This is a genomic window from Flagellimonas sp. CMM7, from assembly GCF_021390195.1.
Lineage (GTDB): Bacteria > Bacteroidota > Bacteroidia > Flavobacteriales > Flavobacteriaceae > Flagellimonas.
Map to the genome: position 1 here is coordinate 2,858,713 of NZ_CP090003.1, position 461,373 is coordinate 3,320,085.

387 protein-coding genes, 3 tRNA genes, 2 other RNA genes and 5 pseudogenes (2 of these 397 cut by a window edge) are annotated in these 461,373 nt (G+C 37.5%); 218 read left to right on the plus strand and 179 right to left on the minus strand.

What is annotated here, in order from left to right:
* From LV704_RS13010 to LV704_RS13045, 8 genes are all read left to right on the plus strand, one after another.
* Positions 1 to 442: the 3' portion of a hypothetical protein gene (locus tag LV704_RS13010; RefSeq protein ID WP_163423506.1), read on the plus strand. It extends 314 nt beyond the left edge of the window; only the last 442 of its 756 coding nucleotides appear in the window; its start codon lies off the left edge, out of view; it ends in the stop codon at positions 440 to 442.
* Between the two features lie 35 nt (positions 443 to 477).
* Positions 478 to 999 carry a hypothetical protein gene (locus LV704_RS13015; RefSeq protein ID WP_163423505.1) on the plus strand — a complete coding sequence of 174 codons (522 nt, stop codon included), beginning with the start codon at positions 478 to 480 and terminating at the stop codon, positions 997 to 999.
* A gap of 4 nt (positions 1,000 to 1,003) precedes the next feature.
* Complete coding sequence (locus LV704_RS13020) at positions 1,004 to 2,362, plus strand: hypothetical protein (protein ID WP_163423504.1); 1,359 nt, start codon at positions 1,004 to 1,006, stop codon at positions 2,360 to 2,362.
* A gap of 2 nt (positions 2,363 to 2,364) precedes the next feature.
* Complete coding sequence (locus LV704_RS13025; protein ID WP_163423503.1) at positions 2,365 to 2,814, plus strand: hypothetical protein; 450 nt, start codon at positions 2,365 to 2,367, stop codon at positions 2,812 to 2,814.
* A 94-nt stretch (positions 2,815 to 2,908) separates the two neighbouring features.
* Positions 2,909 to 4,165 carry a hypothetical protein gene (locus tag LV704_RS13030; protein ID WP_163423502.1) on the plus strand — a complete coding sequence of 419 codons (1,257 nt, stop codon included), beginning with the start codon at positions 2,909 to 2,911 and terminating at the stop codon, positions 4,163 to 4,165.
* A 5-nt stretch (positions 4,166 to 4,170) separates the two neighbouring features.
* A complete protein-coding gene (locus LV704_RS13035) occupies positions 4,171 to 5,922 on the plus strand; it encodes a patatin-like phospholipase family protein (protein ID WP_163423501.1) in 1,752 nt (583 codons plus the stop codon).
* Between the two features lie 468 nt (positions 5,923 to 6,390).
* Positions 6,391 to 8,313: an ATP-binding protein gene (locus LV704_RS13040; protein WP_163423500.1), complete on the plus strand. Its 1,923-nt coding sequence runs from the start codon at positions 6,391 to 6,393 to the stop codon at positions 8,311 to 8,313.
* Positions 8,310 to 9,287, plus strand: a complete 978-nt coding sequence (locus tag LV704_RS13045) for a hypothetical protein (RefSeq protein ID WP_163423499.1) — start codon at positions 8,310 to 8,312, stop codon at positions 9,285 to 9,287. The genes LV704_RS13040 and LV704_RS13045 overlap by 4 nt, the downstream gene beginning before the upstream one ends.
* A 195-nt stretch (positions 9,288 to 9,482) precedes the next feature.
* Here the strand turns inward: LV704_RS13045 and LV704_RS13050 are convergent, their stop codons facing one another.
* Positions 9,483 to 10,445, minus strand: a complete 963-nt coding sequence (locus LV704_RS13050) for an endonuclease/exonuclease/phosphatase family protein (protein ID WP_163423498.1) — start codon at positions 10,443 to 10,445, stop codon at positions 9,483 to 9,485.
* 398 nt (positions 10,446 to 10,843) lie between these two features.
* Between LV704_RS13050 and LV704_RS13055 the strand changes: the two genes are divergently transcribed.
* Together LV704_RS13055 and LV704_RS13060 are read left to right on the plus strand one after the other, a co-directional pair.
* Positions 10,844 to 11,179, plus strand: a complete 336-nt coding sequence (locus tag LV704_RS13055; protein ID WP_163423497.1) for a single-stranded DNA-binding protein — start codon at positions 10,844 to 10,846, stop codon at positions 11,177 to 11,179.
* A 75-nt stretch (positions 11,180 to 11,254) separates the two neighbouring features.
* The gene (locus tag LV704_RS13060) at positions 11,255 to 11,704 is read left to right on the plus strand and encodes a JAB domain-containing protein (RefSeq protein ID WP_163423496.1); all 450 of its coding nucleotides are present in this window, start codon (positions 11,255 to 11,257) and stop codon (positions 11,702 to 11,704) included.
* Positions 11,705 to 11,943: 239 nt separating this feature from the next.
* Here the strand turns inward: LV704_RS13060 and LV704_RS13065 are convergent, their stop codons facing one another.
* Positions 11,944 to 12,939, minus strand: coding sequence for an IS110 family transposase (locus LV704_RS13065; RefSeq protein WP_163424038.1), 996 nt, complete (start codon positions 12,937 to 12,939; stop codon positions 11,944 to 11,946).
* Positions 12,940 to 13,399: 460 nt separating this feature from the next.
* Here LV704_RS13065 and LV704_RS13070 point away from each other — a divergent pair, with 460 nt between their 5' ends.
* From LV704_RS13070 to LV704_RS13165, 20 genes are all read left to right on the plus strand, one after another.
* Positions 13,400 to 13,777, plus strand: coding sequence for a BfmA/BtgA family mobilization protein (locus tag LV704_RS13070; protein WP_163423312.1), 378 nt, complete (start codon positions 13,400 to 13,402; stop codon positions 13,775 to 13,777).
* Between the two features lie 5 nt (positions 13,778 to 13,782).
* Entirely contained in the window at positions 13,783 to 14,811 is a 1,029-nt protein-coding gene (mobB, locus tag LV704_RS13075) for a MobB family relaxase (protein ID WP_163423311.1), read from the plus strand.
* Positions 14,808 to 16,250 (plus strand): type IV secretory system conjugative DNA transfer family protein, encoded by a 1,443-nt coding sequence (locus tag LV704_RS13080; protein WP_163423310.1) that lies wholly within the window; start codon positions 14,808 to 14,810, stop codon positions 16,248 to 16,250. The genes mobB (LV704_RS13075) and LV704_RS13080 overlap by 4 nt, the downstream gene beginning before the upstream one ends.
* A 133-nt stretch (positions 16,251 to 16,383) precedes the next feature.
* Positions 16,384 to 16,707 (plus strand): hypothetical protein, encoded by a 324-nt coding sequence (locus tag LV704_RS13085; RefSeq protein ID WP_163423309.1) that lies wholly within the window; start codon positions 16,384 to 16,386, stop codon positions 16,705 to 16,707.
* A gap of 163 nt (positions 16,708 to 16,870) precedes the next feature.
* Positions 16,871 to 17,953 (plus strand): efflux RND transporter periplasmic adaptor subunit, encoded by a 1,083-nt coding sequence (locus tag LV704_RS13090; protein ID WP_163423308.1) that lies wholly within the window; start codon positions 16,871 to 16,873, stop codon positions 17,951 to 17,953.
* A gap of 24 nt (positions 17,954 to 17,977) precedes the next feature.
* On the plus strand, positions 17,978 to 21,211 hold the full coding sequence (locus tag LV704_RS13095) for an efflux RND transporter permease subunit (protein WP_163423307.1): 3,234 nt from the start codon (positions 17,978 to 17,980) through the stop codon (positions 21,209 to 21,211).
* Entirely contained in the window at positions 21,212 to 22,648 is a 1,437-nt protein-coding gene (locus tag LV704_RS13100; protein ID WP_163423306.1) for a TolC family protein, read from the plus strand.
* Positions 22,649 to 22,666: 18 nt separating this feature from the next.
* A complete protein-coding gene (locus LV704_RS13105) occupies positions 22,667 to 23,080 on the plus strand; it encodes a hypothetical protein (RefSeq protein ID WP_163423305.1) in 414 nt (137 codons plus the stop codon).
* 49 nt (positions 23,081 to 23,129) lie between these two features.
* The gene (locus LV704_RS13110) at positions 23,130 to 23,561 is read left to right on the plus strand and encodes a TerB family tellurite resistance protein (RefSeq protein ID WP_163423304.1); all 432 of its coding nucleotides are present in this window, start codon (positions 23,130 to 23,132) and stop codon (positions 23,559 to 23,561) included.
* Positions 23,558 to 24,148 (plus strand): HD domain-containing protein, encoded by a 591-nt coding sequence (locus LV704_RS13115; protein ID WP_163423303.1) that lies wholly within the window; start codon positions 23,558 to 23,560, stop codon positions 24,146 to 24,148. Before LV704_RS13110 ends, LV704_RS13115 begins: the two co-directional genes overlap by 4 nt.
* Before the next feature lie 67 nt (positions 24,149 to 24,215).
* Positions 24,216 to 25,370, plus strand: coding sequence for an AraC family transcriptional regulator (locus LV704_RS13120; protein ID WP_163423302.1), 1,155 nt, complete (start codon positions 24,216 to 24,218; stop codon positions 25,368 to 25,370).
* A gap of 319 nt (positions 25,371 to 25,689) precedes the next feature.
* The gene (locus tag LV704_RS13125) at positions 25,690 to 26,433 is read left to right on the plus strand and encodes an RteC domain-containing protein (protein WP_233782038.1); all 744 of its coding nucleotides are present in this window, start codon (positions 25,690 to 25,692) and stop codon (positions 26,431 to 26,433) included.
* Between the two features lie 275 nt (positions 26,434 to 26,708).
* A complete protein-coding gene (locus tag LV704_RS13130) occupies positions 26,709 to 26,987 on the plus strand; it encodes a helix-turn-helix domain-containing protein (protein ID WP_163423301.1) in 279 nt (92 codons plus the stop codon).
* A gap of 8 nt (positions 26,988 to 26,995) precedes the next feature.
* Positions 26,996 to 27,526, plus strand: coding sequence for a hypothetical protein (locus LV704_RS13135; RefSeq protein ID WP_163423300.1), 531 nt, complete (start codon positions 26,996 to 26,998; stop codon positions 27,524 to 27,526).
* Positions 27,523 to 28,185, plus strand: a complete 663-nt coding sequence (locus LV704_RS13140) for an ATPase (RefSeq protein ID WP_163423299.1) — start codon at positions 27,523 to 27,525, stop codon at positions 28,183 to 28,185. Before LV704_RS13135 ends, LV704_RS13140 begins: the two co-directional genes overlap by 4 nt.
* Positions 28,186 to 28,309: 124 nt before the next feature.
* Entirely contained in the window at positions 28,310 to 29,914 is a 1,605-nt protein-coding gene (locus LV704_RS13145) for a DNA cytosine methyltransferase (RefSeq protein WP_163423298.1), read from the plus strand.
* Between the two features lie 24 nt (positions 29,915 to 29,938).
* Positions 29,939 to 31,087, plus strand: coding sequence for a restriction endonuclease (locus tag LV704_RS13150; RefSeq protein ID WP_163423297.1), 1,149 nt, complete (start codon positions 29,939 to 29,941; stop codon positions 31,085 to 31,087).
* Positions 31,084 to 32,562, plus strand: coding sequence for an ATP-binding protein (locus LV704_RS13155; protein ID WP_163423296.1), 1,479 nt, complete (start codon positions 31,084 to 31,086; stop codon positions 32,560 to 32,562). Before LV704_RS13150 ends, LV704_RS13155 begins: the two co-directional genes overlap by 4 nt.
* Positions 32,563 to 32,615: 53 nt before the next feature.
* Positions 32,616 to 33,083, plus strand: coding sequence for a hypothetical protein (locus LV704_RS13160; protein ID WP_233782039.1), 468 nt, complete (start codon positions 32,616 to 32,618; stop codon positions 33,081 to 33,083).
* Positions 33,080 to 36,220 carry a Z1 domain-containing protein gene (locus tag LV704_RS13165; RefSeq protein ID WP_163423294.1) on the plus strand — a complete coding sequence of 1,047 codons (3,141 nt, stop codon included), beginning with the start codon at positions 33,080 to 33,082 and terminating at the stop codon, positions 36,218 to 36,220. The genes LV704_RS13160 and LV704_RS13165 overlap by 4 nt, the downstream gene beginning before the upstream one ends.
* A gap of 473 nt (positions 36,221 to 36,693) precedes the next feature.
* On the opposite strand, the gene LV704_RS13170 is transcribed toward LV704_RS13165, so the two are convergent.
* Complete coding sequence (locus LV704_RS13170; RefSeq protein ID WP_163423293.1) at positions 36,694 to 37,290, minus strand: N-acetylmuramoyl-L-alanine amidase; 597 nt, start codon at positions 37,288 to 37,290, stop codon at positions 36,694 to 36,696.
* Positions 37,291 to 37,509: 219 nt separating this feature from the next.
* On the opposite strand from LV704_RS13170, the gene LV704_RS13175 reads away from it, so the two are divergent.
* From LV704_RS13175 to LV704_RS13210, 8 genes are read left to right on the plus strand one after another with little or no spacing between them, the layout of a single operon-like run.
* The gene (locus LV704_RS13175; protein ID WP_097047315.1) at positions 37,510 to 37,797 is read left to right on the plus strand and encodes a hypothetical protein; all 288 of its coding nucleotides are present in this window, start codon (positions 37,510 to 37,512) and stop codon (positions 37,795 to 37,797) included.
* A 1-nt stretch (position 37,798) separates the two neighbouring features.
* Positions 37,799 to 38,083, plus strand: a complete 285-nt coding sequence (locus LV704_RS13180; RefSeq protein ID WP_163423292.1) for a hypothetical protein — start codon at positions 37,799 to 37,801, stop codon at positions 38,081 to 38,083.
* 23 nt (positions 38,084 to 38,106) lie between these two features.
* On the plus strand, positions 38,107 to 40,509 hold the full coding sequence (locus tag LV704_RS13185; RefSeq protein WP_163423291.1) for a TraG family conjugative transposon ATPase: 2,403 nt from the start codon (positions 38,107 to 38,109) through the stop codon (positions 40,507 to 40,509).
* 10 nt (positions 40,510 to 40,519) lie between these two features.
* Positions 40,520 to 41,101, plus strand: coding sequence for a conjugal transfer protein (locus LV704_RS13190; protein WP_163423290.1), 582 nt, complete (start codon positions 40,520 to 40,522; stop codon positions 41,099 to 41,101).
* The gene (locus tag LV704_RS13195; protein WP_163423289.1) at positions 41,101 to 41,940 is read left to right on the plus strand and encodes a hypothetical protein; all 840 of its coding nucleotides are present in this window, start codon (positions 41,101 to 41,103) and stop codon (positions 41,938 to 41,940) included. The genes LV704_RS13190 and LV704_RS13195 overlap by 1 nt, the downstream gene beginning before the upstream one ends.
* Before the next feature lie 4 nt (positions 41,941 to 41,944).
* Positions 41,945 to 42,571 (plus strand): conjugal transfer protein TraK, encoded by a 627-nt coding sequence (locus tag LV704_RS13200; RefSeq protein ID WP_163423288.1) that lies wholly within the window; start codon positions 41,945 to 41,947, stop codon positions 42,569 to 42,571.
* Entirely contained in the window at positions 42,552 to 43,481 is a 930-nt protein-coding gene (gene traM / locus LV704_RS13205; protein ID WP_163423287.1) for a conjugative transposon protein TraM, read from the plus strand. Before LV704_RS13200 ends, traM begins: the two co-directional genes overlap by 20 nt.
* The gene (locus LV704_RS13210; RefSeq protein WP_163423286.1) at positions 43,478 to 44,275 is read left to right on the plus strand and encodes a DUF4138 domain-containing protein; all 798 of its coding nucleotides are present in this window, start codon (positions 43,478 to 43,480) and stop codon (positions 44,273 to 44,275) included. Before traM ends, LV704_RS13210 begins: the two co-directional genes overlap by 4 nt.
* Here the strand turns inward: LV704_RS13210 and LV704_RS13215 are convergent.
* Together LV704_RS13215 and ssrA are read right to left on the minus strand one after the other, a co-directional pair.
* Positions 44,270 to 45,490, minus strand: a complete 1,221-nt coding sequence (locus tag LV704_RS13215) for a site-specific integrase (protein ID WP_163423285.1) — start codon at positions 45,488 to 45,490, stop codon at positions 44,270 to 44,272. The two genes, LV704_RS13210 and LV704_RS13215, sit on opposite strands and share 6 nt — an antisense overlap.
* 235 nt (positions 45,491 to 45,725) lie before the next feature.
* Positions 45,726 to 46,125, minus strand: a transfer-messenger RNA (tmRNA) gene (gene ssrA, locus LV704_RS13220).
* Between the two features lie 209 nt (positions 46,126 to 46,334).
* Here ssrA and LV704_RS13225 point away from each other — a divergent pair.
* Both LV704_RS13225 and LV704_RS13230 read left to right on the plus strand, forming a co-directional pair.
* The gene (locus LV704_RS13225) at positions 46,335 to 47,540 is read left to right on the plus strand and encodes an NAD(P)-dependent oxidoreductase (protein ID WP_163423284.1); all 1,206 of its coding nucleotides are present in this window, start codon (positions 46,335 to 46,337) and stop codon (positions 47,538 to 47,540) included.
* A gap of 83 nt (positions 47,541 to 47,623) precedes the next feature.
* The gene (locus LV704_RS13230; protein WP_163423283.1) at positions 47,624 to 47,899 is read left to right on the plus strand and encodes a hypothetical protein; all 276 of its coding nucleotides are present in this window, start codon (positions 47,624 to 47,626) and stop codon (positions 47,897 to 47,899) included.
* Here the strand turns inward: LV704_RS13230 and LV704_RS13235 are convergent.
* From LV704_RS13235 to LV704_RS13255, 5 genes are all read right to left on the minus strand, one after another.
* Positions 47,896 to 49,014, minus strand: a complete 1,119-nt coding sequence (locus LV704_RS13235) for an Sb-PDE family phosphodiesterase (protein ID WP_163423282.1) — start codon at positions 49,012 to 49,014, stop codon at positions 47,896 to 47,898. The two genes, LV704_RS13230 and LV704_RS13235, sit on opposite strands and share 4 nt — an antisense overlap.
* Before the next feature lie 108 nt (positions 49,015 to 49,122).
* The gene (locus tag LV704_RS13240) at positions 49,123 to 49,761 is read right to left on the minus strand and encodes a DUF1361 domain-containing protein (RefSeq protein WP_163423281.1); all 639 of its coding nucleotides are present in this window, start codon (positions 49,759 to 49,761) and stop codon (positions 49,123 to 49,125) included.
* Positions 49,762 to 49,826: 65 nt separating this feature from the next.
* Positions 49,827 to 51,185 carry a cell envelope integrity protein CreD gene (gene creD / locus LV704_RS13245; protein WP_163423280.1) on the minus strand — a complete coding sequence of 453 codons (1,359 nt, stop codon included), beginning with the start codon at positions 51,183 to 51,185 and terminating at the stop codon, positions 49,827 to 49,829.
* 53 nt (positions 51,186 to 51,238) lie between these two features.
* A complete protein-coding gene (locus tag LV704_RS13250; RefSeq protein ID WP_163423279.1) occupies positions 51,239 to 51,532 on the minus strand; it encodes a transcriptional regulator in 294 nt (97 codons plus the stop codon).
* Between the two features lies 1 nt (position 51,533).
* On the minus strand, positions 51,534 to 52,142 hold the full coding sequence (locus tag LV704_RS13255) for a hypothetical protein (RefSeq protein WP_163423278.1): 609 nt from the start codon (positions 52,140 to 52,142) through the stop codon (positions 51,534 to 51,536).
* A gap of 93 nt (positions 52,143 to 52,235) precedes the next feature.
* Between LV704_RS13255 and LV704_RS13260 the strand changes: the two genes are divergently transcribed.
* Entirely contained in the window at positions 52,236 to 52,601 is a 366-nt protein-coding gene (locus LV704_RS13260; RefSeq protein WP_163423277.1) for a DUF1801 domain-containing protein, read from the plus strand.
* A gap of 3 nt (positions 52,602 to 52,604) precedes the next feature.
* On the opposite strand, the gene LV704_RS13265 is transcribed toward LV704_RS13260, so the two are convergent.
* Together LV704_RS13265 and kdsA are read right to left on the minus strand one after the other, a co-directional pair.
* Entirely contained in the window at positions 52,605 to 54,521 is a 1,917-nt protein-coding gene (locus LV704_RS13265) for a DUF3857 domain-containing protein (protein WP_163423276.1), read from the minus strand.
* A gap of 67 nt (positions 54,522 to 54,588) precedes the next feature.
* Positions 54,589 to 55,407, minus strand: a complete 819-nt coding sequence (gene kdsA, locus LV704_RS13270; protein ID WP_163423275.1) for a 3-deoxy-8-phosphooctulonate synthase — start codon at positions 55,405 to 55,407, stop codon at positions 54,589 to 54,591.
* A gap of 69 nt (positions 55,408 to 55,476) precedes the next feature.
* Here kdsA and LV704_RS13275 point away from each other — a divergent pair, with 69 nt between their 5' ends.
* Positions 55,477 to 56,034: a hypothetical protein gene (locus LV704_RS13275; protein WP_163423274.1), complete on the plus strand. Its 558-nt coding sequence runs from the start codon at positions 55,477 to 55,479 to the stop codon at positions 56,032 to 56,034.
* A gap of 2 nt (positions 56,035 to 56,036) precedes the next feature.
* Here the strand turns inward: LV704_RS13275 and LV704_RS13280 are convergent, their stop codons facing one another.
* Both LV704_RS13280 and LV704_RS13285 read right to left on the minus strand, forming a co-directional pair.
* Positions 56,037 to 56,759 carry a LytTR family DNA-binding domain-containing protein gene (locus LV704_RS13280; RefSeq protein WP_163423273.1) on the minus strand — a complete coding sequence of 241 codons (723 nt, stop codon included), beginning with the start codon at positions 56,757 to 56,759 and terminating at the stop codon, positions 56,037 to 56,039.
* Positions 56,756 to 57,814, minus strand: a complete 1,059-nt coding sequence (locus tag LV704_RS13285) for a sensor histidine kinase (protein ID WP_163423321.1) — start codon at positions 57,812 to 57,814, stop codon at positions 56,756 to 56,758. Before LV704_RS13285 ends, LV704_RS13280 begins: the two co-directional genes overlap by 4 nt.
* 181 nt (positions 57,815 to 57,995) lie before the next feature.
* Between LV704_RS13285 and LV704_RS13290 the strand changes: the two genes are divergently transcribed.
* Positions 57,996 to 60,395: a TonB-dependent receptor domain-containing protein gene (locus LV704_RS13290; RefSeq protein ID WP_163423272.1), complete on the plus strand. Its 2,400-nt coding sequence runs from the start codon at positions 57,996 to 57,998 to the stop codon at positions 60,393 to 60,395.
* Positions 60,396 to 60,490: 95 nt separating this feature from the next.
* A complete protein-coding gene (gene typA / locus LV704_RS13295) occupies positions 60,491 to 62,290 on the plus strand; it encodes a translational GTPase TypA (RefSeq protein WP_163423271.1) in 1,800 nt (599 codons plus the stop codon).
* Here typA and ppgK read toward each other — a convergent pair.
* The 3 genes from ppgK to LV704_RS13310 form a co-directional block, all read right to left on the minus strand.
* Complete coding sequence (gene ppgK, locus LV704_RS13300; protein WP_163423270.1) at positions 62,287 to 63,054, minus strand: polyphosphate--glucose phosphotransferase; 768 nt, start codon at positions 63,052 to 63,054, stop codon at positions 62,287 to 62,289. The genes typA and ppgK overlap by 4 nt on opposite strands.
* A gap of 87 nt (positions 63,055 to 63,141) precedes the next feature.
* Positions 63,142 to 63,573 carry a hypothetical protein gene (locus LV704_RS13305; protein ID WP_205597895.1) on the minus strand — a complete coding sequence of 144 codons (432 nt, stop codon included), beginning with the start codon at positions 63,571 to 63,573 and terminating at the stop codon, positions 63,142 to 63,144.
* A 2-nt stretch (positions 63,574 to 63,575) separates the two neighbouring features.
* On the minus strand, positions 63,576 to 64,259 hold the full coding sequence (locus LV704_RS13310; RefSeq protein WP_163423269.1) for a cell division ATP-binding protein FtsE: 684 nt from the start codon (positions 64,257 to 64,259) through the stop codon (positions 63,576 to 63,578).
* Positions 64,260 to 64,404: 145 nt separating this feature from the next.
* Here LV704_RS13310 and LV704_RS13315 point away from each other — a divergent pair, with 145 nt between their 5' ends.
* The 3 genes from LV704_RS13315 (at position 64,405) to LV704_RS13325 (ending at position 70,476) form a co-directional block, all read left to right on the plus strand.
* Positions 64,405 to 67,428, plus strand: a complete 3,024-nt coding sequence (locus LV704_RS13315; protein WP_163423268.1) for a tetratricopeptide repeat protein — start codon at positions 64,405 to 64,407, stop codon at positions 67,426 to 67,428.
* A gap of 13 nt (positions 67,429 to 67,441) precedes the next feature.
* Complete coding sequence (locus LV704_RS13320) at positions 67,442 to 69,193, plus strand: TonB-dependent receptor (protein WP_163423267.1); 1,752 nt, start codon at positions 67,442 to 67,444, stop codon at positions 69,191 to 69,193.
* A gap of 317 nt (positions 69,194 to 69,510) precedes the next feature.
* Positions 69,511 to 70,476, plus strand: a complete 966-nt coding sequence (locus LV704_RS13325) for an OmpA family protein (RefSeq protein ID WP_233782040.1) — start codon at positions 69,511 to 69,513, stop codon at positions 70,474 to 70,476.
* Between the two features lie 71 nt (positions 70,477 to 70,547).
* On the opposite strand, the gene LV704_RS13330 is transcribed toward LV704_RS13325, so the two are convergent.
* On the minus strand, positions 70,548 to 70,973 hold the full coding sequence (locus tag LV704_RS13330) for a hypothetical protein (RefSeq protein WP_163423265.1): 426 nt from the start codon (positions 70,971 to 70,973) through the stop codon (positions 70,548 to 70,550).
* Between the two features lie 151 nt (positions 70,974 to 71,124).
* Between LV704_RS13330 and LV704_RS13335 the strand changes: the two genes are divergently transcribed.
* Together LV704_RS13335 and LV704_RS13340 are read left to right on the plus strand one after the other, a co-directional pair.
* Positions 71,125 to 72,216, plus strand: coding sequence for an OmpA family protein (locus tag LV704_RS13335; RefSeq protein ID WP_163423264.1), 1,092 nt, complete (start codon positions 71,125 to 71,127; stop codon positions 72,214 to 72,216).
* 55 nt (positions 72,217 to 72,271) lie between these two features.
* Positions 72,272 to 73,894, plus strand: a complete 1,623-nt coding sequence (locus tag LV704_RS13340) for an amidohydrolase (protein WP_163423263.1) — start codon at positions 72,272 to 72,274, stop codon at positions 73,892 to 73,894.
* A gap of 46 nt (positions 73,895 to 73,940) precedes the next feature.
* On the opposite strand, the gene LV704_RS13345 is transcribed toward LV704_RS13340, so the two are convergent.
* A complete protein-coding gene (locus LV704_RS13345; RefSeq protein ID WP_163423262.1) occupies positions 73,941 to 74,474 on the minus strand; it encodes a DUF2911 domain-containing protein in 534 nt (177 codons plus the stop codon).
* 240 nt (positions 74,475 to 74,714) lie between these two features.
* Between LV704_RS13345 and asnB the strand changes: the two genes are divergently transcribed.
* From asnB to LV704_RS13360, 3 genes are all read left to right on the plus strand, one after another.
* Entirely contained in the window at positions 74,715 to 76,385 is a 1,671-nt protein-coding gene (gene asnB, locus LV704_RS13350; protein ID WP_163423261.1) for an asparagine synthase B, read from the plus strand.
* Between the two features lie 250 nt (positions 76,386 to 76,635).
* Entirely contained in the window at positions 76,636 to 78,576 is a 1,941-nt protein-coding gene (gyrB, locus tag LV704_RS13355; protein ID WP_163423260.1) for a DNA topoisomerase (ATP-hydrolyzing) subunit B, read from the plus strand.
* Between the two features lie 71 nt (positions 78,577 to 78,647).
* Positions 78,648 to 79,661, plus strand: coding sequence for a DUF6588 family protein (locus LV704_RS13360; RefSeq protein WP_163423259.1), 1,014 nt, complete (start codon positions 78,648 to 78,650; stop codon positions 79,659 to 79,661).
* A 75-nt stretch (positions 79,662 to 79,736) separates the two neighbouring features.
* Here LV704_RS13360 and LV704_RS13365 read toward each other — a convergent pair whose 3' ends face one another.
* Positions 79,737 to 80,105 (minus strand): hypothetical protein, encoded by a 369-nt coding sequence (locus LV704_RS13365; RefSeq protein ID WP_233782041.1) that lies wholly within the window; start codon positions 80,103 to 80,105, stop codon positions 79,737 to 79,739.
* 244 nt (positions 80,106 to 80,349) lie between these two features.
* On the opposite strand from LV704_RS13365, the gene mdh reads away from it, so the two are divergent.
* Positions 80,350 to 81,276 carry a malate dehydrogenase gene (gene mdh, locus LV704_RS13370; RefSeq protein WP_163423258.1) on the plus strand — a complete coding sequence of 309 codons (927 nt, stop codon included), beginning with the start codon at positions 80,350 to 80,352 and terminating at the stop codon, positions 81,274 to 81,276.
* Positions 81,277 to 81,415: 139 nt separating this feature from the next.
* Positions 81,416 to 84,379: a protein translocase subunit SecDF gene (gene secDF, locus LV704_RS13375; RefSeq protein ID WP_163423257.1), complete on the plus strand. Its 2,964-nt coding sequence runs from the start codon at positions 81,416 to 81,418 to the stop codon at positions 84,377 to 84,379.
* A gap of 77 nt (positions 84,380 to 84,456) precedes the next feature.
* Here the strand turns inward: secDF and LV704_RS13380 are convergent, their stop codons facing one another.
* The 9 genes from LV704_RS13380 to folE form a co-directional block, all read right to left on the minus strand.
* Positions 84,457 to 84,780 carry a hypothetical protein gene (locus LV704_RS13380; protein ID WP_163423256.1) on the minus strand — a complete coding sequence of 108 codons (324 nt, stop codon included), beginning with the start codon at positions 84,778 to 84,780 and terminating at the stop codon, positions 84,457 to 84,459.
* 11 nt (positions 84,781 to 84,791) lie between these two features.
* Positions 84,792 to 85,307, minus strand: a complete 516-nt coding sequence (locus tag LV704_RS13385) for an N-acetyltransferase (protein WP_163423255.1) — start codon at positions 85,305 to 85,307, stop codon at positions 84,792 to 84,794.
* A complete protein-coding gene (locus LV704_RS13390; RefSeq protein ID WP_163423254.1) occupies positions 85,294 to 86,553 on the minus strand; it encodes an ATP-binding cassette domain-containing protein in 1,260 nt (419 codons plus the stop codon). Before LV704_RS13390 ends, LV704_RS13385 begins: the two co-directional genes overlap by 14 nt.
* A gap of 48 nt (positions 86,554 to 86,601) precedes the next feature.
* Positions 86,602 to 87,126, minus strand: coding sequence for a GNAT family N-acetyltransferase (locus LV704_RS13395; protein WP_163423253.1), 525 nt, complete (start codon positions 87,124 to 87,126; stop codon positions 86,602 to 86,604).
* Positions 87,127 to 87,609, minus strand: a complete 483-nt coding sequence (locus LV704_RS13400; protein ID WP_163423252.1) for a DUF192 domain-containing protein — start codon at positions 87,607 to 87,609, stop codon at positions 87,127 to 87,129.
* 1 nt (position 87,610) lies between these two features.
* Positions 87,611 to 88,579, minus strand: coding sequence for a prolipoprotein diacylglyceryl transferase (gene lgt, locus LV704_RS13405; RefSeq protein WP_163423251.1), 969 nt, complete (start codon positions 88,577 to 88,579; stop codon positions 87,611 to 87,613).
* Positions 88,580 to 88,701: 122 nt separating this feature from the next.
* Positions 88,702 to 88,929 (minus strand): membrane protein insertion efficiency factor YidD, encoded by a 228-nt coding sequence (gene yidD / locus LV704_RS13410; protein ID WP_163423250.1) that lies wholly within the window; start codon positions 88,927 to 88,929, stop codon positions 88,702 to 88,704.
* Between the two features lie 28 nt (positions 88,930 to 88,957).
* On the minus strand, positions 88,958 to 90,439 hold the full coding sequence (gene cysS, locus LV704_RS13415; RefSeq protein WP_163423249.1) for a cysteine--tRNA ligase: 1,482 nt from the start codon (positions 90,437 to 90,439) through the stop codon (positions 88,958 to 88,960).
* 14 nt (positions 90,440 to 90,453) lie between these two features.
* On the minus strand, positions 90,454 to 91,134 hold the full coding sequence (gene folE, locus LV704_RS13420) for a GTP cyclohydrolase I FolE (RefSeq protein WP_163423248.1): 681 nt from the start codon (positions 91,132 to 91,134) through the stop codon (positions 90,454 to 90,456).
* 133 nt (positions 91,135 to 91,267) lie between these two features.
* Between folE and LV704_RS13425 the strand changes: the two genes are divergently transcribed.
* Both LV704_RS13425 and LV704_RS13430 read left to right on the plus strand, forming a co-directional pair.
* Positions 91,268 to 93,073, plus strand: a complete 1,806-nt coding sequence (locus LV704_RS13425; RefSeq protein WP_163423247.1) for a T9SS type B sorting domain-containing protein — start codon at positions 91,268 to 91,270, stop codon at positions 93,071 to 93,073.
* 115 nt (positions 93,074 to 93,188) lie between these two features.
* A complete protein-coding gene (locus LV704_RS13430; protein WP_163423246.1) occupies positions 93,189 to 94,634 on the plus strand; it encodes a T9SS type B sorting domain-containing protein in 1,446 nt (481 codons plus the stop codon).
* A 50-nt stretch (positions 94,635 to 94,684) separates the two neighbouring features.
* Here LV704_RS13430 and LV704_RS13435 read toward each other — a convergent pair whose 3' ends face one another.
* Positions 94,685 to 96,184, minus strand: coding sequence for an OmpP1/FadL family transporter (locus tag LV704_RS13435; RefSeq protein ID WP_163423245.1), 1,500 nt, complete (start codon positions 96,182 to 96,184; stop codon positions 94,685 to 94,687).
* Positions 96,185 to 96,222: 38 nt separating this feature from the next.
* A complete protein-coding gene (locus tag LV704_RS13440) occupies positions 96,223 to 97,557 on the minus strand; it encodes a hypothetical protein (RefSeq protein WP_163423244.1) in 1,335 nt (444 codons plus the stop codon).
* Between the two features lie 94 nt (positions 97,558 to 97,651).
* Between LV704_RS13440 and proS the strand changes: the two genes are divergently transcribed.
* The 4 genes from proS (at position 97,652) to rpsT (ending at position 99,772) form a co-directional block, all read left to right on the plus strand.
* A complete protein-coding gene (gene proS / locus LV704_RS13445; RefSeq protein ID WP_163423243.1) occupies positions 97,652 to 99,127 on the plus strand; it encodes a proline--tRNA ligase in 1,476 nt (491 codons plus the stop codon).
* A 75-nt stretch (positions 99,128 to 99,202) separates the two neighbouring features.
* A tRNA-Glu gene (locus LV704_RS13450) sits at positions 99,203 to 99,274 on the plus strand.
* 92 nt (positions 99,275 to 99,366) lie between these two features.
* A tRNA-Glu gene (locus LV704_RS13455) sits at positions 99,367 to 99,438 on the plus strand.
* An 82-nt stretch (positions 99,439 to 99,520) separates the two neighbouring features.
* Positions 99,521 to 99,772 (plus strand): 30S ribosomal protein S20, encoded by a 252-nt coding sequence (rpsT, locus tag LV704_RS13460; protein ID WP_163423242.1) that lies wholly within the window; start codon positions 99,521 to 99,523, stop codon positions 99,770 to 99,772.
* 108 nt (positions 99,773 to 99,880) lie between these two features.
* Here the strand turns inward: rpsT and LV704_RS13465 are convergent, their stop codons facing one another.
* From LV704_RS13465 to rho, 5 genes are all read right to left on the minus strand, one after another.
* Positions 99,881 to 101,800 carry an LruC domain-containing protein gene (locus LV704_RS13465; RefSeq protein ID WP_163423241.1) on the minus strand — a complete coding sequence of 640 codons (1,920 nt, stop codon included), beginning with the start codon at positions 101,798 to 101,800 and terminating at the stop codon, positions 99,881 to 99,883.
* Between the two features lie 190 nt (positions 101,801 to 101,990).
* A complete protein-coding gene (locus LV704_RS13470; RefSeq protein WP_163423240.1) occupies positions 101,991 to 104,036 on the minus strand; it encodes an LruC domain-containing protein in 2,046 nt (681 codons plus the stop codon).
* A gap of 348 nt (positions 104,037 to 104,384) precedes the next feature.
* Positions 104,385 to 106,421: an LruC domain-containing protein gene (locus tag LV704_RS13475; RefSeq protein ID WP_163423239.1), complete on the minus strand. Its 2,037-nt coding sequence runs from the start codon at positions 106,419 to 106,421 to the stop codon at positions 104,385 to 104,387.
* A 951-nt stretch (positions 106,422 to 107,372) separates the two neighbouring features.
* Positions 107,373 to 108,035 (minus strand): hypothetical protein, encoded by a 663-nt coding sequence (locus tag LV704_RS13480; protein WP_163423238.1) that lies wholly within the window; start codon positions 108,033 to 108,035, stop codon positions 107,373 to 107,375.
* 144 nt (positions 108,036 to 108,179) lie between these two features.
* A complete protein-coding gene (gene rho, locus LV704_RS13485; RefSeq protein ID WP_163423237.1) occupies positions 108,180 to 109,772 on the minus strand; it encodes a transcription termination factor Rho in 1,593 nt (530 codons plus the stop codon).
* A gap of 193 nt (positions 109,773 to 109,965) precedes the next feature.
* Between rho and LV704_RS13490 the strand changes: the two genes are divergently transcribed.
* Positions 109,966 to 110,376: a DUF4293 domain-containing protein gene (locus LV704_RS13490; RefSeq protein ID WP_163423236.1), complete on the plus strand. Its 411-nt coding sequence runs from the start codon at positions 109,966 to 109,968 to the stop codon at positions 110,374 to 110,376.
* Positions 110,377 to 110,460: 84 nt separating this feature from the next.
* On the opposite strand, the gene LV704_RS13495 is transcribed toward LV704_RS13490, so the two are convergent.
* From LV704_RS13495 to LV704_RS13505, 3 genes are all read right to left on the minus strand, one after another.
* Positions 110,461 to 111,312: a DUF6503 family protein gene (locus tag LV704_RS13495; RefSeq protein ID WP_163423235.1), complete on the minus strand. Its 852-nt coding sequence runs from the start codon at positions 111,310 to 111,312 to the stop codon at positions 110,461 to 110,463.
* Between the two features lie 82 nt (positions 111,313 to 111,394).
* Positions 111,395 to 112,354 carry an MBL fold metallo-hydrolase gene (locus tag LV704_RS13500; RefSeq protein ID WP_163423234.1) on the minus strand — a complete coding sequence of 320 codons (960 nt, stop codon included), beginning with the start codon at positions 112,352 to 112,354 and terminating at the stop codon, positions 111,395 to 111,397.
* Positions 112,355 to 112,357: 3 nt separating this feature from the next.
* The gene (locus tag LV704_RS13505; RefSeq protein WP_163423233.1) at positions 112,358 to 112,852 is read right to left on the minus strand and encodes a metallophosphoesterase; all 495 of its coding nucleotides are present in this window, start codon (positions 112,850 to 112,852) and stop codon (positions 112,358 to 112,360) included.
* Positions 112,853 to 112,940: 88 nt separating this feature from the next.
* On the opposite strand from LV704_RS13505, the gene truA reads away from it, so the two are divergent.
* Together truA and LV704_RS13515 are read left to right on the plus strand one after the other, a co-directional pair.
* Complete coding sequence (gene truA / locus LV704_RS13510) at positions 112,941 to 113,687, plus strand: tRNA pseudouridine(38-40) synthase TruA (RefSeq protein WP_163423232.1); 747 nt, start codon at positions 112,941 to 112,943, stop codon at positions 113,685 to 113,687.
* Positions 113,680 to 115,452: an ABC transporter ATP-binding protein gene (locus LV704_RS13515; protein WP_163423231.1), complete on the plus strand. Its 1,773-nt coding sequence runs from the start codon at positions 113,680 to 113,682 to the stop codon at positions 115,450 to 115,452. The genes truA and LV704_RS13515 overlap by 8 nt, the downstream gene beginning before the upstream one ends.
* A 1-nt stretch (position 115,453) precedes the next feature.
* On the opposite strand, the gene LV704_RS13520 is transcribed toward LV704_RS13515, so the two are convergent.
* From LV704_RS13520 to folP, 3 genes are read right to left on the minus strand one after another with little or no spacing between them, the layout of a single operon-like run.
* Positions 115,454 to 116,218: a DUF3667 domain-containing protein gene (locus LV704_RS13520; RefSeq protein WP_163423230.1), complete on the minus strand. Its 765-nt coding sequence runs from the start codon at positions 116,216 to 116,218 to the stop codon at positions 115,454 to 115,456.
* Positions 116,219 to 117,004: a diadenylate cyclase CdaA gene (gene cdaA, locus LV704_RS13525; RefSeq protein ID WP_163423229.1), complete on the minus strand. Its 786-nt coding sequence runs from the start codon at positions 117,002 to 117,004 to the stop codon at positions 116,219 to 116,221.
* A 44-nt stretch (positions 117,005 to 117,048) separates the two neighbouring features.
* A complete protein-coding gene (gene folP / locus LV704_RS13530) occupies positions 117,049 to 117,882 on the minus strand; it encodes a dihydropteroate synthase (RefSeq protein ID WP_163423228.1) in 834 nt (277 codons plus the stop codon).
* A gap of 95 nt (positions 117,883 to 117,977) precedes the next feature.
* Between folP and LV704_RS13535 the strand changes: the two genes are divergently transcribed.
* Genes LV704_RS13535 through LV704_RS13555 form a run of 5 tightly spaced genes read left to right on the plus strand, consistent with a single transcriptional unit; the run spans position 117,978 to position 121,527 of the window.
* On the plus strand, positions 117,978 to 118,517 hold the full coding sequence (locus LV704_RS13535) for a DUF1599 domain-containing protein (RefSeq protein WP_163423227.1): 540 nt from the start codon (positions 117,978 to 117,980) through the stop codon (positions 118,515 to 118,517).
* Entirely contained in the window at positions 118,517 to 119,611 is a 1,095-nt protein-coding gene (locus tag LV704_RS13540) for a BT_3928 family protein (RefSeq protein ID WP_163423226.1), read from the plus strand. Before LV704_RS13535 ends, LV704_RS13540 begins: the two co-directional genes overlap by 1 nt.
* Positions 119,612 to 119,638: 27 nt before the next feature.
* Positions 119,639 to 120,388, plus strand: a complete 750-nt coding sequence (tpiA, locus tag LV704_RS13545) for a triose-phosphate isomerase (protein WP_163423225.1) — start codon at positions 119,639 to 119,641, stop codon at positions 120,386 to 120,388.
* 6 nt (positions 120,389 to 120,394) lie between these two features.
* A complete protein-coding gene (prmA, locus tag LV704_RS13550) occupies positions 120,395 to 121,231 on the plus strand; it encodes a 50S ribosomal protein L11 methyltransferase (RefSeq protein WP_163423319.1) in 837 nt (278 codons plus the stop codon).
* A gap of 20 nt (positions 121,232 to 121,251) precedes the next feature.
* A complete protein-coding gene (locus LV704_RS13555) occupies positions 121,252 to 121,527 on the plus strand; it encodes an ATP-dependent Clp protease adaptor ClpS (protein ID WP_163423224.1) in 276 nt (91 codons plus the stop codon).
* Between the two features lie 30 nt (positions 121,528 to 121,557).
* Here the strand turns inward: LV704_RS13555 and LV704_RS13560 are convergent, their stop codons facing one another.
* The 11 genes from LV704_RS13560 to LV704_RS13610 all read right to left on the minus strand — a co-directional run bounded on the left by LV704_RS13560 (position 121,558) and on the right by LV704_RS13610 (position 141,011).
* Positions 121,558 to 122,445: a glycosyl hydrolase family 17 protein gene (locus tag LV704_RS13560; RefSeq protein ID WP_163423223.1), complete on the minus strand. Its 888-nt coding sequence runs from the start codon at positions 122,443 to 122,445 to the stop codon at positions 121,558 to 121,560.
* A gap of 113 nt (positions 122,446 to 122,558) precedes the next feature.
* The gene (locus LV704_RS13565) at positions 122,559 to 123,173 is read right to left on the minus strand and encodes a hypothetical protein (protein WP_163423222.1); all 615 of its coding nucleotides are present in this window, start codon (positions 123,171 to 123,173) and stop codon (positions 122,559 to 122,561) included.
* Positions 123,174 to 123,220: 47 nt separating this feature from the next.
* Entirely contained in the window at positions 123,221 to 124,651 is a 1,431-nt protein-coding gene (locus tag LV704_RS13570; protein ID WP_163423221.1) for an MFS transporter, read from the minus strand.
* 12 nt (positions 124,652 to 124,663) lie between these two features.
* Positions 124,664 to 126,169 (minus strand): glycoside hydrolase family 30 beta sandwich domain-containing protein, encoded by a 1,506-nt coding sequence (locus LV704_RS13575; protein WP_163423220.1) that lies wholly within the window; start codon positions 126,167 to 126,169, stop codon positions 124,664 to 124,666.
* A gap of 1 nt (position 126,170) precedes the next feature.
* Positions 126,171 to 127,463 carry a glycosyl hydrolase family 17 protein gene (locus LV704_RS13580; protein WP_163423219.1) on the minus strand — a complete coding sequence of 431 codons (1,293 nt, stop codon included), beginning with the start codon at positions 127,461 to 127,463 and terminating at the stop codon, positions 126,171 to 126,173.
* Between the two features lie 77 nt (positions 127,464 to 127,540).
* Positions 127,541 to 129,361: a glycoside hydrolase family 3 N-terminal domain-containing protein gene (locus tag LV704_RS13585; RefSeq protein WP_205597894.1), complete on the minus strand. Its 1,821-nt coding sequence runs from the start codon at positions 129,359 to 129,361 to the stop codon at positions 127,541 to 127,543.
* A 146-nt stretch (positions 129,362 to 129,507) separates the two neighbouring features.
* Positions 129,508 to 132,366: a PKD domain-containing protein gene (locus tag LV704_RS19980; protein ID WP_163423217.1), complete on the minus strand. Its 2,859-nt coding sequence runs from the start codon at positions 132,364 to 132,366 to the stop codon at positions 129,508 to 129,510.
* A gap of 22 nt (positions 132,367 to 132,388) precedes the next feature.
* Entirely contained in the window at positions 132,389 to 133,225 is an 837-nt protein-coding gene (locus tag LV704_RS13595; RefSeq protein ID WP_233782042.1) for a family 16 glycosylhydrolase, read from the minus strand.
* Between the two features lie 29 nt (positions 133,226 to 133,254).
* Positions 133,255 to 134,676: a glycosyl hydrolase family 16 gene (locus LV704_RS13600; RefSeq protein WP_163423215.1), complete on the minus strand. Its 1,422-nt coding sequence runs from the start codon at positions 134,674 to 134,676 to the stop codon at positions 133,255 to 133,257.
* Positions 134,677 to 134,688: 12 nt separating this feature from the next.
* On the minus strand, positions 134,689 to 137,880 hold the full coding sequence (locus tag LV704_RS13605) for a glycoside hydrolase family 2 TIM barrel-domain containing protein (RefSeq protein ID WP_163423214.1): 3,192 nt from the start codon (positions 137,878 to 137,880) through the stop codon (positions 134,689 to 134,691).
* A 314-nt stretch (positions 137,881 to 138,194) separates the two neighbouring features.
* Positions 138,195 to 141,011: a triple tyrosine motif-containing protein gene (locus LV704_RS13610; RefSeq protein ID WP_163423213.1), complete on the minus strand. Its 2,817-nt coding sequence runs from the start codon at positions 141,009 to 141,011 to the stop codon at positions 138,195 to 138,197.
* Positions 141,012 to 141,372: 361 nt separating this feature from the next.
* Here LV704_RS13610 and LV704_RS13615 point away from each other — a divergent pair, with 361 nt between their 5' ends.
* The gene (locus LV704_RS13615) at positions 141,373 to 141,975 is read left to right on the plus strand and encodes a hypothetical protein (protein ID WP_163423212.1); all 603 of its coding nucleotides are present in this window, start codon (positions 141,373 to 141,375) and stop codon (positions 141,973 to 141,975) included.
* Positions 141,976 to 142,067: 92 nt separating this feature from the next.
* Here LV704_RS13615 and LV704_RS13620 read toward each other — a convergent pair whose 3' ends face one another.
* The 4 genes from LV704_RS13620 to LV704_RS13635 are packed head-to-tail and all read right to left on the minus strand — an operon-like array spanning position 142,068 to position 147,446.
* Complete coding sequence (locus tag LV704_RS13620; protein ID WP_163423211.1) at positions 142,068 to 143,615, minus strand: sulfatase; 1,548 nt, start codon at positions 143,613 to 143,615, stop codon at positions 142,068 to 142,070.
* A gap of 8 nt (positions 143,616 to 143,623) precedes the next feature.
* Positions 143,624 to 145,465, minus strand: coding sequence for a glycoside hydrolase family 36 protein (locus LV704_RS13625; protein ID WP_163423210.1), 1,842 nt, complete (start codon positions 145,463 to 145,465; stop codon positions 143,624 to 143,626).
* Positions 145,462 to 146,346: a sugar phosphate nucleotidyltransferase gene (locus tag LV704_RS13630; RefSeq protein ID WP_163423209.1), complete on the minus strand. Its 885-nt coding sequence runs from the start codon at positions 146,344 to 146,346 to the stop codon at positions 145,462 to 145,464. The genes LV704_RS13625 and LV704_RS13630 overlap by 4 nt, the downstream gene beginning before the upstream one ends.
* The gene (locus LV704_RS13635) at positions 146,343 to 147,446 is read right to left on the minus strand and encodes a mevalonate kinase (protein WP_233782043.1); all 1,104 of its coding nucleotides are present in this window, start codon (positions 147,444 to 147,446) and stop codon (positions 146,343 to 146,345) included. Before LV704_RS13635 ends, LV704_RS13630 begins: the two co-directional genes overlap by 4 nt.
* 116 nt (positions 147,447 to 147,562) lie before the next feature.
* Here LV704_RS13635 and LV704_RS13640 point away from each other — a divergent pair, with 116 nt between their 5' ends.
* Positions 147,563 to 148,675: a LacI family DNA-binding transcriptional regulator gene (locus LV704_RS13640; protein ID WP_163423208.1), complete on the plus strand. Its 1,113-nt coding sequence runs from the start codon at positions 147,563 to 147,565 to the stop codon at positions 148,673 to 148,675.
* A gap of 35 nt (positions 148,676 to 148,710) precedes the next feature.
* A complete protein-coding gene (locus LV704_RS13645; protein ID WP_163423207.1) occupies positions 148,711 to 150,069 on the plus strand; it encodes a Gfo/Idh/MocA family protein in 1,359 nt (452 codons plus the stop codon).
* A 6-nt stretch (positions 150,070 to 150,075) separates the two neighbouring features.
* Here LV704_RS13645 and LV704_RS13650 read toward each other — a convergent pair whose 3' ends face one another.
* The 11 genes from LV704_RS13650 to LV704_RS13700 all read right to left on the minus strand — a co-directional run bounded on the left by LV704_RS13650 (position 150,076) and on the right by LV704_RS13700 (position 170,247).
* Positions 150,076 to 151,266, minus strand: coding sequence for a PLP-dependent aspartate aminotransferase family protein (locus LV704_RS13650; RefSeq protein WP_163423206.1), 1,191 nt, complete (start codon positions 151,264 to 151,266; stop codon positions 150,076 to 150,078).
* Positions 151,250 to 152,704 (minus strand): Na+/H+ antiporter NhaC, encoded by a 1,455-nt coding sequence (gene nhaC / locus LV704_RS13655; RefSeq protein WP_163423205.1) that lies wholly within the window; start codon positions 152,702 to 152,704, stop codon positions 151,250 to 151,252. The genes LV704_RS13650 and nhaC overlap by 17 nt, the downstream gene beginning before the upstream one ends.
* A 160-nt stretch (positions 152,705 to 152,864) precedes the next feature.
* Entirely contained in the window at positions 152,865 to 154,199 is a 1,335-nt protein-coding gene (locus LV704_RS13660) for a Gfo/Idh/MocA family protein (protein ID WP_163423204.1), read from the minus strand.
* Positions 154,200 to 154,226: 27 nt separating this feature from the next.
* Positions 154,227 to 155,192 (minus strand): formylglycine-generating enzyme family protein, encoded by a 966-nt coding sequence (locus LV704_RS13665; RefSeq protein WP_163423203.1) that lies wholly within the window; start codon positions 155,190 to 155,192, stop codon positions 154,227 to 154,229.
* 41 nt (positions 155,193 to 155,233) lie between these two features.
* Entirely contained in the window at positions 155,234 to 155,920 is a 687-nt protein-coding gene (locus LV704_RS13670; protein WP_163423202.1) for a DUF1080 domain-containing protein, read from the minus strand.
* Between the two features lie 63 nt (positions 155,921 to 155,983).
* Complete coding sequence (locus LV704_RS13675; RefSeq protein ID WP_233782044.1) at positions 155,984 to 157,081, minus strand: acyltransferase family protein; 1,098 nt, start codon at positions 157,079 to 157,081, stop codon at positions 155,984 to 155,986.
* 53 nt (positions 157,082 to 157,134) lie between these two features.
* Positions 157,135 to 158,466 carry a vanadium-dependent haloperoxidase gene (locus LV704_RS13680; RefSeq protein WP_163423201.1) on the minus strand — a complete coding sequence of 444 codons (1,332 nt, stop codon included), beginning with the start codon at positions 158,464 to 158,466 and terminating at the stop codon, positions 157,135 to 157,137.
* Positions 158,453 to 161,965 (minus strand): VCBS repeat-containing protein, encoded by a 3,513-nt coding sequence (locus LV704_RS13685; RefSeq protein ID WP_163423200.1) that lies wholly within the window; start codon positions 161,963 to 161,965, stop codon positions 158,453 to 158,455. The genes LV704_RS13680 and LV704_RS13685 overlap by 14 nt, the downstream gene beginning before the upstream one ends.
* On the minus strand, positions 161,962 to 165,483 hold the full coding sequence (locus tag LV704_RS13690) for a VCBS repeat-containing protein (RefSeq protein ID WP_163423199.1): 3,522 nt from the start codon (positions 165,481 to 165,483) through the stop codon (positions 161,962 to 161,964). The genes LV704_RS13685 and LV704_RS13690 overlap by 4 nt, the downstream gene beginning before the upstream one ends.
* Positions 165,484 to 165,578: 95 nt before the next feature.
* On the minus strand, positions 165,579 to 167,102 hold the full coding sequence (locus LV704_RS13695; RefSeq protein WP_163423198.1) for a RagB/SusD family nutrient uptake outer membrane protein: 1,524 nt from the start codon (positions 167,100 to 167,102) through the stop codon (positions 165,579 to 165,581).
* A 31-nt stretch (positions 167,103 to 167,133) separates the two neighbouring features.
* Positions 167,134 to 170,247, minus strand: a complete 3,114-nt coding sequence (locus tag LV704_RS13700) for a TonB-dependent receptor (protein WP_163423197.1) — start codon at positions 170,245 to 170,247, stop codon at positions 167,134 to 167,136.
* A gap of 446 nt (positions 170,248 to 170,693) precedes the next feature.
* Between LV704_RS13700 and LV704_RS13705 the strand changes: the two genes are divergently transcribed.
* From LV704_RS13705 to LV704_RS13725, 5 genes are all read left to right on the plus strand, one after another.
* Positions 170,694 to 171,707: a GntR family transcriptional regulator gene (locus LV704_RS13705; protein ID WP_163423196.1), complete on the plus strand. Its 1,014-nt coding sequence runs from the start codon at positions 170,694 to 170,696 to the stop codon at positions 171,705 to 171,707.
* Between the two features lie 353 nt (positions 171,708 to 172,060).
* Entirely contained in the window at positions 172,061 to 173,833 is a 1,773-nt protein-coding gene (locus tag LV704_RS13710; protein WP_163423195.1) for a glycoside hydrolase family 36 protein, read from the plus strand.
* 21 nt (positions 173,834 to 173,854) lie between these two features.
* On the plus strand, positions 173,855 to 175,501 hold the full coding sequence (locus tag LV704_RS13715) for a solute:sodium symporter family transporter (protein ID WP_163423194.1): 1,647 nt from the start codon (positions 173,855 to 173,857) through the stop codon (positions 175,499 to 175,501).
* A gap of 75 nt (positions 175,502 to 175,576) precedes the next feature.
* Positions 175,577 to 176,731, plus strand: a complete 1,155-nt coding sequence (gene galK, locus LV704_RS13720) for a galactokinase (protein ID WP_163423193.1) — start codon at positions 175,577 to 175,579, stop codon at positions 176,729 to 176,731.
* 2 nt (positions 176,732 to 176,733) lie between these two features.
* A complete protein-coding gene (locus LV704_RS13725) occupies positions 176,734 to 177,786 on the plus strand; it encodes a UDP-glucose--hexose-1-phosphate uridylyltransferase (RefSeq protein ID WP_163423192.1) in 1,053 nt (350 codons plus the stop codon).
* Between the two features lie 679 nt (positions 177,787 to 178,465).
* On the opposite strand, the gene LV704_RS13730 is transcribed toward LV704_RS13725, so the two are convergent.
* From LV704_RS13730 to LV704_RS13750, 5 genes are all read right to left on the minus strand, one after another.
* On the minus strand, positions 178,466 to 179,887 hold the full coding sequence (locus LV704_RS13730) for a cytosine permease (protein ID WP_163423191.1): 1,422 nt from the start codon (positions 179,885 to 179,887) through the stop codon (positions 178,466 to 178,468).
* A gap of 9 nt (positions 179,888 to 179,896) precedes the next feature.
* On the minus strand, positions 179,897 to 181,051 hold the full coding sequence (locus LV704_RS13735) for an alpha-hydroxy acid oxidase (protein WP_163423190.1): 1,155 nt from the start codon (positions 181,049 to 181,051) through the stop codon (positions 179,897 to 179,899).
* Positions 181,048 to 182,460, minus strand: coding sequence for an FGGY-family carbohydrate kinase (locus LV704_RS13740; RefSeq protein WP_370636030.1), 1,413 nt, complete (start codon positions 182,458 to 182,460; stop codon positions 181,048 to 181,050). Before LV704_RS13740 ends, LV704_RS13735 begins: the two co-directional genes overlap by 4 nt.
* Positions 182,429 to 183,709, minus strand: coding sequence for a sugar isomerase (locus LV704_RS13745; protein WP_163423189.1), 1,281 nt, complete (start codon positions 183,707 to 183,709; stop codon positions 182,429 to 182,431). Before LV704_RS13745 ends, LV704_RS13740 begins: the two co-directional genes overlap by 32 nt.
* A gap of 94 nt (positions 183,710 to 183,803) precedes the next feature.
* A complete protein-coding gene (locus LV704_RS13750; RefSeq protein ID WP_163423188.1) occupies positions 183,804 to 185,909 on the minus strand; it encodes a bifunctional aldolase/short-chain dehydrogenase in 2,106 nt (701 codons plus the stop codon).
* 141 nt (positions 185,910 to 186,050) lie between these two features.
* Here LV704_RS13750 and LV704_RS13755 point away from each other — a divergent pair, with 141 nt between their 5' ends.
* The 4 genes and pseudogenes from LV704_RS13755 (at position 186,051) to LV704_RS20060 (ending at position 191,305) form a co-directional block, all read left to right on the plus strand.
* Positions 186,051 to 187,091 carry a GntR family transcriptional regulator gene (locus tag LV704_RS13755; RefSeq protein ID WP_163423187.1) on the plus strand — a complete coding sequence of 347 codons (1,041 nt, stop codon included), beginning with the start codon at positions 186,051 to 186,053 and terminating at the stop codon, positions 187,089 to 187,091.
* Positions 187,092 to 187,484: 393 nt separating this feature from the next.
* The gene (locus LV704_RS13760) at positions 187,485 to 187,910 is read left to right on the plus strand and encodes a hypothetical protein (RefSeq protein ID WP_163423186.1); all 426 of its coding nucleotides are present in this window, start codon (positions 187,485 to 187,487) and stop codon (positions 187,908 to 187,910) included.
* A 105-nt stretch (positions 187,911 to 188,015) separates the two neighbouring features.
* Positions 188,016 to 190,630: pseudogene (locus tag LV704_RS13765) on the plus strand (glycosyl hydrolase); the annotation flags it as partial.
* A gap of 45 nt (positions 190,631 to 190,675) precedes the next feature.
* A complete protein-coding gene (locus LV704_RS20060; protein WP_370636070.1) occupies positions 190,676 to 191,305 on the plus strand; it encodes a glycosylhydrolase-like jelly roll fold domain-containing protein in 630 nt (209 codons plus the stop codon).
* A gap of 913 nt (positions 191,306 to 192,218) precedes the next feature.
* On the opposite strand, the gene LV704_RS13770 is transcribed toward LV704_RS20060, so the two are convergent.
* Entirely contained in the window at positions 192,219 to 192,566 is a 348-nt protein-coding gene (locus tag LV704_RS13770) for a hypothetical protein (RefSeq protein WP_163423184.1), read from the minus strand.
* A 51-nt stretch (positions 192,567 to 192,617) separates the two neighbouring features.
* Complete coding sequence (locus LV704_RS13775) at positions 192,618 to 192,926, minus strand: hypothetical protein (protein ID WP_163423183.1); 309 nt, start codon at positions 192,924 to 192,926, stop codon at positions 192,618 to 192,620.
* A gap of 401 nt (positions 192,927 to 193,327) precedes the next feature.
* On the opposite strand from LV704_RS13775, the gene LV704_RS13780 reads away from it, so the two are divergent.
* Together LV704_RS13780 and rhaM are read left to right on the plus strand one after the other, a co-directional pair.
* A complete protein-coding gene (locus tag LV704_RS13780) occupies positions 193,328 to 194,791 on the plus strand; it encodes a sulfatase (RefSeq protein WP_163423182.1) in 1,464 nt (487 codons plus the stop codon).
* Entirely contained in the window at positions 194,788 to 195,108 is a 321-nt protein-coding gene (rhaM, locus tag LV704_RS13785; RefSeq protein ID WP_163423181.1) for an L-rhamnose mutarotase, read from the plus strand. The genes LV704_RS13780 and rhaM overlap by 4 nt, the downstream gene beginning before the upstream one ends.
* 805 nt (positions 195,109 to 195,913) lie before the next feature.
* On the opposite strand, the gene LV704_RS13790 is transcribed toward rhaM, so the two are convergent.
* Positions 195,914 to 197,005 (minus strand): formylglycine-generating enzyme family protein, encoded by a 1,092-nt coding sequence (locus tag LV704_RS13790; RefSeq protein ID WP_163423180.1) that lies wholly within the window; start codon positions 197,003 to 197,005, stop codon positions 195,914 to 195,916.
* 220 nt (positions 197,006 to 197,225) lie between these two features.
* Here LV704_RS13790 and LV704_RS13795 point away from each other — a divergent pair, with 220 nt between their 5' ends.
* From LV704_RS13795 to LV704_RS13895, 22 genes and pseudogenes are all read left to right on the plus strand, one after another.
* The gene (locus LV704_RS13795) at positions 197,226 to 201,197 is read left to right on the plus strand and encodes a hybrid sensor histidine kinase/response regulator transcription factor (protein WP_163423179.1); all 3,972 of its coding nucleotides are present in this window, start codon (positions 197,226 to 197,228) and stop codon (positions 201,195 to 201,197) included.
* A 406-nt stretch (positions 201,198 to 201,603) separates the two neighbouring features.
* Positions 201,604 to 204,798, plus strand: a complete 3,195-nt coding sequence (locus tag LV704_RS13800) for a TonB-dependent receptor (RefSeq protein ID WP_163423178.1) — start codon at positions 201,604 to 201,606, stop codon at positions 204,796 to 204,798.
* 10 nt (positions 204,799 to 204,808) lie between these two features.
* A complete protein-coding gene (locus LV704_RS13805) occupies positions 204,809 to 206,095 on the plus strand; it encodes a RagB/SusD family nutrient uptake outer membrane protein (protein WP_233782045.1) in 1,287 nt (428 codons plus the stop codon).
* On the plus strand, positions 206,083 to 206,394 hold the full coding sequence (locus tag LV704_RS20065; RefSeq protein WP_370636071.1) for a RagB/SusD family nutrient uptake outer membrane protein: 312 nt from the start codon (positions 206,083 to 206,085) through the stop codon (positions 206,392 to 206,394). The genes LV704_RS13805 and LV704_RS20065 overlap by 13 nt, the downstream gene beginning before the upstream one ends.
* A 196-nt stretch (positions 206,395 to 206,590) precedes the next feature.
* Positions 206,591 to 208,834 (plus strand): glycoside hydrolase family 3 protein, encoded by a 2,244-nt coding sequence (locus LV704_RS13810; RefSeq protein ID WP_163423176.1) that lies wholly within the window; start codon positions 206,591 to 206,593, stop codon positions 208,832 to 208,834.
* Positions 208,835 to 208,840: 6 nt separating this feature from the next.
* A complete protein-coding gene (locus LV704_RS13815) occupies positions 208,841 to 210,229 on the plus strand; it encodes a sulfatase-like hydrolase/transferase (RefSeq protein WP_163423175.1) in 1,389 nt (462 codons plus the stop codon).
* A 162-nt stretch (positions 210,230 to 210,391) separates the two neighbouring features.
* Entirely contained in the window at positions 210,392 to 211,861 is a 1,470-nt protein-coding gene (locus LV704_RS13820; protein WP_163423174.1) for a sulfatase, read from the plus strand.
* A 4-nt stretch (positions 211,862 to 211,865) separates the two neighbouring features.
* The gene (locus LV704_RS13825) at positions 211,866 to 213,236 is read left to right on the plus strand and encodes an alpha-L-fucosidase (protein WP_163423173.1); all 1,371 of its coding nucleotides are present in this window, start codon (positions 211,866 to 211,868) and stop codon (positions 213,234 to 213,236) included.
* A 378-nt stretch (positions 213,237 to 213,614) separates the two neighbouring features.
* Positions 213,615 to 216,011, plus strand: a complete 2,397-nt coding sequence (locus LV704_RS13830; RefSeq protein ID WP_233782046.1) for a right-handed parallel beta-helix repeat-containing protein — start codon at positions 213,615 to 213,617, stop codon at positions 216,009 to 216,011.
* Positions 216,012 to 216,020: 9 nt separating this feature from the next.
* The gene (locus LV704_RS13835; protein WP_163423171.1) at positions 216,021 to 217,424 is read left to right on the plus strand and encodes a sulfatase-like hydrolase/transferase; all 1,404 of its coding nucleotides are present in this window, start codon (positions 216,021 to 216,023) and stop codon (positions 217,422 to 217,424) included.
* Between the two features lie 14 nt (positions 217,425 to 217,438).
* Positions 217,439 to 218,836 (plus strand): alpha-L-fucosidase, encoded by a 1,398-nt coding sequence (locus tag LV704_RS13840; protein WP_163423170.1) that lies wholly within the window; start codon positions 217,439 to 217,441, stop codon positions 218,834 to 218,836.
* Positions 218,837 to 218,928: 92 nt separating this feature from the next.
* Positions 218,929 to 220,494 (plus strand): arylsulfatase, encoded by a 1,566-nt coding sequence (locus LV704_RS13845; protein ID WP_163423169.1) that lies wholly within the window; start codon positions 218,929 to 218,931, stop codon positions 220,492 to 220,494.
* 11 nt (positions 220,495 to 220,505) lie between these two features.
* Positions 220,506 to 221,825 (plus strand): sulfatase-like hydrolase/transferase, encoded by a 1,320-nt coding sequence (locus LV704_RS13850; RefSeq protein ID WP_163423168.1) that lies wholly within the window; start codon positions 220,506 to 220,508, stop codon positions 221,823 to 221,825.
* A 66-nt stretch (positions 221,826 to 221,891) separates the two neighbouring features.
* Complete coding sequence (locus LV704_RS13855) at positions 221,892 to 222,581, plus strand: SGNH/GDSL hydrolase family protein (RefSeq protein ID WP_163423167.1); 690 nt, start codon at positions 221,892 to 221,894, stop codon at positions 222,579 to 222,581.
* Positions 222,578 to 224,002 carry a sulfatase gene (locus LV704_RS13860; RefSeq protein WP_233782047.1) on the plus strand — a complete coding sequence of 475 codons (1,425 nt, stop codon included), beginning with the start codon at positions 222,578 to 222,580 and terminating at the stop codon, positions 224,000 to 224,002. The genes LV704_RS13855 and LV704_RS13860 overlap by 4 nt, the downstream gene beginning before the upstream one ends.
* Positions 224,003 to 224,024: 22 nt before the next feature.
* Positions 224,025 to 225,536, plus strand: coding sequence for a sulfatase-like hydrolase/transferase (locus tag LV704_RS13865; RefSeq protein ID WP_163423166.1), 1,512 nt, complete (start codon positions 224,025 to 224,027; stop codon positions 225,534 to 225,536).
* Positions 225,537 to 226,030: 494 nt separating this feature from the next.
* Positions 226,031 to 227,743, plus strand: a complete 1,713-nt coding sequence (locus LV704_RS13870) for an alpha-L-fucosidase (protein ID WP_163423165.1) — start codon at positions 226,031 to 226,033, stop codon at positions 227,741 to 227,743.
* A gap of 1 nt (position 227,744) precedes the next feature.
* Positions 227,745 to 229,301, plus strand: coding sequence for an arylsulfatase (locus tag LV704_RS13875; protein WP_233782048.1), 1,557 nt, complete (start codon positions 227,745 to 227,747; stop codon positions 229,299 to 229,301).
* Positions 229,302 to 229,408: 107 nt separating this feature from the next.
* Positions 229,409 to 230,137: pseudogene (locus LV704_RS13880) on the plus strand (sulfatase-like hydrolase/transferase).
* A 247-nt stretch (positions 230,138 to 230,384) separates the two neighbouring features.
* Complete coding sequence (locus LV704_RS13885) at positions 230,385 to 232,049, plus strand: sulfatase-like hydrolase/transferase (protein ID WP_163423162.1); 1,665 nt, start codon at positions 230,385 to 230,387, stop codon at positions 232,047 to 232,049.
* A 3-nt stretch (positions 232,050 to 232,052) separates the two neighbouring features.
* Positions 232,053 to 233,591 (plus strand): sulfatase, encoded by a 1,539-nt coding sequence (locus LV704_RS13890; RefSeq protein ID WP_163423161.1) that lies wholly within the window; start codon positions 232,053 to 232,055, stop codon positions 233,589 to 233,591.
* A gap of 43 nt (positions 233,592 to 233,634) precedes the next feature.
* Positions 233,635 to 235,083: a sulfatase-like hydrolase/transferase gene (locus LV704_RS13895; protein WP_163423160.1), complete on the plus strand. Its 1,449-nt coding sequence runs from the start codon at positions 233,635 to 233,637 to the stop codon at positions 235,081 to 235,083.
* Positions 235,084 to 235,474: 391 nt separating this feature from the next.
* Here the strand turns inward: LV704_RS13895 and LV704_RS13900 are convergent, their stop codons facing one another.
* The 5 genes and pseudogenes from LV704_RS13900 to LV704_RS13920 all read right to left on the minus strand — a co-directional run bounded on the left by LV704_RS13900 (position 235,475) and on the right by LV704_RS13920 (position 240,558).
* Positions 235,475 to 235,702, minus strand: coding sequence for a hypothetical protein (locus tag LV704_RS13900; RefSeq protein WP_205597893.1), 228 nt, complete (start codon positions 235,700 to 235,702; stop codon positions 235,475 to 235,477).
* Positions 235,699 to 236,851 (minus strand): annotated as a pseudogene (locus LV704_RS13905) (alpha-hydroxy-acid oxidizing protein). The gene LV704_RS13900 and the pseudogene LV704_RS13905 overlap by 4 nt, the downstream one beginning before the upstream one ends.
* Positions 236,852 to 236,902: 51 nt before the next feature.
* Positions 236,903 to 238,207, minus strand: coding sequence for an L-fucose:H+ symporter permease (fucP, locus tag LV704_RS13910; RefSeq protein WP_163423159.1), 1,305 nt, complete (start codon positions 238,205 to 238,207; stop codon positions 236,903 to 236,905).
* 6 nt (positions 238,208 to 238,213) lie between these two features.
* Positions 238,214 to 239,425 (minus strand): class II aldolase/adducin family protein, encoded by a 1,212-nt coding sequence (locus LV704_RS13915; RefSeq protein ID WP_163423158.1) that lies wholly within the window; start codon positions 239,423 to 239,425, stop codon positions 238,214 to 238,216.
* A 233-nt stretch (positions 239,426 to 239,658) separates the two neighbouring features.
* Positions 239,659 to 240,558, minus strand: a complete 900-nt coding sequence (locus tag LV704_RS13920; protein ID WP_163423157.1) for an AraC family transcriptional regulator — start codon at positions 240,556 to 240,558, stop codon at positions 239,659 to 239,661.
* A 93-nt stretch (positions 240,559 to 240,651) separates the two neighbouring features.
* Here LV704_RS13920 and rhaD point away from each other — a divergent pair, with 93 nt between their 5' ends.
* The 7 genes from rhaD to LV704_RS13955 all read left to right on the plus strand — a co-directional run bounded on the left by rhaD (position 240,652) and on the right by LV704_RS13955 (position 250,084).
* Positions 240,652 to 241,452, plus strand: coding sequence for a rhamnulose-1-phosphate aldolase (gene rhaD, locus LV704_RS13925; protein WP_163423156.1), 801 nt, complete (start codon positions 240,652 to 240,654; stop codon positions 241,450 to 241,452).
* A gap of 5 nt (positions 241,453 to 241,457) precedes the next feature.
* On the plus strand, positions 241,458 to 243,245 hold the full coding sequence (locus tag LV704_RS13930) for an L-fucose isomerase (protein WP_205597892.1): 1,788 nt from the start codon (positions 241,458 to 241,460) through the stop codon (positions 243,243 to 243,245).
* 12 nt (positions 243,246 to 243,257) lie between these two features.
* Complete coding sequence (locus LV704_RS13935; protein ID WP_163423155.1) at positions 243,258 to 244,571, plus strand: FGGY family carbohydrate kinase; 1,314 nt, start codon at positions 243,258 to 243,260, stop codon at positions 244,569 to 244,571.
* A 117-nt stretch (positions 244,572 to 244,688) separates the two neighbouring features.
* A complete protein-coding gene (locus LV704_RS13940; protein ID WP_163423154.1) occupies positions 244,689 to 246,173 on the plus strand; it encodes a xylulokinase in 1,485 nt (494 codons plus the stop codon).
* 5 nt (positions 246,174 to 246,178) lie between these two features.
* The gene (gene xylA, locus LV704_RS13945; protein WP_163423153.1) at positions 246,179 to 247,504 is read left to right on the plus strand and encodes a xylose isomerase; all 1,326 of its coding nucleotides are present in this window, start codon (positions 246,179 to 246,181) and stop codon (positions 247,502 to 247,504) included.
* 3 nt (positions 247,505 to 247,507) lie between these two features.
* Positions 247,508 to 248,908, plus strand: coding sequence for a sugar porter family MFS transporter (locus tag LV704_RS13950; RefSeq protein WP_255695681.1), 1,401 nt, complete (start codon positions 247,508 to 247,510; stop codon positions 248,906 to 248,908).
* 150 nt (positions 248,909 to 249,058) lie between these two features.
* Entirely contained in the window at positions 249,059 to 250,084 is a 1,026-nt protein-coding gene (locus LV704_RS13955; RefSeq protein ID WP_163423151.1) for an aldose epimerase family protein, read from the plus strand.
* Between the two features lie 646 nt (positions 250,085 to 250,730).
* Here the strand turns inward: LV704_RS13955 and LV704_RS13960 are convergent.
* Positions 250,731 to 251,930, minus strand: coding sequence for a hypothetical protein (locus LV704_RS13960; RefSeq protein WP_163423150.1), 1,200 nt, complete (start codon positions 251,928 to 251,930; stop codon positions 250,731 to 250,733).
* A 410-nt stretch (positions 251,931 to 252,340) separates the two neighbouring features.
* On the minus strand, positions 252,341 to 253,051 hold the full coding sequence (locus LV704_RS13965) for a hypothetical protein (protein WP_163423149.1): 711 nt from the start codon (positions 253,049 to 253,051) through the stop codon (positions 252,341 to 252,343).
* Positions 253,052 to 253,475: 424 nt separating this feature from the next.
* Between LV704_RS13965 and LV704_RS13970 the strand changes: the two genes are divergently transcribed.
* Together LV704_RS13970 and LV704_RS13975 are read left to right on the plus strand one after the other, a co-directional pair.
* Positions 253,476 to 253,811 carry a single-stranded DNA-binding protein gene (locus LV704_RS13970; RefSeq protein WP_163423148.1) on the plus strand — a complete coding sequence of 112 codons (336 nt, stop codon included), beginning with the start codon at positions 253,476 to 253,478 and terminating at the stop codon, positions 253,809 to 253,811.
* 75 nt (positions 253,812 to 253,886) lie between these two features.
* The gene (locus tag LV704_RS13975) at positions 253,887 to 254,336 is read left to right on the plus strand and encodes a JAB domain-containing protein (RefSeq protein WP_163423147.1); all 450 of its coding nucleotides are present in this window, start codon (positions 253,887 to 253,889) and stop codon (positions 254,334 to 254,336) included.
* 240 nt (positions 254,337 to 254,576) lie between these two features.
* Here the strand turns inward: LV704_RS13975 and LV704_RS13980 are convergent, their stop codons facing one another.
* Entirely contained in the window at positions 254,577 to 255,572 is a 996-nt protein-coding gene (locus tag LV704_RS13980) for an IS110 family transposase (RefSeq protein WP_163424038.1), read from the minus strand.
* A gap of 463 nt (positions 255,573 to 256,035) precedes the next feature.
* Here LV704_RS13980 and LV704_RS13985 point away from each other — a divergent pair, with 463 nt between their 5' ends.
* The 3 genes from LV704_RS13985 to LV704_RS13995 are packed head-to-tail and all read left to right on the plus strand — an operon-like array spanning position 256,036 to position 258,887.
* On the plus strand, positions 256,036 to 256,413 hold the full coding sequence (locus LV704_RS13985) for a BfmA/BtgA family mobilization protein (RefSeq protein ID WP_163424015.1): 378 nt from the start codon (positions 256,036 to 256,038) through the stop codon (positions 256,411 to 256,413).
* 6 nt (positions 256,414 to 256,419) lie between these two features.
* Complete coding sequence (gene mobB / locus LV704_RS13990) at positions 256,420 to 257,448, plus strand: MobB family relaxase (RefSeq protein ID WP_163424016.1); 1,029 nt, start codon at positions 256,420 to 256,422, stop codon at positions 257,446 to 257,448.
* Positions 257,445 to 258,887: a type IV secretory system conjugative DNA transfer family protein gene (locus tag LV704_RS13995; protein ID WP_163424017.1), complete on the plus strand. Its 1,443-nt coding sequence runs from the start codon at positions 257,445 to 257,447 to the stop codon at positions 258,885 to 258,887. Before mobB (LV704_RS13990) ends, LV704_RS13995 begins: the two co-directional genes overlap by 4 nt.
* 55 nt (positions 258,888 to 258,942) lie before the next feature.
* Here the strand turns inward: LV704_RS13995 and LV704_RS14000 are convergent, their stop codons facing one another.
* A complete protein-coding gene (locus LV704_RS14000; RefSeq protein ID WP_163424018.1) occupies positions 258,943 to 259,344 on the minus strand; it encodes a helix-turn-helix domain-containing protein in 402 nt (133 codons plus the stop codon).
* 86 nt (positions 259,345 to 259,430) lie between these two features.
* On the opposite strand from LV704_RS14000, the gene LV704_RS14005 reads away from it, so the two are divergent.
* From LV704_RS14005 to LV704_RS14085, 17 genes are all read left to right on the plus strand, one after another.
* Entirely contained in the window at positions 259,431 to 260,273 is an 843-nt protein-coding gene (locus tag LV704_RS14005) for an alpha/beta fold hydrolase (protein ID WP_163424019.1), read from the plus strand.
* A gap of 63 nt (positions 260,274 to 260,336) precedes the next feature.
* Positions 260,337 to 261,122, plus strand: a complete 786-nt coding sequence (locus LV704_RS14010) for an enoyl-CoA hydratase/isomerase family protein (RefSeq protein ID WP_163424020.1) — start codon at positions 260,337 to 260,339, stop codon at positions 261,120 to 261,122.
* 28 nt (positions 261,123 to 261,150) lie between these two features.
* Positions 261,151 to 261,621, plus strand: a complete 471-nt coding sequence (locus LV704_RS14015) for a hypothetical protein (protein WP_163424021.1) — start codon at positions 261,151 to 261,153, stop codon at positions 261,619 to 261,621.
* Between the two features lie 15 nt (positions 261,622 to 261,636).
* A complete protein-coding gene (locus LV704_RS14020) occupies positions 261,637 to 262,557 on the plus strand; it encodes an alpha/beta hydrolase (RefSeq protein ID WP_163424022.1) in 921 nt (306 codons plus the stop codon).
* Positions 262,557 to 263,486, plus strand: a complete 930-nt coding sequence (locus LV704_RS14025) for an alpha/beta hydrolase fold domain-containing protein (RefSeq protein ID WP_163424023.1) — start codon at positions 262,557 to 262,559, stop codon at positions 263,484 to 263,486. Before LV704_RS14020 ends, LV704_RS14025 begins: the two co-directional genes overlap by 1 nt.
* Positions 263,487 to 263,526: 40 nt before the next feature.
* Positions 263,527 to 265,872, plus strand: coding sequence for a TolC family protein (locus LV704_RS14030; protein WP_163424024.1), 2,346 nt, complete (start codon positions 263,527 to 263,529; stop codon positions 265,870 to 265,872).
* A gap of 20 nt (positions 265,873 to 265,892) precedes the next feature.
* Entirely contained in the window at positions 265,893 to 266,978 is a 1,086-nt protein-coding gene (locus tag LV704_RS14035; RefSeq protein WP_163424025.1) for an efflux RND transporter periplasmic adaptor subunit, read from the plus strand.
* A gap of 101 nt (positions 266,979 to 267,079) precedes the next feature.
* The gene (locus tag LV704_RS14040; protein ID WP_163424026.1) at positions 267,080 to 270,193 is read left to right on the plus strand and encodes an efflux RND transporter permease subunit; all 3,114 of its coding nucleotides are present in this window, start codon (positions 267,080 to 267,082) and stop codon (positions 270,191 to 270,193) included.
* A gap of 20 nt (positions 270,194 to 270,213) precedes the next feature.
* Positions 270,214 to 270,903 carry an ion channel gene (locus LV704_RS14045; RefSeq protein ID WP_163424027.1) on the plus strand — a complete coding sequence of 230 codons (690 nt, stop codon included), beginning with the start codon at positions 270,214 to 270,216 and terminating at the stop codon, positions 270,901 to 270,903.
* Complete coding sequence (locus LV704_RS14050) at positions 270,903 to 271,373, plus strand: nuclear transport factor 2 family protein (protein ID WP_163424028.1); 471 nt, start codon at positions 270,903 to 270,905, stop codon at positions 271,371 to 271,373. Before LV704_RS14045 ends, LV704_RS14050 begins: the two co-directional genes overlap by 1 nt.
* Before the next feature lie 9 nt (positions 271,374 to 271,382).
* Complete coding sequence (locus LV704_RS14055; RefSeq protein ID WP_163424029.1) at positions 271,383 to 271,838, plus strand: DUF1569 domain-containing protein; 456 nt, start codon at positions 271,383 to 271,385, stop codon at positions 271,836 to 271,838.
* Positions 271,839 to 271,893: 55 nt separating this feature from the next.
* Positions 271,894 to 272,343: a hypothetical protein gene (locus LV704_RS14060; RefSeq protein WP_163424030.1), complete on the plus strand. Its 450-nt coding sequence runs from the start codon at positions 271,894 to 271,896 to the stop codon at positions 272,341 to 272,343.
* A gap of 5 nt (positions 272,344 to 272,348) precedes the next feature.
* The gene (locus LV704_RS14065) at positions 272,349 to 273,563 is read left to right on the plus strand and encodes an MBL fold metallo-hydrolase (protein WP_163424031.1); all 1,215 of its coding nucleotides are present in this window, start codon (positions 272,349 to 272,351) and stop codon (positions 273,561 to 273,563) included.
* 312 nt (positions 273,564 to 273,875) lie between these two features.
* Positions 273,876 to 275,096: an adenylate/guanylate cyclase domain-containing protein gene (locus LV704_RS14070; RefSeq protein ID WP_163424032.1), complete on the plus strand. Its 1,221-nt coding sequence runs from the start codon at positions 273,876 to 273,878 to the stop codon at positions 275,094 to 275,096.
* A gap of 188 nt (positions 275,097 to 275,284) precedes the next feature.
* Entirely contained in the window at positions 275,285 to 278,794 is a 3,510-nt protein-coding gene (locus tag LV704_RS14075) for a metallophosphatase (protein WP_163424033.1), read from the plus strand.
* 70 nt (positions 278,795 to 278,864) lie between these two features.
* Complete coding sequence (locus LV704_RS14080; protein ID WP_163424034.1) at positions 278,865 to 280,010, plus strand: Pycsar system effector family protein; 1,146 nt, start codon at positions 278,865 to 278,867, stop codon at positions 280,008 to 280,010.
* Between the two features lie 74 nt (positions 280,011 to 280,084).
* Positions 280,085 to 280,471 carry an RteC domain-containing protein gene (locus LV704_RS14085; RefSeq protein WP_233782049.1) on the plus strand — a complete coding sequence of 129 codons (387 nt, stop codon included), beginning with the start codon at positions 280,085 to 280,087 and terminating at the stop codon, positions 280,469 to 280,471.
* 52 nt (positions 280,472 to 280,523) lie between these two features.
* On the opposite strand, the gene istB is transcribed toward LV704_RS14085, so the two are convergent.
* The 3 genes from istB to LV704_RS14100 form a co-directional block, all read right to left on the minus strand.
* Entirely contained in the window at positions 280,524 to 281,255 is a 732-nt protein-coding gene (gene istB / locus LV704_RS14090; protein WP_163424036.1) for an IS21-like element helper ATPase IstB, read from the minus strand.
* 32 nt (positions 281,256 to 281,287) lie between these two features.
* A complete protein-coding gene (istA, locus tag LV704_RS14095) occupies positions 281,288 to 282,832 on the minus strand; it encodes an IS21 family transposase (RefSeq protein WP_163424037.1) in 1,545 nt (514 codons plus the stop codon).
* 504 nt (positions 282,833 to 283,336) lie between these two features.
* A complete protein-coding gene (locus LV704_RS14100; RefSeq protein WP_163422925.1) occupies positions 283,337 to 283,480 on the minus strand; it encodes a hypothetical protein in 144 nt (47 codons plus the stop codon).
* A gap of 358 nt (positions 283,481 to 283,838) precedes the next feature.
* Here LV704_RS14100 and LV704_RS14105 point away from each other — a divergent pair, with 358 nt between their 5' ends.
* Positions 283,839 to 286,346 (plus strand): hypothetical protein, encoded by a 2,508-nt coding sequence (locus tag LV704_RS14105; RefSeq protein ID WP_163422926.1) that lies wholly within the window; start codon positions 283,839 to 283,841, stop codon positions 286,344 to 286,346.
* A gap of 402 nt (positions 286,347 to 286,748) precedes the next feature.
* On the opposite strand, the gene LV704_RS19985 is transcribed toward LV704_RS14105, so the two are convergent.
* From LV704_RS19985 to LV704_RS14115, 3 genes and pseudogenes are all read right to left on the minus strand, one after another.
* The gene (locus tag LV704_RS19985; RefSeq protein WP_255695686.1) at positions 286,749 to 286,883 is read right to left on the minus strand and encodes a hypothetical protein; all 135 of its coding nucleotides are present in this window, start codon (positions 286,881 to 286,883) and stop codon (positions 286,749 to 286,751) included.
* 26 nt (positions 286,884 to 286,909) lie between these two features.
* A pseudogene (locus tag LV704_RS14110) lies at positions 286,910 to 288,122 on the minus strand (transposase); the annotation flags it as partial.
* Positions 288,123 to 288,211: 89 nt separating this feature from the next.
* A complete protein-coding gene (locus LV704_RS14115) occupies positions 288,212 to 289,435 on the minus strand; it encodes a hypothetical protein (RefSeq protein WP_163422929.1) in 1,224 nt (407 codons plus the stop codon).
* Between the two features lie 41 nt (positions 289,436 to 289,476).
* Between LV704_RS14115 and LV704_RS14120 the strand changes: the two genes are divergently transcribed.
* Positions 289,477 to 290,025 carry a zinc-binding dehydrogenase gene (locus tag LV704_RS14120; RefSeq protein ID WP_255695682.1) on the plus strand — a complete coding sequence of 183 codons (549 nt, stop codon included), beginning with the start codon at positions 289,477 to 289,479 and terminating at the stop codon, positions 290,023 to 290,025.
* 2 nt (positions 290,026 to 290,027) lie between these two features.
* Positions 290,028 to 291,236: a cytosine permease gene (locus LV704_RS14125; RefSeq protein WP_163422931.1), complete on the plus strand. Its 1,209-nt coding sequence runs from the start codon at positions 290,028 to 290,030 to the stop codon at positions 291,234 to 291,236.
* Between the two features lie 322 nt (positions 291,237 to 291,558).
* On the opposite strand, the pseudogene LV704_RS14130 reads toward LV704_RS14125, so the two are convergent.
* The 3 genes and pseudogenes from LV704_RS14130 to LV704_RS14140 all read right to left on the minus strand — a co-directional run bounded on the left by LV704_RS14130 (position 291,559) and on the right by LV704_RS14140 (position 294,032).
* Positions 291,559 to 292,754, minus strand: a pseudogene (locus tag LV704_RS14130) (IS256 family transposase).
* A 124-nt stretch (positions 292,755 to 292,878) separates the two neighbouring features.
* The gene (locus tag LV704_RS14135) at positions 292,879 to 293,256 is read right to left on the minus strand and encodes a site-specific integrase (RefSeq protein WP_163422932.1); all 378 of its coding nucleotides are present in this window, start codon (positions 293,254 to 293,256) and stop codon (positions 292,879 to 292,881) included.
* A complete protein-coding gene (locus LV704_RS14140; protein ID WP_317164651.1) occupies positions 293,253 to 294,032 on the minus strand; it encodes a site-specific integrase in 780 nt (259 codons plus the stop codon). Before LV704_RS14140 ends, LV704_RS14135 begins: the two co-directional genes overlap by 4 nt.
* Positions 294,033 to 294,377: 345 nt before the next feature.
* On the opposite strand from LV704_RS14140, the gene mbpA reads away from it, so the two are divergent.
* Genes mbpA through LV704_RS14155 form a run of 4 tightly spaced genes read left to right on the plus strand, consistent with a single transcriptional unit; the run spans position 294,378 to position 295,936 of the window.
* Entirely contained in the window at positions 294,378 to 294,677 is a 300-nt protein-coding gene (gene mbpA, locus LV704_RS14145) for a mobilization protein MbpA (protein WP_163422934.1), read from the plus strand.
* A gap of 14 nt (positions 294,678 to 294,691) precedes the next feature.
* A complete protein-coding gene (locus LV704_RS20070; protein WP_317164652.1) occupies positions 294,692 to 295,147 on the plus strand; it encodes a relaxase/mobilization nuclease domain-containing protein in 456 nt (151 codons plus the stop codon).
* 48 nt (positions 295,148 to 295,195) lie between these two features.
* Entirely contained in the window at positions 295,196 to 295,540 is a 345-nt protein-coding gene (locus LV704_RS20075; RefSeq protein WP_317164648.1) for a hypothetical protein, read from the plus strand.
* 12 nt (positions 295,541 to 295,552) lie between these two features.
* Positions 295,553 to 295,936 (plus strand): DUF6730 family protein, encoded by a 384-nt coding sequence (locus LV704_RS14155; RefSeq protein ID WP_163422935.1) that lies wholly within the window; start codon positions 295,553 to 295,555, stop codon positions 295,934 to 295,936.
* 124 nt (positions 295,937 to 296,060) lie between these two features.
* Here the strand turns inward: LV704_RS14155 and LV704_RS14160 are convergent, their stop codons facing one another.
* Positions 296,061 to 297,269, minus strand: a complete 1,209-nt coding sequence (locus LV704_RS14160) for a site-specific integrase (protein WP_163422936.1) — start codon at positions 297,267 to 297,269, stop codon at positions 296,061 to 296,063.
* 226 nt (positions 297,270 to 297,495) lie between these two features.
* Positions 297,496 to 297,569, minus strand: a tRNA-Arg gene (locus tag LV704_RS14165).
* Between the two features lie 63 nt (positions 297,570 to 297,632).
* Between LV704_RS14165 and LV704_RS14170 the strand changes: the two genes are divergently transcribed.
* A complete protein-coding gene (locus LV704_RS14170) occupies positions 297,633 to 298,145 on the plus strand; it encodes an adenine phosphoribosyltransferase (RefSeq protein WP_163422937.1) in 513 nt (170 codons plus the stop codon).
* Here the strand turns inward: LV704_RS14170 and LV704_RS14175 are convergent.
* On the minus strand, positions 298,142 to 298,285 hold the full coding sequence (locus tag LV704_RS14175; RefSeq protein ID WP_163422938.1) for an SsrA-binding protein: 144 nt from the start codon (positions 298,283 to 298,285) through the stop codon (positions 298,142 to 298,144). The two genes, LV704_RS14170 and LV704_RS14175, sit on opposite strands and share 4 nt — an antisense overlap.
* A gap of 94 nt (positions 298,286 to 298,379) precedes the next feature.
* Entirely contained in the window at positions 298,380 to 300,161 is a 1,782-nt protein-coding gene (locus tag LV704_RS14180) for a DUF885 family protein (RefSeq protein ID WP_163422939.1), read from the minus strand.
* A 308-nt stretch (positions 300,162 to 300,469) separates the two neighbouring features.
* On the opposite strand from LV704_RS14180, the gene LV704_RS14185 reads away from it, so the two are divergent.
* On the plus strand, positions 300,470 to 301,771 hold the full coding sequence (locus tag LV704_RS14185; RefSeq protein ID WP_163422940.1) for a hypothetical protein: 1,302 nt from the start codon (positions 300,470 to 300,472) through the stop codon (positions 301,769 to 301,771).
* Positions 301,772 to 301,826: 55 nt separating this feature from the next.
* Here the strand turns inward: LV704_RS14185 and LV704_RS14190 are convergent, their stop codons facing one another.
* Positions 301,827 to 303,161 (minus strand): SPFH domain-containing protein, encoded by a 1,335-nt coding sequence (locus tag LV704_RS14190; RefSeq protein WP_163422941.1) that lies wholly within the window; start codon positions 303,159 to 303,161, stop codon positions 301,827 to 301,829.
* 527 nt (positions 303,162 to 303,688) lie between these two features.
* Between LV704_RS14190 and LV704_RS14195 the strand changes: the two genes are divergently transcribed.
* Positions 303,689 to 304,627, plus strand: coding sequence for a calcium/sodium antiporter (locus tag LV704_RS14195; protein WP_163422942.1), 939 nt, complete (start codon positions 303,689 to 303,691; stop codon positions 304,625 to 304,627).
* Between the two features lie 54 nt (positions 304,628 to 304,681).
* On the opposite strand, the gene LV704_RS14200 is transcribed toward LV704_RS14195, so the two are convergent.
* Complete coding sequence (locus LV704_RS14200) at positions 304,682 to 305,692, minus strand: glutamine synthetase beta-grasp domain-containing protein (protein ID WP_163422943.1); 1,011 nt, start codon at positions 305,690 to 305,692, stop codon at positions 304,682 to 304,684.
* Between the two features lie 211 nt (positions 305,693 to 305,903).
* Here LV704_RS14200 and LV704_RS14205 point away from each other — a divergent pair, with 211 nt between their 5' ends.
* The 9 genes from LV704_RS14205 (at position 305,904) to pyrF (ending at position 314,827) form a co-directional block, all read left to right on the plus strand.
* Positions 305,904 to 308,090, plus strand: coding sequence for a glutamine synthetase III (locus LV704_RS14205; protein ID WP_163422944.1), 2,187 nt, complete (start codon positions 305,904 to 305,906; stop codon positions 308,088 to 308,090).
* A gap of 97 nt (positions 308,091 to 308,187) precedes the next feature.
* Positions 308,188 to 309,366: an AIR synthase related protein gene (locus tag LV704_RS14210; RefSeq protein WP_163422945.1), complete on the plus strand. Its 1,179-nt coding sequence runs from the start codon at positions 308,188 to 308,190 to the stop codon at positions 309,364 to 309,366.
* A gap of 46 nt (positions 309,367 to 309,412) precedes the next feature.
* Positions 309,413 to 309,868: a ubiquinol-cytochrome c reductase iron-sulfur subunit gene (locus LV704_RS14215; protein ID WP_163422946.1), complete on the plus strand. Its 456-nt coding sequence runs from the start codon at positions 309,413 to 309,415 to the stop codon at positions 309,866 to 309,868.
* Positions 309,869 to 309,891: 23 nt separating this feature from the next.
* A complete protein-coding gene (locus LV704_RS14220; protein WP_163422947.1) occupies positions 309,892 to 310,329 on the plus strand; it encodes a thioredoxin family protein in 438 nt (145 codons plus the stop codon).
* A complete protein-coding gene (locus LV704_RS14225; protein ID WP_163422948.1) occupies positions 310,326 to 311,321 on the plus strand; it encodes an FAD:protein FMN transferase in 996 nt (331 codons plus the stop codon). Before LV704_RS14220 ends, LV704_RS14225 begins: the two co-directional genes overlap by 4 nt.
* Positions 311,322 to 311,330: 9 nt before the next feature.
* A complete protein-coding gene (locus LV704_RS14230; RefSeq protein ID WP_163422949.1) occupies positions 311,331 to 311,540 on the plus strand; it encodes a DUF4266 domain-containing protein in 210 nt (69 codons plus the stop codon).
* A gap of 25 nt (positions 311,541 to 311,565) precedes the next feature.
* Positions 311,566 to 312,861, plus strand: coding sequence for a DUF3570 domain-containing protein (locus tag LV704_RS14235; protein ID WP_370636031.1), 1,296 nt, complete (start codon positions 311,566 to 311,568; stop codon positions 312,859 to 312,861).
* Positions 312,862 to 312,928: 67 nt separating this feature from the next.
* Positions 312,929 to 314,005 carry a peptide chain release factor 1 gene (prfA, locus tag LV704_RS14240; protein WP_163422951.1) on the plus strand — a complete coding sequence of 359 codons (1,077 nt, stop codon included), beginning with the start codon at positions 312,929 to 312,931 and terminating at the stop codon, positions 314,003 to 314,005.
* A gap of 3 nt (positions 314,006 to 314,008) precedes the next feature.
* Entirely contained in the window at positions 314,009 to 314,827 is an 819-nt protein-coding gene (pyrF, locus tag LV704_RS14245; RefSeq protein ID WP_163422952.1) for an orotidine-5'-phosphate decarboxylase, read from the plus strand.
* A gap of 8 nt (positions 314,828 to 314,835) precedes the next feature.
* Here the strand turns inward: pyrF and LV704_RS14250 are convergent, their stop codons facing one another.
* Complete coding sequence (locus LV704_RS14250; RefSeq protein WP_163422953.1) at positions 314,836 to 315,030, minus strand: hypothetical protein; 195 nt, start codon at positions 315,028 to 315,030, stop codon at positions 314,836 to 314,838.
* Positions 315,031 to 315,207: 177 nt separating this feature from the next.
* Here LV704_RS14250 and LV704_RS14255 point away from each other — a divergent pair, with 177 nt between their 5' ends.
* Complete coding sequence (locus LV704_RS14255; protein WP_163422954.1) at positions 315,208 to 315,990, plus strand: alpha/beta fold hydrolase; 783 nt, start codon at positions 315,208 to 315,210, stop codon at positions 315,988 to 315,990.
* Between the two features lie 6 nt (positions 315,991 to 315,996).
* Positions 315,997 to 316,503, plus strand: coding sequence for a hypothetical protein (locus tag LV704_RS14260; protein ID WP_163422955.1), 507 nt, complete (start codon positions 315,997 to 315,999; stop codon positions 316,501 to 316,503).
* 178 nt (positions 316,504 to 316,681) lie between these two features.
* On the opposite strand, the gene LV704_RS14265 is transcribed toward LV704_RS14260, so the two are convergent.
* The 3 genes from LV704_RS14265 to purU form a co-directional block, all read right to left on the minus strand.
* The gene (locus LV704_RS14265) at positions 316,682 to 318,205 is read right to left on the minus strand and encodes an AraC family transcriptional regulator (protein ID WP_163422956.1); all 1,524 of its coding nucleotides are present in this window, start codon (positions 318,203 to 318,205) and stop codon (positions 316,682 to 316,684) included.
* Positions 318,206 to 318,570: 365 nt separating this feature from the next.
* Complete coding sequence (locus tag LV704_RS14270; RefSeq protein ID WP_163422957.1) at positions 318,571 to 319,275, minus strand: DUF4197 domain-containing protein; 705 nt, start codon at positions 319,273 to 319,275, stop codon at positions 318,571 to 318,573.
* A 69-nt stretch (positions 319,276 to 319,344) separates the two neighbouring features.
* Positions 319,345 to 320,193, minus strand: a complete 849-nt coding sequence (gene purU / locus LV704_RS14275) for a formyltetrahydrofolate deformylase (RefSeq protein ID WP_163422958.1) — start codon at positions 320,191 to 320,193, stop codon at positions 319,345 to 319,347.
* Positions 320,194 to 320,335: 142 nt separating this feature from the next.
* Between purU and LV704_RS14280 the strand changes: the two genes are divergently transcribed.
* A complete protein-coding gene (locus LV704_RS14280; protein ID WP_163422959.1) occupies positions 320,336 to 323,782 on the plus strand; it encodes a methylmalonyl-CoA mutase family protein in 3,447 nt (1,148 codons plus the stop codon).
* Between the two features lie 31 nt (positions 323,783 to 323,813).
* Here the strand turns inward: LV704_RS14280 and LV704_RS14285 are convergent, their stop codons facing one another.
* Entirely contained in the window at positions 323,814 to 324,215 is a 402-nt protein-coding gene (locus LV704_RS14285) for a TIGR03643 family protein (protein ID WP_163422960.1), read from the minus strand.
* Between the two features lie 122 nt (positions 324,216 to 324,337).
* Here LV704_RS14285 and LV704_RS14290 point away from each other — a divergent pair, with 122 nt between their 5' ends.
* Both LV704_RS14290 and LV704_RS14295 read left to right on the plus strand, forming a co-directional pair.
* Positions 324,338 to 324,790 carry an Lrp/AsnC family transcriptional regulator gene (locus LV704_RS14290; RefSeq protein ID WP_163422961.1) on the plus strand — a complete coding sequence of 151 codons (453 nt, stop codon included), beginning with the start codon at positions 324,338 to 324,340 and terminating at the stop codon, positions 324,788 to 324,790.
* Between the two features lie 62 nt (positions 324,791 to 324,852).
* Complete coding sequence (locus LV704_RS14295; RefSeq protein WP_163422962.1) at positions 324,853 to 326,268, plus strand: alpha/beta hydrolase; 1,416 nt, start codon at positions 324,853 to 324,855, stop codon at positions 326,266 to 326,268.
* Here LV704_RS14295 and LV704_RS14300 read toward each other — a convergent pair.
* A complete protein-coding gene (locus LV704_RS14300; RefSeq protein WP_163422963.1) occupies positions 326,255 to 326,992 on the minus strand; it encodes a DJ-1/PfpI family protein in 738 nt (245 codons plus the stop codon). The genes LV704_RS14295 and LV704_RS14300 overlap by 14 nt on opposite strands.
* 86 nt (positions 326,993 to 327,078) lie before the next feature.
* Between LV704_RS14300 and LV704_RS14305 the strand changes: the two genes are divergently transcribed.
* Entirely contained in the window at positions 327,079 to 327,717 is a 639-nt protein-coding gene (locus LV704_RS14305; protein WP_163422964.1) for a DUF1684 domain-containing protein, read from the plus strand.
* Between the two features lie 59 nt (positions 327,718 to 327,776).
* On the opposite strand, the gene LV704_RS14310 is transcribed toward LV704_RS14305, so the two are convergent.
* From LV704_RS14310 to crcB, 4 genes are all read right to left on the minus strand, one after another.
* Positions 327,777 to 328,853, minus strand: coding sequence for an outer membrane beta-barrel protein (locus LV704_RS14310; RefSeq protein ID WP_163422965.1), 1,077 nt, complete (start codon positions 328,851 to 328,853; stop codon positions 327,777 to 327,779).
* Between the two features lie 117 nt (positions 328,854 to 328,970).
* Positions 328,971 to 330,227, minus strand: a complete 1,257-nt coding sequence (locus LV704_RS14315) for an ammonium transporter (protein ID WP_163422966.1) — start codon at positions 330,225 to 330,227, stop codon at positions 328,971 to 328,973.
* Positions 330,228 to 330,259: 32 nt separating this feature from the next.
* The gene (locus LV704_RS14320; protein ID WP_109662000.1) at positions 330,260 to 330,598 is read right to left on the minus strand and encodes a P-II family nitrogen regulator; all 339 of its coding nucleotides are present in this window, start codon (positions 330,596 to 330,598) and stop codon (positions 330,260 to 330,262) included.
* A 268-nt stretch (positions 330,599 to 330,866) separates the two neighbouring features.
* Complete coding sequence (gene crcB, locus LV704_RS14325; protein WP_163422967.1) at positions 330,867 to 331,241, minus strand: fluoride efflux transporter CrcB; 375 nt, start codon at positions 331,239 to 331,241, stop codon at positions 330,867 to 330,869.
* 539 nt (positions 331,242 to 331,780) lie between these two features.
* On the opposite strand from crcB, the gene LV704_RS14335 reads away from it, so the two are divergent.
* Entirely contained in the window at positions 331,781 to 332,167 is a 387-nt protein-coding gene (locus LV704_RS14335) for a nucleoside triphosphate pyrophosphohydrolase family protein (protein WP_163422968.1), read from the plus strand.
* A gap of 29 nt (positions 332,168 to 332,196) precedes the next feature.
* Here LV704_RS14335 and LV704_RS14340 read toward each other — a convergent pair whose 3' ends face one another.
* Positions 332,197 to 333,264, minus strand: coding sequence for a branched-chain amino acid aminotransferase (locus LV704_RS14340; protein WP_205597890.1), 1,068 nt, complete (start codon positions 333,262 to 333,264; stop codon positions 332,197 to 332,199).
* A gap of 107 nt (positions 333,265 to 333,371) precedes the next feature.
* Here LV704_RS14340 and LV704_RS14345 point away from each other — a divergent pair, with 107 nt between their 5' ends.
* The 10 genes from LV704_RS14345 to LV704_RS14390 all read left to right on the plus strand — a co-directional run bounded on the left by LV704_RS14345 (position 333,372) and on the right by LV704_RS14390 (position 342,853).
* Positions 333,372 to 333,830 (plus strand): DUF4920 domain-containing protein, encoded by a 459-nt coding sequence (locus LV704_RS14345; protein ID WP_163422969.1) that lies wholly within the window; start codon positions 333,372 to 333,374, stop codon positions 333,828 to 333,830.
* Position 333,831: 1 nt separating this feature from the next.
* Entirely contained in the window at positions 333,832 to 334,494 is a 663-nt protein-coding gene (gene mnmD, locus LV704_RS14350; protein WP_163422970.1) for a tRNA (5-methylaminomethyl-2-thiouridine)(34)-methyltransferase MnmD, read from the plus strand.
* A 135-nt stretch (positions 334,495 to 334,629) separates the two neighbouring features.
* Complete coding sequence (locus tag LV704_RS14355; RefSeq protein WP_163422971.1) at positions 334,630 to 335,592, plus strand: TIGR01777 family oxidoreductase; 963 nt, start codon at positions 334,630 to 334,632, stop codon at positions 335,590 to 335,592.
* 227 nt (positions 335,593 to 335,819) lie between these two features.
* Positions 335,820 to 336,302 carry a nucleotide exchange factor GrpE gene (locus LV704_RS14360; protein WP_370636072.1) on the plus strand — a complete coding sequence of 161 codons (483 nt, stop codon included), beginning with the start codon at positions 335,820 to 335,822 and terminating at the stop codon, positions 336,300 to 336,302.
* 6 nt (positions 336,303 to 336,308) lie between these two features.
* The gene (dnaJ, locus tag LV704_RS14365; RefSeq protein WP_163422973.1) at positions 336,309 to 337,427 is read left to right on the plus strand and encodes a molecular chaperone DnaJ; all 1,119 of its coding nucleotides are present in this window, start codon (positions 336,309 to 336,311) and stop codon (positions 337,425 to 337,427) included.
* Between the two features lie 181 nt (positions 337,428 to 337,608).
* Positions 337,609 to 338,547, plus strand: coding sequence for an ABC transporter ATP-binding protein (locus tag LV704_RS14370; protein ID WP_163422974.1), 939 nt, complete (start codon positions 337,609 to 337,611; stop codon positions 338,545 to 338,547).
* Positions 338,537 to 339,880 (plus strand): ABC transporter permease, encoded by a 1,344-nt coding sequence (locus tag LV704_RS14375; protein ID WP_163422975.1) that lies wholly within the window; start codon positions 338,537 to 338,539, stop codon positions 339,878 to 339,880. Before LV704_RS14370 ends, LV704_RS14375 begins: the two co-directional genes overlap by 11 nt.
* Before the next feature lie 6 nt (positions 339,881 to 339,886).
* Positions 339,887 to 340,786 (plus strand): mechanosensitive ion channel family protein, encoded by a 900-nt coding sequence (locus LV704_RS14380; RefSeq protein WP_163422976.1) that lies wholly within the window; start codon positions 339,887 to 339,889, stop codon positions 340,784 to 340,786.
* Positions 340,787 to 340,836: 50 nt separating this feature from the next.
* Entirely contained in the window at positions 340,837 to 341,679 is an 843-nt protein-coding gene (locus tag LV704_RS14385; RefSeq protein ID WP_163422977.1) for a DUF6268 family outer membrane beta-barrel protein, read from the plus strand.
* Positions 341,680 to 341,689: 10 nt separating this feature from the next.
* A complete protein-coding gene (locus tag LV704_RS14390; RefSeq protein ID WP_163422978.1) occupies positions 341,690 to 342,853 on the plus strand; it encodes a sigma-54 dependent transcriptional regulator in 1,164 nt (387 codons plus the stop codon).
* On the opposite strand, the gene LV704_RS14395 is transcribed toward LV704_RS14390, so the two are convergent.
* Positions 342,854 to 343,063 carry a hypothetical protein gene (locus LV704_RS14395; RefSeq protein WP_163422979.1) on the minus strand — a complete coding sequence of 70 codons (210 nt, stop codon included), beginning with the start codon at positions 343,061 to 343,063 and terminating at the stop codon, positions 342,854 to 342,856.
* Positions 343,036 to 343,566, minus strand: a complete 531-nt coding sequence (locus LV704_RS14400; RefSeq protein ID WP_163422980.1) for a hypothetical protein — start codon at positions 343,564 to 343,566, stop codon at positions 343,036 to 343,038. Before LV704_RS14400 ends, LV704_RS14395 begins: the two co-directional genes overlap by 28 nt.
* A 179-nt stretch (positions 343,567 to 343,745) precedes the next feature.
* Here LV704_RS14400 and LV704_RS14405 point away from each other — a divergent pair, with 179 nt between their 5' ends.
* The 3 genes from LV704_RS14405 (at position 343,746) to LV704_RS14415 (ending at position 347,195) form a co-directional block, all read left to right on the plus strand.
* Positions 343,746 to 344,630: a PPK2 family polyphosphate kinase gene (locus LV704_RS14405; RefSeq protein WP_163422981.1), complete on the plus strand. Its 885-nt coding sequence runs from the start codon at positions 343,746 to 343,748 to the stop codon at positions 344,628 to 344,630.
* Complete coding sequence (locus LV704_RS14410; RefSeq protein WP_163422982.1) at positions 344,627 to 346,024, plus strand: M20/M25/M40 family metallo-hydrolase; 1,398 nt, start codon at positions 344,627 to 344,629, stop codon at positions 346,022 to 346,024. Before LV704_RS14405 ends, LV704_RS14410 begins: the two co-directional genes overlap by 4 nt.
* A 238-nt stretch (positions 346,025 to 346,262) precedes the next feature.
* The gene (locus LV704_RS14415) at positions 346,263 to 347,195 is read left to right on the plus strand and encodes a peptidylprolyl isomerase (RefSeq protein ID WP_163422983.1); all 933 of its coding nucleotides are present in this window, start codon (positions 346,263 to 346,265) and stop codon (positions 347,193 to 347,195) included.
* 497 nt (positions 347,196 to 347,692) lie between these two features.
* On the opposite strand, the gene LV704_RS14420 is transcribed toward LV704_RS14415, so the two are convergent.
* Together LV704_RS14420 and LV704_RS14425 are read right to left on the minus strand one after the other, a co-directional pair.
* Complete coding sequence (locus tag LV704_RS14420; RefSeq protein WP_055397609.1) at positions 347,693 to 347,887, minus strand: cold-shock protein; 195 nt, start codon at positions 347,885 to 347,887, stop codon at positions 347,693 to 347,695.
* A gap of 91 nt (positions 347,888 to 347,978) precedes the next feature.
* Positions 347,979 to 348,617: a peroxiredoxin gene (locus tag LV704_RS14425; protein WP_163422984.1), complete on the minus strand. Its 639-nt coding sequence runs from the start codon at positions 348,615 to 348,617 to the stop codon at positions 347,979 to 347,981.
* Between the two features lie 164 nt (positions 348,618 to 348,781).
* Between LV704_RS14425 and LV704_RS14430 the strand changes: the two genes are divergently transcribed.
* Positions 348,782 to 349,324: a YfiT family bacillithiol transferase gene (locus LV704_RS14430; RefSeq protein ID WP_163422985.1), complete on the plus strand. Its 543-nt coding sequence runs from the start codon at positions 348,782 to 348,784 to the stop codon at positions 349,322 to 349,324.
* A gap of 1 nt (position 349,325) precedes the next feature.
* Here LV704_RS14430 and LV704_RS14435 read toward each other — a convergent pair whose 3' ends face one another.
* From LV704_RS14435 to LV704_RS14460, 6 genes are all read right to left on the minus strand, one after another.
* Entirely contained in the window at positions 349,326 to 349,847 is a 522-nt protein-coding gene (locus tag LV704_RS14435) for a GNAT family N-acetyltransferase (RefSeq protein ID WP_163422986.1), read from the minus strand.
* Between the two features lie 6 nt (positions 349,848 to 349,853).
* The gene (locus LV704_RS14440; protein WP_163422987.1) at positions 349,854 to 350,174 is read right to left on the minus strand and encodes a cupin domain-containing protein; all 321 of its coding nucleotides are present in this window, start codon (positions 350,172 to 350,174) and stop codon (positions 349,854 to 349,856) included.
* 34 nt (positions 350,175 to 350,208) lie between these two features.
* Positions 350,209 to 350,769, minus strand: coding sequence for a thioredoxin family protein (locus LV704_RS14445; protein ID WP_163422988.1), 561 nt, complete (start codon positions 350,767 to 350,769; stop codon positions 350,209 to 350,211).
* A 45-nt stretch (positions 350,770 to 350,814) separates the two neighbouring features.
* Positions 350,815 to 353,331 (minus strand): M14 family metallopeptidase, encoded by a 2,517-nt coding sequence (locus LV704_RS14450; protein ID WP_163422989.1) that lies wholly within the window; start codon positions 353,329 to 353,331, stop codon positions 350,815 to 350,817.
* A gap of 86 nt (positions 353,332 to 353,417) precedes the next feature.
* Positions 353,418 to 353,792, minus strand: coding sequence for a PUR family DNA/RNA-binding protein (locus LV704_RS14455; RefSeq protein WP_163422990.1), 375 nt, complete (start codon positions 353,790 to 353,792; stop codon positions 353,418 to 353,420).
* Between the two features lie 81 nt (positions 353,793 to 353,873).
* A complete protein-coding gene (locus tag LV704_RS14460) occupies positions 353,874 to 355,625 on the minus strand; it encodes an ABC transporter ATP-binding protein (protein WP_163422991.1) in 1,752 nt (583 codons plus the stop codon).
* A 182-nt stretch (positions 355,626 to 355,807) separates the two neighbouring features.
* On the opposite strand from LV704_RS14460, the gene nusB reads away from it, so the two are divergent.
* The 4 genes from nusB to LV704_RS14480 all read left to right on the plus strand — a co-directional run bounded on the left by nusB (position 355,808) and on the right by LV704_RS14480 (position 359,025).
* Positions 355,808 to 356,755, plus strand: a complete 948-nt coding sequence (gene nusB, locus LV704_RS14465) for a transcription antitermination factor NusB (protein WP_163422992.1) — start codon at positions 355,808 to 355,810, stop codon at positions 356,753 to 356,755.
* A 38-nt stretch (positions 356,756 to 356,793) separates the two neighbouring features.
* On the plus strand, positions 356,794 to 357,273 hold the full coding sequence (locus LV704_RS14470; protein ID WP_163422993.1) for a DUF1573 domain-containing protein: 480 nt from the start codon (positions 356,794 to 356,796) through the stop codon (positions 357,271 to 357,273).
* Between the two features lie 13 nt (positions 357,274 to 357,286).
* The gene (gene yajC / locus LV704_RS14475; RefSeq protein WP_109662052.1) at positions 357,287 to 357,574 is read left to right on the plus strand and encodes a preprotein translocase subunit YajC; all 288 of its coding nucleotides are present in this window, start codon (positions 357,287 to 357,289) and stop codon (positions 357,572 to 357,574) included.
* Between the two features lie 101 nt (positions 357,575 to 357,675).
* A complete protein-coding gene (locus LV704_RS14480; protein ID WP_163422994.1) occupies positions 357,676 to 359,025 on the plus strand; it encodes a Gfo/Idh/MocA family protein in 1,350 nt (449 codons plus the stop codon).
* 412 nt (positions 359,026 to 359,437) lie between these two features.
* On the opposite strand, the gene LV704_RS14485 is transcribed toward LV704_RS14480, so the two are convergent.
* The 3 genes from LV704_RS14485 to pepT form a co-directional block, all read right to left on the minus strand.
* The gene (locus tag LV704_RS14485) at positions 359,438 to 360,148 is read right to left on the minus strand and encodes a hypothetical protein (protein WP_163422995.1); all 711 of its coding nucleotides are present in this window, start codon (positions 360,146 to 360,148) and stop codon (positions 359,438 to 359,440) included.
* Between the two features lie 188 nt (positions 360,149 to 360,336).
* Positions 360,337 to 360,930 (minus strand): YdeI family protein, encoded by a 594-nt coding sequence (locus LV704_RS14490; RefSeq protein ID WP_163422996.1) that lies wholly within the window; start codon positions 360,928 to 360,930, stop codon positions 360,337 to 360,339.
* Between the two features lies 1 nt (position 360,931).
* Positions 360,932 to 362,161 carry a peptidase T gene (gene pepT, locus LV704_RS14495; protein ID WP_163422997.1) on the minus strand — a complete coding sequence of 410 codons (1,230 nt, stop codon included), beginning with the start codon at positions 362,159 to 362,161 and terminating at the stop codon, positions 360,932 to 360,934.
* Positions 362,162 to 362,259: 98 nt separating this feature from the next.
* On the opposite strand from pepT, the gene LV704_RS14500 reads away from it, so the two are divergent.
* The 9 genes from LV704_RS14500 (at position 362,260) to LV704_RS14540 (ending at position 372,435) form a co-directional block, all read left to right on the plus strand.
* Positions 362,260 to 362,679: a hypothetical protein gene (locus LV704_RS14500; protein ID WP_163422998.1), complete on the plus strand. Its 420-nt coding sequence runs from the start codon at positions 362,260 to 362,262 to the stop codon at positions 362,677 to 362,679.
* 54 nt (positions 362,680 to 362,733) lie between these two features.
* The gene (locus tag LV704_RS14505; protein WP_163422999.1) at positions 362,734 to 363,786 is read left to right on the plus strand and encodes a quinone-dependent dihydroorotate dehydrogenase; all 1,053 of its coding nucleotides are present in this window, start codon (positions 362,734 to 362,736) and stop codon (positions 363,784 to 363,786) included.
* A complete protein-coding gene (locus LV704_RS14510) occupies positions 363,786 to 364,322 on the plus strand; it encodes a DinB family protein (protein ID WP_163423000.1) in 537 nt (178 codons plus the stop codon). The genes LV704_RS14505 and LV704_RS14510 overlap by 1 nt, the downstream gene beginning before the upstream one ends.
* A gap of 57 nt (positions 364,323 to 364,379) precedes the next feature.
* Complete coding sequence (locus LV704_RS14515) at positions 364,380 to 365,006, plus strand: LysE family translocator (protein ID WP_233782051.1); 627 nt, start codon at positions 364,380 to 364,382, stop codon at positions 365,004 to 365,006.
* 21 nt (positions 365,007 to 365,027) lie between these two features.
* On the plus strand, positions 365,028 to 365,891 hold the full coding sequence (locus tag LV704_RS14520; RefSeq protein ID WP_163423001.1) for a hydroxymethylglutaryl-CoA lyase: 864 nt from the start codon (positions 365,028 to 365,030) through the stop codon (positions 365,889 to 365,891).
* Between the two features lie 145 nt (positions 365,892 to 366,036).
* Positions 366,037 to 367,344 (plus strand): DUF4856 domain-containing protein, encoded by a 1,308-nt coding sequence (locus LV704_RS14525; protein WP_233782052.1) that lies wholly within the window; start codon positions 366,037 to 366,039, stop codon positions 367,342 to 367,344.
* Between the two features lie 119 nt (positions 367,345 to 367,463).
* Complete coding sequence (locus LV704_RS14530) at positions 367,464 to 368,615, plus strand: imelysin family protein (RefSeq protein WP_163423002.1); 1,152 nt, start codon at positions 367,464 to 367,466, stop codon at positions 368,613 to 368,615.
* Positions 368,616 to 369,983: an HTTM domain-containing protein gene (locus tag LV704_RS14535; RefSeq protein WP_163423003.1), complete on the plus strand. Its 1,368-nt coding sequence runs from the start codon at positions 368,616 to 368,618 to the stop codon at positions 369,981 to 369,983. It abuts the gene before it with no gap.
* On the plus strand, positions 369,964 to 372,435 hold the full coding sequence (locus tag LV704_RS14540; protein WP_163423140.1) for a TonB-dependent receptor: 2,472 nt from the start codon (positions 369,964 to 369,966) through the stop codon (positions 372,433 to 372,435). The genes LV704_RS14535 and LV704_RS14540 overlap by 20 nt, the downstream gene beginning before the upstream one ends.
* 79 nt (positions 372,436 to 372,514) lie before the next feature.
* Here the strand turns inward: LV704_RS14540 and LV704_RS14545 are convergent, their stop codons facing one another.
* Positions 372,515 to 372,865 (minus strand): DUF6686 family protein, encoded by a 351-nt coding sequence (locus LV704_RS14545; protein ID WP_163423004.1) that lies wholly within the window; start codon positions 372,863 to 372,865, stop codon positions 372,515 to 372,517.
* A 139-nt stretch (positions 372,866 to 373,004) separates the two neighbouring features.
* Between LV704_RS14545 and guaB the strand changes: the two genes are divergently transcribed.
* Together guaB and LV704_RS14555 are read left to right on the plus strand one after the other, a co-directional pair.
* The gene (gene guaB / locus LV704_RS14550) at positions 373,005 to 374,477 is read left to right on the plus strand and encodes an IMP dehydrogenase (RefSeq protein ID WP_163423005.1); all 1,473 of its coding nucleotides are present in this window, start codon (positions 373,005 to 373,007) and stop codon (positions 374,475 to 374,477) included.
* A gap of 150 nt (positions 374,478 to 374,627) precedes the next feature.
* Positions 374,628 to 375,713, plus strand: a complete 1,086-nt coding sequence (locus LV704_RS14555) for a DUF819 domain-containing protein (RefSeq protein ID WP_163423141.1) — start codon at positions 374,628 to 374,630, stop codon at positions 375,711 to 375,713.
* 12 nt (positions 375,714 to 375,725) lie between these two features.
* On the opposite strand, the gene LV704_RS14560 is transcribed toward LV704_RS14555, so the two are convergent.
* The 3 genes from LV704_RS14560 to lysA all read right to left on the minus strand — a co-directional run bounded on the left by LV704_RS14560 (position 375,726) and on the right by lysA (position 377,979).
* Positions 375,726 to 376,256 carry a DUF255 domain-containing protein gene (locus LV704_RS14560; RefSeq protein WP_163423006.1) on the minus strand — a complete coding sequence of 177 codons (531 nt, stop codon included), beginning with the start codon at positions 376,254 to 376,256 and terminating at the stop codon, positions 375,726 to 375,728.
* Between the two features lie 69 nt (positions 376,257 to 376,325).
* Positions 376,326 to 376,739 (minus strand): DUF3995 domain-containing protein, encoded by a 414-nt coding sequence (locus LV704_RS14565; protein WP_163423007.1) that lies wholly within the window; start codon positions 376,737 to 376,739, stop codon positions 376,326 to 376,328.
* A gap of 1 nt (position 376,740) precedes the next feature.
* Positions 376,741 to 377,979, minus strand: a complete 1,239-nt coding sequence (gene lysA / locus LV704_RS14570; protein WP_163423008.1) for a diaminopimelate decarboxylase — start codon at positions 377,977 to 377,979, stop codon at positions 376,741 to 376,743.
* A gap of 162 nt (positions 377,980 to 378,141) precedes the next feature.
* Here lysA and LV704_RS14575 point away from each other — a divergent pair, with 162 nt between their 5' ends.
* From LV704_RS14575 to LV704_RS14590, 4 genes are all read left to right on the plus strand, one after another.
* Entirely contained in the window at positions 378,142 to 378,783 is a 642-nt protein-coding gene (locus LV704_RS14575; RefSeq protein ID WP_233782054.1) for an LON peptidase substrate-binding domain-containing protein, read from the plus strand.
* Positions 378,784 to 378,927: 144 nt separating this feature from the next.
* Positions 378,928 to 380,121 carry an ADP-forming succinate--CoA ligase subunit beta gene (sucC, locus tag LV704_RS14580; protein WP_163423009.1) on the plus strand — a complete coding sequence of 398 codons (1,194 nt, stop codon included), beginning with the start codon at positions 378,928 to 378,930 and terminating at the stop codon, positions 380,119 to 380,121.
* Positions 380,122 to 380,415: 294 nt separating this feature from the next.
* A complete protein-coding gene (locus LV704_RS14585) occupies positions 380,416 to 380,817 on the plus strand; it encodes a TerB family tellurite resistance protein (RefSeq protein ID WP_163423010.1) in 402 nt (133 codons plus the stop codon).
* A gap of 116 nt (positions 380,818 to 380,933) precedes the next feature.
* Positions 380,934 to 381,359, plus strand: coding sequence for an Hsp20/alpha crystallin family protein (locus LV704_RS14590; RefSeq protein WP_163423011.1), 426 nt, complete (start codon positions 380,934 to 380,936; stop codon positions 381,357 to 381,359).
* 134 nt (positions 381,360 to 381,493) lie between these two features.
* On the opposite strand, the gene LV704_RS14595 is transcribed toward LV704_RS14590, so the two are convergent.
* Genes LV704_RS14595 through LV704_RS14620 form a run of 6 tightly spaced genes read right to left on the minus strand, consistent with a single transcriptional unit; the run spans position 381,494 to position 391,335 of the window.
* Complete coding sequence (locus LV704_RS14595) at positions 381,494 to 383,029, minus strand: M20/M25/M40 family metallo-hydrolase (protein WP_163423012.1); 1,536 nt, start codon at positions 383,027 to 383,029, stop codon at positions 381,494 to 381,496.
* A complete protein-coding gene (gene uvrB, locus LV704_RS14600) occupies positions 383,026 to 385,011 on the minus strand; it encodes an excinuclease ABC subunit UvrB (RefSeq protein WP_163423013.1) in 1,986 nt (661 codons plus the stop codon). The genes LV704_RS14595 and uvrB overlap by 4 nt, the downstream gene beginning before the upstream one ends.
* 43 nt (positions 385,012 to 385,054) lie before the next feature.
* A complete protein-coding gene (locus LV704_RS14605) occupies positions 385,055 to 386,800 on the minus strand; it encodes a T9SS type B sorting domain-containing protein (protein ID WP_163423014.1) in 1,746 nt (581 codons plus the stop codon).
* A gap of 48 nt (positions 386,801 to 386,848) precedes the next feature.
* Positions 386,849 to 389,563 carry a T9SS type B sorting domain-containing protein gene (locus tag LV704_RS14610; RefSeq protein ID WP_163423015.1) on the minus strand — a complete coding sequence of 905 codons (2,715 nt, stop codon included), beginning with the start codon at positions 389,561 to 389,563 and terminating at the stop codon, positions 386,849 to 386,851.
* 29 nt (positions 389,564 to 389,592) lie between these two features.
* On the minus strand, positions 389,593 to 390,426 hold the full coding sequence (locus LV704_RS14615) for an ABC transporter permease (protein ID WP_163423016.1): 834 nt from the start codon (positions 390,424 to 390,426) through the stop codon (positions 389,593 to 389,595).
* Between the two features lie 12 nt (positions 390,427 to 390,438).
* Positions 390,439 to 391,335: an ABC transporter ATP-binding protein gene (locus LV704_RS14620; RefSeq protein ID WP_163423017.1), complete on the minus strand. Its 897-nt coding sequence runs from the start codon at positions 391,333 to 391,335 to the stop codon at positions 390,439 to 390,441.
* Positions 391,336 to 391,410: 75 nt separating this feature from the next.
* Between LV704_RS14620 and LV704_RS14625 the strand changes: the two genes are divergently transcribed.
* Positions 391,411 to 392,487, plus strand: coding sequence for a hypothetical protein (locus LV704_RS14625; protein WP_163423018.1), 1,077 nt, complete (start codon positions 391,411 to 391,413; stop codon positions 392,485 to 392,487).
* Here the strand turns inward: LV704_RS14625 and LV704_RS14630 are convergent.
* From LV704_RS14630 to LV704_RS14655, 6 genes are read right to left on the minus strand one after another with little or no spacing between them, the layout of a single operon-like run.
* The gene (locus LV704_RS14630) at positions 392,484 to 393,542 is read right to left on the minus strand and encodes a nucleoid-associated protein (protein ID WP_163423019.1); all 1,059 of its coding nucleotides are present in this window, start codon (positions 393,540 to 393,542) and stop codon (positions 392,484 to 392,486) included. The two genes, LV704_RS14625 and LV704_RS14630, sit on opposite strands and share 4 nt — an antisense overlap.
* Before the next feature lie 28 nt (positions 393,543 to 393,570).
* On the minus strand, positions 393,571 to 394,065 hold the full coding sequence (locus LV704_RS14635) for a plasmid pRiA4b ORF-3 family protein (RefSeq protein WP_163423020.1): 495 nt from the start codon (positions 394,063 to 394,065) through the stop codon (positions 393,571 to 393,573).
* Between the two features lie 44 nt (positions 394,066 to 394,109).
* Entirely contained in the window at positions 394,110 to 395,123 is a 1,014-nt protein-coding gene (locus tag LV704_RS14640) for a COX15/CtaA family protein (RefSeq protein ID WP_163423021.1), read from the minus strand.
* A gap of 1 nt (position 395,124) precedes the next feature.
* Positions 395,125 to 396,549 (minus strand): CCA tRNA nucleotidyltransferase, encoded by a 1,425-nt coding sequence (locus LV704_RS14645; RefSeq protein ID WP_163423022.1) that lies wholly within the window; start codon positions 396,547 to 396,549, stop codon positions 395,125 to 395,127.
* Between the two features lies 1 nt (position 396,550).
* On the minus strand, positions 396,551 to 397,111 hold the full coding sequence (locus LV704_RS14650) for an L-threonylcarbamoyladenylate synthase (protein ID WP_163423023.1): 561 nt from the start codon (positions 397,109 to 397,111) through the stop codon (positions 396,551 to 396,553).
* Positions 397,104 to 397,931, minus strand: coding sequence for a zinc-binding alcohol dehydrogenase (locus tag LV704_RS14655; protein ID WP_163423024.1), 828 nt, complete (start codon positions 397,929 to 397,931; stop codon positions 397,104 to 397,106). The genes LV704_RS14650 and LV704_RS14655 overlap by 8 nt, the downstream gene beginning before the upstream one ends.
* Before the next feature lie 66 nt (positions 397,932 to 397,997).
* On the opposite strand from LV704_RS14655, the gene LV704_RS14660 reads away from it, so the two are divergent.
* Entirely contained in the window at positions 397,998 to 398,831 is an 834-nt protein-coding gene (locus tag LV704_RS14660) for a glycosyltransferase family 2 protein (protein WP_163423143.1), read from the plus strand.
* On the opposite strand, the gene LV704_RS14665 is transcribed toward LV704_RS14660, so the two are convergent.
* Together LV704_RS14665 and LV704_RS14670 are read right to left on the minus strand one after the other, a co-directional pair.
* Complete coding sequence (locus tag LV704_RS14665) at positions 398,813 to 399,616, minus strand: glycosyltransferase family 2 protein (RefSeq protein ID WP_163423025.1); 804 nt, start codon at positions 399,614 to 399,616, stop codon at positions 398,813 to 398,815. The two genes, LV704_RS14660 and LV704_RS14665, sit on opposite strands and share 19 nt — an antisense overlap.
* A 267-nt stretch (positions 399,617 to 399,883) precedes the next feature.
* A complete protein-coding gene (locus LV704_RS14670; protein ID WP_163423026.1) occupies positions 399,884 to 400,699 on the minus strand; it encodes a 2,3,4,5-tetrahydropyridine-2,6-dicarboxylate N-succinyltransferase in 816 nt (271 codons plus the stop codon).
* A gap of 98 nt (positions 400,700 to 400,797) precedes the next feature.
* On the opposite strand from LV704_RS14670, the gene ruvX reads away from it, so the two are divergent.
* Genes ruvX through LV704_RS14685 form a run of 3 tightly spaced genes read left to right on the plus strand, consistent with a single transcriptional unit; the run spans position 400,798 to position 402,291 of the window.
* Positions 400,798 to 401,208 carry a Holliday junction resolvase RuvX gene (ruvX, locus tag LV704_RS14675; RefSeq protein WP_163423027.1) on the plus strand — a complete coding sequence of 137 codons (411 nt, stop codon included), beginning with the start codon at positions 400,798 to 400,800 and terminating at the stop codon, positions 401,206 to 401,208.
* Positions 401,209 to 401,212: 4 nt separating this feature from the next.
* Positions 401,213 to 401,803 carry a peptide deformylase gene (gene def, locus LV704_RS14680; RefSeq protein ID WP_163423028.1) on the plus strand — a complete coding sequence of 197 codons (591 nt, stop codon included), beginning with the start codon at positions 401,213 to 401,215 and terminating at the stop codon, positions 401,801 to 401,803.
* A 53-nt stretch (positions 401,804 to 401,856) separates the two neighbouring features.
* On the plus strand, positions 401,857 to 402,291 hold the full coding sequence (locus LV704_RS14685) for a DUF5606 domain-containing protein (protein WP_163423029.1): 435 nt from the start codon (positions 401,857 to 401,859) through the stop codon (positions 402,289 to 402,291).
* Between the two features lie 3 nt (positions 402,292 to 402,294).
* Here the strand turns inward: LV704_RS14685 and LV704_RS14690 are convergent, their stop codons facing one another.
* The 3 genes from LV704_RS14690 to bglX are packed head-to-tail and all read right to left on the minus strand — an operon-like array spanning position 402,295 to position 406,789.
* The gene (locus LV704_RS14690) at positions 402,295 to 403,866 is read right to left on the minus strand and encodes a family 20 glycosylhydrolase (RefSeq protein ID WP_163423030.1); all 1,572 of its coding nucleotides are present in this window, start codon (positions 403,864 to 403,866) and stop codon (positions 402,295 to 402,297) included.
* 2 nt (positions 403,867 to 403,868) lie between these two features.
* Positions 403,869 to 404,525 (minus strand): GDSL-type esterase/lipase family protein, encoded by a 657-nt coding sequence (locus LV704_RS14695; RefSeq protein WP_163423031.1) that lies wholly within the window; start codon positions 404,523 to 404,525, stop codon positions 403,869 to 403,871.
* 11 nt (positions 404,526 to 404,536) lie between these two features.
* Entirely contained in the window at positions 404,537 to 406,789 is a 2,253-nt protein-coding gene (gene bglX, locus LV704_RS14700) for a beta-glucosidase BglX (RefSeq protein ID WP_163423032.1), read from the minus strand.
* Between the two features lie 92 nt (positions 406,790 to 406,881).
* Here bglX and mazG point away from each other — a divergent pair, with 92 nt between their 5' ends.
* The 6 genes from mazG to LV704_RS14730 all read left to right on the plus strand — a co-directional run bounded on the left by mazG (position 406,882) and on the right by LV704_RS14730 (position 413,237).
* A complete protein-coding gene (mazG, locus tag LV704_RS14705; RefSeq protein WP_163423033.1) occupies positions 406,882 to 407,655 on the plus strand; it encodes a nucleoside triphosphate pyrophosphohydrolase in 774 nt (257 codons plus the stop codon).
* A 66-nt stretch (positions 407,656 to 407,721) separates the two neighbouring features.
* On the plus strand, positions 407,722 to 409,299 hold the full coding sequence (locus LV704_RS14710) for a sulfatase (RefSeq protein WP_163423034.1): 1,578 nt from the start codon (positions 407,722 to 407,724) through the stop codon (positions 409,297 to 409,299).
* Positions 409,300 to 409,378: 79 nt separating this feature from the next.
* Positions 409,379 to 410,746, plus strand: coding sequence for an MATE family efflux transporter (locus LV704_RS14715; protein WP_163423035.1), 1,368 nt, complete (start codon positions 409,379 to 409,381; stop codon positions 410,744 to 410,746).
* Positions 410,747 to 410,782: 36 nt separating this feature from the next.
* Positions 410,783 to 411,010 carry a hypothetical protein gene (locus tag LV704_RS14720; protein WP_163423036.1) on the plus strand — a complete coding sequence of 76 codons (228 nt, stop codon included), beginning with the start codon at positions 410,783 to 410,785 and terminating at the stop codon, positions 411,008 to 411,010.
* A 2-nt stretch (positions 411,011 to 411,012) separates the two neighbouring features.
* Complete coding sequence (locus LV704_RS14725; RefSeq protein WP_163423037.1) at positions 411,013 to 411,582, plus strand: phosphatase PAP2 family protein; 570 nt, start codon at positions 411,013 to 411,015, stop codon at positions 411,580 to 411,582.
* Entirely contained in the window at positions 411,579 to 413,237 is a 1,659-nt protein-coding gene (locus tag LV704_RS14730; RefSeq protein WP_163423038.1) for a glycosyltransferase family 39 protein, read from the plus strand. Before LV704_RS14725 ends, LV704_RS14730 begins: the two co-directional genes overlap by 4 nt.
* Here the strand turns inward: LV704_RS14730 and LV704_RS14735 are convergent.
* Genes LV704_RS14735 through meaB form a run of 3 tightly spaced genes read right to left on the minus strand, consistent with a single transcriptional unit; the run spans position 413,234 to position 416,130 of the window.
* Complete coding sequence (locus tag LV704_RS14735; protein WP_163423039.1) at positions 413,234 to 414,106, minus strand: lysylphosphatidylglycerol synthase transmembrane domain-containing protein; 873 nt, start codon at positions 414,104 to 414,106, stop codon at positions 413,234 to 413,236. The two genes, LV704_RS14730 and LV704_RS14735, sit on opposite strands and share 4 nt — an antisense overlap.
* On the minus strand, positions 414,087 to 415,049 hold the full coding sequence (locus LV704_RS14740) for a glycosyltransferase family 2 protein (RefSeq protein WP_163423040.1): 963 nt from the start codon (positions 415,047 to 415,049) through the stop codon (positions 414,087 to 414,089). The genes LV704_RS14735 and LV704_RS14740 overlap by 20 nt, the downstream gene beginning before the upstream one ends.
* Positions 415,050 to 415,083: 34 nt before the next feature.
* Positions 415,084 to 416,130: a methylmalonyl Co-A mutase-associated GTPase MeaB gene (gene meaB / locus LV704_RS14745; RefSeq protein WP_163423041.1), complete on the minus strand. Its 1,047-nt coding sequence runs from the start codon at positions 416,128 to 416,130 to the stop codon at positions 415,084 to 415,086.
* A gap of 263 nt (positions 416,131 to 416,393) precedes the next feature.
* Between meaB and LV704_RS14750 the strand changes: the two genes are divergently transcribed.
* The 4 genes from LV704_RS14750 to LV704_RS14765 all read left to right on the plus strand — a co-directional run bounded on the left by LV704_RS14750 (position 416,394) and on the right by LV704_RS14765 (position 419,529).
* Positions 416,394 to 416,819, plus strand: a complete 426-nt coding sequence (locus LV704_RS14750) for an Ohr family peroxiredoxin (protein WP_163423042.1) — start codon at positions 416,394 to 416,396, stop codon at positions 416,817 to 416,819.
* Positions 416,820 to 416,968: 149 nt separating this feature from the next.
* Positions 416,969 to 417,511: an RNA polymerase sigma factor gene (locus LV704_RS14755; protein WP_163423043.1), complete on the plus strand. Its 543-nt coding sequence runs from the start codon at positions 416,969 to 416,971 to the stop codon at positions 417,509 to 417,511.
* Positions 417,495 to 418,088 carry a hypothetical protein gene (locus LV704_RS14760; protein ID WP_163423044.1) on the plus strand — a complete coding sequence of 198 codons (594 nt, stop codon included), beginning with the start codon at positions 417,495 to 417,497 and terminating at the stop codon, positions 418,086 to 418,088. Before LV704_RS14755 ends, LV704_RS14760 begins: the two co-directional genes overlap by 17 nt.
* Positions 418,060 to 419,529, plus strand: a complete 1,470-nt coding sequence (locus LV704_RS14765) for a hypothetical protein (protein WP_163423045.1) — start codon at positions 418,060 to 418,062, stop codon at positions 419,527 to 419,529. The genes LV704_RS14760 and LV704_RS14765 overlap by 29 nt, the downstream gene beginning before the upstream one ends.
* A 3-nt stretch (positions 419,530 to 419,532) precedes the next feature.
* Here LV704_RS14765 and LV704_RS14770 read toward each other — a convergent pair whose 3' ends face one another.
* Positions 419,533 to 420,261, minus strand: coding sequence for a CBM9 family sugar-binding protein (locus tag LV704_RS14770; RefSeq protein ID WP_163423046.1), 729 nt, complete (start codon positions 420,259 to 420,261; stop codon positions 419,533 to 419,535).
* A gap of 39 nt (positions 420,262 to 420,300) precedes the next feature.
* Positions 420,301 to 420,984, minus strand: coding sequence for a peptide-methionine (S)-S-oxide reductase MsrA (gene msrA, locus LV704_RS14775; RefSeq protein ID WP_163423047.1), 684 nt, complete (start codon positions 420,982 to 420,984; stop codon positions 420,301 to 420,303).
* 88 nt (positions 420,985 to 421,072) lie between these two features.
* On the opposite strand from msrA, the gene LV704_RS14780 reads away from it, so the two are divergent.
* Positions 421,073 to 421,753 carry a peptidoglycan DD-metalloendopeptidase family protein gene (locus LV704_RS14780; protein WP_163423048.1) on the plus strand — a complete coding sequence of 227 codons (681 nt, stop codon included), beginning with the start codon at positions 421,073 to 421,075 and terminating at the stop codon, positions 421,751 to 421,753.
* 182 nt (positions 421,754 to 421,935) lie between these two features.
* On the plus strand, positions 421,936 to 422,163 hold the full coding sequence (locus tag LV704_RS14785) for a hypothetical protein (RefSeq protein ID WP_163423049.1): 228 nt from the start codon (positions 421,936 to 421,938) through the stop codon (positions 422,161 to 422,163).
* Positions 422,164 to 422,416: 253 nt separating this feature from the next.
* Here LV704_RS14785 and LV704_RS14790 read toward each other — a convergent pair whose 3' ends face one another.
* The 10 genes from LV704_RS14790 to LV704_RS14830 all read right to left on the minus strand — a co-directional run bounded on the left by LV704_RS14790 (position 422,417) and on the right by LV704_RS14830 (position 436,165).
* Positions 422,417 to 423,994, minus strand: a complete 1,578-nt coding sequence (locus LV704_RS14790) for an amidohydrolase family protein (RefSeq protein ID WP_163423050.1) — start codon at positions 423,992 to 423,994, stop codon at positions 422,417 to 422,419.
* Positions 423,995 to 424,001: 7 nt separating this feature from the next.
* A complete protein-coding gene (locus LV704_RS14795) occupies positions 424,002 to 426,515 on the minus strand; it encodes a M14 family zinc carboxypeptidase (RefSeq protein WP_163423051.1) in 2,514 nt (837 codons plus the stop codon).
* A 42-nt stretch (positions 426,516 to 426,557) separates the two neighbouring features.
* Positions 426,558 to 427,775: a sensor histidine kinase gene (locus tag LV704_RS14800; protein ID WP_163423052.1), complete on the minus strand. Its 1,218-nt coding sequence runs from the start codon at positions 427,773 to 427,775 to the stop codon at positions 426,558 to 426,560.
* 164 nt (positions 427,776 to 427,939) lie between these two features.
* Positions 427,940 to 431,302 (minus strand): preprotein translocase subunit SecA, encoded by a 3,363-nt coding sequence (secA, locus tag LV704_RS14805; RefSeq protein ID WP_163423053.1) that lies wholly within the window; start codon positions 431,300 to 431,302, stop codon positions 427,940 to 427,942.
* 133 nt (positions 431,303 to 431,435) lie between these two features.
* Entirely contained in the window at positions 431,436 to 431,660 is a 225-nt protein-coding gene (locus LV704_RS14810) for a DUF2795 domain-containing protein (protein WP_013551418.1), read from the minus strand.
* Positions 431,661 to 431,785: 125 nt separating this feature from the next.
* The gene (locus LV704_RS14815) at positions 431,786 to 432,343 is read right to left on the minus strand and encodes a cob(I)yrinic acid a,c-diamide adenosyltransferase (RefSeq protein WP_163423054.1); all 558 of its coding nucleotides are present in this window, start codon (positions 432,341 to 432,343) and stop codon (positions 431,786 to 431,788) included.
* Positions 432,340 to 432,474: a hypothetical protein gene (locus LV704_RS19990; RefSeq protein WP_255695540.1), complete on the minus strand. Its 135-nt coding sequence runs from the start codon at positions 432,472 to 432,474 to the stop codon at positions 432,340 to 432,342. The genes LV704_RS14815 and LV704_RS19990 overlap by 4 nt, the downstream gene beginning before the upstream one ends.
* Positions 432,475 to 432,508: 34 nt before the next feature.
* A complete protein-coding gene (locus LV704_RS14820) occupies positions 432,509 to 432,892 on the minus strand; it encodes a hypothetical protein (RefSeq protein ID WP_233782056.1) in 384 nt (127 codons plus the stop codon).
* Positions 432,893 to 433,094: 202 nt separating this feature from the next.
* A complete protein-coding gene (locus LV704_RS14825) occupies positions 433,095 to 434,972 on the minus strand; it encodes an ABC-F family ATP-binding cassette domain-containing protein (protein WP_163423055.1) in 1,878 nt (625 codons plus the stop codon).
* A 23-nt stretch (positions 434,973 to 434,995) separates the two neighbouring features.
* Positions 434,996 to 436,165 carry a DUF4105 domain-containing protein gene (locus LV704_RS14830; protein WP_163423056.1) on the minus strand — a complete coding sequence of 390 codons (1,170 nt, stop codon included), beginning with the start codon at positions 436,163 to 436,165 and terminating at the stop codon, positions 434,996 to 434,998.
* A gap of 101 nt (positions 436,166 to 436,266) precedes the next feature.
* On the opposite strand from LV704_RS14830, the gene LV704_RS14835 reads away from it, so the two are divergent.
* A complete protein-coding gene (locus tag LV704_RS14835) occupies positions 436,267 to 436,998 on the plus strand; it encodes a phosphatidylcholine/phosphatidylserine synthase (RefSeq protein WP_163423057.1) in 732 nt (243 codons plus the stop codon).
* On the opposite strand, the gene lptB is transcribed toward LV704_RS14835, so the two are convergent.
* From lptB to LV704_RS14855, 4 genes are read right to left on the minus strand one after another with little or no spacing between them, the layout of a single operon-like run.
* The gene (lptB, locus tag LV704_RS14840; RefSeq protein WP_163423058.1) at positions 436,995 to 437,735 is read right to left on the minus strand and encodes an LPS export ABC transporter ATP-binding protein; all 741 of its coding nucleotides are present in this window, start codon (positions 437,733 to 437,735) and stop codon (positions 436,995 to 436,997) included. The two genes, LV704_RS14835 and lptB, sit on opposite strands and share 4 nt — an antisense overlap.
* Before the next feature lie 56 nt (positions 437,736 to 437,791).
* Positions 437,792 to 438,142 carry a carboxymuconolactone decarboxylase family protein gene (locus LV704_RS14845; RefSeq protein WP_163423059.1) on the minus strand — a complete coding sequence of 117 codons (351 nt, stop codon included), beginning with the start codon at positions 438,140 to 438,142 and terminating at the stop codon, positions 437,792 to 437,794.
* Positions 438,132 to 438,965, minus strand: coding sequence for a twin-arginine translocase subunit TatC (gene tatC, locus LV704_RS14850; protein WP_163423060.1), 834 nt, complete (start codon positions 438,963 to 438,965; stop codon positions 438,132 to 438,134). Before tatC ends, LV704_RS14845 begins: the two co-directional genes overlap by 11 nt.
* Positions 438,965 to 439,930: an SIS domain-containing protein gene (locus LV704_RS14855; RefSeq protein ID WP_163423061.1), complete on the minus strand. Its 966-nt coding sequence runs from the start codon at positions 439,928 to 439,930 to the stop codon at positions 438,965 to 438,967. Before LV704_RS14855 ends, tatC begins: the two co-directional genes overlap by 1 nt.
* A 188-nt stretch (positions 439,931 to 440,118) precedes the next feature.
* On the opposite strand from LV704_RS14855, the gene LV704_RS14860 reads away from it, so the two are divergent.
* On the plus strand, positions 440,119 to 442,320 hold the full coding sequence (locus tag LV704_RS14860) for an ATP-dependent DNA helicase RecQ (protein ID WP_163423062.1): 2,202 nt from the start codon (positions 440,119 to 440,121) through the stop codon (positions 442,318 to 442,320).
* On the opposite strand, the gene LV704_RS20080 is transcribed toward LV704_RS14860, so the two are convergent.
* From LV704_RS20080 to LV704_RS14875, 4 genes are read right to left on the minus strand one after another with little or no spacing between them, the layout of a single operon-like run.
* Entirely contained in the window at positions 442,317 to 442,715 is a 399-nt protein-coding gene (locus tag LV704_RS20080; protein ID WP_163423063.1) for a DUF2752 domain-containing protein, read from the minus strand. The genes LV704_RS14860 and LV704_RS20080 overlap by 4 nt on opposite strands.
* Positions 442,699 to 442,986, minus strand: coding sequence for a CD225/dispanin family protein (locus tag LV704_RS14865; RefSeq protein ID WP_163423064.1), 288 nt, complete (start codon positions 442,984 to 442,986; stop codon positions 442,699 to 442,701). Before LV704_RS14865 ends, LV704_RS20080 begins: the two co-directional genes overlap by 17 nt.
* A gap of 24 nt (positions 442,987 to 443,010) precedes the next feature.
* Positions 443,011 to 443,343: a CCC motif membrane protein gene (locus tag LV704_RS14870; RefSeq protein ID WP_163423065.1), complete on the minus strand. Its 333-nt coding sequence runs from the start codon at positions 443,341 to 443,343 to the stop codon at positions 443,011 to 443,013.
* Positions 443,344 to 443,354: 11 nt separating this feature from the next.
* A complete protein-coding gene (locus tag LV704_RS14875) occupies positions 443,355 to 443,723 on the minus strand; it encodes a DUF2752 domain-containing protein (protein ID WP_317164649.1) in 369 nt (122 codons plus the stop codon).
* A gap of 26 nt (positions 443,724 to 443,749) precedes the next feature.
* On the opposite strand from LV704_RS14875, the gene LV704_RS14880 reads away from it, so the two are divergent.
* The gene (locus LV704_RS14880) at positions 443,750 to 444,292 is read left to right on the plus strand and encodes a Smr/MutS family protein (RefSeq protein WP_163423066.1); all 543 of its coding nucleotides are present in this window, start codon (positions 443,750 to 443,752) and stop codon (positions 444,290 to 444,292) included.
* Here the strand turns inward: LV704_RS14880 and LV704_RS14885 are convergent.
* Positions 444,289 to 445,263 carry a hypothetical protein gene (locus tag LV704_RS14885; RefSeq protein ID WP_205597891.1) on the minus strand — a complete coding sequence of 325 codons (975 nt, stop codon included), beginning with the start codon at positions 445,261 to 445,263 and terminating at the stop codon, positions 444,289 to 444,291. The two genes, LV704_RS14880 and LV704_RS14885, sit on opposite strands and share 4 nt — an antisense overlap.
* A gap of 110 nt (positions 445,264 to 445,373) precedes the next feature.
* Between LV704_RS14885 and LV704_RS14890 the strand changes: the two genes are divergently transcribed.
* Positions 445,374 to 446,522 carry a cysteine desulfurase family protein gene (locus LV704_RS14890; protein ID WP_163423067.1) on the plus strand — a complete coding sequence of 383 codons (1,149 nt, stop codon included), beginning with the start codon at positions 445,374 to 445,376 and terminating at the stop codon, positions 446,520 to 446,522.
* Here the strand turns inward: LV704_RS14890 and LV704_RS14895 are convergent.
* Genes LV704_RS14895 through LV704_RS14905 form a run of 4 tightly spaced genes read right to left on the minus strand, consistent with a single transcriptional unit; the run spans position 446,519 to position 451,345 of the window.
* A complete protein-coding gene (locus LV704_RS14895) occupies positions 446,519 to 447,172 on the minus strand; it encodes a hypothetical protein (RefSeq protein ID WP_163423068.1) in 654 nt (217 codons plus the stop codon). The two genes, LV704_RS14890 and LV704_RS14895, sit on opposite strands and share 4 nt — an antisense overlap.
* A 9-nt stretch (positions 447,173 to 447,181) precedes the next feature.
* Positions 447,182 to 449,233: a TonB-dependent receptor plug domain-containing protein gene (locus LV704_RS14900; RefSeq protein ID WP_370636032.1), complete on the minus strand. Its 2,052-nt coding sequence runs from the start codon at positions 449,231 to 449,233 to the stop codon at positions 447,182 to 447,184.
* Positions 449,218 to 449,679: a carboxypeptidase-like regulatory domain-containing protein gene (locus LV704_RS20085; protein WP_370636033.1), complete on the minus strand. Its 462-nt coding sequence runs from the start codon at positions 449,677 to 449,679 to the stop codon at positions 449,218 to 449,220. The genes LV704_RS14900 and LV704_RS20085 overlap by 16 nt, the downstream gene beginning before the upstream one ends.
* Positions 449,654 to 451,345, minus strand: a complete 1,692-nt coding sequence (locus tag LV704_RS14905) for a M23 family metallopeptidase (protein WP_163423070.1) — start codon at positions 451,343 to 451,345, stop codon at positions 449,654 to 449,656. Before LV704_RS14905 ends, LV704_RS20085 begins: the two co-directional genes overlap by 26 nt.
* A 167-nt stretch (positions 451,346 to 451,512) precedes the next feature.
* On the opposite strand from LV704_RS14905, the gene LV704_RS14910 reads away from it, so the two are divergent.
* From LV704_RS14910 to LV704_RS14930, 5 genes are all read left to right on the plus strand, one after another.
* Positions 451,513 to 451,803, plus strand: coding sequence for a hypothetical protein (locus LV704_RS14910; RefSeq protein ID WP_163423071.1), 291 nt, complete (start codon positions 451,513 to 451,515; stop codon positions 451,801 to 451,803).
* Positions 451,804 to 451,817: 14 nt separating this feature from the next.
* Positions 451,818 to 452,108 carry a cell division protein ZapA gene (locus LV704_RS14915; protein WP_163423072.1) on the plus strand — a complete coding sequence of 97 codons (291 nt, stop codon included), beginning with the start codon at positions 451,818 to 451,820 and terminating at the stop codon, positions 452,106 to 452,108.
* 55 nt (positions 452,109 to 452,163) lie between these two features.
* Positions 452,164 to 452,273: non-coding RNA, 6S RNA (gene ssrS, locus LV704_RS14920), on the plus strand.
* A 51-nt stretch (positions 452,274 to 452,324) separates the two neighbouring features.
* Positions 452,325 to 453,896 (plus strand): ribonuclease Y, encoded by a 1,572-nt coding sequence (rny, locus tag LV704_RS14925; RefSeq protein WP_163423073.1) that lies wholly within the window; start codon positions 452,325 to 452,327, stop codon positions 453,894 to 453,896.
* Between the two features lie 70 nt (positions 453,897 to 453,966).
* The gene (locus LV704_RS14930; RefSeq protein ID WP_163423074.1) at positions 453,967 to 454,383 is read left to right on the plus strand and encodes a CBS domain-containing protein; all 417 of its coding nucleotides are present in this window, start codon (positions 453,967 to 453,969) and stop codon (positions 454,381 to 454,383) included.
* Positions 454,384 to 454,460: 77 nt separating this feature from the next.
* Here the strand turns inward: LV704_RS14930 and LV704_RS14935 are convergent, their stop codons facing one another.
* The 6 genes from LV704_RS14935 to LV704_RS14960 all read right to left on the minus strand — a co-directional run.
* Positions 454,461 to 456,587: a DUF349 domain-containing protein gene (locus LV704_RS14935; RefSeq protein ID WP_163423075.1), complete on the minus strand. Its 2,127-nt coding sequence runs from the start codon at positions 456,585 to 456,587 to the stop codon at positions 454,461 to 454,463.
* Between the two features lie 144 nt (positions 456,588 to 456,731).
* A complete protein-coding gene (locus LV704_RS14940; RefSeq protein WP_163423076.1) occupies positions 456,732 to 457,481 on the minus strand; it encodes a shikimate dehydrogenase in 750 nt (249 codons plus the stop codon).
* Positions 457,435 to 458,472: a DUF368 domain-containing protein gene (locus tag LV704_RS14945; RefSeq protein ID WP_163423077.1), complete on the minus strand. Its 1,038-nt coding sequence runs from the start codon at positions 458,470 to 458,472 to the stop codon at positions 457,435 to 457,437. The genes LV704_RS14940 and LV704_RS14945 overlap by 47 nt, the downstream gene beginning before the upstream one ends.
* 18 nt (positions 458,473 to 458,490) lie before the next feature.
* Positions 458,491 to 459,408, minus strand: a complete 918-nt coding sequence (locus tag LV704_RS14950; RefSeq protein ID WP_163423078.1) for a DUF368 domain-containing protein — start codon at positions 459,406 to 459,408, stop codon at positions 458,491 to 458,493.
* 25 nt (positions 459,409 to 459,433) lie between these two features.
* Positions 459,434 to 460,834, minus strand: a complete 1,401-nt coding sequence (locus LV704_RS14955) for a tetratricopeptide repeat protein (RefSeq protein ID WP_163423079.1) — start codon at positions 460,832 to 460,834, stop codon at positions 459,434 to 459,436.
* An 86-nt stretch (positions 460,835 to 460,920) separates the two neighbouring features.
* Positions 460,921 to 461,373: the final stretch of an aspartate aminotransferase family protein gene (locus LV704_RS14960; RefSeq protein WP_163423080.1), read on the minus strand. It continues 744 nt past the right edge of the window; 453 of the gene's 1,197 nt are visible here — the last part of the coding sequence; the start codon falls outside the window, past its right edge; its stop codon occupies positions 460,921 to 460,923.

Below are 461,373 nucleotides of genomic sequence, written 5' to 3' on the forward strand. Positions count from 1 at the left end.
GAGTCCAACCCAGATAAATGATAGTTATAATGCTATAATCTCAAGAATCGCCTTAAATATTAAGAGATCGTCGGGGTGGGTTGGGGTAGCAACATTTTTCTCTTTGATATGTTTTCCGATGGCTAACTATTTTCATAATCAAGAGCCAGAATTAGATATACCTAAGAACTTCATTAGTGTAACTGCACATACGAAAGAGAATGAATTGGTAATAAATGGAAATTTAGATAATGTAGAACAGATTCATGTCGAACTATTCGGGAAGGATACTAAAAAGAAGAAAAAAGACCCGGTTTTGTTGAACATAATTCAAGAGGAGTCTGGTGAATTTAAAGGTTTAATTACCCTGAGTCGACATGAAATAAAATCTATTGATAGTCTTGATTTATCCTATAAAGTCAACGACAAAAAAGTTCATAGCACATATAGGTTTAATAATTAAGAGGAATATTTAAAAAAATAACCAAAACAAGAATTATGGCAGATAACATAACACAAAAAAAAATTATCACTTCATTGAGATTGAGTTCTTTGGAACGGCAAATTTTTAATTGCGTCAAACTAGGTCAGAAGTCGATAAGCGAGATACATAAGGAGTTTAGAGGCCTTGCTAGTACTAAAACAATAGAGGGTATTGTAAGGGAATCGCCATTTTTTGTTTTTGCTGATGGATTGGCAGAAACCCTGGATAGTTCTGGACATAAAGCAGAAGTGACTTATAGTTTTAACGCAGATAGCCCAAGTGCTGAATTGTTTTTGTCGGGGCAGTCATCGAATTCTGGAGATGACCAAACTCAATCAGATGTTGACTTAACCTTGGGACTTTTTGAAATCGGAGTTAAAGTAGTAGGAGAAGGTGTGGGAAATTGGACCTTAGATATAAAAAATATAAAAGTTACTGGTCCTGGCGTACCACATGAACGGGAATTAATTGATAATCCTTTGAAAGAAGAGGGATCATACCCACAACAATTATTGGAAACCGAACCGAAAAAATGAGGATATGCGAAAATTACTTTTTTATACCGTAATGCTGTGTTCTAATCTTATGTTTGGTCAGTCTTTATCACAAGATGCGGATGGCTTTAGCACAATTATACTTCCTTCAACTAATTTTAACCTTGACATTGCTGATAATGAGGCCAATTTCAATTTTGCGACATATTTAAGAAAAAATAAAAAGCCACTTAAAGCTAGCGAATCTGGATGGTTAATTGGTGGAGATTTAAAAGGTAAAGTTGAGAATGAAATAGCCTCCATTTTCTCAGGGGGTAATGTAGCCACTAACGCTGAAGCAAATTTTGTTTTTGGGAGAAAAGGATACAAAGAATGGTTGAATGATGATGACCAAATTCGTAAAACAAAGTTAGAGAAAGAAAAGAAAAAAATTGATTTAGAAATTGATAATACAAGGCAGAAATATTATGAGTTTTTGGAATCTCTATTAAACAAAAAAGAAATTGATAGTGTAATATATAAAACTGCTTTCTATTATTTATTAGAAAATAATGAGGAAGTTGCAAAGGAGATAAAAGAATCCTTAGACCTTATAAAAGCTGAATTGAACGAAGTCCCTATCGAAGAGAGGAAATATGACCCTACGGTTTTGGATGTGATTGTTGGTAAACGGACCGATAAGTTTAAAAGGGATTTGGGTGATTCCCGATTGAAAAGTAAATCTATTAATGATTTGGAAAGAGAAAAAACGAAATTCTTCTTTCATAAAATTTATTTTAGAGGAGGTTTAAATGGTTCAAATTTTAAGTTTGATTTAGGGCAAGATTCTACAACAGTAGAATCCCGTTTTGAAGAAAGAGATTTTAATGGATGGAATGCGGAATTGGGTTATAACATTCAATATATGGACGACCATTTTTTTGGGTTCAGTTATCAGCTTAGACAAACTAATAATTTATCTGATTTAGAAGAACAGGAATTTACATTAGTTACTAAAGACACAACAATTACAGATGGGCAATTTACTAGTTCTACGTCTGTCAAGGCATTTAGTGGAGAATACGAAGAGTTCAAAAGCCATTCTCTAAACTTTGACTACGTTTGGGTTACACCTATCAAAGACAAGGATAACAATACAAGTGATGTTTTTTTGGCGATTAATCCATATATCCGGCATAGAATTTATGATGGAAGTAAAAAGTTGAAAAATAACACAGTCTTGGGTGTTGCCTTGAATGCTTTCAGTAGCAAAAAGCAGAAGATAATGGCTGGTTTGTCAATCCAGACCAATGATTTATTCAGAGTTCATGATGATGAAGAACCTGTACTTAGAGATAGAATTGGTATAGGGCTTATTGCAAGATTCAGTTTTTCAGGAATAAGTGCAGAAAAGAAGGAAGATTAACTATGCCAGCAAGAGAAAATAACCTTAGTGAATACAAACATGATGTAAGTTTTATGCTCAGAGATACTTTGGAATCGTTTCAATTAATTTCAGATAATCTCTCAACCATTTTTGGTTCTAATATCATTAGTATTAAACGCGCTGTTGATGAAACACTAAAAGATTTTGATGAAGTTGAACGCCCTTTTGAAGTAATACAAAATTCCTCATTATCCGAGTTTCAGAGAGCAGGCTTCTATGGTGCTCAATTAAGACTTAAAAGAGATTTAGTTTCCAATGCAAATGAAAGATTACGTGCTACATTAAGTTCGATCGATATAAGCATTTTTAGACCTGTTTTTATTAAATGGGTTGATATAATTAATAATTTTTTAGGTAGCCTTTCATCAGCATTTGGAATTGCTGAGGCATTAAAAGAGCTCAAAGACTGTCTAAGAGATTCTTTACCATAGTTTTTGCAAAAAATGAATAGGGGATAAAAAAGAAAATAGTATGCTTTCGCTAGGATTTTTATCAATCAAAGAATACGAGTTACCTAAGTTTTTAATGAAAAAAGTCAAAACACTTATCATTATTTCGTTTGCCCTTGTTTCTTGCAAAAACGAAAAAGATGAAATTCTAACCTGTTACAGGAAAGAAAGAACTTCTTTTTCTGAAATATCAATGAATAAAGCGTCGATTGATTCTTTTAAAATTTCGGATGACCTTTTACAGAGCTTTGACAAACTAACAATAAACGAAAAACGGAGCCTTTTGAACGAAGAGGTATTGCTGTTTGACGAGTTTGCACTTTATGGCTTAGGACCCTCTGGCATGGCAGTAATCAGAGATTCTCTAAATGGTGTAAGATATAAATGTGGTTCGATTGATTATTCAGAGGACACCATTCCTAAGATGTTTTCAAGAAATGAATTTTTCTACGATTATGTCTTTCCCCAAACCTACTACATACCAATACGATGGTATGTAATCAATAAGCATAAAGATTCTACACGTATTTTTCAAGAGGACTTGAATAGGCAAATTGATATTCTAAATAATGCATTTAAGACCACTAAGATTCAGTTTTTCACATATAGTTCTACTTGGGAAACTAATTCTACATGGTATAGAGCATACCGTGATTCTGATGAATATTTTGAAATGATTGAAGCACTTGCAGAAGATCCTAAAACAGCCATTAATATTTTTGTGACCAAACAGGATAGTTTACTAGGTGCGGCTTCTTTTCCCTGGGATAAAAAGACTTATCAAACCATATACGATGAAATTCTCTTAAAAGAGACCACTTTTGAAGGGCACGTTGACAAAAAAAATGGTGTGATGTTAGGGAAAACCTTGATTCATGAAATGGGTCATTTTTTTGGGCTCTTCCATACTTTTCACATGGAAAAACACGACGCAAATAATAAACCACTTGATATTGCTTGTGATAACGATAGTATTCATAATGGTTGCGGTGAATTAACTACAGTTCCGCGAATTGGTGATGGAATAGAAGATACTCCACCACAGAAAATTTGTCATTATTACGGATGTGGAAAATGTGAGTTTGGAAAATCCATAAAGGACTGTGATACCTGTGGAGATGAAAATAGCCCTGATATAAAGTGGTGTGATACTTGTCCAAATTTGGCAGGTCTAGATCCGATTAAAAATTATATGGGTTATAATCCGGATTATTGCATGGATCAATTCACACTTGGCCAATATAAGGTGATAAAAAGGAACTTTATGATTTATCGGAGATATTTGAATTCTGTACCGATTAATAATACTCCGGTGGCAGCACTGAAGTTTTGAACTAGATGAAAAAATCGAACGTAAAAGAGCACCAGATTCCAAATAACCCTTTAGACAGAATAGCAATATGTATGTCCGGAGGAGGATATCGGTCTGCTATCTTTCAGCTGGGGATTCTTTCGTACTTAAATTCCGTTGAGTATGGAGAGAACCCTTTGTTGAAACATGTAAAGGCTATATCTACAGTTTCAGGTGGAACTATTACCGGTGTCGTGTATTCTGCTATGTTGGCAAAGGGATTAAATTTTGAAAAAGTTTACAACACATTGCTCACGTGGTTGTCAAAGAAAGATCTTGTTCATGAGGGGCTGGAAAAAGTGAGTAAGGACGGCATATGGAATCACACTTACAAGAGAAAAAATTTGATTAACGCCTTTGCTGAGATATATGATGAATCTCTTACAAATGGAATGTGCTTAGGAGACTTGGATGGCATTTGGAAAAAATCTCATCTGGAATATGTATGCTTTAATGCCACTGAATTTAAAAAAGGGTTACGATTCCGTTTTCAAATTGCTAAAGGAGCTAGGCAGAACTATGTTGGGGCTTATGAATTAAACCTTAGAAAAGAGGTTTATCACGAAATAAGACTTAGTGATATTATAGCCTCATCTTCTGCATTTTCTGGTGGGTTTGAGCCTATAGCAATGCCAAGTGATTTTTTTGGCCCTGATTCTGAGCATAAAAGCTATTTTGAATCTCATAGCGGTTACCAAGGAACCTCCATAGGATTAATGGATGGTGGGATATATGATAACCAGGGAATCAGTAGCATAGAGGATTTTCAGGATAATACAGAGGAAAACCAATTCGACCTTATTATGATTTGCGATGTGTCCTCGCCTTACATAGATGCCTTTTCCTTTGTTTCTGAAAAAACTGGTGGCGTTCGCGAAATGACCTTGAATCAATTTTTCAAGTTTTATAGAAAAAAAGCAAGAGTTCTATATTTTTCATTATGGGCTGCTACTCTTGTAGGACTGATTCTTACATTATTAAACCTAAAGCTTTTTACATGGCGTTTTGGAGTTGGGATTTCAATTACGGCAATTGGAATAATCGCTATAATACTCTACCACGTTTTAAGGTCTTGGGTTAAGGTGAAATTTAACAATACATGGAATTACCTAAAACAATTGATTCCTGATTTTTTTGAGAAACGTTTACCGTCTTTTAAGCTTGAACACTTTAAGTTGAAACACTTAGAGATTTTAGCCCTAGATCGATTCAATTCCCTTAAATTACTGCTACCTACAATTTTTCTGAAACAAATCCGTCGATTACACTATAATCGAATTTATGAAGATGATGCTCATTACTATAGAAGGATGACCTGTCTAGTCAAAGAACTCACAAAAATAGATTTCAAAAAGAAAATCGAAGAAGATTACAGCAGGGTATCAAAAAACCTCTCTATGCTCAATGGAAATGACTACGATAAGATTATGGGAGAAAAACTTGTTGACCATATTGATGAGGCTGCAACTTTTGGGACAACTTTGTGGTTTACAGATAGTGATAAATTAAATGAAATTTTAGTGTCTTTACTAATAAGTGGCCAAGCTACTTGCTGTCAAAACTTAATGATTTATTTGGATAAGCTTATGTATAATCAAGGCAACGGATTCGAAAAATTAGATAAAAAAACAAAGATTAGGTTAGAAGCGATATATAAAAAGACAAAACTTGATTGGGAGAAATTCAAGAATGACCCAGGGTTTCTGCACAATACGTTATACAATCCAAAAGGGATTTAAACTTCTGAACTTAATTTTTTTAACAACGGATAACTAATTATTATGGTTGAATAATGTTTTTATCAATAGAAGAAAAGGAATATTTTGTATTCTTAATGAATAAACCAAATCAAATGTTTTAAAGAATGGAATGCTTACAAAAATCCTTAATTCACCGAAAAATATTGTCATCGATATGGTTTAGAATCCAAAACGAATATGAATAGTCCACTGTGTGATTCCTGTGAGCATATTTTCTTGTTTGAGATTGAAAGGGAATGGAAAAAACATAATATTTGAATTATGTTTACAATAACTTAAATTTCAAATGAGTATAAACAGAAACAGAAGCTGACCAAGCAAGGAGATTCATTATTGTCCATGCTTTGAAAGGGTAAGTTACTATTGGTTAAGCCGAATGAAAATAAGTATGGTTACTGAGGAGAAAACCTAATACGTAAAAAACAAAGTAGTTTAATAAAATAGTAAATGCAACTCGCAGCAATACATATTGACGACCATTTTCTTTTTGGTCAATCCCAAACAATAAATTTCGGCGCAAATTATATTTATCAAGTATTAACTGGAGGTGATATTGTTGATATTATTAGGTTTGAGAATAAGGAATACATCAAGGGGTTTTTTGATTCAACCGGCATTTTACAAAATATCTCTGCAATTGTTGGGGCTAATGGATCGGGTAAAACTTCACTTTTAATTGAAATAGTTGAGTTACTTAATAGCCGATACAGATCTGGAGTAATAATTTTCGAAAAAGGGCACAAAACAATTTTACACCGAATTGGAACAGATTTAGAAATTAATCCGATTGATTTTCACATTGATTTGGAGCAAGTTGACATCAATACCATTTACTACTCCCCTTTTTTAGACTTTAAGAATCAAATAGATGGTATTGATTTGAGCTATGATTCTACTATAAAAAGAGATCTAAGTTATATCGATAGAAAATATGAAGCTAATGAAGCTATTGTTCCTTATTACAGATTAAAAAGAGCAAATGACAGTAGGCTACTCTCGTTTATTAGATCGGAATTTTCTAATGGTGTACAAAAATTATTCGACTTACCCCAAGATAATCGCTATAGAATAGCCATAACACGGTATAGAATAAATGCAGATGAGGAAGGAGTAAATTTTCATAATACACCTAGAGATTTTCAGCACTATTTGAATTTATTGTATTTAAAAATCAGAAAAGAATACGACAAAACAGAAAGAAATCTTAGCTCAGAAAAAAGCTCTCATGAAACTCATAAAGCACTGATGAAGAATCATGTTTTGATGGATTTCTTTTGTCTTTTAGTCCGATTGATGGAGCAAAGTAATACTTTTTTAGGAGAGGGGCACTTTGAAGGCTTGAAAAGTGAGCTCGAGGAAGAAATCATAAAAGATTATTCGGCACTCAAAATGTTCAAATATTGGCTTAATAATAACTATTACTCCAGATACGGGCCTAAATATAAATTACCTTCAAAAGAGGTAAACGAGCTATTGGATTTTTTATATGAACATATTGATTCCTCCAAGTACAACCCTGAAAAAACCAATCTGGATTGGTCTCAAAAAAGTTTGATCTTTCCTAGTAAAAAATTGGACCAATTAATTATTCTAAATGAAAAATTGTTGGGCGCACTTCCAAGGTATTATTTAAAGGTTGGTGAAGACGAAGGGTATGAATATAGACCTTTAGATGATATGAGAGAATTTATCAATGTAGAATATTCAAATAGGAAGCTTAGCTCAGGCGAGACAGCTATGCTAAATGTTTTCAGTAGGATTTTCGACTATTTCAACAGAAATCTAATTGCTGCAAGCCTTGAAAAAAAATATGAATCCTATCTTTTATTGCTAGATGAAGCTGATATGGGTTTTCATCCAAGATGGAAGCGATTGTTTGTAAAGGCCTTAAGTAGTTTTTCTATTGATTTTTTTAAAAAGTTGGCAGTAAAAGTACAAATAGTCTTTACCTCGCATGATGCATTATCTTTAAGTGATATACCCAATAATAATATAACCTATTTAAAACCAAAAGATAAACTTGAGATAATCAATTCTTTTGATCTTGATAGACCAACTACAAGCTTCGCAGGTAATATTATAGAGTTATTATCTGATTCTTTCTATTTAGATGATTACTTAATTGGTGATTTTGCAAAGCAAAAAATCGATGGAATTATTGAATGGATAAATAATAATAAAGAAAATAAAGAATATAACCGGGAGCGTTTTATGGAAGTAAAAAAAATGATTTCAATAATTGAAGAGCCGGTGTTAAGAAATAAGTTGGTTGAAATGCTGAGTGATATTAAATCCGAACCAGACTTTATTCAAGAAATGATCGATAAAGAAACCAAAAATTTGAGAAGAATTCTCAGAAGAAATCAATGATACCGATTGATCCAGATTCATTTAAAATCAAAGTTGCCTTAAAGGTTCACTTAGATAATCTAACTCCAATATTGTTTGGAAAAGTACATGCCCTTGAAGCCGGACAGCTGAAAGAGTTCCTAACAGACCAACGAATTATTGATATTCTTACAGATGAACCGAGCCATTTGGAAACCCATCATAATCAATTACTTGAATTCCTAAATAATTACTCAAGAGCCGAGTGGGAAACTTTCTTTAATTATAAAAGAATTGTAAAAAGAAATAGAACAGATGAGCAAGAAGAATTGATTACAAAATACCAGGAACTGGCAAGTAAAATTGAAACCATATTTAAATATAAGGGTGGTTTTGAGAGAAAAACAAGTCCGTATTCAACCTATGACTTAGCAGAAAACTTAGATTTCCAAACATGCGTATATTGCAACCGTATATATACAAAAACTGTTAGAAATCCATCCAAGATAACCAGACCTGAATTTGATCATTGGTTCCCAAAAGGGACTTACCCATTACTTGCATTATCATTCTATAACCTTATCCCTTCTTGCCACGTTTGCAATAGTAGTGTGAAAGGTTCAACTGTAATGAATTTAAACAATTATATACACCCTTATGTCGATAAAAGTATTAACATGAGTTTTAGTTATCGCCTCAAAAAATATAGTAAATATGAATTTCAAATAATTCGCCCCTTAAATTCAAAAGAGGATAACACTATCAAGGCTTTTAAGCTGGAGGAAATCTATCTGGCTCATGAAGATGAAATTAAAGATCTATTGAAAATAAAAAAACTCTATTCAATAGACTACATTATCAAACTAAAAAAACTGATAAATCAAGTTGATAAAAATACTTCAACCAAAGAAATTTACAGACTAGCGTTTGGTACGCATATCAATGAATCAGATTTTCATAAGCGCCCTTTAAGTAAAATGAAAAAAGATATTCTAAAAGAATTAAATATAATTTAATGCCCCTTTAACCAGAGAAAATCAAAAGAGAAACCTTATCAAGGCTCTTGTAGAAATTGACAATAGTAAATACGACCAGACCTTAAAGTATAAAGACTAGAACCTAATTTAGAAATAACAATAGATACGGCCCTTAGCAGAGACATTGTTTTAGAGGCTCACCGAATAGGTAACTTTTATGTAAATAGCTGATGATTACAACCTAAATTCTGCCCAAAGGGGAAAATGATCGGAGATCATAAAAGACATGCGTACTTTGGTAAGGTCTCTATTGGTGAGAACCTTTCCCATGAAATTGAAATTACCTCCGTTTACAAATTCCAAGGATAATTTGGGGGCGTTGTTATCCCCATTGAACCAAGCTATTTGGTCGTAGAACTTGGTTTCATCAAAAATGGACCTGGTTACTTCTTCATTCTGTAACTCAGGAGGTACATGCAGCCCGGTAGATATAAAAGTTTGATTTAGCAAATCTCCTCTTTTGTCGATATTGAAGTCACCCAGAGCAATCAAATTATGGTCAAACGCATTGATGTCGGTCGCCCAGCTTGAGAGCCATTCGGCTATGCCTCTTAGTTCATCAATTCTATCATTGCTACTATCCCCAAATAATATATGTAAAGTGACTAAAATGAAAGTACGATTGTTTGCCCTAAAACTTACTGCATATGGAGATCTAACAAATTGTCTTTCCAAAGAGATTTGGTCTACTTTATCTTTCCATTCGTTGGGAACAACCAATTCCGCAGCAAGGCCTGACAAATTCACTCTCCTGGTATCAAACAAATATGCCATACGTTCATCATTGCCCTCATCACCTCTATTGACATCCGTCAATATCATCGACCAATCATCACCCAAAAGTTTTAATGAATCTCTCAGTGCGCGTATGTTCGCCTTTACTTCCTGAATTGCAATAACATCAAATCGCTTAATGATTTCAACTATGCACAAAATCGAATGTAGGTCTCTTTTTGGACTATCATTATCTCCACTTTCCCATTTTCTTGTAAGATTGCCAAAAGCCCTAATGTTCCACGTAGCAATTAACAAATTGTGATCAAATTCTTTGAAAGGGATTTTTTCATCCAAATCCTTTTTCAATAGAGTTAACTCCTCTTGGACTTCAATTGGTGGCGTATCAAATACAGTCGGCATCTTATAAAGTTACTTATTTTTCTTATAGATTTTAACAGGGTGTTCTGAGTATTACACTTAGCCCCACTCCCTTCCATTTTAAGCTTCCCATAGTTTTTTATTTCACTTACCGAGCCCTCGCCATCACACTTTTTTAGACAGCAAAACACCAACATTCAGAAGTTGACCAGACAGCATAAAGCCAGTCGCATACTCCTTTTTTATAAGTCTTAGCTCAATTCTGAATATTGAAAAGGTGTGGCATCAAAAAAAGGTAACAACGAAGGCTCTATGGGAAGTAAATCAAAATATCAGACTATGAAATCATCTCAAAATATCCAAAAAGGGAGTGGGACTAAGAAAATCAAAAAGGAAAACACTCTGGATATAATAAGTAAATCAATTTTAAATCTATAATTATGAGTACTATCAAAAACTATGTACAGTTAATCGGAAATGTTGGTATTGAGCCAACTATCACAAACCTTGAAAGCGGAAAAAAAGTAGCCCGATTATCCTTGGCGACCAATGAGAATTATAAAAATAGTAATGGAGAAAAACAGACCGACACCAATTGGCACACGGTTGTAGCCTGGGGAAAAGTTGCAGAAATCATTGAAAAATATGTAACCAAGAGCAAAGAGATTGGTGTTTCCGGAAAACTCAAAACACGTTCCTATGAAACCCAAGATGGAAACCAAAGCTATGTTACCGAAGTAGAAGCCAATGAAATTCTCCTATTGGGAAGCAAGTAACATCCAAAAATAAAGAGGGTGATACCGTGGAAAGTCGCACCCTCTTTTTCATTATCAATCTTAAACAGAAAAACAATGAAGGGTAAAGTTAACGAAATAAGCATCAGTTATAAAGAACGAATCAAGTTATTCCATTCACCAAATATCAAGAGCTCAATGGATGCTGCAGAAGTACTGTACGAGCATTGGGATAAAAACAATATTGAATTACAGGAAAGTTTCAAAGTATTGTTATTGAACAACTCCAATAAGGTCAAAGGAATTTATGAACTGTCCAAAGGAGGAATCACGGGAACATTAGTGGATATGCGAATCTTGTTCGCTACGGTTTTGAAATCTTTATCGGTGGCTATCATTCTGGCGCATAATCACCCTTCAGGAAAATTACAAGCAAGCAATTCAGATATTGAGCTTACCAAAAAAATAAAAAATGCCGCAGACTTATTCGATATAAAAGTTTTAGACCATTTAATCATAACACCAGACGGAAACTACTATAGCTTTTCAGATAATGATATTATTTGAGGTTAATTGATACGAATTACCTATGGTCGGGTTTCGCTAAATTTCTTAGATTTAAGAGGTCGGAACCCGACAATTTTTATGTGTGATTATCCTATCTTGATTTGACTTTCCTGATAATCATATTCATCAAAAATCACAACTAAAAGCAACTGACTTTTTAGTCAGATTGTTTGGAATTTTGTTCGCTTAGGGCGAACGAAATGATTTCCATGTTAAAACCAAGGAAAAAATAAAAAATGTCAACTAATAGTTTTTACATAAGGTTTTTGTCTTTTGACCACGGCACAGATTCGATGAACGAGTTTGTTCCTGACGTTGTTGACGATGAGCATTTTGTTTTTCCCTTCTTCGACTTTTCGCAAAAAGTAGGTTCTGATGTCAGGGTCATGATTAATCGCAGCCAGGGCGGACATATGCAGGTGTTTTTTAAGCGTCCTGTTTGCCATAGGATGGACTCTGGACTTCCGGTGTATAGATTCTCCAGAGGTATATTCAAAAGGCACTACACCGCTATAACAGGCAAGTTGTTTAGGATTGTCATATCGGGTAAAGAAGTTGGTAAATATGGTAAAGTGAAGTGCAGTGATTTGTCCGATTCCAGTAACGGAAGTCACCAATCCAACGGTCTTATTGAGCTTATCATCAGAAAGCACCAGTTTTTTAATTTCAGCTTCAATACGGTTAATTTCGTCATTAAGGTTTTTGTTAATTTTTTTAAGGTTGCGTTTGGCAAGCTTTCCAAGCTCAGGAGAGAACAGTTCCAGTTCATTGGGGTACTTGTTCACGTCCGCTCTGGTATTGACGAGCTTTCTTCTGATCTTGAGCAATATCTTCACCTTTTCGAGTATTTCCGGCATTGGCCTGTAAAGCTCAAGCTCTTTATGGTTTTTAGAGGCGTATATGGCGATACGTTTGGCATCTACCCTATCGCTCTTACCTCTGACAACACCTATGCTCTTGGTAATCTGTATGGGCATTTCCACACAAAAGCTGGCTTGTTTTTCGACAAGTTTGGTAATAAGGATTTTTCCATAGACACCCGTATGTTCCATGCATATAAGCGTGTTGGACAGAGGAATCTTTTGGTTTTTAAGAAGTCTGATAAAGGCATTGGCACCTTTTCTGGTGTTTTCGAATACATACGAGGTAGTCCTGTCATTATCAATGATGGCCACGTCGAAGAACCTTTTCGACAGGTCGATACCGATAAAGAATTTAAAGTCTTGTTTGTTCATAATGAATAAGTTTTAAGATAGCATGGCCAGTACCCAGATACTCATCGAACCCCTGATAATAGGCCTATAAGCCTGAATTTCCATCTGATGCCTGTCCGGAGTAAACCAATAAGGGCTTTTATCAAATAAAGTATAAGTCTTGAAACTTTGAAAAGCGTATAATTCGCCCTAATCAGTTTGGCCACAGCCAATAATTATTGAGAGTTTTCCCCCGATAGAAAGTTACTTATTACAAGAACCAACTATCATAAAAAAATCTCTATATCAGCGTGATTGTAAAACTAAGGGGGAAAAGCAAGAGGGTAACACGCTGCGCGATGTTTCAACAAGCCTCTTGTTTTTAACCAACTGTTTTTCAGTTGATTAAAAAGTAAATTTCATCAAAATGAAATTTAAAGTATTGGTTTTTAGAGTAAAAAGGCGTTCGGCTTAGTAAAACCAATGAATTTTTAGAGTAAAAATGGATAACGGATACGAAAAAGAACAATTTACAACTATCAGTTTTAAAAGCTCGATAGCAAAAAAGTTTCGGGCTTTTAGCAAGAAAATGGGAGCATCTAATTCCATGACCTTATTGATGATGTTGGACTTTTTTGAAACCAATAATGTTTCCCCGAAAGAGTCTATAGGTCCTACTGTCCATACGCTTGAAAATCTCATTAAAAAACGAGTTAGTGCTGTCATCGCTATTCTAAGAGATATGGAAAAAAATCAGACCCGACCCACTGTTGCCATGATGCAATCTCTTTTTGAAGAAGCAGAACCGAAAAACAAACCACCATTGGTCGAAAAGAAAGTGCTATTTCAGGAAAAGAAAAACAACGATAGCAAATTATAGGCACCATGTATATAACAATAACACCACAAAAGTTAGGAGGCTCATATTCCCAAAGTGTATCTGATTATGTAGACTATTTGGAAAAAGAAAATCAGGGTCTGGAACAACAGGATAAGGAACACTTTTTTAATCAATATGGAGATGAGATAAATGTCAAAGAAGTAGTCAAAGAGATTGATGGGAACACAGCAAAACTGAAAAAGACCGAACCCAAATTTTATTCCATTACCATAAGTCCAAGTAGATATGAATTGAAACAATTACAGAACAGTAGTAAAGATTTAAAAGCGTATACCCGTCAAGTAATGAAAGATTATGTGGCATCGTTTAATAGAGAAATCAATGGTAGATCCATTACTATTGATGATGTTAAATACTATGCTAAGATTGAGCATCAACGTAAATTCAAGGGAACCGATTTTCAAGTCAAGGAAAACCAGCTCTACGCCACTAAAATCCTTCAGTTAAAACAGGATATCCGAAGAATTGAAAATGGCAAAATGGAAGGCAACATTTCAAAATTGAAACAAAAAATCAATCAACTTGAAAAAGAAGCACCACACCAACAAAACGGAAAGCGAATTGTTCAGGGAATGCAAAAAGAGGGGAATCAAAGTCATATCCATATCATTGTAAGTCGAAAAGATGCTTCCAATTCAGTAAGTCTGTCCCCAGGAAGTAAATACAAAGCTTCAGAAGTCGTAATGAACGGAAAGAACATAAAACGCGGCTTTGACAGGGATTCATTTTTCGCCAATGCTGAAAAGACATTTGATAGACAATTCGGTTATAAAAGAAACTATGCAGAAACCTATCAGGCCAAAAAGGATTTTATCAAAAATCCCAAACTCTATTTTTCGGTATTGATGGGATTGCCCACGACTGAAAAGGCAGCAGCTTTCAAAATTTTAGGTAAATCGGGAGTGCCGATGATGAACATTCCAACCAATAAGGCGCAATTGGCAATCAAAGCATTTAAACGACTTAAAAAGGGTGTAGGTATTGCCATTAAATCAAGTTCCATAGGTATATGATTTGGTCGGTGCCACATATCATTTTATATATCATAGTCCCAATACTATTGCTATCAACTGTACTATATGTGTTTTTGCACAGTAGCCCAAACACCAAGATTAATCAACAATACAAGGTGCAATTCAAGGTGAAATCTGGGAAGTTCCAAATTGATAATATCAAGCGAGGAGCTTCAGTTATAGGTTCTGCAGGGAGCGGAAAGACTGAGAGTGTGGTTTTCAATTTTTTGAAGCATTTTAGTCAGTATGCCTTTTGTGGGGTCATTCATGATTATAAACATTTTGAACTTACGGAGATTGCCTATCCATTATTCAAAATAGCTACAGTCCCTTTTTATATTGTGTCGTTTGGTACCATTTTCCATCGAGTAAACCCAATTGCACCTCGCTACATGGAAAATGAGGAAAGCGTGAATGAAGTTTCGAGAGTTTTGGTTGAGAATTTATTGGAGCAAAAAGAATCAGGTAGTACAGGAACTTCAAAATTTTTTACAGATGCAGCGGAAGGCTTGATTAGTGGATTGATATGGAAACTGAAAATATCTTATCCCAAATACTGCACCTTACCTCATTTAATAGCTATCTATCAGCTTTTAGACACGGATAGCCTTATCGCTTTTCTGGAAAGTAATGTAACCGCTAGAGCTATGGCAGCTGCTTTTATCAGTGGCAAAGATTCCGATAGACAGACCGCAGGCGTTAAAAGCACCTTGGCCAACGCCTTCAAAAAGATTAGCACGCAACGCATTTTTATGGCGTTATCAGCAGATGAAGTGCCGTTGGATATCAATAGTCAGGAAAAACCAGGGGTAATTTCTGTGGTCAATAATCCTAAATATGAATCCGCTTACTCACCCATTATTGCAACTATTGTGCATACCATTACCAAACAAATGAGTGTACGAAATGCGAAGCCTTCATTTTTGATGATGGAAGAAGCGCCGACCATTCGCTTATTGAATATGCACCGTATTCCTGCTACTTTAAGGAGTTACGATATTGCCACAGTTTATGTAATGCAAGACAAAATCCAAAATGACATGATGTATGGTGATAAGGCGAGTAGAGCTATTTTAAGCAACTTATCTTATCAGTTTTTCGGAAAAGCAAATGACCCTGATACGGCCAAGTACTACGAACGCTTTTTTGAACTCATAAAACAGCCAACGAAAAGCATTAGTAAAAGTAGCGGATTGAGTTTAGAGAGCCGAATTACAAAAGGTGAAAAGGAAGTTTCCAAACGAAGAGCCGATATCTTCTTTCGGTTAAAGCAGGGAGAGTTTATAACCTTTGCGGATGGTAAGGATAAGAAAGTACGGTTTAAACTATCCAAAATTGAAAAGCAGCTACCTAAAAGTCTTAAAAACTTCACGGATACCGAAATAGCAGAAAATTTTGAGAATATTTATAGAGATGTTCGGTCATTGTTTAAAGGTTAAAATTGGTTCATAAAAACGCTATTGAGTTCAAATTTCAGAAATTTAAACTCTCCAAACCTTTTTCTTCTTGTATGCGAAAGTAATTCTCAAGTACTTTTGCTCTCGTTAATAAAATCAGGGCTATCAAAATTTAATGAAACTTAAATTTCTCATATTAATTTCTTCTTTACTGTTTGCTCCTTTGACATCAGGAGAGGTAATCAGTACACAACCTTTGGAATGCATTACTTCTGAGGTTGAAGAAGAAATTTATGTTGATGTCATCGCACCCATTGTCGATGATGTTATCATTGAGGATGGTGGAAGTTTCGGAAATGAAGCTCTGGTGCAGGAGCCTACAGAAGTAACACATATAGACATTCCTGTAAGGTTAAGTATTGGCTGTTTTTCCAATGTGGTCAATACAAGGGAAACCCCTCGCTACATCACCTATTGCTGCTTAAAGATAGCGTGCTAATCCCCACTTTTTAATTGCATATCAAAAGCAAAAGGACTGTGATTGAAGGTCCTGACTTTTGGTGTTCAATTTTCATCATTTGAAAGCTTTCTGCTTCTAAAGACAGATAAGTTTTCACCATTCCCCGTTTTTAAAATCCAATTTGTCAAATACAATCAATACAATGAAGAGAATTTCTAGCATTATGTTACTGCTTGTACTCGTTAGTTTCGGTAGTTGCAAGCATCACAAAAAAGAACACAAAGAAGAGGTCAAGCATTTAGTGACCAGTCCAATAAAAATGGACACCATCATTACCAAAGACTATGTCAGTCAAATCCATTCCATAAGGCATATAGAACTAAGAGCCCTTGAGAAAGGATACCTACAAAAGATTTCTGTGGATGAAGGGCAATTTGTAAAAAAAGGACAGCCCATGTTTAAGATAATGCCAAACGTATATCAAGCTGAATTGAAAAGAGCTGAAGCCGAGGCCGATGTTGCTGCCATAGAGCTTAAGAACACGAAACTATTAGCAGAAAGCAAAGTCGTGTCGCCAAATGAATTGGCTATGTCCAAAGCCAAATATGAAAAAGCCAATGCCGAAGTGACCATGGCTAAGACCCATCTTGGATTTACCAATATTAAAGCGCCTTTTGATGGTGTCATGGACCATTTGCATGTACGGGAAGGAAGCCTTCTGGATGAAGGCGAACTATTGACCACCCTATCCGATAATAGTAAGATGTGGGTGTATTTCAATGTTCCTGAAGCTGAGTACCTGGACTATATCACTAATGGTCATAAAGATGATAAAACGGTGGTTAGTCTGTTAATGGCAAATAACCGAGAATTCAATCACAAAGGAATTGTCGAAACCATCGAGGGAGAGTTCAACAATGAAACAGGAAATATTGCTTTTAGGGCTACATTTCCAAATCCTGATGGTATTCTAAGACACGGCGAAACAGGTAGCATTCTTATAAAAGTACCTCTTACGGATGCTTTGATTATACCTCAAAAAGCCACCTTTGAGGTGCTTGATAAGAAATTTGTTTTTGTTCTGGATAAGAATAATATCATCCGTCAAAGAGAAATTACCGTTGGAGCCGAACTACCACATTTATTTGTGGTGGAAAAAGGTCTTTCCGAAAAAGACAAAGTGCTTTTGGAAGGCATCCGACTGGTAAAAGAAGGTGAGCATATTGCTTATGATTTTCTACCTCCGGAGGAAGCCATTTCAAACTTGGAACTCTACGCAGAATAGTCCAACCTTAAAATTCCATTAGAAATGTTCAGTAAGTTTATAAAACGGCCAGTATTGGCCATAGTAATCTCTGTTATCATTGTTTTTACAGGATTACTGTCTATCAATAAATTGCCTACATCGCAGTTTCCCCAAATTGCACCTACAACGGTAAATATCTTCATAGCTTATCCTGGGGCCAGTGCCGATGTATTGGTAAAATCGACCTTGATTCCATTGGAAACCTCCATCAACGGCGTACAGGGCATGCGGTATATTGCTTCGGATGCTACTAGTGCAGGCGAAGGAACGTTGCGTATCATTTTTGAACCTGGTACAGACCCCAATCAAGCTGTGGTTCGGGTAAAAACCAGGGTTGACCAGGTTATGCCTTTGTTACCGCCTTTGGTACAACGTGAAGGGGTCATCATCACGCCAGTACAACCAAGTATGCTCATGTACGTGAACCTGTATAGTGATGCCAAGAAGAATGACGAAAAGTTTCTCTACAACTACGCCTACACGAAAATTGTTCCAGAACTACAGCGCATTAATGGTATAGCAAGTGCCAAAATATTGGGTAGCCGAAAATATGCAATGCGTGTATGGTTGAAACCAGATAGAATGCGAGCCTATAATATCTCTGCAGAAGAAGTGCTAGAAGCTATGGACGAGCAAAGCATTATAGCACGACCAGGAAGGTTGGGAAGAAGTTCAGGTAAGCAGGCACAATCTCTAGAGTATGTGTTGACCTACGAAGGACGCTATAATGAAGCAGACCAGTACAAGGATATCATCATTAAAGCTAATGAAGAAGGAGAAATTCTTAAGCTGAAAGATATTGCCGAAGTAGAATTAGGAAGTGAATTTTTTGATATTTATTCCAACCTTGATGGAAAACCATCGGCATCCATTGTTTTAAAACAAACCTTTGGAAGTAATGCCAGTGATGTTATCGACACCGTAAAAGACAAGCTGAAAGAGCTTGAAGAATACCTTCCACCAGGAGTCGATTATAAAATCAGTTATGATGTATCCAATTTCCTCGATGCATCCATAGAACAAGTGATGCATACCCTTCGGGATGCTTTTATTCTTGTGGCAATTGTGGTATTCCTGTTCTTAGGGGATTGGCGGTCAACCCTCATCCCGATTATTGCCGTGCCTGTTTCCTTGATTGGTGCCTTTTTCGTGATGCAGTTGTTCGGTCTTTCCATCAACCTGATTACATTATTCGCACTGGTATTAGCCATAGGTATTGTGGTGGATGATGCCATTGTGGTAGTCGAGGCGGTACATGCCAAAATGGAAGAGGAACATCTTGGCCCTTATCAGGCCGTAAAAAATGTTATCAGCGAAATTGGTGGTGCCATCATTGCCATTACTCTGGTAATGGTATCGGTTTTTGTTCCTATTTCCTTTATGACAGGTCCTGTTGGTGTATTCTACAGACAGTTTTCCATCACGATGGCAGGTTCTATCATTATTTCCGCTGTAGTGGCATTGACGCTTACTCCTGTACTATGTGCCATGATATTGAAGAACAACCATGGACAGCCTAGAAAGAAATCCCCCATCAATCGTTTCATTGACTGGTTCAATACAAGATTTGAGAGACTTACGGGCAGATATGTGAATTTCCTGAAATTCATCGTGAACCGAAGAGTGCTCACCTTCGGAATCCTGTTGGCGTTCTGTGCCGGGATATTCTTTACGAACAAGTCATTGCCTGCAGGATTCATTCCCAACGAAGACCAGGGAACTATCTATGCTATCATACAAACTCCCCCTGGTGCCACATTGGAGCGCACCAATGAAGTGGCCAGAAACTTGCAACGTTTATGCGAAGAAATGGAAGATGTTGCTTCGGTTTCATCACTGGCAGGATATGAAATCATGACGGAAGGACGTGGCTCCAATGCAGGTACCTGTTTGATAAACTTGAAACCATGGTCTGAACGGGAAAAATCGGTTCATGAAATCATGGAAGAACTGGAAGAGGGAACCAAAGACTTGGGCGCGGTTATTGAATATTTCGAGCCCCCTGCCGTGCCTGGCTTTGGGTCTTCTGGAGGATTCTCCATGCGCCTATTGGATAAAACCGATGGTACGGATTATCATGAATTTGAAAAAATCAACAATGCCTTTATGGATGCCCTGCGCGAACGCAAGGAACTCACAGGACTCTTTACCTTCTTTGCCGCCAATTATCCACAATATGAATTGGTCATCAATAATAAGGCAGCGATGCAAAAAGGGGTGTCCATTGGTAAGGCCATGGAAAACCTGAATATCCTTATCGGAAGTACCTACGAACAAGGATTTATCCGATTTGGACGATTCTTTAAGGTGTATACCCAAGCGGCACCCGAATACAGAAGATTGCCGTCCGATTTGGAAAAACTCTTTGTGAAAAATGAGATTGGGGAAATGGTATCCTATTCCTCGTTTATGACCCTTGAAAAACGATTGGGACCTAATGAGATTACACGGTATAATCTATACAATTCTGCTGCTATCAGAGGGTTGCCAGCTCCAGGATATACCAGTGGGGATGCCATTAAAGCCATTCGGGAAGTAGCGGAACAAAACTTGCCACGGGGATATGATATCGCCTGGGAAGGGCTGTCCTATGACGAAGCAGGTAGGGGAAATGAATCCATCTACATTTTTACCGTGGTATTAATATTTGTCTATCTGGTTCTGGCAGCACAATACGAGAGCTTCTTGTTGCCACTGGCGGTTATCCTATCATTACCCGTTGGGATATTCGGTTCCTTTTTGTTGCTCAAACTTATGGGGCTTGCCAATGATGTGTATGCACAGATTGGATTGATAATGCTAGTAGGTCTTCTGGGTAAGAACGCGGTGCTTATTGTAGAATTTGCGGTGCAAAAACGTCGTGAGGGAGTTAGTATTCTGGATGCGGCCATAGAAGGTGCTAAAATGCGTTTCCGTCCTATTTTGATGACTTCATTTGCCTTTATCGCAGGATTGATTCCATTGGTCATTGCTACAGGTGCAGGAGCTATTGGAAACCGAACCATTGGGGGTTCCGCTATGGGCGGCATGCTCATAGGTACCTTAATAGGTGTCCTGATAATCCCAGGTCTCTACTACATTTTTGGAAAAATGGCAGATGGTCGAGGACTCATCAAAAATGAGGCTGATGAACCTGTTTCCGAAGAGTTTGTTAGAGCCTCCGAAGAAGCCATTAAAACTAAAACCCAGTTAAGACAGTTGTTGTCAAAACTGACTTCAAGAACAAAAAATAAATAAATGACCATGTTTAAATATAGAATACGAAACATACTGCTTTTGCTTTTGGTAGTGCTGGCATGCTCATGCGCATCTACCATAAAAGTGAGGGAAGCAAACACAACGGTACCCGAACAGTATCGAGGACAATCAATCGATACGGTGAATAGTGCTTTGGTAAACTGGAAAAATTTCTTTTCCGATGTACATCTTATAGCACTCATAGATACAGCTTTGGTCAATAACCAGGAGTTGAACATTTTCTTGCAGCAAATGGCAGTGGCCAAAAATGAAATAAAGGCACGAAAGGGAGAATACCTGCCATTTTTAAATTTTGGTGCAAGTGCCGAAGTTGAGAAAGTGGGAGAATTTACCCGAAAGGGAGCGATTGAAAAAAACCTGCCTGTTCGAGAAAGTGAAGCGTTCCCGGAACCTTTGTCCAATTATACATTGGGATTGACAGCTTCCTGGGAACTTGATGTTTGGAAAAAGCTCCGTAATTCCAAAAAGGCGGCTGTCATGGACTATCTGGCTACAGTCGAGGGCAAGAACTTTATGGTCACCAATCTGGTTGCTGAAATAGCGGACGCCTATTATGAATTGGTAGCCTTGGACAATCAATTGGCCATCATTGAACAGAATCTGGAAATTCAACAAAATGCTTTACATATTGTTAGACTTCAAAAACAGGCAGCTAGAGCCACAGAGCTGGCCGTAAAACGATTTGAGGCCGAAGTGCTAAAAAATATAAGTGGAAAGTATGGGATTAAACAACAGATTATTGAAACCGAAAACAGAATCAATTTCCTGTTGGGTAGGCAACCTTCCCAAATTGACCGAGCCTCGGGAAATTTTATGGAAAGTGTTGTTGACGCACTATCGGCAGGAATTCCAGCTCAGTTGCTCAGTAATCGCCCCGATATTAGAAAAGCAGAGTTTGAGTTGGGAGCTGCCAAACTGGATGTCAAGGTAGCAAGAGCTAATTTTTATCCCTCATTTGGTCTTAAGGCTGGTGTAGGTTTGGAAGCTTTTAAACCTAAATTCCTGACATCGACCCCAGAATCTTTGCTTTATAGTTTGGCAGGAGATGTAGTGGGGCCTCTCATCAATAGAAATGCCATAAAGGCTGAATATAACAGTTCCAATGTCAGACAGCTTCAAGCAGTTTTTGAGTATGAGAAAACGATTTTAAACGCCTATTTGGAAGTTGTCAATGGGCTTTCCAATATTGAAAACCTAAAGAAGAACTATGAGTTTAAAAATCAGCAGGTAGATGCATTGACCAAATCCATAGAAATATCCAACAAATTGTTTCAGTCGGCTCGTGCGGATTATATGGAGGTGTTATTGACCCAGCGTGATGCCCTGGAATCAAAAATTGAATTGGTAGAAACCAAAAAAGAACAATTAAAAGCCAGAGTAGTTGTATTTCGCGCTCTAGGTGGTGGTTGGAAATAATAATTAAAATACAATGTCATGTTTATAATAGACGTAAAAGATAAAAAAATAGGACTCTTAAAGTTAGACCATAATGATGCCATTATTTATCAGAGAAAAGATGATTTTAATATGGATAGCTCAAAAAAACACAAGCATACCGATGACTGGAAAAAACTTGGGGTAATCAAAAATTATTTGACTAGTAAAAAGAAAACCGATGACCATCAGTTTTTCAAAAAAATAATAAAAGAAGTAGCTGGTTTCGATTTTCTGTTGATAGCCTCCCATGGAAAAGGTAGTGCCAATGAAGGAGAAAATTTAGAAGCCTATATGGATAAACACTGTAAACATTTGAGCGAAAAGATCGTAGGTCATATCGCCACACACAACCATAGAACAGAAAATGAACTCCTATCTGAAGCGGATACGTTTCTGAATTTTCGTTGGTAACAAATCACAATTCCCTTTGGGATAATTAAAGAACTCAAAAATTAATAAAATGTCATTTTCACAATTATATGAATCAGGAACTCAAAAGCGAAATGTATTGCATTTCGCTGCTATTGCCAATATGGCCTTAGTGGACGGTGAACTTAATCTGGAGGAACAAAGCATGCTGAATACGTTTTCCAGAAAACTTGATATCAGCAAAGAACAATATGAAGAAATAATGGATAACGTATCAAGCTATCCCTTACCTATTGTCACAACCATAAAGGAACGTTTTGAATATATCTACGAACTGTTTTGCATGATTTATGCCGACCATGAAATTGACGAGCCCGAGATGCAATTGATTCGAAAGTATGCGATAGGAATCGGCTTTGAAAAAGAGATAGCCAATAAATTGATAGCGTCCTCTATTAAAATATTCAGTGGAAAAATTTCCTTTGAAGAATATTCACTCATGGTCAAAATCCTGGCAGAGTGAAAGATATTTTGGGATTGGCGAAGAAACTCTGTGTTCAACTGTTGACCAAAAGTCGTTGCAGTAAATTGCCGTTTCACAATGTGATGCATACCATGGAGGTTTATGAAAATGTGCTGAAAATTGGTATGTATGAAAAACTGGATATGGATGAACTTGAGCCCGTATTGTTGGCCGCCCTGTTCCATGATGTGGGGAATGCAATCACATTCATGGGGCATGAAGGTCATAGTGCCCATGAAGCGTTTTCATTTCTGACCAAGCAAAATTATCCGAATGATAAAATCACAATGGTATGCAATAGTATTTATGCTACCCAAATCCCCCAGAGCCCAAGAAACATTTATGAAAATATCCTTTGTGATGCGGACCTGTTCCATTTGGGGAGCAAACAGTATTTTGTTAAGTGTGAATTATTGAGAAGGGAATGGTTTAATTTTTTACAATTAGACTGCTCCGATGAAGATTGGAATATAACCAATATTCAATTTTTAAGTAGGCATCGTTTCCATACGGAATATGGGAAGAAGATACTTGAACCCATTAAGCAGGAGAATATTGGGCGTCTAAAAAAAGCGATAAATGATTAAAAACGGCTCATATAAATTTAAATTTGTAATCTGGAATTGGCCATGCAATTACTGATTGTAGTTTTTTATGGAATTTTCATATAACATAATAAGTTTAATAGATATTCTGGGAGTTGTTCAAGGACTGCTCTTCGGGATAATGTTGTTATTCATGCATTCCAAAAAGAACAAGCCCACACTGTTTTTAGGACTGTTTATACTATTGTTTTCGTTGGAGCCCATACCCAATGTATTGGAGGATATGGGAGTATTACTGCAATACCCAATATTGGAGCTACCTCCCATTCATTTCCATTTTTTGGCTTATCCATTGTTTTATATCTACATCCAAAAAATATCGGTGTTCAATGAAAAAAAACTTAGTTATTGGACATTGATTCCAGGTGTGGTTGAGACAATTGGAGGGTTGATTATTTTCCTTTTACCGATAGCCACCAAACTCCAACTTAAAGAATCTTCTTTCGCGTTGGTATATTTTGTTTTGGGACTGTGCTACTCCATTTTTATTGGAATACTGACCATCAGGTGGATTATGTTACATCAAAAAGAAGTAGACAATCAATTTTCGGAAACCGTACACAAAAACCTGAATTGGTCAAAGCTATTTGTATTCGGAAGTATCTTTTTTCAGATACTATTCTTAATTCATCTTTTTATAGATAATCATACACTTTACTTTTTCGTAACCCTTGTAAATGTTATACTAATTTATTGGGTGTCCTTTAAAGGAATCACACAGGAGAATATCGTATCGCTATACTTGTTTTTCCATAATAAAATAGGAGGCTATCATAATGCAGAAAGTGAAAATAAAACCATAGAAATTTCCAACCCTCCTTTAGAATTGCCTGCGGTTGAAAAAGTGAAAACACCTTTTATGACAGCCGAGGAAATGAAGGAAGTTATAGAGATGGTAACTCGTAAAATCAAAAGAAATGAAAGTTTCTTAAAATCCAATCTCACCATCGTAGATATTGCCGAGGAAACAAATATTCACCCTAAGCGCATTTCGCACGCTTTGAATAATCAGTTAGGAGTAAATTTCAATGGTTTCATCAACAAGTTCAGAGTTAATAAGGCCAAGGCTCTATTGGTAGATGAAAAATCCAAAAACCTGTCTATTGAAGGTATCGGTATGGAAGTAGGCTTTAACACGAAGGCCACATTTTATGCAGCATTCAAAAAGTATGAAGGCTGTACTCCTGCTAAATATCGTTCCTAGTGTTTCCTATTGGTTTAGATTTCAGAATGTTGTACGAAGTATCAGTTGAATATCAAGAAAAGGAAACAAATACAAATTAACTTTGTGTAACGCGTTTCTCTTTTTGATTGGTTGATTGTAAGGAACCCCTTTGTACCGTTATACGCTAGGACAGTACAAAGGGTTCTTTATTGATATAAAGGCCATAATGTATAACCAACTTTTGTATTGATTAATTCTGAAAACTTATAAGGACATACTTAAAAAACTAGATAGTGACCTGGACTACATAGAAAACAACATCGAAGATGTTTTAATCAAGGCCGAGAAAGGCATAAGATTGGCGAAAAAATCTTTGCTGGAGGCCAGAAAGCTCATTAATAAACACGAATTTAAGTCAAGGCATGACGAAATTAACTTCTTTAAAAAGATAAAACCGCATTTAAACAGCAAGTTAATTTACTACGTAAAGCTATTCAATATTGAAGGTAAGCGACCTCGAAGTAGTAAGAAATCGCAATCTAAATATCTAAATGGTCACATAGATAAGCTTCAGGATTATTTCAATGACAACTTGGAGTTTTATCATTACTACCGAAGAAATGCCAACTCATTGGATGAACAATATTTTTTAAGAGGGAACGCAGATATTCGTTTGTTTCCTGACTGCCTCCTCTTTTTTACTGATGAGCAATTTTCAACTAGCCATGATGGTACCGTGGCTACAATCATAGCTTATGATATGCTAATTGTTCACCTCAAAACCGAAATTGATAAACTTGAAAATAACAATGGTATGGAACAGGCAATGAATCCTTTCAGTCAACAGTCTCATTTATTTTGGACAGCTCATAAAACCGATTTAATTGAGCTGATATATGCCCTCCACAGTTGCGGAGCTGTAAATAGTGGTACTGCCGATATAAAAGAAATGGCCGCTGCTTTTGAACGTTTGTACAATATTGATTTAGGTAATTATTATCACACATTTGTAGAAATAAGGTCTAGGAAATCAAACAATACCAAATTCCTTGACAAACTTAAAACAGCTCTGCTTAAACGTTATGAAGATTCCGATGAATAATACCATAGTTGCACCCAAGTTGGGTGTTTTAAACACGTATGGTAATGTCATTTTATTTACGGGTGAATGATACGACGGTGTTTTTTACAGTTATTAAATGACATTAATGTAACTCATTAAAAATGAGCGAAAAAAGAACCCAACTTGGGATTGCCTATTGAATAAAGTAAATTAATACTTACCAATTTTGTAGGACGAAAGTCAAATCACTACAAAGCCGTCTAATATCTCTCAATTGATTGCAGACGGTTTTGTTTTCTAAAATCGTTTTATAAATGGGAGCAACTATTATTACCTCTGAAGACTTGATGGAATTCAAATTGGAATTACTCGAAGACATCAAGCAACTTTTACAAAACCAAAATGGACAACCTGCTAAAAAATGGCTTAAATCTCCAGAAGTGCGAGAGCTTTTAGGCATCTCACCTGGTACGCTGCAAAACCTACGCATAAATGGCACATTGCCTTATACCAAAATTGGAGGGGTACTGTATTACGACTATCAGGAAATCATTCAGGTACTAGAGAAAAACAAGATTCATAATAAATTCTAGCGTTTGGTTTGCAAGACATCAACTACATCAAGCACCTCAATGGGGTGTTTGAGCAGTTTTCAAAAGACAGTAGGTTAAATCCAACCCATATCAGTTTGTATGTGGCCTTGTTTCAAATCTGGAACAACAACTTTTTTAAAGATGAATTTTATATCAACCGAGAAGAAGTCATGAACTTTTCAAAGATTGGTTCTAAGTCTACCTACCATCGTTGTATCAAAGAGTTGAGCCATTGGAATTACTTACTCTACACACCATCTCACAACCCATTTAAAGGAAGTCGTATCAAGATGTTCAATTTTGGGACAAGTACTGGACAAGCTTTGTACCCAAGCCGTACTAAAATCGAGACAAGTACTGGACAAGCATTGGTACCTATAAACAAACATATACAAACTATAGAAAACAATAAAAACTTAAACAAACAGCAAATTTTAGAAAATTCAAATTCAGAAACTGATGAAAACCATTTGGCAAGTGTCCCATATCAGGACAACCTAAAGACCAGTTCGGATAAAAATTATGACGAACCCTTATGAGCAATCCAAAACCACATATCATTATTGAAGGTGCTGTCCAGTATGCTTTGGGTACTATGCGAGGCAATCAAATTTTGTATGATTTTGATAAAATGTTGGTTTATCTGGATGCCAAAGGGAAACTAATTTTTGGAAATAAATTTAAAATCTACAAGGAAGACCGAGACATTCTCTACAAACTATGCCTGTACTTTATCCAAGATAGAATTGCTTGTGCAGCATTTGGGATTGATATTGATAAGGGTATTTTACTTTCTGGTCCTGTCGGCTGTGGTAAAACCTCTTTGATTCGCTTATTGAAGCATCTGGTGCCGCACCGAAAGCCTTATGAAGTTGTGCCCACTCGAAACATTGTCTTTGGGTTTAATCATATCGGTTATAAGACCATTGAAGATTATGGCAATACCCAATTTTTCTGTTTTGATGATTTAGGTGTAGAACCTATGGGTAGGCATTACGGTAAAGATTGTAATGTGATGGGGGAAATCCTGCTATCTCGCCATGACCTATTTCTGAGCAAGAAAATTAAAACTCATGCTACAACCAACCTCAATGCCCAGGAATTAGAGGAGCTTTACGGTATTCGTGTTCGTAGCCGCATGCGACAGCTCTTTAATTTGGTAGCTTTTGACAGGGGGAGTAGGGATAAGAGGAAATAAGAGTCATTTTTCCTTTGAACTCATTGTTAAGATTGATATTTTTAGTACTTAACATTTAAATAATTTATGTCAGAAATATTTTACAATACAAAAAAATTAGCCTTACCAAATATTAAGAATAAAAATGGCCATACCAGTAATTGATATATTTGCTGGTCCCGGTGGTTTAGGCGAGGGTTTTACAAGTATAGTCAATGATGATAACGAAAGAAAGTTTGAAATAGCCTTATCCATTGAAAAGGAATACTATGCTCATCAAACACTTACTTTAAGAAGTTTCTATCGTCAATTTGACCTAGGTGAAGCACCAGAGGATTATTATAGATTGCTCAAAGGTGAAATCACCCTAGAAGAATTGTATGAAAGATGGCCAGAGCAGGCTCAATTTGCAAAAAATGATGCTTGGTTGGCTGAACTAGGCGATGGAGAGAACTCTATTTCTCCAGAAGAAGTGGATACTCGGATAATACAAGCATTGGATGGAGAAGAAAACTGGTTGCTCATAGGTGGACCGCCTTGTCAGGCATATTCCGTAGTAGGTAGATCAAGGCGTCAAGAAAAAATTCTAGACGGGAAGAAAGATGAAAGAGTTGAGCTTTACAAACAATATTTGAGGATTTTGGCTGTCCATAATCCATCCATTTTCATAATGGAAAATGTGAAAGGATTATTATCTGCGGAAACCGAAGAGAGCCCAGTTTTTGCCCGTATTCTTGAAGACTTGAAAAACCCAGTCGCATCCTATGAATTGGACTATGGCGAGAATGATGAAGCACTTGCTTGCCCCGGTTATAATGTATTTTCTTTAACATCAAGGCCATTATCGTTTGATATTGAAGGCAATCCGGTTAACAAGCATAAGGACTATATCATACAATCAGAAAATTTCGGTATTCCTCAAACTAGACATAGGGTTATCCTGCTGGGAATACGAAAGGGTTATGAGATTACTCCAGATGTTCTTCAATCACAAGATGAGGTGCCTATATCTGATGTTCTTAACGGCCTTCCAAGACTTAGAAGTGGTCTTTCAAAAATTCAAGATTTAAATGAAAACTGGCTTAACGTAGTTACTCAGATTGCTGACACAAAACTATTAAGTCAAGTAGGGTCTAAGGTTGGAGATGAAATTGCCCGTCAAGTAAATAGATTGAGACTTCCTCAAAAAGGAATTGGATCTAACTTTATTGGTTATAGGAATGTCAGCCCAACATATAATCCCGATTGGTTTATTGATAATAGGATAGGTGGGGTTTGTAATCATCAATCAAGAGGTCACATGGAAAGCGATTTACACCGTTATTTTTTCGCATCATGCTTTGCCAAAGTGAAGAAAAAATCTCCAAGACTAGAGGACTTTCCAGCATCACTATTACCAAATCACAAAAATGTTCAAGAGGGAATCAAGGATAAGAAATTTGCCGATCGTTTTAGGGTACAAATCTTAAACAAACCTAGCAAAACAATTACCAGCCACATTTCAAAAGACGGGCATTATTATATTCATCCGGATGCTACACAATGCAGAAGTCTAACGGTTAGAGAGGCTGCCCGAATTCAGTCTTTTCCGGACAATTACTATTTCTGCGGCCCCAGAACAGCACAATTTGTTCAAGTAGGGAATGCAGTTCCTCCCCTACTTGCAAAAAAAATAGCAATTATAGTTGATGATATGTTTCAGCAAATTGAAGAAGAAGTTCAAGAAACTCAGCTATCAGAAACCATATAACCTAATAAAACATGAAATTGCTCATTGACGAATAGTTACAAAATAGGACATAATTACAAGGACATTTTAAGTGTTTCTAGGGAAAATGACCAATTTGTCTCGTGGTTTTCCTTAGATGAAAGTGGCATTGGTAATTCCGGTGGTATTAGAGCGGCAAAATATTTGAATATTGTTTCTCATCTACCTTGTTATATAGTATTGATAACTAGAACTATTTCTCACAGGTGGTATAATCCATGGGAAGATATTGTTGACTATTCAACTGGATTTATTTTTTATTGGGGAGATGCAAAGTTCAGTAGTAAAAAAAATTACGAACAATTTAGAGGGAACAAACATTTGCGAAATGTTTTTGATAAGGTATTAGAAAACAAACTAAGTGAAGTGCCACCAATTTTACATTTCTCGAAAGTAAAAAGTGGATTGGTAAAATTTAATGGTTTATGCGCTTTAACCAATCTGGAATTGACTTGGTTTGAAGACAAAGGAAATCCTGTTAAAAACTATCGTTGTGAATTGACAATACTTGATATTGAACAAGTCCAACTTTCATGGCTTCATGGCCGAGTAAATTGTAAGGCAGAGGAAGCCCTAAATGAAAAAGCTCCAAAAGTCTGGAGAGATTATATCAAAGGGAATATTAAAAAGCTAGATATCTGGTCCAAAAGCCTTTATAGTAAGGAGGAGCAACTACCTAGTGAAGATAGCAAAGAAGCTTCTTTGTTAAAAAAAATCAACAAGCTTAACCCAACTCAATTTGAAGCCTTCGTTGTTGAGCTATTTCGTAATCTACCACATGTAAATCATAAAATCATACGGACTAGGCCAACCGCTGATGGGGGATTTGATTTTTACGGACGCTTTACTATACCATATCCAATAAAGTATGAGATTGAATTTTTAGGTGAAGCAAAAAAGTTTGCTCGAAATAATGCAGTGCAACCTAAACACGTATCAAGATTGGTTGCAAGACTAAATCGTGGTCAATATGGTTTGTTTGTGACTACTTCTTATTATACAAAACAAACACAAAAAGAAGTTTTAGAGGATGGTTATCCGGTTAGACTTTTTTCGGGAAATGATTTAATAAACATTATGCATGAGTTAAGACTAATTGAAGATGGAAAAATAAAAAAAGGATGGCTTGAAACGATTATAAAAGAAACTCTGTGAAAATAGATCAGCTTAAGAAATTTGAAGGCGAAGAAGCTATTCCAAATGCGAAATCAATGATTGAAAGTTTTCGTTCTATAGGTTATAGTCTTCCAACGGCCATTGCTGATATCATAGATAATAGTATAGCTGCCAAAGCTAAGAACATTTGGATTGATTTTCAATGGGCGGGACCCGAAACCTCTTTGGTAGTAACAGATGATGGTAAAGGAATGTCAAAATCCCAATTAGTAGATGCAATGAGGCCTGGTTCAAAAAACCCTTTATTGGCTAGGAGCCAAGAGGATCTTGGAAGATTCGGTCTAGGACTTAAAACAGCTTCTTTTTCTCAATGTAGAAATCTTACTGTAGCAACCAAATCAAAAAAAACTAACAAAGTCAAATACAGGTGTTGGAATCTCAATTATGTAGCAGAAGTAAACAAATGGAAAGTTTTAAAGTATCTATCGGATGAAAGGCTTATTGCAAGACTGAACGGTTTAGAGTCGGGAACTTCAATCATTTGGCAAAATTTAGACCGTGTCATTTCTATCAATGATGAGTATCCAGAAGAAGCTATGAATCAATTTCTGGAAAAAATTGAATTCATAAAAACTCACCTCAGCATGGTTTTTCATCAATATATAGAAAACCAAAAATTAACAATTTGGATTAAGGAGAGAAAAATCAATCCATGGGATCCATATTTAAAAGAAGAGAAGGCGACAAAGGTTGTTGAAAAATCTATAATCAATGATGAAATTGAAGTTGTCTCTTACGTATTGCCTCTACATTCCAAAATAGATAGGCAAGTTTTTGAAAATGCCTCTGGAATCAAAGGCTGGAACTCTCATCAGGGTTTCTATATTTATAGGAACAACCGTCTTTTGTTAGCAGGTGATTGGTTGGGCATGTATAAACAAGAAGAACATTATAAACTTGCCAGAATATTTGTTAATATTCCCAATACAGTCGATGTGGACAACGCATGGCAATTGGATATCAAAAAATCAGTGGCTATGCCACCACCAGAGGTCAAAGTTAAGTTAAAAGAAATTGCAGATAAAGTAAGGAAAGAAGCCGTAGAAGTATATCGACAAATTGGCGTGAAGCGGCAAAGAAACAACCATAAGAACAATATCCTCGTTTGGACGGATAAAAAAAGTAAGGGAAGAAGATTTTATCAAATCAATAGAGCTCATCCGATTATAAAAAACTTTCTTTCAAACCACCCGAGTAGCAAAGCAAAATTAAATAGACTATTTCGAATTATCGAGGAAACAGTACCACTTCCTTTAATTGTCTCCAATGAAACTGAAAACAATGATTTCCAGACAACACCATTCGAAGGAAAAGCTAGTTCGGATATGGTCAAAATGATTATTGAATTATATGAAACACATATCTCGGTAGGAAAAACAAGGGATGAGGCGATAGATGAAATATTAAGAACAGAACCCTTTGCACATTATCCAGAACTAATCGAAAATATATGATTTTAGATCTTACAGAACTTGAGCTTGGAAAACATCATAATTTAACCCCGGCAATGGGTGCAAATCTGTCTCATGCAGCCGCTGTATGTATCAATGACAGAGGTCATTCAAAAAATACCTCTGCTACTGGAAAAGGAGTATATACTAGAAATTATATTTTAAAGAGGTGCGATGTAACTGATGAAATAAAAAGAACGTGGGAAGATATGCAGGAGGCAACTGAAGAGGGTGCTTGCGGTGTGGCTCTAGTTCAGGTAGCCAAGGAGTCAAAATATCAGGTAATCGAACGTTCGCGAAAAGGAACCGGAATAGATTACTGGTTAGGGGATAATGATAGTTTCCTTTTTCAGCGTAAAGCAAGGTTGGAGGTCTCTGGTTCATTGAATGGAGATGAAGGTGAGTTGAATAAGCGGCTAAAAATAAAGATAGAACAAACCAAACAATCTGACTCTACAAAATTGCCTGTGATAATTGTAATTGTAGGATTCGCACAACCCATGATGTTAACCGCTGAAAGATGAAAGAAGAATATATAGAAAAACGACATAAACTTGCAATGGACTTTGCAGAAATGGCAATTCTTGCAAAAAGAAATGAAGATTTAGAAAAGTTTGAAGAATATTCTAAAAAAGCGATGGAATATGAAAAGCAGGCGGCCATAGAGCTTTTTAGTGAGCAAATTGAACCCACTCGTTCAGTACTATTTAGAAGTGCTGGACATCTGGCACTGGATAATGCAGATTATATCGAAGCACAAAAACTCTATGAATATGCTTTAGAAGGAAATCCACCAACCGAAATTTCGACTGAATTGAGGGAGCTTAAAGTTGAGATTGATAGGATAAAATTGGAGAACGAAAAGTTTACTGAATTTATAATAACACTGTTAAAGGGTAAAAAAATCCCCATCGACCAAACAGATATAGATGATGCTTTCAAGAGAGCCATGCTTGCCTTTAGAAAACAAGATATTAATGAACCACACATCAGAAAGTATATTGAACAGCAGTATACCATTGAATCCGATCCGTACACCATTTTAGATGAAGGGTATTCTCCATGGATTGATAAGTCAACTAAACAGAACTGGAAATATTGGAACAGATACAAACAGTTTTTGCAAAAAGAAGAACAGTATGCGCCTGATACCATAGACAAAATTGACGATATAACAGATGATATCTTAGATCATTTGAAGAACCCTTTGGAAGATGGGTCATGGGATAAAAGAGGAATGGTAGTTGGACACGTACAATCTGGAAAAACCAGTAACTATTTGGCTTTGATAAACAAAGCAGCAGATACGGGTTATAAAATAATCATCGTACTTACTGGAATGTACAATGACTTACGTGCACAAACCCAATTTAGGATAGACAAAGGGTTTCTTGGATTTGATACCCAAGTCGAAAGAAGGCTAGTAGCTTCTAACAAATGGGGGGTGGGTAACTATGACTCAAGCTTGATTCCAACTCCACTTACCTCGAGCGATCTCGATGGAGATTTTCAAAGGAGTCCAGTACCAATTGATGGTATAGGACCCTTTGTTTTTGTAATCAAAAAAAATAAGTCAGTGATGGAAAAACTGATAAGACAGTTAGCCTCTTCAGGGGAATCCATTAGTGATAATAAAAAAGTAATAAGATATTCAGCATTGATAATAGACGATGAAGCTGACAATGCCTCAATTAATGTAAGTAAGGATAGTGTATCCACAATAAATGGTTTAATCCGATCTCTTTTATCTCTGTTTCAAAAAAGTGGCTATGTTGGATATACGGCCACTCCATTTGCTAATATTTTTATTCCAGTTCCAGATAATTTTCAATCAATAGAACCTGGAGTTAATGTAAATCAGCCTGATTTTTTTAGGCAATCAGGAGAAGATTTGTTTCCGAGAGATTTTATTATAAATATTCCCCCACCTTCTAACTACATTGGGCCAAAACAAGTTTTTGGAATTGATACCAACCTCGTCGAAGATCTTGAAGAAGCATATAAACCACTTCCCATAGTAAATGAGGTAAATGATTATGATACCTCAATACCCGACAGACATAAACATTGGGACAGTCTCCCGGAGTTCCTTCCCAATAGTTTGAAATATGCTATTAAATGCTTCATACTTTCATGTGCCATAAGGCGAACCAGAGGACATTTTACAAAACACAATTCCATGTTGGTTCATGTTACCAGATTTGTACGGTGGCAGGATAAAATAGCTTACTTGATTAACGAAGAATTAAAATCTTACCAAAGACAAATAGAATATAAAGAGGGAGATATATTCTCGGAACTTAAGAAAATATGGGAAACAAATTATGCCACAGTAACAGATTCAATTATTCTTGATGAACGTTATGATGACCCTTTCATTAAAAATCATCAATGGTATGAAATCGAATCACAAGTTCACAAAGCGGCATCAAAAATTGAAGTTAGAGCTGTTCATGGTAATAAAAATGAGACGGAACTTAAACATAAAAATATAACCCCACTGGACTATTATGATAATAGAAATAATGGACTTTCCGTTATTGCTGTCGGTGGAAATAAGCTATCTAGAGGACTTACACTGGAAGGGCTTACTATAAGTTATTATTTGCGGGCATCTAAAATGTATGATACATTAATGCAAATGGGGCGCTGGTTTGGTTATCGGCCTGGGTATTTAGATTTGTGTAGGGTTTTTACAAGCAAAGAACTAAAACAGTGGTATCGATTCATTACAATTGCTTCAAACGAATTAAGAGAAGACTTTGAAGAGATGAATAATTTACGGAAATCACCAAGAGAATTTGGTCTTAAAGTACGACAACACCCTGATGTTCTTAAAATTACAGCAACCAACAAATTTCGATACAGTCATAATATGGTCCTTAGCTTTTCTGATAAATTGAGAGAAACTTCTCGTTTTATTCGGGATAGAAATATTATAGAAAATAACTTCAACCATACAGTAGACTTCATTAATAATTTAGGTTATCCAGTGAATAATAACCATCAGCCATATGTCTGGCAATCTGAGAATAACTTCAATCAGGTGATTAACTTCTTAAAAGGGTATATCCGTGAAGAAAATCCTATTGAAAATGAGAAGATTATTGAATACATTGAAAAGCAGGCCTCTAACAACAACTTAACGAACTGGTCAATTTGTTTAGTTTCCACGAAAAAAAATGCTGAGGATGTTCATTTTAAAATAGAAGGAGTACCCGTTCCACTAGGCCTAACTATGCGTACTGACATAGAAAAAGGAGAGGGTAAATACTATATCATGGCCAAAAGTCATATTATTGATCCAAGACATGAATTTGTAGATATACCAGAGGATAGTCCTATTTACATTAAAGCACTAGAAGAAACAATTCAAGACTGGAATTTAAGTGAAAGAAATAATAAAAGCGAAACCCCGCCCAAGTTTCCTTCTGGAAAAAATATTAGAAAATATAGAGGTGCTAAAAATGGATTGCTATTGATATACCCTCTTAATCCAAAACCAAATGGATGGGAAGACTCACCTTTTAGTGTTCCAATTATTGGTTATGCAATTAGTTTTCCTAAGAATGATAGTGAGATAAAAGTAACTTATTCGGTAAACAATGTCTTCAAAGAAGAATATGAATATGAGGCAGAACTTGATGTTATAGAAATTTAGTAGGAATAACGACCCGCTAGACGTAGTTCCGGGATTTTTAAGGAAATATAGAGAAATGGCTCAACAATGTTGCAAGAAATGGACTTCCGGTGTCTCGTGTGGCATTGTTTGCCAAGTAGGTCCCACAGGGACCGTTACTTGTCCATTTTGCGGTATTGGGAGTAAAAATTTCGGGATCAAATTACCGTTTAGTGCCCTGTTATGGTACGTTGCCGCTTGAGCGACTCCATTGCCCGAAGCTCCATGGAGCTCTTCGCACCGTAATTTGGTTTAGCGGGTCGTTAGGGTACATTTCTTTTGATGCGGGAGTGCTTTGGCACGTAGCGACAAAAGTCAGCCGAGGGCTGAATGTACCCTAACCCCATTCTAAAACGTGAAATAATAGATTGGCTATTTGGTAGAGCTTATAAAAAAGCTTTTTTATCACAATAGCTATACCCTTAAGGACCTCCACAATCTCCAAAAAATCTGTTTCACAATCCAGCATTTAAATAATTCAAAATCCCCATCAAAACAGCCAACGCCATAGCCCTGATATTTTTAGCCTTCAGATAATAATCGGCTTCATCCATATTGGTCATAAACCCCATTTCCACAAGTATGGAGGGACAATACGAAATGGTTTCTCGTAAAACCTGAAAGTTGGCAAACTTGACACCTCGTTTGTCAAAACCTAGCTTTTCGGTGCTTTCATTCAGAATAGAAACCCCAAAAGCAATAGACTCTTTGTTTTTTGAATGATGTACATAAACCTCCATACCTCTGGAATTGTTCTGCGAAGCATTACAATGTAACGACACAAATACATCCGCTTTTAAACTTTCAGTCAATCTACTTCTATCCGATAATGAAATGAGCGTATCATTATATCGGGTCAAATAGATATCCAATTCGTTATCAAAAAAGAATTTGTTCAGGTTTAAAACCTCTTTGGCAATATTTAAAACCACATCCTTTTCATAAATACCATTTACACCAATGGCACCCGAATCAATTCCACCATGCCCAGGGTCGATGACCACGACTTTTTTCTGACCAAAAACGAAACACATTTTCAGAAGTAAAATCATAAAACTGACGTTTTTGAGCGTTGAGCGATTCAAAAGTTTTAGAGTTATCAACATAGGTGCTTCAATTTTTAATACGATTTGATGTCAATTCACACTATTGAAAATCAATCGGATATAAATAATATTTTATTCACTAAATACTGATTATCAGTATTTTGATATTCAATATAGTGTATTTTTCAAACAACAAAATCCAACAAATTTTAAATCAATTTCGACATGAAAAAATCACTATTCCTGACAGCTTTTTTACTGCTCATTTCCAATACTATTTTTGCCCAAATTGGAGGCATTGAAGATTCCGTTAACGATGTTTCCGATACCATAAGAGCCATCTTTCCCATTATTCTAGGAGTTATTTTTCTAATAGGCTTCCTATTTAATGCAGGACACTTTTTTGGTGAGAATGCAGACCTCAAAAAAGGAATTACCCGTGTATTGGTATTTGTGCTTATTGCGGGTGCAGTTGTAGGCATATTTACCTATCTCATAGGTATCGTAGTGTAGTATGAAACGCTACGAAATCTATAAGGATATTCGAAAGCGAGCAGTGATAATGAGGTTGCCTATTTCATTGTTCGCTTTGATGATGACATCGGTCATCGGGTCATTGCTGTTCATCATCTTTTCCTTCAGCTTTTTGGTCATCATATCGGTATTCCTTTTTAATGGAGGCCTCTATGTGGTATTAACCCAACTGACCAAACACCCTGCCTTGTTGCATTTCAAAAAAGTATTTCCAACCACCATCAGTAACAAACGAGAAAGTCAACTCCAATATGAAGGCCCATAATGGGCTTTTAAAAGACAAACTATATGAATAGAATAAACCTATCCGCATATCATCCTATCCTGAGCATAGAAAAGCATATCGTTTTTGCCAGTAATGGCAATGTGGTATTGTGCTATAAAGCAGACTTACCAGAAATCTATTCCCTATCCTCAACTGATTTTGAGGATATACACGGCTCTTGGTTTCAGGCATTCAAATCCTTGCCAACAAGTACGGTTATCCATAAACAGGATATCTACAAAAAAAAAAATCGCTATGAGGCAGATAATCTCCCAAACGAAAGTTTTTTAGAAAAGGCAACCTATCGATATTTTAAAGGAAGGGAATGCCTAATCCATCAATCCTATTTGTACTTCACGCTGCCTTTGGATAAAGCTTTGAATGCTTCCAAGTTTATGAACCCCTTCCGAAAAGTGGAAAAGGGCATTCACAAACAACTAGACCATAATGTCCAAGAGTTTATTGCTTCGGTAAATGATGCCGTTTCCTTTATCAATAACAGCCGTAGGGTGTCCCTGATACAATTAAATGAGAACGAAATCTTAGAGCTTACTAATGCGTATTTCAATGGGTTTAACGAGGGTTTTGACACTAATATTCAACTTGGAAAGTCTAAAATTGAAATTGGGGAGAACCATTTTGATGTACTGGCAGTAAATAGCGAACTCTGTTTCGGTGATGTGGTACAAAGCAGTAAAACCAATGACAAATTCACTTCGGATGATTTTGTGTTCCATCAGGGTTTTATTGATGGAGTGGGATTGAACCTAAATGAAAACCATATCATCAACCAAATCATTTACCTCGATGACAAACATAAATGGAGAAAACTACTGGACAAGAAAATTGAAGAACTCAGTAAGAGTTCCAACTTCGGAACACAGAACAAAGTCATTCAGAAGAAAATTGAGGCTATTGTTGCTAAAATTAATGAAGACGATAGTTCAAGAATTATACGTGGGCATCTCAACATTGTTTTCTGGTCGCCAGAAGCCAAACAGCTAAATACGATAGTATCAAAAATCAAAACGGAGTTCAAGGAGCTGGACATTGTTCCGTACTATCCGAAAGGGGAAGAACGAAAGCATTACTTCCTTAATTCCTACTGTTGTTTTAGTTCCAATTTCTCTAATGAAGATTTATACGTCACTGATTTAAAACATGCACTGTGTCTGTATATCAACAACAGCAATTATAAGTCTGATGAGCAGGGTATCATTTTCAATGACAGACAATACAATGTTCCAGTTTTAAAAGATGTATGGGATGAACAAAAGAAACGTATCAAAGCCAGAAACTTTGCCATTTTCGCTCCAACAGGAGAAGGTAAATCCTTTTTAGCCAATAATATACTTCGTCAGTATTTCGAGCAGCAAGTCCGATTGGTCATTATCGATTTAGGAGGGTCTTATTCCAAATTTGCCAAGCTCTATCCCGATGACCATATCATCTTACGATATGAGCAGGGAAAGAACCTGGGCATCAATCCTTTTTACATTTCCAATGAGGCAGATTTGACCCCCGAACGACTGGAAGACCTTGCTATTTTCCTATTGGAACTATTGGCTGAAGGTAACCAGGTTTCAAAAGCTAAAGAAGTAGCCATCAAAAAGGTGCTGCTGTATTACTACAAGCATATCCGCTTAAATCACTCACTGGCTTCTTTGTATCAGTTTATAGATGATAAAAAGGATTCACTCATTGAAGAACTCAAAATACGGGAAGAGCATTTTAGTGTATACAATTTCCTGCATATCCTTTCGGAATATGTGGATGATGGACTGTATAGCTTCCTCTTCAATGTGAGTGAAGACCAGACCTATAAGATTGAGGATAAGCGAATGATTGTCTTTGAACTGGATGAAGTGAAGGACAACAAAGAAATCCTTTCTGTAATGCTGAAGCTCATCAAGTCTGCCATCCAGCGTACTATCTGGCGTAACCGTTCCGAAAGAGGTATTATCCTATTTGATGAGTTTGCCAAACAACTGAAGTTTGACAATGTTCTGGAGAGTGTGGAATTCTATTATCAGGCTATTCGAAAACAAAATGGAGCTATCGGCATCATTCTACAATCTATCAATCAATTGCCCAACAATTCCACATCGGCCAGTATTCTGGAGAATACACAAGTCATTTATAGCCTTCGGAATGAAAAAGGGTACGAAGAACTTCAAAAGCGATTGAATCTGTCGAGCCACGATTTAAACCAATTAAAATCTATTCGCAACAACCTTACGGGAGATAGAAAGTACACGGAGATGTTCATCAAGATTGGAAAGGAGAGCAACATCTTTCGTCTCGAAGTACCCAAAGAAGTGTATGCAGCTTACCTGACAGACGGTAAGGAAAGCGAATACATAATGAAACTCTACGAACAACATCAATCGATGGAAAAAGCCATCAACATATTTATTAATTCTTAAAACGAAAGCTATGAAACACAAAATCAAACTCTTGGGAATAGCCCTAACCTTCGCTCTTTTAATGCCAGCAGGCGCTGCCTGCCAAGGAATGCCAGTGTATGACAATACTAATTTTATCAGTTTTACCAAATCCCTAATAGAATCGGCAAAACAGACCTCACAATTGCTAAAAACAGTACAGTTTCTAAAGACTCAAAAAGAGAACATAGAAAAGGTGAACAATGTCATCAGGCAGCTAAAGGCGGTTCGGGAAATGGCAAGAAACAACCAACGCTTGTTCAACATTGTACAGGACGATTTACGGGAAATTCTCAATTCACCCTATATCAAACCTGATGAAGTGAATCGGGTTTCAGAATCCTTCAATTCCATTATTGAAAACTCTCTATATGGATTGGAGTATATCGACCAGATATTGTCCAGCAACACCCTTAAAATGACAGATGCAGAACGTGCGGAAGTCTTGAAAGACATGGAACTGAAATCCAAAGAAATGGTAGCTGAGATTGAAGCCAAAACTAAACGCTACCGTGAGATTATTGCCTTTCGTGAAATGCAGGATAAAATCAATAACAGGGAAACCAATTACTAATGGCAGGTATCTTTTTGGGCATAGGATTGGAATATGTTGATGCGGTTTTCACCACCATCAAAAACAGTGACTTTTCCCAGTATACCATTACTGGGATGAAGACACTGGCCATTCTGTTCTTTCTTATCAATATTCTCAAAAAGTACAATGAAGGCGTTGCCAACAACGAGGGGTATACCTGGGGACTGACCCCTGCAGAACTCGCAAAGAATTTTGCGGTGGTCATTCTGGTCATTTTCTCAACACAGGTATTGGATGTTTTTGACACCATTCTTGTGGCCATCGAAACTCAGTACCGAGACACGGCTCCTGCGCTCCTCCCGTTACAAATGCAAGACATCGATTTGGAACAGGATATGGGCGCATTGGAAGCCGCCAAAAAAGCAATGGCCATGTTATATGAAGCTCTGGTAACACCGCTGTATGGCTTAAAAATGTTGGCTTTTATCATTGGGGTATTTCTTTGGTTGTTGGATTTGTTCATTTACCCTTTATTCCTTGCAGAACGTTTCTTTTTGTTGGGAATCATACAAGCCTTTTTTCCTTTGGTGATTAGTCTTGCCGTATTTGAAAAGTTCCGTTCATTGGCTTACAACTTCTTTAAGCTCTATGCAGGAGTATATATGTTGGTGCCTGCTTTTTTTCTGGTCAATGTGTTTGTAAATAACCTGTATACAGAAATCAATACCAACTTTTGGAACACACTTTTTGGAACGGATTGGGGAAGTGCCTTTTTTGCGCCGTTGCTTCAATTTAGCTCTATCGGGTTTATTGTTTTTCTCAAATTCAAACTCTATCGCAGGGCAACATCATTTGTCTTTAAACTTTTTTCTTCCTAATCATATGAAAACACCCTATCAAAATATTTACAACGTACTCCGCCTGAACCGATTCATTGTTTTAGCAGTCGTTATTGGAGCAGTTTTGACCTGTACCATCTCAGTAATTATGGTCATAAAACTTCACAAAGAATCCGTCAATAATACCTTTGTGGTTAATTCGGATGGAAGTGTCATTCCCCTTAAAATGGTACAGCAAAACGAAAATTTAGAAGTAGAAGTATTATCACATTTAGAACAGTTCCATACCTATTTCTACCACATCGATGCAAGCAATTATGAAAAGAATCTGGAGAAAGCTTTATGGTTGGGAAATAGTTCTGTGGATGCATTGTACAGACAGAAAAAAGCTGATGGCGTTTACAACCGATTATTACAATATTCTCTAGTACAAAAGGTATTGAAAATTGAATCGAAAATCGATATCCAGAAAGAACCTTATCGATTTGAAACCACTGTCATTTTTGAAATCAACCGAGGGTCAATAATAGACATTTATGAATTGACTACATCTGGAAATATTATCCATGTGGATAGAAACTTTCCTCTTAATACCCACGGATTATTGATAACCAACTTTTTTGAAAACAAACTAAAAAAACTAGAAGATTATGAAAATAGAAAAGAATAAAATTGTGTTTGCAGCCATCATTTTATGTGTGGTGCTCTTTATTGGCTCCTATGCTGTAATTGTATTGGGAGATGAAGAAGAACCAACGATTGAAAACAATCAAATCCCCATTCCAGAATTGAGTGATGAGCAAAAGGAATACGAATCCAAATTAGAAGCTCTGGACGACCTAAAAGAAGTACGACAAACCAATGCGCCTAGTATTTATGATGAACGTTTGTTGGATTCTACTGGAGTCTATGACCCTAATTTATTAGATAAAGAAAAGATGCGGATTGTGGACAGCATCTATAATGAAGGACGTATCAGTTATTCCGATAGAAGTTTTAGAAAACCTAAGGTTAAAATTGAATCAAAACCACTTCAAAAAGATTCTATTTCTAAGACAGCTGTAAAAGAAGAGCGTATTGTCTCTAAAGAATTAGGATTGGAACATCAACTGTTTTTTGCTTCAAATCCATTGGAAAATGAAAATCTCATCGCTCAAAATACGGATGCTTTTATATATGTGCGAGTAGATGGTACACAAACAGTTCGAAACAATTATCGTTTACAAATGCGTTTGACGAAAGATGCGCTCATCAATGGAAGTACCGTCTTAAGAAATACTCCTATTTATGGTTTCGTAAGCTTTAAACCCAATCGTACCATAATAGAGATTGAAAATATCAATCACAAAGCTGTTAAACTAAATGCTTTTGACCTTCAGGATGGAAGTGAGGGTATCTATATTGAAAACAGTTTTAGAGCTGAAGCTCGACGGGAAGTAGTTGGAGATATTGTGGATGATATCAATATCGCTGGAATGCCACAAGTAAGCGGAGTTAAAAGGATATTCCAAAGAAACAATCGTAAGGTAAAAGTCACCATAACCGATAATTACCAACTCATTTTAAAACCCATATTATGAAAACTATAATCATAATCTCTATAACACTATGTACAAACCTTGTAGTAGCTCAGCAAACCTTGGATACCATTTATGCCAATGATAAAAAGAACGTCGCTCTGTTTTTTCCAGAACCCATTCGCCAAGGAGTTACAGGAACATCCAATTTTGTCTTTACCTATAACCGAGAAAAAGAGCAATATTTTGGATTGTTGCAGGCCACTCCAGGAACAGAGAGCAACTTGATTACAGTGACCAAAAATGGTCAGGTCTATTCCTATATTTTAAAGTATAAAGAGCAGTTACCAAAGCTGAATTATTTTCTTTCCGATAACGAAAGTATTGGAAATGAAAGACCAATTGCCAGGACCACAGAACCCCAAAAAATGGAAGTTTTTCCAAGCGATAAGGCCGATTATTACCAAAGGGCCTGTTCCTATCTGTTACGATCAAAGGGCGAACGCGTGGCGGTCAAACGTAAAAAAGGATTGAAACTACAGTTGCAAAAAATGACCTATTACGGTTCCGAGGTGTTCTTGGTCATAAAAGTTGCCAACCGGTCGGGTATCGATTTCGATATCGATTACCTCAAAGTCTTTACCGTAAATGGCAACAAAAAACGCAAGGCCTCCCATCAACGTTTGGAACAAAAGCCTTTCTACAAACACCAAATACCAACTTCCATAGCCCATGGCCAGATTCAACGTTTTGTTTACGTGCTTCCCAAATTCGTATTAGGGAACGATGAAAAGTTGCAGGTGGAGATGAGAGAAAGGAATGGGAGTAGGGAAGTTGTTTTATCAACCCGACTATAGGTTGTTAGCCAACTTTTCCTTCAAAACAGCCATATCCTCACTCACTTTTTTATTGATGATTTGGGCATAGTGTTGGGTCGTCCGTAAGTTTTTATGTCCCAGCATTTTCCCTACTGTTTCAATAGGTACTCCATTTGTTAGCGTTACGGTAGTTGCAAATGTATGTCGTGCTAAATGAGTGGTCAGGTTCTTTTTAATATCACAAAGATCTGCAATCTCCTTAAGATAGGCATTGGCCTTTTGATTGCTCAACACTGGTAGCACACACTCCCCATTGATTACTTTGGGGTGGTCTTTGTACTTTTCCAATATGGCCAAAGCGGTTGGAAGTAGAGGAATACTAAATTTAGCATCAGTTTTGGTTCGCTTGGCTTCAATCCATAATTCTCCATCAATATTTCGAATGAGATTGTCCCGATTTAGTTTCTTTACATCTATGTAGGCCAGACCTGTATAGCAGCAGAAAACAAACATATCACGGACCATATCGATACGCGGCCATCTAATTTCAAGATCTACCAATCGCTGCAATTCCTCAGTAGATAGAAACTCACGGTCCACCCATTTAAATTTCACCTTATAATTGTAAAAAGGGTCTCGGGCAATCCATCCATTGGCCACTGCCAAACGAATAATCTTTTTGAAATTGTTGATGTACTTCAATGCACTGTTATGATTGCAATCCTTGACCGATTTCATAAAATACTCAAATCGGGTAATGAACTTTAAATCGACGTCTTCAACTGGTATATCTTCCCTCTTGTATTCATGTTGAACAAATTCTGCGATGTGATTTCTGGTGGTGAAATAACGTTTCCAGGTACCAAGTGCAAATTCCTTGTCGACTAGTTTTTTCATCTGCCGGTTATGTTCGTCAAAAACAACAAGTAACATTTTGACCTCTTTGTCCTTACCTAAATAAATGTTTTTGACATCAAGGGCCGTAAATGGTTTTCCTTCCTCGACTAATTGAAACTGAATCTTATTTACCTTGGCCCTAATCATATCGAGATATTGATTCAATTGAACGGCTTCTGTTCCAGAACCACGCATCCTACCCCTCTTAGCGTTCCATTTTTCAGGGTCAACCTTACGGGAAATACTAAGTTCGCTTCGCTGGCCATTTATCGTCAAACGCAAGTATATCGGTACTTTCACATGTTTTTCAAAGTGTTTGCCTTTTAGGTAAAAGAGTTGTGAGAAAGAGGATTTCATTTTTCGTTCTTATTTGGACATGAACCAAGGTACAAAAAATAAAAACAAATTATTTTGTAATTAACATTATATCAATAAATTGCAAAGAAATCGGTGAGTTAATTTGCTTACTTAATTACTCACCGAATAGGTGCCATAAAATATAGTATTATTTAACCTTAAACGATACTAATTAAAATAGAAAAATCCTGTAAATCAACAATTTACAGGATTTTAGTCTAGTTTGGTGTGCTAAAAGTGGAGCCGGAGGGAGTCGAACCCTCGTCCAAACAAGCAAAGTCAGTGCTTTCTACATGCTTAGTCTTTATTCAGTTTTCGATGCACGACCGACCAAAGACCGCCTATCGTACACTTAGCTTCTTAAGGTTTTAGTGATGTTGCCAAAGCGAACAACATCCTTATGTTGACTTTTATGGTGCTCCAAAACGAATCGCCATCAACAAGGGCTATCCAGGAACATCTCGCTTCCCTACCTAGTAAGGACGAGGCTAAATCCTACTATAATTCGGATTAAGCGGCAAGAGCGTAGTTATTATCGCCAATTAAAAGTGTGGAAAATGAGTTTAACGAGCTGTATCCCAGCGCTCGACATGCTTACAATGCCATTGGTCTCGCTGTCAAAACCGGTCGGCCCCATTATTTCAATGATCATGATTCCCCTAAACAAAGTCCAAGGATGTGCGTTTCCCTTTCTGTAAAAGGGTCGGGCTATCGGCTGTACAAGGTACCTGCCTCTATCCCTAACGCGGGCGGCAAAGTTAACTTTTATCTATCAAAGGAGAAAAAAGTTTGTACCACCTCTTCAATACTCTTATTTTAGGTCAATAATTATACCAGATCATTTATGAAGTTCGGAATTATCAGAGAACGGAAAAACCCTCCAGATCGCAGAGTGGTGCTATCCCCAACGGAGTGTCAAAATGTCCTTTCCGCCTTTCCAGAGGCGCAGTTAAGTGTGGAATCTTCCCCTATTCGAGTATTTAAAGATGAAGAATACCAAGAAAAAGGTATTTCCATATCTCAGAACATTGCAGATTGCGATGTCTTACTTGGAGTAAAAGAAGTACCAATAGAGGCTCTAATCCCTAATAAAAAATATTTTTTCTTCTCACATACCATAAAAAAACAGCCGTATAACCGTCCATTACTAAATACCATTTTGGATATGAACATAGAACTCTATGATCATGAGGTAATTACCAGCAGCAATGGGCAACGTTTAGTAGCTTTTGGCCGTTATGCGGGCATAGTTGGTGCATACAACGGTGTACGGGCATACGGTTTAAAGTTTGGTTTGTTCAATCTCCCAAAAGCAGAAACACTAAAAGACCAAGAAGCATTGATTACAGAGCTTCAGAAAGTAAAATTACCAAACATAAAAATCATGCTTACGGGCAGAGGAAGAGTAGGGAATGGATCTAGGGAGATGTTAGATGCCATGGGGTTAAAAAAAGTAAATGTGGCTGAATACTTAAAAGATACGTTCAACGAACCTGTATACTGTCAGATAGATGCATCAGAGTACAACAAACGTAAAGATGGAGTACGTGGTAATAAAGCGGACTTTTTCAAGAACCCTCAGGAATACAAATCTAATTTCTTTCGTTTTGCAGAAGTAACGGATTTCTACATCGCCGGACATTTTTATGGAGACGGAGCGCCTTATTTGTATACCCGCGAAGATGCAAAGCATCCTAATTTTAAAATAAAGGTAGTGGCAGATGTAAGCTGCGATATTGATGGACCTGTGGCCACAACCATAAAACCGTCTACAATTGCAGATCCTATTTATGGATACGATCCGGTAACAGAAAAGGAAACCAATTATAAAAATGCCAATGCAATTGCTGTAATGGCTGTGGACAATCTGCCTTGCGAACTACCCAGAGATGCCAGCAATGGTTTTGGAGAGGCTTTTTCAAAACATGTAATACCAGCATTTTTTAATAATGATGAAGATGGAATTCTTGAAAGGGCAAGAATGACCCAGAACGGAAAGTTGACCAAACGGTACGCTTACCTCCAAAACTACGTGGATGGTCTGGAATAAAATGTGGTTAATCGAACAATAAAAGGGCACTGTTCATCAGAAAACATTTTTTCTTATCTTGGAGTTCACTTTATAACCAAACTGTGAAATTCAACTGGGTAATTTCTGGAGATACCAATCCAACCATAAAAAAGGCCTGTATAGATTTAGAATACCGTTTAAGGCCTAGAATAACCAAATTTCTATTGTCCCGATTGGATAATGAGTGCCATGGCGATTTTTCGTCCTTTCATTTTGATGTGGATATTACAAACCAATGGGTTTGGATTTCAGAAAAAACACCATCAGGCTATATAGAAAAAATAAAAGCTGACTTTGATAGCGAAATCAATGGTTCAGCACTTTTCTCTGTTGCTTAGTGATTACCAACTTCAATTTGCCATTGAATTACAGGATGTGTCTTAGGAGCAACATACGCTCCCAATGCCTTTAATTTTAATTCAACAGAATCTAATTTTTCCAAAGTTTTTATTTGTATGGTTTTTGTTCCTTTTGCAGGAACAGTAAAAACTGGAGAACTTGAATAAAAAGTGTGCGACATTTGGTTTTCAAACAAAAGATCACTGCTCGAAACATTTTTTAAGGTGACCTTTAAAATGGAAGTTTTATCAATGTAAGTAGCTTCCTCAACAATGATAGAAGCTTTTAATAAAGGAGCTAAATTCCCCTCTTTACCAACCAAGAGCGAATTAAAAACAGCAACTGTTCTACCAGCAAACAAAGCTTCTTTTAAGGCAGTTTCCGACCTTTCTTTTGCAAAAACCAACGTAATGGGTCGATTGTGGCCTTTTTCGGTATAATCCCAATCAATTAAATCATGAACATCACTTGTTCCCATAATGGTTAAATTGTTTTCCAAAGCAATAGCCAAGGATTCTTCGGCATAATCTGTAGTATTGATAACTTCAATACCATGTAGCTCTCCATTTTTTATCCGTTCTTTTTGAAAATCACTCAAATTTGGATTTCCGTTGGGACTTTGGGGATACCATGCAGGGTGATTCCAAAATACAAAAGCGTCTTGTTTTTTGGCTGCAGCAAACGAATCTTCTGCGTCTTCCTCAAGTAATTCATTGGCGTCCGAAATAAAAATGGCATTGCTGTGGCCAACCGGTTCACTTCTTGTAATTTCCGACCCATGTATAATTAATAGATTATGATTTTTGGCTTCTTGCAACGCCAATTCAAAAGAACGGTTTCTATCTGGATGAGGAATATCCTTTAGATGAGGCTGATATTCCAAGTGCTCCGTTAGTGAAATGACATCTAAATTATCTCGTAATGCTTCCATCACTCTAATTCTTGGCCAGACATTTCCATCTGAGAAAACTGTATGTTGGTGTAAATCGGTTTTCAAGGTGGTATAACCGGGAACATCAGGAAAAATAATAGCACCAGTGCTTTTGTGAGAATGTTCCTGGGCATAAAATGTGATTGAAAAAAGAATTGAAAGAAAAAGTAGTTGGGTTTTCATAATGATGGTTTCTTCAAATGTATAAAACTACATGGATTACCAATTTTAGAAGAGAATTACTTTTGGTTAAAAAACGGTTAACTATAAAGAAACCATGTTTAACAAGGACTATTCCTTAACCCAACGAAGAACAGAAAAAACCATCCAAAGAAATATTCCAAATGCAAATGTCATCAACCATACTTTAGATTGCCCAAAGCTTAAAATTATTTCGTTAGTTAATAAACCTGGTTGTAGTATTATGTCCCATGAATTAAATCGAAGGAATCGACCCACATAAATGCCATATCCGCTCACTATACAAATACCAAAAACTATGAGCAACGCCCAGCTTTCCTTTAGATGAAAGCACAAGAATTTAAATACATCGATTAGGGATAGAATACCTGAAATTAATCCATTGTAAGCGAAAACAAAGACAATAAATAAATCAAACCACTTCCAGAACGAGTATTCATTATGCAAGTGTATGAGATCTGTTATAATGTAAGGTGCATTTGGAATGAGCGCCAGCCAAACTAAAAACAATACCAAACGAGTACGGTTTTTCATTCTTTCATACGGATACCAATATACTGTTTGCGTTAATAGGTATGGCAAAGCAGCTAAGAATAGATTCCAAATTAAAAAACCATAAAAAGAAGAACCTGTGACCAAAGCCCTGATCAGTACCAATATGGTTGCAAATAATAGGGAGAGCAGCAGTGTTCTATAATGAACTATTGTGAATAGTATAAATCTGTTCATGATATATGATTTAAAGAAGTTGTAAAAAGTACTGTTCCAGATTCACTGGAACAGTACATATATGTTTAGGTAGGTAGTTGATTTCCTGACCAATCAATTTTTCTGGACGTAAACATGATGATACTCAAAATGACAAACAATCCTATACTACCAACCAGTAAGGCATAATCTTCCAATTGTATGATCACAAAAATGAAGGTGTAAAGACTGAACATGGAACCTAAAATTAATAATGTAAACTTTGGGTTTTTTAAAATGGATCTAGAATATATCGTAATCAGTGTCACTACGGATACTCCTGTTATTAAATATGCAAACAAGTAATTCTGATGTTCAGAAATTGAAATCAAAAGAGTGTAGAACATGACCAAAGCCAATCCGATCATTAAATATTGAAAGGGGTGAATAGCTATTTTACTGCTGATTTGAATCAATAGAAATACCAATAGTGTTAACCCAACAATCATAAGGCCATATTTGCTTGTTCGTTCGGTTTTCTGATAGTCGTCTACGGGTACTAGAAACTCTGTACCAAAAGAAAATTGTGATAAATCTGGTAACGAGCCAAAAAAGTATTGTCCAAATCTCCGGTTGGTTTCCAATACCTTCCATTTGGCTTCAAAGCCCTTGTCAGAAATCTTTTTCCCTTCCGTGTCTGGCAGAAAATTTCCGTTAAAGCTTGGAGAATGCCAATTAGACTTCATGAATACCTCAGTCTCCCTGCCAATGGGAATAAATTGCAGTGTTTGACTGCCGTTTATCCCAAAATTAGATTCAAATGCCAGGGGATGTTCCTTTATTTTACTCAGATCGGTTAAGAAGCCAGATTCCAAAGTATTCATAAAGGAAGAATCGAACTTGGGCTTTAAAGGATATTTGTTTTTGCCAAGCGCTACATTTATGGTATTTCTAATACCCTTAAGGTTGCTGGTTTTAAACAGCACCGTGGCTTTGTCCCAAAGAATATCTTCATCCTTAATTTCTCTGGTAGAAAAGTTGAGCTTGGCAAACTTTCCTTTTATTTTGGTGTCGGCGGTATATACCACGGACTCATAAATGCCACGTTCTAAAGGTTGTGTGTTTACATTGGAGTCTATGTTAAGTTCCCAAGGAAAAAAATACGCAGTATGCATCTCTGGCTTTTCAGTTTTTAGAAAGGTTTTGGTTTTTTCATCAAAGACTTTCTCTTCTATGTAGGTTCTGTAGGGAATCTTTAAAATGGGGCCATAGAGTACTACTTTTTCACCCCATTTACTGTTGATTTCTGCAATAACATCGGTTTGTCTAAATCCTCTTTCTCTTATAAGATCTTTTACAAAACCCAACGGTATCAATAATGTTAGAATTAAGAACCCTACAGTTAGCATTTTAGCTGAGATTGAGTTTTTAAACCAGTTTCCAATTTTTTGTTTTTGAATAGACATAATATGTATTTTAAAGTACTTTGAATTTCAAAGTAAGTGAATAAAAAAAATGATTATTGATTTTTAATTAAATGTTCCAATGCTTCTATATGTTTTTTAAACGACGCTTTTCCTAATGGGGTAGCAGAATACCTGGTATTGGGTTTTTTCCCAATAAATGACTTTGCAATTTCTATATATGCTGCTTTTTCCAATGTTTTTGTATGGCTGGCAAGATTTCCATCTGTAACGTCCAATAATTCTTTAAGCCGATTAAAATCAACCTCGTCGTTAACCATAAGAATAGACATGATACCTAGTCTTATGCGATGATCAAACAATTTGTTGATATTGTCAATAAGCCCCATGCTACGCTTTTTCTTCTTTAAAGTAAATCAGGCTGCCATATACAATGTGCAAAACACCAAATCCAATAACCCAGAACCAAAATCCGTATCCAGGTAGTGCAGCGCATATCAATCCTAAAATTATTTCTGCATACCCCAAATATTTTACATTTCCAATGGTGTGTTTGGAGGCGTTTACCAACGCCAATCCATAAAAAATAAGCATCAATGACCCCGTGAGTCCATAATGCTGGCTGTTAAGTTTGATGAGAATATATATACCACCAGTAATCAATGGAACCAAAAAGCTGATAAGCAGTCTTTTAGTGGTTTCATCCCATACCTTTTCATTATTCTTTTTTGCTTTTTTTGAGGACAATAAATATGCGGTAACCAAGCTTAGAACGGCAACTGCAATTAAAATGCCCACAATTATTTTAAAATTCCAACTATGTAGGGTCACATGACCTTCGTTTTTGGGAATTAGGAAGATATAAGTGACAATGGCACCAGTAATGGCATAGATGCCAGCTAAAATTCCAGAGAGTCCACTAAGAGAAATGAATCTGGAGGAACGATTCATTAAATCTTTGATTTGAGAAATATCGTCTAAGTATTTTTTTGATTCCATTCTAAAGTACTTTGAATTTCAAAGTTAATATATTTTTCTTTCCACAATCATTTTTTTTCAAAAATTTGATGAATTACAACTTATTTTTGAAATATGAATCCTGCAGAAGACTATATTTTAAATCAAGAAGAACCCTTTAAAACTATTTTATTACAGATACAAGTGCTAGTTGAAACTACTATTCCAGAGTTGGAATTAAAATTCAAATATAGAATTCCATTTTACTATTTAGAGGACAAGCCTTTTTGCTATTTAAACGTGCCATCTAAGAAAAAGTATGTGGATGTTGGTTTTTGGAGTGCAGCTCATCTGACCAAACATCTGGATAAGATGACAACGGATGGCAGGAAAGTAATGAAATCCTTGCGCTATACCACGTTAGAAGAAATAGATGGGCACGTTTTGGTTGAAATCCTACAGGATGCCTATAGCGTTAATCACAAAGGTTTTTGGAAATGAGAATCATGTTTTTTCCAATACAATCAATGAATTTTTCTGAGCATTTCCGGCATTTTTGAAGATTTCTTTCAGAGGGTCATAGTAATCGGAAGGGTAGTGTGATTTCTTAATTGAAAAATCAAAAAGTACTGTAATTACACCGTATTTTTCTTCATATAGTAATCTAAGATACCCAGAATTATCACCTAGAACAATATGGCTGTTTTGTGGTAAGGTTTTTAGATTATATCCTTCAGGTACTTTAATGTATAGCTGATATTTGAAGCTTCTTTTATATCCAAAATCTATAGGATAATTACGTTTATCCAGAATAAAAGGATTTTTTGTAAAAAATTTAATGAAGAATGGATTTAGATATAACTCGTTTTCAACGTTTTCCATTTCCAGCTCAAATTTAAATTGCTCTGAAATCCTTTTTTCATCTGAGTTTTTTTCTTGTAACTCATAATCAAAAACATTCACCTCATTTGAAAATGAATCTTCAATTTTAATAAGATATTCCTCTAAGGATAGGGCTTTAATATCTTTTCTTTTCTCAACAGCATAATACCCTGTTTGAATAGAATTAAAACTTCCTTCGATTCTTTCATTTTCTAGATTTAAAGAAACCATCCCTCTTATAAGGTTCTGGTTTTTTTCTTCAGGAATAATGTTATACCAATAACTTCCATTTTTAAAATCCATTACCCTACCATAATAGTTAAGGCATCTGTATGGGAGCATTCCAAAAGGATTTTCCTTATCGGTGGCATCTAAAAGATAACTTACCCCGTTAATTTCGGCTTTTGCTACTAGATAGTTAAAATCTGACATTACAGGGTGTGCTTTTTTTGGCAGCCCGTTTTCTCTTGTCGACATGAGCATTATTTCAGCCTTAATGTTGGAAGTATTGAGTAAATTGATTAGCGATAAATTAATCTCTCCCACACTCCCCACTTTTTTTTCAAAAGCATCTTTTACTCTACTATTTTGATGAATGCTATATTTTTTGTTCCAAGTAAAGTAGTCTTTAGTGAACTCATATATTTCTTTTGCCCTTATAAGTTCATCCGGTTCAATAAAAAGTTCTTGCGGGACATTTTTTTCGAAATAAGCGTTTTTTGAAAGCTGTCTTCCAATATCTTTATCAGCTTTAAACTCTTTATCAACATCTTTCCAAGTTTTGGTATACTCTTTCCTAACTCCATTGAATCCTTTAAACTCAGATAGCTCAAACTCAATTTTTGAAATATAATTTGAAGGAGCTAGCATATAATTTTCAGCTTCTTTAAAAGCAGGGATATTTTTCATTCCATATTTTATTACCTCGCAGTCACCAGTTGTAGCATAACCTTCTATATGAAAACAACGCTTTTTCACAGTAGATTCGTTGATATCCAATTCTAATGAACCCATAAGAGTTCTATTGTAAACATAATTTCCTGGTATCTCAGCAGTGAATTCACTGTGTATTTTTGGAATGTCACTTTGAAAAACCCATCCTGTTAAATTGAACATATATGGTGTAACCAATTTGTATTGATACTCAAGAATGCTACCCTCTTGGACATTTGGAAACGCGAATTTTTTTTCGGACCAATTTTCACTTACATCTGAAGTATAAATCTTGTTTTTTAAAACAAAGCTTTTGGAATCTGTATTGTGGGTTATGGCACTAACATTTTCAACTATTTCGGTTAATCCATCTTTATGAAAATATGGAATAGAAATGTTGGCTTTATCAAACCCTTCCTTTTTTAGAATCTTTATTTTGACATGATATTCTTTGATCAACCGTATCTTTCTGCCTAGTACTTCAAAATGATCTCTACCTTTCTCAAAAAGTACAATTGCATTTGCAGTTGAATCTTTTTGGTACGTTTTAAAATCTTTCTCAAAAGAAGTTAGTTTCCCAAATTCAGGTTCTTTTTGGGCACTCACAGTTAAAAAGAAACAAGAAAATAGTAAGAGAAGCGTTTTACTACAATTCATTTAATAAAGAAACAAGTTAGAGACTATTTATAGTTTTCCGTATCGCCACCAAATCGGTCAATAGTTTTTCAAGCAAACTTAGGTCCAGCATATTTGCTCCGTCACTTTTAGCATTGGCGGGGTCGAAATGAGTTTCCATAAAAAGTCCGTCAACACCTGCGGCGATGCCTGCACGTGCCATAGTTCCAATAAGTGCTGGTCTACCTCCTGTAACACCAGAAGATTGATTTGGCTGTTGTAATGAATGCGTAACATCCAATACGACGGGAGCATACTGTTTCATGGTTGGGACGCCTCTAAAATCCACAATCATATCTTGGTAACCGAACATGGTTCCTCGGTCCGTGATAATCGCTTGCTCATTGCCCGTTTCCGTTACTTTGGTCACAGCATGTTTCATGCTCTCGGGAGACATAAATTGTCCCTTTTTTAGATTAACCGTTTTACCTGTTTTTGCGGCCGCTACGACCAAATCCGTTTGTCTAACTAGAAAAGCAGGAATCTGAAGGATATCCACATACTCTGCTGCCATAACTGCATCCTGTTCTGTATGGATATCTGTAACGGTTGGAACATTAAAGGTTTCTGATACTTTTCTTAGGATTTTCAGAGCTTTTTCGTCACCAATACCGGTAAAGGAGTCAATTCTGCTCCTATTGGCCTTCTTAAAGCTTCCCTTAAAAACATATGGGATTTTGAGTTTATCTGCAATCTCAACAACACGCTCTCCTATATGGAGTGCCATATCTTCGCCTTCTATAGCACAAGGGCCAGCAAGCAAGAAAAAATTATCACTATTTGTATGTTTTAACTGAGGGATTACGTCTAACTGCATCAATACATGTTTTGGCAAAAATACTATTTTGAAGAAGTATATGTTATAATAGTACCAAATTAACCTACAATGCATAGAATTATCTTTTTGGTAGCATTCTTTTGTTACACTTTGATAAATGCCCAATTTGGCAAAAACTGCGAAGTAAGACAGATTAAAATCAATCTCCTCAACCCTGGTCTTGAATATGAGATGGCGTTGGGGGTCAATAGCACTTTAGATTTTAGGGTAGCATGGCAAGCGGCCATAGAACCGGCAAGTTCCAGGCCGATTGAGGACTATGATTTTTTTCCGGCAATTACGGTTCAGAATAGATACTATCATAATTTAACTAGTAGAGATAGAAGGGGGAGGCAGATATATGGAAACTCTGGAAATTATATAGCTCCTACGGTTGCATTTTTCTCTCCTGACGATCGTATTGTAGAAAACAGATTGGTAGAAGGGGTACATGGTTACGGAGGGCTGGTATATGGAGTTCAACGAAGTTATAATTCTGGATTGAGCTTTTCCATTGATGCTGGAGCAGGGTATTATGTGGGCCCCTTTAAAGGAGGAATTCATCCAGTAGTTAATCTCAGTATAGGATGGATTATTAGTGAAAAACGATGGTGTGTTGGTCGATAATCTTATAGCATGATTCTCTTTATCGTATCCATGTAACCGCGGCTCACCCTAATGACATCACCATTTTCCATGGTTACATCATAACTTTTACCATATTTATTGAGTTCTTTAACCCGATCTAGATTGATCATTGAGGAACGATGGACCCTCAAGAACAATTGTGGATTAAGCTTTTGTTCTAAATCTGAAATGCCAAAATTACTAAGATGGATTTGGTTGATAGTATGTATTTTGGAATAGTCACCATAGGCCTCAATCCATATGATTTCTTCACATTTAATGGTTATCAGTTTTTTATTGTGATGCACCAAAACCCGATTGGGATACGAAGTCTCCTCCATAAAAATGCTCTGGGCCAAACCTTCTATTTTTTGGTTGTCCGAGTTTAAACGTTCAACGGCTATCTTAAAACGTTCTTTGGTGTATGGTTTTAATAAATAGTCCACCGCATGAACCTCAAAGGCTTTAAGCGCATATTCGTCGTACGCTGTTGAAAAAATGATTTTTGGAATTTCTTCTAAATGATTCAATACCTCAAACCCAGTTTTACCGGGCATTTGAATGTCCAAAAAAACCAAATCTGGCTTAAACCTATTTATTTCCGTAATAGCATCTACACCATTATTTACCTCAGCTATGAGCACTAAATCTGGATAATCTTCTAAATATTCTTTAATAAGAATTCTACCTGCCTTTTCGTCGTCTGCAATTAAGACTTTTTTCATAACACAAAAGATATTTTTAGACCTTGTGGGTTATTATCCAAAACTTCCAGTTTGGACTGATACATTTTTAACAGACGCAATCGTGTATTTGTAAGCCCAATACCTTTGTTGAACAAGCTCTCTTTGTCTTCTACCCCAATTCCAGTATCTGCAATTTCAAACTTTAATTTTTCAGCTTCCTTAAAAATGGTAATGGAAATAGTTCCACCCTTTAAATTGTTAGAAATGCCATGCTTCACCGAATTTTCTACCAAAGGCTGTAAAAGCATTGGTGGAATTTGTTCCTTGTATAGGGATTCAGGAACATTAATCTCAATATTAAGTCGTTCTTCAAAACGTGCTTTTTCCAATTTCAGGTATTTTTTTACAAAATCGAGCTCCTCTTCAAGAGTTACAAGCTCTTTTTTAGATGCTTTGAGCTGATACCGAAACAGATCTGAAAGTGTGGCAATAAGTTGCCTGGTTTTTTCTTGTTTAGGAGGTACAGAAGCATTGATGGTATTAAATACGTTATACAAGAAATGTGGATTTAATTGTGCTTTTATGGCGGCCAACTCACTTTTTAAGGCCGCTTGTTTGAGCTCTCCTTCCAATTTCAATTTTTTCTGATTTTCCTTGTAATGTTCATAGGCATGAAATATTCCAAACTGAATAAGATAAAAAAGAGCCGGAATGTACAGGTCCCATACCTGGGCAGAACCTTCAAGATGAAACCATCCCAATGCTTCACAAACATAGTAATACAGTATCTGGGCGGTGTAAATAAAAATAGGTAGAAAAAACATGTGCAATAGCAAACGTTTCCAGAGCTTAATGGGCTTTAACTTTATAAAAATCAACCACCAAATAGGAATGGTGAACAATAAGAATATACCATATTGAAGTCCTCCGCCATCAACAAATGCCTTGAGTCCAAGAAGCGCTGAATTGGTAGTGCTATACTGCGCTGAACTGGACCAGACAGTTAGATGGTAAAAAAATGCAGATACAATATAGAATGACAGAACAATTAAAAGCTCTCTTACTGTAATGCCCCAAATGACCTTGTTGCCCATTATTTTTCTTTCAGGAAAGGTAATAACAAAGCATATTTTATAAAAACCAATACAGGTGAATGGTCCTATGCGTCGATGGGTGGTCTGGCCCATTCGTCATTAAATAGGTCTATTGGGCAGATTCTCCTTTTAAATATGTAACCAAATTGGAAATTTTGGGTATCTGTTTAAAATAAATATCATGAAAATCAGTATTTCGGCTTTCTTTTTATTCCTATCAAGCCTGTCGTTTGCGCAAAGTATAAATGGAATCCTGCAATCAGAGTTAGGAAATTCGGTTCCATATGCAGCAATTACCCTTAATAGAATCAAAGATTCTACTTTGATCAAGGCTACCATAAGTGAAGAAAATGGGGGCTTTTTGCTACAAGGAATTTTCCCGGGAGCATACAACCTAAATATTTCTAGCATTGGGTATAAGGATTATAATAGAAACCTAAACTATAATGGAGACAATCTTTATTTAGGAGTAATTCTGTTATATGAAACGGCCGAAAGTTTAGAAGAAGTAACGGTTGTAGCCGAAAAGCCTATGGTACAGGTTTTAGCAGATAAAACTGTGTTCAATGTGGAGAACACCATTAATGCAACTGGAACAAGTGCTTTTGAACTGTTAAGGAAAGCACCAGGGGTAATAGTGGATAACAATGGGGGTATTATTTTAGAGGGTAAGACCGGTGTTCAAATTTTTATTGATGGAAAACTATCTGTTTTACAAGGAGAGGACTTGTCCAATTATTTGGAGAGCCTTCAGGCAACCGATATTGAGGCAGTAGAGATTATCACACAACCTTCATCTAAATATGATGCTGCTGGTAATGCAGGAATCATCAACATAAAGCTGAAGAAGGATAAAAGTTTGGGCACCAATGGAACATATACTACTGGACTGACCAATGGGGATTTTGCAAGGTATAATTCCAGTTTAAACTTTAACAACAGAGGTAGAATAGGAAACCTCTACGGTACATATAGTAACAGATTTGGGAAAAGTACCAGCTTCATAGATCTTTTAAGAACACAATCTGAGACGCAATTTGATTCAAGAAGCAATAGAATAAATGATAGAAACAGCAACAACTTAAAACTGGGCTATGACCATTACCTAAATTCAAAAAATACCATTGGTGCAATTTTTAATGCCAATTTAAACAATGGTTTCAGCACAAATAACGCCAGAACACCAATTAGACCTGCAAATAGTACTCAAATAGATAGTGTATTGGTTGCGCTGAACCAAACAGACAATACTTCTTACAACATCAATGCAAACTTTAACTACAAGTACTCAGATACTTTAGGATACAGTGCAAATGTTGATATAGATTATGGTAAATACAACAGTGATAGAAATGCGTTTCAGCCCAATGTATATTTCAATGGAGATGAGACCCAGATACTGAATGAGCGTATTACGTTGCAGCAAACACCAATAGATATAGATATTTTTACCATTAAAACAGATTACGAGCAAAACCTTTTAAAAGGGAAGTTGGGTATTGGATTCAAATTTTCCCAAGTCAATACGGATAATACTTTTGATTTTTTTAATCAAATCAATGGTCAGAATGTTCTAGATGCTTTACAGAGCAATGAATTCTCTTACGCTGAAAATATAAACGCCGGTTATGTGAATTTTAATCGCAAATGGGGCAAATGGAATATTCAGGCAGGTCTTAGAGTAGAAAATACAGTTTCCGATGGTGAATTGGAAAGTGCACAGGGTAGCAGTGATGAAAGGGTACAAAGAGATTATACTGATTTTTTTCCATCTGGCGGGTTGACTTTTCAAATGAATAGGAAAAACCAATTTGCACTTACCTATGGTAAACGCATTCAAAGACCCAACTATCAATCTCTAAATCCTTTTGAGTATAAATTGGACGAGCTGTCATTTAGTAAAGGAAATCCTTTTCTTCAGCCCCAATATACAGATAACATAAAATTATCCCACACCTTCAATTATCGCTTAACCACTTCTTTGAGTTATTCGTACATCTCAGACTTTTTTGCCCGCGTTACGGTGGCTGAAGGAGAAAGCGCCAATTTTTTAACCACGTTAAACGTAGCGGATCAGGAAGTCATCAATTTAGGAGTTTCATATCCCAAAAAAATATATGAATGGTGGAACATTTATTTTAGTCTTAATGCTTACGTCAGTGATTATAAAGCCACAAGCCCTGAGTTTTTACCCGTAAAGCAAGAAACCTTAAGTTTTTATGCCCAAAACACTTTCACTTTGTCCAAAGATTTTAAAATGGAAGTTTCAGGTTGGTATAGTTCGCCGTCAATTTGGGGAGGTACCTATCAGACGGAAGCCTTAGGTTCTCTGAATTTGGCTTTTCAAAAGAAGTTTTTTGGTGGTAGGGTGACAGGAAGATTGGCCTTTAATGATATTTTATATACGGTTCCTTGGAGGGGTACGACACAATTTGGCAATCTTTTTATTGATGGAAATGGGGGTAGTGATTCTAGACAAGTGGCATTCAGTTTTACCTATGATTTTGGACGAAACGAAATAAAAAAGGCCAGAAAACGTAAGACCGGACTTGAAGATGAAAACAAGCGTATTGGTAGTTGAAGTGAACTCCCTAAAAATCAATAAGATAAAAATAACATCTGATAGTGCCAACAAGCAAAAAATAGCAGTACCTTTGCGGGCTTAAAAATCAGGTTATGTCCAAAATTAAGAATATCGCTATCATAGCACACGTTGACCACGGTAAAACAACTTTGGTTGATAAAATCATGTTTCATTGCCAGTTGTTCAGGGACAATGAGAACAAGGGTGATTTAATTTTGGATAATAATGACCTCGAAAGAGAACGTGGAATTACTATTGTTTCCAAGAACGTTTCTGTTGTTTATAAAGACACTAAAATAAATATAATAGATACCCCTGGTCACGCCGATTTTGGAGGGGAAGTTGAGCGTGTACTTAATATGGCAGATGGTGTGCTGTTATTGGTAGATGCCTTTGAAGGCCCAATGCCTCAGACTAGGTTTGTTTTACAAAAAGCTATTGACCTTGGATTGAAACCTTGCGTCGTTATCAATAAAGTTGACAAAGAAAATTGTACTCCAGAAGAAGTACATGAAAAAGTTTTCGATTTAATGTTTGAATTGGGAGCTGAAGAATGGCAATTGGACTTCCCAACGGTATACGGTTCGGCAAAGCAGAATTGGATGAGTGAGGATTTTCAAAAGCCAACTTCTAATATAGAACCACTTTTAGACATGGTCATTGAGCATGTTCCTGAATTTAAGCCAGAGCAAGGGTCCACTCAAATGTTGATTACCTCCCTGGATTTTTCATCTTTTACAGGACGTATTGCTATCGGCAGATTACAAAGAGGAACCCTAAAAGAAGGTCAGCAAATCTCTTTGGTAAAAAGAGATGGCAGTATTGTGAAGACCAAAGTGAAAGAACTATTTACTTTTGAAGGATTGGGCCGTCAAAAAGTCCAAGAAGTTGTGGCGGGCGATATTTGTGCAATAGTTGGTGTGGAAGGTTTTGAGATTGGTGATACCGTTGCCGATATTGAAAATCCGGAAAAACTAAAGACCATTGCCATTGATGAGCCCACAATGAGCATGTTGTTTACCATTAACGATAGCCCATTCTTTGGAAAAGATGGAAAGTTTGTAACATCCAGGCACATAAAGGAGCGTTTGGAAAAAGAATTGGAAAAGAACTTGGCACTTCGTGTTGAAGAAACGGACAGTGCAGATAAATTCATGGTTTTTGGTCGTGGTGTTTTGCACCTTTCCGTTTTGATCGAGACCATGCGTAGAGAAGGATACGAACTTCAGATAGGACAGCCTCAGGTTATTATTAAAGAAGTTGATGGAGTAAAATGTGAGCCAGTAGAACATTTGACGATTGATTTACCAGAAGAAGTATCTGGAAAGGCAGTGGAAATGGTTTCTATTAGAAAAGGTGAAATGACCAGTATGGAGGCCAAGGGTTCCAGAATGCTTTGCGAGTTCATTATTCCATCTAGAGGAATTATTGGTCTTAGAAACCAATTGTTGACGGCTACTGCAGGTGAAGCCATCATGGCACACCGTTTTTTAGAGTATCAACCATTAAAAGGGGATATTGCCCAGCGAATTAATGGATCATTGGTTTCTATGGAAAATGGAACGGCGATTCCATATTCTATTGACAAACTACAGGAAAGAGGTAAGTTTTTTATTGATCCAGGAGAAGATATTTACGAAGGACAGGTTATTGGTGAAAATTCACGCGGCGATGATATGACCGTCAATGTGACCAAAACCAAAAAATTGTCTAATGTACGTTCTTCAGGTGCGGATGATAAGGCTAAAATTGTACCTGCCATAAAGTTTTCTTTGGAAGAGGCATTGGAATATATCCAGAAGGATGAGTACGTTGAAGTAACTCCAAATCACCTTAGGCTTAGAAAGATTTATCTAAAAGAAGTAGATAGAAAGCGAAATAAAATAGACTAGGCTTTCTCGCTTAAATGACCATGATGCTGTTCTCTTAAACAAGCAACAGCTGCGCCAATAATGCCAGCATGGTTCATAAGTTCTGCCTTTACAACATCTGTTTCAATGGTTATCAAATGGCTGAATTCCCGCCATTTTTTAGATGTTCCTCCACCTACAATAATCAGGTCCGGAGCGATGATCAATTCTACCAATTTTAGAAACTTATTGAAGCGTTTGCCCCACCTTTCAAAGGTTAGGCCTTCTCTTTCTTTTGCAGATGCGGCCGCCCACTCTTCAATTTTCTTGTATTTTTTGTAAGGAATTTGACCCAATTCAAAATTAGGGAGCAGTACGCCATTGTAAAAAGCACCACTACCCAATCCTGTACCAATGGTGATCATGAGAACAAGACCATTTTTCCCTTTTCCAATACCATAGTTCATTGAAGCATAACCAGCGGCATCAGCATCGTTTAAAACGGTGAACTCATGCCCTGTAACTTTGGTGAACAATTCATCTATATTTACGCCAACCCAACTAGAATCAAGGTTTCCTGCTGACATGCAAACTCCATTTTTAACAATTGTTGGAAAACCGCAGCCTACAGGTCCACTATATTCAAAATGGTCAACAATTTGGGATATGACTTTGGCCATATCTTCCGGTTTTCTTGAAGTTGGAGTGGGAATGCGGTACCTTTCTGTTAACATTTCTCCTGTTTCGGCATTTACCAATGCACCTTTGATGCCCGATCCGCCAATATCAATACCAAGAATTTCCATAAAAGGGAAGAAAATTTATTTTTGACAAATAAACAAAAAACTTTTGGCGGTCAAAGGATTAACTGGTCAACAATATTCAATTATTCGTTAATGGTTCTCTTTGGTGGGCTGAATATAATAGTCTATTGAATTAAGAGAGTGGTTTGAATCAATACTATCCAAAATTTTGTCTATTGCCTTTCCAAACCCAGACAAAGTCCCCAATTGCTTGTTTTTTCCAAGGGCACTGGAAATAGTTTCATCACTGTTCCCAAATTCATATCCGCCCTCTTTTATCCATAATAGGTTAAAAAGATGTTGCATGATTACATTTCCCAGCTGATCTATAGAAACAGCAATTTTTAGTGCAAATTCACCTATTCCTACTAGACCTTTGGTGAACAATTGCTGAAAAAAACCGTAAACAAGCCCAATTGGACCAGTTAAAACCATCAGAATTATTGAGATTAAAAACAGCAGTATCCCAATTAAAGGTCTAGATTTTTTGTCCTTATTGCAATCTTGTTTTTTAAAAATCATGGTTAAATCGCTTTTTGAATAACTTCAAAAACCTTGCTTCCATCACATTTTAGTGTTTTGTGAGGATACTTTAAGATGAGTGCGTAATCATGGGTGGCCATGATTATGGTACGTCCATTTTGGTTAATGTCCTGTAGTACTTTCATAACCTCTACACTTGTTTGAGGGTCCAGGTTTCCCGTAGGCTCATCTGCAAGGATAAGTTCTGGGTCATTAAGAAGTGCTCGAGCAATGGCAATACGTTGTTGTTCTCCCCCAGAAAGTTCATGTGGAAACTTAAAACCTTTGGTTTTCATTCCTACCTTGTCCAAAACCTCTTCAATTTTGCTATCCATTTTTGAAGCATCAGTCCATCCAGTGGCTTTTAATACAAAACGAAGATTGTTATTTATGTTCCGATCGGGTAACAATTTAAAATCTTGAAAAACAATACCTAGTTTCCTCCTTAAAAACGGGATATCTTTTTCTTGCAATTGTTTTAAATCAAAATCAACCACACTGCCGGTTCCCTGTTTTAAAGGAATATCTGCATATAAGGTTTTCATAAAGCTACTCTTACCGCTTCCCGTCTTTCCAATGACGTAAACAAACTCTCCTTTTTTAACTTCTAGAGTAATATTGTTTAGGATTAAATTTTCATTTTGAAAAACGGCAACATCTTGTAATTTTACGATAGTTTCGGGCATAGTGTTACTTTAAAAAAATAAAGGTACTAAGTTCTAATTTTATAAAGTGTTAAGCATTTTAAAATCCGCTTCTTCGCCTTTATATATACTTTGGCCTAAATTTTGACGTTATGTAAACAATCAATCGAGAACAGCGTAGAACACTATGAATCGAAATAATCTCCTTCTTTTTCCCATTTTCTTGGGTGCTTTTTTTATTGCCAAAGCTCAAGAAACCAAAATCTATTCACATGAGGGCAAGGCTTTTCAAGACGCATTGGCCCTTTATAACAATCAACAATTTCAGGCTTCACAAGCTGTTTTTGAAAAAGTAAAGGCGACCACCAGCGATGGTGAGACAGAGGCTAATAGTGCTTATTATTCAGCCAATGCTGCGATTAGATTAGGTCAGCGCGGAGCGGATAAAAAGATGGAAGATTTTGTGGAACGGTATCCCACTTCTACCAAGCGCAACTCTGCTTTTTTAGATGTAGCTGATTATTATTTTGAGACAGGGAAATATCCGTACGCCTTAAAGTGGTACAAAAAGGTAGACCAGTCAGCCATGTCCAATGCAGACAAAGAACGTTTTAATTTTAATAACGGTTATGCTCTATATGCTTCCAAAAAACCTAAGGATGCAGAACGTTATTTGAGTAAGGTGAGCAATTCACCAAAATACGGTTCACAGGCAAAATATTATTTAGGGTACATTTCATATGAACAAGATGATTATGATGAGGCAAGTGCACGTTTTGATCAGGTTACTGACCCTGAGTTGCTCAACGAAAAACTATCCTATTACCAAGCTGACCTAAATTTTAAACTTGGGAATTTTGAAGAAGCCATAACAATGGCGAAAAATCATTTACCAAAGTCGGACCGAAAAGAAATATCAGAACTTAACAAGATCATAGGCGAGAGTTACTTTAACCTTGAGCAATATGATGAGGCAATACCCTATTTGAAAAAGTACAAAGGAAGGAGAGGTAAATTAAGCAATACGGATTATTACCTAACCGGATATAGTCACTACAAAAAAGGAGATTATGAAGGTGCAATTCAGCAGTTTAATAAAATTATAGGAGGAACCAATAGTGTTTCCCAAAACGCATATTATCATTTAGCGGAATGTTATTTGAAATTGGACAAAAAACCAGAGGCACTAAATGCTTTTAGAAATGCATCTCAAATGGATTTTAGTGCTGATATTCAAAAAGATGCGCTTTTAAATTATGCTAGATTGAGTTATGAAATTGGAAATGCCTACGAACCCATTCCACAGGTGATGACCACTTATTTGGAGAAATATCCAAAGGACGAACATCAGCAGGAAATTCAAGAATTATTGGTGGATTCATATATCACTTCCAAGAATTTTGAAGGAGCCATGACGCTGCTAGAAAAGAATAAGGGTTATGCCGGCAAAGAGACCTATCAAAAAGTAGCATTTTACAGAGGAGTAGAGTTATTCATGGATGGTGAATACGAGCCAGCTTTTGATCGGTTTTCCAAATCTTTAAAAAGCGCAGAGAATGTTGATTTTGAAGCACGTACCTTATATTGGAAGGCTGAATCGGCATACAGATTAAACAGGTTTGATGAAGCACTTGCAGATTTTAGTCAGTTTCAACAACTTCCAGCTTCAAAAAAAATGGATGAATACCAAGATTTGAACTATAACTTGGGGTATTGCTACTTTAAGCTAAAAGACTATGGTAAAGCAATCACCCATTTTAAAAATGTGACCAATTCCAGCACCGATAATCGAGAGCAGCTGAATGATAGTTATTTACGTTTGGGAGACAGCTATTTTGTGACCAGCAAATACAAGTCTGCCCAATCTGCATATAACGAATCTTCTAAATTAAATGGCCCAGAACGAGATTATGCCGCTTTCCAAAAAGCATTGTGCAGCGGGTTTCTAGGAAACAATTCTGCTAAGATTGATGGATTAAATCAATTTTTGACCAGATATTCCACATCTTCTTTACGGGATGATGCACTGTTTGAACTTGGTAATTCTTATATCAAAAGCAACAAAGAATCAATTGGTTTGCAAACGTATGATCGGTTAGTGGATGAATTTGGTAGGAGCAAGTTTGCACCACGGGCTATGCTGCGCCAAGGGCTAGTGCATTATAACGCCAACAGAAATGACCAAGCTTTAACAAAATTGAAGGCAGTGGTCCAGAAGTACCCAAATACACAAGAGGCAAAACAAGCCGTGGCCACAGCTAAATTGGTATATGTAGATGAGGGTAGGGTTAGCGAATATGCAGCTTGGGCAAGAAACTTGGACTTTGTTGAAGTAACAGATGCTGAATTGGACAATGCAAGTTTTGAATCCGCGGAGAGAAAATATGTGGAAGGGAAGACAGATATTGCTATGAAGGGTTATGAGGATTACTTGAAAGAATTCCCTAATGGGCTTCATGCACTAAAAGTGAACTTTAATTTGGCTCAACTCTATTTTTCAAAAGGAAATAAAGATCAGGCGCTACCTAAATATCAAATCGTTGCCAATAGTGGTAATGGAGAATTTACAGAGCAAGCACTTACAAGGGTTTGCGAAATATATGTTGGAAAACAAGATTATCAGAGCGCTATCCCATATTTAGAAAAACTAGAAAGTACCGCAGAGATTGTTCAAAACAGAACATTTGCACAATCTAATTTGATGAAAGGGTATTATGGACAAAAAGATTATCGCCAGACCATAACCTATGCAGAAAAGGTGTTGAAAGCACCAAAAATTGACAATCGTATTAAAAGTGATGCGCAAATTATGATAGCTCGCTCCGCAATTGCAACCGATAATGAAGCATTGGCGGAGACTGCCTATAAAGAAGTGAGGAAAATAGCAATTGGAGAAATGGCGGCTGAAGCCTGGTTTTATGATGCCTACTTCAAAAATAAGAATCAGGACTATGAAGCTTCTAACCTATCTGTTCAAAAACTGGCAAAGGATTATTCGGGGCATAAAGAATGGGGCGGAAAAGGACTAATTATTATGGCAAAGAATTTTTATGGCCTAGAGGACGCTTTTCAAGCAACATATATTCTGGAAAGTGTAATTACCAATTTTGCCGAGTATGATGGTATTGTGGCCGAGGCAAAAGGAGAACTTTCCATAATAAAGGCCCGTGAAGCACAAAGTAATTCTTCAGTAGACCCCAACGGGAACTAAATCACAGTAACTCATGTACAAGAACATCTATATATTTTCAATTCTATTTTTGAGCCTTTTGAGTACGGTTTTAGCACAGGAAACCGATGATATAGGCACTGAAACAGTTACTGTTGTAAAACCGTATTCCCCTACTGTTTCAGATGCTTTTAAGCTAAAATCAGTGCCCAACCTGAATGACTCCATTGTTCTTCAAAAAAAGAAAATCAATTACAGTATTTTCTCAGTGCCTGTTGCCTCTACGTTTACACCGGCTAAAGGAAAGGCATCAAGAGTAAAGAAAACTCCGCCACCCACCTTGTACAATTCATATGCTTCGGTAGGGTTGGGAAATTTCAACAATGCCTTGGTGGATCTATACACCAGCAGGGAATTTAATAGAGGGGAAGATTTATTGGATTTTGGGTTAAGCCATCATTCATCGCGTGGAGCTATAGAAACCACCCCCCTTGATGCAGATTTTTACAATACAAAATTTGATATTTCCTATGCGAAAAAAGATAGGGATATGGAATGGGGTGCAGACATAGGACTCCAACATCAGTTATACAATTGGTATGGAATAGAAAATGGAGCTTTTGATGATGCTACAGTTGCCGCAATTGATGAAAGACAGAACTATTTTAATGCTGAAGCAAAGGCACATCTAAATTTAGAAGACTCCTTTTTTAAAAACGGAAATATCCTATTGAGACGATTTTGGGATGCTACGGAATCCGGAGAGAATCGCTTGGTTATTAATCCCAGTATAGAACTCCCTATTACGGAAGAATTGGTGACCATAAATACAAAATTGGATTATGTAAGCGGAAATTTCAAAAATGCATCTTTAAATAATACGGCAAATGATGGGGAGATAAATTACAATCATTTTCAAGCAGGGGTAAACCCAAGTCTTTTAATATTGAGAGATGACCTAACCCTAAATTTGGGCGCCAATCTTGTTTATGGATTAGATACAGAAAATAGCGATAGCAACTTCTATATTTATCCAGCTGTGACAGCTTCTTACCGCTTACTTGATGAAAATGTGATTGCTTACGGTGGAATAGAGGGTGAGCTAAAGCAAAATTCTTATTATGATTTTGTAGAAGAGAATCCTTATGTGTCCCCAACACTTTCCATATTGCCCACGGATCAACAATATGAGGGGTATTTAGGCTTAAAGGGCCAATTGCTTTCTAATGTAAGCTATAACATTAAAGGGTCATACACTGCTGAAAATAGAAGACCATTATTCCTCTTAAACCCCCAAAATTTGGTTAGAGATGATGAAAAAGGCTATTTCTATGGCAACTCCTTTCAGGTTTTTTATGATGATGTAAAGACACTTGGAGTTTTTGGGCAATTGAATATTGATGTAAATCGCAATTTTACTTTAGGAATCAATGCTGAATTCTATGATTATGATACCGAAACAGATAACCCAGCTTGGAACTTACCAAGTGTTAAAGGGTCTTTGTTTATGGATTATCAAATAGACAAGCAATGGTATCTTGGAGCCAATTTATTTTATGTTGGCGAGCGTGAAGATTTGGTGTCAACAGCAGTGGCCAGTACTCCACCCAATTTGTTTCCTTCCGCCATTGTAACATTGGATAGTTTTTTTGACGCCAATGCTCATGTTGGGTATCGTTTTAATGAACAACTTTCGGTTTTCGTAAAAGCTTCAAATATTGCCAATAATGATTATCAACGTTGGTCCAATTTTAGGGTTCAAGGCTTTCAGGCTCTTGCAGGAGTTTCGTATAAGTTTGATTTCTAATTCTTTTATGTTTTACAGAGAAATACGAACAGTTTCTTTTCAGTGAAATCCAAGCGTTTTAAATGATAAAAACGAAGATTACAAGGATTAATTTGTAAGTAAAAACGCAATAAAGTGTTAAGAAAATCGTTATACATCTCAATAATGACCTGCTTATTTTATCAAGGTCGGTTGCTCCAATTCAATTGGAAGTCATGCGATTACGATTCATACACATATTGTCCCTTTCTTTCTGTACCCTGATTTTTTCATCGGCCGTATCCCAAAATTTGGTACATAACGGTGGTTTCGAAGATTTTATAGAATGCCCAATTAAAATGAGCAATCTAAACAAGGACGCTGAATATTGGAGCGCTCCAACACTGGGAACTACGGATTATTTTAATGAATGTAGTAAGACCAAACTAGGAATTCCATTAAATTTTAAAGGGAACCAAGAAGCTTTTGAGGGAAATGGCTATGCGGGCTTGTATTTGTTCGCTCCAAAAGATTATAGAGAATACATTCAGGTAAAGTTATCTGAAACCTTAAAAAAAGGCCATAGATATAGACTTAGCCTTTCTTTGAGCCTTTCTGAAAAGTCTGATGGAGCAGTAATGGATATTGGTGCCGTATTTTCGGAAAAACCTTTGTCTATACATACCAAGAGACAGCTTTCCAATGCTACCTTGGCTTCCGAGATTACAAAAACCACGCATGCCAAACAATTTTCATCCAATGGGTTTTATAATGATAAGAAGAACTGGATGCAGGTTGAATTGGACATTGTTGCCAAAGGATTTGAAAGTACCCTTATTTTAGGGAACTTTAAAAGTAACGGAGGTACAAATTACCTGGATTTTGGGAAAAATACGGTCAATGACGAAGGGTATTCATATTATTATTTAGATGATATTATGCTTGTTTACCTAGGTCCCGATTATAAGCCCAATCAGAGTTATGTGCTAAATCATGTTAATTTTGATTTTGATCGCTTTGAGTTGGAACCTAAAGCAAAACAAAGTTTGAAGGATGTTTATGAGTATTTAAAAAAGAACCCTAGTCTAAAAGTATCCATTAGTGGACATACAGACGATCTGGGATCAGAAGAATACAATGAGATATTGTCCAATGAAAGAGCCAATACCGTTGCGCGCCACCTAATGCAATTGGGGCTTGAAAAAACGCGTATTACCCATGCAGGGTATGGAAACAAAATTCCTTTGGACAGCACACTTACCGATAAAGCCAGAAGAAAAAATCGGAGAGTTGAATTTGTGATGACCGAATTTGTTGATGAATGATAATCTACTATCATCAATAAGCAATAACTAAACTTCCGTTAGTAACCGATAAGGTCGGAAGAAGATTTGAATTAATTTGAGATGCTGAATGCACCGGCCAGTAGATTTTCCGACTGGGGAAACAAAATTGCTTCATTCCATGAATCCCAATAAAATTTTGGGTGCAAGCTAGAACTGCCGTCTAATAGTTTCTTTATATCGGCATCATATTCCAATACAATATTACCTGCGTTGCCGCCACTTAAAACAAAGAAAGACTCTGGTTTATAACCTTTGGATTTGATATTGATTTTCCAATGAAAATCTTTTTCGCTCTTGAGCAAGAAAGAACCCTCGTAATCGGTATATGTAATAATGTCTGTTGCATTTATTTCAACAGAAGCCCTATAAACAGGAAACCCAAGCTGATCAACAACTTTGCCATTTATCTTATTCTGGCCAAAGCCTAAATAAGGAACAACAGATAATACGAGCATATAGGTGACTATGCGCATCATAGTAAGATTTGGACTATAGTAACGAATTTTATTGGAAGTTAGTATGGTAAGAAGGATGAAATTGACAGCACCAAAAAATATCAAGTTGAACAATATGGGCTAAAAAACCACGTTTGTATAGGCGGTACGAGAACCTAAAATCAACATAGTTATGTTTTATAAGGTTACTCGTGTTTTTTTATTTCTCAGTTTTTGCTTTTTGCTAGGGACTCCAATTTTTGGACAAAACTTAATTCTAAACCCTGGCTTTGAAAATTATAAATCCTGTCCAGAGAACATCACCAATTTTGGCACTTTGCTGGAAGATGTTTCTTTACCAACTTCAAGTTCGGGGGACTACTTCAACACATGTGGTTCAAGTGATTTTAGTGTTCCAACCAATTTTAAGGGTTCACAAAAGGCGACTGAAGGTTCTGGTTACGTAGGTCTTTATTTCTATGCTTTAAATGATTACCGTGAATATATCCAGTTGAATACTAGCAAAACACTTAGGGAAAAACATCCATATAAAGTCACATTGCAATTGAGTCTTGCCGAAACTTCTAGCTTGGCTTTGAAAAATATGTCAATTGTACTGGTCAATAAAAAAGTAAAGGTTCCCAACGGTTCAGCTTTGACCGGTTCTCGTTTGGATTTACAAGAGGATATAGCATTTCAAGTAGTAAAGCTTAAACCAAACAAATCATTGGCAAACACAGATGAGTGGATAACGCTAACTGCTGAATTTGAAGCCAAGGGTTTTGAAAACCATATTATCGTTGGCAACTTCAATAACAATGTAAATACAGAATTATTGGAACAAGAGGGTACTGTGCTATCCAGTGATTTTTCCTATTATTATGTTGATAATGTGGGTCTTGAAGAATTACCAAGGGTCAATTATGAAAAAGACAAGATATACGTTCTAGAACGCAATCCATTTGAACCAAAAGGATACGAACTGGATGCTGAAGCCATTGCGAGCGTTAAAAAAATATTCAAGTATCTCAAAGAAAATGCTGAGGTACAAATGAAGATCACAGGTCATTCAGATAATGTTGGACAACCTGGATACAACAAATTCATATCTTCTTTGAGAGCCAGGGCAGTTGCACTATACCTTAAAAACCTTGGCATTGAAGACAATCGTATTGTTTGGGAAGGTGTTGGCGATACAAGACCGCTCGGAAATGGAAAAATCAAAGAGAGTCATCTTTCCAATCGTAGAGTAGAGTTTGTAATGACCCAATTTGAAGATAAATAAGGCGATAACAAATACATACGATTACATTTTCTATTTTTGAAGGAAACCTTCAAAAATGAATAAGTTTCTTTTCTATTTTTCAATTACTCTTTTGTTTGCTTCCTGTAATTCAAAAGAAGAGATAGATTTAATCGTTTTCAACGCGAATGTCTATACGGTAGATGCCAATTTCTCCAAAGCAACGAGTATTGCTGTAAAAGATGGGAAAATTGTGGCGGTTACTGATGTTGAGGATATCAATCAAAAATATAAGGCAAAGAAAGAGATAGATGCGGAAGGAAAAACTATTGTTCCTGGATTAATAGACGCGCATTGTCACTTTTATGGATTGGGACTTACCCAACAAGTTGTGGATTTAGTTGGTACCTCTAGTTTTGATGAGATCATTGATAAAGTAGTTGCATTTCAAAAAGAACATCCAACCAACTTTATTCAAGGTAGGGGATGGGACCAAAATGATTGGGAGGTCAAAGAATTCCCTACAAAAGATAAGCTGGACGAACTATTTCCTGATACACCTATCGCCTTAGAAAGAGTGGACGGACATGCTTATTTGGTCAATCAAAAAGCTTTGGATTTAGCAGGAATTACTGCTAGCACTGAGGTAGAGGGCGGTGAAATTGTAAAAAAGGATGGAAAAATAACGGGTGTGTTGGTAGATAACCCTCAAAGAATGATAGATGCCGTTATTCCACAACCGAACAGGACAACTCAAATTCAGGCGCTAAAAGATGCGGAACGTTTATGTTTGGATTATGGTTTGACTACGGTTAATGATGCAGGATTGTACAAGCCCACAATTGAGTTGATTGATAGTTTGCAAAATGCTGGAGAATTGTCAATAAGGGTGTACGCTATGGTAAGCAATACCAAAGAAAACCTAGATTATTATTTGGATAAAGGAATTATCAAGACAGATAGGTTAAATGTTCGCTCCGTAAAAGTTTATGGTGATGGTGCTTTGGGCTCTCGTGGAGCGGCACTAAGAGAACCATATTCGGATAAAGAAGGACATTTTGGTGCCATGATTACTCCTGTGGACCAAATTGAAGGTTTAGCAGAACGTATTGCGGCTTCGGAATACCAGATGAATACCCATGCCATTGGAGATTCTGCCAATATTGTTGTTTTGAGAGCTTATAAAAAAGCGCTTGAAGGAAAGCCAAATAGACGTTGGAAAGTGGAGCATGCGCAAGTAATCTCAGAAGCAGATTTTGATTATTTTGAAAATGGGATAATTCCATCCATACAGCCTACACATGCTACTAGCGACATGTACTGGGCAGAAGATCGTTTGGGTGAGGAACGTGTGCAAGGCGCCTATGCTTTTAAAACATTATTGGATAAAGCAGGTACAGTGGCCTTGGGTACCGATTTCCCTGTAGAACGCGTAAGTCCGTTTTTAACATTTTATGCAGCTGTGGCACGTCAAGATTTGGAAAAGTATCCTGAGGGAGGTTTTCAAATGAAGGATGCCCTCTCCCGAGAAGAAACCTTAAAAGGAATGACAATTTGGGCTGCACATTCTAACTTTGAAGAAAGTGAAAAAGGGAGTATAGAGATTGGGAAATTTGCTGACTTTATTATTTTAAGTGATGATATTATGACCATGCCAGTTGACGGTATCCCTAACCTAGAAGCTGAGCAAGTTTTTGTTGGAGGAAATCAAGTAAAATAAAAAAGCGAGCCGATAGGCTCGCTTTTTTACATTAAAATTATTGTGATTATAGGCTCATAGCTAAAGAAACACGAGTGGTTCCCCATCCCATGACCATATTTTTTCCAGCTTCATCAAAAGCAATAGAGAATGCTTCCAAAGACTCGCTGTCGGTACTGGCTTTAGCAGTAACTCTTGCAACATCTGCAGCACTATCATAGGAGTATGCGCCCCACTGATTTAAATTGCTGTTCAAAATAACAGTCCATTCACTCTCTCCAGGAATGGTAAACAATGCATAAGTTCCAGCTTTTACAGATTTTCCGCCAATGGTGGCATCCTTGTAAAAAGTAATTTCTGGTGCTTCGTTAGCTCCAGTTCTCCAAACCTTACCTGCTGGCGCAAGTTCAGAAAGACTACGACCTTTTAACTGTGGGCGACTATAAATTACGCGAACAGCTTTTTCCGAAACTCTATAACTAGAAGGATATGCAGCTATGTCCGCAGGGCTTTTATCTAAACCACCAAACTTTTGTGCAGTGGCTTCCGTAGAAAAAACCAATGTTAGGGTTAAGAAAGTAAGTAAGAATACATTTTTCATGATTAAAATTTTAGTTGTCCCCAAAACTAGCGTGTAATTGAATGGGGTTTTTATAAAGAGACGTTAAAATTTGACAACCTTTCAAAATGTTCAAAATTTGCGCAAAATAATTTAAAACTATACTGATTTTTAATTTAAATACATTTTTTAATTATGAATTGTAATTAATAATGTATTTAATGTTTTATTTATGAAACTATAAAATCATATTTGTATTAAAATTGTTATAAAAATAAAGATATGTGCGGAATTGTATGCGCGTTTGATGTTAAGGAAAGTACAGAAGCGTTGAGGCCTCAACTATTGGAAATGTCCAAAAAAGTTAGGCATAGAGGTCCAGATTGGAGTGGAATATATTCAGATGATAAAGCAATATTGGCACATGAGAGATTAGCCATTGTAGATCCAGCATCTGGAAAACAGCCACTTTTTAGTGCGGACGAAAAATTGATTTTAGCGGCTAATGGGGAAATTTATAATCATAGGGAACTTAGACAACAATTTGAAGGCAGTTATGAGTTTAAGACTAAATCGGATTGCGAGGTAATTTTAGCATTATATCAAGAGAAGGGTGTCGATTTTGTAGATGAACTGAACGGAATTTTTGGTTTTGCCATATATGATAGCGAAAAGGATGAGTACTTCATAGCAAGGGACCATATGGGGATTATTCCACTTTATATAGGTTGGGATAAAAATGGAACTTTCTATGTGGCATCAGAACTTAAAGCTTTAGAAGGAACATGCTCAAAAATTGAATTGTTCCCTCCAGGTCATTATTTGCATAGCAAAGACGGTGAGTTTAAAAGATGGTACAAGAGAGACTGGATGGATTATGAGGCCGTAAAGGAAAATGAAACCAGCATTACTGAGATTAGAGATGCTTTGGAAGCTGCGGTCCACCGTCAATTAATGTCTGATGTGCCTTATGGAGTTTTGTTGTCTGGAGGATTGGATTCTTCGGTAACTTCTGCAGTTGCAAAAAAATACTCTCAAATGAGGATTGAATCAGGTGATACCAAGGAGGCATGGTGGCCCCAATTGCATTCCTTTTCTGTTGGATTGGAAGGTTCGCCAGATTTGGCAGCCGCCCAAAAAGTGGCCGAGCATATTGGAACTATCCACCATGAGATAAAGTTTACTATACAGGAAGGTTTAGATGCTATTAAAGATGTGATCTTTAACTTGGAAACTTATGATGTTACCACAATAAGGGCTTCTACTCCTATGTACCTAATGGCAAGGGTGATTAAGTCAATGGGAATAAAGATGGTTTTATCGGGAGAAGGTGCAGATGAACTGTTTGGAGGGTACCTATATTTCCATAAAGCCCCAAGCCCAAAAGATTTTCATGAAGAGACGGTTAGAAAACTAGATAAGTTGCACATGTATGATTGTCTTAGGGCCAATAAGTCACTTGCTGCATGGGGAATTGAAGGACGAGTTCCGTTTTTGGATAAGGAGTTTATGGATGTTGCCATGCGCATTAACCCAAAAGATAAAATGATCAATGGTGAGCGTATGGAGAAATGGGTGGTTCGTAAGGCGTTTGAATCCTATTTACCGCATAGTGTAGCTTGGAGGCAAAAGGAGCAGTTTTCAGATGGAGTGGGTTACAGCTGGATTGATACACTAAAAGAGCTGGTAGATCAGGAAGTAAGTGATGAACAATTGGCAAATGCCCATTTTAAGTTTCCAATACAAACACCCACAAGTAAAGAAGAGTACTACTACCGTTCTATTTTTGAAGGTCATTTCCCTTCAGATGCAGCGGCATTTAGCGTTCCACAGGAGCCTTCAGTAGCTTGCAGTACCAAAATAGCTTTGGAATGGGACGAAGCCTTTAAAAACATGAATGACCCTTCTGGAAGGGCAGTTGCTAACGTACATGAAGATGCATATGTAAAATAACCAACCAAGTTATAGAATATGATGTAGGAAGATGCCGTTTTGTTTCATTTTCAATTAGTCAGAAAAGCCCCTTAACCAAGGGGCTTTTTGATGCTTACTGGGGTAAGTTTCGCATAAAAAACCAAACCTTATTTTTCCACATTCACTTGTTGATAACTTAGGAGGTGTGAATCGCTTCTAGCACCTAATTTCACTGGGTATTCCTTATATTTGTGAGATTTGAAAATTTCAAGGCTAATAAAGAAATTATATGAGCGAAGAAGCTAAAAAAAACCAATATTCGGCAGATAGCATTCAGGCCCTAGAGGGGATGGAGCATGTGCGCATGCGACCTTCTATGTATATTGGAGATGTAGGTACAAGAGGATTGCATCATTTGGTATATGAAGTAGTGGATAATTCCATTGATGAGGCCATGGGTGGTTATTGTGATACTATTAATGTTACTATCAATGAAGATAATTCCATAACTACAAAAGACAACGGGCGAGGTATTCCCGTAGGCCTTCATAAGAAAGAAGGGGTTTCGGCATTGGAAGTTGTAATGACAAAGATTGGTGCTGGTGGTAAATTTGATAAAGATTCCTATAAAGTTTCTGGTGGTCTCCATGGGGTAGGGGTTTCTTGTGTAAATGCACTTTCTAGCCATTTAAAAGCAACAGTTTACAGAGAGGGTAAAATTTGGGAGCAAGAATACGAAAGAGGTAAAACATCATACCCTGTTAAAAGTATAGGTGAGAGCAAAGAAACAGGTACTGTTGTAACGTTTGTTCCTGATAATACCATTTTTACCCAGACCACAGAGTACAGTTATGATACCTTGGCAAATAGAATGCGTGAGCTGGCCTATTTGAATAAGGGTATTACAATTACGTTAACCGATAAGCGCAACAAGGATGAGAAGGGTGAATTTGTCTCCGAGACATTTCATTCCAAAGAAGGGCTAAAAGAATTTATCAGATTTTTAGATAGTAACAGAGAACCGTTGATACAAAGCGTCATCTCTATGGAAGGTGAGAAGAATGGAATTCCGGTTGAAGTGGCCATGGTCTACAATACAGGGTTTACGGAAAACCTTCATTCTTACGTAAACAATATTAATACCCATGAGGGAGGGACCCATTTGTCAGGTTTTAGAAGAGGATTAACATCCACTTTAAAGAAATATGCAGATAGTTCTGGAATGCTGGATAAGCTAAAATTTGAAATTGCTGGAGATGATTTCAGAGAAGGATTAACAGCAATTGTCTCAGTTAAGGTGGGTGAACCACAGTTTGAAGGCCAGACTAAGACTAAACTAGGTAACAGAGAGGTTACGAGTGCAGTAAGTCAGGCCGTTTCAGAAATGCTTACGGATTATTTGGAAGAACACCCAGACGACGCAAAAGTAATTGTTCAAAAAGTGGTTTTAGCAGCTACGGCAAGACACGCAGCTGCAAAGGCTAGGGAAATGGTCCAACGTAAAACGGTAATGAGTATTGGAGGTCTTCCAGGAAAACTATCAGATTGTTCAGATCAAGATCCAGCCAATTGCGAAGTGTTCTTGGTAGAGGGTGACTCTGCAGGTGGAACAGCCAAACAAGGAAGAGATAGAAAGTTTCAGGCAATATTGCCGTTACGAGGTAAAATCTTGAACGTTGAGAAAGCCATGCAGCATAAGGTTTTTGAAAATGAGGAGATTAAAAATATCTACACGGCACTCGGTGTTACCATAGGAACCGAAGATGATAGTAAAGCGTTGAATCTCGAAAAATTACGCTACCACAAAGTGGTAATCATGTGTGATGCGGATGTGGATGGTAGTCACATTGAGACGTTGATTCTTACATTCTTCTTCAGATATATGCGTGAATTGATAGAAGGAGGACATGTTTACATCGCTACCCCGCCATTATATCTGGTAAAAAAAGGTACTAAAAGAAGGTATGCTTGGAATGATGAGGAGCGTGATGAGATTGTAGAGTCTATGAATGGAGCAGCTGGTATACAACGTTACAAAGGTCTTGGTGAAATGAATGCAGAACAATTGTGGGACACTACAATGAATCCTGATTTTAGAACTTTACGACAAGTCACCATAGATAATGCAACAGAAACTGACCGTATTTTCTCCATGTTAATGGGGGATGAGGTGCCTCCAAGACGGGAATTTATAGAGAAAAATGCTGTCTATGCGAACATAGATGTATAGATAATAGCATTTCACAACAAAAACTCGCTCCTACAGGGCGAGTTTTTTAGTTTTAGGAAAAATTTTACAAGATGAAAAGAATAATTTTATTGTTCGCATTATGTAGTTTTTCCTTAGGAATGGCGCAATCCAATCTAAACGACATTTTAGCCGCAGGGCTAAATGATGCAGAAAGGTTTACCTCCGACTGGATAGCTCCAGTTACAGAAGCAGGGATTTATAGTATCTCCAATGGATGGTATAACTCAGCCGACGCAAAACCATTGGGTGGATTTGAAATTTCAATCATAGGTAATATTACCGGATTTAAAAATAAAGGCGATAAAAAAGCTTTTACGCTCAATACAGCAGATTATGAAAACCTCACTTTTGTGGATGGCAGCACTTCTAAAGAAGTGGCAACTGCGTTAGGCGATATAGAAGGGGTAGATGTTGCTATTAACGCTACAATTGAGGGGCAGCAAGTAAGCACAGAATTTGAACTTCCATCTGGTCTGTCTTCGGAAGACCTAAACTTTGTTCCTTCAGGATATATTCAAGCTAGCGTGGGTTTAATCAAAGGAACTGAGGTCAAAGCTAGATTTTTACCCAAAATAAAAACGGATGATGTGTCTATTGGGCTTTATGGCTTTGGTATTCAACATGATTTTACAAAACATCTTCCAGCAGATAAATTGCTCCCAGTAGCCATTTCTGCAGTAATTGGTTATACTAATCTAAGTGGAGAATATGATTTTACTGATACCGGTGCTGTTAGTGGAGAAAATCAACGTATAGATGCACAATTTAGCTCTTGGAACTTTAGTGCGGTAGTCTCTACGCGTTTACCAGTAATTAACTTTTATGGTGGATTAAACTACATTACAGGAAAATCCGATATAGATATATTGGGAAGATATGAAATAGAAACTACCATTGGTGCTCCTATTGTATACAATGATCCATTTGCGATAAACAACAAAGTAAGTGGAGCTTCGGCCAATATTGGAACAAAACTAAAATTAGGCTTCTTTAGAATTAATGCCGATTACAACATTGCCGAGTTTAGCACCTTTACATTTGGAGTGAACTTTGGATTTAGATAGATTAAATTAGTGTTACATGAAAAAGGCCCCAATGAAAGTTGGGGCCTTTTAATTTTTATATTGCGCGTCTTTTAATTACTCTCTAGTGGCAAAGACCGCTCCATTCTCCAGAGCTAATATTTCTGGATCATTGGTCTCCTCTAAACTTACAATAACATCAGTTATTTCAGTATCAGAATAAATAATGGTGTACACACCATTTTCTTCAGACCATTTAAAATCGGTGTAAAATAATAGATTGGAATCAGAGTAACTTTGGTATCTACCTAAGTATACATCGTTGAAAATCCACTCCTCCCGAGTAGTATTTTCGTTTTTGTTGTCAAGTGTTGAACCGGCGCGTGCCCAGATACCCAAAATAGGATCATTGTTTTCTGGGATACTGGTACAGTTACTAATGGCAATTATGCATACAATTGACAACAATGAAAAGAACTTTTTCATAGGCTAAGTAGGTTAAACGTAATTTGGGATTAACATAACGCTGATTTATAAAGAACTATTGTTGCAAATTCGATGTAAGGTATGCCTAATGTATGTTTCTTCGTTGAACTACGTGTTTTGTTAACATTAGGTGTAATTTACTTACAAGGCGACAGGAAAATAGATATTTGGTAAAATGCCAAAAATCAGTTTTTTTCTTACCTAAATGCCTTATTTTTGAGCCATTAATTTTAAACCTAAAAAGATGAAAGTTACCGTAGTAGGAGCAGGTGCAGTTGGTGCAAGTTGTGCCGAATATATCGCAATGAAAAATTTTGCATCAGAAGTTGTCTTATTGGACATTAAGGAAGGATATGCTGAAGGAAAAGCAATGGATTTGATGCAGACAGCCTCCTTAAATGGTTTTGATACCAAAATTACTGGAAGTACAAGTGATTATTCTAAAACTGCGGGAAGTGATATAGCTGTAATTACCTCAGGTATTCCTCGTAAACCGGGAATGACGCGTGAAGAACTTATAGGTATTAATGCAGGAATTGTAAAGACGGTATCTTCCAGCCTTTTGGAACATTCTCCAAATGTTATTTTGATTGTGGTAAGTAACCCAATGGACACAATGACCTATTTGGTCCATAAAACCACAGATTTGCCAAGACATAGGATTATAGGTATGGGAGGTGCATTGGACAGTGCTCGTTTCAAGTACAGATTGGCAGAAGCCTTAGAAGCTCCAATTTCTGATGTAGATGGAATGGTAATTGGCGGTCATAGTGATAAGGGAATGGTGCCATTAATTGGGCACGCCACAAGAAATAGTGTAAAGGTTTCTGAGTTTTTGGCCGAGGACCGTATGCAACAAGTAGTTGAGGATACCAAAGTAGGAGGGGCTACACTAACAAAGTTATTGGGAACCAGTGCTTGGTATGCTCCAGGAGCTGCCGTGTCTGGATTGGTACAGGCAATTGCTTGTGACCAGAAAAAAATGTTCCCATGCTCTACATTTTTAGAAGGAGAATATGGCCTTACTGATATTTGTATCGGAGTACCAGTATTACTGGGTAGAAACGGTATTGAAAAGATTGTTGAGATTGAGTTGGGCGATGCAGAAAAAGCCAAAATGCAAGAAAGTGCCGAAGGAGTTAAAAAAACCAACGGCCTACTTCAACTGTAAGCTTTGATACATTTTAAGATTTAAAATAAATGGGCAGGAGACTGCCCATTTGCAATTCCCCTAAATTCTATTGGCAAATCTTGTGGGAAATGATATATTTGCACGCTGTTTAAGAAAACTTCTAAAAATTTAATAATCAATGCAAAATAAAGGACTTATAAAGCTTTTCGCGCTCCTTTTTGGTTTGGTAAGTATTTATCAGCTTTCCTACACTTTCATCGCAAGTAAGTTGGAAAAGGATGCTGAAACATTTGCTGTTAACCAAATCACGGAAGCTGAAGAAGACTATGTAGCAAAGCGTGAGGCTTTAGAAGCATCATACTTAGACTCTATTGGTAGTAATCCAGTTTTGGGTTATACCAGTTATGATGATGCTAAGAAAAAAGAACTGAATAAAGGATTGGACCTTAAAGGAGGGATCAACGTGACCTTACAGATTTCTGTAAAAGATATATTGAAAGGTCTTGCAAACAATACCAAAAATCCAATTTTCAACAAAGCTTTGGCAGATGCGGACAATGCTTCTAAAAGTAGTGACAATACGTATTTGGAATTGTTTTTTGAAGCTTTTGACAATATAAAAGGGGACGCCAAATTAGCTTCACCTGATATTTTCGCAAATAAAGGATTAAGTGATGTTGTCAATTTTCAGATGACTGATGATGAGGTTAAACCTATCATTAGAACGAAGATTGATGAATCCATCGTTTCTGCTTTTGAGGTACTCCGTGAACGTATTGATGGTTTTGGAGTAACACAACCTAACATTCAGAGAGAAGGAAATTCTGGCCGTATATTAGTAGAGCTACCTGGAGCAAGGGATATTGCAAGAGCGCAAGAACTACTTTCCAGTACAGCTCAATTGGAGTTTTGGGAAACCTATTCTCAAAGCAACCAGAGCTTGGGAACCTTTTTTGTGAATGCAAATGAGAAGCTTAAGGAAATTTTAGAACCTGTTGAAACAGAAGAAGAAATCTCTAAACCAGAATCAGAAATTGATTCTTTATTATCAGATGTTGCCCAAGATTCTTTGGACTTAACAGCTCAGGTAAATCCATTATTGGGTAAATTAATTCCTGCTAGTCCGGGCAGTCATGCAGTTGCTAGAGTACTGGTTACGGATACTGCTGAAATAGGCGGATACCTTAGAATGCGAGAAATCAAAAGGCTGTTGCCAAATGATGTTCAGTTTACTAAGTTCCTTTGGGAGCGATCTGCCAAGGATTCTGAATTGGCAGAATTGTACGCATTAAAATCGAATAGGGACAATACTCCTAGAATAAGTGGAGATGTGGTTTCTGACGCACAAGATACTTTTGATCAGTATAATAAGGCGGCGGTAAGCATGACCATGAATACAAAAGGGGCTAAGGAATGGGAAAAGTTGACCGGCGACGCTTTCAACAACCAAACTGGTATTGCCATTGTCTTGGATAATAAAGTATATACTGCTCCCGGAGTTTCTACAGGACCAATATCTGGTGGTCGTTCAGAGATCACAGGAACGTTTACCGTAAATGAAACTAAAGATATTGCGAACGTATTACGAGCTGGTAAATTACCAGCTTCAGCAGAGATAATTCAATCAGAAGTTGTTGGTCCATCTTTAGGGCAAGAAGCTATTGATAGTGGTTTTATGTCTTTCTTGATAGCCATGATGTTTGTATTGGTTTGGATGGTTTTCTATTATGGAAAAGCTGGAATTTTTGCAGATATTGCTCTAATACTGAACATTGTATTAATTTTTGGAGTACTTACAAGCTTAGGTGCTGTATTAACTTTACCTGGTATTGCAGGTATTGTTTTGACCATTGGTATGTCTGTGGATGCGAACGTACTGATATTTGAGCGTATCAAAGAAGAATTGGCCAAGGGTAAAGGAAAAGCCCAAGCCGTTGCTGATGGTTTCAGTAATGCATTATCCTCTATTTTGGATGCGAATATTACAACAGGGCTTACGGCTATCATACTTTTTATATTTGGCTCAGGTCCAATTAAAGGATTTGCAACTACCTTATTAATAGGTATTGTTACTTCCTTGTTCACAGCTATTTTTATTACACGTTTGTTGGTGGATTGGTATGTTTCCAAAAAAGGAAGAAGCTTGGATTTTTCCACAGCAATAACCAAGAATCTGTTCAAGAATATGAAAATCAATTTCTTGAGCAAACGAAAAATCGCGTATATCATTTCTTTTATTTTAGTGGGTATAGGAGTATTTTCATTATTTACTACTGGATTGCAACAAGGCGTTGATTTTGTCGGGGGACGTTCTTACCAAATTCGTTTTGAAAAAGCCGTTAATCCATCTGAGATAGCTTCTGAATTGAATACTGTATTTGGTAGTGGAACCAATGTAAAAACTTTTGGTGAAGCCAATCAGATTAAGGTGACCACACCATACAAGGTAGAGGTTGAAGGTATTGAAGTGGATAATGAAATTCAAAATAAATTATATACGTCACTGCAGAGATACTTGCCAGATGGTACTTCTTTTGAAGACTTTACCGTAGGGGCATCAGATCAATCCATAGGTATATTGCAATCCGTAAAAGTTGGTCCTACCATTGCAGATGATATTAAGAACAATGCCTTTTTGGCCATTATTGGTTCTTTGGCCGTTGTATTCTTGTATATCTTATTACGATTTAGAAAATGGCAATTCTCTTTAGGAGCTGTTATTGCGGTATTCCATGATGTTATGATTGTATTGGGGATCTTCTCTTTAACAGGTAGTATTATGCCCTTTAATATGGAGATTGACCAAGCATTCATTGCGGCGATTCTTACCGTTATAGGATACTCCTTGAACGATACGGTGGTTGTATTTGACCGTATTAGGGAGATTGTGAACCTAAAAGGATGGAACAACGGAGATAACATTAATCAAGCATTAAATAGTACGTTGAGTCGTACGTTGAATACATCATTAACCACATTGATCGTGTTATTGGCCATCTTCGTCTTTGGTGGAGAGAGTCTAAGAGGATTTATGTTTGCGATGATTGTTGGTGTAGTTGTAGGTACATATTCTTCTGTATTTATTGCAACACCAATTATGTTTGATGCATTGAAAAAGAAAATAGCGGGAGCTGACGAATAGTTAAGTTCTAAACTTATAGAGTAAAAGGCTGTTCAATTGAACAGCCTTTTTTAATACAAAATTGTAAAAGGGTTAAATTATTTTGGAGGTAGGGACATTACATATTCAAATCCTTTTTGAAGATATTTCCCTAAGGTTTCTTCATCTTTTAAAAGCGACTCAGGAATCAAAACATACTCCCGCATGGTTGCTCCGTGGGATTTAAGGGGTTTGACACCATAAGTTTCATCAAACTTGACTGTATCTTCCTTAGAAAGGCGAATGCCCAACTCGCCGTCTTTGTTTAATAGGGAAAACATATATCCGTTTGCCGAAGTATAGGGCATCGTTTTTCCCTTTCTTACGAAGTTGGGGTTTGCTTCTACCACCTTATCGTAAAGCTCAAGTACTTCTTCTCGCATAAGTTTTCGATTTAAATTAAATTTTTGGCCATTGCTTGAAACTTAAAATTTTCCTTTCCTATTTGGAAATCATGGTCGCCAACGATTTCAAAATCATTTTTTTCATAGAAATTGATAGCCCTAGCATTAGTTTTTAGAACTGACAACCAAATTTTTTCGGAGTTGCTCATAGCTGCTCTACTCAGCAGTTCATTTTGTAGTGAGTGACCAACTTTCTTGGATAGAAAATCTTTCAAGACATATATTTTTTGAAGTTGGCACACATTTTCCGCAACAATAAATTTTGATGGGGAGTTCAGTTTTAACTTAGCATATCCAACAGGAAGTTCATCAATATAAGCAAGCCAAAAAATATTGTTCGGTTTTTCAATGCTATTACGAATTTTTTGAACGCCAAAGGTCTGATCCAAATACTGGTACAAGTCTGTTTTATCGGTAAAGAAATGACCAAACGTTTCTGTAAAGGTAACTCTGGCTAAAAGGGCTATATAAGTTGCATCGGATACTTTAGCTTCAACTATTCGCATGATTTGTTACTTTTCCGGTGGAACCATTTTTGTTCATAGTTAGAATGTAATCAAATTGTGGCTTTAATCCAACCTCAGTTCTGTGGGAGACAAAAATGATGGTTGTTTCACTTTCTTGAGAAATTTTGTTGATCAAAGCAATAAACAAGGCTGCACTGATATCATCTAATCCAGCGGTAGGCTCATCTAAGATTAATAGTGGGGGATGTTTTACCATTGCCCTTGCTGTCATGACCAATCTTTTCTCACCGTTGGTCAGCTCCAGAAACTGGGCATCTCTTTTGTCATAGAGTTGTAAAAGCTTTAACCATTGGATCGCCAAACGTTTTTCTTGATCAGATGGACGGGTATAAAGTCCTACCGAATCATAAAACCCTGAAATAACCATATTTTCTGTGGTATGGTACCCTCTAAATTTATCCGTCATAGCCGGAGTAAAATACCCAATTTTGTTTTTTAGATCCCAAACACTTTCTCCACTTCCCTTTTTTTGGCCAAACAAAGTAAGATCTTGTCCATATCCTTTGTGACTATCACCTGTAATCATGGATAGTAGCGTGGTCTTTCCACTACCGTTTGGCCCAATAAGCTGCCAGAATTCCCCTTTATTAATAGTCCAATTGATGTTGTTCAGCACTTGGCGCCCATGAAAACTGACGGATACGTCTACGAAATTGATAAGCTGGACATCCTCAACTTCTGATGGTTCAATTGGCGGTGGAATTGTTTCAATGAATTGAATGGAGGTTGGTTTGTGCTGTTTCCAGAATGTTTTTGGCGAAACATAAGAGAATAATTTATTTCTATCTAATTTGAAGAAGTCCGTGGTTATTGGTAAAATATCGTTTGAACGGCTTACCAGTTGCACCAAACTGGTGTTTTTGGAGATGGATGATAATTGTTCTTTTAAATTGGTTTGGGTGGCAATGTCTAGATTGTCAAAGGGGTTGATTAGTACTAAAAAATCGGGTTTTTGCTCCAGCAAATGCCTAAGCAGGGCTTTTTTTTGTTCTCCACTGCTCATGGACTTTAAAGATTGCGAAATTCCTCGCGTTATAATTTTAGTGTCGTGCCGTTCTTCTTCATCCATGAAACGTTCAATCTCGGATCTTGAAAAAAGCGACCCTTTTTTATTGTGTAGTTCTTTAAATTCTTCAATACCTGAGCTCCTTAATAAATCTTGCACCAAACTTTTGGTTTGGGATTTATTGTTGATGAGGATGGCGTAGTTTTTAGTTTGACTCATTCAATTATCAATATCCAGAATTGGATTAAATGAAACTGAAAATAAAGATTATCCCTGATTTACCCTAAAAATGTGAACGGGATTGTCCTTGTAGTTGGTAGTTTTGTCCAAACGCATACCATTTTTAATGGCAACTTTTCGTGAAGGTGTGTTATCCACATGAATTATAGATATCAAAGAGTTTGCAAAGTTATTTTCAAAAGCGAAGTCTTTACATTTTTGAGCAGCCTCAAAAGCAAAGCCTTGCAGCCAAAATTCAGGTAAAACAGAATAACCTATCTCTAATTCTTCAACTTCATCAACATTTTGAACTAAAAGTCCACACATGCCAACTAGCTGGTTTGTTTCTTTTAGAATAAGGGCGTTCATGCCGCCCAACTGCATTTCATAACGCTCAAAAATTCGTGCAAATTGTTCTTTGCAAGCAACTAAGGGATCAGTGGGCAACCCATCCCAATATTTAGTGGACAATGGGTTTTCATAGAAAGGCATCCAACAATCAAAATCTGAAGGTATAAACCTTCTAAACACTAATCGTTCTGATGTTTGATTTTCTAATAAGTAAAGTGACATCTATTCTTTAGTGAAGGATATGGTATCACCAATATCCAATTCCAATTTTTCTGAAAGGCCTGCATTAATTTCTAGCACATATTTTACTGGAACCTTGGAAGAAAGCCCAGTTTCATTAAAAGGCTGGGCATTTTTCTGAAAACTGGCAATTTTTAAATTCTCGTCGATGTAAATGATATCCAAAGCAATTTGTGTGTTCTTCATATAAAAAGAGTGCATGGCAACATCAGGAAAAATAAATAGCATTCCTTGATTGTCTTGCATGGATTCACGATACATTAATCCAGTCTGTGTTTCATATTCAGATTCTGCAATTTCAATATCCAAGTGGGTTAATATAGAATCGGTTTCTTGTTTTAAAATGGTAAGAACCCCTTCTTTGGTAAAGCTGATAGCCTCAGTTTTTATTTCCTTTTTGGATTCTGTCTTGCATGATTGCAATAACAGAACAGGAATAAACAAGATTGTAAAAAGTGTTCGCATTCTAGGTAGCAGTTTTGGTTGAACCTGGTCTAAACATAAAATATATTCCTACTAGAATCATTGGAATACTTAACCATTGTCCTGTAGAAAGAAGCCCCAATGATTCCTCAAAACCTCCTTGGCTCTTCTTGAAGTACTCCACAAAGAAACGAATGGTCCAAAGCCCTACCATAAAGAAACCAAACAGATAGCCTGTCTTATCTTTTTTGTCTGTTTTCCAATATAAAAAATACAATGCTGCAAACACAAAAAGATAGCAAACACCTTCATATAATTGTGCCGGATGTCTATATGGAATTGATTCTAACACACTTGAAAATTCTGGATTGTTCTCAATTGCTTTATAGGCGGCACTTGCAGTCTTTTCTTTAGTGATAGACATTGCTTTGTAAGCAGGCATATCATCCGAGTCTCTTATAAAACGTGTGGCCAGAGCAAAAGATTTGTCCACAATTTTTCCGTTTATTTCTGAATTGAAAAAATTCCCCAATCTTACAAAACCAGCTCCAATGGCAGTAGCAACCACCATTCTGTCAAGCAACCAAAGCATTTTTATATCTTTCCATTTTCTGCAATACAGCCATACACCAATAATGGCCGCTATGGTTGCACCGTGGCTTGCCAATCCAGTAAAACCTGTGAATTCGTAACCGTTTATAAACCCAAACAAGGACTTGTTTGCACTTTCTCTAATGGGTAATAGGATTTCCAACAAATGGTCTTTGTAATAGTCCCAGTCATAAAAAAAGACATGTCCCAAGCGCGCTCCTAACATTATGGATACCACGCCATGGATAAAAAGGGAATCCAATTTTTCCATCGATTTTTTTTCGTTCAGGAAGATTCGCTTCATGATATACCACCCCACAACAAAAGCTGCAATCCAGAGTAAGTTGTAATATTTAATCTGGATAAAACCCAATTTAAACAGGGTGCCATCTGGATTCCAATTAAAGCCTAGGAAATACATGTGTAAAATTTTTGGGCTAAGATAAATGTTTTGGCCGGTTGCCAAGTTAGATTAACTTGATTTTTGGAAGTTCAGCTTTAATGGTGCATTAGCCCATGCTCTCGTGTTAAAATAGGATTCTACTATGGAACAGGGTCGTATCCTTTACCACCCCAAGGGTTGCAACTGAAAATCCGTTTTATGGACAACCATCCTCCTTTAAACAAGCCGTGTTTTTTTAAGGCCTCAAGGGTATACGCAGAGCAAGTAGGGGAGTACCTGCATGTGGCTGGGGTATATGGCGAAATTAAAAGCTGGTATAATCTTACCAAGAGAATAAAAGGAGCAATAAGGATTTTTTTAATCGACATTCCTTTTTATTCAGTATGATTGATCTGTTTAATTTATACTAAAACTAGTGCCGTCTTTTCCATCTTTAAGCTGAATGCCCAAAGCAGCCAATTTGTCCCTTATCTGATCAGAAGTGGCAAAATCTTTATTGGCGCGAGCTTGGTTTCGCAGTTCAATCAATAAATCCATAACACCGCCCAATGCATTGGAATCGTTCTTTACAGTTGATTGATTTTCCAGTCCTATTACATCATAAACAAAGGTGTTCAATGTATTTAGAAGTAAGGTTTTATCTTCTTCGGTAATACTTTCTTTACCTTCTTTGATTAGATTGATGTGTTTAACGGCATCAAAAAGATGTGCAATAAGGATGGGTGTATTAAAATCGTCATTCATGGCATCATAGCATTTTTGCTGCCAAGTACCAACGTCGAAATCAGATTTGGTTTCAGTGCTAAGGTTCTGAAGATTTTCCATGGCATCCATTAAACGATTATATCCTTTTTCGGAAGCAAGGAGAGCATCATCACTTAGGTCCAAAATACTGGTGTAATGCGCTTGCATCATAAAAAACCTAACAACTGAAGGGGCATACGCCTTGCTTAGGATATCGTTTTCACCAGAAAAAATCTCTGACGGATAGATATTGTTTCCAGTAGATTTGGACATTTTTTTTCCATTCAAGGTCAGCATATTGGCATGCAACCAATATTTAACCGGGGACTTTCCTTTACTGGCTTCTGCTTGAGCAATCTCACATTCGTGATGTGGAAATTTTAAATCCATTCCACCACCATGAATATCAAATGTTTCGCCAAGGTATTTTGTGCTCATTGCGGTACATTCCAAATGCCATCCAGGAAAACCATCTCCCCAGGGAGAAGGCCATCTCATAATGTGTTGCGGTTCTGCTTTTTTCCAAAGGGCAAAATCTTGTGGATTTCTTTTTTCATCCTGAGCAGTAAGTTCACGGGTATTGGCAATCATATCCTCCAGCTTTCTTCCACTAAGTTTGCCATATTCATTACTCTCGTTAAACCTTATGACATCAAAATAAACAGAACCATTTGCCTCATAGGCATAACCTTTTTCAAGAATTTCTTTTATGATTTCTATTTGTTCAATAATGTGGCCCGTAGCTGTGGGTTCTATGCTGGGTGGCAAAAAATTGAATTGTTGGAGTGTATTATGAAAATCAACAGTATACCGTTGAACCACTTCCATTGGTTCAATTTGCTCTAGTTTTGCCTTTTTAGCAATTTTATCCTCTCCATCATCCGCATCATTTTCCAAATGTCCGGCATCGGTAATATTACGTACATACCGTACTTTAAAGCCTAAATGTTTAAAATATCGGAAAATCATATCAAAAGACATGAATGTACGGCAGTTTCCCAGATGAACATTGCTATAAACTGTTGGTCCACAGACATACATGCCTATGTGGCCTTCATTTATAGGTTGAAAAACCTCTTTCTTTCCTGAAAGTGAGTTATGTACTTTTAGGGTTTGGTTCTTATAAAGTTGCATTGAAAAACTAATGTTTAAAAGTCGGTATCTAGGTTGATGTAGTCCAGAAATTCTCTTCTTACAGCTTCATCTTTGAATTTTCCGCCATATTCTGCCGTGACAGTGCTACTTTCAATATCACGTATTCCTCTAGAATTTACGCATAGGTGTTTTGCATCTATGACACAAGCAACATCTTCTGTTCCCAATACTTTTTGAAGCTCTTTGACAACCTGGATGTTCAATCTTTCTTGTACTTGCGGGCGTTTTGCGTAGTAATCGACTACACGGTTCATTTTTGAAAGGCCTACAACTGTTCCATTGGAAATGTAGGCAATATGGGCTCTCCCTATTATGGGCAGTAGATGGTGTTCGCAGGTTGAATACAAAACAATGTTTTTCTCAACCAGCATCTCTCCATACTTGTATTTATTATCAAAAGTTGAGGATTTTGGTTTTCTATCAGGATGAAGTCCACCAAAAATCTCTTTCACATACATTTTGGCCACTCTATTTGGCGTGCCGCTAAGGCTATCATCATCTAAATCAAGACCAAGGGTCAACATGATTTCCCTTACACTTTTCTGTATCTGCTCAATCTTCTCATCTTCACTTAATACAAAGGCATCTTCCCTAATTGGGGTTTCTGTTGAAGAGCCAACGTGGTCGTTGCCTCTTTCTTCATACTGTTCTTCCAAAGCCTGCTCTAGTTTCATTTCGTATTTCTTCAAGAAGCAAAGATATACATTAATACCCTATTTAACATCTGGTATAGGTAGTTTGACAACATAAATTATTGTTAAGGCAAAAGCTGATTTATTTTTATAACACCCAAACTTACAACCCTTTATGGTGAAATTGTTGACTAAGGTTTTAGCGGTAGTTTTCTTTTGCCAAATGGCTCATTCTCAAGTTACTTCAGAATGTTCCGATGCTATTCCTATTTGTAATAATACCCCAATAAATGCTGGTGCCAATGGTTTTGGTACAGATGACTTCAACGGAGCTACTTCCAGTGGTTGTCTGGAACAAACCGTTTCCGGAACTATAGAATCCAACTCAGTATGGTATAGGTTTAGGACTGCAGCCTCTGGGCAATTAGGTTTTAATATTGGCCATGACAGTACCGAGGATTGGGATTTTGCATTGTATAGAGCCAGTAGTTGTGGTAGTTTAGGAGATCCTGTTCGTTGCAATTTCTTTGATAATAGTGATTTTAAAACATTCATTGGTGTGGGGGAAGATCCTACCGGTGACGAAGATTCTGTTCATTATGAAGACTGGGTCGATGTAAATCCTGGTGAAGACTATTATTTGCTGATCAATAATTTTAGCAACTTAAATTCTGGCTTTTCCATTCAATTTACAGGAAATATTTGGGCGACCAATCCAAATGACGCCTTAGACTGTTCCATAATAAACAACCTATTGGGCCCTCCAATTGCCGCTTGCGAGAATGAAACTGTTATTTTAGATGCTACTACTTCTGGAGCAACGGCTTATGAGTGGTATAATGATACTGGTAGTGGGTTTCAACCAATAGCTGGAGCTGTATCGTCAACATTAAACGTTTTAAACTCTGCAATGTATCGTACGGTGGTAACAACTCCAACCGGTACCGTTATTAGTGATGTTCAAGTAGCTTTTAATACGGTGCCAGTTACAGAAACAATGATGGACGAGGTTGTGTGCCATACCGCAGATATGATTTTTGATTTAGAGTTAAAGGATTTGGAGGCGCTTGGCTCACAGAATCCAGATAGCTATATTGTTAGTTATCATAGTTCTCCAGTAGACGCTGCAGCGGGCATAAATCCCTTGATGAAACAATACCAAAAGAGTTCAGGGCAAGAAATCATTTATGTAAGAACAACCTCTTTAGCAAACCCTAATTGTTATGATGCCTCTGAAAGTTTCGTTTTTGATGCTATTGAATCTCCAGAACTTACTTTTTCACAAGAAGTGACTATTTGTGAGGATTCCAGTGGAGTTGTAATAGGGGAGACCAGACCTAATCCCAGTTATACCTATTTGTGGAGTACTGGAGAACAAACACCAAGTATATCTGTTTCTCAAGATGGGGAATATACGTTGACAGTCACTAATTCTTCCAATGGATTAAATTGTGAGTCACAGAGAATGGTAAGTGTTCAAACCTCTAGCTTACCTGTTATATCAGATATTGAAATTGAGGATTTGCAATCAAGCAACACCTTGACGGTAATCACGGAGGTTGATGGTGATTTTGAATACCGTTTGGATGACGGGGCGTTTCAAACAAGTAATGTTTTTGAAGGTGTGCAGGGTGGAACACATGAGGTGACCATGAGGGATATTCATGGTTGTGGCGAAGCTGTGGAAAGTAATATTGTTATAGTGGGATTCTCGCCTATTTTCTCGCCAAATGGAGATGTACTTAATGAAACTTGGCAGGTTGAAGGACTTTCAGAATTAAATGACCCCATTATTACTATTTATGACCGATATGGTAAACTCATAAAAGAAATGACGGAATTTAGTGCTGGTTGGGACGGTAGTCTTAACGGAAGACCGCTTCCATCCACAGATTATTGGTTCAAATTATCCTATTTAGATGACAGCGGAAACAGGATAAATGCCAAGTATTTGCAGAACCATTTCTCCTTAAGAAGATAGTTTATTGTGCATTTTATCGATTAACTGTATTATTTTTCGGTTGAAAAATAATAAAACAGTGTTTTGGGCAGTTATACAAGGTAGATTACAGAATAACCTTTAGCCCCAAAATTCTATGAGAGCTCTATTTAGCGCTATCTGTTGTTTATTTCTATTTTCCATTGGAGCAAATGCTCAAAACTCCCCAGATTGTAGAACGGCCATTCCCGTTTGTGCAGATATGCCCATTTTGTCAACTACTGACGGAAGCGGTGATATTGATGATTTTGACCCCGATGTAATAGTACAATCAGGTTGTTTGGAAAAAGGCAGTGTAAGCTCTGCCAATATTGAAAACAACACTTCTTGGTATGTTTTTAGAGCGGGAACGGATGGGCAGATTGGTTTTGACATTCAAGCACTTCCTGTTACCCCGGGAGGAATTGTTACATCAGAATTGGATTTTGCACTATATGGACCTTTTGACCAAACTACGGGACAAAATTTTTGTACTCTAGTTGGCAATGGTTCGGCACAACCTATACGTTGTAATTACGAAGTAAATGATACAGGATATACCGGAGTTGGGGTAAACTTTGCTGATGGGAGATTAGGTGCGCCATTTGTAATCGGAAGTCAGAATACCTATGATGAATGGTTAGATGTTACTGCAGGAGAAATATACTACCTATTTATAAATAATTACAATACAAACTTTGACGGAGATGCAGAGCCTTTTGAGCTGAGATTTACAGGAAGTTCTGTTGATGCTGATCAGAATACTGCTTTAGATTGTACATTGCGCGATGAATTCTTGGGATTGGATATCATTGCTTGTGAAGGTGATCCAGATATTGTATTGAGTGCTTTGAATTCTCCGGCCGGCCCTGCTGTAGCAAATGTTACTTGGGAATTGGATGCAGATGACGATGGTACGTACGAAACAGTTTTGGCAAGTGGTCCTGCAGAGACGGAACTTACGGTTACCAGCCCCAATTCAGGACGATATAGAGTGACCATTGAGACTACCTTAGCCACTGTTATCACAGATGATATCCTTATCACTTTCTACGGAGTACCAGAACTGGATTTTGTAGATGTAATAGATGACTTGGTCAATAGTGATCAAACCGATCCATATAACATTGAAATTATTCCCATTGGTGATGGGGATTATGAATACGCTATCAATGGTGGGGAATTTCAAGATGACCCACAGTTTTTTGATGTACCGCCAGGTGAAAATACAGTTATTATCAATGATAAAAATGGTTGCGGTATTACAGAGCCTCTTCGCTTCTTAGTGGTTGGTTACCCAAAATTCTTTACCCCTAATGGTGATGGTATACATGACAATTGGAATGTCTTGGGGATTGAAACCCTTACAGATCCCTCGGTTTTTATCTTTGATCGTTATGGAAAACTATTAAAAGAATTGGATATAACAGGAGGTTGGGATGGTACTTTTAATGGTAGACAGTTGCCATCTTCTGACTATTGGTTTCGTTTAGACTATGACCGCGATGATTCTGGAGTGGTTGTGGCACGTTCTGTTAGAAGGCATTTTTCTTTAGTACGATAATCAAAAAAGACCGGATTCCTCCGGCCTTTTATTTTCGTTTTTTATATACCTTAGAACTTCAGAGTATACCCTAGAGTAACATTGGTATTTATTCTATTTATCATAGCGGAACTGTTGATTCCGGCATCAAACAATAAGGTGTTTACATCCTGTTCGGTTCTATTAACCGCTAAATCTAATCTGCTTCCACCAAAATTATAACCAATACCTCCAGAGTATCCGTTTAAATCACCCACAATATCTCCATTTTCATAAGGACTGCTCTCGTACCTATATCCAGCGCGTAAACTAACTTCATCAATACGATATTCTCCACCAAGTCTATACGTGTTTACAACACCTAGTTGAGCAGCTATAAAATCATTTTCTGATACAAAATTAGGATCTGTAGTAGGTTGAAGCTCAGCTTGTGACATGTCTTGATATCCGTAGTCAAAACTTAACAAGCCATCTTTTCCAAAAACAACAGCTACACTTCCCGTAAGTTTGGATGGAGTCTTTATTCTGTACTCTTCAAACAAATTGACAATTCTGAAATTGATAAAATCAATATCCTGCTCCGCCAATGTGGAATTAATACGTTGTGATGTATCATCTGTTAATTCATACCAAGTAGGGGATTGATAACTAGCACCTACACGAATGTTATCGTTCAATTTTGCTATACCACCCAAACTAAAAGAAAAACCATAGCCTTCTGTTTGAAGTAAATTATCGAATGTGGTAAACTGTACTGGGGAATCAGGGTCGTAACCATCTTCATCCAATAAGGTCAATCTATCATATAGTACTGTATGAAAGTTTAAAGAGGCTCCTAAATAAAGGTTTTCTTGGTATTGTCCGGCAAAGTTTACAGTAAACTTGCTGTTGTAGCCCGTAGTGCTTTGTAAATACTCCTGGTTTACATTGCTATATTGTGCATTTGAAAAGTAGGAAGTATTGGTGTCATCATCCGCAGTTGGTTCTATGATGCCAGATTGGAACCCTAGAAAGGCCTGTTGCGCCCCAAAACCAATATTGGAACCTATATCTAAATAAGCATCTTCTATAAATTCTCCTTGCTGAACTCTTAGCGGGCCAAGAGCTTGTCCTTGGGCAAAATTTAAGAAGTAGTTGTCAATACCTTGAGTTGTATTTCCAGAAACAACAAATTCATCATCAAAATTTTGTACTAAATCATAATTGAAAGCCAATGCGAGTTTTTTCCATGGACTATCTGAAGATTTAAAAACAAAAACACCTCCCACTTGATTTAATTCCAATGAATTGATATCGGTGTTACGAAGACTGTTTCCAAAAAAGGCATCGTTATTTCTATTGTAATTAGAGCCAGAAACGGTAAACTGACTGTGATTAAAAACAGCAGAACCGGCTGGATTTACATTTAGAGAGGATAAATCCCCTCCCAAGGCACCAAAGGCTCCACTCATAGATTGGAACCTTGCTGTTCCCTGAATGTTTTCAGTGCTATAACGTAATACATCATTTATGTTTTGAGCACTTACAACTGTGCATGCCAATACCATTATGAAAGTTGAAATTCTTTTCATTTCTCGTGATTTAGTTTTTACAGTAAATTTTTAAGGATTTATTGCCTTCTTCCGCTCCTGCTAGATGATGATCTTGAACCACTGGAAGACCTACTGGATCTTCCAGAACTTCTGTAGCTTCCACCAGAACTTCTTGAGCTGCTTCCTGAGCTTCTATAACTTCCACTACTTCTTGAGCTTCGGCTACCTCCACTGCTCCTGTAACTTCCGGAACTCCTTGAGCTGCCAGAGGATCTATTGTAGTTGCTACTGCGTGGTGCAGTCCTACCTGAAGATTGATAACTTCTAGTGCTTCTTCCTGAAGTTCTATATCCAGAAGAAGAATTTCTGTTTGTACTACCGCTCCTGTATGTACCGCTGCTTCTTGTAGACGGGGAAGTTCCATAAGAACGATATGTTCTGGAGTTTCTATTTACATTTGGAGTTGTCCTGGTACTTCTACTTGTTCTATAGCTTCTGTTTCTTGCAATGGCATCTGCACTAACAGATCTTCTTGCAGTCGTTCCGCTTCGGTACGTTCTAGAGCTTCTGCCAGCAGATGCGCTTCGGTTTACATTGGAACGCCCAGCATTGGCATTAGTTCTATATCTTGATGAATAGCCACTTCTTCTTGAGGCCAAATTAGACCTTCCACGAAGTGATGTTCCAGGAATTACAGTATTGGAATATCCTCTTCTACCTCTATTGTATGCATAACCTCTGTTATAGTAGCCTCTATTGTATCCTCTGTTCCAGCCATAACGATAATGACCGCCCCAGCCCCAACCAAAGCCACCGCCCCAATAGGGAGAACCCCAGCCACCGGCCCAACCGAAGCCACCGCCCCAGCCCCAGCCAAAGCCACCGCCCCAGCGATTCCATCTCCAAGGGTTGTTCCAGCCCCAGCCATAACCAAAGCCACCCCAGCCCCAGTTGTTCCATAGCCATGGGTCAGCGCCCCAACCAAAGCCACCGCCCCAGTTGTCATAGACATTTATTGATACGTTTGTTGGATTGTCTCCCCAACCAGGGTTTCCATTATAAGAATTGTTATTTGCAAAATAATCTGTCTGTTCACCTAGCGGAATACTATCATTCTCAATATTACTGGAATAGCTGTCTACATCAGTAAAAATTTCGTCCTCTAGAAATTCATCATATTCGTTTGCCTTTTGTCCAAAGTAATCTCCGTAAACATCACTTTCCTGCTTTTTTATTCTTACGGCCTCAGCGGATTTTTTTTCCACACGAACTGTTCTGTTGTTGTTGGAATAGATTCCATCATCATCATAGTATGAAGCTGTTTGATATGAACCACAGGAGGCCATTAAGAAGATGCCTAAAGCGGATACGGTCAAAATTTGAAATTTGGAGTGAAGTAGAGACTTTATCATTGCGCAATTTTTATTGTTGAACATACTAAAAATAGTTAGTTTTACCGAACTATTTTGAAGATAAAGTCACAAGTTTTGTGCCAAACTATTGTAGATGGGTAAAAAATTAACAAGTAGAAGCGAGGATTATTCCAAATGGTATAATGAACTTGTAGTAAAAGCGGATTTAGCTGAAAATTCTGGAGTTAGGGGATGTATGGTCATTAAACCTTATGGCTTTGCCATATGGGAGAAAATGCAGGCCCAATTGGATAAAATGTTCAAAGAAACTGGGCACGAGAATGCTTACTTTCCTTTGTTTATACCAAAATCATATTTAAGCAAAGAAGCAAGCCATGTGGAAGGTTTTGCTAAAGAATGTGCTGTGGTTACGCATTATAGATTAAAGAATGCTGAGGATGGGAGCGGTATTGTTGTAGATGAAGATGCCAAGCTAGAGGAAGAGTTAATTGTCCGCCCTACATCAGAAACCATTATATGGGATACCTACAGAAGATGGGTGCAGTCTTATCGTGATTTACCGTTACTGATCAACCAATGGGCCAATGTGGTGCGTTGGGAAATGCGCACACGTTTGTTTTTAAGAACCGCCGAGTTTTTATGGCAAGAAGGTCATACGGCGCATGCAACAAGACAGGAGGCCGTGGAAGAAGCGGAACAGATGATGCATGTGTACGCAGAATTTGCTGAAGAACATATGGCTGTTCCAGTAATAAAAGGAACAAAAACGGAAAGTGAACGTTTTGCCGGTGCGGAGGAAACCTATTGTATTGAAGCTTTAATGCAAGATGGGAAAGCCTTACAAGCGGGAACTTCACACTTTCTTGGACAGAATTTTGCAAAGGCCTTTGACGTTAAGTTTGCTACTAAAGAAGGAAAACAAGAACATGTTTGGGCTACTTCATGGGGTGTTTCAACCCGGTTGATGGGAGCTCTTGTAATGACACATAGTGATGATAATGGATTGGTGCTTCCACCTAAATTAGCGCCAATTCAAGTAGTGATTGTTCCAATTTATAAGGGATTGGAGCAATTGGATGCTATTTCTGAAAAAGTAGATCCTTTGGTAAAGGAATTACGTTCCAAAGGAATCTCTGTAAAGTTTGATAAAAGAGATACTCATAAGCCAGGTTTTAAATTCAATGAATATGAATTAAAGGGCGTACCTGTGCGTTTGGCCATTGGACAACGGGATTTGGAAAATGGAACATATGAGGTTGCTAGAAGGGATACCTTAGAAAAAGAATCGGTAAAAGCGGAAGATGTTGTTGGTAGAATTGAATCTTTAATGGATGAAATCCAGGAAAACATTCATAGGAAAGCTTTAGATCATAGAGAAGCCCACATAACCAAAGTGGATTCATATGATGAATTTAAGGAGGTTATTGAAGGAAAGGGAGGTTTTGTACTGGCTCATTGGGATGGCACTGTAGAAACGGAGGACAGGATAAAAGAAGAGACCAAGGCTACGATACGCTGTATTCTTTTAAATGCTGAAAAAGAGGAAGGTAAGTGTATGGTGACCGGAAAACCATCAATGCAAAGAGTACTGTTTGCCAAGGCTTATTAAAAGGGGGCAAAAAATAAAATTTACTCTTGCAAGACTTAAAAATAGTTGTATTTTTGCATCCGCAATTATGCACCCGGCCCGTTCGTCTAGGGGTTAGGACGCCAGGTTTTCATCCTGGTAACAGGGGTTCGATTCCCCTACGGGCTACTAAGTTCAGTGAAATACTGGGTAGATTAATTAAAAGTTATATGATGGGATACATCTTTGATTTGACTTTTAGTTATTCATTTTATCCAAATGGCCCGTTCGTCTAGGGGTTAGGACGCCAGGTTTTCATCCTGGTAACAGGGGTTCGATTCCCCTACGGGCTACAAGAAATATTAAAAAAATAAAATAGAAAGATTTAAAGTTATTACAAGTTTTAATCTTTCGTTATCCATTTAAATTAAGACAATGGCAAATCATAAGTCAGCATTAAAGAGAATTAGAAGAAACGAAGCAGTACGTTTGCGTAACAGGTATCAACATAAAACTGTTCGTAACGCTATTAAAAAGCTGCGAAGTGAAGAGGATAAAAAAGCTGCTGAGACACTTTTACCTACGGTTGTAGGTATGATTGATAAGTTGGCAAAGCGAAATATCATTCACAATAATAAGGCTGCTAACTTAAAGAGCAAATTAATGATTAGAGTTGCAGCAATGTAATTCCATTCCATTTATATAAAACTAAAAACGCCCCTAATTAGGGGCGTTTTTAGTTTTATGTTATTGCTTAATCCTGTGGTGAAAGAGTTTTTTTGTTTAAATCAGTTTTTAGTTCACTTTTAGTTTAGCTCTGTTTCTATAATTTGGAAGGTCTTTATACCAATCTCTTCTATTTTGCCCACCGGATAAGCCCCATTCCTCAAAATGAAGGTATCCCGTGTTTATAGGTTCTTTTTCTTGTAAAAGCGGAAAAGATTCAATTGCGTTAATTGCCCAAGGTAAACCGTTCTCAGTGGTGTAGCTTCCATCTACGTCGGCATTGTTTCCTGAAACTTCCGGTTGGGAATTACCTAATGATGTTGGCTCATAATTGGCTAAATGAATTTCCTTTTCTCTTTCTCCATTGGCAACTAAAAATGGATTAAAAGGCGCAAAGTCCAGCGTGGTATCTGATATTGGGTTAACAAACGTAACACTAACAATGTTTTCTTGATTAACCAGGTTTGAATGATCATCAAACAGCGCAACCACAGTATGTTGCTGCCCCGACTCGGTTCCATTACTGGCAAGGTTAAAAACACCTCCTTCTAGAATTTGACCAGTTATGGAAGCCACATTATTTGGGTTGAGGCCTTCTATTTCAAAAGCTACACTGTTAACAAAGCCCGCACCATCTGAGGTTACCACATAGTCAAAATCAATTGCTACCAGTTGATTAGAAGAATTAAAAATTTTAATTATTGAATAGTCCAAGGCCGTATCATTAAAGTCGTAATCTCCTTTAAAAGGCCAAAGATCTTCAAAAACCAAAGAAGCTTTTGTGGAGCTTGAAGGGTAAGTCGTTGAGTAGGCCTTGGTTGCATCATCTGGGTATTCATCTACCGAGTCTGTTACACCATCTCCATCTTGATCATTGCAAATTTCGACTTCAGAAAATGTAAACCAGTTAGAGTCGTTTTGTGAATTGGTTGTGGGATCGTCTATTCTCCGCCAGACAATTTTGTCAAAAGTTCCAGAAGTGGCGGAAATCAGAATAGTGCCATAACCATCTCTATAATATCTTCCCCTAGATCGTGAATCAATGTCTTTAAGTATTCGTTGAGAATCATCATAGGAAAACTCCTGTCCGCCGGATAGTAGGGTCTCTGAATGCTGTTCGCCAACAAATTGGTACATGGAAGCATCCACGCTTCTAAAGTGCATCAACAGGTTTTGAACGGGTGAGTCAAATGTCATTTCAAACTCCACATAACCGTCTTGGTCATTATTGGTATCAATTCTTGAGCTTATCCAGAAGTTATAACCTGAAAATGTGAAAATTGGGGTTGAAAAACCGGCACCGGCAAGTGAAAGGCGGTTTTTAAGTTCAACACCATCTACCTCGGTAGCTGAAATGATTGCTGATACTCCTTGTTTAGGAAGTTGGATATTGGCAATGGTGTTTACATTACCATTGCTTGTAATTATGGTGTTACTTAGATCTGTGTAATATCTTTGACCATATACATTGGCACAGTCAGTATTGGATTTATTGTTTTCTACGGTTATTTTTGATGAGGCATTCTTACCAGAACTTCCGTTGTAGCTATATGCTGCTGAGTTTTGTATTATGGGCACTACAAAATCATCAATGCGCTCATTTGATTTTCTAATAATAAATAAGTTGTCGATAATCAATGATAACGCTACACTTTCTTGAATGGAGCCATTAAAGGGCAATCTTTCAAAAAGTTTATTGGGTAAGGGGCCAGTGATACTATCCAGACTGTTAATGAGCTCATCGCTATACGCATAAACTTCATAAAGTACGTTTGGAGAATCGTCGATTATGTTTACGGATACTATGGTTTCTGTCCTAAAATTAAAATCTGATGGAAATTTTAAATCGGTTAGGATAGGGTCCTCAATATCAGTAGAGTCATTGGCTATTGACTCTAGATAGTTGTTATATTTTTCTTTTAAACAACCTTGCAACATGAAGGCCAGTATGGAAATACTAACTACCCGAAGAATTCTATTCCTTTTCATGGATAATAATTTCATTAAATGAACGAAAAAACCTACAAAAACATGTATTTTGTCGATGAACTGCATTCCAAAGTTGTAAAAGCAGTTAAAAATGTGGTGAGGAAAAGATTTTACCTTAAAAGGGTTCTATTACCATTAAAAACGCCCCATAACAGGGGCGTTTCCGTTTTTGTAATTATAACTGAACTGGCTAATCTTGTAATGCAGATTCATTTCTATACCCTGCAGAATCTTTATACCAATCCTGGAACAAAGTTCCTCCAGAAGCGGCCCATTCATTAAAGAAGTTATATGCTTCGTTTACAGGAATATTTTCTTTTGGCGGCTTAAAGTTATGTACAATATTAATGGCCCAAGGTAATCCAGTTTCAGTCTGGTAGTTTCCATCCGTATCCCTGTTTACACCTTCTACAGATGCATCATTTACTCCTAAAGTTGTTCTAAATCTATTTGGCAAATGAATTTCCTTACTTCTGTCCCCATTAACTATTAAGAACGGGTTAAAGGGAGCTAAGCCCAACTGATTGGTCGTAATCGGGGTTGTGAATTTTATCGATACCGTTGTAGGCACGTTCAACATACCATGGTTATCATCAAATAGTATTATTACAGCTCTATTTTGTCCTTGTTCCACTCCATTTGATGCTACATTGATAAAATCTTGGGTCAAAACAGTTCCTGTTACTGACTCAATTAGGCTAGGTGCTATACTTTCCAGTTCTATGCCAAGGGCATTGATAAGGCCAGCTCCGTCAGATGTTACTTCAAAATGTACATCTAATTGAACGGCCATATTATCTGCATTCAATACCGCCAAAAATCTGTAATTCACGGCAGTATCATTAAAATCGTAATCCCCTAGGAAAGGCCATAAATCTTCAAAAGCTAAAGTTCCCCAACCATATTTACTGGGAGTAAACTGTTCAAAAGCCTTATCTGGATCATCCGGGTATTCATCATTGCTATCGGTAATTCCATCACCATCTGTATCAGGATCAACTGTAACTTCATCAAAAATTCGGAATGTTGTTAGATCATTAATAGCCCTGTCATACGTTATCCCTGAAGTAGAACTTGGACCATAACGGTATTCCCATCCACCAGTTTCGGTGTCCATTACAATAAGGTTGCTATTTCCAGTATTATCGGCCAACCATAATTCATCGTTTGAATCAAAAGTCATGGAAGTAGGTTTAAAAGGTAAATCCTCACCACTAATGCGAATGGCATCGTAATCTCCGTTGGAATTGGAATCAAGTCTGTACAGGCCTGAAAATGAGCAAACAAATATGGTTCCGTCTTCTGCAAAACCAATATCTCCACCTTGGGTTTTATCAAGACCAATTATGTCCCAGTTTGAAAGGATATTGGCATTTTGAGGGTCAATAGTAAAAAGTTTATCACCAGTGGAAAAGTACAACAAGCCATCTTGGTCATTAAACTCCAATCTTGGACCTCCCTTTCCAACGTTCCCTATCGTAGTCCACGTGTCATTTTCAATATCATATCTCATTAAGGGGTAAGGATTACTCTTGCCAATAGAGTACAACATTTTGTTTTGTTGATCTATAGCAGCTGTCCAACTTCCCATGGGCATATCAGAAATAAAGGTATAAGCTCCTGTTAACGGATCCACTTGGAACAAGTCACCTCCACCATTAACGCAGTATAGAAAATCATCTACCATAGGTTTACCACTAGAGGCTTTCTTTCCACTACTTTCGGGAGTATAGGTATAAGTAACAAGACTTGAAACGATATTAACTACAGCTGATGAATACTTAAATCCTTCTTTTCTGCGGATGTATAACTTTTCAAAATAGTTTGGAACTACAAAAGAATGTTCAATTTTGCCTCCAGCAGGAACTCCACTGAAAATTAGATGGTTTAAATTATCTACTGAAACCTCAAAACCTGTTTCTTCTTCCTCCTCTTCATTTAAATACGTGATTTGGTTTCCAACAGAAACCTCTTCGTTATAGGCATAGACATCATACTTAACATTTGCAGTATTGTCATTAATAATGAGTTGTATTTGTTTTTCTGTACTAAACTCAAAACCAGAAGGAATTTGTAGTTCCGTAATTTCCAATTGATCTATAGGTACTTCTACTGGGGTTTCTTGTTCACTTTCTGTATCTGGAACAGAATCATCAAGACTATCTTTTACACATGAGGTGTAGGTCATTGCCATTATAAAACATAATGCAGATAAAACAATTTGGGACGTTTTCATCTTTATAAATATTTGCCGGATGTATTTTCCGAATTTTGATTTAAAGTATTTACTATTTAAGCGTCAATATTTTAATTTTAGATGGTTTACTTCAATGTGTCGGTAAACAGTATCTTTTATTTGTTAAAATAATTTTAGATTTATTTGAACGAAAAAACTTACAAAAACGTATATGTATTCGATAACCGAACATCTTAAGTTGTGAAATCAGAGAAAAGTGATGTGAAAACTAAATCCTTAATATTCACAATCTTAATACTGATTTATTGGTGTTTTTAGACGGAACATGTTCTATACTTATTAAAAAACGCTCCATTTGGAGCGTTTTTTACACAAAAAGATTATTTTTTAATCTTGAAGTTGAGATTCATTTCTGTATCCATTGGAATCTTTATACCAATCTTGATATAGTTCCCCCCCTGATGTTGCCCATTCGTTAAAAAAGTTATAGGCCTGATTTACCGGAACTGATTCTTTTGGGGGTATAAAATTATGTACAATATTTATGGCCCAAGGTAATCCGGAATCGGTGGTAAAATTTCCATCCATATCATGGTTTACTCCTTCAACAGATTTATTATTTACTCCCAAAGAGGTTTTTGGTCTGTTAGGAAGATGAATTTCCCTTCCTCTATCTCTATCAACAATAAGGAATGGATTGAATGGTGCAAGACCCAATTGGGTGGTTGTTATTGGAGTTGTGAATTTTACGATTACGGTCGTGGGCACGTTTACCATTGTTTCATTGTTGTCAAACAGAACGAATACAGCTCTATCTTGGCCTTGTTCTGTTCCATTGGCCGCTACATTGATGTAGCTTTCTGTTAAGACTGTTCCTGTAACCGATTCAATTAAGCTGGGGGCAATATTTTCCATTTCAATACCAAAAGCATTTATCAACCCGGCACCGTCAGAGGTCACCTCAAAATGAATGTCAAGTTGTACGGCCATATTATCCGAATTCAATACGGCAACAAATCTATAATTGATGGCGGTATCATTAAAGTCATAGTCTCCAAGATAAGGCCAAAGGTCTTCAAATGCTACCGTTCCCCATCCATATTTACTGGGTGTAAATTGCTCAAAAGCTTTTTCCGGGTCATCTGGATATTCATCATTGCTATCAGTAATCCCATCTCCATCAGAATCGAGATCTTCGGCATTTTCATCAACAACACTTAGTGTGGCAAGGTCATTTATGGTTCTGCCAAACGTAATACCCGAGGTGGAATTTGGGCCATAGCGATATTCCCAACCTCCGGTTTGCGTATCCATTACAATTAGATTACTGTCACTACTATTGTTGGCAAGCCATAGTTCTTCATTGCTATCAAATGTCATTGAGGTAGGGGAGAAAGGTAAATCCTCTCCGCTTATCCTAATGGCATCGTAGTTACCATTTCCATTGGAGTCTAGCCTGTACAATCCGGAAAAAGAACAAAGAAAAATTGTTCCGTCGGCGGCAAAGTCCAAATCTCCTCCCTGTTCTTTATCCAAGCCAGAAATGTTCCAGTTGGAAATGATGTTGGCATTTTGGGGGTCAATGGTATAGAGCTTACTATTGGTGGAGAAATACAACAGACCATCAGCACCATTATAACTTAACCTAGGTCCGCCTTGTCCAACGTTTCCAACTGTTTCCCATGAGTCATTCACCAAATCGTATTTCATCAATGGATATGGGCTACTTTTTCCTATCGAATATAGTAACATGTTTTGCTTATCAATAGCAGCGGTATAACTTCCCATAGGCATGTCAGATACAAAGGTGTAGGCTCCTGTAACTGGGTCAATTTGAAAAAGTTCTGCGCTACCGTTGACACAATAAAGATAGTCTTCAACTATGCCTTTGCCTACCGAAGTATTTTTTCCAGCTTTGGGAACATGGGTATAGGTTATCCTATTCGAACTTATATCAATTATGGACGATGAGTATTTAATGCCCTCTTTTCTTCTAATATACAATTGTTCATAATAGCTGGGAATCACGACTGAATGTTCTATTTTTCCACCCGATGGTGCTCCGCGAAAAAGAATATGATTAAGATTGTCAACAACTACTTCCGGAGCTGTTTTCTCCTCACCTTCCTCGTTTAAGAATGTAATGTCCTCTCCGTAAACTATTTCGTTATTGTAGGCATAAACGTCGTAGATTACATCATTGGTATTGTCATTTATTTGAATTGAGAGTTCTTTCTCTGTTCCGAATGCAAAACCATTCGGGATTTGTAATTGTGTTATTTCCAATTCTTCCGTGGGAGTTTCAACTTCTCCCTCTATTTCTGAATCAGGATTTAGGCCATCATCTATGGTATCTTTTACGCAGGATGTTGTCATGAGAACAAACATGAAGGCTGAGGATAAAATAATTTGGGACGTTTTCATCTTTATAAATATTTGCTGGATGTATTTTCCGAATTTTGATTAAAAGTATTTACTATTTAAGGGTCAGTACTTTAATTTTAGTTAGTTTACTTCAATGTGTCGATAGACGGTATCTTCTATTAGTTAAAATAATTTCATTTTTTTTTGAACTAAAAAGCTTACCAAAAAAATGTATATATTATTGATGACCGAACACCTTAAGTTGTGAAAGAAGAGAAATCTGTGGTTTTGTGGATAATTGAAAAATGGGAAGAATTACCTGAAGGCCTTTCTTTTTCCCATTAAAAGACCGACAATAAAAAGTAGATACATTAAGGCTATAAAGGTCAGTAATGTAATTCTAAGATGATACTGGGTTGAAATACTAAGATGAAAATAATCTGAAAGTAAAATAAAAGGGAAAAAAGCATAAAAAATAAACAGCCCTATGCTCACCCAATACAGTAAATTGTGTTTTTGAGGATAAGGATTGTCTTCTGATTTTTTTTCTTTGAAATATAGTATAAGGACAAATACCAAAATAATTGAACCTATAGCGTGGGCATAGGTTAATTGCTTGTGCAATGGATTTTGAAAGAAAATATTAATTATATAAGATAGGGAGCATAGATATGTCCCATATTTGATTATCCTTTTTAAGGATTGTTTTTTGATTGTTTTCCAGTAGACCCAATAGAAGAAAAGAAAAGTTACCAGCTGATAAATATTATATATAATCACATTATGCCAATCATACCTATAATCAGAAAAAAACTGAAAATCATTATGGTTTTTAATAAAGTAACCCAAGAGTTCAGTAAAGAAAGTATAGATGATAAGTATGGGAAGGTATTTTAATACCGTATCAAAATACCTTCTATACCTATATACAGCAATAAGCCAAGTAAGTAAATACAAGGGTATATAAAAATGTTCTTTTAAAAATTGAATGAACTCTTGGGTCATGAAATACTAAAAATCGTTATTCGGAGGAGGCCCAGAAGAACCGTGATTCATATTCAAGCTTTGACCCTTAAATAACACTGGTGGCGAAAAACTGGGAGCAAAACTTGCATAGGACTTTTCATTGTTTTTAGAAACATTCCCCATGCCTTTGGCGCCGACCGCGTCTTTAATGAGTTTGGCTTCGCCATCATCACCTATATAAAATCCATAATCCAAATCGTCAATTTTTATAGTTGGTAGTATGAAAATGGAGTTTTGCCTAGGGTGTACCACTTTTTGCCCGTCAGGTAGTTTTTCTTTGTCTGGATAATTGGCAAAATAAAAACGAATTGTGGAAATATCAACTTTGGCATCTTTTGCTTCTTGTTCAATGAATGCAATATACTGTTTGATGGTTTTAAAATCCCACGAGGCATATCTAGCTACTTCAAATTTTTCGTCATCATTTTCTTCCCTTTCATAAGATTTTATAAGCTCTACCCTGTTTCTAGAATAGTTGTCGTACAATTTTTTAGACTCTTCTAAGGAAATAATTTGCTTGGGTGGTTTTACTCTTTCTTGAGGTTCTTCATGTGGTTCTTCATCTTTTTTTGGTTTTTCGTGGCAAGCTCCTAAAATAAGAAGCATTGAACCCAACAGAAGAGTGGTTGCTTTTCTTGCGTTTTTCATTTTGTAAGTGTTTTAGTGTTCATAGTATGGGGAAACTGCACTAAAGATATGTTTTTTCTTCAAAATTAGTGCATAAAAAAACCCTTTGGTGTGACTCAAAGGGTTTTAAAACTATACTGTTTTCAAGGTTTTAGCTATTAAGGATCATTGACTCATGGTCAACAAAAACTCTTCATTGTTTTTGGTTTGCTTTATGCGTTGTTCCATAAACTCCATTGCTTCTACTGGGTTCATGTCCGCCAAATATTTACGCATGATCCACATACGTTGTATGGTGGTTTCATCCAATAAAAGATCATCTCTTCGTGTAGAGGAAGAAATAAGGTCAATGGCTGGGAATATTCTACGGTTAGAAATTCTTCTATCCAACTGCAGTTCCATATTACCGGTACCCTTAAATTCTTCAAAGATTACTTCGTCCATTTTAGAACCAGTCTCTGTTAAAGCTGTAGCGATAATAGAAAGTGACCCACCATTTTCAATATTACGTGCGGCACCAAAGAAACGTTTAGGTTTATGAAGTGCATTGGCATCCACACCACCACTCAATACCTTACCAGAGGCAGGTTGCACGGTGTTGTATGCTCGGGCCAATCGCGTAATGGAATCTAACAGGATAACGACATCATGTCCACATTCTACCAAGCGTTTAGCTTTTTCCAATACAATGTTTGCAACACGTACATGTTCTGTAGCTTCTTTATCAAAAGTAGAAGCAACAACCTCACCACGTACATTACGTTGCATATCTGTAACTTCCTCTGGGCGTTCATCTATAAGAAGGATAATTTGATATACTTCTGGATGGTTCGCAGCAATTGCATTGGCGATATCCTTAAGGAGCATGGTTTTACCCGTTTTTGGTTGGGAGACAATCATACCACGCTGCCCTTTTCCTATTGGTGAAAACAAATCCATTATCCTTGTGGATAATGTACTTTGTCTCTCTGCCAATTTAAATTTTTCTTTTGGGAATAATGGGGTAAGATGTTCAAATGAAACCCTGTCCCTAACCACTTGTGGATCTAATCCGTTTATTTTACTAACCTTAATGAGCGGGAAATACTTTTCTCCCTCTTTAGGTGGCCTAACGTTTCCAAGCACTGTGTCTCCCGTCTTTAGGCCAAACAACCTAATCTGCGATTGGGAAACATAAATATCATCTGGAGAAGATAAATAGTTGTAGTCAGAAGAACGTAAAAAGCCATAACCGTCCTGCATAATATCAAGAACACCTTCGCTTTCAATAATACTGTCAAACTCAAACTCAGGTTCCTTATACCTATTTTTCAAATCCTTATCAAAATTGCTGCTCTTTTTTTCATGGCCGCTATTTCTTTGATGTGGATTATTTCTTCTGTTGTTTTGGGGTTTTTGGCCTCCACCTTGTTTATGCGGCTCTCTTTTATTGGGCTGCGCTACTGGTGTATTTTCTTTTTTCTCAACAGTTTTAGATTCCTCTTTAACCTTTGCAGGTTCAGTAGTAGTTTCAGAAACAGTTTCCTTTGATTCTTTTTTTGGTCTTGGAGCTCTTTCCCTTCTTGGTTTTGGAGCAACTTTTTCTTTAGGAGCTACAGTGCTTTCTTGCACTACTTTTGGGTTGGATGCTTGGACATCAAGTATCTGGTAGACCAAATCCAGTTTTTTTTGAGTCTTAAATTTGGGGACATTGAGGCCTTTTGCAATTTCCTGCAATTCAGGAAGCTTTTTAGCTTTTAGATCTGAAATCTCGAACATTAAGTAATGAATAAATTAAACTTGTATAATGTGTATAATTGAAGTAAAAAGTTATTGGGGGTACTACTATAGGAAAGATTTCCCTGGGTAAGTGCTTCGCTAATAACAACACAAGTATACAAATTATTTTTCAACAATAGGGGTCATTTACCGAAAAGACACTTATTTTTGCCATCCGATATCAATTTAAACAATGATTCAACGAATTCAGACATTTTATTTGGGGTTAGTGGTACTAATTGCTGGTGCATTGCCGTTTGTATTGAATTTATGGGTTGATGGTGATGGTACAAAGTTCTTTGCTAAGAACGAATTGTGGATGAGCATTGTTTTTTATGCCTCGGCAGCTTTGGCCTTGATTTCGATTTTTATGTACAATAACAGACAAAATCAATTTGTGGTAAACAGATTGAATATGATATTGAATCTTTTTTTACTAGGATTTTTCGTTTACCGATCGCTAAACTTATCCGGAGAAAATGTTATTTCTGAGAAGGGTATTGGGATGCTGATTCCTGTATTTTCTATCGTTTTTCTAGTTCTGGCCAACAGAGCTATCAAAAAGGATGAAGATCTTGTAAAATCTGTTGATCGCTTACGTTAAACCTAACATCTTAGTAGTATTAGTGCGAGAAAAACCCGGCCTTGGCCGGGTTTTTTATTTCTTTTGGTCTAAAATCCTTTTGGACTATTGCATTAATGTTTCCTCAGTAAACCCATTACCAAATTTTACATTGGTCATTGTTTGTACAAGATTTGGCTCCTCAGAATAACCTTGTTCACTTGGCATAAAATAGGAACGCTTGGTTGAAATCATTTGTCCATCTATGTCTTCGTATTCATAGTTGGCAATGATTACTGGTTCCTCTACCCCTAGGAATGGCAATGAAAAGAAAAACCTGTCAATTAGTTTGGTTTCTGGATTTACATATAAAATATAGATGTCGTTTTGCTCTTTTCCAGTTATTTCTGGGTCATAGGTTACATGAACTTTATCATACATCTTTCCATTGTATTCCTCTTGCCCCAAATATTTGGCAACGGTACCTTTGTCATTAAGTTTATAAGCCATCGTGAACCAATAGTAATTGGCCCTTCTAAGGAAATCACTAGTACCTACCAATTGAGGATCTTCTGATTTCTCTCCATTCACCAATACTAATGTCTCTTTCCCATCAAAGCATTGAACAACTTCTCCTTCTTTATCGGGCATTACATTGATCTGATGCTGAGAGTACTTTCCGTATGAAGCTTCAGAATTAAAGATGTAACGCTCCGTGGATACATCTGCCTTTCCATTTGATCGATAATCATAAGTGTATTCAACGTCTCCTTTTTTCCATAAATCGTTCCAGCCTCCATGCGTATGTGCAACGGCAGCTAAAACGGTCATGGGTTTGTTGGTGTCATAAACCGGAGCTTTAGAAACTTCTTCTACAGCTTCAATCACAGTTGTTTCTGCTTTCTTAGCTTTCTGCGCACAAGAGGCCAAAAGTAAAAATACAGTAACGGTTAGTAGTTTTAAACTAAGTGTTTTCATGTTGTTTTGAATAATTGTTTGTCCTGTTAGACGCAATCAATGTGAAAATCTTACCATTGAAAAAGATAAACAAGGGGGGAAACTATAAACTAATCCTTTTATTGAATTGGGCAACATTAAAGCCTTGCTGAATTACCGTTTTAAATTCATCACTATTTCCATTGAGCAAAGGATTGGTATGGTTAAAATGTATAAAATGGATTTTTGCCCTTTCGGAAACAGGTAATCCTTCAAAAAGTTTTGTGCTTTCTATCACAAAAGGATGGGGTATTTCAGAAATATCTCTATTGTTGATTTCCTTACCATCATAAAAAGTGGCATCTAAAAAGGCAAAATCTACTTTACGGACTTCTTCAATGATACTTTTCTCCCATTTGGACCATTTGTCAATATCGGGAATAAAAAGTGCCGATTTATTGCTCCCAATGATTTTAAAACCGACGGTTTCCGAGTATTCATCCCTATGTGGAACGGTAAAAGGAATAACACTTAAGTTTGGGGTAAGCTGTATTTTTTTTTCGTTTTCAACTTCTTGAATAAGTATGTTGTTCAATGTTACTAATTGATTCCAAGGGCCATTATTTTCAAGAAACGATTTCATTTTGGGCATTGCATAAACAGAAACTCCTTGGGCACCCACAGCTTCCTTGCCTAAATACATTAGTCCAGTATAATGGCCTATATGTGCATGGGTCAAAAAAATACCATCAGGGGTTTCTTCTTCTTTTTTAGATCGTTCTTTAAGAATTTTTAATTGTGAGGGCATATCTGGAGTTGCCTCAAAAAGAAATGATTTTGAACTTTTATGGTCAACTATACCCAAAGAAACAACCTTACGTTTATGATCAGGATTTTTAAATAAAATGGCGCAACACTCTTTTTTACAACCAATATGGGGGCTGCCACCATCCTGTGCAGTTCCTAGGATATAAAGGGAAACATCTGTGTTTGGTTCAGTAGTATCAAAACCGCCTTTTTTTACTTTTTTTGAACAGGCAATTGCAAAAAATACGAATAGCAATAGAGAACCTTTTACCTTCATGGGTTATCTTTTTTCTAACTCAATCACTTCTAAATCGGATATTTTGTCTCCATCGATCATAAACCTGAGCATGGTTCGTACATGGTGAAATCCATGTTTTCCGCAAGCTCCAGGATTCATGTGCAACAAATCTAATTTTTTGTCACTCATTACCTTTAAAATATGCGAATGGCCACAGATGAATAATTTTGGAGGGTTCGTTTTTATTTCTTCACGTATCCTAACATTGTATTTGTTGGGGTAGCCACCTATATGGGTAATCCATACATCTACTTTTTCGCAAAGAAAACGATTGTGCTCCGGAAACTCTTTCTGTATTACATGGTCATCTATGTTGCCATAAACCCCTCGTAAAGGCTTAATTGCTGCAAGTTTATCCGTTACATCAAGACTTCCAATATCACCGGCATGCCAAATCTCATCAGCCTGTCTTGCGTACTTTAAAATAGCCTCGTCAATGTGTCCATGGGTATCGGAAAGCAATAAAATTCTGGTCATAACGCTAAAAATATGCTAAAAAATAGTGGTTAGATATCTTTTGCGGGGGATTCAAGTATCTTTAATGCCTTAAAATTAAAGAATCCAATTGAGATATTTTATCCGATTTTCTTATTTCGGAAAGGCTTATCATGGATGGCAGAACCAACCAAATGCCATTACAGTTCAAGAAGTGTTGGAAAATGCCCTCTCAACCCTATTGCGAAAAAAAATTGAAGTAGTTGGTGCGGGTAGAACAGATGCAGGTGTTCATGCCAAGGAAATGTTTGCTCATTTTGACTTTGATTTAATTGCAAACAAGGAAGAATTGACCTATCGTCTTAATGCTTTTCTTCCAGATGATGTATCTATTCAAGAAATTGTCCAGGTAAATTTGGATGCACACGCTAGGTTTGATGCTGTTGAGCGTACCTATGAATATTGGATAGTTCAAGAAAAAAACCCTTTTTATTCAGATTCTGCCCATTTTATTAGACAGTCTTTGAATATTGAAGCCATGAACAATGCCGCTTCCTTTTTATTGGAACACACAGATTTTGAATGTTTTTCCAAATCCAATACAGACGTTAAAACGTATAATTGCGATGTTAGGCAAGCGGTTTGGAAAAAAGAAAAAGACAAGTTGATTTTCACTATAAGTGCAGATCGTTTTCTTCGCAACATGGTTAGAGCTGTTGTAGGTACATTACTGGAAGTTGGTACAGCAAAGATGAAACCCGAAGATATCAATACAATAATAATAAGCAAGAATAGGGGAGAAGCAGGAGTTTCTGTCCCTGCAAAAGGATTATATTTGACCAAGGTCTTATACCCAAAAAATATATTTGATGAGTAAGAATGATGAAATAGGAAAAGCTTTTGATTTTGGTCTGTTCAAAAGGATTTTTGCACATACCAAGCCCTATAGAACTATCTTTTGGGTTGTGGCTATCGTTGCCATACTATCTGCTGCTTTTGCTGTTTTAACGCCAATTCTGGTTAGGGATATTATAAATGAGGCTTTGTCCAACAAAGACAGCGATAAACTGGTTTTTGTAGTACTAGCTATGTTAGGGGCACTATTTGGACAGGTATTGTGTCAACTTTCTTTCAATTTTTATGCAAATCTCTTGGGGGAATCGGTCATTAAGGATATTCGTATTAGGCTTTTTCAAAAGATGATGGGCTTTAAAATGACCTATTTTGATAACTCCTCCATTGGTGTTTTGGTCACTAGGGCTGTTGCGGATATGCAACGAATTGGTGAGATTTTTAGCCAAGGTTTTTTTGTTATTGTTGCGGACTTGCTAAAAATGCTTTCTGGAGCGGCGGTAATGATTTACATTAATTGGAAGTTGGCCCTGATTGTTTTTGCTATTTTACCAATAATCCTGATTGCTACACGATTGTTTCAGCAAGCAATGAAAGTTGCTTTTATTGAAGTGCGTGCCCAAGTTTCTAACCTTAACTCCTTTGTGCAAGAAAGAATTGCGGGAATGAAGATCGTTCAACTTTTCAACAGGGAAGAAATTGAAAAAGAGAAATTCAGAAAAATCAATGAAAAACATCAAAATGCTTGGTTAAAAACAGTTTGGTACAATTCCATCTTTTTCCCTATTGCAGAGATTTCCTATTCAATTGGCATTGGTTTGGTGGTTTATTTTGGTGTCATCCAAAACATTGAAAACGTTGGTTTAAATGATACAGGATCCATTTTTGCATTCTTTTTCTTAATGGATTTGTTATTCCGTCCACTTCGCCAGATTGCAGATAAATTCAATACTCTACAAATGGGAATGGTTGCGGCCAACAGAGTATTCAAAATTCTGGATACGGAAAGCCATATTTCTGATGAAGGTACGTTGGAAAACGTTGATGTTAAGGGAAGTATTGAGTTTTCTGATGTTCGTTTTGGTTACGTGGAGAATGAAGAAGTTTTACATGGTATTTCGTTCAATGTTGAAGCAGGGGAGACAGTTGCAATAGTGGGGGCCACGGGTGCCGGAAAATCTACTATTATTAATCTGTTGAATCGCTTTTACGAGATTAATTCTGGAAATATTTTGATTGACGGCCATAACATACGTGACTATTTATTGAAGTCACTTCGCTCTCACATTGCGATTGTACTGCAAGATGTTTTCCTTTTTGCCGATTCAATAGCCAACAATATTTCACTACGTGAAGAATCCGTTGCTTTATCAGAAATTGAAGCAGCGGCCAAGCAAATTGGAGTACATGAATTTATTTCCAGTTTACCAGGAGGCTATCAGTATAATGTAAAGGAACGTGGAACCATGCTTTCCAGTGGCCAAAGGCAATTAATAGCGTTTTTAAGAGCCTACGTGAGCAATCCAAGTATTCTTATTTTGGATGAGGCCACTTCATCCGTAGACACCTACTCAGAGCAGCTGATACAGAAGGCTACCGATAAAATTACTGAAGGAAGAACATCAATTATAATAGCACACCGATTGGCAACCATTAAAAAAGCAGATAAGATTATTGTGATGGATGCTGGAAAAATTGTTGAAACGGGCACTCACCAAGAACTTCTGAAAAATGGAGGATATTATAGTGACTTGTATGAAGCTCAATTTTTGGCTGAAGAAGTTGCCTAGGCTATTTTGGAGCAAGTTTTTCCAATGTTAACTGCCCCGTCATTGTAGTTAATAAGATAATCACAACTCCTAAAGCCAACATTACTAAGGCGAAGAAAATCAAGTAAATAAAACCTCTTGCTAAAGTGCTTAAAAAACCTATTTGGTGTATTCGACTGAGTACAAAAAATTGATATATAAGTATTACCAGAAGGAATATCCAATTGAAAATATCATATCTAACATCAAAAAAACCGAATAAGGGTAAACAAATCAGTATCTGTACAAAAGAGGTTTGCCCCGTAATATAGGCGTTGGCAACCAAATGTTCAGTGTAGTTGAGCTTTTTTTTATCTAAGAATAGGAGCCAGGTCATTAATGCATAAATGGGCATTATGATATAGGAAAGTAACCCTTGATAGTCAAACACAAAATCCATATTTGGTATCTCGGCTTCTGATAAATTGTTGGGTGCCAGTTCCACATCGTATACTTTTCTAAGTACAAAAAATAGGATTCCCGAAAGCGTTATTGCAATAGCGAAATAACTTATGGGATTCATGTATTTTTTTCGTGTTCCTGATATGTACCTTTCAACAACAACTTCTGGCTTAGAGAACAAATGTCTAAACGTTTTAAAAAAGGTGTTGTCCAAGTTGAACACTTGATAGCTTAGATCCTGCCAAACGTTTTTGAAGGACAATCGATTTTTGATGATTTTTGCTCCACAATTTGGACAATAGCTAAAATCCGTCCTTAAGGAATTGTCGCAATTTTTGCAATCCATCTATTCCAAATCTTTTTTGATAAGATCAGTAAGTTCTTCTAGACCTTTATAAGGAACGAACTCGCCATTTTTTATGTAAGAAATCAGACCGGTCTCTTCACTTACCACCAAACAGATAGAATCGGTTTTTTCAGTAATTCCAACCGCAGCACGGTGCCTTAATCCAAAACGCAGGGGAATATCACGGTCGTTGGAAACAGGCAAGATTACCCTGGTAGCTGTAATAAAATTATCCTGAATTATTGCTGCACCATCATGCAAAGGACTGTTCTTATAGAAAATACTCTCTAGAATGGGCTGGGTTATTTCAATATTCATGGTATCTCCAGAAGATCTTACAAAGTCCAAAGAATTGGTGCGTTCAATAACAATAATAGCGCCGGTCTTTGAACTTCCCATTTTTTCGCAAGCTCCAATAACGGCATCTACATTAGTATCTGTGGGCATGGCCTCCTGCTTTAGGAATTTAAAGTGCCGGATAAAATTCCGTTTGGATGCAAAATTAGTGGAACCGATCATCAACAGGAACTTCCTTATTTCTTGCTGAAAAACAATGATCAAGGCAATAAGTCCAATGTTCATGAACCCACCAACCATACTACTGATCATTTTCATCTGCAATAGTTCGGTAAGCTTCCACAGAGCCCAAACAATCACTATACCTATAAAAATATTTATGGCAACGGTACCTTTTACTAATTTGTAGATGTAGTAGAGTAGGGCGGCAACCAATATAATGTCTATGACATCTGTGATTTTAAATTCAAGAAAATTAAGAAAATCCAACCGCGGTGTTTTTGTAAAATTAGCAAAAATAGAAGAACCAAAAATTACTTGGCATTCACATTTAATTCCTGTACAAGTTTAATACATTCCATAGCTTCTTTAACATCATGTGCGCGTAAAATGTTCGCTCCTTTCAATAAGGCGACAGTATGTAAGGCAGAGGTGCCGTTCAAAGCTTCTTTTGGGGAAGATTTTAGAATCTTGTAAATCATGGATTTCCTGCTTAAACCCACTAAAATTGGCACCTCAAAAGTTTTAAACAGGTCTAAGTTGCCAAGGAGCTTATAATTTTGTGCTGTTGTTTTTGCAAACCCGAATCCTGGGTCGATTATAACATCATTGATTTTTTTGGAAGTAGTATCTTTTACTTTTTTTGAAAAATAGATCAGCAAATCTTTGAGCATATCATCATAGGTAGCTTCCTTTTGCATGGATTGCGGAGTCCCTTTTAGGTGCATCATTATATACGGAACTTGACATTCTGCTATTACATTTAGCATATCCCCATCTAAATTCCCTGCCGAAATATCATTTATAATTGCGGCACCCTGCTGTATGCTTTCCAAAGCTACCTTACTTCTAAAAGTGTCTATGGAGATTATGGTTTCTGGAAAGTTGTTAAGTATCAACTCCAAAATGGGGAGCATTCTTTTTAATTCATCATCTTCAGGCACATGTTCTGCACCTGGCCTGGAGCTATAGGCGCCCATATCTATAAACGTTGCTCCATCTGAGAGCATTCTTTCGACTTGTTTAAGAATGGAATGTTCGTCTTTGTACTTTCCACCATCATAAAAGGAATCAGGCGTAAGGTTAAGAATGCCCATTACTTTTGGTGTGCTTAAGTCTATGAGTGCTCCTTTGCAGTTTATGGTCATAAAAAATTCCTGCTTTATTGTGTTTGATTATCTTTGACGAAGTGCTTTAGAGTGCTATTTATTTGGACGAAATTTACGCAAATTAGCAAAAATACATGCAGCAAACCTCCCAACAATATGATGCAGTGATCAATACCTGCAGGGAACTATTTTTAAAAAAGACGCAAGATTACGGTACCGCTTGGCGCATTTTGAGACTTCCCTCGCTGACAGATCAGATTTTTATTAAGGCCCAGCGCATCCGAAGTTTACAGGAAAATGCAGTACGAAAGGTAGATGAAGGGGAGCAGTCCGAATTTATTGGAATAATAAATTATTCCATAATGGCATTGATTCAACTTGAAAAAGGTATTGCAGAGCAACCTGATTTGGATGCTGAAGAAGCTATTCGTCTTTATGATAAAGAAGTTTCTACTACCAAAAGTTTGATGGAAAACAAAAATCATGACTATGGGGAGGCATGGCGAGACATACGTGTAAGTTCGTTAACAGATTTAATTTTACAAAAGTTACTTAGGGTAAAACAAATAGAGGATAATGCCGGAGCTACTTTGGTTAGCGAAGGTATAGATGCCAATTACCAGGATATTATTAATTATGCGGTGTTTGCGTTAATTCATTTAAGCGAGAAATAATGAAGTACTTGGTATGGATTTCTAGAATTATTGTTGGAGTCTTGTTTATAATTAGTGGACTCATAAAATTGAATGACCCTGTTGGTTTTTCTTTTAAGCTTGAAGAATATTTTAGTCAAGGGGTTTTGAATTTGCCTTTTCTAATGCCTTTGGCATTGTCGATTTCCATTTTCGTAGTCATTGTTGAAGTGCTTCTGGGAATACTCTTACTTATTGGTTTCAAACCAAAATTTACGGTTTGGAGCTTATTGTCCATGATAGTGTTCTTTACCTTTTTAACGTTCTATTCGGCCTACTTCAATAAAGTAACGGATTGCGGTTGTTTTGGAGATGCGGTAAAACTAACTCCATGGGAATCTTTTACAAAAGACATTATTTTACTGGTTTTCATACTAATTCTATTTTTTGGAAGAAAACATATCAAATCCATATTTAGTTCCAAAGTCAATTGGATTATTGGAGGAGCATCATTGGTTGCTTGCATTTTGTTTGCCAACCAAGTACTGAATCACCTTCCATCAGTAGATTTTAGGCCTTATAAAATTGGGGCAAATATTCAGGAAGGTATGAGTGTTCCAGATAATGCTCCCAAAGCGGTTTATGAATATGCATGGCGATTTAAAGTAAATGGCGATGACAAGATTGTGGTTACAAACGGAGAATACCCCTCTGTAAATGGTGAGTTTATTGATGTTGAAACTACGGAAATTCAAAAAGGATACGAACCTCCAATCCATGATTTTACTATTGAACAGGACGGACAGGATTTAGCTTCAGAGATTTTGGCAGAGGATAATTTGGTAATGGTCATTGCCTATGATTTGGCCAAAAGCAATAATAATTTTTTCTCTGAAGTTGCTGTAGTTACCGCAAAAGCAAGAGCAAAAGGATATAAGGTTGTGGGTATGTCGGCATCCAGCAATGAAAGAGCGAATAAAGTCAAGCAGAATTATAACTTGGATTTTGACTTTTATTTTACGGATGAGACCACGCTTAAGACCATTGTGCGTTCCAATCCGGCAATACTTGTTTTACGCAAAGGGACAATCATACAAAAAGTACATTATAACGATTTAGATCAACTAAACTTCTAAACATAACACTAAAGAAAAAGCGATAACATGAGAACCAAAATAGTTGCAGGAAATTGGAAAATGAATAAAAACCTAGACGAAACTGAAGTTTTGTTATCAGAACTATCGGCAAAATTACCTGATACTCATGCCGATGTAATTGTAGCCCCAACTTTTGTGAACTTGGTTGCTGCGCAAAGAAACCTGCAATCATCAACAATACAGGTAGCAGCCCAGAACATGCATTTTGCTGAAAATGGTGCCTATACCGGTGAAATTTCCGCAGATATGCTATTGAATATCGAAGTGGATACGGTTATCATTGGACATTCAGAACGCCGATCACTTTTCGGTGAAACAGATGATCTGTTGGCCAAAAAGACAAAAACTGCATTGGAGAAAGGAATGAAGGTTATTTTCTGTTTTGGTGAAGAATTGGAAGATAGGAAATCAGGAAATCATTTTTCTGTTGTGGAAAGCCAGCTAAAAAACGCTCTTTTTAATTTAGATAATGAAGCATGGAGCAAGATTGTTTTGGCTTATGAACCGGTTTGGGCAATTGGTACTGGAGAGACAGCAAGCCCGGAACAAGCCCAAGAAATGCATGCTTTTATAAGAAAAACAATTTCAGAAGCATTTAATGCTTCCGTTGCAGATGGAGTATCCATTTTATATGGTGGTAGCGTAAAACCTGCAAATGCTGAAGAGATATTCTCAAAGCCAGATGTGGATGGCGGTCTTATAGGAGGAGCGTCGTTAAAAGCAGATGATTTTGTTGCCATTATAAAGGCGATTTAATCCTTAATTGTTAGTTTGGTATACCTCGAATACAATTTTAAAATAACCCCTGCCCAACCTGCAACTGATATTTTAATTGCTGAGTTGGGCGAAGCTGGATTTGAGAGTTTTGTGGAGAATGATTCAGGGCTATTGGCGTATGTGCTAAAATCGGATTGGGAGGAAGGAATTTTAAACGATTTGTTCATTTTGCAAAACGGTGATTTTAAAATTACATGGTCCAGTAAAGAGATTGTGCAACAAAACTGGAATGCGGAGTGGGAAAAAAACTTTCATCCCATTAAAGTTGGGGATGAATGCATGGTAAGGGCTCCCTTTCATGATCCGGACAACGTAACATATGATATTGTCATAGAACCTAAAATGAGTTTTGGAACAGGGCATCATGAGACAACCCATATGATGTTACAACATATTTTAGATACAGATTTTGTAGGGAAATCAGTTTTGGATATGGGTTGTGGTACCGGGGTTTTGGCCATTCTTGCTAAAATGAAAGGAGCCAGGTCTGTGGATGCAATTGATATAGATGAATGGTGCTTTTTAAATTCCAAAGAAAACGTTCAACGAAATGACTGTAATGATATTAATGTTTATCAGGGTGATAGCAGTTTGTTAGCTGATAAAAAGTATGATATCATACTTGCTAACATCAACAGAAATATTTTACTTGAGGATATTCCAATTTATGCCAATTGCTTAAATACTGGTGGTATACTTTTCTTAAGTGGCTTTTATCTGGAGGATTTGGATACAATTTCCTCAAAATGTGGTGCATATGGTTTAGAATTTGAAAAAAAACTAGAAAAGAATAATTGGATTTCCACAAAATATGTAAATTAGAATTGATTAATTCCGAAGTTATGGGAATCAAAGAAAAAGTATCAGAAGAACTTCTTTTAGAAGAAGAAACCGTAAAGCAGAGTGAGATTGTGCTTTTTAATGACGAAGTCAATACTTTTGACCATGTTATTGAAACACTAATAGACGTTTGTGATCATACTCCGGAACAGGCGGAGCAATGCTCTTTAATTGTGCATCATAACGGTAAGTGCATCGTAAAGACGGGAGAATATGATGATTTAAAGCCTAGGTGCTCTAAATTACTTCAGGCTGGTCTAAGTGCCGAGATTGTTTAACATATTTAGGAACCAAAAATACAGCTAAGTTTAAAACTTTAGCGCTTCATCTTTGTCCCAAAGTCCCCAATAAGCGCCAACATCACCTTCAGCGCCAACTTTCCAAGATTCATCAAAAGACGAGAAGTAGAATACTTCAATATCATCTTCTTCAGACCATTTTTGAGTGTTCATGAAATATTTTAATGCGTTTTCATGAGAAGGGAAAGCACCTTCTAGACTTGTTCCTTGACTGGGCCATCCGGTTTCAGAAACAATTATCTTTTTGCCATTGGCTACTTTCAACACCCTTTGATACATGTCTTTCATGTACAATAAAGAATAATCCATATCGCAACCTTCCCAAAACGGATAACAATTGGCTAGAATAATATCACAAGCTTCGGTTATTCTTTCACGTTCAGTAAATTCATAATAAGCGTCAACATAACCAACAGGAACATTAGGGGCAGCTTGCTTTACTTGATGCATAAAATCCAATAGTTCATCTTCCGATAAATCTCCCCGTAGCATTACTTCATTACCAACTGCCGCAATATCTACATATCCATCTTTGGCCAATTCAATAAGGTTTTCAATTTCTTGTTTATTTATTTTTGGATCATCACCTAACCAAGCACCTACCATAGTCTTAATTCCAAATTCCCTGGCAATACGTGGAATAGCTTCATTACCTTCCGTACATGAAAAAGAACGAATCCATTTGGTATACGGTTTTATGATTTCCATTCGTCTTCGAATTTGGTCTTCCGTAATCTGATCCCCCGGTTTTTGCCCTTCTATATAAGGACTAAAACATAGTCCATGCATGCCACCTTCTAAAACACGTTTGCATAGGGTTTCTAATTCTTTGGTAGTTTTACCAGCATATTCAAGTGCGGCCAACGCCAAAAACTTTTCTTTTCTAGATGACGACATAATGTTCTGTTATATTGTATAATTAGGTTTATTCAAATTTAGGTTAAAGTTCCCCACTACGTTTTACTAATTCAGGTTTAATTTCTCAATGGATTCATCGTTAGTGGTATGCACTAAAAAACTCCTCTGCAGTTTTTCCTTGTGTAAATCTTAAGGCGCTCCACTTCTTTGGCTCCAGCTGGTATTTCTTCTAGCTTTAAACCCGGATAATCATCGGCTTCTTTCCATCTTTCAATAGTGGAACTAAAAAATGAAGAAGCTGCGGGGTCTGCCTCATAAATAATTAAATCATAAGCCTCTCCCTTATCTCCACCAAAACGAGTAACAACCTGCCATTCGCCTTCTCTTTTATAAGAAGTATTGGTATGATCGGATTGTGGATAATATCTATCATCAGTGGGTCTAACCATTACCCAAATATCTTTTTTATGAGCTTCGGGATAAACTCCCATGGTTAAAATCCTGCAATCCACAGAATCTTTATCTATTGGAGAAACAACTTTTACAGCATTAACGGGTCCGTCAATCTTTAACTTTTTTCCTATGGAGACTTGCTCAATTTGACTATTGTAATTGACTAAATCTGATGAATAACTACCGTAAATCATCATTAAAACACCAAGGACCCCCAGAGGTATTCCTAGTTTAGAACTGCCCCTTTTGCTTGCAATCAGTGCAATTAAGATACATAAAACTCCTATTATTAGTATTACTATTTTGGTTGACATTTTATTGTTTTTTTAGTTATAAAAATTCACTTAACAATGCAACATTGTTATAGCACACCTCTTCTTTCTTCTAATTGAGCTTTAATATCTTTTGCTCTTTCTTCAGACAGGCCGTATTTCCACATAATCCAAATAGCCAAAGCTGCTGTTACTACGGGTATAACTATATCGGCGATTCTTAGCTTTGTTAGAGTATCGACCGACTGAGTGGCTGCGTTACCGTCAAATCCTATTACTTTTAATACTAGGCCCCCTAAAACTAGAGCCAATCCTTGTCCAAGTTTTACAACCCACCAATAAAGTGCGCCAAATGTACCTTCCTTCCTTGGCATTCCATTAACCAATTCATCTAAATCACAAACATCGGCGGTCATGCTCATCATTAGGGTGAATAAACTTCCTAAACCAAATGACATTAAAGGTATTGGAACAAAAGAAAGCCAAATATTATCAGGAGTAAAAGCCCACCACTTCATGGCATATCCAACTATTGAAAGGGCCGTTGAAATGAGAAAAGCATTCTTTTTACCCCATTTTTCAGCCATTTTTGAAACAATTGGAATCACTAAAAATGCTGAAACCAACGCTCCTACAGAACTAAACCAAGCAGGCCAAGTCGAAGTGGCTTCATAACTTCCATTAAAAATATAAAAAACGAAAATAAAAAAACTAAAAGACGCCACGATTTGGTAACCATTGAAGACTAAAAAAGTAGCACCACACAATTTCATAAAAGGTTTATTCTTTACAGCTTCTTTTATACTGATGAATAAATCTTTCAAATTGCTAAATATTGAAGTAAAGGTTAATTTTTTCCTGTTTCCCATATGAGAAGCGTCGATACCTCTGCAAAAAAATGCTGGCAAAAGACCTAGGAGCAAACAAGCTACACCAACATAAATTGCCATAGTTCTTACACCCTCTGCTTGATTGCTAAAAATATCGGGGTCGGCAATAATGACCCAAAACCAAGGCACAATTACCCAAGCCAATAGACCAACTGTTTGTGAAAATGCCATTAAGCGTGTACGTTCATTATAATCAGAAGTCATTTCATAGCCTAAACCAACCAATGGTGTGGCAAACATGGTATTTCCAATAAGAAAAACCATGGACATAATTAGAAAGTACCAAAAATTATAGTCCGAAGAATTGTTTTCATCAAGTTGCCAAAGCAGCACAAAAGTAATGGCGCTTAAAATACCTCCAACCAAAATATATGGTCTCCTTCGACCCCATTTTGAACTTGTGTTATCAGAAATAAAACCCATGATCGGATCGGTGATTGCATCAAAAAAGCGTGGCAATCCTCCTAGAAGTCCAGCTAAAAATGGATCCATTCCAAAAGCAGTTAGTAGGAAGAACATAAAGAAGCCTAATGCTCCAGGGTATAAGTTCAAAACCAAATGACCTGCACCGAATGCTGCTTTTTGTCCAAAAGGGACTCTATCTTTTTTGGCTGTTTTTACAATTGACATAATGATCGTGTTTTAGTTAGTTTTATTCGGTTTTTTTACCACCACGGTTTGTATGGCCTGAGCACTTATTTGAATTGTGCTAGAGCTTTCACCCAGTGATAGTTGTATTTGCTTTGATTCTAGCCCTTGGTTTAATAGGATTACAGCAATTGACCCATCTGGATTTTGTGCTGCTGTAACCATTAAAGAATCATCAGAATTTTCAAATCCTATGCGCATCGCGCCCGGTCGTATATATTTACTAAAATGGGCTAGGGTGTAGTAGATTGGCGTAAAGTATATTTCGTCCTTTTCTGGATCTACAATTACGGGAGCTACGCACCAGTTTTTGAACCAGTTAGGACCTCCTTGTGTGTCTAGCACCATGTTCCAATCTATCCAACCATCTACCCAATTATTAAGACAACCAATAATGTCACGGGCGTATCTGTAGACAGGGGCGTATTTTGGATGAAGGTATTTTTCATGTTCTGGAGCCCAATCCCATCCCCAGTCCGTTGCTTCTTTAGACCAATACCATTGATCATCTTTCCATTTAGGAACTTCTGCATCAACACATGCTTCCGATTGTATTAGGTGTTTTGTGGGAGCAGCATTATGCGCAAATTGTAAGGACTCGGGAAACCAATCATAGGTGCTTGCATACCAATGTATTGCGGTTCCATCAAAGTACTTGGAAGAGGCTTCATCCTGGAACATAACCTTCACCCATTCTTCTAACTCTTCACCCCGATTTTGATCATAACCCAATATTTTTACATCATGTCCATCGGTTTCTAACTTAGGACCTAAATGATATTTTACAAAATCTGTCATTTCTTGGGGGCTGTAATGCATGCTCTCCCAATTATTATTGTTGCCCAGTGGTTCGTTTTCTACCGTAAAGCCCCAAATATCAATATCTTCAAGCTTATAGGCATCTATGTATTTGGAAAAGAATAAAGCCCAAGTGTCATAGTATTCCGGTAATAATTTACCACCGCGCCAGTCGTTGTTGTCCTTCATCCATGGTGGCGCAGACCAGGGAGAAGCCAATATTTTAAAGCCATCTTTGGACGCATCCATGGCCTCTTTAATAAATGGAATAATATCATCTCGATCTTCATCAATAGAGAAGTGCTTTAATTCTTTATCTCTTTCAACGGGGGCATAAGAGTAATTACTTACTGAGAAGTCGCAAGAGTTCATGTGAGTCCTTGTCAGAGAGTATTGGGCTCCATCGTTTCCAAAGTAAGCATCGATGATTTTTTTGCGATTTTCTTTGCTCAATTGATTCAACAAATAAGCAGAAGCTTCGGTAAATGAACCACCAAACCCTGTAATGCTCTGAAATTTTTGCTCTGGCAGCAGCTTTATTTGAGAAGCAATTCCTTCTCGAGCTATTTCGGTTATGGGACTTAACTTATTTCCATCTGCTGAAGTTTCATAAACTTCAACTTCTAATTTATTCTCTACGGTACAAGCACTGAGTATTACGGTCAAGGTCAATGTGATATTTAATTTGTTAAACGTTCTCATCTTAATGCATAATAGCTTGTTCTTTTTTGGTGGGAGGAACCAAAACATCTTTCATCAAAGCATCTTTATCTCCTTTGTATGTTTTGGTGATGGGATTACCATTTCTGGTTAATCCACTAAAAGTCCCTTTGTCAACCAAATCCCACAAGGCGTATTTTGCTTGTCCATCTATGGTGATCAAGCCAAAGTGATTTTCAGAACCATGTACGTTTTGAGCATCTTTCCATTGCTCATTAAAAGCTTCAAAATAAAAACAGGATATACCTTCTGTATTGGTCCAATTGCGCATATGGTTGTAATATGCTGCTTCTTTGTATTCATCTGTTGCTTTTGAGCCAGTTGGTCCATAATGACCGTTGGAGACCGTTGCCCAACCCGTCTCGCCAATGTGAATGGGTTTGTCTACACCAACACTTTTTGCATAATCTGATACTGCTTTATACTGAGACATGGCAAATTCTTTTGCGCGAAGCATGGCAGCATCAATTTTTTCAATATCTGAAAGCTGTTCTTCTTCTTCAGGTATACCCCAAAACTCTGGATTGTAGTGTGAGTTGTGATAGGCGTAGGTATGCATTGAGATATAGTCTACCGCCCTAATCAAGTTTTCAAGATCTTCAGTATGATAGCTTTCATCTCCACCTCCCCAAGAGGCAAAATCATCGGAACTGGTAATCCATAAATCTTTTGGTAGTTCTCCAATTTTCTTTAACCCTTGAAGATGATTTACCCATTTTAAGATAACACTGGGCTGTACATAATAACTGGTCGCCCATTTTACCATAGCTTCATTGCCTACAGCTATGATTTTTACAATATCTGGATATTGATTTGCCAATGCTACAGCTCTGGCAATTTCACCTTCGTTTTGTTCGCTTTCTACATCATGATCTGGCGCTTCCCCTGTCCAGGCATTTTTGCAGTCTATCCATGCGCCCAACATTACATACATTTCAAAGTTTGAATCCTCAATCTTCAATTCACCAATGGCTTTTAATAAATTGGAGGCCTGTTGAAGCTGAACGTTATACGTTCTTAAGACTTTAATGCCCATTGCGGATAGTATCTTCAAATCATCTTTAAGCTCATTAATTGTAGGTTGAACGTCGCGTGTTGCTTCTCTATAACCTCCATATGATATGGCCAAGTAATCAGGATTTCCTAGAATATCTTTAGCTGTCACTTCTTTTATTGTTTGGGGTTGATTTTCTTCTGTTTTGGATGATCTCTCTTTACAGGAATGGCTTACTGTTAAAACCATTGCCGCAGCTATTATTTTTACTATTGATTTCATAGCATTGTTGTTTGCTTTTTTTCTAATTGTTCTCTATGAATCTAGATGCTTCATTTGTTCTTTTTTTTGAAATATCATTATCGTAAACCAAATCCATATGAAAACAGAGGTGTAATGGAATCATCCCAAAAATTTGGACCATATTTTCCTTTATAATCCTCTTCTGACTTTGGCCAAGAATGCGGTAATTTTCCTTTGAAGCTGTAATCTCCAAATAACACCTCGGCAACTCCTCCTCCTTCAGATCCTATAAGCCAAGCTGCAATGAATGCATCTGATTGTTCAATTTGTTTGGTGGTAACCAATGGACGACCGGAAATGAGTAATACCACTGTAGGTACACCTTTATTTGTGTAGTTGCTGACATAATTCTGGTGAGCTTCGGTCAATGTTATTTCATACGCATCTATCTCACCACCAATATCCCCAAAAGATTCAGCATAAGGGGTTTCACCAACAACAATGATCGCAATATCCGCATCATCATGATTTCCTGTAGCATCAGCATCATAAACAACATTGCCCTTCGCCATTTTTTTTATTCCTTGTAGAATGGTCGTGGCGCCTGCATAGTTTTCTGTGGAACCTTGCCAGTTTATGGTCCAACCTCCAGATTGTAAACCAGAATTATTGGCGTGTTCACCAACTACAACAATCTTATTCAAGTTCTTATCTAGCGGAAGCGTGTTTTTGTTGTTTTTTAGCAAGACCAACGACTCTCTAACAGCTTGTCTTGCAACATCCCTATGTTCTTGAATTCCTATTTTTTCTATTAATGTTGAATCGGGAAAAGGGTTTTCGAAAAGACCTAGCCTATATTTTTGTCGCAAGACACGACGCACAGCATCATCAATTCGATTTTGCGATACATAACCACTTTCAATACCACTTTTTAATCCTTCAAGATACATATCCAAGTCGCCTTCCACGGCCATTATCACATCTACACCAGCATTGATAACATCATTCTCGCCAAACCGTGAATACCCTTTCCAATCAGACACCATGATGCCATCAAACTTCATGGCACCTTTAAGCATGTCCGTAATTAGTTTTTTATGGGCATGCATTGGTTTGCCAGACATAGAATTGAATGACGCCATTACGGAACCAACTCCTTCATCAACAGCAACAATGTAAGGAGGTAACAATCGTTCTTGCACTTGCTGAGAGTTTAAAGAAGCTTCGCCACCTTCAACCCCAGAATCCGTGGCACCATCACCAATAAAGTGCTTAGCCGTTGCCATTACCGTATGCTTGTCTAAAAGATTCCCTTGAAGCCCTTTAACAGAAGCTCTTGTCAATACTTCGGTTAACTTGGTGCTTTCAGAGAAAGCTTCATAAACTCTGCCCCATTTCTCATTGTATGGTATAGCTATACAAGGTGAGAAAACCCAGGTAAAACCTGTTGCTTGTGCTTCTATTGCTGTTATTCTGGCGGCTTGCTCTACAAGCTCTGCGTTTCTGGTAGCCCCTAGACCAATGTTATGTGGAAAAATTGTGGCTCCTTCATAAGTGTTTTGACCATGTATTGCATCGACACCAAATAATAATGGAATTCCCAATCTAGTGGACAGTGCTAGCTCCTGTAACTTTGTGAATTTGGCTTGCCATTCGGCAGCGCCATTACCAGGTAAAGGTCCTTGAGTGTGAATAACTGAACCAATAAATTTATTGGCAATATCACTCTCGTCAGAAAGATCATCAAAATGCCTAACCTGTGTCATCTGACCAATTTTTTCTTCCATGGTCATTAATGCCAATAAGGAATCTATTTTTTGTTCTATAATGATATCAGCGCTATTCTCTTTGTCCATCTGCTGTTCTTTACAAGATGATAAGCAGCAGATACCAATTATCAGTAGTTTGATATTAATGGCTAAAGATTTTAAACTCATCTTAAACTGCTTCTTTGACTTGACGGTAACCTTTGTGGTTAAATCAGTGTTTTATTCTCTATGGAATCCAACTTTATTAAAAAAGGCTAGCAAAAAAAATTGCTTGATGCTAGCCTTTTTTCTCTATTCATAGTTGGAATGCTTTTTTATTCAAGAATTACATCGTCTATATAATAAGTTTCTGTAGTACTTGTTGGGTCATTTCCAGGGTCAAAATCAGGAATTATAACAATAGCGTTATAAATATTTGGATTAAAGCCTGGGTCACCTGATGTAACAGCATTAAAATCAAAAGTTAATTCTACCCATTCATTTGCATTGGTTACGGATTGGTCTATACTAAAATTAGGACCATCAGGTCTTGTTTGTAGCTCAAACCGAAATACTACATTTGGTTTTGTAGAATACACCTTCACCTTAAATGTTCTTGTTGTGGTCAAATCCAATGGCGTAGCAAAAACGTTTTCCATGCCTCCATAAAACTCTGTTCCTGAAGGCTTGTTAAATGTGTAAACGTTAGCTGAAGTATTGATTCCCCCTGAAACGGTATTAGAAGTAATAGAACCGTTGACACTTGCTGGCTCAAAAACACCTCCAAACTCTTCTCCACCTTCAAAATCTGCTGGGAGCGAAGACAATGGTGTAGGACCACTAACAGGCGTACCATAGACCATAAGATCATCGAAATAGTACGTACTGCCATCGGCCACGTTGAAGTTGAAGAAAATCACCATCTTATCGAACTGTGGCGTCGGTGTCGCATCAAAATCAAAGGTCAGTTCTTCCCAATCGTTGGTGACACTCGTGGTCGCCAGAACCTCCGCAAAGTTGCCGGAATTGCCGATCTCTTCCAATTTCAGCAATACTGGGGTATTCGGAACAGGGGACCAAACCTTCATTCTTAAACCTTCGACCGCGTTAAAGTCCAACTTGGCGGCCAGATCGATTTGGATATTATCGAATGGGGAATTGTTTGCCCTTACCACTTGACCTACTTTACACGAGGTGTTCACCGGACCGTCAAAGTCTGGGTTATCAATCCATGTGAAAGAAGCATTGTCCTCTATCACGGCAGGTGTGTTGGTCTGCCAGGTAATGTTCAAATCTGCAGCAGCTGTGGATTCTCCGGTTTCGGGAACACAAGCACCCCCGCTAGGTGTACCATAGACCATCAGATCATCAAAATAGTAGGTACTGCCATCGGCCACGTTGAAGTTGAAGAAGATCACCATCTTATCGAACTGTGGCGTAGGTGTGGAAGGAAAATCGAAAGTAAGTTCTTCCCAATCACTCGTTACACTGGTTGTAGCTGTTACTTCAACAAAGTTGCCAGAATTCCCGATCTCTTCCAATTTTAGCAATATTGGGGTATTCGGAACTGGTGACCAAACCTTCATCTTTAATCCCTCGACCGCGTTAAAGTCCAACTTAGCGGCAAGGTCGATTTGAATGTTGTCGAACGGGGAATTGTTTGCCCTTACCACTTGACCTACTTTACACGAGGTGTTCACCGGACCGTCAAAGTCTGGGTTATCAATCCATGTGAAAGAAGCATTGTCCTCTATCACGGCCGGTGTGTTGGTCTGCCAGGTAATGTTCAAATCTGCAGCAGCTATGGATTCTTCGGTTTCGGGGGTACAGGTTCCGCCACCACCTGGGGTGCCATAGACCATCAGATCATCAAAATAGTAGGTACTGCCATCGGCCACGTTGAAGTTGAAGAAGATCACCATCTTATCGAACTGTGGCGTAGGTGTGGAAGGAAAATCGAAAGTAAGTTCTTCCCAATCACTCGTTACACTGGTTGTAGCTGTTACTTCAACAAAGTTGCCAGAATTCCCGATCTCTTCCAATTTCAATAAAATTGGGGTGTTGGGAACAGGGGACCATACTTTCATTCGTAGTCCCTCAACTGCATTGAAGTCGAATTTATCGGCCAAATCGATTTGAAGGTTGTCAAATGGAGAGTTGTTGGCCCTTGTTACCTGTCCAACTTTGCATGAGGTGTTCACCGGACCGTCAAAGTCAGGATTGTCCACCCAAGCAAAAGTTACATTATCCTCTGTCACGGCGGGTGTATTGGTCTGCCAGGTGATGTTCAGGTCTGTTGCGGAAATAGATTCTTCCGTTTCCGCTGTGCAGGTTCCATTGCCGATACCGGCTCCTATCTGTTCAATGTTATCTACAAAGAAAGTACCCTCAACTCCTGGGTTTGTATTGAAGCCAATGAACAATATCAATTTACCGTATTGACCATCTGGAACAATAGGTTGGCCGTTTTGGGAATCACCTTCAATAAAGCTGGCTACTGCATCAGTGGCAAAGTCAAAACTTAAAGTTTCCCACCCTGAACCGGTATGGGTAGCCCCGACCTCTGCATCACGCGCTCCATCTGCACCATCCTCAAACTTGATCAAAACAGCAATTTCTGTGGATGCGAATAACTCCAATTGAATAGTCTTGTTAGCACCACTAAAGTCCACTGCTGGTCCTAAAGGGAATTGCACATTTTGGAATTGACCACCACCGGTTACCATTTGTCCAACATTGGTGTCGTTTCCATTGCCATTTTCGGGGTTAGTCTCTACTGTAAATCCAATGTTGTCACCTACAATGATATCATAATCCACATCGGTGCCATCAAAATCAATGGGCAATGTGAGCGGCGTAGGTGGATCAGGTATTGAAATAGTCAGTTCATCTTCAAAAGTACTTGAAGCGCCAGCAACATTAGATGCTGTAAGCGTTACAGTATATGTACCGGAAGTATAGGTTTTTATAGGATTTATCTCAGTAGATGAAGTGCCATCTCCAAAGTCCCATAGATAGGTTCTAGCTTTTTCTGAGATATTAAGAAATGTTACCGTACCGGTATCTTCATTAAGAGTAAAAGAGAAACTCGAAATAACTTCCGGTAGTAAAGCGTCATCTTCTTCACATCCTAAAAAGGATATGGCCAAGATTAATATTGAAATTATCTTGATATTTTTGAGTAATAGTTTCATTGTCTTTTTCGTTTTAGTTAGTTTAATCAGCGTTATTTTTATATACCCTTATGTAGTCCACTATCATGGTTTGAGGAAATTCGGTTTCAGCATTTGGTGAGCCTACAAAAGTGCCTCCGACTGCAAGGTTCATTAGAATGTAGAATGGTTTGTTAAAAACCCAAGGTCCTGTTACATCCTCTGGCGTAATCTGATTGTACAATACATCATCTACATAAAAGTTTACATATTCAGGGCCCCATTCAACACCAAAAATGTGGAAGCCGGTATCAAAGCGATCGTTCTGTAAAGTATATTCTTTGGATATGGCTTCTCCGCCGGAGTATCCTGGCCCATGTACACTACCTATTAATACGGTAGGGTTTTGCCCTCTATACTCCATGATATCGATTTCCCCGGCTCCTGGCCATGGATTTTCGTCTATGTCAGCACCAAGCATCCAAAAAGCAGGCCAGATACCTTGTCCAAAAGGTAAACGGATACGCGCTTCAAAACGACCATACTGTTGCTCAAATTTATCTTTTGTCAATAACCTTGCGGATGTATATTCAGAACCTTGAAAAGATTCTTGTTGTGCAGTAATCAACAGTACCCCATTTTGTATGGTTATATTTTCTGGACGGTCTGTGTAGTATTGTAATTCTTGGTTGCCCCATCCATCTATACCATTACCAATATCGAAGCCCCAAACTTGGTCGTTGGGTGCACCATCGTTGTCAAAATTCTCGTCTAAAACTAAATTTGTAAATGTAGCCACTGTCTGTGTTTCATCTGTTTCACAACCGGAGACGCTCATTACAATTACCCCAAGGCATGTTAGCGCTACCGATTGTATTGTTTTAATTTGCATATATTTCATAATCATTTTTTTCGATTTTCAAGAGCCAATTATTCCGTGTAGAAGTAAATGTTGTCAAATAGGAAGTTTGGTCCTCCTGTAAGTATAAGTGCACCCAAGTTGTTTTTCTGGGTAGCAAGGTCACCCCCCAAGGGTACCTCGAACGATGTCCATTGACCAACGGTGAATCCTGTCAGGTCAAACCTAAAATCCACATCATCACCCTGTGGTAAACCATTGTCGGTATTGGTCTCTAACTCCTGGTTGCCCCCAATATCCCTAATTTGAATCCCGACCTCAACTCCGGCGCTCTGCACATAAACATCTACATGCAAAAATGTTAGTCCTGAGGCATCTACTGTATTTTCGAATACAATACCAGTAAAATTATTATTGGTATAGGCCAACACAAAGTCGTCATTATTGTTGGTAATGGATGTTTCTGTGGTAGACCCTCCAAATCCAGGAGCAAAATTGCTATTGGTATCCGGTGTATATGCTTCGCTGAAAATTGATTTTACGTTGGCTGCTGGCCGTGCTGGGGGCGGAGCAAAAGCTAAACTACCGGCAGAAGTAACTTCCAGAGATCCGTCTGCCAATACTCCTCCCAATAAAGCTGTTATTTCTGCAGTTCCCTCACCTACAACAGATACTTCACCTAATTCACTCACTCTGGCAACTTCAATATCTGAAGAGCTAAAATTGAAATAAGATGGTGCTGCTATAACGGTTTGGTTGACACCAGTATCCAAGTTAAAAGTTTGTGTAAGACCGTTTACTATAAGATTAGAACCAGTAAAGGCTTGTTGTACAACATCCATCCCGTTTAAAATAGCAGGACTTGGTTGAGCCAAAGTGCCCAATTTTTCAAACCGCAACTCATCAATCCAAAAAGTAAACCCAAAACCATTGGTAGTTTGTGTCCCCGCCGAGAAAAAAAACATTCCCCTTTCCTGTACCAATTTTGATGGATCTGGAATAGGAATGATAACTTTTCGCCAATCGGTGGATAAGCGTATGTTCTGGGCGGTTACCGCAAATTTGTTTTGACCAAAATCAGTTCCAAAGCCTACTTCCCCTATGGTAGCGGTAGTAGAACCTTTAACATAGAAGGTCAAGGCATCAAAACCTGTTAAATCTCTACCGAGGCCACGATCCAGGAAAATACCTCCAATAAATCCTCCATCGGGGTCATCTGGAGCCGGCACATCAATTCGTATGGAAGATGACCCATCAAAAGCCACGTTATCATCAGTACCAAAGCCTTCGGGATTAGCACCTTCATTTGGATCAAAAGAATCAAAGAATTCATCCGTAAGTCCTACAGGAGCATCTGTAAAAATATCCCCATTAGCAGAAAATGTGGCAAATTCCACATCATCTGAAAATTCTCTTTCACAACTGCTGAAAAGAGCAATGCCCAAAGTCAGAAGAAGTATAAAATGTATGTTAGTATATTTTTTATTTTTCATTTTTCAATCTTTTTATTTCCCGATATTGATATGTACGTAAGTCATAATCTCCCACTCGTTACCATTACCAAATCCAACTGGACTTATAATAGGTTCTTGTGAAAAAGTGTTGGGCGGTACCGCGTTTGGTAAATAACGTGGTGAAAACTCATTTAATGACCTCCATGTACCACGGATTCCTATTTGTGTACTTGGCAAAATAAACCAGTCTGGTTTGCCAAGGGTAGTAGAGATATCCAGCATCAATTGTACTGGGTATGTTAAGTTAAAATCTCGATGGTAATCAAAAGGTCCCCAATCGTTAATTTTTTGGGTATACTGTACTTTCCAGTTGTTATAAATCATTCTTACATCTCCACCAAAACGCTTTATCAATCGTTCACTGTCTCCATTAGCTTGCCCGTTGCCATAGTAGAAATTTCCAATTAGACCGAAATCCGAACCAAGTTTGGATACCATTCTAGAATGGACTTCCCATAAATCTTCAGCGGGAACCGAATTTGGGAAAGCAAAGAAGGACCTGTCGGCGTTGAAACCGATATATGAATCAACTGTTGTAGGAAGGTGGCGGTATACAAAACCAAGATTCATTGCGAATTTGGCATCCTCTGATCTGTCGTTATCCCACTCGTACATCCAAGTACCTGGGGTAGGGTCGAAAGTTAAGAGAATCTCACCGGCAGTTGTCTCTCTGTTACCTCGAACGGAAAAGGGATCATCAAGATTGTTCCTTAGGCGTCCTGGGGCTTGTACATCTTGAGGCATGGCATCCACCAATGGTTTTTGCCACATGAAATTAGGAGCAATCTGAAAATTTCCTGCTGCGATGGTAAATCCAGAGAATACACTGGTTACGTTACCACTCCCTGTATCCCTTAATTTCCAACCGGTAAAGGTCATGGTTTGATCGGCGCCACCATTGGCAATTAAACCCATAGCTGCCGCTTGACCGTACCAATTGAATTTTCCACCTTCATAGGTGACCTTAACTTTACCACCCCAGTTATCGTTTGCCTGAATTCGATCTTCAAAAACGACATAGTTTCCAGGAGTACCTCTAACATCTTGAAATGAAGTGCCGTTCAATGGGCTTCCTGCCCAAATTCCTCCCATCATAATTCCAAATTTGCCGAACTCCCTTTCAATAGCCAATGTGGCCCTTTCGGTCGGCCAAAATGGGATTACACCACTTCGTACTTGATTTGCATCCAAGACCCGACGTCCATTTTCATCAAAAACCAGATTGGTTTCAAAGTCTCTATGGTAAATACCGGTAACATCAAACTTCCCAATATGTTTTTTGTACTTGAAAAGCATGGTAGGATTTGCGCCCCACCATAATTGAGGACCAATAGCGGCCTTTAGTCCTTTTAAAGGGCCCTTACCGTCAATTTCCATTCCTAATATTTCACCATTGTAAATATCTAGGTTAGGGCCATAGTTGGCTTCTGGATACAATCCGAAAAAGTCACCTTCATAACCCCAATGATAATGACCTGTTCTATAGAAACCTTTTAAATCAAATTCTTTAGCATTCCATTCAAACTCTGCTTGATATACCCGAATTCTATTTACATCCGAAACAATTACGTCCCCTTGGTCAGTACTCACATCAATAGGACGGGAGTTATTCTCATAAAAAATCTCATTGATTGGGTTTCGCGCCACATTACCAACAACATTCATATTTACCTCTGCCCTCATGTTAGGTGCAGGGTTTCCTTCTACTCCAATAAAATACGACTGCATGTGATCGAACCCTAACTGATTTGGAAAGGTGTTTGGGTCGTCCGGGTCAGGAGTATCCGGTGTCGTAATTAAACTACCTCCTGTACTGAAGGTTGAGAACTTTGCTTGAAGGTTGCTGATGCGAAGCAGATTACTTTGCTCTCCATTTAATGCTGCTTTGTCACCCCGTGCCTTAAGCACAGCATCCATTAACTGTATGTTCTTAAAATGATTGTTTACAAAATCCAGATTTACACCTTCTTCATATGGATTTAATTGATGCGCATCCTTTAATGCGTAATACGCTGCGCGTGGATAAAGGTCGTATAGACCTCTAGGGTTGGTAGCACCTTTGGCACAAATTCCAAACCATTCCTCGTTCATGTTATTTGCTCCTGGGGCGGCGAGGTCTCTCGCATATCCACCATTGGACCAAGAAGCATTGTTGTCATGTACATCGGCATTTTTTCTATCATCAAAACCGAATTTCCACCAACCATCACTAAATTGGAAAGTGAAACCACCAATTGAATTGTCGGCTTTTCCTAGACCCGCCGCATTTTGATAGATCTCTTTCCAGTTTTCTACCATATAGTATGCCTGCGAATATTGATCTTCTTTGTTTTCTATAGCATTGAAAGCATCAGCTCCAAACTCTGTAAACATTACGGGTTTGTTGAGTTTTTCTTTTACGACTTTGAACATATCTCCGAAAGAAGCTCCCCGATAGGTGTTGGTTCCATAGATATCCACATCTTTACATTCTTCTGCAACGATATCAATGAACAGCACGTCACCATTACAAATGGCGACTGGGTGCGAAGAATCCATAGCCTTCATTTTTTTTGCAGCTTCATTCATCAATCGATACATAGGTCTTCCTCGACTTTCACCTATAAAATTTATTCGTCCTTCATCGTCTGGAAAATCTTCTGTTTCCGCTCCTGCCCAGAATAACCCATAGTTGTTTTCATTACCTAATAGGTAAAGAAGAAGTCCAGGAGTGTCCTTATAACCATTTACCAACTCTTCCATTTCAGTCATTAAAAACTCTGAAGTAGTAGGGTCGTCATAAATAGTTACAGGGGTCCAAACGCCATTCAATGTAAGGCCATAGCGTCCAAAAGAATGGTTGAGCATTGTATAGATGCCATAGTTTTCGTAGATATACTGTATCCATTTTGCAGGGACACCTGTATATTGACGAATAACGTTGACACCCATGTTCTTTAACAGGGACATTTCTGTGTCCAGTCCCGCTTTGATAATGTCATCTGGTTTTTTCCAGAATGCAGCGTTAACTGTGTTGGTGCCAATTGGAATGTAATCCCAATTCATCCCATTCATCATAAAATCCTTTCCATTGACCACCAATTTCATTCCCTCATCATTGCTTACAACAGAAACCTTATCGGCTTGGGCGTAGATACCAGTTGTAAACAATAGGAGCAGTAATCTCAGTAAATTGTTTTTCATAGTAATGTTTAGTTTTAGTTTGATGTTCGCTAAAAAGAAAATGATATATGCTGTTTCAGTGAAACAAAAATTTTGAAGAGTTGGGGAACTTTCTGTTTTTTGCGAACGGTTAAACTTATCTTAAAAAAATAGGAAGGCCTTAAAAATTACCTCAACAAAAAACATACATGACAAAAAAAATGGCAATTTTTTACGAAATTGATAAAACCTCTTATTTTAAAGGGCCTCAGAAGCAAAGCGGAAGTTTCCAATTTTGGTTAAATTCCAGTTTGTATAGGTATTGTTGAGGTACTATTGGAAAGTTGTAGAGTAATTTACAGTTTAAGGATGTAGTTTACCAAGTTGTCATCATGGGTTAAGTCCATTTTTTTGCGGAGTCTGTACCTTTTTATCTCCACACTTCTTGGTGAAATGTTCAATAAAGGAGCTATTTCTTTTGAGGATAAGTTTAAACGGAGATAAGCGCATAACCTAATATCGTTAGGAGATAGATTGGGATGCGATTTCTTTAACTTCTTCAAAAATTTTCTGTCAGCATTGTTAAAAGCTTCTTTAAATAATTCCCAATCATCATTTTGATTTAGGCTTTTATCAATAATAGTAATGATTGGCTTAACGGAATTTTTGTCTTCTATATTAGATACGAGCTGTTCTTTGACCTTGGATAACAATTCATTCTTTTTGATGATACTTAAAGTTGAAGCGGCCAATTCGTTGCTTTTACTTCTGAATTCTTCTTTAAGCTGTTCATTTTTGATCTTTATAATTTCCTTATCGTTTTGAGCTTGGGCCAGTTCCATGTCCCGTTTGTTCTTTTCAATAAGCTTTTGTTGTCGCTTGTGGTAATGTCTTTTGTACAAATTGTGTATTAAGATTGAACCTAAAATTGCCAAAAACAAGTAAAGCCCCAATAATGAATTTGAGATATACCAAGGCCTTGCAATTTTAAAAGAGTACCTAGCGATATTATTGGATATTCTATCTCCAATTTTTGATTTTACATTAAAGGTATATTCACCAGGGGGTAGGTTTTCAAAAGTTGCGAAAGACTCTTGTGACCACTCACTCCAGTTGGTGTATATATCTAAAAGCTGATATTGATAGCTTGGCTTTAAATATTTATTATAGTCCGCGGTATAGAATGATATTTCAAGATTGTTATCGTCGCTTTTAAAATTACCCTTCTCGCTTTTGCTCAACAAGTTTTCTTTGTCCTTGTTGATATTTTTTCCAGCTTTTCTAATACTTGCAATGTTCACCGTAAAATCCTGTTCACTAAAATCATCTATATCTATGGTCACATACCCAGAACTAGTTCCAAATAAATACTTCCCTGTTTCTTCTAGAGCTGTAACACTTTCATATCCAACAATGCCATTTCTTACATTTTCAGTTAATGGGATGGAGTTGATAATTGGAGTACTGGACAAGTTTCCATGGGATACAAAATTGATATTGGAATTGGTGAATATCCATAAATAATCATTCTTGTTATCCACAGTCATTTTACCTGAAAGATATTCGTCTTTTGAATAGGCTTTACTCAGGATACTGTCTTGGACAAACGTTTTATCTTTTTTGTCATATTTTAAAATCCCCTTTTCATAGGAATACAGTAAATCTTCCTTGTACTTTACTATCCCTGAATTTGCGCCTTTAATTAATGTGTCCACGGATACATTTTTTGCTCTGGAAAAAGTACTATCAACTTCAATTCTAAAAACGCCCTTGTATTCATGATTTACAAAAATCTCTTCTTCTAAAGTTTCAAAATAGCGTGATGAATGATTAAATCCTTCAATCTTGTTTTTAACATGCCATTCGTTATTTGATTTTTCCAATACATATAGTCCATCATAATTTCCTTGTAAAAGAAGGTTGGGGCTCCCATTTAAATCACTTACATTCCACGTACCCTGGATGTCTGCAATTCTTTTAGCCTTATTCTCATTTATAATAAATGTACCGGTATGATGGCCACAGAATAAAGTTTGTCCAATTATATTTAAAGACCATACTTGGCCTTGAGTACTGTTGATTAACCTAAAATCTGAGTTGCTATTTAATTCCTTATAGAACAGTCCCTGGTTTGTTCCCAAATACAAGATGTTATTTAGAACAACGGAAGCGTAGACGCTTCCAGCAACCCCTTTGCTGTCATGGTATACTTTAAATGCAGATTTTAGGTTTAGATAACTTATTCCGTTATCAAGTCCAAGCCAAATATTATTGTCAAAATCTTCATATATAGATAAAACAGTATTGTTTCGCAATCCTTTTACCTGATCTATATGAGATATTAAATTTCCATTTCTATCCAAATAAATTAGACCATGGGATATGGTTCCCAAAACAAAACCTCCATCTTTCAATTCCAGAGCACTATATATACTTACTTTGGATAACAGTGTGTCTGCGCCTACATTCCATTTATTAGAGGAATGATCTTGAATTTTATAAAATCCATTGTGACGGGTTAGAACCAGCAAATCCCCTTGGTGTTGAAAAATGTTGATTACTTCGTCTTGTTTAAACGGTTTGTCATCATAGACTAAAACACCATTACCGTTTTCAATCTTAAAAATTCCTTTATTTAGCCTTTGATAATAAATACTCTGATTTAGGTTGAATATTTTGGGTAAAGAAGAATCAGAATCAATAGTGTTGATAGAATTGTCCTTTAAATCGTAGATATAAATTCGATCAAGTGATTGAAATACTATCCACTGATCCATATCCAAAATATTCCAGAACTCCTCGTCTTGTTCAAAATCCTTTTTTGCTTCTGTTGACAAAGAGGTGTACTGGAGCATTCCAAAATCATCTTTTTGCCAATACCCAAATTCCATATAGCAACCAGTATATATTTTGTTGTCAACAACTTTTACCGATCTAATTATGGTTTCATTTGGCGAAGGGAACAATGTCCATTTAGCACCGTTAAATTCTAAAAGTCCTTTGCTATTGGCCACATAAACTACTTTATCTGCGGCCTGGGAGATATCCCAGTTTTGATTTTCGGCCAAATAATCTGAAGGGGCGTAATTTTTAATGGGGGGCAACTCTTGTGCAAACAATTTGGCGCCAATGACCAAAGAAACTAGGGTTAATATTTTCTTAGTGTTATTCACTTGAATTTAGCTTGGATTTGATAAAAACGCCAACTAATTAACAATAGTAAATCAGCGTAATACGTTTAAGAATACTTGTAAGTCAAATAGAACAATAACTAGAATTGCAGACAACTATTCCTTTTTCACACAGTTGTAAATTAAGCAAAATCATTTACTTCTTTCTTTTTTTTTGAAAATCAATTGTCATTTTAAAGCCCAAAGAATATAAAATGTGTCGAAAATAAAAAATAGGAAATTGTGAAAGGTTCTATTAAAAACGTGAATTCTTTACATTAACAATGGTGATTGCCCAAGCATTTAAAGTAACTTTGTCCGCAAAGACCAATAAACCAAAACTTTAATTTTTCTTAACTGGGAAATGGGCGAATTTTTCAAGGCCGAATTAAAAGACCGCTTTTTGGAGTACGCTTTAAAACGTAGGGACTATTTTGAGATTCAAGCTCTTTATGATGAATTCTTACGTCCTGGATATAATTTAGATTTTGTGGTGAAACTCATAAAGGAAATCCAAGATTATGATTCGAATCTTTTGGATATTATGAGTGGAAATGGGGCGGAAATTTTCATGTTGGCATCCACACCAAGTACGCATCATTTTATAAATGATGGAGGATTCAAGGATATGCATATTAGGGAAGAAGAAAAATGGGATGTTTTTTTGGACCAACTTTCTGGTAACCGAAAGTTGTCTAAAGATGAGAAAAAACTGCTTAAAAAAAATTCACCTTCATTAAAGCGAGAAAAGACCTTGCTTATTGCAATGGTTTCTGCTATTGTCATAAGTTTTTTGTTTACCCTTTTTAGTATTTTAAAAAGTATGTTATTTGAGCCAGAATATGTTCCAGCGGATGAATTTGAGGAGAAACTGGATCAGGTGCGTTTGGAGTACCTTCAAAAAAATGAAAGATTGGAAAAAGAACTGGAAAAAGCTAATTCCGTAATAGATTCCTTATCAAAATAACCCTTTCTGATTTTTTTTAACACTATCTCCAAACCATAACAATCAGCCATTTATACAATTGATACATTTCATAAACGTTTATGGGGCTCGTGTTACTTATTAATTCCAATCAATTTGGCAGACGCACTCTTCAAGGAAACCTTTGAACCTTCAAGGTCAGGGTATTTTTCTCTTAAAGCATCATATTCAGGATTTATGGCATGCTTGCCCCAAATGCCCAACATCAATTTTAAGTTCTCTTCATTTTCTGGATACTGCCCTTGGTCGTCAGTTTTAATAATCCAATCATCCAAAATATTGGAATATGCTTTCACGACATTATCATATTTAATATCCTTTGCAAGGTTGTTCAATTCAAAAGGATCGCTTAGTAAATGATACAGTTCTTCTTCTGGTCGTTCATCAGACATGAAGATGTCTTGGGTCGAGTTCAATTTTTTATCATTATGTAGTTGATGCATGACTTTAACAAATTCAATACCATCAAAATCCATATAAGTGGGTTGTGTATAAGGCCTATCGGTCATGAAATTGCGAATGTATTTGTACTCCTTTGAACGTACTGAACGAATTCTATCTATGGTAAAATCGCAGCGATCTCTGGTAGAAATAACATACTCTCTGTTATAGGCATTGTCAAACATATTCAGCCCTTCCATATAATTTGGTACCGCAATGTCCGCTAACGCCAATGATCCAATTCCAATGTCCAATCCACTTATTAAACTTTCATTGATGGTGCCAGGTGCTAACTTTGCAAAATTCTTTGTAAAATCGGCAATTATCATAGGAACATGTAGGCCGCCATCATATAAGAATTGTTTGTTTCGGGTAAGTCTCATCCCATGGTCTGAAAAAAAGAATACTATGGTGTTTTCTAATAAATCATTTTCTCTCAGGTCTTGAATGATCTCCCCGATTTTTTTATCCGTAATTTGAATGGCATCTAGATGATTGGCATATTCTTCTATAATTGCGGGATGGTCTGGCAGGTATGGGGGCAATGCTATTTTTGAGCGGTCAACAGGAGTTTTTACATTGTCCTTAAAGGTCTTGGAAAATATCTCTTTTCCTCCTTTCAATTGTATTTGCCCAAAGAAAGGTTGTTGATTCTTTAGAGAATCTAGGTTTACATGGACTCCGCTTTTACCATATAAGGGATGCAACTTATAGTCTTGAGTATATAAATCCTTTCTATCGTACATGAAGTTATAGTCATCTTTACCATTGTTAAAGGTAAAATAGCCAGCTTGCTTAAAAAGTTCAGGAATGGTTTTTAAACTATCTGGTAAATAAATAGCTGATTCTTCTGTTCTAGAGCTGTGATGATTGTGCGTTCCTGTAGTGGTGGACATCACCCCGGTAATTATACTGGAACGACTTGCCGAACATACAGGTGCAGGCATAAAAACATTGGTGTATACCACACCTTGCTGTGCAAGGCTATCAATATTTGGAGTTGAAATTATGGTTGTGCCATAAGGACCCATAAGGGGTGCAGTGTCTTCAAGAAAGACCCATAAGATATTGGGGTGTTGATCAGGTTCTTTAGGTTGTTTTTTCTCGGCGCATGAAATACACAATATTGTCGCCGAGGTAATCAATAAGAATCTTGCATACCATTTTTTGTAAACCCTCATAGTCATCATTAATTGGTTGCTTTAAAAGAAATTAATCCCGAAGCGGGAACCGTAAAAGAATAAGTACCCTCGGATAATTCCAAAGTTTCCTTTTTTGTTTCCCCACCAAGGCAGTCCATTGTGGTATACTGGAAGCTTTTCGATTTACCATTTACCATAACCACTATTCTTGTAGATGTTTTTGCATTGATAATATCCATTTCTTCAAATTTTTCTATTTGAATGTCTACTATTTGGTCATTGAAGACTGTAGTAATTTTTTTATTGTTTTTGACTGCTTCAAGCATTGGATAATTGGTCAACGGGCTCGTGGGGTGAAAATCACCGTCCAATAGCACATTCCTGTTTTTAAGCCAATAATCCGTATAGAATTTAATCATCTTAAAATGGTCTTCGGGAATATCTTCCAGCCTAACCGAAATTTGTGGTACGGAATACATTACATTGAGCATTTGCAATGCTGCTACCTCCACCGGTTCATCATAATGCCACATCAACATATCTGAATGAACCGCTGTTGTACCGCTCAAGAGTCTTAAATCTGAGGTTCTAATTCTATTCACAGAGGATAGATTGGGACAATCCGTTGCACGGAACATATTCCCGTATTTTCGCATGGCCGGACCCACATAGGGTTGTCTAAACTCAATCATGATATCTGGTTTAATTTCTTGAAGCGATTTTATCAAATCAGTCATCAATACATCAGTCGCTTCATTAACGGAAGCATAGTCACGCCCATCTTCCATGGTAAATTTGGTGTCTTCATCAGCAATAAACCTTCCTATAAAATCCAGTTTAAAACCATCTAAATCCCAATTGTTCGTTGCATCTACATAGGTTTTGATTATAAATTCCCTCACTTCTGGATATCTAGGATCTAAAACATATGTCCCCTGTCCGTTCCAATAGCGGAGAAATTTTCCTTTCATTTTCTCATAGGCCTTTGAATTCTCGCCAGCAAAAGGAACGGCATACCACAAAATGAACTTCATACCCAGTTTATGCACTTCTTTTACAAACTCTTTCATTTTTGGAATGCGTTCGGGTTCCCAATCACCTGTAAAGGCATAACCTCTATTGCTATCTATGGTTTGCCAACCATCATCAACAATAATGGATTCAAAACCCATTTGTTTGGCAAGTCTACACTCAGCTAGTAAATCTTTCATGGTTACATTCTGATGATAACTATACCAACTGGAATAAACGGGCTTGCGAGCCACTTCGGGAACATCAACAGGGTTTAATTGATCAAAAGAAGCCCACCAATCTGCCACTTCTTCCAACGTCTTGGAATATGGTTGAGGTCTTGCATCAAACCGTATTTTAACCTCATAGCTTTTTATGGATTGATGTTTTTCTGAAAAGAAAGTGATCTCGTTATACACAAGCCTATCTTCTTCTTTAACACCCGTACTCAATACCACCGTATTCAAAGCTTCAGTTGCCGCAAAAGTGAGTCGATTGCTATCATCATGACCAAAAAGCGTTATCACAGGAGCCTGTTTGGCCAACATAGAACGAACTGTAGAGGGCGCCCAACTGGGCCCAATAGTTTTATCATTGAAGGCAGCGCTACTCCAGTACCCTGCGATGTTACTTGACGGCAATTTCCATTTTAGCGAGAATTTAGGTGGAGTTGCTCCTTTTTGGTGTTTTATGGATATTGTGGCGACTTCAAGACCATCCGCTAATTTTTCGATGGTAGTTTCTGTGTCAAATGCTCCGAACTCTCCAGTTAATTGAACCTGTTGTCCTACCAATTCAAAAGTTTCCTCTTTTTTTTGCGCGTGCAATGTTCCCATCATAAGGAGGAATAGAAATATTGCTTTGTTTTTTCTACTCATTTCCAATCTAGTTTTTCATATTTTTTTTCTAAATATTGCTTTACAGCCATAATATCTGATTTAGCAGTTAAATCCGGTACATGTTCAGAAAAGGGGATGCCGATGGCGGTGCCTGGGTAATCTCGTATCATGTTCAATAATGCCGTGGGCAATTCTTTTTCGTTTCTTATTTCATTAAGCGGACAGTTTTTAAGGTATTCGTAAAACATGATACCGTCAAACTTAAATATGTTCATGCTTACTCTCAGTTTCCCCTCTTTGTCCTTATACTCATCAATTAGACTTAAGTCTGGTTTTTCAACAATTTCCTGTAAATGACCTTCTGAATCCAATTTTGCCAACGCGAAACGGGAGATTCTTTCTTTGGTAAATTCAAGACTATCGCGATCATAACTTATAAAAGCATTAGGGCTATTGGTATCTCGTAACGCTTTCAAGGCAGCTACAGAATACAGATTATCGCTATTGCATACGGAATAAGTTGCCATTTTTAATTCTGGGTATTGTTCTATGGCTTGAAAAACTGCATCCGCAGTTCCTAAAGGTTTTACACGGTCTTTTGGAATGTGCTGCGTTGCGAAGGATATCCATAAGCCGTGGAAGTTGTTCTCGCTTTTTTTGCCTCCGTAATATTCTTTGAATAAAGTAGCATTTGCTCCAACAACAATATAGATGTATTTATATCCTGCTTTTTGTGCATTATTTAGCAGATAATCCATGAAAGGCCTTTTATCCTTCCCAACAGAAATTAATCCTTTACTGCGTTCGTTGGCCTGTTTTATCTCTTCCTGTGTTAAATTACCTTGGTTGGAAGTGTCTGTTTTTTTCATTCTTGAAGACGCTCCGCCCGCAAGAATTATCAAAGTAGCATGTGATTTCATGATCGTATCGATTTTGGTTCTACTATTCTTGCGCCAGGATCTACCTGAACTTTATATGCATCTTTAGCTCCAGCTTTAAGTAGTGAATCAATGATTTTATCTTCTTCTCCCTCATTGACAAGAAGTACAATACTGCCGCCTCGTCCAGACCCAACTATTTTAGCCCCTAAAGCTCCTGCAGATAGCCCGGCGTCTATCAGGTCATCAATTCTTGGAACGGTGAGATGTAAATAATTTTTAAGTATTTCATGGTGTTCGGTCATCAAGGCACCAATAGATTTTGTTGACCATGTTTCTTTTTGAAATTCCTTAAATGCTCTTTGAGTAATATCATGATTTAGAACAGCGGCCGATAGGAATACTTTCAAGTCATCTGATACGTAATTGAGATACCATGGTAGCTCATCTTTGTTCACCTCTTTTAATTCAAAAGAAGGAATCTTTTCTTTTACTTTGTGCACCGCCAAGAGCGCTTTTTCTTTTAACTCACCCAAGACACCTGTTGTTTGTTTGGGTATGCCAGATTCGGCAACTATTAACCCTTTTAGAGGCTTGTCAAACGTTACATAATGTGCTTTAGCATCGGTTTCCAAGTACATGATGTTTCCCAATCCTATACTGTATTGGTCCATTCTTCCGCCTGGTGAATTGTGATATTCCACTTCAGTTTGATATGCAAGTTTAGAAACCAATTCCTTTGTGACTTTTTGATTGCACCCGAAGGCTTTCAAGAGAAATTTTATCCAAGCCACGACCACTGCGGATGAACTTGAAGTTCCCGCATTTATCGCTATGTTTCCACTTATGTGAATGTCATAGCCTTTGTTGGGAATGCATTTGTATTGTTCAACTACTTTTAATGCGGTTAATAAATGATCTCCCTTTTCAATCTTTGCTATGGGTTCTTTTAAATTGATAACCCGTATTTCATTAATATCTGGTTTATTGATAATTAACTTTTGAGAATTATTTTTAATGGCTGTTAGCGTAATATGGCGACTTATGGCGCAAGCGATTACTGGTAATTCTAAGTAGTCTTGATGATCTCCAAAAAGACAGGTTCTACCGGGTGCCAATGAAACAATTCTTTCCAAAGCCATAAATAAGATTAAAAATCATCTAGGTTATTCACACTAAAGGATGGATAGTTGGTTATATTGTTTAATAGAATAACAATACAAATATATCAAAAATGTGTTATCGTACACGCAAATTTATGTTAACGTACACATTAATTCAAGTTTCCTATGACTTTTTTGTTATTTTTGACTTTATGAGGGCCAAACACACCATCAAAGATATTGCAGAAAAAGCCGGTGTTTCAATAGGAACAGTGGATAGAGTGTTGCATGAAAGAGGTAGGGTTTCAAAAGCTTCTGAGAAAAAAATAATGGCCGCTATAGAGGAACTCGACTATAAGCCCAACCCTATTGCCCGAGTCCTAAAAAACAGTGTTGTCTATAAAATAGGCGTTTTGCTTCCTAATCCTGATTTAGATCCTTTTTGGAGACCCTGTGAAGAAGGTGTTCAGGAGGTGATTTCAGAATATAGTGCCTTTAATGTTAACGTTGTTATTTACTATTTTAATCCGTACAAACCTAAATCGTTCTTACAACAAGGATATAAGGCTTCCCGAGATGGAATACATGCTTTGTTTTTTGTTCCTCTTTTTGAGCGTGAAACAAATAATATTCTTGAGAAGTTTGATGGAAAGGATGCACTTTTGGCTACTTTCAACAGTTCTCCATCCAATGGTATCGATCTTTATGTTGGTCAGGATTTGGTGCTAAGTGGAAAGACAGCAGCAAAACTTCTACATATGTCTAGTTCTGATGGAGGTAAGTTTGCTATTGTACATATTAATGAGTCCTATGATAATGCAAGGCATATGCGCGAAAAAGAGCAAGGTTTTACCTCCTACTGCAATGAAAACGGAATTAAGAGTCCGCTAACAATTACTTTGATGACAGGGGATTTTAGAACAAAGTTAGTTTCATTCCTGGAAAAACATCTGGACCTACAAGGTATTTTCATAACCACATCCAGGGCTTATGAAGTAGCTAAAGTCTTAGATACAATGCATGACAAAAGGATTTCATTAATTGGTTACGATTTAATGGATGAAAACCTAAAATACCTTCAAAAAGGGGTTGTAGATTTTTTAATTCATCAAGATCCTAAAACGCAGGCATCATTAGGATTAAAATACCTAATTGAAAACTTACTGTTCAAAAAGGTATTCCCAAAAGAAAAGTTGTTACCTATTGCCATTGTAAACTCGGAAAATGCAAAAAGTTATTTAGAACAGCCATGTACAAGTGCAGAGTAGTAAAAAATATGACAAATTAAAAACATTAATAAGCCATGAATTCAAGAAGAAAGTTTATCAAGAGTAGTTCCATTTTAGGAGCAGGAGTTGTGCTTGCACCAAATATTGCTTCAGGTTTTGTTTCCAACACGTTTGAAGATAAGTTGAAAGTTGGCTTTATTGGTGTTGGTTTAAGAGGCACTAATCATTTGACCAATATCCTATTGAGAAAAGATGTTGAGGTAACGGCTATATGTGATATTGACCCTGCTAGAATTGATTTGACAAAGGAAATGATTAAAAACGCAGGAGGTAAATCGCCTAAGGTTTTTGGAAAAAATGATTATGACTATAGAAACCTATTGGAATTAGAAGATGTGGATGCCGTGATTATTGCTACTCCTTGGTTGTGGCATGTTCGCATGACTGTTGATGCAATGAAGGCAGGAAAATATGCAGGAGTAGAAGTTTCAGCAGCAAACACCATGGAAGAATGCTGGGATTTGGTCAATACCCATGAGCAAACGGGTACCCATATGATGATCCTAGAAAATGTAAACTATAGAAGGGATGTAATGGCTGTTCTTAATATGGTAAAACAGAACATTTTTGGTGAAACAGTTCATTTTAGATGTGGTTATCAGCATGATTTAAGAGAAGTTAAATTCAATAATGGGCAACAACCTTATGGAGGTGGGGTTGAGTTTGGTGAAAAGGCTATTTCAGAAGCCAAGTGGAGGACAGAACACTCTGTAAAGCGTAATGGGGATGTATACCCGACTCACGGCTTGGGCCCAATAGCCGTAATGTCGGATATCAATAGGGGAAATCGATTTGTTTCAATGAGTTCATATGCCTCAAAAGCGATAGGATTGCACAATTATGTGGTAAAACATGGTGGGGAGAATCATCCAAATGCAAAGGTGAAATTTAAGCAGGGAGATGTTATTACTTCAACCATTGAAACGGCTAGGGGGGAGACCATTATTATAACCCATGATTGTAATTTACCGCGTCCTTATTCTTTAGGTTTTCGAGTGCAAGGTGCAAACGGCTTATGGGAAGTGGATGGAAACAGGATTTATGTAGAAGGGAAATCTGAACCCCACAAATGGGATGAAGCTACTTCATGGCTTGAAAAATATGATCATCCACTTTGGAAAAAGTATGGTGAATATGCTGAGGGATCTGGGCATGGTGGTATGGACTTTTTTGTAATGAATGCTTTTGTAGAATCTGCCAAACAAAATATTGCCCCACCTATGGATGCCTATGATGCGGCAGCCTGGAGCGCAGTAACACCATTGTCCGAAGTATCTATTGAAAATAATGGCGAACCTCAAAATTTCCCCGATTTTACTAGAGGACTTTGGATAAAGAGAAAGCCCTATAATTGGATGAAGGATAGTTTTTAATCTGTTTCAAATTAAATTCAAAGCCTGTTTTAAATCCTGGGTCAGCTCGGTTACATCTTCCAATCCAACTGATATGCGCATATCTCCGTAGGTAAGACCCGTAGCTTCAAACTGTTCTTTTGTCATCTCCTTGACATAACTAATAGCCAATGCATAAATCAAGCTTTCATAGCCTCCCCAACTGACCGCGATTCGAAACCTTTTCAAACTATTAAAGAAAGTTTTGACTTTTTCTAAATCATTTGTGACTAGACGAAAGGATAACAAACCTGAAGTACCACTCATTTGTTTTTTTCCCAAATCATACTGTTTAAAACTCTTCAGCCCAGGGTAATTTACACTTTCAATTTTTGGGTGATCTTCTAGAAATTTAGCAATCTCTAATGCATTTGCTTCATGGGCTTTCATTCTAAGAGGCAAGGTTTTTAGACTTCTAGTAATAAGTGAGGCTTCTGCTGGAGAAATACGTGCTCCCAGCCACTCATATTCCTTTTCAAAGATTTGACCAATCAATTTACCGCTCCCAATAACGGCTCCGGCAACCACATCACTATGACCTCCAATGTATTTGGAGCAGGAATGCACCTCTAAATCCATTCCCATTTCTAGAGGTTTTTGAAAAAATGGAGTTGCCCAAGTATTGTCTATTACTGTTTTGATACCATTTTTTTTGGCCAAAGCAGCTACCGAACGAATGTCCTGTAAAGAAAAAATACCTGAAGAGGGGCTTTCCAAATAGATAAGGTTGGTATTTGCTTGAATGGCATCCTCGAATTCACCTAACTCAATCCCTGGGACAAAAGTGATGGAAACATTCATTTTATCTTTCAAGTAAGTATAAAGAAGATTGTTTGTTGGCCCGTAAACATTTTTTATCGCTATGATATGTCCATCTTTTTGAACACAATGCAGCACTGCGGCGGAAATGGCCGCCATTCCTGATCCAAACAAAAGCGCTTTTTCTCCACTCGCAAGATTCGCCAACTTTCTCTGGGCAACTTCTACCGTTGGGTTATTACCTCTTGAGTAAATGAAGCTTTTTGTTCTATTATCGAATGCATCGCTAATGGCATCCCAGCTTTCAAATGAAAAGTTAGATGTTTGGAATATGGGAGTTACCATTGATCCTTCATAGGAAAGGTCTTTAGGTATTGTTTGATGCTCTTCGCTACTAGTACCGTTATTCTTTTTCTTCATTGACTAAATTGTCTTTTTTGTAAAAACATCCTATGCCTAAAATAGCAATTAAGGGAGCTATGATAAGGTTTATCAAACTAAGTAATTGAAAATACCAATAATCCCCAACGGCAACACCCATAACCGAAACCATAAATAATGCAGTGGGGTGCCAGGGAATCAAACTTTCAATCATGGTTCCGTAATCTTCCAGAGATCGGCTAAGAACTTTTCGATTGATTCCTAATGCATCATATTTTGTTTTGAAAGCTTCTCCAACTATAAAGCTTGTAGCGTATTGGTTCCCTGTCATTCCATTGGTAATTCCAGCCGCTGCCAAGGAGGATAATATGACGGATGATTTGGTTTTAGCGTAAGAAAATACTTTTTCAACAATTTTAGGAATGGCATTATTGGTATCCAGAATACCAATAAATAGAAAAACAAAAAGTGCTATTATAATAGCATCATTTAGGGCATACAAGCCTCCTCGATTGAATAGAACACTAATATTTTCCGGAACCGTTTCTTGCCATACCGCCATGTTGGTATGAAACCCTTTGTAGACAGATTGAATTACATCTTCAAAACCATATCCTTGAAAGAGCAATGCAAAAATACAAGCTACCAATGAGGAAGTTAATAGCACGGGAATTGTTGGTAATTTTTTAAATGAACCTATCAGAACAATTAAAACAGGTAAAAGAAGTAAAATATTGAAATTGAAAATAGAAGTGACGGCGGTTAGCGTAGTTTCCAACTCGGCAAAATCACCTAAAACAGATTCTGCAGGGTAAACAAAACCTAAAATCGTGTAAATAACAGCAGCAATAATTGCAGAAGGTAAGGTAGTGTAAAGCATTGAGTTAATATGGTCGTATAAATCTACTCCAGTAGCTAAAGCGGCGATGTTGGTTGTATCTGATAATGGAGACATTTTATCCCCAAAGAAGGCACCACCGATAACAGCGCCGGCAACAATAGCGAGATTGGCATTGATTATTGTTGCCACCCCTAATATTACAACCCCTATAGTACCCACAGAGCCATAAGAGGTTCCTGTGAACATTGAAAAAAAAATAGGTATGATAAAGGACAATACGTAAATGTAATCTGGGTTGACCAATTGAATTCCGTAGTAGACGAACATAGGTATCGTCCCAGAAACAATCCAACTTCCTATTACTATTCCAATAGCGAATAAGATGAGAATAGTAGGCAAACCTTTGGTTAGTTTTTTAACTGCATTAGCCAGAATGGCATTCCACGAAAACCCTAAATAGGTTAGATGGGTTACCGCGAAAAAGGAAGAACTAAGAAAAATGATTTCCAAAGGAATCACCGACTGGTTAAAAAAATATGGCCTTAGCACCAAACCGTAAACAATCATTCCTAACAGAAACAAAATTGGTAAAGCGCTATGAATTATCTTATCCGCTTTGATCGATTTTTTTTCCATCTTAGTTTTTTAAGCGTAGCATACCAGATATTCGTCAAATCAAAAAGCAAACACCTCTATTGCTATGGATTTTGTTTTCACTTTTTAGGTCTAAAAGTGAAAAAGCAGAAAGCTAAACAAATTAATTTGATTTTGCCGGCGAGTCGTATTAATGATTAAGCTATAGTACAATGGATTTTCCAGGTATTGGGATAGGGTAGAAGCCATCATCATTGGGCATCACCGGTGGGTTTGCGTCCCATGAAAACTCTTCTGGCACCAAACTTAACTCTGATTTCATCGCTTCTTCCCAAGTAATCACTTTTCCACTGTAGGTGGCCATTCTCCCCAATATAGCAGTCATTGTACTCTTAGCCCCATACTCTCCATTGTTGATGACTTCATTATTTCTGATAGAGGCAAAAAGTCTGTTATGCTCTTCTTGGTAAGGATTATGCCCCTCACTATTTGAAATCGAGTGCAGTTCCTTACCGTTGATATCGTAAATCTTGGCAGTACCTGCATCATTGGTCAGAACGGTTCCTTTTGTACCCTGAAATGCTTCACCTACTCTATTCATGGTGTTAGGTTGGTGCCTACATTGGCTAGCCACGACAGCACCACTTGGATACGTAAATTCAACAAAATGATGGTCGAAAATTTCCCCATACTCTTTGCCTGTACGAACCAGTCTACCACCCATGCCCTGAGCTGAAACGGGATACTCCCCTATAAACCAGTTGGCCACATCAATATTGTGTATGTGTTGTTCTAAAATATGATCTCCGCACAGCCAATTAAAATAATACCAATTGCGCATTTGGTATTCCATTTCGGTATACTCTGGTTTTCTTGGCCTCACCCAAACGCCGGCACTGTTCCAATACACTTGCCCTGATACTATTTTACCAATGGCATCATCTTTTAGCAAGTCTAATGTTTGTAGGTAATTTTCCTGATAATGTCGCTGTAGACCAACTACAACATTCAACTTCTTTGACTTGGCTACTTCTGCCATTTCCAAGACTTTTCGAATGCCTGGAACATCTGTGGCTAACGGTTTTTCCATAAACACGTGCTTGTCATTTTCAACAGCATATGCAAAATGCTGTGGTCTAAACCCTGGTGGTGTTGCCAAGATGACCACATCTGCTAAATCAATTGCTTTTTTATAGGCATCAAAACCAACAAACCTGTTTTTTTCTTTCACCTTGATCTTGCCGGAATCTGCATATTTTTCGCTCAAATTATTAAAACTGGTCGTAAGTCTATCCTCAAAAGCATCGGCCATTGCTACCAATTCAACATTGTCGTCAGCTTGTAGAGCTTGATCTGCAGCTCCAGAGCCCCGGCCGCCGCAACCTACTAATGCAAGTTTTAAAGTTTTGTTATCAAATACATTGGCCATTGCTCCTACGTCTAATGTTGGTAATAGCATACCTGCGGATAAAAGGGTGGTGTTTTTAACAAAATCCCTTCGGGTATTTTGTCTTTTCGAGGTTTTGTCTTTTTTCATCTTTTTGGTGTTTTCAAAGTTGTTTTACTATTCTTTTCCAAGCCAGTAACTATGCTGTACTTCTTGGTTAGGTGTCTTATATGGTCTTACGATTCTAAAACCTACAAAAGGTGCATCGGTGTGCCACCATTTACTTTTTGGAAACTGCGGGTCTCGCTGTTTCCAAATAGGTTTGGAAAAAGTTCTTGAAGCACTGCGTAACATTTCTGGACTATCTTTATAGGAACCTCCACGAACTACTACAGGATATTCTTTTTCAACCCGAATGAAGGCCATATTTTCGATATAGGTATTCGCATTATATTGGTCCAAAGTCCATTCTGCCACGTTCCCATACATATCGTATAACCCCCAAGGGTTTGGTCTTTTTTGACCTACTTGATGATAGGTTTCTCCACTATTATCTATAAACCAGGCGTATTGATCCAACGAGCCATCCTCAAAAAAATAGGAAGCTGTGGTCCCAGCTCTAGCCGCATATTCCCATTCAGCTTCAGTTGGTAATCGGTAAAAATTCCCAGTAATTGCAGAAAGCCATTCACAAAACTTTGAAGCCCCTAATTGCGTTATGTTGCCTATGGGAAGATTTTTTCCAGTTCCCATACCCAAGCTCATATCCACATAGGGAGTAGTTGCACCAGTAACTGCGTCCACTTTTTTTTCAACCTCTTTTCCTTTTTCGACAAATACTATATGGTCTAGCTCCCGCTGCAAAAAGAGATTATATAGTTCCCACGTTATTTCGTGACTTGACATCCAGAATCCTTCAATTTCCATTTTCCGTTGAGGACCCTCATCATCATTCCTTCCTTTCTCATTGATTGGACTTCCCATTTTGAAAGAACCACTTGGAATTGTAACCATACTAATACTTAGTTTAGAACTGGGCAATTCTTGTGTATACTCCTGTTCTTGTTGCCCAAATATTGAAGGTACATTAGCTGAAAGTAATATAATCAGTGAAGTGATTTTTAAAGTTCTTAAAATGTTCATTCGTTTCAATTGATATAAATTAGAGGACCATAGGGAACTATTTATTTTGATATAGCATCTATCGATGAAATATCTATTTTTCGAAATTCTACTTCGGAACCTTCTGCTTGTATTGCTATTTGACCACTAGTAACCGTGGCATTAAATCCATGATTGACCAAATCTCCGTTTACCCAAACTTTTATCTCATCTTTTAGACATTCGATCATCATGGTATTCCATTCACCCAATGACTTTTCAGAACCATCCGTAAGGTTAATGATCCTTCGTTTTTTACCTTCAGTAATTCCCCATTCTTCCTTTGGACCTCTTCGTTCAACCATATCATCAACCTCTATATCTTCTACAATGACCCAAAAGTCACCGGCATCTTCATGTTGCATTTGTACCTCCAAAGATTTCGGAAACATTTTATATAAGGCCCTTGGAGTTGAGGCATGTACCAATACACCGCAATTTCCCGGTTCTCCAGGAAAACGATACTCCACTTCCAATCTATAATCTTTGTATATGTCATCCGTGATTAGATGACCTCTTGGAGTACCCAAGCTCACCAACATCCCATTTCTAATGATAAATGGATTTATGGTATTTGGAACAGTATCCATTTCAGGCACATCAACATGCCAACCATTTAAGTCTTTTCCATTAAAAAGGCTTGTTGATTTTTGCTGTTCACAAGAGGAAAGAACCATTGCAATACATAGAACTGTTATAAAATATTTCATTTTAATTGGATTTTCAATTTTGTTAATAGTGCTTGTATATAATTCGATGGATTTATTGTTCCACTACACTTTGAAATAGACCTTCTTTTTATCCAAGAAATATGTCAGATACCAAAAAATGAAGAGCACAAAAAGTGAATTGATGACCATAATACTATGCTCTCCCATTCCCAAAGGATGGAGAATTCCATGCGTAAAGATTTTGCCAAACCCCCTAAACCACTGAATACCGACAGTTTCTGCCAATAGGTATATAAAAATGGAATTGGTGCCTACCACAGAAAAAATTCGCATCCATTTTTTTGCGTTTTCCTTCAAATCAATGTGCCAGTAAAACAGGGCAAGCACTAAGACAGCTATTCCACCTGACAATAATGTAAATGAGCTAGTGGCCAATCTTTTAATAACAGGTGTGATATTTAAAACATCCAGTACTATCCCCAAGACCACTGCAATGCTTCCCCAAAGCACAAACGCTTTCAATTTTTGTGCAGCATCGCTTTTATTTAAAAGAAGTCGCCCGCAAACTACACCCCAAATGGTATGCGCTGCTGTAGGGACAAAATTAATGGTCACCCAACCATCACCATTGATCTTTCCCATGAAAATACGGTCCATAAAAGAACCAAAACTAGCCCCGTTGTTAAAGGGAGCTGCAGGGTCGTAAAAACGGTAAAGCAATTCGGTAAGCACCAAAAGGCCTATTGAAATTAGTATTTGGTTTCGATTAGATAAATTCATGATTGCATAGGCAATTAAGATGGTGAACGCCAACTGTACCAATACATTCCAGAGTTCCCAAACTAATGCATGGCTGTACACACAATGCAGCAAGACTCCAAAGGCAAATAATAGGAAACATCGTTTAAGGATATGACGGGTCACAGCTTTTCTAGTGCCAGTTTTCAAATGCTTTCCAATTGAGAACGGCATAGCTACTCCAACTATGAACATAAAAAAAGGTTGAATCAAATCCCAAAAACGAAACCCATGCCAAGGATGATGATGCAATTGTTCCCCTAGTCCAGAAAGAAATGGAGTATCCTTGACCAATTCGTAAAAAGAATGATGGAACCCAGCGGCCTCAGCAATAAGCAGGAACATGGTCATTCCTCGGAATACATCCAAGGAAAATAAACGTTTTGAAGGTGTTTGTTCCATAATTAAGAATTTTATTGGTTAGATATTACATTGGTTTGTGATGGGATTACATATCAGTCCAAATCTATTTGTTCAATAACATGTTCACCCACGGCTTTACCTTGCTGTACTCCCAATTCTATAGCTGGTCGATAATGGATTCCACCATAAAGTCTGCTTATTGCCGCCTCTTTAGCTGCATGGCTAAAAGATTTATAGCTACGAACAGGAAGTCCATATGGCACTTCTGTTTTATCTGCAAAAGCATAGTTGTCTCCAAAAATATGAGTCAATACTGTCGCAGCAGCTGAAGAAGCTACACTATGCCCAGAAGTATGTTCTGGAAATGCTGGTGTCTGTAGGATTGGTGCCCAATCGGGGTCAATATGTTCATTGATAAAGGTTTCTGGGCGAGTAAGGCTACTTTTATATTTTTGGTCCCAACAACTGATAAAGGCATCCGCTATGGCAATACTTACTTGGGCAAGTGTTGCCGAAGCATCTACTGCATTTGTTTCTTTCTCATCCAACACTTGAGCTGTAATGTGGACCCAATGCCCACCAGGTGAAATTTGTTGTTGAAAGTACATTACATGACCTTTGGTAGTCGAAATATTGGGGTTGCAATCCCAGAATTTTGCTATTTCCAATTGGGTTGAATCAACATTTTTTACTGTTTCATATACTTCGGTAGCCTCCTTGAAAAATTGTGAGTTATCAGAAATATCAAAACTTGTAGGTAAACCGGGGTCAAACTGTCCTGCGGAATCCAATACAAAAGGTTTGATTGTGTTCCAATGAGGCTCAATGGCTTCCATATAATCAGGTGGAGTGGGCTTCCATCGTCCCGGATCTTTATTTACGCTATAACGGGGTAGGGCAGTACGTCGTAAATAGCCATCTGAACTTGCACGTTGAATTACTTCTTGTGAGATAGCATCTCCCAACGCAATGGAGTTTTCAAAAATTTCTTTATCGATTCCAATTTCTTGCACATCCTTCAAAAGGTCTATGCGGAGATTATCTACTCTTTCTATATCAAAAACCAGCACTTTGGCCACATTAAGAAAAGCGACCATGGAGGTTAGGGGATAGTAATACTTTTTATTTGAATCTGGTTTTGCGGTAAGATTTAGGTCGTTCAACTGTCCTCCAAGTGAAACCTTTGTGGAATCCATAAAACGAATGCCCTCGTATGCCGCAATATTTGAATAGGCATAAATTCTGCTTGCTACAGGGGGCGTAAAAATATCTGCTACTATAACATCAGTAAGTTTTCGATTGTATTCTGTAATGCTATTCTCAAAATAGGCCCCCAATTCTTCCGGCTTATGTGTTTCACCACAAGAGACTATAAGCAACATAGCCACCAAACCTATTATAATCCATGACTTAATCATTTTCATAAACTGTTTTTGTAATGCCCTTATAATTAGTTATTTCTATTTGTTCAATTTTATCATTTATAAATAATCTTCTAGAGTTCTGTGATAGATAACCCGACCCGTATTGAAACTCCAATTTCTGCTTTTTTCCATTTGTAAAAGTGATAATGGCATTCATACTATCCTCACTTATGTCAATGAATTTCAATTCCTTATTCTTGAACTGGGATTCAAACACCTTTAATGGGCCACTATTGTTCCCCACAATAATGAATAATCTGCCGTCCTTGTTTTTTAGTTGTGCAAGACCGCTTGAATCATAATTGTTAGCAAGACCACTTTTTTCTAATTCAATATACTCAAATGTTCCATCGCCATTTCCTTTTAGAAGTGTGCCGTATTGGGCATCATATCGGCCATTTGAGACTTCGGTTACGTATGAATTACCCGTCAGCAAAAGGTCTATATTGCCATCTTGGTCAAAATCTTCAACCACTAATCCTTCAGTTGGGGCAACTTGTGCACTCAGGGGTAACGCGGTCAGTTGAAATTTTCCATTTCCCAAGTTCTCTATGTAAGAACTTTCAAATACATGACTTTTTACCACGTAGGCATCTTCCAGTTCTTCTGGCAAGAAAGATTCTTTAAAAGTTTTTTCTGCATAGGATTGATAGGTTTGGAAACGCCCTCTCATCGCATTGACTTGTTCTATAAGTTTATCCCGTGTATGGGAAATGTAATTTTCACCATCGTTGTAATAACACATGATAGGATCAATTCTGCCGTCCTTGTCATAATCTTTGGCGTAGATGCACAAAGGTTCATCTTTGGAGGCTCGGTATTTAGTATTTAAACCCAAATTTCCAACTACATAATCCATATCCCCATCATTATCAAAATCACCACTTGATATGCTGTTCCACCAACCTTCTGATTTATCCAGGCCTGCATGACTTTCTACAAGGTTTAGTTTGCCTTGATCATTATGAAAAAGCGTTATGGGCATAAATTCGCCCACAACGATCAGGTCAGACCATCCATCATTATCGTAATCGGACCAAATAGCGGAAGTGACCATGGTCAATTTTTCCCAATGCTGTATACTTTGCCCTATTTCCCTAAACTTGGGTTTACCTTCTGTGGAGATATTCTCATACAACTGACTGGTTACAGGCATTGGGTAACTACCCGGATTAACTCTTCCTCCAACAAACAGGTCCAAGTCTCCGTCTTTATCAAAATCAGCTGCCGTAACACATGAACCACTTATATTAACAACGGGCAATGCATCGGTCAGTGAAAAATTTCCTTTTCCATCATTTACATATAATCTATCTTGATACACATCCTCTGTGTAAGAAGTAGGGATGCCGCCACTTACAACATATAAATCTTGATGTCCATCTCCATTGGCATCAAAAAACAGCATACCCATGTCTTCTCTTAACCGTTCTTGATAACCCACAAAGGTATTTTTGAAACCGTCTTCTTTTTGCATGTAGATTTGACCAGTAGAACCGGCTGCCCCTCCCACATAAAAATCTTCCATTCCATTGGAATCAACATCACCAACAGCTATACCAGGACCTCCACGAGAATGCATGTGCGGAAGAATTGGTTGAATACGGAAGTCTACGATTGGATCTTCTTTTTGAAAATAATTGATACCTAAGGTGTCCGTAATTTCTACAAACCATTTACTTGTTTCAATAAGCGAAATTTCATTGTGAGCTTCGACCTTTTTCGATTCGGATTGTCTAATTACAAGCTTTTGGTTCGATTTTACATTCGCTATTTTTTGATAGGAATCATCGGGCCACCATATCTCTACGGCAGTAACAATGGTGTCTTGGCCTAAGCCAAAATGAACAGTTGGGTCAACGCTAGATTCATAACCTCTACTTAAGTAATGTTGATAATATTGAGTGTTGCTTTCTGAAGCAACCTTAATCCGAGAGCCAATTCCTTCAAGATTCCCTTTATTACCTTTTAATTCTATTTGCAGAAAATTACCGTTCTCTTTTTTACTGGTGTTTTCATAAACAAACGCGTTTTGATTTACGTTGTTCACCACCAAATCCAAGTCTCCATCATTGTCCAGGTCGGCAAAAGTAGCTCCATTGGAACAACTTTTATCACGTATCCCCCATTCCCCAGATGTATTTTCAAAGGCGGTATTACCCTTATTCTTAAACACATAGTTGACCAGTTCGGCCCGAGGTAAATTATGAATGGAATTTAATTTTTCCTTGACTTTGGTTTCTCTATCACCCATAGGGCTATTACTTCTATTTTGATAGTGGATATAATCCAAATTCCCTAAATCCCTTAAAAATCCATTGGTGACATATAGGTCTTTATGACCATCATTGTCATAATCTGCCAATAGCGCACTCCAGCTCCAGTCGGTACTGCTTACCCCGGCCAAATAGCCAATTTCACTAAACCTGCCTTCACCTTGATTTAGTTGAAGTGTATTTCTGGTGTATTGTGGAGAATAACCAGCTTCCAGCATAAAGTTGAATCGATCATACCCGGTAGAGGAAATAATCAATTTTTGTCGCAAATTATCTTCTGGATGCATGTCCAAAACCATAATATCCGGCTTGCCATTGTTATCAATATCCGCAATATCGTTGCCCATTCCCGCGTAGGAAGTATGCTTTAAGTAAGTGTCCAATTCGTCCTTGAACGTCCCGTCCCCTTGGTTAATGTACAGGATATCATTGCCCACAAAATCGTTGGAAACATATATGTCTGGCCATGAATCGTCATTGATGTTGGATATGCCCACACCCAGTCCGTAGCCCTCCACAAGAATACCGGATGTTAGCGAAACATCTGTGAATTTTCCATTGCCATCATTTCTGTACAAACGATCGTTGCTTACAGATGAGCCATCCAACTTTCTTGGATTGCTGACATTTACGTTGTATTCATATGCAGCTGGGTTCACCAAAAGATACATGTCTAGATCATTATCCTTATCATAGTCAAAAAAGGCGGCATGCATGGATTGGCGTTTGTCATCCAGACCATATTCTGCAGCTTTTTCAGTAAAGGTGTTGTCACCGTTATTAATGTAGAGCATGTTGGCCCGCTCCTCTAATTGCGCGCTGCCAGAAACGCATATATAGATATCCAAAAAACCATCTTGATTAATATCGACCATGGCAGCACCAGTACCCCAACGATTGTTGATCAGTCCAGATTTTTCAGTGATATCTTCAAATTTCATGTTTCCTTTATTAAGATAGAGTCTACCTGAAACCATATTGCCGCTAAAATAAACGTCTACCAATCCATCATTGTTAATATCGCCAACAGCTGTGCCCGCACCAGTATAGATGTTCATGAAATTGAACACATTGATGCTGTCATTTTCAACTATTTCATTGTTGAAGTCAATACCAGATTCTGATGCACTCAGCAAATGGAATTTTGCATTGTTCGTTTTTTTGCAAGAAACAATAAATGCAAGCACACAATAGATAAAAACAAGTATGGCATTCTTCTTCATTCTCTTACATCAATTTTTGTTTCAACTCCCTTAAAATTCTTTACCACAATGAATTTGGCATTTTTCGGTATTAGTTGCTTGCGACTCCCTTGCGATAAATATCCCGCACCATAATACAGTTCTCTTTTTTGTATGGAACCATCTTCAAAATGAATGGTGAGTGAAGCATCTTGTGGACTTGATTGATAGATAAACTGATCGCCTAGTTTTCTCGAATGAATTTTTAATTCAGCACTATTTATTCCAGATAGCACTAGCTCAGTATCCTTGGTGAATAGATTAACTTGGCTTTTGGCATCTCCCTTTACAAAAAAACCGCTTTGATTTACGTTTATTGGTTTAAAATTTCCTTTGCCATCTCCTGCCATAAGCCACCCGATTGATGCATCGTATCTACCATTAAAGACTTCTCCACTATAAAAATTGCCCACCGCTAAAATATCCAGATGATTGTCCTGATCATAGTCCCCTATGTTTATCCCATACATGGGAGCCGTTTGCATGGAAATAGGTAAAGGTTTTAATGTGAACTTTCCATTGCCCAAGTTTTCTAGATAACTGCTGGCAAAGGTTTCGCTTTTAACAATGAGAGCATCTGCGAGTTCCCCCTCAGCAAATGATTCTTCAAAAGTTGCCTCTGCATAATCGTTATACGTTCTAAACCTAACCCGCATTGCGTTGATTTGGTCAATAAGGTCATTTCTAGAATGTGCTATGTAATTTTTCCCATCTATATAATGACACATTACAGGGTCTATTTGACCATTCTTATCATAATCTTTGGCATATATGCAAAGTGGTTCGGTTACGCTTGCTTTATAGCGACTGTTCAGGCCAAAATTTCCAAGCACATAATCACTATCCCCGTCGTTATCAAAATCGCCGGATGTTATACTGTTCCACCAACCATTGGTCCCTTTTAATGCAATTTGTTCTGTAATATCTTCAAACTTACCTTCATTGTTTTTAAAGAATCGAATAGGCATGAATTCGCCAACTACGATCAGATCTACCCAAGAATCATTATCAAAATCAGTCCATAGAGCAGCGGTGACCATTCCCAGTTCTGCTGAAGCATTTGAAAAGGATTGGTCTTCATTGAATTTGATATTCCCTGTTGAACTATAATTTTTTAACAAGGAACTTTTTGGTGATAGGGGATATTCTCCTGGTTTCACCCTTCCTCCAACAAAAAGATCTATATCTCCATCTTTATCATAATCGGCTCCGGTTACAACAGATCCGCTCACTAAAGATTCTGGTAAAGCATCCACTATTGAATATACTCCTGTACCATCATTTTCATAGATACGGTCTTGATATGCGATGCTACCCTTAACTGCGGATGATCCTCCGCTTACCACATATAAATCTTGATCGCCATCTGCATCTGCATCAAAGAACAAGGCGCCCATATCTTCTGAGTCTGCCTCCTTGAAAATAGTTTCCGTGAAAGATTTGCCGTCCTTATTCTGTATTTTTAATACCCCAGATTGTCCAGCTGCTCCAGCTACGTAGACATCTTCAAGTCCATCGCCGTTGGCATCTCCAACTGCCATACCTGGTCCATTTTTGGAGTGCATGTGTGGTAGAAGTGGTTGAATTTTGTAATCAACAAAATCATTTTCTTGGTGTGTGAATTCCAAACCAATACTATCGATTTCTTTAAATAATCTTGATGTCTTTTTCGGATTATTCTTATGAAGGGTTTGTGCATTAGTTTGATGAACAACCAATTCTTGATTGACAGTAATGTTTTTCAGGATTTCCTGCATCTTATTTGGCCATGTAATGATGACGCTATCAATTTTCTTGATATCCCCTAAACCAAAATGAAGACTAGGCTCTACGGAAGAAAGGTACCCTCGGTAAGGTGTAAAATATTGCTTTTGAAGCTTTCCTTGATAATAAAGCTCAACTTGACTTCCTATACCTTCTAAATTTGGACTGTTACCTTTAAAACGGAATTTTAAATACGATTGTGTGCTGTCAATACTGGTGTTGTTCCTTAAAATACTTGCTGGGTCATCAATATTATTGACTACTAAATCAAGATCACCATCATTATCAAAATCTGCATATGCGGCCCCATTTGAAAAAGTGGGTTTTGTAATTCCGGCTACTTTTGATATGTCCTTAAATTGAAGTTCGCCTTCATTCTTGAACAAATAGTTGGATCGTTTTATTCCGGGAAGTTTATTTAGCTCTTCTAGACGCTTTTCTCTATTGGCCTGTTCTGAGCCCATAGAGAGAATTGTATTGCCGTATACCATAAAATCAAGATTGGTTATGTCTTGGCGGTATCCGTTGGTGACAAATAGGTCCTTTTTTCCATCATGGTCATAATCAGAAAGTAAGGCGCTCCAGCTCCATTCCGTAGCCGAAATCCCTGATATTTGCCCAACTTCACTAAATGAACCATTTCCATTGTTCAACTGTAGGGTATTTCTAATATATTGGGGTTGATATCCATTGGAAATGGCATTATGATGCTCGTCATAATTATTGCCCATCATGGTCAATTTCCATCTTTTATTATCGGGCGGGAGCATATCCAAAACCACTACATCCATTAAACCATCATTGTTGATATCTGCAATATCATTACCCATTCCATTGAATGTAAGATGGCCCATATATTCAAAAATTTCATTCTTAAAGGTTCCGTCCTTTTGATTTATATACAGGAAATCATCAGTTAAAAAATCGTTTGATACGTAGATGTCCGTCCAACCATCTTGATTGATATCACAAACTTCAACTCCCAAGCCGAAACCTTCCATAAGGATATTGGCTTCCTTGGACACATCTGTAAAAGTGCCATCCCCATTATTCCTGAATAGTTTATCTACGGAAGGGGCCTTGCCCGACCAGTCTTTTGGGCGTGAAGTGTTTCTATTGTAATCGACTAAGGCATTACTGAGAAGATACATGTCCAAATCACCATCACCATCATAGTCAAAGAAATTTGCTTGAACCGAGTAACTGCTATCGGCTATTCCCCATTTACCTGCTTCTTCGGTAAAAGATAATTTATCATTTTTCATTCCGTTGTTGACAAACAAGAGATTGGCCCTATCCTCATTGGATGACCCTCTCGGACCTCCCTTGCAAACGTAAATATCAGGATATCCATCTTGGTTAATATCAATAATCGCAACACCATTTGACCAACCTGTAGTTCCCACCTGCGCGGTTTCCGTGATATCCTGGAATTTAAACTCCCCAAGATTACGGTACAACCGATTGCTGACCATATTACCCGTAAAGTAAATGTCTTGCATCCCATCTTGATCAAAATCTGCTACGGCAACACCCGCTCCATTATACATATATTCAAATTCGAGCACACTTGGCTCACCTCCAATTACTAGGCTATTGTTGAACGATACCCCTGTTTCTTTTGGTGATAAGTCATGAAACAGTTTGTTCTTATTTTCTTTACATGAAATAACAGATGATATAAGTATCAGAGTAAAAAAGACAGTACGAATACAAATATGATGATTGATGGACATTTGCATAAAACGGTTTAAAAAAAGGAATCCAATCATAAATTTAATTGGATTCCTTAAAATAACTTAAACTATATGGTTAATAATAGAATTCCTGTCTAATACCCCGTGTTTTGATCTAAGAGTCCGTCAGATCTATCGACTTCCGATTGAGGGAACGGAAACACCTCATACCTTGGATCCCAATCGCCTCCAAAAATTGTTGGTCCTAAATCCCATCGAACAATATCAAACCAACGATGTGGTTCTAAGGCTAATTCCACTCTTTTTTCCTGCATCATTGCAGCTAATAAATCTCCATCTGCGGCAGTAGTGGCGGCAAGGCCAGCTCTAGTTCTAATGTCATCTATTTGTGTTCTTGCAACTCCCAAGTCTCCACTACCTCTAATAAGCGCTTCAGCATATAACAATTTTACTTCTGCTAAACGCATCCAACGTTCATTATTAAAGTCTGCTTGTTGATTAGGGGCATGATTTCCAGGAACTGTGTTTATTTCACCACGATACTTTTTTAAGGTATAGTTTGTTGAAGACCATTCTGTATCATAAGGTAAAGATTCAAATGTGGTAAAATACATATCACCATCTTGATATAAAATGGTAGGTAGCCTTGTATCACCAGCTTCAAAAGAATCTACTAAATCTTGGGTAGGAGCCCACCAACCTAATTTGCCACCCGGAGCACCATTTCCGGCGTCCCAGTACCAACCACGTCCAGTACCCTGTGATGCTTTGAAGTTTTCTGAATGGGTGTCATCAAAAACCCAAAGGTTATCATCAGACTGTGGCCCACCATATTGAATTTCAAAAATAGATTCTGAGTTATTTTCATTGGTAAAGGCAAAAACATCCTCGTAATTGGGAACTAGACTAAATGGGCCATTGTTGACAACATTGGCAAGCGCTGTTGTGGCAGCTGGCCAATCCTCTCTGAACACATTTACTTTTCCAATTAAGGCTGTTGCGGCCCAAGATGTAGCTCTTCCTGTATTACTGGAATCCCAAGCATCTGGCAAACCTGCAGCGGCTGTACCTAAATCACCAAGAATGGCTGTATACAAATCCTCTTGCGTGGCATTTGGCAATGCTAGATTATTAATATCTGTTAAAACTTCTAGTGCTATAGGTGGAGTTCCAAACATTTTCATTGCTTGAAAATGGAACCAAGCTCTCAAGAACTTTGCTTCAGCTTCTAAAACGGTTTTGTCCTCTGCTGTTAACTCATTTTCGCCATCCAAATTCCCCAACACTAGGTTCGCGCGAAAAATTCCTTCATAAATCTGTGTGTACACCGCTGCATATGGAACATCTGCTGCCCTTAATTGCAGGTTGTCTACGTCTATGGAGATTTGATCACTAGTCACTGGGTCGGCTGCAACATCATCCGTAATCACCATTGACAGTTTCCAATACTCACCTCTCTCCGATAATGTTTCGGTACTTGTGCCCCAAAAATCCTGTATGGATGAATAGGCTGCAAAGATTGCGCCATCAAAATCCGCACGACTATTGTAAAATGTATCAATAGTAATACTATCTAAAGGCTGTAAATCTAGCTCATCGTCGCATGACAAGACTGTCAACGTACAGATAGCGACAAGAAATAAAATTTTACTTTTCATGATTTTTCTTTTATTTTAAAATAACAATTTTTTAGTTAAAACTAACTGACCATCCCAATTGAATTATCCTGGGTAAAGGAGCTTGTCCATCATCTTGCCCTGTTGCAAGCGGGTTATTACCTTTTTGGAAACTTTGGGCCCGACCAACTTCTGGATCAAAACCTGAATAGTTGGTGAAAGTCGCTAGATTCTGTACACTTACAAAAAATCTCATATTGGAAACAAAATTGTTGGTCCAACTTTGTAATGCATCTTTTGGTACGGTATACCCTAATTGTATGTTCTGGATCCTTAAGTAATCAGCATCTTCGATAAAACGGTCTGAAATACGGTTATTTCCATTCGGATCTCCAGGGCCAGCCAATCTTGGATTAGAACTGGAATTGGTTGTACCCTCTCCTGTCCATCGGTTCAATACCTGTGTACTGAAGTTGTTGGTTCCAGTCAATCCTTCTAATGTAATTCTTGATGAATTGAAAATCTGCCTGTCTCCAACTCCTCTTAGCAAGGCTGAAAAATCAAATCCCTTGTACTTGGCTTGAAGATTTAAGCCATAAAAGAATCCAGGATAAGGACTACCTAGTATGGTTCTATCTCCTGCATCTACTCTACCATCACCATTTACATCCACAAATCGGATATCACCAGGAGAGGGAGTACCATTGGCATCTGGAATTGCCGCCGCGACTTCTGCATCATTTTGGTATAAACCATCTGTTTTATACCCAAAGAAATGACCTAAACTCTCCCCAACAATGGTTCTATGGGATTGTGCACCTCCCACACCCGTAATTATCGCATTAACCGGTCCTAAACTTTGAACCGTGTTTTTCACGGTTGTGATGTTGAACCCAACTCCATATTCAAAATCGTCTCCAATTTTGTCTTTATAATTCAAAGCAAGTTCAATACCCGAGTTGGTAATTTCACCTGCATTTGTAGGGGCAGGCAAGAAGAATCCACTGGCAAATGGAAGAGGCAAGTTTACCAATGCATCCTCATTTGTTTTCTTGAAGTAATCAAACACCCCGGTAATTTTACCCTTAAGGAAGCTAAAATCCAATCCTATATCAATTTGCTTAGAGGTTTCCCATCCTATCTGTTGATTTGCAAATGTGGTTGGCGCAGGACCAACTACGGTTCCCTGATCATCTCCCAATACATAAAATATGTTGTTGTTTAATGTAGTAAGGAAAGGAAAAGTTCTGGCAGTACCGTCTCCAAGGTTCTGGTTTCCTAATTCACCATAGCCTACTCTCAACTTTAAATCATCTATAAAACTATAATCACTCATGAAATCTTCTTGAGAGATTCTCCAACCTACCGAGATGGAAGGGAAAATGTCATCTCTATTATTTTCCGCAAATTTGGAGGTAGCATCTCGACGAACATTAACAGTTGCCAAATATTTTCCTTTATAATTGTAGGTCAAACGCCCAATAACACCTTGTAAGGTAAAGAGGTCGGCTTCATTTGCTCCAGCAACTGTTGTACCACTAGCTGCGAAGTTATCGTTAAACAAGTTTCTACCTTGTAATCTTACCTTGTCAAATTGAAATTTCGTTTGCTCAAAACCAATCAGTGCTCCAAAGTTGTGATCACCGAATGTCCTATCATAAGATAGTGTAGCACCCGTAGTCAATGTTAATTCTATTGGTCTTGACTGAACAAGCAAAGACTGCCTGGTTGAGTTGCCATCAAAAGTGGTTTCCGCTTGGAAGAAGTCACCAGATCCCACATTGTAATCAATACCGATGGAAGGTCTTAATTTCAAGTTGTCTATAATTTCCCATTCTCCAAAGAAGTGTCCAAGCACTTTTCTATTCTGAATAGTGGTCTGGTTTATTCTTTCATCTGTTAGTTGTAAGAGGTTAGCCCCGGTTGCACCACCCAATGTGCTTGGGTTGGCCAAATTATAACCAAATGGGCCATCACCGAATAATTGAAAAAATGGAGCATTTAAAGCTGCATTAAAACCTGCGTTTAAGGCTCCTTCACTCTGGGTCAAACGATCACTTTGGCTTATCTGTAAGGACTCACCAAACTTTAATCGTTTACCAACTTTGAATTCAGAATTCGCTCTTAAAGAATATCGTTTAAATGATTGGGCCCTTTGTATACCTTCGTTATCAAGAAAAGAACCTGAAATATAATAGGTTCCATTTTCACCTCCGCCACTTACACCTACGTTATGATTTTGTACGAAACTATCTTGGAAAATAGCATCTTGCCAATCAACATTGGGTTGTCCGCTAAAAGCCGAAAAATCTCTACCCAATTCTTGTTGGATGCCAATATATTGCTGAACATTAAGAACATCCAGCGTTTCTCTTGGTGAAGCAGAGGAAATGTAACCATCGTAGGTTACTTTTGGATCTCCTCTGGTTCCTTTTTTAGTGGTTATGATAATTACACCATTGGCACCTCTTGCACCATAAATAGCTGCGGAAGCCGCATCTTTTAAAACATCTATGGATTCAATATCGCTTGGATTAATACTTGCCAGCGGATTTGAATCCGTAGTGGATGATGTATTTACCGTTATATTATTGGTTCCTACTAAAGGTACACCATCTATTACATAAAGCGGGTTGGCATCTGCACTTAATGTTCCAACACCCCTAATATTAACGCTAATAGGAGCTCCTGGGTCACCACTCCTGTTGGTAATATTAACACCAGAAAGGGTACCGGCCAACACTTGATCCACACTTACAATAGGTTGTTTTACAATTTCAACAGCATTGAGAGAACTTACGGCACCAGTAAGGTCAGCTTTTCTTTGAGTACCATACCCTACAACCACCACTTCGCTCAACGATTGGGCATCAGGTTGTAAAGTAACATTTATTGTTGTTCTTCCATCAACATCAATCTCTTGCACTCCATAGCCTACATAGGAGAAAACAAGAGTGTTGGAACCTTCCGGGACATTGATGGTATAGTTTCCATCAAAATCGGCAACGGCACCTGTTGTAGTTCCTTGAACCACAATACTAGCTCCCGGTAAAGGGCCATCAGAATCCGCAATAGCTCCAGATACCGTGGTTTGTGCCAGCGATGTCTGTACTCCGAAAATAAGAAGAACGAACAGTGCAGAAAAGGCTGACTTCGTCGTCTTAAGTTTAGTTAAAGTTTGCTTCATAATCTTTAAAAATTGGTTATTGAATTAATTTTAATTGAGTTTAGTTAATGAATAGTGAAACGGTTCACCTTACAAGCCAATAGCTCACTATAACTAAATTTCAAATTCTTCAAAATATAGTATGTTATTTGAGAAAAACGATTAACTATGATATAGTGTGCTATTAGTCAAATGTAAAACAAAATTTTTAATATTTAAAAATGATAGTTATAAAATAGCGGATTTAACAAAATAAGTTGCATTTTGTTGTATTATTGTCATTTCGGGTATTTAAAAAATAAATGGGTGTGTAACAAGTTGTCAAGTGTTCACGGGGTTTACCGTGGTAAGAGCAGAGTTGTATTAACAGTTGTTAATGAAAGACAGTTTTGGGTTGGAATTGATATTTAATATTGTTAATCTTATATTGCTCCGATAAATAAGGCAACATCTAGAAAGTTAGAAATATGACAGTGGTTGATGTAATAAATAAGTACCAAGAAAAATACGACTTGACAAAACATGAACATTTGGTGCTAGGTATTATCGAATCTATTGACGATGGGGTTTTAGAGCGGCAAGATCAACTACCTTCAATAAATGAGATGGTTGCAGAATTGGGTTATGCGAGAAAAACAATCGTTGGTGCTTATGAGGAATTAAAGAGCAGAGGACTTGTGGAGTCCAAAAAGGCTAAAGGGTATTTTATTGTTAGCAAGGAAACAAATATGGTGAGAAGAATCGCTTTGCTTCTATATTCCCTTCAGCGTTTTCAAAAGGAATTCTACGACGCTTTTCGAGGAGAATTGGGAGAACGTTTTCAAATTGATGTTTTCTTTCATCACAATAATTTATCTGTATTTGAAAATACATTGATGAATATTAAGGGTAAATATGGTTTTTATGTAGTTGCTCCCATACCCCATCCGGTTGCAAAATCTTTGTTGGGGTCTTTTTCTTCAGATAAATTGCTTGTTGTTGATAGGTTTGTTCAGCCAAGCAAGAACTACTCCTATATCAGTCAGGAGTTTGGGAATTCAACATATAACAAGTTGTTAAAATTACTCCCAAAAATAAGAAAGTACAAGCTGTTTGTGTTATTTGTAGATGAAGATGGAGATCTTCCCAAAAGCGTTGTAAATGCATTTGAAAAGTTTTTATCCGATCATAATGTGAAGGGTGTTATAGAAAAGAAATACGACTTATCAATTTTAAAGAAAGATCATTTGTATTTTACTACAAATGATTCTTTTTTATGGGATATACTAAAAGATTGCACGGATAAAAAGTATGTTTTAGGTAAAGATGTTGGCATTCTGTCGCATGATGATCATATCATAAAAAAGTTCATATCCGGAGGAATTACTACAATCTCAACAGACTTCAGCGAAATGGGTGTTCAAGCTGCGTTGCATGTAAAAAGCGGTGAGATGACCCAACAAATTACTCCTTCTTATTTAATAGATAGAGGTTCTGTATAGGACTTTCTTCTTTTTCTGAAATCTATTAATTTGCCTAATAAATTGATATAATCATATTTTAGCATTTATGAATGTGATAACATCTCATTTTTTTTATTACCTTTGAATAGTAGCATACTATATCATAGTATTTTGTTCCAAAAGCTTCATGACCTAATTTTTCATTTTAGGCATGCAGCTAGTTTGTTTAAAAAGTAATTAACGATATAGTTTGAGTTAGTTTAAGTTGTTAGTTTAAATTCAAAAGTGCAAAAGCCAGGTATAATTTTATCTGGCTTTTCTAGGCTAATAGTTGAGTGTCGTGTTTTAGCATTCATACATTCTATAATCAAGTTTTAATTTTTTTTGAAGAAATGATTGTAAGTACAATAGAGAAAGAAATAGATTCCCTGATTTTTAACATTAACAAGAAAAATGGTTCAGCCAATTTGGAACTGATAACAGATGAAGGTGCTTTACAAGTTTTCCGATTTGAATACCAGAACCATGATGATAGCTTTCCAGAGCCATTAAGTCTCCAGTGGAGAATACCTGCAACTAAAGTTAAAGGGATGTGGAAACCTACTGCAGATTTCTCAAAGCGCATAGAGGCTGATTGGGAACTTGAGAATCATGAATCAAGAATATCTATTGATGCCCCTGTTATTTCCCTTTTTGGCAACCACGACGAAAATGTACTTTGCTTTGCTTGTTCCAATGTAATAAATAGAGTGGAGATGGCTGTAAAATATAGAGAAGAAGACAACCATTTCTACTGTCAAATCATATTCTTTACTGAAAGTAAATATCCAATTAAAGATTTTAGCACGGATATCCGTATCGACCAGCGTAAAATTCATTTTTCCCAAGCTTTAAAAGAAACTTCAAAATGGTGGGAAGGTTATGACAACCTAAAACCAGCTGCAGTGCCGGCAATAGCCAAAAAACCTTTGTACTCTACATGGTATCAATTTCATCAAAATTTAAACAAAGATTTACTGCTCAAAGAATGCCAAATAGCAAAAGATTTGGGGTTTGAATCAATCATTATTGATGACGGTTGGCAAACGAAAGATACTAATCGAGGATATGATTATACGGGTGATTGGCTTCCAGAACGTTTTCCCAATATGGCCGAGTTGGTCCAAGAAATACAAAGGTTAGGGATGAAGGTTGGAATTTGGTATTCTGTTCCATTTTGCGGAAAAAAGTCAAAGGCTTACCAAAAATTCAAAGGCAAATTTTTAACTGAAAATCATAGATGGGCACCTGTTTTTGATCCAAGATATCCTGAGGTCAGAAATTATCTGGCGGGTATTTATGTAAGTGCTGCTAGGGATTGGGGTTTAGATGGATTGAAACTTGATTTTATTGATGATTTTAAAAGCTACCCAGAAACTTCTTTCGATCCTGATGGCAATCGTGACTTTTCATCAATCGATGAGGCTGTGGATGCATTGCTTACACAAGTAATTGTTGAAGTCAAAAAGGTAAATCCAGATATATTCATTGAGTTTAGGCAAAAGTACACTGGGCCGGCCATGCGTAAATATGGTAACATGCTTCGAGCCTTTGACTGCCCAGGGGACTATACTATGAATCGAGTTCGTATTGCCGATATAAAAATGTTATGTGGTGATACCGTTGTCCATTCCGATATGGTTACTTGGCATTTTGGCGAAGCTGTGCAAGATGCCGCCCTTCACTACCTGAACACTCTTTTCGGGGTGCCTCAAATCTCAGTAATGCTAGGCGAAGCACCAGAACCTCATTTGAACATGATTCGATTTTACACAAAGTATTGGAATGAAAACTCTGAAGTTCTACTATCGGGTGAATTCTTGCCTTCATCTCCATTGGCTAATTATCCAGTGCAACAGGTACAAAAAGATGGTAAAATAATATTAGGCGTCTTTGAAAATCAATTTTTAGAACTTAAGAAACTAGATGAAAAAATAGATATTATTAATGCAAAACCCTCTGAAGATGTGGTTATTGTTGTAAAACAGGGTAATTGTGAGTATAATTGCTCTCTGTATAATTGCGAAGGTGCACTCGTACAACAGCAAACAATCTATTTAGAGGAAGGAATCAATACATTTAAAATTCCCATATGTGGATTGGCACAGATCAAACCAATTGAATAACTAAAACAAATAATTATGGGAATGTCATCTATTTTATCCTTCATAGGCTTTACACTATTAGTGGCGATCATTGCTTGGTGGGCAACACGCGGCACAAATGAGAAATCTGCCAAAGGCTATTTTCTTGGGGGCAGAAGTCTTGGTGCCATTACTATAGCCGGGTCATTATTACTTACCAATCTTTCCGCAGAACAGATAGTAGGGCTTAATGGTCAAGCTTTTACAGAAGGTGTTTTGGTAATGGCATGGGAAACTTTAGCGGCCATTGCAATGATATTAACGGCGCTTATACTGTTACCTAAGTATATGAAGAGTGGTATTACCACAATTCCTCAGTTTATAGAGAACAGGTTTGACAAACAGACCAAAGCGATTTTATCTATACTCTTTTTATTCGCTTATGGTGTAGTTCTATTGCCAACAATTTTATACTCTGGGTCTTTGGCATTCAGTTCTATGTTTGATTTACCTAATTTGTTTGGTATTAGTCAAAATGCAACAATATGGATATGTGTATGGAGTATAGGTATTATTGGATCTATTTATGCAATTTTTGGTGGATTAAAGGCAGTTGCTGTATCTGATTTAATAAATGCAATCGGGTTGCTCATAGGAGGATTTTTGATACCTTATTTTGGTTTAAAACTTATCGGTGACGGTAGTATTGGAGATGGTTTAGATATACTTTGGGATACAAATCCAGAGAAGTTCAACCTAAAAGGGGAAGTTGACTCATCCATACCATTTGGAACCATATTTACTGGAATGATCTTAGCTCAAATGTATTATTGGGGAACCAATCAATCAATATTGCAGCGGGTATTCGGGGCCAAAAGCTTGGCCGAAGGTCAGAAAGGAGTTATTTTGGCGGCTTTGGTAAAATTCTTGATTCCTATAATTGTAGTGCTCCCAGGGGTAATTGCATGGCATGTTTTCAAAGGAGATCTTGCAAATCCAGACCTAGCTTATCCAGAATTGGTTAGAAAAGTTTTACCGCCTTCATTACTAGGTTTCTTCGCTGCAGTATTGTTTGGTGCGGTATTGAGTTCATTTAATAGTCTTTTAAACAGTAGTGCAACTTTGTTTGGATTTGATCTCTATAAATTTTTCAATAAAAATGCTGCTGAAGAACAGACCGTAAAAGCTGGAAAACGCTTCGGACTGGGATTGGCGATTATTTCTTTGTTCATAGCTCCGTTTATAGCCTCAGCTCCGGATGGACTTTTCGCTTACATACAAGAATCGTTGGGAAGTTTGAGTGTGCCAATTTTAGCTGTAATAGTGGTGGGCATCTATACCAAAAAAGTTCCAGCTCTTGGTGCTAAGCTCGTTTTAACTGTTGGGGTGGTCATGTATTTAATAAGTCAGTTTGTGATAAGTCCTATAATGGTGGATAGTGCACTTACCGAGGCCGCCGCCAATGGCATCACCGACTCAAAAGCATTAAGTATTATTAAGGCGGAGGCATATCCTCACTTCTTACATATTATGGGGATTTTGTTTGTTATAAACGTAGCTTTTATGCTATTAATGGGCAAATTAAAGCCAAAAACTACAGTTATGGCAGAAGTCGTGACTGAAGAAATAGATACAACACCTTGGAAATATGGACTTTTGGCTGGAGCTATTATAACTGCTATGGTACTGAGTACATATTTTATCTTTTAAATAACCGAAAAAAATAATATAAAAATCACTAGTGAGTACATTAAAAATCAACCAAGTTTTTATACATAAATTTTAATGGAAGGTGTAACGGATAAAAAGAGTTTCCAAACTACTTTTCAGGATAGTGATGTTGTTATTGAGTCTCCGGGGAGGATTAACCTTATCGGAGAGCATTTAGATTACAACGGAGGTCAGGTACTTCCGGCTGCTATCAATTTAAAAGTACGGTTGAATTTTAAAAAAAATGGAACTCGTAAATGTAACTGCTATTCCAAAAATTATGATAATCACTTTGAGATAGACTTGGACAAAGTGGAGATAAGCGAAAAGGAATGGCACAACTACTTTTTGGGTGTTGTTCATTTTATAGTACAAGCACATCCAAACAAAATTAAAGGGTTTGATTGTATTGTAGAAAGCGATCTCCCTATTGGTTCTGGAATAAGCTCTTCTGCTGCCTTGGAATGTGGCTTTGCCAAGGGTCTTGATGCACTTTTTTCAATTGGTCTTTCAGATGATGAGCTTGTTACAATCTCTAGAGATGCAGAACACCACTTTGTAGGAACTAAATGTGGAATCATGGATCAATTTGCCGTGGTTAAGGGCAAGAAAGGAAAGCTTATCCGTTTGGATTGTAATGACTTGTCCTTTCAATATATACCAGCTAACATTGAGCCTTATTCCATTGTGCTGTTAAATACAAACGTATCTCATAATCTGGCCACCAGCGAGTACAATTTGAGGAGACAAGAATGTGATGAGGCCCTTATTGCCATTCAAGAAAAATACCCAGAATATGATGTGCTGGCTCATGTTCCAGAAGTGAAGGCCAAAGAATTTGAATCAATACTGCCTTTCAAGATTTTCGATAGATTGCTCTATGTTGTTCAAGAAAATGCCCGAACCATAGCTGCAAGTGAAGCCTTGGAAACTGGAAACCTTGAGGCTTTTGGGCAAAAGTTGTTTGAGTCTCACGAAGGACTTAAAAATCTTTATAAGGTGAGTTGTGGGGAACTTGATTTTCTAGTGGATTTTGCCCAAGAATATAAAGGTGTGATAGGTTCAAGAATGATGGGTGGCGGCTTTGGTGGATGTACCATTAATCTAGTCCATAAGGATAGGATGGATTCTTTCATTACAGAAGCCGCTTTGGCGTATAATTTAAAATTTAATATTCGATTAAGCTCATTTACGGTAGCTATCGGAGATGGGGTAAAACGAATCAAATAATTATGAGTACCATGTTATCCGAACAGCCCCATAGAAGGTATAACATCTTGACCGGAGAGTGGATTTTGGTTTCACCACACCGCACCAAAAGGCCATGGCAAGGAAAAACCGAAAAATCCAACTCGGAACAACGCCCAGAATATGATCCCAAATGCTATCTGTGTCCCACAAATACTAGGGCTAGCGGTTCTATTAATGAGAACTACAAAAGTACCTTCGCATTTAGGAATGATTATGGCGCCATCTTAATGGATGGAAAAGAAGAAAATTATAGCAAAGGGCTTCTTAGTGCAGAAACGGAACAGGGTATCTGTAAAGTTGTCTGTTTTTCCCCAGATCATAGTCTTACTCTTCCCCTAATGACAATTGAAGCTATTTCGGATGTAATACAGCTGTGGAAAAAAGAGTACAAAGAATTGGGTAGTATGGAGGAGATTAACCATGTTCAAATTTTTGAAAATAAAGGAGATGTCATGGGGTGCAGTAACCCACATCCTCATGGGCAGATATGGGCTCAATCTACTATTCCCGAGGAGCCAAGAAAAAAAACCAAAAAACAGAAAGACTATTTTGAAACAAATGTAACCAGTCTTTTAGGAGATTATCTAAAGCAAGAATTGAAAGTCAAAGAGCGAATAATCTTGGAAAATGAGGACTTTGTTGCACTGGTCCCATTTTGGGCCACGTGGCCATATGAGACCATGATAATTCCAAAAAAACACTATCAGCATATTGGTCAACTAAATAAGGAAGAGGAAGTTTCCTTTGCAGAAATAATCAAAGTACTCACCACAAAATATGATAACCTGTTTGAAATCTCTTTTCCTTATTCAGCAGGGATTCATCAAATGCCCACGGACGGAAAGGATTACCCAGAATGGCATTTCCATATGTCCTTCTATCCGCCCCTTCTACGTTCAGCAACTGTTAAGAAGTTTATGGTGGGGTATGAGATGTTTGGGAATCCGCAGCGAGACATTACTGCAGAGCAGGCGGCCAACACATTGAAAACGCTATCAAATGTTCACTATAGCGAAAAGAATACCTATAAGTGATTCAAGTGTTATTGGTGCCTGAACCTAAAATATTTTGGTAAGGCTTTGAACAAAAAAAAGGAGCTCCAAAGCAAAAATTTGTGAACTCCTTTGTATTTAGTGACCTCGGCAGGATTAAGTCTAAATCCTCGGAGACCTTTATTCTAAAAAGAAATTTAACCTTGCAAAAATCTGTTGACCGAATTGTTGACGTTCAATTTGAATGCAAATGATATCATTTGACTTTCAGAACAAAGATAAAAATCTATAATTCTTAAAGAAAGTTTATGGTTAATTATCAATTAGCTCCATCCTTCCATTTTAAGCTTCTCACACTTTTTTAGACAGCAAAACACCAACATTCAGAAGTTGACCAGACTGCATAAAGCCAGTCGTAAATGCCTTTTTTATAAGTCTTTGCTCAATCCTGAATATTGAAAATGTATGGCGTCAAAAAAGGTAACAACGAAGGCCTTTAGTTTTGTTCCATAGATGAAATCTATTATGATGATGGTGTTGAAAAGAGGGGGTCTGGGGGAGACTTATAACTTCCAATATTGTTGATAAGTCAAAAGGATGGTGCGAACCATAGCGACGGATAGGCATCTGGCCTCAGTAGAGTAACGGGCACCATCCTTTTTTATGGATTTTGGTTTTCAATGATGAACTCTCCAAGTGTAACGAGTCTTTCGATAGCCACTTAGCCTAGATGGATATTTCGCTTTTGATACCATGAGCTCAGCAACAAAAACAGAATTCCACAAAATACCCATGCTGGAAGAGTCACAAACGATAAGAAAACATCAAAATACAGCGATATAAAATAGAATAATCCAAAGCTTATCGCCCAAGACCAGAATACGGCTTTATTGAACCCTATATTTTTTTTGTTGGCATAGTCTTCAATAACATTGTAACGTTTTGCAAAAAAATGCTCAAATACAATGATTGCTCCAAACGGAGCCAGAATAAATCCATATAGTGCCACAAAACCTAATAATTTCATGGCAAATGCAGGAAATAGGCCAGCTGCCGTAGCAACCATTCCGGCGATGAAAGTCACCTTTGCCGTACTAAGTTTTGGCATAATGGCCTGGAACGCCAGCCCAGCACGATAGATAGTCGGATTCGCCGTGGTCCATCCCGCAAGGATGACCACGATGATTCCAAAAATACCGATAGCATTATGAGCCAAAGGTCCGGGTGCTACAGGCGGTGCTTCCCCATTGCCCAAAAAGCCTTGTGCTTCGGGTGATTTAAGATATACCGCATAAAGTAATGCGGCAGCTATCCACGCCATATAATGCCCTATATACATGCCCGCAGCGGTCGTCCATCCGCTTGACTCATGTTTGGCGTAACGGAAAACGGACAAATCTGACATGCCCACGTGCATGGCTGCATTGGCAAACCACGACCAGATTACCACGTGCCAGAAACCAAATTTTAGTTGACCTGGAAAAGGTTCATTCCCTTCCCCCCAAATATTCCAAAAATCTTCGAGACTATTGACATTCAATTGTGTGAGGGCTACCACTCCGCAAGCAATAAAACCAGTAACAATTATGGGCGACATCCAATTCGCTACCTTTGAAACTGTTTCATAACCCCTTGCCGCAATAATGGAAATCACCAATCCTATCAGCAAAACAATGATGACCCATGTTAAGCTATTGGGTACAGTATCCGTAAGTTTTGGCATTTCCATATCGAAAGGAACGCCCACTGCCGTAGCCGAAACGGTCACCATGGCACCTGCTAAAAAGCAAAAAAGCAGCCCGTTGGCAAGATTATAGAATGTCACAAGTTTTCTGCCAGCGATTCTCTCCAACTGATAATATAAAGTCAACCGCTTCCTTACGGCGATATGCGCAGTTAGAAAACGCCAGCTAAGAACTGCTAAAAAATTACCCAGTAATAGCCCGATAATTAAATCAAAAGCACTTACACCCGCAGTCAAAAATAGCGGGCCAATCATAAATTCTGTGCCTGCAGCATGCTCGCCGGCATACATGCCCAGAAAACTCTTCCAACTTTTTAATTTTGATTTTGGTACGGGTTCCCTTTCAAATTCCCCTGAAAAGGAATCCTGTTCTCTAGTTTCAATGGTTTGCTTGGTCATTGTGAATGGTTATTTAATAAGATGATTGGGCAGGTCTTCTATTTTTTTACAACACAATTGGTCCATCACCTGTCCCAACTGTCTTTTGAACATGGCAATTGCGTGATTACCACCCTTATTACCCAAAGCGCCCACACTGTACATAAAAGATCGTCCCATGAATGTAAAAGCGGCCCCACTGGCGATGCTTCTTGCAATATCTGGTCCAGATTGTATACCACTGTCCATCATCACAGTCAATTGATCGCTATATTTTTTGGCAATTCTACCCAGTGGGGCAATGGTTGATTCTGCAGCATCCAATTGTCTACCACCATGATTGGAAACAATAATGCCATCAAAGCCCATTTCAATGGCATCTTTAGTGTCTTGTTCAGATGTAACCCCTTTCAGCACAAGTTTTCCTTTCCACTTATCTCTTATTGGGAGTATTTTTTCCCGATTCAGTTTCCCTGAGAAGGTCTTATCCATAAACAGCCCTAATTGCTTTAGATTCAGTCCCTCCGGGGTGTAGGGCTTGAGCGTTTCAAAAGTGGGTTGGCCATATCGCAAGGTTTTGAATGCCCATTCAAGCTTAGCAAGAATCTGCAAGATATTTTTAACTGACATTTTTGGAGGCAGCGCCAAACCGTTCTTTATATCTCTTGGGCGATATCCAAACGTAGGTACATCGCATAGTAGCACCAGTACAGGGCAGCCTGCATTCTCAGCCCTATTTATGATATCATCTCTAACTTCGTCTTCTACCGGATTATACAATTGAAACCAAGCCTTGCCCTCAGTCAGTTCACTTGCACGTTCGATGCTCATAGTAGTGACCGTACTTAAAATAAAAGGAATGTTATGCTCAAATGCTGCTTTGGCCAAAATTTCCGGCGAATTGGGCCACATCAACCCCTGAAGACCGACAGGTGATATTCCAAAAGGGGCATCATACTCCATTCCAAAAAGAGAGGTTTTCAATGAACTTTCACCATAGTTTCTCAAGTATCTAGGTTGAAGTTGTACTTCCCTAATCTCTTTTGTATTCCTAACGATATTGATGTCTTCATTACACCCGCCATCAAGATATTCAAATGCAAAGCCCGGAACCTTTTTTTTGGAACGGAGCCTTAAGTCTTTTGTTGACGGATATCTACTATCTATTTGGTCTATAAGATTCATTTGATTACGAAGGGTACGTGTTTTTTGAGTGCGTAATTTTTTCTTAGAAACTTCGTATTCAATTGTTGGTCAGAAATGGCTATCACAGCTCCAATCGATGATCCAAGTGCAGAATCCGTGGTCATGACCTTTGCATTCCTCATGTAATGTGCCAATAGCTTCACGTAAATGTCATTATCGCTGAAACCACCATCAATGTAAAGGTTGTCTATAACCCTTTCATCCATTACTTTTTTGATGAACTTTACTTGTATTAGGGTCAATTCCATCATCAGATGATGGTAAGCATGTTCAAAAGTATCGTAGGGAATAGTTGTTTCTTCTGGCATGTTCTCAACTGAAAAACTTTTCCATTTAAACAGGTGCACGAAATCTTTGTTGATTTCAAAAAAAGTATTGAAATCAAACTTTACCTTTTTGTGCCTATCCTTTTCGGTCTCAAAATGTTTGTTCAAAAAATCAACTTGTAGTTTATATTCATTGCCCAAAAATATTCTCGATGCCATCACGGGCTTGCCGTTGATGCGCATATAGTTGATACATCCATTTTCGACATCCCGCTCGGATAAATGTCCCTCAACAAATGGATTGAAGGCTATGCTCCAGGTGCCTGTTGAAACAAGTACAAACTTTTCCTTGGCACCCTTTATGTAGGGCAAAAGGGCTGCTGAGCTATCATGAATACCAACACCGACCTTGATTCTCTTGCCGTTATAATTCATATTGATACTCGTTTCCGACGGGACCAGTGGTGCCAACATGTTATGGAACCCTTCTTGATACACCCAATCATGATAGTCTCTTTTTTGATAGTCCCAAAGTAAGGTGTGACAGCCCAAACTGGTATACTCCGAAACGGGAATTCCTGTGAAAACATAACTGATGTATTGGGGCAAGTGCAGGGAAACCTTGATTTTCTCAAAGACTTCCGGCTTAAAGTATTTGAGCCAAAACAATTGCATTCCTGAATTTAACAGTCCCGCATTGTCCGCACCCGTGGTGGCCAACAGCTTCTTTTTTGGTCCGTACTTGGCAAAAAACCTTTTGGTAACTTCTTCTGGAAGGGGTTTGGTATAGTTGTACATGGGCAGCAAAGGGCTGCCATGTTCATCCAGATGCACTAGGCTGGCCCCATACGTGGAGAAATTCAGGGCCTGAACGTCAAATTCGTCAAGGCTTGTTATGGTTTCAAAAATACCTTTCAGCCAAATCCGTAGTTCCTCCAGATTTTCGCAAGGGTGGTTTTCATTATCGAACTTATTTTCGAACTGGCGATATTCACGATGCACTTCGTCATAATTCTCATCGAAAAGGAAGAATTTTTTATTTGTTTTACCGATATCAAAGACCGCGGTTACTTTCTTTTTAGCCATTCGATCATAATCCTGTTGCCACAGTGTGTTTACCACGCTCTGTGATTAAATTCTTTCTAATTTCCATTTCCCGATAGGCTTTTAATGGATTTAGCGCACCCCCTACATCAACCCTGGCCTTTGCAAGTAAAGGCCTAACATCTGTTCTAAAGGCATCTTGTAGTACCTCTTGGCACTGAACCACATCGTCATTGAATTGTGCTTTTGATAGACTTTCTTGATCAATAAGCATCGCTTTCGCATAAGATTCCTGTATAGCTTCCAACGATTGCAGCAAATCTTCTAAGGGATCTTTTATATTGTGGCTTGCATCGATCATCCATGCCAATTCAGGATTTTGTTTATTTCTTTTAATTCCGTTGACCAATTCATTGAAAATCAAAAACAAGCTGTAAGGTTTTATGCTACCGACCGTCAGGTCATCGTCTCCATATTTGCTGTCATTAAAATGAAATCCACCTAATTTACCCTTCATCATCAAGGTCGCCACGATTTGTTCGATATTTGTATTGGGAAGATGGTGCCCCAGGTCGACAAGGGTATAGGCCCTTTCCCCACATGAATTTGCCAACATCATCGAAGTGCCCCAATCTTGAATCACGGTGCTATAGAAATTGGGCTCATAGGGTTTATACTCGATGAAGAATTTCCAATCTTCGGGCATGTGGCCATAAATCTTCCTTAAACTGTCCTCAGTGTTGAGAAGCGAGTTTTGAAAATCACGTTGTCCCGGAAAATTGGTACCATCGGCCAGCCATACGGTCAAACTCTTCGAACCTAATTTTTCACCAATATCTATCACTTCGGAATTGTGCTCGATGGCCATCTGCCTCACCTTTTCATCTGAACTGCTGAGCGAGCCGTTGCGATAACTTAATTTGGTATCGGGCTGATCTTGAAAAGTATTGGAGTTCACCGCGTCGAAGATAATACCATGACCAGTAGCTTTTTCTTTTATGGCGTCATAGTCCTTTGGTATATCCCACGGGATATGCAACGAAATGGCCCCAGCTGTTTTTGTCAAGGCATGCAGAATCCCAATATCATCAATTTTTTCCTCTAAGTTGGAGGGTTCTCCATGGAAACCAAATCTTCCAAAACGGGTACCTCCAGCACCTAGAGCCCAACTGGGGACGGCCACTTGAAAATCCTGTAATCTCTTCAGCAGGTCCATTACATCGATTCCTTTTTTGGTAAGCTTTTCGGCCAGCCTAAGAAAATCACTTTCCTGTTCCAGAAGACCTTCTTTATTGTGGCTGTTCAGTATCTCTTTTTTAATTTTCATATGTTGTCGTTTTGTGGTAGGAAATCCATGGGTCGCTTAAAACGACCCCACGGATTTCAAAAACTAACTCAAATTAACAAAACTTACTTTTTTGCTACCTGACAAAGGCATTGGCCATACCGCCATCAACATTGATAATATTGCCAGTAGATTTATCAAGTAAACCCACCAAAGCAAATACACCATTTGCTATGTCTTCGGGATAAATAATCTCATTCAATAGATTTCTGCTAGCGTAATGTGCGGGAAGGTCTTCAACTTTGATGCCATGGGCTTTGGCCCTGCCTTCGGCCCATTCGCCTTCCCAGATTTTGCTGCCCACAATCACCCCGTCCGGATTAACAGTGTTTACCCTTATCTTGTCTGAAGCCAACTCGGATGCCAATAAGCGAACCATATGTTGTTGTGCAGCTTTTGCTGTACCATACCCAACATTGTTAGGCCCAGCGACCAATCCATTTTTACTGGCAATGGAAACAAAATCACCTCCTTGACCTTGTTTTCTCATAATCTCAACACCTTGTTTTGCCAATTCAAATTGGCCTTTCACCAAAACATCCTGTAAAATATCCCAGTCTGACTCAGAAGTTTCGGCCAAAGGTTTGGAGATAGCAAGACCTGCACTGTGAATCACAATATCAACACCACCAAATTCTAAACAAGCCTTCTTGTAAGCATTTTTAATAGAGCCAATTCTGGTAACATCACATATTTCGTATGTTGCAACATCGTTTTTGTAAGTCGCAACCGCTTCTTTCAATCTGTCTTCAGCAACATCTGTTAAAACCACATTAGCTCCTTCTTCGGCCAATTTATCCGCGATTGCTTTTCCAATACCACCACCTGCTCCCGTGACCAAAGCTACCTTTCTTGATAGTGGTTTTTCCTTGGGCATTCGCTGTAACTTGGCTTCCTCCAATAGCCAGTACTCAATATCAAAGGCTTCCTGTCTTGGTAATGAAGTGTATTCTGAAATTGCCTCAGCACCACGCATTACGTTTATGGCATTAATGTAGAACTCACTTGCGACCCGTGTAGTTTGCTTGTTTTTGGCAAAACTGAACATGCCCACACCTGGATATAGAATGATTACCGGATTAGGATCACGCATGGCAGGACTGTTCTCCCTTTTGCAGTTATTATAATATTCAGCATATTCTTTGCGGTATTGCTCAAAAGCAGGCTCTAACTTCCTTAGTGTCTTTTCAGTATCTGAAACATCATAATCAACACTTAGACTCAACACAAGGGGCTGTATCTTTGTCCTAAGAAAATGATCCGGACATGAGGTTCCCATTGGAGCAAGACGGTCTAGGTCATTACTATTTATATATTCCAAAACGACATCACTATCTGTAAAATGGCCTATCATCCTTTTTTCAGAAGAGCAAAGTCCCCGCAATAAAGGCATCAACAGTGCGGCCTTTTCTTTTCGTTCGCCGCTTTGGAGTGACTTTACTTTCTCGCCGCCAAAAACACTTCCTTTTTCTTTTATTTTTTTGACAATATATTCCGAGGCCATCTCGATAACTTCAAGACTGTTGATGTAGCATTCGTATGAAGTATCTGCCCAAGTAAAAAGGCCATGACTTCCGAGGACGATTCCTCTTATTCCCGGATTTTCTTCCAAACACTTTTCCAATTGCAGGCCTAAATCAAACCCTGGTCGCTGCCAAGGGACCCACCCCATGGTGTCGCCCCAAATTTCTTCAGTCACTTTTTTACTGTCTTTGGCTGCGGCGACGGCGATTAATGCATCGGGATGCAGGTGGTCAATATGCTTAAAGGGCAACAAGCCATGTAATGGTGTATCTATTGAAGGAGCTCTGCTGTCAAGGTCATATATACAGTGATTGAAAAGTCCCACCATGCGATCTTCATCATCGATACCTTTGTAAACATTTTTCAAACTTCTCAATCTGTCTGTATAAAGTCCTGCAATCCCAGCCCTGTTTAAAGTGCCAATATCACCTCCCGACCCCTTAATCCACATTACTTCAACCTCTTCTTTGGTCAGTGAATCTTTTTCTATTGTTTTACAGCTAGTGTTACCACCACCATAATTGGTAATTCTTAAGTCAGCTCCTAAAATATTGGATCTATATAGAAAGAGTTCAACTTGGTTGTTGCCTAATTTTTCAACCTTCTTATCATCCCAGAGATAATCGACATAGTTGAAAGCCCTTGTACTTGTGTTCATCTGAATAGTTATTGATTTATAATGCTAACTTATTCAAAGTCGCTTATGTTGGTGTCCTGTACTGTACCGTGAAATATAACCTTTGGAATATTTATTTTATTTTTCCCGTGAAAACATAAGTTTATCATAAAAATAGCGAAGATGTTAGAACATATCACATTTGACCATAAATCAAGAAAGCCAAAATATTTGCAAATTTTCCAAAGTATTATCGAGAATATATCATTAGGTAATCTTAAAATGGACCAAAGGCTACCTTCAATTAACAATCTCAGTGAAGAGCTATATGTTTCAAGGGATACGGTAGAAAAAGCATATTCCATGCTAAAAAAGCAAAAAGTAATCGTTTCCATAAAAGGAAAGGGTTATTTTATTAATAGAACGCCATTGATATCGAAAATCAACATCCTCCTTTTAATCAATAAATTGAGTAATTACAAAATGAGGATTTACAATTCATTTAGAGCACAAGCCGGTGCAGAAGCCCATATAAATCTTCAGGTATATCATTGTGACGAGGAACTTTTTATTAATCTGTTGAATAAATACTATGGAGGATATGATTACTATGTTATAATGCCCCACTTCAAAACAGAGAGCTTAAGCCATATTAGTATAACGGAAAAAATTAAGAGTAAGTTGGTCGAGATTCCTCAAAACAAGTTGGTAATCTTGGATAACAATAAAGATGCTGTTAAAAATTGCTTTCTTGAGGTCTATCAGGATTTTGAGGAAGATATCTATAACGCGCTAACTGAAGGTTTGGAAAAAATACTTCATTACAACAAATTAGTATTGGTTTGCCCAGAGAAAACAATGTATCCATACCCTAAAAGTATTTTGCATGGATTTCGGAAATTTTGTGCCCACAATCACTTGGATTTTGAAGTCTATGAAGAGATTTATGAGGAAATGATTCTTAAAAAAGGAGATCTTTTTATCGTTATTGAAGAAACCGATTTAGTCCACTTGTTAAAAAGGATTAAAGAAAAGGGATTTCTCATGGGAGCGGAAATTGGAGTTATTTCATATAATGACACGCCTCTAAAAGAATTATTAGGGATTACGGTAATATCAACCGATTTTGCCAAGATGGGCGAAGTCGCAGCTCAAATGATTATGTCAAATACTGGTGGCTCTGTTAAGAATGATTTCAATCTCATCAATCGACAATCAGTTTAGCGTAGTTTTCGTCAATATATGCTCAGGGGCTTAGTTCATTTAAGGAAAAAGTATTGGTCTCTCACAAAGCTTAGAATATAATTTCCGTGTCATCCCCTGTCTAATGCACAAACTAAATCCAAACATACGATTCCAAAACACTGGTCACCGTATTTATAAAATCATATGGTGCTACATGCGTAATATAAAAATATGTTTTACCTGAAAAAGTTTTCAATCTTTCACGGGAACAAGTTATAATTACAGCATGCAGCAGGATGGTTGAGCTTTATTATCACAATATCTTTCAGGAAAGTCGAAGCCAATTCTTAGTAGAGACAGTGTGCTTAAAAAAAGGCGCAAATTTAGACTTTGAGAAATTGGTTTTCTTGAATATTAATCTTTCCAATTGGCATGATAAGATACAATTCAATTATTGGTATTATCATAGAAACGATTTGTTTAAGCTTATTGATTGGGGGGTGCATGCATCAAAATCATATAGAAACAAAAAACAAGTCCAAGCCTAAAGTTAAGCATTTGGAAGATGACTTTTGGGGAAGATATAATAGCAATATGGTCACCGAAGATTGGATGGCATTTGTAGACAGTACCAAGAGGGGAATGGCAGTTTACACGCCCATCACCCGAAACTTTCTTGCAGGAATGGCAGGAAATCCTGGTGGAAAAGCAGAGAGTAGCTCCACTTCTTACGTTGCACCTATCAAGAAGGTAACCCTCTACAAGGATTCTGAATATGAGTATGAACATTATTTGTTGGTAGGGGAGCTAGATGAAATGAGGGATAGGATTTGTAAGATTAAGGAGAAAATTAACTGATATCGTGCTCCTTTTTGAATCGTATTCTGGGAACAGAAGTTACTTCACGTTATATAGTAATTTTTAACTAAAACTCATAAATCAGAGTTTGATTAAACAATACAAATGCGCTATCTAAATCTCAAATATTTGTTCATTCTAACTACGGTTTGTATTATCCTAGTATCCGGATGCACTAACACCAATAATCGGATTCATCAAGTGGATCGCAAACAGTTGCTAAAGGGTTTTGTTACCCCCGCAGACTCCATACAAACAGCTGTTTATTGGTATTGGATATCAGATAATATTTCCAAAGAGGGAATTGTCAAAGACCTTCACGCGATGAAGGGAGCCGGCATCAACCGGGCTTTTATTGGAAACATTGGATTGGAAAGTGTACGGTACGGTAATGTTAAAATGTTGAGCAAGGAGTGGTGGGAATGCATTCATATGGCACTGAAAACTGCTACTGAGTTGGATATTGAAATTGGGGTGTTTAACTCTCCTGGCTGGAGCCAATCAGGAGGGCCTTGGGTGAAAGCAGAGAATGCCATGCGCTACCTGGCTTCCTCTCAGACAAAAGTTTCAGGGCCGACTACATATTCGAGCACTCTTCCTAAACCTAACGAACCCTTTCAAGATGTAAAAGTCTTGGCCTTTCCCAAACCAAAATTGGCCGGTGAAATCTTAACCAATGGTAAAGCAACCATTTCTTCACCGCTAGCTATTGACAATTTGGGGAATCTTCTGGATGGAGATACGGCCACAACTACCTATTTGCCAAACATAGGTGAAGTCATCATAGATATTGAGGCAAAAGAGTCATTTATAGCCAGAAGCCTGATACTTCAGTATCCTAAAAGTCCGATTTATGCAAACATCGACTTTCAGGTACAGCGAGAAGATGGGCAATACACCTCGCATCATTCCTTTGAAATTGACCGCACCAAATTCAGTATCAATGTTGGCTTCAAACCATTGGCGCCTTTGCAGGTCACTTTTGAGGCGATTGAGAGTAAAAATTTCAGACTTAAATTCAACTATCTGAAGCATGATAACTGGCCTGACCCGAATGCCAACAAGAATCCTGGTTTGTCAGAAATCACTTTGTCCTCTGCTGTGGTTTTGGGCAATTATGCTGAAAAATCCTTAGCAAAAATGCATCCAACACCACTTCCCAAAGCGAGCGATTATAGATGGGAGGTACAGTCAGAACCAGATGATTTGTCTTTGATAGTGAGTCCAGATAAGGTATTAGACCTAACCCAAAATTTAAGTGAAGATGGAACGCTCAAATGGGAAGTACCTGCCGGTGATTGGATTATTCTTCGCACAGGTATGACGCCTACTGGCGTAAAAAATAACCCCGCCTCACCCGAAGCTACCGGATTTGAAGTGGACAAGATGAGTAAAGCCCATGCAGAGAAACATTTTTATGGACACATCGGAGAAATACTGGAGCGTGTGCCTCCGGAAGACCGGAAGAGTTTCAAGGTAGTGGTGCAGGACAGTTACGAAAAAGGAGGGCAGAATATATCGGATGGTTTCCTTGATGAGTTTCAGGAAACGTATGGGTATGATCCCACCCCTTTCTTACCCACCTTTGAAGGAGTCGTAATAAAAAGTCAGCAAACATCTGATAGATTTTTGTGGGACATGCGCAGGTTGGTTGCCGATAAGGTAGCATATGATTACGTTGGGGGTTGCGAGATATAAGTCATAGACATAATCTCACCACATGGTTGGAAAACTATGGCCACTGGGGCTTCCCTGGAGAGTTTTTGATGTACGGAGGACAATCTGATGAAATATCTGGAGAGTTTTGGAGTGAAGGTTCATTAGGCGATATCGAAAATAGGGCAGCTACGTCTGCAGGCCACATCTATAACAAGCCTCGCATCTGGGCCGAATCTTTTACAGCTGGAAAAAACCCCTTTAGCAGATCCCCCTCCGAGTTAAAGCCTCGTGGAGACCGATTCTTTGCGGAAGGCATTAATGCCTCCTTACTCCATGTATACATTCACCAGCCTTATGAAGATAAAAACCCCGGGATGAATGCATGGTTTGGCAACCCTTTCAACCGAAAAAATACCTGGTTCAGCCAGTTAGATATTTTCACCGACTACTTAAAGCGAACCAATTACATGCTCCAGCAAGGACAGAATGTGGCAGATGTGGCTTATTTTATTGGAGAGGATGTTCCGATCATGACGGGCACTACAGACCCTCCATTGCCTTTAGGCTATGAATTTGATTACATGAACGCAGAGGTAATCATGCGGGACATGACAGTAAAAGATGGATTGTTTACTTTACCGCACGGTATCCAGTACAAGGTGCTAGTACTCCCCAAAATCAAAACGATACGACCGGAGTTGCTTAAGAAAATCAAATCATTGGTAGCTGCCGGAGGTACGATTTTGGGTCCTATGCCTGAATATTCTCCTAGTGGTCAGAATCAGCCAACTGCAGACAAAACAGTAAAGAAATTGGCTAGTGAAATCTGGGGCGATGTGGATGGTGATCAAGTCCAAACTGGTACCTACGGAAAAGGAATTGTTATGAATGGATTGAGCATGAAAGAAGCATTGTCACATATCCGTTTGATCCCGGATTGTAAAGTGCCGGCAGATATCGCTATTCATTACGGTCATCGTAAGCTGCTCGATACTGATATCTATTTCCTTTCTAACCAAACCAATCAGGAGCAAACGTTTACAGCTGACTTTCGAATTACGGGCAAACAACCAGAGCTTTGGCTGGCTACTACAGGAGATGCACGGATGCTTCCGGCATATGAACAAAAAGGAGAAGTAACGGCCGTTCCATTGAAGTTGGCCCCCTACGAAAGTGTTTTCGTTGTCTTTACCCAAGATGCTGACCAAGGACCAGGTAGTGATGAATTGTTAAACTTTCCAAAAGCGCAATTGGTAGTGGATTTAAACGAAAACTGGACAGTTCAATTCAATCCTGCCCAAAGAGGACCGGAAGCGCCGGTAACATTTGATAAGCTGATTGATTGGACAACTTCGGAAGATGAAAATATCAAATATTACTCCGGCCAAGCTACCTATACTAAACCTTTTGAGCTTGATGAGTTGAAAGATGGTGAGCGGATGATACTTGACTTGGGGAAACTGACTGCCATAGCACGGGTTTTTGTCAATGGCCAGATAGCAGGAGGGGTGTGGACGGCACCTTATAAGTTAGATGTCACAGACCTTGTCCGATTAGGAACGAATGAATTGAAAATTGAGGTAATCAACAACTGGATGAACCGACTGATTGGTGATGCCGGAATGCCGAAAGAAGAGCAACCAACCTGGGCACCGCACAATACATACACCAGTGAAAGTGAACTACAGCCCTCAGGTCTGTTTGGCCCGGTAAGTTTGGGCACTATACCTGAATAGATTTTCTGGAAAATGAAAAAGAAACGAATTGTAATACTTCTATCTCTTCTATGTCACGATATTATCCAAGTTCAAACCAATCTCTCACTTAGCTTAGTTGAATACAATGAACTTGAAATAAGAGAGAAGGATGGGTACTATCAGTTACATACCCAAGGTAAAGACCCTTGCTCCTATTATCCAATGACTGTCAAATGCACTTTTGTCGGGTGAAGATATCTTATCTTTTGAGTATTTCGGTCTTAAGGATTTGAACTATTTTCAGATTTTTTTCCGACCCGAAGAGGATACCAAATACAATAAAATGATCAGGTTCAGAACCAGCTCTATAACTTATAGTGAACAGGACCTTTTTGAACAAGAGACTAGCTTTGCTGCGCTTATTACGAGATGAAAGAGCTTGACGGATAGATGGATTTCAGTGGCATAATAGGTTTGATCATTGAAAAGAGGGTGGATTAAGAATAGGCTTGCGAAGGTTCCAGATGATAAAGACAAGCCGGGGGAAAAGAAACCTGTATGGTATGTTTTTCAAGCCGCTGATTGACTCAATGAAAATGAGGTGTTTGATCAATACAAAGAGATCATCGGTATTGAGAGCTGGTAGGGAGTAAGGTAAAGGCAGTATCCGAAATAGAGCGTCTCGGAATTGACTGGATAACTGCTATGAAAGACTGGAGATACCGCTACTAAATAAGTAAAAACGCTAACTATTCGTATTAGATGAAATATGTAATTGACTTAAAAAATCCCTTACGCATTTTCGGTTTAGATGCTTTCTATTCCAAATCATGCGCTATTTGCCCAAGAAGTGGCTTATCGAGATAGCAGTGTAAAAGAATACTTGTAAGTAACCAAGATGGCAGGCCTCAGTATTTTTCCTTTTTTAGTACGTCTGCAAATGGTTGTAAATTCAATTGACTGCCTTTAAGTGGCTGTATTGATTACTCCAGTCATGAGGGATTTCGTAAAGTGGAGTAGCTACTACTGAATCAGCCCCACTGATGAACACTAATCCAGCATAATTTTTAGTTTGAAGAAATACCTGACCTAGGCAATCATGATTCCCCGCTTTTAGTATATGACATACATGGAAAGAGATGTTCATGTTCGGTGGAGATCCAAACACTTTTATTAATGCGACTGCCTCTTCTGTATCTGCCAAGCTAGACCGATAATTCGGATACATCATAAAACGCACCTTCTTTTCAGTAGCATAGGCATGAACGGACTTTACTATTTTCATTAGTTTCGGATGCATCCGATTCCCATACGATGGGATTGAAACTAATACTCTTTCCCTCCAACTGGTCTATGACTTTTTTCCAATATTCGACTTTGGGTGTTTCCGGTCGTTTATATGCCTTGTGGCAAAATAAATCGATTCAATTTTGAAGCCTTCAGTTTTTTGAGAGGACTGATAGTATTCGTCGAAACGGACTACATCTTTGGCATTTTGCATCCGTATGAAGAGACTATTGAATCCAAGACTATCGAGAAAATTCACCTGCTGTGATGGTGACATCCCATCCATTCGCAGGTTGTAGGCTCCCAATGGGTAGTCGAATGATGAACTACACCCAATGGTCAAAATCAAAAGGGGAAACAGCACTTTTGACATAAGATTGAAATACTTAACTTTTAAACATGGCCGTATCCATGTATAGGTCCATCTTGTAGCATCATGTACACTAACTTAAGTAGCAGATTAAGACATGAAACTGAAGAAACTTAAAAAATGTGACTGCTAGTTGGTTAGCGTATTTGGAAACTTAATTATTTGGTTTCTTGAAAACCTCATAAACACAGGACAGAGCAGGACGGGTTGAACCATTTTGTTATTTAATTTCATTGTTGTACTTAAGGCCCGTTTTATGAAATGTATTATTGCTTAGCTAAATTTTTCCGTAATTATAATTTCGCTTTATACACGGGTTCAAGTTGTTAATATTGGTAATCAGAGCAACTAATAAACATGGTCCACGGGGCAACTTCTACTTTAACTTATACCATTATTGTTGCATGAAAAACTATTTCAAAAATGTTACTAGTTGGGCTTTTATAATTGTCTTTACTGGAATTTTGGCGAGCTGTCAGCTTAGACCAGAACCTCAAAAAAATAAACTACGACCTCCAAATGTGTTGCTCATTGCCATTGATGACCTAAACGACTGGATTGGAGTGTTAGAAGGACATCCGCAGGCTAAAACGCCTAATATTGATCGTTTGGCAGCTATGGGCGTGACCTTTACCAATGCCCTATGCCAAGCTCCGGTATGCAACCCCTCTCGTGCCAGTATGATGACTTCATTGTATCCGAGCACAACCGGTATATATTTCCTTGACCCAGATATTCCGGCATCTGAAGTAGCTATTAAAAATCGGCTGATGCCACAGCGATTTCTGGAAGAAGGATACCATGTTTCCGGAGCAGGGAAACTTTTTCACAATGCACCAGGAATCAATGAGAGACATGTGCCCAACTATGCGGGCGATTTTGGTGGTTTTGGCCCATTTCCAACAGAAAAACTTACCACTTTTCCAGGTCATCCACTTTGGGACTGGGGTGTATTTCCTGAGGATGATGAAAAAATGCCAGACCATCTAATCGCAAATTGGACCAAAGAACAACTTGAGAAGAAACGGGATAGTGCCTTTTGGCTTGGTGTGGGGTTTTATCGCCCTCACGTACCACAATATGTGCCTCAAAAGTGGTTTGATCTATATCCGATAGATAGTGTTCAGTTACCAAATCATTTAACCACAGATTTAGAAGATATTTCTACATATGGAAAAAACATTACGAGGCTTGAACACGTCCACCCAGACTTTGAATGGGTCGTAGAAAATGACGAATGGAAACCTCTGGTGCAATCGTATCTTGCTTGTGTGAGTTTTGTAGATTATCAGGTAGGTAAGGTCCTCAATGCGCTCCAAGCAAGTGAATATAAAGACAATACTATTGTAGTGCTCTATAGTGACCATGGATTTCATTTAGGAGAAAAAGAGCGTTTTGCAAAGCGAAGTCTATGGGAGGATGGAGCCAGGGTACCATTGATTATAGCAGGCCCAGGAATACAAAAGGGAGGCAGGTGTGGTAAACCGGCGCAGCTTCTTGATATTTACCCTACCCTTTTAGAACTTACTGGGCTTAAAGAAGATTCACGCCTAGAAGGAAATTCGTTACTGCCATTGCTGCGCAACCCTCAATCAGATTGGCCTAAGTACGCTAGAACGAGCTTTGGTCCAGGGAATTATGCGATTGTTTCTGAACATTATCGTTTCATCCAATATAATGATGGAACTGAGGAGTTTTATGACCATCAAAATGACCCTAATGAGTGGTACAATCAGATAGCGAATGAAAATTATCAAAAATTAATAAGTTCGCATCGAGCGCAAATTCCAAAAGAACGTCACCCTATTTTGGGCTCAGGCTCAACCGGTCATCTATCCTTTAAAGCTACTGAAGCTAGTAAACAATGAAAACTAAGCGCATAGCATTTAAAATGTTTTTAAAGCCTGGGATGGTAGAAGAATATCATAGGCGTCATAACCAGATTTGTCCCGAAATGCTAAAGCTGTTAAGAAAACAAGGTGTCGGTCAATTTTCCATATTCCTTGATGAGGAAACTCAGACTCTGTTTGCTTATCAACAGGTGATAGGGGATACCAACTCACAAGATTTAGGAAACAACCCTATTGTACGAAAATGGTGGGAGTATATGGCGGACATTATGGAGACCAATCAGGACAATTCTCCAAAGTCAATACCACTAAAGGAACTTTTTTATATGGAGTAGGAAAAACAACCCTAATTGATCACCGAAGTTAAATCTTTGCCAGGATGCGGTTATATTTTGATTTTACATATTTATGAATAGATATCAATTTTTTTTAGATATATGTTAGTATTCCAACTCTTAGAAAAGGACCTGCCTGAAAGAAATAACCCTCTAACCATATTATGACACCTAGAGGATGGTACTTATAATCTTGAATTAGAAATATTATAAGAATCACCTTAGCAACTATTGGCTATCATTAATATCCTGGATTTTAAGTCAAGTTTGTATTTGCCGTAAGTGTGTTAGCATGGATGGGTATGCGAATAAACCATCATGCCACGTTGTTTCCGCAACTTGCTATACCCCCCACCCCCGAATATGTCGAAAACTACTTAAAAAAGTGGAATTTTCAGATAAACTTAATCAATTTGAATAGACATCAATATTTATACTAATCATTTTGGTTAAAGTGTTTAAAAACAATGGGTTGTGTTTTTTAAATTTGAAGGTAAAAACTCTTTTTTTTGAGATTGGCACAATTGCAACAATATAAACTGCTGATAATCAGAAATATTAATTTTGCATCAATTTTTTTGCCTAAAAATGATTGTTTCTAAAAAAAAATACAAATAAAGCATTGATTATCAATAAATTATGATTTTAAATACATCAAAATAGGCAGACGGATTACCAATATTTTAGTCCAAACAAAGTCTTAAAGTATGTTTTTAATTAAAGAGTCTATTAATTTTGGATTTCTTTTCAAAGAACACAACTTTCTATTATTGTAAATTCCTAAAAGGAAAAGAAGCTTTCTATTTCAATCTAACATTGCAATATCCATAACTGTCCTAAAGCCCAGATGCTCGGCACCAGAATCCATGCTTGTTGCCATTCTGGCACTTATTCGATAACTTGCGCAGTAAGAAGAACTGCAAAGGAAAGACCCTCCCTTGATTATTTTTTCACGCGCTAAGGGGTTATTTGGATTGAAGGGTACTTTCGCTCCATGAGGATTCTTTATTATACTTTTCTTGGCAAGTTTCTCGTAATATTGGGTATTGTACCAGTCTGTCGTCCATTCCCAAACATTTCCTGCCATATCATACAGGTCAAAGTTGTTTTTGGGGTAGGTCATTGCTGGGGCCCTGCTTTCAAAACCGTCAAGTTTGGTATTTTCCAATGGGAATTCTCCTTCCCATGTATTGGCATGACCGCTAAGATTATCAATATTATTGCCCCAAACAAATATGTTCCCTTTTCTATTCCCACGAGCGGCATATTCCCATTCCGCTTCTGTTGGTAACCTCCGACCTAGCCATTTACAGTACGCAAGGGCATCCTCATAAGCAATATGCACTACTGGAAAATTATCTTTTCCTTTTATGGAACTACCAGGACCTTTAGGGTACTTCCAGTTCGCTCCAATTTTCCATTCCCACCATTGGGAATAGTCATAGAGGTTTGGGACATTAACTTTGGCCTTTTTAAAGACAAGTGAACCGGGTTTCAACAATGAATCGTGTGGTTTTGGTGTGCCAGGGGGAAGTTGTTTTCTCATTTCCTTCCACTCGATTTTCCTTTCGGCAACGGTTATGTAACCTGTTGCCTCCACAAATTTTGAAAATTGGTAATTGGTCACTTCATGGATATCAATAAAAAACCCATCTACTGTCACCTTGTGTCTTGGCCTCTCATGTTCCATTGCCAAGGTATCTCCATCTACTGCACCCTGAAGGAAATCACCTCCCGGAATCCAAACCATGTTTTTCGGGGCTTTTATTTTGTTAAATTTGTCATTTAATGGTTCTGGAATGCTCTTCTGGGAATGGCTATTGGAATATGGTTTTGATTCCTTACAGGAACATAGAATTAGCGCGAAAAAACCAATCATAAGTTTGTAAATATTCATTGAATCATTTTTTGCTTTTCATTTTATGCAGTGCCTGGGGTAAAACAGTTTTTGAAAAGTTGAGCGCAAAAAAAATCATAGTTCGAAATCTGTTCAGTACTCTGTTCCTTTGTGTTCAAAAACACCCCTGACCAATGTAAAATTAAGATTGTAATTTTAAGTTACCAAATACTCGTTTGTATAAAATCACTTCTATACCAATATATAACAATTAATAACCATGCGTTTTAAAAAGAAGCTTCATATCATTGTTTTATTCTTGGTCTGGGGTCACCTGTGTTCTCAGGAATTTGAAAATATTAGTATTGGTGAGGGACTAAGTAGCCATCAGGCCTATAGTGTGGTTGAAGACGTTTATGGCTTTATTTGGGTAACTACGAAAAGTGGGATTGACAGATATAATGGCGAAAATGTTTCTAGTTATCAATTACCTCAACATAAAGAGGCTCCCTCACGTGTAAAACTTATAGTGGATGATGACAAAACTTTATGGGCATATACCCAATATGGTAGAATCTTCAGGTTTAATTACGGACAAAACAATTTTGATTTAGTAATATCGATTTCTGATGTACTCAAGGAACAATACAGCGTTTCAAATTTGGTAGTTAGAGATTCTCTTTGGATATCTACAAATAAAGGACTTTTTTCCTTTGAAATTAGCACAGAAAGACTTAATCAAATCGGTGAATTCAAAGAAAAAGATATTCAACTAACTTATCATTTAAAAAATGATGACATTTTGTTGGCCCTAAAAGATAAATTGGTTGTGTACAATAAAAACAAGGGAATAAGGAAAACCATATCAAGGCGGATTAAGAGCTTAGATAATTCTCAAGTGAAATCTATTTTCTTTGATCAAGAAACAAATGAAGTTTGGATAGGAACACGTGGTGGCGAAGTCCAGATATATAACTTAAAAAACGAAAGGGTTACAAAACTACTAGAAAAGGTTCCACAATTACCTTTTGTACCTGTAAACAAAATTCTGATGGACGGAAGCCACATCATAATTGGTTCGGACGGCGGTGGCGTATTCAAATTGGATAAAAGAGACAAAAATCTAATTGAGAATTTTAAGGAAGATGAAGATGCCCCAAAATCCTTGAGAGGTAATGGGGTTCAGGATATGATTTTAACTGCCTCGGGCCATTTGATAGTAACCACATTTACAGGTGGATTGAACATTTTGAACAATAGAGATAAACAATTCAATATTCTTCGTCATGAAATCAATAACCCCAATTCATTACGAAACAATGTGGTCAACAGTATTTTGGAAGATGTAGAAGGGGATCTTTGGTTTGCAACAAACAATGGTGTTAGCTACTGGCAGAAATCAAACAACAAATGGACACATTTTTTAGATGGACAAAACGAAAAATCAAACGTTTTTCTTTCACTTTTTCAGTATGACGCAAATCGTATAATGGCAGGTTCTTATTCCAAGGGAATTTTTATAATTGATAGGGATAAGGGTATTGTAAGCAATATCATACCCGGCCTCTATAATCCCAATAATAAAGATAGAACAGATTATGTCGTTGAGATTTTCCGGGATAATGAGAACAAAATTTGGACTGGAGGGCCCTTTAAGGATTTGGCAATTTATAATCCCAAAGATGAACACTATGACTATTTACCCATAACAAGGGTAACCAATATTCAAGCTAAGGATAAAAACCACATTTTTATAGCTACCCAGTCGGGGTTGTACGTGGTTGACATAGTTAACCTGAATTACTACAAGGAGGATTTTGGGGGAAAGCTAAATCAGTCCCTATTTATTAATAGCTTACACTTCGATTCTAAAAACTCGAAGCTTTGGATTGCAACCTCAGGAGCTGGAATAGTAAAATGGGATATTGGCACAGATGAGATTACTAGGATAGATAAAAAAGTTGGAATGCCTTCCAACCACGTATATGCAATTCTGCAACATCAAGAGGAAAGTATTTGGGCCAGTACAGAGAATGGGTTGATAAAATACGATTTACAAAATGGTAAACTCGAAATTTTTTCCTTAAAAAATGGACTCTCTGATGAGTCTTTTTATAAGAATTCTAAACTTAGGGATAGTTCTGGAAATTTTTACTTTGGATCTTATGAGGGGGTGACATTCTTTAACCCAGAAGATGTGAGTTTACAGAACTTTGAAGTGAAGTTATATTTAGATGAGTTTTTAATAGACAATAGTGTGATTTCTATTGGGCAGAAAAACTCACCCTTATCAGCATCCTTGAATAGAACGGATAATCTTACCCTAAAGTATGATGAAAATTCCTTTTCCTTTCGTTTTTTTTCTATCATACCGTTAGGTGCCGGTGAAATTAGGTATGCATGGAAATTGGAAGGGCAGGACAAAGAATGGAATTCGCCCTCTTCAAATAAGACTGCAAATTATACAAATTTAGAAAAGGGCAATTATGTTTTCAAATTGAGGGCATATGCCAATGAGAATAACGTTGTGTTAGATGAAAGGTCGATTAATATTGAAGTTAGGCCATCACCCTGGCATACCATATGGGCCAAAGGGATTTATGCCCTTATAGTTATTTCGATAGTGATTACCATTGTGAACTTTAGTTTGATCAGGAATAAGAAAAAATTATCGGAGGAGAAAATTAGATTTTTCATGAATACTGCTCATGACATTCGTACCCCTCTTACCCTCGCAATGGCACCTTTGAGTGATTTGGAGAAAAGTTCGAATCTAGATGAAATGGACAAATACTATTTGAAGCTTTCTTCATCAAATTTGAACGTTCTTTCCAAGACAATTGACCATCTTTTGGATTTTCAAAAGTCAGATTTGGGAAAGACAAATCTTATTTTGGCCGAAGTAAATATAGTTGACTTTATCAAGGAGAAAATTGCCCTTTTCGAATCCATTGCCAATCACAAGAACATTAGAACAGAATTTATTTGTAAAATCGAAGAATTATGCGAATATGTCGATTTGAATAAGTTCAATAAGATTTTGGATAATCTTCTTTCGAATTCTTTTAAATATACTCCAAGTAATGGTCAGGTAACCGTTCGATTGGTTTCAAGCGGAAAGATGTGGAAAATTGAAGTTTCTGATACCGGGATTGGAATTTCCAAAGACTCCCAAAAAGACCTTTTTAAAAGATACTATCGGGGCAATAATGCAGTAAATTCAAAGATAACGGGGACGGGAATAGGGCTACTATTGACAAGAAACTATGTGAACCTGCATAAAGGTAAAATTGATTTTGAAAGTAAGGAAGGGTCAGGCACAAAATTCACCCTCAGTTTTAATCATGGAGCAAAACACTTTGGAAAGGACGTTATTTTTTCAGACTCCCAAGAAGTTGACTACAATAACAAAATCGACCAGGTTGATAAAAAGATAGCGAGCAAAAATGTATCGGATGAAAAAAAGAAACTAAAGCTGTTGATTGCAGAAGATAACCAAAGCTTACGGGAATACCTGAAAAATTCCCTATCTGGGTACTATCGGGTAAAGACAGTGGAAAATGGAAAAATGGCCTTGAATCTCATTGATAGGTTTACCCCCCACATTATTATATCGGATGTGGGCATGCCCGTAATGAATGGTTTGGAACTCACCCATAACATAAAAACAAAATATGAGACTTCGCATATTCCGGTAATATTGCTCACAGCATACAAGGAAAAGGATGAAATTATCAAAGGTTTGGAATCAGGCGCGGATGAATACATTACCAAACCGTTCGATACAACACTGCTCTTAGCTAAAATAGACAGTATCCTGGAAAATAGGCGTTTGGTAAGAAATCGTTTTAAAAGGTTAAACAGTAATAAACTTAAAAAGGATACTTATGCCAATAAGACTGATCAAAAGTTTGTACAAAGGGCAATGGATTTTGTGGAAAAAAATATAACAAACCCTAATTTATCCAAACAATACTTTGCTAAGGAAATGATGGTAAGCCAAACCCTACTATATCAAAAATTGAAAGTTCTGACCGACCAATCACCGGTTGAATTTATTAGAACTATTAGATTGCGACATGCAGCAAAATTACTCATCGAGGGGAACTACAATGTGAATGAAATTGCCACTTTGTCAGGATTTTCAGACTCAAAGTACTTTAGCACATGTTTTAAAAAGCTGTATGGAGAGTCGCCCTCTAACTATGCTAGTACAAACAGTGGTAAAGGATTTACAAAAGAAAAATTTTAATCTCTTAAGATTGTTTCCCATTGCTCTTTCTCACATTTAGTTATCAATTCAGGCTTAAAACGGAATAAGATACAGTTTTGTGGTATCCATAAATCTATCATTTAATCAATTCATGTGAATCATTTGAATTAATTCAATTGAAAAAAAGTAAAATCCCTCTGCATATTTTATGAATTTTAAAAATAATGGGGGTAAAAAATTGGATATCAAAGTTTTTTTTGCGTGAAAAATCAGGATTTCTCGGTTAGATTTATAGCATTTGAAAGTTTTATTATTTGTAATAGTCACTTATTCAATGTTTTATATATCAAAAATCAAAATCAAACCATTTTAGATTAATAATAAACCTGTTTTGGTTAAAGCTGGATTAAGTTGCTAATCTTAAACCAAAAAAATAACTAAACTTATGACTGAACTGAATATGATGTCCAAAAAACTCTGGTTGCCGCTGTTCATTTTTTTGTTGGCAATAACAGGAGTTTTTGCACAAGAAATTAGGGTGCAAGGCACCGTTAGAGATGCTCAGGGTCAACCCCTTCCTGGTGCGACTATTATTGAAAGAGGTGCCAATAATGGAACCCAATCTGATTTTGACGGCAATTTTGCCCTTCAAGTACAAGATGGTAGTGCGGTACTGCTGTTTTCCTATATTGGTTTTTCAAAGAAAAAAATTGAGCTAAATGGGAGAACACAAATTAATGTGTCCTTGGAAGAAGATGCCACAGGTTTGGATGAAGTGGTGCTCATTGGTTATGGCGGGGTTAAAAGGAGTGATCTCACAGGTTCTGTGGCATCAGTGACTTCCAAAGACTTGCAAAGAACCGTGAATCAATCTTTTCAAGAGGCTTTAGAAGGAAGGGCTGCGGGGGTACAGATTTTAAGTGGAGAAGGGACACCTGGTGGTGACGTGACCATTAGAATTCGTGGGGGTACTTCCATTAGTGCTTCCAATGACCCCTTATATGTTATAGATGGTTTCCCAATTATTGTGGATGCCTCAGAAACTAATAGTGCATTGGGCCAAATAGCTTCCGGAGCCTCTTCAAATCCACTATCTGGAATTGACCCCAATGATATTGAGTCCATAGAGGTGCTAAAAGATGCTTCAGCCTCGGCCATCTACGGTTCTAGGGGGGCAAATGGTGTTATAATCATTACAACAAAGTCAGGAACTTCTGGAAAGTCAAAGGTTACTTTCAATACCTTTTACTCAACTCAAGAAATTACAGATAGGATACCTCTACTTAATGCAGAGCAATATGCGGAATATAGACTTTTGAGTTCAGATCCTGACAATCCTACTCCAACGGATGACATATTAACTGGGTTCTTAGATGGTTCTATTGAGTTGGAAACGTTTGATCGTCAGGATCAAATATTAAAAACCAGTTCAGTTAAGAGCTATAACTTAGGGTTAAGTGGGGGTTCCAAGGAATTTCGGTATAATGTCTCCGCTGGTGCATTTATGAATGATGGGGTGATTAAGAACTCGTCATTTGATCGGTATAATGTCCGTGGGAAGTTTAATGGGCAAATGAGCGAAAAACTTTCCTATGATGCTTTGTTCTCCCTTTCTCACACCATACAACAAGGAGTGCCAACCGGAGGCGGAAACCAGACACAATCGGGAATTTTAATTAATGCAAATCTTTTCCCACCACTTAGGTTGCCTGACGAAGATGAAGGTGATGGACTAACAACAATAGGAGGTATAAATGATCGAAGTCCGTTGACTATTTTGAACGGGACCGAAATTGAGAATAAGCAAGACTTGACACAAGCCAATCTATCCTTAGATTATAAAATCACTGACGATTTGACTTTTAAGGTATTAGGCGGATTAAATATAAGAAGTAGCAGAAATGCTAGATACAATAGTTCAAATACGCCGGCTGGCTTTGTAAGTAATGGAAACGGAGAGATATCACAGAGAACGATTAGAACATGGCTAAATGAGAATATTCTAACATTTAATAAGGAGTTTGGAGTTCATAATCTGACGGTTTTAGGTGGTTTTACAATGCAGGGAGCCGATATTGAATTTTTCTCAGCTCGAAATACAAGTTTTGATCTCGAATCTTTAGGGTTTAATGATATTTCCCTCGGATCAAACCCAAGTATTCCGCAATCTAGTAAGGAAAAATGGGGTATAGCTTCTTTTCTTTCCCGTGTAAATTATTCCTTTGATGACAGGTTCTTATTTACGGCTAGTATTAGGGCGGATGGTTCTTCGCGTTTTGCCGACGGCAATAAATGGGGGTATTTTCCTTCTGCAGCCTTCGCATGGAAGCTCAATAATGAAAACTTCCTAGCAAATTCATCCGTCGTTGATAATTTGAAATTGAGAATAGGGTATGGAGAAACAGGAAACCAAGAAGTACCGCGTTATAGATCCATTTCAGAACTATCCATTAATTTCACAAATTTTGGTACCGACAATGGAGCACTTTTTCCAGCATCGGGTATCTCCAGAGTGGCCAATCCTGATTTAAGTTGGGAAACAACCACACAGACAAATGCAGGTATTGACTTTGGACTCTTTAAAGGAAGAATTTCTGGTAGCGTTGATTACTACATCAAAAAAACCAAAGATATGCTCTTAAGTGTGAACTTGAATCCAACTACGGGGATAGGCCAACCTGCGCTTCGAAATATTGGAAACCTTGAAAACGAGGGTGTTGAAATTGCCTTAAATACGGTAAATGTAGAAACAGATAATTTCCGATGGACCTCTTCATTTAACATTTCTACCAATAGAAATGAGATTACCAGCTTAGGAGATACAGATCAAATCCTTTTCGATGTTAGAGGAGGATGGCATCAGATAATCAATGAGGTAGCTTTGATTCCTGGGGAGTCTCTCGGAACTTTTTGGGGATTTGAGACAGCAGGAATATTGGGCCAGGATGCAAATGGAGATCCATTGCCCCTTCCCGGATTGGATGGAAATGGAGACCCAATATTAACCGAAGTAGGTTACGTTAATGAAGTTGGGCCTGGCGGAAACATCTATGTGGATCAACTTACAGTGGATACAGACGGTGATGGTGCCCCTGACCAAAGGGATGGTATAATAAATGGTGACGACAGGGTAGCCATTGGTAAAGGGGTTCCTGACTTCTTTGGTGGGTTTACCAACAATTTTGAATACAAGGGCTTCAGCTTAAACGTATTCTTCGATTTCCAATATGGTCATGATATTTATAATTCAGAGCGGGTATATTATGAAGAGTTGCATACAGCTTCTAACAGATCTACCGCCTGGCTGAATAGATGGACACCGGAAAACCAGAATACCACTATTCCAGCGTTTGAAAGAGGAGACAACCAAAGATTTCTTGACAAGTTTGTTGAAGATGCCTCGTTCATAAGATTAAAAAATGTAACTATTGCATACGATTTTAATTCGAAGCAACTAAAAAAATCACCGTTTTCTGCCCTGAAATTATATGTATCTGGGCAAAACCTTTGGATAGATTCGGATTACTCGGGGCTTAACCCGCAAGCCAGTACCATTCGAAATCCCATTGCACCTGGGGTGGATTGGGGTTCATATCCAATCGCTAAGATTTTTACTTTAGGATTAAATGCAACTTTCTAAATTAACAAAAATGAAAAATATAAAAATAATTGCGATAACTATATCATTATCCTTGATGTTTTGTAATTGTGAAGAACTATTGGAAGAAGAACCGTTTTCGGTTGTAGCACCAAGTGTTATTTTCGGTAATCCCGATAATATCGAAATTGCGGTAGCAGGTATTTATAATGCTATGTCCCAAAGGGGTATAGACGGTAATACCTTTGGAAATTATGCACATGGTTTAATTATGATGGGAATGCTGGGTACCGATCACGTTAGAAGTGGTAATAACTTGGGTAACCGGTTCTCACAAATGGATTTGTTTAATTACTCCGCAACGTCTCAGTTACCTACGCATGTATGGAACCTGCATTACATTGGAATTAACAGAGCCAATACGGTAATAGTAAACACAGAACCTTTATTAGGAACCGGTTTGGATGATGATAGGCTTAATAGCCTGTTGGGTGAGGCAAAGTTTATGAGAGCTTTAATGTATCTGAACCTAGTAAGGTTTTATGGAGACGTCCCGCTCAAGCTAACTGAAACCAATAGCCTGACGGCCGAAGACGTAATTGGTATAGCAAGAACGCCTTCAGAGCAAGTCTATCAACAAATAGCGGATGATCTTATATTTGCAGCAGAGCACTTACCTCGGCAGCAGGAACTTGATGGACGCGTTACTTCAGGAGCGGCCTATGGCCTTTTGGCTAAAACATATGTGTATTGGGCCACGGCTCCGTTAAATGATACTTCGAAATGGCAGCTGGCAGCCGATGCTGCCAGACAAGTGATTGATTCCGGTCAGTATAGGTTGCTGGACAATTTTCCAGATATTTTTGGATGGCAAAACGAAGGCAATGATGAAATAATATTCACCGTAAAGTACGGAAGTGTTGAAGGACAATGGGGCGTGCTAGGTGGCGCAGGAGGTTTTTTAGGGTTCTCAGGAGCCAACTTCAACTCAACAGGGCCAGTAACGGGTCAGGCAACTCAGGTTCGTCAATATGCCGCTGAACAATACTTATGGGAAAGCTGGGATCCTTTAGATCAAAGACGTGATTGGACAGTACCTGCTGCAAGGATAAACAACGCTGGTGACATAGTACCGCTGACGGCTGACCAAAGTAGTGACCCTAATAGTTTTAATTTTGGTCTCGCAAAATTCAGACGTGATGCTAGTTGGATTCGTTTCCAATCTCCAATAGATGTGCCAATACTTAGGTATGCAGATGTATTGTTGTTATTTGCGGAGGCTACGGCTAACGCTTCGGGGGGGCTACGGCAGAATCTTATGACGCCATCAATCAGGTAAGAAGGCGTGCATATAATCAACAACCGGATCCTACGGCTTTTGACATTTCAGGATTAGGACTAAGTGAGTTTAATGAAGCAGTAATTGAAGAACGCGGACGCGAACTTGTTCTGGAGTGTCAAAGCAGATGGCATGATCTCGTGCGTTATGGAATTTTAGGGGAAAGATTAGAGGCAGTGAAGCGATCACAATCGCTCGATAATTTTGATGAATCAAAACATATACTTTTCCCAATTCCACTAACAGAGTTAGACGTAAACCCATTGATTAACGAAGCAGATCAAAATCCTGGTTATTAATGAACACGAGTTAATTTGAGTTAGTTTTTTAAGTTTAGTTAAACTCTCTCTGCGTGTTCCGCGCGGAGGGCAGTTTACATAATGATCTAGCCCTAAACTTAAACTGCTACTCTTGGTGCTTGGCATACACTAATTTTAATTGACTTTTTCATTTGATTGATCAATTCGGATAGGAGGTCGCATTCTATACTGTTATATGAAATCTATCTATAAGATTTTAAGACTGTTTTTACCAACACTGGTTGTTATGATGCAATCGGGATGTTCTTTTGTTAAACAGAGTGAAAGAACCGAATCTGCTGGTTCATACGAATTTGCGGATAGTATTATTTCCCAATTAAGCTTAGAGGAAAAAGTTTCTTTGCTTCATGGTATGGGAGGAGGGAATAGTGAGTTTGGTGACCTTGATGTTAGGTATTTCGGAATCAAAGGAATTAAAGAAAAGGGAATACCTCCTTTTTATATGGGGCATGGTATTACTGGAGTGCGTACAGGAAGAGATACATCTGTACACGCTACTTACTTCACATCTCCTATTGCTATAGGATGTTCTTGGGATACCAATTTGTACGGAGATGTAGCAAAAGCGATAGCCAAAGAACTCCGTGCCACAGGAAATGATTTGGTACTAGGGCCTACGTATAACATTATACGCCACCCTTTAGGAGGACGTAACTGGGAAAGCATTTCAGAAGACCCATTCCTTAGTGGACAAATGGCAGTAGCTTACACAAAATCAGTACAGGAAAACGGTATTGTGTGTGGACCAAAACATTTTGTGGCTAATAATCAAGAAACCAATAGGTTTGATATAAATAACCAAGTAGACGAACGTACCTTAAGAGAAATCTATTTGCCAGCTTTTAAAGCCGCGGTGATGGAAGGAGGTGCATTGAACATAATGGGAGCGTATAACCGTGTAAACGACGACTATATGTGCCATAATGAATATTTGTTGGATACCATTCTTAGAGGAGAATGGGGTTTTCAAGGGTTTGTGCTATCAGATTTTGCCAATGGTGTGAAAGACACAAAGGAGGCAATACATGCACGAATGAATGTGGAAATGCATAGGCCAAAATTTTATGGAGATTCTCTTATAAACATGGTACATTCTGGAACAATTCCTGAAAAGCGTGTAGATACCTTGTTAAAGGATGTTTTAAAAGTGATGCACCATTTCGATATTTTTAAACGGGATCGTTTTGAAGAAGAAGGGTCAATTCATAGTCCAGCTCATATAGATTTGGCATACAAGGTTGCAAAAGAATCTGCGGTACTTCTAAAAAATGAAAATAATATACTACCGCTTAGGGCCAATGATATTAAATCTATCGCTGTGGTGGGGCCTAATGCAAAACGTTTTCCAGGTGTAAGCGAAAAACACCCTCATTATTCCTATTATTTGCAAGGAGGAGGTAGTGGAAGGACTTATTATTTCCATAATACCATAGTTGAACCTTATGAAGGGATTTTTAATGCCATAGAAGAAGATAAAACAACAATCACTTTTGCTCAAGGCACAAAAACACCAGATCTTTATTCTAAAAATAAAGTAATTCCTGAAGATAATACAGATTTGAGTTTACTTAATGAAGCTGTTAAAAATGCATCGGATTCTGAAGTTGCTATTGTAGTGGCAGGATTAAGTGGTTTTAACGAAACAGAAGGTTGGGATAGGGCTAGTGCTAAATTACCGGGACAACAAGAGAAGCTTATCAAAGAAGTGGCCAAGGTAGCTTCAAAGACCATTGTAGTAGTTATTTCCGGAAGCTATATAAATATGTCCGAATGGGTAGATGATGTTGACGCCATACTTTATGTCCCCTATTGTGGAGAACAAATAGGCAATGGAATTGCCGATTTGCTATTTGGAAAAACAAATCCGTCTGGTAAATTGCCAATTTCCTGGCCTTTAAGTGAAAACGACTATCCCGAAGGCAGTATTTTTAAAGGTAAAGGCTTTGAAGAGGAAGGTATAAGCAATACGTACTCAGAAGGCATTGCCGTAGGCTATAGGTGGTTTGAAAAAGATAATAAACCTGTTTTGTATCCATTTGGCTATGGATTGTCATACACCCAATTCGAATATCAAAATTTGAAGATAAAATCAAGTGAATTTCCTATACATATAGAAGCTACAATTACAAATAAGGGAGAGACCCAGGGTAAAGAAATTGTGCAACTGTATGTTGTGCCCGTAGAACCAAATATAGAAAAGGCACCAATAGAATTAAAAGGCTTTGATAAGATAAGTTTAGAAGCAGGAGAATCAAAAATTGCCAAGTTTTTACTTGATAAAAAACACTTTGCCCATTATGATGCTCTTAAAAAATCTTGGATTGTAGAACCTGGAGAATACAAAATTAGTATCGGTAAAAATGTAAGGGATCTTCTTTTAGAGCATTCAATAATGATTTCAAAAGATATCTTAAAGTAGTATAGTATGCCTAGAATATTAAGTTTTAAATATCAATGTATCATTTATGTGCTGTTCCTAGTGATGAATGGGTATGCACAGCAACCAGATCGGCCTAATTTCATCATTATACTGGGTGATGATATAAGTGCGGATGCTCTAGGGTGTTATGAGTCAAAAAACTTAGGTGTGACACCTAATATTGATAAGTTGGCATCCGAAGGTCTAAAATTTAATAATATGTTTGTCACCAATGCCATTTGCGCCCCAACCAGAGCAGAACTTTATACGGGCCTGCAGTCCTACAAAAATGGATGTACCGGAAATAGGGCGTCTACTAATGCCAATGTAAAAAGTGTGGTGTATTATATGAGTAATCTGGGCTACAGAGTGGCACTTACAGGAAAAAAGCACTATAAACCGGCATCAGTGTATCCATTTCGATACATTGAAGGCTTTACAGAAGCCGTAAAAACGCGTGGTCCTGAATTGGCAGAAGACTGGCAGGCCTTAGCAGATTTTATTAACGAGAATGACAAGAAGCCCTTTTGCCTTTTTATCTGCTCGGTACACGCCCATGCGCCTTGGGATGCAGGCAATAGTGACTTGGTAAAAATGAATGAATTGGAACTGCCTTCCCATTTTGTAGATAACAAAGTAACACGTCATTTTTATAGGGAGTATATGGGCGAAGTGAATGAATTTGATAGGCAAGTTGGAGAAACAATTGATTTAATACAAGAATTGAACTTGGAGGAAAATACGGTTTTAATGGTTTTAGATGAAAACGGTGCGGGAATGCCTCTGGGCAAATGGACCACTTACGACTGGGGAGTTAGATCTGCTTGTATTATGAAATGGCCTAAAAAATATGATGCCAATTTTAGTACCGATGCAATAGCCCAATACTGTGATATATTACCTACTATGATTGATGCTGCAGGTGGAAAAGTCCCCGAAGGTTTAGATGGGAAAAGCCTCATGCCTATTATTGATAGGACTAAGAAGATCCATAGGGATAACGCATTTTTTGTTTATGAAGAAAGTTATAAAAGTAGGGCCGTTTTTGATGGCCGGTATAAATTTATCTGGAATATTACTTGGAAAGAGGGTTTTGACCTGGGTTTTGTTACCAACGCACCCAAAGACCATATGAGGGACAGACATTATAGATTTATGTTACACTCATGGTTAGAACGCGCAGAAATTGATAAAACTGCAGAAAATAAGGTAAATCAGTACTACCGCAGACCACAATTCGAGTTATATGATTTGCAAAAGGATCCGGATGAATTGTATAACCTGGCAGAAAAATTGGAACAGAAAGAACGCATGAAATTTTTGAGAGCGGAATTGATTTCATGGATGCGTTCTCAAGGAGATATAGAACATTTACAAATGCCAATCAAGAGTTGAAGCAACACTTTGAAAATCGAACGGCATTCTCAGTGTAACTCTGCGCATTTTCTCTGGGCAGCTCTTCGATATAATTTTAAATGGCTGTTAGACAGTGTTTAATGGAGAATCAAAAAGGTGCACAAGGGTTCAACCCTTGATTCGTATTACAAAAGAACAAATATGAAAAGTAAAACCTATATATCGAAGCAAAGAATTTATAAATCCTTGGGATTTGTCCTATGCTTTATGGCACTTTTCAATTGTAAAGACACACCAAAAAAACCCGAAGCACCTAATATCCTGTTTATTTCTATAGACGATCTACGTCCTGAGCTTAAGGCTTTTGGAAAATCTCATATTATTTCTCCAAACATAGACAAGCTGGCCGCAGAGGGTACGGCATTCAAAAACGCCTATTGCAATGTTCCGGTTTGCGGAGCATCACGAGCCAGTTTGCTTACTGGAATCTATCCAACACCTACCAGATACATTGATTACAAAACGCGGGTAGACGAAGAAGCACCAGGGGTGGTTACCTTACCGAAATACTTTAAGAATAATGGGTATTATACGACCGCCATTGGAAAAATATTTCATCATCCCGACGATGGCACTAAAGGCTGGACCAAGGAAACCTACCGCCCGGATTATCCAAATACCAATGCACAACAGGAACTTTGGAGAGATTATCAATCACCGGAAAATAGCTGGACTAAGGAATTGGAATTACCGCTGGGAGGAGCCGGCCCCGCATGGGAAGCTGGCCAAGTTCATGATACTATTTATTATGATGGAAAAACAACAAAATTAGCATTAAAAGAGTTAGAAGAACTTGCTGAGCTCAAACAACCTTTCTTTTTTGGTGTGGGATATATTCGTCCGCATTTACCGTTTAATGCCCCAAAGAAATATTGGGATTTATATAACCCGGAAGACATTGAGTTGGCAGACAATCATTATATCCCGAAGGATGCTCCGAGAGATGCCTGGTTTAATTTCCCTGAATTACGCTCCTATAATAACATTGCGAACGATTCAATTCCTATCCCATTAGATCAAGCAAGAAAGTTAAGACATGGCTATTATGCCTGCGTGAGTTTTATCGATGCGCAAGTAGGTATGGTAATAGATAAATTAAAGGAGTTAAATCTTTATGATAATACAATTATTGTACTGTGGGGTGATCATGGATGGAACTTGGGAGAGCATTCATTATGGACTAAAATGTCCTGTTTTAAGAATGCTTTGCAGTCGGCATTGATTATTAAATCCCCTAAAATTAAAGGTGGTATGGTGACTAAGGCCTTGGCAAGTTATGTGGATATTTATCCAACAGTGACCGAAATGGCCGGATTAGATAGACCCCAGCATTTAGTGGGTAAAAGTCTTGTGCCCGTGCTTAAAAATCCGGAATCTGAGGTGAATTCATATGTTTTTGCAAGGTGGCAAAATGCAGAAACCATTAAGAACAATCGCTATGCTTATACGCAATATTACAACAAATCAGGTATCGTGAAGGATTCGATGTTATACGACCATCAAAAGGATCCCGATGAAAATATTAATAGGGCGTATGACCCTAAACATAATGGGATGATAAAGGAGCTTAAAAAAGAACTCGAAATACACCTGTATGACAGAAAACAATAAAATAATGAAGAAAGCAATTATAGCCCTTGTATTTATAGTATCTATTTTAAGTGTCAAGGCCCAGGACAAAACCTACCAACCAAATTGGAAATCTTTAGATGAACGTCCAACACCAGAATGGTTCACAAAGGCCAAGTTTGGCATTTTTATCCATTGGGGTGTATATTCAGTGCCTGCCTGGGCACCAACAGATATTGCTGTGGGTAAGAATTTTGGACAAAAATTTTCTGAATGGTACTGGTATCGTTTAAAAGATTCGACTAACAAATTTTTCGCACCACATCATAAGAAATTATATGGTGATAAATCCTATCAAGATTTTGCGTCAGATTTTACTGCGGAGCATTTTAACCCATCTAAATGGGCAGATATAATTGCAGATTCCGGTGCTAAATATGTAGTGCTTACATCAAAGCATCATGATGGCTATACACTTTGGCCTAGTGAACAAAGTTGGAACTGGAATAGCGTAGATGTTGGTTCCCGCAAAGACTTATGTGGAGAACTTACAAATGCTGTTAAAGAGAAAGGCTTACATATGGGTTTTTATTATTCTTTATATGAATGGTTCAATCCACTATACAATAAAGATGTAAACGCCTATGTAGATAAACACATGATTCCACAAATGAAGGATTTGGTAACGCGATATGAACCCGATGTACTTTGGACGGATGGAGAGTGGCCTTACACCTCAGATGTATGGAAATCAGAGGAGTTTCTGGCATGGTTGTTTAATGAGTCCAAAGTAAAAGAAACTGTAGCGGTCAATGATCGTTGGGGAAAACACACGCGAAGCACCCACGGAGGGTATTATACTACCGAGTATGATCATGTCTATCAAAAAGAAGGCGTAGATGATGTATATCACCCTTGGGAAGAATGTCGTGGTATTGGTGGCTCTTTTGGGTACAACCGTATGGAAAACCTGAACCATTATTCAAGTTCTGAAAGATTGGTGCACATGTTAATAGAGAAAGTGGCCAGTGGGGGAAATTTATTACTCAATATTGGTCCATCACATGACGGCCGAATTCCGGTAATCATGCAGCAGCGGCTTGCTGATATAGGACAATGGTTAAAGATTAATGGAGAAGCAATTTATGGTACGAATGTTTGGGGCGATGCGCCAAAAATGAATGAAGAAGGGATTTATTTCACAAAAAAGGGAAAGAATCTTTATGTAATATGTACCACATGGAACAAAAGAATAGAGCTCCCAATTTCAGCTTCAAAAGCCCAATTGGTAGGAAGCAATGCGGATGTAAAATATGAAAAAACAAAAACTGGTATGACTTTATATGCGCCAGATCTGCAACCAAATAACATACTAGGTCAATACGCTTGGGTTTATAAAATTGAGGGGGTGTTCTAATATAATACTTTTGAGTTCCATAAGTGTAATATCTTAATTGGGATTGATAACGTACAAAGCATTTAATTATGACATAGTTTAAAAAAATAACGCAAATAGAAAGTTTAACACTAAAGGGCTATACGCCAATCTTACGGTAGAAGAAGACCTTAGTCCAACTGGCCTTATTGCCCAAACAATTAATCTTTAAACCAATTCTTGGGTATTATATGATGCATTAAGCAGAAAAGTAGACATTGGTAACTTAAATAATAATGGGGGTGGGCTAAACAAAAATGTATCTCAGGAATTGGGACTTTTAGTGATTAAAAATACTAATTCAGACCTGGTAATAAGACATGAAATTCCAATAAAATAGTTAAAGACTTGCCAAAAAAAGTGAACTATATTCTTACCGTAATATGCACAATCGTACTTCTAGGTCCTTTTGGAAAGAATGTGTATGGTTTAGACCTAAATCCGTCAGAATCACAAAATATTGCGAGGGTCGAATTAGTATTAAGATCATACAACAACTTAAGTAATGACCCTAAGATTTATGTGGTGGATGCTAAAAATACAAAAGCTTCAGACGCCAATCCCGGCACAAGAGATTTACCATTTCTTACTGTACAAAGAGCAGCTGAAGTGATGTATCCAGGAGATGTCTGTTACATAGGTGGAGGTTTTTATGCAGAGACAATTAAATTCAAAAATTCAGGAACAAAAGAAAAACCAATTATATTCAGACCTTTATCCAAAGAAGATATTGTTGTAATTACAGGAGCAAATCAAATTCCTAAAGATAAATGGGAAAAAGTTTCAAAACATATTTTCAAAGCAAAGGTAACACTCAATTTGGATCATGAAAATCAAGTGTTTATCAATGACAAAACTATGGTAGAGGCTCGTTGGCCTAATGTAGGGGATGACCTTTTAAAACCTACTTTGGCCAAAATGGAACAAGGAACAACTCCTGAACTGATTGTAGATGGCCAACTACCACAATACGATTATACAGGAGCCAAAATATGGGTGCATGCTTCCAAGTATTGGGCGAACTGGACAACCTCTATCGTTAGAAATAAAGGAAAGCGCTTAGAGATTATCAACACGGCGCCATTCCATGAGCCAAAGCGACATGTAGCGGCCGAGGGTGCAGGCTACTATATTTTTTCCTGCAAAGATGCTTTAGATGCTGAGAACGAATGGTTTTACGATGAAAAGACGCATGAGCTGTTCGTTTATCGAGAAGATGGTAAGCTACCTACTGAAGATTATGCGGTTAAAATGCGGATGACAGCCTTTGACCTTAGAAATCGTTCTCATATTCATATTCATGGAATTCAACTCTTTGGAGCTACTATTGAAACTAATGCTAACTCTATTTCCCTTTTATTCGACGAAATAGCCATCAAATACCCCTATTATTCATCGCTTGCTGAGTCACCTTCGGCGCAAGCCAAAAAAGGGGTGAAGTTACAAGGTAAAAATTGTGTACTTAAAAATAGTGAAGTAGCCTATAGTTCTGGTACCGGTGTGATGCTTTTTGGAGAGAATAATGCGGTGTTGAATTGTTATATCCATGACCACGATTTTATTGGAACAACAGCAAGCTGTGTTGAATTAGGTGGTAAAGGCAATATCATTAGCCATTGTACCCTCACCCGAAGTGGGAGAAGTGTATTGGGGTTTCCTAACATGTATCAGGCATTAGTTCAAAATTGCGACATGAGCCATTCAGGGATGCTTACTAGTGATTTAGGGCTAACCTATGGCAATGTTATTGAAGGCGGTAATTCTGAAATTCGTTTCAATCTGATGCACCATAATGAAAGTAAACATTTCAATATGGGACTGTATTATGACCATGGAACGAAAAATATTATCAGCCATCATAATATTGTCTACGGTATAAATAGGACAGCTTTTCAGTTAAACCAATATGCGGCCTACCACCTCGTTTACAATAATACTTTTATCTCAAAAGAATACGGTTTTAGAAATATCTGGGGCAATAAATATGCACCAGAACTTACTGGCGTTCGTATAGTGAATAATGTGTTTGCAGAATCGGCTGAAACCACATCCTCAGAGTACTATTGGAGTCATAATATCACAGATTACCGAGATTTTGATGGGCAAGATCCATTTAAAGCAGACAAGTACCTTATGCAACGCGGAAAATTCATATCTGGGATCTCACGGGTTACGGCTGGCACAAAACCGGGTATAGGGGCAATAGAGGCAGAACACTTAAAATTTAAGGTTGGTCATGATTTTGATAATCCGCCAAAGTACGATACCATGCGCAGTAAACCATTACATCGTAATAGGATTGTAAATGCTGCTTTTGAGCATGAGGATCATTTATTTCCATGGAAAATAAAAAAAAATGTAAAAAGAATCAATCATAAACTCCAAGCACAAATCACAGAAGATAAAAATAAAGGCCGTATGGGCAAACACGCTATTGCCCTTGTGTCATCTGGAAGCGAAATCTTTCAGAATATTACAGGATTGCTTCCAAATGCTACATACAGATTTATAGGCTTCATTAATGCAGATAACAATGAAACGGCAGTTATTGGTGTGAGGTATGCAGATAAAAGCGAATTTATTTCGCCACTAGTGAGTTCCAAAAAATCAAGTAAAACATCAGATTGGCGCAAAGTAAACCTATCGTTTGATACCGATGCATATGGAACTGAGGTTACCATTTTCGTAAGAAAAATGAGTTCAAATGGAGGAGACGTCTATTTTGACGACGCTGGTTTAATTTTAGAAAGTAAATAGTATTTAAAGGTGAAGAGAACGTTTTATATAGTCTGTTGTGTGCTATCCTTACAAACAATTGGATATGCTCAAAATATTATATTCATTCTAACCGATGATCAGGGTTGGGCAGATGTATCTACACCACTAGATACATTACAAAAGGAGGCCTATTCTAACTATTTTGAAACACCTAATATAGATAAACTGGCAAGTAAGGGTATGGTGTTTACCGAGGCCTATGCACCCGCACCAATGTGCACACCTACACGACGCAGTATTCAATATGGAATGACACCTGCAAGACAGCGAGGGACAGAATTCTTGGGGGATTTTAGCGGTAAGGGACATCAAGCTATCCCAGAGTACCTTAAAAAAATAAACCCCAATTATAAGTGTGCACTCTTTGGTAAATGGGGAGAAGTAATGTCTGGTACTTGGAAAAATCAAAATAAAGAAATAAATCCAAAAGCCTTGGGTTATGATGAAAGCGATGGTCCAAATACAGGTAATGTAACAGGAACGTTTTATCATCGAAATATGGGTAAGGCACAATACAAACAAAATTATATTTGTACCCCAGATGATGATCCGAAACGGACTTTATCTGTTACCAATCGGGCAATATCTTTTATAGAACAACAAGTTAAAGATAAGCAGCCTTTTTACTTACAAGTTAATTACTATGCCCTTCATACCGCTCATCAGGCTTTACAGGCTACAATGGATAAATATAAGAAGAAGGGTATGCCCAATCGTAAAGTCCATTGGGGAGTTGCACCCATGTTAGAAGATCTAGATACTGCGATAGGTAAAATAATTGAGGCAGTTGATCGCTTGGGCATTACTGGTGAGACTTACATTTGCTTATCATCGGATAACGGCGGAGAAAGACGGTATGATAATGTTTTGGCTACAGTAAATAAAACTGTACGAGGTCGAAATTATCCTTTAAGAGGTTATAAGGGGCAATTATATGAAGGTGGCATTAGAGTCCCCTTTATGGTTTCTGGCCCTGATATTCGTTCCGGATCAGTCTGTAGAGCACCCATCGCTTTATATGATCTGTTACCTACGTTTTATGAATTGGTTGGCGGTAGAGATAAACTTCCAAAGGATATAGACGGCAGGAGTATTGTAAATGTATTCAAGTTACCCGAAGCTGAAATAAATGAGAGACCAGAACATGGGCTAATTTTCCATCGTCCTATAAAAAAGAAGCAATCTGCACTTAGGCTAGGTAATTATAAACTGGTACTTACCTGGTCAGGTCCCTGGGAAATTAAAAAAACAGAATTATTTGATCTTGATAAGGATATTGGAGAAACACAAAATCTTGTTAGTATGCTGCCAGATAAAACCAAATTACTTAAAAATTACTTGATAGAATACCTGAAAGGCGTTAATGCAGAAGTATCAAAAAAAGAAAACTAGAACCATCTTTAATAATGAGGAATTATAAAATACTTACCATTTGTCTTTTGTGCTTTTTTTTAATTAGTACTACTGCGCAAGAGAAAAAAATATGGGATGAAACTAAAGAGGAAAAAGAAGAACGCCTTGCATGGTGGAGAAACGATCGCTTTGGAATGTTCATTCATTGGGGTACATATTCTCTTGCAGCACGGCATGAGCATTTGCAAAAGAGAGATCGTATCAATAGTGAAGATTATCAAAAGTATTTTGACCATTTCAACCCAGATTTATATAATCCAAAGGAGTGGGCTAAACTTGCTAAAGCAGCAGGGATGAAATATGCAGTAATTACTTCTAAGCATCATGAAGGCTTTACCTTATTTGATTCTAAATTAACTGAATTTAAAGTAACGAACACTCCATACGGAAAAGATGCACTCAAAGAATTTGTAGATGCGTTCCGTGAAGAGGGTTTGAAAATAGGATTCTATTATTCCGTAATAGACTGGAACCATCCAGAATACACTATCGATAACAGACATCCACTTAGGCCTATTGATGTTAATGATATTAAAGCCTACAAAGCACTCAATAAAGATCGTGATATGGCTAAGTATCGAGAGTACATGAAAAACCAGGTGACTGAAATACTAACCAACTATGGCAAATTAGATATCCTTTGGCTCGATTTTTCTTTCCCTGGAGAAACTGGAAAAGATAAAGACGATTGGGGGTCGGTGGAGTTAGTAAAACTAGTGAGAAAGCTACAGCCGGAAATTATCATAAACGACCGATTGGATATTGTAGACTATGAGGGAGGCTGGGATTTTACCACACCAGAACAATTCAAAGTAGAAGAATGGCCAAGACGCAATGGCAAGAAAATCCCTTGGGAAACTTGTCAGACATTTAGTGGTTCATGGGGCTATTATCGCGATGAAATGACCTGGAAAAACAACCGTCAATTGTTAGGGCTTCTCATCGAGTCGGTGAGTAAAGGTGGTAATCTTTTGCTCAATGTAGGGCCTACTGGTAGAGGAGAAATTGACTATCGTGCAGAGGATGCTTTGGTGCAAATGGGAGACTGGATGAAATATAATTCAGAATCCATTTACGGCTGTACTGAAGCACCAAAGGAATTTAAAGCACCAGATAACGCGGTGCTTACATACAACCCAACTACCAACCGTCTCTATATTCATTTTTTCGAATATCCTTTGCAAAAAGTGACATTAAAAGACATGAAAGGAAAAATTGAGTATGTACAGTTTCTTCATGATGCCTCTGAGATTTTAGTTCAGGAAACAAGAAAGCCTAATTATATGACCTTTTATTTAAATGGTAAAAAACAAAATAATGATGTGGATTTGATCTTGCCGATTGCCAAACCACCTGTAGAAATACCAGTAGTGGAAATTTTTTTGAAATAATTGTCGGCTTCGATTGGCAAGTATAATTTGAAATAAAATGAAAAATCTGTTAACTCATAAGAATGACTAATCTTAATTAAATAGGTGTAAAAGTGAAGTTTATAAAGTATGAATTTTGTGTGTTATGGATTCTATCTTTGTGTCCTTTGTCTTCTTGTACTACTAAAGAAGAGAAGGCCAACCCCAATATTATCATCATATTGGCTGATGACTTTGGAGTAGGTTATATCCAAGCACATTACCCAGATAATAAGATTCCAACGCTTTATTTAGATAAGTTAGTGCAAGGGGGCATGAGTTTTAATGATGCATATAGCAAATCAGGAGTGTGCTCCCCTTCTCGATATTCTTTGTTAACAGGACGATATAATTGGAGAACACCCCTTCAAGAATGGGTATTAGCACCTTACGAACCTCCACTTATAAAAACGGAAAGGACTACTTTACTAGAATATTTACAATCTGAAGGTTATCATACGGCTTGCATTGGGAAGTGGCACTTAGGATGGAATTGGGTGGGAGAACAACCCAGTACCTGGGAGGAGAAAAAACATATCTTAAAGGATTCTGTATGGTATTTTGATCAAGAATTATCAGGAGGACCATTAGACCATGGATTCGATTATTATTTTTGTACTGATGTACCCAACTTTCCTTCCTTTACTTTCATAGAAAATAACAAAATACTCATTCAACCCACTTCAAAATTGGATTTAAAGACGAATGTCTCTGCACGTTTTACGTCTAAAATTTTTGATGGATACCAAATGGCTCCCGAATGGCAATTCGATCAGATATTATTAGATATTACTAAAAAAGCAGTAGACTTCATTTCAGAGGAAGCTAAAAAAGACAATCCATTTTTTCTTTACTTTTCTATTACTTCACCTCATGAACCGGTTTCATCCAGTAAGCAATTCCTTGGTAAAAGCAGTATTGCGCCAGTGGCTGATTTTGTAATGGAACCAGACTGGTCTTTAGGTCAAATTATTGAAGCGGTAAAAGCAGCTAATATTTCAGAAAATACGCTCATTATTTTTACTGCGGATAATGGACACACGCCTTATACCGGTTGGAAAAAATTAATAGAAGCAGGACATTATCCTAGTGGTTCTTATAGAGGGTATAAAGGTAACATATGGGAAGGAGGACATAGAGTACCCATGATTGCCTATTGGTCTGAAAAAATAACTTCTGGTATCGAGAATTCAGCAATTATTTTCCAGACAGATTTTTATGCAACCATTCATGAACTGGTATCCGATAATCAGGTTAATGTAGAAAAAGCAGAAGATAGTTTCAGTTTTCTCAATCTTTTAAAAGATGAAGGTGCAGACCCTAAACAAAAAACTATGGTAAACCATTCGAGGAATGGAGAGTTTGCATACAGAAAGGGAAAATTGGTATTTAGGATACCAGGAAAAGACCTTAAATCTTCTAGGGGTGAACTTGCCAAAGTAGCACTATATAATTTAGAAAAGGATATATCAGAAACTGAAAATGTAGCTCAAAATTATGCTGAGCTTGTTGAGGAATTAACCGAAGAGCTTAGGGTAATAGTGGATAATGGAACAAGCTATAAAAAGAAGGTTTTAAATAATAATGTGAAGGTAGATTTTAAAACGATACAAAAACATAGATGGTTGTTGCTTAATTAAAAGAATGTAAAATGAGAATAATAAAATTAGTGTATAAGATATGCATTATGGTGTTTGCCTTAATGGTTTTTCTTCCAGTAGTAGGTCAAGAGACTATGAGAAAACCTAATATTCTTTTAGTACTCATTGACGATTGCTCTGCGGATGAAATAGGCGTTTATGGTAATACAGAACATAAAACACCTGTAATGGACCAACTTGCATCAAAAGGTACAAGTTTCGCAACATGTTGGTCGGCTCCTATTTGTTCACCTTCCCGGGCATTAATAATGACAGGACGGTATGGTTTTCGAACAGGATGGTACCACAATAGAAGGGAGTTTAAAAAGAGAATACCATTGCCTGATGAAAATATGATTTTTGCACAACTACTTCAGGAAGCCGGATATAGAACCGCAATAGCAGGAAAGTGGCAATTGCCAGGAAAGCCTCCAACATATGGTTTTGATGAATACTCACTTTGGGCATATAAGAAGATGCTACCGAAAGGTGTGGTGCATGAGGGGTATGATGGTTTAAATCCCAATGCTTACAATTATAAGTATATGGCGCGTTATTGGTATCCTTCTATAGTGCAGAATGGAGAGTATATGCCTACAACAAATCAAGATTATGGTCCAGATATTCATTCATCTTTCCTTATTGATTTTATAAAAAAGAAATCCGATAAATCATTCTTTGTGTATTATCCTATGATACTTACGCACGATCCTTTTTACCCAACGCCCGAGAATGTTAATGGAGATGGAGGTAAACAAGGACCAACAAACAAAAAGAAAAACTTTAAATTCTATGTAAAATATGCCGATAAAATAATTGGAAACATTGTAGATGCATTAAAAACGTCTGGACAATTTGAAGATACAGCCATTATAGTAACTGCAGATAATGGTACGGCACGTAGAGGCAAAGGAAAATCAAAAGAAATTGGAGTAAGAGAACCTCTAATAGTCTATTGGCCCGGAGTGGTAGAGCATCAGGGGATGAAACAAGAATTGGTTGATTTCTCAGATATTTTTCCAACATTAATTGATATAGCAGGTATTGATATGCCTAAGGATTATATACATGATGGACGCAGTTTTCTTCCACTTCTTAGGGATAATAATTATAATGAGCGAGAATTTATCTTCTCTTATCTAGGGAAAGATAGACTAGTTCGGGATAAAAGATGGTTATTGGAAGGCGATGGTCGTTTTTTTGATTGTGGAGACTATCGAAACCCATGGAGTAATAAGTATATAGAAGTAACAGATTCCCAAGACATAGAAGTTCTGGAGGCCAAGAAACGTTTTTACAAGTTTCTTGAGGATAAACCGGCGCCAAAATAGCTGAAAGATAAGTTTTAAAGTTAATTGAATAATAATGCTTGACATATAATTTGATTTATTTTTTTAATGAAGCGTAGAGATTTTATAGGAAATATTATACTAGGAACAGGAAGTTTATTCTTGTCAACTAGATTATGGGCATTTTCAACAACAAAGTTACCAAATGTATTAATTTTAGGGGATTCCATATCTATTGGTTATACTGGTTTTGTTCGAAAAGCCTTAGAGGGTAAAGCTAATGTGTACCGTCCTATAAAAAAAGATGGGAAAGCAGAAAATTGCCAGGGGACTACCAATGGTGTTAAAAATTTACATCGATGGCTCAAGATTCAACCTAAATGGGACGTGATTCATTTTAATTTTGGATTGCATGATTTAAAACATGTAGATCCAATAACGGGCAAGAACAGCACAAACCCGAAACATCCACAACAGGCAGATCTTAAAACGTATAAAAAACAGCTTAAAAAGATTGTAAAGAAACTCAAAAAAACACGTGCACAACTTGTTTTTGGAACCATTACACCTTTCCCCGATCTTCCTGACGGACCTTTACGACATGCAGACCAGACTGTAAAATACAATACAGCTGCACTAAAAATCATGGCGAAATTTAATATTCCAATAAATAATTTAAATACTTATGTTAAACCAAACATGAAATCATGGCAGCTTACTAATAATGTGCACTTTAACAAGCTGGGATCTCAAAATATTGCTCAAAAAGTAACTGAAGAAATAAAAAAATACTTATGAAGAATCGAAAAAAATGGTATTTAAAGTGTTTCGCCATAATGCTGGTGTTTCTTATAGCCTGTAAGACTAATGATTCTGAGAAAGAATTGGTTAAACCGGCACTTCCAAATATCATTATTGTCTTTGCAGACGATTTAGGATATGGAGATATTTCTGCCTTTGGCAGTCCTACGATACATACTCCAAATTTGGACGAGTTAGCACATGAAGGTCAAAAGTGGACCAATTTTTATGTGGCAGCATCTGTATGCACACCAAGTCGAGCTGCTTTGTTAACTGGTCGTTATCCTATAAGAAGTGGTATGTGTAGTGATGGCAGAAGGGTGCTTTTTCCTGATTCTAAAGGCGGCTTACCCCAAAATGAAATTACTATAGCAGAACAATGTAAGGCTATGGGTTATGTTACATCTGCTATTGGCAAATGGCATTTAGGGCATAGAGCACAGTTCTTGCCAACTAACCATGGGTTTGACTCCTATTTTGGCATCCCTTACAGTAATGATATGAACAAAGTAGAAGTTGAAGGGTTGACTAGAGAAGAGCGGTTTTTTTCGCCAAAATCAGAATATTTTAATGTGCCACTTTTACGAGATACTAAAGAGATAGAAAGACCTGTAGATCAAACAACCATTACCAAACGTTATAACGAAGAGGCGGTGAAATTTATCAAGGAAAATAAAGCGCATCCCTTTTTTCTTTATTTAGCCCATAGTTTGCCCCATGTTCCGCTATTCGCATCAAAGGAGTTTAATGGCTCTTCCAAAAGGGGACTATATGGAGACGTGGTTGAAGAGATCGATTATGGGATGGGTGAAATTATGGAAGCTCTAAAAGAAACTGGACTAGACCAAAATACCTTAATTGTTTTTACCTCCGATAACGGCCCTTGGGTTTCTTTTAAAAGCCATAGTGGGTCTGCTGGCCCATTAAAGGAAGGTAAATTTACGACATGGGAAGGAGGCGTGCGAGTGCCAGCTATTTTCTGGTGGCCAGATAAGATAGAACCTGCTCTAGTAACCGATATAGGTTCTACATTAGATGTATTCACTACGGTAAGTAATATAGTAGGAGCAAACCTTCCAGAAGATCGACAAATAGATGGTTTAGATCTATCTCCAGTACTTCTTGAAGGAAAAAGATCGCCAAGAGAGGATATGTTGTTCTACAGGAATACCACAGTATATGCGGCAAGAAAAGGGGCATTTAAGTTACACTATATAACTAGACCTGTAAGAGGGGAAAAAACTATACACGACACCCCCTTGTTATTTAATGTTGATGAAGATCCTAACGAACGTTATAATATAGCTGAACAATACCCTAATGTTATAGAGGAAATCCACCGTATTGTAGAAGATCATAAAGGCACTATTGTTCCTGTAAAGGATCAGTTAAAAGACAGAATATCAATAAAAAAATAGAATTGTATAAACTAAAATAATTATGAAACACCTTTTCTTACTATTGCTTATTATCAATATAACCGGATGTACAGGCAACAACAAAGAACAACAAAAACAACCACCAACTAATATTCTTTTCCTATTCGCCGATGATCAAAGAGGACATACCATAAGAGCATTGGGAAATGATCAAGTAATAACACCAAACCTCGACAAATTAGTAAAGGGAGGGACTTCTTTTGATAATACCTATGTAATGGGATCTATGGTGGGCGCTGTATGTGCACCAAGTAGAGCCATGTTAATGACCGGCAGAACCCTTTTTAATATTGATCCAACTGGGCACTCTATAGATACAAGTCATGTTACGCTGCCTAAAACACTTTCCAGCGTAGATTATAATACATTTCATATTGGTAAATGGCATAATGGTCGCCCAGCATTCAATAGAAGTTTTGGGGATGGTTCTAAAATATTTTTTGGGGGTATGCATAGCCAGTATAACGTTCCTACCTACGAGTACAATATGGAAGAGCACTATGATAAGTCTCATCAAAATGAATTATCGCCAGTACATTCTTCTGAGCTTTATGCTGATGCAGCGGTAAATTTCTTGGAAAATTACAGCAACGAAAACCCTTTCTTTATGTATGTAGCCTTTCAGGCACCACATGATCCTAGAGAAATGCCCAAAAAATACTTAGATATGTATGATGTGGACAGCATTACCCTGCCACCTAATTACATGCCACAACATCCTTTTGATAATGGAGAGTTGGATATACGAGACGAATGGCTTGCAGGATATCCTAGAACAGAAAAAGAAGTAAAAGCCAACATCGCGGCGTACTACGCTATGATCACACATTTAGATGAACAAATCGGACGTATTCTGCAAACATTAGAAGAAAAGGGTTTGGCGGAAAACACACTAATCGTCTTTGCAGGAGACAATGGGTTAGCCGTTGGACAGCATGGCTTAATGGGTAAGCAAAATCTGTATGAGCACAGCGTAGGCGTTCCCTTAATCTTTGCGGGGCCCGGAGTGCCAAAAGGAGAGCAAAGAGAAGCGTTAAGTTATTTATCTGATTTATACCCCACTTTTTGTGCTGTAACCGGAGCCGATGTACCTGAAACTGTACAAGGGAAGAGCTTATGGAAGGTGGTACAGGGAAAGGAATCTTCCGTTCGAAATAGTAGTTTTTTTGTGTATAAAAACTTTCAACGAGCAGCTCGCAACAACCAATGGAAGATTATCAAATATAATGTAGGTGATAAAGTTACTACACAACTTTTTGATCTAAAAAATGACCCATTTGAGATCAATAATTTAGCAGGCAATCCTACATACGCCAACCAATTAAAAGACATGGAAAATCTTTTGGCGCAAAAAATGCTTGAGGAAAACGATAAAGCAGACTTAAGCAAACCACAATGGGGAGTAGCTGTATTGCCAGCATGGAAAGACAGAGTGAAACCTGAAATTGTTGAACATCTTAGGGAAATGGCAAAAGAGGAACGAGAAAAAAGAGGTTTTGTTGATGAGAACTAGTTTGTTTGAACAAACAATGTTTTAAATTATAATAAGTAATTCGATATAGATTATCTACGAAAGATTATAAAGACTTCAATTCTAAAAAATAATAATAAATAGCAATAATTAAATTAACAAAAATGAAAAAAGTAATTCTAATCACAGTTGTTTTTTTAACAGGAATGGTTTCTGCACAAAGTTTAGTAGAAAAAAGAGCGTAGTTGTTTGCTTCTGAAGCAATAACCTTTTTAAGTTAGAAAACACTAAAAAAGAAGCCATTTATGAAGCCAAATTAGAACAATTAAAAGCAGCAAGAGAAATGGCAAAAAAATAAAAAAAGAAAAGCTATCTGAAGCTGATAAAAAAGCGTACAGAAAGAAGCATTTAGCACCCCACACCAAGAATATTCTAAATATAATTGGAGTTAAATGGAAAGAGTTTAAACCTTTTAATGATGAAATTAATTCTAAATTAAAAAAACTAAAATAAAGTAATTCTAACTGATGTAACCTATGAGAAACCTATCAATACTTCTGATATTGCTACTATCCTGTTGTACCACCGTTCAGAAAAAAGACCTTGAGCCAAACCAATTAAATGCCGTTCCATCGGAAACTTTGAATTGGTATCAGGATGCTCGATTTGGGATGTTCATCCATTGGGGACTCTATTCGGTAACTGGAAAGCAAGAGTGGTTTCGTTATGGACGCAAAGTTCCTGATGAGGAATATCGAGCATTAGCCAATCAATTTAATCCTACGGAGTTTAATGCAGATACCTGGGTGCAAGCGGCAAAATCTTCAGGAATGAAATGGATTACCATTACCACCAAACACCATGATGGTTTTGCCATTTATAGCTCTCCTGCGGACAGCTTTGATATTGATGCTACACCTTTTGGAAAAGCAGGGCGTGACCCTCTTGACGAGTTGGTAGAAGCCTGTAGAAGGCACGACATGAAATTTGGTTTCTACTATTCCCACTATCAGGATTGGGATCATCCACAAGGCGGCGTAGTAAACCTAAGCTATGAAGAAAAAATCAACCTGCCTTTCAAAAAATATATGGACGAAAAGGCATTACCACAGATGAGAGAACTGCTAACAAAGTATAGTGACGTATCAGTTATTTGGTTTGATACACCGCTTCATATTTCGGATGAAGAAGCCCATGAATTCAGAGCGTTAGTAAAAGAGTTAGCTCCTGGAGCATTAATAGGTGGAAGGTTAGATGATGCCACGGGTGATTTTTGGTCCATGCCCGATAATAGAGTGCCTCAAAATCCTTTTAATGAACCCTGGGAAACTTGTATGACTTCCAATGGCGGATGGGGCTGGCGTATACCAATGCAAGAAACACGTCCAGCAAAAGAGATGATTCAAGAATTGAGTACCATTGTATCACGAGGAGGTAATTTCCTACTCAATACAGGGCCGTCCCCAACAGGAAAAATGAATGAAAACGACTTAGCTGCATTTGCACAAGTAGGAGCGTGGTTAACAATAAACGGAGAAGCAATTTATGGCACAAGCGAAAACCCTTTTTATGGTTCACCTTATATATGTACCACAAAAGATAACAAGCTATTCGTACATCTTTTTGATTGGACAAAAGATTCGTTAAATATAAACAGATTACAAAGCGAGGTGAAAAAAGTATGGCTATTAGCCGACCCTACTAAAACATTACTTGACTTTGAAGAAAAGAAAGATTGCTTGACTGTTGTTTTACCAAAAAATCTACCAGATTCTATCAACTCTATTGTGGTTATAGAAACGCAAGGTAAACCAGAGGTTAAAAACTTTCTTCCTACCGAAGACGATAAGGGAGTTATTACCATCTCATCCAAAGAGATGAATATAATTGATAATCGATTTTCTTCTTTTACAGAGCATGATTCTATTTTGAAGGTTTATGATACTCGACGTGCTTGGGTCAATGGATCTTTTGAAGTTGCTTCACCAGGTACTTTCGAATTGTTTGCTCATCAAACAAAGAGCGATACGGTTCAAAATACGTCTTATTGGATCAAGATAAATGATAATAAACTTACTGTTCCAGTAGTTGATTCTTTAGAGAAAGATAAATTTATAAAACAATCTATTGGGAAAATAAAATTTGATAAAGCAGGTATTTACAATTATACCATCCGACCTACCGACTGGTATTGGAAAACAAAACAGGTATTTGTGAAAATTAAGACATTAGAGTTAATAAAGGATTAAGATGAAAAGTAAATTAATGGTAATTAGTAGAATATTTATTTTGGCATTATTGTCCGTTTTATTTTATTGTTGTTCGAAAAAAGGAAGCCATCTCCCCAATATTGTAATTATTTATGCTGATGATATGGGTTATGGTGATTTGAATTGTCAAAATTCAAATTCCAAAATCCCAACGGTCAATCTGGATAAACTAGCTTCAGAAGGTATGCGTTTTACCGATGCACATAGCTCTTCTGGTATTTGTTCTCCAAGCCGATTTGCTTTGCTTACTGGAACCTATCATTGGCGCAGACAGCATGGTATTGTCCAGTCTTTTGGCGCGCCTTTTTTTAAGGATTCTGATATTACCTTACGACAAATATTGAAAACAAAAGGCTATCATACAGCTTGCATTGGTAAGTGGCATTTGGGTTGGAATTGGAAATTTAAAAATTTACCTTCAGAAGAAATCATACGAAGAAACGACACTATTAAAGTATATGGTGCAACTGACGTTGATTGGAGCAAGTCCATTGCCGGAGGACCTTTGGATAGAGGCTTTGACTACTACTTTGGAGATGGCACCATCAATTTTCCTCCTTATGCTTGGATTGAAAATAACAAGGTGGTTGAGCCACCAACCGAATTTATGACAGGTAAAACACTTGGCCATAAAGTAAAAGAAGGTAAATGGGAATTTAGACCCGGTCCAAAGGTAAAAAACTGGAATCCCTATGAAGTGCTACCCACTCTTGCCAATAAAACCGTAGATTGGATAAAAGCCCAAGATAAAAAGCAACCTTTCTTCCTCTACTTTGCTTTGCCCTCTCCTCATGCACCTATCATCCCCAATGACGAATTTGACGGCATTTCGCAGGCTGGAGCTTATGGAGATTTTATGGTTCAGACCGACTGGGTAGTGGGACAGGTGTTAAAAGCACTAAAAGAAAAGGGGTTAGAAGAAAATACCCTTGTTATTTTTAGTTCCGACAATGGCACAGAACATTATGCCTGGGAGCGGGCAGAAAAATATGGACACTTTAGCATGGGTAATTTTCGTGGCTTAAAACGCGATGTTTGGGAAGGTGGTCATCATGTTCCGTTTATAATCAAATGGCCGAGACAAATAAAAGCCAATTCTACTTCCAATGAGGTGATTTCTCAAGTAGATGTTATGGCAACATTGGCAAGTGTAACAGATACAGAATTACCAGAAAATGCTGCCCCAGATAGCTATGATTTTACACCTGTAATTAAAGGGAAAGTATACAAATCGCCCATCAGAGAGGCTACTATTCACAATACATTTGCATCTATTTGGGGCATTAGAAAAGGTGATTGGTTGTATATCAATGATTCGACAGGCGGACATAGAGCCTTGCCCGAATCATTCAAAGCACTTACAGGTTATATCGATTTTGATACCGATGGACTTCTATTTAATATGGTAAAAGACCCCGAACAAAGGGTAAATCTTTATGAAGAACAACCTAGTAAAATTGAAGAATTAAGAGATTTAATGAATGCCTATCGTACAACAAATAGGTCGGTTAAATTAAAAAATTCTTCTAAATATTAAATTTTTTAAAATGAATAAAACATTTTCCTTAATAGTGATAACTTTATTTTTCTGTAGTTGTGTAATCAGCCAAGATAAAGATACTAGTACTAACATTATCCTAAATTATGGCAGATGATTTAGGCTGGGGAGATGTAGGATATAATAATAACGACTCTATTAGAACGCCTCATATAGATCATATGGCAAAAAAGGGCGTTGTTTTTAATCGCTTTTATGCTGCTGCTCCAGTTTGTTCTCCTACAAGAGCAAGCTGAATTACTGATAGGAATCCACACTGAATGCGTATTAAAACAGCAAACTTAGGGCATATGTTATCTCAGGAAATTACTATTGCAGAGGTGTTAAAAGAAAAGGGTTATGTCACAGGACATTTTGGGAAATGGCATCTGGGAACACTTGCTAAAGATAGTTTAGATTCCAATCGCGGAGGCAAGCATAAGTTCGCTGAAGATTATAGTCCACCATGGGAAAATGGTTTTGATGTTTGTTTTTCTACCGAAGCAAAAGTCCCTACATGGGATCCTATGATTGTACCTAAACCTGTGGCTGGTGGTGTTGGAAAGAAACCTCAAGGTGAGTTTTACGGTAGTAGATATTGGAATGAGCAAGGTATTCCTCAAACCACTAATTTAGAGGGTGATGACTCTAAGGTTATTATGGACCATTCCATTCCATTTATAGAAAAAAGCTTTAAAGACAATATTCCTTTTTTATCGGTCATTTGGTTTCATACACTGCACACACCGGTTGTAGCAGGAGAGGATTATATTCACATCTTTCGGATAAAACCCAACATTATTATGGTTGTATTACGGCAATGGATGAAAAGATAGGTCGTTTAATGAAATCTATCAAAGAAAAAGGTAGATGAAATAAAAGGAGTTAGTGTTCTTGGTGCAGATAAAAAATATTATGGGAACAAACCTCAGAAGGATTGGAAATAGATTTAGGAGCATAAAAGTTAATGAACTTGAATATACTTTGAAGGCAATGTTTTAACAAAATTCAATAAGAATAAAAATTATGAATCGTGTACGTGTAATTTTTTTACTAACTCTTTTTTCAAGCTTGTTGGCATGTATGGCATATCAAAAAAAGAGTGAGGAAAATCTGAATAAGCCTAACTTCATTTTCTATCTTGCAGATGACCAAGATAAACTAGATTATGGTACTTATGGTAATCCAAACGTCCATACCCCCAATGTGGATAAGCTTGCCTCACAAGGGTTGAAATTTAATAGCGCATTTACCGGACAGGCCATTTGTGCGCCCTGCCGATCCCAATTATTCACCGGCTTGTACCCTTTGAAGAATGGTACATTTATCAATCATGTAGGCTCTAAAAAAGGTTTACTGTCAGTCACTGATTTATTGGGCGATGCTGGATATGAAGTGGTAATTGCCGGAAAGCTACACGTTAAGCCTCAATCGGTTTATGAAAGGGACAGTTATTATGAAGATGAGCCGTGCGGGGGATTTGACATGGACAAAGCCATACCCATTGATTCCATTGAAAACTTCTTAATGACGGTCACCAAACCTTTCTGTCTTTTTATCACATCTCACTATCCTCATGGCCCCTATCCAAAATCAGAAGAAACGTCCTACAAGCCAGAAGATATTGTGGTGCACCCCCATAACGAGAAAAATGACAAGAAGGTCGACTTGGGAAGAAAGATGGGCTACTACGAAAACATAAAGAAGGATAACGAAATGCCGGGTTGGGTGCCTGATATGGTGGATTCAGACGCTTCGCTGTCTAGCAGTACCCTATTTGTATATTCTTCAGATCATGGGGCATCAGGTAAATTCACCGTGACGGACGCTGGATTAAACGTGCCGTTTATTGTCCGATGGCCAGGAGTCATTCCTCCCGATATGAGTACAGAGGCCGTGGTACATTATACCGATGTACTTCCTACATTTTTCGATATAGCCGGAGCGGATATTCCATCTTACCTAGATGTGAAGAGCTTTAAAGAGCTTCTGCAAGGTACAACAGACAGACACCAAAAATATGTCTATGGAGTAGCCAATCACCAGAACCAACTTATTCCATACATTTTCCCTACGCGACTTATAAGAAGTGAAACGTTCGCTTACATCCGGAATTTCAACTCTATTGGCAATTACGGAGATGATGAGAACATCAATAAATTCATTAAGAGAGCAGCTCTAAAGTTCAATGCCCCTGCTGAGGAATTGTACGATACGGTCAATGACCCCTATCAGTTAAATAACCTTGCAAAAGATACGGTTTGTCAGGAAGTTAAAGGAGATCTTAATAGGAAATTAAGTGTATGGATAGCCCAGCAGGAAGATTACTTGCTGGATTATAAAATGCCGGTCATTTATGCTTCTAATACTGCTTTAGACAACCCAAGGCGTCTAAATAAAATTCCTGAGGAATTGGTCGGAATCCTTAAGGATTCTGAAGTTTTATATCGTACTAAAGAACTAGACTTTCCTCTTTTGTTGACTCCTATAGTTGCACTAAAAGACATCTCATTATCCGATACTATTTTATCCCTAAAGCTGGAAGAAACAAGTAAATTGAACATTGATTTTGTTCCTACTAATGTTACTGAGAAAACGGTCTATTGGTGGTCAAGTAATCCCGAGGTGGCTAAGGTAAATCAAGAAGGACAAATAGTAGCTTTGACTAAGGGTACTACCAATATACAAACCATGTCATTTGATGGACACCATATTGCCAGTTGTGAAGTTATAATTGTTAAAATCTAATATATGAAATTGTATAAAATAATAGTATCCCTACTTTTTGCAATAGGAATATTTGGTTTAAGCCAATCATGCGCCCAGCAGAAAAAATACAATGTGTTGTTTATACCCATAGATGACCTAAAACCTATGCTGGGCAGCTATGGAGACACATTAATAAAGACACCTAATATAGATAGGCTGGCTAAAAGCGGAACTGTGTTTTTAAATACATCTTGTCAAATGGCACTTTGTGGCCCTTCGAGAGCGAGTTTGATGACCGGGATGTATCCTGATGAAACTAAAGTATGGAATTTGGAGACCAAAATGCGCGATGTAAATTCCGATATTTTAACGCTACCTCAGTATTTCAAGCAACAGGGGTATTCAACTACGGGAATCGGTAAGACATTTGACTCCCGTTGCGTAGATAATGGGAAATATATGGATAAGCCCTCTTGGTCTATACCCTATCATAAAGCAAAAGCTGTTGATTACGCAAATCCTGAAGTGAAGATAGCATGGGAAAAGGCTGAAAAGCTAGTTGAAAGTCAGACTTTTAGTGCGGGGTATAAAAGAAATAAAGCGATTGCTAGACTTGGAGGGCCTATGTGTAGACCTTCTTCTGAGTGTATGGATGTACCTGATGACACCTATAAAGATGGAGCAAATACTACTGCGGCTTTAACTATCATGGAGCAGTTGGCAAAGTCCGATAAACCTTTTTTCTTATCGGTAGGTTTTGCAAAACCCCATTTACCGTTTGTGGCACCAAAAAAATATTGGGACTTGTACAATCGTAAAGATATTGTCGTAGCGCCCTTTCAAAAAAAATCTATAAATGGTCCTCAACTAGCATACAAGGGTGAGCAGTTGGGAGAAATTGCAGCCTATAGCGATATACCTTTATTAGGACCACTTGATATAGATAAACAAAAGGAGCTTATCCATGGCTACATGGCTACAGTAAGTTATGTAGATGCACAGATTGGTAGGTTATTGGATAAATTGGATGAATTGGATATTAAAGATAATACTATTATTTGCCTTTTGGGCGACCATGGGTTTCATCTAGGAGACCATGGCTTATGGACTAAGCATACTAATTTTGAACAAGCCGTTCGCTCGCCAATGATTATCTCCTCACCAGATGGATTTACATCTAATAGTACCAATGCTCCAGTCGAATTTGTGGACATCTTTCCAACACTTTGTCATTTGGCTAATTTAGATATTCCAAAGCACCTTTCTGGTAAAAGCTTGGTTTTGGTAATGAAAGATTCCACTACTTCGGTGAGGCATTCAGCCATGGCTCAGTATACCAGAGGTACTTCTAAAATGGGTTATACTTTAAGGAGTGAAAGGTATCGCTATGTAAAATGGATGAATATGGATTATTACAAGGGTGAAAGACAAGGAAGTCTTATTACAACCGAACTTTATGATTATGGGAATGATCCTTTAGAAACTATAAACCTTGCTAAAAATGTAGATTATACCGATGTAGTAAACGAATTTGAACAAGAGTTTACATCAAGAAAAATTGGACAAACCTCAAAAGAGTAATATAAAATAACCTTTCTAAAACCTTTAATCTGTATTATTATTTATGAAAGCAGTAAAACTCTTCTGTCTTTTGGTCTTGATAAATTGCACTTCCAGTGAACCCGATAATCTTGAAAACGTACTACCCAATATTATTTTCATTTTGGTTGATGATTTAGGAAAAGAATGGGTAAGTGCCTATGGTGCTGAAGAAGCGGTAACGCCTAATATTGATGCACTTGCCAAAAGTGGTACGTTGTTCCAGAATGTGTATTCCATGCCGCAGTGCACACCTACCCGAGTTACGTTTCTTACTGGACAATATCCTTTCAGGCATGGTTGGGTGAACCATTGGGATGTCCCACGTTGGGGAGGAGGCGCTCATTTTGATGAAACCCTGAATCCTTCGATTACCAACGAAATGAAAAAAGCGGGGTACAAGACCTGTATTGCTGGAAAATGGCAAATTGATGATTTTCGTGTCGAACCCGATGCACTTACTAAAGCAGGCTTTGATGAATATTGTATGTGGACAGGCTACGAAGCAGGTGTTCCTGCCAGTGCGGAACGATACCAAGACCCATATCTCTTTACTAAAGCAGGAAGCAAGACTTACGAGGGAGAATTTGGACCAGATGTATTTAAGGATTTTATTATCGATTTTATTAAAGACAATAAAGATGAGCCCATGTTTGTCTATTACCCCATGGTATTAACACATACGCCTTTGGTAAACACACCGTTAGATTCTGCAACCACAAAATTGGGCAAGCATAAAGCCATGCTTAAATACACCGATATCATAACAGGTGAAATTGTAAAGGCTATAGACGAAGCTGGTATAAGAGATAACACGTTGATTATTTGGACTACAGATAATGGTACCACAGGTAAAATAAGTGGATTAAGAAATGGGCATAAAATAAAAGGAAGAAAAGGTTTTACAGAAGAGCCCGGTATCTGTGAACCTTTTATAGCCAGTTGGCCGGGAACCGTAGCTTCAAATGCTGTTTCTGAGGCACTTATAGATTTCAGCGATTTTTATCCTACCTTTATAGATGTGTCTGGAGGTACTCCTGCAAAAGAGGTGCAATTAGGAAATACAACACATCAAATTGACGGGCATTCTTTTAAGAAGGCGTTGTTGCATGGCGGTAGCTCCCAAAGAAAATGGATACTTGGTATGGGAGGAGGTAATTATGCTAAGCTTACTGAAAAGGGAGTGGAAAATCAATATCGCTATAGAGATCGAGTGATTAGAAATGAAAGGTATAAGCTTTGGATTGATTCAAAGCGTCAACCTGAAAGTTTTTATGATTTACAAAAAGATCCTCTTGAAAAAAATAACATAATCGATAGTTTGTACATAGGCGAACGGGAAGAAAACTACCAACAACTTCTTAAGGTAGCGGAAAGTTTTCCTGAGAAGGACAGTGATCCGAAATACAGCCCAAATCCCCAGCAAGCATGGGATGTGGAAATTACAGCAAAAAGTGAAATATGGAAAAAGTAGTTCCTTATTATTTTATAAATAACTTTTTCCTTAGTTCTTCAACTTGATGGTCATTAATAGGCACCATTTGTTCATGTTTCGCACATATACAGCACTAGATTTTACATGAATTATGGATTTATATCTAGTGTTAAGTTAAGCATACTTTAGCCGCACCAAGCCTCGTCCTTTTTGCCCCGTTCTTCTTTAAAAAATACTTACGTAGCTTAGGCTATGCACTTATTTTTTGCATCGCCCGGAACAAAAATCACCAAGACTTATACGACACAGTACACCTAACTTAACACTGGGTACATTTCATAGATAGCCTTGTGGAATGGGAGTTGTGAACAAGGTTTGTGCCTTCCAACAATTGTTCCGTCCTTTTTGATGCATATGATATCTGAAGTTCTTAAGGAACCTTAGTCGATGGCAGAGGGCGTGACCCAGATATCCCATCATCGTCCAAGATGGAGATATTCCCTCCTGAGGTGGTGGTCATACCCCTGCTGTAGATTCGGCTGATGATGTTGATAATCTGATCTCTAGGGTGCATTAGGATCATAGTAGTTCTATCTGGTGATTTCACAATAAGAAAATTGATTATCCATTCATTATAGAACCTGTTAGCTACTATCATTGGCTCAACAAATGATTTGGAAAGTCTTGGACCCGTTCACAACAAATCTGTTCCATGACCTGTTGCAATTGCTGTTTTAACATTGAAATGGTATGATGGCTTCCCGATTTGTCCAGGGTGGAAACACCATACATAAAGGAACGTCCTAAGAAAGTGAATTTGGCTCCCGCTGCTAAGGCCCTTGCAATATCCGGTCTCGATCTTAGATCACTATCCATCATTATCTTGATTTCCTTTGCGTATTTGGCCGCAATTCTTGTCAGTGGTTTTATGGAAGATTCTCCCGCATCCAATTGCCTGCCCCATGGTTAGAGATAATAACACCGTCCAAACCTAAGGCGATGGCCTTTTCGGCATCTACCTCGTTGGCTACGCCCTTGAGTACCAACTTGCCCTTCCACATATCCCGTATGGGTTTTATCTTTTCCTCATTGAGCCTACCCGAAAAGGTCTGGTCCATGAATTTACCCAGTTGCTTTAAGTCCAATCCTTTGGGCATGTATGGGGTCAAGGTCTCAAAAGCGGGCTGGCCATATTTTAATGTGTTCAAAGCCCAGCGGGTCTGGTCAAAACCTGTAAAATGTTACCAAGTGGCATCTTCGGGGGCATTGCCAGTCCGTTTCTGATATCACTTGGTCGGAATCCAAAGGTTGAAACATCACAAAGATTGACCAAAACGGGGCATTCAGCTGCCTCTGCCCTTTTGATGATATCGTCCCTTAACCTATTTTCAGTTGGATGATACAATTGAAACCAGGCTTTGCCTTCCGTAATCTCTGCAATGCCTTCAATGCTACTGGTGGATACTGTATTTAAAATAAAAGGAATATTTTGTTCAAATGCAGCCTTGGCCAAAATCTCTGAGGAATTGGGCCACATCAAACCTTGCAGTCCAACAGGGGCTATCCCAAAAGGAGCATCGTATCGATGGCCAAACAATTCAGCGCTTGTACTTAACTTGGTATGTTCGCTTAAGTAGTAGGGCAACAATTCAATATCCCCAATTTCCTTGGTGTTCTTATGGAGGTTGATGTCTTCATTACAGCCTCCATCCAAATACTCAAAAGCAAATTTTGGGATTCTCTTTTTTGCTTTTGATCTCAAATCTTCAATTGAGGGATGTTTGGAGTTAATTCTGGGTTTTTCCATCAACTGTCGACTATATTGATTGGTAAAACTTCATTTGTAACGTTATACTTTTTATTGAAGGGTATGAATTTTCCAAGTTCTGTATCCATAAATGGCAATGATTAAAAAACAGAGACAAGGCAACATAAAAGAAATGTTGACGGCCGCAAAAGAACCGATGGTTTCCATATCGATAATCAATCCTTGCAACACGGGCATCAGTGCGCCCCCCACAATGGCCATCACCAGGCCCGCGGCGCCAAGTTTAGAGTCCTCTTCGCTAAGGCCATCAAGTGCAATACCATATATTGTGGGAAACATTAATGACATAAAAGCCGAAGTGGCAATAAGGAAATAAAGACCTACAACACCCTCAATCCAAATGACACATGATGTGCTCAGTATTGCACAAACCGCAAACAGTGTCAATAACTTTCTGGAATCTATGTACTTCATCAAATATGTACTTATAAACCTACTGGATAAGAAAATGGCCATAGCAGCAATATTGTAGTTTTGGGCGGTCGCTTTGGAAATACCAAGATTGTTTGCGTACTGAATGATAAACGTCCAACACATGATTTGTGCAGCTACATAGAACAATTGCGCAAGGACACCTTCCCTGTACTTTACGTTTTTTATCAAACGTGCAAAAGAATCCATGGCAGAATTTTGCTTCCCATATGTTTTCCTTTTGGGCATTTTGGTAAATGCAATAATAATGAACATCAGGATTACCACCCCGCCAAGAATAAGGTATGGATTTCTGATGATTTCAAGGTCATGGGTTCTGATTACGGCCTTTTGCGCTTCTGATAGAGTATTGAATATCAATTCACCGGCATCGTTTCTTATGTCGGAGTCCAAAAGGGTCAGCACAAATTTCGAGGCAACGAACATTCCCAAAAGGGAGCCTATCGGGTTGAACGCCTGCGCCAAATTCAAACGTCTGGTAGCGGTTTTTTCATCCCCCATGGACAATATGTAAGGGTTGGCAGTGGTTTCCAAAAAAGCCAAACCGAAAGTCAGAATATATAACGAACCCAAAAAGAATTCGAAGATTTCATACTTGGCCGCCGGGAAAAACAATAAAGCGCCGGTGGCATAAAGGGCCAGACCAAATAGAATACCTTTCTTATAACTATATTTTCTGACGAACAATGCTGCCGGGATGGCCATTGTGGCATAACCGCCATAAAATGCAAATTGTACCAGTGCCGCCTTGGCTGTTGAGATTTCCATGACCGTTCCAAAGGCTGCAACCATTGGGTTTGTGATATCATTTGCAAAACCCCATAAAGCGAACAAAGAAGTGATTACTACAAAGGGAATCACCGCCTCTTTGGATACGACAGGTTTTTTTTTTAGTTTATCCATAACTGTTTATCGAACAAAGGCATTTACCATTTCACCATCAACATTAATGATATTTCGCGTCGTTTTGTGTAGGATGCCTACCAGCGAAAACACGCCGTCGGCAATATCCGAGGGATAAATAATCTCGTTCAAAAGATTCCTTTTGGCATAATGGGCAGGCATTTCATCGACGGTAATTCCATAGGCTTTGGCCCTACCTTCTGCCCATTTCCCTTCCCAAATCTTACTTCCCATGATGACCCCATCTGGGTTTATGGTGTTCACCTTGATCTTGTCACTGCCGCATCGGATAGCGAAAAAATGATCGGGACAAGAGTTCCCCATGGGCGCTAGTTGAACTAAATCATTGCTATTGATGAATTCAAGGACTACCTCGGTATCTGAAAAATGCCCGATCATCCGGTTTTTGGAAGAGCATAATCCCCTAAGAATGGGCATTATCTGGGCAGCTTTTTCCTTTCGTTCCCCTTCCGAGAAACTTTCAATTTTTTGTCCTCCAAATACACTGCCATTCTCTTTTATCTTATCCTCAATATATTGTGAAGCCATCTCAATGACCTCTAGACTATTGATGTAGCAATCATGGGAAGTATCGCCCCAAGTGAACAGGCCATGGCTGCCAAGAACAATTCCTCGAATACTGGGATGGTCTTTTAAGCATTTCTCCAATTGGAGCTCCAAATCAAATCCTGGACTTTGCCATGGAATCCATCCCATGGTTTCCCCCCAAATCTCCTTGGTCATTTTTTCGCTATCCGATACGGCAGTGACAGCTATTAAGGCATCTGAATGTAGATGGTCGATATGTGCAAAAGGTAAGAGACTGTTTAAGGGAGTGTCGATTGATGGTGTCTTACTATCAAGGTCATAAATACAGTGGTTAAATAGCTCTACCATGCGGCCTTCATCATCCAAGCCGCCATATACATTTTTTAAGTCCCGTAACCTACTGGTATATACAACGGCTATTCCCGACCTGTCTAAAGTGCCGATATCGCCACCTGATTCTTTGACCCACATTATTTGTACCTCCTCGTTCGTCAAAGAATCTTTTTCCATGGTCTTGCAACTGGTGTTTCCACCGGCATAGTTGGTAATTCTCAGGTCCGCTCCCAAAATGTTGGAACGATAAAGAAATAGGGCTACATGATCATTTCCCAAAGCACTCGCTTTTTTATCGTCCCAGAGATAGTCTACATGTTTAAATTTGACACTCATCGTTTTGGATTAATTTGGATTTTACAGTAAATGTATTAATAGGCAGGATTCCAAAATTATCCCTAACAAACAAAGTCGTGTATTTAACAAACATCAATTTATGCTTTTTGCGATAAAAAATCTATCGTAAAAATCTGATAATGAATAATATAAATATTGTTAAAGGATTTGTTGTTGAGAGAAAAAGCATACCTGAAAATGTATTGTGCAAACATTTTGTCGACCCAAGCCCTTTAGGAGAACCTGCCCGATTTATAAACAGCCGGTGTGGTACCTGTGACCGATTTAAATACCCTTGAAAAATGATAGCGATCTGCAAATCCGGTATCGAAAGCCACTTCTTCAATTGACTTGTGAGTATACAGAAACAGCTCACATGACCGGGCGATTTTCCTTTTCATGATGAAGGTATGCAGGGTCATGTTCATTTGTTGCCTAAAAAGGCGGCTGAATGAATTCGTGGCCATGTTTGCGATTTTGGCAAGATCACCGTTCGTGGGACTATCCTGGATATGGTTTTCCACATGCCGGATAACCTCCAATATCCTATGATCTACATTTAAAGTCTCGAATAGCTCAGGGCCGATATTGGACAAGATATCACTAATGATAGACTGTAATTTTAAAGTGTAGGTCACATAAAACTTTGTGTTCTCTTTTCTTAATCTTGAAGTCAAATAATTCAACTTTTCCTCTAGATATGGGTTGACCTCTACCTTAAATATTCCAGGATATACATTGTCAAATGGCACTCCAAGGTTAAAATGGATAAACAAATGGAGTAGGGAATTTTTTGCAATCAGTTCATCATTGTCATTTTGGTCAATATGCCTACCCGAAACATGGATGCCTTGGTCATGAACGTGATTTTTTGCAAAGCTTGTGGAAAATGATGTAAAAGGGAGGATAATGAATATGGCATCCTTTTCCATCAAATATTCATTTTGATGATGTTTTAGCATGCCACCGGGATTTTTGTTCCAATATATCCGCCAAAAAGGAAAAGCCATGTCATGACAGTCCCATAAATCCAGTTTCCAATAGCGACAGCACCAGACCTTCAATTTTACATCCGTAAAACTCTGTTTGTTTCTAGATGGATCGCCCAGGGATTCTCGAAGCACGGTGCTCATTATTATACATTCAATTGTTTGAATTGGATACAAATGTATAAATAACCATGGTTTAATTTGGAGGATTCTTACAGGCCTAGAAAAGTTCCGCTTATGAGCACATATGAACTTCCAAATGAAGTGACAAAGGAAATCGATAAAATTTCCATGGTTGCCGGTTATCTCTGGCAAAGGGAATGGGTAGAAAGAAATGGTGGTAATATATCGATAAACATGACTCCGCTATTTTCGAACTTCACCAAACCCGAATCCGCAAACTTCATAGCCCATCCATTTCCAAAGGAGGCGGCAGGACTTTACATTTTTGTGACCGGAGCAGGTTGTTATATCCGCAGCCTCATTGATGCCGTTGAAACGGCGTCATGCATCTTATACATTAATGAACAGGCTGATGGCTACACTATTGTTTGGGGCGGTAAAGAAGATGGCTTTAGACCAACCTCAGAGCTTGCCTCTCATTTACAAATACACCTTTTCAATAAAGAAAACAATCCCAACAACCTGGCTGTACTGCATGCACATCCAATAGAATTAATTGTGCTCAGCCACCATGCGCTGTTCAAGGATGAAGAAAAGCTGAACCATGCCATTTGGCAAATGTGCCCTGAAGTTCGTGTTTATGTACCAAGGGGTATCCATTGCACGCCATATGCTATAACACAGTCAGACGAACTGGCCAAAAGTACTACCCATGCCTTTACTTATAAGGATATTGCTCTGTGGGAAAAACATGGTGCCACCACCACTGCTGAGGATATTGAGAAAGCGTGGGACTTTTTGGATGTCGCCAACAAAGGAGCAAAATTATTGCTTACCGCATGGGCCTCCGGTTTTGAACCAGAGGGGCTGTCCAAAGATCAGCTTCAGGGATTGGAAGAACTATTTAAACTATAAGGACAATGAACAGATTAATAGGAAGACTGCCGAAGATTGGGATTCGCCCGGTAATTGACGGTAGGGAGGCTGGGGTAAGGGAATCGTTGGAGGACCAATGTATGGCAATGGCCAGAGCGACCGCCAAGTTGTTGGAGGACAGCCTGAGATTCCCAAGCGGTGAAAAAGTGGAGTGTGTCATTTCTGACACGACCATAGGAGGGGTAGCAGATGCGGCGGAGTGCTCGGACAAATTCAAAAGGGAAGGTGTGGAGGTCTCCATTACCGTAACGCCCTGTTGGTGCTATGGGACCGAGGTGATGGACACCGACCCACTAATGCCAAAGGCGGTATGGGGGTTTAACGGAACGGAAAGACCAGGTGCGGTATATCTTGCGGCCGCCCTGGCCGGATATTCGCAAAAGGGACTACCGGCCTTTGGAATCTATGGGAGGGAAGTACAGGATGCCAGAGATACCGATATTCCGGAAGATGTCAGCGAAAAAATATTGCGCTTTTCGAAAGCGGCCCTGGCCGTGGCCCAAATGAAGGGCAAATCCTATTTGTCCATTGGGTACAGTTCCATGGGAATCGCGGGATCCATGGTCGATGTCAATTTCTTACAGGATTATTTCGGCGTAAGGGCGGAATTTGTGGAGTCAACGGAACTGCTAAGAAGAATGGATGGGGGCATATATGACAAGGAGGAATTTAACAGGGCCCTAAAATGGGCCAGGGAAAACTGTGTGGAAGGTAAGGATTACAACGATATTGCCTCCCAAAAATCACTGGCAACCAAAGCGAGGGAATGGGAAAAGGTCATCAAGATGACGCTCATATGCCGTGACCTGATGGTTGGAAACCCAAGACTTAAAACCCTTGGTTTTGGAGAAGAAGCCAAAGGCAGGAATGCCATTGTGGGTGGCTTTCAAGGACAGCGACAATGGACGGATTACCAACCCAATGCGGATTTTACGGAAGCCATCCTTAACTCATCCTTTGATTGGAACGGCATTCGACAGGCATTTGTCTTTGCCACGGAGAACGATTGCTTAAATGCAATTTCCATGCTATTTGGGCACTTGTTGACCAATACCGCCCAAATGTTCTCTGATGTTAGGACCTATTGGAGTCCGGAATCGGTTCAACGGGTGACCGGGGAAAAACTAACTGGAATTGCCAAGAATGGGATTATTCATTTGATCAACTCCGGTTCCACAACCTTGGACGCTACCGCACAGCAAAAAGACCTTGAAGGGAAACCCGCTATGAAACCTTTTTGGCAGATTACGGAAGAAGAGGCCCAAAAGTGTTTGGACAATACCAAATGGCCGCCGGCCATTGCAGAATATTTTGGGGGCGGAGGTTTTTCCTCGCAATTCAAAACCAAGGGAACCATGCCATTGACCATGTCAAGAATTAACTTGGTAAAAGGAATAGGTCCTGTACTGCAACTGGTCGAGGGATGGAGTGTTGAACTGCCAAAGGATATTCATACCGTATTGGACGAAAGGACGAACCCTACTTGGCCAACGACCTGGTTTGTCCCAAGATTGACAGGGAAAGGTTTTTTTAAGGACGTTTACACTGTTATGGGAAAATGGGGTGCCAACCATGGTGCAATTTCCTATGGCCATATTGGAGCGGACTTGATAACATTATCCTCAATGTTTCGCATTCCTGTCAATATGCACAACATAGTAGATGAAAAAGTTTTTAGGCCGAGTTCCTGGTCCGCTTTTGGTGAGAACTTGGAATCTGCGGATTATAGGGCGTGCACCAATTATGGCCCTTTGTACGGGTTTAATAATTAATTTGTTTATGGTATGAATGTCATCGCTGTTTTTGATATTGGCAAGACCAACAAAAAGATATTTTTGTTTGACAAACACCTTAATGTGGTCCACACCAACTCTGTTCGTTTTGAGGAGATTCTTGATGATGATGGCTGCCCTTGTGATGATATTGAGTCCATAGAGAACTGGATTAAGGCAGAAATCTGTTCCATTCAAGAAAGTAATGAATACCGAATCAAAGCCATCAACTTTTCAACCCATGGGGCTACCCTGGTCTATTTGGATAGGAATGGTAACAGGATAACGCCATTGTACAATTATCTGAAACCCCTGGATATGGACTTTGCAACGCTCTATGAGGCCTTTGGGGGAGTAACTGCATTTTCAAGAAAGACGGCTTCCCCGGCATATGGAATGCTGAATTCTGGTTTGCAGATATATTGGTTGAAATACAAGAAACCACATTTTTGGTCTCAGGTTTCATCCATTTTGCATTATCCACAATACCTAAGTTATTTGTTTTCGAATCAGATAAAAGCTGATTACACCTCGATAGGAGCACATACGGCTCTTTGGGATTTTGATTCCATGCGATACCATCCTTGGTTGGCTTCGGAGAAAATAACATTACCGGAGCCTGAACCTGGAGATAAGGCCTTTATGATTGAATTGAACGGAAGCGAAGTGGCTATCGGTAAAGGACTGCATGACAGTACCTCATCCATTGTTCCTTTATTGGAAGACAACCTCGATTCACATAGGGAATTTGTTTTTCTATCCACAGGTACTTGGATAATTTCCATGAATCCATTCAGTAAAGAGGTTTTGACCCAACATCAGTTAAAAAATAATTGTCTCTGTTTTATGACACCTGAAAAAAGACAAATTAAGTCATCCATGCAGTTTTTGGGGTGGGTGCATGAAATAAATGCGGAAGCACTTGAAAAGGAGTTTGGTGTTCCATACGGTCATCATAAAATGTTGACCTTAAAAAAAGAGCTTTGTAGCAATACGATTTCCAATTCGGAGAGTATGTTTTTTAGAAAAGGTATACCTAAGGATTATCTAGGTGATTTCGACCAGGTGGATAATCTTGAAAATTATGAACATGCATATTACCAGTTGGTTTTTGAATTGGCCCAAAGGGTCTTTAAAGCCGTACAACTGATTTTGGATTCTTCAAATAATCTAAAGGATGTATACGTGTCTGGAGGTTTCAAAAGAAATCAAATATTCATTGAGTACTTATGCCAAATGATGCCAAATCAGAAAATACGATTTCCCAAAGGACAATACGCTAGTGCTTTAGGGGCGGCCATGTTGATGAAAAGTTATATGGACTGAGATCAAGGAAGTAATTCATCAAGTGTTGATTTCGCATATTGAGCATTTGAATGGGATGGTCTGTAAACATCAAGGTCATTTTGATTTAATGAGTACCAGCTAACGAAAAAGGATAAAATGAAATATTTTTTGGGAATTGATTTGGGGAGTTCGTCAATTAAAATTGCCATGGTGGAGTATAATTCAGGCAAACCCCTTGGAGTTGTCCAAGAACCTGAAAAAGAGATGACAATGATTTCCCCAAAACCAGGTTGGGCCGAACAAGACCCACAAGAATGGTGGAAGTTGACCTGTACGGGCATCAAAAAGATTCTCAAAGAGACTGGAACTAAAAAGGAAAAAATACTGGGCATCGGAATCGCCTATCAGATGCATGGGCTCGTTTTGATCGACGAACAGGGAATTCCATTAAGAAGAAGTATCATATGGTGTGATGGGCGTGCTGTGGGGATTGGCAATCGTGCACATGAAACTTTGGGTAAGGAATTCTGTGAGGACCGCCTATTGAATTCCCCCGCAAACTTTACTGCTTCAAAATTGGGTTGGGTCAAAGAAAATGAACCGGAGATCTACGAGCAAATACATAAATTCATGTTACCCGGTGACTATCTCGCCTTTCGATTTTCAGAAGAAATCAATACGACCGTTCCCGGGCTTTCAGAGGGCATTTTCTGGGATTTTAAAAACAATGCCATTTCAAGCGAACTGTTGGATTATTACGGTATCCAAAAAGGGCTGGTCCCAGAGCTAGTGGATACGTTTTCAGTTCAATCCAAAGTTTCAAAAAGAGGTGCTGAAGAAAGTGGGTTGCTAGAAGGGACCCCTATTCTGTATCGGGCCGGCGACCAACCAAACAATGCCCTTTCCCTCAATGTTTTCAATCCCGGCGAGGTTGCCGCCACTGGAGGTACCTCTGGGGTAATGTACGCCGTAACGGACAACCTTTCCGTTTCCGAATGTGCAAGGGTCAATAATTTCGCCCATGTCAATTACCAAGAAAACGCCCGAAAGAGTATTGGAAAATTGCTCTGTATCAATGGAACGGGCATCCAGTACCGATGGTTGATGAACAACTTAGCCGTGGCCTCGTATGAAGAAATGAACGAATTAGCCTCCAGGATTGAGATAGGTTCCGATGGGGTTCGTATCCTTCCCTTTGGCAACGGTGCAGAACGGATGCTGTTGAACAAAGATATCGGCACTCGGATTCTGAACCTGAACCTGAACAGGCATCATATGGGGCATCTCTGCAGGGCCGCTCTGGAAGGTATTGCCTTTTCATTTGCCCTTGGTTTTGAGATTATGCAGGAGGATGGTGTAGAACCATCGGTGGTACGGGCGGGCAATGATAATCTTTTTCGTTCAGAACTATTTGCGAAGACCATAGCAACGCTTATAGGACAGGAGATTGAGATTTATGATACAACAGGGGCAATAGGGGCTGCAAGGGCATGTATCCTCAATGATGGGGATTATGATAAATTTTCGTCATTCATGCGCAACGACTATGTGATGACCTTTAAGCCCTTTGAGCATAAAATCGCCTATGTAAAGGCCTATCAAAGCTGGAAGAAAGAACTGGAAATAATCTTAAACATATAGAACAAATGGTAGTGATTGGCAACAAGGAATATTTTAAGGGTATAGGTGAAATCAAGTTTGAGGGAAGAGAATCGGACAATCCCTTAGCATATAAATTTTACGATCCCGAACAATTGGTGGCCGGTAAGACCATGCGCGATCATTTTAGGTTTTCCATGGCCTATTGGCACACCCTCTGCGGAACCGGGGGGGACCCCTTTGGGCCCAGCACAAAAGAATTCCCATGGGCAACGTCCAATGACCCCATGGTGGCAGCAAGGGAAAAGGCAGATGCTGCCTTTGAATTTATTACCAAGATGGGGCTCGATTATTATTGCTTTCACGATTATGATCTGGTAGATGAGGCAGGTTCCCTGGCAGAATCTGAAAAGAGGGTCTTTAAAACCGTTGATTATCTGAAAGAAAAAATGAAGGTCTCCGGAGTGAAACTACTTTGGGGCACAGCCAATCTATTTTCGAATCCCAGATATATGAACGGTGCTGCCTCCAACCCGAATTTTGACGTTGTGGCCCATGCCGGTGCACAGCTGAAGATTGCGTTGGATGCCACCATGGAACTCAATGGGGAGAACTATGTATTCTGGGGTGGCCGGGAAGGTTATATGTCGCTTCTGAATACCAATATGAAACTGGAACAGGACAATATAGGACGTTTTATGCGCATGGCCCGAGACTATGCAAGGGGTCAAGGCTTCAAGGGAACCTTCTTTATTGAGCCAAAGCCCATGGAGCCCTCAAAGCACCAATATGATTTTGATGCGGCCACCTCCATCAAATTCATTCGAGAACAAGAACTAGCCGGTGATTTTAAGTTGAACATTGAAGTAAACCATGCCACCTTGGCCCAGCACACCTTCCAGCACGAACTTCAAGTGGCCGCCAATTCGGGAATGCTCGGAAGCATTGATGCCAACCGTGGCGATTACCAGAACGGGTGGGATACCGACCAATTTCCCAACAACGTAATGGAAACTGCAGAAGCCATGCTGGTATTCCTAAAATCAGATGGACTTCAAGGGGGCGGAATCAATTTTGACGCCAAAACGAGAAGAAATTCAACGGATCTAGAGGATATTTTCATTGCTCATATCGGCGGCGCTGACACTTTTGCACGGGGGCTTATGGTAGCCGATTCCGTAATCAATAATTCGAACTATGAAAAGCTATTGGGCAAACGCTACGCATCCTTCACCTCAGGAAAAGGTCTCGATTTTGTCCGAGGGAAACTTTCCCTTACCGATCTGTACGATGTCGCCAAACTGGGCGGGGAACCAAAACAGATCAGCGGAAAACAGGAACTATTCGAGAATATCATCAACCAATATGTCTAAAATATTAAGGAATCCCAGCATAATATGGTTTACATCACCCTTATCACTTTTGTAGCTACAATCGGAGGGTTTTTGTTCGGCTTTGACAGCGGAGTAATCAATGGTACGGTAAAAGGGCTGGAATTGGCATTTAATGCCCAGGATATTGGAAGCGGATTCAATGTGGCCTCCATGCTCTTGGGTTGTGCCATAGGCGCTTTTTTTGCAGGTAGGTTGGCCGATAGCTATGGCCGTAGGACCATGATGATTGTAGCAGCGGTATTATTTGTTATTTCTGCTTGGGGCTCTGGAATCTCAGGTTCTTCGCCTGAATTTATAATCTACAGAATCTTGGGCGGCCTTGCCGTTGGGGCCGCTTCAATCATGGCACCGGCGTATATTAGCGAAATAGCACCTGCAAAATATAGGGGTGGGCTGGCTACTATACAACAGGTAGCCATAATCACAGGATTGTTTGCCTCGTTTTTGAGTAATTATTTTTTGACGGAGATTTCAGGCTCCTCCCAAAACATTCTATGGTTGAATTTTGAAACTTGGCGATGGATGTTCTGGATGGAATTAATCCCGGCAACCGCATTCTTGGCTTTGCTTTTTTTCATTCCTGAGAGTCCGAGGTTTCTTGTGGCGATGAAATCGCATAGCAAGGCGGAAAAGGTACTGTCCAAATTGTATGGTAAAGTCCAGGCAAAATCACTTTTGCAACAGATCAGGGATTCGATAAACTTTGACCAACAACCTAGGCTCTCTGGCATTTACGATACTGCAAAAAAGAACTTGAAACCTATTGTGTGGATTGGTATTGGATTGGCCACATTTCAGCAATTTGTCGGAATCAATGTTGTGTTCTATTATGGAGCTGTGCTTTGGCAATCGGTTGGGTACGGCGAAAGTGATGCTCTTTTGATCAACGTTCTTTCAGGTGGGTTGAGTATTGTGGCAGTCTTGATGGCCATACTTTTGGTGGATAAAATAGGAAGAAAACCCTTATTAATTATTGGATCCATTGGAATGGCCATTACCCTTAGCGTTTTGGTCTGGGCATTCTTTAACGGGACCGTATCGGGGAACGGACAATTGGAACTGGGGGACTCCATGGGGATTTTGGCTTTGATAGCAGCTAATGCCTACGTGGTTTTTTTTAATTTTTCATGGGGTCCGGTCATGTGGGTCATGTTGGGAGAAATGTTCCCCAATCAATTGAGAGGGTCCGGTCTGGGCGTTTCCGGATTGGCGCAGTGGATTTCGAACTTCATCATAACTCTGACCTTCCCTATATTGCTAAGCTCAACGGGACTGGTCTCGGCCTATGTTGTTTATGCTTGTTGTGCTTTTGTTTCCATATTCTTTGTATGGAGGTTTGTCAAGGAAACCAAAGGTTTGGAATTGGAGGAGATGATTAGTTAACATAAAGTAGTATAATTTTCTTAAAATGAGGTTGTTCTTAACTCAGCAAAATTATCCTATGAATAGGTGTCCAAAGATACTTTCTTAATTACTGATGCCTAAAGGAATGGCTATGTAATTTTTTGACTTAAATCTAAATTGCCAAGAAAAATGGCCGTAAAAGTAACGACATTTGGAAAGTTCTCGGATACCATTGTATTCAGTGTTTTACTTACCAATAGAGAGGGGACAACAGCTGAGTTTCTGACTTTGGGAGCGACTTGGCATTCCTATTCCAGCAATGACAAATATGGGAACATGGTAGATGTTGTAGTTGGGCCTAAAGATTTGAAAGGCTATGTTTCCCAATTTGAGGATACTCCATATTTTTTTGGTGCTACGATTGGCAGACATTCGGGTAGAATCAATTGTAATGGTTCAAGTCCCTTCTTATCAGAAAATACTTTGACTAACAATGAGGGTATTCAATTGCATGGTGGTAGGGATGGCTTTGCTAAAAAAAATTGGTCAATAGAAAGTATAAACGAACAAATACCTTCTGTGACATTCTCATATAAGAGCAATCATTTGGATGAAGGCTATCCTGGGAAATTGTTGGTTGAAGTGACCTATTCCTTGCTGGAAGATAATACAATTACGATTGATTATATGGCCATGGGCACTGAAGACACTTTGGTTAATCTAACCAACCACACTTATTTTAATTTGGGAAATGAGCCTTTGGTCAATCAGTTTATTGATATTGATAGTAGAAGTAAATTGGAACTGGCGCCTGACCTTATTCCATCAGGAAATTTAATTTCCGTAAAAGGGACCCCTTATGATTTCACTGGATATGGTGAGATGAAAAAATTGCAAAATATCAATGGGTTGGACGATATCTATATGTTGAATAAATCATCTAGCGAGAAGCCAAAGATTAAATATTGTTCTAAAACTTCAGGTTTGGAGATGAAAGTATATACCGATCAACCTTCAGTAGTGGTGTTCGCACCAAAAGTTATATGTTTTTCCGGAGTTCCTAAAAACTTTGATATTGATTACTCTTTTTATCCTGCAATTTGTTTTGAGACCCAATTTCCTCCTGATTCCATAAATCACACTCACTTTCCTAGTTGTATCTTGAAAAAGCATAACATTTACACCCAAAAGACAAGATTTTCTTTTGGTTTTTGAAATATACCCGAAGAGATTATTAATTAAAAATACAAAGCAATTTTAAGCATTCCAAACAGCAAAAATAACTCCACTACAGCTATAGTTAAATCAAAATAAATCGTCATATTTTTGAATAAAAAATAGTTCGTCAGGCGTGTAGTTAAACTTTCTTCTAATGGATTTGGCTTGCGCCCATTTCTTTTCGATAGGATTAAGTCGTAATCTCCAAAGCCCTATATTTTAAACGATTTTAAATCTTACAAAAATCTGTTGACCGAATTGTTGACGGTCTATTTGATAGCAATTAATTGTATTTAGCTTTCAATTCAAAGTTAGGAATTATTGGTTAATGTGGATTAGTTAATTACAATTTAAACCATAGCTGTTTCTAGGGATACTTACATTTATACTCAGGATATAAAGAAGCCTTATACTAAGTGTTTTAGGGTTAATTACTTTATTCTGTATTATTTACTTTTTCATGGACCATAATCCCATATTCGCTCTACAAATTGGATTCAAAGGAGCTTTTTCATACTTCCTGACAGATATTAAGGTTCAAGATAAGACGTTATTTACTGGGTGCTGGTTGATTGCAAGAAACATTCAGCTAGTCTTTCCTACACCTTTCTCTCTTTCTTTATTCTTGCTCTTAGAAAGCGTTTTAAATAGTAGGTGGAGTATCTTTTGGTTTATTACTGTTAGGAAGGACTCGTTTTATCCTTCTAACAATTTCCGGCCAGTTGATTATTGCCCCATGATATTCTTTTTTTGTGACCTGAATTAACTCCCCGACAACAGACTCGGTCTCATTTTCCTTTTTCGTATATTCTTTGATTTTGTTGAGAAGTTCCTCATTAGATAGCGAAAGGTTAATGTTTGTTGCTCTCTGACTTTGTATAGTTGCATTCTTGCTTTCTAACGCTGCTTGTAGCTGAATTGCTGTGGCTTTTGCGAAATCCGCTTCTTGTTGAAAACCTCTAGCAACCATTATCCATTCTTGAATCCCCGGGTCTTTACCTATGAGTGTGATTTTGTTAATATTTTCGCCTTCTGGAAGCTTTAAATATACGTAGAGAGCTTCATATATTCTCTTTAATGTCTCTTCTTTATCATCTTCTGGCTCTATTGAGAATAAAATTTTTCCTGGTTCCTGCTCTATACCCGTTTGAGCTTGAATTCCTATATCACGAAGAAACTGAACAAAATAGGATAAATACCTTTGGCAAGCCGATATTAGGTTTTCATCTATTTCAAAATCAATTCTAATTCCAGAATTAAATTCATCAATTAGTTTGAGATATTCTTTTCTGATTTTTGAGATTAATAATGATAGGACCTCAAAATATGACTTAAAATATTTGCAATTAATTTTTAGAGCACAATCAGCTGTATCTGGATCCAACGTTATGTAAGCTTTATGATTTTCCAAACTGCTCAAGTTTGAATCGATAATATTCTTTACAATACGTTTTCTAAATTCTTGAAAAGAAAAGCTATCTTTCCAGGATTTGAAATCTGTATTAAATTTTATTTGTAGATGCGGAACTCCAAAATTTCCAAACTTAATGGGTCTTTTTTCTACTCCAGAAAATATGAAATCTAAATTTAAAGTAAATGGAGTATGATCAATTTTAATAGGATGACTTATATTAAGTTCGCCAAAACATTGCCTGAACTCCATTATAGGCTTATCACATAAGAGAGTTTTCCAATCTGCGAAATGTGTAAAAAAATGATAATGCTGAACGTCTCGATAATCAGAACAAAAACCAATCCACTCATCATCATAAAACACTCTATTCATCTTTAAGCCTGTACCAACAGAAATATGTTCTGACAATTCTTTCAATTCCAAATGCATTACGTAAAATTTGAGTTATTAAATATATTTAATTCAAATCAGAACCTTATCGAGAACTTTTTTCAATACTATTTTTATGTAGGCAATTAATTTTAACATCTAGAATACATGTAAAAGAGATGTAACCTAAAACTCTTGATACTTTTTGGAGTCCATAAAAAGGAGAAATTTCAAATATTAGTTGAAAAGCGGACTAGGTACGGACTAAAAAAAGAAAACAAAAACCCCAACGAGTTAACTACTAACAAGTTGCGTTTTGTTGTTGTGACCTCCAGAGGCTTTCGATGTTTCAGAGGATGAGGAGATTTTATAGGTTCTAAAAATTACTTTACAAAATCTGTTGACCGAATTGTTGACGGTCTATTTAATTGCAAATGATGTCATTTGACTTTCTTCAGTAAAAATATCAATTATTTTGATTTCAAAAATTCTTTTAACCTAGAAACCCTTCTTAAAAAACGTTGTTGCCTTCTATATTTATAATTAAGGATATCAAGAATCATTCTATCATAATAAATCCCAATGCAGATACCTACAACGAGAATAAAACTATAGGCAAGTACTAATTTAGAGTCAGTAATAAAATCCTTTGATTTGTCTAAAATCACTGCTATAAAAATACCAAAAATCAGCGTTATCACTTGGAAAGCTTTTTTAATATATGGTTGAAGTACATAAGAAGAGACTGGCTGAATACCGTTTTTGACAATTTCCTTTTCAAGTTTTTTTAAAAGTTTAATATCACTTTTACTATTATTCAACACCCTCCTAGATATAAGCTTATTGTGAAACAATCCGTTATTGATTTTGTTGAATTTTTTGTTTGGAAACACTGGAAACCACCTTTTCTTTTTCAGCTTAAAACGATACTTCTCAGCGATTAATTTGTTCACATAATGAAACAGGATGAATTGAACAATCCCCATTTGTAAGCCCCAAACTAGAAAGATGTAAGGGATAAATTTGCTCTTTATACAAAGCAGCATAGGAATGGCAGTTAAGAACAATATGGTATGATGAATGTATGTTGGGTTCCGAAACCATTTTAATTCTTTGTACACGTAATTCTTAGGTAGTAATTGATTATGTGCTTTTTCAGCATTTAGGAATAATGATGTCATAATATGATTTTATATAGTTAGGAGTAAAAATTACACTTTCAATCTTATTTGTTCATTTGGAATTGTATTACTATTCAGTCTCACCCCCTTCCATTTTAAGCTTCCCATCGTTTTTTATTTCACTTACCAAGCCCTCGCCATTACACTTTTTTGGACAGCAAAACAACAACATTCAGTTTTGAACTACGGCATAAACCAGGCTCATACTTCGCTCTTTTTTATACGTCTTATCAAACTTGAATATTGAATAATACAGAGCATCAAAAAAAGGTAACAACGAAGGCTCTATGGGAAGTAAATCAAAATATCGAACTATGAAACCATCTCAAAATATCCAAAAAGGAAGTGGAACTAAAAATCAAAAAAAGGAAAACACTCTGGATATAATAAGTAAATCAATTTTTAATCATTTAAATCTATAATTATGAGTACTATCAAAAATCATGTACAGTTAATTGGGAATGTTGGTATTGAGCCGACTATTACAACTCTTGAAAGCGGTAAGAAGGTTGCTCGTCTCTCTTTGGCTACCAATGAGAATTATAAAGACAGTAAAGGGGAAAAGCAAACCGACACCAATTGGCATACAGTCGTTGCCTGGGGTAAGGTTGCGGAAATCATCGAAAAATATGTAACCAATGGCAAAGAGATTGGTGTTTCGGGAAAACTCAAAACACGTTCCTATGAAACCCAAGATGGAAACCAACGCTATGTAACCGAAGTAGAAGCTAATGAAATTCTATTGATGGGGAATAAGTAACATCCAAAAATAAAGAGGGTGATACCGTCGAAAGCCTCACCCTCTTTTTCATTATCAATCTTAAACAGAAAAACAATGAAAGGCAAAGTTAACGAAATAAGCATCAGTTATAAAGAACGAATCAGCTTATCCCATTCACCAAATATCAAGAGCTCAATGGATGCTGCAGAAATACTATATGAGCATTGGGATAAAAGTAGTATTGAACTACAGGAAAGCTTCAAGATATTATTATTGAACAATTCCAATAAAGTCAAAGGAATTTATGAACTATCCAAAGGTGGAATAACAGGAACATTGGTGGATATGCGAATCTTGTTCGCTACGGTTTTGAAATCTTTATCCGTAGCTATCATTCTGGCGCACAATCACCCTTCAGGAAAATTACAGGCTAGCAATTCAGATATAGAACTCACAAAAAAAATAAAAAATGCCGCCGAGTTATTTGATATCAAAGTTTTAGACCATTTAATCATAACACGAGATGGAAACTACTATAGCTTTTCCGATAATCATATTATTTAATGGTAATTGACTTAAATTACCTATGGTCGGGTTTCGTTAAATATCTTAACTTTAGAAGGTCGGAACCCGACAAATTTCATGTGTGATTATCCTATCTTGATTTGACTTTCCTGATAATTACACGCATCAATAATTACAACTAAAAGCAACTGACTTTTTTCGTCAGGTTGTTTGGAATTTTGTTCGCTTTTGGCGAACGAAAAGATTTCCATGTTAAAACCAAGGAAAAAATAAAAAATGTCAACTAATAGTTTTTACATAAGGTTTTTGTCTTTTGACCACGGCACAGATTCGATGAACGAGTTTGTTCCTGACGTTGTTGACGATGAGCATTTTGTTTTTCCCTTCTTCGACTTTTCGCAAAAAGTAGGTTCTGATGTCAGGGTCATGATTAATCGCAGCCAGGGCGGACATATGCAGGTGTTTTTTAAGCGTCCTGTTTGCCATAGGATGGACTCTGGACTTCCGGTGTATAGATTCTCCAGAGGTATATTCAAAAGGCACTACACCGCTATAACAGGCAAGTTGTTTAGGATTGTCATATCGGGTAAAGAAGTTGGTAAATATGGTAAAGTGAAGTGCAGTGATTTGTCCGATTCCAGTAACGGAAGTCACCAATCCAACGGTCTTATTGAGCTTATCATCAGAAAGCACCAGTTTTTTAATTTCAGCTTCAATACGGTTAATTTCGTCATTAAGGTTTTTGTTAATTTTTTTAAGGTTGCGTTTGGCAAGCTTTCCAAGCTCAGGAGAGAACAGTTCCAGTTCATTGGGGTACTTGTTCACGTCCGCTCTGGTATTGACGAGCTTTCTTCTGATCTTGAGCAATATCTTCACCTTTTCGAGTATTTCCGGCATTGGCCTGTAAAGCTCAAGCTCTTTATGGTTTTTAGAGGCGTATATGGCGATACGTTTGGCATCTACCCTATCGCTCTTACCTCTGACAACACCTATGCTCTTGGTAATCTGTATGGGCATTTCCACACAAAAGCTGGCTTGTTTTTCGACAAGTTTGGTAATAAGGATTTTTCCATAGACACCCGTATGTTCCATGCATATAAGCGTGTTGGACAGAGGAATCTTTTGGTTTTTAAGAAGTCTGATAAAGGCATTGGCACCTTTTCTGGTGTTTTCGAATACATACGAGGTAGTCCTGTCATTATCAATGATGGCCACGTCGAAGAACCTTTTCGACAGGTCGATACCGATAAAGAATTTAAAGTCTTGTTTGTTCATAATGAATAAGTTTTAAGATAGCATGGCCAGTACCCAGATACTCATCGAACCCCTGATAATAGGCCTATAAGCCTGAATTTCCATCTGATGCCTGTCCGGAGTAAACCAATAAGGGCTTTTATCAAATAAAGTATAAGTCTTGAAACTTTGAAAAGCGTATAATTCGCCCTAATCAGTTTGGCCACAGCCAATAATTATTGAGAGTTTTCCCCCGATAGAAAGTTACTTATTACAAGAACCAACTATCATAAAAAAATCTCTATATCAGCGTGATTGTAAAACTAAGGGGGGGTAAAGCAAGAGGGTAACACGCTAACGCGATGTTTCAGCAAGCCTCTTGTTTTTAAACAACTGATTTACATTGGTTTAAAAAATTATTTTAACAGAGACAATAATTAAAGTGCTGATTTTTAAAGTAAAAAGGCGTTAAGCCCAGAAAAACCTATGAATTTTTAGAGTAAAAATGGATAACGGATACGAAAAGGAACAATTTACAACCATCAGTTTTAAAAGCTCAATAGCCAAAAAGTTTCGAGCATTTAGCAGGAAAATGGGAGCATCCAATTCGATGACTTTACTAATGATGTTGGACTTTTTTGAAACCAATAATCTTTCCCCAAAAGAGTCCATTGGTCCAACTGTCCATACGCTTGAAAATCTCATTAAAAAAAGGGTAAGTGCAGTCATAGCCATTTTAAGGGATATGGAAAAAAGCCAGACCCGACCCACGGTGGCCATGATGCAATCACTCTTTGAAGAGGCAGAGCCAAAAAATAAACCGCCAATGGTTGAAAAGAAAGTGCTATTTCAGGAAAAGAAAAACAACGAAAATCAATTATAAGTCAAAATGTATATCACCATAACACCGCAAAAACTAGGAGGCTCCTATTCGCAAAGTGTCGCTGATTATGTGGACTATCTCGAGAAAGAAAATCAGGGATTAGAGCAACAGGATATGGAACACTTTTTCAATCAATACGGAGATGAAATATCTGCTAAAGAAGTTATCAAAGAGATTGACGGCAACACCGCAAAATTGAAAAAGACAGAACCCAAATTTTATTCCATAACGATAAACCCAAGCAAGTATGAATTGAAACAGTTACAAAACAACAGTAGCGATTTAAAGGTATATACCCGAGAGGTGATGAAAGACTATGTGGCATCATTTAACAGGGAAATTAATGGTAGACCCATTACCATTGATGATATAAAATATTATGCGAAGATTGAACACCAACGCAATTTTAAAGGAACTGATTTTCAGGTAAAAGAAAACCAACCCTATGCTACTAAAATACTTCAGTTGAAACAAGACATACGAAAAATTGAAAACGGAAAACTGGAAGGCAATATTTCAATACTAAAGAAAAGGATCAATCAACTTGAAAAAGAAGCTCCTCATCAACAAAATGGGAAGCGAATAGTTCAAGGAATGAAAAAAGAAGGTAACCAAAGCCATATCCATATTATCGTAAGCCGAAAAGATACTTCCAATTCGGTGAGCTTATCTCCAGGAAGTAAATACAAAGCTTCAGAAGTAATTATGAACGGGAAAAACGTCAAACGAGGTTTCGATAGGGATTCATTTTTTTCTCGAGCTGAAAAAACCTTTGATAAGCAATTTGGGTGCAAGCGAAACTATGCAGAAACCTATCAAGCCAAAAAAGATTTCATAAAAAATCCCAAGCTGTATTTTTCGGCATTAATGGGATTGCCCACTACCGAAAAGGCGGCAGCTTTTAAAATCTTGGGCAAATCAGGAATACCAATGATAAACATTCCAACCAATAAAGCACAATTGGCCATTAAAGCATTTAAACGACTTAAAAAAGGTGTAGATATTGCCATTAAATCAAGCTCTATTGGGATATGAGTTGTTCAGTGGCACATATCATTTTGTATATCATTGCTCCAACACTGTTTTTATGTACAATACTTTATGTGTTTTTAAGTGCTTCAGGTAGTAAAGCGGACAAGAAATATCAAGTCCAATTCAAAATCAAATCAGGAACATTTCAAATTGATAATATCAAACGTGGGGCTTCGGTAATCGGTTCTGCAGGTAGTGGAAAAACCGAAAGTGTGGTTTATAATTTTCTAAAGCATTTCAGCCAGTATTCCTTTTGTGGCGTTATCCACGACTACAAACATTTTGAACTCACCGAGATTGCATATCCTTTATTCAATGCAGCCAAAATTCCATTTTACATCATCTCGTTTGATATTATATACCATCGTGTAAATCCCATTGCTCCGCGTTATATGATTAATGAGGAAAGTGTTAATGAAGTTTCCAGAGTCTTAATTGAAAATTTACTGGAGCAAAAAGAATCAGGTAGCACGGGAACATCTAAATTTTTTACCGATGCTGCAGAAGGCTTGATTGCGGGAATGATATGGAAACTAAAAACCTCATATCCCAAGTATTGTACACTACCTCATTTAATAGCTATTTATCAACTTTTGGATACCGATAGCCTTATTGCTTTTCTGGAAAGTAATGTAACGGCTAGAGCCATGGCAGATGCTTTTATCAGTGGAAAAGACTCCGATAGACAGACTGCGGGTGTAAAAAGCACCTTGGCCAATGCGTTTAAAAAGATAAGTACACAACGCATATTTATGGCACTATCTGCAGATGAAGTGCCATTAGATATCAATAGTCAGGAAAGACCAGGTGTAATTTCCGTGGTGAACAACCCCAAATACGAATCCGCTTATTCTCCCATCATCGCCACCATAGTCCATAGTATTACCAAACAAATGAGTATACTAAATGCAAAACCTTCGTTTTTGATGATGGAAGAAGCTCCAACCATTCGATTATTGAATATGCACCGTATTCCTGCCACTTTACGGAGTTACAACATTGCCACAGTTTACGTGATGCAGGACAAAATTCAAAATGATATGATGTATGGTGATAAAGCAAGTAAAGCGATTTTGAGCAATCTATCCTATCAATTCTTTGGAAAGGTCAACGACCCCGATACCGCAAAATACTATGAACGTTTTTTTGAACTCATAAAACAACCTACCAAAAGTATCAGTAAAAGTAGTGGGCTAAGTTTTGAGAGTCGAATCACCAAAGGAGAAAAGGAAGTGTCTAAACGTAGAGCCGATATCTTCTTCAGATTAAAACAAGGTGAGTTTATCACGTTCGCTGATGGTAAGGACAACAAAGTATGGTTCAGGATGCCAGTAATTGACAGGAAATTACCCAAAAATACTACCCAATTTGGTGAATTGGAATTGACCAATAATTTTGGTTTAGTTTATGAACAGGTTAAGTGTATATTCCAGAGGACATGAAAAAGGTTATTGAAAAACAATTAGTATTTAACTTGGGGGGGAATTCTTACTAAAACTACTTTTGTAAGTCTTTTAAGATACCATCTTTATCACTCTTTAACTTTTTAGCAAACTGTTTGGATTCTTCAGAAATATGATCTTCAAGATGTTCATTTCCCCATAAAATCATTTCTACTATTACAGGAGCTAAAGCTTTTCCTTTTTGCGTTAGTTTGTAGATATAAACTTTCTTATTTGTTGGGTGTTTATCCTTAGTGATGAGTTCCATACCCTCCATCTTCTTTAAGCGATCAGTCAACCTGGCTGTAGATATTTTCTCTTCTGCCATTGTAAAATCTTTGAATGTACGCTCTTTGTAATAAAGTAAATCTCTTGTTATAAGTAAAGTCCATTTATCACCAAATAATTCCAGACAGGAACTTATAGGGCAATCTGAACGAAAATCATTTTTAATCATTTCTTTACTTTCACTTCGAAAGTAATTATTATATTTACTTCCGTAATGAAAGTAAAATTAAGTTTTTTATCAAATAAAATATACAAATGAGTGTTAAAAGTGACTATCGCTATTCGGGAACAAGAAAAATATCTGTAAGCGGAATTGATTATACCTATAGAATTACTGGCGAGCAATCAGAAATCCCGTTAGTACTATTTAATCATCTAGCTGGGGTTTTGGACAATTGGGATCCAAGAGTAATTAATGGCCTAGCGGAAAATCATATGGTCGTTACCTTCAATAATAAAGGAGTCGGTTCCTCAGGAGGCAATACCCCAAAGACACTTGAAGAAATGGGTGATGATGCCATTGCTTTTATCAAGGCTCTTGGATTCAATAAAATTGACATGCTTGGTTTTTCTTTAGGAGGTGCCGTGGCTCAACACATAATACTAAAAGAACCGAATCTTATTAGAAAATTAATTCTCGGAGGTACTGGTCCGAAAGGTGGCATTGGAATTAAAAACATTCCAAAACTCTGTTATCGAAAGCAACTAAAGAGCTTTATTACCTTCAAAGATGTTTTGACATATCTTTTTTTCACTACCACAGATAATGGGAAGAACGAGGCCAAAAAGTTCTTGAAAAGATTAAAAGAACGCAAGGAAAATCGAGATAAGGCCATTACCCTTAAATCCTTTCAAGCTCAATTAAAAGCAATTCATAAATATGGTACAGATACGCCGGATGATTTATCGGTTATCACGCACCCTGTGCTCATTGCCAATGGAGAGGATGATTTAATGGTTCCTAGCGTTAATAGTGCGCATATGCACTTACAAATACCACATTCAAAGTTGGTATTGTATAAGGATGCGGGTCATGGTGGAATATTCCAATACCACGAGGAATTCGTGCCCGAAGCCTTGAATTTTTTGAATGCTTAACTACCAACTAGTATAAAAAAACAAAACTCAATTACACTACCTGTACCAACAAAAGTTTATAAAATGATTGAATATTCGAACACCAATGGCATTGCTACTATAGAAATAAACAATCCACCGCAAAATCGTTTGGTGGACGATTTATTAAACCAACTTGATGAGGCGTTAAATGACATTATGAGACGAAACGACACGCGCGTAGTATATCTAAAAGCTACTGGTGATAATTTTAGTTTCGGTGGGGATATCCTTCCATGGACAAGCATGACAGAAGAAGAAATCAATGGCCTACTTGCTAAAACACTCAAAACCACAAACACTCTTGAAAATTTACCCATTCCAGTCATATCAGCAATACAAGGAAATTGTTTGGGTGGCGGTTTTGAACTTGTCCTTAGGACCGATGTAATCTTGGCTGCAAAGAATGCAAAGTTTGGACATCCAGAAGCATCCATAGGGCTTTTTACTTTGCTGGGAGGTGTTCAAAGAGTAGCAGATCGTATAGGGCGGACACGAGCCATGCAATGGGCATTAACCTGTGAATTAATCGATGCGGATTATGCCGAGAGAATTGGATTGATCAATGAAGCAGTACCTGAAGATATATTATATAAAAGAGCTGAAGAATGGGTAGAAAAACTTGTTTCCACTTCTACATTAGCTCATGCAGATCATAAAAGACTACTTCGTAAATGGTCTGATTCAGGCGTGGAAGCCGCTGATAAATTAATGCCAGAGATTGCAGGAAAAATAATGTTGAGCAATGATGCACAAGGAGCCATAGCCTCTGCAATTCATGCTTTAAAAGAAGGTAAAGCACGACCCAAATTTCCTTTTAAGGGCAAGTAATCAAATTATTAATTAAAACTATAAAACAATGAATGTAGATGTATCGGCAATCGAAAAAGAACTTCACGATTGGTTTTTTATTACCTATTTCAACAATTGGGTCGGAGTTGGCTCAGGCGAAATAGACGAAGGTCCAGAATTTATACTAAAATACTGGGGAATGCCTCTTTTCGTTACCGCTGACGAACCCTCAATGTCAGGTTGGTTGCATGAAGGACAACAGGTTGTTGACTTTCTTGTAATGCAGCACAAGGAACTAAAAGCAAATGGTTATACCCATACACATGTGCCGGAACAAATTATAAAAGTTTACAATCAGAATGGTGGAGCAATTGAAGTAATATGGTCAAGGAGAGCAGCGGATGAAACGGAAATACAACGATTTGCCGCCCATTTTGAAGTTGGTCGTACAGATGAAGGATGGAAAGTCTTTAGTATACAAGCTAGAAACACCAAAGTTGAAAAAGACAATGATACGCTGGATGGAGCATGGTCATAATTCAATACTATAAGAATGACAAAATTAAAATCTGAAGAGTTTCCACCCTTAGTTTTACCTGAAAACGTTAAACAGCAAAAAATTACTGTTTGGAGTCTAGGTGTAGCTTTAGACGCGGATATATATGTACCAAAAAATGTTGCCGTTAACCAGAAATTACCTGCTATTGTTGCCTCTCATGGGTTAGGTGGAGATAAGCATACCGCAGAGCGGTACGCAGCAAAATTTGCTGCTTCGGGTATGATTGTGGTTTGTTTTACCCTTAACTCATGGAAAGGTTCGCAAGGAATGTTAATTCCAGCAGAAGAGATGCCCGAATTTGATGAAAATGAAGAGGGCTATATGAAAGTTAAAATGGTCCGAGAATTAGTTGATCCTATAGACTGGATTCAAAATATGCGTTCAGTTGTGGATTATCTTGAAGGTGAACCTAACGTTGATGCCGAAAGAATAGGGCTTTGGGGTTCTAGTTATGGCGGAGGCATTGCAGCAGGCCTTGCCTCAACGGACGAACGTATAAAAGTTCTTTCCCTGCAAGTACCAATGCTATTTAGGCCTAAGGGATTGTTCCCGATTTTCAAGAAGAGAGCTATACAAGTTGCGCGTGGAGAAGCACCGGGAATACCTCAAGGGACGGATGCATTCCCCTTTGAAAATACACCAAATTATGGAACTCCACATTACGCAAGAATGTTACAGCATAGACCAGAAGAATATGTTAAGAGTATCGACATTCCTACATTAATAATAGATGCTGCTAATGAAGAAATGTTTAATACCAAGGAAAACGGAGAGGCGGCTCACAAAAAGCTAAAGGAAAAAGGCATTGAGACATATTATGAGATATTACCAGATATCAATCATTATGGAATCTATTTCGATGGATTTGAAAGAGGAAGTCAATTGGCGCTGGATTGGTTTCTAAAACACCTTTAATGAAGATGGATTCCAAAATGTTACATCCAGAAATCCGTAAGGTTGTTCTTCGAACCCCTAGAATTCCATGGCACAGAAAATTGCTATTACCTATTTCAAAAGTGATGTATAATATAGGAGCCCGCACTGAATTGGGTAAAGGCGTGGTTGTTTCAACTGAAATTATTAACGGGGTTGAAATACAGATTTTCTCACCGGAGCAACTAAAGCCGAAAGGTGCGGTTTTGTGGATATTTGGAGGTGGCCATTTAGCTGGAAAACCAGAACATCTTAATGGAATCGCCACTAAAGTCGTCAACGAGTTATGCATGGAGGTAATAGCTCCAAAGTACCGACTTTCACCTGAAAATCCATTTCCAGCCGATTTAGATGATTGTTTCGAAGCTTGGAACTGGTTGGTTGGTAATTCAATAAGAAGAGGTTATAATGATAACAAACTTGCCATTGCAGGTAATAGTGCAGGTGGCGGAATAGCTGCAGCACTTGCACAAAGGATATTGGATTCTGGAGGCGTTCAACCTCAGGCCCAATGCTTATTCTATCCCATGCTGGATGATAGGACAGCAATAGATCACTCTTTGGACAGAATCAATCATTTCCTTTGGAATAACAAAGCAAATTTTATGGCATGGGATGCCTATTTAGGAAATCATCATCCTGGGGATGTAAACATACCGAAATATGCAGCCGCTGCAAGAAGAAATAGTCTAAAAGGGTTGCCTCCAACTTGGATAGGACATTGTGAGCTAGACTTATTTGCGAACGAATACGCAACATATGCCGAAAGATTGAGGAACGAAGGTGTGGTATGCCAAAGTTATTATGTGAAAGGAGTTCCCCATGCCTTTGAATTGTTCATTCCTAAAAGTGAAATGGCTGAAAAATTTGAATCCTCTGCTTTAACATTTTTAAAGGAATATATGAAGTGAATAATCCATTTTTCGGATAAACGAAACCAACTAATCGAAAATGAAAAAACTATTAATAATTGTAATTTTTATAATATCCTCTGAGAGTATATATAGTCAAAAGAAAATATACAACATAGGTGTTCTTTTGGACATTAGCACTGAAGAAATTCAACCTATTAGGGATAATCTAAGAAAAGAAATAATTGCGGTAGTTGGGGAAGATGCCACTATCAACTTCCCTCCAGGCAGTTATTTAACTAACAACTATAGTTTAGAACTAGCCCAAAGAAATTATAATCAGTTACTTGAAAATGAGGGCATTGACATCATATTGGCCTTTGGAGCAATTAATAATATTGTTATAAGCAATCAGGAAACGTATTCAAAGCCTACCCTTCTTTTTGGCGCCGTTAACATTGATCTTGTAGATGTCAACACTAACAGGGAAAACTCAGGTGTAGAAAATTTTACTTACCTAATTCAGACAGTGTCATATTTACAAGACTTAAAAAAATTCAAGGAACTAACAAATTTCAAGAAAGTAGGCATTGTCATAGAAAAGGAAATAGCGCAAGTGCTTCCCTTGAAAGAAACTTTTGACCACAACTTAAAAGAATTAAATGCCTCGTACAAGTTGATTCCATATGAATCAATAGATGATATTGGGCGAAATCTAAATGATGTTGATGCCGTTTATTTAGCTGGCGGTTTTTTTTTAAACTCAAAAGAGGTAGCTGAACTTGCCCAGATATTTATTGAAAATAAGCTGCCTTCTTTTACTACCACAAGCAAGGCAGATGTTGTAAATGGTCTTTTTGCCACAAACCAAGAAGATGGCCAAATAGATAAACTATTAAGGAGAATAGCACTAAGTATTGAATCCTATGTAAACGGTATGTCATTGTCTGATTTACCGGTTATGTTAGAATCCAATACTAGACTGACAATAAATTATAATACTGCTGAAAAAGTTAGTGTCCCGATTAAATACAGTCTGATAAGTTCAACTGATTTTGTAGGTGACTTTGTGAATTCCCTTAGTGAAAAAGAATATAATCTTCTGACTGCTATTGAGCAGGTTTTAAAAAAGAACCTTTCGCTAAATTCTCAAGAAAAAAAAATAGCTCTTGGACAACAGGATGTTAAATCTGCAAATAGCAATTATTTGCCCAACCTTAGTGTATCGGCTGGAGCATTTTATGTAGACCCTGATTTAGCAGCCCAATCGTTCGGACAAAACCCAGAATTCTCTACCAGCGGAAACATCGGATTAAATCAAATTGTTTTTTCTGAAGCAACCAATGCTAATATTAGCATACAAAAAAAGCTTCTACAAGCACAGATACAGAATCTGAATTCAGCACAACTAGATGCTATTTTCGATGTCTCCAATTCATATTTTAATACACTTTCTTCTAAAGCAAATGCTCAAATCCAGTTAAGAAACCTTAATCTCACCAAAAGAAATCTTCAAATAGCAGAAGAAAACTATGCAGCAGGTCAATCTGGTAAATCTGATGTATTGCGCTTTAAAAGTGAAATGGCACAAAACACTCAGGCTTTAGTAGAAGCTGTAAACCAATTGGACCAGGGATATGTGCTATTAAATCAAATTTTAAATAACCCAACCGAAACGGAAATTGATATTAAAGATGCAGAGCTGGACAAAGGAGTATTTCAAGAGTACAATTATGAGGAGTTAACAGAAATATTAGATGACCCCCAATTACGAGAGACATTTACCTTGTTCTTGATAGCAGAGGCCAAAAAAAATGCACCTGAGATAAAATCTCTTGAATTTAGCATAGAAGCCACGGAACGCTCTGAAAGACTATATAGCAACGGAAGGTTTTTGCCTACGGTATCGCTACAAGCAAATTACAATAGGGTTTTTAGCAGAAGCGGTGAAGGTAGTTCATTTGTGCAACCAGGTTTTGCCCAATTAGATGATTATTATAATGTTGGGGCTAATGTATCCATTCCTATTTTCAATCAAAATCAAAATAATATAAATAGGCAAACTGCCATTATTCAAAAAGAACAGCTCACCATAAATAAGGAAAACTTTGAGTTGAACTTGTCTGCAGCCGTAAGGACTAATATACTTAGCCTTCTTAACCAATATTCTAATATTGAGCTTTCACAAGTTTCAGAAGACGCAGCTGCCGATGCTCTTGACCTTACCCAAACAGCATATTCAAATGGTTCTGTAACCATAATTCAACTGCTAGATGCGCAGACCAATTATTTGAATGCTCAGCTTTCTAGAACAACTGCTGTATATAATTTTTTAATAAGTGCACTTCGATTGGAACGCGCACTGGGATATTACTTCCTTTTAAATAGTGAAGAGGAGAATACTAAGTTCAGACAACGATTCCTAGAATTCAGAAATAACAACTAAATCAAAATAAAAGTACAAGCATGAAAAATCATATTGCTCTGATGTTAATAATAATTACAGGAGGTTTGTCGACTTCTTGTTCTGAAGAGAAAAAGAAAGAAGAAGTTTTTCTAAGACCAGTTAAATACCAAGAAGTTGGTTATTTGGGAGGTGATAAAATAAGAACATATAGCGGTACAGCTGAGACGGACAAGATTATAAACCTGAGTTTTCGAAATACAGGAATTATTACAGAGTTCGACATTAGATTAGGTCAAAAGGTCGAAAAAGGACAACAATTAGCAAGATTGGACAATGTACAATCCAGATTGTCCTATGAACAGGCCATTACACAGCTAAACAGTGCCGAGTCCCAAATGAACACTGCAAAGCTCAATTTAAATCGAGTAAGAGTCTTATATGAAAAGGGCAGTACTTCTCTAAGCGATTTCGAATCTGCCAAAAATGCCTTTAAAACAGCACAGGAAAGCTATAATTCAGCAAAGAGAGGTGTAGAAATACAAAAAGAACAGGTACAATATGGGTACATTTTCGTACCAGAAGATGGTGTTATTTCAGCAATCTATTCAGAGATCGATGAAAATGTAAACCCTGGTCAAACGATTGCAACCCTAAATTCTGGTACTGACATGGAGATTGTTCTGGGAATACCTGAAAGCTCTATTAATGGTGTTAGAGAGTCTATGGAAGTAAGTGTGGATTTTTCTTCCTTGCCTAATTTACAATTTAAGGCAAGGGTCACCGAGGTTTCACCGGCCGTAGACGTTAATACCGCTACTTATCCCGTTCGTGTAACAGTAATTAATCCAAGTAAGGAAATCAAGAGTGGTATGGCAGCTAATGTTGCATTCAATTTTGAAGAAGTTAAAAATACAGATAACAAAATTTTAGTGGTGCCTACCAATGCAGTAGGTGAAGATAGTAATGGAAGGTTTGTGTATTTAATTGAAGAGAATTCAGGAGAGGCTATTATAAAAAAGCAACCCATTACTATTGGTGATTTAGACAATGAAGGGTTTCAAGTGAAAAGTGGATTGTCTTATGGTCAAAAAATAGCTACTGCTGGATTACAGACTTTACTCGATGGACAAAAGGTGAAATTATAACTCCGATACTACTAACTAATGAGGATTGGAGTTTATCTCAAAAGATATATAGTCTTCAGTACTCTCAAAAAAATTGACAACCAATAACCAGCAAAAAGAACATGAATCTAGCGAAATTTTCAATCGACAAAAATAGAATCACATTCATGGTTTTAGTGACCATACTCGTTTTAGGTGTAATCATGTATTTCAGTCTTTCAAGAGATAGTATGCCACCTTATACAGTAAGAGTAGCAAATGTTGTTAGTGTATTCCCAGGTGCCAGTCCAGAACGAGTTGAGCAATTGGTTACAGATAAGATTGAAAAAAAAGCGCAAGAATTACCGGAATTGGACGAAATTAAAAGTACTTCAAGAACAGGTTTGTCTGTGGTTTCTGTGACATTGAAAGATGAAGTAACTCCTGAGCAATTACAAGCTGTTTGGGATCGTCTGCGGAGAAAGTTAAACGTAATTGAAGGTTTGCCAGACGGTGTTCTTCCCAGATTGGACGATGATGGTATAGGCGATGTTTATGGTATTGTCGTAGGGTTGACCTCCGATGGTTTTTCATATAAGGAGATGAAAGAATATGCCGACGATATTAAAGACGAATTTATTAAACTCCCAGATGCCGCAAAGGTAGAATTAGGAGGTGTACAGGACGAACGTGTTTTTGTTGAGTTTGATAACGCAAGATTAAAGGAATACGGTTTGTCAGCTTCTCGATTGCAACAATTCATATCATCAACCAACATATTAAATTCAGGAGGACAAATCAACATTGGTGAGGAAAGAATCATTTTAGAACCAACTGGAAATTTTGATTCTATTGAAGATATCAAGGAAATGTTTATTGCAGTTGGCAACGGTACTCAACTTATCAAATTAGGAGATATTACCACTATTCGTAAAGGATATATAGACCCGCCAACTCAAATAGTGAAAGTCAATGGAAAAGATGCTGTTACATTACATATTAACCTTAAAGAGAATAAGAATGTTGTTGCATTAGGCCAGGAAGTCGATAGACTGATTGCAAAATGGCAGGAACGTTTACCCGTTGGTCTGGAATTGCAACGTGTTTCTTCTATTGATGAATATATTGATTTTAAGATTAATGATTTTATGATCAATTTACTGCAATCAATCAGTATTGTATTGATTGTAATGCTAATTTTTTTAGGAGTTCGAACTGGAGTCATTATCGCAGCATTAGTTCCTATTGTGACTATTGCCACACTTATGGTTATGGGGGTTCTCAATTTGGGCCTTAATCAAGTAACCTTAGCGGCCTTGATTATGGCATTGGGCATGCTCGTGGACAATGCTATCGTAGTTGCTGAAACCATTATGGTGAAATTGGAGCAGGGAATTGCTAAAAAAGAGGCGGCCATTCAAGCATTTTCTGAACTATGGATGCCTTTACTTATTTCCACATTAACAACTTCAGCAGCTTTCCTTGCATTTTATCTGTCTCCGACCACAATGGGAGATATTGTGGGGCCCATATTTGTGGTCATAAGTATTGCACTTGCATCTTCGTGGTTAATAGCCTTGACCGTAATAACCATGTTTTGCTATCTGTTTTTTAAAGTGGTTCCAAAGCAAGAAAAAAAGGAGAGCATTATAGATAAGACTATCAATACTATGAAATATAATTATAAACGAATCATTTTAATTGCATTAAGGCATAAGGTAAAAGTTATTATCGGAATCTTTGCCGCCTTGATTATCTCCTTATATGGTTTTGGCTCTATACCTTTTATATTTTTCCCAGACAGTGATCGTAATCTCTTCACTATTGATGTGAATTTGCCAGAAGGAACAAAAATTGAGAGTACCGAATCAGTAATAGCCCAAATCGAAGATTACATTATAGATTCCTTAAAAGTAAATCAACAACGAAATGCAGGTATATTGGGCTGGTCATCTTTTATAGGTGAAGGTCCAGAATCTTATGATTTGGGATATACACCAGATGAGCCAAATTCCAACTATGGTCATATGCTCATTACTACTTCTTCATTTACGCAAAACAATGGCCTAATCGCAAAACTTGATGCCTACACCTTTAACAATTTTCCAAATGCAGATATTAAAGTTTATCCATTACCCGCAGGAGAAGGAGGTGCTCCGATTGAGATTAAAGTATCGGGGAATGACCCAGATGTTCTGTCATCCCTAGCTGAAAAGATAAAAATAAAATTGTCAAGTATTCAAGGAACTAAGAACGTGAAGGATGACTGGGGCCCAAAAAGCAAAAAATTCTTGATAAAGATTGATCAAAATAGAGCGCAGAGAGCTGGAGTCACTAGTCAGGATATTGCAGCATCTTTACTTACTGTCCTTGATGGCTTTGAAACTGGAAGTTATAGAGAGCAGGACAAGTCCATACCCATTGTGATGAGAAGTGATGCCAATCAGCAACAAACACTTGCTTCTCTCGAAACTTTAAATATTTATACCCAAGCTTCAGGTAAAAGCATTCCGTTGTTACAAGTTGCATCTATTATTCCATCATGGCAATATGCAAAAATTAAAAGGTTGGATATTATTAGAACGGTTAATATTAGCTGCGAATTACGAGAAGGGGCTAATGCTAACGCAGTAACACTGGAAATAACACCTTGGATGGAAGAGCAAGTGAAAACTTGGGAAGAAGGTTATACTTATAAGTTTGGGGGAGATGCCGAACGAACCGCAGATAATATGGGATCTGTCATCGGATATCTACCTGTTTCAGGTTTCATAATCATTTTATTACTGATTATACAATTTAACTCCGTGAGAAAAATGGCAATGGTGGTTTTAACAATACCTCTGGCCATTATAGGAGTGGTTATTGGTTTATTGATATTTCAAGAGCCCTTTGGTTTCATGCCTTTTTTGGGAGTTATTTCTTTGGCTGGAATAGTCATCAACAATGCTATTGTTCTAGTAGACCGGATGGAAGTGGAACAAAATGACCTGGGGAGAAGTGAACATGATTCAGTAATTACGGCTTGTTTGCAGCGATTTAGACCAATTCTATTGGCGACTTTCACTACTGTATTAGGCCTCATTCCTTTGTACATAAGTGGCGGAGAAATGTGGGAAGGTATGGCCGTGAGTATAATGATCGGACTGCTTTTTGGGACAGTAATAACATTAATATTCATTCCATCTTTTTATAGCATTCTCTTTAAACTGAACTATAGTGGGTATGTTTTTAATGATGATTTATTAGAAGAATAAAAAAGAGCGATTAAAGAAAAATGACTCAGGCCATATATAAAAATAGATTTGAATTTTTTCTAGCAACACAGCTTGCAATATTGTTTGGGTCTCTTCTATTTGGATACAGGACTTTTGAATATACGGTTCAGCCCATACTTTTTTTGATGAATATATTGGGCGGTATATTACTGATTTCCAAGCAGAGAAAATTGATGTGGTTTTTCATATTACTCTTTACTATATCACTTTTCATTTTTGGTTCATCAATGGTCTCGCGAACAGAAGGTGTTGATACCATACTAATAAGGTTATCAATATATTTCTTGTTTTGCCTTACAGTAACAGTAAGTATTATTAAACAAATTTGGTATGCAAAAGATGTAAATAAAAATGTAATCATAGGCCTTGTAAGTGGATATATTTCACTTGGATTTTTGGCATTTTTCTTATTCATGTCCATTGAACTGCTCAATACAGGAGCATTTCAAGGAGTCTTATTACAAGGAGAAGATTTCGCTTCTACAGCTGATAGTATTATGTACTATTCCTTTATAACATTACTTACCATTGGATATGGGGAAATTGTACCCACTATTGCAATCGCTCAAAAAGCTGCAATATTAGTCGGATTGATGGGGCAGTTTTATATGGTAATTATCACAGCCATCATAGTCGGTAAATATATACAGCAAAATACTTCAGACGATAATTTTAAAATAATAAAATAATGAATAAAATAGATTTCAAAAAATTCTACCAAGCCCACTGGACCATCGAAGAGCGGCTTAAATTAGAAGTGGTTACGGATTTTGTTCAAGGTATTTTGAACCATGAATTTGATCAGGTCATAGCAACATATCGTGACCATCCCTATGTACAACATAACAGATCCGTACCTAGTGGCATTGAAAATATAGTAAATCTAAATAGGAAAATGGCAAGTCGTTTTCCTGAATTTTTTCTTGACCCCAAACATGTTTATCTCGACGGGGACTTTGTGATTTTCCATTCACATTTAACAGTAAAAGCAAATCATAGAGGTAATGAAAAGAAAGGTCTGAATGTGATAGATATTTGGAAAATATCTGATGGTAAAATTGTCGAACACTGGGATTCAATACAACCATTAGATTTTATGTCTAGACTTTTTACACTTATTACAGGTGGTGCAATTCGTAATAATGATGGTGTATTCTAAAATAAAAATATGAGTTCAAATATATATAATCTGTCTGATTATAAAGTCATAGTGAACCGGATTACAAAATTATGTCCAGATAGTCAGAGGCAATGGGGAAACATGGATGTTAATCAAATGCTTGAACATTGTTCCATCCAGCTAAAGTTGGGTCTAGGTATAATTCAACATACAGGTAATGAAGGCTCTCCAATAATGAGAACTTCAATGGGTATTTGGTTATTTCTTTTTGTGTTACCCTGGATGAGAGGTATGCCAACACCTTCAAAGATGAACATGCTGGAAAACTGTGCTCCGGTTGATGATTTTAAGTCGGAACAGGAGTCGTTACTTGAATTATTGGAAATAGTACAGGGTAGAATGAAATTGGAACCGCATCCTTTTTTTGGTCCCCTTGATAAAAAAAGGTGGGGCAGGTTAATATGGAAACACCTAGATCACCACCTTAAGCAATTCGGATGTTGATTTTACCCGAACTTCTTCAATTGAGTTGCCAACAAGTCAAAAATCATATAATAATATGAACATTATACGAAATAAAATGGTCAGAAAAAACACACTCCTTCTTTCTTTGATATTGCTAGGAACAATAATGTTCAGTGGGTGTAAAAATAATAGCGAAAATAAAACTAGTATTATTCTTGAGAAAGCATTAAGTGCGGTTGGGGGGCGGGATGCTCTGTTGTCACTCAATAGGTTTCAAATTTCCACAATAGGATCTTCTTATGCATCCTTTATGGGTTTAGCCCCAGATCACGTCAAAGAAACGAGTACTTATAGTAAAAAATACACGGTACAAATTGATAATGGGGCAATAAGAACCGATGCTATCCGAAAATTTACTTATGTCCCGGAACATGGATTTCCAGAGCAGCGTTATAGGGTAGTTACCAAAAAAGGAACGGGGCAACTTCTGATGGAGCCCACCCACTTGGACTACCTGGTGGAGCTTTGCCTTCTGAAACCGTAGCAAGTATGGAAAAAATAATGACCCTCATGAACCCTCAGTTTCTTTTGAGAGAAGTCCTCAAGAATGAGAGAACAATTACATTTTCCGAAACAGTCAGGGAAAAAGATACTATTTACGATGTTTTAATTATAAGCGACGACGTGTCTCCTATAAAGCTTTATATAAATAACAAGAATGGAACCATTTCCAAACTCGAAACCAAAACGAACCATATGATTCTTCGTGATATCGTATTGCGTGCAACTTATAAGAACTGGAAGAAAGCGGAATCTGTACGGTTTCCAATGCAGGTAGATATAGCCGTTTCTGGGAATAAGTTGTTACACCAGTTGCATGAATCTGTTGTGGAAAATCCCGAGCTGGAAGAAGGTTATTTTGCTTTTCCTAAAAAAGTTGATGGGCTTACAAAGGATTCAACAGCCTATAATAAAGGATTAAGAACACACCATATTCATGACGAATTTTTTGAAATCGCTGGACTATATTATATTGAGGAAGTCTCTTTGGAGGCAACCAAATTAGCTTCTGGAATATATGAAGTTAGAGACAATTCTTCAAATCATTTAGGTGGGATGATTGTTGAATATGAAAAAGGTGTGGTAGTGATAGAAGCGCACACATCTGAGGATGTATCCAAAGAGCTTTTAAAAATCGTGCAGAAAAACTTTCCGGACAAGGCCATTACACATCTCATCCAGAGCCATCATCATGTTGACCATGCTTCTGGGGTTCGCGCTGTTGTTTCATTAGGCTCGGAATTAATTATAGGGAAAGGTACCGGTGATTGGTGGGAGAATGTTTTGAAAGCAGAATCAACTATCCGACCAGATGAGATGTCTAGCTCATCGGTTTCCCCAACAGTTACCGAAGTTGATTATAACGATAAATGGACATTGTCGGATGGTAACGTATATATTACCGTTTATCATGTTTCGGATAATCCCCATGCTTCGGATATGCTCATTACCAAAGTCGAAAAGGACAATCAAATTTTTCTTTACGAAGCGGATTTATACAATGCGGGGTTCGGCTTTACCATGGCATATGGAGGCCCAGAATCTTTGTTTAAAGCGTTGAGAAAATTTGAACTTATTGATAGTGATTGCAAATCTCAGCAACCATTTACGATTATACCTGGTCATGGAAAACCTGTTACAATAGGGCAAGCTATTTCAGAACTTGGTCAATTGGGTATTGCAATAGATTGTGGAACTGAGTAAAGGCGAAATGTAATTGTTTTCCGCGATCTACTCCTGATGCCTAATAAAGCAAAAAAATTAAATAAGATAGTATCTGCCGAGGATATATTGATATAAGGTTCAATTTCAAATGTAGGCAGTCAAAATAGACATATTTGAGTGGGCTGTAAACCCAGGGAGGCAAGTCCATTGATATAGAAAAAATATAAACAAAAGTAAAATGTGCGTTGTCTCAACGAAGATGCTTTAGGTTGAAATTGATTATACCAAAGATGGTCAGTTTGGTTTAGCAAAGGAAGTTCAAAAAGGGCAACAGATTAAATTTATTTATAAATGATAGCACCAGAGATTCCGAAGAATGAAGAAGAAAGAATAGAAGATTTAATCTCTTTAAACTTATCGGATTCCGAAAAAAAAGAACAGCTTGATGGAATTGTGTCCATATTGTCTAAAAGTATAAGAGTACCCATCGCATATATTTCGTCAATAGAGACTGACAAGCAAAACATTCATGCTTCTTGCGGATTGAACTTCAATTCGTCAGATAGGTCATCTTCATTTTGCGGCCATACTATTTTACAGAATGAGCTATTAGTAATTGAGGACACCCATAAAGATGAAAGGTTTTTTGATAATCCAATGGTCGTCAACGAGCCTAAAATAAGATTTTATGCAGGGTATCCCTTATCTACCCAAATAGGCAAGAATATTGGCTCTTTATGTATTTCAGACACTGTTCCTAGAAAACTTGCGGAAGATGAGTTAAGCATTTTTAAAATGATTGGCAAACTATTGAACGATATGATTCGGCTGAATAAAATGGCGAGCCTCCAAAAGGAAATTCATGAATCTAAGAAGAAATTGGAAGTTTTAAACGGAGAATTGTATGAGTCCAATCGATTTCATACAGAGCTTTTTGGGCAGTATATGAGTCCTTCGCTATTAGAAAAAGTACTTCAGAATAAAAAGGAAACTCAACTGGGTGGAGAAGAAAGAGACGTAACGGTATTGATAAGTGATTTAAGGGGTTTTTCTCCTCTATCTGAACAGTATAATGCACAAACAATTGTCCAAATACTTAATATTTACTTTGAAGAAATGATAGATGTTATTCACAAACATGATGGATATATCAATGAGATTCTTGGCGATGGAATATTAGTGGTTTTTGGAGCTATCAAGAATGTTGACAATTCTGCACTTAAAGCGGTAGAATGTGCACGAGAAATGCAAAGGGGTCTAAAAAAAGTAAATGGTAAGTTAAAAATTAAAGGGCTTCCCGCATTAGAAATGGGTGTGGGCATAAATAGCGGAAACTTAGTAGTAGGAAACATTGGATCTAAACGCAGAATGAAATATGGTGTCGTAGGTGAAAATATAAACATTGCTGCAAGAATAGAATCATTAACTGTACCTGGCCAAGTTTTAATATCCGAAACGCTCTATAAACTAATTGCAGATAAAGTGAAACCAATTGGAAATATAAGAACCAAGATGAAAGGATTTAAAGAACCAATAATGATTTATGATGTTTCTGAAGACATCGAAAAGTAAATTGGGTACGCTCTATTAAGTAACCATACCAGATTTTTTAATGGAGATTAACCTCGGAAATTAATTGAAAATAGAAGATGCGGCCATACTATATGTAATATGAGGCAAAACTTAAAAATTCACTAATAAGAGGTTGGTTCTAATACCGCTCTAAAAAATTTAAATACCAAACAAGCCATAATAAAAAAATGAATCAACAAAAGAAATGCCTTAAATTTTTCCTTCTACTATTTGTAGTTTTTAGCCATGCCCAAGAAATTGAAAAGTCTATTTTCATAACAGCGAATACATGGGACACTTCCAATACGGCAGTGCTTGCTCAAATCGCCAGCGATGCAGAGAAAATTGAAAATCATATGCTCTTGGTACTGGGGAATGCAGCGCCGAAAAATGAAATTAAAAATTCAATTGAAAGACAGCTCAAACTAATCGAGAGTTTTGAAGATAACGTGATTTTTATACCAGGAAGCCAAGAGTGGTCAAAACATGGGTTTAATGGTGTAGAAGGTGTCGAAAAGTATATTCAAAAAACTAGTCAGGCCAAATTTTATCCAGGTAATAATGAGCCTATCAAAAGTCGTGATTTGAGCGAAAATATTGTATTGATTACTGTAGACTCTCAATGGTTTTTAGAGGATTGGAACAAACACATCTATATCAACGACGATTCAGAAATAAAGAACAGAACCCTATTCTTTTTGGAGTTTGAAAACCAAATAAAAAAGGCCCAAGGTAAAATAAAGATAGTTGCGATACATCACCCTATTCTAACCAAGACAAGGCAGAACTTCATTGCGAAAACAGGTGGGACCTCCGTCCAAGATTTTGAAAATAAGCAATTTCGTAAGCTTAGAAATAGGTTAAAGACCGTTGCTCAAAAAACTGAAAATGTCATTTTTGTTTCCGGTAATGATAGAAACCTTCAATATCTTAATCAGAAAGTGACACAAATAATCAGTGGAGCAGCCGGTAAAACTGAAAAAGTGAAGAAAGCCGATGAAGGTAACTTTACTTCTTCCAAAAATGGTTATTCTAGGTTGGATATCGATACAGATGGAAATGCGACGGTATATTTTTTTGCTACAAAAGACGGAGTGTCCAATACGATTTTTCAGAAAACCATTTTTAAAGGTGATAAAAAAAATGAGAAAATCAATTATGAATTGAAGGATACTTTTCCAAAAACCAAGTTGGCCTCGATTTATACCAAAGATGCAACTAATAAGAATGGGTTTTATAGGATGTTATGGGGAAATCATTATCGAGAATTTTACGGTAAGGATGTAAACGCTCAAGTAGTTTTGCTGGATACGCTTATGGGAGGTGTTTCGCCTTTAAAACGCGGAGGGGGTCAACAATCGAAATCATTACGATTGGAAGATAAAAATGGGAAACAGTTTGTAATGAGAGCCTTAAAAAAGAGCACTACTAGGTTTCTACAGGCCAATGCTTTCCAAGAAGTTTATATTGGAAATGCCTTGGACGGGACTGTTATCGATAAAATTTTGTTTGATTTTTATACTACCTCGCACCCATATACCCCATTTGCAATAGGTGGTTTGTCAGATGCGGTCGATGTTGCACACACCAATCCAAAGTTATTTTACGTTCCAAAACAAGAAGCTTTAGGTGTTTTTAATGATGAATTTGGGGATGAACTTTATATGATTGAAGAACATGTTGGGAAAACTCAAATAGAAACAAAAAGTTTTGGCAAACCTGATAAGATTCTGAGCACAGCAGATATTTTACAAAAAATCCATAAATCGGGAAAAACGATAGTGGACGAGCCTTCGTATATCAGGGCAAGAATATTTGATATGTTATTAGGGGACTGGGATAGACATGAAGATCAATGGCGTTGGGGCGAATACAAAAATAATGACGGTACCAAATATTACAAACCAATCCCCCGAGATAGAGACCAGGCGTTTTCTAGGTATGATGGCGTCTTAATTTCAGTTTTAACTAGAATCATTCCAGGACTTCGTAAAATGCAGACTTTTGGAGATGATTTAAGGAGTGTGAAATGGTTTGCCTCCTCACCATACCATTTGGATATCACACTTATCAATAGCTCTGATTGGGCAGAATGGGAAAAACAAACAAAATACATCCAAGGAAACATTACTGATAGTATAATTGAAAAAGCTTTTGAGGCCATTCCAAATGAAATAAGGGGAGAAACTATTGAGGACATTAAATCGAAGTTGAAGGGAAGACGTGGAAACCTATTAAAAATCACAAAGGAATATTATGATTACCTAAATAGATTTGAAGTGGTAACCGGTACTCAAAAAGATGACCAATTCAAAATTACTAGGCTTCCCGATGGGAAGACCTCAATACAAATCCAAAGGAAAGACCTGGCCATACTCAAAAGAACATTCTCACAAGATATAACCAAAGAAATCTGGATTTATGGCCTAGATGGCAATGATACATTTACCGTTGAAGGAAAGGGGGACAAATTGATAAAGTTGAAAATAATAGGCGGAAAGAAAAACGACACCTATAATTTCATCAATACAGAAAAAGTGAAGTTGTATGATTATAAAAGCAAGAACAATACTATTGTAAACAAACGCTCAAAAAAATGGCTTGTTGATGATTACAACATTAATAATTATGACCACCGAAAGGTCAAATACAACTTTGATCAAACAGTACCTATAATTGCTGTTAACCCAGATGACGGTCTTCGAATAGGTGTTTTGACCAATCATGTTTTTCATGGATTGCAGCGCAATCCATTTACTCAAAGACATACATTAGGTGCATCTTATTACACGAGTACTTCTGGAGTCAATCTAATCTATAAAGGGGAGTTTTCAAACATTTTTCATAAGTGGAACTTTGGCTTAGAAGGGCTCTATAACAGCCCCTCTTATGCATCCAATTTTTTCGGTTTTGGAAATGAAACTATATATGATAAAGATTTGGTGGATTTTGATTTCAATCGGGTGCGAATTAAAAGGTGGAACGCTGCAATTTCTCTTATTCACAGGGGAAGGGACGGAGGCGCATTTCAAATTAAGTCATTGATCGAATATTTTGATGTCGAGAATACAGAACAACGTTTTATAGGTAGCTTTCCCGAAAGCGATTCCGTTTTTGAAGAGCAAACCTATGCTGGTGCAGAAGCAACGTACAAATTTGAAAATAAGGACAACAAAGGCTTCCCAACTTTAGGATTGGATTTTGATTTTACTTTAGGATATAAGACCAGTGTTGGAAACATGACGGTTAAAAATAGTTTTGGCTACCTACTCCCGGAAATCGCCCTTAATCATAGGCTGACAAAAAGAGGTTCTGTAATTCTGGCTACTAAAATTGGCAGCAAAATTATCCTGGGGGATAATTTTGAGTTTTACCATGCTGCCCAACTGGGTGGTGACAATGGTCTTAGAGGGTTTAGAAATAATCGTTTTACCGGTAAAAGGTCATTTTATCAGAATATAGATTTAAGAATACCTCTTGGGGGAACGAGAACAAGTATTATTCCGATTCGATTCGGCGTTACGGGTAGTTTTGATTATGGCAGAGTCTGGATAGATAATGATACTTCTGGCTTATGGCATAATAATGTAGGAGGTGCCCTTTGGGTAAGTGGTGTAGGTGCAATAACTGCCAATATTGCTTATTACAATAGCTCAGATGGTGGTCGAATGCTCTTTGTCCTAGGGTTAGCATTCTAAGTGGAAAGACAAAATCACTTTTGCTTAAAGTAACCACTAATAGCACTAAATTATTAAACAACAAAAATCTATGGAAACCTTACTTGCCAAATCTGAACAATTTGTATTTAACCTTTTTAACGATAGTAACAATAAATATCTTTTTCATAATTACAATCACACGTTACAACTTGTAGATTTTTGCGATGTATTAACAGCGGAAGAAGGTTTTTCTGAAATAGAATTGGAGCAACTTAAATTAGCCGCATACTTTCACGATGTTGGTTATACCGTTAGTCCTGAAAACCATGAAGAACTTAGTACAAAAATCTGCGAAGATTTTTTAAAGAAAAACGAATACCCTATTGATGGCATAAAGAAAATTAAGACGTTGATTTTAGCAACAAAAATTGAAAGTGAGCCAAAAACACTTTCAGAACAGATTATAAAAGATGCGGATTATGGTCATTTTATCCGAAAGAATTTTCTAGAATATTCTGATTTGCTAAGACGTGAAAGAAGTCAAATCGCAAATACAGAAATATCAATGTCAGATTGGTTGGAGGGGAATATTTCTTTTTTTAATTCCCATAAATTCTATTCTCCATACGCAAAAAAGAATTGGCAAGCTTTAAAAGAGCAGAATCTATTCAAAGTATTGAAAGAAAAAGATAAAATCAACAGAAAAGAAACTAATGACGAAAAACCCGAAAAAGGAATTGAAACAGCCTTTAGAGTTGCCCTAAAGAATCACATGAAATTAAGCGATATTGCAGATGCAAAAGCTAACATCTTACTATCAGTAAATGCCATTATCATATCTGTAGCCCTTTCAGTCTTGGTTCCAAAATTGGACAATCCTTCAAATGGATATCTCATATTTCCAACGGTAGTTCTTGTAAGCTCAAGCATTGTGGCGATTATTTTTTCCATTCTTTCTACTCGGCCTAAAGTTACTGAGGGTACATTTACTAGGGAAGATATTAATAAAAGAAAAGTAAATCTCTTATTCTTTGGTAATTTTCATCACGTTTCTTTGGATGATTTTAAATGGGGAATGAACGAGATGATGAACGATAAGAAATACCTCTATGATTCAATGATAACAGATTTGTATTTTTTAGGTAAAGTACTTTATAAAAAATATTACCTATTGCGTATTACCTATAACATTTTTCTATTCGGTTTGTTGATTTCTGTTTCCTCATTTGCTTACATGCTTAAAACCGCCGTTTAATAACGAAAAGAAAACATTAAAAAATAAACCGATAATCCATAATTGGTTTGTGGATATTTTTATCGGTAGTTGCTTTGAAAAATTTTGAAAAAATAATAAATGAGCTTAACAAAGAACTGGAGGAAACAGAATTAAAATTAATTGATGTTCTTCTGGTTAGTGAAAGTTGTATTCTAAAATGTAAGCAGGCTTTAATGCAGATGAAGTCTATATTCATTAAGCTTAAAAAGCTAAGTAATGATGATGAAATAGAGTTCTTTAAGAGTATTAAACCCAAGGTATACAGCAAACTTATTTATTACGTAAAACTATTTAATGTAGAAAGTAAAAGACCCAGAAGTAGTAACAAATCTCAGGTCAAATACTTAAATAAGCATATAGGCAAACTTCAGGATTACTTTAATGATAATTTGGAGTTTTATTGGATAGGGCGGCCAAAGTATACCGCCCACAGCGGATGAAAGTGAGCAGTGTAAACGAAGTACTTAAAATCGATTCATTCGTGTGTTAAAATTAATGATTATTCCTTAGTTTTTTTCTCATTGATTCCCCTTTTATGCCTATCCTATGTGCGGTATGCACCAAGCGATCGAGGATTGCGTCCGCAATGGTCTTTTCCCCAATTATCTCATGCCATGCCTCTACGGGCAGTTGGGAAGCTATTATCGTCGATCGTTTTCCGTGCCTGTCCTCTATTATTTCCATAAAGGAGTGCCTGTTTATATTGTCCAAGGGTTTCAGGCCAAAGTCGTCCAGTATCAGCAGGTCCTGTTTTTCGAGCTTGCCTATCAGTTTTAGATATGAACCGTCGGCCTTTGATGTCTTTAGCGTGGTAAAGAGCTTTGCGGTATTGAAGTACATGACCTTGCTGCCCATCGAGCAGGCCTGATGGCCTATGGCGGAGGCCATATAGCTTTTGCCCACGCCCGTGCTCCCCGTAATGAGGATGTTCTCTTTTCTGCCGATGAACTCGCAGGACGCAAAACGTTGCACCTGGTTCTTGTCGATGTTCCTTTCGGGAGTGTAGTTGATCGCTTCCATTACGGCACTGTACCTGAACCTGGCCGCCTTGGTCAGGCGTTCTATCTTGCGGTTCTGCCTATCGTCCCATTCGGACTGCATAAGGTAGGCCAGTAGTTCATCGTTGGTGTAATCGATGCTCTGGGACGAGAGGCTGGTGTTGAAGGCCCTAATCATTCCGTGGAGCCTTAACTGTTTCATTTGTTCCAATGTCTGTTCGTTCATGATGCTTGTTTTTAATTATTGTTAAGCGATTATTATTTGTAATAGTTCCCTCCCCTGATGTTTTCATGGTCGGGCACCTCGGTGTTGTCCAGTGGGTCGTCTTCAAGGACGTCCCACCCCTTTTTCAGGATACGCTCTACCATTTTGTAATTGTATGCCCCATAGTCGGATGCGCGCCTGCAGGCATTGTCCAAGCGCCGGTTTCCTACTTTCTTGGCCAAGTGGAGTATGCCCAGACAGGACTTATAGGACTGTTCGGGATGTTGTTTCTTGTCGAGTATCCCGATGATGTATCCCTTGCAATGGTCGCCGATATGCCCTGCCCAAGCGATGAACTTCTCGCTGCTCCATTCGCTGACGAACCGATGGTGCGATGGCATATGCTCCGCCATGGTGGTATACCCGTACTTCTGCCTTTTCCTTGTATGGGCGGCAAGGCGTTCGTGCCTGTGGTATATCTCGACGAAGCTATGGGTGTAGACGATCTTGATCTGCTTGCCGATGTGCCGATAGGGTACGCTGTAATAATGCTTGTCCTTGCCAAGGTAGATGTGGCTGTTCTTGTGTACGGTGCCCTTTGCGTAGAATCTTATCTCGTACCGCTTCAATGGAAGGGGCTTGAGTTCTTGCCGTTCCACTTCCTTGAACAACGAGTACCGGGAGTACTCCCTTCCCCTGAACGACCTGTCATTGTGTGTTTTCAGTAGTTCCGATATGGCCTTGTTGATTTCGGTTACGGAATGGAAGGCCTGGTTGCGCAACGGCGCAAAGACCCTGGTGTAGATGATCCGGACGGCATTCTCTACGATGGCCTTGTCCCTTGGCCTGTAAGCCCTTGTGGGAAGTACGGCCGTTTCGTAGTGTTCGGCGAAATCGGCAAATGTCTCGTTGACCTTGGGCTCGTAACGACTGCTCTTGGTAACTGCCGATTTTAGGTTGTCCGTAACCATTGCTCGGGGAACCCCGCCGTAAAACCAAAGGGCGTTCTCGGTACAGCGCATGAAGTCTTCCAGTTTTTGGCTTGTACAGGCCTCGACATAGGTATATTGGCTACTTCCCAATACGCATACGTAGACTTCCAGTTCTTGTAGCTCCCCCGTATGTCTATCTACGATAACAAGCTTTTTCCCCGTAAAATCTATGAATAGCTTGTCGCCCGCTTTGTGGGTAAAGTGCATTACGGGGGAGACTTCCTTTGTCCATTCCCGATACCAGTACCTGAACTGTGAGAGCTTGAAGCCGTCCGGGTGCTTCTCGTAATATTCCTCCCATAACAATTGCTTGGTAACACCCGTCCTGCGTAATTCCCTGTCAAAATAGGGAAAGTACTTCTCGAGGGTCTTCAATTGTTCGCTCTTGGGCTTTTGGTCCGACCGGAAAAGCCTGTGGATCTCCTCCAGGGTCATTGCGGACACCTCATAGGAGGTCAGCTTGTACCGCTTGAAGAAGTCGATGTACTTGGTTACGGTATTGCGGGAGAGGCCCAGCTGCTTGCTGATGCCCCGTTTGCTCGCGCCCTCGCCGTACAATTTGAAAATCTGTTTTGCCTTGCGCATATCTATCTGTTTGTTTGCCATCGTCTTTTTTACAAAAGAACCGATGGTAACCCACAAATAGAATCGATTTTTTAGTGGTTCACTTTCGTCCGCCCGGTGTGGCTCACTTTAACCCGCCCGGGGTGGTATACTATGCCCGTTTTTTGCACCAAAAACAACGAAACCTTGCAAATCATAGATTTTGCAAGGTTTTTAATTCGTTTGGAGTTTCCTCCTAGTGACCTCGACAGGGTCATAACTTATGATTTATTCATCTGATATTCAAAAAGTTATATTTTTAGTAATTAATATGAGCACCGAATTGCTCACTCGATTGTATACTCATATTAAAAGAACATATTTCAAGTGAAAATTACGCATAATTTATGAATGCTATTTTCTAGATTTTCAAAATATTGAATTTTTAATCACCGAAGAAACTTTAAGGGCTAAGTGAAGAATCAAAAATTATTGATTTGACGTCATTCATGCGTCTCATAAAACGTGTATTAACAGAACTACTAAAAAAGACCAGGAATGGAACTCCTAAGGAAGTGGTATTAGTTTTTCATTTACTGGTTCAAAAAATGGCCTTTTATGGGAAAGTTTTTCCCAATTTTCTGTTTCATTTGTTATTTTGAATTCAACCAATGTTAAACAGCAGTAAATCTTATTTTTAATAACCTCCATTTACATAAATTTTAAGATTAAATAGTATTTGGAATCTTTTGGTCAAATATGATAGCACAAAGTGTTTACATTTAGGTCTTGCTTTCAATGAAGACTTACCCGTTTTCGGAGAGCAGTGCCTTTATTAGGTTGTAGAGTCAACTCATATGATTTATCGATCTTTAAGACAATATTTGAGATATTTACATCATATTTTTGTTGTTTTGTGATATTGTTTCTATTCTGGTTATATGGCTTGCATATCAAACGAGATAAAAAGCCGAATAACTTCTTGTTGTATTTAAAAATAGTCGTAACATTAAGTGCTTACTTTTGAACTTTTTCAAGCAAAATTTAGTGGTTATAGATAACTTTTATTGTGAGAACATTACTTTTTTTATTTCTTAGTCTCAGTATTACTGTTGTTAGTTCACAGGATTCGGACTTTGATGGGATAGTGAACACCGTGGATTTGGACGATGACAATGACGGTATTCTGGACAGTGTGGAACAGGGTCCTGAACCGGAGATTACGGATTGGACGCGTGATTCGAATTCGACCCAAAACAATATTGTGGTAACGGGCAACTCTCTTGTGTCCACAGGTACATCAAGCTGGGCCGAAGCCTATTATTCCCCCGATCTTTCTACTTTGGGCGTTGGCGGAGATTATGAGTTTAGTTTTACTATCGACAATACCGCGGGCAAAACTGTGATGATCGGCCTCAACGCCTCAGGAAACAATACAACAACGGTCTATTCCGATATCGACTATGCGATCTACCTTGCCGGCAGTAATTTTTATGTTTATGAGAATGGTACGGGTCGGGGCTATTTCGGCACCTATGCCTCCAATGATACGTTTTCCGTGGAAAAGTCAGGGACTACGATCACCTATAAACGTAACGGCACGGTATTTTACACCAGTTCGGTAGTGGCCAATTCTGCCGATTATTATATCGATACCTCTTTTAACAGTGGCAGTTATACCCTTGGCAATTTGACAATAGGGCCTGGCGGCGGCGGAAGTTTTAACAATGACAGTGATAACGACGGGCTTGTGGACGCTTTGGACCTGGACAGTGACAACGATGGCATTCCTGACAATGTGGAGGCACAGACCACTGCGGGATATATGGCCCCCGGCACGTTTACGGATGGCAACAACGATGGGGTGAACGATGTATATGCCGGAGGATTGACTCCTACCGATACGGATAACGATGCCGTACCGGATTACCTGGACACGGATAGTGACGGTGACGGAGATACCGATGTGTCGGAATCCGGCACCTCCGCAATTACGGATGCCACTTATGCCGATGTGAACGGAAGTATGGACAACCCGCTCGGTGATTTGGCCAATACCTTTGGTAATGCCAACGAAGTGAACTACCGGGAGGTGGGAAATGATTCGGACTTTGATGGGATAGTGAACACCGTGGATTTGGACGATGACAATGACGGTATTCTGGACAGTGTGGAACAGGGTCCTGAACCGGAGATTACGGATTGGACGCGTGATTCGAATTCGACCCAAAACAATATTGTGGTAACGGGCAACTCTCTTGTGTCCACAGGTACATCAAGCTGGGCCGAAGCCTATTATTCCCCCGATCTTTCTACTTTGGGCGTTGGCGGAGATTATGAGTTTAGTTTTACTATCGACAATACCGCGGGCAAAACTGTGATGATCGGCCTCAACGCCTCAGGAAACAATACAACAACGGTCTATTCCGATATCGACTATGCGATCTACCTTGCCGGCAGTAATTTTTATGTTTATGAGAATGGTACGGGTCGGGGCTATTTCGGCACCTATGCCTCCAATGATACGTTTTCCGTGGAAAAGTCAGGGACTACGATCACCTATAAACGTAACGGCACGGTATTTTACACCAGTTCGGTAGTGGCCAATTCTGCCGATTATTATATCGATACCTCTTTTAACAGTGGCAGTTATACCCTTGGCAATTTGACAATAGGGCCTGGCGGCGGCGGAAGTTTTAACAATGACAGTGATAACGACGGGCTTGTGGACGCTTTGGACCTGGACAGTGACAACGATGGCATTCCTGACAATGTGGAGGCACAGACCACTGCGGGATATATGGCCCCTACTAGGGTAGATAGTGATAGTGATGGACTGGACAATGCCTATGACGCTACACCAAATACTGGAAGTGAAGGGTCTTTAGGTTTGTCACCTGAAAACACAGATGGTTTGGATGAATTAGATTATTTGGATACTGATAGCGATAATGATGGAACTCTAGACATAGCTGAAAATGGAGATACTAACGATACCTTGATGGGGTCCGATATAGACTCGGACGGTTTGGACGATAATTTTGATGCAATTGACAATTTCGGTTCTTGGGACAGTAATGATGAAATAACCGGTTCGGGCAGCGTCGGTTTGATAGCCAGTTTCGGAGATTTAGACAATGATGCAAATGGATTAATAGTTCCTCTTTCGAAGGATCTTGATTATAGGGATGCCGATAGTGATAATGATGGTATAACAGATAATTTAGATTTGGATGATGACAACGATGGTATCCTTGATGAAATAGAATGCGCCCCTTCTTGTTCGTTGGATACAGATTCCGATGGTATAAAGGATTATCTTGACACAGACAGCGATAATGACAATTGCCCTGATGCTTTTGAAGGAGGTACAGGTTCTTTTGCCGGTTATACTTTAAATACCAATAATGGATTGGCTGGAGCTGTTGATACAACTCCTTCAAGCCCAAGCTATGGCTTACCACTAGTCGCTGGCATAGGTCAAGCTGTTGGAGCATCGAAGAACAACAATTCGCGCATAGGGTGTCCCTCTACCATAATAACAAATAGGCATATAACCCCCAGGGTCAAAAATTGAACTTTTTGATCAAAAAGAATTTCCTGATGATTTGCGTCGAGGTTTAAGATTTCACTTCTTCTGTGAGAGAAATTGAATCTCTTACTGGTATTTCAATTCGAACCTTAACCCAATCGACGTAAAACAAAAATTTCAATCGCATTTTATACTTGTAAGATTTCTGATTCAAATATTCATTGATACGGTACATTACATTAGACAGGGTACGTTTCTTTGCATTTTTCTCTTGAGAACGGCCAGTATATTGGCATCCGTATCAATACGCCAGAAGGGGTTCCTAAACCTTGGTTTGATTAGAGAGCAATTTCAAAACCGCTTCTTTATCCTCTGTATACTTTTCCATCAATTTATTGTAGTGCTCTTGTGGAACCTTACCCTCTAGTTTATTCCTCTCTTCTTTGGTCAATTTTTGGAATTTCTTCTTATCTTTAAGATTTCATTTTGTCCAAAAAATGTAAGGAGCATTTCATTGGTCGATAGGGACTGGGTGATTTCAATACCCCAAACAATAGCTATCAAAGCATTTATTTTCATCATCTTCACTGATTTTTTTAAAAAGGCACAAAAACAGCATATTGTTCTGCTATTTTTTTCAGTTTTATCAAATTCATCACAAAGAAGATACAGGCGATTCAACTTTCAAAGGTGTCACTTCTCTGGCTTGTATATTGCTAAGTCCATAAGCGTTTTTGCTTTGCCCAAATTTTCCTTCTATCAGGTTTCTTTGGTTTTATTCCTTCTTCCGTTTTTCTTTTTGGTGGGCATTGATCTGTTGCCTTGGTGGTCTTCCCAAGGGTTCGCCCACAATGCGGATGTTTCTTTCTTTAAACCCTTTTCGATTTTCTCGATTCAGGTAGATACGATCTGCCAGCAGTAATTCCGGATAATGTCCATAGGCCTGTCTGAACAGCTCAGCTTGAAGCACAAGATCTTTAGATTCATTAAAGAAGTCCCAACCAATGTTTTCCACTCAGCTAATCCCATCCACCTTACTGGCACTGATCTTGACTCCTAACTCAGTGGCCTGTTTGTCTTTTCCTCTTGGTATGGGACGTACATAAGCTTGGTAAATGTTAACAATCGGATTATCATCACTATGGGTGTTGGTGTCATACATATACTTTTGCTGGTGATAAATAAGCTGGATCACCCAGTATAGCTTATGATCTCTTTTAGAGGTGAGAAACTGATGAGGATACTTCTCTTTAATACCAGAGATTGTTCCAGGCAGTTCTTGACGCTCTCTCAGAGCTGCAATCAAATCTAACATTTTTTCAATATGGGACAGATTCCGTTTGAGATAACGCAGTTGTTTGCCAACGAATTTCCGTAGCTCTCTTGCAGACTTTTTTCTTTTCTTGGAAAAAGAAACATACTCCTTGCAAGTCGCTCTACGATATAATCTCTTGGTTTTGTTTTTAAAGCTGTCCGTTTGCAAAGGATGTCAATAATACGCTCAGTTTCTTCTCTTACTCTATTGAGCAGATTGGCAACAGTGGCATCAACCTTTAAGGTGCCATTGTTGGGAGTGGACTTTCCACTGTCTTGTCGGCCTTTTCAATGATCAATTCATTCCACGTATCAAACTGCTTGTCTCCCATACGCTTATGTATATCCACAAATACCATGGGGTGAAAAGGTGTTACCACCTGAAACTTTGCAGACCAAAAAATATTAGAGATGGAGATTCTTGCTGATTATAGCTAAAGTGCCCCAATCGTCCAAACCCAGCTTGAATTTAACAATCAATGCCCCTATCACTATGCGAATATCAATAATTTGTATTTAATAATAAGAAAATTAGCTGACCTTAATTAATAATCGATTAAGTGCTTATTTTTGACGCATAACGTCGCTTTAGAGCGTTACCCTCTTAAAGACACTTCAAGTTTACCAGAGACTATATTATTATTGATGTCAATTCCAGAGAATTGTCCAGTGGTTCTTTTTTCTTCTGAAAGTAAATTATAGACCTTTAAGTATAAAGACACCTTTTGTAATAAGAAAATGCCGATAACACTAAAGTGTAATTCTAGAATTTGTCCTTTACTTTCAATAGAAACACGATCATTTTCAATCTCGATATCTTCCGTATCACTGGTAATGGAGTAATGATGCTTTTGAATATGGAAATCAAAAGTAATTTCTTCATTACCTACCGAAAAAATGGCTCGATACGCATTAGGCACCTTGCCAAAAATACTCGCATAAGGGCTTTGAGGAGAAATTTTGGAAAGCTGTTTAGGCAGTCTACTCGTTACGATCAATCTTTTTTTTACTAGCTCTTGACATATGATAGGGTCAAACTCCATTGATTTTGATTCCTGTTCCATGCTCAACTTAGATTCTGCCCTTACAAATAGCATTTTACCGGAAATACTATGGTCATATTTGTCAAAAGAAGAATAAGTGCCAATTAAAATAGGACGTTCATTAAAGGAAGAAAGCCCTACATAGAAAATCATTTTGGCTCCTTCTATCTTATTACCACTCATGAAGTGTTTGCAGTCAAAATGTACAAAGTTGTTTTCTTGCTTAATAGTACCAAATAATTCGAAAAGCGTATACTCCTGTCTACTGTTGAAGTACACAAATTTTATGTCAAATGTCTTCCAATTATTATAAATGATTAATTGGCCTTTGGTCATTTTACGGTCCTCCCCATAATAATACATGACATAATAATGGGTTTCGTTTGAAGCATTGGTGTGCAAGAGCTGCAATTGCTTTTCCTTTTCTTCTCGGTCTGTAATCTCGTTCTCAATAAATTCAAGTGGCCCTTTATATCCCAAATAGTTAAAAAATAGGTTGCGGTACTCCCTGCTTATTTTTACAATGGGTTTGCCGGAAGCAACCTCGCGTTGTTTGTTATATAGGTATTTTCCATTGACGTACCCTCTAAGCACCAATTCTAAGTCATTTTTTAGGTTGGGGCGTTCGCTGTCATAATTTCCGAAGCCATAAAGTTGAGAATCTTTGTAACCCCTTATGGTATGTGAGGTTTTAAAGTGATGTATAACGGCATCTAAAAGTCTTGAGAAGGCAAACTTTGTAAGTAAAATAGCGCTGTCATCGGTTTTATATTTCATTTTCCAAACTAGGGAAGGTTGAAAAAGGTGATTTTGTCTTTATTGCTGCAGCTTCTAGCACAGCTGGACAAGGAGCTCTTAAACTAGCAAAAGACATGGGTTGCCGAGTGATTGCTTCAACCAGAACTGGAGAAAAAAAAGAGTTTCTAAAGCGTTTGGGACCCGATGAGGTCATTGTTACCGAACAGGAAAACACATTGGGCCGATTACAGGAAATTTCAGGAGAAAAGGGAATCAAATTTGTTTTTGATCCTATTGGTACTACTGCTTTTAACCAACAATATATTGGTGCCCTTTTGTTTGGAGGTTCAGCTGCGATATATGGGCTGTTGGGTGGAGAATTTCCATCATTTCCCCTCTTGGATTTGGTGCGTAACAATACCACTCTATACGCATACTCCATGTTTAACCATGTTATGGATAAATCGCAGCTGGATGAAGGTGTTAGCTACGTACTAAATCAGATTAAAAAAACGGGGTTAACTCCTTTGGTAGATAAGGTCTTTGATTTTAATGATACGGTTGAAGCTTATAAATACATGCTTTCAAATAAACAAAAAGGAAAAATAGTTGTCAAAGTAAATAACTAGTTATGGAAAACAATCAAAACAATACCAAATGGTTTAGCCTAGCCAGTGTATGGTTCGGAGGCATCGTCAGTGTGCCTGCCCTTTTGATAGGTAGTGTGTTGATATCTTCTTTAACTTTTAGCAATGCGGTACTTGCCGGATTTGTCGGTTTCAGTATTGTGGTACTCTTAATGTCATTGATAAGTATTTATGCCGTAGAACAGCAGAAATCTTCCGTTGCTTTGGCGGCTAATAGTTTTGGTACAAAAGGAGCTGGAATTGTGGTAGGACTTATCATAGGACTATCGACATTGGGCTGGTTTGGTGTTCAGAGTAATATTGCTGGTGCTTCTTTTTCTAAAATTCTGCTGGATACCGCTGAAATTGACCTCCCCGCGTGGATATCCTCCTCTTTATGGGGCTTGATTATGCTCTTTACAGCCGTATTCGGATTTAAAATTCTAAAATGGCTTAATTACATCGCAGTGCCCACCATCATAGTGTTAATTGCTTATGGCCTATTCATTGTATTTCAAAATCATAGTTTTCAAGAAGTACTAGATTATCGACCAGAAAACACCATGTTTTTGTTGCAGGCCATAGGGCTTTCCATTGGTTTTATTTCTGTTGCTGTGGTCATTTGCCCAGATTATAACCGCTTTGCGGCTTCAAAAAAAGACGCGATATTTGGCTCCCTCTTTGGTATATTGCCCTCGGCATCGGTCTTGTTGGCGGTTGGAGCGCTCTTTGCAATTACGCAAGGCACCTATGATATTGTTGAAATATTTGCTTCTTTAGGATTTCCCTTTTTTGCTATGGTCATTTTGATCTTAGCGACATGGACTTCCAATGTAATTAACATGTACTCTTCAGGATTGGCATTTAATGGCCTTCTCAATTTAACGGAAGCTTCTCGACCCAAAACCACCATCATTGTGGGTATCGCAGGTATTGTTTTGGCGGCAATCGGACTATTGGAAAACTTTATGGATTTTATAAACTTGTTGACCACGACAGTAGTTCCAATTGCTGGGATTTTGGTCGCCGATTATTTTTTATCCAAAGGAAAAAACCAAGAGAATACCAGTAATTTTAACTGGATTGGTATTGTGTCTTGGTGTTGTGCTGCCGCTATCATGATATTTATGGAAGCCCCAATCAAATATATTATTGGCATTGCAAGTGCAGGGGTCATCTATTTTGTGATTTCCAAACTAATTCCAACTAAATAGAAAACCGGGCAGACTATGGTTTTTGATAAATCCAATACAATGGAAGTAGCTAATGCCTTTGGTGCGTGCATTGCACAAACTGCACAAGAAGAATTGGTTATCAAAACCATGTAGACTAATGAAAACGAAGCGATGGAAAGCTTAGTGGAAGTTATTAAATCAAAGCTTTTGCAGAATAGGGCTATTGAAGACTCAATTACGGTTTTGACAAAAGAATCAATATCCTTGGCCTAATTGCCGGGGGCTACTAGGTAAAAAGTAAAGCTTTGTGGACACTATCCCACTAAGTGTGTAAATTAAAAATAACAGGGGTTGGACTTATTTAGAGTCTGACCCTATTTTCATAGATCGTTAGGAACTGGTTTAATATGATGCCCCAGTTCCTGATGGGCATCGACCATTTCTTGGTGGCCTCCCTTGTTGCCAAATATACAGATTTCATCGCGGCCTCATCGGTTGGGAAGGACAGCTTGTTCTTGGTGTACTTTCTTATCTTCCCATTGAGGTTCTCGATAAGGTTAGTGGTGTAGATGATCTTTCTGATCTCCAATGGGAACTCAAAGAAGACGGTAAGCTCGTCCCAATTGTCCCTCCAGCTTTTGATTGCATAGGAATACTTGGACTCCCATTTCTTGGTAAAATCTTCCAAAGCTGCCTTTGCGGCCTTCTCGTTGGGCGCATTGTAAATACCCTTCATATCGGCAGTGAAGGCCCTTTTGTCCTTCCATACCACATAACGGGATGCATTTCGTATCTGGTGCACCACGCATATCTGGGTCTTGGATTCGGGGAACACGCTCTTGATGGTCTCGGTGAAACCGTTCAGGTTGTCGTAGCGGTGATTAAAATGTCCTGGGTGCCACGTGCCTTCATATCGGTCAGTACCGACATCCAGAAGGCCGATGACTCGTTCTTGCCCAGCCAAAGTCCCAAAACCTCCTTCTTGCCGTCCCTACGAAGCCCTATGTCCACATATACGGTTTTGTTGATCACCTTTGATGATTCCCTGACCTTGAACACGATACCGTCCATCCAGACAATCAGGTAGACAGGCTCCAATGGGCGGTTCTGCCACGCAACAATATCAGCGGCAACCTTGTCGGTAATGCGCGATATGGTTGATGTGGAGACCTCAAAACCATAGGCCTCATGCATCTGTTCCTCTATATCACTTACCGACATACCCTTGGCATAAAGCGATACGATGATGTTCTCAATGCCATCGACCATGTTGCCCCGCTTGGGCACGACCATGGGATTGAAACTGGCATCCCTGTCCCTGGGAACAGCTATCTCGCTCTCACCAAAAGAGGTGCGCACCTTTTTCTTTGAATGGCCGTTTCGAGAATTGGTGTTTTGGGAACGCTCATGCTTTTGGTAGTCCAAATGGCCATCAAGCTCCCCTTCCAACATCTTCTCGATACCTCGTTTTTGGAGTTCCTTCAAAAAACCGTTGAGCTCGTCCCCGGTCTTGAACTGTTTAAAAAACTCGTCGTTGAAAATTTCTTCACTCTTCATAAATGTGTGCAATTTAAAATTAGACAAAAAATAACGGGGGTCATGACCCCCGTTATTTTCTAGTTACACACTTTATGAGATAGTACTGCTTTGTGGGAATTTAAGTTTTGTTGAAAACCATTTTTCATAATTTTTCCAATTTTTTCCTCAGCACTTTCATGTCATCACCTACCTTTTTTTCCACTACTTTGGCGTATATCTGTGTAGTGGTCAGTTTACGATGACCTAGCATTTTTGAAATGGTCTCAATCGGAACTCCGTTGGCAAGAGTAACCGTGGTGGCAAAGGTATGTCTAGCCATATGAAAGGTAAGATTCTTTCTTATCTTAGCAAGCACAGCAACTTCCTTTAAATAGGCATTAATTTTTTGATTCGAAATTTTTGGGAAAAGGGTATCGTTAATCAAAGACCTTTTATCATGCCTGTAACTTTCAATCACCTCTGATGCTTTGGAAAGCAATGGAATTTTGACTGGGTTTCTTGTCTTTTGTCGTTTTGTCATTTTGTCATTATCAAGTATGTTTTATCCAACCCCAGCACCAAACTTTCATTTGTTAATAGCATCACATCAATATAGCTTATTCCTGTATAACAACTGAATACGAACAAATCCTTTGCTAATTTTAATCTTGTCGATTCAATTTGCAGTTCTTCTATTTGTTTCAATTCTTCAGGTGTCAGAAAACCTCTGTAAGTTGGGGTTAATTTTTGTTTGAATTTCACAAATGGGTCGCGGTCAATCCATTCCAATTGATAGGCTAAAGACACCATTCTTCGTAGCCTCTGAATATGCTTCATCACGGCGTTATTGCCAATTCGTTTTTTATAATGCTGTGGACTGTAAGTCCTTAGAAAGCTTTCAAAATTTAGTATGAATGTATAGTCAAGACTTGCAAGTTCAAAATCATCTACCTTGTACTTTTTCTTGACAAATAGCAGAATATATTTTTGACTGGTCAGGTAAAGTCTGGAAGTATTTCCGTGGAGCTTTTCGAACATACTTGTATTGTGGCACTCAATAATGTCTCGTAATGTGTAATGTCCAATTTTATCATCACCTGTATACCTCGACTTTATGGTTTGAGGCGTAATAGGTTTATTCTCTGACCTAAGTTCTTGATAGCATTGAAACAATTTTGCGTACACTTCATCTAGATATTGGTTTATTTTTCGAACTTTTTCACTTTTTCCATTGATTCGTTGTTTTTGAGAGTTCCAAAAGCGAACATCAACCCTTCTTTTTAGGCCAATGTTGAGTTTTTTACCATTGATGGTTATTCTTGGAAGTAATTATGCTTTTTTTCCTAAGTACGGCATTGGTCTTATGGCATTTGGAAATCTAACATATACCAGACCAATTCCCAATGATAAGATTGAGAAGTTACTTTTCGAAACTTTGGACTTAGAAACCCGTAGTCTTCCAACATCGAATATTTTGAGACTACGAAAAAGTGAAATCGCTGATTTACTAAATAAGGATTCCTTTTCCTTAGTTAAAAACGGGGCACTTTTTATCCCTGTTTGACCTTTCGGCTACTTTGAAGTTGGGGGCAATTCAAGATGTGTCATTGTCATGACAATCTTGCTTTTTCTCCCCGCGGTCGCAAAAGAAAAAAAGGAAAAATGAAAAGGGAGTTCATCCAGTTCCGATGTAGCATCTATGAAAAGAAGATGCTCAAGCTCAAGGCCAAAAAGGCAGGGCTCTCCCTATCCGAATATTGCCGTAGTTCTGCTTTTGGAAATAACATCGTCGAACGCTTGACACCAGAACAGTTGGAATGTTATTCCATGTTGGTCAAATACAAGAACAACTTTAAACGTATAAGCAATATGTTCAAGAAAAGGAATCCAAGGCTTTCCAAAGAAGTAGAACAATTGGCCAATGAAATCAGGAACCATCTTTACAATTTTGACAAATCATAGGAAAGGGCAAATCCATATCACATACCAAGGCTTCCATCTCCTATGGATGGAACCAAGAGAAGGATGCAGAGATTATCCATAGCCAATATTTGGCAGGGGAGAACCCAAAAGAGATAACAGAAGAATTTAAAATCATCCAATCTCAGAACCAACGAACACAAAAAAACACTTTGAGCTTTGTACTGAGCCCAAGCGTCGAAGATGGAAAGAAACTTTCCAGACAACAATTAAAGGAACTCACCAAAAAGTTTATCAAGGCAATGAACCTAAAAGAAAGACAGGCCATTGCTTTTGTACATCGGGACAAAGAACATACCCATATCCATTTATATGTAAACAGGATAGGATTTGATGGGAAGGCATATAAGGACAGCTTCATTGGAAAGAAAAGCCAACAGAAAGCCTATGAAGTCGCAAGGGAAATGGGACTGACCAATGCTAGGGACATCCAATACCAAAGACTTGACTAAATCAAACAGATTAGAAGGGAAATAAAAAAGTTACATGAAAAGGTCATAGTGACAGAAAGACCAAAAAGCTTGGATACCTATATAAAGCTGATGAAGGAAAAGAGTATCATAGTTATCCCAAGCATCAACAAGCAACGAAAGCTCCAGGGTTTTCGATTTGAATACAAAGGACAGAACTTAAAGGGAAGTGAGGTACACCGTTCCATGTCGGGAGGAAAAATAATCTCTCAGATCTCAATCAATACTAATAAAGCAATGCTCAAACAAAAAACACCTACGGTAAAACTTGCTGGAAAGGCAATAGAACTGAGTACCAATATCGCAACAACTATGGCGAAGCGATTGATAAAGAAAACCATCAAAAAGGCAATTGACCTAGGAATGGGAATTTAAACAGAACACACTATGAAAAAAATAGATGAAATCATGGAACTGTTGACGGAGGAAATCAACGGGTTCCATAAGTCAATTGAAAAGCTGGAAGACCTTTCCAAAAACCTAAATGAAGTAAAAGTGAAAGCGGACACTTCCAATATGGAGTATCAGTTAAAAGCACACTTAAGAAATCAAGAAAGAATTCAATCAAGGAACCAACAGAGACTGACCGAAATCAATAAAAAACTTAAACAGGCTAGGCTTATCCCCAAATGGTTGTTGGCATTCTTCTTATCTGTACTTATGATGCTGATAATCGTTATTGGATATTTGAGCTTCCAAGTAGTCCAGTTAAATAAAAAAGAAGTCACAATTGCTGAGAAAGAAAGAGTGCAACTTCAAAACCGAAAGTAGGGTGCGCCCTATGGAATTTTTGCTTTACGTTTATCTTTCCGAATACTACAAAAATTCCACAGGATCCATGCGCAAAGTTTAGGGGTAAGATTTGGGATTTTATTACTTAAACCAAACCCTCTTTTCAATATTTGCCCATTACAAGCCTCATGTCATCACGTAACTTTCTATCAATGACCTTGGCATAAATTTGGGTGGTCTTTAAAGAAGAATGCCCCAACATTTTGCTTACCGACTCTATGGGCACTCCATTCGCTAGGGTAACCGTAGTGGCAAAAGTATGTCTTGACAAATGGAATGTCAGCTTCTTATCGATATTACAGATGATAGCCAATTCCTTTAGATAAAGGTTCAGTTTTTGGTTGCTGATTACCGGTAATAACTTATCCGAGGTGTTATTGAAATCAGCATTGTATTTTTTGATGATTCTTTCGGCTACCGGTAACAAGGGAATACTACTTTTGGTATCCGTTTTTGAACGATTGATCTTTATCCACTTTTCTCCGTTCATATTGAGTACGATGTGGTTATTGGACAGTTTTTCCACATCGATATAAGATAGCCCTGTAAAGCAACAAAAGACAAATACATCCCTGACCTGTTCCAATCGTAGATTGAGGATTTCGGTTTCCATCAAAATTTTAAGTTCCCGTTCATTTAGAATATCCCTTTCCACTTTCTTCCATTTTGCCTTCCAATGGTAGAAAGGATCCTTGCTTATCCAATCATTGGCATAACAGATGCGCATTATCTTTTTTAGGTTGGTCACATATTTGGTGACAGTGTTCTGTCCACAGGATTTTAGGTTAGTTTTTAGAAAGTGTTCAAAACGCTTGATGAAGTTCAAATCCACTTCTTTGACATTAATGTCATCATATCCGTATTCTTTAATAATGAACGTTTTCAAATGTCTGGCCGTTCTAAGATGTCTTTGGTAGGCACCAGAGGAGAACTCCCTACCCACCAATTCGGAAATCTCGTTGTTATGTTTACCATAGATGATTAGGAGTGTTTTATATCGGGTGCTTTTACCTTGGAAGACGCCTTTTATCATTTGGGCAGTATAATGCTTTCCATCTGTAAGGAACTTACCCTGTATCTGGAAAAGTCTTGCACGGACATCCTCTAAGAACCTGTTCAGTTCACGATTGGATGCTTTGGAGTTTTTGGCACGTCCTGAACCCGTGTTCCAATCTTCAATCTTGACCTTGCGATGGACACTCGTTTCAGCACGTTTTCCATTTACTGTAATCCTGAGATAAATGGTACATTTGCCCGTTTTATCGGGATGATTTTTCCTGATGTAGAACAAAATGGAGAAGGAATCGTTCATTTTCTTAAGCTTTTAGTTATTTAATTTCAACCAACTTTTTGCTTAAAAAACTGAACCTCAATTTTTTAACATACCAGCGACCACATTTTTGCGAATACTAAAAGTACGCACCGAATTACTCACCGAATAGGGTGGTTTTATATGATATCAAACGATATTTGTTAAAATGAAAAAGTCCGTAAACCATTGATTTACAGACTTTTTGAATTTACTTGATAAGTATAAGTGACCTCGACAGGATTCAAACCTGTAACCTTCTGAGCCGTAATCAGATGCGCTATTCAGTTGCGCCACGAGGCCTTTTTAATGGGGTGCAAATATATTTCTTTTTAAATTTACGACAAAACCTCATAACTAAAAATAATGGATTTTGAACCCTACATTCGTGATATAGAAGACTTCCCTAAACAAGGAGTTGGCTTTAAAGATATTACCCCTCTTTTAAAAGATTCAAAAGTACTTCTTCAAGCCTGTGAAACACTTTGTGATATGATTGGGGGCAAAGAGATTGATAAAGTAGTGGGGGTGGATAGCAGAGGTTTTATTTTTGCGCCTCTTATAGCATCAAAACTTGATGCGGGGTTTGTGCCAGTGCGTAAAAAAGGAAAACTTCCATATAAAACCATTTCAGAATCCTACGAGTTGGAATATGGTACCGACACGCTCGAAATTCATACAGATGCCATACAAAAAGGAGAAAAGGTACTGGTGCATGACGATGTGTTGGCTACTGGTGGAACAGCGAGTGCCGTTTGTAAATTAGTAGAGAGATTGGGAGGAGAAGTCATACAATGTAATTTTTTAATTCACCTCACTTTTTTAAATGGTGCAGATAAGCTAAATGGGTATGATATAAAAGCGCTGATAGATTACTAGTCCAAAGCTTTTGTAGTAACAAAATAGCGCCAACCAATAATTGCCAACTGTAATTTGGATGCTTGTGACAAATCTAATCTTCTTTTGGAATACGATGGTAGGATAACTTTGTTGATTTTTGCCAATAATTTGTAGAGCATGGGTTAAGGTGTTGGTAGAGGCAAAGATAATCAAGTTATTGTTTATTCTTGTTAAGATTAAAAAGGGACCGTTAAAAACGACCCCTTTTACCCACTAACTGTTTTCTTTGATCCAATTATTTATTTTATCCTCGAGCAATGCCAGTGGTACACATCCTGTTTCTAAAACTTGGTTGTGAAATTGACGAACATCAAAATTATCTCCTAAAGCAGTTTTGGCCTTTTTACGCAATTCCATGATTTTTAGCTGTCCTATTTTATATGATAATGCCTGTCCCGGATTGGCCATGTATCGTTCAATTTCAGAAATAATACTAGCTTCGGATTCTGCCTCATTGTCCAGTGAGTATTGAATAGCTTCCTCTCTAGTCCAACCCTTGGAATGAAGGCCGGTATCTACCACAAGGCGAACAGCTCTGTGCATTTCAGCACCTAGCATACCAAAAAGTTGATATGGATCGGTATAAAGACCTAACTCGGTTCCCAAAGATTCACAATAAAGTGCCCATCCTTCTCCGTACCCGCTATACCAAAGTGTTTTTCTAAATTTGGGCAATACTTCACTTTCTTGTGTCAGTGATATTTGATAATGATGGCCTGGAATGGCTTCGTGAAGAAATAAAGATTCATCGGAGTACACATTGTATTTTGTTACTTCTGGAATAGGGGTGTAAAAAATACCTGGGCGAGTGCCGTCCAACGAACCTGGATTATATTCTGCACTTGCTGATTTTTCCCTAAATGCTTCCGTACGACGAACTTCAAAAGGAGTTTTTGGTTTTACATCAAAAAGCTTTTCTATTTGAGGTTTCATGCGGTCATGGATAGCATTGAAATTATCAATTACCTGTTGTGGATCGGTATAAGGCATTAGTTCTTTGTTGCTACGAACAAAGTCAAAGAAAGCTTTTAAATCTCCTTCAAAACCTACCTGCCCTTTAATTTCTTCCATTTGAGACCTTATTCTGGCTACTTCACTCAGTCCTAAATCATGAATTTCTGAAGCGGTCATGTTGGTAGTGGTATATTTTTTTATTTGATGTGCATAATAAGCATCTCCATTGGGTTCTCCTTGAATTCCACTGGATTCACGACCTACTTGTGAATATTCATCACTCATAAAATCATGTAATTTTTGATAGGCAGGAATCACTTTGTTGTTCACCATATTTTGATAAGCTTCGGTCAAAGTGGATTTTTCATCTTCAGTAAAACTATCAGGTAAATTTTTTATGGGCTGATAAAAAAGGTGATTGTCCAAATCCTTAGCGGTAAGAGATTGTAATTGGGGCAGCACCTTTTTAATCAATGTTTTTGGAAGTACATGACCTTTGGTCATTCCTTCTCTCATTCTTTCTTCGGCGCTAGCCATCCATTTCAAATATCCATCTACTCTTTTCAACCATTTTTGATAGTCTTCAACGGTGTTAAAAGGTTGTGCGCTGGAACCACTTGCCAATTGCCCCATGAATAGATTGGGAGACCACATTTGGTCAATTGGGGTAAGATTGGCGTTGAAATTAAATTCACCTAGGTTTATATCACATTCCCATGCTAAAATGGCCTTACTCATGCGTTCACTTTTGGTAAGGCTTTCATCTGGAAAAGAAGCTAATCTGTTTTTATAGTTTTCATAATGAGCTTTTGCTTTGGTGGCAAACTCATCCGAGAGCGGATTTGCAAACACATCATCATAACGATGATCACCAGCCATGGTGGCATTTAAAGGGTTTAATTTTAATCCACCTTCATAATAGTTGTCCAATAGAGTAGCAAAATCTGCGCTTAGGTTAGGGGAGTCCTCTTTTTTGGGTTGCTGTTTGCAGGAATGCAAGACAGTAATTGTAATGATTAGAATTGTTATTCTTTTCAACATTTTGAGTTTGATTTGTTAGAAAAATGTAAAATAGGCATATCAAACAAAATGTGAACGCATCGGATTGCTAAAGTTTTCTAAAAAAGCGTCCAACTAAGACAGGATTCAGAATTGAAATTCCGCATCAATTTTTAGTTTATTCTTCACAGGTTGGAGTGGTTTTCAAATAGTGCGGCCAATAAAATCCATTGAGAAGACTTCCCTCAATAGAATTCCAAGTACACTCACCCAAAGACGAATCAGACTCAATGCTGATTTTTTGAGCAGATTGGGTTGTCTAGTTTCAGCAAAAATTAAATTTCTTAAAGATGAAGACAAAATTGAAATTTCTGTTAGGACCCGTCTTGGCGTTGGTGGGGATTGTGTTTTACATTGCACTAACAGCTTCTAAGCCAAAAAGAACTTTACAGCCGGAGAAGGGTTGCGTATTTATGACTGTGATGGGCGAACAATCGTCTGAAGGTTTTAACCGTTACAAGTCTGATCAGAATCTGCAATTGGCAGTACGAGATGGACTTCAATGGTTGTCTACCGCTCAATTACCCAATGGAGGTTATGGAGCCGGTAGTCATTCGGCACAGCATATTAGAGATCCACATGCAGTAAATGCCGATCCGGCTACCACTGCAATGGTTGGCATGGCCTTATTAAGGAGCAGTACGACTTTAAAAACAGGTATTCATGCTGAAAACCTTAAAAATGCATTAGAATATATGCTAAAAACCATAGAGGGTGTGGATGATGACAGTCCTTACATCGCCCAAATCAGAAATACTCAGATACAAACAAAACTTGGTGAAAACATTGATGCCGTTCTAGCTGCACAGTTCCTTTCTAATATTCTTGATAGAAATCTATCTGGTATGGATAAGAAAAGGATCGCACGTTGCTTGGATATCTGTATTGCTCATATTCAGAATGGCACGGATGAGAATGGAAAGCAAAAAGGTGCTGGTTGGGCTGGTGTTTTGCAGAGTGGAATGGCCAATAGCGCTTTAGAGTCTGCCCAAACAGTAGGAGCTTCAATCGATAAGGAAGTTTTGGAAAGATCAAGAAAATATCAAAAAGATAATTATAATGAAGAAGACGGTTCGGTTAAAACGGATGATGGAGCAGGAATTATGCTTTACTCCGTAAGCGGAAGTGTAAGGGCAAGTGCTAAAGAAGCACGGAAAGCCAAGGCTGATGTTAACAAAGCCAAGGCAGAGGGCAAGATAGCGGCCGATGCCGAAGTAAATGCGGAAACTTTGGAAGAAATAGGATATGTGAGTGGTGAGGCTCAGAAATATGGGGCGGCATATAAAGTCTATGAATCTGCTAAGAAAACAGCACAAAAAGATGAAGTATTGGACGGTTTTGGTAATAATGGAGGAGAAGAATTTTTGAGTTACCTACAAACAGGTGAGTCTTTATTGGTGGGTAATGATGATGATTGGAAAAAATGGTATGATGACATGAGTGGACGTATTTTAAAAATTCAAAATGAAGATGGTAGTTGGAATGGACATCATTGTATTACCAGTCCGGTTTTTTGTACCGCTACAAGCCTCCTTTTATTAACAGTGGAGGAAGACATTGCCTTTTTACAAAAAATTGGCGCAGAAGATTAAAAAACCGCTTTTTAAGTATAAACAACCCGGTCTAAAACCGGGTTGTTTTTTTGAGTTACTTTTCAGATTTATTCATCATTTGTTTTGCAAGGTCAGCACCAATTAAGGATTCTAAAAGGGTGTTATCCGAATTTTTACTACTGTTACCCTCAATGAATATCTCAGGTAATCGTAGTTCTTTTAACTCACGAGCTACACCTACGGAAGTTTTATAGTCCCACTCGGCACGCTCTTGTGGGGTTAGTCCGGCAGTTACCAATTTTGCATTCTGATATGATTCTGCATCTGCGGCTACTTTTTTACTCAGTGCCTTGAACTTCTCTACCTCAAACTGCTTTTTTTCCTTAACAAGGTTGAATTCTGCAACTTTGGCCTCAGTTTCTGCTGCAATGGTCTTCTGTATCTGTTCTTTTTCTAAACGAGCTCTTTCTGTAGCTTTATCTGCTTCACCACGTGCTTTTTCTTTTTGCGCTCGGTAGAACTCTCTTTCGGCTTGCTGCTTTTCTAACTGGGTCTGAGCCACTTCTTCCTTCTGTAATTGCAATCTATTATCAAAAGTCGCTTCCCAGTCAATTTCAGTTACTACAGCTTGTATAACAGTTAGCCCATACGCTTTAAGTGAATTGCCTTTTTCTCGAACGGGTTCACCGTTTTTAATTTGAATGCGAAACCTTTTATTTTTGGTCTCTTTATTTACTATGGTTCTAACAGTGCTGCTATCTCCAATAATCTCACGGGTTTGATTGTCCGCATATTCTTCCAATACATACATTCCATTCTCCAATTGATCTTTAAAATAACGGTCAAAGTCTGAAGCCTGGCCGGAGATATAATCTTGGGCGTCCATAAGTTTGCAGGTATTTTTTATAGACTGGTCAATATTGGGGATAATTCTAGATCGTATCATATTCTTCTCAGTTTTGTTACGGTCTGCAACAGATAAAAATTGAGACTCATTCTCTGTATTTATACTTATGACTACAGAGGTTGCGATTCTAGCTTTTACTGCATCGCTAAAAGCCCAATATTTGGCTTCATCCACATTGGCATACTCGCTTTGCTCGCCTAAACCATGTTCTTGGCTGGGGATTACATATTTAATCGGTAATTCAAACTGAATAGGAATTAATCTACCCCACATTTTGGTGTGTATTCCCTGTCTAAAAACTGCTTTCTGGCCGCCCCAAGGATATTGTACTGCGTAAGCAGTGCCGGGTTCTGCATAAAAGAAGGTTCCAGTAACAATACTTAATATAACGCCAACACCTATTATTTGAAGGCTTCGTTTTGTAGAGAACCATTGCAATAATTTGGCGGTTTTAAAAAGTGGCTTTGTAACCAAGGTAACAATTCCTAATAGTATAATCAGTATTCCAAATAAAGTAATCATAGTGATTGGTTTTAAAGGTTAGACAAAAATGAAAGCGATGAGTTGTATGAGCAACATCACCAAAAACTTAGCTATTGTAATCATTGTGTTTGTTGATTTTAAGGGTTGAAAAAACTACTGTTAACCGGTTACGTTATTTAATATAAAATGAGAATAATCATGTTTCCAAATTTTTGAAAGGAAATCAATACAATTGAATACAAGATTGTAGGTATAAAAATGAAATAGCATTTAGAATTTATGTGACTTCCTTGTAAAAAGTAATAAATTGAAATATTAAATGAATATATTTGTTATAAAATGTAATAATTGTAGGGGTGTTTTAATCAAGTTTTTAAAAACCAAGGGGCATTTCATTTAAAAAAGCATCGATTTTGATCATTTCATTGTTATGTATGAAGAAGCGGCAGTATTTTTTTAAGAAGTTTTTTTTGAAGAATTTGAGTTTTTTTAAGGCATAATTTTTTTTTCACTTCAAGTGTATGTGCGAATAAATCTTCATCTATATTTACACCAAATTCTTATTGTTGGGAAATCTACTTTTTATTATTCTGGGTCTTGTACTCCTGATCTTGGGAGGAAATTGGTTGTTAAAAGCTGCGGTCGCCCTATCACTAAGATTGGCAATTCCAAAAATAGTCATAGGAATGACCGTAGTTTCTTTTGCTACGTCTGCACCTGAACTTATTGTAAGTATAAAGGCTGCACTGGATGGATTTCCTGATTTGGCATTGGGGAACGTAGTAGGGTCTAATATTGCAAATTTAGGCTTGGTGTTGGCTATTACCGTTTTATTGGGGAGTATTGATGTTCGTAAGAGCTTTTATACCACAGATTGGCCTGTAATGATTGTGGCGTCATTGCTTTTTGTAGGCTTTATTTATTTTGATGGAGTGCTACAACAGTACGAGGGTATTATCATGGTGGTTTTTTTGTTTTTGTTCCTTGTTTACCTGCTCAGGTTTCAGAAAACCGCTGTTGTAGATGAAATGCCAGAAGATGATGTTCCCTTACCGTTGTATAAAATTGTAATGTTTTTGGGGATAGGAGGAACAGCACTTTGGGGAGGTTCAGAGTTATTGATTGATGGTGCTGTTGGAATGGCCTCTACTTTTGGGGTAAGCGATAGGATAATTGGAATCACCATTGTTTCCGTAGGTACGAGTATTCCGGAATTGGCAGCATCTATCATTGCAATTTTGAAAAAGGAAAAGGCTATTTCTCTTGGGAATTTAATTGGATCTAACATTTTTAACCTTCTTGCAGTTCTTGGAATCACATCAATAATCACCCCTATAACAGTTGTTGATCAAGGTTTGCTTTCTAACGATGTTTTCTGGATGTTGGGTATTTCCTTTCTAATACTGCCCTTGGTGTTCTTCCCAAAAGGATTGCGATTGGGATGGAGAGATGGCTTGGTGTTGATAATTTTCTATATCGTTTTTGTTTATCTGACCATAAAATAAAAACCGCCCCAATAGGGACGGCTTTTAAACTATAATCAACAATTAATTTATAAATTATACATCGGCAGACTTTACAGTCTTAATGATTCTACCTGCAATTTTATATGGATCACCGTTAGAAGCGGGTCTTCTGTCTTCTAACCAACCTTTCCAACCTTTTTCTACAGTAATGATAGGGATTCTAATTGACGCGCCTCTATCTGAAACACCATATGAGAAATCGGATACGTGTGCGGTTTCATGCAATCCAGTTAAACGTTCATCATTAAATTCTCCATAAACATCAATATGTTCAGAGGTAACAGGTCTAAATGCTTCACATATTTTTTCATATATCTCTTGAGAACCACAAGTTCTTAAAGTTGTATTCGAGAAGTTTGCGTGCATTCCGGACCCATTCCAATCCCCTTTCACAGGTTTGGGGTGGTACTCAATATAATAACCGTGTTTTTCAGTTAATCTATCTAATAAGTATCGAGCAACCCAAATCTCATCACCCGCTTTTTTGGCTCCTTTGGCAAATAATTGAAACTCCCATTGGCCAGGTGCAACTTCCTGATTGATACCTTCAAAGTTTAATCCAGCTTCTATACAAAGATCTGCATGCTCTTCAACAAGATCTCTACCCCAAGTGTATCTACCTCCCACGGAGCAGTAGTATTTACCTTGCGGCCCAGGGAATCCACCACGTGGAAAACCTAATGGTAAATCGGTTTTTGTGTCCATTAAGAAGTACTCTTGTTCAAACCCAAACCAGAAATCATCATCATCATCATCAATAGTAGCTCTGGCATTTGAAGGATGCGGTGTTCCATCAGCACTTAAAACTTCTGACATTACCAAAAACCCATTTTTTCTTACTGGGTCAGGGAAGATAGCTACAGGTTTTAATAAACAATCAGAAGAACCTCCTGATGCTTGTTCAGTAGATGAGCCATCAAAAGACCAAATTGGGCAGTCTTCTAATTTTCCACTAAAGTCATTTTCAACTTTGGTTTTGCTTCTCATGTTTTGAGTTGGCTTGTGACCATCTAACCAAATGTATTCTAATTTTGATTTGCTCATAATTATGGTAGTTATTAGTTCTCAAATTTACGATTGACAAAAATATGTTTTTCATTCAATAATATCTATTTTAAAGGGTTAAAATAACAAACAAGTGATTATAATTTAATTTACCCCTAATTTGTGTAGGGTTAAATGAAAAAAAAGTAATTTTTAGAGCATATATTATTAAATTCTTAATTGTAGTTTTGTAATCTAAATGTACAACACCATGTCCAATACTAGATTTGATGCTTTGACAGAAAGCCGTAAAAGAACCCATGCGAATATTGAAGAAACGGGTAGGCGTTCGGAATTGTTTGGAAAGAATGTATTCAATGAAGATAGAATGCTTCAGTTTTTAACAAAAGAAGCATATGACAAAGTAAAATCGGCCATTTTTCAAGGAAGCAAGATAGATAGGAAAATAGCAGATCAAGTTGCGGAAGGAATGAAAGCATGGGCCTTATCAATGGGAGCAACGCATTATACGCACTGGTTTCAACCTTTGACAGGTTCTACAGCAGAAAAACACGATGCTTTTTTTGATATACTGCCAGATGGTAAGGCAATGGAAAAATTTGGAGGAGCCCAATTGGTGCAACAAGAACCGGATGCTTCCAGTTTTCCAAGTGGTGGAATACGGAACACCTTTGAGGCTAGGGGTTATACGGCTTGGGACCCTACATCTCCAGCATTTATCTACAAAACAACACTTTGTATACCTACAATATTTGTATCCTATACAGGCGAGGCACTGGACAATAAAGCACCACTACTTAGGGCTTTGCACGCAATTGACGAAGCAGCAACTGGAGTGGCACAATATTTTGATAAAAATGTACGCAAGGTATACGCAACGTTGGGCTGGGAACAGGAATACTTTTTAATTGATAAGGCACTGGCACAATCTAGATTGGACATAGTGATGACCGGGCGAACTTTGGTAGGCAATCCTGCAGCAAAAGGGCAGCAATTGGATGATCACTACTTTGGAGTTATTCCGGCTAGGGTCTTGAGTTTTATGAGTGATTTGGAAAAGCAGTGCACAAAATTGGGAATACCCGTAAAAACAAGGCACAATGAAGTTGCCCCCAACCAGTTTGAGTTGGCTCCCGTTTTTGAAGAAGCCAACCTTTCTGTAGACCATAACTTGTTGTTGATGGATGTTATGGAAGAAATTGCGGACAGGCATAATTTCACGGTTCTATTTCATGAAAAACCTTTTGCAGGGGTTAATGGTTCGGGTAAGCATAACAATTGGTCTTTAGCAACGGATACAGGTGTCAACCTATTGAGTCCTGGTTCCACTCCAATGAAAAACCTTCAGTTCTTGACCTTTTTTATAAATACCATAAAAGCCGTTGATACATATGAAGAGTTGTTGCGTTCCTCCATCGCATCTGCAAGTAACGATCATAGGTTAGGGGCAAATGAGGCACCACCATCCATTATTTCAATTTTTATTGGAGCACAGCTAAGTGATGTTTTGGATGAATTGGAAGGTGTTTCCAAAGGGAAATTATCTCCACAGGAAAAAACAGAGTTAAAGCTTAATGTGGTTGGTAAAATCCCTGAGATTTTATTGGACAATACAGACCGTAACAGAACCTCTCCTTTTGCCTTTACAGGGAATAAGTTTGAAATGAGGGGAGTGGGTGCAAAGACCAATTGTGCAAAGCCAATGACCGTTTTAAATACCATTGTGGCCAAGCAGCTTAATGATTTTAAAAAAGAAGTGGATACATTGATAGACAAGAAAAACCTTAAGAAAGATGAGGCGGTCTTCAATGTACTACGGGAATATATTAAAACTTCAAAAAGAATTCGGTTTGATGGAGATGGCTACGGAAGGGAATGGCAAGAAGAGGCTAGAAGACGAAAACTGAGCAATAATAAAAATACACCTGAAGCATTGCAAATACTCACTTCCAAAGAAAGTATCGCTCTTTTCAGGGATATGGATGTTATGAGTGAGGTGGAGTTGAAAGCACATCAAGAAGTAGAGCTGGAAGCTTATATTTTTCGTATTCAGATTGAAGGAAGAGTATTGGGTGAAATGGTTTACAATCATATTATTCCTGCTGCTTTACGCTATCAAAATTTGCTTTTGGAAAATGTAAAAGGCTTAAAAGATGTGTATGGAGCTGCCTATAACAAAGTAGCGGAAAGTCAGTTGAATATTTTAGAGCATATTGGAGAGTATATAGTGGAGATAAAAAAGCAAACAGATGAAATGACCGCTACGCGCAAACGTGCAAATGCACTTTCAACAATCAATAAAAAAGCCCAAGCGTACTGTAATAATGTAAAGCCTCATTTTGATGCGATTCGTGAGCAATCCGATAAATTGGAAAAATTAATTTCAGACGATTTGTGGCCATTGACCAAGTATAGAGAATTGTTATTTGCCAAGTGATTTTGAAAAGACAAAAATTCTTTCAATCTATTTAAAAGAATAGACTAACCTAATAATTTATTAATGGTTTCTGCTATTTTTGTCCAAAATATAGTCAATGTCATCAGACAATAGTAAAAGATATGCCCAACGAGGGGTTTCTGCATCAAAAGAAGATGTGCACAATGCCATAAAAAACATTGATAAAGGTCTTTTCCCAAAAGCTTTTTGCAAAATAGTTCCCGACCATTTAACAGGTAGCCAAGACCATTGTTTGATTATGCATGCAGATGGAGCGGGCACAAAATCTTCATTGGCCTATATGTATTGGAAAGAAACGGGTGACGTTTCGGTTTGGAAAGGTATTGCCCAAGATGCGCTTGTCATGAATATAGATGATTTAATCTGTGTTGGTGCTGTGGATAATATTATGTTGTCTTCGACTATAGGGCGAAACAAAAATTTGATTCCTGGCGAAGTTATTTCGGCTATAATCAATGGTACAGAAGAATTGATCGCTGATTTAAAAAAACATGGAATGACCATTCATTCCACAGGAGGTGAAACTGCAGACGTAGGGGATTTGGTACGTACGATTATCGTTGACTCTACGGTTACTGCTCGCATCAAAAGAAATGAGGTCATTGACAATGCCAATATAAAAGCTGGCGATGTTATCGTTGGTTTGGCATCTTTTGGTCAGGCAACTTACGAAACCGAATATAATGGTGGAATGGGAAGCAACGGACTTACCTCTGCTAGGCACGATGTTTTTGGTAAATACCTTGCTGAAAAGTACCCAGAAAGCTTTGATGAATCAGTTCCAGAGGAACTCGTGTATTCTGGCAATACAAAGCTGACAGATGAGGTCCCTGATTCCTCTTTGAATGCCGGGAAATTGGTTTTATCACCCACCAGAACTTATGCTCCAATTATTAAAAAAATCTTAGAGAAATATTCTTCAGAACAGATTCATGGAATGGTGCATTGCAGTGGAGGTGCCCAGACCAAAATCCTTCACTTTGTGGAGCAGCTGCATATTATTAAGGATAACATGTTTTCCATTCCTCCTTTGTTCAAATTAATCCAAGAGCAATCTGGTACTGATTGGAAGGAAATGTATCAAGTTTTTAATTGTGGCCACCGAATGGAATTGTATGTAAATGAGCAAGTTGCAGACGATATCATTTCCATTTCAAAAAGTTTCAACGTAGATGCGCAAATTGTAGGGCGTGTGGAAAATGCAGAGCACAAAAAATTAACTATTAAAAGTGAATTTGGAGTCTTTGAATATTAGCATACGATTCAGCTTAATTTAACGTTCTTTCTATAAACCTCACGCTATGGAAAGAAAAGAATTCTTAAAAAGTCTAGGGGCAAGTGCTGCCTTTGCCCTAGCATTCCCCTGTTTACATGGATGCTCTAGTGATTCAGAAGATTTAGAACAATTCCCAGAACCGGACGGAGTGGATTTTACGGTGGACTTGGATTCTGCTGAAGCTTCGCCTCTTGCCACTAACGGGGGGTTTATCTTGGCAAAATCTTCTCAAAGCCTTGGTTATACAGATATTGTTGTTGCTAGAAACCTTGAGGGGAATCTAATTGCGGCAAGTCAAATTTGTAGCCATCAACAAACAGAAGAAGTAAGGTTTATTTCAGAAGATGGTGGAATATTCAGATGTTCTACACATGGCTCAAGGTTTAGTCAAACAGGAACGCCTTTAAATTCAGTTACCAGTAATCCTTTGCGAGTTTTTAATACTGAACTTACAGGAACTACGCTTCGTGTCTTTGAATAGTATTAAACTATAAGATTAAACGTATGAAACAACTATTGCTTTTAGCATTCTGTCTTTTTTTTGGTACTATTCAGGCTCAAGAGTGGCAAGATACTTTTGATAATGCCGTTAAGCTGGCCAATGAAGAAGACAAACCTATTGTTTTAGTATTTTCAGGTTCAGATTGGTGTCCGCCTTGTATTAGGTTAAAACGAAATATTTTGGATTCTGAGGACTTTAAAAAATATGCTTCTGCCAACTATGTTTTGTATAATGCGGATTTTCCCAAAAAGAAAAAAAACCAACTGCAACAGGATAAACTCAACTCCAATAAATCCCTTGCTGAGCAATATAATCCTAAAGGACATTTTCCTTTAGTTGTGGTTATGGATAAACAAAAATCGGTTTTAGGGAAAACAGGTTTTAATAGAAAGAACTCTCCACAAGAATACATTTCCTTGTTGAATGATTTTATAAAATGAAAGCATTTCTAGTCCTTTTTTGCAGCTTACTTTGCACGCTGTCCAAAGGACAAATGCAAGAAGATGTTACTGTAAAAAGGACATTAAAACTCATGGGTACACGGTTTGAAATAACCGTGATAGCTCCCAATGAGGATATTGGCTATATAAATATTGATGAAGCTGTTTCAGAGATTAAACGGATAGAGAAAATAATATCTTCTTGGGATGATGCTTCAGAAACCGCAATGATCAATAAAAATGCCGGTGTAAAACCTGTAAAGGTGTCTGCCGAGCTTTTTCATTTAGTAGAACGGGCAAAAAAGATTTCTGAAATCACTGATGGCGCTTTTGATATTTCTTATGCTTCAATGGACAATATTTGGAAGTTCGATGGAAGTATGAAAGGTATGCCTACGGAAGACGAATTACGTCAGTCAGTTTCAAAAATTGGTCATGAAAAAATACTGCTTGATGCTGTTGAACAGACCGTTTATTTATCAGAAACTGGAATGCGAATTGGTTTTGGGGCAATTGGAAAGGGATATGCCGCCGACCGTGCAAAAGAACTCTTGGTATCTAAACAAGTGAAAGGTGGTGTAATCAATGCCTCCGGAGATTTAACAACATGGGGTACAAAGGTTACTGGAGAAAAATGGTTGATTGGCATTGCCAATCCACTAAGCAAGGATAAAGTCTTTAGCTGGTTGCCAGTGGTGGAATCTTCAGTCGCTACCTCTGGTAATTATGAAAAGTATGTTATCCTTAACGGAAAAAAATATTCCCATATTATAGATCCAAGGACGGGTTACCCTACAACAGGGGTCAATAGTGTTTCCGTATTCACAAAAAATGCCGAATTAAGTGATGCTCTGGCTACCGCAGTTTTTATAATGGGAAAGGATAGTGGAATTCATCTCATTAATCAAATGGATGGTGTTGAGGTTGTTGTTGTGGATGCGGATAACAAAATTCATAAAAGTTCAGGAATCTTGTTTGATAAAAATCAGTAAATTTAAGATATGCGAAAACTTCTTTTTTTATTCGCTCTGTTAATATTTTCCAGTTCCTGTGTGGTTGTGCGGGAATATGACAAGGTTTACCTAAATGACATTGAAATGCAATTGGGTGTTAAAACATCTGAACGTTTTGAAACGAATTTCCAAATTTATAGGGAAGCTTCAGCTGGGGCCAATGGGGGTAAAACAGGAGGTGGTTGTGGTTGTAATTAAACATTTTGAATCAAATACTACTTGTTTGAAACCACTTACGATTTTAAAAGCGAAATACACTCTTATTTTCTTCTTCATTGTTTCTCTGGGATTAGCGCAGCAGCATAATACATCCTATCAAAAAAGGGTATTGGAAACCAGTGAAATAGATATGCTCTTTAGTTATTACAGTCAGGACGGGCAAAATGCTGCAGTAACAGGGGGAGAGGGTACGGAGGAACTTACGGATGCTACTTCTACTATAGTGTTGCGAATGCCAATGAATGAGAATGATGTGCTTACGGTTGATGTGGGACTGTCCGCTTATACTTCGGCGTCATCAAGTAATGTTAACCCTTTGGATGGTAGCAATATTAATGCCACGCCCTTTGATGCTTCTTCAGGTGAATCCAGAAAAGATCTTTTGGCCTACATCAACCCTAGTTATCAGCATAGTTCAGAAGACAGGAATACCATTTGGAGTGCAAACGCTTACTTTTCAACAGAATATGACTATTTCTCAATTGGGTTTGGGGGAAGTTACTCTAGGCTTTTCAATGAAAAGAATACAGAAATCACGTTAAGCGGTAATGTCTTTTTAGATAAATGGAATGCTATTTATCCTATTGAATTGCGTGAAGGCTTCTTTGATGATAGAATTACTGGAAATGGTGCTTACAACCCAAATTTTACAGTGTTTGATAAAGAAAACAGAAATTCATACTCCGTATCATTAAGTTTTTCCCAAATCTTAAGTAAGAAGTTGCAAGGGGCTCTTTTTATGGATGTGGTATCTCAGAATGGATTATTGAGTACGCCGTTTCAGCGTGTGTATTTTGGAGATACGGAAGACTTTTTTATTGATGATTTTCAGCTTGCTGATGATGTAGAGCGGCTGCCAGATACCAGGTTTAAAATTCCATTTGGAGGAAGGTTGAATTATTATGTAAATGACCTCGTGATTTTACGGTCCTATTATAGGTTTTATTGGGATGATTGGGGAATTACTTCGCATACCGCAAGTATAGAAGCACCATTTAAGTTAACAGATAAATTTACACTATATCCAACGTACCGGTATTATACACAATCGGCTGCAGACTATTTTTATGCAAAAGAAGATGCGATTTCTACATTTGATTTTTATACATCGGACTATGACCTGTCTAAATACGATGCGCATCAATATGGAATGGGAATTCAATACAAGGATATCTTTGCCAATTCCAAGATTTTAACCTTCGGATTAAAAACTATTGATCTGCGTTTTAACAAGTACGACAGAAGTGATGGTCTTGATGCATATATACTCACACTTGGAGCTACCTTTATGGGCAACTAGCGGATTTATTCCAAAAATAGAATCCAATCAAAAATTGTAAATTCGCAATCTTAACGCGGATTGATTTATGCTAGACAAGCTCAATATAGTAAAACAACGTTTTGATGAGGTTTCTGACCTTATTATTCAACCAGATATCATTACCGACCAAAAAAGATATGTAAAGCTTAACAAGGAGTACAAGGATCTTAAAGTACTTGTGGATAAGCGGGATGAGTATATAGCTTTTACCAACAATATTGCCGAAGCAGAAGAGATTATAGCAGATGGTAGTGATGCGGAAATGTTGGAAATGGCCAAAATGCAGTTGGATGAGGCCAAAAGCGGGCTTCCAAAGTTGGAAGAAGAAATAAAACTTTTGCTCATACCCAAAGACCCTGAAGATGAGAAGAATGTGGTGATGGAGATTAGGGCAGGAACTGGAGGTGATGAAGCTAGTATTTTTGCGGGTGATCTATACCGTATGTATGCAAAATATTGTGAGTCCAAAGGATGGAAGACCAATATTATGGATTTAAGCGAAGGAACTAGCGGCGGGTACAAGGAAATTCATTTTGAAGTCTCTGGAGAGGACGTTTATGGTACACTTAAGTTTGAAGCGGGCGTACATCGTGTGCAACGCGTTCCACAGACAGAAACCCAGGGTAGGGTGCATACCAGTGCAGCAACCGTGATGGTTATTCCGGAAGCGGAGGATTTTGATGTCCAAATTGACCCAAAAGATGTTCGGATTGATTTTTTCTGTTCTTCTGGACCAGGAGGGCAATCCGTTAATACAACCTATTCGGCTGTTCGTCTAACCCACGTTCCTACTGGTTTGGTAGCACAATGTCAGGATCAAAAATCACAGCATAAGAACAAGGAAAAAGCTTTTAAGGTATTACGTTCAAGGCTGTATGATTTAGAATTGGCCAAAAAACAGGAAGAAGATGCCGCTAAGCGTAATTCCCAAGTGAGCAGTGGCGACCGTTCTGCAAAAATTAGGACTTATAATTACCCCCAAGGTAGGGTTACAGATCATAGAATAGGACTAACTCTTTATGATTTACAGAATATAATCAATGGAGATGTTCAAAAAATTATTGACGAATTGATGTTGGTGGAAAATACGGAGAAACTGAAAGAAGCATCTGAGATTTTTTAATTTATGACCGCTCAAAATCTAGTTGGCCAAATTTTTGAAAAAAAATCCTTTCTATGTGTTGGTCTGGATACTGATTTAGCCAAAATACCCAAGCATTTGCTTAAAGGTGAAGATCCAATTTTTTCATTCAATAAAGCAATTATAGATGCAACACACCAATTCTGCGTTGCTTACAAACCCAATATTGCTTTTTATGAAGCATACGGCCTGCAAGGATGGAAGTCCTTGGAAAAAACAATGGAGTATTTGAATGAAAAGCATCCTGGGATATTTACTATTGCGGACGCCAAAAGGGGTGATATTGGGAATACATCTACTAGATACGCCAAGGCATTTTTTGAAACGCTGAATTTTGACTCTATCACTATAGCTCCATATATGGGTAGAGATTCTGTTGAGCCATTCTTAGAATTTGAAAATAAGCATACTATTTTGTTGGCTTTAACCTCCAATCAAGGAGCTTTTGATTTTCAGACTAAAAAAGTGGGCGATCATGAATTGTACAAGGAGGTTTTAGAAACGTCCAAGACATACAAGAACTCCGATAATTTAATGTATGTGGTTGGAGCAACCAAAGCATCACATTTAGAGGAAGTAAGACAGATTGTTCCTGATAGCTTTTTACTGGTTCCTGGAGTAGGGGCACAAGGGGGCAATCTACAGGAAGTCTGTAAATATGGTATGACTAAAAATGTAGGGCTACTTGTAAATTCTTCAAGAGGCATATTATATGCTTCTCAGGGGGAAGATTTTGCTGAAGTTGCAGCTAATAAAGCGAGAAATATACAACAAGAAATGGAGATTGAATTAGGTAAGTTATAATGAGTAGCTTAACCTAAGTTCTCTAATATTCTTTTAATTCCTTGAGCTTTTCTCTTAAAAAATTCGCCTAAATTGGTGTCCATATAAGTGGCATCAGTAGCTTTTTCAATAAAACTTTGATACCTGAACTCTAAAATTGACACGGCCTGATTTCCGCAGGTAATTGGAGTGACTGCTCCAACTCTACAATATTGATTTTTCATTTTACAAGATTTGTTATAACAAAGATACGTTGAAAACAAGGCTGTGGACTATGAGGAAGGAGTGTATACATCTAGAAATCAGGTACTTTATCTAAAATTTAACTAAATTCGCCCGTCTGGGGTAGAAACCTGGCCGTTTCTAAGTAAAAAATTAACGTACATTTATAAAAAAAGGCATTGCTTCACTATACAAAATATCAGCACAAAACATCAAAAGAATGGGTCACATTTGTTCATGGGGCAGGAGGAAGTTCTACCATTTGGTACAAACAAATAAGAGATTTCAAAAAACATTTTAATATACTCCTATTGGATTTAAGGGGGCATGGCAATTCTAAGCCTAATATTAAAGATGCATTTAGCGATAAATATACTTTTGATTCTATAACCGCAGATATAATTGAAGTTCTAGACCATGAGAAGGTAAAAGCATCTCATTTTATTGGAATATCCTTAGGTACAATTCTGATTAGAAATTTAGCTGAAAAATATTCAGATAGAGTTAGGAGCATGGTAATGGGAGGAGCTATAATGAAGCTGAATCTTCGTTCTCAAATTTTAATGAGGTTGGGAGTTATTTTTAAATCTATAGTACCCTATATCTGGTTGTACAAATTTTTTGCGTTTGTAATTATGCCCAATAAAAATCATAGAGAGTCTAGGTCACTCTTTGTTAGGGAAGCCAAAAAACTATATCAAAAAGAATTTATTAGGTGGTTTAAGTTGACGTCTGAAATTAATCCTTTACTGCGTTTCTTTAGAGCGGTGGATGTCAAAATCCCTACGTTCTACATAATGGGAGCAGAAGATTACCTGTTTCTGCCAACAATTAGAAAAGTGGTCAATTCACATGTTACCTCAACCTTATTTGTAATTGAAAACTGTGGACATGTGGTTAATGTTGAAGAACCAATGATATTTAATGAGGAAGTGATTGGTTATTTACAAAACGTAAAATAGTTGAACATGAAAAAGTTATTTTTAGTGTTAGTATTCTTTGCTTCTTTTTTTACGAATGCCCAAAATAATAATCCATGCACTTGTTGTTCCGCGGAGCATTCATCCTTTGATTTTTGGATAGGGGAATGGGATGTTACCAATTCAAATAATGGTGCAGCAGCTGGAACCAGTAAAATTAGCAAAGAGGAGGGGGATTGTGTCATTCGAGAAAATTGGACCAGTGCTAGTTCTGGTTTTACCGGAACAAGTCTTAACTTTTTCAATACAACAACCAAACAATGGGAGCAACTTTGGATTGATAATGCTGGAACATACCTAAAACTTAAAGGAAACAGGGTTGGGAATCAAATGATATTATCTTCAGATGAGTTTACTAAGGAAGATGGTAAAAACTATGTAAATAGAATTACATGGACCAAGAATGACGATGGAACTGTAAGACAACTTTGGGAAATACTTCAGGGTGACAAGGTTGCTAATACCGCTTTTGACGGATTGTACAAGAAAAAGTAAAACAGTCCAATAGCGTATTGATGACTAATTCAAATATGTACCCTAAAATGAAACTGAAGAATCTTTATAAAGTATTCTAATGGACTGTTTTATGGTTTAATATAGTTGAAACTACAGGTTCTGGAGCAATGCCTTATAAACCTTTACCTTACCGATTTAAGTTTACCTGTTTTTATAGTTAAGCGCTAACTACATTTCTTTGATACTGACTTGGAGTAAGTTGAGTGTCCTTTTTAAATGCTTTATTGAAAGTGACCTTATTGTTGTAGCCAACCTCATAAGCCACATTGATGATATTTAATCTTCTGGATTTGTCATCTATGAGCAATTGTTTTGCCTCCTTAATTCGATACAGGTTTACAAATTCATGAAAGCTGACATTAAAATGCTCGTTTATTATTTGCGATGCATTGTGCCGTGTGGTATTTAATTTTTGCGCCACCATATCCAGGCTTATGTTATTTTCCTTATAAATCTTGTCAACTGCAAAAAGATGTAATAGGTTTTCCTTAAGCTCATGGGAGAGACTAGGTGTCAATCCAGATTTTTCGTACTTAGGAAACAATCTGTTTGTGTAAGCATAAGCTCCACTAAAAACATCTGGTTGTATGTTGGCGGAATAACCCACATAAATGACCATTAAGGCCATGGCAGCAACAGAAGCGTCAAACAAAACTCCATTTTTAAAACCATTCATTATTACAATGCCGTAGGCTGTATATGTTAACACATAGAATATATGTATGTGGTATACATTTTTTTGCCATATTTGGTTCTTTGACCCTAGAAGTTTCTCTCTTTTGCTTTTTAGGTAAACTTTTCTAATAAAGTAACCGTAAACGGTGAGGGAAATAATTTTTAAAACCACCAATAGTGCCAGTTTACTGGAATCTTGTGGGTTTAGTCCCTCCTGAATTCTACTCAGCATTAGATGAATTTTGTTTGCTCCTGAAAACGAATAAACGTTTATTGCAAGGTAAGCTAGCAATATTATTGTAGGTATTAGATGCAATACATCCAATGCCTTAAATGCATATTTCTGAGAAGTGTTCTTAAAATAGAAATACAATAAAGGACCATATAAAAAAGAAGCCCAGGTAGACATTAGATATGTATGCGGATATTCAAAGAAATAATTTGCCCTGTTAATGGATATATGTAAAATAAAAAAGGAATGGATAAAAATAAATAACGCAATTAAAAATCTGGAGGTGGGATGTATTTGTTTATTTAAAACAATTAATAGAACAACGTAAAACCCTATTACTGCAACAAACAAATATAACAAGGACCACGTAGTAACCCTTGGTATAACAATATCGGATATATTTTTAAACTCTTTACTCTCTCTTATAGGGTCAAAACCTTCATTCAAAAGAAAATTTGGATTAAAGTCCAATTGTAGATAGTCATTTAAAGTTGCTGTGGACTTGGATGGATGCTCCAGCGCAGCTTCACTTAAGGCTATTTTTTTAAGGATATGGGTTCTTTCGGTATTCGGGTTGTTCAAATTCTTTTCATAAATGGAAATAGCTTTTTTGTATCTGTGGATGTTGTAATAATAATCTGCCCATTCTAAAGAATCCTGAAGTACAAGAGGAGCTAATTCATCTGCAAATTCGCCATCATTATTGTAGGTCTTTGCAATGCATGACATACATGATAGGAAAAACAGAAAAACAAGTAAACCTGACTTTCTCATTTTAAGTTAGTGAATTAGCTTACTTTGAAATTACTGATTTAACAAACTCGAAATGTTAAATAAATCTTAAAAAACGTAACTCCCGATAATAGTTTACCTTTTGGGTAATTTTTTTACTGCACAAAAGATGGTTAATAAGGTGCTGATTGATAGTTAGTTGTAAGAGACGAAAAAACCGGTGAGAACACCGGTTTAAACTAACTAACTCAAAAAAATGCTAACTCAGATAATTTGTTGCAAAATTCTAAAACAACCTTTTTACCAAGGTTAATTTAACTTTAGGATTTTGTTATAATTTTCTCTTTTTATTTGAGATAATAACGATTAAACTGCATCGTTATTGCATAATTAAGAAAAAATTATAATTAATCTTGCAAAGCAAAGACCTTTTTTAACAATTCTGTTGTTCTTGATGAAATTTTAGTCCTAATTTCCTTTTCTTCAATAGCAATCATTGTATAAACTCCATTCAAAGCTTGTTGGGTGGTATAATCTGTTAAATCTGGATTTACATCATTAGTTAATGGAAGTTTGTTGTATCTGGAGATAAGATTATTCCAAATTTGATCTGCACCAACTTTTGCAAACGAATTTTTAATCACCGGATTAAATTTATCATATAGCTTAGCTTTGGTAGATTGTTCCAAGTAAGATGTTGCAGCATTGTCATTCCCTACTAAGATTTGTTTGGCATCATTAAATGTTATACTCTTTACGGCATCAACAAAAATGGGGGTGGCTTCTTTAACTGCGTCTTCTGCAGCTCTGTTAAGTACACGGAGTCCTTCATCCGCTAAATTGCCCAAGCCTATATCTCTAAGTGTTTTATCAACTTTCTTTAACTCTTCTGGCAATAAAATTTTGACAAGTTCATTTCTAAAAAAACCATCTTTTAAGGTCAATTTGTTTACCTGTTTCTCTATGCCAAGATTAAGTGCATCTCGAAGTCCTTGCGCTATTTCAGCATTTCCAATACCTGTTGTTCCTTGTGGTAATTGATTTACAACTTGTTGCAATTCAGCACAACCCACAAGTTGAAATACCATTAAGCATAGCAGTATTCGTTTCATGTTTATGTTTTTATAGTTAAAGTGAATTTACTGCTAAAGCGGAAGAAATAGAATTTTCTCAGAAGTTTTTTAAGAAAAAATCACGGTTTTGTTATTGTAGACAATTGTTTTTCTGGCAACATGAAGCTGAACAGCTCGCGAAAGCACAATTTTTTCCAAGTCCCTACCTTTTGTTATAAAATCTTTGATGGAATGCGAGTGTGATACGGCAGTAACATCCTGTTCAATGATTGGTCCGGCATCCAATTCTGCGGTTACATAATGACTTGTGGCGCCAATAATCTTTACGCCTCTCTCAAAAGCCGCATGGTATGGCTTTGCTCCTGCAAAAGCGGGTAAAAAAGAATGATGGATATTTATTATTTTTTGCGGGTAAACATCAATCACTTGTGGAGATAGAATTTGCATATACCTTGCCAGAACAATAAAGTCAACCTTATACTCCTTTAAAAGGTTCAATTGTTTTTCCTCTGCTAAGGTTTTGGTTTCTTTGGTGACAGGGATGTGATAATAAGGAATTTGAAACTGATCTGCTATGTATTCCAAATCTTGATGATTGCTTATTATAAATGGAATATCTACCAATAATTCTCCTGAATGATACCTGCTTAACAGATCATAAATACAATGATTGTATTTGGATACAAAAATGGCCATTTTGGGCTTTTCCCCATCCAGGTGCATGCCCCACTTCATTTTATAATTTTCCGCCAGTTTTTGTTCAAATTGCTGTTTGAAAACTGATAAGTTGATTTCATCTTCAAATTCACTTTCCAGCCTCATAAAAAATACGCCAGCCTCTTTGTCAACATGTTGGTCCAAGTAAATAATATTGCCATTTTTTTCGTGAACAAATTGGGTAACTGAACTTATAATTCCAGATTGATCGGGACAATGAATGCGAATGGTAAGTTTCATGATGAATGTTTGACCAAGTAAAATTATGATATTCAAAAAAAGTAACTCAAAGCCATGTTGATTTTTATAAAATTCTAATCAAAATCAATTATATGTTGCATTTTCCGTAAATTGCATACCTAAAATAGACCCTTTATTATCAATGGAACAATCCAAGCCCTATCAGCCTAAAAACAAAATTAGAATTGTTACTGCTGCTTCGTTGTTTGATGGTCATGATGCCGCTATCAATATCATGAGACGGATAATACAATCTACGGGAGTTGAAGTAATTCATTTGGGTCATGATAGAAGTGTGGCGGAGGTTGTTAATTGTGCTATACAAGAAGATGCCAATGCAATAGCAATGACTTCTTATCAAGGAGGACATAATGAATACTTTAGGTATATGTTAGATTTGCTCAAAGAAAAAGGCGCAGAACATATTAAGGTTTTTGGAGGAGGAGGAGGGGTAATCCTTCCAGAAGAGATCAAGGATTTGATGGATTATGGGATAGAACGTATCTATTCACCTGATGACGGAAGAGAAATGGGCCTTCAGGGGATGATCAATGATTTGGTACAACGTTGTGACACAGAGGTTCCCAACTTGGTAATACCTAAAGGAGTCAAGCTGTCCAAATTGCTTTTAGAGAAGCAGGAAAATACAATAGCTAGGCTTATTTCTTTGGCAGAAAATAGACACGAAGCTTTTGAGAAATACGAAGACGATGTAAATAAGGTACACCAAAAAGTTCCGGTCCTCGGAATAACGGGAACTGGTGGGGCTGGAAAATCCAGTTTAGTGGATGAGTTGGTCAGGAGGTTTTTGAGTGATTTTCCAGAGAAACATATTGGGATTATTTCAGTAGATCCTTCCAAGAGAAAAACGGGAGGGGCATTATTGGGTGACCGAATCAGAATGAATGCTATTAATAATGATAGGGTTTACATGCGTTCTCTGGCTACAAGGCAGTCCAATTTGGCGCTATCCAAACATGTGGCCGAAGCCGTTCAGGTTCTTAAGGCCGCCAGTTTTGATTTGATAATCCTTGAGACCTCTGGTATTGGTCAGTCAGATACAGAAATTTTAGAGCATAGTGATGTTTCGTTATATGTAATGACTCCTGAATTTGGAGCAGCCACTCAACTTGAAAAAATAGATATGCTGGACTTTGCAGATGTCGTGGCGATAAACAAATTTGATAAAAGAGGAGCTTTGGATGCTTTGCGCGATGTGAAAAAGCAATATATGCGTAACCATGGATTGTGGGATGTTAGCCAAGATGATTTGCCCATTTTTGGAACAATTGCATCACAATTTAACGACCCTGGTATGAACAGACTTTATAAAGTTGTGATGGATACCTTGGTTTCAAAAGCTGAATCAAAGTTGCTTTCAAATTTTGAGGTGACCAATGAAATGGCCGAGAAAATATTTGTTATTCCTCCAGCAAGAACAAGATATTTATCTGAAATAGCAGAAAGTAATAGAGCTTATGATAAAAGAGTTGATGATCAAGTTATGGTGGCTCAAAAGTTATTTGGTATTCACCAAACGATTTTGTCTATTATCCCGAGCGAGAGTGATAAACCTTATTTAATAAAGTCAGGACTTGATAGTGATACAATCCTGAAACAGCTTCCAAATGAAGAAATCCCGTTCGCAAAGCTATTGTTTGCACAATTTGATAAAGTAAAAATGAATCTGGATCCCCATCATTGGGAATCCATTTTAAAATGGCAAGAAAAAGTAGATCGATATAAATCTGAAGTTTATTCCTTTAAGGTAAGAGGCAAGGAAGTAAAGATTAAAACGCATACAGAATCGCTTTCTCATAGTAAAATACCTAAAGTCGCATTGCCAAAATATGAAGCTTGGGGAGATATACTTAGATGGAGTCTACAAGAAAATGTACCAGGTGAATTTCCGTATTCATCAGGATTGTATCCTTTTAAAAGGGTGGGTGAGGATCCAACAAGAATGTTTGCTGGAGAAGGTGGCCCGGAGCGTACAAACAGACGTTTTCATTATGTAAGCTTAGATATGCCGGCAAAAAGGCTTTCCACGGCTTTTGATTCTGTGACCCTTTACGGAAATGATCCAGATCATAGACCAGATATCTATGGTAAAATAGGAAATGCGGGAGTTTCTATCTGCTGTTTGGACGATGCCAAAAAATTATACTCTGGTTTTGATTTAAGCGATCCAATGACTTCGGTAAGTATGACCATAAATGGTCCAGCACCAATGCTATTGGCATTTTTCATGAATGCCGCCATTGATCAAAATTGCGAAAAGTATATCAAGGAAAAAGGTCTAGAAAAAGAAATTGATCAAAAAATCGACTCTATTTTCAAACAGAAAAAAACTAAAAGACCTTCCTATTTAGGTGAACTTCCCAAAGGGAACGATGGTTTAGGCCTTATGCTTCTGGGTGTAACGGGAGATCAGGTTTTGTCAAAACCTGTATATGATGAGATAAGAAAGAATACACTGAACCAAGTTAGAGGGACTGTACAGGCAGATATTTTAAAAGAAGATCAAGCACAGAATACGTGTATATTTTCTACAGAGTTTGCATTGAGGTTAATGGGTGATGTTCAAGAATATTTTATAGAACATCAGGTTCGTAATTTCTACTCCGTTTCAATTTCTGGGTACCATATTGCCGAAGCGGGAGCAAACCCTATTACCCAATTAGCATTTACTTTATCAAATGGGTTCACTTATGTAGAGTATTATTTAAGTAGAGGAATGGACATCAACAAGTTTGGTCCAAACCTGTCATTCTTTTTTTCCAATGGAGTAGACCCAGAATATGCAGTAATAGGAAGAGTAGCAAGAAAGATTTGGGCAAAAGCGATGAAAGAGAAATATGCTGCAGACTCAAGAGCACAAATGTTGAAATACCATATTCAAACATCTGGTAGGAGTTTACATGCCCAGGAAATTGATTTCAATGATATAAGAACCACGCTTCAAGCGCTTTATGCTATTTATGATAATTGTAATTCTCTCCATACCAACGCTTATGATGAGGCAATTACAACACCTACGGAAGAATCTGTTAGAAGGGCCATGGCAATCCAGTTGATTATTAATAAGGAATTAGGGTTGGCCAAAAATGAGAACCCGCTGCAAGGTTCATTTATTATTGAGGAATTAACAGATCTGGTGGAAGAAGCTGTTTTGTTGGAGTTTGATAGAATCACAGAACGTGGTGGAGTTTTAGGAGCAATGGAGACCATGTACCAGCGTTCAAAAATTCAAGAAGAAAGTTTACACTATGAAACCCTGAAACATTCTGGGGAATATCCCATAATAGGAGTGAACACTTTTTTAAGCTCCAAAGGGTCGCCTACGATACTCCCTGCAGAAGTTATTAGAGCTACAGAAGATGAAAAGAAAAATCAGATAGAAACATTGCAGAACCTACAAGTTCGCAACAGGGAGGAAGCGGAAAGACAGTTAGAGGAACTTCAGCAGACTGCAATAAAAAATGAAAATCTTTTTGAAAAACTAATGGAAGTGACTAAATACAGCTCATTGGGACAGATTACAAAAGCATTGTTTCAAGTTGGTGGGCAGTATAGGCGTAATATGTAGTGTTTTTAAAGAAAAGAAAAAAGGAAGTGGGCTAGCCGTTTCCATTTTTTAAAGACTTTCTCCATTTTTTAAAAGAGCCTCTAAAAACTTTAATTTCTTTTCTCAGAAGGTTTAGATATTCTTTTTCTTTAACACCATCTCTTTCAAGCCCATTACAATAAGCTAGGATATTGCGGGTCATGATATTAATGAAGGTTAAGCTCTTCATTCGAACGGAATATGAATTGCTTAAGGCTGCTTGTTCAACTTCTTTGGTAATGAGCAAGGCATCAGTCATTAGAGATTGGGTGATGTCATCACGAAAACTATCATACTTTCGTAGAGACAGCATATCCTTGTTATAAGAAAAATAGGAAGCAACAGCTTCGCTCAAATCACGTAAAGCCAGTGATTTTCGATATACAACTAGGGAATTTAAAGAACTCCTCTCCATTTTTTTCAAAGCAATTAATGGATATAAAATTACATATGAAAAAGATAATGTAACTTTACTTTTTAAAGCGTAATTGATATTTTGCTTTTGATTATAAGAAAATATTGTTTTTTACTTTAGATATGAAGATAGATGAATTAAACTGGGAAATCCTTAGTTGTTTACAGCAAAACGCAAGGGAATCTTTCGCCAATATTGGTCGTAAAGTTGGACTAACGCCGCCCGCAGTTGCGGAACGAGTAAAAAAGATGGAAGATCTTGGCGTTATAGAGGGGTACGGAACCACAGTTTCTTATGCTATGGCAGGACATCAATTAAAAGCGATTATTATGTTGCGGGCATTTATGGGTAAATTAAAGCCATTTCTTAGCAAAGTAAAATCATTCCAAGAAGTGGTTAATTGTTATCGCATAACGGGTAATGAGAATATAATTATGGAGGTGGTTCTGAAGGATCAGTTTCATTTGGAAAAGTTTATAGATGAACTAATTGTTTATGGTGAATGTAGAACACATATCGTTTTATCAAATATTGTGGCGAACGGTCCCATAAAGGCCAGTAAGGTTTTTCAATAATTTTCGATTATTTTTAAGTGGCCTAAAACTTTTTTTGGCCGGGTTTTTGTTGTTAAAATGCTATGAAAAAAAAATATGCTATACTTTTTCTTGCCACATTCATGTTGCAACAAGGTTTTTCGCAACAAATGGTATTGAAAAAAGGAAAAATCTTGGAGGGACTTACGGTCCAAGATTCTATACCAGACACCTTTTCACTTTATTTGCCAACTAACTTTGCTACAGAAAAAAAATGGCCTCTGTTACTGATATTTGACTTGGAAGGAAAAGAGAAGCAAGCACTTTCAATGTTTATTCAAGCAGCGGAGCAAGAAGGTTATGTGCTGGTTGCACCTAGAGTTTTAGATAGTGTTTCATTGTCCAATAGCATGGTCAAAACTGGCAAGGTGATTAATAAAGTAGTAAGTATTCTTCCTATTAATAAGGGGCGTGTGTACACTGCTGGAGCCTCCTCAAGTGCCCGCTTTGCCAATCTGGTGCCCATTTTTTTAAAAAATGTGAAAGGTGTTATTTCTATAGGTTCATCTATTGCCAATACTGAATTACTGAATGTTAAGCGCCCATTTCATTTTATTGGTATAACAAACAAAAATGATTTCAACTTCACTGAAATACTTGCTGCCAAAAAGGTTTTGGACAGGTTTAGATTTCCAAACCAACTTTTATTGCACCAAGAGCAAACAGAGTGGCCAGATATTGGTTTGTTAAAGAAATCAATGCAATTGTTCACATTGGCTGCGATGGCAAAAGGTTTTGTTGCAAAGGACACAAGTTATATTGAAAAGGCATTCAATGAGGATGTTATTAAAGTGAACAGGCTTAAAAATTCGCAGAAACTACTTTTAGCCGAACGGTATATGAGTGAGATGATGTCTGTTTATGGTACGCATAAAAATTTGGATTCTTTAAGGCAAATTCAAAAAAGTATAAGAAAAGATCAACGTTTTAGGGCAATGCGAAGAATAGAAAATGCAGCCTTTTTTAAAGAATCTTTATTGAAGGAAGATTACCAGTATTATATTGAAGAAGATGTTATAACTCACAATTTTAACAATCTAGGTTGGTGGAATTACCAAAAAAGCGAAATTGATAAGTTCATTTCTGGAAGTAATATTTATGAAAAGGAAATGGGGAATCGTTTACTCGGTTACGTGAATGCTTTGGCAGAGGACAATATAGATATTGTAAAATCTGAAGCTTTGATAGATGAAGATGCCTTGGCACTATTGTATATGTTGAAAACTATTTTAGAGCCTCAGAATTTTGGATTTTATTTAGACACCATATCTCTAAGTGCAAAAAATGAAGATTTTGGAACAGCATTATTTTATTTAGAGGAGGCTTTAAAAAATGGGTTTAAAGATACCGATGCATTATATGAATTGGAGGGTACGGCCCTATTTAGAATCACGCCAAAATTCAATGCCTTGGTTGAGAAATATTTAAAAGGTGCGCGTTACGAGATTATTGAGGAATAACTCTCGGAAAACTGTTTAAGTCCCAATCAATTACTAGGCCTCCTGCAATAGATTCTGCAATTTCTTTTCCATATAGATGTTCGCATAGGTATAGTGCTGCTTCAAAACTTTTAGCACCACCAGCGGATGTAATAAATTTTCCATCGTGTACAAAAAGAACACTGTCTCTAACTTTTAGTTTGGGAAACATGGCTTTGTATTTTTCAATATCACTTGGAAAAGTTGTAGAAACCACATCGTCTAGAATTCCTGTTTTTGCCAAAACAAATGCTCCATCGCAATGAGATGTTACAAAAAGGGCTTTTTCACTCACCTTTTTCACAAAATTTAGCATCGTGGTATCCTTTAAATCTGTATCCAAATGATGTTCCGCACTAGGTACTACCAGAATATCAATATTGGGTATGGAATCTTGTGTGTAGTCAAAATCTGGAAGGAAACGTATACCTTCAAAAGAGGTTATTGGCTCTAAGGTATTGGCAACTGTAAAAGTGTTCATGGCTTTAATACCTTTTCGATATTGGGTATGCTGAAAAATGTCATACGGTGCTGTGAATTCCGTATTAAACACCCCATCCATAATTAAGAAAGCTACATTGTATCTATTAGCCGCTAGCTCCGGAAATTGTCTTTGAGTTGTATTTATTACATCTCCATTTTGTTTTTTATCCATACAAGAAATCGAAAACATTAGGAGTGCTAAAAGGAATATATTTTTTATCATTTTGTAAATAATTTAAATGGAGAAGCTATTGCGAAGGTACTATTAAGAATGATTTCCGTTACTTTTACCGTAAATTTTTTGAGTAGATGAAATATTCAATACTTGTTTTTTCATTCTTGTTATTGGCATGTGGGCAGAATAAAAAATATCATGCTTCCACAACTGAGGTTCAAGTTAAATCATCGGCAATAAAAGATATAATTGATTTTCAGAAAGAGTTAGATGCTACTTTCAGAAATCCTGAAACATCTCCTCTTCCGGATAGATATAGAAAAGATTTTGAGGGACTGGACTTTTTTGAACCTGACACCAATTATATTGTGAAAGCCAGATTTGAGAGAACTCCTGACGCAGTTCCGTTTTTACTTGCCACAACTACAGATGAGAAAACGGAAGAGGTGTTATATGGGATTGCTCATTTTAAACTTAACGGCATTGAACACCAGTTAGAGATATACCAAACTTTGGATTTGATGGATACAGAAAAATATAAGGATTATCTTTTTCTACCTTTTTTAGATGAAACCAATGGAACGGAAACTTATGGAGGAGGACGTTATATCGATTTAACTATTCCAGAGGGAAATACGATTGTAATAGACTTCAATAAGGCTTACAATCCTTATTGTGTTTACAATAAAAAATACTCCTGCCCTCTAGTGCCAAGGCAAAATTATTTGAGAACTAATATGAGGGCAGGAGTGAAAGCTTTTAATAAGGATTAAAAAAGCCTTAATCCCAAAGGAGTAAGGCTTTCTATTAGCATTAAAATATTTTTTTGGGTCTAGAAAGAATAAATGGCGGCAAAAAGAACAGAAGCCAAACTTGCGGTTGGTGCCAAATCGTTGTCGATAAATGCATCTTCAGATGTGCTGTCCAATCTTATTTCTGGTTTTAGAATCAAATCGCCAATTGTAGCACTTCCAGTAAGTGTTACGGCAAATACATTTGCATCTCCGTCAGCATCGGATCCAATTCCCACACCATCACCAAACGAATCTCCAGTCATAAAGTATTCTCCACGCAAACCAATAGTAAAGTTTTCCGAAGTTGCATATTGCGGATAAAGAGCTGCTCCTGTAAAGCTGCCTCCGTCATCTTCTTGACTAAAGTGAGCGGCATTTATTCCCAAGAAAAAATCTTCACTTAAGTCAAAACCCCCTGTATAGTCAATTTCAAACCCACCTTGGCTATATAGAAAGTTTAAAAATTGTCCTGAGTACCCCAACTGTGCGCCAACGGCATAATCTCCTGTGCCATTTAGTTCTGTTAAATCTGTTGGGTTCATCACCGCAAGCATAGCTGACCACTCATTTCCTAAATCGAAGTCCGCTTTTAAACCGGTGTGGCTAAAAGGACCGTATGAAAATAAGTAAGAAGTGCTATAGTTAAAATTAGCTGCAGGGGAAATTACTTCGTAACCTAGAAAGGTATTGAAATTTCCAAAAGTCAACGTTACGGCATCACTAACATTCCAGTATACATACAATTGGTTGAGAATTTCGCCAGTTCCTCCACCAGCAGAGTTTAAATATTGTGGTGAATTAAACGTGGCGTCCGATCCTCTTGGTCCAAAAACCAAATCAGCAACAAATCCAACTTTTTCACCTTCATAAGCTGCAATTACATTGGCCATGCCTAGAGAAAACCCATCTAAATTTGCAAATGAAGATCCAGGTGCAATAGCATCTTCACCATTTGGAGCGGTAAGATTGGTTCTGTAATAAGCATCAACAGTCCCGCTAAATTCAAATTTCGGTTTTGCTTCTTCTGCGTCTTGTCCAAAAGCAGTTAGAGATACTAATGCTAATGCAGCCAGAGCTAAATTTTTTATGTATTTTGTGTTTATAATCGTTTTCATATCTTAATCATTTTAGGTGCCCTCTGTAAGAGGATCATTTAATTGTAAATAGAGTTTTGTAATTTGAAAAGGTTATATAACGGAGCGTTCTGCCAAACGCTCCGTTTCCTTTTTTTACTAGTGTTGATTCATTCTAAAGTCAGCGTATGCATCCATACCATGTTCGTGGATATCCAGGCCTTCCAATTCTTCTTCTTCGGAAACTCGTAAGCCAGAAACTTTCTTGATAGTAAACAATATGATAAATGCAGTAAGGGAACAGAATGTTGCTGCTGCACCTACTCCTGCTAACTGCACTAAAAACTGGTCCATACCGGCAAGTTGTCCAAATAGGCCAACTGCAAGAGTACCCCAGATACCGCAAATTAAATGCACTGCTACGGCACCTACAGGATCATCAAGTTTAAGTTTATCGACAAGGGCAACACCAAATACAATGATGACGCCCGCTAAGAGTCCAATAATCACTGCTTCATTTGGTGACATTTGGTCTGCGCCAGCAGTAATACCAACCAATCCTCCTAGAATACCATTCAAGAACATGGTTAGGTCAAAGTTTTTGTATTTGACCCATGAGGTTAGGAACGCGGCAACTCCGCCTGCGGCCGCGGCCAAACATGTAGTAACCAATACCAATGAGGTACCAGCTGGATCTCCTGAAAGCACAGAGCCTCCATTAAAACCAAACCACCCTAACCAGAGTATCAATACACCGGCTGCCGCCAATGGCAAGTTGTGTCCGGGAATGGCTTTTGGTTTTCCGTCTTCTCCAAATTTTCCAATTCTAGAACCTAATAGATAAATGGCAATCAAAGCGCCCCATCCACCTACAGAGTGAACCAAGGTGGATCCAGCAAAATCGTAGAATCCTTCGGCTTCGCCATAAGCAAGCGATGATAAGAAACCGCCACCCCACTGCCAAGAACCTACTATTGGATAAACAAGGCCTACATATATTAAGGTAAAAATCATAAAACCACCTAGTTTGATACGTTCTGCTACCGCACCAGAAACAATAGTTGCTGCTGTAGCCGCAAACATACCTTGGAACAAGAAATCTGTCCACCAAGTGTATCCGCCATCTGCATACTCCGGAGTCATTCCACCTTCAGGAGCTGCAATTCCAAATCCTGCAAATTTGAAGAACCCAGTAGCTCCGTTTTCAAAACCGGGGTACATTAAATTAAACCCCCCAATATAATAGAGCAGTAACCCTACACATATAATAAATACATTTTTAAATAGAATATTAACGGTATTCTTTTGTCTGGTAAGACCAATCTCTAAGAAAGAAAAACCTAGGTGCATAAAAAACACCAGGGCGGTACAAACCATCATCCATACGTTATTCGCTGTAAATAATCCTGCGTCCATAATCTTTAAATATTGTTAGTTAGTTTAGTTGATTAGTTTATTCCGGCGCTTCCGCTTTCCTTGGTTCTTATTCTGTAAGCTTCCATAACATCAGAAACAAAGATCTTCCCGTCTCCAACATTTCCTGTGGAAGCAGAACTCAACAAAGTTTCTATGGTGCGTTCTAAGAAGTCATCAGATACTACGATAACCAAATACCTTCTTTGTATATCTGAAGTGCTGTACGATATACCGCGATAAACATGTCCTTGTTTTTCATTGCCAACTCCTGTTACATCCCAGTAACTGAAGAAGTTCACCTCAATTTCATGAAGCGCTTTTTTCACCTCATCAAATTTTGATTTTCTAATAATTGCCTCGACTTTTTTCATAATTAAGTAGTTAATTGATGCGTCAAATATATATTAATTCCATGCAGACCATAAATAAATATGGGTAGTTGAATATATTTTTATGTTTTAAAAAGAAATACCCCTATTATTTTAGGGGTATCTAATTTTATATATGTTTTTATTAAATATTTAATGATTTTTCTTTAATATCAGTATTGTATTTCAACGATATAAGATGAAAATCATCGATTTCAATGAAAAATGTTCAATAAATAACAAAAAGAATTAAGAAAAATTGATTTTATAACTATTGGCCCAGTTTTGAGAGCCATATACCTAAAGCAACAGCTAGAACGCCGACTATAATACTGGCAATGGTGTAAATGGAAAAATGAAAAAGCTCGCTATTTTTTAATAGACTATGTTTTTCAAAGGCAAATGCGGAAAAAGTTGTGAATCCGCCGCAAAAACCGGTCGCAAGGAAAAGAGTACTGTTAATTGAAAGTAAATTGTTTCGTGAAGATAGGCCCAGAATAACACCAATAAGAAGACAACCAGCAATGTTGACTAAAAAAGTGCCTAAGAAGAAGTTTTGAAGTAAAATATTTAAGGGCTTAGAGATAACGTAACGAAGAACACTACCTAATCCACCGCCTAAAAAAACAAGAAAAGCCTGCTTCATACCCTAAAGGTACAAACTATACCGCTTTCTTGTATTCGGTTTCGGAGGGTTCACGGGGAAGAATTTTCGTAATTGAGGTCTTCGAGATTTTTTGAGTTGGTTTTCTAAACCTTTCACTAGCTCCATTGACGCTAAAAATCAATAGAATTGCGTTGATAGCAAGCAAAATGAATAGAAGTGCGAAAAATGTTATCATTTGTATATGCTAAACTAATGTTAAACAAAAGTACGTCTTTTCCTATAGTATACGAATCACACTCTGATTAAAGTTGTAAAACTTTTATTTTTTGTGGTGAAGTCAGTGTTCTTGTTAATTTTTGAGAAAGTATTTAATGAGGAACAAAATTATTACGAATATGATAAAGGAAATCAAAACCCATTTTACCCCTTTGTAATTTTTCTTGTGCATGGTTTTATCCTTTCGGTATGATAGGGCTATCACCACTACAAAAACAATAAAGAAAAGTGCTGCAAAAATTAACTGTCCTGTGCTGAACATATTTTATATTTTTACGCAAAGCTAAATCAATTAAAGAATAATGGAAAGTAAAATAAAGGCTGTGGAGCTATTCCACAATTCTTTTGGTCTAGGTGTTTTGAAGGAACCAAAAGCCAATCTGGGAGAAGCTAAGAATGAATTGCGGTTCAATCTTATGGATGAAGAAAATAAGGAGTATTTGGAGGCTGCCAATGAGGGTGACCTGGTTGAGGTTGCCGACGCTTTGGGCGATATGCTGTATATACTTTGTGGGACTATTTTGGAGCATGGAATGCAATACAAAATTGAAGAAGTTTTTGAAGAAATCCAGCGCAGCAATATGAGCAAGTTGGGATCGGATGGTAATCCTATTTACAGGGAAGACGGTAAAGTGCTTAAAGGGCCTAACTATTTCAAACCTGATATTCAAGGAGTTTTAGACAAATAAAAAAAGCGCCTTTAAGGCGCTTTTTTTATTTACTGTACTTTAAATCTCCAGCCAAATTTGTCTTCAGCTCGATTGTATTGTATATCGGTAATACGCTTTTTAAGTCTAGAGGCATAGTTGTCCGCTAAATCCGGTAAATCATAGTCCGTGTCCTTATAGCCAAAGGAAGCTATTGGGGATACAACGGCAGCAGTACCGGCGCCAAACATTTCTTTTAGCGTTCCGGCTTTAGCAGCTTCTACGACTTCAGTAACGGATATTTTGCGAACCTCAGTGGCAATACCTTCATCTTTTGCAATGTCTAAAATACTTTTGCGGGTAATACCATCAAGTATACGATCACTGGTAGGGCCTGTAATCAAAGTGTCATTTATTCGTATAAAAATATTCATGGCACCAGCTTCTTCTATATACTCATGCTCATTATCATCTGTCCAAATAACTTGATTATATCCTTTTTCAATGGCTAATTGAGTAGGGTAAAATTGCCCTGCATAATTTCCTCCCGCTTTGGCATAACCAACACCACCATTAGCAGCTCTGGAGTAGTTCTCTTCTATTAATACCTTAACCTTGCCAGAAAAATATGCCCCGGATGGCGCGCAGGCAATAATGAATTTGTACTCATCCGCTGGTGAAGCATGGAAGCCAGTTCCAGAGGCTAAAATAAACGGGCGAACATATAGGGAGCTTCCCGGGTTCTTGGGAATCCAATCTTTCTCAACTTGTAAGAGTGTGGTAAGTCCTTCCATAAAATACTCCTCTGGAAGCTCTGGTATTGCTATTCGTTTAGCCGATTTGTTCAAACGCTTAAAATTTTCCAACGGTCTAAACAGCCAAACACTTTCTTCATCATCTTTATAGGCCTTCATTCCTTCAAAAATGGATTGTCCATAATGAAATATTTTTGCCGAAGGGTCTAAGGTCAATGGCTGGTATGGGATAACCTTTGGAGCTTTCCATTCGCCATTCTTGTAATCACAGACTAGCATATGATCAGTATAAATACTTCCAAAAGAAAGATTATCAAAATCTACATCCTTAATTTTGGAGGTCTTTGCCTTTTCTACCATTACAGTGTTTGTCATTGTTCCCATGCTAAAAGAATTTGAACAGATAAAATTAGCTAATTATCCCTATTTTTTTATGTTTTATTAATTTAAAATTCAGTAATTCGTTCACACTTTATTTATTTTTTTTGATTATGAAAGTATTTAACATTTTAACTGCCATATTCTTACTGTCTCAAACACTGGTTTGGGCTCAAGGTACAGATTCTTATGGCACATCGTTTAAAGTAAACACGACTTCTAACCATGAAAATGGAGTTTTTGAAAAAATAGGTGTAAAAGACACTGTTATGACCCAAGTATCTGGAACTATTGTGGAGGTTTGTAAATCCAAGGGGTGTTGGATGAAAGTGGATATTGGCAACCAAGAACAGGTTTTTGTAAAGTTCAAGGACTATGGATTTTTTGTTCCCACAGATTCGGAGAATGGAAAGGTCGTTATGAATGGAATTGCATTTGTTGAAGAAGTTTCAATTGATGAACAACGACATTATGCGGAGGATGCAGGAAAATCCAAAGAAGAAGTTATCAAAATAACCAAGCCTAAAAGAACCTTAAGGTTTGAAGCTTCTGGAGTACAGATAGAAAAATAGTTTGAAACGCAAAATTATTACTACAGCAGATGGTTCCAAGACCATCCAAATTGAAGATTGGAATGAACAATATCATTCTAAACATGGAGCAATTCAAGAGGCTTATCATGTTTTTATTGAACATGGACTTAGATTGTTCAAAAATACCAACATTAGTATTTTAGAAATGGGTTTTGGTACAGGACTTAACGCCTTGATTACACTTTTGGAAATAGAAAAATTGAACCTGAAAGTTAATTATGTTGGGGTTGAAGCATTTCCAGTTTCTTCTGCCGAGGTTATAGAACTGGATTATTGCTCCCAATTGAATGCGGACGAATATCAACAATCTTTTCAAAAAATGCATAATTCAGAGTGGGAAGGCCAGAATTCTATTTCAGATAGATTCCGGCTTAAAAAGCAGATGAAGGATTTTAAATCGATAAACGACATTGATTTGTTCAACCTTATCTATTTTGATGCTTTTGGAGCGAGGGTGCAACCAGAGTTATGGACGGAAGAGATTTTTTTGAGAATGTACCAAGCCTTGAAGCATGAAGGTGTTTTGGTAACCTATGCCGCCAAGGGTAGTGTAAGAAGGGCTTTGCAGGCCGTTGGTTTTAACGTAGAGCGGTTGCCAGGCCCTCCAGGTAAACGAGAAATGCTGAGAGCTACCAAAATGTAACTTTTGCCAAAGCACTGTTAATTGCCCATCTAACATTATCATAAATTTGTTTAAAGTTTAAACAATTGTGTTAAACCTAAATTAATGCCTCATAAACAGTAGTATAAACCATTAAATTTGTTTCAAAGTGATTATATGAAGGTGTTGATTACAGGTGCCACAGGATTAGTAGGCAAAGCCATTGTAAAGGTTTTGCATGAAAAAGGCATGTCTGTTAATTACCTGACCACACGAAGAGAGAAAATAATATCATCCCAAGATTTTAATGGTTTTTACTGGAACCCCTCGAAAAACGAAATAGATTTAGCGTGTTTTGATGGAGTTTCGGCAATAATAAATCTTGCGGGAGCCGGTGTTGCTAAAAGGTGGTCTCCATCATACAAAAAGAAGATACTTTCAAGTAGAGTAACCAGTCTTCAAACATTGCACAAAGCATTGGGGAAAATTGATTCTACCCAAGTAAAGTCTTTGGTTTCGGCTTCTGCTATTGGCATTTATCCAAATTCCCTCATTAATTTTTATGATGAAAATGAAACAGGTATTGATGATAGTTTTTTAGGAGAGGTTGTTGAAAAATGGGAGCGTGAAGTAGATACGTTCAATAGTTTTAATTTTAGTGTTTCCAAAATACGAATAGGTATTGTGTTGTCAATAATGGGAGGGGCACTACCTAAAATGGCAAGACCTATTCAAAACTTTGTTGGAGCTGCTTTTGGAACAGGAAATCAATGGCAATCTTGGATTCATATTGAAGATTTGGCGCAGATTTTTGTTTTTGCGATTGAAAATAATCTAAACGGGGCATTTAATGCAGTGGCTCCAAACCCGGTAACCAATGCGAAAATGACCAAGGAATTGGCTAGAATACTTGATAAACCTCTAATTCTGCCCAATGTACCAAGGCTTGCAATGAAGATTATCCTGGGCGAAATGTCATACATCCTTTTTGCCAGTCAACGAGTTAGTTGTAAACGTATTGAAGAAAAAGGATTTGTTTTTAGGCATACGAACATAGGTGCTGCCTTGGAAAACCTTTATTTGCCAAAGAAAGAAGCGAGTGAATCTCAGATGACATCAATGAATAAAGAATTTGTGTGACATTGCTCAATAGCCTTAAAAATACTCCAATCCGCCAATGGCGGATTTTTTTATGATTTGTGGTGACATTTTGACATTTTTAGACAATTGGCAGTACTTTTGCCACTTCAAAAAAGGAAATAAAATATTAGTATATGAGCAAGAAAAGTAAGGTTGAGGAAATGGAGGGAGAATTAAACGATTCCCAAGCCGTTAACCATCCTGAACCGAGCGATGAAAATACAGCTATGGAAAATGAAATCGAAGATAAAGAAGAAGTTTCCATAGAAGACCAACTACGAGAAGATCTGGCAAAGGAGAAGGATAAATTCCTTAGACTTTTTGCCGAGTTTGAAAATTTCAAAAAAAGGACTTCTAAAGAGCGTATGGAGTTGTTTAAAACAGCAGGGCAAGAGGTAATAGTTTCATTGCTACCAGTTTTAGATGATTTTGATAGAGCACTTAAGGAAATTTCAAAGTCTGAGGATAAAGAAATGTTCAAAGGTGTAGAGCTCATTAGTAATAAATTGAAAGAAACTTTGAAAGGAAAAGGGTTGGAGCAGGTTGAAGTAGGAGAAGGTGATGTTTTTGACGCAGAAGTTCATGATGCAATAACCCAAATCCCTGCTCCGAACAAAAAGATGAAAGGTAAAATAATAGATGTTGTCGAAAAAGGATTCAAACTTGGAGAACGCATCATACGACACCCAAAAGTAGTCGTTGGAAATTAAGAGTATATGAAGGATGACTTTTACGAAATATTGGGCGTTTCCAAAGGAGCTTCGGCTGCTGAAATAAAAAAGGCTTACAGGAAAAAGGCTATTGAATTTCATCCGGATAAAAATCCGGGCGACTCTAAGGCCGAAGAAATGTTTAAAAAAGCTGCTGAGGCTTATGAAGTCTTGAGCGACCCCGATAAACGCGCCAAATATGACCAATTTGGACATGCTGCCTTTGAAGGTGGTGGTGGTTTTGGTGGCGGAGGTATGAATATGGATGATATCTTCAGTCAGTTTGGAGATATTTTCGGTAGCGCTTTTGGTGGTGGATTTAGCGGATTTGGTGGCTTTGGTGGTAGTGGACAGCGCAGAGTGAAAGGAAGCAACCTTCGGATTAGGGTTAAGTTGACACTAGAAGAAGTTGCCAATGGAGTGGAGAAAAAAGTAAAGGTTAGAAGGAAGGTACAAGCAGAAGGAGTAACCTACAAAACATGTCCTACCTGTAACGGTAGCGGTCAAGTCACTAAAATAACCAACACAATTCTAGGTAGAATGCAGACGGCAACTACCTGTAGTACTTGTGGTGGAGCTGGCCAAACTATTGATAAGAGACCTAGTGGAGCGGATGCGCAGGGACTAAAGATGGAAGAGGAAACCGTTTCTATAAAAATTCCGCCGGGCGTAGAAGAAGGTATGCAACTGAAGGTTACCGGAAAAGGGAATGGCGCTCCGGGAGATGGAATTCCAGGAGACTTATTAGTAGCAATTGAGACTGCAGAACATGATACCTTAAAAAGAGAAGGTGATAATTTGCATTACGACCTATATATCAGCTTTTCCGAAGCTGTGTTGGGCAGTTCTAAAGAGATTGATGCCGTAGGAGGGAAGGTTAGGATAAAATTGGAACCTGGAATTCAATCTGGAAAGATATTGAGATTGCGTGGTAAGGGGATCTCCAGTATTAATGGGTATGGCAGTGGAGATTTGCTGGTACACGTAAACGTTTGGACCCCGAAAGAATTAAACAGGGAACAAAAAGAATTCTTTGAACGTATGCAGAATGACGAGAACTTTATTCCGAAACCGGAAAAGTCAGATAAGTCGTTTTTTGAAAAAGTTAAAGATATGTTCTCCTAACAATTAATGCTTTTCCGTTTAAATAAAAAACGTATATTTGGAACTGATGTTGGGAAACCAGCATCTAATTTTCTTTTTCATAGCAATTTTTTTCCCATCCTTGATTTTTAAGGGTGGGTTTTGTTTTTAAGGCCGTAATAGTCTTTTTGGTCAAATACATATCTTTGAAAAAATAGTTTAAATGGATCATATCCTTGTTGCCAAAAATGTATCCAAAACCTATGGTGACTTTACTGCACTGAGCAACATTTCATTAGAAATACCGGAAAACTGTATTTATGGTCTTTTAGGTCCAAATGGGGCTGGAAAGACCACCTTTATACGCATAATCAATCAAATAACGTATCAAGATAAAGGAGAGGTGTTATTTAACGGTAGCCCTCTAGCGCCAGAACACATTTCCCATATTGGTTATTTACCCGAAGAAAGGGGTCTATACAAAAGTATGAAGGTAGGGGAGCAGGCATTGTACTTAGCTCAACTTAAGGGTCTTTCTAAGAATGAAGCAAAAAAAAGACTGAAATATTGGTTTGATCGTTTGGATATAGGTGATTGGTGGAACAAAAAAATTCAGGAGCTCTCTAAAGGGATGGCTCAAAAAATACAGTTTATAGTAACTGTTTTGCATGAGCCTAAATTGTTGATTTTTGATGAACCTTTTAGTGGGTTTGATCCTATCAATGCCAATATTATAAAAGACGAAATTCTTCAGCTTAAAGAAAAAGGAACTTCCATTATATTCTCAACACACCGAATGGAATCTGTGGAAGAGCTATGTGAACATATTGCGTTAATTCATAAATCAGAAAAAATATTGGATGGTAAACTTTCTGATATAAAAAAGGCATACAAGAACAATGTTTTTAACGTTGGGTTAGAAATACAGCAGGAAGGCGAAGTATTTGTAAAAACATTGGAAGATAAATTTCAAATCCTATCATCAAGTTTTGATAGGGAAGAGAAACAATTGGATTTCACCATTCAATTGCCATCCAATCAAACCGCGGGAATTCTTGCTGAGCTCTCTAAAGAAGCAAATATCAATCGCTTTGAAGAAACCATTCCTTCAGCCAACGACATTTTTATTCAAACAGTAAACAACAAGGAGAATGACCGGTAAGCTGTGGTTAATTATAAGGCGTGAGTATTTGGCTAAAGTGAGGAACAAATCGTTTATAATCATGACCATTTTGAGTCCTCTTTTAATCGTGGGCATGATCGTATTGATTGCTTACCTCACCAAAATAAATGACAGTGAGAAACGGGTAATCTCAGTTTTAAATGAGAGTGATTTTTTTCATGAACAATTTAAGACATCAGAAAGTATGTCCTATGTTCACTTTGAAGACCTTTCTTTACAAGAAGCCAAAGATTCTACAAGTTCGCTGGGGTATTATGGACTGCTTTATTTGCCAAAAGGTACCGATTTGGAACAAGTATCCAAATCAGCATATTTATTTACCAAGGATAACCCCAATACCAATGTTACGCAACAGTTAGAAGGTGTTTTTCAGAAGAAGTTAAGACAAAAGAAGTTGGGGAATCTAGGAGTTTCTCCGGAGCAATTTTCAGATATTGAATCATCATTTGAAATTAACCTTGCTACGTTTGATGGTGAGAAAAGTGTAAAAGGCATAAATGAAATAAAGGCATTTATTGGAGGAGGGTTTGGATATGCCATTATGATGTTCATTATTATCTACGGTGGTTTTGTAATGCGAAGCGTAATAGAAGAGAAAACCAGCAGAATTATTGAAGTCATTATTTCTTCAGTAAAACCTTTTCAATTAATGCTGGGTAAAATAATAGGTACTTCATTAGCGGGAATTACACAATTTACCATTTGGATAATTTCTGCTTCACTCTTGTTGTTTCTTGTATCGTTGTTTTTAGGGATTGATTTAGGAGCAATTGCAGCTGAAAATCCAATGGTTCCTGGCGGCATGAATGGCATGGAACAATTCTCTACGCCCCCAAGTACCGAAATGATGTTATATGCCAAGGAAATTTTAAATATTCCATGGTTTCTATTGATCAGTTCCTTTTTGGTGTACTTTATTTTAGGATATTTTATTTACAGCTCAATTTACGCAGCAATCGGTGCTGCGGTAGACAACGAAACGGATACGCAGCAATTTATTTTCCCAATAATATTACCATTGATGTTAGCCATTTATGTAGGTTTCTTTTCGGTTTTTAGCAATCCACATGGCCCCATTGCGGTCGGATTTTCATTATTCCCGCTAACTTCTCCCATAGTTATGTTGATGAGGCTTCCAGGAGGAATTGGTGAAGGTGGTGTACCTTTGTGGCAACTGCTACTATCGATTACCCTACTTGTGGGAACATTTTTTGGTATTGTATGGTTAGCAGCTAAAATTTACAGAGTGGGAATATTGATGTACGGAAAAAGGCCCACATACAAAGAATTGTTTAAATGGTTGAAATATTAAATTAAGGTGCAAGAAGAGACCAGCGAAATAAAAGAAATCATTCAAGAAGATATCTGGGGCTCCATTAAGGAATTCCTAAATACAGGATTTCATTTGGGCGAAGGTGAGAAATCCATACACCTTACCGTTGGCCTATTATTGCTTTTAACGGTTGCCTTTATTGTTACTAAGTTCCTCTTAAAATGGCTCAGGTACCTGTTTACCAGAAAAATGGAGCAAGAGGACAAACAAAAGTTCTCCAGTGTTTTTAAGTTCATCAATTACGTAATCTACCTAGTAGTTGTTTTGGTCACTCTAAGTGCTGCCGGAATAGATATTACTCTTATCATTACTGCTTCTGCAGCTTTGTTTGTGGGGCTGGGGCTGGCGCTTCAAGAATTGTTTCAAGATATTCTTGGTGGCATTTTTATTATAATTGATAAATCTTTACAAGTTGGCGATATTGTTGAGGTTGATAACAAAGTAGGTAAGGTCTTTGAAATTAAATTAAGAACAACAAGGGCCATTACTAGAGATGATAAAGTCATCATTATTCCCAATCATAAGTTCATTAGCGATATTGTATATAACTACACCCAAAATCATAGAACTACAAGAGAAAGAGTGAATGTTGGTGTGGCTTACGGGAGTGACGTTGTTTTGGTTACCCAACTTTTAGAACAAGTGGCAGCAGAACAAAAGCAAGTGTTGAAAAACCCAAAGCCATTTGTGCTTTTTGATGATTTTGGAGATTCTGCCCTGCTATTTTCGCTTCATTTTTTTACTAATGATAGTTTTGGTGACCCTAAGATCAAAAGTGAAATTCGATACAAGATAAATACGAAATTCAAAGAAAATAATATTAGTATTCCGTTCCCGCAACGAGATGTACATCTAATCCAGTATCAAAAACCTCAGGAAAAATAAAAACCTCGATACATAATAGTGTAGTTTGGATTCTGGGGTTGTTCTTTGGAATGCTTACCTACCAAACAGGATACGGTCAAAGTTCGGATATATTCAAATTTGAGTATTTAAACATTCCCGAAAATGACTCTGGTATTAAAACACAGCGTTATAAGCTGTTGTTCAACCTCCCCATTAAACTGAACGAAAAAAAGGACTACTTAATAACGGGTTTAGAGTATAATAGGCTTGATATTGGTTATTCGCGTGATTTTCCATTTGACAAAAGCGAATTAATTCGGTTTCATGTGGCAGACCTTAACCTTGGTTTTATAACCAAATGGAATGAAAACTGGAATTTGGTGACTATAATTACACCAAGGTTTGCTTCTAACTTTACAAATGGAACCATTACGGATGATTTCTTTTTTAACGCCACCGCAACACTATGGAAAGAAAAGCCAAATGCAGACAAGCCATTTAGAATAGTACTTGGACTATCTTATAACAGTACCACAGGGCTTCCCGTTCCCTTACCATTGGTTAGTTATTATAGAAGATTTCACCCAAAATGGTCCTATACTCTTGGAATACCGAGATCCAACTTTAAATATCATATGTCTAAAAAACATACTTTGGAAGCAACAATGTTATTGGATGGATATTTTATAAATATTCAAAACGATATTGATTTGCCAGATGGGCAGTTGGGTTCAAAAATCTCCCTTTCCGCTTTAATTGGGGCTTTGGGGTATCAGTATAACATATCCAAGAGAATGTCTTTATATGCATTGGTAGGGCGTTCATTTGAGCAGGAAGGAAAGTTAAGGAATGATAAAAGGGGCGATGTTTTTTTATTGAATGATGAGTCAAATCTTTATATTAGAACTGGATTCAAGATTGGAATTTTTTAAATAGCATAATATGTCAAAAATATTGGTAATAGAGGATGAATCTGCCATTAGAAGAGTTTTGGTAAAGATTTTAAGTGAAGAAAGTGACACTTATGAGGTTAATGAAGCAGAAGATGGTCTAAGAGGCATTGAGGCTATTAAAAAGGAAGATTTTGATTTGGTGTTATGTGATATTAAAATGCCAAAAATGGATGGTGTCGAAGTATTGGAAGCCGCTAGAAAGATAAAGCCCGAAATACCTTTTATTATGATTTCTGGTCATGGAGATTTGGATACAGCAGTAAATACGATGCGTTTAGGTGCCTTTGATTATATCTCAAAACCACCAGATTTAAACCGTTTATTGACTACGGTGCGAAACGCACTGGATCGTAAAGAATTGGTGGTAGAGAATAAAATCCTGAAAAAGAAGGTCTCCAAAAACTACAAAATGGTTGGAGAAAGTGATGAGATTGGGGTGATAAAGGATATGATTGAAAAAGTGGCCCCAACAGATGCCAGAGTTTTAATAACGGGGTCTAATGGTACGGGAAAAGAATTGGTTGCCCATTGGTTGCATGAAAAGAGTCCCCGTTCTTCAGCACCTTTTATTGAGGTAAATTGTGCTGCTATTCCTTCAGAATTAATAGAAAGCGAACTTTTTGGACATGTAAAAGGTGCGTTTACTTCAGCCGTAAAAGACAGGGCGGGAAAATTTGAGGCTGCAAATAAAGGAACTATTTTTTTGGATGAAATTGGGGATATGAGTCTTTCCGCGCAAGCCAAAGTGTTAAGGGCATTGCAGGAAAACAAAATTTCTAGGGTTGGCACGGACAAGGATATTAAAGTTGATGTGCGAGTTTTGGCAGCAACCAATAAAGATCTTAAAAAGGAAATTGCCGATAATAAGTTTAGGGAAGATTTATACCATCGATTGGCGGTAATTTTAATAAAGGTTCCTTCTTTAAATGATAGAAGAGACGATATTCCTATACTAATTGATCATTTCTCTGGTCAAATAGCATCTGAGCAAGGTACGGCACCTAAAAGTTTTTCTAAAAAAGCTATTGAACTATTAAAAGGTTACGATTGGACCGGAAACGTGCGTGAACTCAGAAATGTAGTGGAAAGACTGATTATTCTAGGGGGCAAAGAAGTCTCGGAAGAAGATGTAAAGCTTTTCGCTAGCAAATAATTAATCCATGGGACAATTACCCAATCTGGAGAGCGCATCGTGTGATATGGTCTTTACACGCTGATAATACTGTTTTTTTGGCTCAGATAATTCTGTATTGAGCAAAGTTAACCTTGCTTCTTCATGTATTTTTGTAATAAACCCTTGGGCTTCTTTGCATTCTACTTCGTTTACAACCTTATCTAAGGAAGTCTCAAAACCGAGAAACAATTATGCACATGTTGTCTTAAAGTCCCTCCTTGAGGCATAAGAAAGCTGTTCTGTTGGTCGATAGCATCTTTTGTGTTCAAAACCAACATATCATTTCCGTAAGAGCTAGAAAACTCTTCTCCAAATGTTTTAAGTACTTTAATCCCAATGGTAGTGCTCTCCAATGCAATGTGCAATGACTTTTTTGAGGCTTCAAAAGACTCAGCTTTTGTTGCTTCTTTAAGGTAGAAAAGTGTTTTTTCAAGACTTTCAATAGTTCCTTCGCAACCACAATCTACAAAGTTGAGCCTGCTTTTTTCAATTCCATTTAAGGCTTTATATACATAATATTTAGACATTTCAAAATCATCCGCAATTAGGGCTTTCTCCGTTTGACTTTTTATGTATTCAATATTGGAATGCGCATATTCGCATGCATTGCGATTTATAAATGAAGTCATTAGTAATAGGCCAAGAACACCTAAAACAAAGACTATAAAGAGAATAATCTTTTTTGTTTTCATAACGCTAGATTTGGGACAGTGCGTCTTATGTTTCCTACTAAATTAAGGGAAGAATCGTCTCGAGGTAAAAAAAAATCGATAAAAGACCAGCTAAAACTACAAAACGTAAAAACTATCGTTGAATGGTAGTTTTGAGTAGATGATTGAAGGAATGAACAAAAAGAGCTATATTCATTCTTATGGAAAAACTCGACATTACTGCATATCAAGCAAAAAATACCTTAAAACTTTCCGAAATAAACACTTTTGAAGACTTTAACGACTCAGATAAGGAACTTAAAAAACGGCTAGAAGATGTTCGAAAAGAATTAGGTAAATTTCAAGATACGTTATATGCCCATGGCAAATACGGGATTCTCGTTTGCCTACAGGGAATGGATACTTCAGGTAAGGATAGTCTTATAAGAGAGGTTTTCAAAGACTTTAATGCAAGAGGCGTGGTGGTTCACAGTTTTAAAGTCCCTACAGAATTGGAATTAAAGCATGATTACTTGTGGCGACATTATATTGCGTTACCAGCACGAGGTAAATTCAGTGTTTTTAATAGAACCCATTATGAAAATGTGTTGGTAACGAAGGTCCATCCGGAGTATATTATGGGCGAGAATATTCCAGGTATTGAGTCTGTGTCTGATATAGATGATGAGTTTTGGGAAAACAGATATCGACAAATAAATGATTTTGAAAGGCATATTTCTGAAAATGGAACGTTAATATTCAAATTTTTTCTTCATCTATCAAAAGAAGAGCAAAGACAACGTTTGTTAAGAAGGTTGCGATTGAAGGAAAAGAACTGGAAATTTTCGGCCGGCGACCTTAAGGAACGAAAGTTATGGGATGAATACCAGACGTGTTATGAAAAAGCTATAAATGAAACCTCAAAGCCTCATGCACCATGGTACATTGTTCCTGCTGATAATAAGAAAGCTGCCCGGGTAATTGTGGCATCCATTTTACTGAAAGCGTTAAAAAAGCATAAAGATGTAGCGGAACCTGAGTTGGACGAAAAAATAAAAGCTAATTTAGAAAGCTTTAAGCAACAACTGGAAAAAGAAGCCGAATGAGAACAACATTACTTTTAGCCCTAGTACTGGTCAGTACCCCCTTTTTTTCACAAACAGATGATGAGAAACAAATTAGAGCTATTTACGATCAAGCCTTGACCAATGGAAAAGCATACGATTGGTTAAATCATCTCTCCAATCAGATTGGCGGACGTCTTTCTGGTTCTGTTCAGGCACAACAGGCCGTGGACTATACAAAAGCACAATTGGATTCTTTAGGCTTGGACCGAGTATGGTTGCAGCCCGTAATGGTTCCAAAATGGGTAAGGGGCACCCCAGAATTTGCTTATATTGAAACAAAGCCAGGCCTTACAACCAATGTTCCCATTTGCGCACTTGGAGGATCTGTTGCAACTCCTGACAAAGGTTTAAAGACCAATATTGTTGAGGTTCAAGGCATAGAAGATTTAGAGAAACTGGGAAAGGATAAGATAGCGGGTAAAATAGTGTTTTACAATCGCCCAATGGAACCAAAGTTGATAAGTACATTTGCTTCATACTCTGGTTGTGTGGACCAAAGATATTCGGGTGCTTCAGAAGCCGGTAAATATGGTGCTGTCGGTGTTATTGTTCGTTCGGTGACATTAAGTTTGGATGATTTTCCGCATACGGGCTCCATGAGTTACGGAGATACACCGGTTGAGGATAGAATTCCTGCGGCTGCCATAAGCACCAAAGGAGCAGAATTACTGAGCACAACGCTCAAGTTAAATCCAAATATTAAGCTTTACTTCAAACAAAGCTGTAAACAGCTTGATGATGTTGAATCCTATAATGTTATAGGAGAGATAAAAGGTTCCACGTACCCCAATGAAATTATGGTTGTGGGCGGGCATCTAGATTCGTGGGATTTAGGAGATGGTTCTCATGACGATGGGGCAGGTTGTGTGCAAAGTATGGATGTACTTCGCCTCTTAAAAGAATCTGGCTATAAGCCCAAACGTACACTTCGTGTTGTATTGTTCATGAATGAAGAAAATGGCCTTCGTGGCGGAAACAAATATGCGGAAGTGGCGCTGAGCAAAAATGAAAAACACGTTTTTGCCTTGGAAAGCGATTCTGGTGGGTTTACCCCAAGAGGTTTTTCTTTTGATTGTTCTGAAGAAAATCTAAAACAAGTACAAAGCTGGGCAAATCTGTTCAAACCTTATTTGATCCATGTGTTTGTAAAAGGGTATAGCGGAGCGGATATTGGTCCCTTAAAAAATGAAGATTTGGTTTTGGCCGGTTTACGACCGGACTCTCAGCGATATTTTGACCATCACCATGCGGAAAATGACACTTTTGAGCATGTTAACAAGCGTGAATTGGAACTAGGAGCGGCAACAATGGCCAGTTTGGTCTATCTTATAGATAAATACGGAACTATTCCTTCAACAAAGATTAAGGGCTAACAGTTTGGTTTTTATTCATCAATTTCAAAAATGTTATTGGTAATAAGTTTGACAGAGCTTTTGGTTATCTATTAATTCTTAAGAATGAATTACAAAATCTTCTACCATACGTTGATCATGCATATTTTTGAAAATTTTCAGCAATTAGAGATATGTGACAGGATAAAATTCGTCAAAATTTACAGAACCTCAAATACATAAAAACCCCTACCTTTGCCGCTTATTAAAAAGAGCAAAAATGCAAGAAGGAATTTACGCAAAATTCAATACAACAAAGGGTGAAGTTTTAGTAAAGCTTACCCATGATAAAACACCTGGAACCGTTGGTAACTTTGTTGCCTTGGCTGAAGGGAATATGGAAAACACTGCCAAACCACAAGGGAAACCATATTATGATGGGCTTAAGTTCCATCGTGTTATTGCAGACTTTATGATTCAAGGTGGATGTCCGCAAGGAACTGGAACAGGTGATCCGGGATATAAATTCGATGATGAATTTCATTCAGAATTAACCCATGAAGGCCCTGGGATTCTATCCATGGCCAATGCGGGTCCTGGTACCAATGGGAGTCAATTTTTTATCACGCATGTTGCTACTCCTTGGTTAGACAACAAGCACACGGTTTTTGGTCATGTGGAAGAAGGGATGGATATAGTGAATAGTATTGCTCAAGGGGATGCTATTGAAAATCTTGAAATTGTTAGGATAGGAGCTGAGGCTGAGGCTTGGAACGCTATTGAAGCATTCAGGGTGTTTGAAGGTGCAAGGGAAAAAAGGATTGCTGATGCCAAAGCAGAAGCAGAAGCAGAAATGGAAAAGTTGGCTGCTGGTTTTGATACTACTGAAAGTGGACTTCGATTTAAAATGATCCAACAAGGAAGCGGGGCCAAAGCTGAAAAAGGAAAAACAGTTTCGGTACATTATGAAGGCAGTTTGACCAATGGGCAAGTATTTGATTCATCTTACAGCAGAAATCAACCTATAGACTTCGCATTGGGGGTGGGTCAAGTGATTCCAGGATGGGATGAAGGTATAGCGTTGTTAAAGGTAGGGGACAAGGCTCGTTTTGTCATTCCTTCCAATTTAGCTTACGGTAGTGCTGGTGCAGGCGGTGTTATTCCTCCAGATGCTACCTTAATTTTTGATGTAGAGTTGATGAATGTAAAATAACAAACATTCTAGTAAAGCAATAAGACAAAACAAAATAAAAAAGCTTCCAATTTTGGAAGCTTTTTTATTTTGATCTATTTACACTTACCAATAACAGACAAAGGTTAAGAGCAAGTAATAAAAGTAATACGATAAAGAAGGTACTCATTTGTTCAAGATTTTGCTTATGGGGAAACTATATCTATTTAACAACCCAACGTAGAAAAACCCTACTATATTGTCCAAATTATTTTTCTCGGAGCATAAAACCCCAGAAAATCTACTTTTTGGAACTGTTTACACTTAATAACAGTAATAATAGGTTAATAACAAGGAGCAAGGAAAGAATCCCAAAGAAAGTGTTCATAGTGTTGCTAATTTAATGGTGTAGGGGAAACTGTGTTTGTTTAAATTTTAGATTGAAAAAATGAAATAGGTTGCGTAAAGTTTAAACAAAAATGAAAATAAAAAACCCGGGCATTGCCCGGGTTTGTTCTATAAAAAAGTGTGCTGTTACCTTAATCTATAACTTGTACGTTTACGGCGTTCAATCCTTTTTTACCTTGCTGTAGTTCGAATTCTACTGCGTCACCTTCTCTAATCTCATCAATTAGGCCTGAAACGTGTACGAAGTGATCTGTGTTTGAACCTTCTTCTGTAATAAAGCCGTAGCCTTTTGAATCGTTGAAGAATTTTACTGTTCCTTTACTCATAATAAAAACTAAAAAAATTAATTAGCTGCAAAGGTACACTTAATTTATTGTTAATTAATACTTTTCGTTATTTTTTGACATTAAATTTAGATTATGCAGTAGGGTCAGGCGTTAATCGCAAGTATGGTTTTACCTCCTCAACACCTTTGGTAAATATGCTTTTGGCCTCTTCTGTAGGGATTGATGGACTCACCACTACTTTTTCTCCATGCTCCCAATTTGCAGGTGTAGCCACCTTATGATGAGCGGTCAATTGCAATGAATCTATAACACGCAATAACTCATAAAAATTACGACCTGTTGAAGCGGGGTACGTCAAAATCAACTTCACTTTTTTGTCTGGCCCAATAATGAAAACCGAACGAACGGTAAGCGTGTCATCTGCATTTGGATGAATCATATCATAGAGATCAGATACTTTCCTATCTTCATCTGCGATAATTGGAAAGTTGACAACGGTATTTTGTGTTTCATTTATATCTTTTATCCATTCCGCATGAGACGCCGCGCCATCCACGCTTAATGCCATCATTTTTACATTTCGTTTTTCAAACTCTCCTTTAAATTTTGCTGCGGTCCCCAATTCCGTTGTGCAAACAGGGGTGAAATCTGCTGGATGGGAGAAAAGAATTCCCCAACCATCACCTAAAAAATCATAAAAATTTAATGTTCCTTGAGACGTTTCAGCGGTAAAATCTGGAGCGATATCGCCTAATCTAATTGTAGCCATAAATGTTGTTTTTTAAATTGAAAAATAGATATCCTACAAAATTAGTGGATAAATGTTCTATATATTTTTATTGCAGTTAAAAGTCTATTAAAGTTTTAAAAACCTAAATGATTTTGGTCATGTTCCAACTATATAATGCCCCAAAAGTTTGCTACTTTTGACCTATGGAAAAAGACATTTTAGAACAACTTAGATACCCTATTGGCACTTATAAAATTCCGCAGCCCATAACTGAAAAACACTTAAAGGATTGGATTGCGATTTTGGAACATTTACCCAAAAGATTGGAAGATATGGTAACTCCACTTTCAGATGAACAATTGGAAACTCCATATAGACCTGGGGGCTGGACTGTGAGGCAATTGGTGCACCATATAGCTGACAGCCATCATAATAGCTATATTAGATTTAAATGGGGGTTAACGGAGAACAACCCTGTGATTAAGGCATATTTTGAAAAAGAGTGGTCCAAATTGTTCGATGCAAAGTCGGCGCCTATTCAAATGTCTTTAGATCACTTAAAAGCGGTGCATGCCAAACTGGTCTATCTTTTAAAGGGGCTTTCTAAGGAGGATTTAAACCGTACATTTATTCATCCTGATAGCAATGAAGAAACTACCCTTGAAGAAAATGTAGGACGCTATGCATGGCATGGAAGTCATCATTTTGCACATATAGAAAACCTGATTAAAAGAGAAGAATGGTAATTTAAAGCTGTTTGGTCAATACCCACATTTCTTTTTCTGAAAGTTTTGCTCCCTCCAGTTTTAGTTCACTTTCTCTTTTGATTTTGAACCCGTTTTTCAAGTAAAAATTGATAGGGTTTCCCTTTTTCATGGTGTCTAACCAAATAACATCCTTGTTTAGGTCTTTGGCGTAGCTTTCTATTAGTTGTAAAACCATTTTTCCAAGGCCCATACCCGAATAGGCTCGTAGAAGATAGATTTTTTCAGCTAGTAGTGCATTTTCACTTGAAAGCTCGTCCAGTGCCTTGTTCTTGATCAATTTTACAATGCCTACTGTGGTATGTTCAGTTTGCACTAAGAAGTTTTCAATATTTGGGTCAAACAATTCATTCTGAACTATCGTTTTAGTGAAGCTCTTTGAAATGTATGGAGTTGAATCTTCATTTTCCCATAAGTGCAGGTAATGCTCTTGATAGGACTTTTTTCCTACTAAAATATAAGTGTCAATTGTTGAGGAATTGACCGGTTCAAAATAAATATTCATTCGATCTTATTCAGGTTCACCACCCTCAGGACCATAAAAAATAACCCAAGTGGAAAAGTCATCGGTAAAGTTCTCAAATCGGTGCTCTACCCCTGCGGGTACAAATAAAAAATCACCTGGGGCAAAGGTTGTACGTTCACCATCATTCATAAATTCTCCTGTTCCTGAAATTACAACATATACTTCATCCCTGGAATGTGGTTGTTGTAAATCTATCTTTTCGGGCTTATAGATTTCCACAGTCAGCGTTCCATGTTCAAACAACATTAAAAATGGAGAATCTTGTTCAGCCAGTTTCTCAAGTGCTTTTTTTGGGTTGATTTTCATCTTAAGTGGATTTGGTTCGAAAAGAAGAATAGAATCAGTTATCAGCCCATTTTATATTACAGCCAATGCTTGGTTTTTGATCTTTTATTGGGTTTTCACCTTCTAACAGCGCATCCATGGCATTTCTCAAATCTGTTCCAGTCAAAGGGATACCATTGCCCGGCCTAGAATCATCCAATTGGCCACGATAAACCAGTTTTAAATCTGCATCAAAAAGATAAAAATCAGGTGTACACGCCGCATCATACGCTCTGGCAACCTCTTGTGTCTCATCATATAAATAGGGAAAAGAATAACCTTCTTCTTTGGCTTTTAGTTTCATTAAATGAGGCGCATCTTGCGGATAGTTCATTACATCGTTACTTGAAATTGCCACAAAACCTACCCCTTTGGCTTGATATTCTTTTCCTAATTTGGAAATTTCAGGATTCACATGAATTACAAATGGGCAATGATTGCAAATAAACATCACCACAGTTCCTTTTCCACCTTTTAAATCCTCCAGGGAACGTGAAGTATTCGTTACTGTATCAATTAAATTGAAAAAAGGTGCTTCAGTACCCAGAGGTAGCATTTTACTTGGTGTTCTTGCCATTTTAAATAATTTAGGCGTATCCTTTTAAAAACCTTGATGTTTTGATTACATCATTTGTCCAAAGAAAATAGCATTCATCAGCAGTTTGTTGGTTCCGTACCAAAAGGCTCTGAAATTAGTGTTGTCCGTAAAAAGAATTACTCTCCCTTTACCCATTCTTTTTGCTTTAAAAGGCACACTGTTCTTAATGAGTTCTTGATTTTCTTCAGAAATATAACCACTTAAAAGAGGGTTGTTGGTGTATTGGATAGGGTTGTCATAGCTATTCTTTTCTGGCTTTAGATAGACGTTTGTGTTTCTGAACATGGCCAGTTTGTCATTTTTGTACCCAAAATTAATGGGATGCGAACGATCTAGTTTAGCTTCAAAAATAGCACCACCAGTAACTTGGGCTCCTTTAAAATCGCCTTTCTGATCAAAAGGTATGTTTTTGGCCACTAGCGTATCCTTCTTCATTTCAAGTTTCATGAACTCATGCTTGTTGAACCAATTGGCGGTGTTTCTATATCCAATGACAGTTCCACCATTTTTTACCCAATCCATAATTTTTTCAGCACCTTGCTTATCCAAAATTTTATTCCCCCATCCACTGGGTAAAATCAAATCTGTGTATTTATCCAAGTCTACTGCGTTGAAATATCGGGTGTCTATTTTGGTGATCTTCATGTCATAACGAGTATCAAACAAATGCCAAATCTCACCAGCATCATAAGAACGTACACCATCACCAACCAAAATGGCTACTTTTTGTTTTTTGATAGGGTCAAAGTCATTGCTTCCTAAATCTATTCCTTGAGTAAGCCCAGTGGATACTGCTGTAATCTTAATTTTGCTGTCTTTTGCTACTTCGTTTAAAAAGTTGTGCAAATCCTCTGGATTTAATTTTTGATTTTGCACTGGCACCATTATAGTGCCATAATCGTACTGTTTGCCTTCCAAGGAAAATGGAGATTTTGCTGTCTTTGCCCTCAATCCTTTTTGTAAAATTTTGTTTAGTGCTTTTGGCGTATAGTATTCATGCCATTCAAATAGATAAGCATAATTACTCTGTTTATCTGTTCCACCCTTGGGCGACTTAAAATCTGTGACTTCTGGACCTGCATTGGAAAGCGAGGTTAAATTAGCATAATCTACATTGAACGATAGGGGAAATGTCCATGCCGAAATATCATAAAAAAGACTGTCTTGAAATGTTGTTCTTTTCTCAAACATGGCGTTGATCAGTCTTGGATTTTTTTGATTCATAGGAACAACATAACTATATCCTTTTTTGTATGTTTTTCCAGAAATAGTTGCATCGGATGCCAGTTCATGAAATTTTATTTTATGTCTATTCAAAATCTCGGCTAAATGCCAAGTTTTGGAAGCATCTTTACTATCACCAAAAATAATTGCCTTCGTTCTACTTTTGGCGACCTCTGAACGCATGTCCCGATAAAACTTCTGTTGGTAATCCAATATTTTGGAGCGCATATTTTTGGCAGCCTCTACAGTGGACATAGCTGTGGTAAATTGGTTTCTGATGGTAAATGGAAAGGTCAATGTACCATTTTCACTTTCTTGAATATGCCCTCTGGAGCTTCCTTGTTCAAATAGAATCCCTATACTGCCATTAACATCTGGAAAAGTGGAGCCTTTTCCGTAATAATAGTCATCGTAGTTTTCTTCGGAATAATAGAGAGAGCCAATTTTATCCAATGCTTTTGCATGGTAAGTGGCAATTTCTTTTGTCAGCTCCTGATTAACTTTTGGGGTTAAAGGGTTTACTCTTGTTGGTTCTCCCGGTTGAAAGAAGAAAGTAGAATTTGTACCCATTTCATGATGATCCGTCAAAATATTTGGCAACCAATTGTGAAAGGTTTTAATACGTGCCCTACTTTCTGGTAGCTGCACAGGCAACCAATCACGATTCATATCAAACCAATAATGGTTGGTTCGTCCTCCAGGCCATACTTCATGATACTCTCTTTCGTTTTTGTCAGGATTCAAGTTCTTACTTTTATTCACGTTGGCCCAATATGCAAAACGTTGAAGGCCATCTGGATTAAAACTGGGATCTAAAAGAATGACCATATTCTCTAACATAGAATCAATTTCTGGTCCTTGTGCGGCAGCCAAATGATAAGCGTATGCCAAAGAAGCATTTGAGCCGCTGGGTTCGTTTCCATGAATAGAGAACCCTTGATAGACTACTATGGGCATTTCTGCAGTATTTGTAGTACCTCCTTCGGACAATGCAACATGCTGCTGTCTTATGGTTTCAATATTTTGATGATTTTTTGGCGTGGTAATGGTTAGTAAAAGAATAGGTCTTCCTTCAAAGGTCTTCCCGCGGTCTTCTATTGTAATCCTATCACTGGCAGCGGCAAGTTGTTGCATGTAGAATACCAGTTTATCATGGGTTACATGCCATTCTCCAACCTCATGTCCTATAACCTCAGCTGGTTTTGGAATATTTGGATCATATGAAATATTACTTGGTAAGTAATAGTCTAAGGTTACATTTTGAGCCGTTAGCCCAAGTCCAACCATCATAAAGAACAAGATGTTGAATTGTTTCATAAGATTGTGTTTGTGTTAGTCACTGTTAAAAATAAAAAACGACCTGCTTAGTAGAGGTCGTTTTAAGTTTTTTTTAGAGTTTCAGTTTAAATGTCATCGAAGTTAACATCCGTAAAGTTTCCTGTTGCCTCCCCATTTTCACTTGTATTGTTTTCTTCTTCTTTTTTGAAATCTTTTTGATGTCTTTCTGAAATCACTTCTTGACCTTTTTCATCAATAATGTAATCCATCATTTCTTCCATGATTTCCTTAAAAGCCGTAAAATCTTCTTTGTATAAGTAGATTTTGTGCTTCTTGTAGTGAAAGGAGCCATCATCATGTGTGAATTTTTTGCTTTCGGTGATCGTTAAATAATAATCGCCGGCTTTGGTGCTTCTTACATCAAAAAAATAGGTTCTTCTCCCTGCCCTTAATACTTTAGAGTGAATTTCTTCCTGATCCATTATATCTTTCTCGCCCATATGGTCTAGTGCTTCGTTTAGTGCAATGTTGAATAATTCTATCAAAAATGTAAAAAAAATGCTAATCCAGCAACTTTTTTATCATTCTTTCTCAGAGAGTTGATTTAGGTAGAGTTCTTTGTAGTATCCTTCAATGTTGTTTAATTTCTCATGTGTGCCTTCTTGGATTATTGCACCATTTTCCAGTACAATTATCTTATCTGCATTTTTTGCAGAAGATACTCTATGGCTTACAATAAGTGTAGTTTTATTCTGGGATACTTGTTTTAAATTATTTAGTATTTCTTCTTCCGTTTCTGTATCTACTGCAGATAAACAATCATCAAAAAGATATATTTGTGGGTTTTTTAATAGAGCCCTGGCAATTGACACTCGTTGTTTTTGACCACCACTAAGGGTAATGCCACGTTCGCCAAGAACTGTATCATACTTTTTGGTAAATCCTTCAATGTTTTCGTGAACTACCGCTTTTTTGGCCACGGATACAATTTCTTCAAACGAGGCATTTTCATCTCCGAAGCGAATATTATTTTCTATAGTATCAGAAAAAAGAAAAGCATCTTGAGGCACGGCACCAATAGCACTTCGTAAACTATTTAAATTTAATTCCTGTATCGTTGTACCATCAATTAAAACCTCACCAGATGAAGCATCGTAAAGTCTGGCAACCAAATCTAGAATAGTTGATTTCCCAGAGCCGGTCTTTCCTAAAAAGGCAACCGTCTCCCCAGCTTTTATGGTAAAGGAAATGTTATTGAGTGCTGTAATATTTGTGTCTTCATAAGTGAAGGTCACATTTTTAAATTCGATATCTCCCGTTATAGGTGTAGATTCTTGAACCTCATTTTTAATTGTGGGTTGAACGTCCAAAAACTCATTGATTCTTTTTTGGGAAGCTTCTGCCCGCTGTACAATTGAGGTCAACCAACCTACAACTGCAACTGGCCACGTTAGCATGTTCACATAAAGGATAAACTCGGCAATAATACCTATGGAAGCTATTTCTCCATTGATGTATTGTTTGCCACCAATGTAGATGACAAAAATATTACTGATGCCTATCAATAAAATCATTAATGGAAAGAACCAGGCATTTACTTTGGCCAAATCCATACTTGTATCTTTCCCTTCAATGGCCAAATCCGTAAGTTCAGCATTGATCTTAGGTTCCAATCCATATGCTTTTATGACAGAAACCCCAGAAAAAGATTCTTGTGTAAAGGTGGAGAGCGTAGACAAATACTCTTGGACCTTAGTACTTCTTTTGTGTATAATTTTGCTTATCTGATAGATTAAAACAGACAGAAATGGCAAAGGAAGCAGGGTATAAGCTGCCAAAGTAGGCGCCTTGATAAACATTAGTGGAATTAAACATGCAAAGAGGGTGAGCGTTTGAATGCCATACATGATGGCAGGTCCTCCGTACATTCGTACTTGGTTAACATCTTCACTGATTCTGTTCATTAAATCACCAATCCTATTTTTTTTGTAGAAATTGAGATTTAGAAACTGATAGTGATCAAAGACTTCATTCTTTAAATCGTACTCTATATATCTAGAAACATTGATAATGGTCTGACGCATTAAAAAGGTGAAAAGCCCTGATAGTAATGCGGCACCCACAATAATAAGTATATATTCAAATAAAAGTCCTTTAGCTTCAGATATAGAAATCGTCTCTGAGATAAAACCCTCCACCGCCTGAATGGATTTGTTCACATAGGAAGGCATGATAAGGGAAAAAACACGGGCAATTATGGTGATTAAAATCCCCAAAAACAGTTTGAACCAGTATTTTTTAAAGTATTTGTTAAGGTGTTTCAGTTCCTTCATAAAAGGGAAAGGTGGTTTTTTTCAGAAGTCTTTTTTCAAAGACAATTCAGCAAATATATGGGATTACGGACAAAGTAAATGTTATAAAACTGATAAGAAAACAACTTTGATAGGTGGGAATGAAATATAAGATTACTTTTGCGCAGTGAAAGCCAATCAACGACTTTAAAAGTTCTTTAAAAATGCTCACCAGAAGGCATATCAGAGTAAAAGTAATGCAATGCATTTATGCATTGATTCAATCCAAAGATGATTCCTTGGAGAAACAGCAGAAGTTTCTTAAAGTTAGTATAGAGAACATGTATGTGCTCTATTTGCTTGTTTTAAGTCTTTTGGCCGAATTACATAAAATGGCCGAAAAACATGTAAGCCATGCTTCTAAAAAATATGTTGCTACAGAGGATGACAAGTATCCAGACGGAGAAAAATTTGTGAAAAACAAATTATTACTTCAAATCTCTACCAATGAGTCCCTAAAAAAGGAACTCTCCAAAAGAAAATTGCATAATTGGTACTTGAATGAGGAGTACATTAAAATTATTTATAAGGAGGTTGTTTCAAGTGATGTTTACAAGAAGTACATGACCAATGATAAAGAGGGTTATGAAAACGATAAAGAAATTATACTTCAGTTGTACAAGAACATCATTGCGCCCAATGATAAGATCTATGACTATTTTGAAGATGAGAAACTTACTTGGGTAGATGATATTCCAATAGTAAATACATATTTAACCAAACGATTGCGAAAAGCGACCGAATCTTCAGATGAAAGCTTTTTTCTTCCTTCTTTGTTAAAAGACCAGCAAGACATGGAATTTGCCAATGAGTTGTTGACCAAAACGCTGTTGAATGATGCCAAGTGGGAAAAAGAGATAGAAGGTAAAACGCCTAATTGGGACAATGACCGCATTGCAGAGATTGATTCTATAATATTAAAAATGGGAATATGTGAGCTGCTCAACTTCTCATCTATACCAGAAAAAGTGACACTAAACGAATATTTGGAAATAGCTAAAGAATATTCTACACCCAAGAGCAGCATTTTTATTAATGGGGTTTTGGATAAGTTGGCCAAGGAATATAAATCTACAGGCAAGCTGCAAAAAATAGGAAGAGGGCTACAATAAACAATATTTGATTAATTTTGGAAAAACAATTTTTTAGTATGAAGAAAATAACAACAATTTTAAGTTTGATTTTGACTGTTGCTCTTGTGAGCATTTCTTGCAAGGATAAAGCTTCAAGTAAAATAGTTGCTGACAATGTTGAAAGTGCTACAGATAGAGATGAGGCACAAAAGCAACTTCCGGTAATGAGTTTTGAAAAATCAGAACATGATTTTGGTACAATTGCTCAAGGTACTCCACAGGAGACCGTATTTAAATTCACCAATACTGGGAATGCTCCTTTAATCATTACAGATGCCAAGAGTAGCTGTGGATGTACTGTTCCAGAATATCCAAAGAACACTCCTATTGCGGCAGGTGAAAGCGGTGAATTATTGGTTAAGTTTAACGGTTCTGGTCAAAATCAAGTGACCAAAACGGTAACTGTTACCGCAAATACGGAAAAAGGCTCTGAACTTTTAAGAATAAAGGCCTTTGTTAACCCAAAGAACGCACAAGCTGCGGGTCCTGTTAAATAGAGCAAATTTTTAGATGGAAAATATTGGACAGTTTTTACCACTGATATTGATTTTTGTTGTGGCTTATTTTTTTATGATTCGCCCACAGATGAAACGTCAGAAGGATGAGAAAAAATTTACTTCGGAGCTTAAAAAAGGTGATAAAATAATCACCAAGAGCGGACTTCACGGCAAAATTGTGGAATTAAATGACAAAGATTTTTCTTGCGTTATTGAAACCATGGCCGGTCGTTTAAAATTTGATCGCTCCGCCATATCCATGGAGATGAGCAAAAAATTATCAGCTCCGGCCAAAAAGTAAACAAGATTAAATGTTTGATGAAAGAGCACCCTTTGGGTGCTTTTTTTGTTTTGGGTCAAAATGATAAAAAAGTGATAACTTGTTAAGTATCAATTTTTATTATGGAAACTAGAAGAAATTTCATCAAAAGAAACGCTTTATTGGTTGGAGGAATGGCGGCCTCAACACTATTCCCAATGGAACTTTTAGCCACAATGCGAAAAACGGTAGGAGCTAACGACCGAATTAATGTGGGCCTAATCGGATGCAAGGGGATGGGTTTTGCCAATCTGACCTCTATGCTAAAAATGTCGGAAATCAATGTCTTGGCGCTGTGCGATATAGACGAAAATGTGCTTAAACAACGTGTGGCAGATTTGGAAAAAGCAGGTCTTAAAAAACCAAAGTTATACAGCGACTACCGAAAACTACTGGAAAATAAAGATTTGGATATTGTAATTGTGGGTACTCCAGATCATTGGCATTGCCTACAATTGATTGACGCCTTGCAAGCAGGAAAAGATGTGTATTGCGAGAAACCTATTGCCAACTCCATAGCCGAGTGTGATGTAATGTTGAACCAGGTCAATGCTAGCGATCGGATGGTTCAAATAGGGCAATGGCAGCGTAGTCAACCTCATTTTGTGGACGCCATTAATTATGTGCACTCTGGGGCCTTGGGAAAAATACGCATGGCCAAGGCCTGGGCATTCCAAGGCTGGATGAAACCTGTGCCGGTAGTTCCCAATAGTGCCGTTCCAAACGGGGTGGATTATAAAATGTGGCTGGGCCCTGCGCAACACCGTCCTTTCAACCAAAATAGATTTCACTTTAATTTTAGATGGTTTTGGGACTATGCGGGTGGGCTAATGACTGATTGGGGGGTGCACCTCATAGATTATGCCCTGTATGGAATGAAAGCTTCAACACCTAAGTCTATTATGGCTTTGGGTGGAAAATTTGCATACCCCAATGATGCGTCTGAAACCCCGGACACTTTACAGACCGTTTATGAATTTGATGGCTTCTCACTATTATGGGAACATGCAACGGGCATTGATGGGGGCAATTATGGACGAAACCACGGAATAGCTTTTATCGGAAACAATGGTACTTTGGTGTTAGATCGTGGAGGTTGGGAGGTAATTCCAGAAAAAAACCGTCCAAATTGGAGTGAGGACCTTGGACCCAAAATAGAACCGGTTCCATTGCAACCCAATACAGGTAACGGATTAGACCTGCATACGGCCAACTTTGTTGAAGCAGTAAAACAGCGGGATAAAACTATATTAAGAGCCCCTATAAAAGTTGGATACGATGCGGCCAAGGTTTGCCATATGGGTAATATTGCTTTTAAAACAGGGGAACGATTGTTCTGGGATACCGAAAAATCCAGTTTCAATAAAAGTGAAGCTGATTTATTGCTCAACAATACCTACCACAATGGCTGGAAGCTACCAAAAGTTGAATAAGTAACATCCTTTATTATGGGTGCACTTATCGGTCTCGTATAACCTTCAGTTACGGGTTAATATGCGTTAATTTTGGTTTGGCACAGACGTTAGCAATTCCGAGTGGATTCGGACATAGTCGATTCGCGGTAATTACAGTTATACATTGCTGGGCAATGTCCTTCATTTAAATTAATTTTTAATTGATCGTTTTAAATATGATGTTGAATTTTTCGAAATATCCTCAGCCAATTCAATAATATATGATTCTCCATGGTTCAAAAACTTTTCTATTTCTTTCTGATTTAATAATATTTTTAATTCGTACAATGCTATCGAACCACATATGACTTCTAACCTGTATGACTCATTATTACTGTAAAGTGTATAACACCAATCTTTTTCTAGTAAAACTTTCATCAATAATTTGAAATTAATTTAGCACAATATTGTAAGGTTGTACATTTTGTAACTCTGCCCGTAGTTCTAAAAGAACATCAACACAATTTTGATAGTATTCTTTTTCATTGTTGTCCACTTCTTGCTCTAAACATTTCATGTGCATCTCCATGATGTATTTGAACAACATTTCATAATTGCCCGAGTCTGACAGCTTGGAAATTATAATTTTTTGAATCCAAAATACATTGCCCCATAATGGCTTAGCATTATTTATTTCTTTGTTTACTGCCGCTTCCAAATGGTGGATGGTTTTGTATCGAGTTAAGGATTTTAGAACAATGCTTTCTACAAATTTTTGGATTCTATCTAAAAATAACCCTATATCCTTCTGAATTTCCGAAATGGGAATAAGTCTTATATCTTCCAAAAAGCCCCTAAAGGTTTGAATAGTATAATTTTCTCCTCGCGAATCCTGAAGTAACTTTCGTCTTTTATTATTAATATAAACCTCTACATCGTTTATTCTCTTTCTTGCAATAAAAAGAATAACTAGATTGTGTCTTTTGGAGTCTGATTGTACACTTACATGAACCAAGTCTTTTTTTAAATCATTGGTCTTTTTGAATTGAATGATAAAATTATCTATATCCGATATGTCTTGATTTCTTTCCGCGACAAAACCTCTTTGTTCGAAAATTGATATTAGATAATCTTGTATTCTTTTGTATTTAGTATTTTCCATCTATTTGGAAATATTGCCTAACGATAAGCTAAAAATCGTTTTAACGATTCTTTAGCAACTGATAAGTGAAGTTCGGGAATTTTTTGTAAAAATCCAGACCAAATTAATGAATGACCCGTACGAATTTAGGAACATGATTCCTTCATTCGACCAGCTCAGGATGATGAGCAAAGGAGCTTTTAAACTTGTTAGCGGTAAGCATCATTAAGGCCCATCCCTTTTTTAATCATTGGTAAAATTTTTTCCAGTCTTCTGGCTTTGGTCTTTTCTTGTTTGGCTTCCAGAATATATTCGCAGAATTCTTTTTGCTTGTATGGAGAAAGGGCTTCAAATGCAGTTTTAATAGCAGTGTCTTTTACCAAAGCTTGCTTTAACAATGTTGGCACTTGCAATTCCTTTGAAGATTTTTCTGGGGCAATGGAAAGTCCTTTTTCTTGGTTTTCAATAGACTCTACCATATAGGCCAAGACCGCCTCCTTATCAATATCCTTTTCAGAAGAAAAATACCAATGGCGCATTGCTTTGGTTTTTCCCTCTTGGGCGTTGCGCAATACTTTTTTTGGATCTTTTAGAAAAACACCATTATAGAACCATACCCCAAAATGGTTTTTAAACCTACAAATACCAAACACATTTTTACCGTTTATGGTATACACCGGTATATTCCATTTGTAATCTTCTACACTCTTGGTTTGTAAAGCTAGTTCTCGCAATGCGCAGATTCCTTCCCTAAAGGGATGTTCCGCTTGGTAGTATATATTCAGTTTTTCCGCTTTTTCCATCTTACTTAATTTGAATAGCGGTAAGCTCGCAAATTTTCACAATGACCTGTACGGCCTTTTCCATACTTTCCAAAGGCACATATTCATATTTTCCGTGAAAGTTATGTCCTCCCGCAAATATATTGGGACATGGGAGTCCCATAAAACTTAATTGAGAGCCATCTGTACCTCCTCTTATCGGTTTTATAATGGGCTCAATACCCAGGGATTCCATAGCTTCTCTCGCAATTTCGACAATGTGGAAAACAGGCTCCACTTTTTCGCGCATGTTCCGGTATTGATCCTCAATATGAAGCACTACATAATCTCCATATTTTTTATTGAGTTTATCTGTAATATCCTTTAGCAGCTCTTTTCTAGCTTCAAAATGGTTTTCATCATGATCACGGATGATAAGTTCTATCTCCGCATTCTCTATTTCACCTTTTATTTTGTGGACATGAAAAAAACCTTCCCGGTCCATGGTTTTTTCCGGCACTTCTCTGGGAGGCATAAGGCTCAAAAACTCATTGGCAATACCAATGGCATTTACCATCTTATTCTTGGCATAGCCAGGGTGAACGCTCTTGCCCTCAATTTTAATTTTAGCACTGGCTGCGTTAAAATTTTCAAACTCCAGCTCACCGACTTGACTTCCATCCATGGTATAGGCCCAAGCTGCCCCAAATTTTTCCACATCAAATTTATGGGCTCCCCTTCCAATTTCTTCATCAGGCGTAAAAGCAACGCGAATTTCGCCATGCTTTATTTCTGGGTGCTCTGCTAAATACTCCATTGCCGTAATAATCTCCGCAATTCCTGCCTTATCATCTGCACCAAGCAGGGTGGTGCCATCTGTGGTAATCAACGTTTGACCTTCATACTGCAATAAATCTTCAAAATAGTCTGGAGATAACACGATGTCCTTTGCTTTGTTGAGCACTATGTCTTTTCCATCGTAATTTTCAACTATTTGTGGTTTAATGTTTTTCCCTGTAAAATCTGGCGTAGTATCTATGTGGGATATGAAGCCTATGATCGGCACTTTTTTATCAATGTTACTCGGTAAGGTTGCCATGATATAGGCATTTTCATCTATGGATACGTCCTGCATTCCAATCTGATGAAGTTCCATGACCAACTTTTTGGCCAAGTTCCATTGTTTTTCTGTACTGGGAGTAGTTTTGGAATAAGGGTCACTTTGCGTATCAATGGACACATATTCTAGAAATCGGGGTAGTAATTTTTCCATAAAGTGCGTTTCATCAAAAATAACGTTTATTCAATCGTGATTTTAAGAAAAAGAGTACTTGAAAAGTTATCTTTCCCAACTTTAGAAAATCAACCCAATTGAAAGGATTTCTTTTTTATTTTTTTGTGATATGCAGTCTGCATTGTGCGGCCCAAGAAGAGTGTATTTTGGGTATTGGCGGACAGGATGACGAAGTGATCGAAGAGGTTTTTCAACTCAATGAAGATCAAAAGGAAAAAATGAAGAATTGGGGAGCCGAACTCAAGATCAGAAATGAAATTTTGAAAGACCAGGCGGGTTATCTTTTAAAAAAATCTGAACAAAGTTCTCCAGAAGATTTAATAGTAATGTCCTACAAATACAAAGATATTCTAGATAGCATGAAACAAAATGTGCGAATGTTGGACAAACGATTATTATCAATTTTTAATGACAAACAATATAATTTCTATCTAGAACTATGCAATCAATTAAGTTTATTGCCTATTTATGTAGATAGGTCAGTTGACGAAAAATAACTGATTTTCCAAAATCTGATTTAAGAGTTTATATTTTTGTTCAAATTTTTTTAAATGTACAAGTTCCTCATTCGCCCATTAGTTTTTCTTCTTGATGCAGAAACTGCTCATCATTTTTCTTTTTGGGCAATAAAGATACTTTCCAAATTAGGACTTTCAGGATTGTTTAGAAAGACCTTTGTAATCAATGATCCATTACTGGAACGTGAAGTTTTTGGGTTGAAGTTCAAAAACCCCGTTGGACTGGCGGCGGGATTTGATAAGGACGCTAAGCTTTACAACGAACTGTCTGATTTTGGTTTTGGTTTTGTGGAAATAGGCACGCTTACTCCCAAGCCGCAAGATGGAAATCCTAAAAAACGATTGTTTAGATTATTGGATGATGAAGCCATCATCAACAGGATGGGGTTTAATAATAAAGGAGCTTTTGAAGCGGTTGAACAATTAAAGAAAAAACATAGGGTACTTATTGGTGGTAATATTGGAAAGAATAAATTGACCCCTAATGAGAATGCCATAAAGGATTATCTGATATGTTTTGAGGCGCTTTTTGAATATGTAGATTATTTTGTGGTCAATGTAAGTTCTCCAAACACCCCAGGTTTAAGGGAGTTGCAAGATAAAGAGCCATTGACCAATCTGTTGAAAAAGTTAAAACGTCAAAATGGAAAATTGGCGAAGAAACGAGCAGTAAAGGAAAAGCCTATTTTATTAAAAATTGCACCCGATTTAACAGATGATCAATTGCTTGATATTGTGTCCATAATGGCTGATACCGCAATTGATGGAATTATTGCAACCAATACGACCATCTCCAGAAAAGGGCTAAAGTCCCATCTTATAATTTCAGAAGAAAAAGGGGGATTAAGCGGAAAACCACTTGCCAAAAGAAGCACAGAAGTGATTCGGTTTTTAGCTGAGAAAAGTAATAAAGCATTTCCAATTATTGGAGTAGGGGGAATACATTCTGCAGAAGATGCATTGGAAAAGTTGGATGCTGGCGCCGACTTGATTCAACTTTACACAGGGTTCGTATATGAAGGGCCCTCTTTGGTTAAAAAGATAAACCAAGCTATTTTAGCAAAAGCTCAATCTAATGCTCAATAATGAGAAGTATAGCTTGCACCTCGTTACTTTTGTTGTTTACCGCCACAATGGTTGCTCAAACGCAAAGAGTACCCAAAACAGATTTTACTAAAATGTATCTTCCTGTTTGGTTAGAAGCTGAAAAACACTGTTTGGAAGTTGCAAATGCTATGCCTGAAGAGCTATATAGCTATAGACCAACACCGGAAAGCAAAACTTTTGCAGAGCAATTGGTACATATTGGGTATACAGTAGAATTACTTACAAAAAGATATGTACAAGGCATGGAAGTAAAACCAAATACCCCGGATGCTTCTAAAATGAGTAAGCAAGAAATCTTACAGCTACTAAAAAAAGGCTTCAAATATACCGAGGGAATAATTTACACAATAGAGCAATCAAAGTTGGATGAGACTTGCGTAATGTACCATAGTGGTAATACGGTAAGCAGAGCTTTTGCCTTTTTCTATGTGCAGGACCATTTAACCAATCATAGGGCCAAGGCCAATCTCTATCTCCGCATGAACAATATTAAGCCGCCATCATATACCTGGTAGGTTTCCGTATTGGGCACTTGTATTATTTTGTATTTTTCCAAGCTAAATCTATTTGGTTTGAATTATGATACGCTCTTTGTGTTTGTGATGGCTTCTACAGCACTGGCCATTTCACCGGGGCCTGATAACATCTTTGTACTTACCCAAAGCATATCAAATGGAGTAAAATCTGGGTTGGCTGTAGTTGCTGGACTTGTAAGTGGTTGTTTGGTGCACACCACTTTCTTGGCTTTTGGTGTTTCGGAAGTCATTAAAAGAAGTGACACGCTTTTTTTTATCATTAAACTATTTGGGGCAATATATCTGCTCTACTTGGCCGTAAAGGTTTACAAAAGTGATTCTTCGATAGACTTAAATACAAAAGGAAATTCAAAAAAAGGGTTTACAATATTATTTTGGAGAGGGTTTACCATGAACGTGCTTAACCCAAAAGTCACGATTTTCTTTTTGGCATTTTTCCCTGGATTTTTATTTAGTACTGAACTAAATACCGTAATTCAGTTTTATGTGCTTGGAATACTTTTTATGTTGTCGGCATGTATTGTTTTTAGTACTATAGCCTTGCTGGCAGGAAACATATCTAAATATATTTTGGCACGGCAAAAAGTAGGGGTCTATCTAAAATGGCTTCAAATTATTGTGTTTGTTGGGATTGCCATTTATCTATTTCTATCGGATAAATAGTGGTAATTTTACATTCAGGCTATGTCAAAAGTTAAACTCATAGAATGTCCACGAGATGCCATGCAAGGCATTAAAACCTTTATTCCCACAAAAGAAAAGGCAAAGTACATTCAATCCTTGTTGGGATGTGGCTTTGATACTATAGATTTTGGAAGTTTTGTTTCGCCGAAGGCTATTCCCCAGATGATTGATACTGCAGAAGTTTTATCTCAATTAGATCTTTCCAAAACTAAAAGTAAACTTTTATCGATTATTGCCAATATAAGAGGGGCTAGCGATGCATGTACACATCCAGAAATTGACTATTTGGGATATCCTTTTTCCATTTCCGAAAACTTTCAAATGCGTAATACCCATAAAACTATTGCGCAATCTGTGGAAACGTTGAAGGGTATTTTAGAAATAGCCAATGCCAATAATAAGGAAGTGGTAACCTATATATCAATGGGTTTTGGAAATCCTTATGGAGACCCCTGGAATGTTGAAATTGTTGGCAAATGGACCGAAAAGTTAGCGGCAATGGGTGTGAAAATCTTATCGCTCTCTGATACTATCGGAAGCTCTACGCCAGAAGTTATAGAGTATTTGTTTTCAAATTTGATACCCAAATACCCTGATATAGAGTTTGGGGCACATCTACATACAACACCCACCAGATGGCATGAAAAAGTAGATGCAGCCTATAAGGCAGGCTGTCGTCGTTTTGATGGTGCGGTACAAGGCTTTGGAGGTTGTCCTATGGCAAAGGATGAACTCACCGGAAATATGCCAACAGAAAAGATGCTGTCTTATTTTACTTCGGAAAAAGCCGATTCTGGGGTTAACTGGATGGTTTTTGAGGCCGCTTACAACAAGGCTACGGAACTGTTTTCTGTCTACCACTAAAGCTTCTTATATAATATACTGGATTATTAAATGTTAAATCTTACACTTTATTTAAATTAAGTCTAAATAAACTTGCACTTTTTCATTGGGCAAGATATATTTGCTGTTTTAAAATTATTTATAACTAATCTAAATAAACTTAATAATGCTTTTAAAAAGGTTTTTCTTTTTGACTTTAGTTGCAACGATGTTTGTGGCATGTTCCAGTGATGATGATGCAACAGGGGATGACGATCCAATGGCTGTAGCAACATGTGATGATGGTGAACAAAATGGTGATGAAACGGGAGTGGATTGCGGCGGAAGCTGTGCTCCATGTGAAATTGCAATTAGTAATCCCACTACATATGTTTTCGAAAGAGATGGCGAATCTACAGTAAGTTTTAGTGGTCAGACAACAAGAATTCTAATGGGAGAAGAGTTGATAGCGAAACTTAAGGATGAAACTACAACAGAAGCGGTGTTAGATGCAATGTTTGCCCATGTAGAAGGAGCTGTTGATTTTGAAGATCCAGATTTGAATGCTTCAGATAAGAGTATTAGAAGTAAGACCGCAGCCTCAAATGATTTCTTTTCCTCTAATGCGACGGACCAAGCATTGATTCGTGCAGATTTTGAAGGTTGGATTAAGTCCCAAGTGGATGATGTCTTTCCAAATTGGAATATAGCTGCTACGGCTGGTACTGCTGGTCAAATTGCAGATGGTACTTCAACAAGATATATTAGTGCAAAAGGTCTGGAATATAATCAATTGTTTAATAAAGGGTTGATTGGAGCGCTTATGGTGGATCAAGCCTTAAATAATTATCTAGGCACCGATGTTTTGGAAGCTGGAGATAATGTTGCTGATAATGATGCAGGTACTGTAGCTGAAGGTAAAACATATACCAATATGGAGCACAAGTGGGACGAAGCTTATGGATATGCCTATGGAATTAATGCTGACTCCGCTGATCCCAATGCAGATTTAGGAGCGGATAGTTTCTTGAACAAATATATTGGTAGAGTAGAAGGCGATACCGATTTTGAAGGTATTGCTGATGATATTTATCAAGCTTTTAAACTTGGTAGGGCAGCTATTGTAGCTAAAAATTATACCGTACGTGATGAACAAGCAGAAATTATACGAGGTTTAATTTCTGAGGTGATAGCAATAAGAGCTGTATTTTATCTGCAACAAGGTAAGAACGCAATAGATCAGGTAGTTCCTGAATTTGGCGGTGCATTTCATGATTTGTCAGAAGGTTATGGATTTATTTATAGTCTTCAATTTACCAGAAAACCAGGCACTAATGAACCATATTTCACCAAAGCAGAAGTGGATGCATTTTTAGTGGACTTGCTTGATGATGGCGTTAACGGACTTTGGGATGTAACACCAACTACTTTGGACGACATTGCAGAGGCTATAGCAGAAAGATTTAGCTTCACCGTTGAGCAGGCAGGAGAGTAGAAGGGTCAAGGAAAATTTAATTCTTTCAGAATGAGTAAAAAGAGATGAATTTCCAAAGGATTAATTCATCTCTTTTACTATATTTGAACGCTTTTAATTAGAATAAATAAAAATAAAGAATGAAAAAGTATTGGTATCTGTTATTTGCAATTCCATTCCTGATTTGGGCTTGTTCTTCGGATAGTTCGGGAGAGAACGGAACAGATGATGATGTTAGTGTTATAGATGATGAAGTGCCAGTTACTTTTGATAGAGGTGCCATGTTGGTCAACTGGGCAGATAACATCATTATTCCGGCATATCAATCTTTTTCAACGGAACTTTCAACTTTAGAGGCTTCGTTCACCACTTTCTCAGCCGATAGGAGTGTGGATAACTTAGTTTTTTTCCGTACAGCATGGTTAAACGCTTATTTGGCTTGGCAACGGGTTTCTTTGTTTGAAACAGGACCGGCTGAGGTCATTGGATATCGTTTGAACATGAACACATATCCTTCAGATACCGATTTAATTCAATTACATATTGATATGGGGGGATATGACCTTTCCCTACCATCCAATAGAGATACCAAAGGGTTTCCTGCATTGGATTATTTGTTGAACGGATTGGAAAGTGATGATACGGCATTGGTTGCCAGATTGGCAAGTGGAACAGATGCAGATAATACATTGAATTATATTGATGACATTCTTTCAGATATGAGGTCATTAACAGATGATGTTGTAGGCCAATGGGAAGGTACATATCGCGACACTTTTGTAAATAATGATGGTTCGTCCTCAACGGCTTCGGTAGATCGGTTTGTAAACGACTACATTTTCTATTATGAAAAGTTTCTTAGAGCTGGAAAAATGGGAATTCCATTGGGAGTTTTCACAGGCACTCCAGCCCCTAATACGATAGAAGCTTTTCATAAAGCAGATATAAGTAAAATGTTGTTTTTAGAAGGATTGAACGCAGTTCAAGATTTATTTAACGGAAAGCATTTTGGCGCAGCACCTACTGGTGAAAGTCTAGCCTCTTATTTGGATGACTTAAACACGGTAAAAGATGGAGAGGATTTAGCCAAGCTCATTAATGATCAGCTAGATGAGGCCCGCAGTATGGTAACGGCTTTGGATACCTTTAGGAATGAAATAGAAAATAATAGTCCTCCAACAAATATGTTATTATCCTATGATGAGGTGCAAAGAGTTGTACCTTCATTTAAGGTAGATATGGTGTCTGCAATGAGCATCAGTATTGATTTTGTTGATGCCGATGGAGATTAAATGAATTTAAACTTTACCAAATACCTTCAAAAAGACATTGAGGCCGCCCCTTTGGCGGTCTTTCGTATTTTTTTTGGAATTATGATGCTTTTGAGCATTGTTCGTTTTTGGGCCAATGGATGGATAGAAAAATTGTATCTGGAGCCCAAATTTCATTTCTCATACTATGGTTTTGAATGGGTGAAACCTTTAGGTTCCATAACCTATTTAATTTTTGTGGTTTGTGCCATTTCTGCAATAGGTATAGCATTGGGGTATAAGTATCGCTTGAGCATAGTATTGTTCTTTTTATCTTTTACCTATATAGAATTAATGGACAAAACCACTTATCTAAACCACTACTATTTTATTAGTGCATTGTCCTTTTTAATGATATTTCTTCCAGCTGATGCATACTTTTCCATTGATGCAAAAAGGAATCCAAAAAAAGCATTTCAATTTGTCCCAAAGTGGACAGTTGATAGTGTAAAATTGTTATTGGGCACTGTCTACTTTTATGCCGGACTGGCAAAACTCAATTCGGACTGGCTTGTAGAAGCAATGCCCTTAAAGATTTGGTTACCCTCAAAGTTTGATATTCCCTTGATAGGGGAGCTTATGGGAAAAGAATGGGTGCATTTTGCCTTTAGTTGGGGAGGAGCAGTGTATGATCTTGCCATTCCTTTTCTACTGCTTTATTCAAGAACCAGATATTTTGCCTTTTTTCTAGTAGTGGTGTTTCATTTGCTAACGCGTGTACTGTTTCCAATTGGGATGTTCCCGTATATTATGATTGTTTCCGCTCTTATCTTTTTTGATGTCAAATTTCATCACAAAATCTTGGAATTTATTTCTAGGGTGGTTAAAGTTTCCAAACCTCAATTTGAAAATACTAAAGTGCTTAGATATCAAAATGGAGCATTGAACAAGTTAAAATATACGCTCATAGCGCTCTTTTTTGTAATACAATTGGGTTTTCCTTGGAGGTATTTAGCATACCCTGGAGAATTGTTTTGGACGGAAGAAGGGTATCGGTTCTCATGGCGTGTAATGCTAATGGAAAAGTCAGGATATGCACAATTCAAAATTGTTGATCAAAAAAGTGGAAAATGGTTTTATGTGGACAACACGGACTTTTTGACAACTTTTCAGGAAAAGCAAATGGCTTTCCAACCAGATTTCATTATAGAATATGCTCACTACTTAAAAGACCATTTTGAAAAAGAAGGACATAAAAACATTAGCATTTATGTAGAAAGCTTTGTGGCTTTAAATGGTAGGGTGAGCCAACCGTACATAGACCCAAATATAGATTTGACAAAAGAACATGATTCATTTGAACACAAAACGTGGATATTACCATTCAATGATGACATCAAAGGTATTTAAGAGCACCATTTTCCTTTTACTTGTTTCGGCATTTGCTTGGGGGCAAAATAGCTTCTCTGGAGTTGTTAGCGATTCTAACAACACCCCAATTACGGATGCCGAAGTATATATTAAAGAGTTACAATTGTTGACATCGACTTCGGAAACTGGTAACTTTTATTTTGACGATATCTCTAGCGGAGCATACAATCTGGTAGTTTTCGCTTTTGGATTTCAGGTATATGAACAATCGGTTCAAATATCGGCAAATCAAAAAACGGATATTTTGTTACAGCCTTTAGGCGAGCAATTATCCGAGGTTGTCTTAACAAAGGAACGAGAGAAAGTTTTTAGACTTCAACAGCTTAAAAAAGTGGAAGGCACCGCTATTTATGCCGGCAAAAAAAGTGAAGTAATCCTGATAGATAATTTAACAGGCAATTTGGCAGCAAACAACCCGCGACAAATCTACAGCCAAGTAGTTGGATTAAATATTTATGAAAACGGAGATGCAGGCCTGCAGTTAAATATAGGCGGCCGTGGATTGGATCCCAATCGAACAGCTAATTTTAATGTACGTCAGAACGGTTACGATATAAGTGCTGATGCTTTGGGTTACCCGGAAAGTTATTATACACCTCCTGCTGAGGCTTTAAGTGAAATTCAAGTGGTCAGAGGAGCAGCGTCATTACAATATGGGCCACAGTTTGGAGGCTTGGTCAATTTTAAGTTTAAAAAGCCCAATCCATCAAAAAAAATAGAATTGGTCTCTAGGCAGACGGTGGGTTCTTATGATTTGCTGACCAGTTTTAACAGTTTAAGCGGTACTGCGGGTAAATTTAGCTATTATACTTACTTCAATTATAAGGAAGGAAATGGATTTCGGCCTAATTCAAATTTCAACAGTCGTAATTATTATGGTCATTTTGGATATCAAATATCTGATAAAACCAAACTGACTTTTGAAGCTACATTATTCAATTATTTAACCAAGCAACCTGGAGGATTAACAGATGCCCAGTTTTTGGATGCCCCTACTTTTAGCAACAGAGATAGAAATTGGTTCAATGTAGATTGGAAACTCTTTTCATTACGCTTAGATCATCGATTCTCTGTAAATACAGATTTTAGTTTAAATCTTTTCACCTTGGATGCTTCTAGAAATGCGCTTGGTTTTAGAACTAATAGAGTTTCACAACCAGATGACGTTAACGAACCAAGAGAACTGTTAGTGGATAATTTTCAGAATTGGGGAGCTGAGGCAAGACTACTTACCAGATACCGAATTGGAGAAAAGGATGCGGTCTTTTTGATAGGGTCTAAATACTATCAAACTTCAAATGATCAAAGACAAGGACCTGGAACGGCCTCCACTGATCCAGAGTTTGAGTTCGCAGATGATGAGTTTCCCAATTATGAAAGACAATCTCAGTTTGAGTTCCCCAATTTGAATTTGGCGGTTTTTGGAGAGAATATTTTTAATATATCAGATAAATTTTCAATTACTCCCGGTTTTCGATTCGAATATATCAAAACCGGAAGCGAAGGGAGTTTTAGGAATATTATTTTGGATTTGGCCGGAAACCCACTTTTAAATGAAGAGATTGCTGATGATAGAACATTTGAGCGAAGTTTCTTTCTATTGGGAATAGGTGCTTCATATAAGCTAGCTCAGGGTATGGAGTTGTACGCTAATTTCTCTCAAAACTATCGTTCTGTAACCTTTAATGATATTCGAGTAGTGAACCCTTCTTTTCAGATAGATGAAAATATTTCGGATGAAGATGGATTTACGGCAGATATTGGAGCTAGAGGAAGACTTGGAAATTACCTTAACTATGATGTAAGTGCCTTTGGGTTGTTGTACGATGACCGTTTAGGAGAGGTTTTACAAAGTGAAACCAGACTTAATGCTCTGGGTGAATTGGTTGAAACTGGCAGAATAGTCCGTTTTAGGGGAAATATTGGAACTGCCTTCATGTACGGTCTTGAAGGGTTTGCGGATTTAAGCCTGAAAGAATTCTTTTTTAAAGATAATGATAAGGTAAGGTTGAATTATTTCGCAAATATTGCTTTAACCAATTCAGAATACCTGTCTTCTGAGGAAAACAATGTAGAAGGAAACCAAGTAGAATTTATTCCTAAAGTTAATTTAAAAACTGGAATTAGTTTTGGGTATGGGAATTTGCTGGGCAGTATTCAATATACCTATTTATCGGAACAATTTACGGATGCTACAAATGCACCTCAAGATATAGATGACAATCAAAGAGGTATTGAGGGAGCAATACCTTCCTATGATATTATGGATTTATCATTGTCTTACACCTATAAAAAATTCAAATTAGAAGCAGGTATCAATAACCTATTGGATAATTCATATTTTTCCAGAAGGGCTACAGGATATCCTGGACCGGGCATCATTCCTGCAGAACCACGAACTTTTTATACAACTTTACAGATAAAGCTATAAAGGAATTTCATAAAAAAAGAAAGCAGCTGAATCCAATGGCCGCTTTCCAAATCTACTAAAGCCAGAGGACATCTAGGAGTTAGTTTTCTATAGAAGTATAGTCAATATCCTTTGATTTCAATAGCGGGATTGGATTCCTATGAATGTTTAGCAAGCACTTTATTTCGCATACTTCCTGTCTATTTACAAGAATGATAAAATGTTTATTACCGATGGAGATAGGTATTTTTCGCTGATGTAATGAACTCATCAGAGTTTTTTCCCAATATTCTAAATCCAGTTCTGAAATATGGGATTTAAATGCTTCCAGTTCCCATTCATAAAATTCAAAGCACAAATTGTTGAAAATCATTTGGAAAAGTTTACTCTCATTACAGAAGGTAAATATCCCGTTTTTGGACTGATTCAATATTTTTATGGAAGGACACATAAGCTAAAAGTTATAGTGTAAAGATATATTATTTATAATAAGTCTAAATAAAAATAATTATAAAACTAACACCATTTTAGCAATAGGAAAATTTGAAATAAAATATGGTACCTTTGCACGCAATTAATCCGTAATTGCAATGGAAGCCCACCTTAAAAAAATTGTTGGAGAAGGACTAACATATGATGATGTTCTCCTAGTCCCTGGATATTCAGAAGTACTCCCTAGAGAAGTTAGTATCAAGACAAAATTCACAAGAAATATTACCATTAATGTACCTATTGTTTCCGCAGCGATGGATACCGTTACCGAATCCCAAATGGCTATTGCCATGGCTCAAGAGGGGGGAATTGGTGTTCTGCATAAAAACATGACCATTGAGCAGCAAGCTGTCAAGGTAAGAAAGGTCAAGAGGGCAGAAAGTGGAATGATAATGGACCCAGTTACGCTACCATTAAATTCGATTGTTAGGGACGCCAAAGCAAACATGAAAGAGCACAGTATTGGCGGAATCCCTATTGTAGATGAAAATAAAAAACTAATAGGAATTGTTACCAATCGTGATTTACGGTTTGAAAAAAATGATGATCGACCTATTACAGAGGTAATGACTTCTGATAATTTGGTTACCGTTGGAGAAGGTACTTCGCTAGAAGATGCAGAGGTGATTTTGCAAAAAAACAAAATTGAAAAATTACCGGTTGTTAATAATGATTATGTACTTGTTGGGTTAATTACTTTTAGGGATATCACCAAACTTACTCAAAAGCCAATGGCCAATAAGGACCAATATGGGAGACTGCGAGTGGCTGCAGCTATTGGTGTAACAGCAGATGCAGTGGATAGGGCAGGAGCATTGGTTAATGCCGGAGTGGATGCTATCGTAATTGATACCGCACATGGCCATACCAAAGGAGTGGTGAATGTCCTTAAAAATGTTAAGAAGTCTTTCCCTGAATTGGAAGTCATTGTAGGAAATATTGCTACCGGAGAAGCAGCAAAATATTTGGTTGAAGCTGGAGCAGATGCCGTTAAAGTAGGTATTGGCCCTGGTTCTATATGTACTACTCGAGTGGTTGCTGGTGTTGGGTTTCCACAGTTTTCAGCAGTTTTAGAGGTTGCTGCTGCCATAAAAGGCAGTGGAGTGCCCGTAATTGCAGATGGTGGAATTAGGTACACAGGTGATATTCCAAAAGCTATTGCAGCAGGAGCCGACACTGTTATGTTGGGCTCATTATTGGCAGGAACCAAGGAATCTCCTGGCGAAACCATTATTTATGAAGGACGAAAATTTAAATCTTACCGCGGAATGGGTTCTGTTGAAGCCATGAAGGAAGGTAGTAAGGACCGTTACTTTCAAGATGTGGAGGACGATATTAAGAAATTGGTCCCAGAAGGTATTGTAGGTCGCGTACCCTATAAAGGAGATTTATTTGAGAGTATTCATCAATTTGTTGGTGGAATAAGAGCTGGTATGGGCTACTGCGGAGCTGCAGATATTGAAACCTTAAAAGAATCTGGTCGTTTCGTAAAAATCACTGCTAGTGGCATTAATGAAAGTCACCCACATGATGTTACCATTACCAAAGAGAGCCCAAACTATAGTAGGTAATCCATAATCTGAGCTTAAATGTCTTTGGCTAGTTGCCAAAAGCGGTTGGTTGAATAACTAAACCAATTCGTTATGTTTGCTATTCTATTGGCATTCTAACGCATGAATTTTATAGAAAACCCTGTTTACGTATTAACTGTTTTATGTTTGATGGTAATTTTATCATTATATGCAGCTAAAACAAAGTGGGGAAGACCTATGGGTACTGCATTGTTGGTCATTGTTTTTACCGCCGTTGTTGCCAATCTGAAACTTATTCCCTCTGCCTCAAATACAATTCCTTTGTACGATGCTATTTTTAGCTATTTAGCGCCTATTTCCATATTCTTTTTATTATTGGGGGCAAACCTAAGGTCCATTAAGAAAGCAGGCGCACCTATGATCGGTTTGTTTTTAATAGGTTCATTGGCTACCGTATTGGGCATTTTAGTTTCATGGTACCTGGTTTCACCACAAAATGTTTTGGGCGATGACGGAAAAATATTGGCAGGAATGCTCACAGGAACTTATACTGGAGGCAGCGTTAATTTTAATGCGGTTGCATTGGCATATGACTTTCAGGAACGTGGAACGCTCTATGCTGGAGCCATTGCCGTAGATAATGTAATTACCGCAATTTGGGTGATTGTTACGATAGCGTTCCCCGTTTTGCTGAGACGCTTTTTTAAAGACAAAAAAATCAGTGCTTCTCCTGTTGAAAATGATAAAACGGAAAATGATGCGATCGATTTACAATCCATGGGTTGGTTGTTGTTTATTGGTTTGGCGGCATTCTTGGTTTCCGAACTTATTGCCGAGGTTCTTCCAAAAATACCGTCCATCATTACACTTTCTACTTTGGGTATTATACTCGCACAGACTTCTTTTGTTTCCAAATTAAAAGGAGGTCATACACTGGGACTATATCTGGTTTACCTATTTCTTGCCGTAATTGGTGCGTATTGTGAAATAAGTTCGGTAATAGCGCTAAAAGAAGTTGGGCTTACGCTATTATTGTTTACGTCAATAGCCGTTTTTATCCATGGATGTATTATAATTCTGCTAGGAACATTTACGTTTAGGGATTGGGATATGATTTCAATTGCAAGTCAGGCGAATATTGGCGGTGGAACTTCTGCCATTGCACTTGCTGAAACGTTTAATCGAAAAGAATTGATTTTACCTGCAATACTGGTTGGTACCTTAGGGAATGCTCTGGGAACGTATTTAGGGTTTCTGGTAGTCTCTATTTTGTAAAAAAAGGCTTATCTATTTGCCTAGACCAGCATAAGTGTTCCAATCTTTATCCTTGTAAATATTGTCACCAAAATAACGAGCGATCTGTAAAAAGGGTTTTACTTTTTGATATCCGGGTACTGGAGAAAGCATATTTAATTTTTCATCTAGAAATACAACTGTAGGATAACTCATTTTACCTTGTAACAAAGCAGCGGCAAACTCATGGTATCCTCGTCTTCCTGAAGCTACAAAATTGAAAGTTTCACCTTGGAAATCGATTGGGTCCTTACCTTCTGCATCCAATTTTACCATATAAAAATTGTTTCTCATATATGCTGCAACTTCTTCATTTTGAAAAGTATCCTTATCCATTTTCTTGCACCAGCCGCACCAGTCCGTGTAAACATCAATAAACAATTTTTTGGGTTTGGCATCAGTTTGGGATAATTCAACCGCTTCATTCCAACTTAGCCATTCCACGTTTTGGGCCTGGGTTTGAAATCCAACCAAAAGAAAAAGAAGTAAACTTATTTGAGTAGTGTAGGTAAAAACTGCGCGCATCGTTCTTTGTTTTGAGGGTTTAGTCTTACGACTATTACAAAACTAACGAAAATTGTGCCAAAATAGTATTTAACCCAAAAGCTCTAAAATTAGGATAAGTGCACCCAGAAGCAGGCATAAAGGTGAATAGTATCGGGTATCCAAAGCTGAAAACCGACTGTTCTTGGCAGATTTAAAAAAACCAACATACTTAAAATCTCCCAAAGCACGAATGATAAACAAAAGCCCAATACCAATGGAAGCATAGTTTAGCCAATCTGATTCAATATAAACGGATACTTTGTTAATAAAAACAAAGGCAAAGAAAAGCAATGCAAAACCAACAAATACAGCACCAAATCTCCCGGGGGATTTTACTTTATTGCTCTTTAAGTTTGTAGGAAGCACAGATGAAGGATCCTTGATGCCAAATATGGCCCAATAAAAATGTAAGCTAGCTAAGAAGATTAAAGTTATTGATATGAATAGAGCAATAACTCCCATGCTACTTTGTAGCTATTTTTTCTGGAGACTCAAACAGTTCTTTTACATCCACTTGATTTCTAAGGATGTCATGAAAAGTCTCGCGCTTTCTTATTAAATGGGCCTTTCCATTATGCCAAAGTACTTCAGCAGGTCTAAATCTGGAGTTATAATTGCTGGCCATGGAAAAACAATAGGCACCTGCGTTCTTGAAACATAAGATATCACCTTCAGAGATTTCGCTAATCCTTCGGTTACTACCAAATGTATCCGTTTCACATATATAGCCAACAACGGAGTAATAACGTTCTCTTCCTTTTGGGTTGGAAATATTACTTATTTCATGTGATGCTCCATACAGCATAGGCCTAATGAGATGATTGAATCCTGAATCGACACTGGCAAAAACAGTGGAGGTTGTTTGTTTTACTACATTGACCTTGGCTAAAAAATGACCCGCCTCACTCACTAAAAACTTTCCTGGTTCAAAAGCCAATGTAAGTTCTTTTCCATACTCTTTACAGAATTCATTGAATCTGGTTGTTAATTTCCTTCCCAATTCTTCAATATTGGTTTCAATATCTCCGGCTTTATAGGGAACTTTAAAACCACTTCCGAAGTCTATGAAATCCAAATCTTTGAAATTTTTGGCTGTTTCAAACAAGATTTCAGATGCATAAAGAAAGACATCAATATCTAAAATATCACTTCCAGTATGCATATGAATACCATTGATGTTCATTTGAGTTAAATCTACAATGCGCAATAAATGCGGAATCTGATGGATACTTATGCCAAATTTTGAATCTATATGGCCTACAGAGATATTGGAATTACCGCCAGCCATTACATGCGGGTTAATTCGAATACAGACTGGAACATCTGGATGTTTGCTGCCAAACTGTTCTAAAACTGATAGATTGTCGATGTTAATTTGCACACCAAGAGCTGAAGCTTCTTCAATCTCTTCCAAAGAAACTCCGTTAGGTGTATAGATAATAGATTCTGGCTTAAAGCCCGCCGTAAGTCCTAGTTTTACTTCTTGAATGGAAACGGTATCCAAGCCGCTACCCAAATGGTCCATCAACCGAAGGATTGATATATTGGAAAGTGCTTTGGCCGCATAGTTTAGACGCAGGTTGCTAACACCTTTAAAGGCATTGGTCAAACGTTTAAACTGTGAAGAAATCTTTTCAGCATCGTATACATATAGTGGTGCATCAAATTGCTTGGCAATTTTCAATAGACTTAAGGAATTCATAAACTATTAATCTTTTGAACAAATCTAAACGTTGCGATTTAGTTCTACAAGAATATCATCCTAAATAATATAGATATAACAATTTGTTTTAAAAATAACAAGTGATAATTAATTATCACTTGTTCCTTTAAACTTGGCATTGTACATTTATCACAAATTACAATGATGAGATTACCCCTATTACCATTGCAATCTGTTTTCTTTCCAGGAGAAACCGTACCACTGCATATTTTTGAAGAACGCTACAAGCAATTGATTAATGATTGCAGGCAGGAGGCCATAACATTTGGTATCCCTGTTTTTATAAATAACACCCTTGTTTATGGTACCGAGGTGCAATTGGTTGAAGTGGTAACAACCTATGAAAGCGGAGAAATGGATGTGGTTTGTGTGGCGCGACAAGTTTTTAAAATTCTATCTTTTGAGAATCAATTGGAAGGAAAGCTTTATGCAGGAGGAGATGTTGAATTTTTGGATGTTGAAAATGATGCGAACGAAGGATTGAGGAAAGAAGTGCTGCTTCAGGTTGAAAAATTATACGACCTAATGGATGTGCCTTTCACTAAAATCTCTCCTAAGCAGTTTAATAGTTATTCTCTTGCCCATAAAATGGGACTTTCTTTTGAACAGGAATATGAACTTCTTCAGATTTCAAATGAGACAGACCGATTGTTGTTTATCAAAAGCCATTTAAAAGCTACTGCAACAGTGCTGAGTGAGGTTAACCGTACAAAAGGAATTATTGAAATGAATGGACATTTTAAAAATTTTGACCCTTTGGATTTTAAAAATTTCACTGTTTAATTTATTGCCTTCTTAAGCACTATTTAGAGGTGCTTTTTTCAATTACCTCATCAAAACGAAACTCATTTCTAATTATTCTTTCTTCACCTTCTATTTGTCAATGTCGTTTTCTATTTTTGTCTGCAAATAAAAGTTAGTTCACAGATGAATCTTCACGAATATCAAGGGAAAGAAATTTTAGCAAGTTTTGGAGTTAGAATCCAACGCGGATTAGTTGCTCGCAATGCTAAAGAAGCAGTTGATGCTGCCAAACGACTTACACAGGAAACAGGAACAGGATGGCATGTAATAAAAGCACAGGTCCATGCAGGTGGTCGAGGTAAAGGTGGCGGGGTAAAACTGGCCAAAAACTTGAAAGAAGTAGAAGAGATAGCAGGAAACATAATAGGAATGAATCTAATCACTCCTCAGACTTCTGCAGAAGGTAAAAAAGTACATCAAGTACTTATAGCTGAGGATGTTTATTACCCTGGTGATAGTGAGACCAATGAATTTTACATGTCAGTCTTATTAAATAGGGCTACTGGTAGAAACATGGTCATGTATTCTACAGAAGGAGGAATGGATATTGAGGAAGTTGCGGAAAAGACTCCACATCTGATTTTCACTGAAGAGATTGACCCTGCAACAGGATTAATGCCTTTCCAAGCCCGTAAAATTGCTTTTAATCTGGGATTATCAGGTACGGCTTTCAAAGAAATGACAAAGTTTGTTTCCTCACTTTATAGGGCATATGTTGAAAGTGACTCAAGTATGTTTGAAATAAACCCGGTTTTAAAGACATCAGATGATAAAATAATGGCTGTGGATGCAAAGGTGTCTATAGATGATAATGCGTTGTACAGAAGAAAGAACTATGCTGAAATGCGTGACCTACGCGAAGAAAACGCTATTGAGGTTGAAGCCCGGGAAGTAGGATTGAACTATGTTGATTTGGATGGTAATGTAGGATGTATGGTGAATGGGGCCGGACTTGCTATGGCGACAATGGATTTGATAAAAATGGCAGGCGGTGAACCAGCTAACTTTTTGGATGTTGGAGGTACCGCAGATGCAAAAAGAGTAGAGGAGGCCTTCCGTATCATTTTAAAAGACCCTAATGTAAAGGCAATCCTTATCAATATTTTTGGTGGTATTGTGCGTTGTGACCGTGTAGCGCAGGGTGTTGTAGATGCCTATAAAAATATGGGAGATGCTATTAAAGTGCCAATCATAGTAAGGTTACAAGGTACGAATGCGGAATTGGCCAAAGAAATTATAGACAACTCTGGATTGGCTGTACATTCAGCGGTTCAGTTTCAAGAAGCGGCTGATAAGGTCAAAGAAGTATTGGGATAACTTTTCTATCTTGAAAAACTTAGGGGCAACGTTTTGTTAACGTTGCCCTTTTTTGTTTTCCATCAATTTCTACAGATATGTTTCATTGCAAATACAGGTTGCATTATGAAGAATCGAAATTAAATACTATGGTGAAGGGTGGAATTTACACGGTCTCGTTAAGAGTACATTGCGTAATTCCTTATGATTATTTGAGTTAACTGGTTTCACCCCTAAGGAATTCAAGCTCTTTTAGGCACTAAAGTGGGTTGTTTTGGAGTTATCTTATATGAACCAAGCCTCAAAACCAGCGTAATGGGTACTCAAAAAGAAAAATTAAGCATTCTTTCAGAAATGATTGCTTTTGCTAGGGTGGATTATTCACTTAAAGAGTCGGAGTATGATTTTTTGCTTGGGGTGGCTTCAAATTTAGGTGTTGAAAAAGAAACATTTGATGCGCTTTTAAAGGAGAAATCTCCCAAAGTAGTTCTAAAGTCACAGGCAGAGCGCATTGTTCAGTTTAATAGGTTGTTGCTTTTAATGAATATAGATCAAGAGCAACATGAAAAAGAAATACACACACTACATAATATTGGTCTTGCCATGGGGCTTCCCCCATCTGCAATTGGGCAAGTTTTAGAGGTGATGCACAAATACCCAGATAAGGTTGTTCCGCCAGATGTGCTCATTAATATTTTTAAAGCGCACTACAACTAAAGACATTATGTCAGTATTATTTGTTAATAAAATGTCAAATTGACATGATATTTGTAATGGTATAGGATTTGACTATAGTTGGTTGATTTGAATGTTTAATATAAAAATGAATCAACATGAGTATAGTAAAAAGAAATAGCTTGTTTTTTCCATCATTAATGAATGATTTGGCAAGACCCGACTGGTTTGGAGGTATGGAAAACCTGAATACTAACTTACCTGCTGTCAACATAAAGAACAACACAGAAAATTTTGAATTAGAATTATCGGTTCCAGGCGGTAACAAAGATGATTTTAAAGTAGAAGTGGATAACGATGTTTTAACTATTTCAACAGAGGTGAAAACGGAGGATAAGGAAATCAAAGAAAATTATAGTAGAAAAGAATTTTCATTTTCTTCTTTTAAACGAGCTTTTACACTACCAGAAACAGTTGACGGTACTAAAATTGATGCCGCATACGAAAATGGAATTCTAAGGTTGACTTTACCTAAAAAAGAAGAAGCTTTACCAAGACCTAAACGATTGATTACAATCGGGTAAGTCTAAGAAAATATTAAAAGAGCACCTAACTAGGTGTTTCATGATGATTGGTTTGGTTGGTTAGTTTGGAAGCGCGTTCCTGCACATTTTGTGCTGGGAGCGCGCTTTCTTTTTGTTTTAATAAAAGATAAAGCTTACGGCATGGGTTGGTTTAGAACAGCTATGCAGGACATAATGCCTTCTAAAAAATTCCCTATCCTCAAATTCTCATTTGGTGCATGAATACTATTATCAGGATTGGGTATTCGTAAGGCTACGGCCGGCACACCAAGCGTATTTATAAATGGGCCAATGGGTTGTGATCCTCCAGTGGTTCTCATATTGATGTAGTTATCATCAAATAAATGATTCATTGCTCGATTTAGCATTTTACCAAGAGAAGAATCAAAGGAGGTACGAAAAGGACTGGAACCTAGACGATAATTAAAGGAAGCCAATTTTTTGTGCTTGGCTCGTTCTTCATCTGTTGGAATGGAGTCTACAATATGAAATCCATGATCTATGATGTAAGACTTTAGTGATTCCATTAATCTTTTCCCATCAGACTCAGGAACCAACCGCATATCAATTTCCGTAATAACTTCGGATGGAATGAGCGTGCGTACTTCTTGACCGACCCATGCGGCCTTTAATCCTCGAACGTTTAATGAAGGGTATTGAAGCGATTCCTGATAAGTCTCTCCCACCATATCTGGCTGAGAAATTCCAAGAGAGGTTTTAATGACTTCCATGTCCTCTGGAACTTGATTCAGTTTTTCCTTTTCAATGGCACTTAATTCAATACCATCATAAAACCCAGGGATCATAACTTTTCCTTCCTCATTTTTTAAGGATCCCAATAGACGGGCTGTCTCAAAAACTGGATTTGGGGCAAAGTTCCCGTATTGCCCACTGTGCAAGGATCTTTTGGCACCAAAAACCTTTAGTGTAGCTGTTGCAATTCCTCGTGCTCCATAGGTAAGGGTGGGTAAATTGGATAGATGTCGGGTACCGTCCATAATCAAAATGGCATCAGCTTTAAGAAGTGTGCTATAACTTTTAACCAGGCCTGGAAGGTCTGGTGATCCAAGTTCTTCCTGAAAATCCATAATTACCTTTATGTTGTATTCTGGTTTTTCACCTAATTTTTCCAAAACTCGTAATGCGGAGATAAATGCCATCGCGGGTCCTTTGGAATCTGATGCCGAGCGTGCAAAGATTCTCCAATCTTTATCAAGGTCTGCTCTGTTTTCAACAGTAGGAACAATCACCCAGTTATCATTAACTTTTTTCTTGATTACGGGTATATAAGGACTGGGTTGGTTCCATGCGGAAGTATCAACTGGCTGACCATCAATCTGTAGATAAAACAACATGGTCTTTGCCTTTTTTTTATATGTTTTTTCCGCAAAAAGCAGTGGAGCACCTGTTGTTTCTAATCTTTGGATATTAAACCCCAAATCAGAGAAAATAACCGTACATCTATCCAAGTTTTTCTCAATGTGTTCAGGAAAATTCCCATCATTGGGAATTAGTAAAAATTCGAATAAGTCTTTCACGGCATCTGGCAAGGCATCTTCAGCGGCACTTTCGATCTCCTTTTTGCTTAGACTTTGTGCTTGTGTGGCAAAAACAAGCAGGACATTGACTAAAACCAGCACGCAACGGTTGGGTAAAAGGCTTTTTATCATGATTCTTGTAATATTTTGATTTCGTCCCTTAGTTTGGCAGCTTCCATAAAGTTTAATTCCTTGGCCGCTTTTTCCATTTCTTTACGTTTTTCCCGTATCATTTTTTCCTTTTGATCTTGGGTAAGATATTCCAAATCTGGTTCAGCAGCACGTAATTCTTCCTTTTGGAAATGATATGTAGAAACAGAATTTTTCACCAACGCACTATCTAAATTTTTGTTTAATGCTTTGGGGACAATGTTGTTTTCAGTATTGTAAGCCATTTGTTTGTCTCTCCGGTAGTTGGTCTCGTCAATGGTTTTTTGCATACTGGCTGTTATGGTATCCGCATACATAATGGCTTTTCCATTTAAGTTACGCGCAGCACGACCAACAGTTTGTGTTAAAGAACGGTTGCTGCGTAAAAAACCTTCCTTGTCCGCATCCAAAATGGCCACTAATGATACTTCGGGTAGATCCAGTCCCTCTCTTAAAAGGTTTACCCCGATTAAAACATCAAAAATTCCTTTTCTTAGGTCTTGCATAATCTCAACACGTTCCAAAGTGTCCACATCACTGTGGATGTAGCGACACCTAACATCAATTCTTGTCAAGTATTTTGCCAATTCTTCAGCCATTCGTTTGGTCAATGTAGTCACCAAGGTACGTTCATCTTTGTCGACACGCTGTTGAATTTCTTCAACTAAATCATCAATTTGATTTTGGCTGGGCCGTACTTCAATAATCGGATCTAACAAGCCTGTGGGTCTTATTACCTGCTCTACATATACTCCCTGACTTAACTGCAGTTCATAATCTGCTGGTGTGGCACTCACATAGATTACTTGATTTTGCAGTGCTTCAAATTCTTCAAACTTTAAAGGTCTGTTATCCATTGCGGCGGGAAGACGGAAACCATATTCCACTAAATTTTCCTTTCTAGAACGGTCGCCTCCATACATAGCATGAACTTGTGGAAGAGTTACATGACTTTCGTCAATGATCATTAAAAAATCATCAGGAAAATAATCCAATAAGCAAAAAGGCCTAGTGCCAGGTTCTCTACCATCTAGATATCTTGAGTAGTTTTCAATCCCAGAGCAATACCCCAATTCCCTTATCATTTCTAAATCAAAATTGGTTCGTTCTTCCAAACGTTTCGCTTCAAGAGGTCTGCCTATTTCTTTGAAATAATCTATTTGCCTTACTAAATCCTCCTGAATTGAATGAATGGCATTCTGAAGAATATCAGGAGAAGTAACAAACATGTTAGCAGGGTATATATTCAGTGAATCATAAACCTCTATTACATTGTTGTTGAAAGGATCTAGAGCTTCAATTTCTTCAATTTCATCACCAAAAAAGTGAATTCTAAATGCATGATCGGCATAACCCGGAAATACATCCACTACATCTCCTTTGACTCTGAAATTTCCATTTCTAAAATCGGCAGTAGTCCTAGAATATAAACTTTGCACCAATTGCTTAAGAAATTTGGTTCTTGAGATTACCTGATCTTTATGGATAGAGATTACGTTCTTTTGAAATTCGACTGGATTTCCAATGCCATATAAACAAGATACCGATGCTACCACTAATACATCTCTTCGACCGGATAATAGTGAAGATGTAGCGCTTAATCTAAGTTTTTCGATGTCCTCGTTGATTGATAGATCTTTTTCTATATAGAGTCCACTTGTTGGAATATAGGCTTCAGGTTGATAGTAATCGTAGTAGGAAACAAAATACTCGATGGCATTGTTAGGGAAAAACTGTTTAAACTCCGAGTACAATTGTGCGGCCAAAGTTTTGTTATGTGCTAAAACAAGGGTTGGGCGTTGCGTTTCTTCCACGACATTGGCAACGGTAAATGTTTTTCCAGAACCGGTTACACCAAGTAATGTCTGATGGCTCTCTTTTTCAACAATACCATCTACTAATTGTTTTATGGCTTGGGGTTGGTCGCCAGTTGGGCTAAAATCTGATACTACCTGAAATTTCATTGTTTAAAATTACGAAGCAAAAAAGTACTTAGAAAGAAAAATGCTATCGTCTTAACGCAAAATGACCTTTAAATTCTCGATTGTCAACTCCTATTGCTCTATACCAATAGTCATTTGAAGGTAAAGGACGTCCATTGTACAAACCGTTCCATCCAATAGAGTCTGCCCCTATTCGAGAGAGTAACCTTCCAAATCTATCAAATATTGAAATTGATAAAATCTCAAAATCTTCAGCATTTGGAGGAGGTATAAATTGCCAAAAATCATTAAATCCATCGCCATTTGGTGTAAAGAATTTTGGAAAACCTTCAGAAATAAGATCTTGTTCTACATCTTGAGCAAGAATACAACCGTCCTCATTTTTATCCCTTACATACACTGTATTATTTCCTAGAGGAACATTGGTGAAAACATTACTGTCTTGATATGGGCCATTGATGTTGTTTAAAGCAAAATCGTACTCGCTACTGCCAGAAACATTTACCGTAAGCCTAAGATTATCTCCATCTCTTTCTACACCTATAGAGTTTATGTTAGGGCCAGGGATTACTTCAACGGTAAATACTTGCGAAGTGGTACAGGGAATGTTATTTCCATTTGGATCGGCAAAATTTGTAACATCCAGCCTATACAACCCCCCTTCAGATATTTTAACTTCTGATGTTTCTGATAGTAGTTCTATTTCTGTTCCCCTAGAAGTAACATTTGCCCATCTATATGTTTCCGAAATTACACTTGTTGATAAGGTTATGGGCTCTGAGTTTTCACATAAAGTAAAAGTCTCGGGAAAGTCAAGTTCAGGAGATAGGGTTACAAATTCTCCTGTTGAAGGATCAAGAAAAGGACCACAGCCCACCGCAGTGGAAAAACTTTCTTGTATACAACCAGTAGCTTCTACCAGTTCATTGAAGGGTACAATCGTCATAAACAGTAAAGCATTGGGCTCAAAGTCAATAACGAATGTTCTTGTAGATCTAAAGATTCTATCTTTTACAATTTCATCTCCAAAAGGCGTGGTGCCAATGGTTACCTTATACCCAGTGGCACCTGGCACTTCCTCCCATTCCAACAAAGGTGTCAAAGGTACGTTAGTGCCTCCATCAATAGGGGATGTCAATCTTGTGCAGTTTAAACTCTGGGCTATATCTGCAGTAAAAAAAGACTCCTCGATACAGTTTTGCGCTTCTCCGTTTTCATTTACCGGGGTAACCGAGACAAATATTTCAGTGTTAATAGGTAAATCTTGAGGCGGATTAAAGGTTAGCACGTTACCCACATTTGTCCTTGCAAAAATATCTGTTCCTCCAGATGTGGTGCCAATACTCAAAATATAGGACAAAGCGCCAGGAGAGTAGTTCCAATTGATATTTGAACGGAAGTTAATATCTGTGTCCCCACTTGCTGGACTGCGAATATTTGTACAATTAGGTGGAGTAATTACATCTTCGGTTCTAAACGAAATGCTTGGGCAAACGACATTTTGATTTTGATTGCTAAAGAAAAACAGTGTGATTGTAACAAAGATTTCGGTATCATCAGGTAGCCCAAATGGAGGGGTATAAGATGTATTTGTTCCCACTGCAGCTTCACTTACAATATCTCTACCTCCCGGGGTTGTTCCAATTGAAATGTTATAACTGGGAACACCTATGATTTCTTGCCAAGTTATTGTAGTTCCCACGGAAACATTATTAGCTCCTGCAACAGGATTCAATAACCTTGGGCATGTTTGGGAAACAACCAAAAGAGGGGCTAATAAGAGCCCTATGTACAGCAATTTTTTTAACATTTGATAAAAATCAAATACTTGTAACTAAATCATTTCTTTTTTCATAATCTAGCGCTTTAGGGCGAAATGCCCCTTAAACACTCTTCCATCTTCCAAGGCGACCTTAAACCAATAATCCGAGGCAGGTAATTCATTGTTGTTGAAAGTGCCATTCCAACCTTCTGTTTGTGGAGTTACTTGAGCCATGAGCATTCCAAACCTGTTGTAAATTGAAATGAGACTTTCTGCCTGAAATTGATCATCAATGCCTATTATTTGCCAAGAATCGTTAATGCCATCGCCATTTGGAGTAAAAAATTTAGGGTATCCAATTACTGAAATGAGGTCTTTGACAACGCCGCACCCATTTTTATCCCTTACATACACTGTGATGAATCCTGGCAATATATCTTCAAAAATTGGTGAGTCTTGATAGCTAACGGCATCTATGGAGTATTCATAATCTCCATCACCCGAAACCATTATTTCAATTAAATTGTCATCAGAAATATCTTCTACAAGTGTATTCTCAATAATTGCAATATTAGAAGGTAGCACATCAAAGTTCATCTCATTAAAACACTCAAAGATCCCATTATTGGTGGCGTAGCTGTACCCTACTTCCAAAATGTAATTACCAACGGAAGATATTTGTAAATCTTGTTGGTTTCCGACCTGTTGAGGAGATCCTCCTGTATTTTTGTACCAGCGATACAAGTCAAAACCATCTGGAGCTTGTATTGGCAGAGGGGGACCATCGGTACACCATATTACTTCACTATCAAAAGTAAAAGAAGGTGTGGGATTAACAATTAGATTAACAACATCAATATCTTCACATTCATTTGTATCTTCTATTCTAACAAAAATAGACGTAGAAGAAGTTTTATAATCTCCAGAAATAGGATTTTGCTCTAGACTAACGTCTTCCAAGGACGTATAAAATGCAATATCTTGATTGGGGTAATTTGTGTCTTGAAAACTATTCAAATCAAAAGTCCCTTCCAAAAATTGATCCTCCGGAACATCATCACAAGTGTAGTAAAATAGTTCATCATTTGGATCCAAAACAACGGATCGCACTTGAAGTTCCAAATCACCAAAATTCTCACATCCATTTTCATCTATAATTTTATATTGAATGGTCTGGTTAAATGGTGTGGAGTTAATGTAACCTATGGGATTGATTATAGGGTTATCTGAATTCAAATCAGCAACAGATTCGTAAAATGAAAAGGTATAAGCAGTATTGAATATTGCTTGTTCCAAGTTAAAAGACGTTAAACCATCTGTAGCGTTACTAGTGTCAACATCGCATTGTGTAAGAAAAATTGAAGGAGCTGTGGGCAATGGGTTTACAGAAATGAACCCCTCTCCAATTATTGGACATTCTCCAGGGTCACTTAATGTAATTTCCAAGCTATAACGTCCTGAATCAGTTGCACCTGCAGAATTTATGGTTAATACATTGGTCGAATTGCCAATTGGATTTCCATCCTTCTCCCATGCATAAACTGCACCAGGAATATTCTCAGCTTCAAGAGTGAATGGTTCTCCTTCGCAAATGGTGAGTGATGTTCCTCTTGAACCATCAGAGTTTTTAACTATTTCTATTCTATCAAAAAAGGATTGAATAAAAGGAGGGAGTCCTTGCGTTGCATTTCTTCCATTTAGATAAACGGCATTATGTCTGTAATTTGCGGCACTACCTTTTTCGTTTGGGTTTTCTATTACCCCTAGATATGGCGTTCCTATTAGATAGTTTTCGGCAATTGTTCTATATATTTTACCGTTTTGTGCAAGTTGCAGTGCACCTCTGTACATTGGTCTTCTATCAATTTCTTCTTCTGATGCGGAAATGTTTGGGGCTGTTAAGTCATATTGAACAAGTGATGAAGAGTGTCCTCCTACTTGACCGGCGGGTTCGTTATTAGAGGTATGGGCATATAAGAATCTTTGGTCTGGTGAAAACTCAATACCATAAGGAAATTTGTTTGGGGCTGATACAAGTATTCGATTCTGATTGGATAAAATTCCTGTGTTTACATCAAAATCATATAAATATAACCCTGAAGCTGAATTTGCACTTGCCAATGTCATAGCATCTGGAGAGAATTTTAAGTAACCTCTTGGATCAAGAACTTCTAGATTGCTAAACTTACTATTGACAGGTGTTGTATTAACTCCAGTTGATGTTACTTCAAAGGCATGATAGGTGTTGAATGGGCCTGTATCGGGATTTTCAAGTCCAAGTGCAACTACCCAAATGGATTTGTCCAAACAGTTTTTTAAAACAGCGGATATTTTTTCTGAGCAGAATTTTAAAAGATTGATATTTTTTTGTGTTACAGCACCATTTCCTGAATTAAGGGAAAGGTCAACAACCGAATAATTTAATCCGAAGTTGGGATCATTTTCAGCAGTAGAAGTATCAACGGTAAAGATGTACAGGATATTGGGGTCGCCTGGTTTTTGAACTATAATGGCAGATTGTGTGCTGGAAGGGTCTCCATAAAGCCCGGTTCCATTTTGCATAACGTTGTGGTTCCTATCAAAAACTCTAATACCATCCGTATAGAGCAAAAGATTACCAACAGCGTCTGAAATAGAGGCACAACCTTCAAACGTGCTTATTCTGCCATCGGTGAGCGGTACAACAGTTCCGTCGTTGTTAAACTTTATTCCAGCACCATTTCCAAAATACCAATTGGCCGTTTCACCTTGACCAAAAACAGAAAAGGAAAACAGGAATAAAAGAAGTAAAAAAATGTATTTATTTGACATTCAACGAATAAATAGTACCTGACAAGATACTATAAATCACGCTTTTTCAATAATGCATAGGATAAATAGATGAAAAGAGCTGTCCAAAAGATGACAATCAAAAACTCATACCAGTACGCATGATAATCAAATCTCATATTCTCTCCTATCTGTTCTCCTATATTTTGCACAGCGGAAAGTCTAGTAAAGGGTTCCTTTATAAGATTCATCATGGACTCAAGCGGAAAGAAATCCTTGACAAGTTTTGCATTTGGCCAACTCATAACTTTCCAGCCAAGTAATCCAAAAATCAGCTGTTCAAGAATTACCCATAATATTAAAAAACCTAATGCGAATGCAGACCTTTTTACAAAAATCCCTAGAAAAAGACAGAAAGAGAAGAATCCGACCAATTTCACAAAAAAGGCCAGTAGAAACTCTAAATCCGAAAAAATAATGGAAAACTCATTGTAGTCCGAGTATACAAGGCCTAAAATCATAGATACTGCAAAAACAAATACAGTTGAAATAAATGAAAAGGATATAACGGTAAGGAATTTCGAAAGGATAAACTCTTTTTTGGATAGACCATCAATTAGATTTTGCTTAATGGTCTTGTTGCTGTATTCATTTGCCATCATGGAGACAATTACTATGGCTAAGAATAGTTTGAAAATAGCAGTTACAAAGGTGTTAAAATGCCAGATATAGGGGAAATTAAAAATCCCTTGATCTGCCAGATGAAATTTTACGGGACCAATGTCAAACTTTATAGCAGCTATTAAAGCAATTGAGGTTAGAAGCAGGAAATAAGAAGTAATCAATATTTTACTTGCTCTATTGTTCCAAAGTTTTATGAATTCTATTTGTAGTAAGCGTACCATTCGTTTTTTTGATTAGTTGTTTTTGGTTAAGGCCAAAAATTGTTCTTCCAAGCTTTCTTTGCGTTTTACCAGATGTGAAAGAACTATGCCCTTATTGAATAACATTTTATTGAGTTCTTCTGCATTCATTTCTTCTTTTAGAAAAGCGGTAATGGTACCGTTTTCTCTGCTAATTTTTCCAAAACTTGCATTTTTCTCCAGTAAGCCCTCCAGTTTTTCCATGTCTACTGTTCTTAACTCAAAGAAACCATGACTGGCCAGCATACTATCTACAGGACCAGAATAAAGTTTTTCTCCTTTTCTAAGAATTACAACATGGGAACACACCTTTTCAACTTCATCCAATAAATGGGAGGCTAATAGGATGGTTGTCCCCTGACCTGCAATCTTTTTAATAATTTCTCTAATTTGATGTATACCTTGCGGGTCTAACCCATTGGTAGGTTCATCTAGAATTAGAATTTCAGGATCGTTCAATAGGGCAGAGGCAATAGCCAAACGTTGTTTCATCCCTAAAGAATAGGTTTTGAACTTACTGTCCTTTCTTTCCCAAAGACCAACAAGTTGCAATTTTTCCTCAATTTTGGTTTCTGGCACCTCTTTTATTTTGCAAACCAGTTTAAGGTTCTGTATTGCAGTCATATAAGGGTAAAAATTGGGTCGCTCTATAATGGCTCCAACCTTTTTTAAAGCTTCGTGTGTAGAGGTATTACCTTCAAACCAGCTAAAGTCACCAGAAGTTCTGTTTACAACATTTAGAATAATACCCAATGTGGTGGACTTGCCACTGCCGTTAGGTCCTAAAATGCCATAGACATTGCCTTTTTCTATAGTAAAAGTCAGGTCTTTCACGGCGGTGAGATAGCCGAATTTTTTTGTTAGATGATTTACGGTCAGTATTGTCTCCAAAGTGGGAATCGTTTTTTGATTTGTTTATAGTAACTTGACGAGGTATTATGGATTTTGTTACAAAATAGGGAAAGAATGTCCGAGGAAAAATTAATGTCGAAAAAAAAGCCTGCTTACCCAGTCAATAAAAAATTGGATGGATATCTACATCGCTATAATCGAAAAATTGAAATTCCCATTTTTTATGAAGACCTATTAAGATTTGCGGGCTCTATAGTAGTTTATGATTCTGAAGGTGCAGATACACTTTGGGTTCGGGTGTATTACTCTGATTTTGAGCGCGAAGAAATTGATTTGAGCCTTAAAAGGGTCTATTCTATCTTACATTCAGATGGTAGTGATGGTATTTTAGAATTCCTTAGTGTGGATGCTGTTGATTATTGCACTTTTGGAAACTCTAAACCTTTTAGAATCAAGGTTCGGAACATTTTAAATGACAATTTCACTTATTTCTATGTAAAAAAGACAGATGCATCTAGAGTTTATGGTTTAGAACTGGAACATATGCTTTCACCCTATAATCTCAATTTTTTGGTTTACGGAGATACATTGATTGAAGAACATATTGCGGGAATCCCTGGAGATGTTTTTATCAGTGATATGTTGCCCAAATGTACGGAGGCTGAAAAGGCACAGTTGGCGAAGGAATTTGTGAAATTCAATGAACGCTGTATGATTCGTCTGCTAGGAGATATGAGATCTTATAATTACGTGATCGTACCAGTGCATGATTTTGATCATGTGGTTTATAAGATTAGGGCGATAGATTTTGACCAGCAATGTTTTGAAGGAAAATTAAAAGTTTACAGGCCTCAGTTTTTTAAGGAAAACTTTAAAATGGTGGAGTTGGTCAGGACAAAACTGCAAAAGAATTCTGTTGATCAGTATAAGATTGAAGAACGCTCCATTGTGGCCAAACGGATTTTAAGTTCGGGTAACCGAATTAAAAGATTAGTGAGTATAAGCAAAACAGATGATATTTCTTTGAAAGAAAATATTGATCAGCTCAAACTTCAGATATACGAACTAACCAAAGACCTCGACTTTAAAAAGAGCACCACAATGGGAGAAGTGCTATCCTTGGCTCTAGATTTTGTGAAGCGAAACTACCAAGATGTAAATATGAAGCAGATTTTGAATAATGAACCTTAAGTCTTTTGCTCTTTATTGAAATACACTAGGTAATAATACATCTGCCGCTCTTCGTCCCAACCTTTTTCTACAAATTTTTCCGCAGATTCCGGGTTGATAAAATCCATTTTTATCTGAATGTTGGTATCTAGATTGATGACGTTTTTTATTTTTTTACGCGCATCTGAAACTGCTTTATTGGCAATATCAAAATTGGAAACATCTTCAATGCTAAACTTAGGCCCTTTTTCAACCTTGTAATGTTTAAATTCTGGAATAAGCTCAGGATTTTCTATTACCTCATTTAAAAAAGAACTCTCTTCAAAAGCGTCATTTTTTGCAAAATGGTTTACCGCCCTGTTCATAAAGAGTACCTCTTGTTGTTTGTCTTCAGCAGGAAGAACCACATCTTTTGCAAAGTTTTGACAGAATTTCAGGTAATTTTTGGTGTAAAAATTTTCATCGGTCAAAGGCGATAGTCCCAGGAAGTTTTCCAACCAATATTTAGCATCGTAACGATTACTGTCTACAGATAGAACTTTGTACCCTTCTTCTTTATTTACATTGAATACAATACATCCTTTATCCAATTTATTGATGTTGATGCCTTGACGGATCAAGATTTCCAAGTTTTGGTCTTTTTCTTTGAACTGTAAAAAATCATGCTTCAGTTCACTTTTAAAAATTCCTATGGCATCTGTCTTTTGATTGTCGATAACCATATCTGAAAAATGGACAACATACACCTCTCCGCTCTTTATGTGCGGGTGATTGGATTCTTCATAAAGCAGGGTTGTAATTCTTTTAGAAATTAAATGCGATTTTGATCCGTCTTCAAAAAGCTCGGAAACAGACTTAAAGATCTCATTAAATTCCAAATCCACCTCATGAGAAAATTTGAAATAGTTCTCTTCCTTTTCCCTAAAAGGCTTAAAAAAATACTCTTTTAACAGACCCGACATTTCATCATTTAATGATAAAGGTTCTGCGGATAAAAAAATAGCTTCGTTCTTGCTCTTATTGCCAACTCTGTGAAGTGAAACACTTTCGATTTGGGCAGGATACAGGTTTAGCATATGGTACTTTTTATGGGTAGGTTAGTTGTTAGTTCCAGTTTTCATCAAAATCCAGGTCCTCATAATTATCAAGCGAATCATCAAAATCTATTGATGGTTTGGATTCAAACTTTTTCTCAGGCGGAGAATCAGGTAATTCACCAAAACTGAAGAGAAGGTTTGGATAGATTCTTCCATCTTCTTTTTCAATGATATCTGCCAATTCAACAAAAAACGTCCACATGCTAAAAAAGTCGTAGACATAAATCAATTTTGGATTTTGTTCTGTCATCACATCGCTGAGCCCGGTCTCATTCATCAATCTAATATCAGAACCTGTCTCGCTCATATCAAAAAGTGCGATTTCCTCATCTTGGTTCCATTCCTCATCGCAAGTATAAAAGGAAGCCATTTCACTGCCACCAAACCCAAAAGCCTGAGTAATTGCATTATGAAAATCTTCTAAGGTACTGGCATCCTCCACTTCAATATCTCTAAAGATATCATCCTCTGCATCAAGTATTATCCTTATTTTATAAATCATCCTCGAATTTTTAAAATGGACGCAAAGTTACAACAAATAGTGTGTCATTTAGTGAACCTATGCAAAGTAAAAGTCATTGCCGCCAACAGAAAAAATGCTCCTATTTGGTGAGCAACCCCAAGCCATAGGGGTACAGCATATATCAGCGTTAGAACACCCAACAAAAATTGCAAACCAACTAAAGCCAGCAAAGTTTTGATGCCGCTCTCTTGCAAGGGAGTAAGTACAAATTTTTTGGCCCTGAACCACAAGAGAGCAATGATCCCAACCACTATATATGCTAGATAGCGATGGACAAATTGAACCCCACTTTTGCCTTCTATAAAGTTTTTAAGAAAGGGTTGTTGTTCTATATATACGGTTTCATGAACTAGTTTTCCTTCACTCATTAACGGCCAGTGGTTATGGATAAACCCTGCATCTAAACCAGCAACGAATGCGCCCCAAACAATTTGAACAACAAGAACAAACAATCCGATTCGGAGTAAATTACGGATGCTTTTATTGACTTCCTTTTTTGATGGATAAATCAAATCTAAAGCAACCCAAAGACTATAGGCAAAAGTCAGAAAGGCAGTGGTTAAATGAGCAGCCAACCTATAATGAGAAACGTCTGGACGGTCAACCAACCCACTTTTTACCATATACCAACCTAAAAAACCTTGAAAGCCACCCATAACGAGCAGTATCACGCATTTTTTTATGGTTGGTCTATCTAATTTTTTAGTTATTAAGAAGAAAACGAATGGAACAATAAAAACAATGCCAATGAATCTACCAATGACTCTATGAAACCATTCCCAGAAATAAATGCTTTTAAAATCATCCAAGGAAAAATGGTAGTTCAGTTTTTGGTACTCAGGATACTGTTTGTACAAATCAAAAGCTTCCTGCCATTCCAATTCGTTCATTGGAGGTAATGTGCCACTGATTAATTTATAATCGGACATAGAAAGTCCGGAATGGGTTAATCTGGTAATACCACCAACAAGAACCATGATAAAAATTAGAATACAACCAACTAACAGCCAATATATTACGGATTTATTAGTTTTCATATCAATCGGTTTTCAAGTTCATTTTCTTGCCTTTATCAAGCATAAATTGATATGCGGCTTCATATTCATTGGGAATTTCACCTTCCAAGATAGCTTCTTTAATAGCCTCTTTTATGATTCCTATTTCTTTAGAAGGCTTTAGATTGAATACCTGCATAATTTCCTCTCCAGTTACAGGTGGTTGAAAATTGCGTACGTGATCCCTCTCTTCAACCTCTACTATTTTTTTTCGAACAATTTGAAAGTTATTCTTGTACTTTCGCTGTTTTCTTGGGTTTTTTGTAGTGATGTCCGCTTCACATAAGGTCATAAGGTCCTCCACATATTCTCCGGCATCAAAAACCAAACGACGTACGGCAGAATCGGTTATATGGTCTTCAGACAGAACAATGGGTCTTGAACTCATCAATACCATTTTTTGAACGAATTTCATTTTATCGTTCAGTGGCATTTTTAGTCTTTTGAAAAGTTTATAGACCATCTTTGATCCTACGAATTCATGTGCATGAAACGTCCATCCAATTTTTTTATGAAAACGTTTGGTCGGGGCTTTTCCAATATCATGCAACAATGCAGCCCATCTTAACCAGAGATCATTCGTATTTTCCGAAATGTTATCCACAACTTCTAGCGTATGCCAAAAATTATCTTTGTGACGTTGTCCCTCAATTTCTTCGATGCCCTGCAGAGCAGTAAGCTCAGGAAGAATGATTGGTAGTAATCCGGTTTGGTGCAACAATTTAAAACCAATGGAAGGTTTTTTACTTAGAATTATCTTATGAAGCTCATCTACAATTCTTTCCTTGGAAACAATCTTGATGCGTTCTTTATTTTCGGTAATAGCCCGAAGCGATTTTAATTCAATATCAAAATCCAATTGAGTGGCAAAACGTATGGCGCGCATCATACGCAAAGGATCATCTGAATAGGTTATACCTGGCTCCAGTGGAGTTTTTATGAGTTTTTTTTCTAAATCGCTTAATCCATTAAAAGGATCTAATAGTTGACCATGGCTTGATTGATTTAAGGATAAGGCCATGGCATTTATCGTGAAATCCCTTCGGTTTTGGTCATCTTCAAGGGAGCCATCCTCCACAACTGGCTTTCTGCTATCATGGTGATAGCTTTCCTTTCTGGCTCCTACAAATTCCAACTCCAGTTCTTGGTGCTTGATCATGGCAGTGCCGAAGTTCTTAAAAACTGAAACTTGGGGCTTTCCTTTAAGTTTGGAAGCTACTTTTTTTGCAAGTTCAATTCCGCTGCCTATTACAACGATATCAATATCTTTTGGAGTGCCTCTTTTAAGCAAATAGTCTCTAACAAACCCTCCAATAACAAAAGAATCTGCACCTAGTTCTTGAGAAGTTTCTCCAATGAGTTTAAAAATGGGATGTTGTATTGCCTCTTTATGGAATTCCTGCGTCATTTTATTCCCTGATTACCTTAACCTGGCCATCATTACTAAGCTTTATTATAGATGAAGGAGAAGGATTTTTGTTTTCTAACTGCAAATTTACCACATAGTTCACTCCTTTTATAATTTCTGAACTTATCTCTTTAAAGTTGTTGGGTGTTGGGTTCCCAGAAATATTAGCTGATGTGGATACGATAGGTTTTCCAAATTTATTAATCAAATATTGACAAAACTTATCAGATGCCACACGTATAGCCAAAGTATTGTCTTCTGCTATTAGATTTTTGGCAACATTTTTTGGATGGTCAAAAACAATGGTGGTCGGTTTTTCTGCAAGATCCATGATGTCATAAGCAACTTCTGGCACTTCTTTTACATGACGCTCTAACATAGCTTGATGGGCAACAAGACAAATCAAGGCTTTACTGTCAGCTCTCTTTTTTAGTTCGTATACTTTTTTAACTGCGGCTTCATTGGTGGCATCACAACCAATCCCCCATACCGTATCGGTAGGGTAAAGGATTAAATTCCCTTTTTTTAGTTCTCTAATGCAGTTGTTGATTTGTTCAATCAATTTTATTCAATTTAAAGTTAAAGTGATCATCTAAAGCTTGCCACTGAATTCTGTTTTTATCCTCTGTAATATTGGTTTTTTTTAAGGATACCTTTTGAGACCCCCATATAGGAATAGGTTCTTTTCCACTATTTTCGGCTTGTATGGATTTTGTTCCTTTTAACAGCCCCATTGCCTTGAACCACAAATCATCTGCTTTTGGGGCAAGTTTCATAAAAAGTTCTTGATTATGAACTTGCTCATCCAGAGAATTGATAGGGTAGAGGGTACCGCCAGCACCAATAGGTAATGTACTATCTTTATTTGTACAGGGCTTATTTCCAGAACGCCATTCTTTATATGGTAATAGCTCCTCATCATTGTTATACGTAATACATCTTGTTTGATTTCCGATAATTTCTGCTGGATGTTTTTGATGAATTTCATGCAACTTGGATAGCCAATCTTTTCTGTACATCATATCATCATCACAAGTAACAACTACATTATTTGGAAGTATGTTTAGTGTTTCTACCAATTTTCTGTGTGAGCTGGTGTATTTTGAAAATTTAATTGAAAACATGGAACTGGTTAAACTTGAGAGTTTTTTTGGAATGTTATTTTCCAAATCTTCATGTAACCAAAGAACTACTTGTTCTGGCAGGACATCTTGGTTTAAGAGGCTCCTGATGGTAAGGTGCACTATATGCAGTCTAGATGGTATTGAAGCCAATGACACGATTACGGGAATTTGCTTTTTTTCTTTCAGAAACTTTTCTTTGGAGGTATTTGATAATTTAACATGGTTAAAAAGAGAAATGGGTATTTCTTTTACCTTCATCGGATATATTTTAAAACACAAAATTAAGGATATGCGATAATATTTAATATTTCTATTTTTGCCATGATGAACAAAGACAAAAAGGACAATCCTAAAATATCAATTATAGTAAGTACCTATAATTCTGAAGAATGGTTAAAAAAAGTACTTTGGGGCTTTAACTGTCAAATCTTCAAAAATTTTGAAGTTGTTATCGCTGATGATGGATCTGGCCCTAAAACTAAAAAACTTCTGGATACTATGTCCAAAGAAGTTTTTTATACAATAGTCCATGTTTGGCAAGAAGATGAAGGTTTTCAAAAATCGAGAATATTGAATAAATCTGTTGAAGCATGTAACGCAGATTATATTATAATGACGGATGGTGATTGTATTCCAAGAGAGGATTTTGTGGAAGTACATTACATAAACAAAGAGAAGGGGTATTTTATTTCTGGGGGATATTATATGCTTCCCATGAATATCTCAAAGATGATTACATTGGAAGATATTCAGAAACAAAACTGTTTTAATATTCAGTGGCTCAAGGAGAAAGGGGTTCCGAAGACATTTAAAAACAATAAACTTACTGCTAATGGTTTGATATCTAAGTTTTTGAATACGTTTACTCCTACCAATGCAAGTTGGAACGGCCATAACTCTTCAGGCTGGAAAAAGGATATCTTAAATGTAAACGGTTTTGATGAACGAATGCAATACGGAGGGCAGGATAGAGAATTAGGCGAGCGTATGTTCAATTTTGGTTTAAAATCAAAGCAATTAAGATACAGTGCCGTTTGTGTTCATCTTGACCATAAGAGAGGGTATAAAACGCCAGAATCGATTGCAAAAAACACTGCAATAAGAAGGGAGACAAGAAACAAAAAACTAGTTTGGACCCACTATGGCATTACCAAGTAATAGGTAAGCTCATTTTTCTTTTCCAATTTTTTCAACTCTCTATATCTTTCCAAGACGCCTAGAGCATTTAGATATGAAATCGTTATACCTTTTTTGCCATCCAGAAAGCCTAATCTCAAGACATAATGATTGAAGAATTTCCAAATGGGTTTTATTGTCATGGAGATATAGTTGAAGTGCTTTTCCTTATAAAAAGCCTCTTTCGCCTTTAATTGACCGTAACGAAGCATTTTACCTTTGTAATCTTCATAATTTTTGTAGCAATAATGAGTAAGCTTTTCATTGAGAATACAGGAGTTTCCGTCAACTTCCAAAGTTTCATGCACAATCTTTTTATCTGTAAATTGAGCTTTACTTTTTCTAAACAACCTATGGTTTTTATCTGTCTGCCAACCACTAAAATTTAGTGGAGTATTTTGAAACATGAACTTACGATAGAACCAATATGCTTCACAAGCATCGGGATTGTTTATTGTTTTGGATATTTCTTTTTGAAGTTCATCACTAACAATTTCATCAGCATCTACAAACAGTATCCAATCATTTGTGGCTTGTTTAAGGGTATATGATTTTTGCGCCGTAAAGTTTTCAAACGGATTTTGAATTACTTTGACCTTAGGGTGCTTTTGTAGGTATTCGTAAGTGCCGTCAGTACTGAAGGAATCAACAACGATGATTTCATCTGCAAATGATATGGAATCTATACATTTTTCAATGTAACCCATCTCATTGTAAGTTATGATCAACGCGGATAATTTTTGCTTTGGGGTGCTCAATCCAGTCATATTTATTGGTATTCGTATTTGGTATTCACAAAATTATAACAAAAAAATGCAAGGAAAATTGTTTTTAGGTGTAATTTTCTTACACAATGGACATTTTTGAGTATCCCTTGTTTTTCAGTAAAATTTTTAAAAATCTAGGTTGTTGTTGCGTTTAAAAGATGGCGAAATGTCAATAGGTTGCTTAATTTGGAAAGAAAAATTAAATGCTTTCAAATACAATAGTGGACAAATTATCAAAATACAAGGCAAAAACACCAGTAGTGAGGGTTAAACCGCTACATCATGCTCCCTTAACGCATTGTTCAATGATGTTTTTTTATTAGTACTTTCCTTTCTTTTTCCAATAATTAGAGCACAAGGAACTTGAAATTCACCAGCAGCAAATTTTTTGGTATAGCTTCCAGGAATAACCACAGACCTTGCAGGTACCCTGCCTTTTAGTTCTATTGGTTCTTCTGCTGTTACATCGATAATTTTTGTAGAGGCAGTTAGAACCACATTTGCGCCTAAAACAGCTTCTTTTTCTACTCGTACCCCTTCCACAACAATGCACCGCGAACCAATAAAGGCATTATCTTCAATAATTACCGGGGCGGCTTGTAAGGGTTCCAGAACACCGCCAATTCCTACTCCACCGCTCAAATGGACATTTTTACCTATTTGTGCGCAACTGCCAACGGTTGCCCAAGTATCTACCATAGTACCTTCATCTACATAGGCACCAATATTAACATAGCTTGGCATTAAAATAGTTCCTTGGGAAATATAAGCGCCATGTCTGGCAACAGCATGGGGAACCACACGAACGCCTTTTTCTTGGTATCCCCTCTTTAAAGGAATTTTATCATGGTATTCAAAAATACCAGCTTCCAAAACTTCCATCTTTTGAATTGGAAAATAAAGTACAACAGCTTTTTTAACCCACTCGTTGATTTGCCAGTCGTCTTCTTTGGGTTCGGCACATCTTAATTTACCCAAATCAATTAAATTGATTACCTCTCTAATTGCATTTTGGGTTTCTTCTTCTTTTAATAAATCTCTATTATCCCAAGCATTTTCTATAAGTGCTCTTAGCTGTGTCATTTTTTTAAATTTTGACAAAGATAATCTGCAGATTAGAATATTAACGCTTATTTTAAAAGCATAACATTTTTAGGTTTATTTTTGCCAAAATTTTAGACTTGGCAAGAATTTTAGCTTTGGATTATGGAAAAGTAAGAACGGGAATAGCCATTACGGACGAACTGCAATTAATTGCTTCTGGATTAACCACTGTTGAAACAAAGGATTTAATTGCTTTTCTTACTGATTACCTTGAAAAGGAAGCAGTGGAAAAATTTGTGGTTGGGCTTCCAAAACAAATGGACAATACGCCATCAGAATCCGAAGAATTGATTCAAGCTTTTCTAAAGAAGTTGTTGGCTAAGTTTCCAACAATCCAAATAGAGCGCCAAGATGAACGCTTTACTTCCAAAATGGCGTTTCAATCCATGTTGGACAGCGGAATGAAAAAGAAAAAACGACAAAACAAGGCTATTGTTGATGAAATAAGTGCTACGCTAATTTTGCAGGCATACCTTAACAGAATTTAGTTTTATGATTTTACCCATAGTTGCATACGGAGAACCTGTTTTACGTAAAGTTGGAAAGGATGTTACAACGGATTACCCCAAATTGGAAGAGTTGATAACAAATATGTGGGAGACCATGTATAATGCCCATGGGGTAGGTTTAGCAGCTCCACAGATTGGATTGCCCATCCGTCTATTTTTAGTTGATACCACACCATTTTCTGATGATGAGGAATTGAGCAAAGAGGATCAAGAAGCCTTGAATGGTTTTAAAAAGGTATTCATTAATGCTAAAATTGAAGATGAAACGGGTAGCGAATGGGATTTTAATGAGGGTTGTTTAAGTATTCCAGATGTTAGGGAAGATGTAAAACGTAAACCGAAAATCACCATAAGTTATCTAGACGAAGATTTTAAACCACATACCGAAACGTACGATGGTCTTTTGGCAAGAGTCATTCAGCATGAGTACGACCATATTGAGGGAATTCTTTTTACCGACAAGCTTTCTTCGTTAAAAAAAAGACTTTTAAAAAGCAGATTGGACAAAATTTCCAAAGGTAAAATTAGTGTGGATTACAAAATGCGATTCCCTAATATCAAAAAAGGACGTTAAAAAAAACGGTGTTTGGTATAAAAGTATAATTTTGCGCGGATAAAATAGAAAAGATGGTACTGGACAAGATTTTATCAATCGGTGGTAAACCTGGACTTTTTAAGTTGTTGACCCAAACAAGGAGCGGTTTTGTTGGAGAATCTCTATTGGATGGAAAGCGTGTGACCGTTGGTATCAGAAGCAATGTAAGTGTGTTGTCTGAAATAGCCATTTACACTCTAGAAGAAGAAGTGCCGCTTAGAGAGGTCTTTCAAAAGATAAAAGAAAAAGAAGGTGGTAAAAAAACCAGCATTAGCCACAAGGTCGAAAAAATACAACTAGAGGAATACTTCTTTGAAATTCTACCCAATTATGATGAGGATAGAGTATATACCAGTGACATAAAGAAAATTATTCAATGGTATAATATTCTAACGGAAAATAAAATCAATGATTTTTCCGATTCAGATGATGAAGAGGTTTTGGTTTCCTCTGATGAGGAAGAATAGCCACTATTCCCAATCCACCAAATCGGTCGGATAATAATTTACATTCATTCGATTTAAAAAAGGAACCTGTTTGGTAAGACGTGCTTTATAGTCTTCCCAGTTACAATTTTCTGAAGTTGACCAACCTAGTTCAGCATAACCAATTGCTCTTGGAAAGGCTAAATATTCCAGTTCCTCACTGTTGGAAATAGTTTCTGACCAAAGAGGGGCTTCAATACCTAAAATGCTCTCAATGGATAAGCCTTCAACGTATGTTTCGGGATTCCATTTATAGGCAACATCAACAGGAATGAGTCCTGCCCAATCTAACCCAAACTTGGATAATGAGTCATACTTCATGTCCAAATAAGTCTTTTCTCCAGGGGACAACACTATTTTAGAACCATTTTTGGCTGCTTTTAGAGCATTGTGAGGTTCATTCCATAGTTGTGTAACGGTTGATGCGCTTATGTTGCCTTGGGCAATCTCATTCCAGCCCATCATTTGTTTACCATGTTTTTGGACAATCTTTTCAACCTTTTCTACAAAATGGATGTAATCTCTTTTTTTGGTCACATGGCTCTCATCACCGCCAACATGAAAATAAGGTCCTGGAGATAGGGAGGCAACCTCTCTAATAACATCATCTAAAAATGAATAGACCGTATCTTTTCTTGCATCAAAAGTGCTAAAACCTACGCGAGTACCTGTATATGATTTTACTTTTTTACCATTTCCGTTTAAAAAAGGGTAGCTTAAAGTAGCTGCATTGGTATGTCCGGGCATATCTATTTCGGGGATAATGGTAATATGTCTTTGGGCAGCATATTCCACTAGTTCCGTATAGTCATCTTGTGTGTAATAACCTCCAGTGCCTCCACCAACTTCAGTTGCACCGCCAATTTGGGTAAGCTTAGGCCAGGATTTTATTTCAATACGCCACCCTTGATCATCAGAAAGGTGAAGATGCAAAACGTTGTATTTGTAATATGCGAGTATATCCATATACTTTTTCACCTCATCAACAGTAAAAAAATGTCTGGCAACGTCTAACATGGCTCCTCTATATTCAAATTTTGGTTCGTCGAATATTTTCCCTGTCGGAATCAACCATAACGGGTGGTCTGTTAAGGTGTCGTTGCTTTTTTCTGGAATAAGCTGTCTTAAGGTCTGTATTCCTCTAAATGCACCTGATGCAGTTTTTGCATTCAAAAAAATAGAATCTTTTTTGATGTATAATTGATAGGATTCTGGAGTTTTTAGTGCAACGCTGTCAGATTGGTTGATGTATATAAATCTGTCTACAGGGTTTTCACTATTGCTGGTATTGATTGCAATATCCAAATTTGTTTTCAATTTTACTTTTTCTGAGAGAAATTGGCCGACCTGTTCAAATTTAGAATCTGTACTTGACGTGTAAATGACCGTGTTTTTAGATAAACCAAATGCACTGTTTGTTGAAACTGTTTTTAGCGGCTTTGGGATTAAAGCAGTGTTTGAAAGGTCAGTTTTTGGAAAATTAATTTCCTTTTTTTTGGTTTGACAGGCCGCCATGGTGAGAATGGCGGTAAAAATCAACACTGTTCTAGATAACATGTTTAAGGATTGGTTTTGTTCATATAATTTTTAATGACCTCATACCAGAGATCATACCCTTTGACGTTCATATGGAGTCCGTCCGCTATAAAAAGATCTGTTTTTAGTTTTCTTTTGTTTAGCATGATATTCCATACATCGGCAAATTGGACACCATCACTGTTTGAAGCCAATTTGGATAGTTGTTTGTTTAAACGTTTGTACCTACCCTTTAAATGCCATCTGGAAATACTTGGTTTTGCAGAGATAAGAACTATTTCCATTTCTGGTCTTTTTTGGTGTAGATCTTTCAAAATTCGCTCTATTGTACCAATAATAGCTTTCGGTTTTCTTTTTGCACTTATATCATTGTCTCCTTCATAAATGAAGACCTTGGTTGGAGTATAGTTAAGAATCAATTCATTTAGATAATGTTCTAAATCAGAAGATTGAGATCCTCCAAAACCAGTATTAAGAATTTGGTGTTCGGGAAATCTTTTCTGCAAATCTTTCCAAAGACGAATACTGGAACTACCTGTAAAAACAATGGTGTTTTTTGAAGCGTCCCAAATAGAATCTGTCTTTTGTTGCACTTCTTTCACCTCATTGGCAAATGGTAAACTTTCTTGAGCGTTTATAGTCAATACCGATAAAAAGAGAAGCAATAAATACCTTATCATTTTCTGACCTATTATTTTAAAACAAATGTGTCGGTTAAACCCTCTTGTGAGTTTGTTCCCACCATAACTCCAAACGTTCCCGGTTCAACCACAAACTCGTAATCATGATTATAAAAACCAAGTTCTTTATTAGTCAAAACAAATGTCACTTTCTGAGAAGCTCCTGGAGCTAAACTAATTTTTTGGAAACCTTTCAATTCCTTCACGGGCCTAACTACACTAGCAACTTTATCATGAACATAAAGTTGTACCACTTCCTTTCCTACTACTTTTCCTGTGTTCTGGACAGTGGCGGAAACCTTAATGTTATTTTGATCGTTTGTGTCAATTTCCAAATCGGTGTATTTGAATGTGGTATAACTTAATCCATAGCCAAAAGGAAATAATGGCTCATTTTTTTCATCACCATAATGTGTCCAGAACACTGTAGATTCTGGGTCGGGTCTTCCTGTGCTAAAATGATTATAATAAATAGGTACTTGACCAACGCTTCTTGGAAAGGTCATTGGTAGTTTTCCACTTGGGTTATGCTTTCCAAGTAAGGTTTCGGCTATGGCATTCCCAGCTTGAGAACCTAATTGCCAAGTCTCCAAAATGGCAGGGATATTCTCTGCCTCCCAATTAATTGCCAGAGGACGCCCATTCATTAGTATTAGCACGATATTCTTATTGACTTCATGGACTGCCTTCAACAAATCTAATTGCAAACCAGGTAAATCCAGTTTAGTACGACTACGTCCCTCTCCACTTTGGAACCCATGTTCTCCCAAAACCATCAGAACAACATCGGATTCTTTGGCGAGAGCAACGGCTTCTTGCATACCAGAAGTATCTGTTTCATTTACTTTTACCTCGTTTAAAAAATTGGCATCTTCAAATACTTTCGGTCCTTGTGAATAAGAGAAGTTTATGGAATGATTTTTTAGGCCTTCTAAGACAGAAATTCCAGTATTATCATCTGAGCCTAATCGCCAACTTCCAAGTGAACTGTTGTTGTCGTCTGCCAATTGACCAATAACTGCTATTTTTTGCTGGTCTTTTTTAAGAGGAAGAAGGTTCTCGTCGTTTTTTAAAAGTACAATAGATTTTAGTGCTATGTCCAAAACAGCAGCTTGATGATCTGTATGATATAGTTCATCTTTTTCTCTTTCTTCATTACAATACCTATAGGGATCTTCAAAAAGGCCCAACTCAAACTTCACTCTTAGAATACGTCTTACCGCATCATCTATTAAATTTTCATCCACCTTACCTTCTTTTACATTTTCTGCCAGGTGTAATACGTATGCAGAAGACTCCATGTCCATATCAGAACCAGCTTTGACGCCAATTTCTGCAGCATGCTTCAAATCTTCCGCAAATCCATGAGGCACCATTTCTCCAACGGATGACCAGTCTGATATTACAAAACCATCAAAACCCCACTTTTCTTTCAAAATATCTCGTTGTAACATTTTATTGCCGGTAACGGGAATTCCGTTAAGAATATTGAAACCATTCATTAAGGTTTTAACATCGGCATCCACTGCAGCTTTAAATGGAGGTAACACGGTGTTGTAAAGTGTGGAAGTGCCAATATCTGCGGTATTATACTCTTTACCAGCTTCTGCAAAACCATAGGCTGCAAAATGCTTGGCGCAGGCAGCAAGAGTATTAGGCTTGGAAAGGTCATCGCCTTGAAAACCTTTAACCCGGGCCTTGGCAATTTCTGCACCTAAATAGGTGTCTTCCCCACCACCTTCCATAACACGGCCCCAACGAGGGTCTCTGGAAATATCCACCATAGGAGCAAAAGTCCAATTAAGTCCTACAGAAGAGGCTTCTTGAGCAGCTATTTTTGCAGAATTCTCAATGGCTTCCATATCCCAGCTTGCAGCTTCTGCTAAAGGTATTGGGGCTAGGGTTTTATATCCATGTATAACATCATATCCAAATATTAAAGGGATGCCCAAACGGGTCTCTTCAACTACAAGTTTCTGCAATTTCCTTACTTCTTCAGTACCTACTACATTCAACATTGAACCAACAAGCCCTTTTTTAAGGTGCTCATATTTGGTTTCTGCATTACCTCCTTTGGGAGCTGGACCTGTTACATCCCAAAACCCATTGTATTGGTTCATTTGACCTACTTTTTCCTCTAAGGTCATCTGTTGTAACAATGAATTTATTTTATCCTCTATACTTTTTTCTTGAGCCATAACACAATTGTTAAAGCATGCAAAGTAAAGTGAAATTATGAGAAGATAGTACAGGTTAGCTTTCATGATTCTAAAAAGTGTTGATAGTCTTCTAAAATAAGCCAAAATCTATCACTCACTAATATACGGTCTTTGTATTTTTAGGTAAAATTTTATAGATGAATGAAAGAGCTGAGCAGCTAAAGGCTATTGATAGACTGCTGAACATAATGGATGAGTTGCGTACACAATGTCCATGGGATAAAAAACAAACTATGGAATCCCTTAGGCATTTGACTATAGAAGAAACGTATGAGTTGGGAGATGCGATTTTAGAAAAAGATTTGGAAGAGGTTAAGAAGGAGCTCGGAGATTTGTTGTTGCATATTGTTTTCTATGCCAAAATTGGCTCAGAAACCAAAGATTTTGATATTGCAGATGTAGCTAATGGTATTTGCGAAAAACTAATCAACAGACATCCTCATATTTACGGAGATGTAAAGGTTGAAAATGAAGAGGAAGTAAAACAAAATTGGGAAAACATCAAACTTAAAGAAGGGAAAAAAAGTGTGTTGGAAGGGGTTCCCAATAGCTTGCCTTCAATGGTGAAGGCAAATAGGATTCAAGAGAAAGTTGCCGGTGTGGGGTTTGATTGGGAGCATCCAGAGCAGGTTTTTGAAAAGGTAAAAGAAGAACTCTCAGAATTGGAGGTAGAAATCAAACAAGGAAATCCGGACAGATTAGAGTCTGAGTTTGGAGATGTACTTTTTTCCATGATCAATTACGCACGGTTTTTGAACGTAAATCCGGAAAATGCTTTGGAAAGAACCAATAAAAAATTTATCAAAAGATTTCAGTATTTAGAAAGCAAAGCCAAACAAGCCGGAAAATCTTTAAAAGACATGACTTTGGCAGAAATGGATATTTTTTGGGAGGAAGCCAAAAAAATATAAGTTTTCCATTTATGGATATTCTGTATCTCGTATTTTCTATAGATTTATATGTTTAAAGAATTGAATATGAACATAGAAAGTGCATTTAAAAGTTTTTTGATATTCTTCATTCTTGCTGTTGTTTCATCATGCAATTCGAAAAAGGAAGAAGAAGTAATTGAAAAACCCAATATTCTCTTCATCCTTTCAGATGACCATACCTCTCAAGCTTGGGGCCTTTATGGAGGTATTTTAGAAGATTACGTAAAGAACGATAACTTAAAACGTTTGGCCAGTGAAGGAGCTGTATTGAACAATGCCTTTTGCACCAATTCTATATGTACGCCAAGCAGGGGAAGTATCCTAACAGGTCAATACAGTCATATAAATCAAGTTTATACTTTAAGTGAACCTTTGCCTAAAGGTCACCCCAATATTGCCAAGTCCCTTTCCGAAAATGGATACCAAACAGCAGTGATAGGCAAGTGGCACTTGGTAGGGCAACCTGAAGGTTTTGATTATTTTAATGTGTTGCCGGGCCAAGGACTTTACTGGAACCCAATTATGAAAACCAAAGAGAATTGGGTAGATGGATATGATGCAACAGGTGGCATAGAACATAAAGGTTTTTCAACAGATGTGATTACTGATTTAACTATTTCACACATCAAAAAGCGTGACACCACACAACCTTTTTTGATGTTCTGCAATTTTAAAGCGACCCATGAACCATTTGATTATCCAGAAAGGTTTGCCGGGTTATATGAAGATATGAAAATACCGGAACCGGAATCATTACTCGATTTTGGTAAAGAAACTACAGGAAGAACTTTTGGAGGACAGATTTTGGAGAGACTGGGCTCACGCTGGGAACAGGCAACAAAAAATCCTGATAAATTTTGGACAGATTACCCAGGTTTACCTTATTCCTTGGAAGGACTGGACAGTATACAGAAAAGAAAAAAGATTTATCAAAAACTGGTCAAGGATTTTATGCGATGTGGTGCCGCCATAGATGACAACATTGGAAAATTACTGGATTATTTGGAAGAAGAAGGAATAGCCGATAATACCATAGTAGTTTATACGGCGGATCAAGGGTATTTTCTTGGTGAGCATGGTTTTTTTGATAAAAGACTTATTTATGAAGAATCCCTTAGAATGCCTTTTGTCATTAGATATCCTAAAAAAATAAAGAAAGGGCAGCGAATTGATGATATAATTCTAAATATTGACTTTGCACCTTTATTGGCGGATTATGCAGGGCTTGAAAAACCTGATTATATGCAGGGGAGAAGCTTTAGAGATATTCTAGAGGGTAAGACACCAAAGGATTGGCGAAAGCAAATGTATTACAGGTATTGGTTGCACCACCCGCATAGACCTGCTCATTTTGGTATTAGAGATGATCGTTATAAACTGGCATTATTCTATGGACAGGGTTTAGATAAAAAAGGAACGTCGACGGACACGACCAAACCAGAATGGGAGTTTTATGATCTTAAAGAAGATCCTAAAGAACTGCACAATGCCATTCATGAAGAAAAATATACATCCATAATTGAGACCATGAAAAAAAGTTTACAAGATGAGCGTATAAGATATGGAGACTTAGACGAGGATTACCCTGTAATGAACGAGATATTGAGCACTTCTTTTGAATAAATATCGCTTTAAAAATCACTAAAACTGTTCGAGAAGGGTTAATGTAAACTGTATCTTTGGCAACTTAATTAAAGTACGGTTGCTACAAAGTTATTTTAAAGAGTTTCGCTATAACCTAAAACTGGCCTACCCAGTTATTTTAGGGATGTTGGGTCATACATTTGTTGCCTTTGCGGACAATATTATGGTTGGTCAGCTAGGTACCGCAGAGTTGGCAGCAGTTTCCCTAGGTAATAGTTTTGTTTTCATAGCCATGTCTTTAGGTATAGGATTTTCCACGGCAATAACTCCTTTAGTTGCTGAGGCGGATGGTGCAGGCAATAAAGCAGATGGAAAAAGCGCGTTAAAACATGGGTTGGTGCTATGCACAGGGCTTGGACTTTCGCTTTTTGGAATCATACTGCTTTGCAAACCACTTTTGCATTATATGAAGCAACCTCCTGAGGTGGTGGAACTAGCCATCCCATATTTAGAGTTAGTTGCTTTTTCCTTGGTTCCTCTTATTATATTTCAGGCATTCAAACAATTTTCAGAAGGACTTTCCCAAACTAAATACCCCATGTATGCTACGATTCTGGCAAATGTGGTGAACATAGTTATTAATTACTTGTTGATTTTTGGCTCTTTTGGATTCCCAAAAATGGGAATTGTAGGAGCTGCTATAGGTACACTGGCTTCCAGATTTATAATGGTAGGGTATATTTGGTTCTTGTTGAAGCGCAAAGAAAAGTTTGAAACTTATGTGACCGGCTTCAATTTTAGATTGATTGAAAAAAAGGTCATCAAAAAAATAGTCAGTTTGGGTTTTCCGTCTGCACTGCAAATGTTTTTTGAAGTGGCAATTTTCACCGCGGCCATTTGGCTAAGTGGTGTATTGGGAAAAAATGCCCAAGCAGCAAATCAGATTGCACTTAACCTGAGTAGTATGACCTTTATGGTGGGTATGGGCTTGAGCGTTGCTGCCATGGTACGGGTAGGGAACCAAAAAGGATTGCAAAATTTTAGAGAGTTAAGAAGGATTGCAAAATCCATTTTTTTTCTAACATTTTTACTGGAAATAGTGTTTGCTACAGTCTTCCTTATTGGAAGATATTGGTTGCCTACCATTTATTTAGATGTGGATGATGTGGTCAACCAAGTAGATAATACAGAGGTAATAATCATTGCGGCCAAACTATTGTTGGTTTCTGCATTTTTTCAAATTTCTGATGGGATACAAGTAGTGGTTTTAGGAGCGTTAAGAGGGCTTCAAGATGTAAAGATTCCTACCTTGATTACGTTTATTGCTTATTGGTTGATTGGTTTCCCAATCAGTTATTATTTTGGATTGTTTACAGAATTTAAGAGCACAGGTATTTGGATGGGTCTTTTGTTGGGACTAACGGCATCAGCAGTAATGTTGTATATTCGATTCAACTATTTGACTAATAAATTGATTAAAGGTTAAACTAAATTCCAACTATTGGAATTCAACTTAAATAAAATGGAATTACCTAAATTTCTATTAGGAGACAATACGGATCATCCCAATTCAATTTTTATTGTCCATACAGAATATCCACGTTTTATTATCAACCTAGAAAATGATGAAGTAGAATGGTTGGAAGAATTCTCAAAAGAAGATGAAGAAGAGTTATCTGCAGAGGCAGAAATTCAAATAGAAGCGGCCACCGCCTTTTACGATAGAGAAGTGTCTAGATATGACTCGTAAAGATGCTTGAACAACTTATACAATTTGACAAAGAAGCTTTTTTGTTCCTTAATGGTTTAGGGACAGAAACATGGGATGGTTTTTGGATGTTTATGACCAAGACCAGAAATTCGGCTCCTCTTTATCTTCTATTACTTTATTTATCCTTTAAGAATTTTGGATTAAAGAAGACAGCCGTGATTTTGGTAAGCATAGCCTTATTGATTACCTGTACAGACCAATTGTCTAATTTTTTTAAATATGGTATTGGTCGTTTAAGGCCATGTCATGATCCTGAGGTAAGCGGCATCATGCGTTTGGTTAAGAGTTATTGTGGAGGAAAATTCAGTTATTTTTCTGCGCATGCGGCCAATTCTTTTGCTCCTGCCACCTTTTTTTCAATTCTTTTTTATAAAAACGTAAAATACATTGGTAACCTTCTCATTTTATGGGCTTTCATTGTCGCTTATAGTAGAATATACATAGGAGTTCATTTTCCTTTAGATGTTGTTACAGGAATTGTAATTGGCGCTGTTTTTGGATGGTTATTTGCGAAGTTGGCTATATTTGCATTCCAAAAAATTGGGACATGATATCTTCAGCCAGATATTGGTTTTTACTTTCCCTTGTAGTTCTGGTATATATTGCCGGGATGTTCGTAACCCTTTTTGAGAATGATTCTGCTCAATTTGCAGTAATGGCCATGAGAATGGTTCAGGAAAATGATTTCTTCAGTTTAATTAAAGGTACAGAAGAGTATTTGGACAAGCCCCATATGCACTATTGGTTGGCGGCCTTGTCTTTCAAAATTTTTGGCATCCATGATTGGGCTTATAGGATACCGGGAATTTTGGCGATTCTCTTAGGAGCATATAGCTGTTATGGTTTAGGGAAGTTACTTTACAATAAGGATATTGGTAAGTTTTCTGCACTGATCTTCATGACGGCCCAAACGATTGTGTTATCCAATATAGATGTTCGTACAGATGCAGTACTTACCGGTTTTACCATTTTTTCTATCTGGCAACTTGTTCTATATATTGAAAGAAATACACTCAAAAATATTATGTTGGGCGCTTTTGGAGCAGGTATAGCCTTTTCCACTAAAGGTCAGATTGCCTTGGTCGTTATTGGTATTTCTATTCTTTGTCATTTGGCGTATACGCGTAAGTGGACACGCTTGTTAAATTGGAAAGTCTTAATTGCTTTATTTGTTTTTGGATTGACCATAACGCCTATGCTCTATGCATATTATGTGCAATTTGATTTACATCCAGAAAAAGTTATTAGGGGAAAGAGCAACCGCAGTGGAATCTTTTTTATTTTTTGGGAACAAAGTTTTGAAAGATTGAGTGGAGAGGGGGTAGGTAAGAACAGTAATGATTTCTTTTTCTTTTTTCATACTTTTTTATGGGTCTTTTTACCTTGGACTGTCCTAGCTTTAATTGCCTATTGGCGAAGAGCAAAGACATTTTGGAAAATGCGGTTTGCATATAGACCACAATTTGAGTTTTTAACCTTGGGAGGCATTACAATTATATTTTTCCTGATAAGCTTTGCTCAATTTAAGCTTCCACATTATATAAACATTCTAATACCATTGTACTCCATATTAACTGCATCTTACCTGTTCAGTTTATATCGCCACGCTAAGCATTCTATTATTAAAGGAATTCTAGGGGTACAATACTTTGTCCTCAGTTTGGTGTTCATCTTTACGCTATTGGTGTGTTTTCATGTTTTTAAGTTTGACCGTATTCACTGCTACATAATCCTATTGGGCGTACTTGCAGTCATAACCTATTTTTGTTTAAAGCGAGAAGAATATTATATGCGTATCATCACTTTATCAGTGTATAGTTCTTTGTTGTTGAACGGGGTACTGAACACACATTTTTATCCTTCTTTGCTAAAGTATCAGGCTGGTTCCACCATGGCAGAAAAAGTTTCTGAACATGATATTCCTGTGGATAACATTTACAAGATTTCTGAAAGACATACTTGGGCCTTGGATTTTTATAACCGAAACCCGGTAAACATTATTTCCAAAACTGAGTTAATGGATAAAAGTGATGTTTGGGTTTATGCTACCGATCAAGAGTTACAGGAACTTCTAGGTTCAGATTTCCATTGGCATGAGCAGATAACCGTAGACCAGTTCCGCATTACTCGTTTACAGATTAAATTTTTAAATCCACATACGCGTGCCAAAAAACTGAATAAAATGCATTTGGTGCACTTGGATTAAGATATTACCTCCAATTTCGGCTTCTTAAAATGGTAAATTATCCCAAACAGGGAAATTAAAGCAGTCATAAGAAAGAATACAAAACTGATACTTATGGATGTGTTTGCATCCAGTCCAAGCCATTCAGCACCATATAAAAAAGTAACCTCTCTACTTCCAATTCCACCAATGGTTAAAGGAACCACGGATATTATTGAAGAAACTAAGAATACAAAAAGGTACTCAAAAGTGGCCAGGTTAATGGAGAACGACTTTAAAATGCAAAGAATACAAATAAGCTGGGAAAGTTGAACAAGTGCTGAATAGCTGACAGATTTCCAGAAAATGGGCAAAGTGTATGAAAAGAATCTTTTGTGAAGGAACCAGAATGTAACTATGCTAAGAGGTATTGCAAATACGATTAACCATATAAAATCCTGAAAGAAACTACTTTTTACTAAAAGTGCCGAGAAGCAAGCATATATAAAAATCAATAACATTCCACTTAAGCGATCTAACAACAATACTGAGACTACTTTTTTGGTTCCTGATTTATATTCCTTTTGAATAACATAACCTTTGTAAGCATCTCCGCCAATTCCGCCGGGCAAGAAAAGATTATAGAACATGCCAAGCAGATATAGTCTTAAATTACTGATTTGGGTAATCTTTACACCAATTTCATGAAAATACAGGTTGAGCCTAAATGCTGCCATTACTTTAGAAAAAACAACAAGTAAAACCCCTAAAACCAAATAGAGGGGATTGCTCTTCTTTAAAGTACTAACAATATCTTCAAGACTGATTTTGGTGAAAATGAAATAAATCAAAGCTGCACTAACAATGATTTTTAATGCAGTGATGAGCTTTTTACGCAGCTTTTCCGTCACCTATTGTAATTTTTTTGACACGATATGGTCTTTTTTGTTGAGATTCATAGTACGTACGAATGAGCAACTCCATAACAATACCAATAGTGAAAAGTTGAATACCTCCCAGAATAAACATTACTCCAAAAATTAGCAAAGGTCTACTGCCAATATCTTCACCAAAGCCCAATTTTACTATAAGTAAGTATATGTTAATAAAGAATCCGAGAATAATCAATAATACTCCAAAAATTCCAAAAAGGTGAATAGGTCTCTGAAAGTACTTTCTAATAAAAAGTAAGAGCATCATGTCTGCCACTACTTTAAAAACGCGCTCTAATCCATATTTGGAAACTCCTGCATGTCTGGCATGATGTTTTACAGGCACTTGTTTTATCTGCGCTCCTTCCAAATGGGCCAGAAGAGTTATAAAACGATGCATTTCACCATAAAGGTTCAATCCTTTTGCAATGTCTTTGGTAAAAACCTTTAATGCACAGCCGTTATCCTTAATGTCTAATTTGGTAACTCTTCTTACCAAGAAATTGGCAATCTTAGAAGGTATTTTCTTAACCAAGGAATCCTTTCTTTTTTGACGTATTCCAGTTATTAGGTCATATTCTTCACTTACAGCATATTCAAGCATTTGAGGAATATCAGAAGGATCGTTCTGAAGGTCACCATCCATGGTAATAATATATTCTCCTTCGGCATAATCAATTCCTGCTGCCAATGCCAAACTTTGGCCGTAATTTTTTTTCAACTCAATAAGATGGACTTTGTTGTCATCCATGTCCTTGACAACTTTTCGGGTTTTATCCGAAGAAAAATCATCTATGTAAATTATTTGATATGAATACCCTACAAGACTTTCATGGATTTTTTCGGTCAATAAAACCACATTGTCTTCTTCATTGTACAAAGGAACTACTATAGATAGGAGGGAGTTGGTGGCGATGCTCATGTATTGTCTTATGATCTGGGCAAATTTACTTCTTTTATTTAAGTTCCTTGGTGACGTTGTCCAGTAGTGTTTTGGCAGCGTAAAAAGGCGATATTTTGTTTTGCTCAACCGCCTGTATCATTTTTTCCTTCATCTCTTTATAATATTTCTTTTGATGGAAGAATTGCTTTAGTTGTTCATCCACAGTTTGAAGAAACCAATTCTTGTTTTGGATTTTTCTGTTTTTTTCAAAATGACCATTTTCTCTATTCTTAGAAATAAAATCGACTATCATTTCCCATATCTCAAAAATCCCTTTGTTTTCGATTGATGAACAGCTCATAACCTTTGGGGTCCAACCATTTTCTTTTGGAGGGTATAGGTGCAATGCCCTTGAAAACTCTGTTTCCGCCAGTTTTGCTTTTTTAAGATTATCACCATCAGCTTTGTTAATGGCAATGGAATCTGCCATCTCCATAATGCCTCTTTTAATACCTTGCAACTCATCACCTGCACCGGATAGCTTCAGTAAAAGAAAAAAATCAACCATACTGTGCACCACGGTTTCACTCTGTCCAACACCTACTGTTTCTACAAGTATAATATCATAACCAGCTGCTTCACATAGAATAATACTTTCTCGAGTCTTTCTAGCAACGCCACCTAAAGATTCTCCCGAAGGTGAAGGTCTAATAAAGGCACTGGGGTCTTTTGCCAATGTTTCCATTCTGGTTTTGTCCCCAAGAATACTCCCTTTGGTTAGGGTACTAGTGGGATCAACGGCTAAAACAGCTACTTTTTTACCAAGATTGGTAAGCGTTTTTCCAAATACCTCAATAAAGGAACTCTTTCCTACACCGGGAACTCCAGTAATTCCAATCCGGATACTTTTATTGGGTTTAGAAAGACATCTTTCAATTATAGCATTGGCCTTTTCAAAATGTTCGGGTTTAGAACTCTCTAGAAGAGTAATGGCCTTTGCAAGAATGGCCTTGTCTCCATGAAAAATACCATCAACCAATGATTTGATTGATATTTCTTGCTTTCGAAGCTGTTTTATTTTTGAAACCGTATTTGTGGGTATATCTTTTTTACTTGCCAAGGATAAAGTTCAAAGAATTCATTACTAAGGTATAAAGTTTTCAGCTGTTTTATGGATTGCTGGTTGTTGTTAAAATGCGTAAACTGATTATTGTTTTGCCGGATTAACAATATTTACGATGTATTTCACACAAATTTAAAGAAAGACATTAGGTACTATTCCCCTGCAAGTGTTAACTTCTCTGGTTAATTATAAAATGAATCGAGCAATTTGCTTTGTACGGTCAATTGTTTCAAAGAATTAAAAATTAAAGAGACTTACAGATGAAAACTATTTTTGAAAGTAAAGCTACCAATACAGGAGGTAGGTCGGGACATGTTCAAAGTGAGGATGGAGTATTGAATTTTGATATTAGTATGCCCAATTCCAAAGGCAAACCTAATACCAAATCGACCAACCCAGAGGAACTTTTTGCCGCAGCATATTCCAGTTGCTTTGCTGGCGCACTGCAGGTTGTGGCCAAAGAACACCATGTTGATGATTTGGGTGATTTTAATGTAACGGCAACTATATCTTTTAATACTGAAGAGGATGGCGCTTTCTTAGAAGCTACATTGGATTCTTATTTGCCAACAGTAGATAAAAATACCGGTGAGAGTTTGATAAATGCGGCACATGAGATTTGCCCATACAGTAAGGCCACAAGGGATAATATTACTGTTCACTTAAATTTAGTAATGGACGGTTAACAAGGTAAAAATGCTTCACAACATAATCCCGTTGAGACTTCAACGGGATTTTTTTGTTAAAAATCACATAAAAGAGGGCTACTTTGCAACGATGCATTTTTTACATCGTCCTTAACATAGACAACCAAAACGCCAAATAACTGCTGACCATGTTTCAAATTGAACTGGTAGAACAATGTAAAACGAATGACCGAAAGGCACAATTAAAGCTTTATAAGCAATATTGTGACGGTATGTTCTGCGTGGCGATGCGTTTTTTAAAAAACCCAGATGATGCAGAAGATGTAGTGCAAGAGTCTTTTATCAAGGCATTTCAGCGAATAAGTCAGTTTAAGGGAGAGGTAACATTTGGGGCCTGGTTAAAAAGAATTGTAGTGAATAGAAGTATCGATTTTTTAAAGTCAAAGCATCAAAAAACGGAAGAATTGAATGAAGGGTATTTACATCTTGCGGAGGATGAAGATTGGACCATAGAAGATGGAATCTCTATTGAACAAGTAAAAACGGCAATTGAAGAATTACCGGACAAATATAAATATGTAGTGAAATTGTTTCTTTTAGAAGGGTATGATCATGCTGAAATTGCACAAATACTGGAAATTTCGGATACAGCATCAAGAACCAGATTGTTACGTGGAAAAGCACGATTAAAAGAAACACTTAAAGATAGAGCTTATGGCACAGGATCTTAGAGAATTATTTGAGAAGGAACGTGAGCAAGCAGTTCACAAGATGAAGGACGGATATGAAAATCGTTTCTTGTCTAAGTTGGAAATGGAAATGCCAACCGAGAAAAAGTCAGGTTCTTTTCTCTGGCTGTCCATTGCAGCTTCTGTGGTGGTGATACTAGGTTTGGGGATTTACTATTTCTCCTCTATAGATAATGTGGGTTCAAATTTAAATCCAACCGTGGTTGAAAACAATACTTCCAAAAATGAACAACAAACTATTTCACTGGGGGATCTTTCGCCAGATTTAAAGAAAATAGAAAGCTACTATGTTACCAATATTAATTTAGAGTTATCTGATCTGGAATTTACTGGAGACAATAAAGTAGTTATAGATGGCTATATGGAAAGGCTTGGGGAACTTGATAAAGAATACAATGAACTGAATATAGAGCTCAATAAAATTGGACCCAATGACCAGACTATTGCTGCCTTGGTTAAAAATCTTCAGTTGAGGCTACAACTATTACAAAAATTAAAAACGAAGTTGAATCAATTAAAATCATCAAAAAATGAACAGAAATCATCAAATATTGTTTAATATTTTTCTTTTTACCATGGCCAGTGTTGTCTGCTATGGTCAGGAAAAATCTAAAACGTACAAGGAGACCTTTAATGTAAGTAAGGACGCGGTACTAAATATTGATACCAGCCATGCTGATATTGAGTTTGAGACTTGGGATAAAAATCAAGTAGAGGTTATTGCCATAGTTGAACTAGAAGAAGCAACAGATGAGGAGGCCGAGTCTTATTTTAAGAAAGACGCCATTAAAATTGTTGGAAACAGTAAAGAAATTACAGTAAGAACATCAGGAGTGAATTTTGGAAATTCATTTGATTTTGGAGATTTGGACATTGTTGTTCCAGATGTATCATTTGTTGAGCCACTTTTTGAAACCATAAGAATTCCTGAGTTACCAGAACTGGCAGAGATTCCAGAAGTACCTGAAGTATTTGTAATTCCAGAAATGCCTCCAATGCCTCCAATGCCTTTTGTTCAGTTTGATTATGATAAGTACAAAAAAGATGGAAAAAAGTACCTTAAGGAATGGAAAAAAGATTTTGATAAAAACTTTGATGAAGAATACCAAAATCGTTTTGAAGAATGGAGTGAAGAGGTGGAGCAAATGGCAGAAGAAAGAGAGATACAAAATGAAAAGCGCCGAGAACAAAGACAGAAACTTTTGGAAGAACGTAATGAATTGCGTGAAGAAGCGCGTGCTGCCCGCAATGATGCCAGAGCTCAACGCAATGAACTCAGGGCCGCAAGAAATGAGGTAAGAGAGGAAGCTAGATCAGAAAGGGTCTTTACCATTAGAAATGGCAATGGTTCCGATACGTTTTATTTTTCTTCGGATGGAGAGAACAAAAAATATAAGGTAAAAAAGAGCATTAAGATAAAGATGCCTAAGTCTGTTAAGCTGAAAATGAACGTTAGGCACGGAGAAGTAAAATTGGCTGCTAACACCAAAAACATTAATGCAAGCTTGTCATACGCAAGCTTGCATGCTTCAACCATTGATGGTGAAAGAACAGATATAAGAGCATCCTATTCACCGGTAATTGTTCAGAAATGGAATTTGGGAAAATTAAAAACCGACTATTCAGATTTGGTCAATTTAAAAGAAGTGAAAGAGCTTAAATTGAATGCTATTTCTTCTAATATAATCATTGATAGGTTGGAGGAGAAAGTAGTGGTCACCAATAATCTTGGAGAGTTAAGCATTAATTCAATAGCCAATGGTTTTTCTAAGGTTGATATTTCTGTGGAGAATGGAGAGGTCAGTTGTAAAATTCCTTCAACACCTTTTTCAATATATGTTACTGAAAGAGCTTCGGAATTTAAATATCCAGAAATACTGGCGATAGGGTCTTCCAATCATTATGGCGCTATAATTCATAAAGGATACCATATCAATAACAAAGAAGGTAAATCAATCAAAATCAATTCTAAATACAGTGAAGTAGTATTAAAGCAATAAGATTTACTTAAGTATTAATGTCCCAAAAATATCTGCATTGATCCACCCCTGATTCTTATCTTCTCCAGGAACAAATACAGACCCAATAAAATTCTCTCTCTCCTTACTGGAATCATTATCACAATAAGCCAAGGCAAACCCTATCTTTTTATTTTTTGATAAACCTTTGGGTGTATTCTCTTTTTCATCCATATAATCATCAGAAAAAAGTTTTACGGCTATTTCCCAAGTTGTGGTTTTGTCGTTTGTAACATGTTTAGACGTTACATGATCATTATACAGTTTTGGTTTCTCATCTGTAGCCAAATCAACCACATTTCCGTCTATGGCTACATGATAGGCAAAAGCATTATGTGTAAACTGATGTGCTCCTCCGGAGTTGTCTTCGTCAACAAAAACTTCTACGCAATCATCATCCCACCACAATTTTAATGGGTCTTTATGTTGGTCTAAAAGGACATCATCTGTGATTTCAACCAAAAGGTAAAGTGCGTCCTCGTCCCAACTTAACTTATACCTACCGTTAAAGTCATCATTGGTATAGGCATTTCCAAGCCAAAGTTGGTCTAGGGCCAACCATTCAGCATTGCCCCAACACGCATCAAGGGCTTGCCCATCAATAGTTGGGCTTTTTTGAGCTTTTTTTACTTCTATTAGTTGATGGTCTTCTTTTTGATTGGGAGAACAGCCTATTAGCACTAAAAAAAGGGCCAAGCTTATATATTTTTGCATGACCCTAAGATAACTATTTTAAAAAACCTCTTACAGTTGTTAATGCGATTCTTCTTTCAAATAGGATTTGAAATTTTCCTTAAACCTATTATATCTGGGGATTGAAACGTTTCGTATATAAGAGTTATTTGGATTTCTCTTTTCAAAATCTTGATGATAATCTTCTGCTTTGTAAAAAACATCAAATTCCTTAACCTGCGTGACTATAGGACGATCATACACACTTTTAGACTCTAAAAGTGTTACATAATCTACTATAACTTTCTTTTCCTCTTCATTTTTATAAAAAGCGATGGAACGATATTGAGCTCCCCGATCAGGCCCTTGTCTATTTAAGGACGTAGGATCGTGAGAACCAAAAAATACCTGTACCAATTTGGTGAAGGATATAACTTCTGGGTCATAAAACACTTCTACAGCTTCTGCGTGTCTGGTACGACCATAGGCCACTTGTTCATATGTAGGGTTTTCTTCAGTTCCGCCAGAATAACCAGAAACAACTTCTTTTACCCCTTTTACACTTTCAAAAATGGCTTCTACACACCAAAAACAACCACTTGCAAAATAAGCGGTCTCGTAATTTTGTAACTCCTCAACGGTGAGTTCAATTTTTTCTATGGTCTCTTGCTGGGCAAGAACGGGTTTAATTGCAGTGTTTTTGGGTTGGCAACTAGCAGAGGCCAATAAAACAGATATTAAAAAAGTAATTCTTGCTATCTTCATCTTGGTTTTATTGCTTAGTAGCATCAAGATAAGAAGTATTACTTGTGTTGCTGTTAAAAATTGTTAATCCATCAATGTTTTGTACATAATGAATACCTTGGAAGTATTGCTTAAGGAATATGATACCAGTCCTATATCCATATTAGATTCAGACATACCGCTGTCTGACTACTGTCTTATTGATTTGTCTTCAAAGAACAAAGATTTAGAAAGATTTGATATTACTTCGCCAGACTCCTGTCAAGAGTATGTGGATGAGGTTCTCTCCAAACACAATGCTAACGTTGCTTTTGGTGGATACTTGGAACATAGGTCCTTATACACTAAATCTGAACGATTTTTGACCACAGGTGAACGCAACATTCATCTAGGGATGGATTTTTGGTGCAAAGCAGGTACCAAGGTAATTGCTCCTTTGGACGGAAAGGTCCTTAGTTTTAAAAATAATCATGATATGGGCAATTATGGACCAACCATCATTTTAGAGCATCAAGTAGGGGAAACTATCTTCTATACCCTTTATGGGCATCTTTCTTTGGAGTCGATTGACGGACTTCAAATTGGAACCCAGTTTAAAAGAGGAGAGGTGCTTGCAACTTTAGGTACTCCAGATATAAATGTGAACTATGCCCCGCATTTACATTTTCAAATCATATCGGATTTACAAGGATGTAAAGGGGACTATCCAGGGGTATCTTCCAAGAATGACTTAGGTTTTTATCAAAAAAACTGTCCAAATCCCAACCTTTTATTGAAACTCTCTTTTTAAAACATCGATGAAATGCACGTGGAATCGGCAGGGTGTTTTTGACCTTAAAAACGTTTGTCGAGGATAAAATACACTTTACCTGAAAAAGGTTCCCACACCGAAAAAAAAAGAAGGTTAAACGAGTTAAATCCAGGCTACATGGCATGTGAGGGTACATTTACATTGTAATAAAAACCCAAGTCATGAAAGCAATTTTAACCATCATCGCAATAATCTTCTTCGGAACTCTAGCTACTGCACAAGACACTGTTAAGGAAGTAAAAGCTGAAACTATTACTGTTGGTGTTGAATTGAATATTGAAATTCAGGAAACAGAAACTGAGATTGCTAGACTTTATATGTTCAAAAACTCTAGAGTTAAAAAAGAGCTTTCTTTTAGAACTAAGAGAAACAAATCTAAATTGGCATAATCATGATAATGGGAATCGCTATTCCACTTACTTTATTTTTTAGCACGGCATTTGTTATTGCGTCGATTGCTTTTTCATTTCGAAAAAAAAAAGATTCCAGTAGTACATCAAAAAAAAAGTAGGCCATTTTAACTAAAATGACCCACTATAACCTTTAATCGGAAAAAACTGTAACGGAGCGATATTTAAGTAGTTCTTAAATCAGTTAGAATACTTTTACCAACTTAATATTTAAACCTCTAAAATATGTACGCTATTTTAATCCCGGTTGCTTTATTTTGTAGTTTAATTTTTGTTTCTGCTGCTGTACTGTTGTTTTTACGTCTTGCAAAAGTGCCTTCGCGTCGTAGATAATTCCATCTTTTATGGTGTAGGTCACACCACCAACACGTACAACTTCGTTATCTTCTGTTAATTTAACGGCTCCAGTTCCATACAATACCTTTAGGTTTTTAAGTGGGTTTTCTGATACCACTACAAAATCTGCCAATTTCCCTACTTCTACGGTTCCAATTTTATCTGCCATTCCTAAGGCTTCGGCACCATTTAAAGTAGATGATCTAATAATTTCCAAAGGATGAAAGCCCGCTTCGCGAAGCAATTCCATTTCACGGATGTATGCAAACCCATACAATTGAAAAATAAAGCCTGAATCTGAGCCAGTAGTAACTCTGCCGCCTCTATTCTTGTATTCGTTAACGAAAGTCATCCAAAGCTTGTAATTCTCTCTCCACGCCACTTCTTGCTCAGTACCCCAATCATGCCAATAGGAGCCGTGGGAGATCTTACTTGGCTGATAAAAGTCCCAAAGGGAGGGAAGCGTATATTCTTCATGCCATTCTGCCCTTCTGGCTCTATGTAAATCACGACTTGCTTCATAGATATTAAAAGTTGGGTCAAGGGTAAAATCTAAACTTATCAGCTCGTCCATAACCTTGTTCCAATGCTCGGAATATGGTTTTGCGGCCTGTTTCCATAATTTACCAGCTTCTTCAAACCTATGTTGTTCATTTTGGTAGTTATATCCCAAGGGATAGTCCTGAACCGTTCTATCTTCAAACAAAGCCTCTGGAAGTCCGTACCAATGCTCCATGCTGGTTAAACCCGCTCTTGCAGAGTGCAACACATTCCAACGGGCAACATCCAATTGTGCATGGTGACAAGCAGAACGTAAGCCTAGTTTTTTATTCTCATCCAAAGCTGCCGCCATTATTTCTGGTGCAGCTCCAAAAAATTTAATTCCATCTGCTCCTCTTTCCGCATTGGCCCTTACCCATTTTCTGGCCTGAGCTGGAGTACTTATAGGTGCATCGTTCAATGGGTTAAAATCTTTGGTTTTCTGCCCAAAACCAGTGTATGCAAAGACTCTGGGTGCTATAATCTCGTTTTTCTCACTTTTTCGCTTTAAATCCAAGGTCCAGTCAACCCCACGCCCGCTGGGTTCCCTTACTGAAGTGATGCCATGGGCCATCCATAGTTTAAAAACATAATCATAATCTGCACCTTGTGCTATTCCTCCAATATGGCCATGCATGTCTACAAAACCTGGTAAGAGGTACATGCCATTACAGTCAAGTTCTTTGCCGCCTGGTTTTAACTTTGGTTTTTTGGAGTCTTCAATTTTAACGCCTGGGTAACCAACTACCTGAATTTTTACAATTTTATTGTTTTCTACGACTATATCAATTGGGCCACGAGGTGGTGCACCGTTTCCATTGATTAGTGTAACACCTCTAATAATGAGCTGAGGAAAAGGACCTTCACTCATATTTTCTTGTCCATAACTTAAAATAAATTGGAAAAGAAGTAAAAAAGAAAGTAATTTTTTCATAAGTGTATTATTCTGGAATTCTGATTTTATGTCCTAAAAACAAAGCATTTAAAAATAAACGGTTGGTACCGTACCAAGATCCTCTAAAATTGGGGTTATCTGCAAATAAAACTACTCTGCCACTTCCTAATTTACTTACGATTAGAGAAGCCGAAGGCTTTAAGTTTTCTTCCATGTTCTTCTTGGTAATAAACCCATCAATGTGTGGATCTTTGGCATACTTTGCTACTGTAGCATACTCATTTTTACTGGGTGCCAACCAAACAGAGTTGTTTTTATACACTGGAATGGAAGTGTCATTATAACCAAATGCTAGAGGATGGGTAATATCTAAATCCACTTTAAAAATTGCACCACCTAAGCTTTCTTTTCCTAAGTCTTCAGGTGCATTTACATACGATTTTCGTTGAACAGTTTTTGTTGAATCTTTTTCTTTTTCAATCAATTTTTCTTCAACTATTTTTTTGTCCACGGCCCATTTTGAAGCAGTTCCGATAGTAATCAGCGTATTGCCTTCGCTGACCCAATGCTTTATTTTTTCTTGTTGTTTTTTGCTGAAATTATATCCTCCAGAAACCATCACTAAAGTGTTGTACTTATCCAAATCGGCTCTTCCAAAGTTTCGAATTGGGATTTTGGTTATTGGCATATGCACTCTAGTGTCCAGTAGATGCCATACTTCACCAGCTTCATAAGAACGTACCCCGTCGCCTATTATCATGGCAGCCTTAGGCTTTTTTAGAGGAGAAATCCACCTACTTCCTAAATCAATTCCTTTTAAGCTATATCCTGAGTTAACAGCATATATGGGAACATGGTATTTCTTTTGTACTCGTTGAACTAACTCATAAACCGCATTTGCATCCTTTTTTTGAAGGCTTACCGGAATTACCAGTGCACCATAACCAAATTCTTGACTACCCACAGAAGTATTGGCCGTAAAAGGTTTAGAAGAAGAGGAAATAACAAGCCCTTTAGATTGTAAATGATTGAGCGCAGCTACTGCATTGTAATCATTATAATCAATGATATAAGCATATTCAGATTTGCTTACGGCCGTTGTTTTTACCAGATTGTCCAGTGATGTAACCTTCTCACCGAGATTTAAGGAGGTAACTGGTTTGTACTTCATATTGTAAAAGTTGGCTACAGACCAAGCAGATGCATCGTAATAAACGCTGTCGCGGTATTTCTCATACGTCTCAAACATAGTCTGTACCATTCTATATTGAGGTTGTCTTGTGGGAACCGTGAAACTATTTCCATTTTTATAGACATCAATTTTATGAAGAAGTAGTTTGTCCACAAAAGCCTTGGTCCTGTTTGCGTCGTATTCTTCTTTGAAGGTATATCCCTTTATCTTGCCCCGTGAAGCGTTGGTCAAAGCGCTTTTAAAGAAATCCTGTTGATATTTCCTCAACAGTGCCTTATTTTCAACTGCAGCCTTTACCGTGGCAATACTAGAGATATATTGATTTCGGATAGTAAACGGAAAAGTGATTTCACCAAAATCCGTGGTTTGTTTATGTCCTCTGGAACTTGCCTGTTCAAATAGCAGTCCCAATCCGCCTTGTAAATCAGGGTAGGAGGAACCATAACCTGGATAGGTGCCATCAAAAACTTCTTTTGTAAAATAAAATGAACCGATACTATCCAATGCTTTGGAAAAATAATCACCAAATAGATTGTTGAGGTCAATGTAATTTTCCTTTGGCATTATTGGGTTCAAGGAACCATTATCTTTCATCGGCTCAAAGAAATAGGAGCTTTGTGTACCCATTTCATGAAAATCCGTAACAACGTTGGGGTACCATTCATGATACCAACCTAATTTTCCTCGGCTTTCGGGATTTATTCCCAACAACCAATCACGATTAAGATCAAACCAATAATGATTGGTTCTTCCGCGTGGCCAATATTCATTATGCTCAGCATCTTGAGGGTCCGCCACTAAGGGATTACCTTGGTACATATTTGCCCATTGTGTATGTCTATCCCTACCATCTGGATTAATCGTCGGATCAATAAAAATGATTCCTTTTTCTAAATAATTCAGTATTTCCGGGTTGTTTGAAGCAACCAAGGTATAGGCCATAAGTATTGCTGCTTCTCCACCAGAGGGTTCATTGCCATGTACATTGTATCCCAGGTTTATAAATATGGGCACATCATCATAGTTGGTCGGGCTTTTAGCTGGATCCGTAAAGTCCAGATGTTGCGATTTCAATTGATCTAAATTCCCCAAATTTTCAGGAGAAGTTATCGTTAGGATAACCAATTTTCTTCCTTCATGGGTTCTTCCGTATTCGTAAATGGAAGCTCTATCAGAAACTTCAGAAAGTTTGGTTAGATAACTTACAATTAAGTCATGTCTTGTGTGCCTTTCACCAATACTATATCCCAAAAATTCTTCAGGTGATGGAATGTTAGAATTGAAAGGGTGAAATTTTTTAAAGAAGTAGTCCTGAGCTGAAAGGGAAGTACTTAAAAATAGTGCTCCAAGGAGTAATTTTTTCAACATAAATTAGAAGATTAGTTAATCTTCTAAAGATATGAAAAGGTTTTAATCGACAGAGTTGAATTCTTCTATTATTTCCTCAAATTCCATTCTGTAATAGGTTCCTTTTTTTTCTGAGTCCCTGGTGATGGAACCTCTTAATTGGCGGGCAAGGTTGTAGATAAGTTTTAACCCTAATGATTTTGAAGTTTTAGGGTCAATGTCATCGGAATATCCAATACCGTTATCACCAATGTACATTTCATAGCGCTTTTCTGATAGTTTGCGAAGCGAGATTTGGATTTCTCCGGCCTCGTCTTCCGTAATGCCATATTTAAGGGCGTTGGTAATCGTTTCATTGATAATAAGGCCAAGGGGGATTACAGTATCTATACTTAGCTTGTTCTCATCAATATCCAATTTTACCTTTACATTGTTGGTGTTTCCTTTTACTGATCGAACCAAATATTCACATAATTCTTTTACGTAAGGTTTTAGCTCAATCTTTGATAAGTAATCATCTCGCTTATAAAGCATTTCATGAACCATTGCCATGGAAACCACTCTATTCTGACTACTCTTGATAATACTGCTGATTTTTTTATCCGCTATGGACCTAGATTGTAGACTCAATAAACTTGAAACAGTTTGGAGGTTATTTTTTACCCTATGATGCACTTCTTTTAGTAGTGTTTCTTTCTCATCAATTCGTTCTTGAATCTCCCGCCTGGATTTGTATAGTTTATGGTGTGCCCGCAATAAATTCTTTCCAAAAACACCTCCCAATAAATAAACTGCAAAAACTACACTCATAAAGGAAAACCAACTTCTCGATTCCAGAGGGACCGTATTTCCTGAGATTTTGAAATCGCTTAGGTCATATAGAAATATAATGGCAACAACTACCAGGTTAATAATAAGATATACCTGTCCATAAACTTTTGTGGTTACATATCCGGCAAAAACTACTATGGCCAATACAAAAATGAAGGGACTTTGAATACCGCCACTAAATAGTGTTATTAAGGTGGCACCAACCATGGCCAGTATGGATGTAATATTATATGTTATTGTTAGATTTCCATGCTTACCAAATAAAAAGGTATTCAGTAGGTTTAGGGCTGCAAAACCAAAAAATGTGTAGGGGATTATTCCTTTTACATCTAACAGGAATATGCATATTAGACCTAGTAAAACCGCAAATAAAGAAGAACTGTAGTTGACCTTGAGCACCAATTGAATTTTGTCCTGTAAACGATATTTGTCCTTATTAGGAATTTTCATATGCTGCGTTGGTTGTTCTCCTTTACCACAGATTTATGTTAAAAAGAGGTGGTAAAAGTAGCTTTTTATGGGGTGTTTAAGCTATAAATCTAACTATGTTTTTTATATAATCAAAAACGACAGCCCTAAAAAGCTGTCGTTTAATTGTTTTAAATATTTTGGGATTAGTCTTCCATCAACACCCATTCACCTTTATGTATTAGAGGCTCAGCTTGTTTGTATTTAACGGTCTTACTTTCACCTGACATTACATTTTTTATAGTGACCCGGTCGTTTCTTCCAATTTTTGGCTTCTCCCTAACAATAGTTTCTGTAACAGGTGGTCTTCCTCCCCGAGTTTGACCAGCAGCTCTATTTTGAGCGGCCAATTCATCACTATTGGGTATTTCTTCTTTTGAAGTCTGTATATTTTCCTTTGGCCTACGAACATTTCTAGCCTCTTGGATCTGATTTGTATTTTCTGTAGGTAATTCTCCTTTGAACAAAAAGGAAATAATCTCTTTGTTCACTTTGTCAATCATTTCTTTGAAAAGTTCAAAAGCTTCGAACTTGTATATTAAAAGAGGATCTTTTTGTTCATGAACGGCCAATTGTACAGATTGCTTTAATTCATCCATTTTGCGCAAATGCGTTTTCCAAGAATCATCTATGATAGCCAAAGAAATATTTTTCTCGAAATCTGTAATTAACTGTTTTCCATTACTGGAGTAAGCGCCTTCCAAATTGGTTACAACGTTAAGGGATTTAATACCATCTGTAAATGGAACCACTATACGTTCAAACTTATTGGATTGATCTTCATATACTTTTTTGATCACCTGAAAAGCTACTGTAGCACTTCTTTCCATTTTTTGCTGATAGAAATCATAAGCAGCGTTGTAGACACTGACAGCAATATCTTGGAAGCTCAATTTTTTAAATTCCTCTTCTGTTACAGGAGAAGTAATTGAAAAATATTTGATTAATTCAAACTCAAAGTTTTTGTAATCATCTGCGGCCTTATTGGTATCTGCAATAACTTCAGAAGTATCATAGATCATATTGGCTATATCCACCTTTAAACGTTCTCCCTGCAATGCATGTCGTCGTCTTTTGTAGACCACCTCACGCTGAGCGTTCATTACGTCATCATATTCTAACAAGCGTTTACGAATACCAAAGTTGTTTTCTTCTACTTTTTTCTGGGCACGTTCAATGGATTTGGTCATCATGGAGTGCTGAATAACCTCTCCGTCTTCCAAGCCCATGCGGTCCATCATTTTAGCTACACGATCGGATCCAAACAAGCGCATTAAATTATCTTCCAAAGAAACATAGAACTGTGAGCTTCCTGGATCTCCTTGACGTCCAGAACGACCACGTAACTGTCTATCTACACGTCTGGAATCATGACGTTCCGTACCAACTATAGCCAATCCTCCAGCATCTTTTACCTGGGTACTTAGTTTAATATCCGTTCCACGACCCGCCATGTTGGTGGCTATGGTCACTATTCCTGCATTACCGGCTTCTGCCACAATATCTGCTTCTTTTTTGTGAAGCTTTGCATTTAGTACGTTGTGTGGAACCTTTCTAACACTCAATAATTTAGAAAGCAATTCAGATATTTCAACAGAAGTAGTACCAATTAGTACTGGCCTTCCTGCTTTAGATAGTTGGGTGACCTCTTCTATGATTGCATTGTATTTTTCACGCTTGGTCTTGTAGATCAAATCATGTCTATCATCACGGGCAATAGGTCTATTGGTTGGAATTTCCATGACATCCAACTTATAGATTTCCCAAAATTCGCCAGCTTCTGTAACCGCTGTACCGGTCATACCTGCCAGCTTGTTGTACATTCTAAAGTAGTTCTGGAGGGTAATTGTGGCGAAGGTTTGAGTCATGGCCTCAATCTTTACACTCTCTTTGGCTTCAATAGCTTGATGTAGCCCATCAGAGTAACGTCTTCCATCCATGATACGACCAGTCTGCTCATCCACAATCATTACTTTGTTATCCATGACCACATATTCCACATCTTTTTCAAAAAGGGTATATGCCTTTAATAATTGACTCATGGTATGGATGCGCTCACTTTTAACCGCAAATTCTTTAAAAAGAACTTCTTTAAGTTCCGCTTCTTTTTCAATCTCTAGATTCTGGTTTTCAATTTTTGCAATTTCACCACCAATATCTGGCATTACAAAAAAGTCTTTGTCCTGATCTCCAGAAATGTAATCAACCCCTTTATCCGTTAATTCAATTTGATTGTTCTTTTCATCAATAGTGAACAATAGTTCCGCATCAACCTTTGGCATTTCGCGGTTGTTGTCCTGCATATAGAAGTTCTCTGTCTTTTGCAGTAACTGTTTTACACCTTCTTCACTCAAAAACTTGATTAAGGCCTTATTTTTGGGTAAACCCCTGTGTACGCGAAGTAATTGAAAGCCACCTTCCTTGGTATCTCCTTCGTTAATTAATTTTTTGGCCTCCGCCAACACTCCAGTTAAATACTGTCGTTGCTTTTGAACAATATCACCAACTTTTGGCTTTAATTCATTAAACTCGTGTCTATCTCCTTCAGGAACTGGGCCAGAAATAATCAAAGGCGTACGGGCATCATCTATCAATACAGAATCCACTTCATCCACAATAGCGTAATGATGAGGCGGCTGTACCAAATCATCTGGGGTATGTGCCATATTGTCCCTTAGGTAATCAAAGCCAAACTCATTGTTGGTACCGTAGGTAATGTCAGCGTTATATGCTGCTCGTCTACCTTCGGAATTTGGCTGATGCTTGTCTATACAGTCCACAGAAAGACCATGGAATTCAAAGATAGGAGCCATCCATGCGCTATCCCTTTTTGCCAAATAGTCATTCACCGTGACCAAATGTGCACCTTTTCCAGATAAGGCATTTAAATAGAGTGGGAGGGTGGCCACCAATGTTTTACCTTCCCCTGTATGCATCTCCGCAATTTTTCCTTCATGCAGGGCAACTCCTCCAATGAGCTGAACATCATAATGTACCATATCCCAGGTAACTTCCTTACCAGCGGCATCCCATGAGTTTTTCCAAACGGCACTATCCCCTTCAAGGGTAACATAATCTTTTGTGCCAGAAAGCGATCTATCAAATTCAGTAGCGGTTACAGCAATGGTTTTATTGGCGGTAAAACGCTTCGCTGTTTCTTTAACTACTGCAAAAGCCTCTGGAAGAATAGTATTCAGGGTATTTTCAGAAATCTTGTAGGCCTCTTCATTGAGTTTGTCAATTTCAGTGTAGATTTCTTCATTACGATCTATATCGGTAGAATTCTGGACTTCTTCCTTTAGTGCTTTTATTTTATCGTCTACCTCCTTACAATCTTCTTGTATCTGAGATTTAAAGGAAACGGTTTTTTGTCTTAGTTCATCGTGGGTCAATCCTTCAAGCTGTTCTTCAAAGGATTTTATCTCTTTGACCAAAGGCTGTAATGATTTTACGTCTTTTTCTGATTTATCTCCAACGAAAACCTTTAGTACGGAATTAATAAAGCTCATGAATAATTTTTCTTTTGGATTGCAAAAGCTGTTCCATTGTCCTGGGGAGGGTAGAAACCTTTTGCTAGGCTGTCAAAATTACATAAAAAAAAGCCTCGTAAGAGACTTTTTAGTAGTGTTTGTTTTTCTAAAATTAATACTCGTCCTCATTCCAGAGGTAATCCTCTTCGGTGGGATAATCGGGCCATATTTCCTCGATGGACTCGTAAATTTCACCACCCTCTTCTTCCATTGATTGAAGATTTTCAACAACTTCCAATGGCGCTCCGGTACGGATGGCATAATCTATTAATTCGTCTTTGGTGGCTGGCCAAGGCGCATCACTTAAATATGAAGCTAATTCTAATGTCCAGTACATAGTAACGGTTTGATTTTAAATTTTTTGCAAAAATAATTTTTAAACTGAATTTGTCAAGCAAAATCGACTTTATTTAAAAAAATATTTTCAACATATTAATCTGTAACGCAGAAAACAGGGATTTATTAGTCCAATTTCTCAGGAATCCACTTGACCTCTTCTGCTTGCAAATCTTTTGACAACTTCCGTGCCAAGACAAAAAGGTAATCGGAAAGTCTGTTTATGTAGGCAAGTAGCATGTCTGGTATGGGGTCATTTTCGTGTAAGTACGAAATCATGCGTTCCGCCCTTCTGCAAATTGTTCTGGCAATATGACAGTATGACACTGTTGTGTGTCCTCCTGGTAGAATAAAATGAGTCATTTCTGGAAGTTGTTCGTTCATTTGATCCATCTCCTTCTCCAAAAGCTCAATGTCATCCTCATTTATTTTAGGGATTTTTAAACGATTTTCTTTTTTTGGCTCTGTTGCTAAAATTGCACCTACTGTAAAGAGCTTGTTTTGAACCAAAGTGAGAACTTCTTTTGAGTGATGATCGATCTCTTGATCTCGCAACAGTCCCAAAAAGGAATTTAATTCATCTACAGTACCATAGCTTTCAATTCTAATATGGTGTTTGGGAACTCGTTTGCCCGTAAAAAGTGCTGTGGTAGCTTTATCACCGGTTTTGGTATAAATCTTCATTTTTCGTGTCTACGTTTACCGTCCATAAATTTTCGAGACTTTCTGTTTCTTGTGCCTCTTTTGTTTTTGAATAAAATAGCTAGATAAATGATGGCCAAAACCCCTAGAATGTAATAAATAGGATCACTCATGATAGAAGTGTTTTTGATATCTAAATTTACTTTTTTAAATCCGGATGGTGAAATGTTCTTTTACTTGCTCCTTTCTAATAAAAAGAACACCACAATGGAACATATCTATGCTTACCGTAATCATTGGTAACGCAACCAGTTTTCTCCAAAGCTCTTGTTTTTCTGGAGTTTGATGGATTGAGTTAATAAAAATCATACTGTTATAATGGAATTTACCTTCTGATAATAAATGCTTTAGCTCATCGACCCTTAATTCTTCTACATAAAGTAAATCAACCATATTTGCATCCATGATTACAATTGGGAAATGCATATACAAGCGTTTTTTAAGGTCATCACTTCCCTTAAGCTCAATGGCATTATAATCAAAATATGAAATACTCTTTAATAGTATGTTGATTGACTTTACATTGTCCAATTTTTGTTTTGAGTACAAGCATTTAGTTACATAATTAAAAACAAAAGGGGAGTGGACACCATGTTGATTAGTTGATTTTATAAGGAATTTTAAGTAATTGATTATTTGGAGCATGCAGTGTATTTTGTCAGTTCTAGCGCAGTCGAGAACTAATTGCTTTACATATTTAAGATATCTCGACTGCGCTCGATATGACAGATAATTAATTTTCTAAAATGGCAGAAAGCTCAAACCAGCGTTCTGTTTTGGTCTCAATGGCATTTGAAATTTCTTTGAGTTCAATAGACAATTGCGTTATTTCCTCACCACTCAGGGTAGGTTCAGTAAACCTGTTTTGGAGTACTCCTTTTTGCTCTTCCAATTTTTGAATTTCCTTTTCTAACTGCTTGTGCTCCTTTTGTTCTGAATAAGACAATTTTTGAGAATTTCCTTTTTCTTTCCAATTGGTTTTTTCAGCTTTTTCCGATGTATTGCTTTTGACCTCTCGCTGTGCTATAACCTTACTGCTTTCATAAGCTCTATAATCCGAATAATTTCCCGGAAAATCTTCTATTTTGCCTTTACCTTTGAAGACAAATAAATGGTCTACAATTTTATCCATGAAATAACGGTCGTGCGAGACTACTATCAAACATCCTGGAAAGTCCAACAAAAAACTCTCTAAAACATTTAGCGTAACAATATCCAAATCGTTTGTGGGTTCATCCAAAATAAGGAAGTTTGGATTTTGGATAAGTACCGTACATAAATATAATCGTTTGCGCTCCCCGCCGCTTAGTTTTTCAACAAAATCATACTGTTTCTTACGATCAAAAAGAAAACGTTCCAACAGTTGTTGCGCTGAAATTTGTTTTCCTTTTTTTAAAGGAATGTAATCTCCAAATTCTCGGATAACATCAATAACCTTTTGCCCTTCCTTTGCATGGATTCCTTTTTGAGTATAGTAGCCAAATTTTAGCGTATCGCCAACCACTACTTTTCCACCATCAACCACTTCTTTTTGGGTAAGGATGTTCAGGAACGTGGATTTCCCCGTTCCGTTCTCACCAATTATTCCAACCCGTTCACCTTTGGTGAAAGTGTAATCAAACTTTTCTAAAATAATTTTGTCCTCAAATGCTTTGGATACATTATGAAGTTCTAAAATTTTGCTTCCTAAACGTTCCATGTTTAGCTCCAATTGCACTTGATGATCTGTTCTTCTTTGGTGCGCCTTCTGTTTTATTTCTTTGAAATCATCAATTCTGGACTTGGATTTGGTAGTACGGGCCTTTGGCTGTCTTCGCATCCAATCCAATTCTTTTTTAAAAAGCAGTTTTGATTTATGCTGTTCCACAACTTCTCTCTCCATACGTGCTTCTTTCTCTCTAAGGTAGTAGGAGTAATTACCCTTGTAACTATACAATTGATTGTTATCCAATTCTATAATCTCATTACAAACACGTTCTAAAAAATAGCGATCATGGGTCACCATGAACAGGGTTATGTTTTCCTTGGTAAAATGGGCTTCAAGCCATTCAATCATTTCTAAATCTAAATGGTTGGTTGGTTCATCTAGAATAAGTAAGTCAGGTCTATTTAAAAGGGCATTGGCCAAAGCCAGACGTTTTTTTTGTCCACCAGAGAGTGTACCCACTTTTAAATCAAGTTTATCTAAATGGAGCTTAAAGAGAATCTGTTTGTATTGGGTTTCAAAATCCCATGCGTTGTGCCGCTCCATAGCTTCAAAAGCTTTTTGATATTGCTCTGCATCGTCAGGATTTTGAACGGCACGCTCATAATTGGAAATGATTTTTAAAACCTCATTATCAGTACTGAAAATGGTTTCCTCAATAGTTAAATCTGGATTTAGATTAGGTTCTTGTTCTAAAAAGGCAATTTTTATTCCTTTTCTGCTTGTCACCTGTCCATTTTCAGAACTGTCCTTACCGGAAATAATGTTTAGAATAGAGGTTTTTCCACTTCCATTTTTAGCGATTAATGCAATTTTTTGATCTTTATTTATTCCAAAGGAAATGTCAGAGAAAAGGACCAATTCTCCATAAGATTTAGATATATTTTCTACTGTCAATAAATTCATTGGAATAGTTTACGGTGACTCTCTTACTGTCTCGTGAATTTTAAGAGATAGGAATAGCGCGTTGCCAAAGTCAAAAGTAAAGGAATCACTATTGGGGAAAAAATTTGAACACTTATAATCCACAATAAGATTAAAACACCTAATAGTGCTAAAACAAGCCACAAATATTTAGGTAGCCATGTTGGTAGCTGATTTTGAAAAGCAAAGACAAATGCAACAACTAAATTCAAAGGGAAGGCCCACAAAAAATTGAAGTTTTTTGGTGTGGATGTATGATCTGTGGCAAACCAAAGTAAAAGTATACTTGTGCCAATAAGGCCAGTTGTTAAAAACAATGAAAAATCTAACCAGCGACTGCGAGTTTTATGTTTATTGTCCAGATATGTTACTATCCCTGTGAACAAAAACAATAAAGTAAACCAAAACAATGGGGACAATGGGAAAAAGCCATTTCTCATATGTTCACTATAGTCTAAAATGGTACGTTCCCTTTCCAACAAGGGCTTACCGCTCTTGGTTGTATTCTTCATCTGCTCCATGGCGTAATAAGGCAAAAACATATGTTCTTGAACAGTTGCTTTACGGTCTACTACAGCGCCAAAAGCCAAATCAATACCAAAAGAGGACCAAGAATTAATATCCAAATTTTGTCTTACCAGCTCTCTAAAAGTGTATAGCCTATCCAAATGTGAGCCATCAAAAACAATGGCATCTCCAAATTGTTGCACTAAAATATCTCCTGTAATGCTAGAACAATTATTCAATAAAGGGTCGTACAGGTAATCTCTGTTTTCGGGTAAGTAATTATTCTCGAAAAAAATGAGCAACTTGTTTTTTTCTGCCAAGGTCAAGTCCAAAATCTGCTCTTTCACCCACCTTTTTTCCAATTCATATTCAAACAAAAATCTATCAAAACTCCTTCGGGAAAGTGAATAGATCAGTTTTCCCTTGGCAAAGTTCAAATAGAAGTTAGGTTTATTAAAGTCAAAGGTTCCATAGTTGTAGACCACATCAATTCCTAAGACAGTATCTTGGACTCGGAAAGCGCTATGTCCAAAAGCAGAGAAAAGCTGGTCTCCTGAGGCACAGGTGAGAAAACTAATTTTGGAATTTTCGGTTAGGGTAGGTGTCTGGGAGAATCCATTTTTCCCAACCATAAAAAGTATTGCCAAAAAGAAAATCCAATGTTTCATTTCTTACTTTATCAGCGCAAATATCTAAATAAATACCACAAGGCGGAACATGAAAACCTAACACTTTGTTTTTTACCTTATTTTTACGAAAATCAAAGCATATGAAGCGATACATTCCTAACTTTTTAACACTCCTCAATCTATTTAGTGGTTGTGTGGCAACTGTATTTGCAGTGCTTAATCATCTGGAACTGGCGGCACTTTTTGTTTTCATAGGGATTTTCTTTGATTTTTTTGATGGGTTGGCAGCTCGTCTTTTAAACGTTCAAAGTGAGGTTGGCGTTCAATTGGATTCATTGGCAGATATGATTACAAGTGGATTGGTGCCTGGAATTGTGATGTTCCAATTGTTGCAAATGGCAGAAACCGGAGGATGGAATCTTGGGTTTTTTGGTCATGAAACTGAGATGACCTTACTTCCCTTTTTTGGTTTTATAATCACTTTGGCGTCTGCTTATAGATTGGCTAAATTCAATGTAGATGAAAACCAAGTTTCTTCCTTTATTGGATTGCCTACCCCTGCAAATAGCCTTTTTATCCTCTCACTGCCTTTGATCTTACTATATCATAATAACAATGAACTGAATGGAATTATTCTAAATCAATGGTTTTTAATGGGACTAACTTTAGTGAGTGCCTATTTGCTGAATTCTAGAATAAAGTTATTTGCATTAAAGTTTGATAATTGGAGTTTTAAGGATAATGCTGTCCGCTACCTTTTCTTGATTGGAAGTCTGGTGATGTTGATTACCTTAAGGTTTTTGGCGGTACCCCTAATTGTGCTGTTTTACATTTTGGCTTCACTGTTAGTGCCGCAAAACAAAAACAACTAAAAGTCCAATTTCTTTTTTCGAAGTTCAAAATTCTGACCTAGGTATACTTTTCGTACCATTTCGTCTTGCGCCAGATCTTCTGGAATACCTGCTTTTAATATACCTCCTTCGAACATTAAGTAAGATCGCTCCGTAATGGCCAAAGTTTCCTGAACATTATGATCTGTAATCAGGATACCGATATTTTTATTTTTTAGTTGGGCAACTATTCGTTGAATATCTTCTACAGCAACAGGGTCAACACCTGCAAAAGGTTCATCTAAAAGAATGAATTTGGGGTCGGTTGCCAAAGCACGCGCAATTTCAGTACGTCTACGTTCACCACCTGATAACAAATCCCCTCTGTTTTTACGAATATGTCCTAATCCAAATTCATCAATCAAGGACTCCATCTTCATATGCTGTTCCTTCTTACTTAATTTGGTGAGCTGTAAAACACTAAGAATATTTTTTTCAATACTTAATTTGCGAAAAACGGAAGCTTCTTGTGCCAAGTAGCCAATTCCGTTTTGGGCCCTTTTGTACATGGGAAAATTGGTTATCTCCATGTCGTCCAAATAAATCTTGCCCCCATTTGGTTTTATCAAACCGACTATCATATAAAATGAGGTGGTTTTTCCAGCACCATTTGGCCCTAAAAGACCAACAATCTCCCCTTGGTTTACCTCTAGAGAAATCCCTTTTACAACCTTACGGCCTCGATAGGCCTTCATTATATTTTCAGCTCTTAGCTTCATAAGAATTCGCCAAAACTAAACATATTCCAGATTAGGCATTGGACTTTGTGAATATTTTATGTCTCTAGGTTTTCTAATTCTTCCCAATATTCGAAAGCACGTCTGAGGTGTGGAATAACTATGGTTCCTCCTACCAAAGTAGCAATACCTAAGGTTTCCATAACTTCTTCCTTGGTTACGCCTTCGTTTTTAGAACTTTCGAGGTGGTATTTTACACAGTCGTCACATCTCAACACTGCTGAAGCGACAAGCCCCAGAAGTTCTTTGGTTTTTACATCCAAGGCCCCTTCCATGAAGGCATTGGTGTCTAGATTAAAAATCCGCTTAATGAGTTTATTGTTTTCAGCCAATAACTTATCGTTCATTTGCGAGCGATAGGCATTGAACTCTTCTACTTTATTTTGCATTTCTGGCTTCTTTTTTAGCTTCTTTTCTTAAAACCACTTTCGAAATATAAATACTGATTTGGTATAAAATAAGCACTGGAACAGACACCACAATCTGACTTGCTACATCTGGTGGAGTTATTACTGCAGAAAGAATAAGAACAACAACAAGAGCTATTTTTCTATATTTCTTCAATATTTCTGGCGTAACCAACCCTACTTTGGTCAGAAAGTAAATAATGATAGGAAGCTCAAACATTATTCCGCAAGCTATTACGGAGGCCCTTACCGTAGCGATGAAAGAACCAATGTCAATTTCATTAAGAACTTCTTTACTTACCTGGTAGGTGCCTAAAAAATTAATGGACAAGGGGGCTACAACATAATAACCAAAAAGAACTCCCATAAAAAATAGGGCAGAGGCAACAAGAATAAAACCTCTGGAATGTCTGCGTTCGTTTTTATGAAGTCCAGGGCTAATAAATCGCCAAACTTCCCACAAAACATAGGGAAATGCAATGATGAAACCAGCCCAAATGGATGTCCAAATATGGGCTGAGAATTGCCCGGCCATCGTGCGATTCTGTATTGTAAATGGTAATGAATCAGAACAAAATTCAGAGTCAATTCCAAAGAAGGTCGCTATTTTGCAAAAAAACCGGTAAGTTGGAAAGTTCATTTTTTTTGGACCAAAAAGAACCGTGTCAAAGATGAAGTCCTTCATTACAAAGGCAACGCATGCAACTAGAACAATTGCAACTACTGATCTAATTAAGTGCCACCTTAATTCTTCCAAATGGTCTAAGAAAGACATTTCGTCTGGATTCTCTAACTTTTTTACCATTACAAAATTCCTTCGTTTATAAGGTTGTGAATATGAACCACCCCGGCATAGTGATCTTTATCGAAAGCGAGAAGTTGTGAAATTCCTTTTTCCTGTAGGATGGCCAATGCTTTAACTGCCAAAGTATCAACATCAATAGACTTGGGGTCGGAAGTCATAATGTCTTTTGCAGTTAGGCCGCTTATATTGTCGTACTTACTAAGCATTCTTCTAATATCTCCATCTGTAACGATACCGACAATGGCATTATTTTCCATTACCGCTGTTACCCCTAACATTTTTTCAGAAATTTCAACAATAACTTCTTTTACACTTGAGTCAGCATTCACTTGCGGTTTCTGATTATTTATAACAATGTCCGCAACACGTAAGTATAATTTTTTGCCCAAAGCACCTCCCGGATGATATTTGGCAAAGTCTGCACTGCTAAAACCTCTAAGTTCCAAAAGGCTAATTGCAAGTGCATCTCCCATTGCTAATTGTGCCGAAGTACTTGTGGTAGGAGCCAAATTGTTAGGGCAAGCTTCTTTCTCAACATACGTGCTTAGTGCAAAATCAGCTTGTTTGGCCAATATGGAGTCCATGTTTCCGGTAATACCGATCAACTTGTTTTTTCCAATTTTTATTAAGGGAAGCAACGCTTTTATTTCTGGGGTGTTCCCACTTTTTGAGATACAAACCACAACATCGTCTTCTTGGATAGTGCCCAAATCCCCATGAATAGCATCTGCAGCATGCATAAAGATAGCAGGCGTGCCAGTAGAATTAAGTGTAGCTACAATTTTAGATGCTATAATAGCACTTTTGCCTACTCCAGATACTACAACCCTTCCTTGGGATTCTAGAATGTGCTGCACCGCATGGGCAAATTGTTCATCGAGCAGATTGACCAAATTTTGTATGGCCTTACTCTCGATTTCGATCGTTCTTTTCGCAATGGATAAAATAGACTGGATGTTGCTCAAGGTAATAAACAGATTATCTAATTGTATTCCTAAAAGAATATGTTATATTTAAGATTACAAAACTAAACAAACTATCTTTTACTAACCATTAATGAAGAACAGAATGATTCTTCCTTAAAATTGATTATCAAAATTAGAAATTTTAAAGCCTTTAATTAGGTCGCTTGATTTAAATCGAAAATACGGAAATGGGTCTTACGAATACCGATTTGCACTCCTCGCTAAAAAAATACTTTGGTTTTTCACAGTTTAAGGGGCTACAAGAAAAAGTAATACAAAACATACTTGAAAATAAGGACACTTTTGTGATAATGCCCACAGGTGGCGGTAAATCTCTTTGTTATCAACTACCAGCAATTATGAATGAAGGTACGGCCATTGTTGTATCTCCACTTATTGCACTTATGAAGAATCAAGTTGATGCCATTCGAGGTGTGTCTGATGAACATGGTATTGCCCATGTGTTAAATTCTTCCTTAACAAAGACGGAGGTAAAACAGGTAAAGGAGGATATCACCAATGGTATCACCAAATTGTTATATGTTGCGCCAGAGTCTTTGACCAAGGAAGAGAACGTAGAATTTTTAAAAGGTGTTCCACTTTCTTTTGTGGCGGTGGACGAAGCACACTGTATCTCTGAATGGGGCCATGACTTTAGACCTGAGTATCGTAATCTTAAAAGCATTATCAATCGTCTTGGGGATAATATTCCAATCATTGGTCTTACCGCAACAGCTACGCCAAAGGTGCAGGAGGATATCATCAAGAATTTGGGAATGACTAATGCCAAGGTATTTAAAGCTTCATTCAACAGGCCCAATTTGTTTTATGAAGTACGCCCAAAAACCCAGAATGTAGATGCTGATATTATTCGTTTTGTAAAGCAAAACCAGGGAAAATCTGGAATCATCTATTGTCTAAGTAGAAAAAGAGTTGAGGAATTAGCACAGGTATTACAGGTTAATGGAGTTAGCGCAGTACCTTATCATGCAGGTTTTGATGCCAAAACAAGATCAAAATACCAAGACATGTTTTTGATGGAGGATGTTGATGTAGTGGTTGCCACTATAGCTTTTGGTATGGGTATTGACAAGCCTGATGTACGTTTTGTAATTCATCATGATATTCCAAAAAGTATTGAAAGTTACTACCAAGAGACCGGAAGAGCGGGAAGAGATGGCGGTGAGGGACATTGCTTGGCTTTTTATTCCTATAAAGACGTTGAAAAACTGGAAAAATTCATGTCCGGAAAACCTGTTGCTGAGCAGGAGATCGGTAACGCACTCTTGCAAGAAATTGTTGCTTATGCAGAAACTTCGATGTCTCGTAGAAAATTCATCCTTCATTATTTTGGTGAAGATTTTGATGGAGAAAAAGGGGATGGTGCGGACATGGACGATAATGCAAGAAATCCGAAGAAAAAAGAAGAAGCCAAGGATGACGTGGTAAAACTTTTGACCGTTGTTAAAGGAACAAACGAAAAATTTAAAACAAAAGAGACTGTGAAAATATTGGTTGGTAAAGTAAACGCCATGATATCTTCGCACAAAACAGACGAAAAGGATTTCTTCGCTATTGGTTCTGAAAGAGACGAAGCCTATTGGATGGCATTAACCAGACAGGTATTAGTGGCAGGATTACTGAAAAAAGAGATTGAACAATACGGTATTTTGCATTTAACTGATGATGGTGAGGAGTTTTTGGGTGAACCACGTTCTTTTCTAATGACCAAAGATCATATCTATAGTGCTGAGAACGATGATGCCATTATTACCGCGAGTAAATCTAGCGGAGGTTCTACAGATGATAAGTTATTGAAATTACTACGAGATTTGCGTAGAAATGAAGCAAAAAAGATTGGTGTGCCACCTTTTGTGGTGTTTCAAGATCCATCTTTGGATGATATGGCCTTAAAATATCCTATTAACAATGAAGAACTTTTAACGATTCATGGAGTTGGTGAGGGAAAGGCCAAAAAATATGGAAAACCATTTCTCAATCTTATTGCGAACTATGTTGAAGAGAATGATATTATTAGACCTGATGACCTTGTGGTTAAAAGTACAGGTGCCAACTCTGCTTTAAAACTGTACATTATCCAAAATGTTGATAGAAAGTTGCCTTTAGACGATATTGCTTCAGCAAAAGGATTGGAATTACCTGCCCTTATCAAAGAAATGGAACAGATCGTATTTAGTGGAACCAAACTAAATATAGGTTATTGGGTTGATGAAATTCTGGATGAAGATCAACAAGAAGAAATTCACGAGTATTTTTTAGAAGCAGATACAGATTCCATATCTAATGCTATAGATGAGTTTGATGGTGATTATGAAGATGAAGAATTAAGACTTTACAGGCTCAAATTCATTAGTGAAGTGGCAAATTAAGGAGCCAAATACTCGAAAGGAAAAACTTTTAGGTTTCTAAATACCATAAAAAGCAGGACTACAGATAAGATTATCAACGGGGAGTATCTATAGTTAAGAAGGCTTTTCCGTTTTGAAATACCCAATTTTATAGCTAGATGTTGCCCAATCACAAATAATGCTGGAAGCAGCAGAACATTATGGCTTATTGCTTCTCCAACTCTTAAATGGAGTAAATCATGAATTGCCCTCTGACTCCCACATCCCGAGCAGTAGATTCCGAGATAAGTATTAAAGGGACATTTTGGAAATAACAAACCACTTTCTGGATTGAAAGAAAAGTAAAGGAGTATTGCCAAAATAGACAATACTCCTAAAATTAGTATTAAGAATACTTTTTTAATAGCTTCCGGCATTTGCCATACCTCCTAAAATTGCAAAACCAAATATGGCAAAATAGACGATCCAAATCAAAAGAGAGGCTCCAGCTCCTATCAATGCCCACATTTTTGCATTTTTAGATGCCTTTTGAGCTTCTTCATATTCACCTCTGGCATAAGCCTCATTAACTTTAGAAGCGTAGATTATACTTGCTATTCCTGTAGCAATACAACAGAATATTGTACTTAAAATGGCCCAAACCAAATAATTGTCTGGTTTTGGCGGCATGTTCGAATTGTTTTCCATTATAGTTGATTATATATTTAGTTATTAATTGTATTGTTCCATTGCTTCTGAATAGGCTGATTTGAATTCTTCAATGAACTCACCAAACCCACCAGCATTAGAAATAATATAAATCCATCTTACGACCATTATTGCACTTAAAATAAGCGCTATCAATGATATTATTTTTCCAGTTTTTATCTGACTATAATTATCATAATCGTCTGGATTCTCCTTGTACAGTTTTTCAGACTTTGTAGCCAGGAAAAAACCAATTCCTGATGAAATAGCACCGAAAATACCGGTACAGCAACAAATGAATCCGAAAATGCCAAGGACAATACTCAACACCCCATTTGGTAATTTTTTTTGCTCCATAATAATAAAAGTTATTGTAAAAGTTTAAATAAATAATTGGTCAAAATCGTTACTACGCTAACAATACCTAGAGTTATAATAATTTGATTGGCGTTTTTAATTTTACGAAAGTTATTCACTAATAAAAAACTGAACAGTAAGAATAGGGGATAAATAGCCGGATACATTTTAAAAGCAGCTAAAAACTCACCTTGAAAAATTAAACTCACGGAACGTTGCATACCACATCCAGGACATTCAAAACCAAACAGTCTCTTGTTTAGACAAGGCAACATATAATCCTTTGCATGAAGCAAAAAAATGGTTGGTTGTAGATACATAATAGCAATTACTGCCAAGAAAAATACTACTATTTTTGCTATTGATATTAAACTTTTCAAAATATTTTCAGCAAAGAATACAGAGGATGACTGTCTTTAACGTTGGTGACCAAGTAGAAGTGTTGGATGAAACCATATCTGGTGTTGTTAAGTCCAAGGATGGCAATATTATCACAGTGGTTACTTCTGAGGGTTTTTCATTAGAGTATACCTCCAAGGAACTTGTGAAGATTGGGGGAAATATACGTGTCACCAATTTTGAAGCAGCGCAAAGCAAAAAAGATAAGGAGCATGTCAAGAAGAAGCCGACTCGTATTTTAAAACCTAAAGAACGGAATACACCTAAAATGGAGGTGGACCTTCATATAAATCAATTGGTAAAGTCCACAAAAGGATTAAGCCATTTTGATATGTTGAATTTGCAGTTGGACACAGCTAAAAGGCAATTGCACTTTGCTATGGACAAACGTATTCAAAAAGTAGTTTTCATACATGGCGTTGGGGAAGGTGTCCTTAAGGAAGAACTATACTATCTTTTTAGGAAATATGAGAATATTAAGTTTTATGACGCAGACTATCAAAAATATGGATTAGGAGCAACTGAAGTTTATATATTTCAAAATATTTAGCTGGTAGTGGCAAATTCTCCAAATGTGTAAGAAACAATGGTTCCAGCATTTGACCCATTCAAATCTTGTAAAACAAAATCTGATAATGAAATAGTATGGGTGTAAGTAATGATGCCATCTGCATTTGGTTCAGATGCAACGGTACTCACAGAGACTTTACCCCCAGTGGTAGAAAACTCATTTTCAAGTTCTGATGCAGCTATTCCAGAACAGACAGAATCGGTAGTGATAGCTACACGGGCTATTCCATTTTTAAAGATGATACTTTCAGATAAGTCTGCTTCACGTGGAGTGTCCTCTTCTGTTACGACGTTGGCCAAAAGATTGGTAGGAATGGCTAACGAGATATATTCGTCATTGAGTACTTTGGTAAGAACAGTAGTTTCACCTACTGTATCACATGCGTTTATATCAATACTATCAAAATTGGAAAAAACAAGAGCTACACTACTCTCAACATCGGTTTCGTAATCCCCAAAATCTATTCCTGTCTGGTCTGTTATACTCTCCCCTAGGCTATTGACAAGTGTTACCTCCGAAATGGTAAATGCATGATTGTAGGTCTTGGTTGTTCTATTAACGGTATCTAAAGAACTTATTATTTGAACAATACCTGCGGTTGCTGTAATTTCTTCAATAACCGTTGGAGTGACCGGAGGTATTTCATCACAAAAATAGGATTGATTGACATCATCGGAAAAAAGACGATATGATAAATCGGATTGACTGTCAATAGTGCTTGTAATAGTGCCATCACTTGGCGCATTCTCTATAAGATTTGCTTGTAAATCCAAAATCAATACTTCGTCTCCATTGATTTTAAAAAATAATGTGGTTTCAGTATCTTCTTGACCTTCATCACAAAATTGTATTGAACCTTCATCAAAATCTATCGTCTCAATTTGTAAATCACCATCACTACAAGAAGATAGCATCAAGATTAGTAGGATTGGGAGGGATAATTTTCTCATGTGCCAAATTTAAAAGAATTCCGTTTTAATACACCAAGACTAAGAAATACTTTAAAAGAAATTAACTTTATTTGGCTTATTTTTGGCGAAGTTTAAATGATAGCTAAATCATGCAAAAAGTGTATTTGGACAATGCGGCAACTACCCAGGTGAGAGAAGAGGTTATTGCCAAAATGCAAGAGGCCTTGGCCGTATATTACGGAAACCCATCTTCTACTCATAGTTACGGAAGGTCTGCAAAGACCGCCGTAGAAAAAGCTCGAAAAACAATTGCAAAAACATTGAATGCCCAGCCTTCAGAAATTATTTTCACATCTGGAGGTACGGAGGCTGATAATATGATTTTGCGTTGTGCAGTAAGAGATTTAGGGGTGAACACCATAATTACTTCAAAAATTGAGCATCATGCGGTGCTGCATACTGCTGAAGAATTGGAAAAAGAATATGGTATTTCGCTTCTTTTTGTTGATTTGGATACCAATGGAAACCCTGTGTTCAGCCACCTAAAGGAACTTTTGACAAAGGATGATTCCAAAAAATTGGTCAGTTTAATGCATGTGAACAATGAAATTGGGAACATAACGGATATCGGAGCTATTGGTGAAATATGCAAAGAGAATGATGCGTTTTTCCACTCGGATACTGTACAATCCGTAGGACATTATCCTTGGGATGTGGAAAAAATAGCTATTGATTTTTTTACTGCCGCTGCACATAAATTTCATGGCCCAAAAGGAATAGGATTTGCTTTTATTAGAAAAAACTCCGGTTTAAAACCCATGATTTTTGGAGGTTCCCAAGAACGAGGTTTTAGGGCTGGTACAGAACCCTTTCATAATATTGTTGGGTTGGAGGAAGCCTTTGTGAGTTCTTATGAAAATTTGGAAGAGGAAACCAAATTTGTAAAGGGCTTAAAACAATATTTTGTTGAAAAGATCAAAAAAGAAATTCCTGCAGTAGATTTCAATGGTTTTTCCGGTGATTTGGAAAAAAGCACATATACCTTGGCTAATGTGCGTCTACCTTTTGATAAACAAAAAGGGCTCATGCTACTTTTTCATTTAGATATAAAGGGAATAGCTTGTTCTAAAGGAAGTGCGTGTCAGTCTGGAAGTAATATGGGGTCTCACGTACTTACAGAAATTTTGGATGATACGGAATTGGAAAAACCGTCTTTACGTTTTTCTTTTTCTAAGTACAATACCATAGAAGAGTTGGATTACACCATTGGAATATTAAAGGAATTCGCAGAAAGTTAATTTTTATTTTTTCGCTGCTTTTTTTCCTTGTCGTATGGAAACTTACGGGATGCTAATTTCATCATCCTGTCAATAAGTTCGGTAGTGTTTTTACCTGTTTTTTTGGTAATGGCTTTTTCGTATTTCCAAAGCAGTTTTCCAGAATTTCCGTCACTGACTTTTACACCAATTCTCCCATAGTTGGCATCACCACTAAAATAGTCCAAAAGGTTGAAATCTGTGGGCACACCTTTGGAAAGTAAAATGTTTAAACTAAGGTTTCCACTAATAATGCCATCAACTTTTAGGATTTTGCATAACTCCCTAATAGTGTATATATCCAGATTGTCATACATGATTCCATTCTGACTGAGAATGGCATTGGTATCTTCTATATTTTGAAATTCTACATTGAACCTTTTTCGTTTCTTTCGTTTGGAAAAATAGGTTTCTAGAGCATTCTGTACGGCATAGCCTTCTCTTTTAGCCAAAGTCTTTAGCTCTTCTTGGTTAGCATCCCTTTTAAGGTCCAAGTTTGCAATAAACGGAACTATGGCTAATACTTGGTGGTTTTCACTAAGTTCATCAAACTTCCTGTTTTCATAGATATTCTTTTGCGCAGATCCCAGAGTAACAATTAAAAAGGCTAAAAGGGGTATGATTTTTTTCATCAACATATTTTAAAATCGCATTCCAAATTTTACATTAAGAATACGGCTTGTCAAAAAATTAGGTACAGCGAATTGTCTTTGGGAATCCACATCCCTGACCCAAGTGTTTGTTATAGAGTTTTGGTTATTGAACATGTTAAAAATCTCAAAGCCAAAACTAAACTCTTTAAACTTATGTAACCAATGCCCTTTTGGGTATTGATTCTTACTATCGGCAAAAATATAGGAAATTCCCATATCGGCCCTTCTATAATCTCTTAATCTATTCTGAAATTCATAAGGATCTGCATTATTTGGAGAACCTCCAGGAACACCTGTGTTATATACAAGGTTAAGATAAAGTTTAAGGTTTGGAATGGTTGGCACATAATCTTGGAACAAAACAGCAAATTTTAACCGTTGATCTGTAGGCCTTGAAATAAAACCTCTATTGTCAATATTTTCCTCTGTTTGAAGGTATCCCAGACTTACCCAGGATTCTGCTCCCGGAACAAAGGTTCCTGTAAGTCTAAAGTCAAACCCATAGACAAAGGCCGTGGCATTGTTTTGTGCAGTATACCTAACTCTAACATCTTCTACAGTATACGTGTTCACATTAGTTAAATCTTTATAGTAAGCTTCGCTAATCAAAGTAAAAGGCCTGTTCCAAAGATTAAAACTGAATTCACTTCCCAATACATAATGAACGGATTTTTGCGCCTCTACGTTTGGGTTTATGGTTCCGGTTATATCTCTTAATTCTCTATAAAAAGGTGGTTGTTGGTAACTGCCTATTGCAAACCTGAACAGAATATCTTTTTTCCAATCTGGTTTTATGGAGAACTGTCCCCTAGGGCTAAAAAGTGTTTGAGCATTATTTTCAAAGCCTTCTCCACTTAAAATCCAATGTTGTGCTCTCATGCCCAAGTTAAAATAGATATCATGAGACCCTAGTTTGCTCTGCTGACTGTATTGCGCAAATCCAGAAAATCGATCTGTATTTACAAAATTGGTGGCTTGAGCGCTTTCAAAAGCCACAATATCACCCGCAAACGGTTCTTCGGGTTGATTGTTAACGAACCCTGGCTCGGATGGACGGACAAAAAACCCGGCTGAATCTATAAACTCAGATTCTCTAAGTTGATCACGAATGTCTTCGTGTGCGTATTTAATACCCCATTCCAAAGATTTTCCTTCCTTATTGAACTTGCCGCGATGAGATAAATTAAAAATCAATGCATCCAGTTGATTTCTGGCTCTATTTATTTGTGATCCTATTCCCCTAGAGGTTGTGACCTCCCCTAAGTTTTCACTTCCTAAATTAGTGTCTATTTCACCGAGTTCATATGAAGCAATAATATCTGAGAATTCTTCTTCTTGTGCGTGATAAACGGAAGCGGTAACATCTATCTTGGTGTTGTCGTTGATGATATAATCAGCTTTTAGAGCTCCAAGAGCATTATTGTATCTACTGTTTTCTTTTCCTTCATAAAAAACAAGTAAGGCCCTAGGGTTATTTATGGTTCCAAAATTAGTTTGCCGGGTCAGTGGTTCATTTTGATAATCATTGACGGAAAATGTCCCCAGAAAACTTAAATGATATTTTTTAGAAAACCTGTATGTAAGATAACTCTGTGCATCTACAAATTTTGGATTAAAATTGGTTTCCGTTTGTTGTGTGTTTACAAATAAACTGTTGTCTCTATAGCGTACCCCATTAATACTGCTAAACTTTTTGTTTTTAGAAATGGTTTCCAATGTAGTACTGGCGCCTAAAAGACTTCCTTGAACGCGTAATGAAAAATCAACCGGATTTTTATAGGTAATGTCCAAAACGGAGGATAGTTTATCGCCATATTTTGCTTGAAAACCTCCTGAGGAAAATTCGAGCCCAGTAATCATATCACTGTTTACAAAACTTAAACCTTCTTGTTGTGCGGACCGTACCAGAAAAGGGCGATAGACCTCTATGCCATTTACATATATAAGATTCTCATCAAAATTACCTCCACGAACGTTGTATTGAGTACTCAATTCGTTGTTGAAAGAAACACCTGGCAGCAGTTTTAGAATATTTTCCACACCTGCATTGGCTCCCGGTATTTTCCTAACAATCTCTGGGGGATAGTGGTAATGCCCTCAATGTTTTTTCTTCCAGTCGCGGTAACATCAACGCCAGCAACTTGAATGGCATCCGTTTTCATTACCGGATTGAACTCAAAAGTCTCATTTGTGGTCAAAATAAGGTTTTCCAAAACCACGTTTTTATGCCCTAAATGAGAAAAAGTAATGGTGTTTTTAGTTTCGGCAGTTAATTGCAGAATATAGTAGCCATTAGTATCAGTGGAGGTGCCTAAAGTACCAGATACAATATTTACGTTGGAAATTGGAACGCTATTTTGATCTAAAACCGTTCCCGCAACTGATGCTGTTTGACCTTGGGTAATGAACATCCCAAAAATCAATAGTATTGCAATTATAGGTTTTGTAGCGGCCAATACATTATTTTCTGAAAAAAGTGCGCTCAAAGGTACTGGAATTGCCAACATTATCTGTTACAACTACTTTGAGGTCACATTGTGTCGTATTTAGAATCTTATCATCAAAATTATAAGTGATGGTCTTTGTTTTGGGTTCGTATTCCATTAAAATCCATTCACCGTTCAAGGTTGCGGAAAAAGTGTTTATTCCGCTGAGGTCATCACTGATTTCTAAGCTTAAATAGCTGTAATTGCTCAGCCATTGTTTTTCTTTAAAATTTCTAGCACTAATGGTTGGGGGAATGCTGTCCTTGGCTAATGTGTAGGTTCCAAGTGTGCGAGTTCGGGTTGTAAAAGAGCCATCACGTTTATATGTTTTAGAGTGCCTTGGTTCCATATTTCTATCAAGACGCGCTATAAAGAGTTGTTTTCTATCCGCAGGAGCATATTTGGAAACATCAAAACTAATGGTGAAGTTTCTATGGGCGGCAATACTGTTATTATGAATGGCCACGGTATCCTTGCCCTTTTTTAAATCTATGTAGAAATCCTTATAAAAGGTGTTGGAAGGAAAATAAACCTTAGCCGCACCTAAATCAAAATTATTAGGCTTGTCGGCAAAGATAAAATCATCTGTTTTTTTATCATTCCTGTTTATTTTAATGACTTCCCTTTTTCCCTCCACAGGAATGCTAAGCTTGGTTTCATTTCCTTCTATATCTGAAATCAACAACTCAATAGAGTACGACAACCCTTCCTTAATTGTTATTTTTCCATTGTTATGAAGGGTTTTGTAAATGGCTAAACGATTGTAGGGTTCTTTAAAACATTTTTGTATACGTTGCCTAAATTTCCCAAAATGGTCATAATCAATTAATGTGTTTATATATCTTGTTTCTCCAAAAGAGAAGGTTTCAAAGTCATATTCTGAGTATATTTTTCCATTAACGGTTTGTTTTACAGAATAAACACCATTTTTATTGGCTGCCATATCTTGACGGTCAAATCCATTAAAACCAAAACCTATTGTGCCAATTGCGGTTATTTTGTCAGCCAAAAAAGTTCCGTCCGGTTGTTTGGAGAAGTTGAGCTGTATTTTTTTTGCACTTTGGTTTACAATGGCATCATCAGATAACGGATATCCAAAAAGACCTACCAATGAGGGATTTGTAGCATCTCTAATTTCATAACCATATAACAATGGATTAGTGGGTTTTTCGGTGACACTACTTCTTATTTCAAAATGTAGATGAGGTCCAGAAGAGCCTCCTGTGTTACCGGAGTAAGCAATTGTATTTCCTTTTAAGACTTTTAATTCTCCATAATCTGGAAATACTTCAACTTCATAAGATTGTTTCTTGTACTGTATCTTTTTGATAAAAGCTTCAATCTCAGGACCAAATTTTTTAAGATGTGCATATACAGAGGTATATCCATTGGGGTGCGCAACATAAAGCGCCTTGCCATATCCCCATTGAGAGACTTTAATACGGGTTACAGTGCCATCAGCAATAGCTAGGACAGGCAGCCCTTGCCTTCTTTGAGTCTTAATGTCTATTCCAGAGTGAAAATGATTAGAACGCAATTCTCCAAAAGTACCTGCCAAAATTAAGGGAATCTCCAAAGGAGATTGAAAAACGTCTTGAGGGTATTTTTCTTGTGCTGAAATGATTTGGGAAAATATAAAAAGGGCTCCAAAAAAGTATAGACGCATATTGTGGTTTATAATTACTTACGAAAATAACCAATGTTTTGATTTGTGAAAAGCCTTTTATTTGGCTTTAAATGGCCCTAAAGCAATACTTAAAGAATAAATACTAAAAGTATTGCGAGGTTAGGTTAGGTTGGTTAACTTTGTGTAATACGCATTGATGTTTGCATATGGGCGAACTAGTTGAGATTGTTGATTCTCTAGAAAATAAGGTAAGCAAGTTGTTGCACAAACTAGAGTTGTTGCATAAAGCCAATTCTAAATTAAAAGAAGAATTGAAGCTTGCAAAAGAGGAAAGCCAACTTACACAGGGCGCCGTTTTGGAATGGGAAGAAAAATACAATTCCTTAAAAATGGCAAACACTATGCTGGGTAGTAATACAAGTAAAACCGAAGCTAAGCTCAAGATAAATACATTAATCCGCGAACTTGATGTTTGCATTGCCAAGCTAGCAGATTAATATGTAATCAAAATATGGAGAAGCTCAAAATAAAGCTTTCAATTGCAGATAGGGTATATCCTTTGACGATAGATCCCAAGCAAGAAGAAGGATTGCGTAAGGCAGCCAAGAATATTGAAAATTTGGCCAAAAAGTTTGAGCAAAACTATGCGGTACGCGATAAGCAAGATGTATTGGCCATGTGCGCTTTACAATTTGCCTCTAAAATAGAGCAAGGCGGAATAGACAGTTCGGAAAATACCAATACTGCATTTGAACGCCTTCGTGCCTTAAATGATTTGGTACATTCCAAGCTAGGAGAATAAGTTCTTTTAAATAAAAATATTGTTACTGCCCACATTGGTAATTATTTTTTGACAAACTCAACACTATTATATTTGAAAAGGGTGAGTTTAAGTTGTAAAAGCAGGCCCTACCTGTATAGGGATCCTTGAGCAGCTTGTTAGCCCTAAACCTGTAATTTGGAGTTTGTACAAAACTTCGGCTAATGTGGGCTTTTTTTTTAACCAAACACAATAAACATGGATAACACTATAATAATTGTTGTGGCTGCAGTTGTAGGATTGGCGATAGGATTTATAATCGCCAAAATGATGGAAAAAGGTAAGGCAACAAAAACCATTTCCAATGCTAAGAGAGAAGCTACTAATGTATTAAAGGAAGCAAAGAAAGAAGGAGAGAACATAAAGAAAGATAAAATATTTCAGGCCAAAGAGAAGTTTTTAGAATTAAAGGCCGAGCATGAAAAGGTCATTATAAATAAAGATAAAAAGATTGCAGAAGCGGAGAAGCGAACAAGGGATAAAGAATCCCAAATCAGCAATGAACTTGCCAAAAACAAAAAGCTGAACGATCAGCTTCAAGCCCAAATTAAGGAAGTGACTTATAAGGGAGAAATTCTCGATAAAAAACAATCGGAAACCGAAAAGTTACACAAAAGTCAGGTGCAGCAACTAGAGGTCATTTCAGGGCTTTCCGCTGAAGATGCCAAAAGTCAGTTGCTGGAATCTCTTAAAGAAACTGCAAAGACGGATGCAATGGCTTATCTCCAAAGTACTTTGGAAGAAACCAAACTAACGGCGCAGCAAGAAGCAAGAAAAATAGTAATCAACACCATTCAACGTATTGGAACAGAAGAAGCGGTGGAGAACTGTGTCTCTGTTTTTAACTTGGAATCTGATGATGTAAAAGGAAGAATAATTGGACGTGAGGGACGTAACATTCGAGCTATAGAGTCTGCAACTGGAGTAGAGATCATAGTGGATGATACACCAGAAGCGATAATTCTTTCTTGTTTTGACTCTGTTAGAAGGGAAGTTGCAAGGCTTTCTTTGCACCGTTTGGTTACTGATGGAAGAATTCATCCCGCACGGATTGAAGAGATAGTCAAAAAGACTGAAAAGCAAATCAACGAGGAGATTGTTGAAATTGGTAAGCGTACCGTAATAGATCTTGGAATTCATGGATTGCATCCAGAATTGATAAAGGCGGTAGGCCGAATGAAGTACCGTTCTTCCTATGGGCAAAATTTATTGCAACATTCAAGAGAGGTTGCCAAACTTTGCGGTGTAATGGCTGCGGAATTGGGACTAAACCCTAAAATTGCTAAACGTGCTGGCTTATTGCACGATATAGGGAAAGTTCCAAACACAGAGGTAGAGGTAGAAACTCCGCACGCTATACTTGGTATGCAGTGGGCTCAAAAATTTGGAGAAAACAAAGAGGTGTGCAATGCTATTGGGGCTCACCATGATGAGATTGAAATGAACACGTTGATTTCTCCCATTGTACAAGTGTGTGATGCCATTAGTGGGGCACGACCAGGTGCAAGAAGACAAGTGTTGGATTCGTATATTCAGCGTTTGAAAGATTTGGAAGATATAGCCTTTGGTTTCAGTGGAGTTCAAAAAGCATATGCCATACAGGCAGGTAGAGAGCTTCGGGTAATTGTTGAAAGCGAGAAGGTAAGCGATGATAAAGCTGCTGAACTGTCTTTTGAAATTTCTCAAAAAATACAAACGGATATGACTTACCCTGGTCAAGTAAAGGTTACCGTCATTCGAGAGACACGATCGGTAAATGTTGCCAAATAGTCCTGATATTTATCATGCTTTTTTAATAGGAAACACGGTAATTTCATTGATAGATTAAAACCTATCAAATATGAAAAAGCGTGTACCTGTTTCAGAGATAATGTCCAGAGACTTGATCACACTAACTACTAGTGATGATCTTGTAACTGCAGAAGAGCTTTTTAAGAAGCACAATATAAGACACATTCCAGTAATCAATGGAAAGGCAATTGTTGGTATACTGAGCTATACTGATTTGCTGCGTATTAGTTTTGCCGATGCAGTCGATGATGACGAAAGAGTAGATACGATGGTCTATAATATGTTCACCATTTCTCAAGTGATGGCAAGAGATGTAATTAGCGTACCTTCTAACACTACGGTAAGGGAAGTAGCAAAATTTTTAGCAAAAAAGGAGTTTCATGCCTTACCTGTTGTGGACAATGAGAGGTTGGTGGGAATTGTTACGACCACGGATTTAATAAACTATTTATTGGATTTGTATTAAAAGGAACATTATAGAAAAATATAGGCCCAATACATTAACTTAATGTATTGGGCCTATATTTTAAATAGAGCTTGGTTTTATTCTTCTTCGCCAGTATTTGTATCATCACTTTCTTCAACCACTTTATTGCGGTTATTTTGCATGATGTTGAGCTTTTTAAGCTTGGCTTTCCACGTTTCTAAGGCTTCTTTGTGTCTATTGATGTTCTTTACAACATCCTTTACCAAAGGATTATCTTCAGAAGCGTTGGAAAAAAATTGAAGATTATTTTCCAATTGCCTTATTTCCGATTTACTTTCTTCTATTTTCCTACGGATAAAGATTCGTTCATTGCCAATGGCCCTGTTATCATCTGTCTTGGCAAGCTGCTGCATTTTATCACCATACTTAAGCAATTCAGATTCTTGCTTGCTCACCCCTAATTTTGTGAATAACGCATCTATAATTTTGTTGAACTTACCGTTTATATGTTTTTTGTTATATGGAATGCGTCCATACGTTTTCCACTCAGAAATAAATTTCTTGACCGTAACAAGGTCTTTTTCAGCATCACCACTCAACTGGAAAGCTTTTAGACGCTCCAAGCAAGCATTTTTCTTTTCAAAATTTTCGTACTCCTCTTTTTGACTTTCATTCTTTTCAGAATGTAATCGGTTAAAATAATGATTACAGGCATTCTTAAACTCGTTCCAAATCTTGTCAGAATACTTTCTGGGAACATGACCGATTTTTTTCCATTCGCTTTGTATGCGCTTCATTTCAGGAGTGGCCATAGCTCTATCTTCACTATCCTTGAGTTCAAGCGCTAGTGCCAAGAGCGCTTTTTTCTTTTCTAAATTTTCATGCTGTTCCTTTTTTTGATTTTTATAAAAGGAATTTTTGTTTCGATTAAACTTGCGAACAGCATCCTTGAAAGTACTCCAAGTTTGTTCATTCACTTTTTGAGGTACTTTTCCAGCTTTAAAAAAAGAATCACGAAGCGCTTCTACCTCTTTAATTTGTAATTGAAGAGCTTTATGGTTATTTGTAACGCTTTCCGCAATCTTCAATATCGATGCAATAACTTCTTGTTTCTTTTCTAAGTTCTTTTCGTAATCCTTCTCTAGTTCTTGATAATGCTCCTGCCTTCGTTCGTGCATAGCTTTGGTGGCACTACTAAAACGATTCCAGACTTCCTCCCGTTGTTCTTTCGCAACCGGGCCTATATCTTCTTTCCAGATTTTATGAAGTGTTTGCAGCTCTCTAAAGGCTTTACCTAAATCAGGTTCATTGACCAGTGCTTCTGCGCGTTGCACTAGTTTTAATTTTTCCTCAAGATTATGCTTAAAATCAAGGTCTCTTAATTCTCGATTAAGATGTAGAAAATCATAAAAGATTTCCATATGGTGGTGGTACGTTCTCCAAACATCGTTGTAATTGTTACGCGGAACTGGACCGGCATTCCTCCAATTTTCTTGTAAATCCTTAAAATTCTTATATGTGGTATTAATGTCCTCTTCCACATTTATAAGGCCTTTAAGTTCTTCAATGATCTCTAAGCGTTTGTTAAGATTGCCTTTAAGATTTTGTTCCAGTTTTTTGTAGTACTGGTCACGTTTTTCGCGATATTCTCCAAAGACTTCGTTAAACTGTCTTTTAGAAACGGAATTATATCGAAAATCTATTTCATTGCCGCCATTGGCTATAAATTCTTCTTTTTTGTGTTCTAAAAACTCTTGAAATTTTTGATCAAACTCATATTTAATGGAACTGACGTGTTTGTTTATGGCCTGGATCTTTTCATTTTTCACCAAGCGCTGTAACTCTCCAACCAAATTTTCAATGGACATGGAGTGGTAGTCCAGCATAGGAATATGATGCCGTTTCTCGTTATCGGTATCTTCAGCATCTTCAGCATTGGATTCTTCAATTTCCTCAATTACCTCGTCCGATTTCTCAGGTTCGGAGGATTCGTTGGCAACCTCTTTAGTACTGGATTCTTCAATTACCTCGTCTGATTTCTCCGGTTCGGAGGATTTGTCGTCTTCAGAAGATTGAGGTTCCTTTGGAGGTTTAATAACTGTATCTGTATTTTCTTGTACTGGAATGTCGGCTGCTTTTGGTTCAGAAATGGGGCTTTCTTCAACAGTAGTTTTTATAACATCCGCATTATGCTCAGTACCACCACCTTCAGTTTCCTGAAGTTTTTGTTCGTTGTCCTGCATCAGTAGTTTCTTTTCCTTTGAATTGATGATAATTATAGCCAAGTTAACAACTAAATTACCCAATAACAAGAGTACAGCTTCTTCTTTTGTTTAAGTTTTGTGATGTATGGATTAATCAAAATGAAGCCTTTTTGGCTTTTAAGATCAGGAATTCCAGATTTCCCAACTTTTTTCAGCTTGTAACTTCAACATTTTCAAACCATTACATATTTTAGAACCTTTTGATTCACCTTCGGCCAAAAAGGATGTTTTTAGAGGGTTGTAAATAAGATCAAACAAAAGATGCTGGTCATTTAGATATTGATAGGGTAGGGAGGGCTTATCGGTTACATTTGGGAATGTGCCCAGTGGAGTACAATTAATAACAACGGTGTGTGAGGTAATAATCTCTTCATCAAGTTCTTTATAGGTAAATTGATGCTCTTTTTTGGTTCTGGAAACATAGATGTATTCAATGCCAAGTTCTTCTAAAACAAAACGTATAGCTTTTGATGCTCCTCCTGTTCCCAAAATAAGTGCTTTATCATGGTGCGGCTTTAAAAAAGGCCCTATTGATTTTTGAAAACCATAGGCATCTGTGTTGTACCCTTTTAAGCCGTTTTCAGTAATTTTTATAGTATTTACTGCGCCTATTTTTTCTGCTCCAGAATCTAGATCATCTAAATATGGAATAACCAATTCTTTGTACGGAATAGTAACATTAAGTCCTTTTAAGTGTGTTTGAGACACAAGGGCTTCAAATTCTGAGATTTCTGGAATATCAAAATTTTCATAGCTATGGTCATTTAGCTTTAAGTCCGCAAATTTTTGTGTAAAATAGCCTTGAGAAAAGGAATACGAAATGTCTTTACCTAAGAGTCCGTACCTGTTTTCTTTCTTTTCTGTTTTTTCCATACCAATCTAAAATCAATAATACCAAAATTCCTAGAATCACAAAAAATATGGCCCACCAGGTTTCGGGAGTTGCTAGATTTGGGAAATAGCGTTCATAATTAAGAACTATTTTATCTCCATTGGAATCTAGTAATACATTACCAAGCGCATCCATTTTGTACATGGTTCGTTTCCAAGGCCAGACCACACCTAAAGAACCTGTTATAAAACCAAGAATGATAGCTGTTGAACTTGCTTTGTAATGCTTGAGCAAGTAACTGAGCAAATGCGAAAAAGTTACCAGTCCCGTTGCCGAACCTAGCGTGAAAACTGCCAGAATTTTAAGGGTTTCCATTCGTTTGGGATTGTCCATAAAGCCAAAATCCCCAGAGAACACTTCCGAAAAAGTATCGTAGAGTGCATTCACGGAATCAACTAGCAGGAGCACATAATTTCCTAATAGAATTAATATAAACGAACCCGAAAGCCCTGGCAATGTCATTCCAGAAACACTGATAATGCCACAAAAGAAAATAAAAAACAGATTATCATTTTCTTTGGCAGGACTTAAGAAACTGATTGAAATACCTATGATTAACCCCAATATTCCTAAAGGAACCGTTCTTTTGTTCCAATGGTTAAAATCTTTGGATATGTAATAGATGGAGCCTAAGATCATACCAAAAAAGCTTGCCCATACAAAGAGTTCTTTTTGTTCCAGAAAAAAGTCGAGCACTCTAGAAATACTGAAATAACTAACAAGCATACCAAAGATGAGCAACAACAAGAATTGGCCGTTTGTATATTGATAAAAACTCTTGAACCTTCCGTTAAGAAGTAACTTGAAAGCTTTGGAATTTATTTTTTGAAGGGAATAGATGAACTCTTCATAAAAACCACCTACAAAAGCAACAATGCCGCCAGATACGCCGGGCACCTTGTTGGCAGCTCCCATACAAAGGCCTTTTATTACCAAAAAAAAGTTGTCCAGAAATGTTCTAGGTTGATGCATCTATTGGGTAAGTTTCTCTTATTTTTTGGAAGCTACTCTTTCTAAGATAAAAATAAGAGAAAAACCTATTATAGCTAGGATTATGGCAAGTATTAACTGATTGTCACCTTCAAATGCCCCGGGCAACACATTTATATCATCAATAACTACTGTTTTATCCCCAAAAGTCTTGGTTTCCAATACTTTTTTCCATGGCCATATTTTGTTCAATGACCCTAGTATAAAACCGGTTAGCAAGGCAAGGGTAATATTTTTATAATGATTGAACATCCATTTTAACAATCGGGCAAAACTTAGGAGGCCAAATACTGCCCCTAGAGCAACAGTAATGACGATTTTAACGTCTCGTTCATGAACTGCATCTAAAATGGTTTTATAGGACCCCAAAAGCACCAAAATAAACGCTCCTGATATGCCAGGTAAAATCATAGCACATACCGCCAAAGCCCCAGATAGGAAAAGATAGGGTAGACTGTCTACATTTTCATTTGGAGGAAGTTCAGTAATAAAATAAGCTATCGCTGCGCCAAAAATAAACATGACGACCGTTGCAATGGACCATTTCTTAATTTCTTTCCCTACAAAAAAGATACTGGCCAATACCAGTCCAAAGAAAAAGGACCATAATAGGATGGGTTGATTTTCCAATAACCAACTTAAAAATTTAGCCAAGGACAATACGCTGATAAAAATCCCCGAGAATAAGGCAAGCAAAAAATTACCGTTCGCCTTATCCCAAAACGCTTTTAATCCTTCTTTTCTTAGTGTTGTGAAAAGAGAAATATTAATATTGTTAATGGAACTTATAAGCTCCTCATAAATTCCGGAGATAAATGCTATTGTACCTCCTGAAACTCCAGGAACCACATCAGCCGCACCCATGGCAATTCCTTTGAGTGTTATAAACACGTAATCCAGCAGTTGACGTCCTTTCATGAATTTTATGGGTAAAAACCTTAAACTATGTAGATGTTTTTTTGATTTCGGAAACCAAGGTTTGTAACCACTTTACCTTGTTGAACTCTGGGAATTCCTCTTCAAATAACTGCAATTTTTCAATATCTAATTGCATGGCTTCTGCCAATTTTTCCCTAGCATTTAAAATTTCATTGTTTTTAAGGTAAATTCCGGCAAGTTTATACTGGAGTTCTGCGCTTTCAGGATAAAATTCAAGTCCTTGGATGATTACTTGGATTGAAGATCCAAAATCCCCTAGTTTTTTAAGTACATCGGCCCAATTTTTCCAAGTTTCCTGTTCATAGTTACCTAAATCTACAGCTTGCTTGTATGCAAAATCCGCCTCATCAAAATTATTGAGGGCAAAATAGATTCTTGCGCATTTTTTCCAATACAGGGGGTTTTCACCATCAATGTTTATGGCCTTATTGATATAATACAAGGCTTTTTCATAGTTCTCCAGTTTATAATGGAAATCGGTTATTGCCAGCCAGCCCTTATCCAGTAATGGGTCTTCATGAACCGTATTGTAATAATAGTATTTTGCTAGGTCGTTATTGCCCAATTTTTCATGACACCTTCCTATCCTAAGATAAGCATGTGATGTCGGGTCTTCTATAGAGATGGTAGTTTCGTAATTCTCAATAGCTTCATTATACTTACCTAGCTTTTCTAGAACTTTTCCTTTTTCAAAGTAGGCTCCAATGAAAGAATCGTCAGAAATTATTGCAAAATCAAATGAAGTAAGTGCTTCTTTGTACATATCCATATTGTAGTACATTTTGCCCAATTGGTGCCAAGCTACTTCACAATAGGGATTCCGCTCCAAATAACTGTTCAAATAATGAATGGCGCCATCAAAATCTTCTAAAAACTCAAAACAGTAGATTACGTTGTACAAAGAAGAATAATCTCGATCATCAAACTCAACGCATCTCATAAAACTACGTTTTGCGCTTTCAAAATCATCCATGAACAGATATTCCATTCCTAAAAGGGAATGGATGTCAAAACTATCTTCGGTTCTATGCAGCGCTTCTAAAAGTAGGTTTACCGCTTCTTGATGATTGTCCTGTTTAGATTGAATGTTGGCTCGTTGTATGTAGATTTCCTCATTGTGCGAATCTATATTTTGGAGTTCATCCAATAATTTTTCGGCAGTTTCAAAATTGTCTTCAAAAACCAGAATTTCTACACGTAATAATTTTAATTCCAGTGAGTTAGGGTGTTGCTCCAAGCCTATTTGGATAGCTTTTTTACCCAATGAGACCTTTCCATTATTTAAATAATAGTGAATGATTTCCTCAAAGTCCTCTGCATCAAAAAAATAGACGTCATCTGTCTTGAGCATGGACTCAAATTTACTTATGGATTTGTCAGGATATTCGTTAGAATCTAACGCCATAGGAATGAGTTTGGTTTAACTATGGACTTAAAATTAGCCCTTTGAAGCTATCTTTAAGTCTTTGTTTTGGGTATGTTATCAACAAATTAGTTAACAGCAGTGGGTTTGTAATCGTTTAAAATACTGATGATTTGGTCGCATCCTATAGCTATTTCTTTCATGGAAATGGTCAGTGGTGGTGATATCCGAACCGCTTTGGGTTCAAAAAGCAACCAGAAAAGAATAAGCCCTTTTTTGGCAGCTTTCAACACTAAATAATTGACAATTTCCTCATCGTCTAATAGCAAAGCAAGCATTAAACCCTTACCTCTTATTTCATTAATCAAAGGATGTACCAAAAGGGTTCTAAATAGCTTTTCTTTCTCTAATGTTTGTTCAATGAGCTGTTTTTCAGTGATTTCTTGTAATGTTGCCAAGCTGGCAGCTGCAATGACTGGGTTCCCGCCAAATGTTGTGATATGGCCTAATTTTGGACTTGTCTGAAAGGTATCCATCATTTTTTTTGAAGCAACAAATGCCCCTACAGGTAGCCCTGAAGC

Coding starts and splice junctions, on each gene's coding strand:
- LV704_RS13015 (WP_163423505.1), top strand. CDS start 478: ATGGCAGATAACATAACACAAAAAAAAATTATCACTTCATTGAGATTG.
- LV704_RS13020 (WP_163423504.1), top strand. CDS start 1,004: ATGCGAAAATTACTTTTTTATACCGTAATGCTGTGTTCTAATCTTATG.
- LV704_RS13025 (WP_163423503.1), top strand. CDS start 2,365: ATGCCAGCAAGAGAAAATAACCTTAGTGAATACAAACATGATGTAAGT.
- LV704_RS13030 (WP_163423502.1), top strand. CDS start 2,909: ATGAAAAAAGTCAAAACACTTATCATTATTTCGTTTGCCCTTGTTTCT.
- LV704_RS13035 (WP_163423501.1), top strand. CDS start 4,171: ATGAAAAAATCGAACGTAAAAGAGCACCAGATTCCAAATAACCCTTTA.
- LV704_RS13040 (WP_163423500.1), top strand. CDS start 6,391: ATGCAACTCGCAGCAATACATATTGACGACCATTTTCTTTTTGGTCAA.
- LV704_RS13045 (WP_163423499.1), top strand. CDS start 8,310: ATGATACCGATTGATCCAGATTCATTTAAAATCAAAGTTGCCTTAAAG.
- LV704_RS13050 (WP_163423498.1), bottom strand. CDS start 10,445: ATGCCGACTGTATTTGATACGCCACCAATTGAAGTCCAAGAGGAGTTA.
- LV704_RS13055 (WP_163423497.1), top strand. CDS start 10,844: ATGAGTACTATCAAAAACTATGTACAGTTAATCGGAAATGTTGGTATT.
- LV704_RS13060 (WP_163423496.1), top strand. CDS start 11,255: ATGAAGGGTAAAGTTAACGAAATAAGCATCAGTTATAAAGAACGAATC.
- LV704_RS13065 (WP_163424038.1), bottom strand. CDS start 12,939: ATGAACAAACAAGACTTTAAATTCTTTATCGGTATCGACCTGTCGAAA.
- LV704_RS13070 (WP_163423312.1), top strand. CDS start 13,400: ATGGATAACGGATACGAAAAAGAACAATTTACAACTATCAGTTTTAAA.
- mobB (WP_163423311.1), top strand. CDS start 13,783: ATGTATATAACAATAACACCACAAAAGTTAGGAGGCTCATATTCCCAA.
- LV704_RS13080 (WP_163423310.1), top strand. CDS start 14,808: ATGATTTGGTCGGTGCCACATATCATTTTATATATCATAGTCCCAATA.
- LV704_RS13085 (WP_163423309.1), top strand. CDS start 16,384: ATGAAACTTAAATTTCTCATATTAATTTCTTCTTTACTGTTTGCTCCT.
- LV704_RS13090 (WP_163423308.1), top strand. CDS start 16,871: ATGAAGAGAATTTCTAGCATTATGTTACTGCTTGTACTCGTTAGTTTC.
- LV704_RS13095 (WP_163423307.1), top strand. CDS start 17,978: ATGTTCAGTAAGTTTATAAAACGGCCAGTATTGGCCATAGTAATCTCT.
- LV704_RS13100 (WP_163423306.1), top strand. CDS start 21,212: ATGACCATGTTTAAATATAGAATACGAAACATACTGCTTTTGCTTTTG.
- LV704_RS13105 (WP_163423305.1), top strand. CDS start 22,667: ATGTTTATAATAGACGTAAAAGATAAAAAAATAGGACTCTTAAAGTTA.
- LV704_RS13110 (WP_163423304.1), top strand. CDS start 23,130: ATGTCATTTTCACAATTATATGAATCAGGAACTCAAAAGCGAAATGTA.
- LV704_RS13120 (WP_163423302.1), top strand. CDS start 24,216: ATGGAATTTTCATATAACATAATAAGTTTAATAGATATTCTGGGAGTT.
- LV704_RS13130 (WP_163423301.1), top strand. CDS start 26,709: ATGGGAGCAACTATTATTACCTCTGAAGACTTGATGGAATTCAAATTG.
- LV704_RS13140 (WP_163423299.1), top strand. CDS start 27,523: ATGAGCAATCCAAAACCACATATCATTATTGAAGGTGCTGTCCAGTAT.
- LV704_RS13145 (WP_163423298.1), top strand. CDS start 28,310: ATGGCCATACCAGTAATTGATATATTTGCTGGTCCCGGTGGTTTAGGC.
- LV704_RS13160 (WP_233782039.1), top strand. CDS start 32,616: ATGGGTGCAAATCTGTCTCATGCAGCCGCTGTATGTATCAATGACAGA.
- LV704_RS13165 (WP_163423294.1), top strand. CDS start 33,080: ATGAAAGAAGAATATATAGAAAAACGACATAAACTTGCAATGGACTTT.
- LV704_RS13170 (WP_163423293.1), bottom strand. CDS start 37,290: ATGATTTTACTTCTGAAAATGTGTTTCGTTTTTGGTCAGAAAAAAGTC.
- LV704_RS13175 (WP_097047315.1), top strand. CDS start 37,510: ATGAAAAAATCACTATTCCTGACAGCTTTTTTACTGCTCATTTCCAAT.
- LV704_RS13180 (WP_163423292.1), top strand. CDS start 37,799: ATGAAACGCTACGAAATCTATAAGGATATTCGAAAGCGAGCAGTGATA.
- LV704_RS13185 (WP_163423291.1), top strand. CDS start 38,107: ATGAATAGAATAAACCTATCCGCATATCATCCTATCCTGAGCATAGAA.
- LV704_RS13190 (WP_163423290.1), top strand. CDS start 40,520: ATGAAACACAAAATCAAACTCTTGGGAATAGCCCTAACCTTCGCTCTT.
- LV704_RS13195 (WP_163423289.1), top strand. CDS start 41,101: ATGGCAGGTATCTTTTTGGGCATAGGATTGGAATATGTTGATGCGGTT.
- LV704_RS13200 (WP_163423288.1), top strand. CDS start 41,945: ATGAAAACACCCTATCAAAATATTTACAACGTACTCCGCCTGAACCGA.
- traM (WP_163423287.1), top strand. CDS start 42,552: ATGAAAATAGAAAAGAATAAAATTGTGTTTGCAGCCATCATTTTATGT.
- LV704_RS13210 (WP_163423286.1), top strand. CDS start 43,478: ATGAAAACTATAATCATAATCTCTATAACACTATGTACAAACCTTGTA.
- LV704_RS13215 (WP_163423285.1), bottom strand. CDS start 45,490: ATGAAATCCTCTTTCTCACAACTCTTTTACCTAAAAGGCAAACACTTT.
- LV704_RS13225 (WP_163423284.1), top strand. CDS start 46,335: ATGAAGTTCGGAATTATCAGAGAACGGAAAAACCCTCCAGATCGCAGA.
- LV704_RS13235 (WP_163423282.1), bottom strand. CDS start 49,014: ATGAAAACCCAACTACTTTTTCTTTCAATTCTTTTTTCAATCACATTT.
- LV704_RS13240 (WP_163423281.1), bottom strand. CDS start 49,761: ATGAACAGATTTATACTATTCACAATAGTTCATTATAGAACACTGCTG.
- creD (WP_163423280.1), bottom strand. CDS start 51,185: ATGTCTATTCAAAAACAAAAAATTGGAAACTGGTTTAAAAACTCAATC.
- LV704_RS13250 (WP_163423279.1), bottom strand. CDS start 51,532: ATGGGGCTTATTGACAATATCAACAAATTGTTTGATCATCGCATAAGA.
- LV704_RS13255 (WP_163423278.1), bottom strand. CDS start 52,142: ATGGAATCAAAAAAATACTTAGACGATATTTCTCAAATCAAAGATTTA.
- LV704_RS13260 (WP_163423277.1), top strand. CDS start 52,236: ATGAATCCTGCAGAAGACTATATTTTAAATCAAGAAGAACCCTTTAAA.
- kdsA (WP_163423275.1), bottom strand. CDS start 55,407: ATGCAGTTAGACGTAATCCCTCAGTTAAAACATACAAATAGTGATAAT.
- LV704_RS13275 (WP_163423274.1), top strand. CDS start 55,477: ATGCATAGAATTATCTTTTTGGTAGCATTCTTTTGTTACACTTTGATA.
- LV704_RS13280 (WP_163423273.1), bottom strand. CDS start 56,759: ATGAAAAAAGTCTTAATTGCAGACGACGAAAAGGCAGGTAGAATTCTT.
- LV704_RS13285 (WP_163423321.1), bottom strand. CDS start 57,814: ATGGGCAACAAGGTCATTTGGGGCATTACAGTAAGAGAGCTTTTAATT.
- LV704_RS13290 (WP_163423272.1), top strand. CDS start 57,996: ATGAAAATCAGTATTTCGGCTTTCTTTTTATTCCTATCAAGCCTGTCG.
- typA (WP_163423271.1), top strand. CDS start 60,491: ATGTCCAAAATTAAGAATATCGCTATCATAGCACACGTTGACCACGGT.
- ppgK (WP_163423270.1), bottom strand. CDS start 63,054: ATGGAAATTCTTGGTATTGATATTGGCGGATCGGGCATCAAAGGTGCA.
- LV704_RS13305 (WP_205597895.1), bottom strand. CDS start 63,573: ATGATTTTTAAAAAACAAGATTGCAATAAGGACAAAAAATCTAGACCT.
- LV704_RS13310 (WP_163423269.1), bottom strand. CDS start 64,259: ATGCCCGAAACTATCGTAAAATTACAAGATGTTGCCGTTTTTCAAAAT.
- LV704_RS13315 (WP_163423268.1), top strand. CDS start 64,405: ATGAATCGAAATAATCTCCTTCTTTTTCCCATTTTCTTGGGTGCTTTT.
- LV704_RS13320 (WP_163423267.1), top strand. CDS start 67,442: ATGTACAAGAACATCTATATATTTTCAATTCTATTTTTGAGCCTTTTG.
- LV704_RS13325 (WP_233782040.1), top strand. CDS start 69,511: ATGAGCAATCTAAACAAGGACGCTGAATATTGGAGCGCTCCAACACTG.
- LV704_RS13330 (WP_163423265.1), bottom strand. CDS start 70,973: ATGATGCGCATAGTCACCTATATGCTCGTATTATCTGTTGTTCCTTAT.
- LV704_RS13335 (WP_163423264.1), top strand. CDS start 71,125: ATGTTTTATAAGGTTACTCGTGTTTTTTTATTTCTCAGTTTTTGCTTT.
- LV704_RS13340 (WP_163423263.1), top strand. CDS start 72,272: ATGAATAAGTTTCTTTTCTATTTTTCAATTACTCTTTTGTTTGCTTCC.
- LV704_RS13345 (WP_163423262.1), bottom strand. CDS start 74,474: ATGAAAAATGTATTCTTACTTACTTTCTTAACCCTAACATTGGTTTTT.
- asnB (WP_163423261.1), top strand. CDS start 74,715: ATGTGCGGAATTGTATGCGCGTTTGATGTTAAGGAAAGTACAGAAGCG.
- gyrB (WP_163423260.1), top strand. CDS start 76,636: ATGAGCGAAGAAGCTAAAAAAAACCAATATTCGGCAGATAGCATTCAG.
- LV704_RS13360 (WP_163423259.1), top strand. CDS start 78,648: ATGAAAAGAATAATTTTATTGTTCGCATTATGTAGTTTTTCCTTAGGA.
- LV704_RS13365 (WP_233782041.1), bottom strand. CDS start 80,105: ATGAAAAAGTTCTTTTCATTGTTGTCAATTGTATGCATAATTGCCATT.
- mdh (WP_163423258.1), top strand. CDS start 80,350: ATGAAAGTTACCGTAGTAGGAGCAGGTGCAGTTGGTGCAAGTTGTGCC.
- secDF (WP_163423257.1), top strand. CDS start 81,416: ATGCAAAATAAAGGACTTATAAAGCTTTTCGCGCTCCTTTTTGGTTTG.
- LV704_RS13380 (WP_163423256.1), bottom strand. CDS start 84,780: ATGCGAGAAGAAGTACTTGAGCTTTACGATAAGGTGGTAGAAGCAAAC.
- LV704_RS13385 (WP_163423255.1), bottom strand. CDS start 85,307: ATGCGAATAGTTGAAGCTAAAGTATCCGATGCAACTTATATAGCCCTT.
- LV704_RS13390 (WP_163423254.1), bottom strand. CDS start 86,553: ATGAGTCAAACTAAAAACTACGCCATCCTCATCAACAATAAATCCCAA.
- LV704_RS13395 (WP_163423253.1), bottom strand. CDS start 87,126: ATGTCACTTTACTTATTAGAAAATCAAACATCAGAACGATTAGTGTTT.
- LV704_RS13400 (WP_163423252.1), bottom strand. CDS start 87,609: ATGCGAACACTTTTTACAATCTTGTTTATTCCTGTTCTGTTATTGCAA.
- lgt (WP_163423251.1), bottom strand. CDS start 88,579: ATGTATTTCCTAGGCTTTAATTGGAATCCAGATGGCACCCTGTTTAAA.
- yidD (WP_163423250.1), bottom strand. CDS start 88,929: ATGTCGATTAAAAAAATCCTTATTGCTCCTTTTATTCTCTTGGTAAGA.
- cysS (WP_163423249.1), bottom strand. CDS start 90,439: ATGCAACTTTATAAGAACCAAACCCTAAAAGTACATAACTCACTTTCA.
- folE (WP_163423248.1), bottom strand. CDS start 91,134: ATGAAACTAGAGCAGGCTTTGGAAGAACAGTATGAAGAAAGAGGCAAC.
- LV704_RS13425 (WP_163423247.1), top strand. CDS start 91,268: ATGGTGAAATTGTTGACTAAGGTTTTAGCGGTAGTTTTCTTTTGCCAA.
- LV704_RS13430 (WP_163423246.1), top strand. CDS start 93,189: ATGAGAGCTCTATTTAGCGCTATCTGTTGTTTATTTCTATTTTCCATT.
- LV704_RS13435 (WP_163423245.1), bottom strand. CDS start 96,184: ATGAAAAGAATTTCAACTTTCATAATGGTATTGGCATGCACAGTTGTA.
- LV704_RS13440 (WP_163423244.1), bottom strand. CDS start 97,557: ATGATAAAGTCTCTACTTCACTCCAAATTTCAAATTTTGACCGTATCC.
- proS (WP_163423243.1), top strand. CDS start 97,652: ATGGGTAAAAAATTAACAAGTAGAAGCGAGGATTATTCCAAATGGTAT.
- rpsT (WP_163423242.1), top strand. CDS start 99,521: ATGGCAAATCATAAGTCAGCATTAAAGAGAATTAGAAGAAACGAAGCA.
- LV704_RS13465 (WP_163423241.1), bottom strand. CDS start 101,800: ATGAAAAGGAATAGAATTCTTCGGGTAGTTAGTATTTCCATACTGGCC.
- LV704_RS13470 (WP_163423240.1), bottom strand. CDS start 104,036: ATGAAAACGTCCCAAATTGTTTTATCTGCATTATGTTTTATAATGGCA.
- LV704_RS13475 (WP_163423239.1), bottom strand. CDS start 106,421: ATGAAAACGTCCCAAATTATTTTATCCTCAGCCTTCATGTTTGTTCTC.
- LV704_RS13480 (WP_163423238.1), bottom strand. CDS start 108,035: ATGAAAAACGCAAGAAAAGCAACCACTCTTCTGTTGGGTTCAATGCTT.
- rho (WP_163423237.1), bottom strand. CDS start 109,772: ATGTTCGAGATTTCAGATCTAAAAGCTAAAAAGCTTCCTGAATTGCAG.
- LV704_RS13490 (WP_163423236.1), top strand. CDS start 109,966: ATGATTCAACGAATTCAGACATTTTATTTGGGGTTAGTGGTACTAATT.
- LV704_RS13495 (WP_163423235.1), bottom strand. CDS start 111,312: ATGAAAACACTTAGTTTAAAACTACTAACCGTTACTGTATTTTTACTT.
- LV704_RS13500 (WP_163423234.1), bottom strand. CDS start 112,354: ATGAAGGTAAAAGGTTCTCTATTGCTATTCGTATTTTTTGCAATTGCC.
- LV704_RS13505 (WP_163423233.1), bottom strand. CDS start 112,852: ATGACCAGAATTTTATTGCTTTCCGATACCCATGGACACATTGACGAG.
- LV704_RS13515 (WP_163423231.1), top strand. CDS start 113,680: ATGAGTAAGAATGATGAAATAGGAAAAGCTTTTGATTTTGGTCTGTTC.
- LV704_RS13520 (WP_163423230.1), bottom strand. CDS start 116,218: ATGGATTGCAAAAATTGCGACAATTCCTTAAGGACGGATTTTAGCTAT.
- folP (WP_163423228.1), bottom strand. CDS start 117,882: ATGACCATAAACTGCAAAGGAGCACTCATAGACTTAAGCACACCAAAA.
- LV704_RS13535 (WP_163423227.1), top strand. CDS start 117,978: ATGCAGCAAACCTCCCAACAATATGATGCAGTGATCAATACCTGCAGG.
- LV704_RS13540 (WP_163423226.1), top strand. CDS start 118,517: ATGAAGTACTTGGTATGGATTTCTAGAATTATTGTTGGAGTCTTGTTT.
- tpiA (WP_163423225.1), top strand. CDS start 119,639: ATGAGAACCAAAATAGTTGCAGGAAATTGGAAAATGAATAAAAACCTA.
- LV704_RS13555 (WP_163423224.1), top strand. CDS start 121,252: ATGGGAATCAAAGAAAAAGTATCAGAAGAACTTCTTTTAGAAGAAGAA.
- LV704_RS13560 (WP_163423223.1), bottom strand. CDS start 122,445: ATGTCGTCATCTAGAAAAGAAAAGTTTTTGGCGTTGGCCGCACTTGAA.
- LV704_RS13565 (WP_163423222.1), bottom strand. CDS start 123,173: ATGTCAACCAAAATAGTAATACTAATAATAGGAGTTTTATGTATCTTA.
- LV704_RS13570 (WP_163423221.1), bottom strand. CDS start 124,651: ATGTCAATTGTAAAAACAGCCAAAAAAGATAGAGTCCCTTTTGGACAA.
- LV704_RS13575 (WP_163423220.1), bottom strand. CDS start 126,169: ATGAGAACGTTTAACAAATTAAATATCACATTGACCTTGACCGTAATA.
- LV704_RS13580 (WP_163423219.1), bottom strand. CDS start 127,463: ATGAAATCAATAGTAAAAATAATAGCTGCGGCAATGGTTTTAACAGTA.
- LV704_RS13585 (WP_205597894.1), bottom strand. CDS start 129,361: ATGAGTTTAAAATCTTTAGCCATTAATATCAAACTACTGATAATTGGT.
- LV704_RS19980 (WP_163423217.1), bottom strand. CDS start 132,366: ATGAAACTATTACTCAAAAATATCAAGATAATTTCAATATTAATCTTG.
- LV704_RS13595 (WP_233782042.1), bottom strand. CDS start 133,225: ATGAAATATATGCAAATTAAAACAATACAATCGGTAGCGCTAACATGC.
- LV704_RS13600 (WP_163423215.1), bottom strand. CDS start 134,676: ATGAAAAATAAAAAATATACTAACATACATTTTATACTTCTTCTGACT.
- LV704_RS13605 (WP_163423214.1), bottom strand. CDS start 137,880: ATGAAAAACAATTTACTGAGATTACTGCTCCTATTGTTTACAACTGGT.
- LV704_RS13615 (WP_163423212.1), top strand. CDS start 141,373: ATGGGCGAATTTTTCAAGGCCGAATTAAAAGACCGCTTTTTGGAGTAC.
- LV704_RS13620 (WP_163423211.1), bottom strand. CDS start 143,615: ATGAGGGTTTACAAAAAATGGTATGCAAGATTCTTATTGATTACCTCG.
- LV704_RS13625 (WP_163423210.1), bottom strand. CDS start 145,465: ATGAGTAGAAAAAACAAAGCAATATTTCTATTCCTCCTTATGATGGGA.
- LV704_RS13630 (WP_163423209.1), bottom strand. CDS start 146,346: ATGAAATCACATGCTACTTTGATAATTCTTGCGGGCGGAGCGTCTTCA.
- LV704_RS13635 (WP_233782043.1), bottom strand. CDS start 147,446: ATGGCTTTGGAAAGAATTGTTTCATTGGCACCCGGTAGAACCTGTCTT.
- LV704_RS13640 (WP_163423208.1), top strand. CDS start 147,563: ATGTTAACGTACACATTAATTCAAGTTTCCTATGACTTTTTTGTTATT.
- LV704_RS13645 (WP_163423207.1), top strand. CDS start 148,711: ATGAATTCAAGAAGAAAGTTTATCAAGAGTAGTTCCATTTTAGGAGCA.
- LV704_RS13650 (WP_163423206.1), bottom strand. CDS start 151,266: ATGAAGAAAAAGAATAACGGTACTAGTAGCGAAGAGCATCAAACAATA.
- nhaC (WP_163423205.1), bottom strand. CDS start 152,704: ATGGAAAAAAAATCGATCAAAGCGGATAAGATAATTCATAGCGCTTTA.
- LV704_RS13660 (WP_163423204.1), bottom strand. CDS start 154,199: ATGAAAAAAGACAAAACCTCGAAAAGACAAAATACCCGAAGGGATTTT.
- LV704_RS13665 (WP_163423203.1), bottom strand. CDS start 155,192: ATGAACATTTTAAGAACTTTAAAAATCACTTCACTGATTATATTACTT.
- LV704_RS13670 (WP_163423202.1), bottom strand. CDS start 155,920: ATGAAATATTTTATAACAGTTCTATGTATTGCAATGGTTCTTTCCTCT.
- LV704_RS13675 (WP_233782044.1), bottom strand. CDS start 157,081: ATGGAACAAACACCTTCAAAACGTTTATTTTCCTTGGATGTATTCCGA.
- LV704_RS13680 (WP_163423201.1), bottom strand. CDS start 158,466: ATGAAAATGATTAAGTCATGGATTATAATAGGTTTGGTGGCTATGTTG.
- LV704_RS13685 (WP_163423200.1), bottom strand. CDS start 161,965: ATGAAGAAGAATGCCATACTTGTTTTTATCTATTGTGTGCTTGCATTT.
- LV704_RS13690 (WP_163423199.1), bottom strand. CDS start 165,483: ATGTCCATCAATCATCATATTTGTATTCGTACTGTCTTTTTTACTCTG.
- LV704_RS13695 (WP_163423198.1), bottom strand. CDS start 167,102: ATGAAAAGTAAAATTTTATTTCTTGTCGCTATCTGTACGTTGACAGTC.
- LV704_RS13700 (WP_163423197.1), bottom strand. CDS start 170,247: ATGAAGCAAACTTTAACTAAACTTAAGACGACGAAGTCAGCCTTTTCT.
- LV704_RS13705 (WP_163423196.1), top strand. CDS start 170,694: ATGACAGTGGTTGATGTAATAAATAAGTACCAAGAAAAATACGACTTG.
- LV704_RS13710 (WP_163423195.1), top strand. CDS start 172,061: ATGATTGTAAGTACAATAGAGAAAGAAATAGATTCCCTGATTTTTAAC.
- LV704_RS13715 (WP_163423194.1), top strand. CDS start 173,855: ATGTCATCTATTTTATCCTTCATAGGCTTTACACTATTAGTGGCGATC.
- galK (WP_163423193.1), top strand. CDS start 175,577: ATGGAAGGTGTAACGGATAAAAAGAGTTTCCAAACTACTTTTCAGGAT.
- LV704_RS13725 (WP_163423192.1), top strand. CDS start 176,734: ATGAGTACCATGTTATCCGAACAGCCCCATAGAAGGTATAACATCTTG.
- LV704_RS13730 (WP_163423191.1), bottom strand. CDS start 179,887: ATGACCAAGCAAACCATTGAAACTAGAGAACAGGATTCCTTTTCAGGG.
- LV704_RS13735 (WP_163423190.1), bottom strand. CDS start 181,051: ATGAATCTTATAGACCAAATAGATAGTAGATATCCGTCAACAAAAGAC.
- LV704_RS13745 (WP_163423189.1), bottom strand. CDS start 183,709: ATGAAAATTAAAAAAGAGATACTGAACAGCCACAATAAAGAAGGTCTT.
- LV704_RS13750 (WP_163423188.1), bottom strand. CDS start 185,909: ATGAACACAAGTACAAGGGCTTTCAACTATGTCGATTATCTCTGGGAT.
- LV704_RS13755 (WP_163423187.1), top strand. CDS start 186,051: ATGTTAGAACATATCACATTTGACCATAAATCAAGAAAGCCAAAATAT.
- LV704_RS13760 (WP_163423186.1), top strand. CDS start 187,485: ATGATAAGATACAATTCAATTATTGGTATTATCATAGAAACGATTTGT.
- LV704_RS20060 (WP_370636070.1), top strand. CDS start 190,676: ATGCTTCCGGCATATGAACAAAAAGGAGAAGTAACGGCCGTTCCATTG.
- LV704_RS13770 (WP_163423184.1), bottom strand. CDS start 192,566: ATGCATCCGAAACTAATGAAAATAGTAAAGTCCGTTCATGCCTATGCT.
- LV704_RS13775 (WP_163423183.1), bottom strand. CDS start 192,926: ATGTCAAAAGTGCTGTTTCCCCTTTTGATTTTGACCATTGGGTGTAGT.
- LV704_RS13780 (WP_163423182.1), top strand. CDS start 193,328: ATGAAAAACTATTTCAAAAATGTTACTAGTTGGGCTTTTATAATTGTC.
- rhaM (WP_163423181.1), top strand. CDS start 194,788: ATGAAAACTAAGCGCATAGCATTTAAAATGTTTTTAAAGCCTGGGATG.
- LV704_RS13790 (WP_163423180.1), bottom strand. CDS start 197,005: ATGAATATTTACAAACTTATGATTGGTTTTTTCGCGCTAATTCTATGT.
- LV704_RS13795 (WP_163423179.1), top strand. CDS start 197,226: ATGCGTTTTAAAAAGAAGCTTCATATCATTGTTTTATTCTTGGTCTGG.
- LV704_RS13800 (WP_163423178.1), top strand. CDS start 201,604: ATGACTGAACTGAATATGATGTCCAAAAAACTCTGGTTGCCGCTGTTC.
- LV704_RS13805 (WP_233782045.1), top strand. CDS start 204,809: ATGAAAAATATAAAAATAATTGCGATAACTATATCATTATCCTTGATG.
- LV704_RS13810 (WP_163423176.1), top strand. CDS start 206,591: ATGAAATCTATCTATAAGATTTTAAGACTGTTTTTACCAACACTGGTT.
- LV704_RS13815 (WP_163423175.1), top strand. CDS start 208,841: ATGCCTAGAATATTAAGTTTTAAATATCAATGTATCATTTATGTGCTG.
- LV704_RS13820 (WP_163423174.1), top strand. CDS start 210,392: ATGAAAAGTAAAACCTATATATCGAAGCAAAGAATTTATAAATCCTTG.
- LV704_RS13825 (WP_163423173.1), top strand. CDS start 211,866: ATGAAGAAAGCAATTATAGCCCTTGTATTTATAGTATCTATTTTAAGT.
- LV704_RS13840 (WP_163423170.1), top strand. CDS start 217,439: ATGAGGAATTATAAAATACTTACCATTTGTCTTTTGTGCTTTTTTTTA.
- LV704_RS13850 (WP_163423168.1), top strand. CDS start 220,506: ATGAGAATAATAAAATTAGTGTATAAGATATGCATTATGGTGTTTGCC.
- LV704_RS13855 (WP_163423167.1), top strand. CDS start 221,892: ATGAAGCGTAGAGATTTTATAGGAAATATTATACTAGGAACAGGAAGT.
- LV704_RS13860 (WP_233782047.1), top strand. CDS start 222,578: ATGAAGAATCGAAAAAAATGGTATTTAAAGTGTTTCGCCATAATGCTG.
- LV704_RS13865 (WP_163423166.1), top strand. CDS start 224,025: ATGAAACACCTTTTCTTACTATTGCTTATTATCAATATAACCGGATGT.
- LV704_RS13870 (WP_163423165.1), top strand. CDS start 226,031: ATGAGAAACCTATCAATACTTCTGATATTGCTACTATCCTGTTGTACC.
- LV704_RS13875 (WP_233782048.1), top strand. CDS start 227,745: ATGAAAAGTAAATTAATGGTAATTAGTAGAATATTTATTTTGGCATTA.
- LV704_RS13885 (WP_163423162.1), top strand. CDS start 230,385: ATGGCATATCAAAAAAAGAGTGAGGAAAATCTGAATAAGCCTAACTTC.
- LV704_RS13890 (WP_163423161.1), top strand. CDS start 232,053: ATGAAATTGTATAAAATAATAGTATCCCTACTTTTTGCAATAGGAATA.
- LV704_RS13895 (WP_163423160.1), top strand. CDS start 233,635: ATGAAAGCAGTAAAACTCTTCTGTCTTTTGGTCTTGATAAATTGCACT.
- LV704_RS13900 (WP_205597893.1), bottom strand. CDS start 235,702: ATGATAGTAGCTAACAGGTTCTATAATGAATGGATAATCAATTTTCTT.
- fucP (WP_163423159.1), bottom strand. CDS start 238,207: ATGGATAAACTAAAAAAAAAACCTGTCGTATCCAAAGAGGCGGTGATT.
- LV704_RS13915 (WP_163423158.1), bottom strand. CDS start 239,425: ATGAGTGTCAAATTTAAACATGTAGACTATCTCTGGGACGATAAAAAA.
- LV704_RS13920 (WP_163423157.1), bottom strand. CDS start 240,558: ATGAGCACCGTGCTTCGAGAATCCCTGGGCGATCCATCTAGAAACAAA.
- rhaD (WP_163423156.1), top strand. CDS start 240,652: ATGAGCACATATGAACTTCCAAATGAAGTGACAAAGGAAATCGATAAA.
- LV704_RS13930 (WP_205597892.1), top strand. CDS start 241,458: ATGAACAGATTAATAGGAAGACTGCCGAAGATTGGGATTCGCCCGGTA.
- LV704_RS13935 (WP_163423155.1), top strand. CDS start 243,258: ATGAATGTCATCGCTGTTTTTGATATTGGCAAGACCAACAAAAAGATA.
- LV704_RS13940 (WP_163423154.1), top strand. CDS start 244,689: ATGAAATATTTTTTGGGAATTGATTTGGGGAGTTCGTCAATTAAAATT.
- xylA (WP_163423153.1), top strand. CDS start 246,179: ATGGTAGTGATTGGCAACAAGGAATATTTTAAGGGTATAGGTGAAATC.
- LV704_RS13955 (WP_163423151.1), top strand. CDS start 249,059: ATGGCCGTAAAAGTAACGACATTTGGAAAGTTCTCGGATACCATTGTA.
- LV704_RS13960 (WP_163423150.1), bottom strand. CDS start 251,930: ATGCATTTGGAATTGAAAGAATTGTCAGAACATATTTCTGTTGGTACA.
- LV704_RS13965 (WP_163423149.1), bottom strand. CDS start 253,051: ATGACATCATTATTCCTAAATGCTGAAAAAGCACATAATCAATTACTA.
- LV704_RS13970 (WP_163423148.1), top strand. CDS start 253,476: ATGAGTACTATCAAAAATCATGTACAGTTAATTGGGAATGTTGGTATT.
- LV704_RS13975 (WP_163423147.1), top strand. CDS start 253,887: ATGAAAGGCAAAGTTAACGAAATAAGCATCAGTTATAAAGAACGAATC.
- LV704_RS13980 (WP_163424038.1), bottom strand. CDS start 255,572: ATGAACAAACAAGACTTTAAATTCTTTATCGGTATCGACCTGTCGAAA.
- LV704_RS13985 (WP_163424015.1), top strand. CDS start 256,036: ATGGATAACGGATACGAAAAGGAACAATTTACAACCATCAGTTTTAAA.
- mobB (WP_163424016.1), top strand. CDS start 256,420: ATGTATATCACCATAACACCGCAAAAACTAGGAGGCTCCTATTCGCAA.
- LV704_RS13995 (WP_163424017.1), top strand. CDS start 257,445: ATGAGTTGTTCAGTGGCACATATCATTTTGTATATCATTGCTCCAACA.
- LV704_RS14000 (WP_163424018.1), bottom strand. CDS start 259,344: ATGATTAAAAATGATTTTCGTTCAGATTGCCCTATAAGTTCCTGTCTG.
- LV704_RS14005 (WP_163424019.1), top strand. CDS start 259,431: ATGAGTGTTAAAAGTGACTATCGCTATTCGGGAACAAGAAAAATATCT.
- LV704_RS14010 (WP_163424020.1), top strand. CDS start 260,337: ATGATTGAATATTCGAACACCAATGGCATTGCTACTATAGAAATAAAC.
- LV704_RS14015 (WP_163424021.1), top strand. CDS start 261,151: ATGAATGTAGATGTATCGGCAATCGAAAAAGAACTTCACGATTGGTTT.
- LV704_RS14020 (WP_163424022.1), top strand. CDS start 261,637: ATGACAAAATTAAAATCTGAAGAGTTTCCACCCTTAGTTTTACCTGAA.
- LV704_RS14025 (WP_163424023.1), top strand. CDS start 262,557: ATGAAGATGGATTCCAAAATGTTACATCCAGAAATCCGTAAGGTTGTT.
- LV704_RS14030 (WP_163424024.1), top strand. CDS start 263,527: ATGAAAAAACTATTAATAATTGTAATTTTTATAATATCCTCTGAGAGT.
- LV704_RS14035 (WP_163424025.1), top strand. CDS start 265,893: ATGAAAAATCATATTGCTCTGATGTTAATAATAATTACAGGAGGTTTG.
- LV704_RS14040 (WP_163424026.1), top strand. CDS start 267,080: ATGAATCTAGCGAAATTTTCAATCGACAAAAATAGAATCACATTCATG.
- LV704_RS14045 (WP_163424027.1), top strand. CDS start 270,214: ATGACTCAGGCCATATATAAAAATAGATTTGAATTTTTTCTAGCAACA.
- LV704_RS14050 (WP_163424028.1), top strand. CDS start 270,903: ATGAATAAAATAGATTTCAAAAAATTCTACCAAGCCCACTGGACCATC.
- LV704_RS14055 (WP_163424029.1), top strand. CDS start 271,383: ATGAGTTCAAATATATATAATCTGTCTGATTATAAAGTCATAGTGAAC.
- LV704_RS14060 (WP_163424030.1), top strand. CDS start 271,894: ATGAACATTATACGAAATAAAATGGTCAGAAAAAACACACTCCTTCTT.
- LV704_RS14065 (WP_163424031.1), top strand. CDS start 272,349: ATGGAAAAAATAATGACCCTCATGAACCCTCAGTTTCTTTTGAGAGAA.
- LV704_RS14070 (WP_163424032.1), top strand. CDS start 273,876: ATGATAGCACCAGAGATTCCGAAGAATGAAGAAGAAAGAATAGAAGAT.
- LV704_RS14075 (WP_163424033.1), top strand. CDS start 275,285: ATGAATCAACAAAAGAAATGCCTTAAATTTTTCCTTCTACTATTTGTA.
- LV704_RS14080 (WP_163424034.1), top strand. CDS start 278,865: ATGGAAACCTTACTTGCCAAATCTGAACAATTTGTATTTAACCTTTTT.
- istB (WP_163424036.1), bottom strand. CDS start 281,255: ATGAACGAACAGACATTGGAACAAATGAAACAGTTAAGGCTCCACGGA.
- istA (WP_163424037.1), bottom strand. CDS start 282,832: ATGGCAAACAAACAGATAGATATGCGCAAGGCAAAACAGATTTTCAAA.
- LV704_RS14100 (WP_163422925.1), bottom strand. CDS start 283,480: ATGGAGGTTATTAAAAATAAGATTTACTGCTGTTTAACATTGGTTGAA.
- LV704_RS19985 (WP_255695686.1), bottom strand. CDS start 286,883: ATGATGAAAATAAATGCTTTGATAGCTATTGTTTGGGGTATTGAAATC.
- LV704_RS14115 (WP_163422929.1), bottom strand. CDS start 289,435: ATGAAATATAAAACCGATGACAGCGCTATTTTACTTACAAAGTTTGCC.
- LV704_RS14125 (WP_163422931.1), top strand. CDS start 290,028: ATGGAAAACAATCAAAACAATACCAAATGGTTTAGCCTAGCCAGTGTA.
- LV704_RS14135 (WP_163422932.1), bottom strand. CDS start 293,256: ATGACAAAACGACAAAAGACAAGAAACCCAGTCAAAATTCCATTGCTT.
- mbpA (WP_163422934.1), top strand. CDS start 294,378: ATGAAAAGGGAGTTCATCCAGTTCCGATGTAGCATCTATGAAAAGAAG.
- LV704_RS14155 (WP_163422935.1), top strand. CDS start 295,553: ATGAAAAAAATAGATGAAATCATGGAACTGTTGACGGAGGAAATCAAC.
- LV704_RS14160 (WP_163422936.1), bottom strand. CDS start 297,269: ATGAACGATTCCTTCTCCATTTTGTTCTACATCAGGAAAAATCATCCC.
- LV704_RS14170 (WP_163422937.1), top strand. CDS start 297,633: ATGGATTTTGAACCCTACATTCGTGATATAGAAGACTTCCCTAAACAA.
- LV704_RS14175 (WP_163422938.1), bottom strand. CDS start 298,285: ATGCTCTACAAATTATTGGCAAAAATCAACAAAGTTATCCTACCATCG.
- LV704_RS14180 (WP_163422939.1), bottom strand. CDS start 300,161: ATGTTGAAAAGAATAACAATTCTAATCATTACAATTACTGTCTTGCAT.
- LV704_RS14185 (WP_163422940.1), top strand. CDS start 300,470: ATGAAGACAAAATTGAAATTTCTGTTAGGACCCGTCTTGGCGTTGGTG.
- LV704_RS14190 (WP_163422941.1), bottom strand. CDS start 303,161: ATGATTACTTTATTTGGAATACTGATTATACTATTAGGAATTGTTACC.
- LV704_RS14200 (WP_163422943.1), bottom strand. CDS start 305,692: ATGAGCAAATCAAAATTAGAATACATTTGGTTAGATGGTCACAAGCCA.
- LV704_RS14205 (WP_163422944.1), top strand. CDS start 305,904: ATGTCCAATACTAGATTTGATGCTTTGACAGAAAGCCGTAAAAGAACC.
- LV704_RS14210 (WP_163422945.1), top strand. CDS start 308,188: ATGTCATCAGACAATAGTAAAAGATATGCCCAACGAGGGGTTTCTGCA.
- LV704_RS14215 (WP_163422946.1), top strand. CDS start 309,413: ATGGAAAGAAAAGAATTCTTAAAAAGTCTAGGGGCAAGTGCTGCCTTT.
- LV704_RS14220 (WP_163422947.1), top strand. CDS start 309,892: ATGAAACAACTATTGCTTTTAGCATTCTGTCTTTTTTTTGGTACTATT.
- LV704_RS14225 (WP_163422948.1), top strand. CDS start 310,326: ATGAAAGCATTTCTAGTCCTTTTTTGCAGCTTACTTTGCACGCTGTCC.
- LV704_RS14230 (WP_163422949.1), top strand. CDS start 311,331: ATGCGAAAACTTCTTTTTTTATTCGCTCTGTTAATATTTTCCAGTTCC.
- prfA (WP_163422951.1), top strand. CDS start 312,929: ATGCTAGACAAGCTCAATATAGTAAAACAACGTTTTGATGAGGTTTCT.
- pyrF (WP_163422952.1), top strand. CDS start 314,009: ATGACCGCTCAAAATCTAGTTGGCCAAATTTTTGAAAAAAAATCCTTT.
- LV704_RS14250 (WP_163422953.1), bottom strand. CDS start 315,030: ATGAAAAATCAATATTGTAGAGTTGGAGCAGTCACTCCAATTACCTGC.
- LV704_RS14260 (WP_163422955.1), top strand. CDS start 315,997: ATGAAAAAGTTATTTTTAGTGTTAGTATTCTTTGCTTCTTTTTTTACG.
- LV704_RS14265 (WP_163422956.1), bottom strand. CDS start 318,205: ATGAGAAAGTCAGGTTTACTTGTTTTTCTGTTTTTCCTATCATGTATG.
- LV704_RS14270 (WP_163422957.1), bottom strand. CDS start 319,275: ATGAAACGAATACTGCTATGCTTAATGGTATTTCAACTTGTGGGTTGT.
- purU (WP_163422958.1), bottom strand. CDS start 320,193: ATGAAACTTACCATTCGCATTCATTGTCCCGATCAATCTGGAATTATA.
- LV704_RS14280 (WP_163422959.1), top strand. CDS start 320,336: ATGGAACAATCCAAGCCCTATCAGCCTAAAAACAAAATTAGAATTGTT.
- LV704_RS14285 (WP_163422960.1), bottom strand. CDS start 324,215: ATGGAGAGGAGTTCTTTAAATTCCCTAGTTGTATATCGAAAATCACTG.
- LV704_RS14290 (WP_163422961.1), top strand. CDS start 324,338: ATGAAGATAGATGAATTAAACTGGGAAATCCTTAGTTGTTTACAGCAA.
- LV704_RS14295 (WP_163422962.1), top strand. CDS start 324,853: ATGAAAAAAAAATATGCTATACTTTTTCTTGCCACATTCATGTTGCAA.
- LV704_RS14300 (WP_163422963.1), bottom strand. CDS start 326,992: ATGATAAAAAATATATTCCTTTTAGCACTCCTAATGTTTTCGATTTCT.
- LV704_RS14305 (WP_163422964.1), top strand. CDS start 327,079: ATGAAATATTCAATACTTGTTTTTTCATTCTTGTTATTGGCATGTGGG.
- LV704_RS14310 (WP_163422965.1), bottom strand. CDS start 328,853: ATGAAAACGATTATAAACACAAAATACATAAAAAATTTAGCTCTGGCT.
- LV704_RS14315 (WP_163422966.1), bottom strand. CDS start 330,227: ATGGACGCAGGATTATTTACAGCGAATAACGTATGGATGATGGTTTGT.
- LV704_RS14320 (WP_109662000.1), bottom strand. CDS start 330,598: ATGAAAAAAGTCGAGGCAATTATTAGAAAATCAAAATTTGATGAGGTG.
- crcB (WP_163422967.1), bottom strand. CDS start 331,241: ATGAAGCAGGCTTTTCTTGTTTTTTTAGGCGGTGGATTAGGTAGTGTT.
- LV704_RS14335 (WP_163422968.1), top strand. CDS start 331,781: ATGGAAAGTAAAATAAAGGCTGTGGAGCTATTCCACAATTCTTTTGGT.
- LV704_RS14340 (WP_205597890.1), bottom strand. CDS start 333,264: ATGGGAACAATGACAAACACTGTAATGGTAGAAAAGGCAAAGACCTCC.
- LV704_RS14345 (WP_163422969.1), top strand. CDS start 333,372: ATGAAAGTATTTAACATTTTAACTGCCATATTCTTACTGTCTCAAACA.
- LV704_RS14355 (WP_163422971.1), top strand. CDS start 334,630: ATGAAGGTGTTGATTACAGGTGCCACAGGATTAGTAGGCAAAGCCATT.
- LV704_RS14360 (WP_370636072.1), top strand. CDS start 335,820: ATGGAAAATGAAATCGAAGATAAAGAAGAAGTTTCCATAGAAGACCAA.
- dnaJ (WP_163422973.1), top strand. CDS start 336,309: ATGAAGGATGACTTTTACGAAATATTGGGCGTTTCCAAAGGAGCTTCG.
- LV704_RS14370 (WP_163422974.1), top strand. CDS start 337,609: ATGGATCATATCCTTGTTGCCAAAAATGTATCCAAAACCTATGGTGAC.
- LV704_RS14375 (WP_163422975.1), top strand. CDS start 338,537: ATGACCGGTAAGCTGTGGTTAATTATAAGGCGTGAGTATTTGGCTAAA.
- LV704_RS14385 (WP_163422977.1), top strand. CDS start 340,837: ATGCTTACCTACCAAACAGGATACGGTCAAAGTTCGGATATATTCAAA.
- LV704_RS14390 (WP_163422978.1), top strand. CDS start 341,690: ATGTCAAAAATATTGGTAATAGAGGATGAATCTGCCATTAGAAGAGTT.
- LV704_RS14400 (WP_163422980.1), bottom strand. CDS start 343,566: ATGAAAACAAAAAAGATTATTCTCTTTATAGTCTTTGTTTTAGGTGTT.
- LV704_RS14405 (WP_163422981.1), top strand. CDS start 343,746: ATGGAAAAACTCGACATTACTGCATATCAAGCAAAAAATACCTTAAAA.
- LV704_RS14410 (WP_163422982.1), top strand. CDS start 344,627: ATGAGAACAACATTACTTTTAGCCCTAGTACTGGTCAGTACCCCCTTT.
- LV704_RS14415 (WP_163422983.1), top strand. CDS start 346,263: ATGCAAGAAGGAATTTACGCAAAATTCAATACAACAAAGGGTGAAGTT.
- LV704_RS14420 (WP_055397609.1), bottom strand. CDS start 347,887: ATGAGTAAAGGAACAGTAAAATTCTTCAACGATTCAAAAGGCTACGGC.
- LV704_RS14425 (WP_163422984.1), bottom strand. CDS start 348,617: ATGGCTACAATTAGATTAGGCGATATCGCTCCAGATTTTACCGCTGAA.
- LV704_RS14430 (WP_163422985.1), top strand. CDS start 348,782: ATGGAAAAAGACATTTTAGAACAACTTAGATACCCTATTGGCACTTAT.
- LV704_RS14435 (WP_163422986.1), bottom strand. CDS start 349,847: ATGAATATTTATTTTGAACCGGTCAATTCCTCAACAATTGACACTTAT.
- LV704_RS14440 (WP_163422987.1), bottom strand. CDS start 350,174: ATGAAAATCAACCCAAAAAAAGCACTTGAGAAACTGGCTGAACAAGAT.
- LV704_RS14445 (WP_163422988.1), bottom strand. CDS start 350,769: ATGGCAAGAACACCAAGTAAAATGCTACCTCTGGGTACTGAAGCACCT.
- LV704_RS14450 (WP_163422989.1), bottom strand. CDS start 353,331: ATGAAACAATTCAACATCTTGTTCTTTATGATGGTTGGACTTGGGCTA.
- LV704_RS14455 (WP_163422990.1), bottom strand. CDS start 353,792: ATGGGCGAGAAAGATATAATGGATCAGGAAGAAATTCACTCTAAAGTA.
- LV704_RS14460 (WP_163422991.1), bottom strand. CDS start 355,625: ATGAAGGAACTGAAACACCTTAACAAATACTTTAAAAAATACTGGTTC.
- nusB (WP_163422992.1), top strand. CDS start 355,808: ATGCTCACCAGAAGGCATATCAGAGTAAAAGTAATGCAATGCATTTAT.
- LV704_RS14470 (WP_163422993.1), top strand. CDS start 356,794: ATGAAGAAAATAACAACAATTTTAAGTTTGATTTTGACTGTTGCTCTT.
- yajC (WP_109662052.1), top strand. CDS start 357,287: ATGGAAAATATTGGACAGTTTTTACCACTGATATTGATTTTTGTTGTG.
- LV704_RS14480 (WP_163422994.1), top strand. CDS start 357,676: ATGGAAACTAGAAGAAATTTCATCAAAAGAAACGCTTTATTGGTTGGA.
- LV704_RS14485 (WP_163422995.1), bottom strand. CDS start 360,148: ATGGAAAATACTAAATACAAAAGAATACAAGATTATCTAATATCAATT.
- LV704_RS14490 (WP_163422996.1), bottom strand. CDS start 360,930: ATGGAAAAAGCGGAAAAACTGAATATATACTACCAAGCGGAACATCCC.
- pepT (WP_163422997.1), bottom strand. CDS start 362,161: ATGGAAAAATTACTACCCCGATTTCTAGAATATGTGTCCATTGATACG.
- LV704_RS14505 (WP_163422999.1), top strand. CDS start 362,734: ATGTACAAGTTCCTCATTCGCCCATTAGTTTTTCTTCTTGATGCAGAA.
- LV704_RS14510 (WP_163423000.1), top strand. CDS start 363,786: ATGAGAAGTATAGCTTGCACCTCGTTACTTTTGTTGTTTACCGCCACA.
- LV704_RS14520 (WP_163423001.1), top strand. CDS start 365,028: ATGTCAAAAGTTAAACTCATAGAATGTCCACGAGATGCCATGCAAGGC.
- LV704_RS14525 (WP_233782052.1), top strand. CDS start 366,037: ATGCTTTTAAAAAGGTTTTTCTTTTTGACTTTAGTTGCAACGATGTTT.
- LV704_RS14530 (WP_163423002.1), top strand. CDS start 367,464: ATGAAAAAGTATTGGTATCTGTTATTTGCAATTCCATTCCTGATTTGG.
- LV704_RS14535 (WP_163423003.1), top strand. CDS start 368,616: ATGAATTTAAACTTTACCAAATACCTTCAAAAAGACATTGAGGCCGCC.
- LV704_RS14540 (WP_163423140.1), top strand. CDS start 369,964: ATGACATCAAAGGTATTTAAGAGCACCATTTTCCTTTTACTTGTTTCG.
- LV704_RS14545 (WP_163423004.1), bottom strand. CDS start 372,865: ATGTGTCCTTCCATAAAAATATTGAATCAGTCCAAAAACGGGATATTT.
- guaB (WP_163423005.1), top strand. CDS start 373,005: ATGGAAGCCCACCTTAAAAAAATTGTTGGAGAAGGACTAACATATGAT.
- LV704_RS14555 (WP_163423141.1), top strand. CDS start 374,628: ATGGTAATTTTATCATTATATGCAGCTAAAACAAAGTGGGGAAGACCT.
- LV704_RS14560 (WP_163423006.1), bottom strand. CDS start 376,256: ATGCGCGCAGTTTTTACCTACACTACTCAAATAAGTTTACTTCTTTTT.
- LV704_RS14565 (WP_163423007.1), bottom strand. CDS start 376,739: ATGGGAGTTATTGCTCTATTCATATCAATAACTTTAATCTTCTTAGCT.
- lysA (WP_163423008.1), bottom strand. CDS start 377,979: ATGAATTCCTTAAGTCTATTGAAAATTGCCAAGCAATTTGATGCACCA.
- LV704_RS14575 (WP_233782054.1), top strand. CDS start 378,142: ATGATGAGATTACCCCTATTACCATTGCAATCTGTTTTCTTTCCAGGA.
- sucC (WP_163423009.1), top strand. CDS start 378,928: ATGAATCTTCACGAATATCAAGGGAAAGAAATTTTAGCAAGTTTTGGA.
- LV704_RS14585 (WP_163423010.1), top strand. CDS start 380,416: ATGGGTACTCAAAAAGAAAAATTAAGCATTCTTTCAGAAATGATTGCT.
- LV704_RS14590 (WP_163423011.1), top strand. CDS start 380,934: ATGAGTATAGTAAAAAGAAATAGCTTGTTTTTTCCATCATTAATGAAT.
- LV704_RS14595 (WP_163423012.1), bottom strand. CDS start 383,029: ATGATAAAAAGCCTTTTACCCAACCGTTGCGTGCTGGTTTTAGTCAAT.
- uvrB (WP_163423013.1), bottom strand. CDS start 385,011: ATGAAATTTCAGGTAGTATCAGATTTTAGCCCAACTGGCGACCAACCC.
- LV704_RS14605 (WP_163423014.1), bottom strand. CDS start 386,800: ATGTTAAAAAAATTGCTGTACATAGGGCTCTTATTAGCCCCTCTTTTG.
- LV704_RS14610 (WP_163423015.1), bottom strand. CDS start 389,563: ATGTCAAATAAATACATTTTTTTACTTCTTTTATTCCTGTTTTCCTTT.
- LV704_RS14615 (WP_163423016.1), bottom strand. CDS start 390,426: ATGGTACGCTTACTACAAATAGAATTCATAAAACTTTGGAACAATAGA.
- LV704_RS14625 (WP_163423018.1), top strand. CDS start 391,411: ATGTCCGAGGAAAAATTAATGTCGAAAAAAAAGCCTGCTTACCCAGTC.
- LV704_RS14630 (WP_163423019.1), bottom strand. CDS start 393,542: ATGCTAAACCTGTATCCTGCCCAAATCGAAAGTGTTTCACTTCACAGA.
- LV704_RS14635 (WP_163423020.1), bottom strand. CDS start 394,065: ATGATTTATAAAATAAGGATAATACTTGATGCAGAGGATGATATCTTT.
- LV704_RS14640 (WP_163423021.1), bottom strand. CDS start 395,123: ATGAAAACTAATAAATCCGTAATATATTGGCTGTTAGTTGGTTGTATT.
- LV704_RS14645 (WP_163423022.1), bottom strand. CDS start 396,549: ATGACGCAGGAATTCCATAAAGAGGCAATACAACATCCCATTTTTAAA.
- LV704_RS14655 (WP_163423024.1), bottom strand. CDS start 397,931: ATGAAGGTAAAAGAAATACCCATTTCTCTTTTTAACCATGTTAAATTA.
- LV704_RS14660 (WP_163423143.1), top strand. CDS start 397,998: ATGAACAAAGACAAAAAGGACAATCCTAAAATATCAATTATAGTAAGT.
- LV704_RS14665 (WP_163423025.1), bottom strand. CDS start 399,616: ATGACTGGATTGAGCACCCCAAAGCAAAAATTATCCGCGTTGATCATA.
- LV704_RS14670 (WP_163423026.1), bottom strand. CDS start 400,699: ATGACACAGCTAAGAGCACTTATAGAAAATGCTTGGGATAATAGAGAT.
- def (WP_163423028.1), top strand. CDS start 401,213: ATGATTTTACCCATAGTTGCATACGGAGAACCTGTTTTACGTAAAGTT.
- LV704_RS14685 (WP_163423029.1), top strand. CDS start 401,857: ATGGTACTGGACAAGATTTTATCAATCGGTGGTAAACCTGGACTTTTT.
- LV704_RS14690 (WP_163423030.1), bottom strand. CDS start 403,866: ATGTTATCTAGAACAGTGTTGATTTTTACCGCCATTCTCACCATGGCG.
- LV704_RS14695 (WP_163423031.1), bottom strand. CDS start 404,525: ATGATAAGGTATTTATTGCTTCTCTTTTTATCGGTATTGACTATAAAC.
- bglX (WP_163423032.1), bottom strand. CDS start 406,789: ATGAAAGCTAACCTGTACTATCTTCTCATAATTTCACTTTACTTTGCA.
- mazG (WP_163423033.1), top strand. CDS start 406,882: ATGAATGAAAGAGCTGAGCAGCTAAAGGCTATTGATAGACTGCTGAAC.
- LV704_RS14710 (WP_163423034.1), top strand. CDS start 407,722: ATGAACATAGAAAGTGCATTTAAAAGTTTTTTGATATTCTTCATTCTT.
- LV704_RS14720 (WP_163423036.1), top strand. CDS start 410,783: ATGGAATTACCTAAATTTCTATTAGGAGACAATACGGATCATCCCAAT.
- LV704_RS14725 (WP_163423037.1), top strand. CDS start 411,013: ATGCTTGAACAACTTATACAATTTGACAAAGAAGCTTTTTTGTTCCTT.
- LV704_RS14730 (WP_163423038.1), top strand. CDS start 411,579: ATGATATCTTCAGCCAGATATTGGTTTTTACTTTCCCTTGTAGTTCTG.
- LV704_RS14740 (WP_163423040.1), bottom strand. CDS start 415,049: ATGAGCATCGCCACCAACTCCCTCCTATCTATAGTAGTTCCTTTGTAC.
- LV704_RS14750 (WP_163423042.1), top strand. CDS start 416,394: ATGAAAACTATTTTTGAAAGTAAAGCTACCAATACAGGAGGTAGGTCG.
- LV704_RS14755 (WP_163423043.1), top strand. CDS start 416,969: ATGTTTCAAATTGAACTGGTAGAACAATGTAAAACGAATGACCGAAAG.
- LV704_RS14760 (WP_163423044.1), top strand. CDS start 417,495: ATGGCACAGGATCTTAGAGAATTATTTGAGAAGGAACGTGAGCAAGCA.
- LV704_RS14765 (WP_163423045.1), top strand. CDS start 418,060: ATGAACAGAAATCATCAAATATTGTTTAATATTTTTCTTTTTACCATG.
- LV704_RS14770 (WP_163423046.1), bottom strand. CDS start 420,261: ATGCAAAAATATATAAGCTTGGCCCTTTTTTTAGTGCTAATAGGCTGT.
- msrA (WP_163423047.1), bottom strand. CDS start 420,984: ATGAAGATAGCAAGAATTACTTTTTTAATATCTGTTTTATTGGCCTCT.
- LV704_RS14780 (WP_163423048.1), top strand. CDS start 421,073: ATGAATACCTTGGAAGTATTGCTTAAGGAATATGATACCAGTCCTATA.
- LV704_RS14785 (WP_163423049.1), top strand. CDS start 421,936: ATGAAAGCAATTTTAACCATCATCGCAATAATCTTCTTCGGAACTCTA.
- LV704_RS14790 (WP_163423050.1), bottom strand. CDS start 423,994: ATGAAAAAATTACTTTCTTTTTTACTTCTTTTCCAATTTATTTTAAGT.
- LV704_RS14795 (WP_163423051.1), bottom strand. CDS start 426,515: ATGTTGAAAAAATTACTCCTTGGAGCACTATTTTTAAGTACTTCCCTT.
- LV704_RS14800 (WP_163423052.1), bottom strand. CDS start 427,775: ATGAAAATTCCTAATAAGGACAAATATCGTTTACAGGACAAAATTCAA.
- secA (WP_163423053.1), bottom strand. CDS start 431,302: ATGAGCTTTATTAATTCCGTACTAAAGGTTTTCGTTGGAGATAAATCA.
- LV704_RS14810 (WP_013551418.1), bottom strand. CDS start 431,660: ATGTACTGGACATTAGAATTAGCTTCATATTTAAGTGATGCGCCTTGG.
- LV704_RS14815 (WP_163423054.1), bottom strand. CDS start 432,343: ATGAAGATTTATACCAAAACCGGTGATAAAGCTACCACAGCACTTTTT.
- LV704_RS19990 (WP_255695540.1), bottom strand. CDS start 432,474: ATGAGTGATCCTATTTATTACATTCTAGGGGTTTTGGCCATCATTTAT.
- LV704_RS14825 (WP_163423055.1), bottom strand. CDS start 434,972: ATGAATTTATTGACAGTAGAAAATATATCTAAATCTTATGGAGAATTG.
- LV704_RS14830 (WP_163423056.1), bottom strand. CDS start 436,165: ATGAAACATTGGATTTTCTTTTTGGCAATACTTTTTATGGTTGGGAAA.
- LV704_RS14835 (WP_163423057.1), top strand. CDS start 436,267: ATGAAGCGATACATTCCTAACTTTTTAACACTCCTCAATCTATTTAGT.
- lptB (WP_163423058.1), bottom strand. CDS start 437,735: ATGAAGCTAAGAGCTGAAAATATAATGAAGGCCTATCGAGGCCGTAAG.
- LV704_RS14845 (WP_163423059.1), bottom strand. CDS start 438,142: ATGCAAAATAAAGTAGAAGAGTTCAATGCCTATCGCTCGCAAATGAAC.
- tatC (WP_163423060.1), bottom strand. CDS start 438,965: ATGGTAAAAAAGTTAGAGAATCCAGACGAAATGTCTTTCTTAGACCAT.
- LV704_RS14860 (WP_163423062.1), top strand. CDS start 440,119: ATGGGTCTTACGAATACCGATTTGCACTCCTCGCTAAAAAAATACTTT.
- LV704_RS20080 (WP_163423063.1), bottom strand. CDS start 442,715: ATGCCGGAAGCTATTAAAAAAGTATTCTTAATACTAATTTTAGGAGTA.
- LV704_RS14865 (WP_163423064.1), bottom strand. CDS start 442,986: ATGGAAAACAATTCGAACATGCCGCCAAAACCAGACAATTATTTGGTT.
- LV704_RS14870 (WP_163423065.1), bottom strand. CDS start 443,343: ATGGAGCAAAAAAAATTACCAAATGGGGTGTTGAGTATTGTCCTTGGC.
- LV704_RS14880 (WP_163423066.1), top strand. CDS start 443,750: ATGACTGTCTTTAACGTTGGTGACCAAGTAGAAGTGTTGGATGAAACC.
- LV704_RS14885 (WP_205597891.1), bottom strand. CDS start 445,263: ATGAGAAAATTATCCCTCCCAATCCTACTAATCTTGATGCTATCTTCT.
- LV704_RS14890 (WP_163423067.1), top strand. CDS start 445,374: ATGCAAAAAGTGTATTTGGACAATGCGGCAACTACCCAGGTGAGAGAA.
- LV704_RS14895 (WP_163423068.1), bottom strand. CDS start 447,172: ATGAAAAAAATCATACCCCTTTTAGCCTTTTTAATTGTTACTCTGGGA.
- LV704_RS14905 (WP_163423070.1), bottom strand. CDS start 451,345: ATGCGTCTATACTTTTTTGGAGCCCTTTTTATATTTTCCCAAATCATT.
- LV704_RS14910 (WP_163423071.1), top strand. CDS start 451,513: ATGGGCGAACTAGTTGAGATTGTTGATTCTCTAGAAAATAAGGTAAGC.
- LV704_RS14915 (WP_163423072.1), top strand. CDS start 451,818: ATGGAGAAGCTCAAAATAAAGCTTTCAATTGCAGATAGGGTATATCCT.
- rny (WP_163423073.1), top strand. CDS start 452,325: ATGGATAACACTATAATAATTGTTGTGGCTGCAGTTGTAGGATTGGCG.
- LV704_RS14930 (WP_163423074.1), top strand. CDS start 453,967: ATGAAAAAGCGTGTACCTGTTTCAGAGATAATGTCCAGAGACTTGATC.
- LV704_RS14935 (WP_163423075.1), bottom strand. CDS start 456,587: ATGCAGGACAACGAACAAAAACTTCAGGAAACTGAAGGTGGTGGTACT.
- LV704_RS14940 (WP_163423076.1), bottom strand. CDS start 457,481: ATGGAAAAAACAGAAAAGAAAGAAAACAGGTACGGACTCTTAGGTAAA.
- LV704_RS14945 (WP_163423077.1), bottom strand. CDS start 458,472: ATGCATCAACCTAGAACATTTCTGGACAACTTTTTTTTGGTAATAAAA.
- LV704_RS14950 (WP_163423078.1), bottom strand. CDS start 459,408: ATGAAAGGACGTCAACTGCTGGATTACGTGTTTATAACACTCAAAGGA.
- LV704_RS14955 (WP_163423079.1), bottom strand. CDS start 460,834: ATGGCGTTAGATTCTAACGAATATCCTGACAAATCCATAAGTAAATTT.